Annotated in this window: 361 protein-coding genes, 14 tRNA genes, 2 pseudogenes and 1 riboswitch (1 of these 378 running past the window's edge); of the genes and pseudogenes, 215 read left to right on the top strand and 162 right to left on the bottom strand. The window is 71.3% G+C overall.

Going from position 1 to position 461,373, the window contains the following annotated elements:
* Positions 1–499: the 3' portion of a serine/threonine-protein kinase gene (locus tag WMF27_RS29040; protein WP_437765622.1), read on the top strand. Its footprint begins 1,580 nt before the window's first position; only the last 499 of its 2,079 coding nucleotides appear in the window; its start codon lies beyond the left edge, outside the window; its stop codon occupies positions 497–499.
* Between the two features lie 117 nt (positions 500–616).
* Here WMF27_RS29040 and WMF27_RS29035 read toward each other — a convergent pair whose 3' ends face one another.
* Positions 617–1,726 carry a THUMP domain-containing class I SAM-dependent RNA methyltransferase gene (locus WMF27_RS29035; protein WP_437765623.1) on the bottom strand — a complete coding sequence of 370 codons (1,110 nt, stop codon included), beginning with the start codon at positions 1,724–1,726 and terminating at the stop codon, positions 617–619.
* 322 nt (positions 1,727–2,048) lie between these two features.
* Between WMF27_RS29035 and WMF27_RS29030 the strand changes: the two genes are divergently transcribed.
* Both WMF27_RS29030 and WMF27_RS29025 read left to right on the top strand, forming a co-directional pair.
* Positions 2,049–2,378, top strand: a complete 330-nt coding sequence (locus WMF27_RS29030) for an SPW repeat domain-containing protein (RefSeq protein WP_437293756.1) — start codon at positions 2,049–2,051, stop codon at positions 2,376–2,378.
* Positions 2,379–2,507: 129 nt separating this feature from the next.
* A complete protein-coding gene (locus WMF27_RS29025) occupies positions 2,508–3,245 on the top strand; it encodes a pyridoxine 5'-phosphate synthase (protein WP_437765624.1) in 738 nt (245 codons plus the stop codon).
* An 88-nt stretch (positions 3,246–3,333) separates the two neighbouring features.
* Here the strand turns inward: WMF27_RS29025 and WMF27_RS29020 are convergent, their stop codons facing one another.
* The 5 genes from WMF27_RS29020 to WMF27_RS29000 all read right to left on the bottom strand — a co-directional run bounded on the left by WMF27_RS29020 (position 3,334) and on the right by WMF27_RS29000 (position 14,562).
* Positions 3,334–8,784, bottom strand: a complete 5,451-nt coding sequence (locus WMF27_RS29020) for an AAA family ATPase (protein ID WP_437765625.1) — start codon at positions 8,782–8,784, stop codon at positions 3,334–3,336.
* A gap of 21 nt (positions 8,785–8,805) precedes the next feature.
* A complete protein-coding gene (locus WMF27_RS29015; protein ID WP_437765626.1) occupies positions 8,806–10,293 on the bottom strand; it encodes a hypothetical protein in 1,488 nt (495 codons plus the stop codon).
* 169 nt (positions 10,294–10,462) lie between these two features.
* Positions 10,463–11,548: a hypothetical protein gene (locus WMF27_RS29010; protein ID WP_437765627.1), complete on the bottom strand. Its 1,086-nt coding sequence runs from the start codon at positions 11,546–11,548 to the stop codon at positions 10,463–10,465.
* An 89-nt stretch (positions 11,549–11,637) separates the two neighbouring features.
* Positions 11,638–12,174, bottom strand: a complete 537-nt coding sequence (locus tag WMF27_RS29005) for a hypothetical protein (RefSeq protein WP_437765628.1) — start codon at positions 12,172–12,174, stop codon at positions 11,638–11,640.
* Between the two features lie 447 nt (positions 12,175–12,621).
* On the bottom strand, positions 12,622–14,562 hold the full coding sequence (locus WMF27_RS29000; RefSeq protein ID WP_437765629.1) for a protein kinase domain-containing protein: 1,941 nt from the start codon (positions 14,560–14,562) through the stop codon (positions 12,622–12,624).
* Between the two features lie 187 nt (positions 14,563–14,749).
* Here WMF27_RS29000 and WMF27_RS28995 point away from each other — a divergent pair, with 187 nt between their 5' ends.
* The 7 genes from WMF27_RS28995 to WMF27_RS28965 all read left to right on the top strand — a co-directional run bounded on the left by WMF27_RS28995 (position 14,750) and on the right by WMF27_RS28965 (position 24,082).
* The gene (locus WMF27_RS28995; protein ID WP_437765630.1) at positions 14,750–16,411 is read left to right on the top strand and encodes a sigma 54-interacting transcriptional regulator; all 1,662 of its coding nucleotides are present in this window, start codon (positions 14,750–14,752) and stop codon (positions 16,409–16,411) included.
* A 521-nt stretch (positions 16,412–16,932) separates the two neighbouring features.
* Positions 16,933–18,372 (top strand): pectate lyase family protein, encoded by a 1,440-nt coding sequence (locus WMF27_RS28990; protein ID WP_437765632.1) that lies wholly within the window; start codon positions 16,933–16,935, stop codon positions 18,370–18,372.
* A gap of 193 nt (positions 18,373–18,565) precedes the next feature.
* A riboswitch (guanidine-III (ykkC-III) riboswitch) is annotated at positions 18,566–18,634 on the top strand.
* 21 nt (positions 18,635–18,655) lie between these two features.
* Positions 18,656–18,973 carry a quaternary ammonium compound efflux SMR transporter SugE gene (sugE, locus tag WMF27_RS28985; RefSeq protein WP_437765633.1) on the top strand — a complete coding sequence of 106 codons (318 nt, stop codon included), beginning with the start codon at positions 18,656–18,658 and terminating at the stop codon, positions 18,971–18,973.
* A 54-nt stretch (positions 18,974–19,027) separates the two neighbouring features.
* Positions 19,028–20,053, top strand: coding sequence for a dipeptidase (locus WMF27_RS28980; RefSeq protein ID WP_437765634.1), 1,026 nt, complete (start codon positions 19,028–19,030; stop codon positions 20,051–20,053).
* Between the two features lie 80 nt (positions 20,054–20,133).
* Positions 20,134–20,898, top strand: coding sequence for a class I SAM-dependent methyltransferase (locus WMF27_RS28975; protein WP_437740223.1), 765 nt, complete (start codon positions 20,134–20,136; stop codon positions 20,896–20,898).
* 50 nt (positions 20,899–20,948) lie between these two features.
* On the top strand, positions 20,949–22,199 hold the full coding sequence (locus WMF27_RS28970) for an NAD(P)/FAD-dependent oxidoreductase (RefSeq protein WP_437765635.1): 1,251 nt from the start codon (positions 20,949–20,951) through the stop codon (positions 22,197–22,199).
* Between the two features lie 125 nt (positions 22,200–22,324).
* Positions 22,325–24,082, top strand: a complete 1,758-nt coding sequence (locus WMF27_RS28965; RefSeq protein ID WP_437943177.1) for a protein kinase domain-containing protein — start codon at positions 22,325–22,327, stop codon at positions 24,080–24,082.
* 30 nt (positions 24,083–24,112) lie between these two features.
* Here the strand turns inward: WMF27_RS28965 and WMF27_RS28960 are convergent, their stop codons facing one another.
* From WMF27_RS28960 to WMF27_RS28950, 3 genes are read right to left on the bottom strand one after another with little or no spacing between them, the layout of a single operon-like run.
* Positions 24,113–24,979, bottom strand: coding sequence for a hypothetical protein (locus tag WMF27_RS28960; protein WP_437943176.1), 867 nt, complete (start codon positions 24,977–24,979; stop codon positions 24,113–24,115).
* On the bottom strand, positions 24,976–25,866 hold the full coding sequence (locus tag WMF27_RS28955; protein WP_437765638.1) for a hypothetical protein: 891 nt from the start codon (positions 25,864–25,866) through the stop codon (positions 24,976–24,978). The genes WMF27_RS28960 and WMF27_RS28955 overlap by 4 nt, the downstream gene beginning before the upstream one ends.
* An 8-nt stretch (positions 25,867–25,874) precedes the next feature.
* A complete protein-coding gene (locus WMF27_RS28950) occupies positions 25,875–28,097 on the bottom strand; it encodes a TonB-dependent receptor (RefSeq protein ID WP_437943175.1) in 2,223 nt (740 codons plus the stop codon).
* 300 nt (positions 28,098–28,397) lie between these two features.
* On the opposite strand from WMF27_RS28950, the gene WMF27_RS28945 reads away from it, so the two are divergent.
* The 8 genes from WMF27_RS28945 to WMF27_RS28910 all read left to right on the top strand — a co-directional run bounded on the left by WMF27_RS28945 (position 28,398) and on the right by WMF27_RS28910 (position 36,532).
* On the top strand, positions 28,398–29,309 hold the full coding sequence (locus WMF27_RS28945; RefSeq protein ID WP_437765640.1) for an MbnP family copper-binding protein: 912 nt from the start codon (positions 28,398–28,400) through the stop codon (positions 29,307–29,309).
* Positions 29,310–29,314: 5 nt separating this feature from the next.
* Complete coding sequence (locus WMF27_RS28940) at positions 29,315–30,532, top strand: MbnH family di-heme enzyme (RefSeq protein WP_437765641.1); 1,218 nt, start codon at positions 29,315–29,317, stop codon at positions 30,530–30,532.
* Positions 30,529–31,224, top strand: a complete 696-nt coding sequence (locus WMF27_RS28935; protein WP_437943174.1) for a hypothetical protein — start codon at positions 30,529–30,531, stop codon at positions 31,222–31,224. Before WMF27_RS28940 ends, WMF27_RS28935 begins: the two co-directional genes overlap by 4 nt.
* 352 nt (positions 31,225–31,576) lie before the next feature.
* Entirely contained in the window at positions 31,577–32,272 is a 696-nt protein-coding gene (locus WMF27_RS28930) for a hypothetical protein (RefSeq protein ID WP_437943173.1), read from the top strand.
* Between the two features lie 54 nt (positions 32,273–32,326).
* Entirely contained in the window at positions 32,327–34,105 is a 1,779-nt protein-coding gene (locus WMF27_RS28925; protein ID WP_437765644.1) for an OmpA family protein, read from the top strand.
* Positions 34,106–34,108: 3 nt separating this feature from the next.
* Entirely contained in the window at positions 34,109–34,630 is a 522-nt protein-coding gene (locus tag WMF27_RS28920; protein WP_437765645.1) for a Rab family GTPase, read from the top strand.
* Entirely contained in the window at positions 34,630–35,769 is a 1,140-nt protein-coding gene (locus WMF27_RS28915; protein ID WP_437765646.1) for an ATP-binding protein, read from the top strand. Before WMF27_RS28920 ends, WMF27_RS28915 begins: the two co-directional genes overlap by 1 nt.
* A 4-nt stretch (positions 35,770–35,773) precedes the next feature.
* Complete coding sequence (locus WMF27_RS28910) at positions 35,774–36,532, top strand: response regulator (RefSeq protein ID WP_437765647.1); 759 nt, start codon at positions 35,774–35,776, stop codon at positions 36,530–36,532.
* Positions 36,533–36,584: 52 nt separating this feature from the next.
* Here WMF27_RS28910 and WMF27_RS28905 read toward each other — a convergent pair whose 3' ends face one another.
* The 3 genes from WMF27_RS28905 to WMF27_RS28895 all read right to left on the bottom strand — a co-directional run bounded on the left by WMF27_RS28905 (position 36,585) and on the right by WMF27_RS28895 (position 40,592).
* Positions 36,585–37,355: a high-affinity nickel-transport family protein gene (locus WMF27_RS28905; RefSeq protein WP_437765648.1), complete on the bottom strand. Its 771-nt coding sequence runs from the start codon at positions 37,353–37,355 to the stop codon at positions 36,585–36,587.
* A gap of 116 nt (positions 37,356–37,471) precedes the next feature.
* Positions 37,472–37,714 (bottom strand): hypothetical protein, encoded by a 243-nt coding sequence (locus WMF27_RS28900; RefSeq protein ID WP_231864310.1) that lies wholly within the window; start codon positions 37,712–37,714, stop codon positions 37,472–37,474.
* A gap of 154 nt (positions 37,715–37,868) precedes the next feature.
* Positions 37,869–40,592, bottom strand: a complete 2,724-nt coding sequence (locus tag WMF27_RS28895) for a vWA domain-containing protein (protein WP_437765649.1) — start codon at positions 40,590–40,592, stop codon at positions 37,869–37,871.
* A 324-nt stretch (positions 40,593–40,916) separates the two neighbouring features.
* Here WMF27_RS28895 and WMF27_RS28890 point away from each other — a divergent pair, with 324 nt between their 5' ends.
* Positions 40,917–41,471, top strand: a complete 555-nt coding sequence (locus WMF27_RS28890; RefSeq protein WP_437765650.1) for a hypothetical protein — start codon at positions 40,917–40,919, stop codon at positions 41,469–41,471.
* 37 nt (positions 41,472–41,508) lie between these two features.
* Here the strand turns inward: WMF27_RS28890 and WMF27_RS28885 are convergent, their stop codons facing one another.
* Positions 41,509–42,018 (bottom strand): hypothetical protein, encoded by a 510-nt coding sequence (locus tag WMF27_RS28885; RefSeq protein ID WP_437765651.1) that lies wholly within the window; start codon positions 42,016–42,018, stop codon positions 41,509–41,511.
* 69 nt (positions 42,019–42,087) lie between these two features.
* Positions 42,088–42,735 (bottom strand): hypothetical protein, encoded by a 648-nt coding sequence (locus WMF27_RS28880; protein WP_437765652.1) that lies wholly within the window; start codon positions 42,733–42,735, stop codon positions 42,088–42,090.
* Between the two features lie 282 nt (positions 42,736–43,017).
* On the opposite strand from WMF27_RS28880, the gene WMF27_RS28875 reads away from it, so the two are divergent.
* Genes WMF27_RS28875 through WMF27_RS28860 form a run of 4 tightly spaced genes read left to right on the top strand, consistent with a single transcriptional unit; the run spans position 43,018 to position 50,232 of the window.
* Positions 43,018–43,542 carry a hypothetical protein gene (locus WMF27_RS28875; RefSeq protein WP_437765653.1) on the top strand — a complete coding sequence of 175 codons (525 nt, stop codon included), beginning with the start codon at positions 43,018–43,020 and terminating at the stop codon, positions 43,540–43,542.
* A gap of 8 nt (positions 43,543–43,550) precedes the next feature.
* A complete protein-coding gene (locus tag WMF27_RS28870; RefSeq protein ID WP_437943172.1) occupies positions 43,551–45,773 on the top strand; it encodes a type VI secretion system Vgr family protein in 2,223 nt (740 codons plus the stop codon).
* Positions 45,773–47,986 (top strand): type VI secretion system Vgr family protein, encoded by a 2,214-nt coding sequence (locus WMF27_RS28865; RefSeq protein ID WP_437943171.1) that lies wholly within the window; start codon positions 45,773–45,775, stop codon positions 47,984–47,986. The genes WMF27_RS28870 and WMF27_RS28865 overlap by 1 nt, the downstream gene beginning before the upstream one ends.
* The gene (locus WMF27_RS28860; protein ID WP_437765656.1) at positions 47,983–50,232 is read left to right on the top strand and encodes a type VI secretion system Vgr family protein; all 2,250 of its coding nucleotides are present in this window, start codon (positions 47,983–47,985) and stop codon (positions 50,230–50,232) included. Before WMF27_RS28865 ends, WMF27_RS28860 begins: the two co-directional genes overlap by 4 nt.
* Before the next feature lie 124 nt (positions 50,233–50,356).
* On the opposite strand, the gene WMF27_RS28855 is transcribed toward WMF27_RS28860, so the two are convergent.
* The 5 genes from WMF27_RS28855 to WMF27_RS28835 all read right to left on the bottom strand — a co-directional run bounded on the left by WMF27_RS28855 (position 50,357) and on the right by WMF27_RS28835 (position 54,218).
* Positions 50,357–51,337, bottom strand: coding sequence for a type VI immunity family protein (locus WMF27_RS28855; RefSeq protein WP_437943170.1), 981 nt, complete (start codon positions 51,335–51,337; stop codon positions 50,357–50,359).
* 63 nt (positions 51,338–51,400) lie between these two features.
* Positions 51,401–52,429, bottom strand: coding sequence for a DUF2169 family type VI secretion system accessory protein (locus WMF27_RS28850; RefSeq protein ID WP_437943169.1), 1,029 nt, complete (start codon positions 52,427–52,429; stop codon positions 51,401–51,403).
* Positions 52,430–52,432: 3 nt separating this feature from the next.
* Entirely contained in the window at positions 52,433–53,239 is an 807-nt protein-coding gene (locus tag WMF27_RS28845) for a hypothetical protein (RefSeq protein ID WP_437765659.1), read from the bottom strand.
* A 9-nt stretch (positions 53,240–53,248) separates the two neighbouring features.
* The gene (locus WMF27_RS28840; RefSeq protein ID WP_437765660.1) at positions 53,249–53,845 is read right to left on the bottom strand and encodes a hypothetical protein; all 597 of its coding nucleotides are present in this window, start codon (positions 53,843–53,845) and stop codon (positions 53,249–53,251) included.
* A gap of 4 nt (positions 53,846–53,849) precedes the next feature.
* Positions 53,850–54,218 (bottom strand): DUF4150 domain-containing protein, encoded by a 369-nt coding sequence (locus tag WMF27_RS28835; protein ID WP_437765661.1) that lies wholly within the window; start codon positions 54,216–54,218, stop codon positions 53,850–53,852.
* A 128-nt stretch (positions 54,219–54,346) separates the two neighbouring features.
* On the opposite strand from WMF27_RS28835, the gene WMF27_RS28830 reads away from it, so the two are divergent.
* Together WMF27_RS28830 and WMF27_RS28825 are read left to right on the top strand one after the other, a co-directional pair.
* Positions 54,347–55,447, top strand: a complete 1,101-nt coding sequence (locus WMF27_RS28830; protein ID WP_437765662.1) for a beta-ketoacyl synthase N-terminal-like domain-containing protein — start codon at positions 54,347–54,349, stop codon at positions 55,445–55,447.
* A complete protein-coding gene (locus WMF27_RS28825; RefSeq protein WP_437943168.1) occupies positions 55,444–58,404 on the top strand; it encodes a hypothetical protein in 2,961 nt (986 codons plus the stop codon). Before WMF27_RS28830 ends, WMF27_RS28825 begins: the two co-directional genes overlap by 4 nt.
* Positions 58,405–58,573: 169 nt before the next feature.
* Here the strand turns inward: WMF27_RS28825 and WMF27_RS28820 are convergent, their stop codons facing one another.
* Together WMF27_RS28820 and WMF27_RS28815 are read right to left on the bottom strand one after the other, a co-directional pair.
* A complete protein-coding gene (locus WMF27_RS28820) occupies positions 58,574–59,200 on the bottom strand; it encodes a JAB domain-containing protein (RefSeq protein WP_437943167.1) in 627 nt (208 codons plus the stop codon).
* Positions 59,197–59,847, bottom strand: a complete 651-nt coding sequence (locus WMF27_RS28815; protein ID WP_437943166.1) for an RNA polymerase sigma factor — start codon at positions 59,845–59,847, stop codon at positions 59,197–59,199. The genes WMF27_RS28820 and WMF27_RS28815 overlap by 4 nt, the downstream gene beginning before the upstream one ends.
* Before the next feature lie 165 nt (positions 59,848–60,012).
* Here WMF27_RS28815 and WMF27_RS28810 point away from each other — a divergent pair, with 165 nt between their 5' ends.
* Positions 60,013–60,291 carry a helix-turn-helix domain-containing protein gene (locus tag WMF27_RS28810; protein WP_437293727.1) on the top strand — a complete coding sequence of 93 codons (279 nt, stop codon included), beginning with the start codon at positions 60,013–60,015 and terminating at the stop codon, positions 60,289–60,291.
* Between the two features lie 368 nt (positions 60,292–60,659).
* Here the strand turns inward: WMF27_RS28810 and WMF27_RS28805 are convergent, their stop codons facing one another.
* On the bottom strand, positions 60,660–61,289 hold the full coding sequence (locus WMF27_RS28805) for a tyrosine-type recombinase/integrase (RefSeq protein WP_437943165.1): 630 nt from the start codon (positions 61,287–61,289) through the stop codon (positions 60,660–60,662).
* Positions 61,290–61,490: 201 nt separating this feature from the next.
* On the opposite strand from WMF27_RS28805, the gene WMF27_RS28800 reads away from it, so the two are divergent.
* Positions 61,491–62,105, top strand: coding sequence for an N-acetyltransferase family protein (locus WMF27_RS28800; RefSeq protein WP_437943164.1), 615 nt, complete (start codon positions 61,491–61,493; stop codon positions 62,103–62,105).
* Positions 62,106–62,670: 565 nt separating this feature from the next.
* Here the strand turns inward: WMF27_RS28800 and WMF27_RS28795 are convergent.
* Together WMF27_RS28795 and WMF27_RS28790 are read right to left on the bottom strand one after the other, a co-directional pair.
* A complete protein-coding gene (locus tag WMF27_RS28795; protein WP_437943163.1) occupies positions 62,671–63,552 on the bottom strand; it encodes a hypothetical protein in 882 nt (293 codons plus the stop codon).
* Between the two features lie 825 nt (positions 63,553–64,377).
* A complete protein-coding gene (locus tag WMF27_RS28790) occupies positions 64,378–64,686 on the bottom strand; it encodes a DUF6968 family protein (RefSeq protein ID WP_437943162.1) in 309 nt (102 codons plus the stop codon).
* Between WMF27_RS28790 and WMF27_RS28785 the strand changes: the two genes are divergently transcribed.
* Positions 64,685–65,029, top strand: coding sequence for a hypothetical protein (locus WMF27_RS28785; RefSeq protein ID WP_437943161.1), 345 nt, complete (start codon positions 64,685–64,687; stop codon positions 65,027–65,029). The genes WMF27_RS28790 and WMF27_RS28785 overlap by 2 nt on opposite strands.
* 95 nt (positions 65,030–65,124) lie before the next feature.
* Here WMF27_RS28785 and WMF27_RS28780 read toward each other — a convergent pair whose 3' ends face one another.
* The 5 genes from WMF27_RS28780 to WMF27_RS28760 form a co-directional block, all read right to left on the bottom strand.
* Entirely contained in the window at positions 65,125–65,433 is a 309-nt protein-coding gene (locus WMF27_RS28780; RefSeq protein ID WP_437765670.1) for a DUF6968 family protein, read from the bottom strand.
* An 817-nt stretch (positions 65,434–66,250) separates the two neighbouring features.
* Positions 66,251–69,967 carry an FG-GAP-like repeat-containing protein gene (locus WMF27_RS28775; RefSeq protein WP_437943160.1) on the bottom strand — a complete coding sequence of 1,239 codons (3,717 nt, stop codon included), beginning with the start codon at positions 69,965–69,967 and terminating at the stop codon, positions 66,251–66,253.
* A 140-nt stretch (positions 69,968–70,107) separates the two neighbouring features.
* The gene (locus WMF27_RS28770) at positions 70,108–71,634 is read right to left on the bottom strand and encodes a hypothetical protein (protein WP_437765672.1); all 1,527 of its coding nucleotides are present in this window, start codon (positions 71,632–71,634) and stop codon (positions 70,108–70,110) included.
* Positions 71,635–71,642: 8 nt separating this feature from the next.
* A complete protein-coding gene (locus WMF27_RS28765; RefSeq protein ID WP_437765673.1) occupies positions 71,643–74,282 on the bottom strand; it encodes a TonB-dependent receptor domain-containing protein in 2,640 nt (879 codons plus the stop codon).
* Between the two features lie 238 nt (positions 74,283–74,520).
* Positions 74,521–76,344, bottom strand: coding sequence for a protein kinase domain-containing protein (locus tag WMF27_RS28760; protein ID WP_437765674.1), 1,824 nt, complete (start codon positions 76,342–76,344; stop codon positions 74,521–74,523).
* A gap of 801 nt (positions 76,345–77,145) precedes the next feature.
* On the opposite strand from WMF27_RS28760, the gene WMF27_RS28755 reads away from it, so the two are divergent.
* Genes WMF27_RS28755 through WMF27_RS28745 form a run of 3 tightly spaced genes read left to right on the top strand, consistent with a single transcriptional unit; the run spans position 77,146 to position 81,318 of the window.
* The gene (locus WMF27_RS28755) at positions 77,146–78,831 is read left to right on the top strand and encodes a protein kinase domain-containing protein (RefSeq protein WP_437542728.1); all 1,686 of its coding nucleotides are present in this window, start codon (positions 77,146–77,148) and stop codon (positions 78,829–78,831) included.
* Positions 78,832–78,846: 15 nt separating this feature from the next.
* The gene (locus tag WMF27_RS28750; RefSeq protein ID WP_437765675.1) at positions 78,847–79,491 is read left to right on the top strand and encodes a hypothetical protein; all 645 of its coding nucleotides are present in this window, start codon (positions 78,847–78,849) and stop codon (positions 79,489–79,491) included.
* Positions 79,492–79,503: 12 nt separating this feature from the next.
* A complete protein-coding gene (locus WMF27_RS28745; protein WP_437943159.1) occupies positions 79,504–81,318 on the top strand; it encodes a hypothetical protein in 1,815 nt (604 codons plus the stop codon).
* On the opposite strand, the gene WMF27_RS28740 is transcribed toward WMF27_RS28745, so the two are convergent.
* Positions 81,275–82,315 (bottom strand): FG-GAP repeat domain-containing protein, encoded by a 1,041-nt coding sequence (locus WMF27_RS28740; protein ID WP_437765677.1) that lies wholly within the window; start codon positions 82,313–82,315, stop codon positions 81,275–81,277. The two genes, WMF27_RS28745 and WMF27_RS28740, sit on opposite strands and share 44 nt — an antisense overlap.
* A gap of 61 nt (positions 82,316–82,376) precedes the next feature.
* Here WMF27_RS28740 and WMF27_RS28735 point away from each other — a divergent pair, with 61 nt between their 5' ends.
* The 7 genes from WMF27_RS28735 (at position 82,377) to rbfA (ending at position 91,286) form a co-directional block, all read left to right on the top strand.
* Entirely contained in the window at positions 82,377–83,561 is a 1,185-nt protein-coding gene (locus tag WMF27_RS28735) for a phosphoglycerate dehydrogenase (RefSeq protein ID WP_437765678.1), read from the top strand.
* Positions 83,562–83,922: 361 nt separating this feature from the next.
* Positions 83,923–84,549 carry a ribosome maturation factor RimP gene (rimP, locus tag WMF27_RS28730; protein ID WP_437765679.1) on the top strand — a complete coding sequence of 209 codons (627 nt, stop codon included), beginning with the start codon at positions 83,923–83,925 and terminating at the stop codon, positions 84,547–84,549.
* 30 nt (positions 84,550–84,579) lie between these two features.
* Positions 84,580–86,223 (top strand): transcription termination factor NusA, encoded by a 1,644-nt coding sequence (gene nusA / locus WMF27_RS28725; RefSeq protein ID WP_437765680.1) that lies wholly within the window; start codon positions 84,580–84,582, stop codon positions 86,221–86,223.
* A 38-nt stretch (positions 86,224–86,261) separates the two neighbouring features.
* Positions 86,262–87,404, top strand: a complete 1,143-nt coding sequence (locus WMF27_RS28720) for a DUF448 domain-containing protein (RefSeq protein WP_437943158.1) — start codon at positions 86,262–86,264, stop codon at positions 87,402–87,404.
* A gap of 15 nt (positions 87,405–87,419) precedes the next feature.
* Entirely contained in the window at positions 87,420–90,512 is a 3,093-nt protein-coding gene (infB, locus tag WMF27_RS28715; RefSeq protein WP_437765682.1) for a translation initiation factor IF-2, read from the top strand.
* 10 nt (positions 90,513–90,522) lie between these two features.
* Positions 90,523–90,918: a DUF503 domain-containing protein gene (locus tag WMF27_RS28710; RefSeq protein WP_437765683.1), complete on the top strand. Its 396-nt coding sequence runs from the start codon at positions 90,523–90,525 to the stop codon at positions 90,916–90,918.
* Positions 90,915–91,286, top strand: coding sequence for a 30S ribosome-binding factor RbfA (gene rbfA / locus WMF27_RS28705; RefSeq protein ID WP_272094721.1), 372 nt, complete (start codon positions 90,915–90,917; stop codon positions 91,284–91,286). The genes WMF27_RS28710 and rbfA overlap by 4 nt, the downstream gene beginning before the upstream one ends.
* A gap of 39 nt (positions 91,287–91,325) precedes the next feature.
* On the opposite strand, the gene aat is transcribed toward rbfA, so the two are convergent.
* The 4 genes from aat to WMF27_RS28685 form a co-directional block, all read right to left on the bottom strand.
* On the bottom strand, positions 91,326–92,048 hold the full coding sequence (gene aat, locus WMF27_RS28700) for a leucyl/phenylalanyl-tRNA--protein transferase (RefSeq protein ID WP_437765684.1): 723 nt from the start codon (positions 92,046–92,048) through the stop codon (positions 91,326–91,328).
* Between the two features lie 61 nt (positions 92,049–92,109).
* Positions 92,110–93,111, bottom strand: coding sequence for a glycosyltransferase (locus WMF27_RS28695; protein WP_437765685.1), 1,002 nt, complete (start codon positions 93,109–93,111; stop codon positions 92,110–92,112).
* 54 nt (positions 93,112–93,165) lie between these two features.
* The gene (locus WMF27_RS28690; RefSeq protein ID WP_437943157.1) at positions 93,166–93,924 is read right to left on the bottom strand and encodes a hypothetical protein; all 759 of its coding nucleotides are present in this window, start codon (positions 93,922–93,924) and stop codon (positions 93,166–93,168) included.
* 86 nt (positions 93,925–94,010) lie between these two features.
* Entirely contained in the window at positions 94,011–96,935 is a 2,925-nt protein-coding gene (locus WMF27_RS28685; protein WP_437943156.1) for a carboxypeptidase regulatory-like domain-containing protein, read from the bottom strand.
* 342 nt (positions 96,936–97,277) lie between these two features.
* On the opposite strand from WMF27_RS28685, the gene WMF27_RS28680 reads away from it, so the two are divergent.
* Together WMF27_RS28680 and WMF27_RS28675 are read left to right on the top strand one after the other, a co-directional pair.
* Positions 97,278–98,705: a sigma-54-dependent transcriptional regulator gene (locus WMF27_RS28680; RefSeq protein ID WP_437943155.1), complete on the top strand. Its 1,428-nt coding sequence runs from the start codon at positions 97,278–97,280 to the stop codon at positions 98,703–98,705.
* Positions 98,702–99,709, top strand: coding sequence for an ABC transporter ATP-binding protein (locus WMF27_RS28675; RefSeq protein WP_437765688.1), 1,008 nt, complete (start codon positions 98,702–98,704; stop codon positions 99,707–99,709). Before WMF27_RS28680 ends, WMF27_RS28675 begins: the two co-directional genes overlap by 4 nt.
* 196 nt (positions 99,710–99,905) lie before the next feature.
* Here the strand turns inward: WMF27_RS28675 and glmM are convergent, their stop codons facing one another.
* From glmM to WMF27_RS28645, 6 genes are all read right to left on the bottom strand, one after another.
* Positions 99,906–101,348, bottom strand: coding sequence for a phosphoglucosamine mutase (gene glmM, locus WMF27_RS28670; RefSeq protein ID WP_012238417.1), 1,443 nt, complete (start codon positions 101,346–101,348; stop codon positions 99,906–99,908).
* Positions 101,349–101,708: 360 nt separating this feature from the next.
* A complete protein-coding gene (locus tag WMF27_RS28665; RefSeq protein ID WP_437765689.1) occupies positions 101,709–102,761 on the bottom strand; it encodes an SDR family NAD(P)-dependent oxidoreductase in 1,053 nt (350 codons plus the stop codon).
* Between the two features lie 85 nt (positions 102,762–102,846).
* Entirely contained in the window at positions 102,847–104,169 is a 1,323-nt protein-coding gene (locus tag WMF27_RS28660) for a bifunctional folylpolyglutamate synthase/dihydrofolate synthase (protein WP_437765690.1), read from the bottom strand.
* Positions 104,166–105,023, bottom strand: a complete 858-nt coding sequence (gene accD / locus WMF27_RS28655; protein ID WP_437293688.1) for an acetyl-CoA carboxylase, carboxyltransferase subunit beta — start codon at positions 105,021–105,023, stop codon at positions 104,166–104,168. Before accD ends, WMF27_RS28660 begins: the two co-directional genes overlap by 4 nt.
* A 10-nt stretch (positions 105,024–105,033) precedes the next feature.
* Positions 105,034–105,699, bottom strand: a complete 666-nt coding sequence (locus WMF27_RS28650) for a CoA transferase subunit B (RefSeq protein ID WP_437765691.1) — start codon at positions 105,697–105,699, stop codon at positions 105,034–105,036.
* Between the two features lie 20 nt (positions 105,700–105,719).
* Complete coding sequence (locus WMF27_RS28645; protein WP_437943154.1) at positions 105,720–106,478, bottom strand: CoA transferase subunit A; 759 nt, start codon at positions 106,476–106,478, stop codon at positions 105,720–105,722.
* 350 nt (positions 106,479–106,828) lie between these two features.
* On the opposite strand from WMF27_RS28645, the gene WMF27_RS28640 reads away from it, so the two are divergent.
* Positions 106,829–108,154 carry a penicillin-insensitive murein endopeptidase gene (locus tag WMF27_RS28640; RefSeq protein ID WP_437943153.1) on the top strand — a complete coding sequence of 442 codons (1,326 nt, stop codon included), beginning with the start codon at positions 106,829–106,831 and terminating at the stop codon, positions 108,152–108,154.
* 151 nt (positions 108,155–108,305) lie between these two features.
* A complete protein-coding gene (locus WMF27_RS28635; RefSeq protein WP_437765694.1) occupies positions 108,306–108,932 on the top strand; it encodes a hypothetical protein in 627 nt (208 codons plus the stop codon).
* A 16-nt stretch (positions 108,933–108,948) separates the two neighbouring features.
* Here WMF27_RS28635 and WMF27_RS28630 read toward each other — a convergent pair whose 3' ends face one another.
* On the bottom strand, positions 108,949–110,124 hold the full coding sequence (locus WMF27_RS28630) for a hypothetical protein (RefSeq protein WP_437765695.1): 1,176 nt from the start codon (positions 110,122–110,124) through the stop codon (positions 108,949–108,951).
* 42 nt (positions 110,125–110,166) lie between these two features.
* Here WMF27_RS28630 and WMF27_RS28625 point away from each other — a divergent pair, with 42 nt between their 5' ends.
* Together WMF27_RS28625 and WMF27_RS28620 are read left to right on the top strand one after the other, a co-directional pair.
* Positions 110,167–113,046 carry an ATP-binding protein gene (locus WMF27_RS28625; protein ID WP_437765696.1) on the top strand — a complete coding sequence of 960 codons (2,880 nt, stop codon included), beginning with the start codon at positions 110,167–110,169 and terminating at the stop codon, positions 113,044–113,046.
* 65 nt (positions 113,047–113,111) lie between these two features.
* Complete coding sequence (locus WMF27_RS28620; protein ID WP_437765697.1) at positions 113,112–113,600, top strand: acyl-CoA thioesterase; 489 nt, start codon at positions 113,112–113,114, stop codon at positions 113,598–113,600.
* 10 nt (positions 113,601–113,610) lie between these two features.
* On the opposite strand, the gene WMF27_RS28615 is transcribed toward WMF27_RS28620, so the two are convergent.
* Positions 113,611–114,348, bottom strand: a complete 738-nt coding sequence (locus WMF27_RS28615; RefSeq protein ID WP_437765698.1) for a M15 family metallopeptidase — start codon at positions 114,346–114,348, stop codon at positions 113,611–113,613.
* A 165-nt stretch (positions 114,349–114,513) separates the two neighbouring features.
* Positions 114,514–114,909 carry a VOC family protein gene (locus WMF27_RS28610; protein ID WP_437765699.1) on the bottom strand — a complete coding sequence of 132 codons (396 nt, stop codon included), beginning with the start codon at positions 114,907–114,909 and terminating at the stop codon, positions 114,514–114,516.
* Positions 114,910–115,899: 990 nt separating this feature from the next.
* On the opposite strand from WMF27_RS28610, the gene WMF27_RS28605 reads away from it, so the two are divergent.
* From WMF27_RS28605 to WMF27_RS28595, 3 genes are all read left to right on the top strand, one after another.
* Positions 115,900–116,484, top strand: a complete 585-nt coding sequence (locus WMF27_RS28605) for a DUF2378 family protein (protein WP_437765700.1) — start codon at positions 115,900–115,902, stop codon at positions 116,482–116,484.
* A gap of 439 nt (positions 116,485–116,923) precedes the next feature.
* Positions 116,924–117,367 carry a gamma-glutamylcyclotransferase family protein gene (locus WMF27_RS28600; RefSeq protein WP_437765701.1) on the top strand — a complete coding sequence of 148 codons (444 nt, stop codon included), beginning with the start codon at positions 116,924–116,926 and terminating at the stop codon, positions 117,365–117,367.
* A gap of 114 nt (positions 117,368–117,481) precedes the next feature.
* Positions 117,482–119,179 carry an ATP-binding protein gene (locus WMF27_RS28595; RefSeq protein WP_437765702.1) on the top strand — a complete coding sequence of 566 codons (1,698 nt, stop codon included), beginning with the start codon at positions 117,482–117,484 and terminating at the stop codon, positions 119,177–119,179.
* A 66-nt stretch (positions 119,180–119,245) separates the two neighbouring features.
* Here the strand turns inward: WMF27_RS28595 and WMF27_RS28590 are convergent, their stop codons facing one another.
* Positions 119,246–120,277, bottom strand: a complete 1,032-nt coding sequence (locus WMF27_RS28590; protein WP_437765703.1) for an isocitrate/isopropylmalate dehydrogenase family protein — start codon at positions 120,275–120,277, stop codon at positions 119,246–119,248.
* Between the two features lie 165 nt (positions 120,278–120,442).
* Here WMF27_RS28590 and WMF27_RS28585 point away from each other — a divergent pair, with 165 nt between their 5' ends.
* Positions 120,443–121,501, top strand: coding sequence for a serine/threonine-protein kinase (locus tag WMF27_RS28585; protein ID WP_437765704.1), 1,059 nt, complete (start codon positions 120,443–120,445; stop codon positions 121,499–121,501).
* A 135-nt stretch (positions 121,502–121,636) separates the two neighbouring features.
* Here the strand turns inward: WMF27_RS28585 and WMF27_RS28580 are convergent, their stop codons facing one another.
* Positions 121,637–122,503, bottom strand: a complete 867-nt coding sequence (locus WMF27_RS28580) for an oxygenase MpaB family protein (protein WP_437765705.1) — start codon at positions 122,501–122,503, stop codon at positions 121,637–121,639.
* On the opposite strand from WMF27_RS28580, the gene WMF27_RS28575 reads away from it, so the two are divergent.
* The 11 genes from WMF27_RS28575 to WMF27_RS28525 all read left to right on the top strand — a co-directional run bounded on the left by WMF27_RS28575 (position 122,502) and on the right by WMF27_RS28525 (position 134,758).
* Positions 122,502–122,669, top strand: coding sequence for a hypothetical protein (locus WMF27_RS28575; protein WP_437765706.1), 168 nt, complete (start codon positions 122,502–122,504; stop codon positions 122,667–122,669). The two genes, WMF27_RS28580 and WMF27_RS28575, sit on opposite strands and share 2 nt — an antisense overlap.
* A gap of 170 nt (positions 122,670–122,839) precedes the next feature.
* Complete coding sequence (locus tag WMF27_RS28570) at positions 122,840–123,184, top strand: sigma-70 domain-containing protein (RefSeq protein WP_437765707.1); 345 nt, start codon at positions 122,840–122,842, stop codon at positions 123,182–123,184.
* 251 nt (positions 123,185–123,435) lie between these two features.
* Positions 123,436–123,804, top strand: coding sequence for a ribosome hibernation-promoting factor, HPF/YfiA family (hpf, locus tag WMF27_RS28565; RefSeq protein ID WP_437765708.1), 369 nt, complete (start codon positions 123,436–123,438; stop codon positions 123,802–123,804).
* A 468-nt stretch (positions 123,805–124,272) separates the two neighbouring features.
* Positions 124,273–124,752, top strand: coding sequence for a PTS sugar transporter subunit IIA (locus tag WMF27_RS28560; protein WP_437765709.1), 480 nt, complete (start codon positions 124,273–124,275; stop codon positions 124,750–124,752).
* Complete coding sequence (hprK, locus tag WMF27_RS28555) at positions 124,749–126,044, top strand: HPr(Ser) kinase/phosphatase (RefSeq protein WP_437765710.1); 1,296 nt, start codon at positions 124,749–124,751, stop codon at positions 126,042–126,044. Before WMF27_RS28560 ends, hprK begins: the two co-directional genes overlap by 4 nt.
* Entirely contained in the window at positions 126,041–127,102 is a 1,062-nt protein-coding gene (gene rapZ, locus WMF27_RS28550) for an RNase adapter RapZ (RefSeq protein WP_437943152.1), read from the top strand. Before hprK ends, rapZ begins: the two co-directional genes overlap by 4 nt.
* Positions 127,099–127,383: an HPr family phosphocarrier protein gene (locus WMF27_RS28545; RefSeq protein WP_437765712.1), complete on the top strand. Its 285-nt coding sequence runs from the start codon at positions 127,099–127,101 to the stop codon at positions 127,381–127,383. Before rapZ ends, WMF27_RS28545 begins: the two co-directional genes overlap by 4 nt.
* Entirely contained in the window at positions 127,380–129,350 is a 1,971-nt protein-coding gene (gene ptsP / locus WMF27_RS28540) for a phosphoenolpyruvate--protein phosphotransferase (RefSeq protein WP_437943151.1), read from the top strand. The genes WMF27_RS28545 and ptsP overlap by 4 nt, the downstream gene beginning before the upstream one ends.
* Entirely contained in the window at positions 129,347–131,560 is a 2,214-nt protein-coding gene (locus WMF27_RS28535) for a bifunctional metallophosphatase/5'-nucleotidase (RefSeq protein WP_437943150.1), read from the top strand. The genes ptsP and WMF27_RS28535 overlap by 4 nt, the downstream gene beginning before the upstream one ends.
* Positions 131,557–133,002 carry a hypothetical protein gene (locus tag WMF27_RS28530; protein WP_437765715.1) on the top strand — a complete coding sequence of 482 codons (1,446 nt, stop codon included), beginning with the start codon at positions 131,557–131,559 and terminating at the stop codon, positions 133,000–133,002. Before WMF27_RS28535 ends, WMF27_RS28530 begins: the two co-directional genes overlap by 4 nt.
* Before the next feature lie 73 nt (positions 133,003–133,075).
* Complete coding sequence (locus WMF27_RS28525; protein ID WP_437943149.1) at positions 133,076–134,758, top strand: hypothetical protein; 1,683 nt, start codon at positions 133,076–133,078, stop codon at positions 134,756–134,758.
* 40 nt (positions 134,759–134,798) lie between these two features.
* Here the strand turns inward: WMF27_RS28525 and WMF27_RS28520 are convergent, their stop codons facing one another.
* Positions 134,799–135,605: a helix-turn-helix domain-containing protein gene (locus tag WMF27_RS28520; RefSeq protein WP_437740158.1), complete on the bottom strand. Its 807-nt coding sequence runs from the start codon at positions 135,603–135,605 to the stop codon at positions 134,799–134,801.
* Positions 135,606–136,114: 509 nt separating this feature from the next.
* A complete protein-coding gene (locus WMF27_RS28515) occupies positions 136,115–137,803 on the bottom strand; it encodes an acyl-CoA dehydrogenase family protein (protein ID WP_437765717.1) in 1,689 nt (562 codons plus the stop codon).
* A gap of 297 nt (positions 137,804–138,100) precedes the next feature.
* Between WMF27_RS28515 and WMF27_RS28510 the strand changes: the two genes are divergently transcribed.
* The 9 genes from WMF27_RS28510 (at position 138,101) to WMF27_RS28470 (ending at position 145,989) form a co-directional block, all read left to right on the top strand.
* The gene (locus WMF27_RS28510) at positions 138,101–138,580 is read left to right on the top strand and encodes an RrF2 family transcriptional regulator (protein ID WP_437765718.1); all 480 of its coding nucleotides are present in this window, start codon (positions 138,101–138,103) and stop codon (positions 138,578–138,580) included.
* 9 nt (positions 138,581–138,589) lie between these two features.
* Positions 138,590–139,642, top strand: coding sequence for a cysteine synthase A (gene cysK / locus WMF27_RS28505; protein WP_437765719.1), 1,053 nt, complete (start codon positions 138,590–138,592; stop codon positions 139,640–139,642).
* Positions 139,639–140,577, top strand: a complete 939-nt coding sequence (locus WMF27_RS28500) for a HesA/MoeB/ThiF family protein (RefSeq protein ID WP_437943148.1) — start codon at positions 139,639–139,641, stop codon at positions 140,575–140,577. Before cysK ends, WMF27_RS28500 begins: the two co-directional genes overlap by 4 nt.
* Positions 140,570–140,848, top strand: coding sequence for a MoaD/ThiS family protein (locus tag WMF27_RS28495; RefSeq protein ID WP_012238383.1), 279 nt, complete (start codon positions 140,570–140,572; stop codon positions 140,846–140,848). Before WMF27_RS28500 ends, WMF27_RS28495 begins: the two co-directional genes overlap by 8 nt.
* A 1-nt stretch (position 140,849) precedes the next feature.
* Positions 140,850–141,200 carry a hypothetical protein gene (locus tag WMF27_RS28490; RefSeq protein ID WP_437943147.1) on the top strand — a complete coding sequence of 117 codons (351 nt, stop codon included), beginning with the start codon at positions 140,850–140,852 and terminating at the stop codon, positions 141,198–141,200.
* Positions 141,197–142,147, top strand: coding sequence for a PLP-dependent cysteine synthase family protein (locus WMF27_RS28485; RefSeq protein WP_437943146.1), 951 nt, complete (start codon positions 141,197–141,199; stop codon positions 142,145–142,147). Before WMF27_RS28490 ends, WMF27_RS28485 begins: the two co-directional genes overlap by 4 nt.
* Positions 142,141–142,713 carry a Mov34/MPN/PAD-1 family protein gene (locus WMF27_RS28480; protein ID WP_012238380.1) on the top strand — a complete coding sequence of 191 codons (573 nt, stop codon included), beginning with the start codon at positions 142,141–142,143 and terminating at the stop codon, positions 142,711–142,713. Before WMF27_RS28485 ends, WMF27_RS28480 begins: the two co-directional genes overlap by 7 nt.
* Before the next feature lie 125 nt (positions 142,714–142,838).
* Positions 142,839–144,584 carry a sulfate adenylyltransferase gene (gene sat, locus WMF27_RS28475; protein ID WP_437765723.1) on the top strand — a complete coding sequence of 582 codons (1,746 nt, stop codon included), beginning with the start codon at positions 142,839–142,841 and terminating at the stop codon, positions 144,582–144,584.
* Positions 144,585–144,654: 70 nt separating this feature from the next.
* Entirely contained in the window at positions 144,655–145,989 is a 1,335-nt protein-coding gene (locus tag WMF27_RS28470; RefSeq protein WP_437943145.1) for a hypothetical protein, read from the top strand.
* A 6-nt stretch (positions 145,990–145,995) separates the two neighbouring features.
* On the opposite strand, the gene WMF27_RS28465 is transcribed toward WMF27_RS28470, so the two are convergent.
* From WMF27_RS28465 to WMF27_RS28445, 5 genes are all read right to left on the bottom strand, one after another.
* Complete coding sequence (locus tag WMF27_RS28465) at positions 145,996–147,969, bottom strand: serine/threonine protein kinase (protein ID WP_437765725.1); 1,974 nt, start codon at positions 147,967–147,969, stop codon at positions 145,996–145,998.
* Between the two features lie 403 nt (positions 147,970–148,372).
* Positions 148,373–148,696, bottom strand: a complete 324-nt coding sequence (trxA, locus tag WMF27_RS28460; protein ID WP_437522675.1) for a thioredoxin — start codon at positions 148,694–148,696, stop codon at positions 148,373–148,375.
* A gap of 224 nt (positions 148,697–148,920) precedes the next feature.
* Positions 148,921–149,367 carry an Rrf2 family transcriptional regulator gene (locus WMF27_RS28455; RefSeq protein ID WP_437765726.1) on the bottom strand — a complete coding sequence of 149 codons (447 nt, stop codon included), beginning with the start codon at positions 149,365–149,367 and terminating at the stop codon, positions 148,921–148,923.
* Between the two features lie 94 nt (positions 149,368–149,461).
* The gene (locus WMF27_RS28450; RefSeq protein ID WP_437765727.1) at positions 149,462–151,258 is read right to left on the bottom strand and encodes a hypothetical protein; all 1,797 of its coding nucleotides are present in this window, start codon (positions 151,256–151,258) and stop codon (positions 149,462–149,464) included.
* Between the two features lie 112 nt (positions 151,259–151,370).
* A complete protein-coding gene (locus WMF27_RS28445) occupies positions 151,371–152,825 on the bottom strand; it encodes a PLP-dependent aminotransferase family protein (RefSeq protein ID WP_437765728.1) in 1,455 nt (484 codons plus the stop codon).
* Positions 152,826–152,979: 154 nt separating this feature from the next.
* On the opposite strand from WMF27_RS28445, the gene yedA reads away from it, so the two are divergent.
* Positions 152,980–154,164: a drug/metabolite exporter YedA gene (gene yedA / locus WMF27_RS28440; RefSeq protein WP_437943144.1), complete on the top strand. Its 1,185-nt coding sequence runs from the start codon at positions 152,980–152,982 to the stop codon at positions 154,162–154,164.
* A gap of 142 nt (positions 154,165–154,306) precedes the next feature.
* The gene (locus WMF27_RS28435) at positions 154,307–155,401 is read left to right on the top strand and encodes an SMP-30/gluconolactonase/LRE family protein (protein WP_437765730.1); all 1,095 of its coding nucleotides are present in this window, start codon (positions 154,307–154,309) and stop codon (positions 155,399–155,401) included.
* Positions 155,402–155,435: 34 nt separating this feature from the next.
* On the opposite strand, the gene WMF27_RS28430 is transcribed toward WMF27_RS28435, so the two are convergent.
* The gene (locus WMF27_RS28430) at positions 155,436–155,720 is read right to left on the bottom strand and encodes a hypothetical protein (protein WP_437765731.1); all 285 of its coding nucleotides are present in this window, start codon (positions 155,718–155,720) and stop codon (positions 155,436–155,438) included.
* A 347-nt stretch (positions 155,721–156,067) separates the two neighbouring features.
* Here WMF27_RS28430 and WMF27_RS28425 point away from each other — a divergent pair, with 347 nt between their 5' ends.
* Both WMF27_RS28425 and WMF27_RS28420 read left to right on the top strand, forming a co-directional pair.
* Complete coding sequence (locus tag WMF27_RS28425; protein ID WP_437765732.1) at positions 156,068–158,338, top strand: hypothetical protein; 2,271 nt, start codon at positions 156,068–156,070, stop codon at positions 158,336–158,338.
* 15 nt (positions 158,339–158,353) lie between these two features.
* Positions 158,354–160,645: a M20/M25/M40 family metallo-hydrolase gene (locus WMF27_RS28420; protein ID WP_437765733.1), complete on the top strand. Its 2,292-nt coding sequence runs from the start codon at positions 158,354–158,356 to the stop codon at positions 160,643–160,645.
* A gap of 113 nt (positions 160,646–160,758) precedes the next feature.
* Here WMF27_RS28420 and WMF27_RS28415 read toward each other — a convergent pair whose 3' ends face one another.
* From WMF27_RS28415 to WMF27_RS28395, 5 genes are all read right to left on the bottom strand, one after another.
* Entirely contained in the window at positions 160,759–161,622 is an 864-nt protein-coding gene (locus tag WMF27_RS28415) for a fibro-slime domain-containing protein (protein WP_437765734.1), read from the bottom strand.
* A gap of 290 nt (positions 161,623–161,912) precedes the next feature.
* Positions 161,913–162,953 (bottom strand): 1-aminocyclopropane-1-carboxylate deaminase/D-cysteine desulfhydrase, encoded by a 1,041-nt coding sequence (locus WMF27_RS28410; RefSeq protein WP_437943143.1) that lies wholly within the window; start codon positions 162,951–162,953, stop codon positions 161,913–161,915.
* Positions 162,954–163,118: 165 nt separating this feature from the next.
* On the bottom strand, positions 163,119–163,826 hold the full coding sequence (locus WMF27_RS28405; protein ID WP_437765736.1) for a hotdog fold thioesterase: 708 nt from the start codon (positions 163,824–163,826) through the stop codon (positions 163,119–163,121).
* Complete coding sequence (locus tag WMF27_RS28400; protein ID WP_437765737.1) at positions 163,715–164,404, bottom strand: hypothetical protein; 690 nt, start codon at positions 164,402–164,404, stop codon at positions 163,715–163,717. The genes WMF27_RS28405 and WMF27_RS28400 overlap by 112 nt, the downstream gene beginning before the upstream one ends.
* Before the next feature lie 51 nt (positions 164,405–164,455).
* Positions 164,456–165,301, bottom strand: a complete 846-nt coding sequence (locus tag WMF27_RS28395) for a GH12 family glycosyl hydrolase domain-containing protein (RefSeq protein WP_437765738.1) — start codon at positions 165,299–165,301, stop codon at positions 164,456–164,458.
* A 514-nt stretch (positions 165,302–165,815) separates the two neighbouring features.
* Between WMF27_RS28395 and WMF27_RS28390 the strand changes: the two genes are divergently transcribed.
* From WMF27_RS28390 to WMF27_RS28375, 4 genes are all read left to right on the top strand, one after another.
* Positions 165,816–166,505 (top strand): RibD family protein, encoded by a 690-nt coding sequence (locus tag WMF27_RS28390; RefSeq protein WP_437943142.1) that lies wholly within the window; start codon positions 165,816–165,818, stop codon positions 166,503–166,505.
* Positions 166,506–166,596: 91 nt separating this feature from the next.
* Positions 166,597–167,574: a zinc-dependent alcohol dehydrogenase gene (locus tag WMF27_RS28385; RefSeq protein ID WP_437765740.1), complete on the top strand. Its 978-nt coding sequence runs from the start codon at positions 166,597–166,599 to the stop codon at positions 167,572–167,574.
* A gap of 22 nt (positions 167,575–167,596) precedes the next feature.
* On the top strand, positions 167,597–167,995 hold the full coding sequence (locus WMF27_RS28380) for a 6-pyruvoyl trahydropterin synthase family protein (protein WP_437765741.1): 399 nt from the start codon (positions 167,597–167,599) through the stop codon (positions 167,993–167,995).
* A 42-nt stretch (positions 167,996–168,037) separates the two neighbouring features.
* Positions 168,038–169,081 carry a glycosyltransferase family 4 protein gene (locus WMF27_RS28375; RefSeq protein WP_437765742.1) on the top strand — a complete coding sequence of 348 codons (1,044 nt, stop codon included), beginning with the start codon at positions 168,038–168,040 and terminating at the stop codon, positions 169,079–169,081.
* Between the two features lie 75 nt (positions 169,082–169,156).
* Here WMF27_RS28375 and WMF27_RS28370 read toward each other — a convergent pair whose 3' ends face one another.
* On the bottom strand, positions 169,157–170,035 hold the full coding sequence (locus WMF27_RS28370) for a 1-acyl-sn-glycerol-3-phosphate acyltransferase (protein WP_437765743.1): 879 nt from the start codon (positions 170,033–170,035) through the stop codon (positions 169,157–169,159).
* 140 nt (positions 170,036–170,175) lie between these two features.
* On the opposite strand from WMF27_RS28370, the gene WMF27_RS28365 reads away from it, so the two are divergent.
* Positions 170,176–171,645 carry a cytochrome P450 gene (locus WMF27_RS28365; RefSeq protein WP_437765744.1) on the top strand — a complete coding sequence of 490 codons (1,470 nt, stop codon included), beginning with the start codon at positions 170,176–170,178 and terminating at the stop codon, positions 171,643–171,645.
* Between the two features lie 73 nt (positions 171,646–171,718).
* Here WMF27_RS28365 and tpx read toward each other — a convergent pair whose 3' ends face one another.
* The 6 genes from tpx to WMF27_RS28335 all read right to left on the bottom strand — a co-directional run bounded on the left by tpx (position 171,719) and on the right by WMF27_RS28335 (position 177,810).
* Positions 171,719–172,213: a thiol peroxidase gene (gene tpx / locus WMF27_RS28360; RefSeq protein ID WP_437323736.1), complete on the bottom strand. Its 495-nt coding sequence runs from the start codon at positions 172,211–172,213 to the stop codon at positions 171,719–171,721.
* A gap of 203 nt (positions 172,214–172,416) precedes the next feature.
* The gene (locus WMF27_RS28355; protein ID WP_437765745.1) at positions 172,417–172,788 is read right to left on the bottom strand and encodes a hypothetical protein; all 372 of its coding nucleotides are present in this window, start codon (positions 172,786–172,788) and stop codon (positions 172,417–172,419) included.
* A 253-nt stretch (positions 172,789–173,041) separates the two neighbouring features.
* Complete coding sequence (locus WMF27_RS28350; RefSeq protein WP_437765746.1) at positions 173,042–174,355, bottom strand: SGNH/GDSL hydrolase family protein; 1,314 nt, start codon at positions 174,353–174,355, stop codon at positions 173,042–173,044.
* A 106-nt stretch (positions 174,356–174,461) separates the two neighbouring features.
* Positions 174,462–175,379 (bottom strand): hypothetical protein, encoded by a 918-nt coding sequence (locus WMF27_RS28345; RefSeq protein WP_437765747.1) that lies wholly within the window; start codon positions 175,377–175,379, stop codon positions 174,462–174,464.
* 367 nt (positions 175,380–175,746) lie between these two features.
* Positions 175,747–177,114, bottom strand: coding sequence for an endo-1,4-beta-glucanase (locus tag WMF27_RS28340; RefSeq protein ID WP_437765748.1), 1,368 nt, complete (start codon positions 177,112–177,114; stop codon positions 175,747–175,749).
* A gap of 156 nt (positions 177,115–177,270) precedes the next feature.
* Positions 177,271–177,810: a hypothetical protein gene (locus WMF27_RS28335; RefSeq protein ID WP_437765749.1), complete on the bottom strand. Its 540-nt coding sequence runs from the start codon at positions 177,808–177,810 to the stop codon at positions 177,271–177,273.
* A 103-nt stretch (positions 177,811–177,913) separates the two neighbouring features.
* Here WMF27_RS28335 and WMF27_RS28330 point away from each other — a divergent pair.
* From WMF27_RS28330 to WMF27_RS28320, 3 genes and pseudogenes are all read left to right on the top strand, one after another.
* Positions 177,914–178,270: pseudogene (locus WMF27_RS28330) on the top strand (phage integrase N-terminal SAM-like domain-containing protein); the annotation flags it as partial.
* A 578-nt stretch (positions 178,271–178,848) separates the two neighbouring features.
* Positions 178,849–179,151 (top strand): hypothetical protein, encoded by a 303-nt coding sequence (locus WMF27_RS28325; protein ID WP_437765750.1) that lies wholly within the window; start codon positions 178,849–178,851, stop codon positions 179,149–179,151.
* 167 nt (positions 179,152–179,318) lie between these two features.
* Positions 179,319–179,870, top strand: coding sequence for a hypothetical protein (locus tag WMF27_RS28320; RefSeq protein WP_437765751.1), 552 nt, complete (start codon positions 179,319–179,321; stop codon positions 179,868–179,870).
* A gap of 439 nt (positions 179,871–180,309) precedes the next feature.
* Here the strand turns inward: WMF27_RS28320 and WMF27_RS28315 are convergent, their stop codons facing one another.
* The 3 genes from WMF27_RS28315 to WMF27_RS28305 are packed head-to-tail and all read right to left on the bottom strand — an operon-like array spanning position 180,310 to position 183,066.
* Positions 180,310–181,242, bottom strand: coding sequence for a tetratricopeptide repeat protein (locus WMF27_RS28315; RefSeq protein WP_437943141.1), 933 nt, complete (start codon positions 181,240–181,242; stop codon positions 180,310–180,312).
* A complete protein-coding gene (locus tag WMF27_RS28310; RefSeq protein WP_437943140.1) occupies positions 181,242–181,718 on the bottom strand; it encodes a hypothetical protein in 477 nt (158 codons plus the stop codon). The genes WMF27_RS28315 and WMF27_RS28310 overlap by 1 nt, the downstream gene beginning before the upstream one ends.
* A gap of 1 nt (position 181,719) precedes the next feature.
* Positions 181,720–183,066, bottom strand: a complete 1,347-nt coding sequence (locus tag WMF27_RS28305) for an AAA family ATPase (protein WP_437943139.1) — start codon at positions 183,064–183,066, stop codon at positions 181,720–181,722.
* Between the two features lie 552 nt (positions 183,067–183,618).
* On the opposite strand from WMF27_RS28305, the gene WMF27_RS28300 reads away from it, so the two are divergent.
* The 7 genes from WMF27_RS28300 to WMF27_RS28270 all read left to right on the top strand — a co-directional run bounded on the left by WMF27_RS28300 (position 183,619) and on the right by WMF27_RS28270 (position 189,087).
* The gene (locus WMF27_RS28300) at positions 183,619–185,574 is read left to right on the top strand and encodes a tetratricopeptide repeat protein (RefSeq protein WP_437765755.1); all 1,956 of its coding nucleotides are present in this window, start codon (positions 183,619–183,621) and stop codon (positions 185,572–185,574) included.
* 122 nt (positions 185,575–185,696) lie between these two features.
* Positions 185,697–186,023 (top strand): pentapeptide repeat-containing protein, encoded by a 327-nt coding sequence (locus WMF27_RS28295; RefSeq protein ID WP_437765756.1) that lies wholly within the window; start codon positions 185,697–185,699, stop codon positions 186,021–186,023.
* A 67-nt stretch (positions 186,024–186,090) separates the two neighbouring features.
* The gene (locus WMF27_RS28290) at positions 186,091–186,351 is read left to right on the top strand and encodes an alpha-ketoglutarate-dependent dioxygenase AlkB (protein ID WP_437944543.1); all 261 of its coding nucleotides are present in this window, start codon (positions 186,091–186,093) and stop codon (positions 186,349–186,351) included.
* Between the two features lie 42 nt (positions 186,352–186,393).
* Positions 186,394–187,035 carry a hypothetical protein gene (locus tag WMF27_RS28285; RefSeq protein WP_437765757.1) on the top strand — a complete coding sequence of 214 codons (642 nt, stop codon included), beginning with the start codon at positions 186,394–186,396 and terminating at the stop codon, positions 187,033–187,035.
* Positions 187,036–187,112: 77 nt separating this feature from the next.
* Positions 187,113–187,502, top strand: a complete 390-nt coding sequence (locus WMF27_RS28280) for a hypothetical protein (RefSeq protein WP_437765758.1) — start codon at positions 187,113–187,115, stop codon at positions 187,500–187,502.
* A 153-nt stretch (positions 187,503–187,655) separates the two neighbouring features.
* A complete protein-coding gene (locus tag WMF27_RS28275; RefSeq protein WP_437765759.1) occupies positions 187,656–188,165 on the top strand; it encodes a hypothetical protein in 510 nt (169 codons plus the stop codon).
* Between the two features lie 64 nt (positions 188,166–188,229).
* Entirely contained in the window at positions 188,230–189,087 is an 858-nt protein-coding gene (locus WMF27_RS28270) for a class I SAM-dependent methyltransferase (RefSeq protein WP_437765760.1), read from the top strand.
* A 42-nt stretch (positions 189,088–189,129) separates the two neighbouring features.
* On the opposite strand, the gene WMF27_RS28265 is transcribed toward WMF27_RS28270, so the two are convergent.
* On the bottom strand, positions 189,130–189,633 hold the full coding sequence (locus tag WMF27_RS28265; RefSeq protein ID WP_437943138.1) for a DUF6368 family protein: 504 nt from the start codon (positions 189,631–189,633) through the stop codon (positions 189,130–189,132).
* A 442-nt stretch (positions 189,634–190,075) separates the two neighbouring features.
* Between WMF27_RS28265 and WMF27_RS28260 the strand changes: the two genes are divergently transcribed.
* Positions 190,076–191,776: a CotH kinase family protein gene (locus WMF27_RS28260; RefSeq protein WP_437943137.1), complete on the top strand. Its 1,701-nt coding sequence runs from the start codon at positions 190,076–190,078 to the stop codon at positions 191,774–191,776.
* 46 nt (positions 191,777–191,822) lie between these two features.
* Here WMF27_RS28260 and WMF27_RS28255 read toward each other — a convergent pair whose 3' ends face one another.
* The gene (locus tag WMF27_RS28255; RefSeq protein WP_437943136.1) at positions 191,823–193,247 is read right to left on the bottom strand and encodes a proteinase inhibitor; all 1,425 of its coding nucleotides are present in this window, start codon (positions 193,245–193,247) and stop codon (positions 191,823–191,825) included.
* 245 nt (positions 193,248–193,492) lie between these two features.
* A complete protein-coding gene (locus WMF27_RS28250; protein WP_437943135.1) occupies positions 193,493–194,626 on the bottom strand; it encodes a hypothetical protein in 1,134 nt (377 codons plus the stop codon).
* Between the two features lie 481 nt (positions 194,627–195,107).
* On the opposite strand from WMF27_RS28250, the gene WMF27_RS28245 reads away from it, so the two are divergent.
* Complete coding sequence (locus WMF27_RS28245) at positions 195,108–196,532, top strand: peptide MFS transporter (protein ID WP_437765765.1); 1,425 nt, start codon at positions 195,108–195,110, stop codon at positions 196,530–196,532.
* A 65-nt stretch (positions 196,533–196,597) separates the two neighbouring features.
* On the opposite strand, the gene speD is transcribed toward WMF27_RS28245, so the two are convergent.
* The 4 genes from speD to WMF27_RS28225 all read right to left on the bottom strand — a co-directional run bounded on the left by speD (position 196,598) and on the right by WMF27_RS28225 (position 201,436).
* Positions 196,598–197,017: an S-adenosylmethionine decarboxylase gene (speD, locus tag WMF27_RS28240; protein WP_437765766.1), complete on the bottom strand. Its 420-nt coding sequence runs from the start codon at positions 197,015–197,017 to the stop codon at positions 196,598–196,600.
* 81 nt (positions 197,018–197,098) lie between these two features.
* The gene (locus WMF27_RS28235) at positions 197,099–197,869 is read right to left on the bottom strand and encodes a hypothetical protein (RefSeq protein ID WP_437765767.1); all 771 of its coding nucleotides are present in this window, start codon (positions 197,867–197,869) and stop codon (positions 197,099–197,101) included.
* Between the two features lie 166 nt (positions 197,870–198,035).
* Positions 198,036–198,506, bottom strand: coding sequence for a PaaI family thioesterase (locus tag WMF27_RS28230; RefSeq protein ID WP_437293595.1), 471 nt, complete (start codon positions 198,504–198,506; stop codon positions 198,036–198,038).
* Positions 198,503–201,436, bottom strand: a complete 2,934-nt coding sequence (locus tag WMF27_RS28225) for a 2-oxoglutarate dehydrogenase E1 component (RefSeq protein WP_437943134.1) — start codon at positions 201,434–201,436, stop codon at positions 198,503–198,505. The genes WMF27_RS28230 and WMF27_RS28225 overlap by 4 nt, the downstream gene beginning before the upstream one ends.
* Before the next feature lie 143 nt (positions 201,437–201,579).
* Here WMF27_RS28225 and WMF27_RS28220 point away from each other — a divergent pair, with 143 nt between their 5' ends.
* The 9 genes from WMF27_RS28220 to WMF27_RS28180 all read left to right on the top strand — a co-directional run bounded on the left by WMF27_RS28220 (position 201,580) and on the right by WMF27_RS28180 (position 214,275).
* Positions 201,580–203,217, top strand: a complete 1,638-nt coding sequence (locus WMF27_RS28220) for a glucose-6-phosphate isomerase (protein ID WP_437765770.1) — start codon at positions 201,580–201,582, stop codon at positions 203,215–203,217.
* A gap of 619 nt (positions 203,218–203,836) precedes the next feature.
* Positions 203,837–205,984, top strand: coding sequence for a DUF2169 domain-containing protein (locus WMF27_RS28215; protein ID WP_437943133.1), 2,148 nt, complete (start codon positions 203,837–203,839; stop codon positions 205,982–205,984).
* 108 nt (positions 205,985–206,092) lie between these two features.
* On the top strand, positions 206,093–208,486 hold the full coding sequence (locus tag WMF27_RS28210) for a type VI secretion system Vgr family protein (RefSeq protein WP_437765772.1): 2,394 nt from the start codon (positions 206,093–206,095) through the stop codon (positions 208,484–208,486).
* 108 nt (positions 208,487–208,594) lie between these two features.
* A complete protein-coding gene (locus WMF27_RS28205; RefSeq protein ID WP_437765773.1) occupies positions 208,595–209,041 on the top strand; it encodes a hypothetical protein in 447 nt (148 codons plus the stop codon).
* 33 nt (positions 209,042–209,074) lie between these two features.
* Positions 209,075–211,717, top strand: a complete 2,643-nt coding sequence (locus WMF27_RS28200; protein ID WP_437765774.1) for a DUF2169 family type VI secretion system accessory protein — start codon at positions 209,075–209,077, stop codon at positions 211,715–211,717.
* Entirely contained in the window at positions 211,714–212,763 is a 1,050-nt protein-coding gene (locus WMF27_RS28195) for a pentapeptide repeat-containing protein (RefSeq protein WP_437765775.1), read from the top strand. Before WMF27_RS28200 ends, WMF27_RS28195 begins: the two co-directional genes overlap by 4 nt.
* A gap of 19 nt (positions 212,764–212,782) precedes the next feature.
* Complete coding sequence (locus WMF27_RS28190) at positions 212,783–213,427, top strand: DUF3540 domain-containing protein (protein WP_437765776.1); 645 nt, start codon at positions 212,783–212,785, stop codon at positions 213,425–213,427.
* Between the two features lie 9 nt (positions 213,428–213,436).
* Positions 213,437–213,829, top strand: a complete 393-nt coding sequence (locus WMF27_RS28185) for a DUF4150 domain-containing protein (RefSeq protein ID WP_437765777.1) — start codon at positions 213,437–213,439, stop codon at positions 213,827–213,829.
* Positions 213,826–214,275 carry a hypothetical protein gene (locus tag WMF27_RS28180; RefSeq protein WP_437765778.1) on the top strand — a complete coding sequence of 150 codons (450 nt, stop codon included), beginning with the start codon at positions 213,826–213,828 and terminating at the stop codon, positions 214,273–214,275. Before WMF27_RS28185 ends, WMF27_RS28180 begins: the two co-directional genes overlap by 4 nt.
* 149 nt (positions 214,276–214,424) lie before the next feature.
* Here WMF27_RS28180 and WMF27_RS28175 read toward each other — a convergent pair whose 3' ends face one another.
* The gene (locus WMF27_RS28175) at positions 214,425–215,168 is read right to left on the bottom strand and encodes a hypothetical protein (protein ID WP_437765779.1); all 744 of its coding nucleotides are present in this window, start codon (positions 215,166–215,168) and stop codon (positions 214,425–214,427) included.
* 46 nt (positions 215,169–215,214) lie between these two features.
* Positions 215,215–216,051: a hypothetical protein gene (locus tag WMF27_RS28170; protein ID WP_437765780.1), complete on the bottom strand. Its 837-nt coding sequence runs from the start codon at positions 216,049–216,051 to the stop codon at positions 215,215–215,217.
* A 672-nt stretch (positions 216,052–216,723) separates the two neighbouring features.
* Here WMF27_RS28170 and WMF27_RS28165 point away from each other — a divergent pair.
* Positions 216,724–218,226, top strand: a complete 1,503-nt coding sequence (locus WMF27_RS28165) for a DUF5050 domain-containing protein (RefSeq protein WP_437765781.1) — start codon at positions 216,724–216,726, stop codon at positions 218,224–218,226.
* A gap of 142 nt (positions 218,227–218,368) precedes the next feature.
* Here WMF27_RS28165 and WMF27_RS28160 read toward each other — a convergent pair whose 3' ends face one another.
* Positions 218,369–218,671 (bottom strand): hypothetical protein, encoded by a 303-nt coding sequence (locus WMF27_RS28160; RefSeq protein ID WP_437765782.1) that lies wholly within the window; start codon positions 218,669–218,671, stop codon positions 218,369–218,371.
* A 169-nt stretch (positions 218,672–218,840) separates the two neighbouring features.
* On the opposite strand from WMF27_RS28160, the gene WMF27_RS28155 reads away from it, so the two are divergent.
* From WMF27_RS28155 to WMF27_RS28140, 4 genes are all read left to right on the top strand, one after another.
* A complete protein-coding gene (locus WMF27_RS28155; RefSeq protein WP_437765783.1) occupies positions 218,841–219,521 on the top strand; it encodes a hypothetical protein in 681 nt (226 codons plus the stop codon).
* A gap of 142 nt (positions 219,522–219,663) precedes the next feature.
* Positions 219,664–220,086: a DUF1810 domain-containing protein gene (locus tag WMF27_RS28150; RefSeq protein ID WP_437765784.1), complete on the top strand. Its 423-nt coding sequence runs from the start codon at positions 219,664–219,666 to the stop codon at positions 220,084–220,086.
* A 313-nt stretch (positions 220,087–220,399) separates the two neighbouring features.
* Positions 220,400–222,454 carry a sodium-translocating pyrophosphatase gene (locus tag WMF27_RS28145; RefSeq protein WP_437765785.1) on the top strand — a complete coding sequence of 685 codons (2,055 nt, stop codon included), beginning with the start codon at positions 220,400–220,402 and terminating at the stop codon, positions 222,452–222,454.
* Between the two features lie 177 nt (positions 222,455–222,631).
* Positions 222,632–223,801: a pyridoxal phosphate-dependent aminotransferase gene (locus WMF27_RS28140; RefSeq protein WP_437765786.1), complete on the top strand. Its 1,170-nt coding sequence runs from the start codon at positions 222,632–222,634 to the stop codon at positions 223,799–223,801.
* Between the two features lie 163 nt (positions 223,802–223,964).
* Here WMF27_RS28140 and WMF27_RS28135 read toward each other — a convergent pair whose 3' ends face one another.
* From WMF27_RS28135 to WMF27_RS28115, 5 genes are all read right to left on the bottom strand, one after another.
* Entirely contained in the window at positions 223,965–225,977 is a 2,013-nt protein-coding gene (locus tag WMF27_RS28135) for an ABC transporter ATP-binding protein (RefSeq protein WP_437765787.1), read from the bottom strand.
* The gene (locus tag WMF27_RS28130; protein ID WP_437765788.1) at positions 225,974–227,707 is read right to left on the bottom strand and encodes an ABC transporter ATP-binding protein; all 1,734 of its coding nucleotides are present in this window, start codon (positions 227,705–227,707) and stop codon (positions 225,974–225,976) included. Before WMF27_RS28130 ends, WMF27_RS28135 begins: the two co-directional genes overlap by 4 nt.
* Entirely contained in the window at positions 227,701–228,315 is a 615-nt protein-coding gene (locus WMF27_RS28125; protein WP_437765789.1) for a TetR/AcrR family transcriptional regulator, read from the bottom strand. Before WMF27_RS28125 ends, WMF27_RS28130 begins: the two co-directional genes overlap by 7 nt.
* A gap of 102 nt (positions 228,316–228,417) precedes the next feature.
* On the bottom strand, positions 228,418–228,798 hold the full coding sequence (locus WMF27_RS28120) for a hypothetical protein (protein ID WP_437765790.1): 381 nt from the start codon (positions 228,796–228,798) through the stop codon (positions 228,418–228,420).
* Positions 228,798–229,748: a lipase family alpha/beta hydrolase gene (locus WMF27_RS28115; RefSeq protein ID WP_437765791.1), complete on the bottom strand. Its 951-nt coding sequence runs from the start codon at positions 229,746–229,748 to the stop codon at positions 228,798–228,800. The genes WMF27_RS28120 and WMF27_RS28115 overlap by 1 nt, the downstream gene beginning before the upstream one ends.
* A gap of 625 nt (positions 229,749–230,373) precedes the next feature.
* On the opposite strand from WMF27_RS28115, the gene WMF27_RS28110 reads away from it, so the two are divergent.
* Positions 230,374–230,712, top strand: coding sequence for a hypothetical protein (locus tag WMF27_RS28110; RefSeq protein ID WP_437765792.1), 339 nt, complete (start codon positions 230,374–230,376; stop codon positions 230,710–230,712).
* A 513-nt stretch (positions 230,713–231,225) separates the two neighbouring features.
* Here WMF27_RS28110 and WMF27_RS28105 read toward each other — a convergent pair.
* The 4 genes from WMF27_RS28105 to WMF27_RS28090 all read right to left on the bottom strand — a co-directional run bounded on the left by WMF27_RS28105 (position 231,226) and on the right by WMF27_RS28090 (position 234,941).
* On the bottom strand, positions 231,226–232,038 hold the full coding sequence (locus tag WMF27_RS28105) for a serine/threonine protein kinase (protein ID WP_437765793.1): 813 nt from the start codon (positions 232,036–232,038) through the stop codon (positions 231,226–231,228).
* 672 nt (positions 232,039–232,710) lie between these two features.
* Complete coding sequence (locus WMF27_RS28100) at positions 232,711–233,664, bottom strand: NADP-dependent oxidoreductase (protein ID WP_437765794.1); 954 nt, start codon at positions 233,662–233,664, stop codon at positions 232,711–232,713.
* 66 nt (positions 233,665–233,730) lie between these two features.
* Positions 233,731–233,895, bottom strand: a complete 165-nt coding sequence (locus WMF27_RS28095; RefSeq protein ID WP_437765795.1) for a hypothetical protein — start codon at positions 233,893–233,895, stop codon at positions 233,731–233,733.
* 575 nt (positions 233,896–234,470) lie between these two features.
* Positions 234,471–234,941 carry a hypothetical protein gene (locus WMF27_RS28090; RefSeq protein WP_437765796.1) on the bottom strand — a complete coding sequence of 157 codons (471 nt, stop codon included), beginning with the start codon at positions 234,939–234,941 and terminating at the stop codon, positions 234,471–234,473.
* 253 nt (positions 234,942–235,194) lie between these two features.
* Here WMF27_RS28090 and WMF27_RS28085 point away from each other — a divergent pair, with 253 nt between their 5' ends.
* Positions 235,195–235,608, top strand: a complete 414-nt coding sequence (locus WMF27_RS28085) for a hypothetical protein (RefSeq protein WP_437765797.1) — start codon at positions 235,195–235,197, stop codon at positions 235,606–235,608.
* A gap of 117 nt (positions 235,609–235,725) precedes the next feature.
* Here WMF27_RS28085 and WMF27_RS28080 read toward each other — a convergent pair whose 3' ends face one another.
* From WMF27_RS28080 to WMF27_RS28030, 11 genes are all read right to left on the bottom strand, one after another.
* A complete protein-coding gene (locus tag WMF27_RS28080) occupies positions 235,726–235,959 on the bottom strand; it encodes a phosphopantetheine-binding protein (RefSeq protein WP_437765798.1) in 234 nt (77 codons plus the stop codon).
* Positions 235,959–236,939 (bottom strand): thymidylate synthase, encoded by a 981-nt coding sequence (locus WMF27_RS28075; protein WP_437765799.1) that lies wholly within the window; start codon positions 236,937–236,939, stop codon positions 235,959–235,961. Before WMF27_RS28075 ends, WMF27_RS28080 begins: the two co-directional genes overlap by 1 nt.
* A 5-nt stretch (positions 236,940–236,944) precedes the next feature.
* Complete coding sequence (locus WMF27_RS28070; RefSeq protein ID WP_437765800.1) at positions 236,945–238,036, bottom strand: ImmA/IrrE family metallo-endopeptidase; 1,092 nt, start codon at positions 238,034–238,036, stop codon at positions 236,945–236,947.
* Complete coding sequence (locus WMF27_RS28065) at positions 238,023–238,349, bottom strand: hypothetical protein (protein WP_437765801.1); 327 nt, start codon at positions 238,347–238,349, stop codon at positions 238,023–238,025. The genes WMF27_RS28070 and WMF27_RS28065 overlap by 14 nt, the downstream gene beginning before the upstream one ends.
* A gap of 288 nt (positions 238,350–238,637) precedes the next feature.
* Positions 238,638–239,579, bottom strand: coding sequence for a hypothetical protein (locus tag WMF27_RS28060; protein WP_437765802.1), 942 nt, complete (start codon positions 239,577–239,579; stop codon positions 238,638–238,640).
* On the bottom strand, positions 239,576–240,376 hold the full coding sequence (locus WMF27_RS28055) for a hypothetical protein (protein WP_437765803.1): 801 nt from the start codon (positions 240,374–240,376) through the stop codon (positions 239,576–239,578). The genes WMF27_RS28060 and WMF27_RS28055 overlap by 4 nt, the downstream gene beginning before the upstream one ends.
* A 1,195-nt stretch (positions 240,377–241,571) precedes the next feature.
* Complete coding sequence (locus WMF27_RS28050; RefSeq protein ID WP_437765804.1) at positions 241,572–243,242, bottom strand: hypothetical protein; 1,671 nt, start codon at positions 243,240–243,242, stop codon at positions 241,572–241,574.
* 56 nt (positions 243,243–243,298) lie between these two features.
* On the bottom strand, positions 243,299–244,093 hold the full coding sequence (locus WMF27_RS28045) for a hypothetical protein (protein WP_437765805.1): 795 nt from the start codon (positions 244,091–244,093) through the stop codon (positions 243,299–243,301).
* A 140-nt stretch (positions 244,094–244,233) separates the two neighbouring features.
* The gene (locus WMF27_RS28040) at positions 244,234–245,901 is read right to left on the bottom strand and encodes a hypothetical protein (protein WP_437765806.1); all 1,668 of its coding nucleotides are present in this window, start codon (positions 245,899–245,901) and stop codon (positions 244,234–244,236) included.
* A 183-nt stretch (positions 245,902–246,084) separates the two neighbouring features.
* Positions 246,085–247,029, bottom strand: a complete 945-nt coding sequence (locus WMF27_RS28035) for a tetratricopeptide repeat protein (RefSeq protein ID WP_437943132.1) — start codon at positions 247,027–247,029, stop codon at positions 246,085–246,087.
* A gap of 58 nt (positions 247,030–247,087) precedes the next feature.
* Positions 247,088–248,683 (bottom strand): protein kinase domain-containing protein, encoded by a 1,596-nt coding sequence (locus tag WMF27_RS28030; protein ID WP_437765808.1) that lies wholly within the window; start codon positions 248,681–248,683, stop codon positions 247,088–247,090.
* Positions 248,684–249,126: 443 nt separating this feature from the next.
* Here WMF27_RS28030 and WMF27_RS28025 point away from each other — a divergent pair, with 443 nt between their 5' ends.
* Entirely contained in the window at positions 249,127–250,746 is a 1,620-nt protein-coding gene (locus tag WMF27_RS28025) for an ABC-F family ATP-binding cassette domain-containing protein (protein ID WP_437765809.1), read from the top strand.
* 212 nt (positions 250,747–250,958) lie between these two features.
* On the opposite strand, the gene WMF27_RS28020 is transcribed toward WMF27_RS28025, so the two are convergent.
* The 3 genes from WMF27_RS28020 to WMF27_RS28010 all read right to left on the bottom strand — a co-directional run bounded on the left by WMF27_RS28020 (position 250,959) and on the right by WMF27_RS28010 (position 253,565).
* Positions 250,959–251,963 (bottom strand): N-acetyltransferase family protein, encoded by a 1,005-nt coding sequence (locus WMF27_RS28020; protein WP_437765810.1) that lies wholly within the window; start codon positions 251,961–251,963, stop codon positions 250,959–250,961.
* On the bottom strand, positions 251,960–252,490 hold the full coding sequence (locus WMF27_RS28015; protein ID WP_437765811.1) for an Lrp/AsnC family transcriptional regulator: 531 nt from the start codon (positions 252,488–252,490) through the stop codon (positions 251,960–251,962). The genes WMF27_RS28020 and WMF27_RS28015 overlap by 4 nt, the downstream gene beginning before the upstream one ends.
* Positions 252,491–252,554: 64 nt before the next feature.
* Positions 252,555–253,565: a hypothetical protein gene (locus WMF27_RS28010; protein WP_437765812.1), complete on the bottom strand. Its 1,011-nt coding sequence runs from the start codon at positions 253,563–253,565 to the stop codon at positions 252,555–252,557.
* A 274-nt stretch (positions 253,566–253,839) separates the two neighbouring features.
* Here WMF27_RS28010 and WMF27_RS28005 point away from each other — a divergent pair, with 274 nt between their 5' ends.
* The 18 genes from WMF27_RS28005 (at position 253,840) to WMF27_RS27920 (ending at position 278,154) form a co-directional block, all read left to right on the top strand.
* Positions 253,840–254,910, top strand: a complete 1,071-nt coding sequence (locus tag WMF27_RS28005) for a DUF6531 domain-containing protein (RefSeq protein WP_437765813.1) — start codon at positions 253,840–253,842, stop codon at positions 254,908–254,910.
* Positions 254,911–257,634 carry an RHS repeat-associated core domain-containing protein gene (locus tag WMF27_RS28000; protein ID WP_437765814.1) on the top strand — a complete coding sequence of 908 codons (2,724 nt, stop codon included), beginning with the start codon at positions 254,911–254,913 and terminating at the stop codon, positions 257,632–257,634.
* A 23-nt stretch (positions 257,635–257,657) separates the two neighbouring features.
* Entirely contained in the window at positions 257,658–258,260 is a 603-nt protein-coding gene (locus WMF27_RS27995) for a hypothetical protein (RefSeq protein WP_437765815.1), read from the top strand.
* Positions 258,247–258,543 (top strand): hypothetical protein, encoded by a 297-nt coding sequence (locus WMF27_RS27990; RefSeq protein WP_437765816.1) that lies wholly within the window; start codon positions 258,247–258,249, stop codon positions 258,541–258,543. Before WMF27_RS27995 ends, WMF27_RS27990 begins: the two co-directional genes overlap by 14 nt.
* Positions 258,540–259,148 (top strand): hypothetical protein, encoded by a 609-nt coding sequence (locus WMF27_RS27985; RefSeq protein WP_437765817.1) that lies wholly within the window; start codon positions 258,540–258,542, stop codon positions 259,146–259,148. The genes WMF27_RS27990 and WMF27_RS27985 overlap by 4 nt, the downstream gene beginning before the upstream one ends.
* Before the next feature lie 110 nt (positions 259,149–259,258).
* Positions 259,259–259,681 (top strand): hypothetical protein, encoded by a 423-nt coding sequence (locus WMF27_RS27980; protein WP_437765818.1) that lies wholly within the window; start codon positions 259,259–259,261, stop codon positions 259,679–259,681.
* Between the two features lie 3 nt (positions 259,682–259,684).
* A complete protein-coding gene (locus WMF27_RS27975; RefSeq protein WP_437765819.1) occupies positions 259,685–263,572 on the top strand; it encodes an RHS repeat-associated core domain-containing protein in 3,888 nt (1,295 codons plus the stop codon).
* 17 nt (positions 263,573–263,589) lie between these two features.
* Positions 263,590–264,042: a hypothetical protein gene (locus WMF27_RS27970; protein WP_437765820.1), complete on the top strand. Its 453-nt coding sequence runs from the start codon at positions 263,590–263,592 to the stop codon at positions 264,040–264,042.
* Between the two features lie 177 nt (positions 264,043–264,219).
* Positions 264,220–264,786: a hypothetical protein gene (locus tag WMF27_RS27965; protein ID WP_437765821.1), complete on the top strand. Its 567-nt coding sequence runs from the start codon at positions 264,220–264,222 to the stop codon at positions 264,784–264,786.
* A gap of 118 nt (positions 264,787–264,904) precedes the next feature.
* Positions 264,905–267,109, top strand: a complete 2,205-nt coding sequence (locus tag WMF27_RS27960; protein WP_437769797.1) for a type VI secretion system Vgr family protein — start codon at positions 264,905–264,907, stop codon at positions 267,107–267,109.
* Positions 267,110–267,121: 12 nt separating this feature from the next.
* Complete coding sequence (locus tag WMF27_RS27955; RefSeq protein ID WP_437765822.1) at positions 267,122–269,362, top strand: type VI secretion system Vgr family protein; 2,241 nt, start codon at positions 267,122–267,124, stop codon at positions 269,360–269,362.
* Positions 269,363–269,364: 2 nt separating this feature from the next.
* Positions 269,365–272,052 carry a type VI secretion system Vgr family protein gene (locus WMF27_RS27950; RefSeq protein ID WP_437765823.1) on the top strand — a complete coding sequence of 896 codons (2,688 nt, stop codon included), beginning with the start codon at positions 269,365–269,367 and terminating at the stop codon, positions 272,050–272,052.
* 7 nt (positions 272,053–272,059) lie between these two features.
* A complete protein-coding gene (locus WMF27_RS27945; protein WP_437943131.1) occupies positions 272,060–273,088 on the top strand; it encodes a DUF2169 family type VI secretion system accessory protein in 1,029 nt (342 codons plus the stop codon).
* Positions 273,085–274,119 carry a beta-ketoacyl synthase N-terminal-like domain-containing protein gene (locus WMF27_RS27940; RefSeq protein ID WP_437765825.1) on the top strand — a complete coding sequence of 345 codons (1,035 nt, stop codon included), beginning with the start codon at positions 273,085–273,087 and terminating at the stop codon, positions 274,117–274,119. Before WMF27_RS27945 ends, WMF27_RS27940 begins: the two co-directional genes overlap by 4 nt.
* A 2-nt stretch (positions 274,120–274,121) precedes the next feature.
* On the top strand, positions 274,122–274,496 hold the full coding sequence (locus tag WMF27_RS27935; protein WP_437765826.1) for a PAAR-like domain-containing protein: 375 nt from the start codon (positions 274,122–274,124) through the stop codon (positions 274,494–274,496).
* 76 nt (positions 274,497–274,572) lie between these two features.
* Positions 274,573–276,606 (top strand): hypothetical protein, encoded by a 2,034-nt coding sequence (locus tag WMF27_RS27930; RefSeq protein ID WP_437765827.1) that lies wholly within the window; start codon positions 274,573–274,575, stop codon positions 276,604–276,606.
* A 159-nt stretch (positions 276,607–276,765) separates the two neighbouring features.
* Complete coding sequence (locus WMF27_RS27925; RefSeq protein ID WP_437765828.1) at positions 276,766–276,975, top strand: class I SAM-dependent methyltransferase; 210 nt, start codon at positions 276,766–276,768, stop codon at positions 276,973–276,975.
* A 219-nt stretch (positions 276,976–277,194) separates the two neighbouring features.
* The gene (locus WMF27_RS27920) at positions 277,195–278,154 is read left to right on the top strand and encodes a hypothetical protein (RefSeq protein ID WP_437765829.1); all 960 of its coding nucleotides are present in this window, start codon (positions 277,195–277,197) and stop codon (positions 278,152–278,154) included.
* A gap of 254 nt (positions 278,155–278,408) precedes the next feature.
* On the opposite strand, the gene WMF27_RS27915 is transcribed toward WMF27_RS27920, so the two are convergent.
* The 5 genes from WMF27_RS27915 to WMF27_RS27895 form a co-directional block, all read right to left on the bottom strand.
* A complete protein-coding gene (locus WMF27_RS27915; RefSeq protein WP_437765830.1) occupies positions 278,409–280,475 on the bottom strand; it encodes a toxin-antitoxin system YwqK family antitoxin in 2,067 nt (688 codons plus the stop codon).
* A gap of 66 nt (positions 280,476–280,541) precedes the next feature.
* A complete protein-coding gene (locus WMF27_RS27910; RefSeq protein ID WP_437765831.1) occupies positions 280,542–282,914 on the bottom strand; it encodes a hypothetical protein in 2,373 nt (790 codons plus the stop codon).
* Between the two features lie 450 nt (positions 282,915–283,364).
* A complete protein-coding gene (locus tag WMF27_RS27905) occupies positions 283,365–283,541 on the bottom strand; it encodes a hypothetical protein (protein ID WP_437765832.1) in 177 nt (58 codons plus the stop codon).
* Positions 283,542–283,581: 40 nt separating this feature from the next.
* Entirely contained in the window at positions 283,582–283,848 is a 267-nt protein-coding gene (locus WMF27_RS27900) for a hypothetical protein (RefSeq protein WP_437765833.1), read from the bottom strand.
* Positions 283,845–284,453, bottom strand: a complete 609-nt coding sequence (locus tag WMF27_RS27895) for a hypothetical protein (protein WP_437765834.1) — start codon at positions 284,451–284,453, stop codon at positions 283,845–283,847. The genes WMF27_RS27900 and WMF27_RS27895 overlap by 4 nt, the downstream gene beginning before the upstream one ends.
* Before the next feature lie 50 nt (positions 284,454–284,503).
* On the opposite strand from WMF27_RS27895, the gene WMF27_RS27890 reads away from it, so the two are divergent.
* The 3 genes from WMF27_RS27890 to WMF27_RS27880 all read left to right on the top strand — a co-directional run bounded on the left by WMF27_RS27890 (position 284,504) and on the right by WMF27_RS27880 (position 288,419).
* Positions 284,504–286,156 carry a Ppx/GppA phosphatase family protein gene (locus WMF27_RS27890; RefSeq protein ID WP_437765835.1) on the top strand — a complete coding sequence of 551 codons (1,653 nt, stop codon included), beginning with the start codon at positions 284,504–284,506 and terminating at the stop codon, positions 286,154–286,156.
* A 214-nt stretch (positions 286,157–286,370) separates the two neighbouring features.
* Positions 286,371–287,852 carry a hypothetical protein gene (locus tag WMF27_RS27885; protein ID WP_437765836.1) on the top strand — a complete coding sequence of 494 codons (1,482 nt, stop codon included), beginning with the start codon at positions 286,371–286,373 and terminating at the stop codon, positions 287,850–287,852.
* 153 nt (positions 287,853–288,005) lie between these two features.
* Positions 288,006–288,419, top strand: coding sequence for a hypothetical protein (locus WMF27_RS27880; protein WP_437293542.1), 414 nt, complete (start codon positions 288,006–288,008; stop codon positions 288,417–288,419).
* 44 nt (positions 288,420–288,463) lie between these two features.
* Here the strand turns inward: WMF27_RS27880 and WMF27_RS27875 are convergent, their stop codons facing one another.
* On the bottom strand, positions 288,464–290,182 hold the full coding sequence (locus WMF27_RS27875; protein ID WP_437769798.1) for an NAD-dependent malic enzyme: 1,719 nt from the start codon (positions 290,180–290,182) through the stop codon (positions 288,464–288,466).
* Between the two features lie 204 nt (positions 290,183–290,386).
* Between WMF27_RS27875 and WMF27_RS27870 the strand changes: the two genes are divergently transcribed.
* From WMF27_RS27870 to WMF27_RS27780, 19 genes are all read left to right on the top strand, one after another.
* Positions 290,387–291,454: a protoporphyrinogen/coproporphyrinogen oxidase gene (locus WMF27_RS27870; protein ID WP_437765837.1), complete on the top strand. Its 1,068-nt coding sequence runs from the start codon at positions 290,387–290,389 to the stop codon at positions 291,452–291,454.
* 92 nt (positions 291,455–291,546) lie between these two features.
* Positions 291,547–292,788, top strand: a complete 1,242-nt coding sequence (locus WMF27_RS27865; protein ID WP_437765838.1) for a tetratricopeptide repeat protein — start codon at positions 291,547–291,549, stop codon at positions 292,786–292,788.
* 913 nt (positions 292,789–293,701) lie between these two features.
* Positions 293,702–293,775, top strand: a tRNA-Lys gene (locus tag WMF27_RS27860).
* A 101-nt stretch (positions 293,776–293,876) separates the two neighbouring features.
* Positions 293,877–293,948 (top strand) — tRNA-Asn (locus WMF27_RS27855).
* Between the two features lie 99 nt (positions 293,949–294,047).
* Positions 294,048–294,120: transfer RNA gene (locus WMF27_RS27850), tRNA-Pro, on the top strand.
* A gap of 12 nt (positions 294,121–294,132) precedes the next feature.
* A tRNA-His gene (locus WMF27_RS27845) sits at positions 294,133–294,207 on the top strand.
* A gap of 99 nt (positions 294,208–294,306) precedes the next feature.
* A complete protein-coding gene (locus WMF27_RS27840) occupies positions 294,307–295,986 on the top strand; it encodes a TROVE domain-containing protein (protein ID WP_437765839.1) in 1,680 nt (559 codons plus the stop codon).
* Between the two features lie 184 nt (positions 295,987–296,170).
* Positions 296,171–296,242, top strand: a tRNA-Arg gene (locus WMF27_RS27835).
* Positions 296,243–296,318: 76 nt separating this feature from the next.
* Positions 296,319–296,441: transfer RNA gene (locus WMF27_RS27830), tRNA-OTHER, on the top strand.
* Positions 296,442–296,448: 7 nt separating this feature from the next.
* Positions 296,449–296,520, top strand: a tRNA-Asp gene (locus WMF27_RS27825).
* 4 nt (positions 296,521–296,524) lie between these two features.
* A tRNA-Trp gene (locus WMF27_RS27820) sits at positions 296,525–296,594 on the top strand.
* 122 nt (positions 296,595–296,716) lie between these two features.
* Positions 296,717–296,788: transfer RNA gene (locus tag WMF27_RS27815), tRNA-Ala, on the top strand.
* Positions 296,789–296,989: 201 nt separating this feature from the next.
* Positions 296,990–297,063: transfer RNA gene (locus tag WMF27_RS27810), tRNA-Glu, on the top strand.
* Between the two features lie 86 nt (positions 297,064–297,149).
* Positions 297,150–297,223, top strand: a tRNA-Pro gene (locus tag WMF27_RS27805).
* Positions 297,224–297,268: 45 nt separating this feature from the next.
* Positions 297,269–297,342, top strand: a tRNA-Pro gene (locus WMF27_RS27800).
* A gap of 15 nt (positions 297,343–297,357) precedes the next feature.
* Positions 297,358–297,439: transfer RNA gene (locus WMF27_RS27795), tRNA-Leu, on the top strand.
* Positions 297,440–297,443: 4 nt separating this feature from the next.
* A tRNA-Leu gene (locus WMF27_RS27790) sits at positions 297,444–297,516 on the top strand.
* Between the two features lie 60 nt (positions 297,517–297,576).
* The gene (locus WMF27_RS27785) at positions 297,577–298,095 is read left to right on the top strand and encodes an HNH endonuclease (protein ID WP_437765840.1); all 519 of its coding nucleotides are present in this window, start codon (positions 297,577–297,579) and stop codon (positions 298,093–298,095) included.
* A gap of 112 nt (positions 298,096–298,207) precedes the next feature.
* On the top strand, positions 298,208–300,424 hold the full coding sequence (locus WMF27_RS27780; protein ID WP_437765841.1) for a protein kinase domain-containing protein: 2,217 nt from the start codon (positions 298,208–298,210) through the stop codon (positions 300,422–300,424).
* 75 nt (positions 300,425–300,499) lie between these two features.
* Here WMF27_RS27780 and WMF27_RS27775 read toward each other — a convergent pair whose 3' ends face one another.
* From WMF27_RS27775 to WMF27_RS27755, 5 genes are all read right to left on the bottom strand, one after another.
* Positions 300,500–301,075 (bottom strand): HPF/RaiA family ribosome-associated protein, encoded by a 576-nt coding sequence (locus WMF27_RS27775; RefSeq protein ID WP_437765842.1) that lies wholly within the window; start codon positions 301,073–301,075, stop codon positions 300,500–300,502.
* Between the two features lie 717 nt (positions 301,076–301,792).
* Positions 301,793–302,854 (bottom strand): hypothetical protein, encoded by a 1,062-nt coding sequence (locus tag WMF27_RS27770; protein ID WP_437765843.1) that lies wholly within the window; start codon positions 302,852–302,854, stop codon positions 301,793–301,795.
* 54 nt (positions 302,855–302,908) lie between these two features.
* A complete protein-coding gene (locus WMF27_RS27765) occupies positions 302,909–304,498 on the bottom strand; it encodes a DUF4215 domain-containing protein (protein WP_437765844.1) in 1,590 nt (529 codons plus the stop codon).
* Positions 304,499–305,029: 531 nt separating this feature from the next.
* Complete coding sequence (locus tag WMF27_RS27760; protein ID WP_437943130.1) at positions 305,030–305,932, bottom strand: hypothetical protein; 903 nt, start codon at positions 305,930–305,932, stop codon at positions 305,030–305,032.
* Between the two features lie 428 nt (positions 305,933–306,360).
* Positions 306,361–306,702: a hypothetical protein gene (locus tag WMF27_RS27755; protein ID WP_437943129.1), complete on the bottom strand. Its 342-nt coding sequence runs from the start codon at positions 306,700–306,702 to the stop codon at positions 306,361–306,363.
* Between the two features lie 1,400 nt (positions 306,703–308,102).
* Between WMF27_RS27755 and WMF27_RS27750 the strand changes: the two genes are divergently transcribed.
* Together WMF27_RS27750 and WMF27_RS27745 are read left to right on the top strand one after the other, a co-directional pair.
* The gene (locus WMF27_RS27750; protein WP_437765847.1) at positions 308,103–308,951 is read left to right on the top strand and encodes a DUF4351 domain-containing protein; all 849 of its coding nucleotides are present in this window, start codon (positions 308,103–308,105) and stop codon (positions 308,949–308,951) included.
* A gap of 371 nt (positions 308,952–309,322) precedes the next feature.
* Positions 309,323–310,276, top strand: a complete 954-nt coding sequence (locus WMF27_RS27745; RefSeq protein WP_437765848.1) for a hypothetical protein — start codon at positions 309,323–309,325, stop codon at positions 310,274–310,276.
* A 44-nt stretch (positions 310,277–310,320) separates the two neighbouring features.
* On the opposite strand, the gene urtE is transcribed toward WMF27_RS27745, so the two are convergent.
* The 5 genes from urtE to urtA all read right to left on the bottom strand — a co-directional run bounded on the left by urtE (position 310,321) and on the right by urtA (position 315,428).
* On the bottom strand, positions 310,321–311,022 hold the full coding sequence (gene urtE, locus WMF27_RS27740; RefSeq protein ID WP_437765849.1) for an urea ABC transporter ATP-binding subunit UrtE: 702 nt from the start codon (positions 311,020–311,022) through the stop codon (positions 310,321–310,323).
* Positions 311,023–311,026: 4 nt separating this feature from the next.
* Entirely contained in the window at positions 311,027–311,854 is an 828-nt protein-coding gene (gene urtD / locus WMF27_RS27735) for an urea ABC transporter ATP-binding protein UrtD (protein ID WP_437765850.1), read from the bottom strand.
* Between the two features lie 93 nt (positions 311,855–311,947).
* Entirely contained in the window at positions 311,948–313,081 is a 1,134-nt protein-coding gene (gene urtC / locus WMF27_RS27730) for an urea ABC transporter permease subunit UrtC (protein ID WP_437765851.1), read from the bottom strand.
* A gap of 14 nt (positions 313,082–313,095) precedes the next feature.
* On the bottom strand, positions 313,096–313,992 hold the full coding sequence (gene urtB, locus WMF27_RS27725) for an urea ABC transporter permease subunit UrtB (protein WP_437765852.1): 897 nt from the start codon (positions 313,990–313,992) through the stop codon (positions 313,096–313,098).
* A 134-nt stretch (positions 313,993–314,126) separates the two neighbouring features.
* Complete coding sequence (urtA, locus tag WMF27_RS27720; RefSeq protein WP_437765853.1) at positions 314,127–315,428, bottom strand: urea ABC transporter substrate-binding protein; 1,302 nt, start codon at positions 315,426–315,428, stop codon at positions 314,127–314,129.
* 702 nt (positions 315,429–316,130) lie between these two features.
* Between urtA and WMF27_RS27715 the strand changes: the two genes are divergently transcribed.
* Together WMF27_RS27715 and WMF27_RS27710 are read left to right on the top strand one after the other, a co-directional pair.
* A complete protein-coding gene (locus WMF27_RS27715) occupies positions 316,131–316,904 on the top strand; it encodes a hypothetical protein (RefSeq protein ID WP_437765854.1) in 774 nt (257 codons plus the stop codon).
* Between the two features lie 491 nt (positions 316,905–317,395).
* A complete protein-coding gene (locus WMF27_RS27710; RefSeq protein WP_437765855.1) occupies positions 317,396–317,935 on the top strand; it encodes a hypothetical protein in 540 nt (179 codons plus the stop codon).
* A 206-nt stretch (positions 317,936–318,141) separates the two neighbouring features.
* Here WMF27_RS27710 and WMF27_RS27705 read toward each other — a convergent pair whose 3' ends face one another.
* From WMF27_RS27705 to WMF27_RS27695, 3 genes are read right to left on the bottom strand one after another with little or no spacing between them, the layout of a single operon-like run.
* Positions 318,142–319,947: a hypothetical protein gene (locus WMF27_RS27705; protein WP_437765856.1), complete on the bottom strand. Its 1,806-nt coding sequence runs from the start codon at positions 319,945–319,947 to the stop codon at positions 318,142–318,144.
* Position 319,948: 1 nt separating this feature from the next.
* Positions 319,949–321,376 carry a tetratricopeptide repeat protein gene (locus tag WMF27_RS27700; protein ID WP_437943128.1) on the bottom strand — a complete coding sequence of 476 codons (1,428 nt, stop codon included), beginning with the start codon at positions 321,374–321,376 and terminating at the stop codon, positions 319,949–319,951.
* A gap of 5 nt (positions 321,377–321,381) precedes the next feature.
* Positions 321,382–323,022: a protein kinase domain-containing protein gene (locus WMF27_RS27695; protein WP_437765858.1), complete on the bottom strand. Its 1,641-nt coding sequence runs from the start codon at positions 323,020–323,022 to the stop codon at positions 321,382–321,384.
* 361 nt (positions 323,023–323,383) lie between these two features.
* Between WMF27_RS27695 and WMF27_RS27690 the strand changes: the two genes are divergently transcribed.
* The 5 genes from WMF27_RS27690 to WMF27_RS27670 all read left to right on the top strand — a co-directional run bounded on the left by WMF27_RS27690 (position 323,384) and on the right by WMF27_RS27670 (position 332,666).
* Positions 323,384–323,941, top strand: coding sequence for an ATP-binding cassette domain-containing protein (locus WMF27_RS27690; protein ID WP_437765859.1), 558 nt, complete (start codon positions 323,384–323,386; stop codon positions 323,939–323,941).
* A 43-nt stretch (positions 323,942–323,984) separates the two neighbouring features.
* Complete coding sequence (locus WMF27_RS27685) at positions 323,985–326,852, top strand: ATP-binding protein (RefSeq protein WP_437765860.1); 2,868 nt, start codon at positions 323,985–323,987, stop codon at positions 326,850–326,852.
* A gap of 90 nt (positions 326,853–326,942) precedes the next feature.
* Positions 326,943–328,010, top strand: a complete 1,068-nt coding sequence (locus WMF27_RS27680; RefSeq protein WP_437765861.1) for a response regulator — start codon at positions 326,943–326,945, stop codon at positions 328,008–328,010.
* Between the two features lie 242 nt (positions 328,011–328,252).
* Positions 328,253–331,027 (top strand): beta-propeller fold lactonase family protein, encoded by a 2,775-nt coding sequence (locus tag WMF27_RS27675; RefSeq protein ID WP_437765862.1) that lies wholly within the window; start codon positions 328,253–328,255, stop codon positions 331,025–331,027.
* 280 nt (positions 331,028–331,307) lie between these two features.
* Complete coding sequence (locus WMF27_RS27670) at positions 331,308–332,666, top strand: LLM class flavin-dependent oxidoreductase (RefSeq protein ID WP_437765863.1); 1,359 nt, start codon at positions 331,308–331,310, stop codon at positions 332,664–332,666.
* Between the two features lie 66 nt (positions 332,667–332,732).
* Here the strand turns inward: WMF27_RS27670 and WMF27_RS27665 are convergent, their stop codons facing one another.
* On the bottom strand, positions 332,733–333,392 hold the full coding sequence (locus tag WMF27_RS27665; RefSeq protein ID WP_437765864.1) for a TetR family transcriptional regulator: 660 nt from the start codon (positions 333,390–333,392) through the stop codon (positions 332,733–332,735).
* Positions 333,393–333,439: 47 nt separating this feature from the next.
* On the opposite strand from WMF27_RS27665, the gene WMF27_RS27660 reads away from it, so the two are divergent.
* Positions 333,440–334,336, top strand: a complete 897-nt coding sequence (locus WMF27_RS27660) for a CPBP family intramembrane glutamic endopeptidase (protein WP_437943127.1) — start codon at positions 333,440–333,442, stop codon at positions 334,334–334,336.
* A 139-nt stretch (positions 334,337–334,475) separates the two neighbouring features.
* Positions 334,476–335,744, top strand: a complete 1,269-nt coding sequence (locus WMF27_RS27655; protein ID WP_437765866.1) for an AAA family ATPase — start codon at positions 334,476–334,478, stop codon at positions 335,742–335,744.
* Positions 335,745–335,798: 54 nt separating this feature from the next.
* Here the strand turns inward: WMF27_RS27655 and lysA are convergent, their stop codons facing one another.
* The 9 genes and pseudogenes from lysA to WMF27_RS27610 form a co-directional block, all read right to left on the bottom strand.
* Positions 335,799–337,106: a diaminopimelate decarboxylase gene (lysA, locus tag WMF27_RS27650; protein ID WP_437765867.1), complete on the bottom strand. Its 1,308-nt coding sequence runs from the start codon at positions 337,104–337,106 to the stop codon at positions 335,799–335,801.
* Between the two features lie 203 nt (positions 337,107–337,309).
* On the bottom strand, positions 337,310–338,866 hold the full coding sequence (locus WMF27_RS27645; RefSeq protein ID WP_437765868.1) for a phospholipase D-like domain-containing protein: 1,557 nt from the start codon (positions 338,864–338,866) through the stop codon (positions 337,310–337,312).
* Between the two features lie 13 nt (positions 338,867–338,879).
* Positions 338,880–339,101 (bottom strand): hypothetical protein, encoded by a 222-nt coding sequence (locus tag WMF27_RS27640; protein WP_437765869.1) that lies wholly within the window; start codon positions 339,099–339,101, stop codon positions 338,880–338,882.
* A gap of 278 nt (positions 339,102–339,379) precedes the next feature.
* Positions 339,380–340,402: a hypothetical protein gene (locus tag WMF27_RS27635; RefSeq protein WP_437765870.1), complete on the bottom strand. Its 1,023-nt coding sequence runs from the start codon at positions 340,400–340,402 to the stop codon at positions 339,380–339,382.
* A 357-nt stretch (positions 340,403–340,759) separates the two neighbouring features.
* Positions 340,760–341,491, bottom strand: coding sequence for a hypothetical protein (locus tag WMF27_RS27630; protein ID WP_437765871.1), 732 nt, complete (start codon positions 341,489–341,491; stop codon positions 340,760–340,762).
* Positions 341,492–342,156: 665 nt separating this feature from the next.
* Positions 342,157–343,338, bottom strand: coding sequence for a glycoside hydrolase family 11 protein (locus WMF27_RS27625; RefSeq protein ID WP_437943126.1), 1,182 nt, complete (start codon positions 343,336–343,338; stop codon positions 342,157–342,159).
* 423 nt (positions 343,339–343,761) lie between these two features.
* Positions 343,762–343,995: a hypothetical protein gene (locus WMF27_RS27620; protein WP_437943125.1), complete on the bottom strand. Its 234-nt coding sequence runs from the start codon at positions 343,993–343,995 to the stop codon at positions 343,762–343,764.
* Positions 343,992–344,183: pseudogene (locus WMF27_RS27615) on the bottom strand (DUF1971 domain-containing protein); the annotation flags it as partial. The gene WMF27_RS27620 and the pseudogene WMF27_RS27615, both read right to left, overlap by 4 nt.
* Positions 344,184–344,210: 27 nt before the next feature.
* On the bottom strand, positions 344,211–345,578 hold the full coding sequence (locus tag WMF27_RS27610) for a sigma-54 interaction domain-containing protein (protein ID WP_437765874.1): 1,368 nt from the start codon (positions 345,576–345,578) through the stop codon (positions 344,211–344,213).
* 187 nt (positions 345,579–345,765) lie between these two features.
* Between WMF27_RS27610 and WMF27_RS27605 the strand changes: the two genes are divergently transcribed.
* From WMF27_RS27605 to WMF27_RS27590, 4 genes are all read left to right on the top strand, one after another.
* Positions 345,766–346,089, top strand: coding sequence for a 4Fe-4S dicluster domain-containing protein (locus WMF27_RS27605; RefSeq protein ID WP_437943124.1), 324 nt, complete (start codon positions 345,766–345,768; stop codon positions 346,087–346,089).
* 109 nt (positions 346,090–346,198) lie between these two features.
* Entirely contained in the window at positions 346,199–346,894 is a 696-nt protein-coding gene (locus WMF27_RS27600; protein ID WP_437943123.1) for a hypothetical protein, read from the top strand.
* On the top strand, positions 346,891–347,433 hold the full coding sequence (locus WMF27_RS27595) for a hypothetical protein (RefSeq protein ID WP_437943122.1): 543 nt from the start codon (positions 346,891–346,893) through the stop codon (positions 347,431–347,433). Before WMF27_RS27600 ends, WMF27_RS27595 begins: the two co-directional genes overlap by 4 nt.
* 70 nt (positions 347,434–347,503) lie before the next feature.
* Positions 347,504–348,184: a hypothetical protein gene (locus WMF27_RS27590; protein ID WP_437765878.1), complete on the top strand. Its 681-nt coding sequence runs from the start codon at positions 347,504–347,506 to the stop codon at positions 348,182–348,184.
* On the opposite strand, the gene WMF27_RS27585 is transcribed toward WMF27_RS27590, so the two are convergent.
* Positions 348,181–348,657, bottom strand: a complete 477-nt coding sequence (locus WMF27_RS27585; protein WP_437943121.1) for a helix-turn-helix domain-containing protein — start codon at positions 348,655–348,657, stop codon at positions 348,181–348,183. The genes WMF27_RS27590 and WMF27_RS27585 overlap by 4 nt on opposite strands.
* A 268-nt stretch (positions 348,658–348,925) precedes the next feature.
* On the opposite strand from WMF27_RS27585, the gene WMF27_RS27580 reads away from it, so the two are divergent.
* The 3 genes from WMF27_RS27580 to WMF27_RS27570 all read left to right on the top strand — a co-directional run bounded on the left by WMF27_RS27580 (position 348,926) and on the right by WMF27_RS27570 (position 351,306).
* Positions 348,926–349,129 carry an FMN-binding negative transcriptional regulator gene (locus WMF27_RS27580; RefSeq protein WP_437943120.1) on the top strand — a complete coding sequence of 68 codons (204 nt, stop codon included), beginning with the start codon at positions 348,926–348,928 and terminating at the stop codon, positions 349,127–349,129.
* The gene (locus WMF27_RS27575) at positions 349,126–349,407 is read left to right on the top strand and encodes a hypothetical protein (RefSeq protein WP_437943119.1); all 282 of its coding nucleotides are present in this window, start codon (positions 349,126–349,128) and stop codon (positions 349,405–349,407) included. Before WMF27_RS27580 ends, WMF27_RS27575 begins: the two co-directional genes overlap by 4 nt.
* Before the next feature lie 771 nt (positions 349,408–350,178).
* Complete coding sequence (locus tag WMF27_RS27570) at positions 350,179–351,306, top strand: hypothetical protein (RefSeq protein WP_437943118.1); 1,128 nt, start codon at positions 350,179–350,181, stop codon at positions 351,304–351,306.
* 642 nt (positions 351,307–351,948) lie between these two features.
* On the opposite strand, the gene WMF27_RS27565 is transcribed toward WMF27_RS27570, so the two are convergent.
* The gene (locus tag WMF27_RS27565; protein ID WP_437943117.1) at positions 351,949–353,379 is read right to left on the bottom strand and encodes an RCC1 domain-containing protein; all 1,431 of its coding nucleotides are present in this window, start codon (positions 353,377–353,379) and stop codon (positions 351,949–351,951) included.
* Positions 353,380–353,516: 137 nt separating this feature from the next.
* Complete coding sequence (locus WMF27_RS27560; RefSeq protein WP_437765888.1) at positions 353,517–353,666, bottom strand: hypothetical protein; 150 nt, start codon at positions 353,664–353,666, stop codon at positions 353,517–353,519.
* Positions 353,667–354,101: 435 nt separating this feature from the next.
* On the opposite strand from WMF27_RS27560, the gene WMF27_RS27555 reads away from it, so the two are divergent.
* The 3 genes from WMF27_RS27555 to WMF27_RS27545 all read left to right on the top strand — a co-directional run bounded on the left by WMF27_RS27555 (position 354,102) and on the right by WMF27_RS27545 (position 357,273).
* Complete coding sequence (locus tag WMF27_RS27555; RefSeq protein WP_437765889.1) at positions 354,102–355,688, top strand: SNF2-related protein; 1,587 nt, start codon at positions 354,102–354,104, stop codon at positions 355,686–355,688.
* Between the two features lie 141 nt (positions 355,689–355,829).
* Positions 355,830–356,159: a hypothetical protein gene (locus tag WMF27_RS27550; RefSeq protein ID WP_437765890.1), complete on the top strand. Its 330-nt coding sequence runs from the start codon at positions 355,830–355,832 to the stop codon at positions 356,157–356,159.
* A 43-nt stretch (positions 356,160–356,202) separates the two neighbouring features.
* Entirely contained in the window at positions 356,203–357,273 is a 1,071-nt protein-coding gene (locus WMF27_RS27545) for a hypothetical protein (protein WP_437943116.1), read from the top strand.
* A 127-nt stretch (positions 357,274–357,400) separates the two neighbouring features.
* Here WMF27_RS27545 and WMF27_RS27540 read toward each other — a convergent pair whose 3' ends face one another.
* Positions 357,401–358,780, bottom strand: coding sequence for a cytochrome P450 (locus WMF27_RS27540; protein ID WP_437943115.1), 1,380 nt, complete (start codon positions 358,778–358,780; stop codon positions 357,401–357,403).
* Positions 358,781–358,847: 67 nt separating this feature from the next.
* Positions 358,848–360,305, bottom strand: a complete 1,458-nt coding sequence (locus tag WMF27_RS27535; RefSeq protein WP_437943114.1) for a hypothetical protein — start codon at positions 360,303–360,305, stop codon at positions 358,848–358,850.
* A gap of 134 nt (positions 360,306–360,439) precedes the next feature.
* On the opposite strand from WMF27_RS27535, the gene WMF27_RS27530 reads away from it, so the two are divergent.
* The gene (locus WMF27_RS27530) at positions 360,440–362,191 is read left to right on the top strand and encodes a hypothetical protein (RefSeq protein ID WP_437765894.1); all 1,752 of its coding nucleotides are present in this window, start codon (positions 360,440–360,442) and stop codon (positions 362,189–362,191) included.
* Positions 362,161–362,403: a hypothetical protein gene (locus tag WMF27_RS27525; protein ID WP_437943113.1), complete on the top strand. Its 243-nt coding sequence runs from the start codon at positions 362,161–362,163 to the stop codon at positions 362,401–362,403. The genes WMF27_RS27530 and WMF27_RS27525 overlap by 31 nt, the downstream gene beginning before the upstream one ends.
* Before the next feature lie 27 nt (positions 362,404–362,430).
* Here WMF27_RS27525 and WMF27_RS27520 read toward each other — a convergent pair whose 3' ends face one another.
* Positions 362,431–362,982: a hypothetical protein gene (locus tag WMF27_RS27520; protein ID WP_437943112.1), complete on the bottom strand. Its 552-nt coding sequence runs from the start codon at positions 362,980–362,982 to the stop codon at positions 362,431–362,433.
* A 281-nt stretch (positions 362,983–363,263) separates the two neighbouring features.
* Here WMF27_RS27520 and WMF27_RS27515 point away from each other — a divergent pair, with 281 nt between their 5' ends.
* A complete protein-coding gene (locus WMF27_RS27515) occupies positions 363,264–363,842 on the top strand; it encodes a hypothetical protein (RefSeq protein ID WP_437765896.1) in 579 nt (192 codons plus the stop codon).
* 446 nt (positions 363,843–364,288) lie between these two features.
* Here WMF27_RS27515 and WMF27_RS27510 read toward each other — a convergent pair whose 3' ends face one another.
* Together WMF27_RS27510 and WMF27_RS27505 are read right to left on the bottom strand one after the other, a co-directional pair.
* Positions 364,289–365,611, bottom strand: coding sequence for a restriction endonuclease subunit S (locus tag WMF27_RS27510; protein ID WP_437765897.1), 1,323 nt, complete (start codon positions 365,609–365,611; stop codon positions 364,289–364,291).
* A complete protein-coding gene (locus WMF27_RS27505) occupies positions 365,608–367,071 on the bottom strand; it encodes an N-6 DNA methylase (protein ID WP_437765898.1) in 1,464 nt (487 codons plus the stop codon). Before WMF27_RS27505 ends, WMF27_RS27510 begins: the two co-directional genes overlap by 4 nt.
* A 143-nt stretch (positions 367,072–367,214) precedes the next feature.
* Between WMF27_RS27505 and WMF27_RS27500 the strand changes: the two genes are divergently transcribed.
* From WMF27_RS27500 to WMF27_RS27490, 3 genes are read left to right on the top strand one after another with little or no spacing between them, the layout of a single operon-like run.
* The gene (locus WMF27_RS27500; protein WP_437765899.1) at positions 367,215–367,910 is read left to right on the top strand and encodes a hypothetical protein; all 696 of its coding nucleotides are present in this window, start codon (positions 367,215–367,217) and stop codon (positions 367,908–367,910) included.
* Positions 367,907–368,821 (top strand): DUF4159 domain-containing protein, encoded by a 915-nt coding sequence (locus WMF27_RS27495; protein WP_437765900.1) that lies wholly within the window; start codon positions 367,907–367,909, stop codon positions 368,819–368,821. The genes WMF27_RS27500 and WMF27_RS27495 overlap by 4 nt, the downstream gene beginning before the upstream one ends.
* 6 nt (positions 368,822–368,827) lie before the next feature.
* Complete coding sequence (locus tag WMF27_RS27490; RefSeq protein ID WP_437765901.1) at positions 368,828–369,250, top strand: hypothetical protein; 423 nt, start codon at positions 368,828–368,830, stop codon at positions 369,248–369,250.
* Positions 369,251–369,284: 34 nt separating this feature from the next.
* Here WMF27_RS27490 and WMF27_RS27485 read toward each other — a convergent pair whose 3' ends face one another.
* Positions 369,285–370,598: a PAS domain-containing protein gene (locus tag WMF27_RS27485; protein WP_437765902.1), complete on the bottom strand. Its 1,314-nt coding sequence runs from the start codon at positions 370,596–370,598 to the stop codon at positions 369,285–369,287.
* Between the two features lie 247 nt (positions 370,599–370,845).
* Between WMF27_RS27485 and WMF27_RS27480 the strand changes: the two genes are divergently transcribed.
* Positions 370,846–373,230 (top strand): glutamine amidotransferase, encoded by a 2,385-nt coding sequence (locus tag WMF27_RS27480; protein WP_437765903.1) that lies wholly within the window; start codon positions 370,846–370,848, stop codon positions 373,228–373,230.
* Positions 373,231–373,263: 33 nt separating this feature from the next.
* On the opposite strand, the gene WMF27_RS27475 is transcribed toward WMF27_RS27480, so the two are convergent.
* From WMF27_RS27475 to WMF27_RS27455, 5 genes are all read right to left on the bottom strand, one after another.
* Positions 373,264–374,397 carry an SMP-30/gluconolactonase/LRE family protein gene (locus tag WMF27_RS27475; protein WP_437765904.1) on the bottom strand — a complete coding sequence of 378 codons (1,134 nt, stop codon included), beginning with the start codon at positions 374,395–374,397 and terminating at the stop codon, positions 373,264–373,266.
* A gap of 526 nt (positions 374,398–374,923) precedes the next feature.
* Positions 374,924–376,474, bottom strand: coding sequence for a hypothetical protein (locus tag WMF27_RS27470; RefSeq protein WP_437765905.1), 1,551 nt, complete (start codon positions 376,472–376,474; stop codon positions 374,924–374,926).
* A gap of 135 nt (positions 376,475–376,609) precedes the next feature.
* A complete protein-coding gene (locus WMF27_RS27465; protein WP_437765906.1) occupies positions 376,610–377,683 on the bottom strand; it encodes an ABC transporter substrate-binding protein in 1,074 nt (357 codons plus the stop codon).
* Positions 377,683–378,465, bottom strand: coding sequence for an ABC transporter permease (locus tag WMF27_RS27460; protein WP_437765907.1), 783 nt, complete (start codon positions 378,463–378,465; stop codon positions 377,683–377,685). The genes WMF27_RS27465 and WMF27_RS27460 overlap by 1 nt, the downstream gene beginning before the upstream one ends.
* Positions 378,466–378,642: 177 nt before the next feature.
* Positions 378,643–378,774, bottom strand: coding sequence for a hypothetical protein (locus tag WMF27_RS27455; RefSeq protein WP_269454198.1), 132 nt, complete (start codon positions 378,772–378,774; stop codon positions 378,643–378,645).
* Positions 378,775–379,202: 428 nt separating this feature from the next.
* Between WMF27_RS27455 and WMF27_RS27450 the strand changes: the two genes are divergently transcribed.
* From WMF27_RS27450 to WMF27_RS27425, 6 genes are all read left to right on the top strand, one after another.
* Positions 379,203–379,844 (top strand): HAD family hydrolase, encoded by a 642-nt coding sequence (locus WMF27_RS27450; protein WP_437765908.1) that lies wholly within the window; start codon positions 379,203–379,205, stop codon positions 379,842–379,844.
* A 166-nt stretch (positions 379,845–380,010) separates the two neighbouring features.
* Positions 380,011–380,979 (top strand): hypothetical protein, encoded by a 969-nt coding sequence (locus WMF27_RS27445; RefSeq protein ID WP_437765909.1) that lies wholly within the window; start codon positions 380,011–380,013, stop codon positions 380,977–380,979.
* A 198-nt stretch (positions 380,980–381,177) separates the two neighbouring features.
* On the top strand, positions 381,178–381,765 hold the full coding sequence (locus WMF27_RS27440; RefSeq protein WP_437542422.1) for an RNA polymerase sigma factor: 588 nt from the start codon (positions 381,178–381,180) through the stop codon (positions 381,763–381,765).
* On the top strand, positions 381,762–382,526 hold the full coding sequence (locus WMF27_RS27435) for a hypothetical protein (protein WP_437765910.1): 765 nt from the start codon (positions 381,762–381,764) through the stop codon (positions 382,524–382,526). The genes WMF27_RS27440 and WMF27_RS27435 overlap by 4 nt, the downstream gene beginning before the upstream one ends.
* A 106-nt stretch (positions 382,527–382,632) precedes the next feature.
* Positions 382,633–383,805, top strand: coding sequence for a glycosyl hydrolase family 8 (locus tag WMF27_RS27430; protein ID WP_437943107.1), 1,173 nt, complete (start codon positions 382,633–382,635; stop codon positions 383,803–383,805).
* 309 nt (positions 383,806–384,114) lie between these two features.
* Positions 384,115–385,272 carry a purple acid phosphatase family protein gene (locus WMF27_RS27425; RefSeq protein WP_437765912.1) on the top strand — a complete coding sequence of 386 codons (1,158 nt, stop codon included), beginning with the start codon at positions 384,115–384,117 and terminating at the stop codon, positions 385,270–385,272.
* 39 nt (positions 385,273–385,311) lie between these two features.
* Here WMF27_RS27425 and plsY read toward each other — a convergent pair whose 3' ends face one another.
* Positions 385,312–385,983 (bottom strand): glycerol-3-phosphate 1-O-acyltransferase PlsY, encoded by a 672-nt coding sequence (plsY, locus tag WMF27_RS27420; RefSeq protein ID WP_437943105.1) that lies wholly within the window; start codon positions 385,981–385,983, stop codon positions 385,312–385,314.
* Positions 385,984–386,097: 114 nt separating this feature from the next.
* On the opposite strand from plsY, the gene WMF27_RS27415 reads away from it, so the two are divergent.
* From WMF27_RS27415 to WMF27_RS27395, 5 genes are all read left to right on the top strand, one after another.
* Positions 386,098–387,375: a patatin-like phospholipase family protein gene (locus WMF27_RS27415; protein WP_437765914.1), complete on the top strand. Its 1,278-nt coding sequence runs from the start codon at positions 386,098–386,100 to the stop codon at positions 387,373–387,375.
* 143 nt (positions 387,376–387,518) lie between these two features.
* Positions 387,519–389,633, top strand: coding sequence for an SUMF1/EgtB/PvdO family nonheme iron enzyme (locus WMF27_RS27410; protein WP_437943102.1), 2,115 nt, complete (start codon positions 387,519–387,521; stop codon positions 389,631–389,633).
* Between the two features lie 282 nt (positions 389,634–389,915).
* Positions 389,916–390,581: an STAS domain-containing protein gene (locus tag WMF27_RS27405; RefSeq protein ID WP_437943100.1), complete on the top strand. Its 666-nt coding sequence runs from the start codon at positions 389,916–389,918 to the stop codon at positions 390,579–390,581.
* A 77-nt stretch (positions 390,582–390,658) separates the two neighbouring features.
* Positions 390,659–391,855, top strand: a complete 1,197-nt coding sequence (locus tag WMF27_RS27400) for an oxygenase MpaB family protein (RefSeq protein WP_437765917.1) — start codon at positions 390,659–390,661, stop codon at positions 391,853–391,855.
* Between the two features lie 122 nt (positions 391,856–391,977).
* Positions 391,978–392,880 carry a hypothetical protein gene (locus WMF27_RS27395; RefSeq protein WP_437765918.1) on the top strand — a complete coding sequence of 301 codons (903 nt, stop codon included), beginning with the start codon at positions 391,978–391,980 and terminating at the stop codon, positions 392,878–392,880.
* A 41-nt stretch (positions 392,881–392,921) separates the two neighbouring features.
* On the opposite strand, the gene WMF27_RS27390 is transcribed toward WMF27_RS27395, so the two are convergent.
* A complete protein-coding gene (locus WMF27_RS27390) occupies positions 392,922–393,995 on the bottom strand; it encodes an aldo/keto reductase (RefSeq protein WP_437765919.1) in 1,074 nt (357 codons plus the stop codon).
* Between the two features lie 121 nt (positions 393,996–394,116).
* On the opposite strand from WMF27_RS27390, the gene WMF27_RS27385 reads away from it, so the two are divergent.
* Both WMF27_RS27385 and WMF27_RS27380 read left to right on the top strand, forming a co-directional pair.
* Positions 394,117–395,007, top strand: a complete 891-nt coding sequence (locus WMF27_RS27385) for a LysR family transcriptional regulator (protein ID WP_437765920.1) — start codon at positions 394,117–394,119, stop codon at positions 395,005–395,007.
* A gap of 1,994 nt (positions 395,008–397,001) precedes the next feature.
* Positions 397,002–397,451: a hypothetical protein gene (locus WMF27_RS27380; RefSeq protein WP_437765921.1), complete on the top strand. Its 450-nt coding sequence runs from the start codon at positions 397,002–397,004 to the stop codon at positions 397,449–397,451.
* A 568-nt stretch (positions 397,452–398,019) separates the two neighbouring features.
* Here WMF27_RS27380 and WMF27_RS27375 read toward each other — a convergent pair.
* Positions 398,020–398,787 (bottom strand): alpha/beta fold hydrolase, encoded by a 768-nt coding sequence (locus WMF27_RS27375; RefSeq protein ID WP_437765922.1) that lies wholly within the window; start codon positions 398,785–398,787, stop codon positions 398,020–398,022.
* 95 nt (positions 398,788–398,882) lie between these two features.
* Between WMF27_RS27375 and pgm the strand changes: the two genes are divergently transcribed.
* Positions 398,883–400,529, top strand: coding sequence for a phosphoglucomutase (alpha-D-glucose-1,6-bisphosphate-dependent) (gene pgm / locus WMF27_RS27370; protein WP_437765923.1), 1,647 nt, complete (start codon positions 398,883–398,885; stop codon positions 400,527–400,529).
* A 104-nt stretch (positions 400,530–400,633) separates the two neighbouring features.
* Here pgm and WMF27_RS27365 read toward each other — a convergent pair whose 3' ends face one another.
* The gene (locus WMF27_RS27365) at positions 400,634–402,976 is read right to left on the bottom strand and encodes a DNA polymerase II (RefSeq protein WP_437765924.1); all 2,343 of its coding nucleotides are present in this window, start codon (positions 402,974–402,976) and stop codon (positions 400,634–400,636) included.
* Between the two features lie 508 nt (positions 402,977–403,484).
* On the opposite strand from WMF27_RS27365, the gene WMF27_RS27360 reads away from it, so the two are divergent.
* Complete coding sequence (locus tag WMF27_RS27360) at positions 403,485–404,120, top strand: DUF4142 domain-containing protein (RefSeq protein ID WP_437765925.1); 636 nt, start codon at positions 403,485–403,487, stop codon at positions 404,118–404,120.
* Positions 404,121–404,153: 33 nt separating this feature from the next.
* On the opposite strand, the gene WMF27_RS27355 is transcribed toward WMF27_RS27360, so the two are convergent.
* A complete protein-coding gene (locus tag WMF27_RS27355) occupies positions 404,154–405,323 on the bottom strand; it encodes a zinc-dependent alcohol dehydrogenase (RefSeq protein WP_437943096.1) in 1,170 nt (389 codons plus the stop codon).
* A 2-nt stretch (positions 405,324–405,325) separates the two neighbouring features.
* Complete coding sequence (locus tag WMF27_RS27350; RefSeq protein ID WP_437765927.1) at positions 405,326–406,063, bottom strand: hypothetical protein; 738 nt, start codon at positions 406,061–406,063, stop codon at positions 405,326–405,328.
* 444 nt (positions 406,064–406,507) lie between these two features.
* On the opposite strand from WMF27_RS27350, the gene WMF27_RS27345 reads away from it, so the two are divergent.
* The 3 genes from WMF27_RS27345 (at position 406,508) to WMF27_RS27335 (ending at position 410,213) form a co-directional block, all read left to right on the top strand.
* Positions 406,508–407,353, top strand: coding sequence for a CIA30 family protein (locus WMF27_RS27345; RefSeq protein WP_437765928.1), 846 nt, complete (start codon positions 406,508–406,510; stop codon positions 407,351–407,353).
* Between the two features lie 239 nt (positions 407,354–407,592).
* Positions 407,593–409,116, top strand: a complete 1,524-nt coding sequence (locus tag WMF27_RS27340; protein WP_437765929.1) for a sugar ABC transporter ATP-binding protein — start codon at positions 407,593–407,595, stop codon at positions 409,114–409,116.
* A complete protein-coding gene (locus tag WMF27_RS27335; RefSeq protein WP_437765930.1) occupies positions 409,113–410,213 on the top strand; it encodes a sugar ABC transporter permease in 1,101 nt (366 codons plus the stop codon). Before WMF27_RS27340 ends, WMF27_RS27335 begins: the two co-directional genes overlap by 4 nt.
* A 71-nt stretch (positions 410,214–410,284) precedes the next feature.
* On the opposite strand, the gene WMF27_RS27330 is transcribed toward WMF27_RS27335, so the two are convergent.
* The 4 genes from WMF27_RS27330 to WMF27_RS27315 form a co-directional block, all read right to left on the bottom strand.
* Entirely contained in the window at positions 410,285–412,216 is a 1,932-nt protein-coding gene (locus WMF27_RS27330) for an ABC-F family ATP-binding cassette domain-containing protein (RefSeq protein WP_437765931.1), read from the bottom strand.
* A 204-nt stretch (positions 412,217–412,420) separates the two neighbouring features.
* Entirely contained in the window at positions 412,421–415,702 is a 3,282-nt protein-coding gene (locus WMF27_RS27325) for a CARDB domain-containing protein (RefSeq protein ID WP_437765932.1), read from the bottom strand.
* A 291-nt stretch (positions 415,703–415,993) separates the two neighbouring features.
* Complete coding sequence (locus WMF27_RS27320; protein WP_437765933.1) at positions 415,994–416,827, bottom strand: ABC transporter ATP-binding protein; 834 nt, start codon at positions 416,825–416,827, stop codon at positions 415,994–415,996.
* A 109-nt stretch (positions 416,828–416,936) separates the two neighbouring features.
* Positions 416,937–418,721: an SUMF1/EgtB/PvdO family nonheme iron enzyme gene (locus WMF27_RS27315; RefSeq protein WP_437765934.1), complete on the bottom strand. Its 1,785-nt coding sequence runs from the start codon at positions 418,719–418,721 to the stop codon at positions 416,937–416,939.
* Positions 418,722–418,823: 102 nt separating this feature from the next.
* On the opposite strand from WMF27_RS27315, the gene WMF27_RS27310 reads away from it, so the two are divergent.
* The 16 genes from WMF27_RS27310 (at position 418,824) to WMF27_RS27235 (ending at position 438,407) form a co-directional block, all read left to right on the top strand.
* Positions 418,824–419,609, top strand: a complete 786-nt coding sequence (locus WMF27_RS27310) for an aldo/keto reductase (protein WP_437765935.1) — start codon at positions 418,824–418,826, stop codon at positions 419,607–419,609.
* A gap of 13 nt (positions 419,610–419,622) precedes the next feature.
* Positions 419,623–420,597: an NAD(P)-dependent oxidoreductase gene (locus tag WMF27_RS27305; RefSeq protein ID WP_437765936.1), complete on the top strand. Its 975-nt coding sequence runs from the start codon at positions 419,623–419,625 to the stop codon at positions 420,595–420,597.
* Positions 420,598–421,196: 599 nt separating this feature from the next.
* Positions 421,197–421,604: a hypothetical protein gene (locus WMF27_RS27300; protein ID WP_437765937.1), complete on the top strand. Its 408-nt coding sequence runs from the start codon at positions 421,197–421,199 to the stop codon at positions 421,602–421,604.
* Between the two features lie 23 nt (positions 421,605–421,627).
* Positions 421,628–422,689 carry a hypothetical protein gene (locus WMF27_RS27295; protein ID WP_437943091.1) on the top strand — a complete coding sequence of 354 codons (1,062 nt, stop codon included), beginning with the start codon at positions 421,628–421,630 and terminating at the stop codon, positions 422,687–422,689.
* Between the two features lie 9 nt (positions 422,690–422,698).
* Positions 422,699–424,681, top strand: a complete 1,983-nt coding sequence (locus WMF27_RS27290) for a tetratricopeptide repeat protein (RefSeq protein ID WP_437765939.1) — start codon at positions 422,699–422,701, stop codon at positions 424,679–424,681.
* Positions 424,678–425,709: a sialate O-acetylesterase gene (locus tag WMF27_RS27285; RefSeq protein WP_437765940.1), complete on the top strand. Its 1,032-nt coding sequence runs from the start codon at positions 424,678–424,680 to the stop codon at positions 425,707–425,709. Before WMF27_RS27290 ends, WMF27_RS27285 begins: the two co-directional genes overlap by 4 nt.
* Before the next feature lie 9 nt (positions 425,710–425,718).
* On the top strand, positions 425,719–427,176 hold the full coding sequence (locus tag WMF27_RS27280; protein ID WP_437765941.1) for an MBOAT family O-acyltransferase: 1,458 nt from the start codon (positions 425,719–425,721) through the stop codon (positions 427,174–427,176).
* A 9-nt stretch (positions 427,177–427,185) separates the two neighbouring features.
* Entirely contained in the window at positions 427,186–428,493 is a 1,308-nt protein-coding gene (locus tag WMF27_RS27275) for an alginate O-acetyltransferase AlgX-related protein (RefSeq protein ID WP_437765942.1), read from the top strand.
* Between the two features lies 1 nt (position 428,494).
* The gene (locus WMF27_RS27270) at positions 428,495–429,454 is read left to right on the top strand and encodes an NAD-dependent epimerase/dehydratase family protein (protein WP_437765943.1); all 960 of its coding nucleotides are present in this window, start codon (positions 428,495–428,497) and stop codon (positions 429,452–429,454) included.
* Complete coding sequence (locus WMF27_RS27265; RefSeq protein ID WP_437765944.1) at positions 429,455–430,498, top strand: TolB family protein; 1,044 nt, start codon at positions 429,455–429,457, stop codon at positions 430,496–430,498.
* A gap of 17 nt (positions 430,499–430,515) precedes the next feature.
* Entirely contained in the window at positions 430,516–431,574 is a 1,059-nt protein-coding gene (locus WMF27_RS27260) for an NAD-dependent epimerase/dehydratase family protein (protein ID WP_437765945.1), read from the top strand.
* The gene (locus WMF27_RS27255) at positions 431,571–432,290 is read left to right on the top strand and encodes a glycosyltransferase family 2 protein (RefSeq protein WP_437765946.1); all 720 of its coding nucleotides are present in this window, start codon (positions 431,571–431,573) and stop codon (positions 432,288–432,290) included. The genes WMF27_RS27260 and WMF27_RS27255 overlap by 4 nt, the downstream gene beginning before the upstream one ends.
* Entirely contained in the window at positions 432,277–434,322 is a 2,046-nt protein-coding gene (locus tag WMF27_RS27250; protein ID WP_437765947.1) for an alginate O-acetyltransferase AlgX-related protein, read from the top strand. Before WMF27_RS27255 ends, WMF27_RS27250 begins: the two co-directional genes overlap by 14 nt.
* A complete protein-coding gene (locus WMF27_RS27245) occupies positions 434,319–435,179 on the top strand; it encodes a transglutaminase family protein (protein WP_437765948.1) in 861 nt (286 codons plus the stop codon). Before WMF27_RS27250 ends, WMF27_RS27245 begins: the two co-directional genes overlap by 4 nt.
* Positions 435,180–435,371: 192 nt before the next feature.
* A complete protein-coding gene (locus tag WMF27_RS27240; protein WP_437944542.1) occupies positions 435,372–436,232 on the top strand; it encodes an EGF domain-containing protein in 861 nt (286 codons plus the stop codon).
* A gap of 336 nt (positions 436,233–436,568) precedes the next feature.
* Positions 436,569–438,407: an FG-GAP-like repeat-containing protein gene (locus WMF27_RS27235; protein WP_437765949.1), complete on the top strand. Its 1,839-nt coding sequence runs from the start codon at positions 436,569–436,571 to the stop codon at positions 438,405–438,407.
* 819 nt (positions 438,408–439,226) lie between these two features.
* Here WMF27_RS27235 and WMF27_RS27230 read toward each other — a convergent pair.
* Positions 439,227–439,970, bottom strand: coding sequence for a hypothetical protein (locus WMF27_RS27230; RefSeq protein WP_437765950.1), 744 nt, complete (start codon positions 439,968–439,970; stop codon positions 439,227–439,229).
* 172 nt (positions 439,971–440,142) lie between these two features.
* Entirely contained in the window at positions 440,143–441,363 is a 1,221-nt protein-coding gene (locus WMF27_RS27225; protein WP_437765951.1) for an RNA polymerase sigma factor, read from the bottom strand.
* A gap of 331 nt (positions 441,364–441,694) precedes the next feature.
* On the opposite strand from WMF27_RS27225, the gene WMF27_RS27220 reads away from it, so the two are divergent.
* From WMF27_RS27220 to WMF27_RS27205, 4 genes are all read left to right on the top strand, one after another.
* Positions 441,695–442,645 carry a hypothetical protein gene (locus tag WMF27_RS27220; RefSeq protein WP_437943086.1) on the top strand — a complete coding sequence of 317 codons (951 nt, stop codon included), beginning with the start codon at positions 441,695–441,697 and terminating at the stop codon, positions 442,643–442,645.
* Between the two features lie 31 nt (positions 442,646–442,676).
* Positions 442,677–443,798 (top strand): hypothetical protein, encoded by a 1,122-nt coding sequence (locus tag WMF27_RS27215; RefSeq protein ID WP_437765953.1) that lies wholly within the window; start codon positions 442,677–442,679, stop codon positions 443,796–443,798.
* Positions 443,799–443,949: 151 nt separating this feature from the next.
* On the top strand, positions 443,950–445,029 hold the full coding sequence (locus WMF27_RS27210) for a hypothetical protein (protein WP_437943085.1): 1,080 nt from the start codon (positions 443,950–443,952) through the stop codon (positions 445,027–445,029).
* A gap of 357 nt (positions 445,030–445,386) precedes the next feature.
* Positions 445,387–446,508: a DUF6544 family protein gene (locus WMF27_RS27205; protein WP_437765955.1), complete on the top strand. Its 1,122-nt coding sequence runs from the start codon at positions 445,387–445,389 to the stop codon at positions 446,506–446,508.
* A 38-nt stretch (positions 446,509–446,546) separates the two neighbouring features.
* On the opposite strand, the gene WMF27_RS27200 is transcribed toward WMF27_RS27205, so the two are convergent.
* The 5 genes from WMF27_RS27200 to WMF27_RS27180 all read right to left on the bottom strand — a co-directional run bounded on the left by WMF27_RS27200 (position 446,547) and on the right by WMF27_RS27180 (position 454,070).
* Complete coding sequence (locus WMF27_RS27200; protein ID WP_437765956.1) at positions 446,547–447,560, bottom strand: hypothetical protein; 1,014 nt, start codon at positions 447,558–447,560, stop codon at positions 446,547–446,549.
* 277 nt (positions 447,561–447,837) lie between these two features.
* The gene (locus tag WMF27_RS27195) at positions 447,838–449,799 is read right to left on the bottom strand and encodes a hypothetical protein (protein WP_437765957.1); all 1,962 of its coding nucleotides are present in this window, start codon (positions 449,797–449,799) and stop codon (positions 447,838–447,840) included.
* Positions 449,800–449,966: 167 nt separating this feature from the next.
* Positions 449,967–452,780, bottom strand: a complete 2,814-nt coding sequence (locus WMF27_RS27190; RefSeq protein WP_437765958.1) for a cation-translocating P-type ATPase — start codon at positions 452,778–452,780, stop codon at positions 449,967–449,969.
* 13 nt (positions 452,781–452,793) lie between these two features.
* The gene (locus tag WMF27_RS27185) at positions 452,794–453,627 is read right to left on the bottom strand and encodes a PspA/IM30 family protein (RefSeq protein ID WP_437765959.1); all 834 of its coding nucleotides are present in this window, start codon (positions 453,625–453,627) and stop codon (positions 452,794–452,796) included.
* A gap of 53 nt (positions 453,628–453,680) precedes the next feature.
* Positions 453,681–454,070: a hypothetical protein gene (locus WMF27_RS27180; RefSeq protein WP_437765960.1), complete on the bottom strand. Its 390-nt coding sequence runs from the start codon at positions 454,068–454,070 to the stop codon at positions 453,681–453,683.
* Between the two features lie 332 nt (positions 454,071–454,402).
* Between WMF27_RS27180 and WMF27_RS27175 the strand changes: the two genes are divergently transcribed.
* Together WMF27_RS27175 and WMF27_RS27170 are read left to right on the top strand one after the other, a co-directional pair.
* Complete coding sequence (locus WMF27_RS27175; protein WP_437765961.1) at positions 454,403–455,983, top strand: serine/threonine-protein kinase; 1,581 nt, start codon at positions 454,403–454,405, stop codon at positions 455,981–455,983.
* Position 455,984: 1 nt separating this feature from the next.
* Positions 455,985–457,370, top strand: a complete 1,386-nt coding sequence (locus WMF27_RS27170; RefSeq protein ID WP_437765962.1) for a sigma 54-interacting transcriptional regulator — start codon at positions 455,985–455,987, stop codon at positions 457,368–457,370.
* 30 nt (positions 457,371–457,400) lie between these two features.
* Here the strand turns inward: WMF27_RS27170 and WMF27_RS27165 are convergent, their stop codons facing one another.
* Positions 457,401–459,203, bottom strand: coding sequence for a monovalent cation:proton antiporter-2 (CPA2) family protein (locus WMF27_RS27165; RefSeq protein WP_437765963.1), 1,803 nt, complete (start codon positions 459,201–459,203; stop codon positions 457,401–457,403).
* Positions 459,204–459,247: 44 nt separating this feature from the next.
* On the opposite strand from WMF27_RS27165, the gene WMF27_RS27160 reads away from it, so the two are divergent.
* Entirely contained in the window at positions 459,248–460,651 is a 1,404-nt protein-coding gene (locus WMF27_RS27160) for a B12-binding domain-containing radical SAM protein (protein WP_437765964.1), read from the top strand.
* Positions 460,652–461,373 lie beyond the last annotated feature (722 nt).

The following is a 461,373-nucleotide window of genomic DNA, read 5'->3' as shown; positions in this document are numbered from 1 at the left end:
GACGCCGCAGAGCCCGCTCGACGGGGGGGCGGCGGGGGGGTGGGACAGGAGATCGCCGCGCGCCGCCAACACGCTCCGGCTGGTCTCGTCCCACCCCCCGGCCGAGAGCCAGATGCCCACGGTGACGCCCGGCGAGCTCCAGGCGGCGAGCCCGCAGGGGTTCGGGGCGATGGGGTTCGGCGCGGCGAGCGCGGAGACCGCCGGGGACTCCGCGGCGGTCGTGCGGAGAGCGCCGGCCGCGGCCGACAGCGCCTCGCCGGAGGCCCCGGCGGCGTCGCTGCCGTTCGAGCTCGCCACGACCATCGCAGAGCAGCGCACGGCGCTGGAGCGCCGCGCGACGATGCCCGATCACGTCGTCGTGCCCCCGGCGCCGCCTGCGCCTGCGCAGGCGCGGGAGCCGAGCTGGCTCGCCGGCAAGCGGGGGCTCATCATCGGCTTCGTCGCCGGGATGCTCCTGACGGCGCTGGCGATGTTCCTTGTGATGCGCCTGCTCTCCTGACGTCTCGCACGTCTCGCACGTCTCGCACGTCTCGCACGTCTCGCACGTCTCGCACGTCTCGCACGTCTCGCACGCGCCCTCCCGCGCGGCGCGCCCTCTCCGACGCCGCGCGCCGCTTCAGGGGATGTCGTACGTCAGCAGCCGGCACTCGATCGGGCCGTTGAACACGGTGAGCGAGCGCTCCGGCCTCCTGCGCATGGCGCGCTCGATGTCCTCGGTGCCGGCGAGGATGGCGACGCGGTGGCCCGCGAGCCGCGACAGCGCCGCCGCCATGTCGCGGTAGAGGGCCAGCGTCCCGGGCAGGCGCTCGCCGTACGGCGGGTTGGTCAGGACGTGGCCCGGCGGCGCGGTCGGGGCGAGCGCGGTGATGGACTGACAGCGGACCTCGATCTGCACGCCGGCCATCCGGGCGTTGCCGCGGGTGATCTCGGCGGCGCGGGGGTCGATGTCGGCGGCGACGATCGCGGGGCCATCCGGCCGGATCCGCGCGCGGGCGGCGTCGCGGAGCTCGGTCGTGCGCCGCGCGGCGGCCTGATCGTGGCACGCCCACCGCTCGAAGCCGAAGCGCTGCGCGCGCAGGCCGGGGGCGATGTCCCGCGCCCAGAGCGCGGCCTCGAGGGCGATGGTGCCGGCGCCGCACATGGGGTCGACGAACGGGCGGGCGCGGTCCCAGCCGGAGAGGCGGAGCAGCGCGGCGGCGAGCGTCTCCTTGAGCGGCGCGCCGCCGATGTGCGTGCGGTACCCGCGGCGGTGGAGCGCGGCGCCGCCGAGGTCGGCGTAGAGCGTCGCGCGGTCGTGGACGAGGTGGAGGAAGAGGGCGAGATCCGGGTCGTCGAGATCGACCGACGGGCGGGCGCCGACGCGGCGCCGGATCTGGTCGACGATGGCGTCCTTGGTCCGCTGCGCGATGAACTGGGTGTGGGTCAGCGCGCTCGAGCGGCAGGAGGCGCGGACGGCGAGCGTGTGGACCGGGCTCAGGTAAGGGGCCCAGTCGACGCGCGAGACGCCCTCGTAGAGCGCGTCCCCGCTGGGCGCGTCGAACGAGGCGAGCTCGACGAGCACGCGCACGGCGGTGCGGAGCTCGATGCACGCGCGGAAGCCCTCGTCCGGCGGGCCGGAGAAGTGGACGCCGCCGCGATCCGCGCGGACGCCGCGGAACCGGTGCTCGCGGAGCTCGTCGCGGAGGGCGGGCTCGGTTCCTTTGGCGGCGGTCGCGAAGAAGTCCATGGCGACGGGGCTTCTAGCCGAACCGCCGCGCGGCGGCCCTCCTGAACGCGGCCTCTGGCCGCGCGGCCGCTCCCGGGGCGGGGCGCGTGGCACTGGATTCGCACGGCGTTCGCTGAGCTCTGGGGTGTGTGGACCGGGCGCAGGGACGCCGGCGCTCGGCAAGTGGGGTGAGCGGGCCCGGCGATCGACGGGCCGAGGCCGCTCGGGGCAGGACGCCTGGCCCGAGGCCGCGGCGAGCGGGCAGGGCGAGGGAGCCAGGGCGTCGCGCGGCGGAGGCGCCGGCACGGCGATCCGCCAGGGAGGGAGGCCAATGGAGCATCGGATGGCGGCTTTGCGTGGCATCAACATCGCGCTCGGGATCTGGCTGTTGATCTCCGCGTTCCTCTGGCGCCACGGCCGGGACGAGTTCACCAACACCTGGGTGGTGGGCGCGCTGTGCGTCGTCTTCGCCCTGATCGCGCTCTGGGCGCCCAGGGCGCGTTACGCCACCGCGATCCTGGCGGTGTGGCTCTTCGTCAGCGCCTGGACGATACCGGCGCTGCTGATGGCGACGGTGTGGAACAACGCGCTCGTCGCCGTCGGCATCCTCGTCGTGTCGCTCCTCGCGACCGACGTCGCGGTGCGGGGCTCGCGGGCCGCGCGGCGCGTGTAGGCGCCGAGCGGCCGCGCGCTTTCCGCGCGCTCCCGGCCGCGCGCCGGCGCGCGCCGTGTTCGCCTCGTGGCGTCGATCGTGTATAGCGGCGTCGCGAGCGCCGCGCACGAGCCGGCGAGAGGATGTCCCATGAAGCTCAGCGTCAACGTGAACAAGATCGCGCTCCTGCGGAACTCGCGGGGACACGATGCTCCGAATGTCCTCTCCTTCGCCCGGAAGATCGTGGACTACGGAGCCCACGGCATCACCATCCATCCGAGGGCGGACCGGCGGCACATCACGCCGGACGACGCGCGGGCGGTGACTCGCCACATCACCACGGTGGAGACGAACTTCGAGGGCGATCTCCGCGAGGAGTTCCTGGACCTCACGCTCGAGCTCAGGCCGACGCAGTGCACGCTGGTCCCGGTCTCGCCGGGCGAGCTCACCTCGCACCGCGGCTGGGACGTCGCGAAATGGCGCTTCGTCCTCCAGCCTGTGGTGAAGCGGCTCAAGGAGGAGGGGATCCGGACTAGCCTCTTCGTCGAGGCCGACCCGGCGGTGGTGCCCGTGGTCGCGGAGATCGGGGCCGATCGCATCGAGATCTACACGGGGCCTTACGCCCAGGCGTTCGATCGCGGCGATCACCGCGCGGAGCTCGACAAGATCGTCGCGACGGTGAGGGCCGCCGTGGCGGTCGGGGTCGGGATCAACGCGGGGCACGATCTCACCGTGGAGAACCTCGCGCCGCTCGTCCGCGAGGCGCCGCAGATTCAAGAGGCGTCGATCGGTCACCACCTCGTGGCGCATGCGCTCGAGGTCGGGATGAGGCAGTCCGTGCGCGACTACCTCGCGGCCGTCGAGGGGCGCGCCGCGCCGGCGCCGTAGCGGGGCGGGGGGCCCGGCCGAGCGCGCCGGCGCTGCGCCGGCCGGGGTCGCCCCGCCGCGATCGCGCCGCCGGCGGCGCCAGCCCTGGTCAGCTCCGGTGTTTGCTCGGCGGAGCGACCGTGACGTCATCCACCGGCGCGGCCGCGGACGGGCGGGACGCGGGGCTGCGCACCGGCAGCTCCACGATGAACTCCGCGTGGCGCCCCTCCCCGGTGCTCCCGAGCCGGATCGCGCCTCCATGGCCGTGACGCACGATCTCATAGCAGATGGAGAGCCCTAGCCCCGTGCCCTGCCCGTTGGGCTTGGTCGTGAAGAATGGGTCGAAGATCCTCTCACGGATGAGCTCCGGTACCCCGGTGCCGTTGTCCCAGATCCGGATCTCGGCGATCGACCCGACCCGGCGCGTCGACACCCGGATGCGAGGCGGCTCCGCCGCGGCGCCGCTCTCCGCCCGCACCCGCTCACCCACGGAGTAAAGCGCGTTGTTGACCAGGTTGATGATCACGCGAGCGAGCTCCTGATCCATCACCTCGACCGGCGGGAGCGAAGCGTCGAACTCCTTCTCGACCACCACGTCCAGGGCGGGCGCCGCGGCGAGCTTGCCGACCATCGCGAGCTCGACCGCCTTCTCGACGAGCGCGTTCAAATTCACCGGCTCCCGGACGCCCGACAGGACACGGGAGTGCAGCAGCATGTTGTTCACGATGGCGTTCGCGCGCTTGCCGTGCTCCGCGATCTTGTTCGCGTTGACCCTCAGCATGGGGAGCACCTCCCTGATCTTCGCCATGACCTCGCCGGTGTGCAGGTCGTCGAGGTGGGGCTCGGTCGAGAGGCTGACGAGCTCATCCGCGAATCGAACGGACAGCTCAGCGAAGTTGTTGACGAAATTGAGCGGGTTCTTGAGCTCGTGAGCGACCCCCGCGGTGAGGTTGCCGAGCGACGCCATCTTCTCCGCCTGGATCAGCTGCTGCTGGGTCTGCTGGAGGTGCTCGAGCGTCGACGCCAGCGCGATGTTCTTGCGCTTGAGCTCCTCGGTCCGCTCGTCGACCTTCCGCTCGAGATCGTTGTAGAGCCGCGCGTTCTCGATCGAGATCGCGACCTGCGACGAGAGCAGGCGGAGCACCTTCAGCCGGTCCGAGGTGAACGTGTCGGTGATGAGGTTGTTCTCGAGATACAGCACACCGACGAGCTGTCCCTGATGAACGAGCGGGGCACAGAGCACCGACCTCGGCTGGCAGCGCACGACGTAGGGGTCGCTGACCAGCCGCTCATCCCGCGCCGCGTCGCGCAGCACGACGCTCTCCCGCGTCCTGGCGACGTAGTTCACCAGCGCGTGCGGGAGATCCGGGCTCTGGTCCATCGGGATCGACTGAAGCACGGTGACCTCGCCGGACGCGATCGTCCCCTTGGCCTCGATCACGAGCTGGCCGGCTTCCTTGATGAGGAGGACGCCCTTCTCTGCGCCTGCGTTCTCGAGCATGATCTGCATGATCCTGTCCAGGAGCCGACCGAGCATGATCTCGCTGGAGAGCACCTGGGACGCCTTGACGACCGTGGTCAAGTCGAGGTCCTGGGGCGTCGGCGACACCGTCACGGCGGTGCCGCTCTGATGCTTCACCTGCGCGGGAGGCGACCGCATGAGGAGCACGGGATACTGCTCGTCGAGCGCGCGGACCTTGGTGTGCGCGCCCCAGGTGAGATAGCAGCCGCGCGCCTCCTGGAGGTAGGAGCCTGCCAGCTGCGGTTTGCCCCTGCTCAGATGGAACAGCGCCGCGCGCTCGCACGCCAAAGCCACCTCGTGGAGGTACTCGCTCTTCCGCGCGGCGGAGATCGCGTCGTCGTAGAGCCTCGCCGCCTGCCTGGATCGGCCCTCCACGCGCGCCTCCTCGGCCAGCACCAGCGCATATTTGTGGCGGGCGTTCACCGCGCTGTGCTCGGCCCACTTGTGCAAGATCCGCTTTGCCTTGTCGATCGCGCCGCGCAGGCGGCGCCTGTCCGCGCCGTCCGCGTCCGGAACCAGCGAGAGCGCCGCGAGCGCCCGGTAAAACGCGTGGTGCGGAACGAACGCCGAGCTCGGGTCCAGCATGTCCTTGTAGGCCTCGAGCCGCGACGCGATCTCCAGCACCTCGTCATAACGCTCGAACAGGTAGCCGATCTGGAGCGCCAGCAGCAGGTGCTGCGCGCGCTGCATGTCCTCGGTGACGTACGCGTCCGGCTCGAGCGAGTGCTCGCTCGAGCGCAGCGCGGAGGGGTCGGCGTCCTGCAGCTCCCGCGTCCAGCGCAGGGTGATCTGCATGCACTGGACCACCTTCTGGGCGTCGGTCCGTCGTCCGAACTCGAGATACCGGCGAGCCTGCGCGGCCACCTCCGCGATCGGGGTGTCGACCAGAGAGGTCCAGTAGATGCTCAGGCACATGCAGTACGACGCCTGCACCAGGTTGCCGGAGTCGACGGCGCACTGGATCGCCTCCGCGAGCAGATCGAGCGCCTCGCGCAGGTGGGACGAGAACACCTCCAGGAAGCTCGCGATGACGAAGAGCGTTCTGCACGTCACCGATGGATCATTGAACTTGCGCGCCAGGACCAGGGCGAGCTTGCCGTACGCCGCGCCCGTCTTGGGATCGCGGAACGCCGAGCTGTTGAACATGCCGAAGCAGGCGAACGCGAACGAGGAGGCCTCGGTGTTGCCGTAGGTGAGCGACAGCTGCACGAGCTTGAGGATGATGAGCCCGATGAGCTGCTCGCGCTGCAGCAGGTAGGCAGGGAACCAGAGGGAGATGAGCAGGCCCATCGCCGCCCGGATCTCGGGCTTCATGCGGTCCGGCAGCGCGCTGAGCTCGCTGATCTGCCTGCCCCGCAGCTTCCAGCGAACCTGGGCGAGCTCGAGCAGCACCTCACCGATGTGCGGCTTGGACGACAGCCGTATGCCGAGCAGCTGCAGCGCGAGCAAGCCGGTCTCCACGGCCTGCTCGTAACGGCACAGGTGCAGGAGCTGCGTCACACGGGCGGTATGCACGGCGACCCGCTCGTCGTCGGCGCGGGCGTTGCGGAGCAGGAGCGCGAACCGCTCATCGGCGTCCGCGAAGCGGGTCATGAGATAGTCGCACTCGGCCCTCTCGAGGTGCAGCGCGAACGTCAGCTCATGACAGCGGCTCCACCCCTCCGCCCCGACGAGCTCGGTGCCAGCGGCGAGGTAGCGCAGCGCCGGTTCGTAGGCAGCCGACGCCTTTGCCTTGCGACCGGCGGTGAGATCGAGCTGCGCGATCTCCTCGCGCTCCGTCGCGTCGCGCACCACCTCGGCGCCTGCGTTCAGGTGATTGACCACCTCGAAGAGCCGCTCCGCGAGGCGCTCGGCCGGGAGGCGCTGCCGGAGGAGGCGGCCGATGTCGAGGTGGGTCTTCTTCCGGTCCTGGTCGGGGATGAGCGAATAGGCTGCCTGCTGCACGCGGTCGTGCAGGAACTCGTACGGGACGGCGAGCTCCTCCAGCGACGCATCGAAGGGATCTCCCGGCTCGGCGCCGAGGAGCAGCTTGTACGACTGATCCGTGGGCAGGATGAGGCCCGCTTGCACGGCCTCCCACAGGGCGTCGGCCGTCTCCCGCGGAGAGCGCTCGTACACGATGGACAGGATGTTCGAGTCGAAGCGGCTCCCGACGCAGGCCGCCAGCTTCACCGCGCTCTGCGCCGCGAGCGGGAGCTTCTGCAGCTTGCCGACCAGGAGGTCGACCACGTTGTCCGTGACCCCGACGGACCTGAGCTGATCCATGTCCCAGCGCCACGCGCCCACGCCGCGCTCGTCCGAGAGCGCCGGGTCGAACACGAGCAGCCGCTCTTGATGGAGCGTCTTCAAGAACTCCATGACGAAGAACGGATTGCCGTGGGTCTTGCTGGCCAGGAGCGACGCGAGCGGCCCCGCGCGCTCTGCCGTGCACGAGAGCACGTCGACGAGCCACCCCGTGAGATCGTCCTGGGAGAGCGGCGCCAGCGCGAGGTGGGTGACCCTCGTCGCCTCCACCTGGAGGCGCTCGAACGCGCGGCCCAGCGGGTGGCCGTCCGTGACCTCGTTGTCCCGGTACGCGCCGATCAGCAGCAGGTAGCCGCTGGCCGGGTTTTCGCTCAGGTACCGGAGCAGATCCAGGGACGCAGCGTCGGCCCACTGCAGGTCGTCGAGGAAGAGCACGAGGAGGTGCTCCTTCTGGGCGAAGGCCTGAATGAAGCTCTGGAAGACCTGACGAAACCGGTTCTGAGACTCCGCTGGGCCGAGCTGGGGCACGGCCGGCTGCTGGCCGAGGACCAGCTCGAGCTCCGGGATCACATCGACGATGATCTGGCCGTTGGGGCCCAGCGCGCGTCCGAGCCGCGCCCTCCAGACAGAGAGCCGCGCCTCGTCCTCGGTGAGCAGCTGGCGGATGCTCTGCTGGAACGCCTCGATGAGGGAGCTGTAAGGTAGACCCCGGTTGAACTGATCGAACTTGCCGGAGAGGAAGCTGCCGGTCTGGCCGACGACGAGCCTGTGGAGCTCGTTGACCAGCGTCGATTTGCCGACGCCGGAATAGCCATGGACGAGCACGATCTCGGTGGCCCCTCGGGCGACGCGCTCGAAGGCGCCCGTGAGGGCGGCGACCTCCGCGTCGCGCCCGTAGAGCTTCTGCGGGAACTGCAGCCTCTCCGAGCGATCCTGCCTGCCTGTCGGAAACGGCGCTATCTCGCCGGCGGAGCTCCACGCGGCGAGGCAGGTCTCGAGGTCGATGCGCAGCCCGCGCGCGCTCTGGTAACGGTCCTCGGCCGCCTTGGCCAGCAAGCGCATGACGACGCTCGACAGCGGGGCAGGCACTCCCGGCCGCACCTCCTCCGGCAGCGCCGGCCGCCGGGCGATGTGACAGTGCACGAGCTCGAGCAGATCGGTGGCCAGGAACGGCGGCCGGCCGGTGAGCATCTGGTACAGCGTGGCCCCGAGCGAGTAGAAATCCGTGCGATGGTCCAGGGCCCGGTTCATCCGGCCGGTCTGCTCGGGTGACATGTAGGCCAGGGACCCCTCGATCCGGGCGACGCTCTCGATCGTCTGGCTCTCGCGAGGCAGCCGGGAAGCGATGCTGAAATCCGTGAGCTTGGCGCGGCCGGTCTCCCGGTCGAACAGGATGCTCCCCGGATGGATGTTCTTGTGGGTGATCTCCCGTTCATTCAAGGCTTCGAGCGCTCGGCAGAGCTGGATCGCGACGTGGAGGAGCAGCTCGATGTCCAGCCCTTCGGCAGGGATGACGGAGTGCAGCGGTTCACCCGCGAAATCCTCGAAGACGAGCGCCGGCGCGCCCTGGTGCTTCTCCAGCCGCTGTACCTTCAGGATGTACGGGCTGTCGAGCATCTGGGCGAGCTGGTGCTCGTGCTTGATGCGCGTGATGTCGAGCAGGGTCGGGTAAGCGACGTGGAGCGCCTTGATCAGCGCCGGCTGCCCGTCGGCGGATCGGATGGCTCGATAGATGGCAGTCCGCGTCTCTTCGACGACGGTCGCGGTCACATCGTAGCCCAGGAGGATCTGCATGAACTCGCCCTTCGCGTGCAGCTACTTCCGTTGCTTCGGCCGAGCGTCGGCCGCGGCCGCGCTCGGCATTCCATCGGCCGGCCTGCCGCCCGCCGGGGCGGCCTTCGGTCTGGCCTTCTTCTCATAGCTCAGCAAGAAATCACCGCTGCCGCGCTCTCCCCACGTGATGGTATCCTGCGACATTTTCCTGGCGATCCTCGCGCTGGAGTGGCAGCCCATGCAGCTCGACGTGTGGAATATCCGGGTCGTCTCGGGGCGCAGAGCGCGGTTCACCTTGGCAGCGACCGTGTTGCCTTTCTGCATGTATGTCTCCAGGACAGTGTTCACGAGGTAAGGTCGGTACGGCCGGCCGCCGGACTCGTTCACGACGGCATCGGGGAGCTTGTCCGACGGCGACGGCTCGCTCACGCCGTCCGTCGGCCACTGCGTGCCGACGAGCTCGTAGAACTGCAGGGCAGAGCGGTTCTTCTTGAGCTGCGCCTGGACCTCGCTGTTCAGGGCGGCCGTGTCCTCCCGGATCGGCTGCTGCCGGTGCACCTGCGTGCGGCTGACCCGCGGACCCTTCGAGGGCGGCCAGGCGCGCTCATCCGGCGGCTCATTGACGGGGCACAGCGGGCAATCCGGGTTGTTGAACGAGGGCTTGAGCGGCTTGCCATTGTGCGTCTCGAGCGGGTTGACATCGACGTTGTCGATGTGCTCGAACGCAGCCCAGACCCATTGCTTCTTGGCCGAGAGCGTCTTGATCATGACGTTCGCGCCCACGAGACCGAACGTCCGCAGCGACGAGCCTGCGCCCGTGTCGACGTACGCCTTCCGCAGGATGAAGCGCCCCTCGAGGTGACTCTCGCTCTCGTCCAGCAGCTTCCACGCGAGCTTGAGCGCGATCGAGGGCGTCTGATCCTCGTTCCGCGGGTTGCCCCAGGGCGCGTCGGGGTTGGTGCAGTCTGCGTTGGGGGTGGCGCAGTTTTCCGCGCTGTAGGCGATCTGTCCATCGATACTGTACAGCGCGTTGTCGTTGAGGTACTTGAACAAACGCTCGCTGTACAGCACCTCGTAATACACCTTGTTGCCGTTCTGGTCCCAGAGGATGAACGAATCGGCCTGTTTGTCGTCCTGTAGCATGCGGGAGGCATTTATCGGGAAGCTCGCGTCCGGAGCGCGCCGCTTGGCCTGCTGCTCGGCAGGATTCCACGCGTCGGGTGCGCCGCCGCCCGGCTTGAAGATGTCGTAACTGGTCTTCCAGGTGTCCCACTCATGGGCGCCCTCGTCCGCGAGGCGAGGCAGCGCGCGGCCGTCCCTGGTCACCGGCCAAGCCATCGCGATGAAGGACTGCCATGCCAGGATGTCGTATAGACGGTTGCCTTCGGCGTATTTCCCCTTCTCTATGGTTCTTTCTTGCAGCTCGGGATCGATGTCTCGGGGGAGGGCCGAGCACAGCTTGTCGGTGAAGCTCGGGAATTTGCTCCACAGCTCCCTCCGGCATGTCTCGTCGTCAACCGGTGAGGACACGCCCGTGTCCTCAGGAGGGGAGGGCGGGGGAGAGGAGTTCTGCCGGTGGGCTGTCGCGGTGCACGACAGGTGTGTCGCGCTCGCCAGGATCATCAAGGCCGATCTGTAGATGGAGGACGAAGGGCGTTTCATGGTGCGACGCTCCAGAGTACAGCGTGTGTGTCGGTTCTCAGGCGAGGGAGAAGCAGCGTAAGACACCAAGGTAGGCTTTGGCCGACAGCGCTCGATCCGGGCCGAGGACGATCTTCAGGTCGATCCAGCGGCGCACGCGGGACGGCCATTCGTGCTCCCGGCAGCGCTCGCGCGAGGACCCGGGCCACGCGGTGAGCGCGTCGCGCTGAGAGGGCGTGCAGAGGCCGAGCGACGAGAGGCGCTCGAGCGTCGCGCTCCGGCCCGGGTCGAGCTCCCGGGTCGCGAGATCGAAGAGCTCGATCCCGAGCCGAGGAGCGACGTTGTCTCCGATGGTGACGTCGATCGTGACGCGCTCGTCATCGACGCGCAGCGCTTCCAGCAGCTCCTCCGCCTCACCGGGCTTGCCCGGCCAGCCCACCCCGAGCAGGTAGCCGACGAGCCGGTCGCGCGGCAGCGAGACATTGAGCTTGAGCGTCACTGGCTGCCTGGCGCTCATGACGGACAGATGAACGACGTGGCCGCCGTCCGGCAACAGGGAGAATCCGCGGAGCAGCGCGGCCCGGGTCGCCGCCGGGACAGGCCCATCGAGGAGCACCGAGAGGGCCGCCTCGACGAGCCGGAGCCGGCCGCTCGGGCTGAAGTCGCGCTCTGCCTCCGGGGCCTCCAGGCTCGTGAGGGGCCTCGGATCCAGGCAGAGGAGCACGGACGGCTCGACCGGACCACGACGCGCGGCCGGCTGATCGAACTCGAACCAGAGCAGCGGGACCTGCTCGAACAGGAGGGTGCCGGGCGTGGTCCACGCGGCGAGGAGACGCCCTGGAGGGCCCCGGAGCGGATCGGCGCCTTCCGCCGGCGGAGGGCCGCCGGGGGCGACCGGACCTTCGCGGCGCGAGCGCGGGAGCCGAGACGCGAGGAGCTCTCTCCCTTCCGCCAGAAGACAGGCAAGAAAGTCGACCCGCGCAGCGGTCGCCCCCAGATGACATTCGAGGGTCAGGACCGAGGCGGCGTCCAGCAGGGCCGGGGCGCAGCGGCCGAAGGCGCGCCAATCTCGCGGTGACACGAGCGTCGGCGGGACATGAGGCTCGACGAGCTCCAGCGTCTTCTCCATCGACCGAACGATCATGCAGCCACCTCTCGTCCTGCCGGGCCGTGCCCGCGTGATGACCACCGACTGCCGCGGTCCGCCTTCGCGCAGCGCCCGAGGCTACCCGCTCACCAGGCCTTGTACCAGGCGTCGCCGTTGAGCTCGGAAACGGCGAGATCCAGCAGGGCCTCGAGCGAACCGTCGTCGGACGGGCCTCTTGCGATGAGGTTGTCGAGCTTCTTCTTCTGCCGCTCGCTCAGCTTGAACTCGCCCATCAGCGAGTTTCTGGATTCGTTCTTGTGCGCTTCATCGTCGGGGTGGAAGCGATTGTAGACCTCCGCGGTGTGCACCAGATGATAAAGGAAGGACAGGAGACCCGGCCTGCGCGCCGCGCCGCTCGCCGACGGGGCGGGCGCCTCGCCGCTCGTGTTCTTGAAGAGCCTCTCGTTGACCTCATCCTTCGTGAGGTAGAGGACGTTCGCGACGCAGTCGTCGTCGGGGCGCCCCATGTCGCCGCACTTGTTGAACACCTTCTTCTCGGTGGCGCTCAGGCGAAAGTCTTTCAGTACCTTGTTCTTGTCCGAGTTCACGCTGAGGCCCGTGTACCTCAGGTGATAGAGCAATGACAGGACGCCGGGCGGATACTTCGTTGTCTCTGTGGGCATTGTCGTTATTTCCTCGCGTGCTGTAGTTGAGGGGCGCTGCGCGCGTCGCCGCAGGCGCGCGCGGTCCGGTGAGTCGCGTGCTCTGCGAGCTCTCCGGGGCCGTCGCTCGCTGGAAAGAGCCGCCTGCTCCGAGCCGCTCGATCCAGTCGAGAGAGACATCCGGGATGGAACCGAACCGTCTGCGAATGGGAATTGCACGGCGCGTACCAGCCGTGCGTGCATGTCCGCCGCCCAGCCGACGTGCGGGGATGCGGGCGTTTCCATGCCGCGATGTGACGGGGGCCGCGGGCGTTCCGTCGAGCGCGTGCGGCAACGTGTCGACCGACGTGTCGGCCGACACGTCGGCCGGAGTCCCGGCGCCGTGCCGGTGCCGTGCCGGCGGACATGCCGGCGCCGTGCCGGTGCCGTGCCGGTGCCGTGCCGGCCGACACGATGTCAGCGCGGCGCCTACGCCGGCCTGGGCTCCAGGGAGATCTGGACCGTCTGCTCCCCCTCGAGCAGCGGCCGCGTCACGTCGCGCCCCGCCACCCTGTAGACGGTCGTCGATTCGGCCCTGGGCCAGATGCTCCGCGCGCCGGCGCTCTCGAACTTGAACTCCTGCCGGGCGGCCCGGCAGACCGCCTCGTCGACCAGGATCTCCCCGGACAGCGCTGCGCGCGCGAGGTGGGAGGCGGCGTTCACGGCCTGCCCGAGCACCGTGTAGCCGAGCCGCGCGCAGGCGTGCGAGCCGACCTCCGCCGCCAGGACGCTGCCGGTCGAGACGCCCGCGCATACCCCGTGAGCGTAAGGCGAATCCTTCCCCGTACGCCGAGCGACCGTCTCGAGCTGCTCGCGTACGGCGACGCACGCCGAGAGCGCCCGGTCGAGGTGCTCCGGCCCGTGGAACACCGCCATGACGGCGTCGCCCACGAATTTGTCCACGATGCCTCCGTGCGCCAGGAGCTCCGGGACGATCACCTCGAAGTTGGCGTTGAGCAGCCGCGTGGCCTCGGCGGGCGGCCTCTCTTGCGCCACGCGGGTGAACCGGAAGACATCGACGAAGGCGATGGTCGCCTCCAGCGCCTCGCTCGCGGCTGCGCCCGCGGGCCCGAGCGCCCGGAGCCGCTCCACCAGGGCCGCGTTCGTGAACTTCCGCAGGATATCGTTCTCCTCGTTCGCCTGGGCTTTCTGTCGCTGCTGCTCCGCGGAGCGGAGGGACTTCTCCAGCGTTGTCTCGAGGTCGACGAAATCGAGCGGCTTGAAGAGGAAGTCGAACGCCCCCCGGTTCATGGCGCGACGGATGTTGGTCATGTCGCCGTACGCGGACACGATCACCGTCCTCGCGAGCGGGTTCACCTCGGGGATGTGCTCGAGCAGGGTGATCCCGTCCATGACCGGCATGTTGATGTCGGCGACGACGACATCGATGTCCGGGTGTCGCCGGAGCTCCTCGAGGGCGTGCTGGCCGTTGTCGGCGAAGATGAGCTCGTAGGCGGAGCTCTTCTTGTTCTGCCGAAAATGCATCTTCAGCAGGAGGTGCATGTCGGGCTCGTCATCGACGATGAGGATCTTGGCGGGCTTGCTCCCCGCGTCGCACACAGCGGCGAACGCCGTGATGAGCTCGCGGGACGACTGGAATCTCCGGGTCCGGTCCTTTGCCAGGGCGCGCTCGAAGAATCGATCGAACCCGGGGAGCAGGGCGGCGTCGAACGCCGACGGCGGCGGGAACGGATCCGTGCAGATACTGATGATGAGCCCTGGCAGGTTTTCTATCGAGAACGGAAAGTGGCCGGTGAGCGCGCGGTACGCGATGACGCCGAGCGACCAGAGGTCGGCCAGGGGGTGGGGAACGGCGCCGCGGACCTGCTCCGGGCTCATGTACGCGGGGGTTCCGATGCGCGAGCCGCTCCAGTCACGCGCATCGAACAGCCGCCACCCCACCCCGAAATCGAGGATCTTCACGGACTCGCCGGACGCACCCCGGGCAAGGAAGATGTTCGCGGGCTTGAGATCACAGTGGACGATGCCTGCCGCGCTCGCCGCCTCGAGGCCCGAGCTGAGCTGCCGGAGCAATGACAGCACGGCCGCCGCCGGGAGCTGGCGCGTGCGGCGGAGCCGGCTCTCGAGGTCTTCCCCCTCGAGCAGCTCCATGACGATATAGGGAGAACCCTCATCGATTCCGTAGTCGTGGACTTGGACGATGTGCTCGTTGCGGAGACGAGCGACAGTCGTCGCCTCCTGCTCGAAGCTGCGCCTTGCGTCGAATGAGACGACGTTCTCGGGCATCATCCGCTTCAGCGCCACCGGCCGGCGGAGCATCTGATCGAAGGCCTCCCAGACGATGCCCATGCCGCCGCGGCCGATCTCACGCAGCAGCGCGTATCTCCCGCCGACCGTTTGGCCCTTCACAAAGGAAAAATACTACGCGCGAGCCCACATCGTGTCAACTGGCGTTACGGTATCCGCGCCCAGGCGACGACAGCGCCAAAGCGGTTCGGTGTGTTCGAATGTGCGTGTCGCGCGAGGTCAGGAGGGACCGAACGCCGGCTCCGCTGAGCTTGCAAGTCTTTTTGGTGGGCGCGTATTCTCCCGCCCCATGGTGACCGAGCGAACAGGGCTCACCACGATCGCGAACGCGACGACGCTGCACCCCGACACCAGCCCCTCACGGCGGGCATGCACACGCCTCGCTCCGTCCCTGTCCGTCCTCTACCATCCTCGTCTCGAGCGCATCGGTGAGCGCGCCGTCCTCGCGGACCTCGCGCTTCGCGATGCGGTCGCGCTGTCGCGAATGGAGCCGTATTTCGGTCCGCCGGGTGCGATCGGCGACGCGCCGCTCGGGGATACCCACCTGAGCCGCAAACCCCTGCGCATCATCGCGCTGCCCGACGACCGGATCCGGCTGGACGCGGCGGAGCGCGGCTCCCACGTCGCCGTGGACGGCGCCCCGCTGGAGGGGAGCCGCGATTTCTCGCTCGACGAGGTGACGCGGGGGGTCGTCATCGAGCTCGCCAGTCGCGTCGTCCTGCTGCTCCACATGGTCGATCCGTCCCCGCGCGAGCCGGGGGAGCGCCTCGGCCTGGTTGGCGATAGCGACCTTCTGGAGCGGACGCGGTGGCATATCCGCCGCGTCGCCGATCTCGGAGCTGCGGTGCTCCTCCGCGGCGAGACGGGCACCGGAAAAGAGCTCGTCGCGAGGGCGATCCACCAGGCCGGCAATCGGCGCAATCAGCCCTTCGTGGCCGTCAACATGGCGGCGATCCCTCCGTTGCTGGCGGCCGCGGAGCTCTTCGGCGCCGAGCGCGGATCGTATACCGGGGCCCTGCGCGACCGTCCCGGTTACTTCGGCTCGGCCGAGGGCGGGACGCTCTTCCTCGACGAGATCGGCGAGGCGCCGCCCGACGTGCAGGCGATGCTCCTCAGGGCTCTCGAGACGGGCGAGATCCAGGCGGTGGGCGCCCAGCAGCCGAAGAAGACGCGCATTCGACTGATCACCGCCACGGATGCCGATCTGGAGGCCAAGGTGGCCGAGGGGGCTTTTCGCGCTCCGCTGCTCCACCGCCTGGCCGGTTACGAGATCGCGCTCCCTCCGCTCCGCGAGCGCCGCGACGATCTCGGGCGCCTGCTCCTTCACTTCCTGCGCGAGGAGCTGGCGGCCTCGGGCGACGCGCATCGGCTCGACGCGCCGCGGCCCGACGGCGCCCCGTGGTTGCCGGCGTCCGTGGTGGCCCGGCTCGCGCGGTACGACTGGCCGGGGAACATCCGTCAGCTCCGGAACGTGGCGCGGCAGCTGGTCGTGGGGAGCCAGGGCGCGGCGCGCCTGGAGGGGGCGCCGGCGCTCGAGCACCTGCTCCAGCGGGCAGCCCCGGAGCAGCGGGGCCACGCCGACGGCGATCGCGCGGCTGCGGCGAGATCGGCGCGGCCGGAGACCGCCGCGGCTGCGCGGGCGAGCTCGGGCTCGGGGAAGGGCGCCGGCTGGCGCAAGCCCTCCGACGTGCGGGAAGAGGAGCTGATCGACGCGCTCCGCCGGAGCCGGTGGGATTTCAAGGCCGCCGCCGAGCAGCTCGGGATCTCGCGGACATCGCTCTATGCGCTCGTGGAGAGCTGCCCGCAGGTCCGCCAGGCGAGCCATCTTGCGCCGGACGAGGTCGCCCGCTGCTACGCGGAGTGCGGTGGACACATCGACGCGATGGTGGAGCGCCTCATGGTCTCCAAGCGGGCGCTTCAGCGCAGGATCCGTGAGTTGCGTCTGGCATAGTCGACGCGGCGCCGGAACGAGAGAGCCGGATCGAGAGGCGGTCTGCGCGCCAAGAGAGACGTGAGGGAGACGTGAGCGGTCGGCCCGCGCATCGATCTCTCGATGTCGCGCGCCGGCGCCGGCGAGTGAGATCTCCCTCTCGGCGCGCCTGCCGGGCGAGCGCGTCTCGGGACGTCATGAGCCCGCTCGGGCGCTTCCCGCGCAGGATAACCAGCATCGCTTCATCTGGCGATATGGAATTAAAGATCGATTTTGATGTGCCCTGTCGCACGGATTGGCAATTGATGATTGCCATCGGTGAATCGAGTCCTGTAGGGTCACCACAGTACGGCTTGCGGTTAAGTGCGCCGCTCAAGACCTCCTGCGCCAGGCAGCCGAGGGCGGGCCCATCGCGTCGCTGCTCCGCGTCGCCCTGTTTCATCAGGGCACATCGTCGCGCCTAGCGCCGCGCCCACCCTGGGCTTCCTTGTTCGATCCGGTCTTGTTCGGCGCCTGATACGTACGAAAGGGGAACGAGACACATGGCATTCCTTCCTACTTGCTCTTCCATCGGCGCACAGGGTCTCCGCCGCTTCGGCTGCGCGATCGCCGCGGTCTCTGCGCTCACGGCGATATCGGCTCCTGCCAGCGCGCTCCCGTCGTTTCCGGGGGCAGAGGGCTTTGGCGCCGTCGCGACCGGCGGGCGCGGCGGGCGCGTCATCAAGGTCACCAACCTGCGCACGAGCGGGTCGGGGAGCCTCCAGGCGGCCCTCGACGCCAGCGGGCCTCGCATCATCGTCTTCGACGTGAGCGGCGTGATCGAAGGGGATGTCGTCATCCGGAACGGCGACGTGACGATCGCGGGCCAGACGGCGCCCGGCGCGGGCATCACCATCCGCGGTCGCTTGACCGCCAGGTACTCCACCGCGGTCAACAACATCATTGTACGGTTCTTGCGAGTCCGGCCCGTGCACAACGGCTCGGCCGGAGAGCAGTTCGACGCGACGCAGATCTCGCGGAACTCGAAGGTGATGCTCGATCACATGTCGATCGCCTGGGGCGTCGACGAGACCGTGGATCTCTATGAGGCAGATGACGTCACGGTCCAGTGGTCCACCATCGAATCGTCGGCGACCACGGGGCATCCAGAGGGGATGCATAATTACGGTCTCATCAACGGCCCTGATGGCCACCGGATCACGCTCCACCACAACCTGTTCGCCCATCACAAGGCGCGTTGCCCCGCGGTCGCGAACGGCCCGGCCGACATCCGCAACAACGTGGCCTACAACGTGAGGCACGGGTTCGTGCACCACAACCGGGCGAGCGGTCAGTTCAACATCGTGGGCAACACCTACATCAAGGGGCCGAGCGATCAGCTGATCCCGTTCTACTTCGACGGCAGCGCCGGCGCGGGGCTCAAGTACTTCCTCGGCGACAACTACATCGACGATCCCGGGAAGTTCAAGGGCACCGTCGAGAACCCCTGGAAGCAGCCGTACCTCCACCCGAGCTTCAGCAAGCTCAACAAGGCCGAGTCGTACCGCTCGGCGACGCAGTTCAATTTCACGCGGGATGTCCCGGGGTACATCCCGGTGACGACGCAACGCGCGCAGGACGCGGCTCGGCTCGTCGTCGCGCAGGCGGGCTCGCTGCCGCGCGACGTGGTGACGAAGGGCGTCTTCAAGAACATGGAGCGCCGCGACGGCTCGTGGGGCGCCCGCTACGTGAGCAACCTGATGGACGGGCTCAGCCCGGGGACGGCCCCCGCGGACGCCGACCGCGACGGCATGGCGGACGCGTGGGAGCGGGCGCACGGCCTCAGCTCGTCGAACGCGAGCGACCACACCAAGGTGATGCCGTCCGGATACACCGCGATCGAGGAGTACATCAACGAGCTCGCCGCCGCGCTGATCAGCCGGGCGGCGGGCAGCTCGTCGATGCTCCCGGGCGAGGGGGAAATCGAGGAGCCGATCGAGTAGCGAGCTCCAGGAGAGCGCGATCGAGAGGCCGATCGAGAGGCCGATCGAGAGGCCGATCGAGAGGCCGCGGCGTGGTCCAGCGTCCGGCGCCGCTCGCCCAGCGGCGCGGGAGCGGCGGCGACCGTGCGGCCCCGCGGCGCGGCGCCGCGCCGGCCTGCCTGTTGCGCAGGCCGGCGCCGCTGCTAGGTTCCCCGCGGCGCTCCTTCAGACAGGGCGTCCCGGACGAGACGCGCCGTACCCGGTCAGGATAAGACGACGCAGCCGCATCACGAGGAGAGTCGTCATGTCCTGGCTGGCGTTGCTCCTGGCAGGCCTGCTCGAGGTCTGCTGGGCTATCGGTCTCAAGTATACACACGGCTTCACGCGCCCGTTGCCAACGGCGCTCACGATCGGCGCGATCATCACGAGCATCGCGCTCCTCGAGAGCGCCTCGCGGACCTTGCCCATCGGCACGGCGTACGCCGTCTGGGTCGGCATCGGCGCGTTCGGGGCGGCGGTCGCGGGCATCCTCCTGTTCGGCGAGCCCGCCACGGCCGCGAGGCTCGGTTTCCTCGCGCTGCTCGTTGTGTCCATCCTCGGCCTCAAGCTGGCGAGCCCCTGAGCCCTCGTCGCCCGGCGCGCGACCGGCCGCCTCGGGTCGACTAGCCTTCCCTCCATGCACGGAACACCCGAAGCCCGCGCCCTGCACGCGCAGTACCCCGCCATCGATCTCCACGCCGACAGCCTCATGTGGGCGCGCTGGGTCGGTTACGATCTGCAGGCGCGGCACGAGCCGCCGCTGCCGCTCGCGGCCCTCGGCGGGCACGTCGACGTCCCGCGGCTCCGCGAGGGCGGCGTCGGCGCGCAGTTCTTCGGGCTGGTCTCGCTGCCCATCGGGCAGCGGCGCGGGCTCGCCGCCGTCGTCGAGGAGCAGATCGATCTCCTGGAGCAGGCCGTCCGCGCGCGGCCCGGCCGCCTCGTGAAGGCGCTCACGGCCGAGGACATCGAGGCGGCGAAGGCCCGCGGCGCCGTCGCGGCGCTGCTCGGCGTCGAGGGGGCGCACGCGCTCGAAGGCGATCTCGACACCCTCGCTCGCTTCGCGCGGCGCGGCGTGCGCTACCTCGGGCTCTGCCACTTCAGCGCCAACGAGGCGTGTTATCCCGCCTACGGCAGCGGCCGCAGGGATGGTGAAGGCCTCACCGCCTTCGGCCGCGACGTCGTGCGCCTCGCCGAGGACCTCGGCGTCATCGTCGATCTCGCGCACATCAACCGGGCAGGCTTCCTCGACGCATGCGCGCTCGCTCGCCGCCCACCCATGGTCAGCCACACGGGTATCGCCGGCGCGTTCGATCACTGGCGCAACATCGATGACGATCAGCTCCGCGCCCTCGCCGATCGCGGCGGGTGCGCCGGGATCATCTTCTGTCCGCTCTATCTCGGCGGAAACGGGCTCGCGCCCGTCGTCAAGCACCTCGTGCACATCATCAACGTTGCCGGCGAGGACACGCCGGCGCTCGGATCCGATTGGGACGGTTTCATCATTCCCACACGTGAGCTGCGTGATGCGGCCCATCTTCCGCTCTTGACGGATGCGCTGCTGCGAGCTGGCTTGAGCGAGCGTGTGATCGCCAAGGTGCTTCGTGAGAACGTGATGCGCATTTTGAGCGACAACCCGCTTCCAACGCGGCTCCCGGTTGCGTAGCCTCTCTCGATGGGCCGTCGGGGTGGGTGGTCCCTCCGGCGCTGCGCGAGATCCTCCTTAACTCGGAGCGGATGCAGGCCATGACTCTCCATCGCCTCGCTGCACAGGGCTACGCGACTGCAGCGGATGCTTACGAGAAGGGGCGCCCGGACTACCCGCGCGGCGCGATCGAGCTCCTGCGCGACACGCTCCGCATCGACGCGACGAGCACGGTGCTCGATCTCGGCGCCGGCACCGGCAAGCTCACGCGCCTCCTGGTGCCCACGGGCGCGCGGCTGCTCGCGCTCGAGCCGGTCGAGGGGATGCGGCGCAAGCTGGGCCAGATGGTCCCGTCCGCCATTCCGCTCGATGGGGTCGCCGAGGCCATCCCCTTGCCCGAGACATCGGTCGACGCCGCGGTCGCCGCGCAGTCGTTCCACTGGTTTCACGGTGATCTCGCGCTCGCGGAGATCCACCGCGTGCTCCGGCCGAGAGGGCGCCTCTCCCTGCTCTTCAACCTGCGCGACGAGCGCGTCGACTGGGTCGCCCGCATCTCCCACATCCTCGACCGCCACGGCCGGGATGCTCCGATACACAGGTTCGGCGCCTGGCGCCGGACGTTCTCGGACTCCCGCCTCTTCGCGCCGCTCGGAGAGCACGAGTTCACCCATACCCAGGAGCTCGACCTCGACGGGCTGCTCGAGCGCGTCGCGTCGATCAGCTACATCTCGGCGCTCCCCCTGCAGGAGCGTTATGCGGTCCTGAACGAGATCCGCGAGCTGGCCGCGAACCACCCGGACCTCGCGGGGAAGAGCGTGTACCTCTTCCCCTACCGGACGCTGGTGCCCCTGTACGAGCGGCGGTGAGCGTCCGGGGGAGCCCGCCGACGGGGGCGCCGTGCTAGAGCGGCCCCCGCATGGCGGCGCATGAAGTCGTGATCGTCGGAGGTGGGCCGGCGGGCGTGAGCACGGCGCTCTTCCTCGCCCACCATCGCCCGGCCCTCGCCGAGAGGATCGTGGTGCTCGAAAAGGAGCGCTACCCGCGGGACAAGTCCTGCGCGGGCGGCCTCGGCGAGCGAGCGGACAGGGCGCTCTCGTCGATCGGGGTGACGATCGACGTGCCCTCGGTCGTGGTGCACGGCATCAGCGCGGCCTTCCAGGCCGGCGAGGTCGCGGTCCGCGAGGGCAACATCGGGCGCGTCGTCCGGCGCGCCGAGTTCGATCGCGCGCTCGCGCTCGCCGCGCGGGCGCGGGGCGTCCGGATCGTGGAGGGGGCGCGGGTGACCGGCGCCACGCCGAGCGAGCGCGGCGCCCGCGTCGAGAGCTCGGCCGGGGTGTTCGACGGCCGCGTCGTCGTCGGCGCGGACGGCGTCGGCAGCGTCGTTCGCCGCGCGATGGGGCTGCCGTTCGGCAGGCTGCGCGCGCAGGCCGTCGAGGTCGACACCGAGCCCGTCGCGGAAGACCGGGCGCGCGACCTCCTGCACTTCGAGATGCGGGACCGCTCGTTCGCCGGCTACCTGTGGGACTTCCCCACGCTCGTCGACGGGCGCGAGCTCGTCTGCCGGGGGGCCTACGTGCTGCACGAGGGCGCGCTCGGCGTGGCGCGCCCCGCGCCCGACGCCGAGCGCGTGCTCCGGAGCAGGCTCGAGGCGCTCGGCCTCGACCCGGACCGCTACCGGCGAAAGCGCTTCGCCGAGCGAGGCCTCGACCGGCGGGCCGTGATCGCGCGGCCCGCCGCCCTGCTCGTCGGCGAGGCCGCGGGCATCGATCCGATGCTGGGAGAGGGGATCGCCCAGGCGATCGCGTACGGGGCCCTCGCGGGCGAGTACCTCGCCGAGAAGCTCGACGCCCGCGATCTCGGGTTCCACGACTGGGGCCGGCGCGTCGAGCGATCGCTGCTGGGCCTCGACCTGCGCTTCCGGCGCCGGGTGATGCGCGCCTTCTACGGCGCGCCGCGGGAGCGCGTCGAGCGTTACCTCCTCGGCGAGCCGTCGTTCCTGCGCTTCGGCGTCCGGCACTTCGCCGGCAGAGCCCAGCCGGCGCGCGACGCGCTCCGCGCCGCGGCGACGGGCGCGCTGGTCGCGGGCCGGATCGGGATCGAGCGCCTCGTCGCGTCGCTCCCGCCGCGCGCGCGCAGCGCGGGCGGCGCCGACGGCGCGCACGCCTAACGAGGCAGCGAGGCGCGACGTGCGCGACGCGCGCAACGTGCGCGACGCGCGCAACGTGCGCGACGCGCGCCGCGCCCGTGAGCCCCGACACCCCCGCGACGGCCACCATGCTAGCATCGCCCGCCATGGTCGCGCCGTTCCAGCCGGCGGTCGGGATGCTCTTCGGAGAGTTCCGGCTCGTTCGGCCCCTCAGCGCCGGGGGCATGGGCGCCGTGTACATCGCCGAGCAGGCGAGCACGGGCAAGCTGCGGGCGCTCAAGCTCATGCACCCGCAGCTCTGCGCGGACGCCCGGCTGCGCGAGCGCTTCGAGCAGGAGGCGCGCGTCGGCGCGCTGGTGGAGAGCGATCACGTCGTGCAGGTGATCGGCGCCGGCGTGGACGCGGCCAGCGGCGTGCCCTGGCTCGCGATGGAGCTGCTCGAGGGGGAGGACCTCGCGCAGCGGATGAAGCGCAGCGGGCTGCTCTCGGCGCAGGACGTGCACGAGATCTTCCGGCAGCTCTGCCACGCGCTCGGCGCCGCCCACCGCGCGGGCGTGGTCCACCGGGACATGAAGCCGCAGAACGTGTTCCTCGCGAAGACGCAGAGCGCGACGGCGCGCTGGTCGGTCAAGGTCCTCGACTTCGGCATCGCGAAGATCGCCGCGGAGGCGAGCACGATGGCGACCGCCTCGCTCGGCACGCCCCTCTGGATGGCGCCCGAGCAGACCGACGCGCGCGGGCAGATCTCGCCGGCGACCGACGTGTGGGCGCTCGGGCTGATCGCGTTCTCGCTGCTCACGGGGCGCATGTACTGGCGCGCCGCGAACGACCCGATGGGCACCGCGATGCCGGTGCTGCTCCGCGAGATCCTCTTCGAGGCGATCGACCCGGCGTCGGTGCGCGCGATCGCGCTCGGGCGCGCCGGCTGCATCGTGCACCCGTTCGACGCGTGGTTCGCGCGCTGCGTCGCGCGGGAGCCGTCGCAGCGCTTCCAGACGGCGCAGGAGGCGTTCGACGCGCTCGGCCCGGCGCTGTTCGTCGATCCGCTCGACCCGCGCAGCGTGCGCGCCGCGGTCGGCGCGATCTCGGTGGTGCCGTTCAGCGCCGCGGCGGCGCTCACCCCGGCGGGGCGTACCTCGCGCCTGTCGATGAGCGGACCGACCGAGATGGCCTCGGACGCGCAGCGCGCGCCGTCGTCGTCCGCCGGCGCGGGCGCATCGTCGTCGCCCGTCAGCGCGCGCCCCCCGGGGACGCCCGCGCCCGTCCTGGCGAGCAGCACGCCGCCGGAGGCCCCTCGCAAGCCCGCGCGGTGGGGGCCGCTGCTCCTCGCGTGCGGCCTGGCCAGCGGCGTCGCGACGGCGACGATCGCCTTTTACGCCGGCCGCGCGCAGAGCGACGTCCGGCTGGTGCAGCGCCTGCCGGTGCCGGCGCACCCGACGGTGGTCAGCCCAGGCCGCGGCGGCGAGGCGCGCTCGCCGGCGCCGGCGGGCGACGCGAACGGCACGAGCGGCGCGGGCGAGCGGCAGCCGTCGCCCGGCCCTCGCGACGCTCCGGCGCCGGCGCCCGCGCCGAGGTCCCCGCGCCCCATGCGCGGAGGCACCGCGCCGGCGGCGGCGGCGCAGCCCAGCGCGGCGAGGCCGTTCGATCGCGGCGCGGCCCACGCGGCGCTGCAAGCGAAGGGCGCCACCGCGCGGATCCACTGCAAGGGCAAGGCGGGGCCGAAGGCGGTGACGGCGCGGGTGTTCTTCAACCCCGCGGGCGCCGTGCAGCGCATCACGATCGAGCCGCAGGTCGCGATGACCCCGGCCGGGAGCTGCGTGCAGATGCTGCTCGGCTCCGCGCGGGTGCCGGCGTTCGACGGGGGCGAGCTCCAGGACGTCACGACGACGGTCGGGATCGAGTGATCGCCGCGGGCGAGCGCGCCGCCGGCCCCGTCACGGGCCTTCGGAGACGCACTCGCCCTCGCCGCGGAAGTGCCCGAGCGTGCGCGAGAGCGCCGCGACGAATGCCCCGAGATCATTGATGTTTCCGGCGCTGCCCGTCCCGTAGGGGCCCTCCTCGATCGCGACGAGGCGCACCGCGGCGAGCTCCTCCAGGGTGACGGCCCCGTCGTCGTCGGCGTCCGCGGCGGCGATGGGCGCGAACCGGCGCGCGGCGGTCGCGGCCTGGAGGTCGTCGTAGAAGAAGTGGTCGCCGTGGATGGTGAGCTCCACGTCGTCGGTGCCGCCGTTCGTGACGAGGACGCCGTCGGTCTCCTTGCCGGCCCTGTCGCCCTTGCAGTCGGCGTAGCGCGTCGCGAGCGAGAAGGTCCAGTCGAGGCGCTTCTCGACCTCGCCGCCGCCGTCGCTCTTCCGCGCGATCGCCTCGATGTGCACCGACGCGCCCGCCGCGAGCATGAGCGCCTTGTCCTCCTCCGTCGCGCCGTCGAGCGCGGTGTCCGCGTCCGCCGGGCCGATCTCGTAGGAGACGGCCTCCCAGGGCTTCGCCTCGAGGTCGTCGAAGGTCACCACCGGCTTCGCGCCGGCCTTCGTGTGGTCGAACAGGATCGAGCCCTGCATGCGCGCTCCGACGTTCCCCTCGCGATCGGCGACGGTGACGTTCCGGACGACGAACAGGAACTTCTCGTACTGGATGCTCCAGCCGTCCGCGAGATCGGCGGCCGGGATCTCCTGCTCGATGTACTCCTCTCCCCACGTCGAGAACGCCACGCTCCCGGCCCCGGCCTCGTCCTCGCCGCAGCCGGCGAGCGCCGCCGCGGCGAGCGTCGCCGCCGCAACCCACGGTCCTTTCGTGATCCTCATCGTCCTTCTTTCTCCTCCGGGGAGCCGGGCGCGAACGAGAGCGCGTAGGCCGTCCCCTTCTTGAGGCCCCGCGTGAAGCCGCGCTGGGCCTGGCTCTCGGGCTCGAGCTCGACCGGCGCGCCGTCCTCGCTCGCGGCGACGGCCTCGAAGTCGACCTGATCGAGCCAGACCGCCGGCTTCACGACGAGCGTGACGACGCCGGGCCCGTCGAGGAAGACCTCCTCGAAGACGCAGCCCTCCACCGACGGCTCGCCGGTCGCGTCGTCGGCGACGTCGGCGGCCAGCGCGCGCGCGCGGAACACCCGCGCGAGGTCGCCCTTCTCGGCGCGGCCCTCGACGGCGACGACGTGCCCGTCGAGCGCCGCGGCGAGCGGGCCCGAGGGCGGCGCGCCGAACGTGAAGCGCGCGGATCGCGCGGCGCCGCTCACGGCGTCCGCGTCCGCGAGCGCCGTCGTCCCCCGCAGCAGGTCGACCGACGTCGGCTGCGTCATCTGGCCCCTCGCCTCGCCGGCCTGGTAGTGGCCCGGGTGCGCGTGCGCCTCGGGCACGGCCCACCGGGCGAGCCGCTCGAGCAGCGAGGGGCCGCCGCCCGGCGAAGGCCGCCGCGCCGTGAACGGGGCGCCCTCGAAGTAGTGGAGCGACCCGATCGCCAGGTGCGCCTTCGACAGCGTGATGGTCCAGCCGAGCGCGTTCGTGAACGGCGCGACCGACGCCGCGTCGGGCGCGATCTGCGTCGCCAGGGTCAGGCGCTTGCCGGAGGTCGCGCCGTCGCCTCCGGCGCCGCACCCGGCGGCGAGCGCGCCCGCCGCGAGCGCCGCGGCGAGGCGCCCCGCCGCGGCGAGGGCGGCGCGCCGGGGGGATCGGGTCTGTGGGGTGGTGGATGTCATCGAGGACCTCAGCCGATGTAGAGGGAGAGCGAAGCGAGGAAGCTGCGCGGGGCGCCGACCGTCACGTGCCGCGCGGGGAGGAGGTCGGGCGCCGCGCCGCGGGTGAAGCTCGAGGGGTAGACGAACTCGCCGTCGAACCACGACGCGTCGAGGAGGTTGTAGACGTCGAGCCCGAGCTCGACGCGGTGGTAGCGGACGTGCGCCGTCACGTCGGTGACGAGCGCGTCGTGGCCGACCTCTCCGAACGGCAGCGGGCGGCCGTGGAGCAGCGTCACGCCCGCGCCGGCGCGGGCCTCGAGGCGCCGGCCGAAGAGCGCGCCGAGGCGCGGCGTCACCGCGAGATCGGCGCGGGCGACGACCTGGGGCACGAAGGGGAGGAGATCGCCCGCCGCGTAGCGCCCCCCGGAGGCGGTGAAGGCCGCCCGGGTGTACGTCAGGCCGACGCTCGACACGAGCCACGGCGCCGGATGCGCCACCGCGTCGATGGCCACCCCGGTGCGGGCGGTGGCGGGCACGGGCTCGTTGCGGGCGGTCGCCTCGTCGAAGACGAGATCGTCACTGAGGCGCGTGTGGAACAGCGCCGCCGACGCCCGCACGCGCTCGTCGGCGTAGCGGAGCCCGGCCTCGGCGGAGAGCACCCGCGTGAAGGGGGTGCGCTCGCCGTCGCCGAGGCTGCGCGCCTGGGGCGAGCGGAACCCCTGGCCCACGCTGGCGAGCGCGCGGAGCCCGGGGAGCAGCACCACGTCGACCGTGCCCTTGCCGCCCACGTGGACGCCCATCGCGCTGCGCGCCTGCGCGCCCTGGCCGATGTCGTCGACGACCTGGTACGCGAGGCCGTCGGCGCGCAGCCCGCCGCGCAGCGTGATCCGCCGCGCCGGCCGGATCGACGCGTCGAGGTAGCCGGCGATGTCGGTCGCGCGGACCTTCGCGTCGACGAGCGTGGCGGTCGGCCTGTCGTCGACGGCCGCGAGGCGCCGCTGCGACTGCTCGATCCAGTCGGTGCGCGCGACGACGCCCGCCTCGAACGTGTCGCGGTCGGAGAGCAGCGGGAAGGCGAGCCGGTACGACGCGGTGGCGCCCGCCGTGATCGCCTCGTTGAGCTGCTGGGTGGCATCGCCGTTCGTGGGGTCCGCGAGGTACCCGGTGAAGTTCGAGCGCAGCCGGAGCGAGCGCAGCACGACGAACGGCGTGAGCGAGAGGCCCTCCCCGCGGGCGGCGCCGTCGCCCGAGCCGCGCAGATCGACGACGAGCTGCGCCCGCGACGAGTCGCCGCCCTGATCGGGATCGTACGAGGCGAAGCGGTCGACCTTGCCCGACTCGATGTCGCAGAGGCGCAGGACGCCGGCAGAGCCGCAGCGGGAGGCGAACGCCGACGCCATCACCCGCGCGGAGACGCCGGCGAGCGGCCGGTAGACGGCCTGCGCGACGAGCGAGGCCCGGCCGGCGGCGCGGGCGGGCCCGAAGCCGTCGGTCCCGTACGCCTCGAAGGCCGCGAACGTGGCGTCGTCCGCGTTCTCGGGGTGGTAAGCGAGGAAGAGCCGGCGCGCGCCGAACGAGCCCGCGGAGGCGGTGGCGGTGATCCCCGGCTCGCCGTAGGCGAGATCGAAGCGCATCGTCCCGGCGACCGCGAAGTCGCCCTGGCGCGGGTCGTACGATCCGGGCTGCGCGCGGAGCTCGCCGATCACCTCCGGCATCACGAAATGGAGGTCGGTATAGCCCTGGCCGTGGACGTTGGAGACCTCGTTGACCGGCGCGCCCGCGACCCAGATCTCGAGGTCCTGTCCATGGACCGCGTCGAAGCCGCGGAAGAAGATCTGGTGCGCCTTGCACTCGCCGCTGTGCTGGGAGGTGAACACGCCCGGCACGAGCTGCAGCACGTCGCTCGCCGTCCGGTGGGGCGCCGCCCGGATCTCCGCCTGCCCGCGCACCGACTCCGAGGCGCTGCGCGGCGGCGCCGCGCCCTGCACCACGACCGTGATGGGCGCGGCGTCGGACGCGGGCGAAGCGGCGCCCGCCGCACCGGAGGCGGGCGCCGCTGCGCCGGCGCCGCCGGAGGCATCGCCGCCCGCCGACGTTGCCGCCCCGGCCGCGGGCGGAGGCGCCGCGCCGGCGCGCGCAGGCGCGGCGCTGTCGCCGGCGCGCGCAGGCGCGGCGCTGTCGCCGGCGCGCGCAGGCGCGGCGGACGCGATGACAAGAAGCAGCGGGAGCGCCGTGCTCAGGGAGCGGATCACAGGTGGGCTGGCCAGTAGCACGATTTTATCGGTTCGTGTTATCATGCGGACGCGTGCGCTCGCCCGGCGGGCGCGCCGGCGGTTTGGTCGACGTCGCAGGCGGCGAGCGCGTTCGTGTGTTCGTCGGTGCCGTCGCTGTCTGCTGGCCGCCGAAGATTGCTCTGAGGCCGTCAGCGAGCCCTCTTCCGACGCCGTATCGACTCGCGCTCTCGGGCGGATCGCGATAGCGACAACATGTCGCATTCAGGCGAGGGGCGGCGCGGCCTATCGTGGCGCGCATCGTTCCTCGGGAGGACGCACATGGAATCCGGTCTTCGTGCATCACGGCTCTGGTTCCCGCTGGTCGGGGCGGCCCTCGCGCTCATGGCGTGCGGCGACGATGACGGGGTGACCCCTGTCGACGGCGCGTCGACCTCGACGGGCGGCGGGGGGGGCGGCGGGGCTGAGACGATCGCTGTCGAGCTGCAGTTCGAAGGCCGCGTCCGCGACGAGGTGTTCTCCTGCAGCGAGACGTACGCTGTCGGCAGCGCCTCGACGGACGTGGGGCTGAACGATTTCCGCCTCTACATCCACGACGTGCGCCTGCGCCGCGCGGACGGCGAGGAGGTGCCGCTCTCGCTCGAACAGGACGAGCTGTGGCAGTACCAGGACGTCGTGCTCCTCGATTTCGAGGACCGATCGGGCACCTGCGCCAACGGGACGGAGGAGACGAACGGCGTGGTGCGCGGGACGGTCCCGGCCGGGGACTACGACGGGCTGTCGTTCAAGCTGGGCGTCCCGTTCGACCTGAACCACGGCGACGCGTCGAGCGCGCCGTCGCCGCTGAACCTGACGGGGCTGTTCTGGAGCTGGAACGACGGGTACAAGTTCCTGCGCCTCGACAGCGTCTCCACGGCGGACGACAAGCCGTTCCTCGTGCACATCGGGAGCACTGGCTGCATGCCCGGCGCGGACGGCGGGGTGGCCGCGTGCGATCGCCCCAACGTCGCCGAGATCGTCTTCGAGGGCATCGACCCGCTCACGACGAAGGTGCTCGTCGACTATGCGGCGCTCGTCGCGGACAGCGACCTGTCGGCGAGCGCCGACGACATCCCCGGCTGCATGTCGGATCCGTCGGACTCCGAGTGTCTGCCGCTCTTCACCCATCTCGGCATCGACAGCACCGACGGCTCGCCGCGCCCCGATCAGCAGTCGTTCTTCAGGATAGACTAGGCGCCATGGCGATGTTCGCTTCGATGACCGCCCTCCGCCGCTCGGCGATCTCCTCCGCCCTCGCCGCGCTCGCGGCCCTCTGCTGTGCCTGCGGCGACGACGATGGCCCGGGCGGATTGACGGGGGAGGGCGGCGGTGGGGGAGGCGGCGCGGGCGCCTATGCGTGGGGGCTGCCGACGGGCTTTCCGGTGCCCAAGGTCCCCGAGGACAACCCGATGTCGCCGGCGAAGGTCGAGCTCGGCAGGCGGCTGTTCTACGACGTGCGCCTGTCCGGCAACGGCACGTACTCGTGCGGCTCGTGCCATCGCCAGGAGCTCGCGTTCACCGACCACCTCGCGAACGCCAAGGGCTCGACCGGCCAGCTGCACTCGCGCAGCTCGATGAGCCTGGCCAACGTCGCTTACCTCACGACGCTGACCTGGGCGAATCCGCTCATCGAAGCGCTCGAGGAGCAAGCGCTCCTCCCCATGTTCGGCGAGACGCCGGTCGAGCTCGGGCTCGCCGGCATGGAGGACGATCTCCTGGAGCGGCTCCAGGGCGAGCCGCTGTACCAGGACCTCTTTCCCGAGGCGTTCCCCGGCGACGACGAGCCCATCCGCCTCGCGAACATCACGAAGGCGATCGCGTCGTTCGAGCGGTCGCTGCTCTCCTACCGCGCGCCCTACGACCGTTACCGCTACGGCGGAGACCCCTCCGGGATGTCGGATGCGGCGCTGCGCGGGATGGATCTTTTCTTCTCCGAGAAGCTGGAGTGCTTCCATTGCCACGGCGGCTTCAACCTGTCGGACTCGGTGGAGCACGACGGCACCACCTTCACGGAGGTGATGTTCCACAACACGGGGCTCTACAACATCGACGGGAACGGCGCTTACCCGGACGGCAACGGGGGAGTCTACGAGATCTCCCACAAAGCGGCGGACATGGGCCGGTTCCGCGCGCCCACGCTGCGGAACATCGCCGTCACGGCGCCGTACATGCATGACGGCAGCATCGAGACGCTCGAGGGGGTGCTCGACCATTACGCCGCCGGAGGGCGCACGATCGAGGCTGGCCTCCCCAACGCCGGTGTGGGCAGCGAGAACAAGTTCAAGAGCGAGCTCATCAGCGGGTTCGATCTCACAGGAGAGGAGAGAGCGGACGTGATAGCCTTCTTGCAAACCCTGACGGACGATGAGTTTCTGAAGGACCCGCGCTTCGCGGATCCCTGGGCGGAGGCGCCGTGAGCCGGAGGCCTTTCCTGAGCCGGGCGCTCCTCGTGCCCGCGCTGGCGGCGCTCGCGTCGGCCGCGATGTACACCGGGGCGTGTGGTCACAGCTACGACCACACGTCGGGCGGGACGGCGTCCGACCCGAGCCTGAGCGACGTCATCTTCGAGGGCGGCGCGACCGACGAGGCCCTGGAGGCGCTGCTCGCCGTGGAGCCGAAGGACGAGCCCTCGCAGGGCACGGTGTTCGACGCGCCCGAGGACGGCGCGATGCTCCCCGGCGACGCTGCGCCGACGCTGACCTTCCACGTCGCGGGCGCGGCGCAGCGGACGGCGCCTCGGGCCGCGCCGACGCTGCGGCTCGCGGCCGCCGCGGCGCCGGGGGCGCGGGAGCTCGCCGCGCCGGGGGCGTCGATCGTCGCGGAGCTCGGGGCGCTCCTTGGGCCGGCGCGCGCCGCCTGGGCTCACGGGACGCCCATCAACGGGCGCGCTTACTTCCTGGTCTTCACGACGGCGGAGCGCGAGCTGCTGCTCCGGGTGTTCACGACCAAGCTGAGCTACACGCCGGACGCGGCGGCCTGGGACAAGCTCCGCGCTGCCGGCGGGCCGATCACGGTCAGCGTGATCAGCGCGCTGTTCGAGAACAACCGCATCGTGCAGGGCGGTGGTCCGTTCACGGGCGCGCCGGTCACGTTCACCCTCCTTCCCTGACCGGGGGCGAGCTGAAACCCGAGGCGGCGGCGCTCGCGGAAGGAGCGCTCGCGGAAGGAGCGCTCGCAGAAAGAGCGCCGCCGGCCGGAGCGCCGCAGGCCGCGAGGAAGGCCGCGGCCACCAGGGAGGTTCGCGGAGTTCGCATGGGAGCATCTTACCGGGCTCCGAGAGCTCCTGTTCAGCGCGGCGCTCCGGAGCGGCCGAGCGGCTCCCCGGCCGGGCCGCGGCCGCCCCGGCGGCCTTCCGAGGGCTACCCGCGCCCAGGGGGCTGACCCATGTTGCGCAGCGCGCGACGTGATGAGCGAGGGGCATCGTGTCCAGACGGAAGAGAAAACCTGGGGGAGCGAGCTCGGTGAGCCGTCGCGAGCGCGACGACGCGATGCGGGAGCGCGATGACGAGCGAGCTCGGCTCGCCGAACGCGACATGCACGGCACGCACGGAGAGGGGGCCTTCATCATGACCATGAGGACGAGCGGGCGGGCGGAGCACGAAGCCACCGCAGGACACGCGGAGTCCGCGATCACCAACAGCCTGGAGCAGGTGCGCGACATCCTGTGCGGCGCCCAGTTCCGCGAGCTCGCTCGCCGGCTCTCGCACACCGACGCTCAGGTCGCCGCCCAGGCGGAGGAGCTGCGGAGTGAAGCGTGGCGGCGTCTGGACATGCTGGAGGCGCACATGCGCAGGGAGATCGAGGCGCTCGGCGCGTCGATCGAGGCCCAGCGCGCGGCCGCCGACGGCGCGCTCGGCAGCATCGCGCGCGAGTCGCGGGAGGCGCTCGAGCTGATCGCGCAGCGGGTCCAGCGGCTGGAGGAGCTCGTGGCGCGCACGCAGCGCGAGCTCCGGCAGCAGATGCTCGACCAGTCCAAGGCGTTCGCCGACGAGGCGCGGCGCACGCGGAGCGATCTGAGCGCGATGCTCGAGCGCGAGCTGGCCGCCGTGTGGGCCGACGGCGCCGATGCGCTCGCGCCGGACGCGCCGGTGCGCGAGGCGGCCGCGGAGTCGGAGCGGTACCAGAAGGCGGAGCGCCGCTCGGACGAGGCAGCGTGAGGCGGCCGCGCCGCTCCGCCCAGCGGAGCGGGCGCGGCGGTCCGGAGAAGAACGATGCGAGAGCCGAGAGCGCGCCGCGAGGCGCCTCCGCCGAGAAAGACGCTCGAAGACCTCCGCCCCCTGCTCGTGGGCCCCGAGCAGCACCGGATCCAGCGGATCGAGGAGCGGCTGGACCAGTCCATGGTCGAGATGGTCGCGGGGGCGCTGCCCGAGGCGGTGATCGAGAGCCGCAAGAAGGGTGAGGCGCTCTCGTGGGCGCTGGAGCCGCTCCTCACCAGCGCGATCCAGGAGCGCGTGCGCCGGGACCCGGGGGCGTTCGCGGACGCGATCTCCCCCGCCATGGGGCCGGCCATCCGCAAGGCCGTGCACTGCGCTCTCCGGGCGATGATCCAGCGCCTCAACGAGGCGGCCGCCCTCGGCCTGTCCTGGCGGAGCATGCGCTGGCGCGTCGAGGCGCGCCGCACGGGGCGCCCCTTCGCGGAGGTGGTGCTGCTCCGCTCGATGGTCTACCGGACCGAGCAGCTCTTCCTTGTCCACCGAGGGACGGGGCTCGTCCTCGAGCACCTCAGCGCCGACGAGATCCCCTACAGGGATCCCGATCAGGTCACGGCGATGCTCACCGCCATCGACGCGTTCGCCCACGACGCGTTCCGGACCGACGCGCGGCTGGAGCGCTTCCGCGTCGGCGATCTGACAGGGTGGGTCGAGCACGGCCCGTCGGCGCTCCTCGTGGCCATCGTGCGCGGCGTGGCGCCGCCCGCGTACGGGCTCGTCCTGTGCGAGACGCTGGAGCGCGTCCACCTCGCGTACGGCGGTGAGCTCGCCGGCTTCCGCGGCGATCGGACGCCGTTCTCGGGCGCCCGCGAGCTGCTCTCGCGCTGCCTCCAGCAGCAGCGCCAGCCGGTCCCGCGCCGAGCGTGGGCCGTGCTGATAGCGGCCGCCCTGCTGGCCGCGGTCGCCGCGGCCGCGCTCGTCTTCTCGGTGCGCGCCTCGCGGGAGGAGCAGCGCCGCGTCGACGGCTGGGGCGAGGCGCTGCAGCGCGAGCCCGGCCTGCTGGTCACCGCGGCGGAGCGGCGCGCCGGCCAGGTCGTGTTCACGGGCCTCCGCGACCCGCTCGCCGCGGACCCGAGGGCCGTGCTCGAGCGCGGCGGCCCCGTGCGCCAGGAGGTCATCCTGCGCTTCGAGCCCTTCGCCTCGCTCCATCCGCAGATCGTCGAGCGCCGGGTGGCGCGCGCGCTGGCGCCGCCGCCCGGGGTCACCCTGGCGCTGCGCGGCGGCGCCGTCGTGGCCAGCGGGGTCGCGCCCGAGCGCTGGATCGAGCGCGCGCGCTGGTCGGCGGCGGTGCTCCCCGGCGTCTCGGGGTTCGACGGCGAGGCCCTGACGGCGCAGGAGTCGATCGACCGCGCGCGCGCGGCGGCGCGCTCCCTCGAGGCGATGGAGCTCTTCTTCCGCCGCGGCGCCGCGCGGCTCTCCGGCGAGCAGGCCGCGCGCCTCGACGAGGTCGCGGCCGCTGCCGAGCGGCTGATCGCCCGCGCGCGCGAGGCCGGCATGACCGCCGAGATCCGCGAGATCGGCTATGCGGATCCCGTCGGATCGGACACGTCGAACCGAGCGCTCAGCCAGGCCCGCGCGGAGCACGTCGCGGCCGAGCTCGTCGCGCGGGGGATCCCGGCCGATCGCCTGCGGGCGAGCGGCGGGGGAACGCGGCGCGAGGTCGTGCCCCCGTCCTGCGCCGGGGGCGCGGCGCGGGCCGGGTGCCTCGCCGGCGCGGACGAGCGCCGCGCGCGCAGCGTGATCTTCCTTGTGGACCTGCGCGCGGAGAGCAAGGACTGAGTCATGGCGGAGAAACGCAAGGTCTGCGTGCTGGGCGCGACGGGGGTCGGCAAGACAAGCCTCGTCGCCCGCTTCGTGCGCAGCATCTTCTCCGAGTCTTACCGGACGACCATCGGCGTGACGATCGAGACACGGCGCGTGAGGTGCGATGAACGCGAGCTCGACCTCATCCTCTGGGACCTGAGCGGAGAGGACGAGTTCCAGGCCGTCCAGACGTCGTACCTGCGCGGCTCCGCGGGCTGGCTCCTCGTCGTCGACGGCACGCGGCGCCTCACGGCGGAGACCGGGTTTCGCCTCTACACCGCCGCGCGGACGATCGTCGGAGAGGTCCCGGCCGTCGTCGTCCTGAACAAGGCCGATCTCACCGCGGCGTGGGACATCGACGACGCCACCGAGGCCAGGCTGAGGAGGGCGGGCCTCTGGATCACGAGGACGAGCGCCAAGACCGGCGCCGGGGTCGAAGGCGCGTTCAACGCGCTGACGCGCGCCATGCTGGCGAGCGAAGCGCCTTCGTTGCGGGGTTGATGGACGTGGACACGTGGCTCCTCGCGGCGCTGGACAAGCTCGTCCTCGAGCGTTTGCACGACGGGACCTTCGTCATCCGCGGCGAGCCGCCGCCGTGGTTCCGAAGGCTCGGGTTCGCGCCGCCGTGGCGCGACTCGCCGCTCCCGATCGATCGCGCGCTGCCCTTTCTGGAGGTGTTCCTCCCCGAGGCGGAGCAGGCCTGGTCCGCGGAAGGCGCGCCGGGCGTGCAATCCGACTTCTGGACGCAGATGATCGGCGACGAGGCGCTCCACCTCGAGGCGACGGCGCTCCGCGTGGGCTCGTCGCGGCTGCTCGTGATCACCCGGAACGACGCGCTGTTCCAGGAGCGCCGCCGCGTCCTCCAGCGGGCGCGCGAGCTCCGCCTCGTCCACGAGGCGCTGTCGCGCGAGGTCGAGCGGAAGGATGTCCTCGTCCACTGCATCGTCCACGACCTCTCCGGCCCGCTGAACAGCCTCCTCGGCGCGCTGTCCCTGCTGGGAGAGCAGCCGCTCCCGGAGAAGAGCGGCGCGCTCGCCGCGGTCGCGCTGAAGGCCGCCCTGCGGCAGCGCGAGCTGATCCGGGAGATCCTCGACGTGTTCACCGCCGAGGGCCAGGCGTCCGACGCCTCCAGCGGCGACCTCGCCGCGGCGGTCGACGTGTGCGGCACCGTCGCTCGGGTCGTCGAGGCGCTCCTGCCCATGGCGCGCAGCCGGGGGGTGTGCCTGGAGGCGCCGCCGGAGATCGGCTGCGCGCGGACGTGCACCGTCGTCGGCGAGGAGCGCAGGCTCGCGCGCGTGGTCTCCAACCTCGTCGAGAACGCGCTCCGGTTCACGCCTCCGCGCAGGTCGGTGCGCGTCGCAGTGCACGATGAGCCCCGGTGGGCTCGCGTGACGGTGGAGGACGACGGGCCTGGCGTCTCCCCTGCCATCGCGCCGCGCCTGTTCCAGAAGTTCGCGCACGGCGGCGACCCCGGCGCGGGCAGCGGCCTCGGGCTCTATGGCGCCCGGATCGCGGTGGAGCGGTGGGGCGGGGCGATCGGGTACGAGGCGCGGCCGGAAGGAGGGGCGCGGTTCTGGCTCCGGCTGCGGCGCGTCGGCGCGGCGGGCGAGGCGGGTGGCGGCGAGGCGCAAGGGGAGTGATGCCATGGCCAAGCTCATGCTGGTCGACGATGACTCGGGGACGCTCGCGTGGATGGCCGAGGCGCTGCAAGGCGCGGCGTACGAGGTCCGGTCCGTGCGCGGCGGGAGCGCGGCGCTGGAGCTCCTCCGGACGTGGACGCCGGACCTCATCCTGGCCGATTTCCTGATGCCCGAGATGGATGGCTTCGCCTTCAACCGGCTGGTGCAGTCGCGCGAGCGGGTGCCCGTGATGCTCGTCTCCGTCGTGAACCAGCCGGCAGAGGCGATCCTGCGAGGGGTCGCCGGCTACGTGCGCAAGCCCGTCACCGCGGGGGAGCTCCGCGCCGCCGTCGAGCGCGTGCTCGGCGCCGTCGAGGGGGTCACCCTCCTCGTCGTGGACGACGACGCGGACATCCGGGAGTGCTACCGGCTGATCCTGGAGCCGCGCTTCAGCGTGCTCGAGGCCGAGAACGGGCGCGACGCCCTGGCGCTGCTCGCGCGCGAGCCCGTGGCGCTGGCCATCGTGGACGTCCACATGCCCGTCATGAACGGGGTGGAGTTCATCCGCGCGATGCGCGACGACGCGAGGTTCTGCACGATCCCGGTCGTGGTGCAGACGAGCGACCGGGCCGCCGCGCGCGCGCCCGTCTGGACCGATCTGCACGTGGCGCAGACGATCCTGAAGGACGAGTTCCTCGACTGGCTCATGACCCAGATCGACGCGCACCTCGCGCCGGCGTCGCCGCGCGAGGCCGAGCGCGCCTGGTCGACCGCGAGCCGGTGAGCGCCGGGCGCCGCTCCTCCGGCGAGCGCGAGCGCGGCCCGCCCGGGCGCCGTCAGCCCGGCGTCCACTGCGGGTTCGCGGTGAACAGCCCGGACCCGAAGCTGATGTCGTAGGCCAGGAACAGGCCGAACCCCACGCTGAGGAGGCTGGCCACGGCGCCGAAGGCGTAATGTATCCCGCTGGTGCGAGCGCGCGCGTAGGCGAACGGCAGCGCGAGCACCCCGGTGATGAGCGTCATCCCGGCGATCGTGCCCACGCCGAACAGCGCGATGTAGCCGATGCCCCACCGCGGGTCGCGCACCGTGGTGAGCACGAGGAGCGCCACCGCGGCCGAGCCCGCGAGGCCGTGGACCACGCCGATGAGCAGCGGCCGGAGGCTCGCATAGACGCGCGAACCGCCGAACACGCGGTCCGCCCAGCCGAGGTCGTGCCGGTGGCCGTCGCGGTGAGCGACATGCGCAACATGAGCAGCGTGCTCGACCGGAGCGACGTCGGGCGCCGGCGGCTCGCCCCGCCGGACCGCCCGGTAGAGCCGCGCCAGGTGGTACACCCCGAGGCCGATCAGCATCAGGGCGACCGCGAGCTCCATGGCCAGGCCGACGTGCGGCGGCACCACGAGCCCGAAGAGCAGGATGGCGCCGCCGATCACCATCAGCGTGAGCGTGTGGCCGACGCCCCACATCGCGCCGATCAGCAGCGCCGTCCCGAGGCTCCGCACCCGGCTCACGACGGTCGCCACCGCGATCACATGGTCCGCGTCGGTCGCGTGGCGCATCCCGAGAGAGAAGCCGAGGAGCAGCAGCGGAAACGCTGAGGCGAACATGTCCCTCTCGTAGCACGGACGGCGCGCATCGTGTCACGCTGTGCGTGGCCGCCTGCTTCCGCCTCCGGCCGGCTCGCTCCGGCCTGTCGCGGCGAGCGCCATGTCAGCTCAGCATGTCAGTTCGCGCGGTCTCGACTGAGCGCGTCGATGGCCTGCTGCATCCAGACCGCGTCTTCTTCGGCCTGCTTCAGGCCGTGCATCATCTGCTGGCGCAGCACACCCGTGGTCTGACGGATACCCCGCCGAAAGACATCGGCCGCGCGCTCGTGGACGACCTTGAGCCACGGGGCGAGGTCGCGCTTGTCGAGCGGCCCTGGAGCGTCCAGGACGGTGATGCAGGCATCGATGGCCTCGCGCATGGATCGGGACTCGAGCGCGTCGGCGAAAGCGGAGAACTGGAGCAGCGACTCTCGCAGCGCAGCGCGTCCGGTCGATGAGACTCTGTCTGTCATGGCCGCGCTCAGCCTACCACCTGGGCGACGCCTCCGCCCGTGCGCGCGCTGCGATTGCGCGTCAGCGCAGGCGGGATCGCCCCGCCGTCTCCAGCAACATCGCGAGCACGAGCGGATCGCCGAGGCCTTGCTCTGCGCCCATGTGCGCGCGGAGGCGCGACAGGCGCGCCGCGTCCTCCAGGAACAGCGGTTCGTTCAGCCGGGTCGCGGCCTCGTGCAGGATGCCCTCGCGCTCGGAGAGGAGCGCGGCGGCGCCGGCGCGATCGCCGCGCGCCACGCGGGCAGCGGCCTCCGCGAGCGACTCGCCCGCGGCGAAGCCCTGGAGCGCGCGCGTCATCGACGCGTCGATGGACGCCGCGCTGGCGGCGTCGCTGTCCGCATAGCGCACCTCGATGGGGATCTCCTCGATCACGTTCCTCTTGGCGAGCCGATCTTTGTACTTGAGCTCGACGATCGCGACGGCTCGCCTCCCCGCGCCGGGGCCGGCGCTCAGCTTGAGCAGCAGCGCGTGCCGATCATCGCGGGCGAACACGGGCATGAAGAAGCGCATGCCCCCCTCGGCGTCGTCGCGTCGGTCGGCCGCGATCCCGTCCCGCGACTGGGCGGCGACGTCGGCCGCGATCTCCTGGGCGCGGACGCGGGAGGCCTCGGCGCCGTCCAGCCGGCGCGAACCGTAGACGCGGAGCAGATCGACGCCCGCCTTCAGGCGCACGCGCACCTCGACCGCGGTCGCGACAGGGTCGAGGCGCTTGTCGAGCTCGGTCGACAGCGCGGGAGCGATCTGCTCCGGGTGTCGCAGGTAGTAGTAGCCGCCGGCCCCGTCGCTCGCGATCGAGCTCATGAGCTGGCCGTCGAAGTCCTCGCCGAGCCCGAGCGCGCTCGTCTGGATGCCGCGCTGGAAGGCGTCGAGGGCGAGCCACGCCAGGCGCTCGCGGTGGGTGAGGCCGCTCGTCGCCCGGCCGTCGGAGACGAGCAGCACCACGCGCACGGCGTCCTCGGGGATGCCCGGCCGGCTCGCCTGCGCGTAGCCCAGCGAGAGCCCCGCGCCGATGTTGGTGCCGCCGCCCTCGCGGAGCCCCTCGATGGCGCGGCGGATCGCCGCGCGGCGCGGGCCGACGGGGCCGTCCTCGATCACCACCTCGGCGTCGCTGGAGAAGGCGGTGAGCGAGAAGTCGTCGGCCGGCGCGAGCCGATCGACGAGCGCCTGCGCGGCGCGGCGGGCGCTGTCGATCGGCGCGCCGGCCATCGAGCCGCTCGTGTCGAGGACGAGGTGCACCGAGAGGTGCGGCCGCGCGGGCGCCGCCGCCGCCGCGGAGCGGAGCGCGAGGCGCAGGTGGAAGGCGCCGCCGCCCGGGCCGAGCGCGGCGCGCTCCAGGTCGGCGCGCAGGCCGAGCGCCTTGTCCGGGGCGAGCGGCACCTCCGGGGCGTAGCGGGCGGCGACGTCGCCGACGAGCTCGCGCTCCGCCGCGGGCACGACGCCGCGCGCGAGGGCGGCCTCGAACGCGGCGAGGTGGCCGCCCCCGGGCCGGTACGTGGTGGCGAAGCGGCCGTTCGGATCGAGGGCGACCTCGGGCTCCGGCGCGTAGGCGGCCGCGCTCCGCGCCGAGACCGGCGGCGAGTAGGCGAAGGCGCGCCCATGGCCGCTCCCGAACCCCTGGCCCGACCCGGCGCCCGCGCCGTGCCCGATCGTCCCGATGGATCCGGGCCCGAGCGCCGCGCTCTCGCCGGCGAGGCCCCCGTAGCCGGCGAGGGGGAGGCCCGCGCCGCCTGCGGGCGACCCGGCGCCGTCGAGCCCCCACGGCGCCGTGGGGGCGCCCGGATCGCCGCCGCCCCCGGCGTTGAGCAGCCCGATCATCCCGAACTCGGCCGAGTCGCGCAGCGCCTCCTGCCGCGCCACGTGGGGATCGGGGCTGTCGCTCGGGCCCTGGACCCCCCACTTGTTCCCCGTCGCCGACGCGCGCGGTGTGGACGACGATGGGTGGCCCATCGACCCTTCCTCGCCCTTGGCTCGCGTCCCTGTGCCGCCCTCCTTCGCGTCGGAGGCGGGCGCGCCCTCGCGCTCGAGCGCCGCGCCCAGCTCGCGCTCATCGGCGGACGCGAGGTACTGCTGCACGAGCGCGATCCGATCCGCGCTCATGCCCGTGGACGGGTCGACGAGGGGCGGCGCCCAGCGAGCGAGGGCGCCGAGGAGCCCGAGGTGCAGGGCCGCCGAGACGGCGTGGAGGGCGAGGCTCTTCCGGCTCACGAGCGAGCGGCCCACGCGCTCGCCGGCGGCGGCATCGGCGCGGATCTGGATCCGCACGCCCGCGATCTCGACGTCCACGCGGCCCTGCGCGGGCAGGGGCACGAGCGTGGCCCCGGGGATCGCCGCGCGCGCCGCGCGCTCCACGCCGACATGCAGCTCCCGCGCCGCGGCCGCGGACAGCGGCGCGCCGCCGGGGGTGAGCGAGAGCGTCCCCGTCGCGGCGCCCAGCAGGACGAAGCCGACGCGCCCGGCGCCGTCGACCTCGAGGAGCGGCGCGCGGCGCGCGCCGAGCAGGCGCCCGGGGAGGAAGCAGTCGCACGGGCGACCGTCGTCGCGCCCCTCGCCGACGTCGAACGCGCGCGGCGGCGTCAGGTGCTGGACGAAGAGCACGGTCGTGCCCCAGGAGATGACGATCTCCACGGAGCGCACCGGCCCCTCGGCCTCGCCGGCGCTCGCCGCGTCGGGCTGCCTCGCGGCGGTGAGGTTCGGATCGGTGGCGGCGCCGCCATCCACGGCGTCCGTCGTGTTCGCGCTGGGCATAGATCTCCCCTGTGCGCCGCGCGGAGCGGCGCGCTCACGTCCCCTGGAACCGCGCGGAGGACGCGCGGATCCGCGTCCTTCAGGCGGGCGCTCGGCCGCGTTGGCCGGCTGTCCGTCGTGCCTGCGGAATGACAGCGGCGGCGCGGCGAGGTTCCGGGGGCGAGGGGGTTGGGTGAGGCGGGGGCGCTGCCCCCGCGATGGCCTGCTCGAGGACGGCGTGGTACCGCCCGCTGGGCGTAGCGATATCGTCGCGGTCGGCCATGCCGCCGCCGCGCCCAGCCCGGCGGAGCGCAGGGCCGGAAGCAAGGTCACGAGGTGGATTCGATGAAGGACGCAACCAGGGTGGATCCCTCTCCCCACGTCGAGCTACCCCCCGTCCCGCAGCTCCCTGGCGGCCCCGACCCGGCGCAGCCGGTGCCGCGATCGCCGGTCGAGGGCGTCGATCTCCCCACCTACGCGCGCATCTCCGCCGAGCTCGCCGAGGCGCCTGCCGAGCGGGCCAGCGTCCTCTCCTCGCACGGGCTCGACGAGATCCGCTGGATGGACGTCGAGAGGACGTGGCTGCTCCGCGTCGCGACCGCCGCGCTCAAGGCGGATCTCTCGCTCGGGCAGGATCTCGACCGCGCCTATGCCGCGGCGCAGGCGGCGCTCGGCCCACCTGCGCCCACGATGCCGCTCGAGGACTACGCCCGCCTCGCCGCGCGCATCGAGGCGGGCGAGCCTCCGGGCGTCGTGCTCGCGGGCGCCGGGCTCTCGCTCGCGGCCTACGCCCGGCTCCAGCGCGCCTGGACGGCGCGGCTCGCGGCCGACCCGGCGCTCGCGCGGACCTACCGCGCGATGGTGGCCGCGGCGCGGCCCGGGCCGGACGCGCCCAGGTGAGCCGCCGGCGCGCCGGCGGCTCACCGCGCCGCGCCCGTCAGACCTCGACCTCCTCCGCCGGCGGCGAGAGCGCTTGCAGCACCTCGAAGAACCGCCTGGCTTGCTCCGGGGCCGCCGCCATCGCGCGCGCGAAGTGGCGCGAGAGGCGGAGGTAATCGGCGATCGACAGCCCGCGCGCCGCGAGCGGCTGCGCCGGCGAGCCGGCCGCCTGGATCGCGGCGACCAGCGCCGCATACCCCTCGACGTCCATCGCCGGCAGCGGCCTGAGCGCGTCCTGCGCCTTCGAGAAGGCGTCCGAGTAGACGAGGGGGATGCGCGCGCGCTCGGCGTGGTCCATCACGTCGTCGCCCATGCGCTGCGTCCAGTACAGCGTCACCTCGTTCCACTGCGCCTCCGTGAGCCCGCGCGCCTCGAGCAGCCGCGCGAGCGCGCGGTCGCCCTCGGCGATCTCGGCGGAGATCTGCGCGTGATCGAACAGCGTCACGCCGTGCGGCGCGCCGCGCGCCGCCGTCTCCTCGTCGTCCTCGTCCCTTCCTCCCGCCGGCACCCGGGCATCGTCGCCGCCCTCACGGCACGTGTCCAGCCCGGGCCGGCGCCGCTGCCCGCGAGGGCGCGCTCAGGGCGCCATCGTGAACTGCAGGTCGGGCAGCATGGCGTTGAGCTCGTCGAGGACGACCTGGATATGGCGGCTGCGCACCTGACGGCCGATGTTCATCAGGCTGTCGGTATCGGCGAGGTGCGCGTGCCCGGCGCTGTATTCGTCGTCCACCGGCAGCGCGCTGCCGGCCGCCGTCGGCAGCGTGTGCCCGAACTCGTGCGGCAGGGTGTAGAACCGGCTCCTCGTTTGATTCGCGGCGTTCCCGACCGCGTGCGGGATCCCGTCGAGGTGATCGAGCTGGATCTGGCGCGCGCCGAAATCGACCCAGCTCCGCGGCGAGGGGGTCCCCGGCGCGAGCTTTTTCACGTTGACCGTCCAGTGGCCCCCGGAGAGGACCCACCGAACGTCGAATTCGACGGGGAGGTCGCGCGCTGGATTGGACAGCGGGTGCGCGCCCGTCGGCCGGACCCGGAGGCGGCGGCTCCACGTGCCCCAGACGTGCCTGTCGACGGTGCCGTGGAACCGCCGCCGCTCCCTCAGGGTCCACGGCTGGGCGCCGGGGTCGATTTGCCAGACATAGCGCCACTCTTCCTGCACGAAGATGTGCCCGGTTCGCGTATCGAGATCGATGACTCCCCAGGTCGCGCGGCGGACGATGTGGCCCATAGCGACATCGATGGTAGCGCCGGCCCTGCCTCCGGGTCGATCGCCTCGCGGCGCGCCCTGCGCCCGGGGCCTGGCCGGGGTTGAACGGCGCGGGGCGACACGGGCCGCATGGCGTCATGCAGGCGCGCTGACGTCCGGCCGCTATGGAAATATCCCTGGATGAAACCTGCCGTTGCCGGTGTCGTGCGCGCCATTCGACGGGTGCGCGGCGGCGCGCGCCTCGTGTATCCTCGGGTGGATAGCGCGGGGCGCGAGGCTTCTTCAGGAACACAGGAGGACCGCATGACGGTGCGAGCGAAGCGGGCTGCGGCGGTGCGAGCGATCGACGTTCCTCCCCGCCCGGCAGGCGCGCCGGCCGCGGATGCGCCGCCCGCATCGCAGGAGCAACCGGCGCCCGCCGGGCTCCTCGCCGCGCGGCTCGTCGCCTTCGACGCGCAGGCCCGCACGGCCCGGCTGTCGCTCGGCGGCGCCGAGATCGATGCGGTGCTCGACGAGGCGCTCTCGCCGGCCGTGCTCGCCACGGCGCTCGTCCGCGGCGAGCGGCTCGTCGTCCAGCGTGAGGGCGAGGGCTGGGTCGTGCTCGGCGCCCTGCGCACCGCGCCCACGCCCGGCGTCGACGAGGGGGACGAGTTCCTCATCAAGGCGCGCCGCGTGCTCGTCGCCGCAGAGCACGAGTTCGCGATCGCGAGCGGCGCGGCGAGCCTGGTCGTCCGCGCCCATGGGCTCATCGAGACCCTCGCGCACGACATCACCGCGCGGGCCTCGGGCATCCACAAGATCGTCGGCCGCATCATCCGGCTCAACTGAGGCTGACGGTGGAGCAGCTTCTCTCGCTCTCCCTCGAGTGCGGCGCGATCCCGGGCGGCCTCGCCGCGACCTCCGCGGTCGTCGTGGAGGCAATCTCGCAGCCGACCCACGCCACGGTCGAGCTCGTCGGCACCGACGACCTCGACCTCGACCTCGAGCGGCCCGTCGGCGAGAAGGCCCACCTCGCCCTCGCCATCGACGGCGCGCCGGTGCGCCATTTCCACCTCGTCGTGTCCGCGGTGCGGTTCGACGGCGTGCAGCACGGCCATCAGCGTCGCTATGTCGTCGAGCTCGTCCACGAGCTCGCGCTCCTGTCCCTGCGCGGCGACGTGCGCATGTTCCAGGAGAAGGACGCGAAGGCGATCGTGTCCGAGGTGCTCGAGGGCGCCGGCGTCCCCAGCGGCGACGTCGCGTGGTCGCTGCAGCGCGCGCTCGGCGAGCGCACGTACTGCGTCCAGTACCGCGAGACGGACCTGAACTTCGCCTCGCGGCTGCTGGAGCACGAGGGCATTCATTACTTCATCCACGACGACAGCGGCGGGACGCACGTCACCTTCGCCGACGCGCAATCGAGCTTCCCGCCCATCGAGGGCGCCGCGCAATGGTCCATCGTCGAAGGGCGCGAGCACGGCGCGGGAGTGCTCGATTTCGAGCTGGAGACGATCGCGACGCCCGAATCGGCGGCCGTCGGCGATTACAACTTCGAGACGCCGCAGATCGACCTCACGTCGTCCCACGCCGGCGCCGCGTCGCCGCGCGGCGAGCGCTTCGAGTACGCCGCCGGCCACAGGACGCCGGACGAGGGCGCGGCGCTCGCGAAGATCCGCTGCGAGGAGCTCCTCGCCCGGGCCCGCGTCGGCACCGGCCACAGCGATCGCTGGACGTTCCGCGCCGGCTCGTGGTTCGAGCTCGAGAACACGGCCGCCGCGCACCTGTCGCAGAAATACCTGCTCACCTCGGTGCGGCACGAGGTCGTAATCCGCGGGCTCGACGGCGACGACAGGCGCTCTTATATCAACCGCTTCACCGCCACCCCGCACGCGGCCACGTTCCGCGCGCCGCGGGCCGCCGCGCGCCCGCGGCTCCGGGGCGCGCACGCCGCGGTCGTCACGGGGCCCGGCGGCGAGATCCACACCGACCAGCTCGGCCGCATGAAGGGCAAGTTCTTCTGGGACCGCCTGGGGAAGGACGACGACACGAGCTCGTGCTGGATGCGCGTCGTCCAGCTCCCCATCGGCGGATCCATGGCCCTCGCGCGGATGACCTGGGAGATGTCGATCGTCTATTTCGACGGCGATCCCGACCGGCCCATCGCCGTGAGCCGGATGTACAACGCCGAGAAGGCGTCGCCCTACGCCTATCCGGCCGCGAAGACGCGGATGGCGCTCCAGACCGCGTCGAGCCCGGCGAGCGGCAAATCCAACGAGATCCGGATGGAGGACGGCGGCGGCGGGCAGGAGTTCTTCGTCAACGCATCGAAGGACTTCGACGGGCAAACGAACAACAACAAGACCGAGAAGGTGGGCGTCGACGAGCAGGTGGAGGTGGGCGTCGACGAGGAGATCACGATCGGCGCGAGCCAGACCGTGTCGATCGGAGCGAACCAGACCGCCACCGTGGGCGCCGACCAGGGCGTCCAGATCAAGAGCGATCGCACGGTGTCGATCGGGGCGTCCGAGACCGTGTCGGTGAGCGGCAACATCAGCCAGCTCATCGCGGGCAGCGACACCGAGACGACCGGGGGCAGCCACACGACGCTCGCGGCGCTCGGCATCGACAAGACGGCCACGTCGAGCTACGCGCTCACGGTCGGCGGGTCGATGATCTCGGCGGCCGGCATGGGGGTCTCGGTCGCGGTGGCGGGCGCCAAGTCCGAGACGGTCGGCGGCGCGAAGATCACCGCGTCGGGCAGCTCCGTCACCGAGTCCGTCGTCGGCGCCTACGCCGCGACGGTCGGCGGCGCGTGCGTGCACGCCGCGGCCGCGAACCGGGTCGCCGGCACGAAGGGCCCCGCGGCGGTGACGGTCGGCGGCCTGGCGTCGATGAACGCCGCGGGCAAGATCGCGATCAAAGGGAAGAAGATCCACCTCCTCGTCGGCGGGGTGGCGAACCTGCTCGGCGGCGGCGGCGTGCTCACGCTCACGCCCGCCTCCGCGAGCTTCGCGGGCCTCATCACCCTCGACGCCTCGGGGAGCATCAAGATCTCCGGCAACCCGAACCTGGTGGGCTGATGGCGCGCGTCGTCGAGCTCTCCGTGGACGGCGCCGCGCTCGAGGTCTCGCGGCTGACGGGCACCGTCGCGCTGTCCTGCCCCTACGTGCTCTCGGCCGACGTGTTCGCGCAGGGCGGCGCGCCACTCCCCGGCGATCTCCTGGGCAAGCCCTACGAGCTCGTGCTCACCGACGGCTTCGGCGCGGCGCTGCCTGTCCGCGGGGTGGTCCTCTCGGCCGTCCGCCACGTCGGCGACGTCGTGGAGGGCGCGCGGCTCGAGCTCACGCTGGGCTCGCCCGTCGCGGCGCTCACGATCGGGCGCGACAGCCGCGTGTTCCAGGAGATGACGGTCGTCGAACTCGTGAAGAAGGTCCTCGAGCGCGGCGAGGTGACCGACGTCGAGTGGCGCACGAGCGCGGCGTACGCGAAGCGGCCGTACACCGCGCAGTACCGGGAGAGCGACTGGGACTTCGTCCAGCGGCTCCTCGACGAGGAGGGCATCTATTACTGGTTCGAGCACGAGGGCGGCGCGACGAAGCTCGTCTTCGGCGACGACTCGACCGGGGCGGCGCCGATCGACGGCGGCGCGGAGCTCTCGTACCGGGACGACGCGTTGCTGCTCGAGACGGAGGGCGCCGTCTACCGGGTGACGAAGCGCGCCGCCGTCGCCCACGAGGCGGTCCGCCTCCGCGATTACAACCACGAGAAGCCGCGCCTCCGCCTCGACGAGAAGGCCGGCAGCGGCGCGCGCGAGCTCTACGACTTCCCGGGGCGGTTCGCGGTGCCGGGCGACGGGGAGCGCCGCGCGCAGGTCCGGCTGGAGGCGCTGCGCGCGCGCCGCGTCGTCGTCGCAGGCGAGACGACCACGACGCGGCTGCGCGTCGGCCGCACCTTCGATCTGGCGGAGCACCCGGTGGAGGGGCTCGACGGCGGCTACCTCGTCGAGCGCGTCACGTACATCGTCTCGGACCAGCGCGGCGCGTCGGCCGGCGAGAGCGAGCCGGTCCGCCTCGCGTGGGTCGCGATCCCGAAGGCGACGCCGTACCGCGCGCCGCGCCGCGGGCCGGTCACGCGCGATCCGGCCGGCCCGGAGACCGGCGTCGTCGCGGGCGCGCCGGGCGAGGAGATCCACCCCGACAAAGCCGGCCGCGTCCGCGTGCAGTTCTACTGGGATCGCGAGGGCCAGCGCGACGACAAGGCGTCGACGTGGATGCGCGTCGGCCAGTTCGCGCTCGGCGGCTCGATGGTCCTGCCGCGCGTCGGCTGGGACGTGCTCGCGCATCACGCCGAGGGCGACATCGATTCCCCCTACGTGAGCGCGCACCTCTACGACGGGCGGTTCCCCGTCCCGTACGGCCTGCCCGGCAACAAGACGCGAACCGCGTGGCAGACCGCGACGACGCCGGGCGGCGGCTCGTCGAACGAGATCCGGTTCGAGGACAAGAAGGGCAGCGAGGAGATATTCATCAACGCGTCGAAGGACATGAACGTCGTCGTCGGCGACAACAGGATGGAGAAGGTCGGCGTCGACCTGGAGGAGACGATCGGCGCGAACCTCGACGTGAAGGTCGGCTCGAACCGCAAGGTCGGCGTCAAGTCGAACCAGGACGTGACCATCGGCGCCGCGGAGTCGCTCACCGTGTCGGGCGGCCGGTCGGTGGTCGTCGGCGGCTCCGAGGCGACGACGGTGGGCGCCTCGCGCAGCGTCACCGCGATCATGGGGTCGAGCCTCGACGCCAAGGGGGGCCGCACGGTGACGATCGGCGGGACGATGATGGCGATCTCGGCGCTCGGCGTGAACCGCCTCGTGCTCGGCACCGCGAACGTCACCGTGGGCGGCGCGTGGGTCAGCGCCGCGGCGACCGGGCTCGCGACCCTGACGGGCGGCGCGTGCGCCGAGACGGTCGGCGGCGCCAAGATCAACGCGGGTGCCGCCGGCTGCGCCGTCTCGGTGAAGGGCGCGGCCGCCGAGACGGTCGGTGGCGCCTACGTGATCGCCGCCGGATCGAACGTGGGCGAGAGCGCGACGTCGCGGCTCGCCTTCACGGTCGGCGGCGCGATGCTGGCGAACGCGCCGACGATCGAGATCGAGGCCGAGAGCGAGATCTCGTTCCGCGTCGGGGGCGCGTCGCTCACCATCAAGCCGTCGAGCGTCGAGGTGAAGGCGCCCGCGATCGCCGCGCCCGGCGCGACGATCACGAAGAAGGCCTCGAAGATAGAGCACAACGGATGAGCGACGCGACCTCCCTCCACCAGGCGTTCTTCGCGGCCGAGGGGCTGCCGCCGGAGCTCGCGCGCGTGCGCAGCATCGTCGCCCACGAGGGGCTGAGCTTCTCGTACCAGGTCGAGGTCGAGCTCGAGCTCTCCGCGCCCGACGTTGACCCCGGCGGCTGGATCGGCGGGGGCGCGACGGCGATCGTCGCGGCCGGCGAGGGCGGCGCGCCGCGGCTCTTCTGCGGCATCGTCACGCGCGTGCGCGAGCGCGCGAGCCGCAGCGAGGCGCGCCGGATCGCGGTCACGCTCGAGTCGCCGCTCGCGGTCCTCCGGTGGACCACGGATCACCGCATCTTCCAGGAGCAGACGACGCAGGAGATCGTGACGGCGCTGCTCGAGGAGCGCGGCCTCGACGCGTCGCGCTGCCGCTGGCGGCTCTCGGGCAGCTACCCGAAGCGCGAGGTGTGCACGCAGTTCGGCGAGGACACGTTCACCTTCGTCTCCCGCATCCTCGAGGAGGACGGCATCTTCTATTTCCACGAGCACGGCGACGACGGCGCGATCGTCGTCTTCGGCGACTCGAGCGCGGCGTACACGGAGCCGCAGCCGCCCGCGGAGGTCCCGTTCCGGCCCGAGAGCGGGCTCACCTCGGGTTACGCCGTCACCGCGCTCGCGCTGTTCGAGCGCGCCCGCCCGGCCAAGGTCACGCTCCGGGATCACGACTTCAAGAAGCCCGCGCTCGACCTCGAGGCCACGGCGAGCGGCAAGGCGCCGCTCGGCCGCGAGCACTACGATTACCCCGGCCGCTACGTCGACCCCGCGGAGGGCGCGCGGCGCGCGCGGATCCGCCTCGAGGCGCTCGACGCCGCGTCGCAGGGCGCGCGGGGCGCGGGCACCGTGACCTCGCTCGCGCCGGGCCACACCGTGACGCTCGCGGACGTGCCGGAGCAGGCGCTCGAGGGCGAGTGGGTCGTCCGCGAGATCGAGCACGTGTGGGAGGACGCGCCCGCGGCGGGCCCCTCGCCCGGGGCGGGCTCCTACAGGAACCACTTCCACCTCCTGCCGAAGGACCTCCCGTTCCGGCCGCCCGCGTCGGCGCCGGAGTGCGACGTGCCGGGGCCGCAGCTCGCGACCGTGACCGGCCCCGCGGGCGAGGAGATCCACACCGACGCGTTCGGGCGGGTGAAGGTGCAGTTCCCCTGGGACCGGCGCGGCACGGGCGACGACAAGAGCTCGTGCTGGGTGCGCGTCGCGCAGATGCACTCGAGCGGCGCGGTGGCGATCCCGCGCGTCGGCTGGGAGGTCGTCGTCGATTTCGAGGGCGGCGACCCGGACCGGCCGATCGTCCTCGGCCGCGTCTACAACGGCAAATACGGCCCGCCGTACAAGCTCCCCGACAGCAAGACGCAATCGGCGCTGCAGTCGTCGGTGAGCCCGGGCGGCGGAGGATACAACGAGATCCGCATGGAGGACGGCGGCGGCAGCGAGCACGTCCATGTCTACGCGGAGAAGGATCTCAACGCCGTCGTCGCCAACAACAAGACGGAGAAGGTCACGAACGTCGCGACGCTCGGCGTCGGATCGAACCACAAGCAGACGGTGGGCGCGAACGTCACGCTGGACGTCGGCGCGCAGGAGGGGACGGAGATCGGCGGATCGCAGACGATCTCGATCGGCGCGGCGCGGACCGAGACCGTGAGCGGCGATGAGAAGGTCGATGTCAAAGGCTCGCGCTCGCTCACGATCGGCGGCAGTCACACGACGATGACGCCCATGTCGGTGAGCGCAAGCACGCCGGCGTCGTTCAGCGAGACGGTCGGCGGAAGCGCGATCGAGGCGGCCGCGCTCGGCGTCGGGATGGCGGTCGCCGGCGTCGCCAGCATCACCGTGGGCGGCGCCGAGATCGCGGCGTGCGCGACCGGCGCGAGCTCGTTCACGCTCGGCGCGCACGCGACGACCGTGGGCGGCGCCTTCATCTCGGCGAGCGGCAAGGACGTCGCGCTCAACGTCGGCGGCGCCAAGGCCACGACCGTCGGCGGCGTCTGGGCGGCGCAGGCCGGCGGCGATATCGCCATCTCGAGCGGCTCGACGCTCAACATCACCGTCGGCGGCGCGCTGTCGATGAACGCCGCCTCGATCGCGCTCAAGGTCGGCGGGTCCAACGTGACGATCTCCGCCGGCTCCGTCGTCATCAAGTCCTCCACGATCAAGCTCACCGCGACCGGACCTCAGCCCGAGCTCGCCCCCATGGTGGCGGACAAGTAATGGCTGCCCCCCAAGCAGGGGAGCCTCGATCCGCGGGTGCTCGATGTGGTCTTCGTCGCACGTGAAGAGCTGAACGCCGCGGCCGTCCACGGGGGGGCGAGGGTTCCGCGACGGCCTCCTGAGATCAGGCGACGCGCTTCTCGAACCGCGTCAGCCAGGCGGCGATGCCGGCCTCGTCCCAGGGACCCAGAAAGGCGATGCCGGCAGGGTCGGACGCCCGGATCGGGCGGACCATCGCATCGGCTTCAACATAGGAGCGGGGGAAGCTCAGGCGGTTGACGTCGCCCGGCTCCGGGCGGTCCCCAGCGCGCAGCACCACCCCGCCGGCGCCCGCGGCGGCGACCCCGACCAGCCGCGACGAGGAAAGGGACCGACCGCTTCGCCGCAACGCGTCCGTCAGGCGCGGTCCCAGGTACGTCAGCCAGTTGACCGTCCGGATCCGGTCCAGGAAAGCCTCCAGATTGCGGTGGTAGTAGCCGACGTCGAACCCGGGGAAGCGGCGGGCATGAGCATACAAGGCGTTCGAGGAGGCCTCCCAGTCCTGCACGTTCCAGGTCGAGTAGCCGAGGCCCGCTGTCGCCCAGCGGAACCGCAGGACGCCCGCGAGCTCGTGGACGCGGGCGGCGAAGTCCGCGAGCGGAACGCTCGTGGGGACGGTCAGCGAGACGACCCCGAGCGGGCGGAGGACGGTGCCCTCGTCGACCTCGGGGATCTCCGCCCAGAACGCGAACGACCAGGGGGAAGCGTCGACCTTCGTGCGCCCGCCCTTGAGCATCACGCCGTAGTCTTCACGCCCGAGCTTGATGAGGTTGCTGGTCACGATCTGCGATTCGGGATCGGCGGCCTGAGGGACCTCGAGATCCTCGCAGTAGGTGGACATGTACTCGAAGTCCACCGGTCGAAACGGGGTGATCTCGTCGGCGAAGGTGAGCCACGACCAGCGGAGCTCGGCGCCGATCCAGGCCCGCACGATCTCGCCGGCGCGCTCGAGCCTGCCGGCGTCCTCGTGTCCGAGCGGATCGAGGTGAAAGTGGACAGCGAGCGTGGCGAACGCGGCGGGCACGTCGCCGTCCAGCGCGAGGGGAGCGTCCGACGACACGATCACCGTTGTCTGCCTCCGGGCTGCATGGGCGGCGGGAATGTACCGAGGATGGGCGCGGCGCGCACCCTAGACGATGTGCTTGGCGACCACGGTGACCCGCGCGAGCATCTCGTACTTCCGTGGCATGGGGACGGCCGCGCGCCAGGTGAGCTCGACGCGCCCGCGATCGGCGTCCACGAGGATCGTGTCGAGGTGCGTGCGGTGGGACGCCTCGCGGCCCGACGACGGCTGGCTCGTGAACCCGGGCTCGACGCGGGGCAGCTGGAAGCGCCAGACGCCGGCGGGGGTGGCGTTCGTGACCTCGATCGGGACGTCGCTGCGCAGCGGCGTCACGGACCACTGGTCGTGGGGGACGCACACGTTGAAGCGAGGGTCGAAGTCGTCCGGCAAGAGCGGCGCCTTGGTCTCCATCCACGCCGCGTCGTACGTGCCGGCGAACGACGCGCGGGGTTGCCAGTGCCGGTGGATCGCCCCGAGGCCCCATGGCTCGTTGTCGTGTCCCCCGAGCGGCCTGTCGGGGCGCTCGATCTGCGCTGCAGGCTGCCCGATGAGGCTGCGCCAGTCTCGCACGGCGCCGCGGCCGACGGTGTTCCTGGGGTCGCCGTACGGGTGCTGGGGGTCGGAGAGGTCGAGCCCTCCCCACGCCAGCTCGTAGAGGATGGGGATCGGCTCGCGGAGGGGGCGCGCCGGTCCCGCCGCCAGGCCGCCGAGCGCGGCCGGCTGCCAGACGCGCAGCCCGTGCACGCGCGCGGCCTTGGCGATGGGTCCCACGCGCAGCGAGACGTCGACGCAGGTGACGCTGTCTCCGCCCCTGGGCGGGTGCGCGTGCCCGACGAAGACGACGTCGGTTCCGGGCTTGAAATCGAAGAGATCCGAGGGCCGCAGGATGCTCCCCGCGCCCCCAGCTCCGCCGGCGTCGGCCCACTCGTCGACGAGCCGGGGCTCCGCGGTGTCGTCGTCGACGGGCTCGATCTTGCCCGCGGGGCTGACGGCGAAGACGAGCTTGAGGAGGACCACGAGGTGCTCGCGGCCCGCCTTGTCCTTGATGGGGATGGCGAAGTGCCGCCCCTCGGTCTCGTTCACGACCTCCAGCACGGGCTACACGGCGATCTCCGCCTCCGCGATCTTCGCGACGCGGTGGTGGAACCGGACCAGCATGTTGGAGAGGACCGCGCGAGACGGCTCGCGCACGTGCAGGAACTCCTTGAAGCTTGCCCGGAACTCGGTCTTGGTGCGACCGAACGTGGGGAAGCGCAGGTCGATCCGGTGGAGATCGACCTGCTCGCCGTCCTCGTCGACGTAGTCGTCGACGGCGTTCAGCCACGCGTAGCTCAGCACCTCGAGATCTTCGCGGAGCTTCGGCGTCAGGCCCTTCGCGAGGACGACGCGAAGCTCGGCCGTCTCGTCCGTGCGCCGCGTCTTCAGCGGGAAGGGCACCTCGGGCCAGGCGCCGCAGTGCGCCGTCGGGTCATCGAGCCACGCGCGGACGTGGCCCTCGTGGACCGAGAGCGGCGATGCATCCGGCGCGAGGGACCCGAGGATGCTCATCGACTTGACCTTGCTACGAAAACCAACCCCGCGCAGGTTCTCGACCATGCTGCGGATGTACAGCGGCGACGCCGCCGCGACGCGCAGCCGGTACGAGAGGCTGGGACCGAGCGACTCGGGCGGATCCCAGGGGCCGCTTATGAGCTCGGCATCTCCCAGCCAGGGAGCGAACTCCGCCCCGCCGGCCGCCCCGAAGGTGATCGTGTCGATGAGCGACGCGACGATCTGCGGTGCGCGTTCCTTGCCCGCCTTGCGCGCCAGCTTCACGTCGATGGACAGCTCCTGGGGCTCGGCGCTGGCGCGGTAGCGCACGACGAGATCCGTCTTCACAAAATCGAGGGCATCCAGAAGAGGCATGGGTGGTCTTCAGTCTCCCGGGCAGCCGCCGCCGGGGCCATTGGTGCAGTTGGCGTTGCACGCCGCGCAGCTCAGCACGATCGGTTGCTTGGGGCTCGAGATGGTCTGGTAGTCCGCTGCCTGGGACGGCTTCCGGAAGTAGTCGGCGGGGCCCTTGATCTCCACGACCTGGCCGTTGAGCATCGCGTCCGGGAAGCGCGGGTAGAAGCGGCGGTTCCCGATGCCCTTGTACGCCGCGTAGGCCGCGTCTCGGGCCGCGTCCCAGCCCCGGGTGCTGCTGAACGCCGCCTCCATCGCGGAGGCGATGATACGTGCCGGGCCCGGCGGACCCTTCGCGAGGTCGGCCGTGGTGCCGACGAGCTGCCCCGCCCTGCCTGCCCACCGCATCAGGAAGGGCACCTCGCGCTGCATCTGCTTCGCGAGCTTGGGATCGATCTTCCGGAGGTGCTTGAAGAACTTGTTGTTGAACTTGCCGCGCTTGCCCTTCGGCTTCTTGCAGTACTCCGTCACCGCCTTGCGGAACGCGCGGCACATCGGCGTCTTGACGCCCGACGTCGAGAGCCCGCCGCCCCCGTTCATCAGCTTGGCCGCGGCCTGGGGCGTCATGACGCTAGATATTGCTGTTCGTCTGGTCGAGCGTGCGGGCGACCCCGCCGCCCTCGGCCTCGACGTCGTTCGAGGCCATCACGATCTCGCACATGCCCATGATCTTGTTGCTCATGACCCCGAGCGCGACGCCCGGCTGGTCGCCGTTCGACACGGCGCTCTTGCCCTTCTTCGTCCACATCGGCGTGGCCATCACGAGCGTCTTCGTCGTGTAGCCGGGGCCCATGGTCGTGGAGAGCGCGACGTTCGGGTACGGCATCGGCACCGGCCCCCCGGGCGTCGGTGTCTTGCAGACGTCCGTCGGCCCCGTGGAGACGGACGTGTGTCCGCTCGCCACGCTGGCGACGAGCTTGTTCTGGTTGAGAAGGGGCATGCGCTGAAATCGAGTGTACCCGGGCGCAGCACGGCTACTAGAGGGAAGCGCCGCTCCACGCCGCGCCGCTCGGGGACGCTTCACCGTGGCTGCGCCAGCGCTGTTCCCGCTGATAGGATGCGCTGGCCATGGCCGCCGCCTCGCCCACCGCCCGGCACCCGCCGCTGCCGGTCTCCGACGTCGTCGTCGTGGGCGTGGGGGCGCGCGCGCCGAACGGGCTCACGGCCCTGCAGGTGACGATGAGCGTGCGCGCGCTGAAGACGGACCCGCGCGCGTCTCACCTCATCGATAAGCACGGCGAGCCGATGGGCTTGTGCCGGCTGCCCTCCATCGGCGATAGCGTGATGGGCATCGACCGCTTCGTGGCGCTCGGCGGGCCGGCGCTCACGCAGGCGGCGTTCGGGTGGCTGGCCGCGCAGCGCAGGAATGGGCGGGCCGCGCGCCCGTTGCCCGTCCTCGTGGCGCTGCCGAGCCGGCGCCGCCCCGGGCTCGACGCGCGTCTTGAGCCGCACCTCCTGCTCGGCCTCGAGGCGCGCTCGCAGGTCCCGATCGACCACGCGCGCTCGGGCCTCGTCTTCGGCTGCCGCGGCGGGGGCGTCGAGGCCTTCCGGCTGGCGATCGAGCGCCTCCGCGCGGGCGAGCACGAGGCGGTGGCCGTGGGCGGCGTGGACAGCTGGTTCGATCCCGACGCGCTCGAATGGCTCGATCGAGAGCTCCGGCTGCACTCGATGCAGACCGAGAACGGCTTCATCCCGGGCGAGGGCGCGGGGTTCGCGCTGCTCACCGCCCGGCGACGCGCGGCGTCGCTGCCCCCCCTGGCCCAGATCCTCGGCGCCGGCGTGGCGTCCGAGCCGCGACCGTACGGCTCGGACGAGCCCTGCCTCGGGCAAGGGATCACCGAGGCCGTGAAGCGCGCGGTCGCCCCCGTGGGCGCCGCCGCGCGCCGGATTCCATGGGTGATGACGGACGTCGTGAACGAGCGGCACCGCATCGACGAATGGACCTACGCCGTGGCGCGCGCCCACGAGGCGTTCACGACCGACGTGATCCACGATCAGCCGCTGCTGAAGACCGGCGACCTCGGCGCGGCGAGCGCCGCGGTGCTCCTCGCGATCGCCGCGACGCGCTGGCAGACCGGCTGCGCCGCCGCCGACTGCGTCCTCATCGGCGCCCACGCCGAGGGCCCCGAGCGCGGCGCGCTCCTCACCAGCCTCGATCCGGTCCGATGAGCTCCTCGAGCGCGCCCCCGCCCCCCACGCCCGGGAAGAACGCCGCCGTGCTCGCCCAGCGGTCCATCGAGGACGCGCTCGCCCTCGTGCCCGAGATCCCGTTCCAGATGGATCGCGCCGGCGTCGGCGACCGGCTGCGCCGGGCCGTGCAGTGCGCCTACGCGGTGCTCGACAGCGACGTGCTCGCGCCGGTCCACCACGACGGGCTGACCGAGGCGGCGGCGCTCGTGCGCGAGGCGCGCGCGCTGCTCGTGCAGGCCGGCGATCGCCGCGAGGCGGCGGCGCTCGACCGGGCGATCGGCGGGCTCGACCTGGCGGCGTCGGCGCTCGCGATGGGCGCGACCGCCGTCGCGCAGATCCAGCTCGCGCGCCGGAGCGAGCTCTCGGGCGGCGGCCCCCGGTCGAGCGAGCCGCCGCGCGAGCGGCCCTTCCGCGCGAGCCAGGGCACGCCGTCGCTGCACGCGTTCGCGCGGCGCCCGCTCGTCCCGGAGCTCCCGCTCGACCCGGTCGTCCCGCTGCGCGAGGCGCAGCCGCCGCCGCGCAAGCTGAAGCAGCCCGCGACGCTCGACGCGCTGAAGGCGTTCGCCGCGGCGGCCGCGACGGGCGAGCTCGAGAAGAAGCTCGGCGAGGACGGCGACGGCGCGGCCTCCGGCGCGGCCTCCGGCGCCCGGTCTGCGCCGGAGGCCGCGCCGGAGGCCGCGCCGGAGGCCGCCGCCGAGGAGCCGCCGCGCTTCGTCCACGAGCCCGCGGTCGAGGAGGCGGAGATGCTCCGGCGCCTCGGGCGCGACTGCCTCGACGACATCGCCATCCACCGTGACCTGCGCAGGCCGAACGCCATCGAGACATGGCTGGATCAGGAGCCGTTCGAGCAGCGCCTGCTCGACAACCTCGACTGCTTCGCCAGCGTCGGTGCCGCGGCGCTGCCGCTCGTGTCGCTCTACTTCGCGGAGGCGAAGGCGCCGGATCCGGGGCGCGCGTTCGCCGTCGCGCTGGCGCTCGGCGCGATCGAGGGCCGCGACACGGTCGACGCGGCGGTGGCCACGCTGAAGCACAGCGCGCCGGAGACGTACCCGGGGTGGATCGAGGGCCTCTGGCTCGCGCCGAACCCCGAGATCGACGCGGCCATGGTCGAGCTCGCGGCCGGCCCGCGCGCGCCGCTCGCCGCCCTGGCGCTCGAGGTGCTCGCGCTCCGGCAGGCGGTGCCGTTCGAGCTGGCGTCGCGGCTCGCGTGGTCGGAGCGGCCCGAGCTCGCGGAGCGCGCGGTCCGCGCGCTCGCGGCGGCGGGCCCGCGCGACGAGGCGATCGCGGTGATCGAGGGCGTGCTGGCGCGCACGGCCAGCGACGCCGTGTTCCTCGCCGGCGCCGAGGCGGCGATGCGGCGGGGGCACGGCCCGGCGCGCGCGCTCCTGCGCGCGACGCTGGCGGATCGGGCGAGCCCGGCGCGCGCCGCGGGCGCGGCGTGGCTCCTGTGCCTCGGCGGGAGCGCGGGCGACCTCGGGCCGCTGCTCTCCCTCGCCGGCGCGGCGCCGAGCGCGCGGCTCGCGCGCGGCCTCGGGCGCTTCGGGCACGTCGAGGCGCTCGGCTTGCTGGTGAGCCTGCTCGGCTCCGGCGACGAGCCGCTCGTGGAGGCGGCTGCCGAGGCGCTCGAGCGGATCACGGGCGCGGGGCTGCGCGAGACGGTCGAGGAGCCGTGGGAGGTGGAGCTGCCGCCCGAGGTCGAGGCGGCGTCCCTGGGAGAGGCGCTGCCGATCCCCGTGCGCAAGGTCGAGAAGATCGTCGCCGACCCCGCGCGCTGGGAGGCCTACCTGCGGCGGAGCGCGCGCCGGCTCGATCCGGAGGTGCGCCTGCGCGGCGGGAGGCCGTTCGCGGTGATGTCGATCGTCGATGAGCTCGAGGCGAGGTCGACGCCGCCGCCGCGCCGCCACGAGGCCGCGCTCGAGCTCTGGATCGCGACGGGGATGGCCTCTGCGTTCTCGCCCGACGACTGGGTCGCGCGGCAGCGCGCCCACCTGGCGGAGCTCCGCGAGCGCGTGAGCGACGAGGGCTTCCCTGCGGGCAGGTGGGCGTTCGGGCTGACGCGCAGCCGCCCGGCCCCGCCCCCTCCCGCGAACGTGCCGAGAGCGTCGTTCGCCTCGACGATCGCGGTCTCCAGGCCGGCGGAGCTGGCGGGCGCGCTCCCGTTCGCCCCGCCGCCGGGCACGGCGCCGCCGCCCGCGCCGCCGGCCGCGTGGCCGACCGGCGACAGGGCGCTGCCGTTCGTCCCGCCGCTGCCTGTGCCGCCCGCGTTCTCCCCGCCCGCGCCGCCCTCCTCGCGGGCGCCGCTTCCCTCGGCGCACGCCGCCCCGCCGCCCGTGGCGCCGGCGGAGGGGGCGCCCTCGCCGGGGCCTGCGTCCGTGTCCCGCGCTGGCTCCTCGGCTCCTCCTGCCGGCGCTCCTGCCGGCGCTCCTGCCGGCGACGCGCCGTCCTTCGCCACGACGCAGATCGGGGTCCTACGGCCGAAGGAGGAAGAGCCTGCGCCGCCGGTGTCGGGCGGCGCGCCGCACGTGCCGCGCGACGTCTTGCCGTTCAGGAGAGCCGTCGCCGCGGAACCGGCGCCCGCGGGCGCGGACGCGAGGCAGTCCCTCGGTGGGCTGCCGTTCAGGCCGGCGGCGCCCGCGGGGGCCGAGAGCGCGGATGCGCGGCGGTCCCTCGGCGGCTTGCCCTTCAGGGCGCCGGCGGACGCAGGCGCAGCGGCCGCCGCGCCGGCCCTCACGCTCGAGCAGCACGCGTGGATCTCGGCCCGGCGCCTCGTCGAGCCGACGAGGGGCGCCGAGATCCTCGCGGCGCAAGGCATCGCGGGCGAGGACGCCTGGCTCGCGGCCGATCGCGCGTGGCAGCAGCGCCTGAGCTCCGACCGGCCGCTCTATGAGCGCTGGCTCCAGCTGACGGCCTATTACCGGGGGCCGGGGCCCCGGTGACGTTCCGCGCCTGTCGACGTGGAGGCGCGCGCCTTCGAGGTGCCGGGCCGCTCGACCCGACTCGGGTCGGTCAACCCCGGGTAGGGGGGTCGAATGCCCCCACGTCCTGGCGCCAAGGACGCCGGCTGGGCCCCTTCGAGGAGGTCTGGTGGCCCCCCCGATGGCCTGCCTACTCGAGGACGGCGTGGTACCGCCCGCTGGGCGTCACGATGACGTGGATCAGGAGCGGGACGTTCAGCGCGTAGGAGAGATCGCGCAGCTCCTCGGTCATCGCGTGGTCCTCCGCTGTCGGCGTCGGATCGCCGCTCGGGTGGTTGTGGGCCAGGACGAAGCTGATGGCTGCCATGTCCAGCGCCATGCGCAGGATGGTCGCGCGGCCCGCGTAGAGGGCGTCGTCGACACCGCGGGCGAGCATGCGCGCCTCGCGGACTCGGCCGTGGCTGTCGAGTGCCGCGATCCAGAGCTCCTCGTGGACGAGGTGCGCGAGCCTCGGGCCGAAGTACCGCGCCACGCGGGCGGCGTCGGTGAGGAGCGCGCCTCGGCGAGCCCGCGCGGCGTGGGCGCGGCGGCCGAGCTCGAAGGCCGCCGCGAGCCGGGTCGCGTCCGCGAGCGCGATCTGGGTTCGCTCGGCGATGGCCGCCGGAGAGAGGCGACCGAGGGACGGGAGGGCGGCCGTGCCGAGGACGCGCGGCCCCACGGCCGGGATCCCGAGCACCATCTCGATCAGGCCAGCCTCGGTCGCGGTCGGGATCTCGGCCGCCGTCTCGGCGGGGGCATCGATGGGTGCGCTGCTCATCGGGGCCACCTCCGCCGGCGGGTGAGGGACCGGGCGAACAGGCGCCGCGCGAGGCGGAGGCGCGTGGCCACCGTCGGCCTCGGGATCGCGAGCTCCGCCGCGATCTCGCGCATCGTCAGGCCGGCGGCGGTGAGCGCCAGGACCTCGCGGAGCTCCGCGCGGAGACGGTGGAAGGCGCGGAGCAGCCCGCGCGCGACGATGCGCTCCTCCGGCGAGGGAGCTGCGAGGGCAGAGAGCCGGTCCGGATCGACCGCGGGCACCTCGTGCCGCCGGTGCGCCTTGTCGCGGTGGTGCGACGCCTGCCGCAGGGCGACCGCGGCCAGCCAGGCGCGCAAGGCGTCGCCCGGCGGCTGATCGGGGGACGGCCGGAAGCGGCCGGCGCGCATGCTGCAAAAGGCGCCGAGCACGGTCTCCTGCGTGACGTCGTCGAGATCCGCGGCGTGGACGCCGCGGGCGCGCAGCGCGCTGCGGATGAACGGGCGCTGCGCGAGGAGCGCGGCGGCGTCGAGGTAGACGGCGGGGTGCGGCGATTCTCGATGGGGCTTGGACGGGCGGGCGAGCCGGCCGCGCGCCGTGGAGCGCAGGCGGCGGCGTGAGGGTGGATCGATCTCTTGGCCCTGTTCGGGGCGTGGACGTACCGTTTCCATGTCGGACCTCGTTCGTGCGGGGTTCGGCCACGCTGCCCGGGCGGTTGGCGCCGTCGCGGGCAGCACTTGCTTGTGGGGAGCTTAGGTGGCGCGGCGGGAGCACGCCAACACAAATGAGACATATGGGATTCTATTCCAGGTCGCAGGAGAGACGACGCCTTCGCCATGCCTGATGCCCGGCTGGAGGAGGTGCTCGGCTTCATCGGGGCCAACGTCCGCCGGATCCGCCTGAAGCGCGGCATGACGCAGCAAGAGCTCGCCAGCGCAGCCGGAATCGCCCTCGGATTTCTGCAGAAGGTCGAGCGCGCCAAGACCAACGTCGGGGTGGCCGTCCTTGTGAGGCTGGCCGACGTGCTCGGCGTCCGGCCCGGGGTGCTGTTCCGCCAGCGGGAGCTACCGCCGGTCAAGCGGGGCCGGCCACGCAAGGCACGACCCCGCGCGTAGTGATCCCGAACGTTAGGCAAGCGCTTCGACGCCGCTGCGGAACGAGGCGGCGCCCACGTCACGTGCGTGGCGCGCGGCATCGCCCATGGCACGCCGGCGCCCAGATCCTGGGCCGCCCGCCTGCTTCGGGACGGAGCTGCCCCGGTGGGCGTGACGATGACGGGATCGGCGAGGGGGATGCCCATCGCGAGCGCGCGGCGTGGACGCCGCGGCCGAGCTCGAGTCGTGCGGTGTGGAGCCCGCACAAGCACGCGCTGGTCTCCTTGACAAGGCGGGGCAGCCGTCAGCTACGCTACCTTTCCACGATGAGTGGGGCCGGCACGACGGGGTGGGATCGGAGCTCAAGGCGCTCCACGCTGACGCGGCGGTCAGCGGCCAAGGGGGCTGATGACGCCGAGAGCGCCACGGTCGACGATGTGGATGTCGATCATCGTGATCCGCCCATCTTTGTGGCCGAGCAGCGTCTGGATCGTCCGGATGTCGATGCTCGCCTCGAGCAGGTGGGTCGCGAAGCTGTGGCGGAGGGGTTGGCATGTCGCGCGCTTGGCGAGCCCCGCCGCGCGTCCGGCATCGTGCACGGCCCTTTGCAATGCCGATATTTGTCGTCGATCGAGGTCGACGTCGTTGACGCGAATCGAAAGCGCTTCGAGGAGCCGGAGGCCGTTTCCGTAGAGGAGCTCGCCGATGAGCCGAAAAGGCGGGACGAGGTGTTCGAGCAAGGTGAGCGTCTCCTGCCGCGAGAGGACCGAGGGGAGGTGCTTCGGCCGGCGTGCGCGTTCGAGCGCTTCGAGCCGGGGTATCTGCAGGTCGAGAACCCGCTTGTAAAGGAAGAGGCGGGCGCACAGCGCTTGGTTCTGCGTGAATGCCGCGGTGCGGCGTGCGACTGCAAGCTCGTCGAGGATGGCCGTGACCTCTTCCGCGCCCATCTGCCGTGGGGGCTTGCCCCTGTGGAAGCGGATGGGTACCCAGCCGTCGGCACGAATCTTACGCGACGACACGCCGTCGCCGTCCGAGACCTAGCAACGGGAATACGCAGGTACGCAGCGGCGGCCTATCTCCGCGATCCCGCAGATAGGCTGCGGAAGGTCGCGGCCTATCTGCGGGATTGCGGAGATAGGCCATGATGGGCCGCGGCTTATCCTCCGGAGTATGGAGATAGGGTGCCACGGTTCGCGGCCTACATCTGAAAATGCGTAGATATGTCGCACGTTACAGCTGATTGCGACGTTGGACAGCATATTTTCGAGCGAGGTAAGGCGCTGATGGAGGCCGGAATCACGCTGCTCACGTCCCCAGACTTGGCTACGTACGTGGACCATCGAATCCGCCAATCGCGCGAGTCCGGTCAGGGTGGGACGCCACCGTCGCACTTCTTCACCGCCGACGAGGGACCAACGGCGGAGAGACTGCGTGCTGAGCGCGCGGACGGGTGGAGCAAGCCAGTGTCGGATCCCCGTTGGCTGCGAACGTGGGGTGCCTGGGTGGACGGAGCCCTTGTTGCACATATAGAGCTGCGCGGGGCGACGTACAGGGCAGCTCTTCATCGCGCTACGCTGGGCATGGGCGTGGAGCGCCGTTTTCAGCGAGCAGGCATCGGAACACGGTTGATGGATACGGCTCTTGCCTGGGCACGAGCGGAGGCGTCACTTCATTGGATCGATCTCGGGGTCTTCTCTGACAATCACGCAGCCCTGTGCCTCTATGACAAGCACAGATTCATCGAATGTGGTCGGGTCGACGATGCGTTTCGTATCGACGATAGAAGCATCACCGCGCTGCAACTTCGCCTTCGAATCAAGGGCTACACACCTTGAACCAAGGTTCTCTTCTCGATGTACGACGCTGTCCAACAAGCCAATGGATCCGACGGGCCTTCGGCCCGCGGCTCATCGGCCATCCGTTCGGCCTGCGCCCGCCACGGGCGACTGCGCGCCTCGTGATCCGAGCGCGGCGGCCGCACAAGGAGGCCGCCGCGGCGCGGCGCGCGTGGCTCGCCGGCCGCCCGCCGTCGCGCGGAGTCGCGAGCCCTCGCGCAGCGGCGCGCCGCTTTCACCGAGCGCGCCCGCGGCGCGCGCCCTCGGCGCAGGCGCGGTCTCCCCGCCGCTCCCGCCCGCGCCGCGCCCAGGCCGAAGACCGGCGCCGCAGCCCCTCGCTGGCGCTCCCGAAACGGCCAGCGCGCGCCGATGAGAACCTGGTGCGGCTCGGCGGCTTCGCGCGGTGCCAGGTGCGGGGCGCGGATCAGATTAACCTGGTCTTCCCGGAGGAGAGCCCGGCCCTGGCGGAGCGCGACCGGCTGGGCGAGGCGCTCCTGCCAGCAGGACGGTGGGGTTACGGCGGGTCCGCAGCGCTAGCGCGCCGCGTTCTCGATCCGGCGCGGCGTCAGACCGGCGCGCCGTTTGGCTCGGGCGGCGCCGGCTCGCCCGGCGCAGGCTCGGGCGGCGCCGGCTCGTCCGCCGCGGCGGCGCTGCCGCGGCGCTTCGGGCGGAGCCGCCGCAGGGCGCTGCGGAACGAGGTGGCGCTGAAGCGGCGCTTGACCTCGGGCATGTCCCAGCAGGCGTTGATGCCGGCGGCGCGCGCCTCGTTCCCGAGCAGCGTGGCATACGTCGCGATGGAGTTGCGGAGCACCATCGCCTCTTCCCGGTTGCGCAACCCGAGGATGCCGAGCAGGTCGCGGCCGCTCACCTCGTCGAGCAGCGCGCTGCCTTCGCGCAGGAAGTCCTCGGTGAGGCCGACGGGCGCAAGGCGGGCCTGGTGCTGCTGGGCGAGCCGGAGCAGCATGGCGAGATCGCTTGTCTCCTCGGTGAGCGTGCCGCTCGTGTTGACGTCGGCGAACTGCTCGGCGACGTCCGGCTCGAACGCGAACGCCTGGTCGGCGAACGCCTTGAGACGCGCGCGCCAGGGCCGGCTCGCCTTGATCACCTGGTCGATGGGCCGCACCTGATACGCGCCGGTGCGCTTGCCCTCGCCGAACCAGAGGTTCGCCGTGTCGAGGAGCTGGATGGCGCCGCGGAGCAGCGCGCGACGCTCGGGGCCATAGGCCTTGCTCGCGAGCTGCGCCTGGTGCTGGACGACGGCCAGATAGAGGTCCCGGAGCTCCGTGAGGGTGGTCGAGACGGGTTGGCTCGGCTCCATGACCTCGCGGACGATGCGGTCCATCTCGGGACGTGCGGTGTCGAGGAGGGCCTGGAACTCCGCGGGGGTCGCGACCGCGCGGGTCTCCTTCAGGACAGCGTGTTGTTCTTGTGAGAGTTCGATTCCCATAACCTACCTCCAGTGGGGGTGGCGAGCGGGCGAGCGTAACACCACGGTAGAGCTCGTCACGACCCGGACGGGCTCGGCCGCCCGGAGAGCACGATGTCGACGCCGGGGAAGCTGCGCCGGCGCGCCCGGGGCGCGTCCCAGCAGGCCGGGGCGCGAATCAAGCGGACCGTGGAGCGCGGCCAGCGGGCCAGGAGCGCGGCCAGCGCCGCCGAGACGGCCGGGAATCGTGCCAGCAGCTCCGAGGAGGCGTACCAGCAGCTCCGAGGAAGCGTACCGGCAGCTCCGAGGAAGCGTACCAGCAGATCCGGGGAGCCGTACCAGCAGCTCCGAGGAGGCGCACCAGCAGGTCCGAGGAAGCGTACCAGCAGGTCCGAGGAAGCGTACCAGCAGCTCCGAGGAGCCGTACCAGCAGGTCCGAGGAGGCGCACCAGCAGGTCCGGGGAGCCGTACCAGCGGGTGCTGGCACGCGTCCCGGGGTCGCTGGGGAGCCGCCGGCAGGTGTTGGCACGGTGCCGGGCCACGCGGCGCGAACAGGGTAGAGCGCGCTTCGCCTCCGGCTCGGAGGTGGGGAAGAGGACGCCCCCCACGGGCGGGGCGATTCCCACCCCCGAGCCTCCGGAGTGAGATTATGCGACGCCTGCTCTACAGCCCGATCCTCGCGCTTGTGCTGCTGCTGGGGGGCCCATCGCCTGCCGCGGCGGAGCCGCCGCTCCCGCGGCGCCCCCCCGCCAGGAGCCCTGCATGGCGTCGAGCGGATAGCGCGGCCGCGGAACAGCGGCCGTGGAGGTCGAGGTGCGCGTCGGCGAGATCGACGAGGCCATGGGCTCATGACAGCGAAATGTCGATCTCCGGGAACCCGACACAATCCATTTCGAGCCGCGAGAGCCGGCCAACTGCTTCAACTTTGGATAGCATCGTCGGGATCAAGTAGAGCGCGCCATACAGCGCCTGAAATGCATCGACGCCGGCTCCATGGGACTTGTGTCTGTCTCCCGCCCCAGCGACTTCAACGTCAGCTTCCCAGCACAGGGCTGCTGGCCTGTACTCGGGCGCCCAGAGTCGCACATGGATGTTTTCTTGGCTCCCGTTCGGTAGTGTCAGCGTGAGGGTGCGTTCAGCGATCGGGTCCGGCATGACCCCCCAGCTAGCGACGGTGCCGTGCGGCGTCCAGGTCAGGGGGAGCGACGCGTCCCCCCTGGCCCGAGCTCGGCGCGCTGTCGGCAAGGGAGCGAGGCGAGCTGGGCGGCGCCTTCTCCACGGCAGCGCGGGCGCGGAGGTCGAGGTGGGCGTCGGCGATCTCGGCGCGGGCACCGTTCACGTGGTCGGGCTCGCCCCCGAGGGCGGAGCGGCCGGCGTCGGCGGCACGGGCGCGCCGCGCGTGCCGTCATTTCCCTCATCGGCGAGCTCGCCGCCATCGAGGTGGACGCCGGCGCGCGGGGCCGCCGTCTATGTCCAACTGGCGATCCCATCGGCTTGATAGCGCGAAGCATGCTGTAGGCCAGCTGGAACACTACTTATTGTGGCCAGCGGTTCGCCCTTGGCCGGCCGCGTTCGCGCGTCAGCGCGCCGGAGTCATGGCTCAGTGAGTTTGATCTCTGGGAACCCGAGCCACTCCGCATCGAGCCACGAGAGCCGGCCATCTTCCTTGTAGTGGTCGAGCATCACCGGGATTAAAAAGAGCGCGCTGTACAGCGCCTGGAAAGCATCGATGCCGGTTCCGTGGGTCTTATGGTTGTGCCCCGCTCCAGCGACTTCCACATCCGCGACCCAGCTCCGAAGAGATGGACTGTACTCGGGTGCCCACACTCGAGTTCGGATGCTTTCTTGCGTCCCGCTCGGAAGTGTCAGCTCAATGGTACGTTCCGCGATCACGTCCGGCATACCCCACCAGCTAGCGCCCTCTTCAGCGATGTCAAGCGCCCTAGCTCAACAGGAGCTCAGGCGCTTGCTCTGCCCGTTCTGACGCGCCTGTTCGCAGATGCTCTTCATGAGGAACGGCGAGCGCTCTTCACAGTAAAGCTCCCATCGCGTCGAAAGCGCGAAGCATGCCGTAGGGCAACTGGAACGGCACTTCTTGTAGCCCGCGGCTCGTCCTTCGTTGCTCTCCGAATGGCAGTGGCCTGCCTGTGGACGTGTTAAATAGATATCTACCGCTGCGCCGCACATGAGAGTCCAGATGTTGACGCCGTCGTCTACCGCGTTGTAACACCTTTCTTCTGCTGTGATCGACTCTTCAGACTCCAGGGCCTCCTCGTTCAATGCGGTCTCTGATTCTGGTGTTGGGTCAACTGTGCATGAAGGGGCGGAGCAGAGAATGAAAGCTGTTGTGATGGCGGTGGTGATTGTTTGCATGCCGCGTCCATTGCGATCGGCGTGCCGGGCTCATGTGTGCTTCCCTGAGGCGTGTCGCATCTCTTCCGAACTAGAAACCAAAGATTTTAGGACATGAACAGGTCACGTCGGGAACCGTCCTCTTGGTTCTCACCGCGGCTCCCACCAGCCTCTTTCCACGTCGACCGCCCTTCCTCTTTCTGCTCCTCTGTGTGGGCGACGACGTGGGATGTCCGGGAGGGAGCTGTGGGCCGAGCTGGAGCAGCTCCGCGGCCGAGGCGTCGAGAGGTGCGTCGGCGAGCTCGGGTCCGTCGCTGGCGTCGAGGCGTGCGCCGGGTCCGTCACCGGCGGGCGGAGGTCGGCCCGCTCAGCGCTGGCGTCTGCGCGGCGTGCATGGCGCCCGTGCAGGTAAGGCGGCCGCGGCGTCGAGGTCACCTCGCGGTGAACAGCCCCGCCTCCGCCGCCTCCCCCACCGCGCCATCACCCCGAGCAGCGCCGCGCCCAGCGCCGCGCCCGCGCCGCGAGCGCCGGACGCGCTCCGCGGCTCGGCGCCCGCGGCCTCGCACGCGCAGCCTCCGCCCAGCTGGAGGATGAGCGGGGCCTGCTGCGGGCCTTCGCACAGGTCCACCGTGAGCGGCCGCGGCGCCGTCCGCGCGACCCCTTGCCCGAGCGGCGTGTCGAGGTTGCCCGTGTTCTGGTTGTCGTGATGGAGGCTCTCCCAGGCGATGAGCGCGCCCGTCGTCGCCTCGGTGTGCCAGGCGAAGAGCCAGCCGTCGCGCGTGCCCACGGCGATCTCCAGCGTGCCGTCGCCGTCGAGGTCGCCCACGGCGGGCGTCGTGGTGATCGACTGGCCGGTGAACTTCGGGAACCCGCGCGGCTCCCGGCCGCACCCGTCGAAGGCGTGAAGGAAGTAGCCGCTCGATCCGCTCAGCACCTCGGGGTAGCCGTCGCCGTTCAGATCGACGACCGCCTGGCTGCCCGAGATCGCGTAGTCCTCGAGCACGAACGGGGCGCGAGGCAGCATCGCGCCCGACCTGCCGCTCCAGATGGCGAGCAGGTGAGGCCCCGGCTGCGTCGCCCCCTGCGCGCCCGCGAGGGCGAGCGCGGCCGCGCTCGAGGCGCCCGCCGCGATGACGTCGGGGGTGCCGTCCTGATCGATGTCGCCGAGCGCAGGTTGCGACAGCAGCGGGATCATCGTCCGTGCGCCGGCGGCGGGCGAGAGGGGACCGAACGTCGGGTCGAGCCCGGCGGGCGAGCCGCCGCTCGCCCGCGGCAGCGCGCCCGCCGGCGTCGCCAGGAGCTCGCGCTGCTCGCCGGGTGAGGCCGGGAGGACGAGCGGCGGCGCGCCGTTGCCCTGGACGACGCCCGCCAGCGCGCCATCGAACCGCCCGACGACGCCCGAGGCCGTGATCCCCTCCGCGGCGAGCGGGTCGAACGAGAGCGACGGCACCGTGATGGGCCACCCCGCGAGCACGGGCCCGGAGGGCGCGGTCGTGCCTCGCCCATCGATCACGTAGACCGCCCCGGCCTCGCCGTCCTCGCCGAGCCGCTCGCTCGACGCGACCAGCAGATCCGGCAGCGCGTCGCCGTTGAAGTCGGCCACGGCGGGCGTCGCGAGGAGGCGGCTCCGCGCCGGCTCCTCGGCGAGCGGACCCGCGTAGTGCACCTCGACGGGAAAGCCGCGCAGCGCGTTGCCATCCCTGTCGAACGCGTGGACCGTGCCGTCGAACGCCGCCTGGATCACGTCGAGCCGCCCGTCGCCGTCGAGATCCGCGAGGACCGGCGAGGCGAAGGCCCCGCGCGCGATCCGCGCGGCCGCCGACATGCACGGCGCGCTCGCCGGTGCCCCGGGATCGAGGGGGCAGGAGGGGATCTCGGGGAGGCGTATCGGCCACCCCCGTCGGTCGCTGCCGTCCGCGCCGACGACGTAGATCGTGCCCGGCCAGGTGGAGATCGCGATCTCCTGCCTGCCGTCGCCGTCGAGGTCCGCGATGGCGGGCGCGCTCAGGATCGGCTCGCGGCCGAGCTCGCTGTTCACCTTGCTGTACGCGGGAGCGCCCAGGTAATCGGGCGTGGCCGGGGACGCCGGCTGATCGAGCAGGCCGTCGGTGGCGACGGTCATGAACGGGAACCCCGGCAGCGGCTGCGGCCCCTTGGGCGTCACCTTCAGCACGTGCAGCGCGCCGCCGGCCGTCGGGTAGACGAGCTCGCGGACGCCGTCGCCGTCGATGTCGGCCATCTTCGGGCTGCCTTCGCCGCTGTCGCCGACGTGGAAGGGGAAGCCCTGGACCAGCGTCGGATCGCTGCCGACGTGGATCGTGCGCCGCGCCTCGCTCTCCACGTTGCCGGTGGCGTAGTGGGCCCTCGCGCGGACGCGCACCGTGATCGCGCGATCGTCCTCGCCGTGGGGGCTGTCGGGGTCGCGGAGGTGAGACGTGTCGATCGTGCGCACGTCGAGGGAGGCGATCGGGCCCTCGGCGCCGGTGACGACCGTCGGCGCGACGTTCGTCTCCTTGTGGATCACCTTGAAATCCGCCGCGAGCGGCTGCGCGCCTGCCGCCCACTCGACCCAGTAGTCGTAGGCCATCGCCCGCTTCGCCGAGATGGTGCCCTCGATCGGCACCGGGCCCTGGACCTGATCCTTGTAGACGACCTCGAACCACCGCGGCGACGTGATGTCGACGGCGGGCGGCACGCGCCCCTCCAGGAGCGCCTTCACGGCGCGGTTCGCGTTGACGCGGCCGTGGCCGAACCGCTGCTCGAACCCCGCCTGCGAGAAGCGGTACAGCGACCCGGGCTCCTGCGACTCCGGCACGGCGATGTCGTCGGCGGTCGCGACGAGCAGGCCCTGCACCTCCCCCGGGGACAGGGACACGCCGCGGTCGAGGGCGACGGCGTAGAGCAGCCCCGCGACGCCGGCGAGCTCGGCGGTCGCGTCGCTGGCGCAGCCGGGGCTCGACACGGCGAGCACGTTGTTGCCGCCGAAGCTCGAGCACGGCGACGCGTCGATGAACGTGGTCGACGTCGCGACGCTCTGGCCGTCGTAGCGGACGGCGCTCACGGGCAGCGCGTGGTTGCTCGTCGCGGGCACGCTGTGGTGGCGCGAGCCCGCGTTGCCCATCGACGCGACGACGAGCGTCCCCTGGGCGTGGGCGTAGTCGAGCGCCGCCTGGACGAAGCCGGTGTTGTCGACCGCGGTCACCGGGCACTGCACGACGTTGGCCCGGCTGTCGGCCGCGTAGAGGAGCGCCTTCGCGAGGTCCTGCGCGTCGGCGACGTGGCTCTCGCCGACGCGCAGCGGGATGAACCTGCACTGCGGGCACACGCCCGCCCCGCCCAGCTGGTTGTTCGTCTGCGCGGCCGACGTCTTCGCGCCCTCGGTGCCGTGGCCGTTGCGGGCGTCGTCGAACGGATCGTTGTCGTTCTTGAAGAAGTCCCAGCCCGCGATGTCGTCGACGTAGCCGTTCTGATCGTCGTCGCTCCCGTCCGAGAAGTTGAGGATGAGGTCGCCGGCGTCGAGCTGGCCGTTCCCGTTCCGATCGCCCTGCGGCCGCCCCTCCGACGCCGCGGGCGTGAGCTCCGGCGTGTCCCTGTAGTCCGCGACGGAGAGGACCCCATCGCCGTTGCAGTCGAAGCCCGCGAGCGCGCCGTCGCCGCCGCACGCCGCGCCGTCCGCGTGCCGTGGCTTGTGGGCCGCGAGCTCGCCCTGGTTGAGCCACACCTTCTCCAGGAGATCCCCCTCTCCCCAGAAGATCCCGGAGTCGGCGACGGCGATCCTGACGCGCGGGTCCCCCTGGGTGAAGCGCCAGGCGAGATCGATCGCCATGCCGGCGGCGGACTCCTCCGGCCGGACGTACCCGCTCGGGGCCGGGATGAACGAATAGAAGCCCCACTGCCCGCTCTGCGTGACCGACGTGCCGTAGTCCGGGTCGTTCGGCCAGTGCTCGGGCTCGGCCATGTCCGCTGCGCTGGCCGACTCGGGCGGGGGCCAGCCGCCGGACGCGTCGGATGAAACGAGCGCGCCCGCCGCGGCGCCGCCGAGCGCCCCCAGAAGAGCAAGCGAGGGAAAGCAAGTGCAGCGCATGCCGAGACCCTACCATCGGTTCGCGCGCGCGAGGCAACCGCCGCCTCCAGCAGGAAACCGGCGCTTTCACCGCGCCCTGGCCCGGATCGCGGCGGCCTTCACGCCGCGCGCGACCCGACGCCGCCGCGGCGCTGCGGCGTTTACCGCGCGCAGGCCGCCGGCGTCGGGTGCTCGGCGCAGTACGCGCTGTCGTCCGGCGGGCCGATGCGCAGCACGAGGCTCTGCGACGCGAGGCGCGGCCGCGCGCCGCAGACGTCGGCCGTCTCGGCCTCCGACGGCGCGCACACGCCGGCCTCGTTGGGCACGGTCCAGGCCTGACCGGTGCCGTAGATGAGGCTGAGCGCGTAGCTCCCCTCGGGCAGGCAGCCGAACGCCACCTCGATCGTGCGCCCGAACTGCCGGCTCAGCGCCTCCTCGACCCGGGCCATGTTCCGCTCCGCGATGATGTCGTTGCCTTCCTTGTCGGTCCTGTGGCTGAGCACGAGCACGCCCCCCCGCTCCGGCTCGGTCGGGTGCATGCACAGCGCGGCGGGCCGGACGCCGATGAGCGCGCTCTCTCGCGGCTCGTTCAGCGGCTCCGGGCCGAGCGTGGCCGTGGTCGCGAGATCGTCGTAGATCGTGAGCCCCTGGAGGAGCACCGCGGGCGCGGCCTGGCTGGTCAGCGGCTCCTTGTCGTCCTGCTTCGCGAACACCGAGATCGGGAAGAGCGCCGGGATCAGGGCCGAGTCGGGGACATGATCGTCGCCGTCGATCGCCCCGTCGCCGTTCACGTCCTGCCGCGCGTAGGTGAGGGTCGGCGCGGGCTCGCCGCCCACCGGCAGCGAGAGCGGGGGCTTCGCCGCGCGCGCGACCTCGCTGTCCGGCACCCCCGCGGCGAGCCGCAGGCGCAGCAGCGACGCCTCGGTGCCGGCGGGATCGGCCGGGCTGAACGTCTCCAGCTGGAAATCGGAGGCCATGACCACCTCGCTCGGGCTCTGCGTGACGCCGGACGCCGGCGCGAGCACCTCGGCGACGTGGAAGAGCGGCCGCTCCAGCGGGAGCGGGAGGCCGAGGGTGACGGCGATGCCGCTGACGCGCGTGCCCGTCTCGGGGATGGGGGCGGCGATCGTGATCGCGCGGTACCGCGGCGCGGCGCCCGCGAGCACCTCGGTCGCGTTCTCGATCGCGCCGCCGACCACGTCGCCCCGGGTCGGCAGGTTGGCGATGCTGAAGGTGGGATCAAAATTGCCGTCGTGGTCGTAAAATCCGCGGACCTGGTAGGTGCCCGCGGCCAGGGGCGAGAGCCTCCAGGGGACGCTCACGGTGACGTGCGGCGCGTCCGGCTCGGGGCAGTGGAGCGCGCCGTCCTCGGAGCGATCGAGCGCGGCGCCCAGGCCTCCGAAGAGCTCGTCGCCGGGGATCACGTCGATGCTCGCGGCCGAGGTGCCGAGCCCCTCGGGCGGCGGCAGCAGGCGCGTGTCGAAGCCGAGCACGATCGCGGCGCCGACGACGTGGCCGTCCTTCGTGCAGGGCCTGGGTCCGGCGTACGTCACCGTGCCGTCGAGCACCCCGGCGGGGCCGCTCTGGTCCGGCAGCGGGACGAAGACCTCCACGTCGTCGCAGCCCGTGAGGGCCGCGAGGAGCGCGCCGAGCAGGAGGGGACCGGTGCGGGGGCTGGGTCGGAGCATGGCCTTGCCTAGAGCGAGTAGCTGAAGAATCCCATGAAGCGCCGGCCGATGCGGTTGCCGAACGGGTGCATCTGCAGCGCGTTGTCGCCGAGCCCGTCGAGCGCGTTGAACACGGTCGCGGAGATCTCGGCGCGGTCCAGGAAGCGGTAGCCGACGCGCGCGTTGAGCAGCGTGTACGCGGGCAGCTCGTACTGCTTCGTGGCGATGACCGTCCCCGTCGGGACCTGCTCGGCCCACACCTGCGAGGACTGGTAGTGAAGCGTGACCTCGCCGTCGACGCCGATCGGCGTGCGGACCTGGACCCCTGCGTTCACCTTGTGCCGGCTGGTTCGGGCGTCCTCGAGCGCGTCGCGCCCGTCCGGACGCTGGTGCATCGAGCGGTTGAGCGCGTAGTTGGCGAAGATGTCGAGCCCCTCGGTGGGGTAGACGCGGCCGCCGAGCTCGCCGCCGAAGACGTGGTAGACGTCGCTCTGGTTCTCGAAGCCGCCGAAGCCGGAGGTGTATCTCCCCGTCTCCGGGTTCAGCCCCCCGGACCCGCGGGCGCGCTGCGAGAGGGTCGTGCGCTGCGGCTCGGCGAGCGCGATGAGATCGCTCACGCGGTTGTAGTACGCGGTGATCTCGAACTCGAAGTAATCGCTCTGCTGGTTCAGGTAGCTCGCCTCGGCGGTGATGATCTGCTCGGGGTCGATGGGGCGCTCGGAGCTGTCCGGCGTCCTCGAGGTCGAGAGGAGCTCGAGGCCGGGCAGCGCGAGCTGGATGGGCAGGTCGACGTAGGCCTCGAGCGACGTGGGCGAGCGGAACGCCGTCGAGCCGGAGAGGCGGATCGCCTGGCGCTCGGTCGGCTTGACGATGACGGAGCCGCGCGGCGACGGGATGAGCCGCTCCAGGTAGGGCACGTAGTCGAGCCTCCCGGACGCGACCAGCGTGACGCGCTCGCCGAGCTTCATCGAGTCCTGGAGGAACACCGAGCCCTGGTGCTCGAGCGGCATGTCGTCCGCGAGGTAGCTCCACGAGGTCGCCTTGAGCCGGTAGCCGAGGCCGATGTGGAAGTCGTGCACGACGGGGCTGGGCGCGCGGAGCGTCTTCACGAACTCGAGCTCGGCGTTCACGACGTGCTGCTGCGGCCGCCCTTCGAACAGGGTGTGCCCGAGGTAGGCGGCGTTGAGCAGCGAGTGCCCGTCGAGGTTCGAGTAGTACGTCCGCGCGTTGACGTTCTCGCTGCGGTACGCGACCGCGACGTCGGCGTTGGCGACCTCCAGGTTGTAGTCGTTGAAGGGGCCGATGCCGTAGATGTCGAGCTCGCTCCGGGAGTAGCCGGCGCCCACCGTGAGCTCGCGCTGCGGCCCGAGCCGCTGCGAGGTCCGGAGGTCGATGCGGACGTTCTGCGCGCCGAGATCCTGGCTCTGGCCGCTCGTCTCGAGGTCGATGCGGTCGTCCGCGACCTCGCGCGACCACCGGGGGTAGCGGGTGTAGCCCGCGGAGAGGCGGTACGCGAAATCGCCCTCGCGCGCGGAGGCCCACACCGAGGCGTAGCCCTGCCGGTGATCGCCGTAGCCCGCGCGGAAGCCGCTCTTCCCGACGCCGGGCTCGATCGTGATGATGTTGACGATGCCGGCGAAGGCGTCGGCGCCGTAGAGCGCGGAGCCCGGGCCGCGCACCACCTCGATGCGCTCGATCTGATCCACGTCGATCGAGAGCGCCTCCCAGAAGGTCGAGCCGAGCACGTCGTTCTTGACCGTGCGCCCGTTCACGAGGACGAGGAGCTTGTTGGCGAGGCGGCTGTTGAAGCCGCGCATCGACACGTTCTCGTCGCCGCCCGTGATTTGCATGACGTCCATGCCGGCGACGCGCCGGAGCAGCTCGGGGATGCGCGTGATCCCGGAGAGCCGGATGTCCTGCCGGGTCACGATGGTCGTCGAGTTCGGGGAGTCGAGCGGGCTCTGGGCGCCGCGCGAGGCGGTGACGACCGTCTCCTGGTAGACGTCCTCGGTCCGGGCCGCGCCGACGATCCTCGCGGCGTCGCCGGGGGCCGCCTTCGAGCCCGGCCCCGGCGCCTTCGTCGCGGCCGTCGCGGGCGCGCCCTGCGCGGCGGGCTCCCCGGCGGGGGGCGGCGGGGCGGGCGCCTCGCCCGGGGCGGGCTGCTGCGGCGCGGGCTGCTGCGGCGCGGGCGCCGGCGGCTGCTTCGGCTCGGGGATCGCCGCGGCGCGCTGCGCGGCGAGGCGCTGCTCCAGCTGCTCCACGATCCGCGTCACCTGCTCACGGTCCGCGGGATCGCTCGCGATGTACGCGCGGTAGGCGGCGAGCGCCTGCTCGATGTGGCCGGCCTCGGCGTGCGCGCGCGCGATGTTGAAGGTGACGTTCGGGTGCGGGAGGATCTCGTTGGCCTTCTGGAGCTGCCGGATGCCCTCGTCGAACTGCTTCTGGGCGATGAGATCCATGCCTGCCCGGAAGTGCAGGCGCGCCTCGGTGCGGGCGTCGGCGAGCGCGCCGCGCGCGGCGGTCATCGCGCCGAAGGCGACGGCGCAGGCGACGAGCTTCCGCCGGAGCGCCGTCGCGCTGCGCGGCCGCGCTGCGCGGGCGTCGTCGGTCGGGTCGAGCGCCGGGACATCGTCGCGGCGGCGGTGCGAGCAGGAATCGGAAGACGACATGAGTTCGCCCTGTCCTCAGGCGGGGCCGGGGAGCGACGGCGATCCCGGCGAGAGCTCGGGAGCGCTGACGGCGCTGCTCCCCACATCACACCGAACACTTCATCGACGGGTCCACGTGAGGAGCGTCCGGTGAGCCCCTCGCGCGAACGCGAAGCCTTTGCGGCCACGGTAAGAGGTCGCAGCCGCGAAAGCGCGGCGACTCTACCAGAAGAGCGGCCGCGGCGCGTCCGCGCCCTCGTCAGTAGGGGTTGCTCTTGTACGGCTCGGGCTTCTGGAGGTTCGCCCTGGGTTTGCTCGGGGTCGCCGGCGCCGGGATCGCGGCCGGGTCGAGCTTCGCGCGCACCTTCTCCTCGGCGCCGGAGACGCGCACCGTGGCGGGCTTGTAGCCCGGCTTCTCGAACACGAGCTCGTGCTCCAGCGCGAGCGCGGCCGCGGCCCCGCGCCAGACGATCTCGCACGGCGTCTCGGCGCAGAGCTCCTTGTTGCCTTCCCTGACGGCCGCGCCGGGCGGCGTGCTCTCGATGTGCAGCCCGCGCGCCGCGGGCGCCGGCGCTGCCGGGGCCGTCGCTGCGGGCGGAGGAGGGCTCACCGCGCCCTGCTCGCGCGCCGCCGCGCTCGTGTGGGCGACCGGCACGCGCGCCAGCAGGGCGGCGGCGACGCCGACCCCGGCCGCGAGGACCGCGGTGAGCGCCCAGGGGATGACCTGTCGACCTGGGCTCGCGCCGGTCTGGATGGCGGAGAGCCCCTCCGCGGGCGGCGCTGGGCGCGACCCCATCGCGTCGGTGATCGACGGGGGGACGAAGACGGGCGCCGCCGGCGGCTTGAGGGCGCTGTCCGTGGCGAGGGGGCCTGTATAGGTGGCGGGTGAGCTCGCGGGGGGCGACGAGTACGGCGTGGAGAGGCCCGGAAAATCGCTCGTCGTCGAGAGCGGAGCGGCCGACGGATACGGCGTGGCCGGCGGACGCGAAGGCGCCGACGGGTACGGCGTGGCCGGCGGACGCGAAGGCGCCGACGGGTACGGCGTGGCCGGCGGACGCGAAGGCGCCGACGGGTACGGCGTGGCCGACGGGTACGAGGGCAGCGACGCCCGGTAGCCCGTCGTGCCGGACAGCATGGGCGGGTTCTCGCCCGTGTCTCGCGTGGAGATGCCGCCTGCGGTGAACTTGAGCGCGGCGACGAGCTCGTTCATCGAGCAGAAGCGATGCGCCGGGTCCTTCTCCAGGCAGCGATAGACGATCCCCTCCATCGTCTGCGAGATGGAGAGCTGCGGGTTGTGGGCCTGCATCGGCGGGATCTGGTCGTGGACGTGCGACATGAGCGTCCCGACGCCCGCGCCCTTGTCGAAGGGCACCTGGCCCGACAGCATCTCGTACATCATCACGCCGAGCGCGTAGATATCGGTGCGCGCCGAGACCTCGCTGCCGGTGATCTGCTCGGGCGCCATGTACTTGGGCGAGCCCATGAACAGGCCTTGCTGGGTCAGGTCCTCGCCGCTCTCGGTGTCCTTGACGAGCCCGAAATCGAGCACCTTCACGTGGTCGTGCTCGTCCTCGTGATCGACGAGCAGCACGTTGCCCGGCTTGAGGTCGCGGTGCACGACGCCGAGCCCGTGCGCCTCGCGGAGCGACCGGCAGATCTGGCGCGCGATGTGGGCCGCGCGCGCCTCGGAGAACGGCCCTTCCTCGCGGAGCACGCGGTGCAGGGTCTTCCCCTCGATGCACTCCATCGCGATGTAGTAGATATCGTCGTCGCTCTGGCCGTAGTCGAACACGGTGACCGTGTTCGGGTGCGTGAGCTTCGCCGCGATCGACGCTTCGAGGAAGAAGCGCCTGTGGAACTCGGGATCGTGGTCGCCCTCGTACTTGGGGCTCAGCACCTTGAGCGCGCAGATGCGGCCGAGCGGCGCCTGCTCGGCCCTGTACACCTTCCCCATGCCGCCGCGGGCGATGACGCTGACGATCTTGAAGCGGCCGTCGATGACACGCCCCAGCAGCGGGTCTGTCGCGGCAGCCCTCGAGACCTTCGAGCTGCCGGTTACCTCTCGCTGTCGGCTATCAGGCATGTCGCGCCTCTCCTCGGGCAGCGGGAGGAGGTGAAGATTGGACACACAGCAGCCGCCTCGGGAGCAGTGTGACTGAGGCGACTCTGAGGTGTCAATCTGCAGTGCCACGATACAAGCAGGGAATGCGTGGAGTGTGGTGCGCTGCCGTCCGTGCAGTCGTTGAGGCGTGGCGGGCCGCGCGAGGCTGAACGTCGGTGGCACGGGCGCGTCGCTGTGGGGTGAAGAACGTCGACGGATCGCGCGCAGGAGCGGGACGTTTGCACGGCCTGCGCATCGCCTCGGTCTGCGCGGATCGCGCGCGGATCGCGCGCGGATCGCTCCGTCGCCGAGCGCTGCGCGGCGCGCGCGCGACCGCCGTCGCCGCTCCCGTTCACGCCCGCGGACGGCGTCCGTCGGACGATTTCCTTCGCGTCCTCTGCGCCGCCTGCATCGTCCCGGACGAACATCGGTCCGCTGGGCCGTCCCCAGGCCATCGCGGAGGGGTCAACCTTCTCGCCCGTCCGGTAGATGGGACGCGGCTTCGACGGCTCGCTGGCCCGGCGCACGTCACGCGCGCGGCGGTCGCGCCGGGCTGGTCGAGCCGCGTAAACAAATCAGCCGTCATCGTCAAGAGATCCCGGCGGCCGGGACGTTCGGAGGGGCGATCTCGGCCCAAATCAGCGGGGAGACGGCCGCCGCGGCGCTGGGTTTGGCCTCTCCCTCCGAACGACCGTTGCGCTCGACGTTCAGATGGACGACGCTGTGCGCCGCAGCCGGTGTCGGGCACGCTCCGGTTCGCGCTCCTTTTATCCACCGCGGGCCGTGACCAAGACACCCCCTCCTCCCATCACTGCCGGAACGGTCATCAATGACCGTTACGACATCCGTCAGAGCCTCGGTAAGGGCGGCATGGGCGAGGTCTTCCTGGCCTTCGATCGCTCGACGCAGCAGACCGTGGCTCTCAAGGTGGTCCGCGAAGAGTCGCGCATGCCAGGCGACGACGAGGCGCTTCGCCAGGAGCTCCTCCTCGCGCGCTCCGTGGGCCACCCGAACGTCTGCCGCGTGCACGACCTCGCGCCGAGCCCGTGGGGCCCCATCCTCGTGATGGAGCAGATCCCCGGGCAGACGCTCCACACGCACATCCGCAAGCGCAAGGCCCAGGGCGGCTACTCGGCGGACGAGTTCCGCAAGATCGCGAGCGAGGTCTGCAACGGGCTCGCGGCCATCCACGCGCAGGGCCTCGTGCACGGCGATCTGAAGCCGGGCAACGTGATGGTCTCCGAGGGCCGCGCGGTGATCCTCGACTTCGGCTTCGCCCAGGAGCGCGCGCGCGCCTCGGCGCGCCGCCCTGGCGCCCCGCCCGACGGCGGCACGCCGAACTACATGTCTCCCGAGCGGCTGCGCAACGGCGGCGCGAGCCCCGAGGACGACGTGTACGCCATGGCGTTGACCCTCTGGGAGATGTGGACCTGCCGCGTCCCGGAGCCCGGCTACAAGCCGCGGCTCAAGACGATGAAGCAGCAGATCATGTTCGACGTGCCGGCGGGCCTGTCGATCGACGAGGTGCGGCAGATCTTCCGCGGCCTCAACGAGGACCCGTCGATGCGGCCGCAGGCGCGGCACATGCGCTTCTTCAACCCGTCGCAGCTCACGACGAGCCCGATCCAGCTGCCGCGCGAGCGCCTCGATCCGGGCCCGCCGCCGGGCGGCGCGCTCAAGCTGAACTTCACCCCCGGGGCGCAGTCGCTGCTCGTGACGTACGCGACGAACGCGCCCGAGATCGTGGGCTCCCTGCTGCCGCTGCACGACACGAAGCTCGCGCTCGGCCGCCGCAGCGATCAGAGCCTGTGCGTGCCCGAGGCGACCGTCTCGGGGGCGCACGCGATCCTGAAGTGGCAGACGGGGTCGTGGTTCATCGAGGACCAGGGCAGCACGAACGGCAGCTACGCGGACTTCAACTACGAGCGCAAGTCGCAGGTCTCGCTGCTGCACGGCGGCGAGGTGCAGGTCGGCGAGTGCCGGATGAAGCTCGTGACGTTCGGCCCGGACTCGCCGCAGCACCGGCGCGCGAAGCAGTACCTCGCGAAGCGCGACGGCCTCACCGGCCTGCTCGTGCGCGAGCACCTGATGAAGGCGATCGACGAGGACGGCCTGTTCGCCGACTGGGCCGAGGTGCCGATGCAGGTCGCGCGGTACGAGCTGCGCGGGCCGAACCGCCAGGTCAGCGAGCGCCCGACCATCCTGGAGATGCTCGCCCTGCGGAAGGCGGCGCAGCGGGTGATCGATCTGACCGAGATGCTCCTGCTCAGCCTCACGCCGGCCGTCGCGGGCCGGACGGGGCCGCTCAAGTTCGTGGTCTCGATCGTGGGTCCGAGCATCGACGAGGCCCGTCACGTGGTCGAGCAGGTGGTCGCGCAGGTTCAGGGGATGCTCCCGGAGACGCTCGAGCTCGGCGCGACGCTGGTGAAGGGCGAGCCTGGGCGCCCTGCGCGGACGCTCATCGATTGAGCCTGAGCGCGTCCGATGAACAGCCGGCCTCCGTTCCCGTCCACCTCCAGTCCGCCGTCTCAGCCCTCGCCGTACCGTTACCTGGGCCGGGGCGGCAGCGAGCGTCCCGTGCGGCTCCAGATCATCATCGCGCTCGTCGCGGGCCTCATCGTGGTGGCGGTGCCGCTCTACCTGTGGCGGCGCCCGAAGCCCGAGTCGATCCCCTCCGCGGACGCCGCGACGGCCGACGCCGGCACCTACGCCTGGGACGCGGGCGCGCTCGTCGACGCGGGCGCCGCGCGGTCGGAGGGCGTCACGCTCTCGCCGTTCACCACGATCAAGTGCGAGAACCCCGGCCCGGGCACCACCCCGCCCGAGCGCTGCGATCACGTCACTTTCTTCGAGGACGGCCTGTCGCGCGCGATCCGCGACAACGTCCAGTGCGCCCCTTCCGGCAAGGCGGCCATCACGGTGAGCTTCGTCCTCGAGATGGACTTCCGGCGCAAGCGGACCAACCTCTACGCGGGCAAGTCGACGACGGTGAGCCGCGCGAAGACGAAGGAGCTGCTCCGCTGCGTGAAGCGGGCCATGCCGACGCCCGACTGGGGGACGATCCCGCACCAGTACGTGAAGTACAAGATCAACGTCATGGCGACGTACCCTGTCAACGAGTCCTTCTGAGGCGAGAGGCTCGTGCGTAGCGCGTCGATCGTCCTGGTGCGCTTCGCGCTCCTGGCCTTCGCGGCGCTCCTCGCGATCGAGGCGCGGGCCCAGCAGGGCGGGGCGGCGCCCGCCGCGCCGGCTCGGCGCGAGGGCTATTCGAGCTACGAGAGCGCCACCGTCGAGCGTGTCCTGTCGCGCCTCGGCGCGACGCTCGAGCCTGCCCCCGAGGGCAAGATCGTCGAGGGGATCGACGTGGTCCCGCTCGAGGTGATCGAGGACCGCGATCCTGCGCCGGCCTTCCTGAACTGGTTCCACGCCCTCTCGCGGCCGTACGTCATCCGGCGCGAGGTGCTGCTCGCGGTCGGGCGCCCTTACGAGCAGGCGCTCGCCGACGAGTCGGCGCGCAACCTGCGCGACCTGAGCCAGCTGTCGCTCGTCCTCGTCTTCGCCGTGCGAGGCGGCGCTCCGGATCGGGTGCGGGTCGCCGTCGTCACCAAGGACGTCTGGAGCCTGCGCCTCAACTCGGACTACCGCATCGCCGGCGGGCAGCTCGAGCGCCTGTTCCTGCAGCCCAGCGAGCAGAACCTGCTCGGCGTCCACCACTCGGTCGCGGCGCAGCTCGCGCTCGATCCCGGCGCGCTCTCGCTCGGCGTCACCTACGCGATGCCGCGCATCGGGGGCAGCCACGTGCGGCTGCGGACCCAGGCGAACGCGATCATCGACCGGCAGACCGGCGAGTTCGAGGGCACGAGCGGCGAGTTCATCTACGGCCAGCCGCTCTACGCGACGCAGGCGGAGTGGGCCTGGGGCCTCGAGATCTCCTGGCGCGACGAGGTGACCCGCCGCTTCGTCGGCACGAAGCTCGCCACCTTCGACGCGGAGGCCACGCCGGGGAACGATCGCGTCCCGTACCGCTACCGGAGCGATCTCCTGGTGGGCAGCTACGCCGTCACGCGCAGCTTCGGCGGCGGCGCGTCGGGGTCCTCGGCCGTGAAGCACGACGTCTCGGTGGGCATCGAGGCGAGCCGCAAGGTCTATCGCCTCGACGCGCCCGGGGGCCTCGCCCCTGCCGCGATCGCCGAGTTCGAGGAGCGCGTGATGCCGGTGAGCGACACCCGCGTCGCGCCGACGTTCAAGTACGCGACGTACTCGACCCGCTTCTTGCGCGTCCTCGACTTCAACACGCTCGCGCTGCAGGAGGACTACCGGCTGGGGCACGAGCTCGCGATCCTGATCTATCCGGTCACGACCGCGCTCAACTCCAGCCGGAGCTTCCTCGGGATCTCCGCCGCGGCCGCGTACACCGTCGCGCTCGGCGACGGCCTCGCGCGCGCCGTGATCGAGACCGTCACCGAGCTCGACGGCTCGCAGATCTTCGACGCCTCCATCGAGGCGCGCGCCCGGGTTCACACGCCGAGCTTCGGCGTCGGGCGGCTCGTGTTCGACGTGCGCCTGTTCGACCGGTACAGGAACTACCTGAACAGGAAGCTGGTCCTCGGCGGCGACACCCGGCTCCGCGGGTACCCGACGGCGGCGTTCATCGGCGAGGACGTGCTCTCTGCGAACCTGGAGCTCCGCACGCGGCCCCTCGAGATCTGGTCGTGCCAGGTCGCGGGCGCGGCCTTCTTCGACGCCGGCGACGCCTTCGACGGCTTCGACGATCTGCGCCTCAAGCAGTCGGCTGGCGTCGGGGTACGGGCCCTCTTCCCGCAGCTCAACCGCGTCGTCATGCGCGCCGACTGGGGGGTGCCGCTGACGCGCGGCTACAAGGAGCCTGACGCGCTCCCCGGCGACATCCTCGTCACCTTCGAGCAGGCGTTTCCGATGCTCCCTGCGGACGAGTAGGGGCGCCGCCGGCGCCGGGCGGCGCCGGCGGACCGCTCGCGGCCGCCGCGATCGCGCCCGCGACGCGCGCGCGGTGCGCCGAGAACGCGCCCCGGAGCGCTGGCGTCACCGGCTCTCGGTCGAGCGTCGCGAGCGTCTCGGCCGCCGGCCTGCCCGCGAGCACCGCGTGCCAGGCCCGCTCGAGCGCTCCCCGCAGGCGCGCGGCGTCGTCCTCCGGCGGCCCCTGCCGCTCGCCGTGGCCGGCCTTCTGCGCGCCGGGGCCTTCCGCGCGCTTTACATGGAACGCCCGAGCGACGCTGCCGCGGTGTGTGTAGCGATCTCCCTCGAACCCGGCGACGTCGAGGAGATCCGGCGCGATGGGATCCCCCTCGTCCAGCGGGATCCGGCCGGCGAGCTCCAGGATGCCATCCTGGTCGACGTCGAGCGTGAACCGCGGCGGCGCCGCGAGCTCGACGGCGTACCGGGCCGCGCCGAGCGGCTGCACGGCCCAGAGCTCCAGCTCGCCTTCCTCGTTTCTGAGCACGACGTCCGGAGCGCCGTCTCGGTTGAGATCGGTCCCGGAGCGGAACACCCCGAGCTGCTCCGTCGCCTCCGGCTCGTGGCCGGGGAGGAGCGACGGTATCAGCTGGGTCGCCTGTCTGCGGTCCGCGCGCCCGCTGTCGAGGGGCCCCGCGGCGATGACCACGCCGTGCGGCGTCGCCACGCGGACCGCCGAGGTGCGGCGCCCGAGCGCGTCGGTCCCGCTGTAGCCGCGCACCACCACCTCGCCGCCGCGCCGTAGCGCGCCGCGGAGCTCGACCTCGAGCTTCAGCCCGAGCTCGGCGGCCTCCACGTCGATGGCGTGCAGCCGAGCGTCGAGGTCCGGGGGCGCGACGAACGCGCCGAGCGTCGGTCTGCCCGCTGCACCCCAGGGAGAAACCTGATGATCGCTGGCGCATGAGCTGGCGCAACTGACGCAGACGACGCAGACGACGCAGGCGAGGCGCAGAACGCCCATCGTCAGAGAGAGCTTTTCTGTTACGGTTCCCGTCCGCATGCGCCTGCTAGTAGCCGACAAAATGGACCTCTCGGCTCTGGAAGAGCTCAAGGTGCTCGGGATCGAGATCGAGTCCCGGCCGGAGCTCACCAGGGACACGCTGCCAGCGGCCCTCGACGGGATCGGCATTCTCGTCGTTCGTTCCACGGAGGTCACGGCGAAGGCGATCACGTCCGGGCGGCAGCTCAACCTGATCGTGAGGGCGGGGGTCGGCGTGGGCACGATCGACGTCGCGGCCGCGAGCGCGCGCGGCATCTACGTGGCGAACTGTCCCGGCAAGAACGCGACCGCGGTGGCAGAGCTGACGATGGCGTTCATCCTCGCGCTGGACCGCCGCCTGGTCGATGCGACGTCGGAGCTCCGGGCTGGCCGCTGGGAGAAGGCGAAGTACTCGGTGGCCCGGGGCCTGTTCGGTCGGCGGATCGGGATCGCGGGGCTCGGCGCGATCGGCCGTGAGGTGCTCCTGCGCGCCCGCGCGTTCGGGCTCGAGCCGCACGCCTGGTCGCGCTCGTTGACGCCGGGCCGCGCCGCCAAGCTGGACGTCAGCTATGCGCGGACCTTGGAGGATCTGGCTGCCCGCTCTGACATCTTCACCATCCACCTGACGGCCACCCCGCAGACGCGCGGTATCGTCAGCCGGAGCGTCCTCGAGGCGCTCCCTGACGGCGCCATCGTCGTGAACGCCGCGCGCTCCGAGGTGATGGACTACGCCGCGCTCGAGGAGCTCATTCCGCGCAAGGGGCTGCGGGTCGGCCTTGACGTGTTCGCCACCGAGCCTGACAAGAGCTCGGCGCCGTTCGAGTCGCACCTCCTCGGGCGAGGGCTCGTCTACGGCACCCCGCACGTCGGCGCGCAGACGGAGCAGGCCCAGCGCGCGGTCGCCCTCGAGACGGCCCGGATCATCCGTGCCTTCATGACGGAGGAGGAGCTGCCCAACGTGGTCAACATCTGCGCCACGTCGCCCGCCCGCTATGCGGTCGTCGTCCGGATGATGGACAAGGTCGGCGTCCTCGCGAACACCCTCAGCGTCATGAAGCGCCACGGGATCAACATCGAGGAGATCTCAAACACCGTCTTCGAGGGCGCCACTGCGACCTGCACGAAGATGCGCGTCTCCGGCCGGCCGAGCGAGGCCTGTCTGAAGGAAATCGCGGCGTTCGAGGAGGTCCTGCACGTCGATATCGTCGCGCTGCCGAATCTGGCATAACGCTGACGGACCCGGCGGGCGCGTCGCGTGACCGCCGCGACCGGCGCAACCGGCGTGACCGCCGCGCGGCGGCGAGCGTTCCAGCGCTGACGCGCAGCTGGCCGTCGCGCCGTCGCGAGGAGGAACCGGCGGGAGATCTCCGGCCGTGCAGGGGCGGTTTGCCCGTATCCCCCCTTGCATGAAGGCCCGCATTCGACTAGGTTGTCCGCCGACAACTAGGCGGATCCGCGAGCCGGGTTCCCAGTTCGGGGAATCGGCTCTTTTTTTTTGGCGCACAGGCACCGGGCGCCCTCGCTCGGGGCCGATCGCGCTAGGAGGACCTGGATCCGCCGAAAGTGACGTCTCTCACATGCAGCAACCCATGGAGCCTTCGACCAGAGCCGTGTTCGATCTCGGGCGCGTTCGCGACGCCGTCGCGCCGGTGCTGGCCTCGCATGGGGTCACGCTCGTCGATCTGGAGTGGATCACGGAGCGGGCGGGCTGGACGCTGCGGCTCACGATCGAGCGCGAGAACGCGGACGGCGCGGACGGCGGGGTCACGCTCGAGGACTGCGCGGACGTGTCGCGCGACGTCTCATCGGTCCTCGACGTCGAGGATCTCATACCCAACCATTACAACCTCGAGGTCAGCTCGCCTGGCCTCGACCGGCGGCTGCGTACAGCGGCCGAGTTCGCTCGCTTCCTCGGCAGGACAGCGAAGGTGAAGCTGGCGCGCCCCGCGCCGGACGGTCAGCGGTTGCTCCGGGGCGATCTCCTCGAGGCTCCGGAGGGGCAGGTCGCGGTGCTGGTCGACGGCAAGCGGATCGCGGTCCCGCTCGCGGATGTCGTGGAGGCGCGCCTCGTCTTCGAGCTCACCGCGCAGCCCAAGAAGGGGCAGCGGCAGGGCAAGGAGCCGGCTAAGGAGTCGGCGCAGAAGAAGCAGCTCACGGAGGCGGCTCCGCGGTCGGGCTCAAAGCGGAGCGAGCGCGGCTCCGAGAAGCGCAAGTAGAGAGAAGAAAGATCAGGAGACAGGGACGTCATGGCAACGATGGCAGCGATGCCGACCTCGGAGACGAGCCTCGGCAGCATCCTCGATCAGGTCGCGAAGGAGAAGGGGATCGACAAGAAGATCCTCGTCGAGACGATCGAGGCCGCGATCTTGAAGGCCGCGCAGAGCGTCTTCGGCCCCACCCGCGAGCTCGAGGCGCGCTTCAACGAGGACACCGGGCAGATCGACCTCTTCCAGTACATGACCGTGGTCGAGGCCGTGACGGAGCCGGAGCGCGAGATCTCCATCACTGACGTGGACAAACTGAAGCTGGATGCGACCCTGGGCGAGGAGCTCGGCTTCCAGGTCTTCTGGCGGCCCGAGGACGCGGAGAAGGCGCGCGATCAGGACAAGGAATACGGCGACATCCTGAAGCTCAAGCACGGCCGCACGACCTTCGGGCGCATCGCCGCGCAGACGGCGAAGCAGGTCCTGCTGCAGCGCGTGCGCGACGCCGAGCGCGATCTCATCTTCAACGAGTACAAGGATCGCAAGGGCGAGCTCATCCGCGGCATCGTGCGTCGGTTCGAGAAGGGCAACAACATCATCGTCGACATCGGCCGCACCGAGGGCGTGCTCACGTTCCGCGAGCAGACGCCGCGCGAGACGTACCGGCCCGGGGACCGCATCGTGGCGTACGTGAAGGACATCGATCGCGAGGCTCGCGGCCCGCAGGTCATCCTCTCTCGCTCCGATCCCCGGCTCGTCGAGAAGCTCTTCGAGGCCGAGGTCCCCGAGATCTACGAGGGCATCGTGCGGATCGTGTCGGTCGCCCGGGAGCCGGGCGCCCGCTCGAAGATCGCGGTGACCAGCCGCGACGCGGACGTCGACCCGGTGGGCGCGTGCGTCGGCATGAAGGGCTCGCGCGTGCAGGCGGTGGTCCAGGAGCTCCGCGGCGAGAAGATCGACATCGTGCCGTTCGATCGGGATCCGGCGCGCTACGTCATCGCCGCGATCCAGCCGGCCGAGGTGCACAAGGTGATCGTCGACGAGGCCGACGGGCGCATGGAGCTCGTGGTCCCGGACGAGAAGCTGTCGCTCGCGATCGGGCGCAAGGGCCAGAACGTGCGGCTCGCCGCGCAGCTGACGAACTGGAAGCTCGACATCATCAGCGAGACCAAGTTCAAGCAGATGGAGGAAGAGGCGATCTCCGCCCTCCAGCAGATGGACGTCGTGACGGAGCAGATCGCCAAGTCCATGTACCGGCTCGGCTTCCGCGCGCTCGAGGAGGTCAGCGAGGCCTCGATCGAGGAGCTCGCGGCCATCCCGGGTCTCGGCGGCGTCGAGGCCGCCGATCGCATCAAGTCGCAGGCGGACACGACGATGGAGCGGCTCCGGCAGGAGCGCATCCGCTCGGCGAGCTCGCGCACCGAGCCGCTCACCGACCGCGAACGGCTGATGTTCATCCGTGGCGTCGGCGATCGGACGGTGGTGTTGCTCGAAGAGGCCGGGTACCGCAGCGTCGAGGACGTGCTGCGGGAGGACGAGGATCGGCTGGCGATCCGCACCGGCCTCGGCATCAAGAAGGCGCGCGCCATCAAGCAGGGGGCGCGGGATTTCGTTGAAAGCGAGCAGAAGGTGCTCGATGCGGCGCGGGCGGACGTTCGTCGCGCCGCAGAGGCGAGGCACGCGTAGGCTGCGGGGGAGGCAGAGGACCAAGGATGGGATCAGCGGTGAGCAGACAGAGCGACGCGGGTGAGCGCGAGCCCTTCGAGAAGGGGCGAGTGCGCACGTGCGTCGGCTGCGGGGAGCGCGTCGGCGTCGACGACGTCCGCGGCGCCCGTCCGCTCGTCCGGCTCATCCTTGGTCCCGGCGGTGTGGTCGCGGTCGATCCCGGCGACGGCGGGTTCGGGCGGGGCGCACACGTCCACCCGCAGAAGGACTGCCTCTCGGCGGCGGTCGCCCGGGGGCTGGCCCGCGCCGCGAAGGCACGTGTCCACGCGATCGTGGGGGCCGCTGGAGGAGGCGCCGAGGGCGCCGGCGATCAGGTCACGCAGCGCGTCGAACCGCTCACGACCGCCTCGCTGGCGCGGGCGATCCGAGAGGCTACCGAGCGCCGGCTCCAGGGGCTCCTCCGCGCCGCCGTCCGCTCCCAGAGCGTGGCGATCGGCGCCGATGCGGTCGTGGGGTCGTGCGTGCGGGGCGATGCCGCGCTCGTCCTGGTCGCGTGCGACGCGGCGGCAGGCGCGGATCTGCCGGAGGTCAGGCGCGCCGTCGCCGAAGGGCGCGCCGTCGCGTGGGGCAGCGAGCAGGGGCTCGGCGCCCTGGCGGGCGGCCCGCGCGAGCGCGGCGTTGCCGTGATGGCGATCTCATCGGCGTCGATCGCCGCTGCCGTCGCGAACGCAGCGCACGTGGTGGACACGTGCGCGCGCGTCGAGCGGGGCGAGGACGCCGCGGAGGGCGGGCGCCGCGGCGCCGGTCGCCGGGGGCGGCCTTCGCGCAGCGCGGCCGCCCGGTCGGAAGAGGGCGGGAGCCCCGAGCAACGGAAGGCGCCGCCTGGCCATGCTGGCCTCTCGCGTCGCCGCGGGCCGGGGACGTCGGGCGTGGAGCGCGAGAACCCCGGGGCCGGGGTTCTCTCGGCGACCGAGGATGTCGGGGGAAGAACCGGCAGCCTGGAGGGCGCGCTTACCAGCCGCGACGAGCGGCGGGGGCCGGAGAGTGGGTCCGGTCGGCTTCTTGCTACTGCGCCGGGCACGGGGGGAGGCGGCGTGGTCGGGGGCAGGGCGGCGGTGTCCGGTTCTACCGGACGCGCCTCGACGGTGGACAGAGTGGCCGCAAATCGTCGCCCGCGCGGATGGGTGAGGCGGATTGGTTAACGTGGAGCGAGGTGCATGAGCAAAGTCCGGGTCTACGAGGTCGCCAAGCAGCTGAACATGGACCAGAAGACGCTGGTCGCGCTCTTCCAGTCCATGGGTATAGGCGACGTGCGCAATCACATGAGCGCCGTCGAATCCGACGTCGTCGAGCGGGTTAAGCGGCACCTCGAGCGGCAGAAGTCGCCTGAGGTGGTGGAGGAGAGGATCCGCCCCACGGTCGTCAAGCGCCGCGCACGGCCCGGGGCCGAGCCCGAGCCGTCCTCGCCAGGCCGCGGGCCTGACCTGTCGGAGGCGCCCGTTCGCGCTGCTCCGGAGCCTGCGCCCTCTCGGCCTGCGGCTGAGCCCGCGCCGGCTTCGCCGCCGCTCGAGCGCGCCGCTCAGGAGGAAGCGCCGCCCCGTCGCCCCGTTGCGCCGCCGCCCGCCGCTCCCGTCGCAGCGCCCTCGGCGCCGGCCCCCGAGCCGGTCGTCGCCGGGAGCCCGCGCGAGCCTGCTCCCGCACCCGCGCCCAGTGCGCCTGCCCCGGCGATGCCGCCTGTTGCGGCTGCGCCCCCTGCGCCGCCGCCCCCGGCGGCTCCCGCTCCCGCAGCAACCGCGCCTGCCGCGGCGTCCGCGGCCGCGGAGGAGACGAAGGTGACCTCGCCCGAGCCGAAGCCTGCGCCGCCTGTCGCGGCGCCGCCTGCCACCGCCGCCGCGCCGGCGCCCGCCCCCGCCGCGCCCGAGGCGCCTGCAGCTGCCGCCGCGCAGGCGGCTGCGCCCGCGCCGATCCCTGCCGCTGTCGCGGCGCCAGCAGCAGCGGCGCCAGCCGCAGCCGCTGCGCCCGCAGCCGCTGCGCCTGCGCCCGCAACGCCTGCGCCTGCAGCAGCCGCGGCGCCGGCCCGGCCGCAAGCCGCGCCCTCGACGCCTGCTCCGGCGCAGGGGGGGGCGCGGCCGACGTCGCCGCCGCCCGCTCCGCAGCGGCCTGCAGCTCCGGCCGCCGCCCGCCCGGGCGCTCGGCCGACCACGCCGCCTGCGCCCGCGGCCAAGCCGGAAGAGCCGGGCGGCACGCCGGGACAGGCGCCGCGTCGCCCGTCCTCGCCGCCGAAGACCGGCATCGAGGTCTGGCAGGGGCGCCCCGGCGTCACGATGCCGGCTCCCCGCACCGGCACACCGCCGGCGCGGCGCACGACCTACGATCCGCGCGCCAACGCCCAGCAGGCACGCCCTGGCGGTCCCAGCTTCGGTCCAGGCGGCCGGCCCATGGGCGGTCGGAACACCCGCCCCGGGATGTTCGGGCGGCAGCGCCCGGGAGGCGGTGGTCTCCCGCGCAAGCCGGTCCAGGTCTCCACGCAGGAGATGGCCTCGCACAAGAAGGTCATCAAGATCGAGGAGCAGGTCACCCTCCAGCAGCTCGCCGCGAAGATGAGCCTGAAGGCGACGGACGTGCTCATGCGGCTCCTGTCGATGGGCATGACGGGCGTGAACATCAACAGCACGCTCGACGCCGAAACCGCGAAGATCCTCGCGAGCGAGTTCGGCTGGAGCGTCGAGGACGTGGCCGTCAGCGAGCAGGACACGCTGAGCGCGGCCATGCAGGCCGGGGCCGACACCGACGAGGAGGTCGAGATCCGGCCGCCCATCGTCACCGTCATGGGCCACGTCGACCACGGCAAGACCTCGCTCCTCGACAGGATCAGGAAGGCCACGGTCGCCGAGGGAGAGGCCGGCGGGATCACCCAGCACATCGGCGCTTACCGCGTCGAGACGCCGCGCGGAACGATCGCCTTCCTCGACACGCCGGGCCACGAGGCGTTCACGGCGATGCGCGCCCGCGGCGCCTCGCTCACCGACATCGTGATCCTGGTGGTCGCGGCCGACGACGGCGTGATGCCTCAGACCAAGGAGGCGATCTCGCACGCCCAGGCCGCGAAGGTGCCGATCCTCGTCGCGGTGAACAAGATCGACAAGCCGGGCGCCGACGCCGACAAGATCAAGCGCGACCTCGCGGCCCTCGGGCTTCAGCCCGAGGAGTGGGGCGGCGAGACGATGTTCTGCAGCGTGTCGGCGAAGCTGGGGCAGGGCATCGACCAGCTCCTCGAGTCGGTCCTGCTGCTCGCCGAGGTCCAGGACCTCCGCGCCAACCCGAAGAAGCGCGCCAGCGGCACCGTCATCGAGGCGCTGCTCGATCGCGGCCGCGGCCCGGTCGCGCGCGTCATGGTCCAGGACGGCACGCTCCGCACGGGCGACATCCTCCTGGCCGGCGCCGCGTGGGGCAAGGTCCGGGCGATGACCGACGAGCTCGGGCGCTCCGTCGCCGAGGCCGGCCCCGCGACGCCCGTCGAGGTCCTCGGCCTCAACGAGGTGCCGAGCGCGGGTGATCCCGTCCACGCCGTCAAGGACGGGAAGACCGCGGAGGAGATCGCCGAGACCCGGCGCAAGAAGGCGTCGAAGACGCTGATCCCGCAGGACTCGCGCGTCTCGCTCGAGTCCATCACGAAGAACCTGCAGGAGGCCGATCAGCTCGAGCTCAAGCTGATCATCAAGGGCGACGTGCAGGGCTCGGTCGAGGCGATCATCCACGCGCTGGCGAAGCTCTCGACCCAGAAGGTGAAGGTCACGATCGTGAACGGCGCCGTCGGTGGCATCACCGAGGGCGACGTCAACCTGGCGGTCGCGTCGAAGGCGATCATCGTCGGCTTCAACGTCCGGCCGGCCGGCAAGGCGGGCGCTCTTGCGGAGAACGAGGGCGTCGAGATCCGGCTCTACAACATCATCTACAACGCCGTCGACGACATCCGAAGCGCGATGGAGGGGCTCCTCCCCGCGACCAAGGTGGAGAAGGTCCTCGGCCGCGCCGAGGTCCGCCAGGTCTTCAAGATCACGAAGGCGGGCACGGTCGCCGGCTGCATGGCCATCAGCGGCTCGGTCAAGCGCACCGGCGAGGCGCGCCTCATCCGGGACAACGCCGTGATCTGGACGGGTCGCCTGTCGGGGCTGCGCCGGTTCAAGGATGACGTGAAAGAGGTGGTCGAGGGGTTCGAGTGCGGTATCTCGCTCGACGGCTACTCGGACATCAAGGAGCGCGACATCATCGAGAGCTTCGAGATCGAAGAGGTCAAGACGAAGCTCTGAGCCTCAACCGATGTTCGTGGGTGTACTCCGTCTCCGTCTCGATATCGTCGGGGCCCGCTCCCTCAAGGACAAGCGCAGCGTGGTGCGCTCCTTGAAGGAGCGGGCGCAGAGCCGGATGCGCGTGTCGATCGCCGAGGTCGGCGTGCTCGACGATCCGAGGCGGGCGACGCTCGGCGTCGCGGTCGTCTCGAACTCGGCGGTCATGTGCGACAAGGTCCTCGCGGACGTGGCCGCGATGGCGGGGTCGCTGCCGCACGCCGTCCTCACGGATCGGGCGACCGAGATCGTGCCGTTCGGCGATGGGGGCGCTGGGGTGCAGGGCGGCATCGAGCAGGCGCTCGGCCGTGATGATGGAGATCTGGGAGCCTCCTCGGACATGCTCGAGGACGCAGAGGACGACGAATGAGCGGCGTGGTGAAGCGGGCGACGCGGGTCGCCGAGCGGCTCCGTGAGGATCTGTCCAACCTGCTCCGCGATCTGCGTGATCCGCGGATCGCCGGCGTGCTCGTGTCGCGCGTGGAGATCACCGACGATCTGCAGAGCGCGAAGGTCCACGTGCGCCACGAGTTCGGCGCGGAGGACGCAGCGGCGCGCCGCGCCCTGCTCAAGGGGCTGGAGGCGGCGTCGGGCCGGCTGCGCCGGGACGTCGCCCGCACGATGGGGCTGCGCGTTGTGCCGACGCTGCGCTTCTTTTACGACGAGGGGCCGGACGCCGAGCGGCGGATCGAGGAGCTGCTCCGAGAGATCAAGGACGGCTCGGGCGAGCGCTCCTAGCGCGGGGTCGAGCGGCGCGCGGCCGGAGCTCGGGCGCGATCACCGCGAGATGAGCCGCTCGATCGCCTGCGCGGGCTCGAGGTCGAAGCGCCACGGTCCCATCTTCGTCGGGGCGTCGAGCGCCACCTTCAGCGCGCCGAGGAACTCGCGCCGCGGCCACTCCACGGCGCCGAATCGCTCCAGGTGGTCCGTGTACACCTGGCAGTCCACCAGCGCGAAGTCCCAGGCGACGAGGTTCCCGAGGAGCGTCGCGAACGCGACCTTCGAGGCGTCGGGCGCGCGTGCGAACATCGACTCGCCGAAGAACATCCGCCCCAGCGACACGCCGTAGAGGCCGCCGACGAGCTCGCCGTTCGACCACGCCTCGATGCTGTGCGCGACCCCGGCGGCGTGCAGCGCCGTGTAGCCGGCGATGAGCTCCTCGGTGATCCACGTGCCGTTCTGCCCGGGCCGCGGCGCGGCGCTGCAGGCCCCCATGACCCGCTCGAACGCCGTATCGGTCCGCACCTCGATCTCGCCCCGGCGCACCCGCTTGCGCAGCGAGTGCGGGACGTGCGCCTCGCGCGGCGGCAGGACGAAGCGAGGATCCGGGGAGAACCAGAGCAGCGGCAGCCCCTCGTGAGGCCAGGGGAAGATGCCCCGCCGGTAGCCGGCCAGCAGCCGCTCCGGCGAGGCCTCGCCGCCCACGGCCACGATCCCCTCCGGGGTCGCGCGCTCTGGCGGAGGGAAGTCGAGCTTGCTCGTGAGCACCGGGACCCGCATCGCTGTGGGATCGAATCCTCCCAAAAGAGCGCGCGGTTGCAAAGCGTCGCCTGCCGCGCGCTCAGGAGGCGCACACGTAGTCGGAGCCCTCGGCGAAGCCGCGCGCCGCGAGGTGGCCGCGGATGAGCGCGCGCGCCCCCCGCGCCCCCACGGCGACGACGACGGTCTCTGCGCCGCGCTCCAGCCGCGACGGGTCGACTATCGGCGCGCCCTGCGCGATCCGGCCGATCTTGCGCGGGTCGATGTCCACGAACCGCGCGGGCGCCACGCCGTTCCGGGCGAGCGCCCTCGCCAGCCGCCGGCCTGTCTTTCCCGCGCCCCACACGGCCACCGGCCGCGCTGGGCCCAGCTTCCTCGCGAGGTAGTGCGCCTTTGCCTCGAGGAACCTCGCGATCGCGTACCGGGGATCGGCGAAGGTGGCGCGCCCCTCGCGGTGCCGCCAGCGCAGGCCGAGCTCCGGGAGCTTCGCCATCCGCGCGCCCGCGGCGTCGAGGCGCAGCCACAGGTCGTAGTCCTCCGCCCACGGGACCTCCCGGAACCCGCCCACCTTCTCCAGCGCGCTCCGCCGCAGCATCACCGACGGGTGGCACAGCGGGGACTCCACGAACATCTCGCGCGCGTGGTCCTCCGGGGTGACGATCGAGTTCAGCCAGTCGACGTAGCGCAGCATGCCCTCGCCGATCGGCCCGGCAGCGAACGCCTCGACGCGGGCCCCGACGACGTCGAGCCGCGGATCCCGGAGGAGCGCCTCCGCTTGTCGCGCGAGCCGCTCGCCGACCGAGATGTCGTCGCCGTCCATGCGGGCGAGGAGCTCGCCGCGCGCCGCCTCCGCCGCCCGCGAGAGTGCCTGTGCGATCCCCACGCCGCCCGTCGCGACCTGCAGGACGCGGCGATCGCGCTGCGCGATGCGCGCGACCCTGGCAGGGCCGCGGTCCGTCGAGCCGTCGTCCACGGCGACCACCTCCAGGCCGACCGCGCGCTCGGCGAGCACGCTCTCCAGCGCCTCCTCGATCGTCGCTTCCGCCTGCCGGTACGGGAGCAAGACGGAGACGAGCGGCGCCACGCGGAGACCATGGCGGCGCGCCCGCGCAGCGTCCACAAGAACGGGCGCGGACGCCTAGCGCTTCTTGAAGTCGCCGAGGTGCGTGATGTACCAGCGGCCCTGCCACGAGATGATCGTGTGGACGTCCAGGCTCGCCGGCTTCCCGTCGATCTCGTACTTCAGCTTGCCGTGAAAGGAGCGGTAATAGCCGATCTTGTTGACCTCGTCCCCCGGAGGCACCCACTTCGGCTTGGAGCCCACCACGAAGCCGACGAACCGCGCCCCCTCCCAGCTCTTGCGCTTCCGATGCATCGACTTCACGTCGTTCACGTAAGCGGCGTGGAGGTTGTCCCAGTACTTGCCGGGGTCCTTCACGTCCTTGAGCGGGATGAACGGCTCCTTGGGGAACCAGAAGGGCTCGGCCAGCGCCGGCTCCTTCTTCACGATGGCGTCGAACAACGCCCCGGCTCGCGCCGTGAGCTCCTCGCTCTCGAGCGCCGGCAGGATCTTGTTGTCCGCGCGGGCGGAGGTCGCGGCGCTGGGGTCGGCGCCTGCGCTGGGCGCCGCTCCTGGGCCGGGCGACGCGCCGGCCGCGGGCGCGTCGGCGGCCGCGCGATCGCCCCCGTCCTGCGGCGGCTCCGGCGCGCTTGCGTCCTCGGGGCGAGGCGCTGCCGCCTCGGCCGCGCTGGCGCCTGCCGTCGCTGCTGCCGCCGTGGGCGCGGCGCCGGCCGAGGAGGGCCGGGCGCTCTCGGCTGGCCGGGCATCGGGCGCCGGGGTGGGCGCCGCGCAACCCGCCACCACCGCCAGCGCGGTCGCGATGACCTGCTTGATCATGCGCGTGCCCTATCGCAGCGCCCCGGCGCCGACAAGCGACGCCGAGGCGCGGCCGGATGCGGGGCCCGCCCGGCGGCGGACCCGGCTCACTTCTCCACGATGATGAACTGAACGCGCCTGTTCTTGGCCTTGTTCGCGGGCGTGACGTTCGGCGCGACGGGGCGATCCTGTCCATAGCCCTTCGCGAGCAGCCGCGAGCCGTCCACGCCGGCCCGGATCAGCCAGGCGCGCACCGCGTTCGCCCGGGCCTCGCTGAGCGTCTGGTTGTGCTCGCGCCCGCCCGTGTTGTCGGTGTGCCCCTGGATCTCGACCTTGCGGATGTTCGGATTCCGCTGGAGCACGTCCGCGATCTCCTCCATCAGCGCATTCGAGTCGCCGAGGATCTTCGCCGAGTCGGTCTCGAAGTGGATCTGCCGCGAGATCTTGATCTCGTTGCCCAGCACCTTCACGAGCGAGATCTTCGGCCGCTTGTTCACCGTGAGGGCGGCGCGCGTGTCCTCGCTCGTCCGGACGTCGGCCTGGTTGACGTGGTTCATGTAGCCCTGCGCCTCGACCTTGAGCGTCACCGCGCCGGCCGGCAGGTCGGGGAAACGGAAGGCGCCGCTGCCGTCGGCCGTCGCCGTCTGCTCGCGGCCCGCAGCGTCGACCAGCCGGATCGTCGCGCCAGCGACCGCGTCCCCGCTCTCCGCGTCCTTCACCGTCCCGACGATGTTGCCCGTCTTGGGCAGCGCTTCGAGGGAGCAATCGACGTCCACGAACGTCGGCCCCTGCGGCTGCGTCGGGCTCGGCGCAGCGCCAGGCCCTCCCGGCTGCGGGCCGAAGGGACCCGGCTGTCCGGGCTGCGGGCCGAAGGGCCCAGGCTGCGGACCGAAGGCGCCGGGCTGTCCGGGCTGCGGGCCGAAGGGCCCAGGCTGCCCGGGCTGCGGACCGAAGGCGCCGGGCTGCCCGGGCTGCGGGCCGAAGGGCCCAGGCTGTCCAGGCTGCGGACCGAAGGCGCCGGGCTGTCCGGGCTGCGGGCCGAAGGGCCCAGGCTGCCCGGGCTGCGGACCGAAGGCGCCGGGCTGCCCGGGCTGCGGGCCGAAAGGCCCAGGCTGCCCGGGCTGCGGACCGAAGGCGCCGGGCTGCCCGGGCTGCGGGCCGAAGGGCCCAGGCTGCGGGCCGAACGCCCCGGGTTGCCCTGGCGCTGCCCCGCCAGGGAGGATCGTCGCCTGGCAGGTGCCGGGCTTGTACCCGTTCGCCCGGATGTTGAAGGTGTACGTCCCCGGATCGAGGTGCCGTGTGAGGAAGCGGCCGTCCGGCCCTGTCGCGTACGGCGGCTGAGCCGCGCCCTCGATCGTCACGATGGCGTCCGCCACCGCCGCGTCGGGCTTGTTCTGCTCGTGCACGAAGCCGCGCGCGAAGGTCTGCGGCGCCGGCACGAGCTGCGGCGGCTCCTTGATGAGCTGCGGCGCGGGGGCCGGCGGCGGCTCCTTCTGCTTCGTATCGTACGCATAGCCAATCCCGAGATAGAGCGTCCACGGCGCCTGAGGCGCGACCTCCTCGATGAACACGGAGGTCGCCGACAGGCCGAGGTCGAACGCCGCGTGTCCGGAGAGCCCGCGGAACGCCTTCTCGAACGGCGTCACCCGCACGCCGAGCGACAGCCGCGACGGCGCCGCGGCATAACCCGGTCCGCCCTGGTTCTGCGGGTCAGGAGACGCGAAGTCGTCGAGCCCGAGGCAGACGTCGCCGCGCGACACGGTCTTCGTGTGGCACTCGTAACCCTGCCGGTTCACCGGGATGTCGAGGGTGTACTCCAGGTAAGGCTGCACCTTCGGCAGCGGCACCTCGACGCCGAGGTGGGTCTGGAAGAAGTCGACGCGGTTGATGCCGAGCCCGAACCGCTCGATCCGCGAGATCGGCTGCCGCTCGCGATCGTCCGTGAACGCCTTCGCGCGCGCCTTCTCGACCTCCTCCACGAGGACGCCGGAGTTGTCGAGCTTGTAGCCGAGGTTCACGTTCACCCGCAGCGGGAACCCCTTGCCCTGCGGCTTGCGCAGATCGAGCGACGCGAGCCCACGGAAGACCGCGCTCGTGCCGCCGCCGGCGAGGCCGACGTCGCCGGTCCCGTTGAGCAGGAGGAGCTGCGCCTCGCCGCCGAAGGAGAACGGCTTGCCGATCTTCGTGGGGGTGAACGCCTTCACGCCGAACGTCGTGTCGCCGAGCACCTGCAGCAGCCGCGGACGACCCTGATCGTTCGCGTTCGCGAACGTGCGGATCGACGCGTACCCCTCGAGGAAGGGCAGGGGGGTCGCGTTCAGCGCGAAGAACGCTCCCACGTGGCTCGCCGAGTCCTCCTTCGCGTCAGGACCGCACGTGATCGGGTGACCGGCGAGCGTCGACTCCGCCGGATCGCAGAGGAAGCCGCTCGTGGAGAACCAGTCGAGCAGGAACGACACCCGGAAGGTGCCCGGCGCGCCCGAGCCCGCGTACGACGTCCTGAGGAGGCCGGTCGAGCCCCACAGGTTCGGCTGAGCGGTGAGGGAGAGCGCCCGCTCCTCCTCGTCCCACGCGGTGGATCTCGGCGCCGTCGCGCTGGCCTGGAGGCCCTGATCACCGACCGACGCCTGCGCGCCGAAAGAGAAGCTCGCGTCCGGCGGCGGTTGGCCCGGCTGCGGCCCGAACTGCGGCGGAGCGTCGCCCGGATAACCCGGCTGCGGCCCGAAGGGGCCGGGCTGGCCGGGCTGCGGTCCGAAGGGACCGGGCTGGCCGGGCTGCGGCCCGAAGGGGCCAGGTGGCGCGGGAGGTTGCTCGGGCCCGAACGCGCCGGGCGGCTGCGCGGGCTGGCCTGGAATCGGCTGCGGTCCGAAGGGCGGCTGCGCGGGCTGGCCTGGAATCGGCTGCGGTCCGAAGGGCGGCTGCGGCTGCTGCGCCTCGGCAGCGGCCGCGAGCGTGAGCGAGCCGACGAGCGGCAGCGCCGTGAGCGCAGCGCGCCGGGGCCTGTCGGCAAACACCTTCCGAAGCGTATGCATCGAGCCTCACCCGCGGGGTCGAACAAGGAAACGCCCGCCAATCGGGACGGTGGAGACCTCGCGCGCGGCCCGTTGTATCACTCCGGGCGGCGCGTGAAACAGCGGTTTTCGCTGGCAGCAGCTCCGCGACAGGCGCGCCGTACGGCTCGATAAGTACGGCACACCGCGCGGCGGTGCCGCGCCCTTCGGCCTTCTCTGCGCGAGGCGCGGCGCCGCGCTGCCGCGCCGGCGCCTCGGTCGCAAACGTGCTCGACCGGAGCGCCCCGCGGTCCCCGCCGCCGCTCGGCCGGGGCCGAGCGGCCGTCCAATTCCGCGGACGTACATGCTAGGAAAGCCATCACCATGGCATCCCGCGGGCGCATCCTGATCGTCGATGACGAGGCCAACGCGCGCGCGGCGCTCTCGGAGATCCTCCGCGAGGAGGGGTACACGACCGAGACCGCGGCCGACGGCTTCAAGGCGCTCGGCAAGCTCGAGGAGTTCGCGCCCGACGTGGTCCTGACCGATCTGAAGATGCCTGGGCTCGACGGCATCCGGATGATGGAGAAGGCGCAGCTCGCGCTGCCGGACGCGACCTTCGTCGTGATGACGGCGTTCGGCACCATCTCGAGCGCGGTCGAGGCGGTGAAGAAGGGCGCGTACAACTACCTGACGAAGCCGCTCGATTTCTCGGTGCTCGCTGTCGTGGTCGAGCGCGCGGTGGAGCGGGCGCGGCTCCTCCAGGAGAACTCGCGGCTGCGCGAGCGGCTGCGCGAGCGCAACGCGTTCGGGCACGTGATCGCGAGCCACCCGAGCATGGCGAAGGTCCTCCGGCTGGTCGAGCAGGTGGCGCCGAGCCGCGCGAGCGTGCTGATCGTGGGCGAGACGGGCACGGGCAAGGAGCTCATCGCCGAGATGATCCACCGCGCCAGCCCGCGGGCGAAGGCGCCGCTCGTCCGGCTGAACTGCGCCGCGCTGAGCGAGTCGCTCCTCGAGAGCGAGCTGTTCGGCCACGAGCGCGGCGCCTTCACCGGCGCCATCGGCCGCCGCGAGGGCCGCTTCGAGCAGGCGAGCGGCGGCACCCTGTTCCTGGACGAGGTGAGCGAGATCCCGCTGGCCACGCAGGTGAAGCTCCTGCGCTTCCTGCAGGAGCGGACGTTCGAGCGGGTGGGCGGCAACGAGACGCTCAAGGTCGACGTGCGGATCCTCGCCGCGTCGAACCGCGATCTGCGCCAGCGCATCGCCGAGGGGGTGTTCCGCGAGGACCTCTATTACCGGCTCAACGTCGTCACCCTGGAGATCCCGCCGCTCCGCGAGCGCCGGAGCGACATCCCCGAGCTCGCGACGTTCTTCCTCGGCCGCTATGCGCAGGAGAACGGCAAGCGCATCGAGGGCTTCACCGACGAGGCGCTGTCGGCGCTGACGTCCTACTCGTTCCCCGGCAACGTGCGCGAGCTGGAGAACGCGATCGAGCGGGCCGCGGTGCTCTGCGACGGCGCGCGCATCGAGCTCCGGCACCTGCCGGCGCAGATGTCGTCCGAGCCGGCCGAGTCCGTCGACGCGATGCCGCGCGTCCCCGGGAGCACCATCTACGACCTGGAGCGCTACGCGATCCTGCGCACGCTCGAGGCGTGCAAGGGCTCGACCTCGAAGGCGGCGACGATCCTCGGGATCAGCCCGCGCAAGATCCAGTACAAGCTGCACGAGTACAGCGCGGCCAACGCGCGCGGCCGGGCGCGGCCGGCAGACGGCGCGCCGGGCGAGAGCCTCGAGGGGGAGGAGGGCGCATGAGCAACGCAGCCGAGCGCATCGTCGAGCCGCGCGACCGGGATGCCGCGCCGGCCAGCTCCGTCGAGGAAGGGGCGCCGGAGGGCGAGCTGCTGATCGACGTCCGCGGCCTCCTGAAGACGTTCCGGGTGGGTTTCTTGCGCCGGAGGGCGGTCGAGGCGGTCAAGGGGGTGAGCTTCGGCGTACGGCGCGGCGAGATCTTCGGCTTTCTCGGGCCGAACGGGGCCGGCAAGACGACGACGATCAAGATGCTGACGGGCCTCATCGCCCCGACCGGCGGCGAGGCGTACCTGTTCGGCGCGCGCGTGCCGTCGCCCGAGGCGCGCCGGAAGATCGGCTTTCTGCCGGAGAACCCGTACGTCTACCCCTACCTCACCCCGCGCGAGTTCGTGGAGCTCTGCGGCCGCCTCTCCGGGATGCGCGGCGCGGCGCTGCGCAGGCGGGCGATGGAGGTGCTCGATCAGGTGAAGATCGCGTACGCCGCCGATCGGCAGGTGCGCCGGCTGTCGAAGGGGATGCTGCAGCGCACGGGGCTGGCGGCCGCGCTGGTCGCCGATCCGGAGATGCTGATCCTGGACGAGCCGATGAGCGGCCTCGATCCGGTGGGCCGCAAGGAGGTGCGCGATCTCATCTTCGCCGAGCGCGACCAGGGCCGGACGATCTTCTTCTCGACGCACATCCTGAGCGACGTCGAGGCGATGTGCGATCGCGTGGCGATCCTGCGCGAGGGCCAGGTGGTGGTGAGCGGCGCGATCCGCCAGCTGTTGCGGGGCGACGTGCTGCGCACCGAGGTCACGCTGGCGGGCGCGAGCGAAGGCCTCCTGGCCGATCTCGTCGCGAAGGGCTTCGCGACCACGCGCCGGGGCGACGTCGTGGTGGTCGACGTGGAGGGCGAGGCGCGCGTGCGCGACGTGCTGCGGGCGTCGCTCGCGGCGGGCGCGCAGGTCGTCGAGGTCGCGCCGCGCCGCGAGACGCTCGAGGACCTCTTCATGCGCCGCGCGCTGTAGCCAGGGCCGGGCCTGTCCCCAAGACAGCGGTAGGCCCCCGGAGAGGGTGTCCTCTGCGCGGGCTGGGGGATGGGCCGATGTTTGAGGCGCGCCCATGGCTCATCCGGCATTGCCGGATGAGCCATGGGCGCGCCGAGTTCGGCGGGGCCCCCACCCCGCGCAGAGGACACCCTCTCCGGGGGCCGGGCAGCCCTGGCTACGCCGATGCCCCAGCGACGTCCTGCTTGGCCGCTTCGATGATCTCGAGCGCGTACGCGCCGATGGTCGACGCGTCCTCACCCTCGACCATGACGCGGAGCTTCGGCTCCGTCCCGCTCCAGCGCACGAGGATGCGCCCCTTGTCGCCGAGCGTCTTCTCGATGCGATCCACGGTCACCCGCGTCCGCTGCATGCTGTCGAGCGGCAGCCGCGTCGCGAACGTCGCGTTCTCCAGGACCTGCGGCACCCGCTGCATCGCCTTCGAGGCGAGCTCGCTCAGCGGCTTGTCCTCCTCCATCATGATGGCGAGCACCTGCAGCGCCGCCACGATGCCGTCGCCCGTCGTCGCGTGGTCCAGGAAGATGAGGTGCCCCGACTGCTCGCCGCCGAACGAGTAGCCGCCGTTCCGCATCGCCTCGACGACGTAACGATCCCCGACCGCCGTGCGCACGACGTGCCCGCTCTGGGCCTTGAGCGCCCGCTCGAGCCCGAGGTTCGACATCACCGTCGTCACGATCGTGTTCCGCGGCAGCTTGCCGGTGCGCAGCATCCGGAGCGCGCAGAGCGCCATGATCGCGTCGCCGTCCACGACCTCGCCGCGCTCGTCGACCATGATCACCCGGTCCGCGTCGCCGTCGAGCGCGATGCCGATGGCCGCGCCGCGCTTGAGCACCTCGGCCTTCACGTGCTCCGGGTGCAGGGCGCCGGTCTCGCGGTTGATGTTGCGGCCGTTCGGCTTCACGCCGAGCGCCGTCACGTTCGCGCCGAGCTCGGTGAACACCGAGGGGGCCACGCGGTACGCCGCCCCGTGCGCCGCGTCGACGACGATCTTCACGCCGTCCAGCGAGAGCGCCGTGGGGAACGTGTTCTTGCAGAACACGACGTACCGCCCGCGCGCGTCGTCGAGCTTCACCGCGCTGCCGATCGCCGCCCCGACCACCCGCGCCTCGTCGAGCTCGTGGCTCTCCATCAGCCGCTCGATCTCCTCCTCCGCGGTGTCGGGCAGCTTGTAGCCGTCGGGCCCGAAGATCTTGATGCCGTTGTCCTGATACGGGTTATGGCTCGCGCTGATCACGACCCCGGCGTCGGCCCGCATGCTCTGCGTGAGCTGCGCGACCGCCGGCGTGGGGATCGGCCCGCTCAGCATCACGCGCCCGCCCATGGCGCACACGCCGGACGCGATCGCGGTCTCGAGCATGTAGCCGGACAGGCGCGTGTCCTTCCCGATCACCACCCGCACCTGCCGCGACTTCCCGTGGCTCGCGACGAACGCGATCGCGCGCCCGAGCCGCAGCGCCATCTCGGGCGTCATCGGCGGCTGGTTCGCCACGCCGCGCACCCCGTCGGTGCCGAAGAGCTTGCGGCCTGCGGCCTGCTTCTGCGGTTCGCCCGTCGCCGACGGAGCGCCCTCCCTAGGATCCTTCTTGGTGTGCTTCGGCACGGTCCCTCTCTGTGGTGTGGGGCTGAGGAGACCACCCTTAGCAACCTTTGCCAAGACGGCCTACGGCCAATCGCCGCCGCGGCGACATTGGCGCGGTCTACATCGCGCCGCTTTGTGGCGTGGCCGCTATCGTGCTGCGTTTGCGCCGTTTTGCAGCGCGGTAGCTACCGCGCCGTGGTTACAGCGCGGTCGCTGCCGCGCCGTGGTTACAGCGCGGTAGCTACCGCGCCGTGGTTACAGCGCGGTCGCTACCGCGCCGTGGTTACAGCGCGGTCGCTATCGCGCCGCTTTTGCAACGCGGTCGCTACCGCGCCGTGGTTACAGCGCGGTAGCTACCGCGCCGTGGTTACAGCGCGGTCGCTATCGCGCCGCTTCCGGCGGCGCCTCGTTGTTGCGCCGAGCCGCCTCGTTGCTCAGGCGCAGCAAGACCGATCCCTGCGCCGGCGTGCGCAGGTCTCGGCCCTTCGTCGTGCCCTCGCCGCCGCCTGGCGGCGGAAGGAGCGCGTTGATGAGGCCCATCAGCCTCACCGTCGCCTGCGGCGCGATGCCGTGCGCCCAGCTCAGCAGGTGCGACGACAGCCCGAGCTTCACCTCCGCGCGCCCCTCGCGCGCCGCCGCCACCACCCGCCGCGCCGCGCGCCGCGCGTCGATCGTCGCGATCGGGAGCGACGAGGCCAGGCCGAACCAGCCGAACTCGTGCTGCGGGCTGCCGCCGAACGCGGCGTTGTAGATCGACCCCGTGCGCATCGGACCCGGGATCACCGTCGTGACGCGCGGGCCCCTCGCGCCGCCGTGCGTGAGCTCCACCTGCATGCTCTCCGAGAAGCCCATCATCGCGAACTTCGACGCGTTGTACCCGAGCAGGTGCGGCACGGCGACGCGACCGCCGATGGACACCACGTTCACGATGCGCGCCGCGCGCCCATGCCGCCTCAGGTGCGGCAGCGCGCGCAGCGTCGCGTGGACCGCGCTCCAGAAGTTCGAGCGCATCGCCTCGTCGAGCTCCTCCACCCGGAGGTCCTGCATGGGCGCGACCTGGATCACGCCGGCGTTGTTGACGAGCACGTCGATCCGGCCGAACGCCCTCGCCACGCCGTCGATGAACGCCTCGGCCGCGGCGCGGTCGCCGAGATCGCACGCCGCCGCGTGCACCTCGACGCCGAGCGCCTGCAGCCGCTGCTCCGCCCGGTAGAGCGCCTCCGCGTCGCGGCCGGCGATCGCCACCCGGGCGCCGTGCCGGCCGAACTCCTCGGCCAGCAGCAGCCCCAGGCCGCGAGAGCCGCCCGTGATGACCACGACCCGGCCGCGCAGATCGAGCTTTCGCAGGGCGCGGAACGCCGTCCGCGCGAGCGCGGCCGCCACGAGAGCCGCCGCAGAGATGAGCACCGGAGAACGCCGCTTCCTGAACGCCATGCCGCGGAGGACGGCATCGCCCGTGCCACCCGCCGCGCGCGGGCGGGCAGCGACGCGCCTGCACATCGCGCCGCTCGCGCCCGCCTCAGAGCGTGACGACCGGATCCGCCACGATGCCGAGCAGCGCCGAGCGCACCTCGCCGACCAGGTAGATCGAGCCGGCCACGACCACGAGCCCGCCCGGCGCGGCGGCCTCGATCGCGCGCGCCACCGCGGCGCGCGGATCGCCGATCGCCTCGCCCGGCGCGACCCCGCGCAGCGCATCGAGCGGGGCGGCCGCGCGGCCCTTCGGCGTCACGTAGAACCGCCGGAGCGCGTGCGGCGCGAGCACCTGTAGCATTTCGCCCCACCCCTTGTCGGCCATCGCCCCGAACACGAGCGTGGTGAGCGCCGCCCCAGGACCCTCCTCGTCGAGCCACGCCGCGAGCGCCTGCGCGCCGTGCGGGTTGTGCGCACAGTCGAGCAGGACATGGGCGCCGCCCGCGTCGATCCGCTCCAGGCGACCGGGCCAGCGGGCCGCGGCGAGCCCGCCCGCGAGCGCCCGCTCGACCTCGGGCCACCGCCCGGCGAGCTGCCACGCGACGCCGCACGCCACGCCCGCGTTCTCGGCCTGGTGCGCGCCGCGGAGGCCGAGCTCCACCTCGATCTCGCGGCGCCCCGGCCCGGCGACGCGCGCCGCGCCCGCCCCGCGCCCGCCGCGCCCCACCGCGATCTCGCCCGCGCGCCCGCCGCGCTCCGCCGGCGCGACGCGGAGGCGAGGCCCGGCGCCGATCGCCTGCGCCGCCGCCTCGATCGCGGCGTCGGCCTCCGGATCGAGCGGGCCGAGCACCGCGGGCGCGCCCGGCTTGAGGATGCCCGCCTTCTCCCGGGCGATGTCCGCCAGCGTCGGGCCGAGCACGGCCTGGTGGTCGAGCGCGATCGACGTGATCGCCGTGCAGAGCGGCGCCGAGATCACGTTCGTCGCGTCGAGCCGCCCGCCGAGGCCCACCTCGAGGATCGCGAGGTCGACGTCCGCCTCGCGGAAGGCCACGAACGCGGCGACCGTCAGCGCCTCGAAGAACGTGAGCGGCGAGGGGACACGATCGAGCGCGGCGGCGAGCGCGCGCTCGAGCGCCGCGTCGCCGATCATCTCTCCCCCGACGCGGATGCGCTCGGCGAAGCGGGACAGGTGCGGCGATGTGTAGAGGCCGGTCCGGAGCCCGGCCTCGCGCGCGATCGACTCGACCATGGCGCACACGCTGCCCTTGCCGTTCGTGCCGGCGACGTGCACCGCCGGGAGGCCTTCGTGGGGATCGCCGAGCGCGGAGAGCGCCTCGCGGACCCGGCCGAGCCCGAGCTCCATCCCCCGCGGCGCCCGCTGCCCGAGCGCCTCGAGCAGCGCCGGCAGCCGCGGCGCCGCCGAGGTCATCGCCGCGCCCGGCGGCTGGCCGTGAGGTGCTGGAGCAGCGTCCCGATGTACGCCTTCATCTCGGGGCGCGGGACGATGGCGTCGACCATCCCGTGGTCGAGCAGGAACTCGGACCGCTGGAAGCCCGCCGGCAGCGTCTGCCGGATCGTGTTCTCGATGACCCGCGGGCCGGCGAAGCCGATGAGCGCCTTGGGCTCGGCGATGTTCGCGTCGCCCAGGAAGGCGAAGCTCGCCGCGACGCCGCCCGTCGTCGGGTGGAGCAGCACCGACAGGAACGGCAGCCGCGCCTTGCGGTACCGCTCGAGCGCCGCCACGCTCTTCGCCATCTGCATCAGCGAGAGGATGCCCTCCTGCATCCGCGCGCCGCCCGACGCCTGGAGGAGCACCACGGGGAGCTCCTCGCGCGTCGCGCGCTCGAACAGGCGGGTGATCTTCTCGCCGACGACCGAGCCCATGCTCCCGCCCATGAAGGCGAAGACGAACGCGCCGTAGGCGATGTCGCGGCCGCCCAGCCTGCCGCGGCCGATCTCGATCGCCTCCTTCGCGCGGCCCTTCTTGTGGAGCGCCGCGACGCGGTCCCGGTAGCTCTTGCCGTCGCTGAACCGGAGCGGGTCGTTCGGGACGAGGTGCTCGTCCCACGCGGCGAGCTCGCCGTCGTCGAGCAGGAGCCTCCGCCACCCGTCGGCGTCGAGCTTGTGGTGGTGGCCGCACTGCGAGCACACCTCGAAGGTGCGCGCGAGCTCGGCGGCGTCGTGCGTGTGCGAGCACCCGTCGCAGCGACGGAACACGCCCGCTCCCAGCGAGCGCTTCTCGCTCGCGTCGGTCGTCGGCAGGGTCTTCTCAGGCCAGGTCATCGGCGAGCCCTCAGGCGCTCCGCAGGTCCATCTCGTTCACGTCGGAGGGGACCCGGAGCGTTGGTTGTGTCTTCTCCTGCACCTCTCGGGCGCTCACGCCGGGCGCGAGCTCGCGCAGCACGAGCCCCTCGGGCGTCACATCGAGCACGGCGAGATCGGTGATGATCCGGTGGACGACGCCCCGCCCGGTGAGGGGCAGCGCGCACTCGCTCAGGATCTTCGGCGCGCCGTTCTTCGCCGCGTGATCCATGATCACGACGACGCGCTTCGCGCTCACCACGAGATCCATCGCCCCGCCCATCCCCTTCACCATCTTGCCGGGGATCATCCAGTTGGCGAGATCGCCCTTCTCGGAGACCTCCATGGCCCCGAGGATCGCGAGGTCGATGTGGCCGCCCCGGATCTGCGCGAACGACTCGGCGCTCGAGAAGATCGCGGAGCCGGCGAGCATCGTCACGGTCTCCTTGCCGGCGTTGATGAGATCCGGGTCCTCCGCGCCCTCGATCGGGTAGGGGCCGATGCCGAGCAGCCCGTTCTCGCTCTGGAGCACCACCTCGATCCCCGCGGGGATGTAGTTGGCGACGAGCGTCGGCATCCCGATGCCGAGGTTGACGTAGTAGCCGTCCTTGAGCTCCAGCGCGGCGCGCTGCGCGATCTGTTCCCGCGTGAGTCCCATCGTGTCCCCTGTCCCCGCGCCTAGGCGGCCGACGCCTTGCGCACCGTCCGCCGCTCGATCCGCTTCTCGAAGCGCTCGCCCTGGAAGATCCGGTGCACGAAGATCCCGGGCGTGTGGATGTGGTCCGGGTCGAGCGAGCCGACGTCGACGAGCTCCTCCACCTCGGCGATCGTCACCTTCGCGGCCATCGCCATCATCGGGTTGAAGTTCATGGCGGTGTGGCGGTAGACGAGGTTGCCGAACCGGTCGCCCTTCCAGGCCTTCACGAGCGCGTAGTCGCCGTGGATGGCGGGCTCGAGCACGTAGTCGCGGCCGTCGAACTGGCGCACTTCCTTCTTCTCGGAGTACCTCTTCACCGCGCCGTCCGGGCCATAGAGCACGGGCAGCCCGCCCTCGCTGATGGCCGTGCCCGCCCCGGTCGGGGTGTAGAACGCGGGGATCCCGGCGCCTCCGGCGCGGATGCGCTCGGCCAGCGTGCCCTGCGGCGTGAGCTCGACCTCGAGCTCGCCGCTCAGGTACTGGCGCTCGAACTCCTTGTTCTCGCCGACGTACGACGAGATCATCTTCCGGATCTGCCGGTTCTGAAGGAGGATCCCGAGGCCGAAGGCGTCGACTCCGCAGTTGTTGGACACGACCACGAGATCCTTCGTGCCGAGCTGCCGGAGCGCCGCGATGCAGTTCTCCGGGATGCCGCAGAGGCCGAAGCCGCCCGCGAGGATCGTGGCGCCGCCAGGGATGTCCCTCACGGCGTCCAGCGCGCTCTTGTAGACCTTGTCCATGGCCGACCGAGAGGTAGCCCAACTGGCCGCGAGGCAAAAGCCTCCGCTGCCGCCGCGAGATGCCGTGGCGCCGGCGCCGCAGCGCGGCACAGGGGCCGGGCGGCGCCGGCCGCGGCGCGGCGTCACGAGGTGATCCGCGCTCCTCGGCCGCGCTTCCGGCGGGCGACAGGAACCTCGCGTGTGTCCGGGGTGCATGAGGCGCCCGTCGCATCCGCCAGCGCTCGTTCACCACGCTCGCCAGCGCACATTCGGCGCGCGCTCGGCGCAGGTCTCGGGAGCGGCCCTCGGAGACGCGGCCAGACGGCGCCGGCTTCTTGGCCCGGCCCACCGAAACCCCGTAACGCACCGGTGTGCCTCGACCGCTTTCCGTGCTGTTCACGATCCTGGCGCTCTCCCTGTCCGGCTCCCGTGCGGCCGTCGCGGCGCCGGACGCGCCGGCGCGCTCGCACGCGCGCCCCACCGCGGAAGCAAAGCCGCGGGACGCCGCCGCTGCCGCCAGGGCGGGCGGGGCGACGAAGCGCGCGCCGCGCGCGCGACGCGCGAAGGACGACAGCAAGGGCCACCGCCACCGCGCCGGCGACGCGGGCCCGCGATCGCCCGGGCCGGCCAGGGAGAAGGCCGCGCCCAAGGCGCCCGCCTCGTCGGTGGGCCATCCCAACGAAGGGCGCCTCGAGGGCGGCGTGCGGCTCGACACCTCGCGCAAGGACATCCGCGTCGTGCCCGCCTACGCCGGCGCCGACGTCCGCTGGGGGCTACCGGCGCTCGTCGGCATGGTCGAGCGCGCGGCGCGCGGCGTGGCCAAGCGCTTCCCGGGCGCGGTGCTCGACGTCGGCGACCTGTCGCGCCAGCGCGGCGGCGACGTCCACCGCCACAACTCCCACGAGAGCGGCCGCGACGTCGACCTCGGCCTCTACGCGCTCGACGCGCGCGGCAAGCAGGTCCACGCGCCGATCTTCCTCCGGTTCAACGCCCGGCTCGCCTCGACCAACGTGCCCGGGGCGCGCTTCGACCTGCCGCGCAACTGGCTGCTCGTCCAGCACCTGCTCACCGATCCTCGCGCCCACGTGAGCCACATCTTCATCGCCGATCCGCTCCGGTCCGCGCTGATCGCGCACGCCAAGCGGATCGGCGTCTCCCGCGCGCTGGTCGTCCGCGCGCAGCTCGCGATGATGCAGCCCACGGGCGCCGAGGCGCACGACGACCACATGCACGTGCGCATCTCCTGCCCCGCGGCCATGCGCGGCAGCTGCGTCGAGCTCGCGAAGAACGCCCCCTCCCGCGCCCGCGCGCCCATGGCGAGGAAGACGGACAGGGCGCTGCGGACACCGCCGCCGGCCGCGCGCGCGGAGGCCGCGCGCCCGTCGAAGGCCGCCGCGGCGCCCGCGCCGGAGCGGCCCCGCGAGCCCGGCGCCGGCCGGCGCGACCCAGCGCAGCCCTCGCGCCGCGACGACAAGCGACCTGAACGGGAAGCGCGCCGCGCCGCCCCGCACGCCGCTGCCGACGCCGAGGCGCTGCCGCTCGCTGCCACGCGCGCGGCGGCGCAGCAGCCGATGGGCGGCCTCGATCTCACATTCCTGCATCCCGCTGCGTCCGAGGCGGAGATCGAGGCAGATTCGGACGGCGCCGACGCGAGCGGCGCGCTCGACGACAGCGGCGTGCTCAAGATCACGGACTGAGATCCGCCGCGCGCCGTTCACTACGAAAAGCGGCAAAGAGCCGGTAACGCGACGCATTGCAGGAAGTTCCGCAATCTCCGACCGAGGCGCCATCGCGCCTGGACCCCGAGAGAAGACCTCGGGCAGACTGGGGCGGAGCAAAGGGGTGTTCATGCCGCAAGAGGACTCCCACACCTCGATTCCCGCGCTGCCGTCCGCGGCGTCGCTCGTCGCCAGCGATCACGATCGCCGCGCGCTGCTCGCGGCGCTCACGTTCGTCGGCAGGCCCCCGCGCAGCCCGGCGGCGCTCGCGATCTGGTTCGAGAAGCACCTCGTGGCAGCCGGGAGGATGCAGCGACCGGCCTACGTGACCGAGGGCTTCTCCAAGCAGGTGGCGCTCGGCCATCAGGCCCCGGCGGCCCCGGACGCGTCCGAGATCGAGCAGCTCGTCGACGCGGCGCGGCTCCGGGTGCTCGCCTCGCTTCGCGCCTTCATGCCGCCCGCCGCGGACGATCGCTTCCTCGCAGCGGCCATCGACGGCGGGCGCGTCCTCCGCGCCGCGGGCCTCGGGCCGTGGGAGCCGTGCCCGCGCGAGGAGGACCTGCTCAGCGACATCGTCCTCAGCCTCTTCGCCGCGGACATCCTCAACTTCCGCGAGTTCCACGACGCCTATCTCTGCGTCTGCAAGACCTGCTTTCGCATCGACTTCGACCCGAGCCAGGCCGGTCGCACCGGCTGCCCCGAGCACGAGCCGACCGTCACGGTCAACGTGATGCGCCGCAGCCGGCCGTCGCTCTGACGCGTCGCCCTCAGGCTCAGAGGCAGCCGAGGCGGCACTTGGACGCCTGCTCCAGACAATCCGACAGGCAGCCCTGGTAACGCTGGTATTGCGTGCTCTGCGTGGGCTCTTTACCGCACTGCGTCGCCCTGCACGCCTTGTGTCGCCGCTCGCACGCTCCGACGCACCCGGCATTGCCGCCGGCGGGCGCAAGGCCGGTCGCGGCCGCCGCACGGGGCCCCGGCCCTGGAGACGCCGGCAGCGCGCCCGGCGCCTGTGCGGCAGGCGGATCGCTCCGCTGCGCCGGCGTCGTCCGGTGCCCCGCCGAGGCGGGCGACGGCCCGCAGCGCTCGAAGGCGCGGCGCATCACGTCCTCCACCGAGCCAGGCGGGATCTCGCACGCCCGCGCCAGGCTCTCGATCCTGCCGTCGATCGCGGCGGCAGCGCGTGACGCGACCCCGTCCGGCCGCGCCGCAGGCGGCGGGGCGCCCTTCTGCGCGGCGCTCGCGGACGCGGCGCTCCCGCGCGCCGCGTCGTCGCCCGGCACGCTCGACGCCCTGCCGATGAGGAAAGCCACGATGAGGCTCACCGCCACGAGCCCCAGGGCGGCGAGCGCGAGCCGCGAGTCGATGCGGCGCGGCCCGCGCGCCGGCGCGCCGGCGCGCGGGGAGCCGGCCGGGAGCTGCGCCGGCCCCGCGGCGCCGGGCGGCCGCGCGTTCGCGGGCTGCGGCCCGGTGACGTTCGGTGTCCGCGGGGTAGGCGCGATCGCCGGCGGCGTCAGCGTCGCGACCTCCAGGGGAGGTGATGGGGCCACCATCGGCGAGAGGTTCGGCAGCGGCGCCGGCCTGGGGATGTCGGTGTGCGCCGGTTCGCTCGACGCGGCGGACGGCACCGTCGGCGTGTCGGGCCACTCCACGAGCGGCCTCGCCGCGCGGAGGCGCTCGACGAGCGGCCCGAGCTCGCGCCGCTGCTCGAAGCGCCGGACGAGCTCGTGCGCCGCTCCCTGGATCCCCCGCTCCCAGGGGATGTCCGGCGCGCCGAGCTCCTCCGCGAAGCGGCGCAGCTCGGCCAGGCTGAAGCAAGCCGTGATGCGCCCGCGGATCTCCGCGGCGCTGCGCGCCGTGCTCCCCGACGTCCCCGTGCCCTCACCGTCCACGCCCGGCAGCTTACCGCACACGCCACCGAAGCCGAACCTGGTATAGGCTCCGGACATCGTGTCCGGCGCTGCGGCACCCGGGGACGTGGAGGCCAGGAGATGAGCCGAGAGGACAGTGCAATTGGCGCGGCGCCGCCCGCCCTCGCGCCGCTGATCGGGCGCGACGCGGAGCTGTCGGCCCTGGCCCGCGCGCTCGACGCGGTGGAGCGGGAGCGCTCCACGCGGACCGTGACGCTCGTCGGCCCGCCGGGCATCGGCAAGAGCAGGCTCGTGCGCGAGTTCCTCGAGCGGCGGCGCCAGGGCTCCGCCGCGCTGCGCGTCACCTCGGGCAGCACCGGCGACATGGCGTCCGCGTACGGCGTCTTCACGCGGCTCCTGCGCGCCCGCTTCGGCCTCTCCGACGGCATGGACAAGGACGCGGCCCGCGCCGAGGTCCGCTCGCAGGTCGCCCACGTGATGGGCGACCGCAAGGTCGGCGACGTCATCTACTTCCTCGGCCAGTTCATCGGGCTCGCGTTCGGCGACAGCCCGCTCACCCGCGCGGTGCAGGACGATCCCGCGCAGGCCGACCTCATCCGCCGCGCCGTCCTGAAGGCCTTCCTCGAGGCGGACGCCGTCCACGGCCCCCTGTGCCTCATCTTCGAGGACCTCCACGCGGCCCACGACGACTCCCTCGCGCTCCTGCGCTACCTCATCGAGTACCTCACGGGCCCGGTCCTGATCGTCTGCGCCGCCCGGCCGGAGCTGCTCACCCGCCAGGACGACTGGGGCAAGGTCGGCGACCGGCGCCACGTGCTCCTCGAGCTCACGCCGCTCGGCGAGGCCGCCGCGGCGGAGATGGCGAGGGCGCTGCTCGCGCCCTGCGCGCCGCGCGGGGGCGACGATGTCGTCATCATCGACGTCGTCGACGACGTCGATGCCGTCGACGCCGTCGACGCCGTCGACGTTAGGCGCGCCGAGCCGCAGTCCCAGCCGGGCGTGCCGTCGGAGCTCGTCGAGGCGGCCTGCTCCTTCGCGAACGGCAACCCGGCGCTGCTCGAGCAGATGGTCCGCATCTGCCACGAGCAGGGCGTGATCGAGGAGCTCTCGCCCGACTCCGCGGGCGGGCCGCGCTGGCGCGTGCACCTCGGCAAGCTGTCGACGGCGCGCCTGCCGATGACGGTCGAGGACGCCGTGAACGTCCGCCTCGCCGCGCTCGATCACGACGGCCGGCAGCTGCTCGAGCAGGCCGCGACGATCGGCCCGGTGTTCTGGAGCGGCGCGCTGTTCGTCCTCGGCAGGGCCGGCAGCCAGGCCCCCGACCTGTGGGGGGAGGAGCAGAGCGACAAGGATCTCGACCGGATCAACGCCGCGCTGCGCTCGCTGTGCGACCGCGGCTACCTGCGCAAGCAGAGCGAGTCGAGCTTCGCGGGCTCGGACGAGTACGTGTTCGTGCACGCCAAGGAGCGCGAGGCGCTCCAGAAGCGGATGAGCGCCGCGGCCCAGCGGCGGTACCACCACGCGATCGCCGAGTGGCTGGAGCAGCAGGTGGCGGTGCGCGCGAGCGAGGAGCTCCTCGCCGAACTCGCGACGCACCGCGAGCGCATCGGCGACGCGGTGCGGGCGGGGCTCTCGCTGCTCGACGCCGGGGACGTGGCGCGCGGGCGCTACTCGAACGCGAAGGCGGCGGAGTACTACGCGCGCGGGCTCTCGCTGCTCGGCGACGCGCACGTCGCGCGGCGCATCGACGCCCTCCACGACTACGGCGACGTCCTCCAGCTCGCCGGGCGCATCGACGACGCGCTCGCCGCGTTCCGCGAGATGCTGACGCTCGCCTACCGGCTCGACAACCGGCGCAAGGGCGGGGCCGCGCACAACCGCATCGGGCGGCTCTACCGCGACAGCGGCTCGCTCGACGAGGCCGGCAAGCACCTCACGACCGCGCTCCGCCTCTTCGAGGGCGCGCGGGACGAGCGGGGGATCGCCTCGACGATCGACGACATCGGCAAGCTGCACTGGCTCCGGGGCGAGTACCAGGAGGCGCTGAAATGGCTGCGCGACGCGCTCGCCCGCCGCGAGCGGATGGGGGATCGCCGCTCGATCGCGCTGTCGCTGAACAACCTCGGCCTCGCCCTGCAGGACTCGGGCGAGTTCAAGCAGGCGCTCAACACCTTCGAGCGGTCGCTCGCGATCCGGCGCGAGATCTCGGACCTGCTCGGCGTCGTGATGAGCCTGAACAACCTCGGCATGATCGCGCAGGACCAGCGCGATCACCGCCACGCCCTCGAGCTCTTCGAGGAGGCGCTGGAGGTGGCGCGGCAGGTCGGCGATCGCAACCGGACGGCGCTGATCCTGACGAACATCGGCGGGACGCTCTACCGGAGCGGCGATCCCGACGAGGCGGTCCGCGTGCTGCAGCAGGCCGAGGAGCTCTGCGACGAGCTCGGCGACCGGCTCGGCCTGGCCGAGGCGCGGCGCGCCCTCGGGAAGGCCTACATGCTCCGCGGCGATCTGGAGAAGGCGCGCGACTCGATCGGCCGTGCGGTGGACCTGTTCGCCTCGGTCCGGAGCAAGGTGCACCTCGGCATCGCGCTCCGGACGCTCGGCGAGATCACGGCGGCGGGCGGCTGGGGCAGCGCGCACACGAAGAGCGCGCGCGCCTATTTTGCGCGCTCGGTGAGCATCTTCGAGGAGACGGGGAACGAGCTCGAGCTCGCGCGCACGTTCCAGGCCTACGCGCGGTTCCTGACGACCGATCGCAGCTTCGTGGCGAACATGGCGGCGCGGCGCGAGGCGGTGGCGATGCACGAGAGGGCCGAGGCGATCTTCGCGCGGCTGAAGGTCACGTCGGTGCGCCTGGAGGACGAGCCCACGCTCCCGACGGGCCCGCCGGGCCAGTCGGTCCCCACGAAGTCGTCGGTCAGCGCGAGCCCTGGCCGCTCGCCGGCCCCCGAAGAGCCGTCGTTCCCGAACCCGGGCAGGGCCTCGACCTCCAGCTGAGGCCGGGCGGCCCGGGCGGGCCGGCGTGCTCTGGCGCGAGGGGGTGCCCGTGATACGCATGCCGGGTGAAGGCCCTGCACGAGAAGCGCGTCTCCGAGTCGGTCACGACGATGACCGAGTACGTCCTGCCGACGCACACGAACGCGCTCGGCTCGATCTTCGGCGGGCAGGTGCTCGCGTGGATCGACCTGTGCGCCGCCATCTGCGCGCAGCGGCACACCGGCAGCGCGGTCGTCACCGCAGGCATCGACGACCTCTCGTTCGATCACGGGATCAAGGTCGGTCAGGTCGTCCGTCTGGCCGCGCGGGTGACGGCGACCTTCCGCACGTCGCTCGAGATCCTGGTGTCGGTCGAGGGGGAGGACGCGATGACGGGCGCCATCTGGCCCATGGTCACGGCCTTCGTGACGTTCGTGGCCGTCGACGCGTCGCTCAGGCCGACCTCGGTGCCGCCGATCCTCCTCGAGACGGACGACGATCGCCGCCTCGCCGAGGCCGCGGCGGAGCGGCGCGCGCGGCGGCTCTCGCGGCGCGGGGGCGGCCGCGGCGCGTGATCGCCGCGCGCTACTTCTTCTTGAGCCGGTCGGGATCCCCGAGGAACTCGAAGTGCATCGTGTCCTCGAGGTCGTCGTGGCCGAGCCAGTCGAAGCCGTAGCGCTCGAACGCCTTGATCCAGCAGCGGGACAGGGCCGTGCGCTCGTAGGCAGAGCGCTTCTTCTCCTGGCACAGCGGGCTCGAGGGCCACGGGTCGACGCAGCCGCAGCACGGGTTCCGGTCGGGATCGATGTCGATGGCGATGCCGAAGAGGTGATTCGAGATCTCGGCGCCGCGGTAGCTGTTCGCCGTGCGGAACCCGCCGACCGCGCGCGGCGTGTAGCGGCGGGACTTGCGGGTGCACGTCGAGCGGATCCGCTTCTCGACGCAGTGGAGCGCGGGCGCGATCTTCTCGTGGATGGAGAGCGGGAGGCCCATGAACCGCACGGTCGTCGCCTGGGAGTGGGCGCTCTCGGAGTTGTGGCGCCGCGTCTCCTCGGTCTCGACGTGGCCGTAGTGCTCGGCGAGGTAGCGGACCGCCTTGGCGTGCTTCTTCGGGTTGAGCATCCCCTTCTGGACGAAGGTGCGCCGCTTCAGGAACTTCTGCGGCCTCTGGACGCGGCACTCGTAGCTCTTCGCCTTCTTTCCCCGGGCCGGCTCCTTGGCCTCCGCGACGGGCCCGCCGCCGAGCCCCGAGGGGCCGGCCGCGAGCAGGGCGACCGCTGCTGCCACGAGCAGGTGCACCCGTGTCCGTCCGTTCGCGTTCACGGCCGGAGGTTAAGCAGGCCGCGTCAGGCGCGGCAAGGACTTGCCGTAATAGCCTGTCAGGAGAAGCACCGTCAGGGGCACGAGCGCATTCTTGAGGCGGACGGCGCGCCGCGTCGCTCGCGATCGCGCGGTCGGTGTCAGCTCATGGGGTGAGCTGCGGCGAGCTCATGGAGAGGTCCACGGCGAGCAGATCTCCACGAGCACGCCGTTCAGGTCGCGCACGTAGGAGACGCGCTGGCCCCACGGCTTGTCGTGGGGTTCCGACACGGGGGCTGCGCCGGCCTTCACGGCGCGCGCGAACGCCGCGTCGACGTCCTCGCTGGTGACGATGATCTCGAGCCCGGCGGGGCGCTCGCCTGGCCTGTTCTTCGCCAGCTCCGGGAGGCCCTTCTGGGCGAAGTCCTCCTGAACGAACCCGAGCGGCACCCTGCCCTTCAGCTCGCAGTATTCGTTGTCGCTGGAGACGAAGCTGCGCTCGAAGCCGAACGCGCGCTCGTAGAACGCCGCGGCTTCCACCGCGTCGGGCACATAAACGATCACGCCACCCAGTCCTGTGTTCATGAGGTCCTCCTCGGGGGTCTTGCCCCACGCGCCCGCATCCTAGGGCGGCGCTGCTGACAGCGTCCGGTCAGCAGCCGCGCTCGATGGACGGCGCGAGCGGGGCGCGGAGCCCTCGCGCATGAGCCCCCCCTCACCGCGCTTCGATCGATGGCAGAGCACGACGCCTGGTCGAACCAGAGGCTCCCTCCGCTCGACGCCGAGGTGCGGCTTCTGCGCGGCCAAGTGCGGCTTCTGCGCGGCGAAGTGCGGCTTCTGCACGCGTACCACGTCCAGGTCGAGCGCGTGGGGAGCGCGCAGGTCCACCTCGTCGCCCACCAAAATTCATCGTGGGCAGGCGTACGCGATGCTCGCCGGTGCTCGCGTGAAACCGCCGCCGCTCGACGGTCCTTCAGGGCGGAGGAGCGTCCGAGGCGCGAGCGGGGCGCCGCGAGCCGGTGCGTCAACGCGAGCCTCACGGCGTGTTGAGGCGAGTCTCGGGGCGTAATGACGCGAACCTCAAGGCACATCGAGGCTCGCCTCGAGGCATATTGACGCGGGCCTCACGGCGCGTTGACGCGGTGTTCCTTCGGCTCGGGACGCTGGCGGGTGTGTGCCGTCGCAGGCGCGTGGACCGGCCTGAGCGGAGATGAACGCCGTCCCGGTCGTCTCCGCGCGGTTGCAGCGCTGAACCAGCGTTTCATCCATGCAAGGGAAATCTGGCATGAACCCCGTGTTCACGCGGTGACTCGTTCAGTGAGCGGTCGGCATGGCCGTTGCTAGGTGGGTCGTGTGCCCTTCGCTGCGGTGGTTGCCGCAAGCGGCCTTTGTGTTGAGTCTTTTTTTTGCGGCGAGCTCCATATGAAAGAGGTCCGCAGCGACCAGCGCCGGCAAGCGAACGAGACGCCGATCCCCAAGAGCGGTGTCATGCGCGCGGTGCCCCGAAGCGTGGCGCCGCCGAGCGCACCGTCCACAGAGGGGCTGCTTGTCGGGCCGAACGGAGCTTCGTTCGAGGTGCGTCCTTCCGATCCGCTCCTCGGCAACATCGACATCGACGCCGTGGTGGCGGGGGTCCCCGAGTCCTACGCGATGAAGGGGATGTTCTTCAACGCGCTGGCGGCGACGCTCGGGGAGCGTTTCGCGCAGGTGGTGTCGACGTTGTCGAGCCCGCCGAGGGGTGGGCTCTACCTGCCGTTCTCGGACTACCCGACGCGCGACTTCTTGCGCCTCTACGACGCGGCTGCGCGGCTCTCGCACCCGAACCGGAGCTCGCGGGAGGGCTACCGTCGCCTCGCGCGGCAGCAGGTCGGGGCCTTCAAGGAAAGCGCCCTCGGCCGGATCACGATGCACCTCGCGACCGACCCGGGCGCCGCGCTGATGCGCTACACGGGCAGCCTGGGCGCGCTCGTGAAGGGGCCGCTGGCCAGGGCGCGGCAGCTGGGGCCGTCGGAGGTGCAGATCGACATCAGCAGCCACCGCGGTACGCTGGAGTACCCGCTGGGGAACTTCGAGGCGCTCGTCATGGGGTACGGCGCCAGGCCGACCATCTCGGTTGAGGTGCGAGGGGCGGAGACGCTTCAGTTCCTGGTGAGCTGGTAGCCCGCAATCTGGTCGCCCGCGCCGGCAGGAGGGGCCACGCGGCGGGGCCATGGGGATCCTCGTTTCGACAAGAGTTGATCGAGGATCGCTGTCGATGGATCGAGGTCGCCTCCCGAGAAGGTGAATGCTCGGCTGGATGAAAGCCGCATTCGCGCCGGGCAGGGGAATATCGAGCTGCTGCGCTAGATGGCGCTCGAACTCTTATCGAGCGCGATCGCCAGGCGAGCATGGGGCACTGCAGGCACGGGTGGATGCTCCTTGGGCGTGACGAGCCCTCCGAAAGCGCCGTAGCTCCCCATAGACACACAGGTGCAACATTCCTCTGGGGCTACAGTTTCGCCACGGCCTCGCCAGCGTTGCTCCGAGCAGCCTTGCGCTCGCGCCCTCGCCTTGCGAGCGTCGGAGCCGGGCCGCAGAGCCCGTCCCGAGGACCACGCCAATGACGACCCATGAGATGGTGCTCTTCGTTTACGACAACCTCATGAAGGGCGAGGAGCAGCACGAATGGCTCGCGGCGGCTCGCCCGCTCGGGGAGGCGACCACGACCCCCGAGTACGCGCTCGTCGATCTGGGCACGACCGGCGCTCTCGTCCAGGGCGGGCTCGTCGCCGTGACCGGCGAGCTCTACGCCATCGCCCCGGCCGCGCTCGCCGCGCTCGACGTCCACCGGGGACACCCGATCTTGCACCGGCGAGCCCCCATCCGCCTCGCTGGCGGGCGGGAAGCCCAGGCATACCTCCTCTCGATGGAGCAGGCGGCCGGGTGCCGGCGCGTCCGCGAGGGCGACTGGCGGAAGCGCCGCGGCGCGCCCGGCGCCGTTCGGGCCCGGGACAACAGCCCGCTCGTGAGCTGGGCGAAGCGCCGCTTCGACCCGCCCCGATGAGAGCCACACCCGCGAGCCCCCGCCCGCTCGGCCGTTCCTCTCGACCGGTACGTCACCCCATGCGCTCGAGCGGCACCTCCCCCGGCAGGTGCTAGGCCAAGCTTCGAGGGACGCGTGACGACGATCTCGGCGAACGACCAGCTCTCCGCAGCGAACGGAGAGCTCGCTCCCGCGGCCCAGCTGGCGGAGGCGGTCGTCGAGGCGTGCGCTGCGCTCGCCGGGAAGCTCGACCCGCGGGAGATCCACAGCACCATCGTCCAGCAGGCGGCCCGGCTGCTCGGCGCCGACATCGCGTTCCTCCACGGGGCGCGCTCGCCGACCGAGCGGGCGCTCCACGTCCGCCTGCTCGCCTCTTCCGGCCTGCCCGGCGCGCTCGCCGGCGCGCTCGACGATCTCACGAGCACCCCGTCCCTCGTCCTGCGCGCCGCAGAGAGCTGCCGCATCGAGCACACCGCGGCGGATGCGGCGGTCATCGAGCGCCTCTCCGACGTCCGCGCCATCGACGCCTGCCTGAGGCCGTGCTGGGTGCTGGCCGCCCCCCTGCTCGGCGCCGGGCGGCCGCTGGGCGTCCTCACGTGCGCCTTCGGCGAACGCAGCCCGCCCCCGCACGAGCTCATCCCGCGCGTCCAGGCGCTCGGCGCCCTCTTCGCCCTCGCGCTCGGGTCCGCCGAGCGCGAGGGCGACCAGCGAGCCGAGGCCCTCCTCCGGGACGCCCAGGCCGCGCGCCGGGAGGCAGAGGACCGGCTCGCGGCGGAGCAGCAGTGGCTGCGCAGCATCATCGAGGACTTCCCCGTTGCCATCGCCGTCTTCGATGAGCGCGGAAGACGCTCGCTCGTCGCGAGCCGCCGCTGCGAGCAGCTCTGCGCCGGCCCGCACCCCCTCATGACGTCGGCGTCCGGCGTGCGTGCACGCCTGTGCGAGCTGACTGGACGGCCGCTCCCGCACCACGAGATGCCCCTCGTCCGCGCGGCGCGCGGCCAGGGGACGATCTGCGCCGAGCTGCATCTCCAGAGGCCCGACGGGACCAACATCCCCGTCGTGGTGAGCGCGGGCCCCATCCGCGACGACCAGGGGGTGATCCTGGGCGCCATCGCCAGCTACGAAGACATCACCCATTTCATGGAGCGCGAGCGGCTCCGCGAGGAATGGCTCTCCATCGTGGCGCACGATCTCAAGCAGCCGCTCACCGCGATCGCCGCGTGCGCGGGCATGCTGTCGCGCCGATCCGGAGACGCCGGAATCCAGGCGTGGAGCGGGAAGATCCTTGCCAGCGTCCAGCGCCTCGAGCGGATGACCGAGGACCTGCTCGACGCCTCCAAGCTCGAGGCGCGGCGCTTCTCCCTCGATCGGCGGCCGACCGATCTGCGCGCCCTCCTCCACGCCGCCGTCGAGCTCGCAGCTGCGGAGCGGCCGGAGCGCGCCGTCGTGCTCACCGCCGGCGAGGACGTGCCGCCCGTCCACGCGGACGCGGTGCGCATGGACCAGGTGCTCGGAAACCTCCTTCTCAACGCCGCCAAGTACGGCGACCCCGACGCGCCGATCCGCGTGACGCTCTCTCTCCGCGACGCCGAGCTCGAGGTCGCCATCGAGAACCGCGGGCCCGGGATCTCCCCGGACGAGCTGCCGAGGCTGTTCCAGCGCTTCCAGCGGCTCTCGTCGGATCCCTCCAGGAGCCGCCCGCCCGGCACGGGCCTCGGGCTCTACATCTGCAAGGGCATCGTCGAGGCGCACGGAGGCAGGATCTGGGCGCAGAGCGAGCCGGACGAGACGACGTCCTTCCACTTCACGCTCCCGCTCTCGCGCGGCGGCTGACCCCGCGGGACACCGCGGCGTGCGTCGCGGCGGAGGCGCGAGATCAGCCGTGACGACGTCGCCCGCTCAGCCGTTCTTGATGCGCGCCACGATGGCGTCGGTGAGCGCCTTCGTGTCCGCCTTGCCGCCGAGATCGCGGGTGCGGACCCCGTCCACGTTCAGCGCCCCGTCGATGCCGGCGCGCAGGCGGCCGGCGAGCTCCTGGTGGCCCACGTGGTCGAGCATCATCGCGGCGGCGAGCATGAGCGCGATCGGGTTCGCCACGCCCTTGCCGGCGATGTCCGGCGCCGAGCCGTGCACCGCCTCGAAGATCGCGGCGTGCTGGCCGATGTTCGCCCCCGGCGCCATGCCGAGGCCGCCGACGAGGCCCGCGATCTCGTCCGAGAGGATGTCCCCGAAGAGGTTCGTCGTGACGATGACGTCGAACTGCCACGGGTTCAGGACGAGCTGCATCGCGCACGCGTCCACGATCCGCTCGTCGGTCGCCACGCGGCCCTCGTAGCCCTTGCTCACCTCGCGCGACGTCTCCAGGAAGATGCCCGTGAGCGCCTTCATGATGTTCGCCTTGTGGACGATGGTGACCTTCTTGCGGCCGTGCTTCTCTGCGTAGTCGTAGGCGAACTCGGCGATGCGGCGCGAGCCGACCCGGGTGTTCACGCCGGAGCCGATCGCCACCGCCTGCTCGTCGCTGCCGATCGGGATGTAGTGCTCGAAGCCCACGTAGAGACCCTCGAGGTTCTCCCGCACGAGCACGATGTCGATGTTCTCGTAGCGACCGCCCGGGATGAGCGTCTTCGCGGGGCGCACGTTGGCGAAGAGCTTGAACTCCTGCCGCAGGCGCACGTTGGACGAGCGGTACCCGCCGCCGATCGGCGTCTCGAGCGGCCCCTTGAGCGCGAGCTGCGTGCGGTGGATGCTGTCGAGCGTGGCCCGCGGCAGCGGGTCGCCCGCGTCCTTGACGCCGGCCATGCCGGCCACGCACGTCTCCCATTCAAAAGGCGCGCCGAGCGTGTCGAGCGCGCGCAGCGTCGCGTCCACGATCTCGGGGCCGATGCCGTCGCCGGGGATGAGGGTCGCAGGGTGCTTCTGTGAGGTCACGGGCTGTCTCTCGATCTCGGGGTGAATCGTCGCGTCGACGAGGAAAGGCGGACGCATAGCCGAGGTGCGCGCCGCGATCCACCTCGCCGGGGACGGCGCCGCGCGCCGCCCGCCCGCAAGTCCCTTGAGGATCCCCGCCCCCGCCGCCATCATGACCCGGGTCCCATGATTTGCCCGCGCTGCCACCGCGCGTACACCGATCGCTCGTACGGCTTCTGCCCCGACGACGGCGCGCGCCTCGTCCAGTCGCTGTCGGCCGCGCCGCCGCCGGCGCAGCCGACGCGGCAGTTCGGCGCCATCCTCGAGGATCGCTATGTGATCCAGGGCTTCATCGGCGCCGGCGGCATGTCGCGCGTGTACCTCGCGGCGGACAGCCGCACGAAGGAGCAGGTCGCGATCAAGATCCTGAACCGCAGCTTCGCCGCCGATCGGGCCCAGCGCGAGCGGTTCCTCCGCGAGCTCGAGGTGGCGGCCGAGCTCGGGCATCCCAACATCGTCCGGGTCCTCGACGCGGGCGAGCGCAAGGACGGGTCCCCGTTCATCGTGCTCGAGCTGCTCACCGGCGAGTCGCTCGGCGTCCTGCTCCGCCGCGAGGTGGCCGTGAGCGAGGCCGCCGCGCTTCCGCTGATACGGCAGGCGGCGTCGGCGCTCGCTTCGGCGCACGCGGCCGGCGTCATCCACCGCGACGTGAAGCCGGACAACCTGTTCCTCGTCCGCTCCGCGGGCGGCCCGCGCGTGCTCAAGATGATGGATTTCGGCTTCGCGAAGCTGAAGACGGGCCCCACCACCGCCGCCGGTCTCGTGCTGGGCACGGTCCCCTACATGGCCCCGGAGCAGGCCCTCGCCGATCCCATCGACAGCCGCACCGACGTTTATGCCCTCGGCGTCACCATGTTCCGCATGCTCGCCGGCCAGCTGCCGTTCTCGTCGCCAGACGACGTGGTGGTCGTCGCCCAGCACGCCTGTACCCCGGCCCCCCGGCTCAGCTCGATCCGGCCCGGCATCGATCGGCGGCTCGAGGCGCTGGTCGCCACCGCGCTCCGCAAGGCCCCCGGGAACCGCTACGACTCGATGCGATCGCTCCTGGAGGACGTCGAGCGCATCCTCGGTGTCCGCCCGGGCGAGCCGATCGGCGCCCCGCTCAGGACGACCCCGGACGTCTACGAGCCGGTGAACCGCGCTGCCCGGGAGGCGCTCAAGTTCCTGCGGCGCCAGCTGCCCTGAGGCGGCAAGCAGCCTTGAGCCGGCAGGCAGCCTTGAGCCGGCAGGCAGCCTTGAGCCGGCGGGCAGCCTTGAGCCGGCGGGCAGCCGCTCGCCCGGCGCGGCGGCTGGGCTCGCCGGACCGTGGAGCTGCGCTGGTCACCGCGCGCCGAGGTCCTCGATACGGTAGCCGTCCGGGTACGTGCGGCTCCTCCGCTGGGTGAGCAGGCGCGGCGAGCGCCGGCGCGGCATGGCCCGCAAGAGCGGGCCGCGCGCGCGGAGCGCCGCCTGCACGAGGCCGCGCAGCCCGGGCGAAGGCCGCGGCAGCCCGACGGCGTCGAGCATGCGATCATCGAGCATCGCGTGGAGGACCGGCGCCCCGAGCGGCCATAGCGCCCTCGGCAGCGCCCAGCCCAGCACGAGGTCCCGCGTCGCGACGGCGAGCTTCCGGTTGTCCTCCGAGAACCGCAGGTGCTCCGCCTCGTAATCGAGGTTGAACCGCTCGAACGCCTCGTAGCTCGGCGGGATATCCTTGATGTTCATCAGCGTCCCGACCTGCTTCCAGTAATGGTAGGCCGCGAGCTTCTCCTTTTCGAGCAGCGCGCGCCAGGCGAAGCGCTCGTTCCAGCGGATGGGCTCGAAGATGAACGTCGACAGCGTGTACAGGTACTCGTCGTTCGGGATGGCGTAACGCCCGTGCTGCCGGTTCATGCGCCGCAGCGCCGCCCGGCCGCGCTCGCTGTCGTATCCGTTCTCCAGCATCTCGGAGAGGATGAGGACGGTGTCGTCGTAGCGCTTCTGGGTGCGCTGGAGGAACTCCCCTGTCTGCACCAGGAGAGGTGTGCCCTTGGCGATCCCGAAGACACGGAACAGCGCGAGCTCGAGGGCGCGCTGCGTGTCCCACGGGAAATCATAGCACGTCGAGAGAAATGCGATCTCCTGATGATCCTTGACCGGATCCAGGTTTTCTTCGATATGGTCGCGGATCGCATAGCGCGATCGCGATTCGGGAGGGGCCCAGCGCATGGAAGATCTCCTGATGTGTATCCGCCCGATGACGCGTCCATTTCTATCATGTCTCGCGCATCCTGGCGGAAACATCGCTGAACAGATGAAGACGTCGATCGTGGCGAGCGCGGCGACACGAGGTGATGTGCGGTCCGCCGTGGCGCGCCGTGATGATGAGCTGTGATGCGGCGGCGGGCCCGCGCCGGGCGAGCCGGCTGGCCAGGCTCCGCGAGGGGAGGGCCGGGAGCGCGGCGCCGGGGCGCTCGCTCAGCTCGGCCTCGCGCTCGGCTCTCGGGCCTGCTTTCGCGCGCGCGGGCGCGTGCGCGGCCTGCGCGAAGGTGGCACGCTAGCGCCGTGCCGCCTGTCATCGACGACATGATCCAGGAGCTCCTTACACGCCATCGGCCGACCGGTCGGGTGGACCTCAACGACATCGCCGAAGTCGTCGACCGCCGGGCGGTCTCGTACGAGGAGGTCGAGTACATCATCGACCGGCTCGAGTCCGAGGGCCTCCGCGTCGCCGAGCCGCTCGATCGGGGCGATGTCGAGGTGCTCCGCGCCGTCCTCGCGAGCGCGAGGCGGCTCGCGGCCGAGCTCGGGCGCACACCCACGATCGGCGAGATCGCGCTGACCTCGGGCCACGCCCCGCACACGGTGCGCCGGGCGCTGGAACAAGCGGGGCGTGCCAAGGCTTGTTGAAGAGGAGGCGCGCTGGCCGCGCAGGACGCAGCGCGGCAAACCACGGTGACGCGCGGGCACGACGAGGTGCGCGAGAGGTGGCGACCCGGGGCAAGAAACGCAGAAGCGGAACGACGCCAAACAAAACGAAAGCGCTGCGCCGTTGAGTGCAGACCAGAGCTCTACATCAGTGTTACGATGGAGATGGAGGGGTGCTCTGTAGCCGTAGTCGATTGTTTCATCTACGCATCAGGGAAGGAAGGCTGAACCCGATGAACATCACGATCACGTTCCGCCATATGGTGGGTACCGACGCCGTGAAGAATTACGCTCATGAGAAGGTGGCCAAGCTTCAGAAGTTCCTTAGGCAGGCGATGACGGCGCAGGTCACCCTCTCCGTCGAGGGTCTGACGCACGTCGCCGACGTTCGCCTCTCCTCCGGCAGTCTAGCCTTCCATGCGACCGAGCGGGGTGAGGACATGTACGCGTCGATCGACACGGTCCACGACAAGCTCGAGCGGCAGATCCGGGATGGGAAGGGTCACACCATGGCGCGGAAGCGCGGCGGCACGAGCGCCGGCGAGTACGCCGTCGAGGTGGAGCGCGAAGCGGTGGCCGCGACGGGACGCACCCGATCGTGAGCCGCCGCGCGCGTCGCCGAGGCGCGACGCGCGAGCCGGAGCGAGGGCCGCCGCGCCCGCCGGCGCGGCGCGCTCCCATCCTGTGAGCCGCCGCGCTCGCCGCGGCGGCGCGCTCCCTCCACGTGAGCCGCCGCTCGCGGGCGAGGCGGCGCGCTCCCTCGCGTGAGCCGCCGCGCTCGCCGCGGCGGCGAAGGGCGCTCGTCTCCTTCAGCTCACCCCTGCGCTCGCCCAACCGCCCGGGGGCCTGCCTGGAGCGGCGCGGCGGCCGCCCAGCGATCGCGGCGCGAAGAACGCGAAGAACGCTCCCTCCGGGGCCGCTCGCCGCGATAGCGTCCTTGAGTCGCGTGCCCGAAGTCCCCGGGGTACGATGGCCACATCGGCTCGCTTGGCCCTGGCCGAGCGCTGCGCCGACCGTGCCACGTGCGCCGTTCCAGAGCCATCTCACCTCGCCCGAGCGCCGAAATCAGCATGCAAGTCCGCGACATCTTGACCGCGCACCAGGTATCCGTCGCCAGCGAGCAGGAGGGGGTCGTCCGCTCCAAGGCGGACGCGCTCCGCCGGCTCGCCGCCCTGCTCGCGGCAGGGCAGCCGGGGGTCAAGGCCGATGACATCGCGCGGGTGCTCGGCGAGCGCGAGCGCCTGCAGTCCACCGGCGTCGGGAGCGGCGTGGCCATCCCCCACGGCGCGATGGAGGGCGTCGATCGGCTGATCGGCGCGGTCCTGATCTGCCCGAAGCCGATCGACTTCGACGCGATCGACGGGGCGCCGGTGTCCATCCTCGTCGCCGTGATCGGGCCGAAGCGCGCCACGGGCGAGCACCTCAAGACGCTGGCGCGCATCTCCCGCCTGCTGCGGGACGAGACGTTCCGGCGGCGGCTGCTCGGCGCCTCGACCGGGCGCGCGGCGTTCGAGCTCATCGCCGCCGAGGAAGGGAGGTCGGTGTCATGAGCGGCCCGCGCAGCGGCGGACAGGAAGGGGAAGGGGGCGGCCGGATGCCCCCCTCGACCCGCGGTGGCCGGGCGGACCGCCCCGCCATCGCGGTGCGGAGCCTGATGGCCGACGAGGGGCTCGGCATCGACCTCACGCTCATCGCCGGCGCCGCGGGCCTCGACCGGCCCATCATGAACACCCGCATCCAGAAGTCCGGGCTCGCGCTCGTCGGCCACTTCCACGGCATCGTTCCGACGCGGGTGCAGATCCTCGGGCAGACCGAGCTCTCGTTCCTCCACAAGCTCTCCCGCGAGGACCGGCTCCTGTCGCTGCGCGGCTTCTTCGATCTCGGCCTGTGCTGCGTCATCCTCACGCAGGGCGACCAGCCGTTCGAGGCGAACGGCTCCGGCATCGGGTTCGTCCCTGTGCCGGAGCTCGCGCAGTGCGCCGAGGAGAGCGGGACGCCGCTCCTCGTCTCGGCGGTGCGGTCGAGCGCCACGATCACCGCGCTGCACGCGCTGCTCGACGATCGCCTGGCGCCGCGCCTGCGGCTGCACGGCGTGCTCGTCGACGTCTTCGGCGTGGGCCTCCTTCTCATGGGGTCGAGCGCGATCGGCAAGAGCGAGTGCGCGCTCGACCTCGTGATGCGCGGCCACCGGCTCGTGGCCGACGACGCCGTGGAGTGCGATTACCGCCCTCCCGGCATGGTCTTCGGGGCCCCGGCGGAGCTCCTCCGGTACCACCTCGAGGTGCGCGGCCTCGGCATCCTCAACGTGAAGGACCTCTTCGGCGTCACGTCGATCCGCGAGCGCAAGCGGATCGACGTCGTGGTGAAGCTGGTCGAGTGGTCGAAGGACACCGAGTACGATCGCCTCGGGCTGGACGAGCGGTACCACACCATCCTCGGCGTGAAGATCCGGGAGCTCGTCATCCCGGTGCGCCCGGGCCGCGACATGGCGTCGATCCTCGAGGTCGCCGCCCGCAACGAGCTCCTGAAGAACGCCGGGTTCCACGCGGCCCGCGAGTTCTTCGGCAACGTCGAGGGCGAGCTGCTCCGCGAGCGCTCGCCGGAAGAGTCGTCGATCGCGCCGCAGGCGAGGCTCGCCGAGGAAGGCGCCTCGCGGAGCGCCGCGCCGCCCGGACCGCCCCGGTCGCAGCCGCCCGGCCGCGGCGTGGACGCGCCGGACCCCCCGAGCAGCGCCTTCCGGCCGCCCGTGGATCGGGGCAGGCCGCCCCCTGATCGCCCGAGCTCCGGGTTCAGCCCCACGGAGTCGTCCGTGAGCCTGCCGCGGCCGAGGAGGCGAGTGTGAGCAACGGAGGCGATCAGCAGCAGCACGGCCTGCACGGGCCCGACGGCGCGCCGGGGCGCGTCGTCGTCGTCACGGGCCTCTCCGGCGCGGGCAAGTCGACGGCGCTCCACGCCCTGGAGGACCTCGGCTTCTTCTGCGTGGACAACCTGCCCACGTCGCTCGTGCAGCCGGCGGTCGAGGCGTGCGAGTCGGGCGGGATCACCCGGATCGGGCTCGGCATCGACGTCCGGGTGGGCTCCTTCCTGGCGGGCGCCACGGCGGCGCTCGACTCGATACGGACCGGACGGGACGTGGTGATCCTCTTCCTCGACGCCTCGGACGAGACGCTGCTCCGGCGCTTCAGCGAGACGCGGCGCCCGCACCCGCTGACGACCGGGGGCAGCGGCGTCATCGCGATGCTCGACGGCGTCCTCCTGGAGCGCGAGCGGCTCGCGTCGCTGCGGGCCCGGGCGACCATCGAGCTCGACACGACCCGGCTGTCGACGCACGACCTGCGCCGCGTCGTCATCGAGCGGCTGCGCCCCGCGAAGGTCGAGGTGCCCCGGATGTCCACCCGGTTCGTCTCGTTCGGTTACAAGTACGGCATCCCGCTCGACGCCGATCTGCTCTTCGACGTCCGCTTCCTCGACAACCCGTATTTCGTCCACGGCCTCCGCGAGCTCACGGGGAACGACGAGCCCGTGCGGGAGTACATCCTGAAGAACCCGGACGCCCTCGAGTTCATCTCCAGGACAGAGCAGCTCCTCTCGTTCTGCATGCCGCGCTACGCCAGCGAAGGAAAGAGCTACCTCACCGTCGGCATCGGGTGCACCGGCGGCCGGCACCGCTCCGTCGCGCTCACCAACGCGCTCAGCGACAGCTTGCGGCGGAAGACGGGGCTCCCCATCACGGTCGTGCACCGGGACGTCGCGCGGATGAGCACGAGTGGTGTACCCTCGGGGGTGGGAGAGGGCATGGCCGGGGCGCCCGGCGTGGATCTCCGGCTGGCGCAGCCGGGAGCGACCCCGTCGGAGCCTCGCCCGGCGTCGGACACGAGCGTGACGGGGGGCGAGCGGTGACGACCGAGGCGGTAACGAGGCGGTTCACCATCATCAATGTGCGCGGTCTCCACGCGCGCGCCGCGACGAAGCTCGTGCAGCTCGCGGGGCGTTACGACTGCGAGATCGCGCTGACCGGGCCGGACGGGCAGTCGGCCAACGCGAAGAGCGTGATGGGCGTGCTCCTGCTCTGCGGGTCGATGGGCACCCAGATCGAGGTGAGCGCGACGGGCGATCAGGCCACCGACGCCGTCTCCGCCATCGGCGAGCTGATCGCCTCGCGCTTCGGAGAGCACGAGTGACGCGCGGCCCGAGCGCGCTCTCGTCGGACGCCCCGGACGAGCATCCCGCCCCCCCGGACGCCGGCCGGAGCGGCTCGGCGGCGCCCGGCGTCCGGGGCGACTCGATGCCGCCCGGCGCCCGGACGGAGACGCTGCGGGGCATCGCCGGGTCCCCCGGGGTCGCGATCGGCGCGGCCGTCGTGATGGGCGGGCACCGGACCAACCACCCGCGCCGCCGCGTCGGCTCCAGCGAGATCGCGGTGGAGCTCGAGCGCTTTGAGGCCGCGGTCGAGCGCGCGCAGGACGAGCTGCGCGACATGGCGAAGCGCATCGGCGATCACCGCGCCGAGGCGTCGATCCTCGAAGCCTACCTGCTGATGCTCGGCGACGAGGCGCTCGCCGACGCCGTGAAGGGCCAGGTGACCGAGGAGCGCCGCTGCGCCGAGTGGGCGGTGGCGACCGCGTGCGAGGCGATCGCCGGCCGCTTCGCCGCGCTGGACGACCCGTACCTGCGCGAGCGCAGCCACGACGTCCTGTTCGTCGGCGAGCGCCTCCTGCGCGCGTTCAGCCTCCCGCCCCAGGAGCCGCCGTCCTCGCGCGACACCTCGCCGCTCTCCACGCGCAGCCTGATCGAGCTGCAGAACTCGATCGCCATGCCGGCGACGTTGGGCGCGGGGCTCCCGCGCTTCTCCGGGCCGACGATCCTCATCGCGCACGACCTGTCGCCGGCCGACACAGCGGCGATGGTCGACGAGCCGGTCGTCGGCTTCGTCACCGAGGTCGGCACCCGCACGAGCCACACCTCCATCATGGCGCGCGCGCTGGAGATCCCGGCCGTGGTCGGCGTCAGCGACGTCCTGCAGCGCGTGATCACGGGCGACGTCGTGGTGATCGACGGGCTGCGCGGCACGGTCGTCGTTCGCCCCGGCCCGGCCGAGCTCGCGGACGCGCGCGCCCGCGCCGAGCGCTACGTCGCGCTCGGCAAGGAGCTCTCGGAGTCCAGGCACCGGGCCGCCCAGTCGAAGGACGGCGTCAAGGTGTCGCTCCGGGCGAACGTCGAGCTCCCGGCCGAGGCGATCCTCGCGCGCGACCAGGGCGCCGACGGCATCGGCCTCTACCGGACCGAGTTCCTCTACATCGACCGCACGTCCCCGCCCTCGGAGGACCAGCAGTTCGAGATCTTCCGCGCCGTCGTCGAGGCGCTCCGCCCGAAGCCGGTCACGCTGCGCACGTTCGACATCGGCGGCGACAAGTTCGTCTCCACGTTCCAGGTGCCGCCCGAGATGAACCCGATGCTCGGCCTCCGCGCGGTCCGGCTCGCGCTCTCGCGCCCCGACGTGTTCCTCGAGCACCTCCGCGCCATGGTGCGCGCCTCCGCCTACGGCGACGTGCGGATCATGATCCCCATGGTCGCGGGCCTCGGCGAGCTCCGGCAGGTGCGCGCGCTGCTGCACCGCGCGCAGGAGCAGGTGCGCGCCCGCGGCCAGGCGTGCGCCGACGAGATCCCGCTCGGCGTGATGATCGAGGTGCCCTCGGCGGCGATCATGGTCGACCATTTCGCGCGCGAGGCCGCGTTCCTGAGCCTCGGGACGAACGATCTCATCCAGTATGCGCTCGCGGTCGACCGGACCAGCCGCTCGCTCGCCTACCTGGCCTCGCCGTTCGACCCGTCGATCCTGCGGCTGATCACGAAGGTGATCCAGGCAGGCCAGGATTCCGGCAGGTCGGTCTCCCTCTGCGGCGCGATGGCGAGCGATCCGCTCGCCGCCCTGCTGCTGCTCGGCCTCGGCCTCCGCGACTTCTCGATGGAGGCGGCGGCGATCCCGGAGATCAAGGAGACGCTCCGGCGCATCACGGTCGCCGAGGCCGAGGCGGTCGCGGCGGAGGCGCTCGCCTGCGCGACGGCGGAGGAGGTCGAGTGCTGCGTCGCCGCCGCGTTCGCGCCGGACCTCTACGACCTGCTCACGGGAGAGCGCGCCACGCGGTGAGCGGCGCGCTCGGTGCGGTGGATCCTGCGCTGCCGGTCGCGTCCGGCGTGGCGCGCGCGCTGGCCGCCTGCGCGGTGGCGCTCGGCCTGTGCGCGGCGGGCTGCGAGGAGGAGGCGCCGCCGACGCGGCTCGTCGGGCAGGTGCACCTGACGCTGCTCCACACGTCGGACATCCACTCGCGGCTCTTCCCGTACAACCTGCAGCTCGGCCAGGTGGACGCGGGGCTCGGCCTCGGCGCGGCGGCCTCGATCGCGAACGTCGGCGGCGCCGCGCGCATGTCCCATCTCCTCGGGCGCGAGCGCGCCCGGTCGTCGCGCGCGCTTCACCTCGACGGCGGCGACTGCTTCCAGGGGGCGCCGATCTTCAATTTCTACTCGGGAGAGGCGGAGATCCGCGCCCTCGGCGCCATGGGCGTCGACGCCATGATCGTCGCCAACCACGAGTTCGACCGCGGCGCGCTGAACCTCGGTATCCAGCTCCAGCAGAACGCCGGCTTCCCCGTCCTCGCGGCGAACTACCAGCTCGAGGACCCCGCGCAGCCCGGCGCCTCTCCGCTAGGCGCCATCCTGCAGCCGTTCACGGTCTTCGACCTCGAGGGCCTCAAGGTCGGCGTCGTCGGGATGGGCAACCTCTCCAGCCTGACGTCGATCTTCGAGGCGCCGAACCGGCTCGGCGTCACCCCGCTGAACACGACCGAGGTCGCCCAGTTCTACGTCGACCTGCTCCGCCCCACGGTGGATGTCATCGTCTTCGTGACCCACCTCGGCCTCGACGGCGACGAGCGGATGATCGAGACCACGACGGGCATCGACGTCGTGCTCGGCGGGCACAACCACATCGTCCTCCAGCCGCCGAAGCGCGTCCGCGACTGCTCGCGGTACTACGACGAGGAGGAGCAGCGCCACTACATCCTCCTGAACGACGAGCGCTCGCCCGGGGAGGGCGCGAAGCGCCGGCGTTACTGTGCGCCGCGCGACGTGCTGCTCGCGCACTCCGGCGCGTTCGCGAAGTTCGTCGGGCGGCTCGACCTCGTGCTGTCCAGGGACGCCTCCGAGCTCGGGGGCGGCTACGACCCGCTGAACGGCTTCGAGGTGCTCTCGGACCGGTACGAGCTCTTCCCGGTGACCGAGGACGTGCCCGCCGATCCGATCGTCGCCTCGGCGCTCGAGCCGTACGCGCAGGGGCTCGACGCGCTCGCGAACCTCGATCTCCTGGTCGGCTATGCGCCGGGCGGCTCCCGCCGCGCCTCGGCGAGCGGCGGCGACTCGCCGCTGGGCAACCTCATCGCCGGGGCGATGTGGCTGCGCCTCGGCATCCAGACCGATTTCGCGCTCACGAACACGACGGGCATCCGCGCCGACCTCGTGCCCGGCCCGGTGACGGTCGAGCAGATGTTCAACGTCTTCCCCTTCGACAACTCGATCTCGAAGATGCAGCTCTCCGGCCTCGAGGTGCAGGAGCTCTTCGACTTCGTGGCGCGCCGATCGAGCGGCCGCGGGTGCGCCTCGCAGGCGCAGATCGCGGGCGCGCGGGTCGTCATCGACTGCGCCGCGCGCTCGGCCGACGGCGCCGCGCCCGGCGTCGCGACCCACGTGTACATCGGCGCGCGCCAGCCGGCGATCGCGTGCCCGGACGGCGACGCCGGCTGTCCGGGCGGCGAGGAGGGCAGCTGCGACGTCGAGGCGAGGCGCTGCTGGCAGCCGATCGATCCGAGCGCGACCTACGAGCTCGCGACGTCGAGCTACCTCGCCCAGGGCGGGAGCGGGTTCCGCGTGCTCCAGCGCAACACGACGCAGCTCGACACCCAGGTGCAGCAGCGCGACGCGCTGATCGACGCCATCCGCGCGGGCAGCCCATGCGGCGCGGACGAGCGCGGCGAGCTCGCGTCGTGCCGGCGGGACGCCGATTGCGCGGGCGTGGGCGAGGGCTTCGTCTGCGCGTGCCCCGAGTCGGTGGTCGAGGGGCGGGCGTGCAAGACCGGCGAGGCGCCGTGCTCCCGGGGCGCGTGTGTGCTCGCGCGCTGCCGCGATGACGTCGCCGCCTACCAGCGCGACGTGTGCGCCGAGGCGCCGACCGACTGGGTGCGGGAGCAGTGCGAGAGCGCGCTCGCCCCGTGCAGCGCCGCGGGCGAGCAGTGCAAGTACCTGGCGTGCGTCGACCGGCGGCTCGGCAACTTCTCCGACGGCCGCTTGCGGATGGTGGGCCAGTGACGCCGCGGGCGAGGCTCCGGGCGGCGCTCGCGGCCGCCGCGCTCGCCGGGTGCGGCAGCGGCGGCGGGCCGCCCCGGGGCGTCTCGAGCTTCTGGGTCCAGGTCGTGCAGGTGAACGGGGAAGCGCCCCCCTCCGCCGAGGCGCCGCTGCCGGCCAGCCGCGGCGACGCGGTGGACACCTGGTCGTTCAGGATCGAGGCGCGCGACGCTGCCGGCCGCCGGACGCCCTTCGACGGCATGGTCAGGCTGAGCGTCGATCCCGGGGCGGTGCTGGACGTCGAGGCGGACGACGAGGGCATCGCGGTCGGCCGCAACATCCGCCTGCGGGACGGCGTCGCCGAGGGGATCGCCCGCGTGACGGCCGTCTACGGGCCCGTCCGGCTGTGGGTCGAGGACCTCGGCTACCGGCCCGCGCCCCGGGGCGGCCGCCCCGCGTGCGCCAACGGCGTCAACGACGACGCGCCGGGCGACGTGCTCGTCGATTTCCCCGCCGATCCCGGGTGTGCCTTCCCGGACGACGACACCGAGGAGGGCGGCTCCTTCAGCGCCGGCGTCTCGAAGCCGGTCGCCTACGCCTTGCCGCGCATCGCCGACGTGCAGGGCGGCGGCTCGGCGACGCCCTACCCGTCCGAAGCGATGCGGATCGACACCGCGGCTCCCCAGCAGGTCGTCGTCACGCGTGTCTCGAGCGACGGCTTCTACGTCACCGATCTGGCCGGCCAGGGCAGCGGCTTCAACCACCTCTTCGCGTACAATTTCAACACACCTGCCAACCTGCGTGTCTGCGATCGGCTCGAGTACCTCGCGGGCACCGTCGACGAGTTCTTCGGCTTCACCCAGCTCTCGTTCCCTTCGTACGAGATCGCGCGCGCGCCGGAAGGAGCAACGTGCCTGGTCCCGGAGCCGACGGTGCTCGACGGGCCGACGATCGCCGGCGCCTTGGCCATGGAGCGCCTCGAGAGCGGGCTCGTGCGCGTCGAGGGGTTCCACATCGGCGAGCGCTTCGGTCCGAGGCCCGCGAGGGACAACGTCTTCGCCGCGGAGCAGTCGAGCTGCGATCTGAACGGCGACGGGCAGGTCGATTTCGAGAGCCAGGCCGAGCGGAGCTGCGCGAACGCGTGCTCGGACGACCCCGAGTGCAGCGAGTGGACGAGCTACTCCGCGCGCGGCAACTACAAGATCACGGACGGGTCGAGCATGATCCAGATCCAGACGGGCACGGTGAGCGCCTTCGATCCGGGGTCGCACCGGGGCGAGGTGATCGACGCGGTGACTGGCACGCTCCGGAACTTCTCGGGCGGCTCGCTGAACTGGACCATCGAGGCCCGCTGTCCGGACGACCTCGTCTGCGGCGCGCCCGGCTGCGCGCCCGCCACGAAGCCCTCGAAGGAGGCGTGTGTCCGGGCGCGCAGCCTCGACGACGACGACGCGGAGACCAACTAGCCACCTCCTCGCCTCCGCCGCGGCCGCGCCGCGCCCGCCGGTTCACCCAGGCCCAGGAAAGCCACCGCCCGCCATGCACCGAAGCGCGCTCCTCGCCCCTGCTGCCTCCGCGGCCTTGCTGTTCACGCTCGCGCCGCCGGCGCTGGGCCAGCAGCAGCCGCCGCCCGCGCCCGCTGTCCCCACCCTCCCGCGGATCGAGCCCTACGTGCCGCAAGAGGCCGAGGAGCCGCCCGCCCGCGCGGGGGACGCGATGGACACGCGCCTCACGTGGACGCTCGGCGACGACGACCTGCTCCACGACACGGGTCAGGCGCAGCCGCTCTCGCCCAACCTCGGCGTCGGCGATCGGAAGCAATACCGGCTCTTCTACGACAACCTCAACTCCCGCTTCAGCGGGCGCGAGAACCTGACGCACCTCGCGCTCTACAAGAGGATGCCGGGGTTCATCGAGCGGCTGGACACCGAGGCTTCGCTCGTCCTGCGCATCGACCTCGCCGCGCTGTCGAGGAACAACAACAACGTCAATCAGGCGTTTTACGACGCCGGAACGTTCATTCGCGCCTTCTATCACATAGGCGGCGGAGCAGAGGGGAAAACCGGCGTCGGTGTCACGCTCTGGCCCATCGACACGGACCGGTTTCGCCTCGGCTATCTCTACGAGATCTCGTGGGGCGGGACGAACGCCTCTGCCAACCAGTCCATCTTCCCGCGCATCATCGGAGCCGCGCCCGGCGCGAAGGTCCAGCTCGATGCCGACCGGTTCAGCGTGTACGCGGGGTTCAAGATCGCGAGCCTCACCCAGGTCCAGGAGGTGCGCACCCCCGGTACGAGCGAGACCCGGGAGATCCCGATCGCTCAGACCAACTACGGCTTTCTCCTTGGCGGGGAAGCCGATCTCCACCCCCACGTTCACGTCGACCTCGGCGCCGGCTACTTCCAGCAGGGCCGCTTCGACTGGCCCGACGTCGCCGGCGACCCGGTCTACACCTACGGCGCCTCGGCCCGGATCGTCGCGCACGCCAGGGACGAGCCCATCCCGCAGTCGGTCGACTTCGTCCTCTATCGCAACGATCCCGACAAGCCGCAGATCCTCTTCAAGCCCGAGACGTACGCGCCGGGCAAGACGACATGGGCGGTGAGCCTCGAGGCGACGAACCTCTTCCAGAACCTCAAGGACTTCGAGTCTGCCGGCGCCACCACCCACCAGCCGGCACGCGCCGGCGCCCTCCAGGCGGTCGTCAAGTCCGGGGTTGCGCGCGCGAGCGTCACGGGCGTCTACCGCGACCTGCCGTTCGTGCTGCGCAACCAGCCGAGCTTCATCCCCTTCCAGACGATCCCGAAGACCGCCCAGACCTCGACGGCCGACGAGCTGTTCTTCGCGCTCGCGGCCGATTACCACCTCGCGTCCGCGCGGCTCACGCCCGGCCTCGGCGTGGGCGTGCAGTTCCCCGCCGCGTTCAGGACGATGTCCATCGACGCCATGAGCGCGGTGATCGCGCGCACGTCCGTCGTCCGAGAGCAGGGCAATGTGTCGATCCTCCCCTTCAACGCCTCCGCCACCCCGATCTTTCAGGCCCGCGCGAGCCTCAAGTGGGATGTCAGCGAGATCCTCTCCGCGGTGGCGTGGGCTCAATATGTGCGTGACAACAACGGCACCTTCATGGAGCGCGATCCCTCCGAGGGCACCGTGGCCCTCCGCACCTTCGTGAACCCCGACTTCTTCGGCCTCGGCACGAGCTTCCAGGCCCGCTTCTGATCCGGCGCCCGCGCCGCGCGCTCGCAGCGCCTGCCCGCGCTCATCGCGGCTGGAAGTCCTTGAACGCCGCCACAGCCCGCGGCGACGTGCTCACGGTCTCGACGATGCGGAAGCCGCCGCGCAGGTAGAAGCCCTCGAAGTGCAGCACGCTCTCGCCCTCGGCGGGCTCGATCTCCCAGTAGCGCGAGCGGTCCTTCGACGTGCCGAGCACCGCGATCCGCCGCCACCCCGCCGGGATCATCCCCGTCCACTCGGGGCCGCGCTTCTCCGACAGCTCGAAGTCGTCGCGGCTGTGCTTCACCCGGAAGCTCGCGTCCGGCCCCGAGCCGATGCGCGCGTCGAGCGTGGCGCCGGGCGGTCCCTTCGCCATCTGGTCCTGACGCCGCGGCCCCCGCTTGCTCACGCGGTAGCCCGCCACCGAGTGCGGATCGAGGTAGTAGGTGCCCCCTTCCTTGCTCGCGCGCAGCCGCCCCGCGTAGATCGCCTGGCGCACCGCGCTCTCCGAGATGCCGAGCTGGTGCGCGGCGTCCGGCACCGTCATCGTGAAGCGCGTCCGCGGCGTGACGACCGCCGAATCGGGCGGCAGCCGCTTCCGCGCCACGCAGTCGAGCATCACGTGGAAGGCCGGGTCGCGGTACACGTCCGCGGTCGCGACGCTCCGGCCGGCGACGGCGGTCCTGTCCAGCAACGGGTTCTCCGGGCCGAGCACGAGATCGAGCAGCTCTGCATCGGACACCGACGGATCCCTGGCCGCCGCCAGGACCCGGGACAGAAAGGCGCCCAGCTCGCCCGCCGGCGTCGGGAACTCGACCGTCTCGCCGGACAGCAGCGTGTATTGCGTCTTCATCTCGCCTCTTCGCAGCTCGCGGCTCGCAGCTCGTCGTGTGCGCTCGCCCACGCCGCGCGCCGCACACGTGCCCGGGCCCCACGCGAGCCCGATCCGTCCAGGAGGCGGACGAAGTCCCACGCACGCGCCGGAGGCGCGCGCAGGCGGATCTCACCCCGGGGACGCCGCGCCGGCGGAGCCCGCCTCGATGGACGGGCCCGCCCGCACGTCGCCCGCGTCGGGCACGCGTTCAGCGCCGCAGCTACGTATTACTGTAAGCCCGTTCAGGTTGTCCCGTCTAGTGCCTTCGCACGCCGCTAGGACAAATACCGTCCGCTTCCAGGACGGTCGCGCGTTCACAACCGTTCGAAATCAAACATTAATTCTGTATGATCAGAACGCGGCGCGACCACGAAAAAATCGTCGAGGGTCGCGGACGGGCGCGGATCGCGTTGCCAGGCGCGCCTCGCGCAGTCGCCGCGCCCGGGTTGCCGGAGGGATTTGTTCAGTGGGTAGGCCCCACCTTTTGTTCAGGTATCGGGCCGCTGTCGCGTCTCGGCGAGGGCCTCGATCGTGTCGCGATCGTGGTCCCGGATGCAGTCGACGCCGTTGCGCTCGAACTGGATGGCGGCGGCCAGCGCGGTCCGGCTGCGCTCGCGGTCGATGGCCCACGCGGCGTGCCGCACCAGCAGGGCGAGCTGCAGCGCCCGGCCCAGGGTGATCGCGACCCGGCGGGCGCCCGCCTCGAGGCCGGGGCGATCGGCGGCGGCCATCTCCTTGATCCACGCGCGGGCGTGGGACACCGCGCGCGACGCGGACGTCTCGGCCTCGGCGAGCTTCGGCTCGACCACGCCGGTCAGGAGGCGCGCCACCTCGGCCGCGAGGATGTCGAGCGAGCCGTCCTTCAGGATCACCCGCAGCGCGTCGAGGGCGAGCACGTTCGTCGTGCCCTCCCAGATCGTGAGGACCTGCGCGTCCCGGAGCAGGCGCGGCAGCCCCGTGTCCTCGACGTAGCCGGCCCCGCCGAACGCCTCGAGCACCTCGCTCAGCACCGACACCGCCTGCTTGGCGGTCGTGAGCTTCGCGAGCGGGATGATCAGCCGCAGCAGCTTCGCCTCCGAGTCGGTGAGCGAGCCCGTCTCCTCGCGCCCGAGCAGCTCGATCGCGCGGAAGGTCAGGTGGAAGGCGCCCTCGAACTCGGCCTGGAGCTCGGCGAGCGTGTCCATGTGCAGCGGCTTCTCCGCCAGCGTCGTGCCGAACTGGACCCGGCTCTGGGCGTACGAGCGCGCCAGCGCGAGCCCCCGGCGCATCCCGGCGATGGCGCCGATCGCGTTCCAGGTGCGCGTCACGTTGAGCATCGGCGCGATCGCCCGGACGCCGTTCGACAGGCCCGCCACCGGCGTGGCGAGGACGCCGTCGAGCGTGAGCTCGGCGGTCGGCACCTTGCGGGTGCCGAGCTTGTCCTTCAGCCGGTTGATCAGCACGCCCTCGCGGCGCCCCGCCTCGCCCGCGAGCTCCACGTAGAAGAGCGCGAGCCCGCGGCTGCCCTCCGGGTTGCCCTCGGGGCGCGCGAGCGTGAGCGCCATCTCCGACGTGGTGGCCGAGGCGAACCACTTCGTCCCGTGGAGCCGGTAGGCCCCGTCGGGGCCGAGGCGCGCCGCCGTCTCGCTCCGCCCCACGTCCGAGCCGCCGGTGCGCTCGGTCATCCACTGGCCCGAGGTCCACGCGGCGGCGGGGTCGCGGCTTGTGAGCCGGGGCACCGCGCGGTCGATGAGCGCGCGGTTGTCGCTCGCGAGGAGCGCCCGCGCGGCGCCGTCGGTCATCGCGAGCGGGCACGTGTACACGTCGCTCGACGCGTCGAAGAGGTACGCGAGCGCGAACTGATGGACGCGCGAGAACGCGCCGTGCGCCCGCTCGTAGGCCGTCGCGACGACCCCCCGCTCGCACGCGATCCGGGCCGCCTCCTTCCAGAGCTCGGTCACCTCGACGTGGTCGACGCGCCTTCCCCAGGCGTCCCACGACGTGAGCTTCGGCTCGTTCGCGCGATCGGCGAGCTGCAGCTGGTACAGGCGGCCGCCGGCGAGCTCGCCCATCTCCCGCAGAGAAGGCGTTATCGACGCGACCACCTCGCGCGGCAGGGCCCGCGCGAGATAGGACCGCAGCACGCGGTCGTCGTCGTACTGGTTCCCGAGTGTGGGGGGGTCTTGATAGAAAGCCACCGGCCGACTCCTAGGTTGGTGCGCCGCAACCCGAACCGTGCGACGCCCGCGCGCCGATCACGTTCCGCGCGCCCCTCCGTGCACGCGCGGCGACTCGCAGCCTCGATAGAGCTCGAAGCTACTGAACCCGTCCCACCCGGTTCAACAGGAAGCCGGAGGCTGCGTCGCGCCAGCGCAGCGAACGGTGAACCTCTGCTGGTAATTTCGCCGCGCCCCCCGGTTTTTGTGCGCTGTTCGGGTGCTGTGTCGCACGGAAAGAAGCGTAAGTCGCTGAATGTGCAGTTCTTGACTTCTCCGATGTACCAATGCATATGGCTGGCGGTGAAGCTCTCGAACAAGGGTCGCTACGGTGTGCGCGCATTGTTCGATATCGCATTCCACAACGACGGGCGGCCGACCCAGATCCGCGAGATCTCCGAGCGCGAGCTCATCCCCGCGCGCTTCCTGGAGCAGATCTTCCAGGACCTGAAGAAGGCCGGGCTCATCAGCTCGAAGCGGGGGCCGCGCGGCGGCTACCACCTCGCGCGGCCCGCGAGCGAGATCAGCCTGGGCGACATCGTCCGCGCCCTGGAGGGGCCGGTCGCCGTGCTCGCGCCGGATGACGACGGCAGGCCGGAGAGCTCGCCGCTCGACCCGCCCACGGCCGTGTTCCACGATCTGGCGCTCGCGATCGAGCGCTGCTTCGACTCGGTGTCGATCGCCGACGTCTGCGAGCGCGGCGTCGAGCTCGGCGTGCGCCGCAAGGGGCGGCCGGAGCGCTCGACCTACGTGATCTGAGCCGACACCATGAGCAGCCCCGAACGATCCGCACAATCCACCGGCGCCCCCCGCACACCCGCGGAGGGCGCAGCGCAGCTCCCGCCGCTCCCGTCGCACCCGCTCGTCGTCGACAGCCTCCTCGACCTCGTGGGCGACACGCCGCTCTTCGAGATCTGCCGCGTCGACGCGGCGACGCCCCGGGGGCGCGTCTTCGGGAAGGCCGAGCAGCAGAACCCGGGCGGCTCGCTGAAGGACCGGATCTGCCTGGCGATGATCGAGGGCGCCGAGGCGCGCGGGCTGCTCGGCGCGGGCGGCGTGGTCATCGAGCCCACGTCGGGGAACACCGGGATCGGGCTCGCGATCGTGTGCGCGGCGAAGGGGTACCGCTGCATCCTGACGATGCCGGCGAGCATGAGCCTGGAGCGGCGCCAGCTGCTCGAGGCCTACGGCGCGGAGGTCGTCCTGACCGAGCCCGAGCTGCAGATGGAGGGGGCCATCGCCCGGGCGCGCGAGCTCGCGGCGGACATCCCGGGGGCGCTCATCCTCAGCCAGTTCGACAACCCCGACAACCCGCGCGTCCACGCGGAGACGACCGCGCGGGAGATCCTGCACGCGATGGCCGGCCTCGACGCGCCGGGGCGGCCCGGTCCCCGGCGGTCGCTGACGATCGACGCCTTCGTCGCCGGCGTGGGGACGGGCGGGTCGGTGAGCGGCGTCGGGCGGGTGCTCAAGCGGATGCGCGCGGCGACGCGCGTCATCGCGGTCGAGCCCGAGTCGTGCGCGACGATCTCGCGCGGCGAGCGCGGGCCCACCAAGATCCAGGGGCTCGCCGCCGGGTTCGTCCCCGCGAACTACGATCCGGGCGTGGTGGACGAGGTGCGGACGGTCAGCGATCGCGCCGCGTACGAGGTGAAGGCGGCGCTGGCCCGGCAGGAGGGGCTGCTCGTCGGCATCAGCGCTGGCGCGGCGGTGCGCGTCGCGCTCGACGTCGCCCGCGAGCTCGGCCCCGACGCCAACGTCGTGACCGTCCTCTGCGACACCGGCGAGCGCTACTTCAGCCTGGACGAGTATTTCCGATGAGCGGCGGCGGCGAGGCGATCCGCGGGTGCGTCCTCCTCGTCGGGGCGGGGGGGATCGCCGCGCCCGCCGCGCTCGCGCTCGCCGCCGCCGGGGTGCGGGAGCTCCGGGTCGCGGACGACGACCAGGTCGAGCTGACGAACCTGCATCGTCAGATCCTGTTCGACGACGACGACGTCGGGCGGCCGAAGCTCGATGCGTTCGCGGAGGCGCTGCGCCGCCGCTTCCCCGGGCTCCGCATCGACCGCCGTTACGGCCGGTTCACGCCGAGCGCGGCGGCGGGGCTGATGCCGGGCGTCTCCGTGGTGGTCGACGCGACCGACAACTTCGCGTCGCGGTTCCTGATCGCCGACGTGTGCCGCCTCACGAGGACGCCGGTGGTCCATGCCGCCGCGATCCGCTGGCGCGCGACGGTGATGGCGGTCGCGGGGGAGGGGGCGCCCTGCTACCGTTGTCTGTTCGAGGACCTGCCGACCGGGGACGCGCCGGATTGCGCCACGGCCGGGGTGGCTGGCCCGGTGTGCGGCGTGGCCGGCGCGATCGCGGCGGATCGCGCGCTGGCGATCCTCGCGGGCGACGCGTCGATCTTCGGCCGGATCGCGACGTTCGACGGCCGCACGGACACGCTCCGCAGCGTCCCTGTCTCCGCGCGGCCCGCCTGCGACCTGTGCGGATCGCGCGCCGCGATCGCGACGATCGACGCGTCCCGCTACGTCGTCGCGTGCGCGGCCGAGAGCGGATCCTCGACCCACGTTGAAGTTGAAAACGACCGCGAGAGCGGATCCCCGACCCACGTTGAAGGGGACCGCGAGAGCGGATCACCGACCCACGTTGAAGGGGACCGCGAGAGCGGATCACCGACCCACGTTGAAACTGAAAACGACCGCGAGAGCGGATCCTCGACCCACCTCAAGACTGGAGAGCAAGACCATGGCTGATACCGCGACCGTCCGCATCCCGACCCCGCTCCGCACGCTCACCGGAGGGCAGGACGAGGTCAAAGCCGCCGGCGGCACCGTCGGCGAGCTGATCGAGAACCTCGAGAAGAGCTACCCCGGCATCCGCGACCGACTCCTCGACGAGAAGGGCGTGCGGCGCTTCGTGAACATCTTCGTGGGCGACGAGGACATCCGCTTCCTCGACGGGCTGAAGACGCCCGTGAAGGGCGGTGACCAGGTGGCGATCGTGCCCGCGATCGCCGGGGGCTGAGGTGGACGACCCGCGCTATCTCCGCCAGGTGTTGCTCGCGGAGATCGGTCCAGAGGGACAGGCGAGGCTCGGGGCGGCGACGGCGCGCGTGCTCGGCGGCGGCAGCGACGCGCCGCCGCTCGCGCACGAGGTGGCGGAGCGCTACGCGCGCGGCGCCGGCTTCCGCGCGCTCGCGGACGGCGCGATCGACCTCGCCGCGCTCGCGCCCGCGGACCTCGTCGCCTCGCCCGCCGCGCGCGCCGTGCTCGCCGGCGCGCGCGCGGCGCTCGCCGAGATGCGCGCCGCGCTGGCGCTGGGCAGCGCCGCCGGGAGCGCGGGGCAGGGGAGCGCGGGGGAGGTCGATCCGTCATGAGGCGCTCGCTCGTCCGCTCCCGCCGCCTGGGTTCGGTCGTCGAGGCCGTGGGCGACACGCCGCTCCTGCGCCTCTCGCGCGTCGGCCGCGACACGCCGTCGGTCGAGGTCTACGCCAAGCTCGAGTTCGCGAACCCCGGCGGCTCGGTGAAGGATCGCGCCGCGCTGCGGATGATGACCCGCGCCGCCGCGGACGGGCGCCTCACCAGCCAGAAGACGCTCATCGACTCGACGAGCGGCAACACCGGGGTCGCCTACTCGCTCTTCGGCGCGGCGATGGGCTTCAAGGTGGCGCTCGTCATGCCGTCGAACGTGTCGAAGGCGCGCAAGGACATCGCGCGCGCGTTCGGCACGGAGCTCATCTTCAGCGACCCGATGGAGGGCTCCGACGGCGCGATCCGCCTCGTGCGCTCGCTGGTCGAGAAGGATCCGGAGCGCTACTTCTACCCGGATCAGTACTCGAACGAGGACAACCCGCTCGCCCACTACCACGGCACGGCGTGCGAGATCCTGGAGGCGGTCGGCGACAGGATCACGCACTTCGTGGCCGGCATCGGCACGAGCGGCACCATCGTCGGGACGAGCCGGCGGCTGCGCGAGCACCACCGCCCGATCCGCTGCATCGCCGTGGAGCCCACGGAGGCGCTCCACGGGCTCGAGGGGCTCAAGCACCTGCCGAGCTCGCTCGTGCCCGCCATCCACGACGAGGGCGCGTACCACGAGACGATGCGCATCGCGACGGAGGACGGCTGGGACATGTCCGATCGCCTCGCGCGCGAGGAGGCGCTGCACGTGGGGCACTCGGGCGGCGCGGCCGTCTTCGCGGCCTTCGAGGTGGCGAAGCGCCTGCACCGCGAACAGCAAGGAGGGTGCGTCGTGGCGATTGTCCCGGACCGGGGCGACCGCTATTTTGCGCCCATGAAATGGGAGAAGCGTTACGTATGGTGATGTCTCCACAGCCGTGGACCGCCGGCGGGGTCGTCCTCAAGGCGAGCGTGCTCAAGGCGGTCGAGGACGAGGCGCTCGCGGGCTACGCGCGCGACGAGGAGGCCTGCGGGTACCTGAAGGGGCCCGCGGACGAGCCGCTGCTCTGCGACGAGCACGTCCGGATGGACAACATCGCGAACAAGCTCCACGCCATCGACCCGGAGCGGTACTTCCGGACGGCGCGGACGTTCTTCGATTTCAACGGCAAGCGCTTCTCCGACGCCGTCGAGAAGGGCGCCTCGGCGGGGCGCCCGGTGAAGGTGCTCTACCACTCGCACCTCGACGCCGGCGCTTACTTCAGCCCGACGGACGCCGCCATGATGAGCGGCGGCGAGCCGCCGGCCGAGGAAGGCGGCCAGATCGTGCTGGGGCCCGGGCCGGCGTTCCCGCTCGCGTTCCTCGTCACGAGCGTGCGCGGCGGCTCCGGCGAAGGGCGCCCGGAGGAGGCGCCCCGCATCGCCGAGCACCGCCTCTTCGTGTGGGACGGCGCCGCGTTCGTCGCGTCGACGTTCTCCGTCGTCGATTGAGCTCATCGCGCCGGGGCGCGCGTCGACGCGCTCTCGCGCAGCCCTCCTCCGCTCGTTGAGGGGTCTGCACCCGAGGCCCGGAGCGGCCGAGTCCGTAGTCGTCACTTGATCAAGGAGTTGCCTAAATGTCAGGTTTTGTTGTCTGGTTCACCGGTTTGAGCGGCGCCGGCAAGAGCACGCTCGCGGCGATGCTCTCGGCCGAGCTCCGCGCCCGCTCCGTCCACGTGGAGGTGCTCGACGGCGACGAGGTGCGCACCAACCTCTCGAAGGGCCTCGGGTTCTCGAAGGAGGACCGCGATACGAACATCCGGCGAATCGGATACGTGGCGAAGCTCATCGCCCGGTCGGGCGCGTGCGCGATGACGGCCGCCATCAGCCCGTACAAGGCGATCCGCGACGAGCAGCGGGCCCAGATCCCCCATTTCGTCGAGGTGTTCTGCTCCTGCGAGATCCCCGTGCTCGCCGAGCGCGACGCGAAGGGGCTCTACAAGAAGGCGCTCGCGGGCGAGATCAAGAACTTCACGGGCATCGACGACCCGTACGAGGCGCCCGAGAGCCCCGAGGTGCTCGTCGACACCGGCAAGGAGACGAAGGAGGAGAGCCTCGCCAAGATCCTCGCCAAGCTCGAGGAGCTCGGCTACGTCCCGCGCCGCGGCGCCGCGGTCGCCGTGTCCGGCGCGGCCGCTGCGGGGGCGGCCGCGGGCGGCGCGCGCGGGCTCATCCCGCCGCACGGCGGCGAGCTCGTGAACCGGTGGGTCGAGGGCGCGGCGAAGGCTTCGCTCGCGGAGCGGGCGAAGGGGTTGCCGGTCATCGAGCTCGACGAGCGGACCGAGAGCGACGTCGAGATGATCGCGATCGGGGCGTTCTCGCCGCTGCGCGGCTTCATGAACTCGAAGGACTACCTGCGCGTCGTGCGTGAGATGCGCCTCGAGAGCGGCCTGCCGTGGTCGATGCCGATCACGCTCGCCGTCTCCGAGCAGGCGGCCGAGGGGCTCCGCGTGGGCTCCGAGGCGGCGCTCCGCGCGCGCGACGGCCGCATCGTCGCGGTCATCGAGCTGAGCGACAAGTGGCGGCCGAGCAAGGAGATCGAGGCGCAGGAGGTGTTCCGGACGACCGAGACGAAGCACCCGGGCGTCGCGTACCTGATGAGCACGGGCCCGGTGTACGTCGGCGGCGAGATCCGCGTGCTGGAGCGGCCCGTCGACTCGGCGTTCCCGGCGTACGACCGGGGCCCGGCGACGACGCGGGCGTACTTCGCCGAGAAGGGCTGGCGCCGCATCGTCGGGTTCCAGACGCGGAACCCGATCCACAGGGCGCACGAGTTCATCACCAAGACGGCGCTGGAGATCTGCGACGGCCTGATGATCCACCCGCTCGTCGGCGCGACCAAGTCGGACGACATCCCGGCGCACGTGCGGATGCGTTGCTACGAGGAGCTCATCGCGAAGTACTATGTGAAGGACCGCGTGCTCCTCTCGATCTACCCGGCGGCGATGCGCTACGCGGGGCCGCGCGAGGCGATCTTCCACGCGCTGGCGCGCAAGAACTACGGCTGCTCCCACTTCATCGTGGGGCGCGATCACGCCGGCGTCGGCAGCTACTACGGCACGTACGACGCGCAGGAGATCTTCAATGCCTTCAGCCCCGGAGAGCTCGGCATCACCACGCTCAACTTCGAGAACGCGTTCTACTCGACGGTGGTCGGCGCGATGGCCACGGCGAAGACGGCGCCTGGCGACGCGTCGACGCAGGTCAACCTGTCCGGGACGAAGGTGCGCGAGCTGCTCCAGCGCGGCGAGCTGCCGCCGCCGGAGTTCTCCCGTCCGGAGGTCGCGCGCATCCTCATCGAGTCGATGCGCAAGTCGTCGTAGCCCTGGGCGCCTGAGGGCCGCGGCGGGCGGCGCCGTCGAGCGGGGCCGCGCGGTATCAGACGTGGCGCGCGTGGCTCACGCGGCGCGCGCCGCGGCCCTCTCGCTCCTCGCCGCGCTCGCCGGCGTCTCCGCGGGGACGCCGGCGCGCGCGGATCTCAGCGACGACGCCGCGCGCGTCGCGCGGATGTGGTCGCTCTCGGGCGCGCGCGTCGCGCGCCTCCCCCCCATCTTCCTCGAGCACGGCCGCGCCCGGGTCGTGGCGGTCGATCCGCCCGCCGGCGCGGCCGGCGCGGCCGGCGCGGCGGCGGACGAGTGCCTCACCGCCGCGTTCCTCGCGCCGCGCACGGCGGAGTTCACGCTCTCTCCCGAGGGGCCGTCGGGCGGCGTCCCCGCCCTCGAGGGCCTCCTCCAACAGCTGCGCGGCGCGGAGCCCGAGGGCGACCGCCGCGTCCAGAGCGCCGCCGGGGTCGCGGCCATCACGCGGTGCGGAGCCGAGCGCGAGGGGCTGCGCCGCGTGGCGATCGAGGTGCTGTCGACGCGCAGCGCGTTCGACGTCGTCGTCGCCGCGTCGAGCGGCCCGCTGGAGCGCGTCGAGGCCATCCTGCCGGAGCGCGCGTCCGGGCCCGTCGCGCCCCGCGGCGACCCCGGGCGGCCCTCCGAGCCGGGGCCGCTCGACGCCCGGGTCGCGCGGGCCGCGCGGCGCGCGCTCGCGGAAGGGGCGCCGCGCGTCGCTCCGACCGACATGCGCGCCTCGTCGATCGGGACGGGGCAATTCTCGGTCAAGCTCCCCGAGGGCTGCCACCGCCTCGACCTGATGGCCGAGGTGCCGAGCGCCACGTTGCGCCGCGCGACCGACCTCGACGCCGAGGCGCGCGAGGGGACCACGGGCAGGCTGCTCGATCGCGACAGGTCCGACGCGCCCGACGCGCGGCTCGATTTCTGTCTGGGCGAGCAGGGGGTCGTCGAGGTGCCTTTCCTCGGGGCCGCGGGGCCGGTGAAGGTCGTGCTGTCCGACGCGCAGTGGCCGATGTCGGCGTTCGTGCCGGGGCACTTCGGCGCGCGCGCGCGGGGCAACCTGGCCGCCGCGCTGCACCGCCGCCACGCGCCCGCGCCGCGCACGCAGGCGATCGCCGAGGCGATCGGCGCGCAGGGCGACACGCTCGTCCCGGTCCAGGTCGAGCCGGGCCGCTGCTACTTCGCGGCGGCGGCGCTGGCCCGGGGCGAGCTGCGCGCGCTCCGGATCTCCGTCGAGCTCGGCGACCGCGCCGGGCGCGACGACGCCGGCGAGAACGGCGAGAGCGCCGGCGTGGCGTTCTGCTCCGAGATCGAGGAGAGCGCCGCCCTCCGCGTGTCCGCGCGCGGCGGCTCGCCGGTCTGGGTCGTCGCGGTCTGGCCGATGGACTGACCCCGCTCACTCCGCGGCGTGGGGGCGCCTCGGGCGGCGGCGCGAGGCCTGCTCCAGGCCTGGGCTGGCCGCGGCGCCGGGCTGGGCCCGCTCCGGCAGCAGCTGGCGGAGCTGCCAGGCCTGCAGGAACGCGCGTCGCTCCGCGGCGCGCAGCGCGTGCTGGTGCTGGCCCATCATGAACGCCGGCACGACCAGCATGAACAGGGTCGTCAGCGTCAGCGCCGTCATCGTCGCGATCTTCGAGTGCTCGACGGCCTGGGGCAGGATGACCATCGCGCCGCCCGCGAACTCGTACGAGCGGGGCAGGACGCCCGAGTACTCGATCCACGCGGCGGCCAGCACCGCGACGCAGCTGGTCGCGACGACGGCGACCCGGTAGACGGTCCGGTACGTGAACGAGTTGCCGTACGTGAGGATGACGAGCAGCATCGGCATGAAGAGCAGCGGGCCGAAGCCGCGCCCGATGCACAGGAAGCTGAGCACGTTGAAGACGAAGCCGGCGTAGGCGTACCACTCCGCGGACGGGCGGTGGACGACGCGCGCGGCGAGGAACTTCATCAGCGCCGCCAGGGCGGTGAAGCCCAGGATGAAGGCGAAGACCTGCCACTCCCGGATGCCCAGCCACACGGCGGCGACCATCGTCGCGATCGCCGTCGCGAGCAGCTCGGCGCGCATGCCCGCGCGCAGCTGCAGCCGGTGCCGCGCCGCCGCGGCCGCGTCCAGCTCGGCGAGCACCTCCGCCGGCATCTCGCGCGGCGGCTCGGTCAGGACGCGCCGGAGCGTCTCCAGGGCGCGCTCGTTGGACGGATCGAAGGCGAGCGCCTGGCCGACCTCGCTGAGCAGCGCCTTCCGCGCGCCCTCGGCTTCCTTGCCGCCGGCGAGCGCCTCCGTCACGCGCTCCTCGGCCAGCCCCGCGTGCCGCGCCGCGAGGTCGCGGCGGAGCTCCACGTCCTTGTCGCCGTCGAGGAACCGCTCGACCGCCTCGTAGAGCGCGCGGGCGGACGGGTAGCGCTCGGAGGGCTCGCGCCGCGTCGCCGTCACGCAGATCGCGTCGAGCTCCGGCGGCACCTCGCGCTCGGGCGCGCGCACCGACGCCCGCGCGTCGGCGCCGTGGATGAGCGAGTCGAGCATCTCGGTGCGGTCCTTCTTCGGGTGCAGCGGCTTGAGCGTGAGGAGCTCGAAGAGGATCGCGCCGAGCGAGTAGATGTCGCTGCGCACGTCGAGCGTGTCGACGCACCCTTGCGCCTGCTCCGGCGACATGTACCCGAGGGTCCCGAGCACGTCGCCCGGGATGGTCCGCGTGCTCATGGGATCTTCGCCCATGTCGATCGTCTGGAGCGGCGTGTCGACGAGCTTCGCGACGCCCCAGTCGAGCAGGTACACCTCGCCGAAGTCGCCGAGCATGATGTTGGCGGGCTTGAGGTCGCGGTGGAGCACGCCGCGCGAGTGCGCGAAGTCGACGGCGATGCAGACCGACGAGAACGCGGTGAGCAGCCTGCGGCGCGAGAAGCTCTGGAGCGCCGCCGCGTCGCCCTCGCGGAGCTCGTTCAGGATCCTCGCCAGCGTGAGGCCCCGGAGGCGCTTCATCGTGAAGTACGCCGAGCCCTTGCTGTCCACGCCGAGGTCGTAGACCGGCACGATCGACGGGTGCTCGAGCTGGCCCTGCACCCGGGCCTCGCGGAGGAACCGGTGGCGCAGCGTCGTGTCGCCCTGGTGCTCGGCGCGGATGACCTTCATGGCCACGTCGCGGCCGATGCGGCGGTCCCTGCAGAAGTGGACCTCGCCCATCCCCCCGACGCCGAGCAGCGACCGCATCTCGTAGCGGGGGCCGTCGCTGGACAGATCCGTGAGCTCCGCGCGGGCGCGGCCGAGGCTCACGGGGGTGGGGCTCTGGCCGTGCGAATCTCCGCCCTTCCCGCGAGATTTTCGCATCTCGGGGAGCTGCTCGAGCGTCTCGAAGTCGTCGTCGAACAGGGCCATGGCGTCCGGGAAGCCAGGCTCGGTCGCGCCGTGCCAAAAATACCCACATCGGCAGGCCTCCGCGTGGCGACCCTCGACCGTCCCGACGGACGGCAGCGAGCGGCGTTGCGGAGTGCTGGGCTTCCTTGGACGAGAAAATCTCGTATCGGGTGGTCATGTCAACGGGATGCTGCGTCCGTAGAAGACGGCCGACGCGCAATGCGACGGCCGCGGGCCGCGCACATCCCGTGCGGTCGGGGTGAAGGCGGGAGCCGCTCGCAAAATGAAGGTCGATGTCAGGTGCCCAGCGGCCCTGGCGCGCGCTGTGGTGGCGTCTCCGTCGCGCAGGGGGCGCGATGTGGGGCACGTCACGGCGCGGGCGATCGCCGGCGGAGGCTCGAGGTGCTCGAGGTGCTCTGCGCGCTCAACGTCCGAGGAGCGCGAGCAGCGTCTTCTTGTTCGTGAGGCCGACGTGCCGCCCGACGGGCTCGCCCTTCTGGAAGGCGACCACCGTCGGCAAGCCGCGGATGCCGAAGCGCTGCGCGGCCTCGGGCGACGCGTCGACGTCGAGCTTGACCACCTTGACCTGGCCCGCCGTCTCGGCGGCGATCTCATCGACGATCGGCGCGAGCCGCTTGCAGGGGGCGCACCAGGATGCCGAGAAGTCCACGAGCACCGGCGTGTCCGTCTGCAGGACCTCCTGCGCGAAATTCAGGTCGTTGACTTCGATGACATTGCTGCTGCCCATGGCGCTGTCCTTTCGGTTTTCTCGGGATTGAGCGGGCCCTGGCCGCGATGCGCCGGCCCGATGCCGGCCTGATCCTCGACGGCCTCGCTCGCTCCAACTGTTATAGGCACGGTTTCAGTTTCTGCCAGGGGAGCGGCCCGGCCGCCCGCAGGGATGGCGGCCTCGCGTGTGTCCCGAGCAGGAGGCCGGGTGCGGCGCCGCCGCGCGGCCAGGCGCCCGAGCGATCAGCCGGCCTTGACCGGCGCAGGCGCCGGGCGGCCGAGGTGCTGCGCCCGGAGCGCGATGTCCGCGACGGTCTTCTGCGCGAGGCCGCGCAGCAGCCCTGCGTTGGCCGCCTCCGCGACCTCATCGAACGCCCGCTGGATCCCCGACCCGATCGGGCACCTCGCGTTCGGCTCGCACGGGCTCGGCGCGATGGCGCCGTCCGGCTCGACGGCGGCGTACACCTCGCTCAGCCGGATCTTCTTCGCCGGCCTCGCCAGGCGATAGCCGCCCGAGCGGCCCTCCCGCGCCTCGATGAGCCCGGCCTGCGATAGCCGCGCGAGGATGCGCCGCAGGAAGGCCGGGTTCGTGTTGATGCTCGCCGACAGCGCGTCGCTCGCGCAGCTCTCGTCGGACTGGGCGAGCAGCGCGAGGGCGTGCGTGGCGATGGCGAAGCGACCCGAGGACATCGAACGGCCCCTCGGCCGTTATCTGAGGGCTCGGGGGGTTCCGCTGTCAAGGCGCGGCGGGCGGTCGAGCGCTCGCGCCTCGGCGCCTGCTCGCTCAGCGCGACCTGGGCGAGGTGCGGATCAGCACGAGGGCGTCGCCCTTGCCGTGCGCGAGGCGCAGCTCGATCGACGCGGGGACGGCCGCCGGGCCGGCGCAGCGGCCGTCGGACACGACGTGGCGCGCCCTGGCGAGCGAGCTCTCGCCCGTCGAGGTGTCGACGAGCCGCAGATCGACGCCCGCGCCGTCGGCGTCGAGCGCCGCGATCACCTCGGCGCACGTGTTGGCCGGGATCGAGAGCGGGAGGATCTTGAGGCGCGCGGCGTCGAGCGCCACCGCCTGCGCGCCGGCCGCCCCCGCGGCGTCGGCGGGGCCGGCGGCGCTCATGCGCCCGAGCAGCCTCGCGGCGGCGAGCGGATGGGCGACGAGCGCCGGCGGGGCCTCGGGCTCCTTGCGGACCTCCACGGCGAACGGGCCAGGCTGCGCCATCGACTCGACGTCGACGCGGGCGGGGCCGCCGCGGCCGCAGGTGAAGAGCGTCGCCCGCGCGCCGCCCCGGGCGCGGCCGAGGAGGGCGTGGCCCTCGCTCCAGAGCTCCGCGAGCACGCCCGCGAGCGGCTTGCCGGCCAGCACGTCGATCCGCGCGCAGCCGGCCGGCAGCTCGATCGGCAGCGTCGTCCGGCTGCCGAGCCGCGCGGCCCCGGTCGACACGCGCGGCGCGCCGTAGCCCCGGCCGGCGAGCGCGCGGGCGTGGTCCGCCCGCGCCTCGGCGAGGTCGCGGCCCTCGGTCACGCGCTCGATCGGCGTGGCGCCGGAGATCTCCGCCTCGGCGCCCGGCTGCGAGCGGCCCACGACCACGGCCACGAGGCCCTGCGTGCCGCGCGAGCGGATCGCGATCGAGAGCTCGACCGAGACCGCCGAGCAGAGGAGCAGGGAGCGATCCTGGCCCCGCTCGCGCGCGCGCGCGACGACCCTGCCGGTCTCGTCCTCCGCGACCACCTCGAGCGAGGCGACCTCGTCGCTCGGGGAGACGAGCACGTCGAGGCAGCGGCCGCCGTCGAGGGTGGCCCCGATCCGGGTCGCGGTCCTCGATCCGACGGGCAGCGCGACGCGCCGGACGTCGTCCCAGCGCGCGCCGACCGCGGCGCGGCGCGCCCTGATCTTCGCCTCCAGGCCGGGCCACGACTCGAGGCGCCCGCTCTCGTCGCCGGACCTGCCGCGCGCGCCGACGGAGCGGGCGACCGCGTCGGCCGCCTTGACCGGGACGCTCTGCACGCCGATGCTCACCGCCCCGGCGCCCGACATCACGCGCGCCATGACATAGAGCCGCCGCGGGTGCGGCGGGCAGACGAGGATGGACGCGCGCGCGTCGGCGGCCTCGTCCGTCGAGAAGGCGCTGCCGTCGTCCTCGAAGGCGAACAGGTCGACGTCGCTGATCGTCGGCGAGACCCGCGCCATCGCGAGCATGCACTCGCCGGCGGGCACCTCGACGAAGGCGCCGAGCCGATCGCCGTCGGACGCCATGTCCGCGCCGATCACCCGGAGCGCGCTCGCGCCTGCCTGCGCTGCGCGCCGCGCGTCCCCGCCGAGGAGGGTGCTGCCGTCGATGCGATCCGGCAGCGCGCGCAGCGTCTCCGGCGCTCGCGCGCCGGGCGAGGCGATCGCCCCGGCGCCGCAGGCGGGCAGGACGGCGAGCGAGGCCGCGAGCGCCCAGGCCGCGCGGCCGGGCGATGGAGCCGCAGCGCGGGCGGGCTCGGACGGGCGGCGCGCCGGCAGGACCGGGAGCGCAGGCCGCAGCGCGGGCGTCGGCGGGGGCGCGGGCGAAGGAAGGGACGCGGGATGTCGGGGGCGCAAGGGCGTGGGCTCGTCGGGGCGGGCGCTCGATCGAGAGGGAAGGTTCTACTTCAGCGCGGGTACGGCATCCAGGGCGCGCCGGCCGCCGCCGGGGCCGCGGCCGTCCACCGCGTCATCCCTCGGCGGTCTCGGCGCAGATCCGTCCGAGCGTCCGGACCGCGTGCTCGCTGAGCTCCGTGAACGGGTAGCCGCAGTTCACCCGGATGTAGTTCGAGAAGCGGTGCTTGGCCGAGAAGATCGGCCCCGGTGCGACGCTGATGCCGTGATCGAGCGCGCGCTCGTGCACGTCGAGCGCGCTCGTGCCGGGCGGCAGCTCGACCCAGAGCACGAAGCCGCCGGCGGGGCGCGAGACGCGGGTGCCGGGCGGGAAGTGCTCGGCGATCGCCTCGCTCATGCGCGCGACCTGGGCGGCGAGCCGGCGCCGGAGCGTCCGCAGGTGGTGGTCGTACCCGCCGATCTCGAGGAACTCGGCGATCGCCATCTGCGGCAGCGTCGCGGTCGCCACGCTCTGCGCGAACTTGAGCTGCTCGACCTCGTCGAGGAAGCGGCCGGGCGCCGTCCAGCCGACCCGGTAGCCCGGCGCGACCGTCTTCGTGAACGACGAGCAGAGCATCACGAGGCCCTTCTTGTCGAACGCCTTGGCGGGGCGGGGGCGGACGTCGCCGAAGTGCAGGTCGCCGTAGATGTCGTCCTCGATGAGCGGCACCTCGCGGCGCGCGAGCATCGCGACGAGGCGCTCCTTCGCCTCGTCGGGCATGGCGCTGCCGAGGGGGTTGTTGAAGTTCGGGATCGCGAGGCACGCCTTGATGCGGTGGCGGCCCAGCATCTCCTCGAGGACGTCGAGGTCCATGCCGGTGCGGGGGTGCGACGGGACCTCGATCGCCTTGATGCCGAGGCTCTCGATGAGCTGGAGGAGCCCGTAATACGCCGGCGACTCCAGCGCGACCGTGTCGCCCCGGCGGGCGACCGCGCGCAGGCAGAGGTGGAGCGCCTCCATGGCGCCGACCGTCGTCACGATGTCGTCGGGGGAGAGCGCGACGCCCCACTCGACCGAGCGCCGGGCGATCTGCCGCCGCAACGCCGGCAGGCCGGGCGGCGGATCGTACGAGACGCCGGCGCCGCCCGCGCTCCGCGCGATCGCGCTGAGGATCCGGTTCAACTTGTCGGTCGGCAGGAGCTCCGGGCTCGGGCACGCCGCGCCGAACGGGACGATGTGCGGGTCCCGGCACGCCCGGTAGACCTTGGAGACGAGGCTCTTCACGCTGACCCGCGTGGCGGTCGCGCAGGCGCGCGCGGCCCGGGGCTCGGGCAGCGCCGCGCCCCGGCGGGCGCGGACGTAGTGCCCCGACTGCGGGCGCGCCTCGATGAGCCCGCGGTTCTCGAGCTGCAGGTACGCCTGCAGCACCGTCGCGACGCTGACCCCCTGCTGCCGGCTGAGCCGCCGCACCGACGGGATCCGGTCGCCCGGCCGCAGCGCGCCGCGCGCGATCAGATCGGCGACGTGCGCGGCGACGCGGTCGTAGAGGTGGGCCTCGTCCTCCGCTTCGATGGGCGCCAGCACCTGCACGAGACGAAGTGTACAGCCGGGCGGGCCCTACGGTACCGGTACAGCTGCCGGGCGTGAGGACCAGCACAGTCGCCTGATCCGGAAACTGTACCGGCCTCAATTACGGGCCGACTGCCTCTGTACCGGTCGCTCGCTTGCCCCCACCCTTCGGGGCATGAAATTGACCTCACTTGTTCCGGAGCCGCCATCGCGCCTCCGGGAGCCGTCGCGGATCGAGCTCGGGAAGGGTCGCCTGTGGACGCACCGCCTGCGGGGCGGCCCGCTGCTCCTGAGCTGTACCGCCGGCGCGGTCTGGATCACCCGCGAGGGGGCGCCGGAGGACGTGGTGCTGGAGGCCGGCTCCAGCTATGGAGGCGAGGGGCGCGGGCTGCTCGTGGTTGAGGCGCTCGAGCCGGCGCAGATCGCGGTGGCGAGAGGCGAGGCAGGGAAGACGGCGCGCGCGGCGCTGGCGAGGGCGCGGGGGAGCTGGCTGGTGCTGCTCTCGCTGCTCGCGCTGTACGTGATCTGGGGCTCGACGTACCTGGCGGTCGCGGTCGCGCTCGAGACGATGCCGCCCTTCTTGCTGGCCGGGACGCGCTTCATGACGGCGGGCGCGCTGCTCTACGGCGTGCTCCGGCTGCGCGGCGCCCCGCGGCCGACGCCGCGGCAGTGGGGCGCGGCGGCGCGGATCGGGGTGCTGCTGCTCGTCTTCGGCAACGGGTTCGTCGTCGTCTCGCAGCAGTGGGTGAGCTCGGGCGTCGCCGCGGTCGTGGTGTCCACGATGCCGCTCTGGCTGGCGCTCTTCGCCACCGCGCGAGGCCGGGGCGCCGCCGGCGGCGCGTCCGCCGGCGCCCCGGAGGTCTCCCGGCGCGAGTGGATCGGGCTCCTCGTCGGGTTCGCGGGCGCGGCGCTGCTCCACCTCGGCGGCGATCTCCACGCGGCGCACGCCGGGGCCCTGCTCATCTTGCTGGCCCCCGTGTCGTGGGCGCTCGGCTCGCTGTACAGCCGCTCGCTGCCGCTCCCGGAAGGGCCGATGGCGGTCGCGGCGGAGATGCTCGCGGGCGGCGCGGTGATGCTCGGGGTGAGCGCGCTCTCGGGTGAGCACCTCGCGGCGGCGCCGTCATCGCGGTCGCTCCTCGCGCTCGCCTATCAGGCGGTGTTCGGATCGATCGTGGCCCTCAGCGCGTACACGTACCTGCTCCGGAGCACGCGCCCGGCGATCGCGACGAGCTACGCGTACGTGAACCCGATCGTCGCCATCGCGCTCGGCGTCCTGGTCGGCGGCGAGCGGGCCTCCGCGACGACCTGGGCCGCGGCGGCCATCGTCGGCGCCGGCGTCGTCATCGTCTCGCGGCGCTAGGCGCGCCGCGCCGCGCTCGCGGGCCGCCCGCCCCGCTCCGACGGCGCGTCGCGCCGGCCGGCTTCACGCCCCGGGCGCGCGCCGTCGACCGTAGGCAATGCGGGGGGCGGCGTGTAGTGTGCGCGGCGAGGAGGCGAGGTAGATGAAGAGAGGGTACCGGCTGCTCGGCTGGGCGCTGCTCCTGCTCGGGGCGCCGTCAGCGTGCAGCGGCGGCCACGTCGGCGCAGCGTCGAGCAGCGGTGCGAGCGCGGGCGCCGGCGAAGGCGGCGGCGCGGCCACGAGCACCGGAGCGGGCGGCGGCGCGGCCACGGGCACCGGAGAGGGCGGCGGCGCGGCGGCAGGCGCCGGAGAAGGCGGCGGGGCGGCAGTCGGCGCGGGCGCGGGCACGGGGCCGAGCGGCGAGTGCGCGGCGCTCGCGCCCGGGCCCTTCGAGCCGGCGCTGGTCACGGCCGTGTTCAGCGGCAGCGAGGACCTCGCGTTCGACGGCCGCGGCTACCTCGTCGCCAAGCAGGGGCCGAACCTCGTTCGCTTCGACGCCACGGGCCGGACCTCGAACTTCGCGTCGCTGCCGGGCCCCGTGTCCGGGCTCCGGTACCGGCCCGACGGGACCCTCGTGGCGGCGCGGCCGGAGCTGGGCGCCATCGTCCAGATCTCGGCGACCGGAAGGGTCGACGACTACGTGACAGGCCTCACGGACCCGAACGGCCTCGCGCCGGACGCGCTGGGCAACGTCTGGGCGACCGACCTCGCGGGCGATCGGGTGATCCGCCTCAATCCCGATGCCACGATCGACGAGATCGCGAGCGGCGCCCCCGAGGTGAGCGAGCCGAACGGAATCGTCTTCGACCCGGCGCGATGGGCGGTCTTCTACACCAACTCCTCTGCCGGCGAGATCCGCAAGATCGACCTGAACAACCCTGGCGAACCTCCCTCGCTCGTGGTCACGGTCGCCTCGTCCGTGCTCGACGGACTCGTTCTCGATACGTGTGGTCACCTCTACACGGTCGATAACGAGAACCGGCGGCTCTATCGCGTGAGGCTCGACGCGGGCGGCGCCGCTCTGGGGGAGGCCGAGCTGCTGGCGCGCTTCCCGACCGGGGTGGCCAACGCGCAGTTCGGCGCGGGCCCGGGCTTCGATGCGAGGACCCTTTACGTCGGAGGCGCAGCCGGCTCGATCTATGCTGTTGCCGTCGGCATCACCGGCGCGCCGGTCCCGGCGCCGCCAGAAGCGCCGTGACGGGCGCTCCTCGGCGGCGCACCGGAGGGGGGGGTCAGCGGGCGCCTTCCGCTGCGGCCACTTCGCCCTTCTTGAGCTTCTCTTGAAGCTCGCCGAGCTTCCCCGCCGACCGCTCGAGGGCGCGCGCGGCGCCCTCGAGCGCGATCCGCCCGTAACCGATGGCCACCCCTGCCCAGGAGGTGCTCAGCTCGCGCAGCGTCTCGACGAACGGCGGCTTGACCGGCGCCCCGCCGCCGGCGTCCGCCGCCTGCGCGGGCCCGGCGCTCCCGTTCACGCTGTTCTCGGCCTTCGGCTCCGTGATGCTCTGGGTCTCACTCATGGTCTGCCTCCCACTTCGGTATGTCCCCCCGCGACGACCGCGGGCGTACAGAAATGATGAATCCAGCGTTGACCCCCGTGCCCCGCGCGTCGCCCGCTCTCGCGGGCTCGCCAGACGCGATGTGCACTGGAGCGAGGGGAGCCCCGCCGCACGGCCGTGCCCGCGAACAGAGCCACCTTGTGGCTTCGTCGGAGGCACAAGCGCGACGCCACGACACTGCGACGCGACGCGTTAACTGTCAAGGCCTCATGTCGATTTTGTTGCCGTCGTTTTTCCCTAGGTTGTTTGATGAGGACGCTGCGGCGGCCATCGCGTTCGCTCGGCAGGTCAAGGAAGGGAGTTACCCTATGTCGCTCGCGCGCTGGAACAAGGCCACGCCACCAACGTTGTTGTGGCTTCTCGTGGTGCTGTCGCTGCTCGCCGTTCCGTCGCTCTCGATGGGGCAGGCGCCTGACGCGCCGACGGCGGCGCCTGCCGCGGGCCCGGCGCCGGCGACGCCCGCGGCGAAGGGCGCCGCGGCGCAGGCGCAGGCGCACGGGCCTCCGCCGGACTCGTGGGCTGGACAGCTGGAGATGCTCTCTCGCTGGGTCGACCAGCGCGGCGGCTCGGGGGGCTGCGAGGAGCGCTGTTACGCGCTCGATCGGCTGCGCATCACGGGCGCGGTGGGCGAGGGGCCGCTCCAGTTCGAGCTCTCGGGCGGCGTGCTCACGGACCGCCCCGTGCCCGTGCCGCTCTTCGGGCCGCCGGCGCGCCTCCGCATCGAGGCCACGCTCGACGATGGACGGCCCGCGTCGCGCCGCGAGGCCGCGCCGATCAGCTTCGAGGACGACCACTACTACCTCTGGACGGCCGCGCGCCGCTTCGTGCTCCGGGGCACCCTGTGGCTCGAGGGCGACCTCACGCTCCTGGTCGCCGGCCCGCTCAACACGTTCGAGGCCGACGTCACCGGCGGCTCCGTCGCCGAGGGCGCGCGGCTCTCGGGGCTCCGCGGGGCGACGCTCCACTTCACCCCCGACGGGGGCGCGGGGGGCGACGGGGGCGCGAGCGCGGGCCCCACGGTCTTCCAGCTGTCGCGCGCGGTGCGGGTCGGTCGGGAGATCGGCTTCGAGTACCGGCTCGTCATGCGGTCGGGCAGCGACCTCGGCGTCGTGCGCCTGCCGCTCGCCTTCGGGGAGAATGTGCTCGACGTCGCGGGCGCGAGCGGCTTCCGGGTCGAGGGCGGCGAGCTCGTCCTGCCCACCTCGGGGCGCGCCGCGGAGATGAAGATCTCGGGCACGCTCCCGAAGGTCGGGGCGTTCTCGCCCGATCCGCGCTCCGCCTACGAGTGGTGGCTGTTCGAGTCCGACGCGGAGCACCGCCTCACGGTGAAGGGCGACGCGCGCCAGGTCGACGCCGCCGAGTCGCCGATCCCGCGGACCCAGGCGACGTCGCGGCTCTTGCTCGTGCAGCGAGGGCAGCGCGTCGAGGTCGCCGTCGAGCCGCTCTCGGGGGTCGAGGTCCTCGCCGCGGTGGTGCGCGACCACCGCCGCACCCTGGTCCTGACCGAGCGCGGAGACCTCGTGGCCGACGACGCGCTCACCTACGAGAACAACGGCATCGATTACCTGACCTACGCGCCGGGCGGGCGGCCGATCTACCTGGCCACCGACGGGAAGGCGCAGCGGATCATGCACCAGGGCAAGGCCGCGGAGGAGGTCCTCGTGCCGCTGCAGACGGGGAGCCACACGATCCAGGTGCAGTCGCTGGCGCAGGCGGCGGTGCACTCGCTCGGAGGAACCCTGGAGCTGCCGATGCCGAGCTACCCGCTCACCGCGAGCGAGGTGGCGCTGACGGTCGGGCTGCCCGAGCGCGTGGTGCCGCTCGCGCTGCTCGGCGGCGACCGGCCGGTGTGGTTCGCGGACGCGGGCGACGCGTTCGCGGTGGCGGTCGGCTTCGTGGCCGCGTGGATCGCCGTCCGCCCCGGCGGGGCGGCGAGCCGCGGGCGGGTGCGCGCGCTGCGCGCGCTGGGCGGGCTGCTCATGGCGGGCCTGTGGTTCCTGGCGCCCGCGACGTTCGTGGCGCTGCTGGTCGGCATCGCGACGGCCGTGGCGGCGTGGCTCGCGGGGCGGCTCCTCGGAGGCCGTGGCCGCGCCGCCGCGATGGTGGTGCTGCTCGGCCTGGGCGGCCTGGCGCTCCTGGTCGGGCTCTTCGCCGTCTCGGCGCGGACCTACAGGGCGGAGCGCTGGAACTCCACGTACAGCGAGTCGGCGGCGCCGGCGCCCGCCGCCGTGCGCAGGGCCAAGGATGACGATCTGGCCAAGGGCGGCAGCGCGCTCGCCCCTGGAGGCGCGGTGCTGGAGGGGGTGACGCCGGTCGCGCTGTCGCTCCCGGACTACGAGCGGACCCTGCGAGCGCGCCGCGAGCTCGTCACGCGCGAGCGCGCCTTCCGCCCCGTGCTCGTCTACACGACCTCCTCGGCGCTCGTGCCGCTCGTGCTGCTGTGGCTGGCCGGGGTGACGGTGCTCCTCGCCGCGCACCGCGCGCCGCTCACGGAGCTCTACCGGCGCGCGTCCGCGCGCCTCGCGCGCAGGCCCGAGGACGACGTCGCCCAGGGCGAGCCCCCGGCGCGGGCGCGCTGAGGCCGGCCGGCCGTCATGGCCTGGTCTCCTCGCCTCGCCGCGGCCCTCGCGCTCCTCGCGCTGGTCGCGCTCCGCATCGCACAGCTGAGCCCTCCCGACGTCGTCCCGGCGAGCGCGCCGCCCGAGGTGTTCTCGGCCGAGCGGGCCAGGGCGCACCTCGTGCACATCGCGGCCGAGCCGCGCCCCACCGGCTCGGCGGGCCACCGGCGGGCGCGCGACTACCTGCTCGCGGAGCTCTCGAAGCTCGGCGTGCAGCCCGAGGTGCAGCGCGCCTCTGTCCTCAGCCGGCAGTGGGGCCTGCCGTACGACGCGGCGCACGTCGAGAACATCGTGGCGCGGCTGCCGGGCGCGGACAGCACCCGGGCGGTCGCGCTCGTCGCGCACTACGACTCGGTGCCCGGCAGCCCGGGCGCCGCCGACGACGGCAGCGGGGTGGCGGCGCTCCTGGAGGCGCTGCGCGCCCTGAAGAGCGGCCCCCCGCTGCGCAACGACGTGCTGCTCCTGTTCACCGACGCGGAGGAGGGGGGCGTCCTCGGCGGCAAGGCGTTCATGGACGAGCACCCGCTGCGTGGCGAGGTGGGGATCGCGCTCAACTTCGACGCCCGCGGGGCCGGCGGCGTGGTCGCGATGTTCGACACCGGGCCCGGCGACGCCTTCCCCGTCCGCGAGCTCGCCGGCGCCGCGCCTTACCCGGTGGCGTCGTCGCTCTTCCCCGAGGTCGCGCGGCGCATGGGCCACAGCACCGATCTCAGCGTCTTCAAGCGAGCCGGGATCCCCGGGCTGAACTTCGCCTTCACCGACGGCGCCGCGCACTACCACGCCCCGTCCGACACCGTGGGCAACCTCGACCTGCGGAGCGTGCAGCACGCCGGCGACTACGCGCTCTCGCTCGCGCGGCGCTTCGGCGCGCTCGACCTGCGGGATCCCGGGCGCGGAGATGCGGTGTACTTCAACACGTGGGGCGCCCACCTCGTCTCGCACCCGATCGGGTGGGCGCTCCCGATCGCCGCGCTGGTCACCTGCCTGTTCGCGGGCGTGGCGCTCCACGCGGGGCGGCGGCGGGCCGCTTCGCCGGGCCGGATCGCCGCGGGGCTCCTCGCCTTCCTGGCGCTGCTCGCCGGCGTCGCCGCGGCCGTGGGCGGGCTCGCGTGGATCCTCCGCAGCGTGCACCCGGCCCTCCGGGTGATGCCGTTCGAGCCGTACAACGCGCCCGCGTACCGGCTCGCGCTGGCGCTCGCCGCGCTCGCCGCCTCCGCGGCGGGCTACCGGTTCTTCCGGCGGCGGCTCGGCGCGTGCGAGCTCGCCCTGGGCGCGCTGCTCCTGTGGCTGTTGCTCCTCGCCGCGGCGAGCCTGCTCATGCCGGGCGCGAGCTTCTACTTCGCCTGGCCGCTCGCGTTCGCCCTGCTCGGGCTCGCTGCGGTGACGATCCGGCGCGGCGACGCTCCGCCCACGCTCGCGGACGCCGCGGTCCTCGTCGCGACCGCGGTGCCGGCGGTCGCGCTCGCCGTGCCCGGCCCGTACCTGTTCTTCGTCGCGCTGGGCCTGCCGAAGGCGGCGGTGCCGGCCCTCGCCGTCGCGCTCGTCTTCGGGCTCTTCCTGCCGCACGCCGAGCTGCTCGGCGGCGGCCGCTCGCCGCGGCTCGCGCTCGCGTTCGCCGTCTCCGGCCTTACGGCGCTCCTCGTCGCCTGCTCCTCCATGGGCTTCACCGAGGCCCGGCCCCGACCGGCGAGCCTCGCCTACGCGCTCGACGCCGCCGCCGGGGAGGCCCACTGGCTCTCGGCCGACCGGGACCTCGACCCGTGGACCGCCGCGTACTTCCCGGACGATCGCGGGCAGGCGCCCTCGTTCGCCGTGCCGTTCGTGCGCGTGACGCGCCAGGGCGAGGCGCCGGCCCTCGCCCTTCCGGCGCCGTCGCTCACGGTGCTCGGCGACGTCCGGCGCGACGGCGTGCGGGCGCTCCGGCTCCGCGTCGCCTCATCCCGGGGAGCCCCCTGGCTGTTCGCCGAGGTGACGTCCCCGAACCGGGTGATCCGCGCCGAGGTGGACGGAAAGGGCGTGGAGGAGCGGGGTCGCGCGGCCGACGCGAAGCGCGATGTCCGCTGGGGGTTCACCTACATGGGTTTGCCGCCGGGAGGTATCGAGTGGTCGCTGGAGATCGAGGACTCCGGGCCGATCGAGATCCGCCTGATGGACCAGACCTACGAGCTCCCGCGCGAGCTCGTGCGCGGGCCGCGGCCCAGGGAGATCATGGGCGCGCCGTACCGCCTCGCCGATTCGACGTTCGTGAGCGGGTCGTTCCAGCCTTAGCCCCGGCGGGCTCGCAAAAGCGGGCCCGCCGCCCTCGCTGGGCAGGAGAGGTGGAGCGGGATCAGTCGAGCGGATCAGTCGAGCCGATCAGTCGAGCCGATCAGTCGAGCCGATCAGTCGACAAAGATGGGTTCGCAGTTCGTGAACGCGAGCGTCGACTGGATGGTGAAGTTCGATTCGGTCGTGTGCCGCTCGGCGTGGAAGAAGTCGAGCGCGTACTCCTGCCCGGGCGTGATCCCCAGCTCGTTCGCCATCGCGTCGAGGTCGAGCCTATCGTCCTGCGGGCTGTGGAGGCCGCCCAGATCGATGGCGAGCCGGTTGTTGATGAACACCCAGAGATCGTCGTCGCCGGAGAACCTGAACTCCTCGCCGCCTTTGTACACGAACGTCATGTGGAGCTCGAACGTGAAGTGGAAGTTGTGCCGCCTCCCCTCGTTCCCGAAGCCCTGCTCGTCGATGGGGAAGAAGGCCCGGTTCTCGTAGGTGGCAATGCCGTCCGCGCCGACGACGGGCGTGATCGTGAACTGGATCGGCATGTTCACGCCGTCGACGTCGCGGTACCACTGGTTGAACTCCTCGGGCCCGGTCGTGTGCTCGGTGCCCCCCTGGTGCGCATAGACGGGCTTCTGATCCGGCCCCAGCTCGCGCTCGACGATGCCTTTCAGGCCCTGGCCCGTGAACGTCTCGAAGTCAGGGTGCCCCTCGCCGCCTTCGTAGGCGCGGAAGTCGCGCACGATGCCCGTGAGGCTCGCGTTGCACCCGTCGCCGCTGCCGCTGCCGCTGCTGCCGTTCCCGTTGCCCGCGCCCGCCGACACGCCGGACCCGAAGTCGCTGCCGCCCGTGCCCGAGCCGTACCCGGCGCCGGCGCTGTTGCTGGAGTCGCTCGAACCATCCGTGCTGCCCCCACACGCGACCCCGGCCAGCACCAGCATGGTTGCGAGCGGAGCACACCAGTTCGACTGTAGCGGCCTAAGCATGTGAAGACTCCTTCTGTAGGGGATACCGCGCGTGGTCTGCGCGTCCGTTGTGCGTGGTTTGCGCATGTTTTGCGCATGTTTTGCGCGTTGTGTGCGCGCGGGCCGCGGCGATACGAGCGCCGGGATGGGCGGCCGCCGAGGGCGCAAGCGAGACAGCAATTCTATCTCGTCGCAATGGCGGTGCGATCCAGAAAATTGCCGCCGTGCGCTGGCAGCACGAGGCCGAAGCGGAGAAAAGTGCAGCCGAGCGACAGCGCACGAGCGCCGGGAGGCGCCGGGATGTAGGTCGTTTATCGAGATCCACCGCCGCAGTGGGCGCCGAGGCGCCGCGACAGCGCGGCCGGGAGCCGCTCGCAAAAACCGTCGTGCCGGGGCAGGGGCTCGCGCCGCGCGGTTTGCCAGAACAGCACCGGGCCGAGCCGTCGCTCCCGCGCGTGCGCCATGAGCGCGGCCATGGCCTTGCCGGTGTAGACCGGCTCCAGCGAGATCCCCTCGGCGGCGAGGGCGTCGCAGGCGGCGAGCGACGCGGGCGTGGGCGACCCGTACCCGCGGCCCAGGTAGCCGTGCACGACGTCGATCGGCGCCGCGGGGGGCACGGGCGCGACGCCCCGCCGCGCGAGCGCGGCGCGGAGCTCGGCGGTGAGGGCGCGGAGGCGGAAGCGCGAGGCGAGGAGGTGCTCGACCACGGCGACGGCCACGACCCGCGAGCGCAGGCCCCCGAGCGCGAGCCCGACGGCGAGGCCGGCGGCGGTGCCGCCGGAGCCGAGCGGCACGTAGACGCGCGCGGGCTCGGGGAGCTCGCCGGCCCGGATCTGCGCGCCGAGCTCGAGCGCCGCGCGCGCGGCGCCCACCATGCCGAGCGCCGACGTGGCGCCGAGCGGCACGATCGCCGCGCCGTCGTCGTCCCGCGCGCGGAGCGGCAGGAAGAGCGACGGGCGCGCGAGCGCGAGCTCGACGCGCGACGGGTAGAAGCGGATCGAGGCCGGCCCCGAGGCGGTGAACGCGAGGTTGTCGAGCACGCCCCTGGAGAGGTCGGTCCAGAAGAGGTGCGCGTGCACCCTCCGGCCGAGCCGCTGCGCCGCGGCGACGAGCGCCGCCACGTTGCCCGAGCCGATGCCGCCCGCCGCGGACCACGCCGCCGCGGTCGAGAAGGGCGGCGCGGCGAGCACGTAGTCGAGCTTCCGCATCTTCATCCCGCCGTGGAGGGGCTCGCAGAGGTCGTCTCGCTTGACGCCGAGGAACTCGACGCCGAGCGCGGAGGCGAGCCGCGGCAGCGCCGTGACCGGCGAGGGCGCGCCGACCCAGCCGAGCCGGGGAATGGAGTCGATCATCCGAAGGGCGGCTGCGTCGCGCAACGGGGGCACCTCACGAAGGGTGTAAGACGATCGGGCGATCGGGCAATCGGGCGATCGGGCAATCCGGGGGTCAGGCGAGCCGGCGATCGGGCAATCAGGGGTCAGGGGGAGCTTTCGGTCAGGCGCTCGCGCGGCCTTCGATCACCCGGGTGTGCCGGCGCGCTGCCCTGCGAGCGTCGCGTCCGGCTCCAGGACGAGGAGGCGCACGCGCCCCGAGGCGCAGAGCCGGCCCTCCTCGTCGTAGACCGAGCCTTCCCAGACCTGGGTGCGCCGCCCGCGGTCGAGCGGGCGCGCGGTCGCGCGAAGCCGCCCCGACCGGACCGCGCGCAGGAAGCTCGTGTGGTTCTCGAGCCCGACGACCGAGCGGCCGTCCGGCAGGGCGTGGAGCGCGGCGCCGATCGAGGCCAGCGTCTCCACGATGCCGGCGTGGACGCCGCCGTGGACGATGCCATAGGCCTGCCGGTGCTGCGGCCCGATGTCGAGCTCGGCCTCCACCTCGTCGCGGGTGGCGCGGATCAGCCGGAGGCCCATGGCGCCGATCCAGCCGTCGATGGCCGCGTCGTTCAGCGCGGCGGCGAAATCCTCGGGTTCCCCTTCGGTCATGGCGGCAGCGTAGTACACGCGCTCGTCCCGGAGGGGGTGGCGCGCCGCGAACACCGCGGCCTCCAGGACGGCCGGGTGGCTCATGAGCGCGTTTTCCAGCGCGACGGAGCTTCCCGCAGTCGTGCTAGCTCTGTCTAGCCGCCCGTGCTCGGCATCGCGCGCCGGAACGCGCGCATGTGGAACTCGCGCTGCTCGTCGGGATAGATGTGCTCCTCCCCTATGGGGCAGGCGCGGCGCGACAGGCACCCTCCGGTCATGCACGTCGCGCCTGGCCCGGCGTCGAGGTGGCCGACGCACGCGGCGACATCGTAGCTGCCAGGGGAGAACGCGGACACGGGGCAGGCGCTCAGGCAGGGCTGGCCGGCGCACGAGACGCAGGGGCTCGCCAGGTCCTCGCGGGGCGGGAGCGACAGCCGCTCCGCGAAGACGAGGGCGGCGCGGTACCCGTGCCAGAGGCCGAATCGCGGGTGGATGAGGATGGCGAGGGGCGACGGGGACAGCGCCTCGGCCTGCTGCGCCCAGCGCTGGAACGGCCAGTAGGGAGGGCCGGTGAAGGGAAACAGGGCAGTCGCGCCGAGCTCCGCCGCGAGCGGGGAGACGACCGCGACGGTCCAGTCGTCGAGCGCCAGATCGGGGGCGTCCTTGCGGGCGCGCGAGAACGCGCGCCACATCGACGGGCCGGCGTTGCCGAGCAGGACGAGCGTCCCCGCGGGGAGATCGCCTGCCGCCGGCGCGCCGTCGCCTTCGCGCGGGTGGAAGCCGCCGCGGAGCGCGAGGCCAGCGCGCTCGCAGCGCGAGGAGAGATCCGGCCAGCGGATGGGCATCGCGCCCAGCGATAGGGCGCCTGGGCCTGCGCGGCAAGCGAGCGGCGGCGTTCAGTTCACGTCGACGTAGAAGTCGAGGCTCTTCAGGTTCGTGATCGGGCCTTCCCAGATCTCGAACCCGACGGCGACCGCGTTGACCGTGTTGCCGGGCACGCTGATGCCGCGCGTCTGCGCGTCGCGCACGAAGTCCATCACGTCGAACTCGATCTCCGAGCTGTCTTGCCCCTCGGCGCGCACCCAGTTCACGATCGGCAGGCCGTTCACCATGCCGTTCCAGATGTTCCACTTGCCGGGGACGTTCGCGACCTCCACGCCCTGGTGCGCGGCGTTCGGCTGCCCGGCGGGCTGAAAGCGCGTCGGATCGCGCAGCCACACCATGAGATAGCCCTGGAGCTGCGTGCCGTTGCCCATCCAGATGTCGAACGCTGCGTTGTACTGGCCCTCGTTGCCATTCTTGGCCCAGCGCCAGCCGGTGCGCAGGCTCTTGATGGAGCTGCTCGGCGCCGGCAAGCCGCAGTCAGGCACCTCCTTCACCGAGTATCGGCCGCAAAATACGGTCGGGTACGAGGCGGGCTGCCCCATCGAGCCGGCCGAGCCGCTCATGCTCTCCACCGTGAACGACGTGCCTTCCCACGAGACGGTGTGGTTGCCGAAGCCGGGGCCCCAGCCGTTGGTGATGAGCACGTACGGCGTGCCGTCGCGCGAGACGAGGCCTGTTTCATACCGCTCGCTCGATTTGCCGGAGCCCTCCATGGCGCCGTTGCCGAGCTCGGAGCCCGGGTTCGCGGTGCCGCCGGGGTCTCCGTCGTCAGCGTCAGAAGATCCAGAGCAACCGGCGGCGAGAGCCGCCGTCAGCGTGAGAAATGCAAGAGATTCGGCCAAGGTATGGGCGCGCATGGCGCGCAACATACACATGCACACAGGCGCACGGCGGTGCGTGACACCGCCGTGCGCAAAAAAGCGCGCGTGACTTGAACAATTGCAGCAACAGCGATGGCATCACCGCTCGACCCGAAAGGTGTGGCGTCCGCCGCGTCACGCGCTTCGTGGAATCAACGTCGCTCCGGCGACCTCGACGCTTTGCATGTTCGCGTCGGAGCACCGCGCGACATATCGTCTTTGCGCCCATCGAGGGTCGGAGTCGCCAGAGCGACGATCGAGCCGTGTCTCGCCGATCGTCATCGATGCTTCGAGTCGCTCGATGTCGGATGAGGCTGTTGAGCGCGGAGAAGAATGCGCTCCGGGAAAGCGTGGAACTGGGTGATCTCGTGCGCGCACTCCTCCCCGGTTCCCTCGTTCTGGTCTAGAGTGCCGTCGTGCCCCGGAGGCTCCACTGTCGGCTCGGGACGGCGGCAAAGTCCCCTCTCACCCGCGCGTTCGCTCGCGCCGGACGCGCACCCGCGAGCGCGCCATGAGCCTGCCGCGCCCGCGGGTCACGCTCCACTTCGCCCAGACGCTCGACGGCCGGATCGCGGCCCGGGACCAGCGCGTCCTGCTCAGCACGCCCGCCGGGATGGTGTGCGCCCACCGGGCGCGCGCGGAGCACGACGCGGTGCTCGTGGGGATCCGCACCGTCGTGATCGACGATCCGCGGCTGACCCTGCGCGGGTGCGAGGGGCGCCAGCCGATGCGCGTGGTGCTGGCGAGCGCCCTCGGCGTGCCGGAAGGGGCGCGCCTGCTGCAGCCGCCCGGCAGCGGGCAGCCGGCCGGCGGGCGCGTGGTCGTCTTCGGCGCGGCGGAGCGCGCGTCGCGCGCGGCGCAGGCGTGGCTCGAGGAGCGCGGCGCAGAGGTGATCGTCGTGCCCGCGGACGGCAGCGGCCTCGTCTCGCTGCCGCACGCGCTGGCCGAGCTCCACGCGCGCGGCGTGCGGCGGCTGCTCGTCGAGGGGGGCGGCGCCGTGCTCACCTCGTTCCTGCGCGCGCGCCTCGCCGACCGCGCGGAGGTCGAGATCGCGCCGCGCTTCCTCGGCGACACGGCGATCCCCGCGGTCGGCGCGCTGGGAGAGGCGCCGCTCGCGTCGGCGATCGACCTGCGCGAGCCGGCGGTCGAGCTCCTCGGGGGCAACGTGCTGCTGCGAGGGGAGGTGCGTTATCCCGACTGACGCGCCCGCGCCGCCCGGGGCCGTCACGCCGAGCGACGCCGCCCCGCCCCTCGCCCGCGAGCTCTGGTTCGTCCGGCCAGGGCTCGTCGAGGTGCGCCCGGGGGCCCCGCCGCGCGCGCCCGGGCCCGGCGAGGTCGTGGCGCGCGCGCTCGCGTCGGGCGTGAGCCAGGGGACGGAGCTGCTGCTCTTCCGCGGCGAGGGGCCGACGCCGTTCGACCCGTCGCTCGACGCGCCCGACGCGCCCGACGCAGAATGCGCGCCGACCTACCCGCGCCGCTACGGCTACGCGTGGGTCGGCGAGGTCGTCGCCCGCGGCGAGGGCGCGGCGCTCGGGCCGGGCGACCGTATCTTCGCGCTCGCGCCCCACGGCGATCTCCACCTGCTCGGGCCGGGCGCGGCGCGCGGCCTGCCCCGCTCGATCCCGGCCGAGCGCGCTGTGCTGGCCGCGAACCTCGAGACGGCGATCACGTGCGTGTGGGACGCGGGGGTGGGGCTCGGAGACGCCGTGGTGGTGCTCGGCGGCGGGGTCGTCGGGCTGCTCATCGTGGCGCTCGCGCGGCGCGCCGGGGCTGTGGTCCGGCTCGTCGAGCCGAGCGAGCGGCGGCGCCGGGTCGGCGTCGCGCTCGGCGCCGCCGCGGCGCTCCGGCCCGAGGACGACCGGCCGCGCGGCGACGCGGACGCCGTGATCGCCGCGACCGGCCATCCGGAGGAGCTCGACCGCGCGATCGCGCACGCGGCGCGCGAGGCGACGGTGACGGTCGCGTCGTTCTACGGGGCGCGGACGAGCCCGGTCGCGCTCGGCGCGGAGTTCCACCGCCGGCGCCTGCGCCTGCGGGCGAGCCAGGTCTCGACCCTCCCGCCGGAGCGCGCCCCCCGCTGGGACCACGCGCGGCGCTTCGCGCTCGTCCGCGCCCTCCTCGAAGACCCGGCGCTCGACGCGCTGCTGGACCCGTCCGTCCCGCTCGACGCGGCGCCGTCCCTGTACGCAGAGCTCGCGGCCGAGCCCGGCGCGCGGCTGCAGACGGTCTTCCGGTACGGCGCGCGATCGGCTACGCGAGAGGCAACCTAGAAAACAGAGGCCCGCCACCGCCATGTTCCTCCTCGGCGTCAGCGATCACGTGATGATCGCGCACAGCTTCTCCGATCCGTTCTTCGGCCCGGCGACCCGGATGCACGGCGCGACGTACTCCGTCGAGATCGAGATCCGCGCGAAGGCGCTCGGCCCGCACCACGTGGTCATGGACATCGGCGCGCTGCACGCGTCGCTGCGCCGGGTGCTCGACACGATCGACTACACGAACCTCGACGAGCACCCCGCCTTCCCCGGGCGCACCTCCACGACCGAGCGCGTGGCCGAGCACGTGGCCGGGCTCCTCGCCGAGGAGATCGCGAGGCTGCCCGCGGGAGAGGCGCCGCTCCCGGGATCGACGCTGAGGGTGCTCGTCCGAGAGTCGCTGTCGGCGTACGCGGGCTTCGAGCGCGACCTGTAGCGCCGCGAGGGCGGCGATCAGGCCCGGGCCGCTCCCCTGACCATGCGCATCGCCTGGATCGTCTACGGCGCCCTCGACCAGACCACGGGCGGCTACATCTACGATCGGCTCGTCGTCGAGCGGCTGCGCGCCCGGGGCGACGCCGTGGAGGTCGTGTCCCTCGATCCGGCGCCGCGGTCGCGGGCGCTCGCCGGCCTCGCCCTCGCGCGGCGCCTCGCCCGGATCGACCCCGCCGTGGTGGTCGGCGACGAGCTCTGCTTCCGGGAGCTCGGGCCGGCGTTCGCGGCGCTGCCGCGGCGGATCGCGCGCGCGCTCCTCGTGCACCACCTGAGCGCGTGGGAGCTCCCGCCCGGCCCGCGGCGCGCGGCGCTCTCGCTCGCGGAGGCGGCGGTGATCCGCCTGGGCGACGCGCACCTCGCGACGAGCGCGACGACCGCGGCGCGGCTCCGGCGCGAGCTCGGGCTCGCCCGGGTCGACGTGGCGACGCCGGGCGCGGACCGGCTCCCCTTGCTCCCCCGCGCCCCGCGGGACGGCGGCCCGCTGCGGCTCCTGTTCGTGGGGACCTTCATCCCGCGCAAGCGGCTGCTGGAGCTCCTCGCGGCGTTCGAGCGGGTCGGGAGCGCGCATGCCACGCTCGTGCTCATCGGGGACGCGGCGCGCGACCCGGCCTACGCCGGGCGGGTGCGCCGCGCGATCGCCGGCTCCGCGTTCCTGCGGGCGCGCGTCTCGGCGCCCGGCGTGCTCGGGGACGAGGCGCTCGCGGCCGAGCTCGCGGCGGCGGACGCGCTCGTCCTGCCCTCGTCGCTGGAGGGCTACGGCATGGTGCTCACGGAGGCGGTCCGGGCCGGCGTTCCGGTGCTCGCCGCCCGCGCCGGCGCGATCGCGGAGGCGGTCCAGGACGGCGCGGAGGCGCTGCTCTGGGACGACGTCGAGGGCCCCGCGCCGGCGCTCGCCCGCTTCCTCGAGGACGGCGCTCTCCGGGCGAGCATGCGCCGCGCGGCGGCCGTCCGGGCCGCGACGCTGCCGACCTGGGACGGCACCGCGGCCGCGGTGCGCGCGGCGCTCGCGCACGCGGCGCGCGGATGAGCGGATGAGCGGATGAGGGCACGACCGGCTCGGCGCGGAGCGGGCAGGATCGCGCCGCGCCGGGGCGCCGGGCCGTCACGCCCCCGCGAGCAGCGACGCCGCCTCGTCCTTCAGCCGCCGCGTGAGCGCCGCGTCGTCGCGGGCCCCGCGCGCCACCTCCGCCGCGTCCCGCGCCTCGCCCAGGCGGACCCGCACCTCGACGTCGTCGAAGCCCGGCAGCGCCGCCTGCAGGAGCGGCGCCAGCGTGGTGATCCCGCGGCGCTCGGCCCACCGCGTGATGGCCAGCCGCTTCGCCCGCGGCGAGTGCACCCCCGAGACGATCGCCACGGCGGCGCGCCCTCCCGCCGCCGCGGCCGCGCGCAGCAGCGCCCCGGCGCCCGGCTGCCACTCCGCGAGCAGCGCGTCGCCCTGGCCCGCGAACGCCGGATCCGCCTCGATGCGCCCCGCGGGGAAGTGCAGCAGCGCGCCCCCGCGGCGCAGGTGCCGCAGCGCGCGGCGCACGCCGGCCGACCGCGCCGCGAGCGCGAGCGCGCCGCCCTCGTCGATCGGCACGAAGAGCAGCCGCCGGCTCACGTGGGGCAGCGCCCGCAGGAACCGCCGATCGGCCGCGACGATCATGAGGTCTTCCCGGCCGAGCGCCGCCATGAGCGCGAGCGCGTCGTAGGCACCGGGGTGGTTGGACACGACGAGCAGCGCCCCGCGCGACGGCGGCGCCGCGTCGGCCGTCCAGCGCGCCCCGAAGCCGGCGAGCGCCTCCCGCGCCGCGACGTGGAGCCCCGCCTCGCCGGTGCGCCGATCGAAGCGCGCGAGCACGCGCCCGAGCGGCCACGAAGGGACGGCGAAGGCCGCGCGCCCGGCCCGGCGCACCCACGCCGGCGCCCCGCCGAGGCCGAGCGCCGCCACCATCTCCGCGCCGGACAGGTTCGCGAGCTCTCGCTCCAGCGGCTCCGTCATGTCCGCGTCTTACTCCGTGTCGACGCCACCTCGCCAGCGCAGGCGCTCCGCCCGCCCGACATCGTCCAGCGCGGTGGGGCGCGTTTTCTGTCGCCTGTCGGGTTTGCGTCGGGGCGCGCCGCCTCTGTATGAAGGGGGGCATGAACGCCACGTTCCCTGCCATGGAGGACGCGATCGGCCGCGGCGACGCGGCCGCGCGCCCTCGGCGGACGCTCGCGGATCTCCCGGGGCCGCCGGGCTTGCCTGTGCTCGGCAATCTGCTCGCGCTCCACCCCGACCGCTGGCACCTCGAGTTCGAGCGGTGGTGGCGCGCCCATGGAGACCTGTTCGTCGTGCGGATGGGCCGGCAGCCGGTCCTCGTCGTCGTCGACGGCGAGCTCGTGCGCGACGTGCTCCAGCGCCGCCCCGCGGTGTTCCGGCGGGTGCGCGCCATCGAGGCCGTGTCGCGCGAGGCGGACATGGTCGGGCTGTTCTCGGCGGACGGCGACGCGTGGCGGAAGCAGCGGCAGCTCATCCACCCGACGTTCCATCCGAGGCATGTCGAGGGCTTCTTCCCGAGCATCCGCGACATCACGGGCCGGCTGCGCGAGCTCTGGGCGCGGGCGGCCGACGAGCGCGCCGCCCGCGACGTGCTCGGCGATCTCATGCGTTACTCGGTCGACGTCACCTCGTCGGTCGCCTTCGGCCGCGATCTCAACACGCTCGAGCGCGGGGCGGACGCGCTCCAGGAGCACCTCCAGCGCGTGTTCCTCGGGCTGAACCGGCGGATGCTCGCGCCGCTGCCCTACTGGCGCTACCTGGGCCTGCCCGCCGACCGCGCCTACGACCGCGCCCTGGTCGCGGTGAAGCGGCTCATCCTCGATCTCGTGACCGCCGCGCGGCGCGAGATCGAGGGCGGCGCGGACCGGCCCGCGCGCCCGCGGACGCTGCTGGAGCTCATGATCGCCGCGCGGGACGGCGAGGACCCGAGGGCGCGCCTCTCGGACGCCGAGGTCTACGCGAACGTGCTCACGATGCTGCTCGCGGGCGAGGACACCACCGCGAACACCCTCGCGTGGATCCTCTATTACCTGGGCTCGCGCCCCGACGTGCAGGCGCGCGCCCGCGAGGAGGTCGATCGCGTGCTCGGCGGCGGCCTGATCCCGACGCTGGAGCAGTGCAAGCGCCTCGAGTACACGGCGGCCGTCACGCAGGAGACGCTGCGCCTGCGCTCCGCCGCGCCGCTGCTCTTCCTCGAGGCGAACCACGACACCGCGGTGGGCGACGTGGCCGTGCCCGCCGGCGCCGGCGTCGTGGCGCTCACGCGCGCGACGGGGCGGAAGCCCGAGTATTTCGGCGATCCGGAGTCGTTTCGCCCCGAGCGCTGGCTCGGGGGCGCGCCGTCGACGCTGCCCCACGAGCCGAGGATGGCGCTCGCGTTCGGCGGCGGGCCGCGCGTCTGCCCGGGGCGCGCGATGGCGCTCCTGGAGTGCGCGGTGACGGCCGGCATGGTGCTCCGGAGCTTCACGGTGCACCTCGCGGATCACACCGCGCCGGTGCGGGAGCGGATGGCGTTCGCGATGCAGCCGGAAGGGCTGCGCATCCGGTTCGCGAGGCGCGCCAGCGCGTGAGATCACGAGGCGCGCCAGCGCGTGAGATCGCGAGGCGCCGGCGCGCGTGGCGGCCAGGCGCCGGCGCTCCGGCTCACTGCACCTTGGCGAGGGCCGCGTCGTAATCGGGCTCCTGCGCGATCTCCGGGACGAGCTCGACGTGGAGCACCTTGTTCTGCTCGTCGAGCACGAGGACCGAGCGCGCGAGCAGGCCGGCGAGCGGCCCGTCGACGAGCGTGACGCCGTACTTCTGGCCGAAATCTCCCCGGAACGTCGACAGGCCTTCCGCGTTCGAGATGCCCTCGGACGCGCAGAACCGGGTGTGCGCGAACGGCAGGTCCGCCGAGATGTTCAGCACCGTCACGCCCGGGAGCTTCTCGGCGCGCTCGTGGAACGTGCGCACGGATCTCGCGCAGACCGGGGTGTCGACGCTCGGGAAGATGTTGAGGATCTTCTTGCCGGAGTACGACGAGAGCTTGCGCTCGGAGAGATCGGTCTTCACGAGCGTGAAGTCGGGGGCGGTCGCGCCGACGGACGGCAGCTCGCCGGCGGTGTGGATTGGGCTTCCCTTGAACTTGGTCTGAGCCATGGTCGCATCCTCCTCTGTGCTCTGTGCAGCTGTGCGGCAGCGCCTCTCGTAGGCGCGCCGAGGGCGGACGCCAAGCAGAACCAGCCAGGCTGTCCCGGCCGGAGCTCCGCTCGTCTGGCGCGCGGGCGTTGCGCTGGCCGGGCGGTCTTGCCCGGGCGAGCGTCGCGCGAGCGTTGATTGCCCGCGCGCGGTGGGACGCGCGATCAGCGGAGGGGCGAGCGATGGACCAGCGGAAACGGCTCCACCTCGCCGTCATCGGGGTTCGTGGAGTCCCTGCTGTACCCGATCTCCTGTTCGTCCGTCGTGATGACGAAGGGGCCCCCGATCTCCTCTGGCTCCACCCTGTCTTCGTAGTCTTCTGTGGTGTCGCCCCTGCCCGATGTCGCCGAGGCGACATACTGCTCGGCGATCTGCTCGGCGAGCTCGTCGAGCACCTCGGAGGGGCCGTCGTCCGGGTCGGGGATGAACGCATCTCGGCTCTCCGCACGACCGGCGCTCCTGCGCGCCGCCGCCATGAAATCATGGCTGTGGTTCCTGCTCGTGGCCTGCTGGGAGCTGTCTCGCTTGGTCTGCATGGATGATCTCCTCGCTCGGCGGCGCGCGCTCACGCGCTCTCGGCGCCGCCGCCCTTCCGCTGTTCTGATGGCGAGAGATGCACCGCGTGTACCATGAAGCTGGATCGCCGATCTGCGCGCGCCACGGCGAGCGGATGGGACCGGCGCTCGCTCCCTGCGGGGTGCGCGCTGCGCTGGGCCTAGGATGCGTGGTGCGTCGTGCCACAGCGGTCGCGATGGGCCGGTGGCACGATGCCCCGGCCGCGCGCCGCGCTTACCAGTCGAGCTCTTCGCGGATGGCCTCCGCGAGCTGCTGGGCCATGAGCGCGTTCGTCTTGACGCTCGGGTGGTAGTCGCAGCCGAGCCCGTTCGCCGCGCCGTCCTGCGCGGGGAACTCGAGGACGCGCACCTTGTCGTCGCCGCTGTCGTTCCGGTCCTCCACCACCTGGCCGATGTAGGCGCGCGCCCTGGTGAGCGCCTCGGCGCCCTCCGGGTACGAGTCGCTCAGCATGGGCCCGATGGTGCAGAAGATGAACGCGTCCGGATAGTTCGTTCTGACCGTCTCGACGAGGCCCGCGTAGGCATCGGTGAACGGCCCGCGGAACTGGGCGTCGCCCGGGACGTTGATGCTGAAGTCGTTCGTGCCCAGGTTGATCACCACGACCTGCGGCACCCAGGACGAGAAGTCCCAGGCGGGCTGTGCCTCGTCGGCGATCGTCCGGCCGTAGATCTCGGGCATCGTGGGCGCGACTTCACCGTCGTAGTTCCGGTACACGCCTCTGCCGGACCAGGCGACGATCGTGGTGTCGGCCCCGACCAGCCGGCCTGTCAGGGCGCTGTAGGCGAGGTAGTTGTTCTCCGTATCGCTCGTGAACGGGCAAGTCTCGTTGGCGCCGTCGACCCCGTAGCCGGCGGAGATCGAGTCGCCGATCACCTCGATCCGGCGCGCGGGCGCAGCCGGGACCGGCAGGAGCGCCTCGCCCTGCTCCGGGACGAACTCGAGGAACTGCGACACGCCGACCAGCGGCTCGGTGCGGCGGTGGAGCACGAGGTCGTGCTCGCCGTCGGGCAGCCCCTCTGCGACCGTGTAGAGATCCTCCTCGCTGTTGACCTTGAGGACGCCCTTCGCCTGGCCGTCGATCACCACCTGGAAGAAGTTGGATTCCGCCGCGGTCGACTCGTCGTTGAAGCGGACGCCGATCGACGTCCCCGAGAACCGCGTGACGATCGCGCTGCCGGCCCAGGAAAAGCGGGGGCCTTCGGGCTTCGTCGTATCGAAGCGCCCGATGAAGCGGATGGTGTCGCCGGAGGGGTCTCCGCCGCCCGCGCCGCTCGTGCTCGACGAGGTCGTGCCGGGATCCGCGCCTCCGCCGCCTCCGCCGCCTTCGCCGCCTCCGCCGCCTCCGCCCGTGCCGCCGCCGTCGCCGCCTGTGCCGGAGGCGCTGCTCGAGGTGGGTGAGCCACCGCCCGAGCCCGTCGTTCCAGTCGTTGCATTCGAGTCGTCGTCACCGCAGCCGGCCAGCGCCGACCAGGCGATGCAGCAGATGGAAGCGAGCCTCGGGAGATTGGAGTAAGCTTGTCGTTTCATGCGCGCGAGGATGCGCTAGGTCCGTGGCGCGGACAACTCCAATCTCCTCCTGCGCGCAGGGGCAGACACCGCGGCGCGGGCGTCGAGCCGCGGAGATCGGTTGATCTCAGTTCCAGGTCCGGTCCTGGCTCTGGTACCTGGAGCGGCCGCTCTCCTCGGCGGGGGAGCGCTCGAGGCCCTGGCCTTGCGAGGAACGCACGTCGTCGCGCTCGTGGACGCGGGTCGAGTACCCCTGCGGGAGCTCGTCGCCCATGAAGCGGCCGAACCCGGGCCGGCGCTCCGGGCGATTGTAGGTGTCGCCGTATCCGCTGCGCTCCTCGCTGCGGCCGCGGCCCTCGCGCTCCTCGCCCCGACCCTCGTATCCGCGACCGTGGTCGCCTCGGCCGTCATGGTGACCAGGGGCGTTCCTCTCGTCGCCGCCTCGATATCGATCCTGGCCCTCGCCGCGCCCGTAGCCGTGGCCACGATACGGGTCCTCGCGGCCCTGGTGGTCGTCTCGCCCGTAGTCGCGGCCGTAGTAGCCGCGGTTCTCGTCGCGCCCTCGCTGCACAGGGCCGAACCCTCTTCGCTCGTCCTCGCCGCCCCGCCCGCTGAAGTGATCGTCACGCCCGCCGATCCGCTCCCACGAGGGGCTGTCCTGTCCGTAGGCGCGGCGCTCCTCGGGCTCGCGGAAGCCGCGCGCGCTGGCGCCTCCCTGCTCCTGCCAGCGCCTCTCGGAGCCGCCGCGGTCGTCTCGCGCGTGCTGGCCGCCCGCCCTACACGGGTCTCTGCCGTCTCCCCGCTCTTGCTGACCGTACGGTCGCGGCAGCTGGCCCAGCTCTCCCTGCCGGCTGCCGCCGCTCTGGTTTGCGTAGTTGCCGCGGCTGTACGACCCTCGCTCGAACGCGTCGCGCTCCCCCTCGTGACCGCGGAATCCGCGCTGATCGTCGTCCCGTGGCGCGCGCCACCGCTCGTCCCGGGGACGCCAGTCGTCGCGCGGCCCCTCGTCACGGAAATCCCGGCCCTCGTAGCGATCTCGTGCCATCTCGCTCTCCCTCTGGGTGCTGGTGAACAACTCTCGCGCCTCACGAAGGCGGTCACCTCCGCGAGCAGCGGGCCCACCCGTTTCCACCCGTTCAGCTTCAGCAACTTCAGCAACCGACGTGCCCAGTTGAAACCCGGTCGAGGGGAGAGGAGCGCCGGCGCCCCGACAGACGGCCTCGCGGCCGGAGCGCGCCGCCGCGCGACAATGCGCCACACGCTGGGGCAAGCTGTCACGCAGGCGCGGCTCGTGTCGCTCAGGACGAGCTCGCCGGGCCGGCTCAGCGGCCCAGTTCGGATCCGGGGCAGGGAAGCAGGGAAGCAGGGAAGCAGGGAAGATGAGCACCGCGGGCAGCGGCGCTCCCCGGCGCTCAGTAGCGCGTCTCGCAGGGGTGCTGATCGGCGAACGCCTTCACGGTGGTCTTGCTGGACGACCACGGGAAGTTCAGATCGGTGATCGACCACGAGAGCGCGCCCGCATACCCCATGTTGTAGAGGTCACCCACGAACTTGTCGTAGCGCACGTCCATCGCCTCCATGTTGATGGGGAACTCGCCCATGACGACCGGCTTGTCCGTGAGGCCGTACTCGGAGAGGGGCTTGTCGTACGGGAAGGAATCGTTGACCCAGGCGTACATGTGGACCTGGTAGAAGTCGACGTCCGAGCGCGTCCACGCCTGACCCCACTTGATGGCGGCGCTGCCGACGCTCACGGGCGCGCCGGTCTCTCCCCTCAGCACGGCGGCCGACTCCTTGGCGAGCGCCTCCATCTGCTGGTGTGTGACGAGATCGAACTTGCTGGAGTCCCCCTCGAACGCCGGGTCGCCGCCGTAGAGGCTCGGCCCGGTCATCGCCCACTCGGGCTCGTTGATGACGTCCCAGGCCAGCATCCGGTCGCGGTGCGGGCTCGACGCCACCGTCCGAGCGATGGGGCGGACGACGTTCTCGATGAGCTTGGCGCGCCGGCCCGCGTCCGCCACGATGGGGCCCATGCTCGCGACCGACAGGCCGTTCGGCGGGTTGTGTGATGTCTTGTAGAAGCCATCGAAAGAGAACAGCGTGAACATCACGTTGACCTGCGCCTGGTCCGCGAGCTCGAGCGCCGCCAGGATGTCCTGCGTCGAGGTGCCGCCGAGCCCGGTCGGGTTGCCCTGTCCGTCGAAGTTGATCTGGTCCCCGTAGAAGCGGGGGTAGATCCACCAGCGGACCACGTCCACGCCGTGGGCGCGCATGTCCTGCAGGTCGGCGAGCACCTGGCTCTTCTTGCCCGAGATGCCCGCCTGGCTCCACTTGGACTGACCGCCGAAATCGGCGCCGAAGTCGCGCCAGGCGTAGTTCACGCCGTACATGAAGCGAAGGCGGCACGCGATCTCGACCCCTGCCTCGAACGGACACTCGTCTTCCACGCCGGCGCAGGCGCCGGTCTCTCCCCCGCTGCTGGTGCTGCTGCCGGCCACGGGATCGCCGCTGCCCGTGCTCGCGGGCCCGCCGGTGGGCTCGCCTGCGCCCGCGCCGGAGCTCGCCGGTGTGCCGGCGCCCGCGCCGGAGCTCGCAGGCGTGCCTGCGCCCGCGCCGGAGCTCGCAGGTGTGCCTGCGCCCGAGGAGTTGCTCCCGGTGGGGCCGCTGTCCCCCGCTTCGCCGCCCGCGCCGCCCTCGCCGCCGCCGTCCGACCCATCGCCACAGCCGAATCCAGCCACGGAGAGCTGGAGAACCCCGACAAGAAGAAGCCAGTTGCGCATGCCCGATTATCACCAGAAACGCGCGACGGACCAGCCCGAATTCTTAATCGGTTCAGTGACTCGCTGCGCAACGTTCTGCTCTTGCTACAAGATCGTGGTCGCAGCGGCCCGGACGAAGATCACGTGAGCTTCGCAGGGCCCCCGCGGTATCGCCGCTTACCTGGATGGCCCGCGCGGCCTCGGGTGGATCCCCATGTACGCGGCCGCGCTCGTCGCCGAGGGATCGTCCGGGTAGCGCTCGATGAGGTCTTCCGCGAGGCTCCGGGCCTGGCCGATCCGGTCCAGGCGCACGAGCGCCCGCACGCGGAGCAGGCCGCGCTCGGCGGCGCGGGGGCTGTCGCCGAGGTCGCGCGACGCCTCGTCGTCGAGCCGGAGCACCTCCTCGGGGTTGGTCGTCAAGGCGGCGCGCATGCGGTCGATGAGGCTGGCCTCGGGGTCGGTGTCCGGCGCCGGCTCCGACTCCTGTGCTGCGGCGCTCACGGTGGCAGCGGCCGGCGGGGGAGCGGGGGGGACGACGGGCGCCTCGTCGCGGCGCTGCGGCCGGCGGGCCGCGCGGGACTCGGCGCTCGGCGGGCGCGCGTTCGGCGCGGGGCGCTCGTCGCGACCCACGAAGAGGAAGGCGGCCGCGGCGAGCGCGGCGACGGGAAGGCCGATGAGCAGCGCGCGGCGAGCGCCGGACGGTCGGGGGGCGTCCACGGCGGCGAACGTAGCGCGGAGGAGCGGCCGGCGGTAGCGGACGGAGCGAGCGGGGAGCGAAGGAAGGCGAGCGCCGTCCAGGTGCGATGGCCGCCGCCGTCCGCGCGACCTCGGGCCTGCCCACGTCGAGGCGTTCCTCGCGCGACTGGCGGCCGATCAGCGCGTCAGCGCCTCGATGCAGAGCCAGGCCTTCGCCGCCATCCACTTCCTCTACACCCACGACCTCGCGCTCCCCCCCCTGGCGCAGCACGTCGATTTCACCCGAGCGAAGCGCCCCGCGCGCCTCGCCGCGGTGCTGCCGACGGTGTTGGACAGGTCTACCCTGCGGCGCTGGACGGCATTTGGGCCTTGCAGCGCAGCGCCGACACGTGAGATTTCTCGTGAGGGGGCACAAAAAGCGACGAGCTCGACAGACCTGGTCTGGCGGCTTCGGTTGACCAATCGATGGATAGTTAGGTAGAACCAGCATGATAGCGATTTCAAAAAAGCCCGTGGAATCGTTCGTCGCACTTAGTAGATCCTCCTTGAAGATCAGCGGTGGTGGCCGCGCAGCCACCTGCTGGGGAGGATTTTGGGAAGCAGACAAGGTTCCTTGTTCATCGGTTGTAATTGGTGGACGAACGTCGAAGCAGTTGCTCCTACGCATACGTGGGAATCGACAGTGCTGTCATGCACGCAATTCGCAGTCGAGATTTCGGCCGTGTGCTTGACTACCGTTCTCCAGCTGAGTCCTTCGTCCTGGACGGCAAGGGGTCTGAAGGGATTGGCCTTGTTCTGGCCGACGGTTCGGCTATTGTTTGGACGACCTCGGTTCCTCCGATGGAGGTAACACTCGATGAGTCTACCTAACTCACGCTTGCAGCCGACAGCCACACTCGCTTCGCTCAGGATGGCTGCGGCTGAAGCGAGCGTTGGGCGGGCAGAGAGTCGTCGATGTGCGTTCTCCGTGTAAGCGGGTCGAGGTTCGATCCCGAAGGCTACCTTCGGACGTCGAAGCTCCTACCTTCGAGGGTGTTCCTGGCGGGCACGCCTCGCCTCATGACGAAACCGGACGGCATCAAGCACACGCACTCCGGCTTCACCGTGACGGTAAGTGACGCGGAGTGGACGCTGCGGGACCAGGCGCATGACGCGTGCTCATTCCTGGCTGTACACGAGGCGGAGCTCGCGACTCTGAGCTCCTTGCCCGAAGTCGAGGACGTGAGGCTCGACTTTCCGCTCGAGAAGCGCGATATCTTGGTGCAGTCCGAGTACTTTCCTCCCGAACTCGTTCGTGCGGCCGGCCGCGCCGGCATCGGGCTCGAGCTCACGATTTATCTCTGTACCGATAATGAAGAGTGATCGAGACGCCGCCACACCTGCGCGCCTGCGCTCTCTACGACCATTCGTGCCGCGCCGCCGTACGACTTCGCGACCGTGCCGGTCTTGCCGACCGATACGGTCCGGTGATTTGATCGGGCCGCAGGATAGCCCAAGTTGTTTGGCAACCGCTACGAGGCACCCGGCAAATGAATCAGGCAGAGCTCGGCGAAGAAGACCTTTGGCTCGCTCTGGACGAGCGTCGCACCGATGCGGAGCGCGCCTTCATCACAGAGATGTCGCGTCGGGCCTTGGCGTGGCGCAACTTGGGCGTAACCAGCGACGATCTCCTCGGCACGGCTGAAACGTTCGTTGTGCTGATGCTCGACGTCTCCGCGGACGGAGGCGTCCTCCGAACGCTGCGGGTCGATTTTCACGAATCACGAGTTGTGATTGGAGAGGATGAGACAAAGCAAGCCGCTACTGACCTGGACGAGGAGAATCCACGCGTGCTCGTGGTCAAGGACGGCTCGCCCGTGGCTCTCGCGACCGCCGCCGCCGACTGGATGGAACGGGAGATCCTGCGACCTATCGAACGTCACGAATGGGTGGGAGCAGGGTTTTGGCATCAGAAATATGTATTGTCGGACACCGGGGAGCCTCTGTGCTGGTCGGACTCCCACAACCAGAATAGGCCCGACTTGGGCCCACCAGACAGGACTGCCGTCGTGCGAAGCTACGATGTTCAACATCGCGGCTAACGAACGGCGGAGCGTCGGAGCCCCCGCGCGCCGGTCCTGTCCGGCGTGAACTCGGCAGAGCTGACCCCCTGCTTCGGCACCAGCTCGCCTAGAGCGACAAGCGGGTTGAAGCCGCCGGAAGAGAGCAGAATTCGAACCGCCAAGGCGCCAAGAACGCCAAGAAAAACACAAAAATCTTGGCGTCTTATGGCGCCTTGGCGGTTCACTTCTCGCTCGATCGATGTGCTCGGCCTTCTGGCGGTAGTGCTGTCATTTGAACATGAAGGCGGTAAGGCGGGAAGAAAGTCTCAATGATCTTCCCGCCTTACCGCCTTCATGTGAACCCTCTCTGGGCAAATGACAGCACCACCCTTCTGGCGGGCTGTCTTGCGCCGATTGCCCAACAGGCGTCTGGTTCCTGCCGCGCTTCGCCCTGCGGCGGACCGCGACGGCCGGCAGGTCAGAAGTCGTCGCGGAGGCGCACGGCGTCGAGCTCGCGCCGGAGCATTCGCTGGAAGATGCCCGGCGCCACCCACGAATAGACGCATATCCCGAGCCAGGCATACCCGATGAGCTGGGCGCCCGCCGGGCGGTCCAGGTCCTCGAGCGCGAGGCGGAGCACGCGCTGCGCGACATACGCGGCGAGCAGGACGAGCATCGCGCTCGGGCCGAGCCCCGCGAGCACCGAGCTCACCCGGAACCAGACGCCGAGGAGCAAGCTCTCGCGCGCCTTGATGGCGGCGAGGAGCCTCAGCGCTTCCGGATCGCTCACGTCGGCGCGGATCGCCCAGACCGCGTGCTCGCGCGCGCCGCTCACGTCCCCGCGCCGGAGGAGCACGTGCCCCATGAGGACGAGCGCGTCGGCGTGCTCGGGCTCGGCCTCCAGCGCGGCGCGCGCCCAGCGCTCGGCCTCGTCGACGCGGCCGCGCGCGAGGTGCGCATCGCCGAGGGCGACGAGCGTCTCGACGTCCTCCGGGTCGAGCTCGAGCGCCTGGGTCAGGAGCTCGGCGGCGCGATCGTCGCGATCATGGTGCCGCTCGACGGCGGCGAGGCCGCGCAGGGGCGCGGGCTCCGACGGATCGAGGCCGCGGGCCGCCTCGAAATGCTCCCGCGCCTCGCTCGGCCTCCGGTGCGCGAGCAGGACGCGGCCGAGGACCAGGTGCGCGAGCGGCGACTCGGGGGAGAGCCGGCGCGCCGTCTGCGCCTCGATGAGCGCCGCTCCGAGCCGCTTCAGCCGCAAGAGGGCCACGGCGAGCAGCGCGTGCGCGCGCGGCGCGTCCGGATCGAGCGTGAGCGCCCGGCGGAACCAGTCGATCGCGGCCGACAGCTGCCCGCGATTGAGCGCGCTCACCCCCAGGTCGGTCGCGCGGTCGGCGTCGTCGTGCCCCTCCATCACATCACCACGATCCCGAGCCAGTTCGAGGCCTCGAACGCGGCGCGCACGACGTGATCCCGGGCGATGGCGGCCGCGACGGCGACGGCGGCGCCCTGGCGGACGCGCCCGCCGAAATGCTCATAGATGCCGAAGCTCCGGTGCTGCGACATATAGAGCCAGTACGCTGCGCCGAGCTTCGCCGCGGTGATGATCACGAACGCATAGGCGAGGGAGCGATCGGGCAGGTGGAGCGCCGCGATGACCGAGGCGCTGACCTGGGCGAGCACGACCGCCGCCGCCGGCGTGAGCGCGGCGATGAGCGCTTCGCGCCGGAAGCCCGCGCTGCCCATGGCCTTGCCGTTGAAGATGAACCACGGCAGCCCGGCCCAGCTCCCCGCGAGCATCGTCGTGAGCAGCGGCCAGAACGGGTTCACCGTGTACTCGGCGAGCCGGCCCGGGCGGGGCTCGTCGGGGATGAAGTAGGCGGCGCCCACGTCAGCCCTTCCCGTGGCGCTTGAGGAAGTCGAGCACCTCGTCGTATTGCCCGGCCTCGTTCGCATAGCGCGCGTAGTTGCGCGCCGTGGTGAGCCACTCCAGCGTGGTCGGCTTCACGTCGCGCAGCGCGGCCACGAGGTGAGCCTCCGCGATGGGCACCTCGGCCTTCTCGCCGAGCGAGGCCTCGATGGCCTCGTCGCTCGCCGTCTCGACCAGGTGCTCGAGGTCTGCGCCCGAGAAGCCGGACGTCCTCGCGGCGAGCGCCGCCACGTCGATGTCGCGCGCCGAAGGGCGGACGTCGAGGAGGCGGCGGAGGATCGCCTCGCGCCCCTCGCGATCGGGCGGCGGCACGAAGAGCACGCGGTCGAAGCGACCGGGGCGGCGGAACGCGGCGTCGACGGACCAGGGGACGTTCGTCGCGCCGAGGATGAGCACGCCCGCGTTGTTCTGGGCGAAGCCGTCCATCTCGGCGAGGAACTGGCTCACCAGCTTGGCGCTCGTCGCCTCGCGCGTGTGCTGGCGCTTGCCGGCGAGGGCCTCGAGCTCGTCGAAGAAGAGCACGGCCGGCGCGCTCGATCGGGCCTTCTCGAAGATGGCGTGGAGCTTTCGCTCCGACTCGCCGATGTACATGTCGAGGATGTCGTGGATGGCGACGTTGAAGAACCCGGCCTTGCACTCGCCGGCCGTCGCGCGCGCGAGGAGCGTCTTGCCGCAGCCCGGCGGGCCATAGAGGAGGATGCCGCCGCCGACGCGCTTCTTGAAGCGCTGGAAGAGCGAGGGCTTCTGGAAGGGCATGATGATGCGGCGCTCAATCTGCTTCTTGACGTCCGCGAGGCCGCCGACGTCGGCGAACGTGACCGCCTTCGCCTCCGGGTGGAGCAGGCGCGCCATGACCGGCGCGTCGGTGTCATCGTTCGAAATGACGCGCATGCGCGGGCGCTCGCCGGCCGGTGCTATCTCGCGCACGCGCGCCCCGAGCAGCGCCTTGAGGTCGACGTCCTCGAGCGTCGGGTTCTCGGCGACGGCATCCTGGTATGCCTGGACAGCCTCCTTCGAGCGGCCGAGCGCGTGGAGGACGCGCGCCCGGAGCATCTGCGTCTCGCCGTCCTTCGCGTCCGCGAGCTCGAGGGACCGCTCGAGATCACCCGCCTCGAACAGGGCGCGGGCCGCGGCGCGCCGCTGCTCGGGGCGCTCGAAGAGCGCCGGTCCGGCGTCGCGCACGAGGCGAGCCGCCTCGGTAACGTCGCCGCGCTCGACGAGGGCCGCCACGACGACCGTGAGGAGATCCACGTTGCGCGGGGAAGCGGCGAGCGCCGCCCGGAGCGAGGCCAGAGTCGCGTTGTCCACCCGGTTGTGACCCATACCGCAGCGCGCTCGAGATTGCTATGGGCTCCGCCTTCGCTCCCGCGTGCGGGCGCGCCGCGGTGTCGGGCGTTCTGGACCCGGCGGCGTCCGCGGCGGTGCGCCGCAGCGCGTCCAGGTGGAGCCGCCTACCCTGCGGCGCTGGACAGCATTGGGGCTTGCGGCGCACAGCCGAACCGTGAGATTTTTTTGTGGGGGAGGGCACAGAAGGCGACGATCTCTACAGACATGGTCCGGCGGCTCCGGTGGACCAATCGACTGATGGTGCGGCGGACAGAGGCGCGACGATCAGGAGGAGCGTGTCGCAGGGCTATGCGTGCCACGTTGAACCGGAATCGTTCTGCGAAGGTGAGGGCCATTGGACTGGTCGACGAGTCCTCGCGGTATTCCTTGCGGTCGGATGCGTCTGCTTTGCCGGACTGGTCTTCCTGGCCCTTTCGGGCCGCCTGCCCTCACTCGCGCCTGGCTCGGGCACGTACCACCCGGTGTCGGAGCAAGAGGCCGCGGTCTTCGCTACACATACACCGGAGTGAGCATATGTCTTGGCTGGATTGGGTCAAACGGAAGCTGGTGGGCAAGTCCGCTCCAGGAGAGAGCGATGGTGTCGACGAAGACGAGGCCCCGGCGGTAGGTGGCGAGCCGGGCGAAGAGAGCACCGCCGCGCTCCTGGAGGAAGCTTGGGCGCGCGACGCAGAGGGAGATCTGGACGGCGCCAATGGGTCTTTCAGCGAGGTAATCAAGCGCGGTCCGAACGCGAGCGCGTATTACGGCCGCGGCGTCGTCCGCTGCAAGCTCCAGCGCTACCCGGCGGCGATCGCCGATCTGAACCGGGCCATCCGACTGCGACCCCGCTTCGCGGCAGCGCTGACGGAGCGAGGACTCGCGTATGTCGAGAGCGGCGAGGTCGAGAAGGCCATCCAGGACTACGACGCGGCCATCGCCATCGACCCCTCCTATGGCGTGGCCCACGAGAACAAAGGCGCTGCCTGCCTGATGCTCGAGCGATGGGCGGAGGCCGTCCCGCACCTGGATATCGCGCTCCGGCTTGCTCCGTCGCACGGTGTGGCCCGCTACAACCGAGGGATAGCCCATGAGATGCTCGGTGATCTCCCTCGCGCCATCCGCGATTTCCAGGACTCCGTGCGAGCGTCCTCCACAGGGATTTTCGCGCCTCACGCCGAACAGCGGCTCCGCGCGCTGCAAGCGCGCGCTGGCGACATCCCAAAACCCGAGTGGCCCGCGCCGGAGAGCCTGTGGACCCAGCTCGTCCCGCTTTCCTTGGAGGACACCGTCGCTGACCTCGTGCAAAAAGCGCACGCGGAAGGCGCGTTCTTCGGGTTGGTCACGCTTCCGGACGGCGGTAAGCTCCTCGCGCCGTTTTACGGCAAGGACGGGATCCGGAAGCACCTCACCGAGATCGCGGATGTCATCGGCCCGCGCATCCTCACGCTGAAGCTGGGGCAATTCGATGCCCTCTTTGGCGGACCTGCCGGGGCGCCTCCGAGTCAGGGCGAGAAGGATGCGGAGAGATTGGTGGAAGGTCGCGCACTTCATCTGATCACGAATGGGGAGCGAATTCTCGGCGTGTTCACGGACGGTTGTGATTACCACTACCCCGACCTGCCGACGGTGTTGTTTGGAGAGCGGCCTACCTTCGAACGGCGCGAATCCGCCGAAACGGCGCGGCGGTGCTCATCCTGCGGACACGACGTCGCATACTTCGATGCCGTCATCGAGGACGACAAACTGGCCGGCTATGCGTGCCCCCACTGCACCGCGAGCCCGACCCAGGCCTGGGTCGAGGAGCGGATGCGGCCGGGCGGCTGGTCGCGCTGCGGCTTTCTCGGAGAGACGGAGGCCCTGCGCGACATCATGGCGCGAGACACCGTGACGCTGCAGCGGCTCGGGGTCGGTCACGCGCAGATCGCGGACGCGCTGGATCGTCTTCTCGCGCAGGCCCTGCTGGCGTCCGAGGAGCGTATCGCACGTGCGACCGAGCAGTTCGAGGAGGAGTTGCAGGCGTCGGGCATGCATGGTGTTCCCGGCCTCGCCGTGCTCCCCCTCGGCCTCTCTCTCGACGCTCTCGAGAAGCGCCTACGGGATGGCGGCCGGATCCCCACGAAGCGAGGCACCGCGGTCGATGACCACAACGTCTTCCTGCAGATCTATCTGGGATATCAGTACTGCCCCTTCACGAGGCTGCGCCTTCCGTGGAGCGATGATGTCCCGAAGATGGAGGTCGTCAGACGGCGCGTGAAGGGCGTCGTTCACCTTACCGCCGCCACCGATCGATGCCTGCCGTGCCGATCGGAGCTATCCTATCGTTATGGCAACCTGGAGTTCCTCATCGTCCACAGAGAGACCGGGCGGTTCCTGCGAGGATCCGGTCTGCTGGTGCACCTGATCCGCGACCATTGCTTTTTCGAAGGCGAAGAGAGCCCCTTCCGGCTGGATCCCGAGCGGGCCGCACATGTGCTGGGAATCTCGTCTTAACCGGGAGCGCGCTGGTCTGTGGGCGCGAGGAGCCGCCCAACCAGCCGCTGCACCCGACGGGGCGCGACGCCGCGCTCCGCGGCCAAGCGGCAGCTCGTTCGGCAGGCGATGCGAGGTGCGAGGTGAGTCATGGCGCGCGTGAACATTCTCGCTGGCGAGACCGGAAAGGGCTGGACTGCGCCCATTTGACGGACGCGAAGATGAGAGGCGCGAACTTCACCCAGGCGAACCTCCGAGGCGCCGTGCTCGTGCGCGCGATGATCGAGCAGGCGCTCTTCGACCAGGCGGATCTGCGGCAAGCGGATCTGTCGGACGCGTACGTGGATGCCGCGCGCTTCGAGGGCGCGCTGTACGACGAGAGCACGGTGTTCCCACGCCACGTCGTGCCGCCCGGCGCGGTGCGAGCGCCGGCGCTGAGCCCCCCGCTCCGATGTCCCCCGTACCCGTAGGCGGCCCTGGGCAGCGCCGCCGCGCACCGCCGCGCGCCGCGCGCCGCCGGCCGTTGGACGGGCGGGGATCACTTCTGTACTCTATCACTCGGACTCCAGCGCCGGCGTCGTCGCTGGAACGACGACCTCGATCCTGTCGCTCGGCGCGCCTCGCGTCCTTGCCTTCCGCCGGAGCCTTCGCCGGGACGAGAGGTCCGACATGGCCCTCGCGCCCGGCTCGCTCCTGATCATGCGCGCCAGCGTTCAAGAGGGGTGGCAGCATGCCGTCCTCGCCGTCGAAGCCGCGGGCCCGCGGATCAGCCTCACATTCCGGTTCCTATCTCATTAAAATTGCGGCAGCCGCAGGGGCGCGCCCCCGAAGGAGGAAGACGTGGCGAGAGGACGAACGCAGCGAACCGCGACCGTCGGCGTCGCCGAGCACGGCAACTCGGCGGTGCTCGTCACCGTCGCCCCCGGCGGCGAGCTCCTCGATCGCCGGCGCATCGACCTCACCGAGGGCTTGCCGACGCACCCGCATCACCACGAAGGGTCGTGGGCGGTGGGCCGTTACCTCAACACGCCGGGAGCGCGAGCGCTCTCGCTCGCTGACGCCGTGGCGCTCGTCGAGCGCGTGCGAGCGTCCGCCGCGCGCGGCGCGCGCGAGGGCCTCGAGGCGCTGGCCGCGGCGATGCCCGTGCCGATCGCGAGCATCGTGATCCGCGTGTGCCCCGAGCTCCCGCCGACGACCGAGGAGCGCATCGCCGACAATCGCGCGCAGACCGTCGCCGACTCCGTCATGTATCGCCAGGCCCTCGCGGCCGCAGCCGAGGCGCGCGGCTGGTCCGTGCACTGGTACGACCGCGAGCGCGTGTTTCGCGACGCTGCGACGGCGCTCGGCCGCGACGACGTGAACGATCTTCTGTCCGCGATGGGCCGATCGGTCGGACCGCCCTGGCAGGCTATCCACAAGCTTGCAGCAGCTGCGGCGCTCGCGGCCACAGGGCATCCAGCGCCGCGCGCAACCACCGGATAGTTTCACGAGCTGTTCCCAGAGCTTGAGATGGAAGCGCTGACCCCGCTGGTCACCGCTCAGAAGGAGCCGGTTGACCGGTGACGACCAAGAAGGTGAACCCGCCGCTGATCAACAGGGGAATCAATGCCGAGAATGTGTTCCGCGCGCCCTCTGGCCGGACACGCCAGATGACCGAGACGGAATGGCTGGTGTGTACTCGGACCCATCCCATGCTCCGCTTCCTGCTCGGACTCGGCAACCCGTTCCGCGCGGTGGCATTCGACCCGGATTGGCGGACCTCGACGGCCGTCGAACTGGCCGGGCAGATGTACGAGAGCCGCGTTTTCGGGCCGATGCCGCTCCTGGCCGACGCCCTGCTGGAGGCCGGCTGCGAGGACGCTGACGTGCTCGGCCACTGCCGTGGCGACGGGCCGCACGTCCGCGGGTGCTGGGTGATCGACTCGCTGCTCGGGAAGGAAATAGGTTGAGCGCTCGATCCCGGATGGGCCCGTCTCGACGACCGGCAGGTCGCCCACGCCGAGCGGTCCTGACCCTCTCGAGTGTGCCGCGCACCACGAGGACGGGTCGGGGCGACCTGGGCGCGCGCGCCTGGGCCTGGTATGCTCCACATATCGAGACCGATGCCCCTGTCAATCTCCAACGTCCGCGAGTTGTTGCGCCGCGCAGATGCGGAGCGCTGGTGTGCTCAGACAATCGACGGCTCGGGCGAACCGTGCAAGTGGCTGCCTGTTGTGAAATATTCCGCTCGATTCAATCCGATTCAGCACGCGATCGGCTTGATCGATTCTGGCGAGTGGACATGGCAGTACGCGGATGGCCTGCGTGTTGCGCCGCCGAAGAATTTTGTGGGATTCCTGCCTGTGCTTGAATTCGACCGCCCGACGGTTCTATCCATGATTGAACAGGGTCTCGCAAGCCAGGGGGTTCCATCGAAGGTCCTTCGCACGTTTCCGTTCGACCATCTCGTCGTTCTCGCACTCGAAAGTTCGTCGCATTGGCGACAGCATGCCGAGGCATGGGTCGACTCAGGCTACCCGCCGAACGACCGCATCGCCGAGCTGCTGCCGCGAAACTCCCGCGTCCGGGAGTGGGCGGAGTCCCGGATCGACGCCATTCTCCGAGGAACGTAGAAGCTCCGCCCGTTTTTTCATTTTGTTAGGCCGCCAACAATCAGAAGCCAGGAGAGAGTACGTCATGCAGGATGAACGAGCGGCGGCGCCAGACGACACGGCAGTGCGGGTCGCCCTGTGGCGGGCGCTGCATGTGGAAGCCGATGCGCCGCCGCACGTGTTCGAAGACGACGTCGGCTTGAAGCTGGCGGCTCCAGACGACGGCTGGCGCAGCCGTCCGGACATGAGCCCGTTCACGCGGCCCTTCCGCGCCTCCATCCTGGCCCGCGCCCGCTTCGTCGAAGATCTCGTCGCGGAACAAGCCGCCCGTGGCGTCGGGCAGTATGTCATCCTCGGCGCGGGCCTGGACACCTTCGCCCAGCGTCGGCCGGAGCTCGCCTCCCGTCTGCTCGTGTTCGAGATCGATCGGCCCAGCCCCCAGGCGTGGAAGCGCCAGCGCCTCCTCGACCTCGGCCTCGGCGTCCCATCGTTCCTGCGGCTCGTTCCGGTCGACTTCGAGGCAGGAGATGCGTGGTGGGAGCGGCTGGCGGCGTCGGGCTTCGACTCGGGGCGGCCGGCGGTCGTGGCGTCCACCGGTGTCAGCATGTACCTGACCAGGGACGCGATCGCGGCGACGCTGCGCCAGGTCGCGGCGCTCGCTCCGGGCTCCACGCTCGCGATGTCGTTCATGCTTCCGAGCGAGCTGGCGGACCCGGAGGTGCGCCCCGGGATCGAGCGAGCGGCAGCGGGGGCCCGAGCCAACGGCACGCCGTTCATCAGCTTCTTCACGCCGGCAGAGATGCTGGCGCTGGCCCGCGATGCCGGTCTCGGAGAGGTCCAGCACGTATCGGCCGCCGCGCTTGCCCAGCGCTACTTCGCGGGCAGGACGGACGGCCTTCGTCCGCCGAACAATTCAGAGGAATTGCTGGTGGCGACGACCTGAATCAAGCGGTCTAACCAGTCGTTGCACCGATCCGAGTCGCATCTACTTCACCATGCGGAAGCTCGCGTGCCGTAGCCAGGAGCGCGCGAGCTCCGCGTCTCCGTAGTGGGAGCGCGCCGTCGCGAACAGCACGCCCGTGACGCCACCTGGATTCTCGACCCTGACGGGCTTGTCGTCTTGAAGGTCGTCCAGCTGTGGGCCGATCGCCAGCTGCCCACCGAAGTCGATAACTCCACCTTCCGCCTCGGCCAGGTCGATGCACAACCTGGCAAGCAACCGATGGTCCTGGTCGTCGTTGCACATCGCGGCGAATGAAACGACGTCTTCTGGCGACCATCCGAGCACCTCCGGGAGGCCCGCCTCGAGGATCTCGGAGTTCGCTTCAGGATATTCGGGCCCAACGGTCAGGATGAACGGGCGTTGGTCAACCCAGAAGTCGTCCCCATGAACCTCATCGGCGATGCGCGAGATCCCACGTCGAAGCGCGGCGACTCGCTCCACGTTCATCCTCGACGGCAGCAACACGGACGCCACTGGACCGGCCATTCCTCGAGCGTACGCTCTCGATCCATGCCGGTCCACCGAGGCGTCGCATCCGCCGAGCTTCGACGCTTTCCGCGACGAAGTCGAAGAAGGCGCGGTGAGGCGGAGAGCGCGCTCGACCGGCTGGAGCAGGGTACCCGGAGCGATCGACGGCACGCGGCGGGAGCGTGGGTGCGATCCTCGCCCCGATGGATCGACGCCGCGTCGCGGCGTTGGCACACAAGCACGAAGCTCCCGGGCAGTGTGCCAGCCTCTGACCCTCGTGTCATGAGGGGGCTCCGGCGGCGCGTCCACGCACCACGGCCCGGACGGCGCGAGCTCCTCGACGAACTCGCCGGACCCACGAGGGCCGACCTGTCTCCAGGGCACCGACACCGACGGTTTACAATTTCGCCATGAACGGTACGTTATTTGCACTGGGCGTGAAGCGGAAAGGTTGCGCTTCATGTCCAATCAGCTGCCGTCGTCTTCCTCTGGTCGATCCTGGTCGTCCCGCACGCGAGCCATCTCGCTGTTCGCCCTGCTTGCCCTCCCGCCTGCCGTCTTCTCGGCGGGGTGCGCTGACAAGCCGGACAACATCTACAACTACTATTACACGGACGGGGAGGGCGGCGCCGGGGGCGCCGGTGGTGCCGGGGGCGCCGGCGGCGCGCCCGAGCCGTACCCGGGGGCGCCGGTCGTGGACACCGAGGTGGCCGAGCATGCGCTCGACGTCTTCGGCACCGTCGGCAACCGCTACTGGTTCGCCGTCTCGGAAGAGCAGCTCGAGATCATGAACGAAGGGCTCGGCGGCATCGGGGGCCCCATCAAGAGGGACGCATTCGGGGACATCTACTCACCGACCGGGGAGGACACGACCTTCGCGGATCATCTGTGGGTGACGGCGGCCGGCGCCGAGGGCAAGACGGCCGACTACGGCAAGGTCCAGGTGGGGATCGCCGGCCAGTCGACGGAGCGGCCCTGGACGAAGCGAACCATCCCCAACCTCAACATCGACGCCGACGAGTACGTCGAGAAGCAACGGTTCGGCGGCTTCGAGCACGTGCGCTTCAACAACGGCCAGGTCGGCAGCATCTTCCGCGAGCGCCTCACGCTCGATCTCTATGCTCGCCTCGATTATCCGGCCCCCCTCGCCAACTACGCCTGGCTGTCGAGCAACGTCTGGGGCGCGGAGGTGGCCGTCCCCTACATCGTGGTCGAGCGCTACAAGAAGGGGTTCTGCGCCCGCCTCGAGGGCGAGCTCGGCGGTGGCTGCGCCAACGTCTGGGAGTTCGCCGGAGACTTCGCCGGCAACATTCCGGGAGGCGGCGGGATCCCGCTCCCCATCGACATGGTGCCGTTCGGCGTGAGCGTCTTCGACGATCCAGAGAACTGCCAGCTCAAGGAGTGTGACAAGACCCGCGCGAAGGAGCTCGAGGAGCTGATCGTCGAGACGCCGCCTGGCGAGGGCTTCAAGGCCGCGCTCGAGGGCTGGATCGACTGGCCGGCGTTCCACCGGTTCCAGTGCCTGTCGTGGGTGCTCGCCACCGGCGACGACGCGATCCACAACAGCAACAACGTCGTGCTGGTCGAGCGGGCCGATGGTCTGTTCCAGTACCTGCCGTACTCGGTCGACATCAGCCTGGGGCAGAGCTGGTATCCGGTGGTGCCCCTGGCCGGCATGAACACGCTGGCCCGCGGGTGCCAGAGCGAGCCGGCCTGCTGGGCCGACACCATCGCGGCGTGCGAGGAGGTGATCGAGGAGTTCACCGCGCTGGACCCGAACGCGGTGCTGAAGGGTCTCTACGAGCAGCTGTCGGACGAGGGCATGCTCCGCCCGGGTGACGAGGAGCGATACGAGGAGCTGGACGCCTGGCTGACCCATCAGCTCGAGGTCCTGCCGGTGGAGCTGGAGAGGAACCGCGAGCAGCCGCAGCTCTGCATGCCTCCCCAGATCGATTGCGGCGGCTACTGTGGCTTTCCCGAGGAGTGCGGCTTCTGCGTTCCTCCCCTGATCGACTGCGGCGGTTACTGCGACTATCCCAAGGAGTGCGGCGGCGGCGTCGGAGCGGGCGGCGGCGACCCGGGTGAGGGAGGCGCGGGCGGAGCCGGAGCAGGCGGCGGCGACGCGGGTGCGGGCGGCGCTGGCGGTAAAGCAGCGGACTGACGCCGGCTGAACCCCGGGGGAGGGGGCTCCGCCGTGGAGCTCCCTCTCAGGGCGAAGCCTCGAACAGGCACCGCGTGATCGGGATGGCGACGTCTTTCCAGACGTACAGGTAGTATTTCGTTCCCGGGACGAGCTCCTCGGGGCTCCCCTCGGCGGGATAGCCCTGCTTCGTGTTCGGTGGGACCTCGCCGTAGGTGATACCGCTCTTGACGGGCGCGGCGCTCGAGGGCACGTCGAGCCGCCAGATCGTCCCCTCGGGCAGGTCGAGGTTGGGCGGAGCGCCCGGGTTCTCGGCGTTCGCCGACAGGACATAGACGTAGCGGGCGTCGCCGCCGCTCCACGTGATCTTGCCTGCGGCGTCCACGCCTTCCCCCGCCGCGCAGTCGTCTGGCACGTAGAGGCTCTGTTCATGGAGCGGCCCGCCGAACGGGGTCTCGTCCGCGAAATCCTCCTTCGTGAACCCGCGGCGCAGGAGCTCGCCCTCGAAGAACGCGACCATGCGCGCCGGGTCCGTGGAGGGCAGGCCGCTGACGTCGCGGGAGAAGCCGTTGTTCTGGTCCGGGGGGTACGCGCCGAGCGCCGCCGAGGAGACCCAGCCGGCGGCCAGCGCGAGGCCCGCTGGATAGAAGCTGTCGGTCCAGACCGGTCCGGCCTCGATGTACCAGTTCGACGGCCCCGCGGCCGGCGCGGTCTCCTCCGAGTGGCAGCACACGCACCCGCACGCCTCGGTCTGCTCCTTGACCCAGGCGAGCTCGCCGAGCCATTGCGGATCGGACAGGCGTGGATCGTCGCTCGGCGTCTTGTAGTCGGAGGGGGGCGCCGGCCAGTACGGGCGCTGCGTGAGGACCGGCTCGCACGACGCGTAGTCGGTGAACAGGCGCCCGGGCTCGGTGCAGCCCGAGATCGCGCCGAACGTGCAGACCTTCCCGCCGCTCTGTCCTGCGGGCTCGCCGGCCTTCGGGTCGGCGCAGACCTGCTCGGGCCACTGGAAGACGGCGCCGCCCGTGCCCACGCCGCCCCCGGGCTCCTCGGCCGCTCCCTCGCAGGCGTCGGCCTCGAACCGGCCGACGCCGAACATCTCGCAGCCGCGCTGGGTCGAGGCGCACTGGCTCGTGTCGCCGCCGGGGAAGATGAGGGTGTAAGCGTTGTCGGTCCCGCCGCCGAGCACGCATTGGCCGAGCGTCTCTGGATAGGTGCAGCGCTCGCCCCTGGTGAAGGTGGAGCCCTGGAGCGCCTTGCAGTCGGCCTCGGCGGACTCCGCGGTCCAGCCTGCGCCTGTGTACTCGCGGCACTCCTCGGCCTGGCTGAAGGGGCTCGTATAGACGCAACGACCTGGCGACCCAAAGGCCTCTGGCGCCCCGGATGCGGCGTTTTTCTCGGTTTCCAGGCAGGCGCCCAGCCCTCCGAGGGCCGAGACGAGGAGCGCTGCGCCCAGCATCACGTGCGGTGAACGGAGGAGCTCTTGCTTCACGGTCGAATCTCCTGAACGTCGCTCTCGGGTGACGTTGATTGTGATCTGTCTCACGCACCTTCCCGGTCAGCGTCCGTAGGTGTATCGTTTGTTCATGGTTGTTCAATTATTGTCCAATCTTTTCGTGTGAAATATGTATGCGAGAACACATTCTTGCTCATGGCGCCATTCGCTTGGAGGAGGCGGAGGCGTGTCCAGGGGCGCTGGCCCGCGCCCGTGCGGGGATCAGGCGGCGACGAAGCTCCTCACCGGAGCGCGCCGAGGCCGAGCGAGATGCACGGCTCCCCGTCGCGCAGCGAGATCCCCGCCACCTGCTTCTCCGGCGGGTACATGTACCCGAACAGCATGCACATCTCGTTGTCTCCGAGGCCGAACGTGAGATCGTGGCCCGACGTGTTCCGGAACCTGCACGCGTACCGGATCGCGTCGCCCTCCTCGAGCGCGAGCGCCGGCCGGTAGACCTCGATGTCGCTCTCCAGATCGAACGCCCCGCCCTCGTACACGCGCGCCTCGCCCCCGTCCGCGCGGACGACGTCGACGTCGAACGCATCGGCGTAACGGTGCGTGTGCGGCATCAGAGAGACGATGTTCCCCCCGAACGTCGAGCACGTCGTGCCGACGGTCCGCGTGGCGCGCGGCGGGACGAGGAAGTCGTTGACGCTCAAGACGAACGGCGCGAGCTCTTCCGTCCGCTCCGAGAGAGGCATGGTGAAGAAGTCGTAGGCGAACTCCACGAGCGCGGGCTCGGGCGACGTGTTGAGCAGGTGGACGCTCGTCGCGATCTCGCGGGACGGTTCGAGGGTGAAGCCCATCCCCTCCGGGAAGACGAGCGTCTCCTCGCCGACGACCTGCGTGGAGCTCGCGAAGAGGACGTCCGGGATGGCCGCCGGCAGCGTACCGAAGGGATCGTCGGCGCCGGGATGGCAGCCCGGGTAGGGGTTCGGCCCGAACGATGGATTGACCGGCTTGGCGATCACGTTGCTGTGATGCAGCCCGGCCGTCGCGTAGACGCGCGCCGCGTGGACGGTCGTGCTCTCGATCGCGGGGAAAGGCCATGACACGCAGTAGGTCGCCTCCTCGCCGGGCGCCATGAGCCGCGGCGGCGCGATGATCCTGAAGCCGCTGCGCGGCGGCTCCGGCAGCGCAAGCCGGGTGAGCTCGGCGCCGAAGGCGACGACGTTGTCCCGGTCGACGCGCTCCTCGGGCTCGTAGCGGGCGGCGGGCTGGACGCACCGCCCGCGAAAGCGCTCCTCGCCAGGAGAGCACGCCTCCGGCGGCGACGGCTCGACGCCCGCGCAGGCAGGGAGAAGGAGAATCCAAAGGAGACCCGTCGACCATGCTCTGTCCCTCGGGACATAGCGAGTTTTGGGATGTTGCATCACAAAGCATCTGCGGCCGACGGCTTCTCACCGGAAGCCTCGACTGCGGATTTCCCCAGCAGAGGGAGGGCGCCCTCGCGCGGCCAGGGCGGAGCCCGCGGCGAAGGGGACGCTCCCGGCACAACCGAGGACGGCGCGGGCTTATGCGGTCCATCCGCGGCGGCAGGCGGCGTCGGCGCGGCGGCTGGTCCGCCACCACCGGCGCTCGCTCCGCCCGCGGCAGCGGCCGCTCGCCGGCCCGCGGCCGCGTCGCCTATCGCAGCGCCGACCGGAGCGTCCCGCCCACCTGTCCTCCGGTCGTGGCCGAAGGGCCGCCTACGTGGACACCCTGTTCACCCGGCTCGACGCTGTGCGCAACAAGGGCGTGACGTGGTCGTCGCGGATCGTCTAGCATCCCCGTGCCGAGGGGCAGCGCGCCCCACGATCCCCCGCATCGCCCGACCACCACGCAGCGTGGTCCCAGCTCGTGGAGAAGACAGCATTGAGCGAGCAAGCAATCGAGCCGGCCCTCCCCGTCACCGCTTTCGAGAGGCGCTTCAAGCACCCGCCGGGGCTCGTGATCCTCTTCTTCGCGGAGATGTGGGAGCGCTTTTCCTATTACGGCATGCGCGGCCTCCTCAAGCTGTATATGGCGAACTACCTGTTCGTCACCGCGCGAGAGGCCTACCAGGGGTGCCGGCAGCACGCGCAGCCATGCGATCTCGTCCCTGGTGATCCGACCACGGTGTTCGCCTGGCAGTTCATCAAGGGCCTCCTCCCGAGCGCGCCCAACGAGCAGGCGTCCATGCTCTACGGGCTGTACACGGGCCTCGTGTACCTCACGCCGTTCTTCGGCGGCATCCTCGCCGACAAGGTGTGGGGGCAGCGCAAGACGGTGGTGATCGGCGGCGTCTTGATGGCCATCGGACACTTCGTGATGGCGTTCGAGAACTCGTTCTTCATCGCGCTGCTCCTGCTCATCCTCGGCAACGGCGCGTTCAAGCCCAACATCTCGACCCAGGTCGGCAGCCTGTACCCGAAGGGTGATCCGCGCCGCGACGGCGCCTTCACCATCTTCTACATGGGCATCAACCTCGGCGCCTTCATCTGCAACTTCGTGTGCGGCACCCTGGCCGCCGTCTACGGCTGGCACTACGGCTTCGCCGCCGCGGGCGTCGGGATGTGCCTTGGGCTCGTCGTCTACATGGCGGGGCAGAAGTACCTCGCCAAGGACAACCTGATGAAGACGGCGGAGGGCGCCGGCGACCAGAAGCAGCCGCTCTCCGGCGACGAGTGGCGGCGCGTCGGCGCGCTCGTGGCGCTCTGCGCCCTCAACATCGTCTTCTGGGCGGTCTACGAGCAGCAGGGCAACACGATGCAGAGCTGGGCCGACGAGAAGACGGTGTGGCCCACCGTGCTCGGCTTCCAGATCCCGTCGACGTGGTTCCAGTCGGTGAACCCGCTCTGCATCATCCTGTTCGCCCCCCTCCTCGACATCTTCTGGCGCTGGCAGGCGAAGCGGGGCACCGAGCCGACGAGCGTCTCGAAGATGGCCCTGGGCTGCACCATCCTCGGGCTGTCGTTCATCGTGATGATCCTCGGCGCGCAGGCCGTCGGCGACGGCAAGGGCAGCCTGTTCTGGCCGGTCTTCTGCACGCTGCTGCTCACGATCGGCGAGCTCTACCTGTCGCCCATCGGGCTGTCGCTCGTGACCAAGGTCTCGCCGGTGCGGATCGTGTCGATGATGATGGGCATGTGGTTCGTCTCGAGCTTCCTCGGCAACACGCTGAGCGGCTACCTCGGCATCTTCTACACGCGCTGGTCGAAGGACATGTTCTTCCTGATGCTCACCGTGCTCGGCCTGGGCGCGGGCGCCGCGATGTTCGCGTTCAACAAGCCGCTCCGCCGCGTGCTCGGCCAGCACTGATCAGCACTGAGCCATGCCGCGCCCGGCGCGGCCGCGCGCCCTCTCCGCGAGGGCGCGGCGCCGCGTCAGGGCGCCCGCGCGCCGGCGGGGTCGACGATCCGCTCGTCGAGCGTCGCGAGCCGCCCCTCGGGCAGCGCGCTCCCGATGGCGGCCACGGCGCGGCGGACGCTCTCCAGCGTGCTGCACGAGGCGACGTCGACGAAGAGCCGCCCCGACTCGGGCCAGGAGTGCAGCGCCACGTGCGACTCGCCGACGACGGCGCACGCGGTGATGCCCTGCGGCGAGAACGGGACGACCACCATCTCGAGCAGGGTGAACGACCCCGCGGCGACGGCCGCCTCCAGCGCCCCGCGGAGCGCGGCCGGGCTGTTCAGGAAGTCGGAGGGACAGCCCTCGAACAGGGCAAGAGCGACGAAGAGCTGCATCGGTGAGCGGGCGCGCGCGGCGGCCCGCGCCGGCCGCCCAGGGTAGCCGAGCCCGGGCACCGCGGAACCTGAATCGGCTTCACGAAGAGGGCAGGCCCTCCTCGGGCCGGGCAGCTCGGCACGCCCTTTTCCCCCGCCGCGCTAGCGCCGCCGCGCGACCTGGATGACCTCCCTCACGCGCTGCCCACCCAGGTCGAAGCGCCCCTCGAGCCCCGCGAACACGAAGCTGTTCACGCGCCTGTCCGGGACCTCCCAGCCGCGGCTCGACCCCGCGGTGTTCTCCCAGAGGAACAGGTTGAGCCCGCCGCCGATCGTGGGCCCCAGCGCCACGCTCTCGGACATGCGGACGTCGATCACCACCTGGAGCCGCCCGAGCTCGATCCCGTGGGTCACCGTGTCGCCCCTCACCCCCGCCGGCGCCGCGATCCACATCCCCGCCGGCGTCGCCGTCCACACCCCCGGCCGCGCCGCGGTCCACAGCGCCCGGTAACCGGTGCCCAGCGAGATCACCGGATCGACGCGCTCGAACGGCGCCAGGTGAAAGCTCGCCTCCGCGCCGAGCGTCACGCCGCGCACGTCGGCCCCGCCCTGCTCTCCGCCCTGCGCCATGTACTGCTCGTATCTCGACGTCAGCCCCAGGCCGACCTTCGGCACCGCGCGGTAGACGAGCTTCACGCCCACGCCCGCCCCCGGCCCCGCCACGTCGCGCAGGCGTCGCTCGCTCCCGATGTCGCCGAACCCCTGCGCGTATCCGAGGTTGAGGCCGAGCTCGAGCGCGTTGGCAGGCGCCCTCAGCGGAGAGCGCAGGTAGCTCGGCGGGACCTCGCCCCCGAAGTCCTGCGCAGCGGCGACGCTCCCGCAGAGCACGGCGGCCGCTCCCGCGGCGATGGCGACCCCGGTGTTTGCCTTCATTGCGGATCCTCCTCGCTGCGCGGCGAGGCGAGGACGGCGGATCCGATCCGCGCGCCACGCCGGGAACGCCGCGCGCCGGGGCGCGAGCATCGCGTGTGCCACGGAGGCGGCGAGCAACGCCTTCCCGGTCGCGGACGGGCCGCCCGCGCCGCGCGTCAGCCGGCGCCTACCAGCGGTGGAAGGCCGGGTGCCCTTCCTTCACCGCCACGAACGTCCCGCGGCACGTCGCCGTGACCCGCCCGCCCGCCTCCAGGGTCGCCTCGACCACGACGCGGTCGCCCTCCGCCTCGGCGACCTGCGCCCGCAGGTGCACCGGGCCGCCGAGCGGCGTCGGCTTCTTCAGCTTCACGTGGAAGTCCGCCGTCACCGTGCACGGCGGCGCGTCGGCCCCCCGCGCCTTCATCAGGTGGTAAGCCGCGGTCCAGTTGGAGTGGCAGTCGAGCAGCGCCCCGATGATGCCGCCGTTGAGCATCCCGGGGAACGCCTCGTGGTGCGGCTCCGGCGTGAAGTCGCAGACCACCGCGTCGCCCTCGACGCGGCTCTTCAGCCGGAGCCCCCTGTCGTTCGCCGGCCCGCAGCCGAAGCAGCGGCCCTGCGGCGAGTACCTGTCCTGCAGGCTCGCCGCGCCGCCGCTCACCGGGTGCCCCCGACGAACGCCTCGTCCATCAGCATCTTCTGCTCGAGGAGGTGGCTCGCGCGCGAGCCGGTCGCCGGGCTCGCGCTCGGCGCGCGGCTCACGCACGAGAGCGGCAGCCGGTCGCCGATGCGCTGCCGGAGCACCGCGAGGATGTAGTACCAGGCGCCGTAGTTGCGCGGCTCCTCCTGCACCCACACGAGCGGCGTGCCGTCCTTGTAGGGCGCGAGCGCGTTCACGATCTCCTCGTTCAGCGGGAACAGCTGCTCCAGCCGCAGGATCGCCACGTCCTTGAGCCCGCGCGTCTCCCGCGCCAGCGCGAGGTCGTAGTACACCTTGCCCGAGCAGAGCAGCACCCGCTTCACGTCCGCCGGATCGACCCCGCTCGTGTCGGGCAGCACGCGGTGGAACTTGCCCTCGGAGAGATCCTTGATCGTCGACACGGGCCGGTGCGGGCCCTTCGACGTCGCCGGGACGCGCAGCAGGCTCTTCGGCGTCGCGATGATGAGCGGCTTGCGCCACGGCCTGTGCACCTGCCGCCGCAGCACGTGGAACAGCTGCGCCGGCGTCGTCAGGTTGCACACCTGGATGTTGTCCTCGGCGCTGTTCTGCAGGCAGCGCTCGATGCGCGCGCTCGAGTGCTCCGGCCCCTGGCCCTCGTAGCCGTGCGGCAGGAAGAGCACGATGCCGCTCAGCCGGTGCCACTTGTCCTCGCTCGACGTGAGGAACTGATCGACGATGACCTGCGCGCCGTTCAGGAAGTCGCCGAACTGCGCCTCCCAGATGACCAGCCCGTCCGGGTAGTCGAGGCTGTAGCCGAAGTCGAAGCCGAGCACGCCCGCCTCGCTGAGCGGGCTGTTGTACGCCTCGAAGCGCGCCGGCCCCTCGGCCACGCGCGACAGCGGCGCGTAGCGCGCGCTCGTCTCGACGTCGCGCAGCACCGCGTGCCGGTGGCTGAAGGTGCCGCGCTGCACGTCCTGACCGGAGAGCCGCACCGGCGTCTTCTCGGCGAGCAGCGACGCGTAGGCGAACATCTCGCCCGTGCCCCAGTCGAACGGCTCGCCGGCGACGAGCTTGTCGTGCCGCTGCTGGAGCGTCGGCAGCACCTTCGGGTGCGCCTTGAAGCCCTCGGGCAGCTCGAGGAGCTTCTCCGACAGCGCGATGAGCTTCTCGGCCGGCACGCTCGTCGGCACCTCCGGCGTCGCGTGGTCGGCGCCGCCGCGGTAGTGCGACCACACGCCGCCCATCGAGTACAGCACCGGCGCGAAGCCCTTCTGCTTCACCTCGTCGAGCGCGGTGGCGAGCGCCTCGCGGCGCCGCACGACGATCTCGTCGGCCTTCTCCTCGGTGACCTGCCCGAGCTCCATGAGGCGCCGGACGTACACCTGCCGGACCGTGGGCTTCTTGTCGATCGCGGCGTACATCCGCGGCTGCGTGTAGCGCGGCTCGTCGCCCTCGTTGTGGCCGTACCGCCGGTAGCAGTACATGTCGATGATCACGTCGGAGCCGAAGCGCGTGCGGTAGTCGATCGCGAGCTGCGCGACGTGGGCGACCGCCTCCGGGTCCTCGCCGTTCACGTGGAACACCGGGACCTTGAGCATCCGCGTGATGTCGGACGCGTAGCGGGTCGAGCGCCCTTCCATCGGATCGGTCGTGAACCCGACCTGGTTGTTCACGATGACGTGGACCGTGCCGGCCGTCGTGTAGCCCTTCAGGTTCATCATGTTGAGCGTCTCGGCGACGACGCCCTGCCCGATGAACGCCGCGTCGCCGTGGATGAGCAGCGGCATCACGCGGCGGCGCGCGTCGGCGGCGCCGTCGGCGAGCCGGCGGTCCTGCTTCGCGCGGACGCGCCCCTGCACGACGGGGTTCACGAACTCGAGGTGGCTCGGGTTGAACGTGAGCGTGAGGTGGACGTTGCGCCCGTTCTCGAGCGTGCGATCGGTCGAGTAGCCGAGGTGGTACTTGACGTCGCCGCTGCCGAGGTGGCGCTCCGCGTTCTTGTCCTCGAAGGCCGCGAAGATCTCGCGCAGGCTCTTGTCCATGATGTTCGCGAGGACGTTCAGCCGGCCGCGGTGCGCCATGCCGACCACGATCTCGTCGACCTCGTGCGTCCCCGCGCGCTCGATGATGAGGTCGAGCAGCGGGATGAGGCTCTCGGCGCCCTCGAGCGAGAAGCGCTTCGTCCCCGCCTCGTAGGACTTGTGGATGAACTGCTCGAAGATCTCGGCGTCGGAGAGCTTCGTGAGGATCCGGAGCTGCTTCTGGCGGTCGAGCGTGAGCCGGTTGCGCGTCGACTCCATCTGCTGCTGGAGCCACTGGCGCGCCTCGGGCTCCTCGATGAACGTGAACTCGACGCCGATCGAGCGGCAGTACGTCTCCTCGAGCCGGCGGATGATCTCGCGCAGCGTGAGGACGGGCGGCACGCCGGCGAGGTCGGTCGTGGGGAAGGGCAGCTCGAGGTCCTCGACCCGGAGCCCGAAGTTCGTGAGGTCGAGCTCGGGCGGCGTGGCGGGCGGCAGGCCGAGCGGGTCGACGTGCGCGAAGAGGTGGCCGCGCACGCGGTAGGCGTTCACGAGGGCGTAGACGCGCGCCTTGATCGCGGCCTCCGCGAGCACCTTGAGATCGCGCGAGGACTCGGGCGAGCTCGGGTGCTCGCTGAGCGTCCGCGCGAACGCGGCCTCCAGCGTCTTCGCGGCCTCGCCGTTCGTCTTGCCATTCCCGTTCCCGTAGCCGTGCCCGTTCCCGGGCCGCAGCACCTGGTGCGGGATGGTCGGCGGCGCCGCCGGCGCGGGCAGCCTGCTCGGCGTCGCTCCGCCGTTCTTTCCCTCGAAGAACGAGCGCCAGCCGGGGTCTACCGACTCCGGGTTCTCGAGGTACTGGGCATAGAGCTCCTCGACGAGCCCTGCATTGATTCCGAAATCAAGCTGCATCGTGGTCGGGCTGCAAATAACGCGTGTCGGGCCGGCACGCTAGAGTCGTTTTCCGACTCCGTCGCCTCGTGGGGCGGAACATCGTCCGGGCAAGGGGTTCGAGCGCCTGGAGAAACGGTAGGGAGAAGCGGTAGAAGGGGGCCATGGATCAAGACCGCAGAACCCCGGGTCGAGGACCGGCGCCCGCCGTCCTCCCCTTCGATCGCTTCCGGGACCACCTCTTCCACGATCCCAGCCTCGGTCTCTGGCTGGACGTGAGCCGGATCCGCTTCGGGAGCGACTTTTTTACCACGATGGAACCGCGGATTCAGGCGGCGCTCGCCGAGATGGCGGCGCTCGAGGGCGGTAGCATCGCAAATCCCGACGAGGGCCGCCGGGTCGGTCACTACTGGCTGCGCGCGCCGGAGCTCGCGCCCGAGGCGGCGCTGCGCGCGGCGATCGAGGAGACGAACGCGCGGATTCTGCGCTTCGCCGCGGACGTTCACGCGGCGCGGGTCCGGCCGGAGCGGGCGGCCCGCTTCAGCAGGGTGCTCGTCGTCGGGATCGGCGGTTCGGCGCTCGGGCCTCAGTTCGTCGCCTCGGCGCTGGGGACGCCGGCCGATCGGATGCGGATCCATTTCTTCGACAACACGGATCCCGACGGGATCGATCGCACGCTGGACGCCATCGGGGACGAGCTCGGCGCGACGCTCGCGGTGATCATCTCGAAGTCGGGCGGGACGAAGGAGACGCGCAACGGGATGCTCGAGCTCGAGGCGGCGTACCGCCGGCTCGGCCTCTCGCTCGGCGCGCACGCGGTCGCGGTGACGGGGGAGGGCAGCGAGCTCGACCGGTACGCGACGAAGCACGGCTTCCTGGCCCGCTTCCCGATGTGGGACTGGGTCGGCGGGCGCACGAGCGAGCTGTCGGCGGTCGGCCTGCTGCCCGCGGCGCTCCAGGGGCTGTCGATCGTCGAGATGCTGCAGGGGGCGCGCGAGGCGGACGAGGTCACGCGCTCGAAGGAGGTCCCCCGGAACCCCGCGGCGCTGCTCGCGCTCGCCTGGTACTCGGCGACGGGCGGCGTGGGCCGGAAGGACATGGTGCTCTTGCCGTACAAGGACAGGCTCGAGCTCTTCTCGCGCTACCTCCAGCAGCTCGTGATGGAGTCGCTCGGCAAGCGCCTCGATCGGCAGGGCAGCGAGGTCTTCCAGGGCATCGCCGTGTACGGCAACAAGGGCTCGACGGATCAGCACGCGTACGTGCAGCAGCTCCGTGACGGGCTCGACAACTTCTTCGTCACGTTCATCGAGGTGCTGCGGGATCGCGCGCCGTCGCGCGGCGTGCTCGAGGTCGACCCCGGCGTCACGACCGGCGACTACCTCGACGGCTTCCTCCAGGGGACGCGCAAGGCGCTGACCGAGAGCGGGCGCGAGTCGATCACGCTCACGATCGACACGGTCGACGCGCGCGCCGTCGGCATGCTGATCGCGCTCTACGAGCGCGCGGTGGGCCTGTACGCGTCGCTCGTGGGCATCAACGCGTACCACCAGCCCGGCGTCGAGGCCGGCAAGAAGGCGGCGCAGGAGGTGCTCGACCTGCAGGCCAAGGTGCTCGCGGCGCTCGGCGCGAGCGCGGGCCGCGCGCTGTCGCTCGCCGAGGTCGCGAAGGCCGCGGGCACGGACGACGTCGAGACGGTCTTCTGGATCCTGCGCCACCTCGCGGCGAACCCGGAGCGCGGCGTCGCGCGGGACGTCCCGCAGGGCGGCTCGCCGTTCGACGCGACGTACCGTCTGGCGCGCTGAGGGGCCTCGCGGAGCAGGCCCCCGGGCATGTCGGACATGGGCGGGCGCCTCGCGGAGCGGCCGTCGTCGTGTTCGATTGAAGCGCAACCTCTCGAGTCGATCGCGACCGCCTCGCGTCCGGCTCGGCAGCTGGCTGACATCATGGCCGGCGCCGTCGCCACTGCCGCGCTCGTCACATGGCATGGCGGGAGTTCGACTCCGATGGTCGTGGCTCTCCGCCTCGGGTTGATCGGGATTGGCCTTCCAGCGGTTCTCTTCTCGGTGTCCTTCGTTGATGCGCTCGGCCACGCGAGAACCAGGCAGGTGGTCCAGATGACGAAGACGGCCGCCGCGAGGAGCTTGGTTTTCGGATCGAGGTTGGATCTTGGCCCCCGACAACCCCACACAAGGCGATCACCGGAGCATTTTCACCGCCATGCTCCCGCGAGAGGGCTCGAGCGCGAGCCGCCTCCGGTCAGGTCCTGCGCTTGCGCCCGATAGGCGAGCGGGGCTATGTTGAGGGGCTCAGGGCCCGCTGCCGTCGAGGTGCGTGGGCCCCGTGACCCCCGTCGTGCAATCGCCCTGGCCCCTCTCCGTCGTCGCCCTGTCGCCATCCGCCTGCGGCGCCGTTCTGTGGCGCATGCGGGGCGCAGAGCGGCTCACCGTCCTCGTCAAGGCCACCTTTGCCCTCGTGCACGACAGGACCGCAGAGCTCGCTGCGGCGGTCGATCTGGTCCGCGCCGACCACCTTCGGGAGGGGTGGGGCAGCCTCGAAGAGGCCAGTGAGACAGCACCCTACCTGCCGGGCGCCGGGGTCGTCGTGCGCGGGCACGCCTGCGCGCCCGTGGGAACGACCGCCACGGCGCTCCCGGTGCGGATCGCGCTCTTCCGCGACGGCCGCTGGATCCTCAACAAGGCGCTTCATGTCTTCGGCGACCGCACGCGAGAGGCGCCGAGCCCCCGTCCGTTCAGCCGGATGCCGCTCGTGTACGAGCGCGCGTTCGGCGGCCCACACCTCGAGGGGAACCCGGTGGGCGTGGGCTCCGACGCGGTGCTGCCGAGCATCGTCGATCCGGGCGATCCGATGCGGCCGGCGGGCTTCGGCCCGATCGCGAGGCACTGGGCCCCGCGGCGGCATCTCCTTGCGCGGGATCTGCCGGCCGACCCGCTGGCGCTGGATCTCGACGGCAGCTTCGACTTCCGGTACTTCCACGCCGCGCCCGCGGATCAGCAGATCGACTTCCTCCGCGGCGACGAGTGGATCTTCCTCGAGGGCCTGCACCCGCATTGGCCGTGGCTCCGGTCCAGCCTGCCTTCGGCCCGCGGGCTCGCGCGGCTCTATCGGGCCGGGCCGGAGGGAGAGGACCACGGGCAGGCGATCGAGCTCGTCGCCGACACGCTGACCATCGACGCCGACCGGCTGCTCTGCTCCGTGGTCTGGCGGGGGAACGTGGCCCTGCTGGCGGGCGACACGCCGGCCCGCATGCGCGTGGTCGCGGGCGTCGAGGTGTCGGGGCAGCCCCTGGCATGGCCTTCTGCGGCGGCCGCGCCTCCGCCGTCCCATCGCTGGCATGGAGCGCCTGGCCCCGTCGCGGGCGAGCGACCGATCGCCAGGACGCTGGTGGTCGAGGAGGACAACACGGTCGATGCCCGCAACAGCGGTCTCGTCGTGGACATGAAGATGAAGCCGCCGTTCGCGCTCGCCGCGCCCGGCAGCGGGCGTGCTTCCCCGGTGACGGCGATCCCGGGGGCGCCCTGGAGCGCCCGTCCGCACCTGGCGCCGCCGCCTCCGCTGCCCGCCGTCGTGGCGAGCGGCCCGACAAACCTCGATGCACCGCGGCTCGATGCGGCGCCCCTCGACCTCACGGTGACGTCGATCACCGAGAACACGGCCGGGCCTGTCGCACCACCGCACGCCCTGGCCGCGCCCACGTTCGCCGCGCCCACGTCCGCCGCGCCCACGTCCGTCGCGCCCACGTCCGCCGCGCCCACGTCCGTCGCGCCCACGTCCGTCGCGCCCACGTCCGTCGCGCCCACGTCCGTCGCGCCCACGTCCGCCGCGCCCACGTCCGCCGCGCCCGTCGCCATGTCGCCCGAGCCGGAGAGCCGGGGCCTCCGCGCAACGTTGCTCGCCCGCCTCAGGAGCGGCCAGCCGCTCCACGACCTGGAGCTCGCGGGCGTCGAGCTCGACGGCATCGACTTCGGCGGCGCGTCGCTCGAGCGCCTGAACCTCGCCGGCTCGACGCTCACCCGGTGCAACTTCGCGTCTGCGCGCCTCTCCGGGGCAAACATGAGCGGTACGGATCTGACGGACGCGAGCCTCCACGCGGCCGATCTGACGCGCGCCGATCTGTCCCGCGCCACGCTGGACCGCGCGCAGCTCTCCTCCGCGCTCCTCAAGAACGCCGACCTCGCCTTCGCGAAGGGGTCGCGCGTGCGCTTCGAGGACGCGTCGCTCGAGGGCGCCGACCTGCGGCAAGCGCGCCTGGTCGAGGCCGTCTTCGATCGGGCGTGCCTCGCGGACATCAACGGGACCAAGGCCGACATCTCGCGAGCGAGCCTCGCGGGCGCCAACCTCGCGGGCGCCGTCCTGCGCGCGGCGAAGCTGAAGGAGGCGAGCCTGTCGTGCGCCAACGTCGAGGGCGCCGATCTGCGCGACGCGGACCTCGCGGGCGCCAACGTCTATGGGGTCAAGCTCGCGAGCGCGAAATCGAGCGGCGCCATCCTGCGCGCGCTCGTCGAGATCCCACCGACCGACGCCGGCATCGACGGCTCTTCGGCAGGTTGACCACCCGACGGATTCTGCCTAGTTCTATCAGCGAGCTCCTCGGGACGACGGGCGAACGATTCACCTGGTGGCATCGGGCGCGCGTCCTCGAACAACGCAGGGAAGGCCATGGACGACCTCATCAAAATCTCATCGGGCGTGCTCCCCAGCTCCACGCGCGTCGTCGGCTTTCGGGGCGTCGAGGCCATCTCGCGCCCGTATCAGATCGAGATCTTCCTCCTGCTCCAGGGCGAGGACGCCGAGTCCCTGGACCTGCCCGATGCCGTCGGCGCCAAGGCGTCGCTCGTGCTCGACTGGCCGAGAGACAACCTCCCGCCCTTCGTCTTCGCCGGCGTCCTCGCGACGGTGGGCCTGCTCCACGAGCTGGACGGGCGCTCGCTCCTCCGGGCGGTGCTGGTCCCGAAGCTCTGGCTGCTCGGCCTCTCCAAGCGCAGCCGCATCTTCACCAAGCTGTCGCTGCCCGACGTCATGAAGGCCGTCCTCGAGGAGAACGGCATCGGACCTGACGAGTACGAGATGCGCCTCGGCAGCTACGAGGTCGAGGAGCACATCTGCCAGTACCGGGAGAGCGATCTCGACTTCCTGGCGCGGTGGATGGAGCGCGAAGGCATCTTCTACTTCTTCGAGCACACGCCCGACGGCGACAAGGTCATCTTCTGCGACGCGACGTCGTACGAGGAGGACCCGATCGGCGAGCCTGTCCGGTACCACCCGCAGCTGGGGCACGACGTGAGCGCGGGGATGTCGCTCCGCACGTTCACCAGCCAGCACACGACCTTGCCGGCGGTGATCAAGCTCAAGGATTACGACTATGCGCGGCCCAACCTGAGCGTCGCCGGGTCGGCGCGCGTGTCGCCGAACGGCGCGGGCGAGGTGAGCCTGTACGGCGAGCGCTTCTTCACGCCGTCCGCGGGCGAGCGGCTCGCGAAGATCCGGGCCGAGGAGCTGCTCGCGCGGCAGGTGCTGTACCAGGGGACGGGCACGCGGCTGCACCTCCGGCCCGGCTACACGTTCGAGCTCGACGACCACCCGCGCGCGGCGTTCAACGCGAAGCACCTCACCATCGAGGCGCACCATCACGGCAACCAGCTGGCCGGGGCCACCGGGTACCGCGAGCTGCTCGACCTGCCGCACGAGGAGGCCTATTTCGTCGAGATCACCGCCATCCCCGCGAAGACGCAGCTCCGCGCGGAGTCCCGCACGCCCTGGCCCCGCATCTACGGATACGAGAACGGCACCGTCGACGGCCCGGCCGAGAGCGAGTACGCCCAGATCGACGATCTTGGCCGCTACAACGTGAAGTTCAAGTTCGACGAGAGCAACCTGAAGAGCGGGAAGGCCTCGACGTTCGTGCGCATGATGCAGCCGCACGGCGGCGGCATCGAGGGCTTTCATTTCCCGCTCCGCAGGGGCACGGAGGTGGTGCTCAGCTTCCTCGGCGGCGACCCCGACAGGCCGGTGATCGCGGGCGTGGTGCCGAACGCGCTCACGCCGAGCCCGATCACGAGCGGCAACCACACGAAGAACGTCCTCCAGACGGGCGGGCGGAACCGGCTCGAGCTCGAGGACAAGACAGGGCAGCAGCGCGTCACCCTCTCGACGCCGTACTCGAACACGTACCTTCGCATGGGCGCGCCGAACGACGATCACGAGCTCATCGTGAAGACGGACGACAACACGCTGCTCGACGCGGGCAAGAACTTCGACCAGAGCGTGGGCCAGAACGGCGGCGGCTCCTGGGTCGCCACCATCAAGGACAACTGGATCACCCACGTGCAGTCCGGGATCCACGAGCTCTTCGTCGACGCCAACACCTCGTACACCGAGGTCAAGGGCGACACGGCGCTCCACGTGCTCAGCGGCAACCTCTTCACCGACGTCGACACGGGCGTGATGACCACCACGGTGAAGGGAGACACCACGACGACGGTGAAGACCGGCAATTACACGGTCAACGTCGAGGCCGGGGACACCCTCGTCGACACGAAGGCCGGGACCACGACCGTCAAGAGCAAGGGCAAGATGACGCTCGAGACGCAAGATCAGTGCGAGGTCAGCGTCAAGAGCAACATGATCCAGACGGTCGACGGCAACCTGACGGGGCAGATCAAGGGCTCCGAGGAGCTCAAGACGTACGGTCCGTTCAAGAAGCTCTTCGTCTCGAACAACGTCAACGTGACGGCCGGCATGAAGTCCGACACGTTCCTCGGCCTCTCGAACACCAACGCCGTCGGCGCCACCGTCGCCACCTTCATCGGCGCGAAGGCGACGCTGGAGCTCTCGGCCGCGCTCACCGCGACCTACGCGGCCAAGCTCGACATCTCGGGCGGCGTGGCGCTGGCGTTCAAATGGGGCGCCTCGCTCGCGATCAACAGCGCCGTCGAGGTCACGGTGAAGCCTGTCACCATCCAGTCAGGCGCGGCGAAGATCTCTCAGCTGCCGACGCGGCTCGCGATGACAGCGCTGCGTTATCACCTCTCCGGCGTCCATGTGCTCAGCTGAGAGAGCGAGCGAGTTCATCTTGTCCAGGAGCTCGGCCTCGACCGCCGGCGCCCGCGGCCAGGCCGCGGCTCAGCGCTCGTGAGCCCGAAGGGGAGATCGCGCGGCGACATGGGTACGATCATCTTCCTCTCTGCGATCCTCGTGCCGCTCCTCGTCCTCGCGGCGATTCTCTTCTTCGTCTTCCGCCGGGAAGGCGCCCAGCTCGGCGCGGTGAAGGAGCGCATGACGGAGCTCGCCGCGAGGGCGGCTCGCGCGAGCCTCGCTCAGGCCACGGTGGTGTCGAGCCGGACCCTCGGCACCTTCGAAGACGGCGCCATGGCCTTCGTCGAGCTCCGGCTCGAGGTGCAGCCGCCCGGCGGGGCCGCGTACCTCGCGAGGACGGAGTGGGAGCTGAACATCAGCTCGCTGTCGATGGCGGAGCCGGGAAAGCGCGTCGCCGTCAAGATCGATGGTGACGACCCCGAGCTCGTTTATCCTGACGTGAGCTGGGCCAACCTGTCTCGCTCGTACATCGCGCGCGGCGCGGCGGACAATCGCGCCAGTCGCGGCAAATGAGCGCCCGCCCGGCGTGAGCGACCCTTATCCCCTATGCGCGTCATCAAACCCCAGCGTCTCTCCGTCCTGCAGCGCGTGTTCGAGCTGCAGCAGCAGCGCTTCCTCGCGCTCGGCCTCACGGCGTACCTCCCGCTCGACGCTCCGGAGCTCGCGCTCCCGGAGATCGCGATGTGGCAGGAGATCCCGAAGCAGCTCGGCAAGGACGTCGCGCTCGACGAGGGGCTGCCGAAGCCGCGGGGCGAGGTCCTCGCGTTCGGCAAGGCCTTCGCGGCGGGCGGCACCCCGCGCCCGGCGTTCCGGGCCCGCGTCCAGGTCGGCCCGATCGACAAGGCCGTGTATGTCGTCGGCAAGCGCCGCTGGGAGCGCGGCGTGCCGAGCGAGCCCGAGCCGCTGACCGAGCTCGCCCTCGGCTGGGACAAGGCCTTCGGCGGGCCAGGCTTCGCCCCGAACCCGATCGGGGTGGGGTTTGCCCCGGTCGAGGAGGACGGCAAGAGCCACCACCCGCTCCCGCAGCTCGAGCACCCGAAGCACCTCATCACCTCGCCGGGCGATCGGCCGCCTCCCGCGGCGTTCGGGCCCCTCGACCCCACCTGGCCCGAGCGCCACGCGAAGCTCGGGACGTACGACGCGGCGTGGCTCGAGAGCGACTTCCCGGGCTTCGCCCGCGATCTCGACCCGGAGTACTTCATGGTGGCGCCGCCCGATCAGCGCCTGCCCGGCTTCTTCCAGGGCGGGGAGCCGATCGCGATCGAGCAGCTCCACCCCGAGCAGGCCGCGCTGACGGGCCGCGTGACCGAGCTCGTCGCGCGGTGCTTCGTGACGCGGGCCTCGCGCGAGGACGCGCTCGAGGAGATCGGGACGAGGCTCGAGACGCTCGTGCTCCTGCCCAACATCCGCCGCATGATCGCGATCTTCCGGGGCGTCGCGCGCGTCGAGGAGGACGACGCCCGCGACGTGAAGTGCCTGCTCGCGGCGCTCGAGCGCCGCGGCGCCCCCCGGCCGAAGGAACATTACGACGCCGTCCTGGCGCAGCGCCTCGACAAGAAGAAGGGGCACCTCGTCGCCCTGCGCGATCGCGATCTGCTCCCGGACCCCGACCCCGACGCCCCCGCGCTGCCGGACGAGAAGATCAGCGACATGGACGATCTCCTGCGCCGCGAGGGCGTGCTGGAGCGGCGGTCGCGCGAGCGGGCGCAGCGGGAGCTCGACAGCGCCCGCATGTCGGTGCGGGTGCTCGGGATCGATCCCGACGAGAAGGGCATCCCGCGCGAGCTGCCGCCGCCGGAGGCGCCGCCGAAGCTCGACGAGCTGCCCGAGTACATGGAGCGGGTCGAGGCGGAGGCCGCCCGCCTCGAGGCCGAGGCGAAGGTCAGGCAGGCCGAGGCCCTCGAGCAGGCGCGCCAGAACCTGGCCGAGCACGGCATCGACATCGACGAGGTCATCGAGAAATCGAGGCGCGAGGCAGGCGGGCCGCCCAAGTTTCGCGCGGACGAGCACCTCGCCCGCATGCGAGAGACCGCCCAGATCGGCCGCGACCTCGGCGCCCCGATGGACGAGCTGGAGGCCCAGATCGAGGATCCGGCCTTCGTCGCGAGGCTCCGCAAGCTCGAGGAGGCGCAGATCCTCGGCTACAGGCAGGCCGCGCACCACATGGCGCCCGCGGCGCTCCCGGACGACGCCGCGCAGCGCGACCTCCGCGGGCGCGTGGAGGCGGCGGTCGCGTCGGGGAGCCCGATGACCGGCTGGGACCTCACCGGCGCCGACCTTCGCGGGCTCGACCTGTCCGGGGCCGTCCTGCGGGAGGCGCTCCTCGAGCGCGCGGACCTGCGCGGGTGCGCGCTCGCCGGCGCGGATCTGTCGGGCGCCGTGCTGGTGCGCGCCTGCCTCGAGGGCGCCCGCCTCGAGGGCGTCCGCCTCGAGGGCGCGAACCTCGGCGAGGTCGCGGCGCGCGGGGCCGACTTCGGCGGCGCGCGCCTCGGCAAGGCGATCCTGCAGCGCGGCGAGCTCGAGGGCGCGCGCTTCGCCGGCGCCGACCTCCGCGGCGCCGACCTGTTCGAGGCGCGCCTCGCGCGCGGCGAGCTCGAGGGCGCGCTCGCGGACGAGGTCCTCTTCTACGAGTGCGACCTCGAGGGGGCGCGGCTGGATCGCGCAAGTCTCCGGAAAGCCACGTTTTTCCGGTGTCGCATGGCCGGCGCGAGCCTCGCGGAGGCCGTGCTCGAGGGCGCGGCGCTCGTCGAGACGGCCGCCGAGGGCGCTTGCTTCCGAGCCGCCCGCGCGAACAACCTGCGCCTCGTGCTCGCGTGCCAGCTCGGCGGGGCCGATTTCTCGGGCGCGGAGCTCGCCCTCGCGACGATGCGCGGCGCCTCGCTGAAGGGCGCCGGGCTCGCGCGCGTCCGGGCCGACGGCTGCGACCTCAGCGAGTCGGACTTGCAGGAGGCCCGCCTCGCGGGCGCGAGCCTGCAAGGGGCGCGGCTGATGCGCGCGGATCTCGGCGACGCCGAGCTGTCGGACGCGAACCTGATGGAGGCGATGCTGCAAGGCGCGAAGGTCCGCGGCGCGTCGTTCCTCCGGGCGAACCTGTTCCGCGCGAACCTGATGGGCACCGAGGGCGACGCGCGCACGAGCTTCAAGGACGCCCACGTCGTCCGGACCCTGTTCCCGAGGCGAAAGCGATGACCAAGGACGATCTCCTCGCCCGCGTCGCGAGCGCGGATCCGGTAGTCGACGAGGATCTCGCGGGCATGGACCTCCGCGGCGCCGATCTCTCCGGAGCCGTCTTCGAGCGCGTGTCGTTCCGGGGCGCCGACCTCACGGGCGCGCGGCTCCACGAGTCCATCTTCTCGGATTGCCGGTTCGAGGGGGCGCAGCTCGCGGGGGCGCGCCTCCGCCACGGCACGTGGGACCGGTGCACGTTCCTCGCGGCCGACCTGCGTGAGGCCGATCTGGTCGCCGCCAGCCTGGTCGAGTGCGACCTGTCGCGGTCCTCGCTCGACGGCGCCGACCTGACCATCGCGAGCCTGATCAAGCCGCGCCTCGAGGAGGCGAGCCTGAAGGGGGCGAACCTCGACCGCGCCGCGCTCGTCGACGCCGACGCCCCGCGGGTGAGCTTCGAGGGCGCGAACCTCGTGCAGACGGTGCTCCTCAAGGCGGACCTGTCGACGGCGCGCCTCCGCGGCGCGCGGCTCGAGCGGGTGATGCTGATCGGGGGCAAGCTCGCCGGCCAGGATCTCTCGGGGATGGATCTCACGCTCGCGCAGCTCATGGAGGTCGACCTCGGCGGCTGCGACCTCCGGGGCGCGCGGATGGCGCAGACGAATTTCAAGGGGGCTTCCCTCGCGGGCGCGCGCCTCGACGAGGCGAGCCTCGAGCGGGCCCTCTTCGCGGAGGCCAGCCTGTCGGACGCGACGCTCAGGAAGGCGAAGCTCGATCAGGCGCTCTTCGTGAAGGCGCGGCTCGAGGGCGCGAGCCTCGAGGGCGCGAGCGCCCGCCAGGCCATCTTCAAGCACGCGAGCTGCGCCCGCGCGACGTTCGCCGGCGCCGACCTGACGTACGCCGATTTCTCGTACGCGGACCTCGCGGGCGCCGACTTCTCGCATTGCACGCTGTTCCGCGCGCGGTTCCACCGGACGCGCGAGCAGGACACTCGATTCACGAACCGATCCGCGGCGCTCGGCGACGACGAGGAGCTCAGCAAGGCGGAGCGGCGCACGGAGGGCCGATGAGCTCGGCGCGGAGGTACCGATGAGAGACAATCTGGCAAGAAAGCTGGCGTGGCCTGCGCAGGAGGCCGCGATCGTGGTGGGCGTCTCGGGTCGCAGCCTGCGCGTCAGGTCGAGCTCGGGCGAGCTGGAGGCGCGGCGGGCCGCCAGCTGTCTGCTCGAGCCCGCCCTCGGCGACGAGGTGCTCGTCGCGCATCACGAGCGCGGCTCGCACGTGCTCGCGGTGCTCGAGCGCGACGACGCGGCGCCGGCGCGGCTGTCGGCCGAGGGCGACCTCGAGATCGCCGCCGCGTCGGGCACGGTCTCGGTGAGCGGGCGCGATGGGGTCGAGGTGATCACGCCCGCCGAGGTCACGATCGCGGCGGGCTCGGCGCGCCTCTCGGCGGCGCGCGCCGACGCGGTGGTCGGGGTCCTGAGCCTCCTCGGCGACAGCCTCACGGCGCAGGTCGACCGCGTCAAGACCGTGGCGCAGTCGGTGGAGACGGTCGCCGAGCGCCTCGTCCAGCGGCTCGACAGGGCCTACCGCTTCATCGCGCGCTCCGAGACGGTGCGCGCCGAGTACCTGGAGCTCGAGGCGCGCGCCGCGTTCCACGTCAAGGCGGAGACGACGCTCGTGAACAGCGGCGGGCTGACCAAGATCGACGGTTCCCAGATCCACCTTGGCTGAGAGGGCGAGATGTTCGCGAACACGCAGATGATGGGCATGTCTCTCGGCGCACCCGACGTGTGCCTCACGCCGATGCCGGCCCCGACCCCGGTCCCGTACCCGAACATCGCGATGCAGCCGATGGGCATACCGGCCGCGTACAACGTGCTGTTCATGTGCACGCCGGCGCACAACATGGCGACCACCGTGCCGCTCACGAACGGCGACAATCCCGGCGTCGCCCTCGGGGTCGCCTCGGGCATGGTGATGGGCCCGTCGCGGCACGTCACGGCGTCGTTCACCGTGCTCGCCGGCGGCATCCCGGCCACGCGACTGACCAGCATGACGATCACGAACTCGACGAACTGCCCGGCCGTATCCATCGTCCCGAGCCAGGTCAAAGTGCTCCTCCTCGCGCCGTGAGGGACCATAGCAGGCACCGCCTGGCGCTCATCACGAGCCGCTATGCGGCGCGGCAGCAAGAGAAGCTCGCGGGCGATCGCCGGGCCTTCGACGGCGCCTTCCGGGCGGTGAGCGGCGAGGTGATACAGCCCGTCCTCGAGGAGATCGCCTCCGAGCTCCGCTCCGCCGGCCACGTTCCGCGCATCGCGCTCGATGAGGAGCCCGAGGCGCCGAGCATCGCGCTCGAGCTCGGGATCCGGGGAGCGAGCGCCCCACAGGGGGCGGACCGCATCGCCTTCGCGGTCATCCAGCGGCGCGAGGCGCCGGAGGTCCTCGCCTACCTCGTCGTGAGGCCGCCGCCGATGGATCTCCTGCGTTTCGCGAGCCCGGCCGAGATCACCGCATACCCGGTGGAGCAGCTCGTGATCGACGCGATAGAGCACATCTTCGCGTGCCGCTCCGTGTGATGCCCACGGCCGTGCGCGGTCGGGCCCCCCCCGCGAACGCGCGCCGAGCACTGGTTATCCGATGGTGGGGGAGGGGGGCACTCTGTCGCGACGAGCGCGTCCGGGGAACAGCAGAGCGCCCGCCTCGCCAGCTCACTCGAGCTCGACCCTCAGAAGCTCACGCGCAGGGTCGCGCCCGTCGGGCCGACGGTGAGCTCGGGGGCCTGGACCGACACCTTGCGCGGGATGTCGTCGCGCACCCAGACCCGCTGGTTGCCGACGAGGCCCGCGACGAGCAGCACGAAGCCGGTCACCTGCGTGGCCCCGTCGAAGAGGAGGAGGGCGGCGGCGAGCCGGCCGCTGCCGCGGTCGACGTCGACTTCGTCGCCCGTGCCGAGCGTGATGAACGGGCCGCCCACGGGCACGAGCAGCGGCGAGTAGCTGGCGGCGTCGTTGCCTCCCTCGCTGAGGATGCTCCCCGCCGTCAGCGCCGAGAGCGCCCACGCGCTGGCGAGGACGATCGACCCCGCGATCACCAGCCGGCGGTTCATCTGCGTCTCGACGCGATAGCCCGCTGGCCGGATCCCGCCTTCCGTGAAGGTCAACGTTCGCGGCATGCCGAGGATGACGGACGGCGCATACGGCACGTAGCCCGGCGGCACGTGCTGGGGCGGCGGCGCGTATCCAGGTGGCAGCGCGTAGCCGGGCGGCGCGTAGCCGGGCGGCGCGTAGCCGGGCGGCGCGTAGCCGGGCGGCGCGTGGCCGGGCGGCACGCCGGCAGGGGACGGCGCGTAGCCGGACGGCGCCGCGCTCTGCGCGGACGGGGGGGCGTCGCTCTCCGCCGTGGCCGGCGCCGCGAGCGCGAGCGCTCCAACCAGCGTGGCCATCGAGAGGACGGTGCGGATCGCGGTCACGTGCGTCTCCCTTCGGGGTGAGGGCTGTCGGCGCAGGGGCACCAGCTCAGAATCTCCATCGGAGGGTGGCGGAGGACCCGCCGATCGAGACCTCGGGCCAGCGGGACGCAGCGAGCCCAGGGTCGCGTGAGCTCACCGTGAACTGGCGCTCGAGGTAGATGTCCTCGTTCGCGAGACCGGCGGCGTACAGGATGAGCCCGCCCACCTGGGTCACGGCGTCCATCGTGAGCCAGAAGATGCCCGCGCCCTCCGCTTCCAGGGTCCCTATCGCGATCATCGGGCCGGCGAACGGGATGAGCAGCGGCCCGAACTCGTCGAACTCGTCGTCGTCGAACGACGCGACGCCTGCGATCGTGAACGTGAGCGCGTACGGGATGCCGAACGTGAGCAGCCCCGCCGTGGCGAGCTTGCGGTCCGCCCTGCTCCGGAGCGCGTAGCCGCGCGGGATCGGGTCCCCCTCTTCGTACTCGATGGTCCGCGGGTTGGCCCACGGCGGGAGCGGCGGCGCCGGCAGGTAGTAGCCCTGCGGGATGGGCACCAGCGCGCCGCCCGCCGGAGCGATCGGGGCGGGCGCCGGAGCGATCGGGGCGGGCGCCGGAGCGATCGGGGCGGGCGCCGGAGCGATCGGGGCGGGCGCCGGAGCGATCGGGGCGGGCGCCGGAGCGATCGGGGCACCCGCTGCCGCGGGCGCCGTGCCTGGTGCGGCGGGCCTCGCCGCGTCGCCGCGTGCCGGCTTCGGCGGCGCGGCCTGCGCCTGCGCGGCCGCCGGCGCGGCGAGCCCGAGCAGCGCCGCGAGCACCGCGGCGGTCTGGACGCCGCGAGCGCGCGGCGCGGCGTCGCGGCGCAGCGGTACGGTACTCCCTTTCGTTTGCCCGATCGGCATGCTGGCTCCCGTCGCGCTCGCGCGACGACTCCGAGGAACTGTGCGGGTGGCTTCGGTGCAGCGAGGCCAGGATACGCAGACCGTTCACGAACTCAATCCGCCCGCACGGTGTGGACGGGCGCCCCGCAGGGAGTCCCGACGCTGGCGAGCCCGTCGCCCGCTCCGGCCGCACGATGGGCCACCTCTCGGCCATGCGCTGCACGCCGGAGGAGGCGCTCGTCGCCGCGAAGCCCGCGATGCCCCGCCCTCGGCGCATGCTGGGCTGCCGCTCCCCGGGCGCCGGCGGTGCCCGCGCTCACCCGCGCGATACCCGCCGTCGCCGAGCGTGGTCCGCGCGCCCGCGCGGCGCCGTCGCCCCGCCGCGCCATGAGCCGCCGGCGACGCGCCGTCCAACCGTGCACATGGGACAACCCTGACAGGTAAGCACTGTAGCGAGTGGACCCTGGGACAACCACGATGCGTAAGGGTCATGGCAAGTGGACGCCTGGGATAACCCTGACAGGTAAAGACTGTATGTCTCTCACCTGCTCTGGCTCAGCTCGCCACCGCCCCATCGGGCGCTACGCTGTTGTCTGATCAAGGGTGATGTCGCGGCCACCCCCATGGTGAGCTCGGCAGAACCATGGCCTTCCATGACATGGCGGCGACGACCGCCAGCGGAGGAGCGAGACGATGACAAGGACCTCATTCGTGGTGCTGGCGTGCGCGGCTGCCGCGCTGAGCAGCGCGTCGTGCGGAGGGACGGACAAGGGCAATCGGGCCACGGGCGGCGGCGATACGGGCAGCGGCACCACCGGCGGCGGCGGTACGGGCAGCGGCACCACCGGCGGCGGCGATGCGAGCGGCGGCGATACAGGCGGCGGCGCCACGTCAGGGACCGGCGCGCAGCCGGGGGCCGGCGAGCAGTTCTCCGTCGACGCGCAGGGCGGGACCTTCACAGCGGACGACGGCTTCATCCTCGAGGTGCCGCCGGGCGCGGTGAACGAGAACACGGTGATCACCATCGAGCGCATCGACGAGGCCCCCGAGGGCGCGGTGGGGCCCATGTACGTCCTCGGCCCGGAGGGCCTGACGTTCGAGAGGCCGATCACGCTCACGCTGCCGATCACCGTCGAGCTCAGGGCGGAGCTGGGTGACAACACGGTCCTCGGCGCCCATGGCTTCACCGCGCAGGAGGGCTCGGACGATTTCGCGCCGCTCGCGCGGCACGACGTCTCGAGGGTCAGCGTCGTCACGGAGACCGACCGCCTCTCGAGGATCTATCCAGGCATGATCCTGGCGACCCCGATGGCGAGCCTGCACCGCTATCCGAGCGCGCTGGCCACCGACGCGTCCTTCCTCTACTTCGCGAGCGGCGGCACCGAGGACGTCGCGACCGGGGACAACAACGACGGATTCATCTACCGCGTGAGGCTGGGCACCGCCGAGCCAGAGGCGATGATCCCCGCCGATCCCGATCCCAAGGCGCTGTGGGTCAACGACTCCCACGTGTACTGGGCGAGCGGCGGCGATGACGACCCGGTGATCCCCTCGGCGCTCCGGCGCGTCGACAAGGCGACCCTGGAGGTGGAGACGCTGGCCCAGATCGGCTATGTCGTGAGCGTCATCGGCGACGCGTCCGCCCTCTACTTCGGCGACGGCGATGGAGAGAACCTCTTCACGATGCCGCTCGACGGCGGCGAGCCGGTCGTCCTCGCGTCCGGCGCCGGGAGGCCCGCGTACCTCGCGCAGGACGCGCAGAACCTCTACTGGACCGGCGGCGCGGCGACCAACAAGGTCTACAAGGTGGCGAAGGCGGGCGGGGAGGTGACCGTCATCGCCGACAACGAGGCCGAGCCGGCCGGGATCGCGGTGGACGCGGCGTTCGTCTACTGGGCCAACGCGGGCGACGGCGGGGTGTTCAAGGCGCCCATCGCCGGAGGACAGAAGACCTTGATTTATCGGGGGGACTCGATGGCGGAGCTGGCCCTCCGGGGCTCGACGCTGTTCTCGACGGACACGCGCGGGAACCGCAGCGTCAACGCGCACGATCTCGAGAGCAACAGGACCGTCCTGCTGGCGTTCGGGCAGCCCGTCCCCTGGCGTGTCATCGCCCCGGAGGGGCAAAACGTGTTCTGGTCCAACGCCGGCGACTACCGCTACGAGGGGCAAGTCGCGTCCTACAACGCTCCTTGAGCGTCCGTGTCCCGGCGGCGGGTGGTGGGGTCGCTTCGCTGAACGTGGGGGGCTCTTGAGCCGCCAAGGACGCGCGGCGGCGCTCACGTCGTGACGCCGTCGCCGCGCCCGCGCGTCGTCGCCACGATCGTGGCCCCGGCGCTCACCAGCCAGGATCGAGCGCCGGCGCGACGGGCACGAACGGACCGACCTCACCAAGGTTCCAGCCGCCGTGGCGGAAGCAGGCGCCCGAGCCGCCGGTGCGCACGCCGCAAAGGAGGTCGTACCCGCCTTCGATGAACGTGAAGCGCCCGGCGTCGATCGGCATGTCGGCGCCATCGTAGCGCTTGCACGCGAGGGCCCCCTCGGCGTCGAGCGCGCACACCGCTCCGGCCGTGGCGGTGATGGAACAGGTGGAGGCGCGCGCCTCCATCGCCCTGCCGATGGAGGAGGTTGTCGCCTCCATCGCCGGGTCGAGCGGCGGTCTGCCCCACGACCTGCGTCGCGATCTGCGCTGCGAGAGCATCGAGGGCACAGGAGCGCTCAGGGGATCGTCGCAGGCACGCTCCCTGCTCTCTGGCTGGTTGCGGGGGCGGGGGCGGCCCGAGCGGCCGGCATACCAAGGGAGTCACACCATGAAGATTGCTGCGTATCATCTCGGTCTCGGTCTCATCACCTTCTCGATGGTCACGGGCTGCGTGGCGGCGGACGCCGGCAGCTTCGACGAGGAAGACACGGCGGAGAGCGCCGAGGAGCTCGGAGGAAACCCTGACCCCTGCGCGATGGGGACCGCCCCGAACTTCACCAGCCCGCAGCTCACCGCGGTCGGAGCAAGCGAGACCTACGTCCGCGCCTACCAGTGGATCGACGGCATCTGTCCGGACATCGGGCAGGATCGAGCGACGACGATCGTGGATTTCCCCGTGCCCGGCTATTACCAGCACCAGATCCCGGAGACATACCGCTTCGACGTGCAGCCTACCTTCTGGGGGGCCTCCTCCACCTCGTGGAGCAACGCGTCGCAGGCGATGAGCGACTGCGCGAACACCAAGATGGCCACGCGCGTGCAGCGCTGGGACGCGGCCACGAGCCAGTTCGTGCAGCTCACGTACAAGGAGCAGGCGGGCACGTGGCTCTGGGACAACCCGCTGACCGGCCGCGGGCACTGCTCGACGCCGGCGTTCGTCTACTACCACGAGAACTACGGGACCGCGCAGCAGGTCGCCACGACCAAGTACCGCGTCCGCACCTGGGCCACGCAGCCCGACGGCTCCCACGCGTCCGTCTGGATCACGGGGACACACACGAGCTTCTAGCCCTGCCCATCGCTCCATCCGGGCGGGCTGGCGCGAGCAGCGATCCGCTGTTCGCGCGAAGCGCCTTGAATCCCCACGGATCCTCGAGGCAGCTGGAAGCCCGGCGACGGGTAGAATGCTATTCTGGGGTCGAGGAGCGCCCATGCCCGATCCGCACGACCTGCAACGATTCGTGGACGCGCAGGCTCCGGTCTATGACCGCGTCCTGGTCGAATTGCGCCGAGGAGAGAAGACCAGCCACTGGATGTGGTTCATTTTTCCGCAGCTGAAGGGCCTGGGCCACAGCGCCATGGCTGAGAGGTACGGCATCGCTTCGAAGGGCGAAGCCGAGGCGTATCTGCAGCACCCGACGCTCGGTCCGAGACTGCTGGAGTGCACTCGCCTCGTGAACCAGATCGAGGGGCGCTCGCTCTACGGCATCTTCGATAGCCCCGATGACATGAAGTTCTGCTCGTCGATGACCCTGTTCTCCCGCGCGGCCCCCGGCGAGGGGGCGTTCCTCACGGCGCTCGACAAGTACTGCGGCGGCGAGCCCGATCCGCGAACGCTCGCGCTGCTCGGGTAGCGCCGGCCGTCGCCGGACGCGCCGCTGGATCGCCCCCCGTGGGTGGATCGTCGACGCGCTCGCGTCGCGTCGCGTCGCGTCGGGCGCACCCTCCTTGCCTGTAACATTCCGATGTCACGGTTTCTGTCGGCTCGCGCGGGAACCAGCACCACCGACGTTGCGGACACCACGTCCCAGGGTGCCAGCTCAAGATTTCGCCCTGGGCGGCCGTCTGGAACCGAGGCAACGCAATTTCCTACTTGATCCGCCGTCGTGGACGGACGAGGGAGCCGGCGCTCGCTCCGGCCGGGGGCGACCGAGAGGACCATCACCCGTGGATGCATTGTCGTACCAGTCGCTCGTAACGGGCGCCGTCGCGCTCATGGTCGCACGCACGTTCTACGTGCGTGTCAAGAGGGCCCCTGAAGGCAACGAGACGATGGCGCGCATCGCGCGCTACGTCCGCGAGGGGGCGATGGCCTTCCTCGCGCGCGAGTACAAGGTGCTCGCCGTCTACGCCGCCGTCGTCTTTGCGCTCCTGGCCGCGACGCTCGGGCTCCTGTCCGCGGGCGCGTTCGCCGCGGGCGCGTTCCTGTCGCTCATCGCCGGCTTCTTCGGCATGAAGGCCGCGACGTACGCCAACGTTCGCACGGCCGAGGCCGCGCGCGCGCACGGCAAGGCCACCGCGCTCGTCACCGCGCTCGACGGCGGCGCCGTCATGGGCCTCTGCGTGGCGGGGCTCGGCCTCATCGGCCTGGGCGGCATCTACGCCCTGTTCCGCAGCCACGAGCACCTCGCGACGATCGTCCACTCGTTCGCCGTCGGCGCGAGCTCGATCGCGCTCTTCGCCCGCATCGGCGGCGGCATCTACACGAAGGCCGCCGACGTCGGCGCCGACATCGTCGGCAAGGTCGAGGCGAACATCCCCGAGGACGACCCCCGCAACCCGGGCGTCATCGCCGACAACGTCGGGGACAACGTCGGCGACATCGCGGGCATGGGCGCCGACATCTACGAGAGCTACGTGGCCGCGGTCGTCGCCGCGATCGCGCTCGGCCTCACGCTGCCGATCGCCAAGCTGCAGCAGCTCGCGCCGTCGATGGGCGAGCAGGAGCTCCGCGCGATGGCCGTGTCGCTGCCGCTGCTGCTCGCGACGATCGGCCTGGCGGTCTCGGTCGTCGGCATCTTCATCACGCGCGCGCTCAAGAACCTGCCGCCGGCCCGGGTGCTGCGCCTCGCGCTCATCGTCCCGCCGTTCCTCGTCGTGCTCGCGGCGGCCGGCATCCTCCCGGGGCTCGGCTTCAGCTCCGGCGCCGTCGTCACCCTCGCGGCCGGCGCGGCGGGCGGCGCCATCGTCGGCCTCGTGACCGACTACTACACGTCGATGGGCCCCATCCACAAGGTGGCCCAGAGCTCGCTCACCGGCCCCGGCACCAACGTCATCCGCGGCATCGCGGTCGGCCTCGAGAGCGTCGCGATCCCCCTCATGACCCTCGTCGCCGTGGGCTGGATCTCGAACCACTACCTCGGCCTCTACGGCATCGCGCTCGCCGCGGTCGGCATGCTCGCGGGCACCGCGATCGTCATGACCGTCGACGCGTACGGCCCGATCGCCGACAACGGCGGCGGCATCTCCGAGATGGCCGGCCTCGGCAAGGAGGTCCGCGCGATCACCGACGAGCTCGACGCGGTCGGCAACACCACCGCCGCCGTCGGCAAGGGCTTCGCGATCGGCTCGGCGGTGCTCACCGTCGTCGCGCTGTTCGCCGCCTTCAACATGGAGGTCGACGCGGTCCGCCGCGCGAAGGGCCTCCCGGAGCTCGTGCTGTACCTGACCGACGCCAAGGTCCTCATGGGGCTGCTCTTCGGCGCGCTCCTCCCGTGCCTCGTCGGCGCGCTCACGATGACCGCCGTCGGCCGCGCGGCCGGCGCGATCGTCGAGGAGATCCGCCGTCAGTTCCGCGAGATCCCCGGCCTGCTCGAGGGCAAGCCGGGCGTCGACCCGCAGCCGAAGGTCATCGTCGACATCGCCACGTCGGCCGCCATCCGCGAGATGATCGCGCCCGGCGCCATCGCGGTGCTCGCGCCGGTCGTCGTCGGCTTCGTGGCCGGCCCCGAGGTCCTCGCGGGCACGCTGGCCGGCGCGCTCGTCGTCGGCGCGGTGCTCTCGCTGATGATGGCGAACGGCGGCGGCGCCTGGGACAACGCCAAGAAGCACATCGAGAAGGGCGGTCTCGACGGCCACGCGAAGGGCTCCGACGCCCACAAGGCCGCCGTCGTCGGCGACACCGTGGGCGATCCCTTCAAGGACACCTCGGGCCCCGGCATCTCGATCCTCATCAAGGTGATGGGCGTCGTGTCGCTCCTCATCGCTCCGCTCATCGCCTGAGCGGACGCGCCGTCACGGCGAGCAACGAGAGAGAACGCGGCCCTCGCCGGCCGCGTTCTCGCTTTTGTGGCTTCACGCACGGCTCTCGTCCTGCCTCGGCCGTCGGATTTCCTCTGCTGACAGCGGCGCTGCCGTGCTGTAAATGGCCTGTCTTCGGCGGGGGAGAAGGATGGCCGGGTGAGGATCAGCCGCCGCTCGCAGGTGCCGCCGTTCGCGGTCATGCAGGTGCTCGCCGCCGCCAACGCGCGGCGCGCGGCGGGTGAGCCGGTCATCAGCCTGTGCGCGGGCCAGCCGGGCTCAGGGGCGCCCGCCGCCGTGCGCGCGCGGGCGGCCGCGCTCCTCGCGGAGGGCGACCTCGGGTACACCGAGGCGCTCGGCATCCCGGCGCTGCGCCGCGCGCTCGCGGAGCACTACGGCCGCTGGTACGGCGTGGACCTCGACCCGTCGCGCGTCGCCCTCACCACGGGGTCGTCGGGCGGGTTCCTGCTCGCGTTCCTCGCGGCGTTCGAGGCGGGTGACCGCGTGGCGCTCGCTCGCCCGGGCTACCCGGCGTACCGGAACATCCTTCGCTCCCTCGGGGTGGAGGTGGTCGAGCTGCCGTGCGGCCCGGAGAGCCGCTTCCAGCTGACGACGTCGCAGCTCAGGGCCGCGTGCGAAGGCGCAAAGCTCGACGGCGTGGTCCTGGCGAGCCCGGCGAACCCGACGGGGACGATGGTCGACGCCGCGGAGCTCGACGCGATGGCGCGCTGGTGCGCGGAGCACGGCGTCCGGCTGGTGAGCGACGAGATCTATCACGGCCTCACGTACGGCCCGTGGGCCGGGCGCCAGGCGACGGCGGCGCGCCACGCCGACGCGGGCGCCGTCGTCGTGTCGAGCTTCTCGAAGTACTGGGCCATGACGGGCTGGCGCCTGGGGTGGCTCGTGCTGCCGCCGGAGCTCGTCCCGACGGTCGACGCGCTGGCGGGGAACCTCGCGCTGTGCCCGCCCGCCCTGGCGCAGCACGCGGCGCTCGCGGCCCTGACCCCGGAGGCGTACGCCGAGGCGGACCGGCGGGTGGAGGGCTACGCGGCCGCGCGCGACCTGCTGCTGCGGCGGCTGCCCGAGCTCGGCTGGAAGGTCGCCCCGCCCGACGGCGCCTTCTACCTGTACGCCGACGTCGGCACGGACGACTCGGTCGCGTGGTGCGAGCGGCTGCTCGCCGACACGGGCGTGGCGCTCACGCCGGGCGCGGACTTCGACGGCGAAGGCGGCGCGCGGTACGTCCGGCTGTCCTTCGCGGCCCCGGTCGAGCAGGTCGACGAGGCGGTGACGCGGATCGTCGCCTGGCAGCGCCAGCGCGCGCGGTGACCGGCGGGGGGTCGCTGGGGGTGCCCGGGGAGCTCACGAGGCGGCGCGCGTCTCCTTCGGCTTCCGCCGGCCCGCTGGCATGAGCACGGCCCGCCAGGCACGCTGCTGGGCGTCGGCGCGCTCTCCGACCCCGATCACCTGGTCGAAGTCGAGGCCACCGCGGTCATCGACTGAGCGCGGCAGCGTGGCCCTCGAGCTTCGCGCCGCTTCCGCCGTTGCCGGTGAGCTGGGTCTGGTACAACGCGTGGTAGGCCCCCCCTGCGGCGAGGAGCTCCGCGTGCGTGCCGCGCTCGACGATGCGGCCTGCGTTCATGACGAGGAGCATGTCGGCGTCGCGGATCGTCGAGAGGCGATGCGCGATGACGAAGCTCGTGCGCTGGGCGCGCAAGGCCGCCATCGCGCGCTGGACGAGCACCTCGGTCCGGGTGTCGACCGAGGAGGTCGCCTCGTCGAGGATCAGGATCGCCGGGTTCGCGAGGAACGCGCGGGCGATCGTGATGAGCTGCTTCTCGCCGGCGCTCAGGTTGCCCGAGTCCTCGTCGATCACCGTATCGTAACCGGCGGGCAGGGCGCGCACGAAGCGGTCGACGTGCGCCGCGCGCGCCGCCTCCTGGATGTCGGCCTCGGTCGCGGCGGCGTTGCCGAACGCGATGTTGTCGCGGATCGTGCCCGAGAACAGCCATGTATCCTGCAGCACGATACCGAGCTTCGCGCGCAGCTCGCGGCGCGGCAATCGCGCGATGTCGACGCCGTCGATCAGGATCCGGCCGCCGTCGAGCTCGTAAAACCGCATCAAGAGGTTCACGAGCGTGGTCTTGCCGGCGCCGGTCGGGCCGACGATCGCGACCGTCTGGCCTGGCAGGATCGTGAGGTCGAGGTCCTCGATGAGGGGCTCGTCGGGCTTGTAGCGGAACGTGACGTGCTCGAACCGGACCTCGCCGCTCACTTTCGGCAGGGCCGCGGGCGGGGTGGCGTCGGGTGACTGGCCCTGTTCGTCGAGCAGCTCGAACACCCGCTCTGCAGAGGCAACACCCGATTGCAGGACGTTCGTGACGGACGCGAGCTGGCCGAGCTGCTGAGAGAACTGGCGCGAGTACTGGATGAACGCTTGCACGCTGCCGAGCAGCATCGCGCCCGACGCGACGCGCAGGCCGCCGATGACGGCGATGGCGACGTAGGTCAGGTTCCCGACGAAATTGACCGCCGGCATGATGATGCTGGACATGAACTGCGCGCGGAAGCTGGTCTCGAAGAGCTCCTGGTTCGTCGACTGGAAGCGGGCCTCGACGTCGCGGCGCCGCCCGAGCACGTTGACGAGCGCGTGGCCGGTGAACGCCTCCTCGATCTGGCCGTTGAGCACGCCGACCTGCGCCCACTGCGCGACGAATTTCGCCTGCGCGCGCTTCGCGACCGCCGCGGTCGTGAGCACCGAGAGCGGCACGGTGAAGAGCGTGATCACCGCGAGCACCGGCGAGATCACGACGAGCATGACGACGATGCCGAGGAGCGTCAGCGCGCCGTTCATGATCTGCGTCAGCGTCTGCTGCAGGCCCTGCGCGACGTTGTCGATGTCGTTCGTGACGCGGCTCAAGAGCTCGCCGTGCGGGCGGCCGTCGAAGTAGGCGAGCGGCAAGCGGGCGAGCTTGTCCTGAGCCTCGGCGCGGAGCCGTCGCACGGCGTTCTGCACGACCTCGTTGAGCAGGTAGCCCTGCAGCCAGGCGAACAGCGACGCGCCGGCGTAGAGCGCCATCACGAGCAGGAGCAGCTCGGCGAGCTCGCGGAGCTGGATGCCGCGGCCGGGGACGACGTCCATGTGGCCCACGAGCTCGGCGAGCCGCGCCTGGCCGGAGCGCTGGAGCTCCGCGACGGCCTCGGCCTTCGTGGCGGCCGCCGGGAGGCGAGCGCCCATCACGCCGGAGAAGATGATGTCCGTCGCGCGGCCGAGCAGCTTCGGGCCGGCCAGGCCGAGCCCCACGCTGAGCAGCGAGCAAGCGAGCACGACCGCGAGGCGCGCGCGCTCGGGGGCGAGGCGGCCGAGGAGGCGCCGCGCGGAGGGGGCGAACTGCTTCGCCTTCTGCGGCGGCGCGGCCCCCATGCCGAAGGGGCCGCGCGGCAGGACCGGGGAGCGCGCCCCCGCGGGGGCGGCGGGCGGGGGACCCGCGTGACGCGCGCTCATGCGGCCACCGCCGCATCGCGCTGCGAGGCCACGATCTCGGCGTACGTCGGGCACGACGCGAGCAGCTCGCCATGCTTGCCCTGGCCGACGATCTCGCCGTTGTCGAGCACGAGGATCTGGTCCGCGTCGACGATGCTCGACACGCGCTGGGCGACGAGGATCACCGTGGCGGCGCGCGTGCGCTCGGCGAGCGCGGCCCGCAGCCGGGCCTCGGTCGCGACGTCGAGCGCGGAGAAGGCGTCGTCGAACAGGAAGACGCGCGGCCGGCGCAGCAGGGCGCGGGCGATCGACAGCCGCTGGCGCTGGCCGCCGGAGACGTTCGTGCCGCCCTGCCCGATCGGCGTGTCGAGCTTGCGCGGCATCGCCTCGACGAAGTCGCGCGCCTGCGCGGCGGCGAGGGCCGCCCAGAGCTGCTCGTCGGTGGCCGCGGGGTCGCCGTAGCGCAGGTTCGAGGCCACCGTGCCGGAGAACAGGAAGGCCCGCTGCGGCACGAGCCCGATGCACGACCAGACCGCCTCGAGGGCGAGCATGCGCGCGTCGACGCCGTCGAGCCGGACCTCGCCCCTCGTCGGGTCGATGAGCCGCGCGATCAGGTCGAGCAGCGTTGTCTTGCCCGAGCCGGTGCTGCCGATGATCGCGGTGACCTGCCCGGGGCGCGCCACGAACGAGATGCCGCGCAGGACGGGCAGCTCGGCGCCCGGATAGCGGTACTCGACGTCTCGCAGCTCGACGAGGCCGGCCGGCTCGACGAGCGTCACGGGCTGGTCGGGAGCGCGCACCGACGGCTCGGTGTCCAGCACCTCGACGATGCGCTCCGAGCACGCGGCCGCGCGCGGCAGCATGACGGCCATGAACGTCACCATCATCACGGCCATCAGGATCTGCACCAGGTAGGCGAGGAACGCCGTCATCGAGCCGATCGCGAGCGTGCCGTCCGCGATCCGGTGCGCGCCGAACCACAGGACGGCGACGCTCGAAGCGTTGAAGACGAACATCACGGTCGGGAACATCAGCGCTTGCAGGCGCCCGATGCGCAGCGCGGTCTCGGTGAGGTCGCCGTTCGCGCGCTCGAAGCGCGCCGCCTCGGCGCGCTCGCGCACGAAGGCGCGGATCACGCGCACGCCGGTGATCTGCTCGCGCAGCACGCGGTTCACGGTGTCGATGAGGGGCTGCATCCGCCGGAACTGCGGCACCATCCGCGACATGATCGCGACGACGGCGCCCGCGAGCAGCGGCACCGCGATCGCGAGCAGCCAGGCGAGCGACCCGTCCTCGCGCAGCGCCATCACGATGCCGCCGACGCACATGATCGGCGAGAGGACGAGCATCGTACAGCCCATCATCACCACCATCTGCACCTGCTGGACGTCGTTGGTCGTGCGCGTGATGAGCGACGGCGCTCCGAACCGCGACAGCTCGCGCGCGGAGAACTCGCCGACGCGGTGGAACACCGCCGCGCGCAGGTCGCGGCCGAAGCTCATCGCGACGCGCGCGCCGGCGTAGTTCGCGGCGACCGAACACACGATCTGGACGCCGGTGATCGCGAGCATGATCGCGCCGAGCTCCAGGATCCGCGGCGTGTCGCCGAGCGCGATGCCCTGATCGATGATGTCGGCGTTCAGGCTCGGCAGGTACAGCGAAGCGAGCGTCGCCACGAGCTGGAACGCGACGACGAGCGCGAGCAAGCGCACCTGTGGGCGCAGGAAGCGGCGCAACAGCTGCCTCAGCAAGGCTCCTCCTCTTCGGGGCGGCGGCGGATACCATCGAGCAGGATCGCCACGACCTCCGCGGCGGTCAGGGGCATGCCGTCGGTGATCCGCGGGTGCGTGCCCGCGAACGTCATCATGCGCAGTAGCCGCGCTGCATACGCCGGATCGCAGCGCAGCTCGTCGCGCGACGCCTCGAACAGGCGCTCGAGCTGCACGTGAACCTGCTCATCCTGGCGCGGCGTCTGAGCGCACCCGGACTCGGGGCGTACGGGGGGCGGCATCGTCATGCCGAGCATCGAGATGAGCTGCCAGATGCCCTCGACGCGGCGCTGCAGGACCTCGACCGCCTGGATCAAGCGATCGCGCAGCGGCGCCGCGAGATCGATGCGCTCCAGCTCCCGCAGCGTCGGCGCCGGATCGAACAGGGTCGCGATCGCGGCCTGGATCAGCGACTCCTTGTCGGGGAACACGCGGAAGAGCGTCCCTTCCGCGGTGCCGGCGGCCATCGCGATCTGAGCCGTCGTCACGTTGCGGCCGTACAAGCGCAGCAGCGGGATCGTCGCCGCGATGATGCTCGCGCGACGCTCCTCCGGACGCAGGGGAGGAGCTCGCCGGCTAGGTGGTGCCATGCGTCCCGTGTACCGGAGTGAGCGCTCACTCGTCAAGAGTGAGCGCTCACTCACTCGGTCTGCAGACGGGATCGGGGCCTTATTTCGTGGTCAACATCCGGGTCACGGTCTGCCGCGTTCTGTCCCTCGACGGCCAGCCGGCGCGTCCGGCGCGTCCGGCGCGTCCGGCGCGTCCGGCGCGCTGGCCTCGCCCTCGCCCGGCGTCCCCGCCGGCTCCTTCTGCTGCTGCTGCTCGACGACGAAGAGGACCCCATCGATGGTGTACCCCGCGACCCGGTTGACGAGGCGGATCGCCACGTGGACGCCGGACACCATGGTGTCGTGGACGAGCCGGATCCCCCTCACCGGCGCCGCGATGGGAGGAATCTGCTCCAGCAGGTCGAAAGGCAGCTTCGCCGCGTGCTTCTGCAGGCGCTCCACGGCCCGCGAGCCGTGGTCGACCGCGTCCTGCACGAGGTCCTTCAGGCCGCGCCACCGATCCATCACGCCGCCTCCTCGCACCACGCGCGGATCTGCGCGTAGACGCCCGGGTCGCGGGCCAGGCGCAGGTGGCCGAGCGCCGGCATGATCCGCACGTGCTCCTGCGGGAACGGCGAGCACCGGTCCCTGGCCACCGCCCTCCCCGTGGCGCTCCTCAGCGGGACCACCGCGTCCCCGAACAGGAGCGAGAGCCGCGGGTCGGTCGTGAGCGCACCGGCGATGAGGTGGTGGCGGACGTGCGGGAGCAGGGGAACGGGATGGCGCCGGTTCTGGAGCAGGGCGTCCGCGTCGGCGCCCTCCCAGTCCTCTCGGCGCAGGTTGGCATAGGCGAGGTCCTTGATCCCGCCGCTCCGGAGGTTCGCGATGTCGGCGATGAGCTTCGTGTACGGATTGTCGATGCGCCCGAGCGCCCACGTGACGGCGCTGCCAAGGCGCTCCGCCGGGGCGCCGACGTGGGGTGTGCCGAGATAGAAGGCCCGCTTCAGCAGGGGCAGCCACCTCCGCCCCTTGCCGCTCGCCGCGTGCGCGGCGCTGCGCGCGACCAGGCCACCCATGCTGTGGCCGATGAGGGCCAGCTCCTCCACGGGAACGGGATAGCGACAGACGAGCTCCTCGAGGAGGACATCCAGGGCCTCCCCGTTCTCGGAGACACGGAGACCGCTATTGTACCGCACGTAGAGCGGCGTGTAGCCGAGATCGCGCGCGAGCAGCGATCCGTACGTCTCGCCGTCCGGCATCGCCCAGACGTCCTCGGTGCTCATCAGCCCGTGCACGAGCACGACGACGCGCGGCGTGGCCGACGCAGCGGCCGCGGGGAGCGCCCCGGTGAGCGGCACCGGGCGCCCATCGCGGACGAGCTGCATCGCGGTCGCAAGGCCATTGGCGGTCCGCCTCAGGTAGTCGCCGAGGAATCCATTGAGGACAGCAATGGCCGATTCCAGGTTGTTTCCCATGCGATGAGCCAGCCTGCGTTCTAGCATGGTGCCGCGCCGGGTGCCCCTCCGCAGATCGGCGCCCGCGCTCCCGAATCGCGTTTGGACTTCCTTCCATGAAACACAAAGGGGCCGCGCAGCTCAGCCGAAAGGCCTTCGACGATGGATTCGAAGTTTCGTTCGGTGATGAACGGCATCAACAATGCGGGCACGTCGACCCAGGGGACCCGAATGCCGTAGGGGGAATTCACAGGCGTAGTCGCCCGAGCGCGCTATCTCGCTCTGCCCGTGACCCCGGTAACTCCAGTGGACCAGGTGGGTCGTCATTGCGAGGGCGCTTACAAGGTGCTTCCAGAAGTTCTCCGTCGTGCTGAGGCCGTTCGTGAGGACGACGGGCGGTCGATCTCGCAGCTGCACCTCGTCGCCTGGGCGCTGGTGCGTGTGCCACGCGATGCGCGTCCCATCGCTTGCAACGATGTGCTGCAGGATCGAACCTTCCATGATGGGAACGGACGGTAGCATGCGCGACCTCACGACCAGCCCCAGGGGGGCCGTAACACCCAGCCAAAGAGGAGGAGGGCGCGATCGCGGACCAGGAAGGCGCGGGGCGCCTGGTTGGTGTGCCCTATGGCTCGACCCCGGCGACGTGCCCCGTGCTTGGCGCGCGTGGCGTGAGGCGAGCGGGATCACGACGGGCGCGCTGTTTCGAGGCGTCAACCGACACGGCAAGCTGACGCCGCATCGCCTCGATGGGCGGGACGTCGCGCGCATCCTGCAGCGCGCCGCCGGAGCCGCGGAGCTGCAGATCGAGGAGCTCGGCGGGCACTTCCTGAGGGCGGGGTTCATCACCGCGGCCGCGCTCGCCGGCAAATCCGAGCGCGACATCATGAACCACACTGGCCACCGCTCGCGCGTGCAGGTGCGTCGCTACATCCGGCACGGGCGGCTGTTCACAGACAACGCCGCGCAGAACATCGGGCTATAAACGCCGCAGGCGATGGCGAGAGGACCTCGAAGGCGAACTCGGGTTTCACCACGGTGGGAATCTAGGGGGCGTGGGCGAGATCGAGGCTGTCCCTCCGGGCGCGTTGCTGCGGCGCGAGGGTCGCCAGCGAACACCGGTGTTTGTTCGAGCGGTGCACCCGGTGCCCGACTCCCTGGACCACCACCCGGGTTGTGGTTCGGCGTGCATCCGGTTCGAGGCATGCGTGGATTGTGACGATCCGTCGAGGGGCTACCCGACGACGATTACATCTCCCCATCGACGACATTTACGACATGGGCTTTCTCACCGAGGTGAGCATCGCGTTGTGCTCGCCCACGGCAAGGCTCTCCACTTCGCTCCGACTCCGCAAAGCTGAGCACTTTCGTGGCTTGCCGTGGCCTGCGCGCGACGCGGTCGTGGCCTCGGGCGAGGGCAGACGGGTGCTCCGCAGGGGGCTCTGGCTCCAGGTTGTAGTTGTCGCCGATGGGTACATGTAATTGTCGCCAGGCATTCTCAGGCGCAGAACAAGAGCGCCGCGGCGACGTCGGTCATCGTCTGGTGGCGTTTGCTCGCGTCGAAGTGAGTCATTTTCTTGATCAAGTCGTTGAACCGCCGCTCCTGGGTGGTGTGGCCCGAGAGGACGTCTTGCTGAATGCCGGAGAACGGCGGCGCGATCGGGCGCCGGCGACCGAGGACCATCTCGGCGAGGACGATGCCGAGCGAGTACACGTCGCCCGGGGCTTCGCACCGGCCCGTGTTCCACTGCTCCATGGAGCAGTAATAGAAGGTGCCGACCGGGCCTTTGGTCTTGAGGTCAAGGACCTTGGAATGTTGGTGGATGAACTGTCCGAGGCCCCAGTCTGCGATGACGGGGTTGTTGCTGGAGTCGATCAGGATGTTCTCGGGCTTGATGTCGCGGTGGATGAAGTTGTGCTGGTGGGCGTAGGCCAGCGCGCTGGTGACGCTCATCGCGAAGTTGACGACCCAGGAAAGGGCGATCGGGCCGTTGTGCTCGTTGAGCAACTTGCGGAGGCTACCCGGGTACTTGGGCATCGTGTAGGTGCGCTCGTAGCCGGGCAGGCTTTCGCCGACGCACTTGACAATACCGGGATGGTCCATCGTCTTGAGGAGCTCGATTTCACGCTCGAAGCGGGCTTGTGCTCCCGGGTCGTCCGCCCATTTGGGCCCGAGCTTCTTGAGCGCGAGCCGCGCGCCTCTCGGGTAAGGGCCGTTGTCGGAGATGATCTCCACCTCTTCGACGGTGCCGAGACCTCCCTCTCCGAGGGGTCCGATGGTGCGAATGTGGAAGACGATCGGTGGGTTCATGAACGGTTCGGCCTTTCGGATGCAGGGCGTGAGCGTGCGGTCCTGCTGCTGGCTTCAGAGCCACAGCGGACGCAGGGCATCGACGCGGACAGAAGGAGGTCCCGCTCCACTGGGGTTCAGCGGAGCAGCGAGCAAGATTGCCACTCTGTTGGAAGCGCGCAACCGAGGACGACGGAAATTAGCTCAAGGTGGGTACAGCGGGCTCGTTCTGCAAGGGGGAAGGGGGCATAGGCGCTTCCGGGCAACCTCGACACTTCCCCAGAAACCGCGGCCGATTCGTTCCACAATACGCGGCCGGGCGGCCGTCGTGAGGGCGCTCCGAGCTTCGGGAACCTGGAGGCTAAGCGAGCACGGCCCGCTGCGCTGGCGAGGTCATGTGCGAAGTTGAAATGCCACATGTCAGATTTGGAATTTCACCGAGGCTGCGGGCGTGGCGCCGGCGTTCGACGGGCCGGCGCAGTACCTCGAGGCGCTCGCCATCGAGCTGGAGACGGAGCCCTGGCCGCCCGAGCCGGAGCGCCTGCAGTGGCACAGTGGCACCACATCAGCGTCGCCGGCCTTGTCGGCGCCGCGATCGCCGAGGTCTTCTACGCGCCGGCCGGTCGGGCCCGCGCCGGGACACAACGGCCCCCTCGTCGGACGCGCCCGGGGGGGGGCCGCTGCTCTCGGACCTCAGCGAGCAGGGGCCATGGCCAGGACGATCTTGCCGCGCGGGCGGGGGCGAGCGCCCTCGAGCATCTCATGCGCGACGCGGACCTCGGCGAGCGGCAGCACGGCGCCGATGTCGACCGAGAGCTCGCCCGCGTCGAGCAGGGCGGCGATGCGGTCGAGGTGGGCCGCCGTGACGTCGACGAGGAAGAAGCTTGCCCGCACGCCGCGACGGGCGGCCTCCTCGCGATCAGGGGTCGACACCGCAGAGACCAGGGCGCCACATGGCTTGAGCACGGCGAAGGACCGCGCCTGCGTCTCGCCACCGACGAGGTCGATGACGGCATCGACGTCCTTGGCGGCATCCTCGAAGCGCTCGCTCCGGTAGTCCACGACGACGTCCGCGCCGAGGCTGCGGACAAAGTCGCGATCCTTGGCCGAGGCCGTGGCGATCACACGGGCGCGGGCCCGGCGCGCGAGCTGCACCGCGTACGCGCCGACGCTGCCGGCCGCACCGTGCACCAGCACGGTCTGTCCGGCTTCGAGCTGGGCCTGATCGAACAGCGCCTGCCACGCCGTGACCGCGATGACCGGCACGGAGGCGGCCTGCACGTCGGAGAGCCGGAGGGGCTTGCGCGTCACCATGCACGCCTGCGCCACGGCATAGTCCGCGTGTGCGCCGGTGAAGCGCCTGTTGGTGGCGCCAAAGACCGCCGCGCCCGGCGCGAGGTCAGTCACCTCGGGGCCGACCGCGGCCACGGTACCAGCGAGGTCCGAGCCGAGCGTCAGCGGCAACGGCTGGGGCAGCACGCTCCTGCCGGCACGAATCCAGGCGTCCCACGGCCCGACCCCGGCCGCCGCGACGCGGACCAGCACCTGGCCCGGGCCGGGCAGCGGGACCGGCACCTTGTCGATGGTGATGACCTCGGGGCCGCCGAACCGGTGGACTCGGGCGGCGTCGGTCGAGCTGGGAAGCATCGTCGTGAACGTGGTGCGGACCTGGTGAACGTCGAGGGAGCGCGCCGCGCGGAAGAGGTCGCGAGGTCAGCCGTGAACGGGCGTGCCCAGGACAAAGAACCTGGAGTTCCTCCGCACACGACGTCTCATGCCGGGGCACTTGGCCACATCATCCGGGCAGTTCGCGCGCACCTTGAGCATCAGCAGCTCCGACGAGAAATCCATCAGCAGCAAGCCGACACCCCAGAGCATCCGTTCCTCCGCACCACACCGGGCGCTGGTGGCCGGACACCGGTGCTCAGCGCCGGCGAACCGAGCTCGGGCACGAGCGCCGGCGACGAGGACCTCTGTTGACGCTCAGGCTAGCTGATGGTCCGCCGAGCAGGCTCCTGGATGGCCATCGCAGGCGTGCGCGGTTGCGCTCAAGGAGAGCGATGGCCATCGCTCGGACGCGCGCCGCAGAGCGGCTCGCAATGGCCATCATCGTTCGTGGCCCTCAGCGCCGGCGAGGTGTCCCTTCGCCAGCGCCGAGGGGGCTGTTGACAGTCACGCAGACTGATAGTCCGCCGAGCAAGCCCCTTAACGGCCATCGTGGACGCGCTTGCGGGGGGCGTAGCGAATGCACGGAAAATCTGAGCGCTTAACCGTAACGCGTTCCGCGAGGGCCTGGCGCCTGGGCCGGACTCGCTCTTCTTCCGTGATGAGGCTGAGCCAGCTGCGCGGGCATCCCCTCACGAACCGTGAACGCGGGAAACCGCGAGTGCGTCACTGAACCTACTTGGCAACCCCTGCCAGGGTGTACGGTGCGCCCGCAGTACGCGACAATTTCAGGCGGTTTGATGCATGTGCCCTAACCGCATCAGAGAGACTTGTCTAACGAATTCTTCCATGGTGTCGTAAATGGGTGTACCCCCGTCCCCACTAAAGAGCCCATACATGAGTTCCGCTTCACGTAATTCCGGTGCGTACACCACAACAGATTTTCCCCGCCCGGCGCACCATCCAGCTTCCAGATGCGCACTCATGCCCGAAGGAAGAACGAGGGCGCATACGTCACACCACTCAAGGGCGCGCCGATCACGATCGAAAGCGTGGATGGCGTAAGGGTGTTGGAGCCCCTGAATGAACTGCTTCACCGACCACTCCTGCCAACTCGGATCCACATCAGACCATGAGAAGCCAACCTCCGCCGCGCCTGGATGGCGAAAGTCGTAAACTTCGTGCCCCGCAGACTGCAGCGCGACAACGACACTCGGCTGATAGGTATTACGCCATGACGAGGCGACGTAGATTTTCACGACATTTCCTTGGCAGAAGCGTTATGTGACCTCATCGATCGCGTCAAGCGATGCCCCGTACATTGGCCAGGCTGAACAGTCGATCGGACCCAACCGTCATGCAAAGGTTCCGGCGACAAATCTACGCAAGAACCTCGTCTAATACCGAATCAGGACTCCTGAACTGGCCCGTTTCTCGATTCGTCACGCAAATAATCCTCTTATCCCGGATCGCTGATGCATCGAAGGCACGCTGAAATAGAGCCTGCTCGTCGTGCCGCTTCTCCGTACCTCCGAGACTCCGTCCGTCATCTTTAAAGTGCTTGCTAACGGCGAAGTCCTCAACGAGAAGGACGAGTCGCACGTGCGACAATTGGTGCACATTAAACTCACGCTCGAGTTCGAATACGTAGTCGCCAGAATACTTTCGATATATTGGAGCATAAACGCATTCTCCAAGATGAGCTCTATTGCAGATGATTCTAGCGGAGGAAGCTCCACACAGGAGCTGAAACATCGTTCGAAAGCTGAACTCCTGATACCGGCGCAGTGCTTCGGCCGTGGATCTTCCCACGGTATAGCAATCGAGCTCCATCGGCTTCTGATAGTGCAACACCTGATGATAGCCAAGGCGGTGCTGAATGCCATGAAGCAACTTGTCCTTACCAACCCGATCTATGCCTTCTAGAAGAAAGTGGTTAGGCAAAAACATCTGACCCTCCTCTTGGTTGAGTGTTGCTGTACTCTTTCCCGCAAAACCGCAAGGTCATCGAGATGCAGCCGGCGTCGGCGAGTGGGCCGCCAATCAGGCGTTCCCCTGATGTTCAACGTAGGCGACGATATCTCTCACCGTACGAAAACGGGCAAGGTCTGCATCCGGGATCTCGATCTCAAACTCCTCTTCAATGGCTAGCGCGATTTCGAGGAGGTGCGGAGAGTCGACGCCGAGCGTGTCGAGGAAGCAGTCTTCAGAAACAACTTTCCGCTCCACCTCAAGCTCTTTCGCAATAATCTCGACGACTTTTCTTCGGTTCTTCATTACACTATTCCCCCATCCAGCCGCTCGACGAAATAGACATCGTACGCAGATGAACGCATTTGGGCACCGATTCTTGCCACTCTTTCTCGGAATCCATGGTTCTTGTGATGGATCTCAGAATAGATTCGCAGGAGGCGAAGGATGTCTTCCCAGTACGGGTCGAACTGCGATACAGGCGGAGAAGCCGGATTTGTTCGAATCGCCTCCTCAGCCTCAAGCAATTTGGGGAGCAGCGGCATGGGGTCCTCCCCAGGCATCGGAGGCATTGGCTCAATGGACTGAAAACCCTCGCTTAGGTAGGCGTTCGCCTTGTCCCGATCTCCGTCGTAGAGATGGAGGTGACCGACCATGTGTTGATAGAACCCCACTTCGGCACCAAGCGATCGTGCGATCAACTCCTGAAGCATTGTAAACACAAATATATCATGTGGAAGCCCGATATAGGCGTCGTTCGAGCGCATGTGTGTGATGAGGTGGAGCTGATCGTTTCGTAGGATGGCCTGCAGTGTGCAAGTGCAGGGTACATCCTTGTAATCCTTTGCGATATCGCTCGATGAGAAGATCTGGATTACCGCCCTCTTCGAGCTTCGTCTTCTGTTTAGAAGATCCACCACATTCCTGATTTGGTTGAGATCCTTCTCACCAAACAATCTTGGCCCGTAAGCGCCGTGGACGGTTTCCCCGTCGTCGCTGTTGCGATTGTAATCCTTGAGATAGTGCTCGATAAAACTAAGCTTGTTCGATCCAGAGAGACACCAGAATAGTTCGCCTAGAGCGCTGTAAACCTTGCCTCGCATCTCGGAGCGACTTATGCGTGCGCGTGGATTTGTCAGGCGAAAACTGGCCCCCAGTATCTCAACGCCGCCGTAACCTTTTAATCCTGAAAACCGATCCTGAGAGTCGACAAGACCTCTGATGGCTTCTCGCATCAGGTCGTCCGCGCACTTGTACTCTGGGGGCGAAAATGCGTTAGTTGTCATCGCAGCTACCCCTCCTTCAGCTCGATTTCATTGTGACTGTTCCATTGATAGTATATCTTTAGCCGGTTGAATTTCTGATATTCAACAATTCTCTTGTGTTGCATCTGCCCCACAACGATGCCGCGCGAAACGCCAATGCGTCGCGCAAACGAGATAATGGACCTCTCGTCACGGAGCGAGGTAAGCCAAGTTTGAAACTCGGACGGGATCAGGATCTGTGCAGCGTACTGATCCGCTTCATGCTCTTCCTTGGTCTCGCTATCTTCCCAGTCATCGACAATGATACTTCCTCGAGAGTGAAGCAGAAGATGCGCCAGCTCGTGGAAGAACGAGAACCAGAACTGGTCATTACTGAGATGACGATAGCTCAAGAGAAGCATCGCCTTGGCCGTCGATAGGAACCTAACAGCGCCACGAGCGCTGCAACCATGTGGGGGCCGTACTACCGCAAGTGCGATGCCACAGCTCTGGCAGAGCCGCTTCAACTCAGGGAGGTATTGCGCGGGATCCTCCGTGCGAGTGAGCCTGCGCAACTCCGGCATCAGGTTCTGAAGGCGCTCAGGATTCCAGGCAGCGCACTCAATTTGATCCGCTTCGATCTCTCCGGCTCGAATCCATACAGCGAGAGAGCCAGGGTGAGAAGTTATTGCGCGCGAGGTCTTCTGCTTTATTGTTCTTGGCAGCTGCTCAATGTGTTCGTGACAGCTCTCCGGATCGTCCTTCCCGAAGAACTTGACGACCTCGTCCACCGTTTCGGCATGGGACTGTACGGGCTGGATGAATGCCCGCGACTTCATCTCATCCAAAGGTAGCTGTGCAAGCAGTTGCTGCTCACGCTGCCGGTGATCCAGGGCTTCGCGATACAGCTTTTCTCTCTCAAGCCAGAACGACTTCGACAAGCCCACCGCGTGTGCGAGGAACGCGGCTACGTCGGAATCGATTCCGAGCTTCCCGTCGAACAGCTGCTGAGCCATTCCCCGGCCGAAACGCTCGATGATTACCTGCCGGGGGCGAGCGGAGGCTTTCCGCGAGAGGAGGTCTTCGATCGTTGCGCCGGGCGGCGGAATCCAGTCAGGATCATACTCAGCCTTGCTCATCGTGCCTCCCGATTGTGATAACCTTGGCCCGAGTAACGCTCGCCCAATTTAGTGCAAGTTCCTTCTTCTTGGGATGATTGGCCACAAGGACAAGGCTGCAATCTTCCGCCACCGGCACTTTCAGTGCATGAAGTCCATCGAATGCACATTCTTCGGCTCCGAAAGCCATCAATTCGCTGGCATTCCGCAGGGCGCGCAGATCAGCGAATCGCATCGCAAGCCTCTTGGCGGCGGTTGGTCCGTAGCGAATAAGTGCCTTCGCAGGAATTCGATGGTAGTCCCGAAGCTCTTCTGTTTCGAAGGAAATCTGCACGCGTCCTCCCCCTATGCACCTGTTCAATCGGATGGGGTAAGCAGCTGTCGCTCTGCGGGGGCGGACCCCAACGGGAGCGCATCAACCCAGGCACACAAACGTGGCCGGTGTGCCTGCGGCGCCTCGAACGAAGCGGGGGATCTAGCTTTCGCTGTTTGGAATGCGTCGCGCAGCGGGCCCGTACAGCAGGTCCAACAAAACCCAGCCGGATCGAGCGAGAAGACCCCTGGAAGGCTTGGCTCGACGGGAGCGAGTCTTAGAATTCCCGCGTCATATGTGCCGATAGGACTAGCCACTGAACCTCTCATATTGAGAAGGGGACTTCTGCCAGTTGCAGATCGCATCCTCGACAACCTGCATCGCGAACTTTACTCCTGCACCTGCGAGTTCATTGCCGAGTGGCTGTATCTTCCGGTCGAGGTGAATCGGGCGGAGAGTCTTGCCGCTGTGCCCCATCAGCAGCAACTCGGCACCCGCACGCGGCCCTGTGGACCCAGAGATGTACGGAGAACCAGGTTCGATGGGGAAAATGCCTAGCTTCCCTAGTGAGCAGAGGAAGTCAAAGCACCCGGTCCTGCCGAATGCTCTGACATTCTTCCTCATATCTCTGTAGATTGCGTCGAAGAGGTTGCACCGGTCGTTGCCGACTCGTTGCTCAAACGACGCGAGTAGCTGCGCGTGGGAAGAGTGCCCCTGAACCCACTTTACGTAGCTTTCGATGGCCTGAGCGGTGCCAGCTCGAGATTTTGGTTTGAGGCTCATGTATTTGCGGTGGTTGCCGAAGCCGCCCTTCAGGAGCTCATGATTCGCCTCTAGCCATCGCGTGAATCGCATTGGCCCCTGCCGTACGTGGTGCCAGTCCCATCCAGGCCCGGCGCCGAGCGAGCCATAGACTTCCCGAACGAGTCGCCAGCCGGTGCGGCGGTTAGTGCCAAAGTGGGTCGAGAGAAATGCCAACCATGCGGCCTCGTCCATATTGTTGGCTCGCAATTGGTGGAACGCGGCCCGGATGGGATCGAAGTTCTTCGAGGTGGGGTCACTGCGTGTCGGGTCTGGTACGCGGCTTCGGAGAGCAAAGAAGTACTCGACGCGGCGAACACTGTCGTAAATCTGCCGCAGCAGCACCTCAAAAGCTGCATCAGCACTGATCCCTAGCGGTTTTGCGGAGGATCGGTACCTGACCAATCGATGGCGGATCGCTCGGCGGAGTTGTGGGCTGACCAGACTCACGATAGAACCTCCTGCACGTTCTTAGAAATCCAACGACGGATCGAAGCTTTGACTGCGCGCGTGACCCCAAAGCTGCTCTGAATGTTGTGGTTGAAGCCGAGTACCGTCATCTCTCGATTGAGGTGAATGCCCGCAAGAACGCTGATCGAGCCATGATAGGCGTAACCGGGAACCCCAGCTTCTTCAGTCCGTGGCAGTTTCCATGAGGGCTTTAGGGTCGCGGCGAGCATGGTGCCACTGATTTTCTGGAACTGAGAGACGACGTAGCTACCATTCAGAACGAGGACTCGCAGCGGTGAGTCCCGTACAAGGCGGCCCAGTGCATCTCCAGTGACGGCGAATAGATTCGACCTATGTTCGGCGGTTAGCTCTGCCCACTTACAAGCGGTCGCGAATGGAACGACGTCAAGGTGGCAGGCGCTGAACATCGGTGAGTAGTACGAGAAATTGGTGCCGGAGATGAGGAAGTCGAGTTGCCGGAACCAGCGATCGTAGGGATTCGTTTGGAAATATTCCTCGCACGCCCGGGCGATCTCCCGGTGGTGAATCTCACCGGCTTGAGCCCAGGTTTGCAGGCCCAGTGAACGCAGAGTGTGAAACCGCCGCTGCGTCCCTGCGAGCTCGTTGTCATGATCATCGACAAATTCCCTGTTGCTCGGATTGATTCCGACCGTTGCAATTGTCGATCGCGACACGTCGCCGAACGCGGGAACTGGAGAACTCCATGGAATGACCTTGGTGCTCTTCTTGGGTGCCATCTCGAGTCGGCTAATGAGATAAGAAACCACCTGCTGCATGCTGCCCTCGGCGAAGAAACTACGTCGGCTCCGGTCGCTTCCCGTTTAGGTAACGGGTTGCCGACCATGAGTGTCGGGCTTTCCGTTCGGTATCTGCTCGATTGAATACGCGCTGGCAGCAGCGAGGGTACCACGCCCGGTTGTGTGGTCAATCACCTTCGCCTAGGGGAAGCGCGTCTATCCGTGGCTCGTCTTGCCATACCGCGTGCAGCTCGCCGGTGTGGCGTCCCGAGCTGCCACGCCCTATGTGGCGAACGCCGCATCGCACAACCCTAAGCCGCGTCGGGACGGCGGCGGCCTTGACTTCGGCCGGTAGCGCACGACCCGGAGCGGTCCTTCCCTCGCACCGGCCTCGCTGCGGCGCGTCATCGGGCGCAGCGCGGGGTCGGCTACCTAAGTGTTAGGGATGGCCCATTCGGATCGTGCCTAGAGCGGCCAAGCGGATCGCGGACAAGCCCCGCCAGGAGCCCGCGGGCTGTGGAGTGAACGCGGGCTCCTCGATGCATGGGTAAGTTATTTATGCAGCGTCACTTTTCTAGGAAGGATTCGGATCGCGTATGGATCCTTCTGTCACCTAAGAGACCAGAAAGACGGCGACTGTAAGCGACGCCGGCACTTGAGCACGTGCGCGAGGTGCTTGCGCTCCGGGCGGAGCCGCGGGAACGCGGTTTCGGTGGGCATCTTCAGGAGCCGGGCGACCCGGCTGAGGCGCTCCCGGGCGTGGTCAGCCAGGGTTGGTTCAGCAGATCGCGCGCTTCGACGGGATGCAGGGCGGGAACGGCGCCTGCACCTCGGCCCTGCGGTGCGGATCCGCGACGGCCATCACCTGGTCGCGGGAGGCCTCGCCCTACGGGCGCGAGCGCGCTCGTCCTCACGTTTCCGCCGACAGCCCGAGCAGCCGACCGATCGCCTCGTGAACGACCCGGGCCGCCTCCTCGTCCCCAAGCGCGACGGCGCGGGTGAGCGTTTCGGCGAGCGAGGCGACCAGGGCGGCTCGCGGAGATGGATCGACCATCGCGAGCTCGCCGAGGCCGAGGTTGTCGCTTGGGCCCGGGTTGGGGCCATGCCTCCGAGGGGGGATTGGTGGTCTGGTGCCCCAAAAATCGCGGCAAACACGACGGATCGCGCCGGTTCGCCACCGCAAATTTGTTGCCCAAGAAGTTCCCTGGCCGTGCGCCTCCGGTAGCCCTCCGGATCAGCGCGCGCCGGAGAGCCTCGCGATGAACCCGCGGGACTCGCTATCGCCCTCGCTCCCGAGCGGCGCGTCGAGCCCGTCGAGGTGGAGCGCGCCTGTCACGGCGCCGGCGACGTAGACGGGCCCGCCCAGCGCCCCGTCCGCCGCGACGACGCGGAGGGCGACGGTGCCGGCTCCCTCGACCTTGGCCGCGGAGATCAGGTTGCCCTGCGCGTCGAGCCGCATCAGGAACCCCGCCCGCTTCTGGGAGGTCGTGAGGCTCCCGGCGCTCCCCAGCGGGATCGCGCCCGTGAACTCCCCCGTGACGTAGATCGCGCCGGCGCCGTCCACCGCCACGCCGGCCGCGACCTGGCTCTCCTTGTCGTCGCCGAACCCGCGGCTCCACACGACGCCCTTCCGCGAGACGCGCGCGACGAAGAAGCTCTCCGTGTCCCCCGCGTCGGGCAACGCCGGGCAGCCGCCGCCGAAGTCGACGACCCCCCGGTACGAGCCGGCGATCACGACGTCGCCGCCCGGGAGCAGCGCGGCGCCGTGCTGCGCCACCTGCTGATCTCCCTCGAGGTTCAGCGTGGTCAAGTCCACCAGAGCGCCGTCGATCGCCGTGTAGCGCGCGACGAAGACGTCGCGCTGCTCCGAGGCGAAGGGGGTCTGCCCGCCGAACGTGACCGCTCCGCCGATCGACTCGTAGTCGCCCACGACGGTCACGATGTTGCCGTTCGCCTTCGGGTTGACGGGGAGCGCCTTGACGGCCACGGCCGCCCGCGGCCCGAGGCGGTGTTGCCACTTGCACGCGCCGTCCGCCGGGTAGAGCGCGGCGAGCAGCGCCGACTCCGCCGGGACGCTCTTCAGCTCGCACGGGCCGAAGCTCCGGCCGGCGTCCGACACGTCGACGGCGAAGACGACCGCCTCGGAGCTCGCCGCCATGGCGCGCGCCGTGGTGTTGTGCTGCGCGTCGACGCTCCACGCCCACCCGCAACGGCCGCTCGCGTCGAGCGCCGCGACGAAGCTGGTCGTGTAGCTGGTGGCGACCAGCGGGGGGCCGACGCGGCACGCGTCGAGGAGCCCACCGGGGAGACTGGTGGCCCCCGCGGCCTCCCCGGCCACGTAGGTGGCGCCGCCGCCCGCACTCAGGTGCAGGCCCCAGACATCGTTCGCCGACAGCCCGTACCGGGAATCGTTTTCCCCGCCGGAGGTCCACTTCGCGACCGAGAAGCGGAACGCCCCGCTGTCGAGGACCTCCGTGATGACCGCCGTCAGCGCGCCGTCCGACGCCGCGAGGTCGCCGACGTCGAAGCCGAGCGTCTCTCCCCAGCTGGCCGACGGCTCGACGAGGGTCCCCTCGGCGTCGCTGCACAGCGGACCCCCGCCGCCGCTGCCCCCGCCATCGCCGCCTCCACCGCCGCCATCGCCGCCGCTGCCTCCACCGCCGCCGACGCCGCCGCTGCCTCCGCCGTCGCCGCCCCCTGCACCACCGGTGCCCTCACCACCGGCGCCCGAGCCTCCGGTGCCAGGACCTCCCGAGGAGGAGGCCGAGGTCGCATCCGCGCCGGACTGCGACGAATCCAGCTCGCCGACCTCCAGCCCGATGAGCGCGTTGCAGCCCCCCGCCGCCGCGGCGAGCAGGAAGGCGCACGACACGACGGATCGGATGGCACGAGGTTCGGGTCTCATCGGGGCGGCTCTCCGTTGCGTGGCACCCTCGACGGCGCCACCGGGGCAGCTCGGGCTCAATGGCATTCCCTGACGTAACTGGCAAAGGTGATGGTCGACTTGCAGGTGAGGTTGCAGGAGCCGAACGGGCCCCGGCTTCCACACGGGACGTCGCTCAGAAACACGTTGCTCGCCGCGGCACAGACGAGCAGGCCAGTGCATTGGACGGAGGCGAACTCCGTCTCCTCCTCGCCGCTGCAGTCGTAATCGAAGCTGCGTCCCGGAGGGATCGGCGTGTCATAGAAGGTGCTGGGCTGGTTCGGGTGGACCGAGGGGTTGTCGTCGTTGCAGTCGTCGCCGCCCTCGCACGCGATCGACAGATAGCCGTCCTTGTCGGCGTCGCAGTCGACGGTGCCGCCGCTGGAGCTGGAGGTCGCCGGCCCGGCGCTCGCGCTGGAGGTCGTCGAGCCGCCACCGGCGCCGGAGGTCGCCGCGCTGGCGCTCGCGCTGGAGGTCGCCGAGCCGCCGGAGCCCGCGGAGCCGCCGCCGGTGCTCGCGCTGGAGGTCGCCGAGCCGCCGCCGGAGCCTGCCGCGCCGCCTCCGGAGCCCGGTGCACCGCCTCCGGAGCCCGGTGCACCGCCGCCGGAGCCCGTCGCGCCGTCGCCGTTCCCGCCGGCGCTGGAGGCCTCCGCGCCGCCGCCGGGGCCCGCCGCGCCCGAGGACGCGGCGCCGGAGCTCGCCGACTCCGCGGCGCCGCTCGCGCCGCCCACGCCCGTGCTGGAGCGCTCCGTGAAGGTGGCGTCGGGGAATCCACAGCTGAGCCCGGCAGGGAGGGCCAGGCAGAGACAGAAGAGGCGGTGAAGCGAGCGCATCCTCTCATGGAAGCTGCCAGTCCCCGCTTCGTCAACCCGGGCAGGAATTCGCGCCGCTGCGGTCCGGTCGCAGGCTCCGTGTCGTCGTGCGGAAATGTCATGGATTGCTCGCGTGGTGCGCTGGCGTCCGCGCGTGGCGCTCACGGCAACCCCTTCACCCGGGCGATGAACCCTTCGCCCGGCGCCGCGCTGGGATGGTCGCTGGGGACGAGAGAGAACGTCTCCGTCAGCTCACCGCCGATGGTGAAGGGATCGCCGATCGTCGCGCCCGGCGCGACCGCCCACACGCCCACGGTGCCTGTGCCCGCGAACGCGGTCGCCGAGAGGACGTTGCCGCTGGGATTGAGCACGATCAGAAAGCTCTGCAGTTCGTCCGTCCGAGCCGTGAGGCTCTCGCCGTTCCCGAGGGCGATCTCGCCGTCGAGCGTCCCGGCCATGTAGATCGCGCCTGCTCCGTCCACCGCCAGCGTGACGACCATCTGATCGCGCTTCTCGTCGCCGAACCCGCGGCTCCAGACCACTCCCTCCCTCGAGACGCGCGCGACGAACGAGTTCTCCGTGTCTCCTGTGGGAGGCAGGAGCGGACAGTCGTCCTCGAAGCTGAAGGACGGCCCGGTGTAGGTCCCGGAGATCACGAGATCGCCGTCCGGGAGCATCGCGGACCCGTGCCGCGCCGCCGACTGGGTCCCAGGGGCCGTGAGCGGGATGAGGGCCGTCAGGGCGCCGTCATCGAGCCGGAAGCGCGCCACGAACAGGTCGCGATCCGGCGCGCGGGGGAGCTTTCTTCCCTGGATGTCGATGGGCTCATCCGGCGCGTCGTAGTCGCCCACGACGAGCACCTCGCCGGTCTTCGGCGCGGCGATGACCTCCGCGACGTGCACGGCCGCGGAGGAGCCGAGCGCGCGGCTCCACCGGCACTTGCCGCCCGCGTTGAAGGTCACGAGGTCCGCGACCCCGCGCTGATCGACGGCCCCGAGGACGCAATCGTCGATGGTCGCGCTCGTCGCCCCGGCTCGCGAGACGGCGAAGGTGACCCGGTCGGCCGTCGCCGCGAGCCCGAGCGGGGAGGCGTTGTACTCCGCTTCCACGTTCCAGGCCCACCTGCACCTGCCCAGCGCGTCGAGCGCCAGCAGGAAGCTCGGCTTGCGGCCGGTGCCCGCGCCCGCGATGGCGGTGCACCTGCCGCCCGACGCGGGCAAGGTGAGGGGAGCTTCCGACCAGCCGGCCACATAAGCGAGGTCGGAGGCGAGGGCCAGGTGCTCGGCCGAGACGCTGCCGAGCATGTCGCCGGTCGTCATCCCGTACGCGCTCTCGCGGACCCCGGACGGGCTCCACCTCGCGACCGAGAACCCCGTCCTGATCTTGGTGGGCTCGTCGGCGAGCACCCGGCTCTCCTTGACCAGGGCCGTCACCTCGCCGTCTCGCGCCGCGAGGCCGACGATCGCGAGGCCGGACAGCGCGCCCCACTCGCCCGACGGCGTCCGGACGGCTCCCTCGCGGGCATAGCTGCAGAGCGCCTCGTCCCCGCCGCCGGCGCCGCCCTCGCCGGCGCCGCCCTCGCCGGCGCCGCCCTCGCCGGCGCCGCCCTCGCCGGCGCCGCCGCCCTCGCCGGCGCCGCCCCCGCCGCGACCGCCTTCGCCTCCTGCGCCGCCGGCCGACACGCTCGAAGCGGTCGCGCCCGCGCCGCCCGCCGAGGCGTCGAGCTCGCCGACCTCGAGCCCGATGATCACGTTGCAGCCCCCCGCGGCCGCGGTGATGAGCAGCCCGGCGCAGAACATGGGTCGAGTGCTCCTGAGATCGCGCTTCATCTCTCGTCTCCTGGTGGCGCGGCGCCGCCGCGGCCGCCAGCGAGAGCTCTCGCTTCGCTCGCCACCATCGACTTCATGGCCAGCGTCGCTCCAGGAGTCGAGAGGGTTCCGGCGCGTCCCCCACCGAAAGGCGCGCGCTCCCCGCCGTCAGCCATCGGCCGCGGCGGCGCCGCGCAGCTCCCGTCAAAAGACGACAGTCGCCACGGCGCCTCCCGGCACCACGCCGATGGTGGCCCGGGGCGCCGGCGACCCTTGCCCCGAGGAGGGCGCCGTGAAGACGAGCACCGCGCCCGTGCCCAGCGCCGCCGCCCCGACGAGGAACGCGACCGTCGAGATCGTCCCCGCGGTCACGCCCTGCTTCTGCAGCTTGATCCCCTGATCCTGGCAGACGTTGTCCTCGTCGCAGTACGCCTCGGCGTCGCCCTTCTTCCCGATCGCGCGCGCCCCGAACACGGCGCCGAGGCCGATCCCGACCGCGCCGACGCCGGCGCTGATCCAGCCGGCCGTCCGCCGGGGCGAGCCCCCCGCCTCCTGCGGGGCGGCCTTCGGGGGGAGCGCAGGCCCCGCGCCCGCGGCGGCCGCGGCGGCCGCGGCCTCCTCCGGCGCCACGAGCAGCTCGATCTGCGCGCCCTCCGCGAGCTGCACCGTGAAGATCTTCTGCTTCCGGCCCGGCGCCGCCGCCGTCACTTGGACCTCGCCCGGGTCCACCGGCAACGGCGAGTCCAGCGAGCCCGCGCCGACCGGGACCCCCGCGCGCTGCACCGCCGTGTCCGCGGGCGCCCCCGGCGCGAGCCGGATCGTGAGCCTCGGCACGCGGGCCTCGAGCGCCGCCGCGCGCGACTGGGCGATGGGGCGGCGGTCGTCGTTCGCGGGCAGATCGCGCGCGAGCTGCCGGAAGATCGACCACGCGGTCGCGACCCTGCCGCGCTTCTCCTCGCAGTCGGCGAGGTTCAGCAGCGCCCCGGGCGCCGGATCGAGGTCGTAGCTCTCCCGGAATTTCGGGCACGCGGCGTCGTAGTCCTTCGCCTGCAGCGCCGCCCTGCCGGCGTCGAACAGCGCCTCCGCGGCCGCAGGATCGCGCCCCTGCGCGGAGGCCTCGGGGCAGGCGAGGAGCACGGCTCCTCCCACGGCGAGCACCTCCGCCGGGAATCGTCTACGCGGGCTCGATCTACGCATCCGTGCGACCTCAACGTCTCCGGTTGAACGGGTCCTCCGCCGGCGTCGGCGCGGGGGCCGGCGCCGGCGCGGCGGGCGCCTTCGTCGCGGCCGCGGGGGATCGCGCCCTGCCCCCGGCGGCGGGCCTCGGCGCGACCGCGCTCGCGCTCGCCGGCGCCGCGGCCACGCTCGCGGCCGTCGCGGGCGCGGCCTCGGGCGCCGGCGTGGTCGCGGGCGCGGACGGCGCGATGGCGGGGACCGCTTCGCCGGACGGCGCCGGCTGCACGCCGGCCCCGGGCGAGCCTGCGCTGTCGGGCGGCGCTGTCGCCGCCCCGGCGACCGCGCTGGGGCGCGGCTCGGCCTCCACCGTGGAGCCGTGCGACGGCTCCTCCGCGCCCCCGGCGCCCGCGCGCTGCCACCACACGAGCGCGACCAGGGCGCCCACGGCCAGCGCGCCGGCGAGGAGCGCGCCCGTGGCCGCCGCGCGCGGCGCGGAGCGCTCCGCGCTGGCCGAGCGCTCCACGACCGGCGAGACCGTGCCGGTGCTGACCGCGCCGCCCCCGGCCGCGACGCCGCTGGCCGTGTCCGCCGTGGCGAACTCCGTGCCGTACGGCCCGCTCCCGGGACCTCGCGCCTGCGCCGACGGGCGCCCCGGAGGATCCGAGGGCAGGAGCGCGCGCCCGGGATCCGAGTGCAGCGGCGCGCGCGGCGGCTCGGAGCGCGCGCCCGGGGCCGGATCGTGCGCCGCGCCGCCGCGCGCCTGGCGGAGCGCGCGCTGCATCGCGCGGGCGTTCGGCCAGCGGCGGTCGGGGTCGAACGCGAGCGCCACGTCCATCACGCCGGCGATCGGCGTGGGAAGCGCCGGCAGGACGCTGCCCATCGGCGGCGCCGGCTGCGTCATCGCCGCGAGGAGCAGCAGCGGGAGCGTCTCGGCCTGGTGCACGTACCGCCCCGAGAGGAGCTGGTACATCGTGCTCCCGACGGCCCACAGATCGCTGCGCGGGTCGACCCTGTCCCACTGCCCCCGCGCCTGCTCCGGCGGCATGAACTGCGGCGTCCCCATCAGGGTGCCGGCGCGCGTGGAGGCGTTCGCCGGGGAGGAGAGCTCGCGCAGCCGCGCGATGCCGAAGTCGAGCACCTTCAGCTGCCCCTGGCGCGTGAGGAACAGGTTGTCCGGCTTGAGGTCGCGGTGCACGATCCCGCGCTCGTGCGCGACGGCGAGCACGTCGAGCAGGTCGTCGGCGATGCCGAGCACCTCGCTCGCGCCGAGCACGCCGCCCGGCTCGCGCGCGCGGCGCGCCTCGACGGTCTCGCCCTCGAGCAGCTCCATCACCAGGAACACGGAGCCGTCCTCGGTGACGTCGTCGTCGAGCACCCGGACGATGCCCGGGTGCTCGACGCGGTTGGCGACGTAGCCCTCGCGCAGGAAGCGCGAGCGCGCCTCCTCGTCCTCGGACAGCTCGCGGCGGAGGAGCTTCACCGCGCCGCGCATCCCGTTGCGGTGCGTGGCGGCGTAGACCATGGCCATCCCGCCGAAGCCCAGCAGGCGCTCCAGCCGCCACTTGCCGCGCAGGACCTGGCCTACGAGCGCTTCGGGCCGGAAGCCTTCAGGGTGGACGCGGGTCATCGGCGAGCATCACCCCCGGCGCGGGCCACGTGGGTCGTCGCGTCGCCGGCGAGGCCGGTGGAGCCGCCGAGGCCGGCGCGGCTTTGGCGACGGAGACGGCAGGCGGGCGCGCGAGGCATGACGGGCGCATGTTACCCCGGTCTGCCGCCGCGGTGCGTGAAACCGTGCAGGGGACGCCCGCGCGCTCGCCGGATCGCGCGGATCCCGGGCGTCGCGGGCAGCGGCGCGGGGCCCGACGCCCTTGGTGGCGCGCGCGGAGGGGGACACTTCGCCGCCCTCACGGGGGATCGAGCGAGCATGCGCAACACGACGAGGGAGCGCCGGCGCGCGTCGCCAGCCCGCCGCCCGGCGCGCCGCGGTGACGCGCCTGCCCCGGGGGGCGCGCCGCCTCCGGAATTCACCGGAACCGCAGGCGCACACGTGCTACGCCCGGCGCCGCTGAGATGATCACGCTCGAAAAGCTCACCAAGCGGTACGGTCCCAAAATTCTCTTCGAGAACGTCACGATGCGCTTCGACCCCGGCAAGCGCTACGTGCTCGTCGGCGCGAACGGAGCGGGGAAATCGACGCTCCTCAAGGTCATCTCCGGCGAGGAGGAGTCGGATCAGGGCTCGGTCGAGATCCCGAAGCAGCTGCGCGTCGGGGTGCTCAAGCAGGACCATTTCGCCTACGAGTCCTGCCGGATCCTCGACACGGTCCTGATGGGGAACCGGGCGCTCTGGGACGCGATGCAGGAGCGCGATCGGCTGTACGAGGTCGAGATGACCGATGAGGTCGGCATGCGGCTGGCCGAGCTCGAGGGCACGATCGGCGAGGAGGACGGCTACACCGCCGAGTCGCGCGCCGCCGAGATCCTCGAGGGGCTCGGGATCGCGACCGCCCGGCACACGAGCGAGGTGAGCACGCTCGCGGGCGGGTACAAGCTCCGCGTCCTCATCGCTCAGACGCTCTTCGGGGGCGCGGACGTCCTGCTCCTCGACGAGCCGACGAACCACCTCGACCTCGACTCGATCCGGTGGCTCGAGTCGTACCTGACCGACACCTTCCGCGGCACGCTCCTCGTCGTCAGCCACGACCGGCACTTCATGAACGCGATCGCGACGCACGTCGCCGACGTCGATTACCAGACGGTCACGCTCTACACGGGCGACTACGACGACTTCATCGAGCAGAAGACGACCGGCAAGCGCCAGTCGGACGCCGACGCCGCGCAGAAGAAGAAGAAGATCGCCGAGCTCAAGGACTTCGTGGCCCGCTTCGGCGCGAGCGCGAGCCGGTCGAGCCAGGCGCAGTCGCGCGTGAAGGAGATCGAGAAGCTCGAGGCGGGCATCCAGGTGCGGCGCTCGAGCGTCGTGCGCCCGTACATCAAGTTCGAGATCGAGAAGCCCTCCGGCCGCGACGTGCTGCGCGTCGAGGGCCTCTCCAAGAGCTTCGGGGATCGGCGCGTGATCCAGAAGCTCGATTTCAACCTGAACCGCGGCGACAAGCTCGCGGTCATCGGGCCGAGCGGCATCGGCAAGTCGACGCTGCTCAAGCTCCTCGTCGGCGAGTACACGCCGGACGCCGGGTCCGTCACGTGGGGCCACGACACGAACGTCGGCTACTTCGCGCAGGATCACCACGAGGCGATCGAGGCGGGGTTCACGGCCTACGACTGGCTGTACCGCTTCGACCCGACCGCCCCGAAGGAGCACGTGCGCTCGGTGCTCGGGAAGCTGCTCTTCAGCGGCGAGGCCGGGCTCAAGAAGACGGAGAACCTGTCCGGCGGCGAGGCGGCGCGCCTGTTCCTCGCGAAGCTCATCCTGGTGAAGAACAACATCGTCGTGCTCGACGAGCCGACGAACCACCTCGACGTCGAGAGCATCGACGCGCTCCTCCAGGCGCTCATCGAGTACAAGGGGACGGTCGTCGTGACGAGCCACGACCGGCACTTCGTGGGCAAGCTCGGCACCCGCGTGCTCGATCTGTCGTCGAAGGATCCGCGCGTCTTCAACGGCACGTACGACGAGTACCTCGAGGGGCCGGGGAACCCGGACGCGCTGAAGAACGCCAGGGCCTCGTAGCGCGCCCGCCGGAGCCCCGGGGCGCGCGAGCCCCGGGGCGTGTTCGAAAGGGCGCTCCAGGGCCCGCACGGAGCCGTTCGTCCGCTCGGAGCACGGCCACGGCGGCCATCACCGGTCCGCGTAGGACCTCGCCGACGCGAGCGAGCGGGCATACGCGATCGTCTTGGCGCAACCCGGGTTGGTTGGTGGCGGTCGCGCGCATGTAGGCCGTCTCACGGCTGCTGTCCGTCACTTGCAGGGTGAGGAATCGCACGCTGCATCAGGATCACGTCGAGCCAGCGGTCGAACTTGTGCCCGACGTCGCGGAGCAGCCCGGCGTCCTCGAACCCGAGCGCGCGGTGCAGCGCGACGCTCGCCGCCTGGTCGCCTGCGATCTGCGCGATGATCGTGCGGTGGCCGAGCGAGATCGCGCGGCTCACGAGATCGGCGAGGATGCGGCGCCCGAGCCCTCGCCGGTGGAGGCCGTCGCGCACGTAGACCGAGTTCTCGACGGAGCGGGCGTAGGCCTCGCGCGGGTTCCACAGGGAGAGCGAGCCCCAGCCGACCACGGCCCCGGCCCCGGCCCTGTCGCCCTCGACGGCCACGGTGGCGGGGTGCTGGGGGCCGTGCGCCGCGAGCCAGGCGCGGCGCTCCGCCGGGGTCGGGACGGTGGTGGCGAAGGTGCAGGTCGAGCGCTCGACGTAGAACGCATAGATCTCCTCGATCGCCGCGAGATCGGCCTCGGTCGCCAGGCGGATGCGCACGCCGTCGCCGGGCGCCGGGAGCGGCGCGAGGTCGGGCGCGATGAACGCGGCGCGGGCGTCGTCCGAGAGCAGCCGCGCGCGAGAGTAATGGGCGAAGAGCGCCTTGCTGCTGCGGTAGCGGTCGAGGAGGCCCTCCGCGAGGTCGTGGACGGCGGCGCCTGGGTGCTCGGCGGCGTGGCGAGCGACGAGCGTGAGCCAGGCGACCGTGATCGTCTCGTGGTAACCGTTGGTCGGCGGGTGCCGCGCGTTGAAGGCCTGCAGGGCGGCGCGCATGCGCGCGAGCGCCCCCTCGGGCCCGTGGGCGCGCACGTAGTGCAGGGCGAGGAGCAGGTGGCGCGCGTGCGAGAAATCGCGCTGCGCGATCGCGGCGCCCTCGATGGCGGCGGCGAGCGCCGCGAGGTCGCGCTCGTCGATCCGGCGCTCGCGGCGCTCGCCACGATCGCCGAAAGGCGGCAGTCCTCCGGCGCCGCTCACGGCGCCTCCTTCCGGGCGGCTCCGCGGCCGGGCGCCTTGCGGGGGCGCGCTTCGCCGTCGCGCGCCTCTTCGGACGGCAGCGGCAGGGGCGGGAGCGCGGTCTCCTTGGCGGTGGACAGGACGATCGTCGTGCGCGTGCGCACCACGCCGTCGTGGGCCTTGAGCTCCTGCGTGAGCAGGCGCTCGAGCGCCTCGGTGTCGCGACAGCGCACCTTGAGCAGGTAGTCCTCGTCGCCGGCGACGTGGTGGCACTCCTGGATCTCGGCCGCGCGCTCGACGGCGCGCAGGAACTCGCCGCGACCGCGCCGGTTCGCGATCGAGACGGAGATGAACGCCGTGAGCCCGGCGCCCACGGCCTGGGCGTCCAGGCGCGCCTCCCACCCCGTGATGACGCCGCGCTCCTCGAGCCGCCGCACCCGCTCGGCGACGGCGGGCGCGGAGAGGCCGACAGCCTCGCCGAGGTCCGCCCACGACCGGCGGGCGTCGCGGGCGAGGAGGCTGATCGCTTTCAGATCGATGGCATCCATGGTTGTTGTCATTGGAAGTGAATGCAGGATCGAATGAAACTTTTCGATCGGCGAGCGGGTCGGCTCAGCGAGCCCTGTAGTGGGCTCGGTAGTGCGCGATGAGCTGCTGCCAGCGCGCCTCGAGGGCGGAGTCGCCGCGCATCCGGGCCTGCCACGCGGTGTCCGTGACCTGCCAGGCGGCCGCGTCGCGGAGGCCGTAGCGCGCGTAGATCGCCGCGGCGCTCCGCGGGTGCAGCGAGAGCTCCGCGCAGAGAGCGGCGTACTGCTCCAGCGAGAGGGCGGGCGCCGTGTGGGCCGCGGCGCTCGGCGGGGGCGGGGGCGCGGGGGCGCCCCGCTTTTCCGACGCCGGGACGAAGGGCAGGGCGGCGACGAGCACAGCCATGTCTGGAAGCGGGGCCGTGCCGGCGGGCGCGGCCGGCGCCGCGGGTGTGGCCGGCGCTGCGGGTGTGGCGGGCGCTGCGAGGGTGGCGGGCGCCGCGGGGCGCGGCGCTGGCGCGGCGGGCTGCGGTGCGGCCGGCGCTCGACCGGGCGGCGCGTTCGACACGAAGGGCAGGGCGGCGACGAGCGCAGCCATGTCTGGGAGCGGGGCTGTGCCGGCGGGTGTGGCCGGCGCCGCGGGGGTGGCCGGCGCCGCGGGGCGCGGTGCTGGCGCGGCGAGCCGCGGTGCGGCCGGCGCTCGACCGGGCGGCGCGTTCGGCACGAAGGGCAGGGCGGCGACGAGCGCAGCCATGTCTGGGAGCGGGGCCGTGCCGGCGGGCGCGGCCGGCGCCGTGTGGCGCGGCGCTGGCGCGGCGAGCCGCGGTGCGGCCGGCGCTCGACCGGACGGCGCCCTCACCGGCGGCGAGGCCGCGACGGACGCCCGCAGATGCTCGAGGAAGGCTTGTGTGTAGCGGTTGGTCAGCTCGAAGCTGCCGCGCTCGAGCTCCGCGCCCATCCGCTCGAGCCATTCGCGCTGCGCCGCCGTCCACTCGTCCGCCGTGAGCCCGGCGCGCGCGAGCACCTCGTCGCGGAGCCTCCCGGACTCCATCTGCGCGCGCATCTCTGCGTAGCGCTCCACCGTTAGCGCCGTACCCATCGCGCGCATCCTAGCCTGAAGCATCGCTCCTGCGCTGCGCCGCATCGAGCGGCGCTCGACATCGAGCCCGCTTGCTTGCTGCAGGCCAACGTCCTGCAAGCCGCTCTGGCCTGCACACGTGAGCTGGCGCTTTCGGCGGCGCATCGACGAGCGATGATCGTCCTGGCGAGCGGGGTTGCTCCGCGTCGCGCGGAGGCGGTATCTTCGCGTCGTCCTGCGCCGCGATCACGCGGATCACGCGACCGAAGCACCCGCCTGGAGGGCACGCTGAGCCATGTCGACCGCACCGGCGCCCGATGCCGCTGCTCCACCGGGGATGTGCCCTGGCGTCGCCGTCCTGGGGGGCGGCGGTGGCTCCGGCGGCAGCGGCGGCGGTGGATGCGGCGGCGGCGGCAGCAACGGCGGTGGGGGGAGCGGGAGCGGAGAGGGTGGGGGCGGCGATCAGAAACACGCGCCCTCCGGGCAGGGGAGGCAGAGGTCCGAAGGCGAGCCGGTCGATGTCGTCACCGGACGCGTGTACACCGTGCCGCGGACCGATCTCTCGCTGCCCGGCCCGCTCCCGTTCTCCTTCGTTCGCCGTTACTCCTCGGCCATGGCCGAGCGCGACGTTGGGCTCGGTCTCGGCTGGACCCACAGCCTCGGCTGGCGCGTCACCATCACCCGGCGCGCGACGCGCGTCTGGACCGACGAGGGCATCTCGGTCGACTTCCCCGTGCTGCCCGAGGGCGGCGAGGCGCTCGGGCCCTGGGGCTGGGTGCTGCGGCGCGAGGGCGGCGGCTACCGTCTCGACAGGGGCGACGGCCTCTACCACGCCTTTGCGCTGCCGATCGAGGGGGAGCGGGAGTGGCTGCTCACGGCGATCGAGGACCGCTCCGGGAACCGGCTCTCGATCTCCCACGAAGGGTCGAGGATCGCCGAGGTGCTGGACAGCGCCGGCCGGCGCGTCCGCTTCGGGTCGAGCCCCGAGGGGCGGATCGTCTCCATCAGCGTCTACAACGCAACCTCCCAGGGGCGCTGGATCACCTTCGCGCGCTACGAGCACGACGACATCGGCCGCCTCGTCGCCGCGGTCGATGCCGAGGGCTTCTCCTCACGTTACGCCTACGACGAGCGCAACCTCCTGACCGAGCACACCGATCGCGCCGGGCTCACGTTCCACTACCGCTACGACGACGAGCGGCGCTGCGTCGAGACCTGGGGCGATCGCGACGGCCGGCCTGATCCGGGCCTCGCCGACGGGCTGTCGCCGCTGCTCGCCGACGGCACGACGCGCGCCAGAGGCATCTACCATTGCCGCTTCGCCTACCTGCCGGACGGCTACCGCGAGGTCGCCAATTCCCGGTAGGTGAAGCGCTTCTTCGGCAACCGCCACGGCCTGCTCGATCTCGAGGTGGACGGCGGGCACGCTGTGTCGGCGACCTACGACGACGCCGGGCACCTGCTCTCGGAGACGGATCAGCTCCAGGCCGTCACGCGTTACGAGCGTGACGCGCGAGGCCGGCTGCTGGCCCGGACCGATCCCCTCGGCCGCGTCGTGCGCTACGAGCGCGACGCGCGGGGCGACGTCGTGCGCGTGATCGATCCCGCGGGGCTCGCGACGACGATCGAGCGCGATGCCGCCGGCCTGCCGGTGCGGACGACGGATCCCACCGGCGCGGCGCGGCGCTTCGCGTACGACCTGCGGGGCCAGATGGTCGAGGCCGAGGATGCGACCGGCGGCGTCGTGCGCATCGGCCACGACGCGCACGGCAACGTGGTCTCCCTCCTCGATCGGCGCGGCGGAAGGTGGGAGTGGACCTACGATTTCTTCGGCAGGACGCTGTCGATGACCGACCCGACGGGCGCGGTGAGCCGTTTCCATTACTCGCCGCGCGGGGATCTCGTGGCGACCACGGACCCTGCGGGCGCCACGGCGCGCACCACCTACGATGGCGAGGGCAGGCTGGTCTCCGTCGCCGACCGCGCAGGGCGCGTGTCGCGCATCGCGTGGTGCGGCTATCACTGGCTTCACGAGGTCACCGACGCGACCGGCCGATCCGCGCGGATGCGTTACGGGCGCGAGGGGGAGGTGCTGGAGGTCGAGAACGCGCGCGGTGAAAAGCACGTGTTCGAGGTCGACGTCGCCCTGCGCCGGGTGAAGGAGCGCACCTTCGACGGGCGCGTGCTGCGCTACCGGTACGATCCGGCCGGGCAGCAGACGCGGGTCGAGCCAGGGATCGGCGCGCCCACCAACTTCGTCTACGATCTCGCCGGCCAGCTGGTGGCCCGTGAGGTGGATGGCAAACGCGAGGCGTACGCGTACGACGCGCGCGGCTTCCTGGCCTCGGTGTCGGGTCCGGACGGGACGGTCGCGTTCGAGCGCGACGCGATGGGGCGGATCGTGCGCGAGACGCAGCAGGCTCCGGGGGGCCCTGCGTTCACCGTCGAGGTGAGCCACGACGCCGAGGGGCGCCCGATCGGGCGGACAACATCGCTCGGCCACACGCTGTCGTGGGAGCGCGCGCCGGACGGCCGCGCGGCCCGGGTGACGCTCGACGGCCAGCAGGTGGTGCGCCGGCACCTCGATCCTCTGGGCCGGGAGATCGCGCGCGTGCTGCCTGGGGGAGGCGAGGTGCACAGCGCCTTCGATGCGGTCGGGCGCCTCTCGCGCCGCGTCGTCCGCCGCGCCGCGAGGGGCCCGGGCGCCGGCGCGGGCGAGCCCGACTGGGTGGGATCGCGCCCGGCGGGGACGGTCGTGGACGCGCGCTACAGCTACGACCCCACGGGGCGCCTCGAGGCCGTCGAGGATCTCACCCGCGGTCGCACGGTCTACCATCGTGATCCTGCCGGGCGGCTGCTGGACGTCCTTGCCGAGGCGGGCCTGTCCGAGATCTTCGCCTTCGATCCGACGGGGAACCTGGTCGACGGGGGCCCTGGAGCGCCCGCGCGCGAGCACGGCCCCGGCGACCGGCTGATCCGGCGCGGCGACGTGGCGTACCGGTACGACGAGCTGGGCCGGCTCGTGGAGAAGCGCGAGGGCGCTGCGCGGATCACGCGCTTCGCGTGGGACGGGCGCGGGCTCCTGCGCCGGGTGGAGACGCCGGAGGGGCGCCGGGTGGAGTTCGCGTACGACGCCTTCGCGCGGCGGATCGAGAAGCGCGTCTCGACGCAGGACGGCGCGGGGGCGCGGCTCGTGTCGCGCACGCGCTTCTACTGGGATCGGCACGTGCCGGTGCACGAGGTGCGCACGCGCGAGGGCGATGCGGTCGTCGAGGAGCGGACCTACGTCTTCGACGGCGGGAGCGCTGTCCCGCTCGCGCATGGCGAGACGCGCCGGGCGGGCGGCGACGTGGCGTCGCGCTGGTACCACTACGTGAACGATCCCCTGGGGACGCCGGAGCGGCTCCTGGACGAGCGCGGCGACGTGGCAGGGGAGCTGCGGTTATCGGCCTGGGGCAAGAGGATCGAGGGGAGCGGGGAGGGGGGCGCAACGACGCCGATCCGCTTCCTCGGGCAATACGCGGACGAGGAGACGGGGCTCGTCTACAACCGGCACCGGTACTACGACCCGGAGGTGGGGAGGTTCATCAGCCCGGACCCGATCGGGCTGGAAGGGGGCGTGAACCTCTATGCGAGAGGGGTGGATCCGACGGCGGAGGCCGATGTTTACGGCAAGTCCGTCAGCTGGATCGAACCGCAGCCGATCAGCGCCGCCGAGAAGAAGGCGATGCGCGATGCGGCCCGCGCGCGCTTCGACGCTGACCCGGAGCTCAAGGCGCGCCAAGCATCGATCAAGGTGCCAAAGAATGCGAGCCAGTGCGCCAAGGTGGCTGACGACGCAAGAGAGCTCGGCGCTGGTTACCGGACTGCGATCATGGGTCCGGCACAGGACCGCCACAACAACGAGCCGCTCCAGACGTGGGACGACAGTACGGGCAAGCCCAAGCTGTGGGACGATCACTGGGTGAACGAGGGCCCCGACGGGAGGATCGTCGACTACGATCAAGGAATGGTCTTCGACAATCGCCACCAGTTCGCGATGGCGATGTTCGAGAATCCTCGGATCGGCTTTCAAAGGGACTACGGATAATGGGAACCCCTGGACCGCCGCACATGCATTTGGAAGTGGTCTATTACAAGTCCACCATGGGCAGCGCTGCGAAGCTCCTCCGGCACGTTTGCTCGTTCGGCAGTGACAGCGCCGTGGTCGACGAGCCAGGGGGGCCCACGGAAGGCCGCGTGCTCTGGCCACATGGCGATGTTCTATACTCCCTCCACCTCTTCTTTGTTTGGGTGCGCGGCAGTTCGTGGAGCCATGCGATCGAGAACCTTGTGGCCACGGAGGCGGCCGCGAACCACGGGAGCACCACATTTTCTCGGGAGCTCGCCGCGCTGAAACGCGCCCAGATCATCATTCTCTTGGTTGATGATCAGACGCATCGCGTTTGGCGTGGCCCACACTTCACCAAGATGCTTCGCGCCGACCTCGTCGCCGCGGGGCGGGATCCCGATACCATCCCGGTGGTGTTCCAGATCTACCATCCGCACCAGGAAGGCGTCCCCACGAGCCCGACTTCCGACATCGTCCCGGGGCTCACCTGGGCGCGCTGCGATCACCTCGAATCCTTCCCTGGGGATAAGCGCGGTATGAAAGAAGCGCTCGACCGCGCCATCGCGCTCTACGAGGAGATGAGGGCCGACCATGAAGCCAAGTAACCTCCTCTGCCGCCAGCTCGCCGCCAGCGCGGCCGCCAAGGGCGGCGGCGCGCCGCTCGTCATCGCGGCCTGCGGGCCTGACGGCGCGCCCGAGCCGCTTCGCACCTGCGACGACGCCACGGGTGAGCCGGTGCTCTGGGGCGTCCATTGCGTCAACGAGGAGCCCGGCGGCCGCGTCGTGGACTACGCCCAGGGCCTCGTCTTCGACGATCGCCGGCAGCTCGTCGCAGCGCTGTTCGACAACGCGCGCGTCGTCGTCGAGCAAGAGGACCTCGACTGGTGAGCACCCCCGCCCAGCCACAGCCGCTTCACGTCGTCTACTATACGGGCCCCACCGGGAGCCCCTACCGGCTCCTCCGGCACCTGGCCGGCCTCGCCCGCTCGGTGTCGATCGAGTCCGGCCCGACGCCGGCGGGGGCCCAGCTGCTCTGGCCGCGCGGCGCCGGCGCCCTTCCGCTGCGCGTCTCGCTGGTCGTGACGCGCGGGGTCGCCTGGCACGAGCCCATCGAGGGCCTCGCGGCCGAGAGCGACGAGGTGCGCGCCGAGCTCGAGGCCCTGAAGCGCGCGCACGTCATCGTGCTCCCGGTGGACGGCCGGGCGCGCTGGCTCGCCCTCGGCGTGCACCGCGCGAGGACGCTGCGCGCCGACCTGATCGCGGCGGGACGGCAGCCGGAGCAGGTGCCCGTGCTCTTTCAGGTGCACCGCCATGCCGACCCGAACGAGCCGGCGGCGGCGCTGTCGGACATCGCACGCGCGCTGGTGTGGACTCGTTGCGATCACGTGGAGGCATTCCCCCGGGAGAAGCGAGGGGCGAGGGAGGCGCTCGATCGCGCCATCGCGCTGCACGAGGCGCGCCAGGGCACCTCGGGCCGCGACTCCTCTCCTTGAGCGCCCTTGCGCCGGAATCCGTCGCTCTTCGTTCTGGAACAGCACATCCGCATCGCCTACGCTCGACCCGCTCAATCATGGTGCTCGATCTGGAGACGTACGTGACGGTCATGACTCAGCTTGCTGCATCCGGCGGCGCGCAGGCGGAGGTGCTCGCTCGACACGGGCTCGACGAGGCGCGATGGAACGCCGCCGACGCGCACTGGCAGGCGCTCCTCTCGGGCGCTCTGGCGAACGAACATGAAGGCATCCCGGCGCTGCTCGCAACGTGTACTGCGGCCTACCAGGCGGCATCACGCGCGGCGGCACCGCCGATCTCGCTGGAGCAGTTCGCTCAGGTGACATCGCTGCTGCACGAGACGGGGGACGTGCAGGCGGCGCTCGCCAGGGTGGGCGTGACCCTGGCCGACTACGTCCGCGGGAGCGAGCACTGGAGCCCGCGGATGGCCGAGGATCCCGGCGCGGAGAGGCGGTTTCACGCCGCGCTCCGCGGCGAGCGAGGAGGGAGCCCGGGCCGTCGAGGAGAGGGCTGAGCGATGTCGACAGCACCTGCGCCGGACGCAGCAGCCCCGCCGGGCATGTGCCCGGGAATCGCCGTGATGGGCGGAGGCGGGAGCGCGGGCGGAAGTGATGGCGGCGGCAGCGGCGGTGGTGACGGCGGCGGCGACGGCCGTGGCGGCGAGGGCACGGGCGCGAGCGGTGACCAGAAGTGCGCGCCGAGCGGTACATCCGATACCGAGAGCGCCAGTGACCCGGTCGACGTCGTCACCGGGCGGGTCTTCACGCCCCCGGTCACCGATCTGCGCCTCCCCGGGCCCATCCCGCTCGAGTTCACGCGCTCTTACAGCTCGCGTGCGGCCGCGCGCGACTTCGGGCTGGGGTGGGGTTGGGGACACAGCTGGGGGTGGACGATCGAGGTGCGACGCCGCTCCATCGTGGTGTGGACCGAGGAGGGTATCTCCGTCGATTTCGAGCAGCCCCTCGCTGTTGGAGAGGAGACGATCGGGCCCTGGGGCTACCTGCTGCGTCGCACTGCCAGCGGCTTCGTGCTCGACATCGGCGACGGGCTCGATCGCGTCTTTGCGAGCGCTGGCCCCGAGGAGCGCCGTCTCCGGTTGAGCTCGATCGAGGATGGAAACGGGAACCGGATCGAGCTCACGTATCATGACGGCGCGCTCGTTCGCGTCGTCGACAGCGCGGGGAGGGTGCTGCGCGTCACGCCGGACGCCGGCGGCAGGATCGCTGCGATCGAGGTGCTGACCTCACCCACGCACGATCGTTCCCTGCGGATCGCGAGCTACACCCACGGCGATGACGGTGACCTCGTCCGCGTGACGGACGCCGAGGGCCACGCGTCCCGCTACACGTACGATGGTGGTCATCTCCTCGTGTCGTCCACCGATCGCGTCGGGCTCACGTCTCACTACGCCTACGATTCGCAGCGCCGTTGCGTGGAGGTCTGGCTCGACCACGCCGGCAAGGCAGATCCCTGCCTCGCCGAGGGGTTGCCCCCGCGGCTCCGTGACGGGACCACGGTGGCCAAGGGCATCTATCATTGCAAGCTCGTGTACGGCTCCGGCGGCTACAGCGAGGTGATCGACTCCACCACCATCCGCCGGTTCTTTGGCAACCCGATGGGGACGCTCGACAGGAGCGTCGACGGGCGCGGGGTCGTCACGCGGACGTATGATGAGCACGGACATCTCCTGTCGCGGACCGACGGCCTGGGGGCGACGACCACGTTCGAGCGCGACGAGCGCGGCCGTGTCCTTGCGATCACCGACCCGCTGGGCCGCGTCACGCGCATCGAGCGGGACGCTCGTGGCAATCCGGTGCGGATCACGGACCGGCGGGGAGACACGGTCGAGCTCGATCGTGACGGGCGCGGCAACGTGGTTGTTCATCGCGACGGCGCTGGCGCGGCGACGCTCTACCGGCGCGACGGCCGAGGTCAGGTCGTGGAGGTCGCGTCCCCGGGAGGCGGTTCATGGCGCATCGAGCGGGACGTGCATGGCAATCAGGTCGGCGCTATCGCCCCTGACGGCGCGCGCTGGACGTGGCGCTATGATGCTCTCGGGCGAATGGTTGCAAGGACCGACCCGATGGGGCGGACCGTCCGCCACGAGTACTCGCCGCTCGGGAACTTGCTCGCGACGCAAGCTCCTGAGGGCGTCACGCGGTACGCGTACGACGCGGAGGGCTATCTCGTGCGCGTCGAGGATCCGGCCGGCAACGTGCGTGAGCTCGCGTGGGGCGGCTACAGGCAGCTCTGCGCGGCGAAGGACCAGAACGGCAATATCGTGCGGCTCGCCTACGATCGGGACGGCGAGCTCGTCGAGGTGCACAACGAGGTGGGCGAGGTGCACCGGCTCGACTACGACGCGTGGCACCGCCTCGTGAAGGAGACGACGTTCGACGGGCGGACGTTCAGGTACCGTTTCGACGAGGCGGGCAGGCTCCAGTCGATCGAGAACGGGGAGCGCGGGTGGATGCAGCTCTCCTACGACGCCGCCGGCAACCTGGTCACCATCACCCGGCCGGGCAGCGGGACCGAGACGTACGAGCACGACGCGAACGGGGCGGTGATCGCGGCGTCGAGCGGCGCGGGGCGCTTCACGTTCGAGCGCGACGCGCGCGGGAGGATCACGCGCGAGGAGCAGACGGTCGGGGGCGTGTCGTACGCGATCGAGACGACGTGGGGCGCGATCGGGGGCGCGGTGGCGCGCCGGACATCGTGGGGCCACGACGAGGCCGTCGTCCGGGATGCCCGCGGCTTGCGGAGGCGTACGAGCGCGGCGGCAGGGCTTCTGATCGACCATGCGAACGATCCCTTGGGCCGCGAGGTGCGGCGCGTGTTCTCGCCCGACGGCGGCGCTGTCACGACCGCGTACACGCCTGCCGGTCAGATCGCCGCGCGGTGGCTCACGTCCCCTGCGCGTGCGCCGAGGATCGGGCGAGGAGAGCCGGACTGGGTCGGGCCGCTGCCCGACGCGGTGTGGGGCCGGGCATACCGGTACGACGCGCGGCAGGAGCTCCTCGAGGTCTGGGATCGCGACGCCGGGGTGACGCGGTACGAGCACGACGCGCGCGGCCAGGTCATCGCGGCGTGGGGAGCGGTGGAGCGGGAGGAGCGTTTCCGCTACGATCCTTCCGGCAACATCGCCGAGGCGAGCGGCAGCGGCGCCTGGTCCTACGGACCGGGTGGGCGGCTGGTTCGCCGCGGAGATATCGACTACGTGTGGGACGCCCTGGGGCGCCTGAGCGAGCGGCGTGTCCGTGCGCCATCGGGCGGAGAGCTCGTGACGCGCTTCCAGTGGAGCGATCGGGATCTGCTCGAATGCGTCCTGACGCCCGAAGGCCTTCGCGTGGAGTTCACGTACGATCCGCTGGCGAGGCGGATCGGCAAGCGTGTATCGAGGCGAGGCCAGGGGGAGCGGTGGATCGAGGTAGCGACGACGCGGTACGTCTGGGATCGGCACAGGCTCGTCCACGAGGTGACGCGCGCGGGAGATTCCGAGCGAGCCCGGACCTACGTGTACGAGGATGACGAGTTCGTCCCGATGGCGCATTATCAGCATGACGGCGATGGCCGCTGGCGCTGCTACCTGACCGACCCGGCGGGCGCGCCAGACGCGCTCGTGAACCTGGACGGGACGATCGCGGGGAGCATCGAGCGGCGCGTCTGGGGTCGCGTGAGGCCGCGTGGTAGCGCGGAAGCGGAGACTCCGCTCCGTTTTCAGGGGCAGTACGAAGATCCGGAGACGGGGCTCTTCTACAACCGGTTCCGGTATTACGATCCGGACACGGGGCGCTACATCAGCCCCGACCCGACGGGGCTCCTCGGCGGGCTGAACGCGTATCGGTATGCGCGCAACCCCTTCCGATGGGGGGATCCCTTCGGACTGGTCGTCATCAATGCTGGTGAGCGAATCAATGATTTTCCTGACAATCCCGACGAATTCATCTTGCGAGGGCACGGAAACTCGAGCGGTATGAATCGGCCGTTCGATGACAGAGCCCGTCAAGATCATCGAAAGTACATGGTTCACGACGAGAAGGAGCTCGCCGGCTATATCCGGAACCACCCGGATTACAAGCCTGGAATGACGATCCGGCTGGCGAGCTGCAAGACGGCCAAGGGGGAAAACAGCATCGCCGACCGCCTCGCCGCAGAGATGGCGAAAGATGGGAGCAAAGTGTATGCTCCGACGGAAAATTTGCATGTTGGGGAGAGCTACAGCACTGTATTCACCCAGAACGAGCGGAACGACTGGCGCTATGAGCCTGGCTTCTGGCGTGAGGGGGGGACGTCGAACGTGGTCCCGGGTCCGGCGAACCACCGTCCGTCGACCCGCGAACTGGACGATAAATTTTTTGAAGGCAAGGGCAGCGGTAGCAAAAAGAAGCGCAAATCGCCGAGATAGAACAGGAGTGTTGTGCCATGTCGTACTACCGTGATGGAGGGCACTGGTGGGAGCGTTGCGAGCACCCGAAGCTGGTCACGATCGGCTGGCTGGACAAGCCTCATCCAATCCCTCAAGGGGCCGTGGAGCCGGAGGACGTCGCGAGGTTGGAGCAGATCATCATGAATGGCTGGACACCCGTGGAAATCGAGGGCACGCATGCGTGCAGCTTCTGCTTCGACGATCCGGATACTGAGCCCCCCGAGCGCATCGTTGCTGGAAAAGAGACATATCTAGGTTGGAGAAACATCTGCGTCCCCGGAAAGACATGCATTTACATCTTTCCGGACCTGATCCTCCATTACATCGATACACATGGTTACAAGCCGCCGAAGAATTTTCTTCGCGCCATCCGTAAGGTCGACCCCAAGGACCCGGCCTACAGGAAGAGGTGCAAAGAGCTCTGGGCGCTGGTCGACCCTTATGAGTAGCCTTCCTAGTAGACTTACAGAATCGATGCATTCGCGCTCATCAGGACTACAGACCGGCGCAGCGAGGAGGCTCGGCTCGACGCGCGCGTCGTTCGCCGCACGGACGACCTGGAGAAGCATGGTCGCAGATCGAGTTCGCCGCGGTGGAATATTGCCATCGCGTGGGAACCCGGAGGCATGATGAGGGCTCACGACAAGGACGTCGACGGGCTTGGCAGCGTGACCGTCGAGCCGGAGGAGGAGTCCGCGCCCGCGTCGCGCCTCTCCATCGACGATCTCCTGCCGCAATCCACCTCCCCGAAGCCGGCGCCGCGCGGGGCGGACGGCGCCCCAGCTCGCGCACCGGCGGCGGGGACACGCACCGCGCGCGTCCTCGACGTGGCTGGCCGCAGCGCGACGATCGTGCTCCGCGGCGCGACCGCGCCGTTCGAGGCGGAGCTCGCGCCCGAGGTGGATCCCGAGGTGATCGCCGACGCTCAGGCCAACGGCGACCTGGTGCTGGTCGAGTGCTGCGAAGGGGAAGCGCCTCTCGTCGTCGCGGCGCTCACGACGCGCAAGCCTCGCGAGATCCGGCTGCAGGCGACCACCGTGAGCATCGAGGCGGAGGAGGAAGTGCTCCTGCGCTCAGGGCACGGCGCGGTCCGCATCCGTCAGGACGGCGACATCGAGGTGATCGGCAGCCGCATCAGCGCCGCCTCTCGCGGGCTCTTCCGCCTCGTCGGGCGCATCTTGAGGCTCAATTGAGCCCGCGCCCTCGCGCCCCGCGTTCCCAGGGAGTCCAGCTGACCGCGCGCGAGGTGCGTTGCCAGGGGCGGCGAGTCAGGATACACATGAGGGTTCCGGGAGCTGGAGGGCGCGTTTGATGGAGGGGACGCTCGGCCACATCATTCTCAAGGGCGGCGGTCTGCCCGGCGACGTCCGGGTCCTCTGTTACGAAGCGCATGAGGCGATCTCGCTGCCTTACGCCGTCCGCGTCGAAATCTCGACCAGCGACCCGTCGTTTCGTGTCGATGGGTGCCTCCAGCGCAGGATGCTGCTCGAGGTCGATGATGGCCACGGGGGCGTCCGGCATTACGACGGCCTGCCGGACCGGGTTGGCTTCCTCCAGGTCCAGGCTGGCGAGTACCGCTTTCACCTCCGGCTCCGGCCGGCGCTCGCCGCGCTCGAGCACCGCGAGGGCTCGCGCATTTTCCAGGACAGGAGCCCGATCGATGTCGTCAAGACCGTCCTCGCCGACGCCGGCGTCGACAGCGGTGTCGAATGGCGACTCCGGCAGAGCTACGCGCCGCGTGAGTTCCTGTGCCAGTACCGCGAGACAGAGCTGGACTTCGTTCACCGGCTCCTCGAAGAGGAGGGGGTATTCTACTTCTTCCTCCACGGCCCGGACGGGCACAGGCTGGTCCTGGGGGACGACCCGGCGGCCTTCGCGCCGCAGGACGGGACGCCCGAGGTGCTGCTCTCCGTCCGGCAGGGCGCGCGCGCGCACGCCCGGCCGGTGCTCGATCTGCGCCGGAGAAAGTCCCTGAGGACCACGGGCCTCGCGCTGCGCGACTACGATTTCGAGAAGCCTGACGTCTTCCCCGCTGCCTCGGCAGCGGCGCCCGGCAACCGCGCCATTCACCACTTCGAGTACCCCGGCGGGTTCACCACGGGCGCCGAAGGCGCACGGAAGGCGGCGCGGCGGCTGAGCTCCCTCCGGGGCGACGTGGACGTCTGCCGCGGCAAGACCCACGCGGCGGGGCTCCTGTGCGGTACGCCGATGGCGATCGAGGGAGCGGCGGAGCCGTTTCTGGAGGGAGAGTTCGTCGTCACCGAGCTCCGATCGCGAGGCCGGCTGGGCGCAGCGGCGTGCGAGAACGAGTTCGCCGCCATACCGAAGGATGCGCCGTTCGCCCCGGCCCGCCGCACGAAGAAGCCGCGAGTCGGCGGCGTCCAGACAGCGATCGTCACCGGACCGTCGAGCGAGCCCCAGGCCGTCCACGTCGACACGTACGGCCGCGTCAAGGTGCGCTTCCTGTGGGATCGTTCGGGAAAGCAGGACGATACGTCGAGCGCCTGGTTGCGCGTATCGCAGCTCGGCCTCGGGGGCTCGATGATCTTGCCCCGCGTCGGCTGGGAGGTCTCGGTCGGCTTTCTCGACGGCGACCCGGATCGCCCCCTCGTGCTCGGGCGCACGTTCAACGCGGAGGACACGCCGCCCTACGCCCTGCCCGGCGCGGCCGCCAGGAGCGCGCTGAAGAGCATGTCCACGCCAGGCGGCGCCGGGCACAACGAGATCACGATGAGCGACACGGCCGGGAGCCAGGGGCTCTCCATCTCCGCCAAGAAGGACCTCGCCATCACCACCGGCCACGACAAGGACGAGACCGTGGGCGGCGACGAGGAGCACAGCGTCGGGAGCAACTACGCGGTCTCCATCGGCGCGAACGAGTCGACCACGGTGGGCGCGAACCAGTCGATCGACGTCGGCAACGCGCTCCAGATCAAGGTGGCCGGCGCGCAGGCGATCTCCGTGAGCGGCGACGACAAGGTCCAGGCGAGCGCTGATCTCGTCGAGAAGGTCGGCGGGGCGCGCGACTACGCCGTGGGCGGGGACCACATCACCATCTCGTGCGGCGTCCGCCAGCAGATCACCGGCGCCTTCTCGCGCGACGTCGGTTCGGTCCAGACCAGCGTTTCGCTCGCCTCGATCGATGACAACATGCTCTCGACCTACGATGAGACGGCAGGGGCGCTCATCGCGCAGCTCGTCGCTGGCACGAGCGTCGAGAGCGTCGCGACGAGCAAGGATCAGACGTCGTCCGCGGGAGAGATACACAGCGTGGGCGCGCTCTCCACGCAGGCCGGCGCGGTGAAGCAGCTGATTGGGGGGCTCCACCTGCGCGACGCGGGCGGCGATTACGTCGTCGAGGCGCCGCAGATCGTCCTCGCGGGTGGGGTGGGGAGGTTTCAGGGCGGCGGGAGCGCGATCAAGCTCGACGGGGGCCCGATGACGCTCCAGGGCGCGAAGATAGCCATCAACGCGGCGCTCATCGTCCGGCAGGCGGCGAGCCTCAAGATCGGGTGAGGGACGGGCAGCGTGGCAGACTCCATCGACATCGAGCACGAGCTCACGATAGACGGCGTCCGGTTCCCCCTCCTCTGGCTCGAAGCGCACGAGGCGCTCGATGACGTTGGCTCGCTCCGGTGCGAGATCACCGACCGAGCCGGGGGGCCGGACCCGGCCGCCTTGCTGGGGAAGCCGCTCCTGCTCACGCTGTCGCGCCGCGAGGGCCGGGAGGAGCGCAAGCTGGCCGGCTATGTCGTCGAGGCAGAGCGCGCCACGCCGCAGGGCACGGAGGAGACAGCGACGCGGCTCGTCGCGCGTCCCAGGCTCTTCCGGCTCACCCAGCGCGCCGACTGCCGCATCTTCCAGCGCATGTCGGCTCCCGACATCGTGAAGGAGGTCCTCGCGGGCGCCGGCATCCCCGCGTCGGCGCAGCGCTGGCAGCTCACGCAGAGCTACCCGGAGCGACGGACGACGGCGCAGTACCGTGAGACGGATCTCGACTTTGTAAGGCGACTGCTCGCGGAAGACGGGATCTCCTTCCTCGTCGATTCGAGCTCCGGGGCCGACACGGTCACCTTCGTCGACACAGAATCCGAGGACATCGATGGGGAGAATCAGCTGGTGTTCCGTCCGACAGATGGGCTCGACACGACGCTCGATGCGATAACCACCATCTCCTGCGACAGGACGATCGCACCGGGGCGCGTGCACCTCCGAGACCATGATTTCGAGAGACCCAGGGTCAAGCTGGACGCCACGGCCCAGGGGGACGACGACCAGGAGAGAGCGCTGGAAGTGTACGTGCACCCTGGCCGCTTCACCGAGCCGGCCGTGGGCGATCATCGCGCCAGGGTGCTCCTGGAGTCGCTCCGCGCCCGGCGCGCCCTCGCGAGCGGCACGACGAACACCCTTCGGGTGCGCCCCGGGCGCAGGTTCTCGCTGGCGGACCATCCCTACGAGCCGCTCAATCAGGAGTACCTGCTCGTGGAGGTCGACATCGCCCTGGAGGCGCGCCCGAAGACCCATGCGCACGCAGACGCAGGTCGGCGCGGGGGGCGCATCGCGTTCCGCGCAATCCCCACGTCGAAGAGCGCCTATCGCCCCCCGCGAGCCCCGCGGGCGGCAAGGGTTCTTGGCGCGCAGTCGGCCGTCACGACGGGACCGCCGGGCACGGAGATCCACCCCGATCGGCACGGTCGCGTGAAGGTCTCGCTGCCGTGGGATCGGCGTGGCAAGGCCGATGATTCATCGAGCGCGTGGATCCGGACGAGCCAGCTCCCGCTCGGCGGCGGCATGCTGACCCCGCGCGTGGGCTGGGAGGTGTGCCTCGATTTCATCGACGGCGACCCTGATCAGCCGCTCGTTGGAGGGCGGTTGTACAACGCCGCGTCTCCGCCACCGTATCCGCTGCCGGCGCACAAGACCCGGATGGCCCTGCAGACCGCCACCACCCCGGGCGGCGGGTCGGCGAACGAGATCCGCATGGACGACCGGGCGGGCGCCGAGGAGATGTTCATGAACGCGTCCCGGGACGGCTCTATCCGCGCGGGAAACCATGTGATGGAGAGCGTCGGGAACAGCGAGTCGCGTTCCATCGGCGCCAATCATTCGCTGGCGGTGACCGACAGCTTGTCCGCCGCTGTCGGAGCGAACCAGGATCTCGCGATCGGCGGTGATCAGCGGGTGCGCGCCTCGACGTTCATGGTGGACGACGTCGGCAGCCATTCGCTCACCGTCGGTGGCAGCCGCGACGTCAAGGCGGGCGGGGATCACAAGCGCACCGTCACGGGGAGCTCGACGCTGGCCATCGGCGGGGCGCAGGTCGATCTCGCGGCTGGCTCGGTCGACGAGGCGACCATGGCCACGATGGAGGACACGGTCGGCGCGGCGCTGATCGAGATGACCGCCTCGGACCGGACCGTGACGGTGAAGGGGAGCCGGACCGAGGCCGCGGGAGCGGCGAAGGTGATCCTCGCCGGCGGCGGCCGCGCCGTCGAGATCGGGACCAGCTTGAGCCAGAAGGCCGCCGGCGCGATCCTGAACGTCGTCGCCGGGGATCGTCAGGACGTGAGCGAGGCGGATTTCCTCGAAGTCGCGGGGGGCGCGCAGATCGTCAAGGCGGCGAACGTCGTGTTCGAGGCCCAGACCTCGCTCAGCGTCGTCATGGGGGCGTCCACGATCACCCTCACCCCAGCGTCGGTGTCGCTCGCCGGTGTCGCGATCACGTTCGACGGCGACTGCGACGAGCTGGGCGTCATCAAGGAGAACTGAGCATGGCACCGCGGACGCTGCTCACGCTGTTCCGGGCCGAGGCGATCGAGTCACGGGACGTCATCGGATTCCGGGTCGAGCGCCGGCTCGGCCTCGTCACCACGGCGGAGGTCGAGCTTCGCTCCGCGATCTACGTCGATCCGGACGAGCTGCTCGGCAGCCCCGCGTACCTCGCCTTCGGCCGGGGAGGCCCAGAGCACGAGATGCACGGGGTAGTGACCGACGTCGAGATCGCCGCGACGCCGACGAACGACGGCGTTCGGAGCACCTCGTACCGGATCCACCTCACCTCGTGGATGGGGCTGCTCGAGCGCGAGGTGGACTGCCGCATCTATCAGGACCAGGATGTGAAGGAGATCGTCTCGGCGGTGCTGCGAGGGGCTGGTATCGACGACCAGCGCCAGTCATGGCGCCTCGTGAGCAGCTATCCGAAGCGCACGTACTGCGTGCAGTACAACGAGAGCTCGCTGGCGTTCGTCTCGCGGCTCCTCGAGGAGGAGGGCATCACCTTTCACGCCGAAGCCGGCGACGCTGGCGAGATCGTCGTCTTCGAGGACGACAGCACCGCGAGCGACCCCATCGACGGGAACAAGGAGGTCCCCTACCGCTTCGGCGCTGGGCTCGACGGCGTCGAGGACGCGATCTGCGTCCTCGTGCGGCGATGCCGCACGGCGACTGGCAAGGTGGTCCTGCGTGACTACGACTTCGAGGCGCCGGAGATCGACCAGACGGTGACCGCGGCGGCGGATACGGACGCGGATCTCGAGGTGTACGATGTTCCGGGGCGGTACACCGAGCGACGCGAGGGGGAGCGGCTCGCCCGGGTTCGGCTGGAAGCGCTGCAGGCCGAGCGCGCGTGCCTCACGCTGGATTCCGGCTGCGCGCGGCTCACCGCGGGCCGCTGGTTCACGCTCGTCGACGCCCCCGATGAGCTCGACGGCGACCATTTCATCACCGCTGCTGTGCACGAGCTGCACGACGGGACGTACGTCGTCCGCGCCACGACCGTTCCGAGGACCGTCCGTTACCGTAGCCCGCAGCGGACGCCGGCGCCGATCATCGAGGGCCCGCAGACGGCGGTGGTCGTCGCGCCGAAAGGCGCGCCTGCCGAGGACATCCATACGGACGCGCACGGCCGGTGCAAGGTCAAGTTTCACTGGGATCGCCACGGCGAGAGCGATGATACGGCGTCGTGCTGGATCCGCGTGGCGCAGCCGCAGGCGAGCGGGGCGATCCTCCTGCCACGGGTGGGGTGGGAGGTCATCGTCGAGTTTCTGGAAGGAAACCCCGACAGACCCGTCGTGACGGGGCGCGTCTTCAACGGCCGATTCAGGCCCCCCTACGCGCTGCCTGATGGAAAGTCGCGCAGCGCGCTGCGGACGAGCTCGTCGCCGGGTGGCTCGGGCGCGAACGAGATCCGCCTCGAGGACAAGGCTGGACACGAGGAGATCAGCATCAGGTCCCAGCGGAACACGACGCTCGCGACGGCGAACGACAAGACGCGCTCCACCGGCGTCAACGAGTCGAAGAGCGTCAAGGTCGACGCGCAGCTCTCCGTGGGCGCGGATCAGAAGATCCAGGTGACCAACGGCTACCTGGCCACCGTCGACGGCGCGCAGACCACGAGCGTGGGCGGCAATCGATCGGTGCAAGTGAACGCCGTCTATGGGCTCACCGCCAAGGGGGAGAGCGCGACGGCGGTGGGCGGCACGCAGAAGGAGATGACCGGCAATCCGGCGAGCGCGCTCCTGTCGCTCGCCGCGAGCGCGCCGACAGAGGCCGCGACGGCGGAGGCGCGCCGCGCGCTGGAGGCGCTCGACCGGGCGGCGGTGGCGAAGGTCAACCAGATGATGGTGCCAGTCCACGCGCTGGAGACCCAGCTTGGGGAGCTGGGAGCTGCCATGGACGCCATGAACGTCGGGGACATGGGCGCCACGACGAAGGCGCTCGACGCGGTGGCCAGCCTGCCCTCGCCGGCCGCGTTCGGCGCGTCCCTCGGGGCAGCTGCCGGCGGGCCAGCGGCCTCGGGCGATGGATCCGGCTGGTTCGACGCGCTGCTCGGAGGGGCGATGAATGCCGGCCCGGCGCGCCCCGGCCATGCGTCGGGCCTTGGCGCGGACGGCGGTGCTGGCCCCTCGGGCGCCTCCGGGGCGACGAAAGAGGGCGTATCGGCGGGCAGCTCGGCGTCGGACAGCGTCACCGGGCCGGGGCACTCTGTGAACGTGTGCGCCTCGACGCACGACGAGACCGTCGGGGGCATGAAGGCCACGATCGCGGCAGCCGGCATTCACACGACGGTCGGGGGAGCGCGGTCGCAGCGGATCGGCGCTGCGCGGATCGAGCTCGTCGCCGGTACGCGGGCCGAGACGTGCCTGGCCGACAAGACGGAGCAAGCGGCCGGCCTTGTCGTCGTGAGCGGCGCGCCGGAGGCCGAGACGGTCGGCGGTAGTCGCACGACGATGGTGGGCGGCGCCGTGGTCGACAAGATCGGCGGCTCGCATTCCGTGATGGCGGGCGGTAAGGGCATGTTCATCGGGGCGTTTCACAAGGTGGACGCCGCGGGCGCCATCGTGTTCAAGTGCGGATCGAGCGAGGTGGTCATCGACGGCGGAGGGGTGACGATCAAGGCCGGGCTCGTCACGATCACGGCGCCGAACGTCAGGTTGAAGCGCAACGTATCGTTGCTGTGAGGCAGCCATGGATCCGCCGCGCATGGACAACAGGACCGATTTCGTCGCCGCGCCGTTCCTGCTCGTCGGCAAGGAGGGCGAGCGCCTCGTCGTCGTGGTGAAGGCGACGTTCGTCTCGGTCGAGGGGCAGAGCGAGCTCGAGATCTCGGACAGCGCGGAGCAGCGCCGGATCCGCAGCGCCGACGTGCCGTGGGGTGATCCGGAGAAGAGCAGCATCAAGTATCCTTCGGATCTCTGCGTCGCCAAGCCGGGCACGGACGTGATCGTGGTGGCGGCGGCGCACGCGCCCGGCGGACGGGCCGTTCCCTTCTTCGACGCCGGCGTGCGGCTCGGCAGCCTGGAGAAGGTCGTCCGGATCTTCGGATTACGTGTCTGGGAGGCGAACGGCGCCGGGCTGTCGAAGCCGCGCCCTACGACCGGCATCGAGGTGCGGTACGACCACGCGTGGGGCGGGCTCGATCGGAGCGATCCGTCGCACCCTGTCGAGGAGCCCAGGAATCCGGTGGGGATGGGGATCGCGCGCGACCCGGAAGCGCTCACGCACAAGCCCGCGCCTTTCATCGAGGACCCGGCGGATCTCATCCGCTCGGTGAGCACGCGCCCGGCGCCTGCAGGGCTCGGCGCGATCGGCCGCCACTGGGAGCCACGGCGGCGTTATCTTGGGACCTATGATGCTGCCTGGCAAAGGCAGCGCGCGCCTCTCTTGCCCCTGGACCACGACGATCGCGCCAGTTCGTGCGCCTCACCGGGGCTCGTCGCGACGCCGGCGGTGCGCGGTGGAGAAGAGGTGGTCCTGCTCAACCTCACGCCGGATCAGGGAACGATGGTATTTCGACTGCCCAGGACCGCCGTGACGGTCGCCATGACGGTCAGGGGGCGCGCGCCTGAGATCCTCTTACCTGAACTCGATACAGTTCTGATCGACGCGCTCGCTCCTCCAGGCGTGGTCGTCGAGCTCGTGTGGCGCGCGTCGTTCCAGGCGCCGCGGCGCATGAAGGACGTCGAGATCGTCGTGACCGAGACGGAGGCCGGGTGAGCGCAGTCGGGGTCGTCGAGGTCGGGGCACGCACGCCGATCGGGCTGAACGCCCGACAGACGGGGTTCTTGCTGCGCGCGGGCTTCCCGGCCGTCGCAGAGGCGCCGCTCGCGAACTCGGCCGGCGAGGCGATCACGATGGGATTCGTGCCGGCGATCGATCCGCGCATCGTGGGGCCGGAGCGGCTCGTCCTGCTCGCGGCGCCCGCGTTCGAGGAGGCCGTCTCGCGGATCGGCGACGGCAAGATCCTGGTCCAGCTCGCGCTGGACGAAGGAGTTCCGGACGCGCCTGCGGCGACGAAGCTCCTCGCGGCGGCGGTGAAGCGTTCGACGCCGGCGGCGGTGAAGATCGTCGCAGGCGGCGAGGCGGCGCTGGGGCCGCTCCTGCTCGAGGCGCTGAACGCGCTCTCGTCGATGCAGGTCGACGCGGTGATCCTGGGCGGCGTCCACAGCGATTACGACCCGCGTGCGATTGCGGCGCTCGAGGAGAGCGGGCGGCTCTTTTCTCCCGACAACCTGGACGCGCGCATTCCGGGGGAGGGGGCGGCGTTCTTCGCGCTGATGCGCGACGCGGACGCGGGGCGGCGGGGTCTCCGCACCGTCGCGCGCGTGGTCGGCGTGGGGACCGGGCAGGAGCGCGCTGGGCCCCACGACGACGCGCCCGCCTACGAGGCGTTCGGACTGACCAGCGCGACGCGGCAGGCGGCCGAGCCGCTGGCGCGGGCTGGGCAGACAGCGGGGTGGATGTTGACCGATCTCACGGGCGAGATGCGGCGGCTCCGCGAGTGGCAGGCGGCGTTCGTCAGGCTGCAGGATGTGCTCGGCCGCCCGTATGTCATCGAGTCTCCAGCGCAGCGGATCGGTTATCTGGGTGCCGCGGCGATGCCGCTGTTCGTCGCGATCGCGGCGACGGCGTGGGAGCACGGGGTTGCGCCGTCGCCGGTGGCCATCGCGGCTGCCGGGAACGACGGCGGGGCGCGGGCCGCGGTGGTGCTCGCGAGCGCAGCGCGAACATCGGACGGAGAGGGGTGAGCATGAGCATCACAGCTTGCATGATGGATTGCATCACGGCCAGGTCAGGGCACCAGATGGTCCCGCTGGCGGTCAGCGTGTGCACGACGCCGGCCGCTCCGAGCCCGATCCCGGTGCCCTATCCGGTGTTCGCGAGCTCGGCCGAGGGCATCAAGAACGCGCCGGTACGAACGAAGATGGGCGGCGCGAAGATCCTGACGGTGGGATCGAGCTTCAAGGCATGTCACGGCAACGAGCCAGGGACGATGAAGGAGGTGGTCAGCCTCAACACGGGCGGTCCGTCGTTCATCGTGATGGGGGCGCCGGTCGTCTTCGTGGAGCTCGGGATGGTGGGCACCACCGGCAGCCCAGGATTCTTGAACAAGGGAGGGCTTTGAACCATGTCGATCCGCGGCAGGCGCGCCGCTCCCGCAGGGAACGTGCGCAGGGAAGGGTTCAGGTAAGGCGGCGCGCATGTCCGACGACCTCGCCGCCTGCGACGCCGACGCGCCCTGGGTCATGCATTGGGAGCGCGCGCATTCGCTGATTCACGCGGTCGCGCGCTTCATCGAAGGACAGCGTGAGCCGAGCGCCCACCTTGCGCCTGCTGCGCGCAAGCTCGAGAGCGGCCTTGGCGCGCTGTACGATGCGTTCGATGGCCGTGCTGATCGTGGGACGGCCGTGGGGCGCGCGCACGGGCATGTATGGGCGGCGGCTGTTCTCCTGGCGCAAGCGGGCCTGCCTCGGATGCTCGCTTCGCTCCGGGACGCCTGCGCAGCGCTCGTCGCCGCCGAGGAGCGTCTCTCCACCGCGTCGCTCGCCGGACCGAGCGCTCCCGTGCTTCGCGCGGGCGTCGATCTCCCGCCGCTGCACGTCGTCGGGCGGGCTTCGCTCGTACCGTCGTTCCGCGCGCCGAAGGTGCCTGAGCCCGCGCCTGAAGAGCCCGAGCCCGCGTCGGCGGAGCCGAGGACCTTCGATGAGCTCGCGGCCATGGCCGAGGCGATGCGCCGCCTGGCGACGGAGCGGAGGATGGCGCTCGTTCGCCCTGCCAGGCCAGCACCGAGGCCGGTCAAGCCGGTCTCGGCTCGAGAAGCGGCTCCTCCCGGGTTCGCGTTCGCGCCGGCGGCCGCGGTCTCGGAGGAGGACTTCGTCCGTCGCTGGTCGCGGGTGTGCTTCGAGGAGATCGGGATGCTCGGAGTCCAGCGGGCGCCGCTCCCTGGAGACGACTGGCGTTCATGCCGAGCTCTGGAGCAACGCATGGTTGCTGCCATCGACGCGCTGGCCGCGCTCGGTCCGACGGCGATCGCGCACATCGAGCCGCTGGCGATGGATGCGCCGACCGCCGATCCGATGCGCGTCTTTGCGGCCGCGATGATCGGAGGGTGCATCGAGGGGCGTGACACCCTCGCCTGTGCCGAACGGGTGCTCTTCCGGTTCGGCGCAGGTGATCCAATCGTCGCCGAGGCGTTCGTATCCGCCATGAAGCTCGCGCGGAGCCCGTGCCTGCCCAGCAGCCTGAGGGCCTTGACCGCGTCGTCCGAGCGCGGGTGCCGGGCGATCGCCGTGGAGCTGCTGGCATACCGCGGCTGGCTCACGCCCACGGAGCTCGAAGCGCTGAGCGATGAGGAGGACGCGCGCATCTTCGCGTACGGGTTGTCTGCGCTCGCCGCGGTGAGACATCCGCGCTTCGACCGGGCGCTGGAGCGGGCGCTCGCACACGAAAACCTCGACGTCCAGGCGACGGGGCTCGATGCCATGCTGGTCGCAGGGCACGGACGAGCGGCCGAGGCCGCGCGCAGGGCGGCCCAGGGAGCGCTCGGGGACCGGGCGCTGGTGCGGCTGGCGCTGGTCGTCGGCGAGGAGGACGCCTGGTGGCTGCTCGAGCGAATGCGGCGCTCTCCAACACCCTCGGCAGTCGAGGCGGTCGGGTGGACTGGGCTCGTGGAGGCGATCCCGAGCCTGCTGGATCTGCTGGAGTGCGCAGCGAAGGACGTCGCGCTTGCCGCCGGCGCCGCGCTCGATCGGCTGCTCGGCGCGGGCCTTGTCGAGGAGATGGAGATCGACGCGGCGGCGCTGCAGGACGTGGTGGTGATCGATCCGGATCCGGAGCCGTTTCGTGGACGTCGGCCGCTCGGAGAGCTGGTGGGCGATCCGCGCGATCGCGCGCCGGTCGGGTCGAAGGAGACGCTCGGTGTGCCGTCGACGGATCCTGCGCGCTGGCGGGCGTACTGGTCGGAGCACCGGGCGAGCTTTGACCCGAAACATCGGTTGCGACGCGGGCAGAAATACGCACCATCGGTGTCGCTTCAAGAGCTGTCGATGCTTGCGCTTCCGATCGAGGATCGGAGGTGGTTGTCGAGGGAGCTGGCGGTGCAGACAGGGAGATGGTCACACTTCGATCCGCACGATTTCGTGGCGGAGCAGGAGCGGTGCTTGGGGGCGTGGCAGGCGATCCTCCAGGCTGCGAACGAAGCTCCAGGGGCCTGGGGGCAGCAGCATAGAAGATAGGTACGAGGTCAGCCCAACGCACGGCGAAGCTGCGTCTTCGCGTCCAGACGACCTCCGACGGATGCGCCGGCGCGGCGCTCCGGCGCGCGGGCCCTGCCAGCGCGGCGCCGGGCGTCGGCACGGGCCCTGCTCGTCGACATCGCCCGGCAGAAGGCCCGCGTGAACCTCGCGACCGCGGTCGGCCGCGCCGAGGACCTCTCCGCCTTCGCCTCGAAGCGCTTTGACGTCGTGTACCTGAACAGCGTCCTTCACCGGCTGAACGAAGCGCAGAAGGAGCGCGCCATCGCCGAGGCGGCGCGCGTGTTGAAGCCGGGTGGCAAGCTCGGATTCAGCACGGGATCCACGCCGCCGACGTCGACGAGATCTTGAGGCACAGCGGGTCGAGCTCGTTCGGCAACCACCTCTCGCACCTGAGCCCCGAGGAGAAGCGCGAGGTGCGAGAGCGGCTCGCGAAGGAGCTTGAGGCGTTCCGCACGCCGCAGGGGATCCGGCTCGAGCGCAACCTCATCTTCGCGATCGCCCACACGGCAGGCAACGAGCGCCGAGCGGCTTCACCCCCATCTGGGATGGTGTTATCGTCGCGCGGCGATGCCGCAGCGCGAGGACTTCTCGGAGAGGGCTGGCGATCTGGATCGCCTGGGAGTCCCTCCGCACGTCGTCCAGTACATCCGCGATCAGATTTTCCCGAACTGGCGCGCTCGGTACGCGGGCTATGTCGTCCTGGTGGTCGTGCTGACGCTCGGCGTGACGGTCGCCGCGGCCGCGGCGGTGTCGTGGTTCATCGGACGGCTGGAGGCGCAGCGGCTCCAGCGGGCCTATTTCGTCGCCTCCAATCATGGATGGAGCGTGGCGATGCTCGCTCTCGGCGTTTTCTTGCTGGCCGGCGGCTTTCTGTCGCGGCTCCACCATCGCTTCAGCCGAAGGTTCGCGGAGTACGCGGCCATCAGGAACCTGATCAGCGCGATCGACGCCGAGGGCGCCGCCGGCGGGCTCACGCGCGCTCAGCTGCGCCGGGAAATCGAGAACGCTGGCGCGACTGATCCTCCCACGTTCCTTCATCAGCATGGCTATCTCCTGGCGCGTTACCTGGTGATCGCCGGCGCTTCTCTGCTGGCGCTCTGGGTGCCTTCCGTGCTTGCGGACGTCCAGGACTACGACCTCGGGACGGAGCGCGGCGTCGAGCGACATAGCCTGTTCGGTACGGAGCTGCTCCCGTGGACATCGCTGAAGAAGGTGGAGACGGGCTGCTCCGATCTCGAGGAATCACCCCCCAGCGGCCACTTCGAGCTCGTCTTCGACGGCAGCGCCAGGGTGGATGCCTTTCCTGAGCCGCCGGATCGAGCGTCCTTGTGGAGCTTGTGGGAGCTCAACCTGATGTTGCGAGGGCGTGCGGTGCCGGTCGAACAGGCCCGGTTCGAGAGAGGGATACATGCCGGTGAGCAAGTCTGGGCGGCCGGGTGCGTCGAGGCGGTGGCAGGCCGGGCCGGCGTGGAGCCCGGGATGGTCGGCGCGCTGCTGATCACGACCGAGGACCTGGAGGCGCCGTAGCTCCGAGGTCTCGTCGAGTTGACGCTCGCGTGCCCGTTGGATCCGTCGATCTGCGCGACGTCGACGTCGGGACATCGGAGCGGATCGACCCGGCTGATCCGCCCCCCCGCAGGCCATGGAGGGAAGGCATAGCCGATGCTCTCCGGCGTGTGCCCCGGCGTATGGAGCGCGCGGATGCGCAGCCCGATCAGGTCGAGCTCCTCGCCGTCCCGCATCCGGACGTCGCTCAAGCCGGAGCCGCCCTGACTCGGCGCTCACGCCGCGCGGATATCGCTCTGGAACGGGGAGAGGTTCTCCCGGAACATGAGCCACACGAAGAGGCAGCGCATCTCGAAGTACTCGTCTGCCGCGATGCCCGCGAGCGAGGGGTCGAGCTCGCCGATGTCGTGCCCCTCCCAGAGGAAGCCTGGCACGCCGCGCGCCCGGCTGACGAGCCCGCCGCTCTGCAGCTGGTCGCGCGCGCGGAACCAGCGGGTGAGCGACATGTTGACCGCCGCGGTGAAGTCGGGCCGGTGCGCGATGCGCTCCGGCAACGCGACCCGGTCGAGGCCGGCCGACCAGCAAAGCCAGCAGAGGGCGGCCCACTCGGCTCGGGCCCTCCGCATCAGGAGAGAGACCGGCAGGGCTCCTGGGTCGAGCGCCTCGTCCACGGTGAGCTCGACGGTCTCGACGCCATTCTCGGTCTCCTCGGTCAAGGTCGCCGCTGTCCGCGCGAGCTCCACCGGCCCGTCCGGTAAGAGGTGTGACAGGTCGGGCGGGAGCCACGGACAGGGCTCCGTGCCCGGCAAGCCGCGCTGCACGGCCTCGCGCAGGCGAAGCAGGCGGGTGGCGTAGAGCCGGACCTTCTGCTGAACCTGCTCGAGCGGCTGATCGAGCTCGACCGTGGCCGATGCGTCGCCGGGCATCGGATCGATGGCCTGGCGCGCCGGCCAGAAGGCGAACTCCGGGTACAGCAGCCGCACGAAGGTCCTGAGGTGCTCGGCCACGGCGGGGGCCTCGGCCTCGACGCGGTCGGCGTCCTCGAGCACCCCGCGCGTGTCGCCGAGCTCGAGCCGCAGGAGCGCGCGCGTGATGCAGGTCGAGCGGCGCTCGGGCACGAGCAGCAGCGCCGCCTCGACGAGCGAAAGGGCGACGCGACGCGAGCCCCGGAAGACGGCGGCGAGCGTGCGGTACGCCGCGCTCGGCTCGGCGCCGAGCAAGAGCTCGTCCAGCACGCCGAGCGCGGTCGCGTCGGACGCGTCGAGCAGCGCTCGCCCGCGTTGCTCCACGACCTCGGGTTTCGGCTGCAGCGTCGCGCCGCGCAGGAACTCGGCGAGCCTCTCTCGCTCGCCCCCGCGGGCCGCCGCGCGGGCCGCGGCGCAGCAGGCCTCGCGCGCGCGGCCGTCCTGCAAGAGCTCTCGCGCGAGGGCCCAGACGCGCTCGGCGTCCCACGCCGCAATGTCCTCGGCGAGCGCGGGCGACGCGCCGAGGCTCGCCTCGTCGAGGGCCGCGCCGAGCTCGCGTCGCACCACCGGCGCCCCGTCCGCGTCGAGCCCCGTGAACGCTCCGACCGGGTGACCGTGCGCATACTCGCCGCGCTCCTCGCGCACGCGCCGGTCGAGGTAAGGGCTCGTGTCCGGATCGGGAAACCAGCGGACGGACGGGCCGTGGAACCGTCCCTGGGGATCGAAGTGCCGCTCCTCGGAAGGGCGGCCCAGCGCGTCGTACCGGAGCTCGCGATGACGCGCGCCAGCGCGAATCTCGATCTCCTGAGAGGGCTTGCCCTCGCGGGTGAAGTAACGGTCGATGAGCGAGGCCGAGGCTCCGTCCTCCTCGCGGACCAGCCATCGTTGCGAGCCGTGGTCGTAGTCGGCCTCTCCGGCGAGGCCGGCGGGTTGGTCGGGCCAGCGGGAGCCGTCCGCGGAGATCGGGTACCCGTCGCGGTCGTGAAAGACCTGGCGCACGATGCTCCCTTGCCGATAGCGCGTTCGCAGCTCCCAGGCGCCGGGCGGCACACAGCACGGTCGTAGCCTGAGCTCCGTCGGGGCGTCGCTGCCGTACACCACCACCTCGCCGTCGAGCTCGCCGCCCCGGTAGCGCCCGCGCTGCGCGGGTTGACCGTTCGGGTGGAACAAGGTGAACGGCCCGTCCTTCACCCCGCCCGCGTAGCAGCAGCGCGAGAGCAACGAGCCGTCGCTCGCGCGGTAGACGTGGCACTCGCCCGAGCGACGGCCGTCGGCGTCGGTCTCCACGAGCTCGAACGTGCCGTGCTCGGGGTTGTACCTGGCTGAAGGAGGAATCGACGGAGGCCGCTCCGCGCCGTGGTGTGCCGTGGAGCCCACGCATCGCAGTCTATCGGCTTTTGCGCCGAGAAGGCGGCCCTTCACGCTGATTGCAAAGATCCACGGCTACTGGTTGGCGGTGTCGCCGGAGCAGATGACGAACTGCGTCGCGCCGTCCAGGGCTGCGCCGTCGCCGGTGAACCGGACCTGGCGGCGCTCTGTGGACGGGCACTTGGCGACGACTTCGTCTCGGCCGAAGCCGAGCCGCGGGTCGACATAACACCACCCGTGCACCTTCTCGCCGCCGACCTCGACCGGCGCAGGAGGCACCGTGTTCTGGCACGCCGCGAGCTCGTCCGGCGTTCTCAGCTGCTCGACCTCGCAGACGCAGTTCCAGCCGTTCGCCGCCGCCACCGGATCCTCGAGCACCATCCGCTTTGCTGCGAGGTTCTCGTGGAGCACCTCCCGCCGCGCGGTGAGCCCGTCGCAGCCGCACTTCCCCTCGGCCGTGCTCCGCGCCTCGAGGACGAGGCAGCTGACCTGTCCGCTCTCGTTCGGCTGGAGCGCGCGGGGCAGGCACTGCCCGCCGAGCTTCGTCTTCAGGCGATCGACGATCGCGCCGATGGCCGGCCGATAGCCGAAGTCGAGCCGGTCCTCTTCCGTGAACTCGAGCTGCGCCGGGCACACGGAGCCGACGACGCCCTGCTCCCCGAGGTTCCGGATGAGCTCGAGCTGCCGCAGGCCCGGATAGGCCTTCGCGCTGACCTGGAGGTTGCTGTCGGTGCCGTCGGGGTTGTCCTTGCACAGGGGGCTGTCTCGGTCTTCAGTGCTCTTGCAGTCATCGCCCGTCACGGGCTCGCGCAACGGGAACGTGCAAGCGTACTGGAGGTCGCCGAAACCCGGGTTGGGGTTCCATTCATGGCCGTTGATGGTGTTGGCGTCGTCCGGCGAGCCCGGGCTGGCGATGCGCGTCCCGGTGATCGGGTTCTCGCCCTCGCGGGGGAGCGGCGACTCGATCATGTGGGGATCGCCGGGGCTCCGGCGCGACTTCGGATCTCCGAGGATGATGTCCCAGGTGCTCGCGAAGCCCGCGTTCGGGGCGCTCAGCTCCTTGGCGCTCTTGAAGCCGCCGACGCGGTTGCCGCCCTGGTCCCTGCCTTCCCGGAGATCGGGCTGACCCGCGTCGTCCTGGCGCGCGATGTCCTGCCACGGGACGCCCACGAGGCCCGCGAAGAACACGTACTCCGGCGGACGGACCGCGCTGTTCTCGTCGTCCGGGTCGAGATCCGAGAAGATCGGGTTATCGACGAGATTGCCCTGGTGATCCTGGATCCGCGCCTGCGTGAGCGCGTCCGTGTAGCGGTCGATCGGGTAGAGCAGATCGATGCCGAACCGGCGCTTCTGATCGAAGCAGCGCAGGTTGTGCGGATCCTCGTTCGGGAGGAGCGTCTTGGGCTGTCCCTCCGGGCCGCAGGTCTCCTCGTCCAGCGGGCACTCGCCCCTGGGCGATCCGCAGGACTTGCAGCACGGGTCGTCCAGGCCCTTCTCCGCGCACTCCCTGCGCGGCGCGAACATCCGAAACACGTCGCCGTCGTCGTCCTTCTGCCTCGCGACCCAGAAGGCGTTCCCTCCCTCCTTGATGGAACAGTCGTTCTCGTCCGACAGCATGACGATCGCGAGGAGCGAGTCCGGCCGCAGGAACGCCTTGCGCTGATCCAGGAGCTTCCTGTCCACGCCGCGCCGCTCCGCCTTGCCGTTCACCACCTCCAGGGTCTCGTAGGGCGCGGGGTCCACGAGGAAGCGGTACCAGCTCTCCAGCTGCGACTCGAAGCCGCAGCCGTTGTCGGCCACCCCTCGGACCATGTTCGTCAGCGTCGGGACCAGGCCGCGCCCCGCGCCGTCGTCGAGGATCGACTCGCCCGCGGGGCTGAGCTTCTGCTCCGGATCCCAGGCGAGGAACCCCAGGTTCTGGTAGGTCGGCGGGTCGTTGTCTGCGTCGTTGTGGTCGTCCCTGTCGCTCCGGGCGATGAGGTGCCCCTTGTCGTTGTTGAAGAAGGCGAGCGGCTCCTCGGGGCACGAGTCCGCGCCATGGCTGCCGAGGCTCGTGCTGATGATCCCGATGTGGATGTCGACGACGGGCTCGAACTCGCGCTCCTTGCCGCTCGGGCAGCGGCCGTCCTCCCGCGGCGGGGACGAATCCAGGGGGTTCAGCGGATCGATGCACCGGGGGTCGACCAAGCGCCTCACGAGGTCGGGAACGGCCAGCGCGAGGATGTCCTGCTTGTCCTTCATCGACGACGAGTTGTCGATGGTCAGGAGGAGATCGATCTTGTCGACGCGCCGCGGGAGCCGCTCGACGACGGTGCCAGTCGTGCGCGTGTCCTGATGGGCTATCGGGCGGCTCAGGCACCCCGGGAGGAGCGATGTGCCGCCGACGGCGAGGGAGCACAAAAGCGACGCTGCCGCGCGGGCAGCGCTGGACGGAGGACGAGCGGGCATGGATCCTTCCTTGCGCGAGAGATGGAGTGGGCCCTTCGCGCGCCATGCGCGCGGAGCCGGCGCGCCCGTCTCGCGCGGAGTGGGTGACAGGCCGCCTGGCGATCGCGTATCAGACGCCGAGAGGGGGTGTTCTCTTGGCTACGTGGCGAGATGAGCGCGACCCCATCACGAAATCCACGAACCATGGGGAGGCCGCGGCGCGGTGGCCGCGTCGCACAGCGGCGGCACATCCGCCGTAGCGGCTCGCGGCACGGCCGGCACACCCGCCATCGCGGGTGGAGGCGCCGCCGTCACGGCACGGGCGGCACAGCGGCCATCGCGGGCGGAGGCGCCGCCGCCTCGTCGGAAGCGGAGGCGGCCTGCGCCGGTATGCAATGGTGTTGAAAAATTACGTGTATAAAGGAATCGTGAAGGCCGGGCGCCAGGGCGTCCTCGGCCGGCGGCGGGAGCTCAGCTCTCGGCGGAGGCGGCCGTCTCGGCGCCAGCGACGAGCGGCGCGTACTGGGTGAGGAACTTGCTCCAGCGCTTGTGCTTGCGGCCGGGCTTCCGGGAGCTCTGGGAGCTCCGCTCGTGCTTCTGGGTGACCTTGAGGGTGAGGTGCTGGTGCTGGCGCGTAGGGCGATGCATGGCGGCGGATGCTGCTCGAACGCGCCCCGCTCCGCAAGCCTCAACGCGACGGAGCCCGCGCCTGCTCGCTCCGTGCGTCCCGCTCCGTCCCCAGCCGGCCGAAGCTGTGGATGCCGTAGATGAGCACCAGCAGCGCGAGCACCGTGAGCCCCATGCCCGCGTCCGACGGCCCGACGCCGACCAGCGCGAGCCCGGCGACGAGGAGCAACCCCCCGCCGCCGAGCGCGCGTCGCGCGCGCTCCTCGGCGTCTCGCTCTGTCCGGTGCCCCCGGCGGCGCGCCGGCCCGCCCTCCTCGCGCGCGCTCACTGGAACTTCTGCGTCCGCGCGTAGGTGATGAAGTCCTGCACGTCGCGCGTCAGCTCGCGCTCGGCGGTGATCGTCGTGCGCTCGTGCGACTCGCCGACGAGGTCGTCGTAGAGGTAGTTCTGCTGATAGAGGAGCACGAGGCGAATGGCCCCGTCCGGCCCGCCGCGGACGATGCGCAGCTTCTCGTCCCGGCCGTTCGGCGGCGGGATCGCGGCGCCGAGCGCCTGGGCGTCCTCCTCGGTCACGTAGACGACGCCGTACGAGCGGCTCTGCACGCCGACATCGACGCGCACCTTCTGCCCGCTGGTCAGCTCGACCTCGCGCCCGCGCGCCGGCTGCGCGCCCTCGTGCGCCATCGCCCGGCGGATCACCTCGATCGCCCTGCGCTCGTCGAGGGCGCGCATCGGGTTCGGCGCGCGCGCCTCGCCGCCGCTGCACCCCGCTAGCGCGAGCGCCGCGGCCGCGATCCCCAGCGCGGCGCGCGCGCCGCCGAGGAGACGCCGCGCGTCTCGAGCCTGCCCGGGCGCGAGCGCGCGCGCTGAAGGCCGATGCTGAAGGGGGCCGAGATGGGGAGCCCCCGAGCCTTGATGAAGCTTCCTCGACATGAGCGGCATGAGAGTAGCCAACCGCCCGGAGCTTCGCTACTTCTCCCGACATGGCGCGGCTCGCTGCGATCGACATCGGATCCAACGCCATCCGGCTGCGCATCGTCGACGTCGATCCCCCGGCGCTCGGGGCGTTCGGGGCCGGCTGGGATCCGGCGCTCGCCGGGGCCGCGACCGGCGCGCCGCGCTTCCACCCGTTCCGCGATGTCCATGCGGATCGCGCGTCGGTGCGTCTCGGGCACGACGTGTTCACGAAGGGCCGGCTCGAGTCCGGGGTCATCGGCGCCGCCTGCGAGGCGCTCCGGCGCTTCCGCACGGCGATGGATGCGGCCAAGGTCGACCGCTACCGCGCCGTGGCGACGAGCGCCGCGCGCGAGGCCCAGAACGGCGACCTCTTCGTCGAGCGCGCCGCGCGCGAGGCCGGCGTCCACGTCGAGGTCATCGAGGGGGTCGAGGAGGCGCGCCTCGTCCAGCTCGCCGTCCGCGAGCGCGTGGCGCTCGGCGAGCGGACCGCGCTCCTCGTCGACATCGGCGGCGGCTCCACCGAGCTCACGCTGCTCCGCGGCCGCGAGGCCGTCTTCTCGCGCTCGCTCCCCGTGGGGACGGTGCGGATGGTCGAGGCCTTCCTCGAGGATCGCCGCCCGGTCGACGCGGGGCACCGGCGGCTCGTCGAGGAGTACGTCGATCGCGTCATGGTCGAGGCCACGCGCGAGATCGTGGAGCTGCTCGGCGAGGGGTCGGGCTCGGGGATCGATCTGCTCGTCGGCACGGGCGGCAACATCGAGACGCTCGCGGAGCTCTGCCCCGCGCCGGCCGGGTCCGCGGAGGGGCGGGCGATCGACGTGGCCGCGATGTTCCGCCTGCTCGACGAGATGGCGTCGAAGACGCCCGAGGAGCGCGCGCAGATCTACGGCCTGCGCCCGGACCGCGCCGACACCATCGTCCCCGCGGCGACGATCCTGGGCCGCGTCGCCCGCGCGTTCGCGCAGCGGGGCATCGTCGCTCCCGGGGTCGGGCTCAAGGAGGGCGTGCTCGTCGATCTCGCCCACGCCCACTTCCTCGGCCCCGACTTCCGCGGAGAGGCCGCCGCGGTCACCGACGCCTGCGTCCGGCTCGGCCGCCGCTACCACTTCGACGAGAAGCACGGCGCGCTCGTGGCCCGCTTCGCCGAGCGGCTGTTCGACGACCTCGCGCCGCGCCATCGCCTCGGCCAGCGCGACCGGATCCTCCTGCGCGCGGCGGCCCTGCTCCACGACATCGGCGACTTCGTCCGCTACGAGGGGCACCACAAGCACAGCTATTACGTGATCGCCCACAGCGATCTCATGGGCCTGACCCCGGAGGAGCGCGCGATCGTCGCGAACATCGCGCGCTACCACAGGAAGTCGCCGCCCAGCATGGACCACGACAACTTCCGCGCGCTCTCGCGCGACGCGCGCGCCAAGGTGAAGTCCATGGCGTCGATCCTCCGCGTCGCCGACGCGCTCGATCGCGAGCACCGGGCCAAGGTCGCGGAGGTGAGCGGCCGCATCGAGGGCGACACGCTGGTGATCGAGGTGCAGGGCGCGGAGGACCGGGCGCTCGAGGAGTGGACGGTCGTCGCGAAGGCGGGGATGCTGCGCGACGCGCTCGGCCTGGAGGTGCGGATGGTCGACGCCACGCCGAGATCGCGCCCCCCTCCGGCCCCGAGCGCGGGCGGATGACGCGAGGCACCGCCGCGCTCGGGGCCGCTGACGCGAGGCGCCGCTGCGAGCGCGGGCGGGGTCGACGCCCGAAAAAGGCGCCGTGGCCTTTGCGTGGAGCCCTGCGGGCCACCATGAAGGTCGGCACGGGGGAGGTTCTGCCCCCGTGGACGAGCGCGGCATTGCCGTACCGACGGGCGCGGCTGCGCCGCCGTGGAACAGGGGCGAGCGACCGTTGACGCTGAAATCTCCGAAGCTGATGGAGGCCCGCCGCGCCGCCGGCATCCTGAGGTCCGCCCTGCGCGGGCACACGGGCGATCTGACGCTCGCCGACGCGTCGGCGAAGAGCGGCCTGCCGCTGCGCGACGCGGAGAGCGGCCTGCACCTGCTGGTCAGCGAGCACCGCGGGCACCTCAAGGCGACGTCCGAAGGCGAGCTGCTCTTCCGCTTCCCGTACGGCTTCACCAAGCCGTGGGAGACCCGCACGCGCCTCACGCGCGCGCTCCAGGCCGTCCTCCGGGCCGCCGCCGGCGTGGCTCGCTTCGTCGTGCGGGCGTGGATCGCGATCGTGCTGATCGCGTACGTCGCGATCTTCGTCGGGATCCTGATCGCCCAGCTGTTCGCCCGCTCGAGCAGCGGCTCGCGCGACCACGACGACGTCCCCGGATCGTTCGCCGGCTACTTCCTCTTTCGGCTGGTCCTCGACGCGATCTTCTGGACGTTCCACCCGTTCTCGCCGTTCGTGTGGACGGCCGAGTCGGCGTGGTCCTCGTCGCATGGCCGCCACCGCGGGGCGCTCGGGCAGCGACGCGACGAGACGCCCTTCTACGAGAAGGTGAACCGGTTCTTCTTCGGCCCGACGCCGGCGCCGCGCGATCCGCTCGAGGCCGAGAAGCTCATCCTGGCCGAGATCCGCGCGCAGCGGGGCCGGATCGGGCTGGCCGACGTGATGCGCGTGACGGGGCTCTCGCGCGACGAGGCGGATCCGCGGATGGCGCGGCTGATGCTCGACTACGACGGCACGGTCGATGTGTCGGAGGAGGGGGGCATCGTCTACCGGTTCGAGGCGATCCGGCGGACGGCGGCGGAGGCCCCGGCGCGGGCGCCCGCGCCGGTCTGGGCGAAGCGCGAGGAGCTGCCTCCGCTGACGGGGAACGGGCCGGGGATGAACGCGCTCATCGTGGCGCTCAACGGGTTCAACCTGCTGATGAGCCTCTACGCGCTCGGGGCCCACCTTACGCTGGACAACCTCGGGCTCCTGGCGCGGGGCGTCCCGATGGCGGAGCTGCCCGCCACGGGGACGGCGGTCGCGCTCGGGGTGGTGCCGCTCGTCTTCTCGCTCGCGCTCTTCGCGCTGCCGCTCGGCCGGGCGCTCCTGCGCCCGCTGAAGCAGCGGAGGCTCGCCCGGCAGAACGGCCGGCGGGCCGTGCTACGGGCGATCCTTGGCCGCGTCGGCGCGCGGCAGGGCCGGGAGCCGATCACGGAGGCGGTGCTCCAGCGGGCGTGGCGGGAGGCGGCGGGGGAGCCGCCGCGCTCAGAGGAGATCACCCGCGAGGTGGTCGCCCTCGGGGGCGACGTCGACCTCGAGGCCGGCGAGGGGATCCGGTACCGCTTTCCCGATCTGGAGACCGAGGCGAAGGCCCTCGAGGCCGAGCGGGAGGCCGCCTCCGAGGAAGAGGCGCGCGCCGGGAAGGTGATCTTCTCGTCCGACGCGTGAGCGCCGTCGCAGACGGTTTTTTCTGTGGTGCTTGATGAGGGTGCTGACAAAAACCGTCGATGACGTGTGCGCGCGCACGGCGCCGCTCCGCAGGAAACCGCCGTTCATTGACGTGCTCTGGTCTGGACGTCTACGGTAGGGTGAATTCCCCTCATGTACTCCGTTGACAACAGGGCCGGTCGTCTCATCGAGGTGAGGCTCGCATCACCGCTCCCGACTGGCGAGGTCGACGCGTGCATCGCCCGGATCCAGGGCGTCGTGACCCAGAACCGGCACGGCGCTGTCGTCTGCATCGAGCTGCTCCAGGTCGACGTGCTCGCGCCCGAGAGCGCGGAGAAGTTCCTGGAGATGATGCGGGTCCAGAACGCCACGGTGCACCGGACGGCCTACCTGCTGCCGGTGTCGAACGCGATCCTGGGGCTCCAGGTCGAGCGCCTCATCCGGGACGCGCACAACTCGAGCCGAAAGGCGTTTCGCGACACCACCTCGCTCGAGGCCTGGCTCGTCCCGGTGATGACGATGGTGGAGGCGCAGCAGCTCCGGAAGTTCCTGTCCCAGCTCGGCTGAGGTGGAGCGCGGCGCGCGCCGCGGGCGCCCCACCGCGCCGGGCGCTAGCCGCGGACGAACGGCAGGTACTTCGGCTGCCAGAACCGCGCCTTCACATAGGCCTCGACATTCCCGGGGTCGACCTTCTTGCTCCTCGCCACGCCGTCCTCGAACGCCGCCCGGATGACCGCGACGGCGACGCGCGTGGAGACCTCCTGGAGCTCCTCCACGGGCGGGTAGATGAGCCCCTTGTCGAGGTGCTTCTCCGCCGTGTAGTCGACGAGCGCATACGCCGCCGCGAGCACCATGCCGTCCGTGATCTCGCGCGCGTCGGACAGGATGGAGCCGAACCCGAGCCCCGGGAAGATGAAGGCGTTGTTGCCCTGGCCGATGGGGATGGCCTTGCCGTCGACCTCCACGGGCGGGAACGGGCTGCCGGTCGCGACGAGCGCGCGGCCCTCGGTCAGGGCGAGGATCTCCTCGGGGAGCGCCTCGCAGGCGCTCGTCGGGTTGGAGAGGGCGAAGATGACCGGCCGCGGGGTGCTGGCGGCCATCGCCTTGATCACGGGCTCGCTGAACGAGCGCGGCTGCCCGGACAGCCCGAGGAGCACGGTCGCGCGCGTGTTCTCGAGGGTCTCGAGCAGCGTCGGCACGGCCCCGGCCTTCTTCCATGCGGCGATCTTCCCCGGATCCTGCGCGAACTTGCGCTTGTACTCCTCCATCGGGCGGTCCTTCGCGAGGAGGCCCTTCGAGTCGAGGACGAAGATGCGGGCGAGCGCCTCGTCCTCGGTGAGCCCCTCGCGGAGCATCCCCTGGCAGACGGCCCAGGCGACGCCGACGCCGCCCGCGCCCGCGCCGTGGATGACCACCGCTTGGTCCCTGAGCCGCTCGCCGCGCAGCCTGCACGCGGCGACCACGCCCGCGAGGGTGACTGCCCCTGTCCCCTGGATGTCGTCGTTGAAGGAGGGGATCACCTTCCGGTACCGATCCAGCACGGAGAAGGCGGCCTCCTTGGAGAGGTCCTCCCACTGGATGACGGCGCGGGGGCAGCTGCTCTTCACGGCGTCGACGAACCTGTCGAAGAAGTCGAAGTAGGCGTCGCCGCGCAGGCGGCGCTGGCGAACACCGAGGTAGAACGGGTCCTCGATGAGATCGGCGCGGTCGGTCCCCACGTCGAGGACCACGGGCATCGTGTGGAACGGGCTCACGCCGCCGCCGGCGGTGTAGAGCGCGAGCTTGCCGATCGGGATGGCGAGCCCGCCGTAACCCTGGTCGCCGATGCCGAGGATCGCGGAGGAGTCGGTCGCCACGATCATGCGCACGTCCTCCCACGGGAAGCTCGCGAGCACGCGCTGGGCGCGATCGATGTTCGCGGGAGAGAACGAGACGCCGCGCGCGCTCTGATAGAGGAAGTTGAACTGCTGCACGGCCTCGCCCACGGTCGGTGTGTAGACGATGGGCAGCATCTCGCCGAGGTGGCGATTGAGCAGCGCATAGTAGAGGATCTCGTTGCGCTCCTGGAGCGCCCGCAGATACTGATACTTGGCGATCGGCGTCGGCTCGCGGCGAAACCCGCCATAGACGCGGGCGAGCTGCTGTTCCATGGTGTTGACCTGCGGCGGGAGCAGCCCGTCGAGCCCGAGGTTCACGCGCTCTTCCGGCGTGAAGGCCGTCCCCTTGTTGGTCATGACGAGCCTGAGGAGGGCGATTCCGTCGAAGTACACCTCCATGTACTCGCGGCCAGAGGCGTCTCTCTTGACGTCGAAATACTTTGAGATCCTCACCATCGAGGCATTCTAGACCGATGCGCGCGCGCCGGCGAGCGTTCCTTGAGGGATCGAGCGCTCGAGCGGGCGAACTCGGGTGGCTCCCGCTCGGTGAACGGAGTGCTTCTCATCGTGTTATCGCCGGCGGGCGAACCAGGGCGGATCCTGCTCGCCGGACGCGGTGCTTCTCACATTGTTATCGCCTCGTGGTATAGAGGCGCGATGCGACGCATTGCCGTCATTGGAGGCGGTCTGGCCGGGTGCATCGTTGCGTTCCGGCGAGCGATGGCGGGCGACCAGGTGACGCTCGTCGAGGCGGCTCCGCGGGTCGGCGGGCAGCTCTGGACGGAGCGGGCCTCCGGCTTCGTCGTCGAGCTCGGCGCCGAGGGGTTCATCGCGCGGAGCGAGGCCGTCCCTGGGCTGGCGAGCGCGCTCGGCATCGCCGGCGATCTCGTCGGTCAGGAGACGCACCGGTCGTTCGGCTTCGACGGCGTCGCGCTGCGGGAGCTCGCGCCGGGCGAGGCGGCGGAGTTCCTCGGCTTCCAGGTGCCGCGCGACGAGCTCGGCAAGGGGATCCGGACCTTCCGCCTCGGGATGGCGCAGCTGACCGAGACGCTCGCGCTCGCGATCGCCGGGCGCGTCGACGTGCGCACCTCCGCGGCGGTCGCCTCGCTCGCGCCGGTGGCCGGCGGCTTCCGCCTCGCGCTCGCCGGAGGGGCCGAGATCGACGCCGGCGCGGTCGTCCTCGCCACCCACGCCGCCGGCGCGGCCGCGCTGCTCGGCGAGGCGGGGCGGGCGCTCCGCGACGCCGAGACGCTCTCCAGCGTGACCGTCTCGCTGGCGTACCCGCGCGCCGCGATCGAGCACCCGCTCGACGGCACCGGCTTCGTCGTCGCCGCGGGGCACCAGGCGCACGGCTTCCGCGCGTGCACGTTCACGACCTCGAAGTTCGCCGGGCGCGCCCCCGCCGGCCACGTCACGCTTCGCCTCTTCTTCCGCCCCGATCCGGCGGACCTCGAGCGGATGGGCGACGACGCCTGGACGGCGCGCGCCGAGGCCTCGCTCGCGCGCGTGCTGCGCGTGCACGGGCCCTCCGAGCGCGCGTGGGTCTCGCGCTGGTCGAGCGCGCTCCCGGTCTCCACCCCCGCGCACGCGGCGCGGGTCAGAGAGGTCGAGCTGGCGCTCGCCGGCAGCGGCGTGCTCCTTGCCGGATCGGCGTTCCACGGCTCCGGGATCGACGCCGCCGTGCGCTCCGCCGAGGCGGCCGCGGAGCGCGTCGGGGCCCTGTAGAGCGCTGTCGCGCTCCGGCGCTGCGGGCCGCGCGGCCTGCCGGCATCGATCTGCGATGACAGGCTCGACCCGGACGGGCGAGGATGCGCACCATGACCACGGAGTTCACCGGCCGTCGCTGCGCGCGCGACGTCGAGGGGCGCCTCGCGCTCGGCTTCATCGCGGCGTGCGTGGCCGCGGGCTGCCGTGACCAGCCGCCGCGGCCGACCGCCGAGAGCGCGCCGCCCGTCGCGGCGAGCTCACCTGCCGCCGTCGCGTCGGCGAGCAGCGCCGCGCCGCCGGCGCCGTCGGCGTTGCCCGCGCCGTCGGCCCTGCCCGCGCCGAGCGCGCGCCCGCTCACCGAGAAGGAGAAGCAGGCCCTCGCCACGTACAAGGCCGCGCTGGCGAGAGGCCGGCTCGCGACCAAGAAGCTGGACTTCAATGCGGCCATCCAGGCGTTCACCGAGGCGATCGCCGCGGACCCGAGCGACGCGCGGGCGCTCGCCGAGCGAGGCTTCGCGCACCTGACCGCGGGGGACAGCGCCGCGGCGGACGGCGATTTCAACGCGGCGCTCGCGGGGGCGGGCGATCCCGAGCTGCGCTCCCAGATCTGGTTCAACCTCGGGCTCCTGCGCGAGAGGGCGGGTGACGCCGAGGCGGCCCGGGTCGCTTACGCCAACGCGCACCTGCTCAGGCCTTCGGCGGCGACGCGCAACAAGCTCGCCGGCAGATCGACGTGCACCGTGGAGGTCCGCAAGGCCGACCTCGAGGGCGCCGAGCTCGTGGAGGGGTGGACCGAGCTCCTCGCGCGCATCGGCACAGCCGAGGAGGCGCCCGGCGAGGCGACGAGCGAGGCCGCGGCGCGAGAGCGCCTGTGCAGGCCCGGCTCGACGTGGGCGGCCGACAGCCCGTGCGCCGGCGATCCGCCGTGGATCTTCTCTCGCGACTACATGATGTTCGTGCACCACAGCAACCATGTGGTCTTCCCCCGCAAGCCGGACGGGCTCCTGGTCGTGAAAGGCGGTCATTCGGGGGGCTGGCCCGCGCACTGCCATGGAATACGCAGCGTGAGCGGCTCGGTCGAGGGGGGGCTGCTCGTGGTCGAGAGCACCTTCGACGGCGCGGGCGCGGTCTACGACGGAGAGATTAACGGCGAGATGCGCTGCCGGGACGGCGCGAGCTACCGCGAGCGGACGTTCTATGACGCGCGCACCGGCCGGGCGATCGTGGCGCTGCGCTGGCCGGCTGGGGGCGAGGCCGACGTGAAGGTGCAGGGCGGTCAGCTGGTCGTCTCCGGCGGCGGCTGTGACGAGCGAGTTCGGCTCGGCGCCAGCGTCGACGTCAGCACGAAATAAGCCACGAGGTGCGCTGCGCGCGGTCGCCTGCTGCCGTCGCTCCTGGCTCAGGGGGCCTGAGCGCCGTCGCGGGTCGCGCGTGACGCCCTCGGCATATGCAGGTCGAGGGCGGGCGCCGGCAAAAGGAAGACGGCGTGATTCCTCGATTGCGCCGACGATTGCACCGGCTGCGCCCGGACCGGGGAGCGCCAATGTCGAAGGCGCCGGAGGCACCGAAAAAAGAATCGACTCGAGGAACTTTTCTGTTGCGTAGCCCGTCCAAGAGCGGTACTTAGTCGGAACACGAGGATTCGCCATGTTCAGCCGTCGCGACCACCTGCAGCTCATTACCATCCTGTCCAAGTCGGGAACGCCCGACGCGACCATGGCATGGGATCGCCTGCTGGGCGGTGAACATTGGGCGCATAATCCAGGCTACCCTTGCGGCCTCCGTCCGTCGCGGAAGCTCGGTAACCCGGAGAATAGCGCCTAGAGGCAGCTAAGCACGCGTCGAACGACGACGTTCGCGAAGGCCGCCGCGGGAAACCCAGGCGGCCTTCGGCGTTCTGGGGGCTTGTGGGCTGTCGGCTCGTTGCGGCTATCGGCCCGCTCGTGGGCTGGAGATCTGCTGTGGGCTGTCGGCCTGCCGGTGGGCTGGAGATCTGCTGTGGGCTGTCGGCCTGCTGTGGATCGCCGGCTGCCTGCGCGTCGAGGAGATGAGTTGTCTTGCGCGCAGCGCGCGACGTCGTCGCGCGTTGCGGTGGGGGAGTTGCGCCCGGAGAAAGGAGGCGCGGCAGAGAATGCGCCGGGAGCATTCGATTCGAGAATGAGCGCCGCGGCGCGCGTTCGCGGCGCCGGGTGATGCTTTCGCGGAATGGTCGACGTGCACTGGCTTGCTGACACGGCAGGTCATGCGGAGGTGTGCCCTCCGCGCGGACCCGTAGCTCAAATGGATAGAGCAGCCGCCTCTTAAGCGGACGGTCGGAGGTTCGATTCCTCTCGGGTCCACCTGTCCTCGTCCTCGCCGGCGCAGCCGCGCCGGCGGTGGGGGACACCTGATCTGTGACAATCCAGGATGATGTAGATGGAGGCGCGCTGCGCCTCCATGTTCCGGTGTAGCTCAATGGTAGAGCCCCCGCCTGTTAAGCGGGTGGTTGGAGGTTCGAGTCCTCCCGCCGGAGCCGCGCCCCCATCGCGGGAGGCAGGCCCGCTTCGCTCGCGCGAGGCGCCGGCTCGCCGCCGGCCGGGGGCGCGTCGGCGCCTCGCTCGAGCGGGCGCTGCGGGATGTAGCCCAGTGGAAGGGCGCCTCATCTGGGGTGAGGAGAACCGCCGGTTCGATTCCGGCCATCCCGACGATGGTTTGCGTGGGTGTTTCTCTTCTGGTGAAGAGGGCAGGTTGTGACCCTGCGGAGGCGGGTTCGATCCCCGTACGCCCACCCAGGACGGGTCGAACGCGCTCGGTTATCTTTGGTAGATCAACCCGAGCGCGCTCTTTTATCCGTCCTCTTTTGCCCGGGGGCCCGGGCCGGAGGTGGTGTGATGGCCGATTATCTGAAGCACTTCGCCGCGCTGGTCACCCCGCAGCGGCAGAAGGCGCGCGCCGATCAGGTGAAGAACAGCGCCGGCGGCTTCGCCTTCGCCCTCGACGAATGGGCGAGGCTCGACCGCTGGCTGATCCTCGGCGCCGAGGGGGCAACCTACTACGCGTCCGAGCGGAAGCTCACGGTGGAGAACGCCCGCGCCGTCGAGGCGTGCCTCGCCGCGGATGGGCCCCGCGCCGTGCAGCGCATCGTCGACATCAGCGGCTCGGGGCGAGCGCCGAAGAACGCGCCCGCGATCTTCGCGCTCGCGATCGCCGCCGCCGACGCGAAGCTCGAGACCCGGCAGGCCGCCCTCGCGGCCTTGCCCGAGGTGTGCCGCACGGGGACGGATCTCTTCCACTTCACCCGCATTGTGCAGGGGTTCCGCAAGTGGGGGCGCGGGCTCCGGTCCGCCGTCGCCGCCTGGTACAACGACAAGCCCGTCGACAGGGTCGCGTACCAGGCGATGAAGTACCAGCAGCGCGACGGCTACAGCCACCGCGATCTCCTGCGGCTCGCGCACCCGGTCGCGCCGACCCCGCAGCACGACGCCCTTTACCGCTGGATCGTCGGCGGCGTCGAGGCGCTCGGCAAGGCGTCGGCGCGCGGCAAGGCGCTGCCCATGACCGATCTGCCGGACGCGGTGCGCGCGTTCGAGTCGCTCCGCGCGGCGACGAACCGCAAGCAGGTCACCGCGCTGATCAGGCAGCATCGCTTCACGCACGAGATGCTCCTGACCGAGTGGAAGAACGACCCCGCGGTCTGGGAGGCGCTGCTCGAGCACATGCCTCAGACGGCGCTCCTCCGGAACCTGGGGAAGATGACCGCGATCGGCCTGCTCTCGCCGATGAGCGACGCGTCCCGCAGGGTGGCGCGACAGCTCACCGACGCCGGGCGCCTGCGCGCGGCCCGGGTCCACCCCATCGCCGTGCTCTCGGCCCTCAAGGTCTATGAGCAGGGCCACGGCGAGCGCGCTCGCCGGCGCGCCAACGCGCTCTCGTGGACCCCGGTCCGCGAGGTCGTCGACGCGCTGAACGAGGCGTTTTACCTCGCGTTCCGGGCGGCCGAGCCGACGGGGAAGAAGCACCTCCTGGCGCTCGACATCTCCGGGTCCATGACCAGCGGCTCCATCGCCGGCGTCCCTGGCTTGACGCCGCGCGTGGCGAGCGCAGCCATGGCCATGGCGACGGCGAGGATCGAGCGCGAGTATGGCGTCGTCGGCTTCTCGGCGGCGTCGGGCGGGTACGGCGGCAAGTGGGGCGGGGGCGCCTCCGGCCTCATGCCGCTGTCGGTGTCGCCGGAGCAGCGCCTCGACGACGTGCTGCGCGCGGTGGGTGGCCTCCCCTTCGGCGGCACCGACTGCGCGTTGCCGATGGTCTGGGCGAAGCGGAACCGGGTAGAGGTCGACGCGTTCGTCATCTACACGGACAACGAGACCTGGGCGGGCGCCGTTCACCCGTTCCAGGCGCTCAGGGAATACCGGCAGGCGATGGGCCGACCGGCCCGGCTGATCGTCGTCGGCATGACGTCGACCGGCTTCTCGATCGCCGATCCCACGGACCCCGGCATGCTCGATGTCGTGGGGTTCGACGGGGCGGCCCCCCAGGTGATGGCGGATTTCACCCGGGGTGTCTCGTGACAGGCAGCGTGACGGACGGGCTCCGCCGGCCCGTCCGTCCGACGAGGGCGCCTCACGAGCGCCCTCCTCTTGCGGGACGCCGCCATGATGGATGGCACCTGTCCTTCACCCTTTGCCCGGGATCTCCCGGGCCTCAGAGGGACAGTTCTCGTGGTTCGACTCCAGCGTCCCGCTCTCAGCAACAGCCCCCGAGCCCGAATGGATAGGGGCCGGCCTACGAAGCCGGTCGATGCGGGTTCGAGTCCCGCCGGGGGCGCCGGGATCCCCTCTCCGTCGCCCGCTCTCTCGCCCGATCCGGGCCGAAGGACGACGGTTCTCGGATCCCGACCTTTGCCGCCGTAGCTCAGCCTGGTAGAGCACCTGACATTCCGCTCTCCACCATTTGCCCGATCCGGGCCGAAGGAGGACGGTTACCGTTCATCTGGATGACGCGGGTTCGAATCCCGTCGGCGGCGCTGGTTTGCCCTCGTATGCATCTGGTGAGGCAGCCTGATTGTCGATCAGGTGAGGGGAGTTCGATCCTCCTCGGGGGCGCCTCGGGGTGTGCGTCATGGAGACGGCGGAGCCTCCAAAACTCCTGCGAGAAGGTTCGATTCCTTCACACCCCGCCGCAAAAAAGGAGCGCGATGAACCCAATAAAATCGATAGATGATCGTCCAAGGGCGAGGAGGCAGGGAGACAAGGAGATGGATGTTCGATGATGAAGATCTGACGCCAGAGCCGCTGGCTCGGGGTGATAGTTCAACCGGGAGAACACTGCCTTCGCACGGCAGGGATCGAGGTTCGACCCCTCGTCGCTCCACCGGACGGGCCAATGTTCGTGGGTTACCATGCCGCTTGGCAGTTCCCCCTTGGGGCCTCCCCACGGCGCCCTTTGCCCGTTCGTTCGTCTCGTTGCCGAGGCGGGCCGCCGTCCGGCGGCCGCACACGATGTGCGGGCGCTCTGCGCCCGCGACATCGCGGCGCCGGGGCCGCAGGTCGGCTCTCCTGATCATGTGTCCCTGTCCCCATCTCGCTAGAGGCTCAGGCGGCCGGATTTTCGCTCCGGAGACGCGGGTTCGAATCCCGCTGGGGACACCGGGCCGCTCCGCTCGCCAGCGTGCTCCTTGGGGAGCCCGCGCCCGAGCGAGCGAGCCTGCCAATTCCATCTTGAGGATAGATTTCTGGGTGTGGCTCAACCTGGTAGAGCACCGGCTTCGGGAGCCGGGGACTGGGGGTTCGAATCCCCCCACCCAGACCGCGGAGGGGCGACAGCTCCGCCGCGACGCGCGACGAAGACCCTCTGGGTGTGGCTCAACCTGGTAGAGCACCGGCTCGGGGAGCCGGGGGCTGGAGGTTCGAATCCTCCCACTCAGACCGCGTCGCGCAGACGTCACCGTGACGGAACGGCATACGTGGCAGGCTGAGATCCTGCGCCCTTCGGGGCATGTGGGTTCGAGTCCCACCGGTGACACCCTGCCCGGGTGGCGAAACGGCAAACGCTGCTGGCTTAGACCCAGCCATCTGGGGGTTCGACTCCCTCCCCGGGCACCGATTGCGTCTAACCTGGAGTGACGTCATGAAGAGAAAGAGACGATAGAGAGGTGGGCCATGACCGCGCAGACGCTGCTTTTGACGCCATGGATGGTGCCCCATAAGGTCATCCCCTGGCAGACCGCCGTCACGATGAGCTTCCTGGGCAAGGTGGAGGTCATCGAGGTGTACGACGACGTCATCCGGTCGCCGTCGCTCTCCATCAACGCGCCTGCGGTGGTGCGGCTGAAGCGGCCGACGCTGGGGATGAAGCGCGGCGTGAAGTTCTCGCGGCTCAACGTCCTCCTGCGCGACGGATTCCGCTGCCAGTACTGCGGCGTGAAGAAGGTGGCCCGTGAGCTCAACTACGATCACGTCATCCCGCGTGTGCAGGGTGGCAAGACCGTCTGGGACAACATCGTCGCTTCCTGCTACGCGTGCAACTCGACGAAGCGGGGGCGTACGCCGGAGCAGGCCGGCATGAAGCTGCTCCGCGCCCCGGTGAAGCCGAAGTGGCTGCCGCCTGCGCCCGTCATGGGCCTGAGCGAGCGGCGCATCCCGGAGGTGTGGGCAGGCTACTGCGCGAGCCTGGGCTGAGCTGAGCCCCTCGCGCCGGCGCGCCGCGGCCCGTCGTGCAGACGGCGGGTCGGGCGCGCCGGCGCGCGTCGGGGCTTCCGCCGGCGGCCGCGCGGGTGCAGGATGGCCAGGCATGGAGACGCGTCAGGCCGACGGCCGCGCGGAGGACGAGGACGCGCCGTTCCCCGCGATCCTGCGGGGCTGGCTCATCGAGGGAGAGCTCGGCCGCGGCGGGATGGGGCGCGTCTTCCGGGCGCTGCACCCGAAGACGCGGGCGCGGGCGGCGATCAAGGTGCTGCTCGGCGACTACGCCCGCCGGCCGGACGTCGTGGCGCGCTTCCGGCAGGAGGCGATCGCCGTCAACATCATCAACCACCCCGGCATCGTCCGTGTCTTCGACTCCGGTGAGCTCGAGGACGGCTCGCCCTACATCGTGATGGAGTACCTGGACGGGCGGGGGCTGCGCGACTGGGTGCAGGCCGTGCCGGCCGCGGATCGGCCGCGGCAGGTCGTGCGGCTCGGCTACCAGATCGCGTCGGCCATGGCCGCGGCCCACGCGTCCAAGGTCGTCCACCGCGATCTGAAGCCGGAGAACATCATGGTGATCGACGACGAGCTCGCCCCCGGGGGCAGCCGCGTCAAGATCCTCGATTTCGGCATCGCGAAGGTCCTCTGGGGCGGCCTCCCCGAGGTGCTGGAGCTGGACGCGAGGGGCTCCCTCGCGCCGGCGTCCGTGCCCCCGCTCCGCACCGAGCTCTCTGCGCCGACCGCGCCGACGGTGGGGATGGCGCCCGACCCCGAGAGCGCCGCCGGCCGGGCGGGGATCGCGGGCGGCCCTGCGAGCGACGCGCGCGCGACGGCGGACAGCGAAGAGAGCTCGACGGCGGAGCGCGACTTGCGCGAGGACGACGCGCTCCGGAGCCTTCCTCGCGTGAGCCTCGAGAGGCCAGCGATCCAGACCTTCCCCGCGCCGGTCGAGATCCCGCCCGGGGTGGTCTCCTCTGCAGCGGGGCGCGTGTCCATCGAGCCCGCCGGGCGCGCGTCGAGCGGCGTGGGCGCGGGACAGCCCACGATGCCGTTCACGCAGGAAGGCGCGTGGGGCCTCGGGACGAGGAGCTACATGGCGCCGGAGCAGGAGCGCCACTCCGGGAGCGTCGACGTCAAGGCGGACGTCTACTCCCTCGGCGTCATCCTCTACGAGCTGCTCGAGGGGCAGACGCCCGACGCGCCGCGCGGCGCGTGGCCGCCCCCGATGAGCGCCGCCACGCCGCCCGATCTCGTCGCCCTCGTCCACCGGGTGCTGTCGTTCGACCCCGATGCGCGGCCGCGCATGGCGGAGGTGGCGACGGCGCTGCACCGGCTCGGCCGGGCGAAGAAGGAGCTCGACGAGGCGCTCTCGAGGTGGGTCGCGAGCGGCAGGGCGCCGGGGCTCCTGCCGCGCGGCAAGGCGCTGCACGAGCTGTCCGCGTGGGCCCGGGACATCGACGACCTCTCGGCCCTGGAGCGCAGCTTCCTCGACGCGGCCCTCGGCGCAGAGGCGCGCCGCGAGCGGCTCACGCGGGTGCTCCTTGCGCTCGGCGTCGTCTTCCTGATGGGCATGGTCGCGACGACCACGGTGTTCTGGGTGCACGCGACGCGGGCGCGGGCGACGGCCGAGGCCGCCGAGCGCGGCGCGCGGGAGCACAGCCGCCTCGAGGCGGCCGCGAACGCCTCCGCGCAGGAGGCCCTCGCGAAGATGACCGAGGCGCAGCGCGCCACCGAGGAGGCGCTCGCGCTCGCGATGAAGGCGAGCGACGACGCGAGGAGCGCCAACTCCGCCAGGGACTCGATGACCGAGGCGAAGCGCCTGGCCGAGGGCGCCGAGCTCCGCGCGAGGCGCGCGGCGCAGGCCGCGGCCGCCGCGAAGGTGGAGGCGGACGAGCGCTACGAGCAGTCGAGGAGCGCCATGGAGCGCGAGATCGCCGGGCTCGAGGGGGACCGCGAGCGCCTGTCGGCGCGGCTCGGACAGGCCGAGGACGAGCGCGAGAGGGTGAGGGCCGCGCTCCGCTCGAGCGAGCACGAGCTCAGGGCGGCCCTGTCGGAGCTGAGGCGCGAGTCCACGCGCGTGGGCTTGCTCGAGCGCAGGCTCGACGAGGCCTCCGCGCAGATCGACGCATTGGAGAGGCAGAACGAGGAGTGCGCCCTGCGGCAGCGCAGGGCGCAGCCGCGGCCAGAGCCTCCCGCGGACGGGGACATGCCCCCTGCGAGGCAAGAGAGAGAGGAGAGCGCGACGCCGCCGGCCGAGCCTCCGGCGGACTCGAGGCCTCGGCCGGCGCCCCGCTGGCGGTGGCGACGCGATACGACGATATAGCCGCGGCCTCCGCGGACAGCGGGGAGGCGGGGCTCGCGCCGCGCGCTCGAGCCCCGCGCGCCCTGAGCATTCCGGCTAGCTGAGCGTGGGTATCTCCTCGCGGCCACGGTTGCCGCCGCGCGCGTCCACGACGCGCACGCTGCTCGCCTGAGGCCCCTCGTCGCCGTCCTCCTCGGTGTAGGCGACGCCCATGCCGACCCTCAGATCGGAGAACGGAGCCGATACGATGCTTCGCTCGTGGAAATAGATCTCCCGGCCATCGATCGTCGTGATGAACCCGTAGTCGTTGAACAGCTTCGCGATGACGCCGGCCGTGTCCTGCGCCGGGTGGGCCTTCACCTCGCTCCGCTGCTCGTTCGCGAGCTTCTTGAGCTGGCGACCGGCGCGCTGGAACACGTCGCGCACCGCCGCCGGCAGCAGGTTCCTCGCGGCCCGCTCCTCGCTCACGATCTCGTGCTTGCCGGCCACGTGGAGGTCGACGCGCACGCGGTACTCTCCGCCGGTGCCCATGCTCGCGTGGTCGCGCTCGACCACCACCGCGCAGCTGTTGATGTGGTCGTTGAAGCGCTCGATCTTGTTCGCTTGCTCCTGGATCAGCTCCTCGAGCGAGGGGCTCTTGCCGATGTGTCGGAAGGTGAGCTCCACTTGCATGCCCTCTCCTTTCATCGCTTCGAATCACGCTGTAGCGTCGTCGCGTTATGCGTCTGCGTCGCCGGATGCGCAGGCTCGGAGGGATTGGCCCTGCGACCGCGAGCACCTCGCGTGTGCTCGCCGTGATCAGGTAGCAAGTTCGCTGCCATGGCCGCTCACCCGCGCAACCGCTGCGCGGCGCGCTCCTTCACGGTCGAGCGCGCCAGGCGCGCGCGCGGAGGCGCAGGCTCTGCGCGGAGGGAGCCAGTTCTTGCGTCCCTCGTGGATCTCCAGGGTGGCGCGGTGGTGTGGCACGAAGCGACGGGGCGCGCTCGCCTGGGGCAGTTTGCGACGAGCGGCGCGCTTCACGTCGTTCCATGGCGTCTCGTCGGCGCTCCACGCGTGTCGAGCCGGGGAGCGGCGCCGCCCGGTCCTGACGAGCTCTGCCATCAAAGGGCGCCGCGAGGGGCGGCGGCCACGGCGGGCCCTCACGGAGCGCGGAGCGACGCGGAGGCCCGCCCGCCGTGCCGATCGGGAGCACGTGCGCACGGCGTGTCGTCGTGCGGCGCAGGAGCAGCGACAGGATGGCGTGCACGAGGGCGAGCGCTCGCGCCGCGATCGTCGCCGCGCCGCCGGCCCGCGCTCCTCTGCTCGGCCCCCCCTCCGCCGCGCGCCGCGCGCTCGTGCTCGCCGTGGCCCTCGGATCGAGCGCGCTCCTCGGCGCGTCGGGGCGCCGCTTCAGCGGATCTCGAAGACGTAATCCGTGTCGTACGTGCGGACGAAGAGCTTGCCGTCCTTCTCGACCAGGAACTCGGGGCCGCTCTTGAGCGGCAGCTTCGAGGCCACCTTGCCGGTGGCGCGCTCGAGGACATAGAGGAAATCCGGCTCGGCCGTGAAGCCGTATCCGCAGAGGAGGTGATCTCCATGCAAGACGAAGTTCTCGGCGTTGCAGACGAGCGGCGCGCTCTGCCAGAGGAGCTGCCCCGAGGCGAGCTCGATGGCCGACAGGTAGGCGTTCTTGCCCTTCGACGAGGCCGCATACGTCCTGTGCCCCGACGAGACGTAGAGGACGCCGTCCTCGACCGCGGCCCAGCCGATGCTGCCCTTCACGAAGCCGGCTTCCTTGGGATCGAACTCAGGCGGCGTGAGGAAGCTCTCGAAGTCGAAGAAGGCGACGATCGTGTGCGCCGCGTCGAGGATCGCGACGAAGCGCGCCTCGGCGAAGCTCGGGCCGTAGAGCAGCGCGCTGTGGTCCCCGTGGCCGATCGCCTTGACGAGCGCTTGATCGCGGTAGCGCTCGGGAGCGAAGGAGGGGAAGGTGTCGCTCGCCCCGCCCGCGTCCGCCCTCGGCGCCGGCGTGATCACCGGCAGCGCGAGGCCGTTCGTGGTGAACCATGCCGCCTCGTCCGTGATCTGGTTCTTCTTCTCGCTGACCTTCACGAGGCGCGGCGCGGCGGAGCTTCCGGCCGGCGCGCGCCGGACGAGCGCCGCGCCGAACGGCGGCGGCGGGAGCCTCACCGGCGACCGGCCATCGAGCGCCGCGCCGTCGTCGCCCGCGGCCACCAGCGCCGGCTGCCCGTTGCCGCCGCGGGGGCGCGGCGCGGGCCGCGGCGGCGGGGCGCCGTCGTGAGGCGCCGGCATCGCGGGCCGCGCCGCGCCGGGGGGCGCCGCGGCGTCCTGGGAGGCGCGGGCGGGAGGCGCCGAGGCCGGCTGACACGCGCTTGCGGCGAGCAACGCGGCGGCGAGCCAGCGCGCGGGGCGATGGGGCGGAGGCGGAGGCGGAGGCGGGGCGGCGAGCACGCGCGCAGCGTACCGCATCCGCCCCGGCGAGAGGGCGCTCCCAGGCGCGGGAGCTCAGCCGGCGGGCGTGAAGGAGAGGTTGAGCGTGTAGGGGCCGGCGTCCTGCGCGTTGTAGGGCTCGACGAAGATGAACAGCGGCGCGCCGCCGTCGACGGCGATATCGATCCTCTCGTCGCGGCCTTTGTTCTGCTCCTCGATGCACGTCAGCTGACGGCCCGTGCAGCCGGCCCGCACGTAGAAGCCCTGGTCGGTCTCGGAGGACAGCACCACCCTGAGCCTGCCAGCGCCCGGCGGCGTGATCGTGTGGATCCCCTCCCGCATCCCGAGCCGGGTGCAGGTGCTGTCGAACACCATCGTCCCGCTCGTCGTGTCGCCCCGGTTCTCGCCGAGGACGGCCACGGGCGCGTGCGCGCAGAGGTCGTCGAGCTCCCAGGTGCACTCGGCGGAGCAGCCGTCGCCGCTGGCGGTGTTGCCGTCGTCGCACTCCTCGGGCCGGCTGGTGATGCCGTCCCCGCAGGTGGCCGGAGAGAACGAGAGCTCCAGCGTGTACGGCCCTGCGCCAGCGGACGTGACGGTATCGACGAAGATCGGCACCTCCTGGTCCTGGCTCACGACGATCGCGATTTCAGGCCCGGCGCCCGAGGGGGCGGTCTTGTTCTGGCAGGCGAGCTCGGTGGATCCGTCCGCGCACGCCGTGCGGGCGTAGAGGACGTGAGCCCCCGTTCCCGACTGGAGCACGACGCGGAGCGTGCCCGACTGCCCCGGGGGAGGCGTGAACAGGTGGACCTCCTCGGGCCCCACGCCCCCGCAGGTGCCTTCGAACACGCGCGTGCCCAGCGACGTGTCGCCCTCGATCGTCGTCGTCGTCGCCGGCGCTGCGTCCGCGCAGGCTGCGTCGACGAGCGGACGGCAGGTCGCGGCGCAGTCGGTGTCCGCGCAGTCGACGCGATCGTCGCCCTCGTCGTCCTCGCCGTCGGAGCAGTCCGTCTCGCCGAGCTTGCAGAGGCCGTCGAGCGTGTCGCACACGCCGAGCGTCCGGCACTGCGAGCTCTCGGTGCACCCAGGGATGCACGCGGTGCGCCCGCCCCTGACCTCGCTGCACCGGTAGCCATCGCGGCAATCGTCCGGCCCGCTGCACAGAAGGAGGCACAACCCCAGGCCCTCGCCGAAATCTTCACAGACGCCGCCGTTGGAACAGTCTTCCACGGCGGGATCACACTGGCCCGCGCAGGCGCCGGACGGCCATCCCCACTCGCGCTCGGTGATGCAGTAGTCCTCGGGGCAGGCGGCATCGGAGGTGCACGCCGCTCCATAGGGCGTGGCGCTCGCTCCGCCGGAGCCGCCGGTGCCCGTGGGCTCGGAGCCACCCGCGCCGCCGGTGCCCGTGGGCTCGGAGCCACCCGTGCCGCCGGTGCCCGCGGGCTCGGCGCCGCCGGAGCCGCCGGTGCCCGCGGGCTCGGCGCCGCCGGCGCCGCCGGTGCCGGTCGCGCCCGACGCACCGGCGCCGCTGCCCGTGGGCTGGGCGCCGCCGGAGCCGCCGGAGCCACCGGCACCGCCTTCGCCACGTTCGCCGTCATCGCCGCCGCACCCAGCGGTCGTCGAGAGCGCGAGCACAAAGAGACCTGCAACGAGTCGTACGTTCATCCACCCGCTCCACCAGAGAGAGATTGTCGAGACGCGAGGTGCACTCCACCCCACGACGCAGCGCCGCACCATCTTCAGTGCAACGGCTTCGCCTGCCAACCCCGGTTCACGGCATCCGCGTTCGTTGGCGCGCCGCGTTTGCCGCGCGCCGCGCTCGTGATGCGGGGCCCGTGATCCGCGATCCGCGCAGGACAGCGCGCCGTTCCGTGGAGAGAAGGCGTGCGGCGGCGGCGCGCGTAGCATGCGACCTCACGGACACGCTGTCGGAACATGGGGCTTCCGTGACGCCTCCGCGCACGGTCGCCTCCGATGAAGCCCGAGAAAACACTGCTCCTTACAGCGGTGCGGGCGGGCGCGCCGTCTCGGCGGAGGAGGGCTCCGGCGGGCGACCTCAGTAGCGCCCGAACAGCGTGCTGGAGGCCGGCTTGATCGGTGTTGGTGCCGTGCCGCTCGCGACCGGTTTGGGCGCGGTCGTCGTCGGTTGGTTCGGGCGCACCGGCGCCGTCGCGGGTGGGATCGGGCGGCGCGGGGTCAGACGGGCGCCGGGCCGCCGCCGTCCGGCGCCGAAGCCGCCGGCGGCGCCGCTGTGGGCGCGGGCGAAGGCGAGCCTGCGGGTGCAAGCGAGGCAGGCGAGGCCGCGGGCGCGGTGGCCGGCGGCGCGGCCGGCGGCGCGGCCGGCGGCGTGGGGGCGGCCTGGGGCGTGGAGGCGCCGCGCTCGGCGGAGACGGCCGGGAAGCGCTCCGCGGCGGCGGGGTCGTCTCGCTCCAGGTAGCGGCCGAGGTGGAGGAGCTCGACGTACGCGGAGAGCCAGTGGGTGTACGCCCGCTGCCGGAGATCGCGCGGAGAGCCCTTGGCGGAGGTCTCACCGGCGTCGAGGAGCGCGAGCAGCTCGGTCGCGTCGGCCTCGGCCTCGTCCAGGTAGGCCTCCTTGACGGGCGTCTGGCCCTTGATCGCCGGCCAGTGCCGGCGAAACAGCGCGACGAGCCGGACGGTGTCCTCGGCGTCGTCGCGGGTGCCCTTGCCCCGCTGGATGTCGGCGACGATCGCGCTCGCCTCGGGGTCCTTGCGGAAGACCGGCGCGGCCCACGCCGAGAGGAGCTCGTCGTGCTCGCGGACCTTGCGCGCGAGCGCCGCCCGGCGCTCCTTCTGGGCCGACGTCCACGGCGCGTCGACCGCGAGATCCGCGGCGTAGAACACGAGCGCCCGCGGCTCGAGCGCGTCGAGGTCGGCCTTGCGCCTCTTGACCTTGGCCGGGGAGAGCTCCTCGGCGAGCCGCGGCACGAGCGGCGCGAACTCCTGCCGCAGCGCCGCGGTGAGCTGGAGCGCGCGCTCGCGCGAGACGCGCGGCTTCTGTAGCGAGTCCGAGGGGAGCTCGAGCAGCGTCGGCTTCATCTCGGCGAAGAGGTCATTCATTCTCTTGGGTTCAGGGCTCATGTCCGCTCCTGGGTCGATGGGGTGAGGCGTAACCGGAGGACGGTAACGAGCGGAGCACGGTGGGTTCAAGGCGATGGCACGTTCACGACGGTGGTGAGGTGGTTACAGCGTTGCCGGGAATCGACATCAGCGGATCCGGTTTGGCACGAGCGCTCGCTCGCGGGGGCATCGTGGGATGGCCGGGAGAACGACGGCTGGCTCGTGGGGGCATCCTGAGATGGCCGTAGGAGCGACGGCTGGCTCGCGGGGGCATCGTGGGATGGCGGGAGGGGCGGCGGCTGGCTCGCGGGGGCATCGTGGGATGGTGGGAGGAGCGACGGCTGGCTCGCGGGGGCATCGTGGGATGGTGGGAGGAGCGACGGCTGGCTCGCGGGGGCATCCTGGGAATGTGGGAGGTGGGAGGAGCGACGGAGGCGCTGCCGCTGGCGTCAGAAGTGCCATTGCGCGCCGAACACGGCTCCTGCCGGGCCGGTCTCCTGATCGAGCCGCGCCAGGTAATCCTTGAAGTGCGCCACCGCGGTCGCGATCCGGCCCCATTGCGCCTCGCAGGCGGCCAGCGTGAAGGGCGTGCCGGGCTGAGGGTCGATGCGCTCGCTCTCGGCGAGGACCTTGCAGCCTGTCTCGTAGCGGCCCGCCTGCATGTCGGCGAGCCCTCGCTCGAAGAGCGCCTCGGCGGTCGCGATGTCCTGCGCCGCCACAGGCACGGAGAGGGAGAGCAGGCCAACGGCGGTGACGAGCGGGATGGAGCGGCGGAAGCGTGAAAGGACCATGCGCTGTCACTCAGCAGGTAAGAGGAGCTCGGGATACGGGCGCTCGAGGGCAAGGAAACGAACGAACCGTGAGGACGGTGCCATGACGTCCCCATCCGCCTTCGGGGGGTGAGGCCCTTTGGCCGAAGGTGGGGTCTTTTGAACCGCCAAGCGCGCCAGGGACGCCAAGAAAGAACAAAGTCTCGGCGTCTCGTGGCGTCTTGGTGGTTCCATCCGTCCGGCAGGGTGGGGTAGGTCCCCCGCCACGCGCCTTCGCGCGCCTCGCCGGGCCGCAGCTCAGGCCACACGCGGTGTCCGCGGGGAGCAAGGAAGGGGCACGTCGGACCCTCGGCTCATTTGCGCCCCAGCCGCACGGTGGGTATTGGCTGCTGGAGAGGCCGTTGCGGTCGGCTCCGTGCTGGGAGACGGCACGACGTCGGGCGCCGTGTTCGCGGGGGGTGGCTCGCTTCCCGGCCGGCGTACACTCCACGCCGCCCTCTCCTCCGGTCCCAGCGACTCCGACAGCTCCGTCGGCTCCGTTCCCGCCGGTTCCGGCAGCTCCGTCGGCTCCGTTCCCGCCGGTTCCGGCAGCTCCGTCGGCTCCGTTCTCGCCGGTTCCGGCAGCTCCGCCGCTCCCGCCGCCCGCCTCCCCGCCGGTTCCCCCGGGCACCACGTAATAGCCACCCTCCAGCTCAGCCACCCACCCGCACCCGCCCGCCGCCAGCGCCCACCCCGCCCACAGCCATCTCGCGCCCTTCCGCTTCTCCATGCCTTTACTGCCGCCCCGCTCACGATGTCCACCGACGCGCGTCCTCCACCTCATTTCCTCCTGCACCGTTGGACCCTCGACCTGCGCATGCCCGTGCTGCGGCGGTAGTCGGTTCCGAGCGCGAAGGACACCGCCGAGGCGGCACGAACTGGCCGTCCACTCCGCCCTGGCTCACGGCGGCAGCGAGCGGGGCGCGAAGATGGCCGCCGCGGCGCTGCCCGCGCTCCGCGACCTCGATGAGGAGAGGCTCAGGTTCTGTTGCGCTCGGGCGCGACCAGGGCCGCAGAGAAGGGCGCCTCGAAGGAGAGCGTGCCGTGCATCTGCGGCAGCTGCGCGCTCGCACAGGTGGGCCAGAGGGTGCCGAGCATGTCGAGGCCTGAAACGGCACCCGCCGAGCAACATCGGAAGCCCCCGGACCGAGCGAGCCGCCCAGCTGCAAGGCGCGCAGACTCACGCCATTACGCGCAGGCTGCCATCATGATGTCTCTATTTCTGCGGTTCAACATCGATATTTCGAATGCGTTCCTCCTGGAGCGCTGATATCACCTCCGCCGTTGGTCGCCGCGATGGGGGCGCGAAGCACACGTTCGCCGAGGAACCCTCGCGCATTTCCAGAACTCAAGCACATGCGAGCCACCGCACGATGCCGTCCATGGACCACGAGATCCTCGTCGATCTCTTCAAGAACCGCCCGTCGCTCGCCGCCGAGCTCCTCGTCGAGGTGCTGGGCGTCCCGCTGCCGCCACACGCCGGAGCGCGCACCACCTCGATCGATCTCACCCAGATCCAGCCAGCCGAGTACCGCGCCGACGTCGTCGTCCTCTTGCTCGGCGACGAACTCCCCGTCTCGGTGCTCGTCGTCGAGGTCCAGCTCGCCATCGATCCTCGAAAGCGCTTCACCTGGCCCGAGTACACCATGGGGGCACGCGCCATTCACCGGTGCCCGGCCGGCCTGCTCGTCGTCGCTCCCGACCCCGACGTCGCCGCCTGGTGCGCACAGCCCATCGAGACCGGTATTCCTGGCTTCGTCCTGCGCCCGCCCGTGCTGGGGCATGCGGCGGTTCCGATCGTGACGGACACGGCCGAGGCGGCCCGACGCCCCGAGCTGGGCGTGCTCTCCGCCCTCGCGCATGGCGCGGGCGAGCAGGGCGCGAACATCGCCGCCGCCGTGCTGCCCGCCATCCGCGAGCTCGATGAGGACAGGGCCAGGTTCTACGGCGATCTCGCGCTAAATTCCCTGGACGATACGGCCCGGCGGGCCCTGGAGGCGATGGTGAAGGGCTACGAATACCAGAGCGATTTCGCCAAGAAGTACGTCGCGCAGGGGCGCCACGAAGGAGAGCGTGCCATCCTGCTGCGGCTCTTGCGCGCTCGTTTCGGCGAGCTGCCGGAAGCTGCCGTGGCTCGAGTCGAGGGGGCCGAGATCGCCGCGCTCGAGCTCTGGGCCGAGCGGGTGCTCAGCGCGAAGACCCTCGCCGACGTGCTCGACGTGCCGAGCTGAGGACCGTTGCCGGGGAGATCGCCCAACGCACCCGGCACGTTTCCACTCCGTCGCAAGCGTGCTCCGCGGCAACTCAGGCCACGACATTCCGCGGCGTGCGCTCCCTGGCTCCCGTTGAGGTGTTCCCGCTGCGCAGTGCCTTGGCCGGCTCGACGGCGTCCGCCTCCCCGAGGCCTACCGTCGCGCTGCTCTTGAGCGCTGTCGCGCCGCGGCCGCTCCGACCGAGCGTGACGTGTCGCCCGCGGCGCCGGGGTCGGGGCACCCGCTCTCACGCTCTTGCGCACAGGGTTGCGAATTCATCTCTCTTTATCTGCCGTACAGATCGCTTATTTGAAGTGCTTCGCCGTAGGTGAGTTGATATCAAGACCGCCGTGGGCAAGCTTGACGGGTTCGCGAAGCTGACCTTCGCCGAGGACACCCCGCGCGTCACCGACGGCTCCGCCGCATGGCACCGGCCGCCCGAGGTGCGACTCGAGCGCGTTCAGGCCGACGGTTACCTCCGTGTGCTGCGGCCTGACGGCCTCGCTCGTCTCGCCGCGCCCTGGCCGGCGGCGTGCGACCATGACGAGGTGCTCGTCGAGATCAAGATGGCCGGCGACCACGTCGACATCGGCGAGATCAAGCGCGCCACGCTGCGCAGGCTGGCGCGCGAGATCGAGCGCATCTACGCGTGCGAGCCGCTCTGGATGGGCGAAGAGCCGCTCTGGGTCGTCGCTCCCCGCTTGCCGTCGTGGCTGTACGTTGCGCGGGCGCCGGAGCGGTTCTCTCCTGGCTGCTACCGCGTCGGGCCGTCGCCGTTTCAGTTTCTCTGGATCGCCGCCAACGAGCTACCGCTGCGCGACGAGCTCGTGCCGTTCCTGGTGGCTCGCTCCGGACAGGCCCTTGACGAGTTCGCCCGGTGGGTGGCACCGCGGCGGGAGGTGGAATGGGTGATCTCTATGCTAGAGTACCTGCCGATGTCACCGCAGACCCGTGAGGACTTGCTGCGACGCTTCGCTCGCTCCGACGACCCGGAGATCGAGGCGCGCAGGCAGTGGATCCTTCGCGCCTTGCTCGCCGATAGCCCGGAGGTCAAGGCACAGCTCATCCAGGAGGGGATCGAGCAAGGGATCGAGAAGGGGATCGAGAAGGGGATCGAGAAGGGCCAGGAGCAAGGCCGGCTGACGGAAGCGCGCGCGGCGCTCCGCAGGGTCCTGGCGCGGCGTGGGCTTGCGCTCAGCGCGGCGCTCGAGGCCCAGATCGACGCCTGCTCGGAGCCGGCCACGCTGGAGCGATGGCTTGACCAGGCGGTGACCGCGACGAGCGCCGAGCAAGCGCTGGCGTAGCCTCGTGCTCGCGGCTGGCTCCGCATCGACCGCCCACAGGCCCCTCACACCGCCAGGAACTCCCTTGCGATCTCGTCGTCGAACTCCGCCACGCTTCCCCGCCGCACGATCCCCCCGTTATCCATGATGAGGTACTCGCTCGCCGTCGAGAGCGCGAAATCCAAAAACTGCTCCACGAGCAAGATCGCCATGTCCCCCTTCTTCCCGAGCCCCTTGATGACCTCCCCGATCTCCTGCATGATCGACGGCTGGATCCCCTCCGTCGGCTCGTCGAGCAAGAGAAGCTTCGGCTTCCTCAGCAGCACGCGCGCGAGGGAGAGCTGCTGTTGCTGCCCGCCGCTCAGCGTCCCGGCCGCCCGCGCGTGAAACTTCTTGAGGATGGGGAACATCTCCATCATCTCGTCCAGCGCAGCGGGGCTCGGTGTCGGATCGCTCTTCGCCTCGAAGCCCATGAGCAGGTTCTCTCGCACCGTCAGGTAAGGGAAGATCCCTCGCCCCTGCGGCACATAGCCTATCCCCGCGCGCGCCCTGTCGCTCGGTGACCTGGCCGTGAGGTCCGCCCCGTCGAGCGTCACCCTGCCGCGCCGCGGCTTCAGCACGCCCATGATCGCCTTGAGCAACGTCGTCTTGCCGACCCCGTTGCGGCCCAGCAGGCACGACACCCGCCCTGGCGCGACGTCCAGGCTGACCTGCGACAGGATGCAGCTCTCCTCGTAATAGACCGCGAGATCCTCGACAACCAGCATGCTGCTACCGCTCCTCCGCCTGCGCCTCGGCCGGCGCCTTGGCCCCGCCCCGCGCGCGCCCCGCGTCGTGCGCCCGCCCGAGGTAGACCTCGATCACCTTCGAATTCCCCTGGACTTCCTCGACCGGCCCCTCGCACAGCCGCCTGCCGGCGTGCAGCACCGTCACCGTGCTCGCGTAGCGCCGCACGAACTCCATGTCGTGCTCCACCACCAGCACCGACCGCTGCTTCGCGATCTCCTGGACGAGCTCCCCCGTGCGGTCGCGCTCGCGCCGGGTCATCCCCGCCACCGGCTCGTCGAGCAGGAGCAGCTTCGGCTGCTGCACGAGCAGCATGCCGATCTCCAGCCATTGCCGCTCCCCGTGCGCGAGCACCGCGGCCCGCACGTCCGCGCGCCGCCGGAGCCCGACCCGATCGAGCGTCTCGGCGATCTCCCTCTCTTGCGGCGCGGACAGCCCGCGGAGCAGCCCCGGCGCGCTCTCCCGGAAGCCCATCGCCGCCTCCAGGTTCTCGAGCACCGTGAGGCTCCCGAACACCGCCGGCGTCTGGAACTTCCGCCCGATCCCGAGCCGCACCAGGGCGTGCTCCGGCAGGCGATTCACCTCCACGGACTCCTGTCCGGACTCCCCACCTCCGTGGAACACCACTCGTCCGCTCGACGGCTTCGTCTTGCCGGTCAGGATGTCGAGCAGCGTCGTCTTCCCCGCGCCGTTCGGCCCGATCAGGAACCGGAGCTCCCCGCGCTGGATGGAAAAGTCGAGCTCGTCCAGCACCTTGAAGCCGTCGAAGCTCACCGTCACCCGCTGGACCTCGACGATGTTGCCGCGGCTCATCGCGCTGCTCCTCTCCTCGTTTCTGCGTTCGATTCCGCGCTCGTTTCCGCGCTCGTTTCCGTGCTCGCTTCCGCTCATCTCCGCGCCTCCCCCTCAGCGACCGGTCGTCGCTGGCGCCTCTGAGCCCGCCGCCGGGTCGACCTCATCCCCGCCCGCCGGCTCCGCCGCGCCGCCCGTGTCGCGGCGGGAGAGCTTCGCGGCGTGCCGCTGCAGGAAGCCCGAGACGCCCTTCGGGAGCAGCATGACCGACGCCGCGAAGAGCGCGCCGAAGCCGAGCTGCCACACCTCGGGGTACGACTCGCTGAGCGCGCTCTTGCCCAAACTGACCAGGATCGCCCCGACGACCGCGCCGATCAGCGTGCCGCGCCCGCCGACGGCCACCCAGGTCACCATCTCGACCGACGGGATCACGCCCATCGAGGAGGGCGAGATGAGGCCGACCTGGCAGACGAACAGCGCGCCCGCGATGCCCGCCATGCCCGCCGACAGCGCGAACACCAGCGTCTTCAGCGTGACCGGGTTGTAGCCGAGGAAGCGCACCCGGTTCTCGTCGTCCCGCATCGCCACGAGCAGGCGCCCGAAGCGCGACTGGGTGAGCTTCCGGCACAGGAGATAGAGCGCCCCGAGGCAGAAGAGCGTCACGAAATAGAGCACCGTCTGCGTCCCGGTCGCCCCCCGCGCGAAGCCGAAGATCGTCTTCAGGTTCGTGATCCCGTTCGTGCCGCCCGTCATCGCCTGCTGGCCGATGAAGAGGATCGACGCGATCAGCGTGAGCCCCTGGGTGATCAGCGAGAAATACACCCCCTGGACGCGGCTCCGGAAGACGAGATAACCCACCGCGGACGCGATCGCCATCGGCAGGAGGACGACGGCGCAGAGGGCCACGACCGGCGAGCGGAACGGCTCCCAGAAGAGCGGCAGCGCCTCGAGGCCGCTCCAGCTCATGAAATCGGGCAGGCGCGAGCCGGACGTCTCCAGCTTCAGGTACATCGCCATCGCGTAGCCGCCGAGGCCGAAGAAGAGCCCCTGCCCGAGGCTCAGCATCCCGCCGTAGCCCCAGATGAGATCGAGCCCGAGGGCGACGATGGCGTACGTGAGGAACTTGCCGAGCAGGTTCAGGCGGAAATCGGAGAGCACGAGCGGCGCGACGAGGAGCGGGAGCGCCACGGCGAGCGGCGCTCCCCAGGTCCAGACGAAATTGCGAAGGGCGGAGTCTCGAGGGGCCATGTCCATGTCCTCTCCTATCGTGTGCGCAGGGCGAGCAGGCCTGTCGGACGCCACTGCAGGAAGGCGATCACCAGCGCGAACACGAGCGCCTTGCCGAGCGACGCGGTCGTCGAGAGCTCGAGCAGCGTGTTCGCGACGCCGATCACGAGCGCGGCCACCACCGTGCCAGGCAGCCGCCCGAGGCCCCCGAGGATGACCACCATGAAGGCGTCGACGATGTAGTTCGTCCCGAGCGACGGCCCGATCGAGCCGAGCTGCGTCAGCGCGCACCCCGCGATCCCGGCGAGCCCGGCGCCGAGCGCGAACGTCGCGGCGTCGACCCGGCGCGAGCGGACGCCGAGGCACGAGGCCATCTCGCGGTTCTGCATGACCGCCCGCAGCCGCCTGCCGCCCGCGGAGCGGTGCAGGTACGTGTAGACGGCGGCGATGCACGCGATCACGAGCGCGATGAGGAAGACCCGCTTGTAAGGCAGCTGCACGCCGCCCGACAGGGCCACGCCGCCGCTCAGCCACGATGGGCTCGAGACCTGCACGTTGGACGCGCCGAACAGGCTCCGCGCGGCCTGCTGCAGCACGAGCCCGACCCCCCATGTGGCGAGCAGCGTGTCGAGCGGCCTGCCGTAGAGGAAGCGAACCATCGTGAGCTCGAGCAGGAGCCCGAGCACGCCGGCCACGAGGAACGAGGCCGGCAGCGCGAGCAGGAACCAGAGCCCGGCCTCGGTCCCCCCGACGAGCGGCGCGACGTGGTGCCCGATGACGTACGTCGTGTAGGCCCCCGCCATGATGAACTCGCCGTGGGCCATGTTGATCACGTTCATGAGCCCGAAGGAGAACGCGAGGCCCATCGAGATGAGCAGGAGGATCGAGCCCAGGCTCAGGCCGTTGAAGGCGTGGAGTAGAACTTCGTTCATTCTAGAGCACCCAACCGATCGAGACGCCGCGCACAGTGAGGTTCGAGCCGCGGAGGCGCGGAGGGCGTCCTGACGAGGCCCCGCGCCCTCCGCGGCTCCGTGATCCGGGCTTCAGGCTTCGCGCTCGCGCCCCGCTACTTCGCGGCCAGCTCCTTCGCCCAGGGATACGCGCTCAGGTACGGATCCGGCTGGACCGGCTTGCCCGAGCTCCACACCTCGTCGATGAGGCCGTCCTGCCGGACCGCGCCGATGCGGACCGTCTTCCAGGTGTGCTGGTTCTTCCCGTCGAGCCGGACCAGGCCCTCGGGCGCGTTGTACTCGATGCCTCCGGCCTTCACGGCCTCCTTCACCTTGGCGACCTCGGTCGACTTCGCCTTCTCGACGGCCATCTTCCACAGGTAGACCCCGAAGTAGCCCGCCTCGATGGGGTCGTCCGTGACGCGCGTGGCGCCGTATTTGGCCTTGTACGCGTCGACGAACTTCTTGTTCTCGGGGGTGTCCGTGGTCTGGTAGTAGTTCCACGAGACGAGGTGTCCGGCGATGTTGTCGGCGCCGATGCCGCGCACCTCCTCCTCGGCGACGCTCACCGAGAGGACCGGCAGCTTGTCGGCGGTGTAACCGGCGTCCTTGAACTGCTTGAAGAACGCCACGTTGCTGTCGCCGTTCAGCGTGTTGAAGATCGCGTCGGGCTTGGCCGCGCTGATCTTGGTGATGATCGTGCTGACCTCGGTCCCGCCGAGGGGCAGGTACTCCTCGCCGGCGAGCTCGCCGCCCTTCGACGCGAGCTGCGCCTTGATGATCTTGTTGGCCGTGCGCGGAAAGACGTAGTCGGAGCCGAGCAGGTAAATGCGCTTCTTGCCCTTCTCGAGCAGGTAGTCGACCGCGGGGACGATCTGCTGGCTCGGCTCGGCGCCGGTGTAGAAGATGTTGGGCGACTGCTCCAGCCCCTCGTACTGGACCGGGTAGAAGAGCAGGCCGTTCAGCTCCTCGAACGAGGGCAGCATCGCCTTGCGGCTGGCGCTGGTCCAGCCGCCGAACACGACCGCCACGGCGTCCTGCTGCACGAGCTTCCTGGCCTTCTCGTTGAACGTGGGCCAGTCGCTGGCGCCGTCCTCGACCACGGGCACGAGCTGCTTGCCGAGCACGCCGCCCGCCTTGTTGATCTCCTCGATGGCGAGCAGCGTCGCGTCCTTCACGGCCACCTCGCTGATCGACATGGTGCCGCTCAGCGAGTGGAGCACGCCGACCTTGATGGAGCCGCTGTCCGAGGCGGGCGCCCCGGGCGCCGCCCCGGGCGCGGGAGCCTCGTCGTTCGCCTTGTCGCAGGCAGAGAGCAGGGCCGCGCCGGCGAGCGCCGCCATCGCGACGCAGAGCGCCCGCCGCCGAGAGGTGCCCGCCGCCGGCCGATCCTCAACGTCCAACCCAGACGTGTACATATTCAACGCATCCTCCTTGGGTGCCGAGGGCGCGTCCAATGCCCTGCATCGACGCGGCGCGGCGATTCGACTGCACAAGAGCCGTTGGGAGTTCGGGAGCCGGCCAGTGGAGACTCCCGGCTGGACACACCCGATGGACGCCCTGCGCAGCAGAACGCGGTCCCCGGACAAGGGCCAGCCACACGACGTCGTGGTGAAAGGCCTTATGCCGAGTGCCATGTTTCGTCGAGGTTTCGTCGACGTGAAATGTCGCCCGGCCGGCAGGCGCCGTGCATTTTCCGCGGGCCGTTTGGATTGCTGACCACAAAGCGCGGCGAGCGATCCATCGTTGTTCTCGTTCCGCTCGAGTTTTCGCCCCGGTCACGGCTCCGGGGGGATGCGCCGCACGCGAGGGCGAGGGCGAGGGCGAGGCGCGCGGGGCGTCGAGCGTGGGGCGCCGTTGGGCGCGACCTCGCCCGGGGTCGTCACGCGCGATGTCGCTTGAGCCGACACGGTGTGGGGCGCTCTGGCCGCTGCGCGCACGAGCGCTGCGAGCTCCGGCGCTGTTGGGAGCTGTGACGAGCTGAGGCGAGCTGAGACAACAAGGTGTGCTCTCCAGTGCAGTAAAAAACTTGTATCAAGAGCGGCAAATGGCGAGTACACTGGTGGATGCTGTCTGCGCCCTGTGCTCGGTCGACACGGAGGGCAGGCGGGGTGGAGCCTATGAGAAGCACGAATCACTTGCCCGGCGAGACGGATGGCCGATCCTCGAGCGGCGGAGCGGCGCCGGACGGCGTCGCGGCCGGGCCGCGGGACGAGAACTCGGTGGTGATCTCCCTGAGCGCGCTGCTCGCGGTGGAGAAGGACGCCTCCACCAAGAGCGGCGCGCGGGCCGATCACGGCGCGAGGAGCGCCGGGATGGAGGATGGCCACGGGTCCGCCGCTGGCGACGGAGAGCGCAGCAGCTACCTGGAGATCTTTCCGTTCGGCGTGCCTTCCGAGCTGCCGGCGTTCAGGCCGCCGGATCTCACGCCCGTGCCCTCCGAGGTCCCGATCGACCTGCGCCCGCCGCGCGCGCGGCGGGCGGCGGGCGTGCGCTACGGCATCGCGGGCGTCCTCGGGGCGGCGGTCGTCGCCGGCGCGGTGTGGCTCGGCGCCCCGCGCGAGACGCTCCAGGCGGCCGCGCAGCCCGGCGTGCGGCACGCGGCGAGCGCGGCGCTGGCGCAGCTGCCGAAGGTGGAGGCAAAGGCCGCGGCCGCGCCCGCCGAGGCGCCTCCGGCCAAGAAGAAGAAGGGCGACAAGGCGCGCGAGCGCGGGGCGAAGGCCCCGCCCGCCGCCCCCGCGGCCGGGGGCAAGGCGCCGGCGAAGCGCGCCGCGGAGAGCAGTCGACCGGCGGCCGCCGCGCCGGCGGCGAGCCCGGGCGGCGCGCGTGCAGCGGGCGACCCCTGCAAAGGCGACCTCGACTGCGCCATGCGGCGCGCCGCGGGCGGCTCGTAACACCGCCTGCGCAAGCAAAAGGGCCGAGAGCTCGCCGCCGCTCCATCGAGATCTGGATCGTTCGGGGCGCGACAGGCCACCAGCGAGCTCTGGTGGGCGCCTCCTGTCTCCCCCTCGCCGTTGAGGTCGCCCGCGCGCCCAGCGCGTTCCCCTGGAGCAGGTTATCCACGCGGAGCCGCTTGATCTCCCGCACCTGCCCTGTGCTAGGGTCTGCTCCTGTTGCACAAAAATGCTGACAACCGATCTGTCCCGGCGGATTGCGCGCACATTGTGCAGAGACATGCGTGCTCCTCGTGCGACCGCTTGGGGCGTAGAGGCGCAGCTGTAGGCACGAAGCAGATACCATCACGTAAAATTCTGGTGTAGGAACAGCGCCCGGCGCCGACGGTGGCGTTGAAGTGCACAGGAAGCGTGGTCCGGCGACGTCGCTCGACGTGTAATGCCGAGTTACGAGCCGCGCGGCGCGACCCTACTCGTCTGGAGGTGGATTCATGAAAGCTTTCGGTTTTGCAGCGATCCTGATCAGCGTGGGTATGATGGCGGCCTGTACGGTCACGAGCGGTGATGGCGACACGAGCGGCGACGGCGGCTCGGGCGCGTCGGGCTCGACCACCACGTCGTCGACCACCACGGGCGAGGGCGGATCAGGCGGGACGGGCGGGGGCGAGGGCGGCGCGGGCACGGGCGGGGGCGAGGTGTGCGCCGACGCCGGGTCCGAAGACGAGTGCTTGGACTGCTGTGATGCGACGTACGCGGACGAGCTGGAGGCCCTCGCGGTTCACGGGTTCCAGCAGTGCGGTTGCGCGGCTGACGCCGCGTGCGCCAGCGTGTGCGATACCACCGATGCCACGAGCGACGTCTGCAACGATGACGGCACCATCAACCTGGACGCGAACAACGCCGACTGCCTGTCGTGCCTGAATGACCTCCTCGAGGCCGGGGAGGATGCCTGCATCGAGGCCCTCGCGGCCGCCTGCGAAGACGATGCGGCGTGCAGCCCGTACCTCGAGTGCCAGAACACCTGCCCGTGATGGCTCTCAGGCGCCGTGCCGGCGTCGTGCGCCATCGATCCTGAGGTGATCCGAGCCGGCCGGGCAGGACAGGCGATCTCGTCGAGATCGCCTGTCCTGTTTTGTCGCGTACCGTCCTGCCAGCGACCATCGAGGGGCGCGCGCCGAGCAGCCTTCTGCGATGAGCGGTCCTGCCGGATGCGAGCCTGCCAGGGATCGCCGGCGCCCTACGGCGAGAGCCGCACCACCAGGATGTCGGACGAGGTCGACTGCGCCGTGGCGCCGTCGAGGTCCACGCTGCCCTCCACGGTCCCGGCGAGCAGGACGTGGTCCACGAACGACGCGACCCCCGCCGCGGACCGGCGCCCGCCGCTGCTCCCGGCGCCCGGGCCGAGCCGCTTGCTCCAGACGTGGCGCCCCCCGGCGTCGAACCGCGCCACGACGATGTCGCTGCCGCCGCCGGCGCCGTCGAGCGGCCCCCCGCCGACGTGGGTCGGGCCATCGACGTCGCCCGCCAGGACGAGCCCGCCGTCCGCCTCGAGCGCGAGGCGCGGCGGTCGCTCCGCGGGGTAAGCCAGGCTGAAGCGGTGCTCTCGCGCAGGCCCGAGCTCGGCCACGAACGCCGACATCCGCTCCGAGAACAGCTCGCCGCCGCCCAGATCGAGGATCCCGTCGAAGGTCCCGCTCAGCGCGATGGCGCCGTCCGGCCCGATCTCGATGTCGCCGCCGCGCTGCTGGCGGCCGTCTCCGAAGGCCAGCGACGCGACGTGCTCGCCGCCCTCGCCGAGCTTGGCCAGGAACACGTCGGTCATCCCCCTGGACAGGAGCCGGGGCGCGTCGTCGCCGAGCTGGAGCTCGCCGTCGAAGGTCCCTGTCATGAGCACGTCCCCGCGCGGGTCCACCGCCACTCCCGTCGGCTCCTGGTTCCCCGCGCCGCGGAGCTCCCGCCTCCAGAGCAGCTCGCCCGACGTGTCGAGCTTGGCCACCGCCACGTCGGTCCCGCCGGGGTCCATCAGCGTCGACACGACAACGAACTCGCCCCGCACCGAGACCGCGATGTCCTGCGGGCTGCCAAGGAGCACCGCGCTCCACTGCGGCTCGCCCCAGTGGTCCAGCTTGATCACGAACCCCAGCGGGGCGTCGGCCGTGAGCCCCACGTCGTTCATCTTCCCCACGAGCTCGCCCGTGATCGCGACATTGCCCTCGAGATCCACCGCGAGCGCCTGCAGCGAGCCTCGCCCCTCGGTGACGAACCGGCGCATCCACGCCACGGTGCCGTCCGGATCGAGCCGCGCGACGAAGACGTCCTGCTCGGCGCCGGTCGCGAACTGCCCCGCGCCGAGGACGAGGGAGCCCGCGAACTCGCCGCCCAGGATCGCGGAGCCCCGGGGGCCCGCCGCGAGCGCGCGCGCCCGCTCGTGGCCCGGGCCGCCGAGGAGGGCGCCGAGCGGTCCGCCGGGGAGCACCGCGCCGCAGTCCCATGCGCCGTTGCAGTCCTCGTCGGCCGGCGTTGCGCAGTCCTCGACCCGCGGCGTGACCTCGCCGGCGCAAGCGCCCCACCGGCTGTCGAGCCCGCACGTCCGTTGTCCGGCGCGGCACGCGCCGACGCCCACGGTGCCCGGCGGCCCTCCGTACGGGCACGGCTCGACGGTCCCGGGGGCGCAGGCGCAGACGGCGCCGCCGCCGTCGGCCGCGGGATCCTCTGGCCGGCCGCCGTCGCCGTCCGCCTCGTCGATCGCGCCGTCGCAGTCGTCGTCGGCCGCGTTGCCGCAGCGCTCCGGCGCAGGCGTGACCTCGCCCTCGCAGGGGCCGTAGCCGTCGCCGGCGGCGTTGCACCGCATGAGGCCGGTCTGGCAGGCGCCGACCCCCTTGGTCGCCGGCGGCCCGCTGTAGCAGGCGATGGTCGAGAGCGGCGCGCAGCCCTCCTCCACGAGGATGCCGTCCTCGAGCCCGAGCAGCGCGTTGCAGCCGGCGCAGCCGAGCGCCGCGAGGGTGAACCGCAGGCCGAGCCCGGCCGAGCCGCGCGCGCCCACGTCAATAACTCCCGCCCACGACGAGGGAGAACCCGCCGGGGCCGGCGGCGGCCGCCGCCGTGGCGCGGCGCGAGGGCGGGCCGGCGGCGCTGGGCGGGGCCGTCCAGAGGAGCAGGCCGGCCGCGAGCAGCGCGGCGGTGCCGGTCGAGAACGCGATCGTCGAGGCGGTGCCGGCCTTCTGCGCGTCCTCGCGCAGCGAGACCCCGACGGCGTCGCAGCGGCTCCGCGCGTCGCAGTGGCCGCGGTTCGAGGCGTCCCTGCGGGCGATCGCCTCGGCGCCGAACACGGCGCCAAGGCCGAGCCCGACGAGGCCGGCGCCGCCGGTCGCCAGCGCGATCAGGCGCTGCGCGCGCCCTGCGCCGGCGCCGCCTCCGCGCTCGTCGATGGGCGGGACGGGAGGCGCCTGCGTCCTCTGGCCCTTCGGCGCGGCGGCGAGCGCGCGCGGGGGCGGCTCTTGCGCCAGGAGGAGGGGCACGTCGATGATGACGACGCCCGCGCCGTCGGGCGGGACGACGCGCTCGACCGACCAGCGCTTCCTGCCGGGCGCCTGCGCCTCGATCGTGTGCGTCCCCGGGTCGACCGGGAGCGCCTGTCCCCACTGGGAGGGCAGGAGCAGCACGCCGTTGCGACGGATCTCGAGCCCCGGCGCGGCGCTGCCGGGGGGCACGGCGATCGCCATCCGCGAGAGCCGCGGCTCGAGCGCGGCCGCGAGCGCGGCCGCGCGCGCGGCGCGGGGGTCTCCCGCGCTCTTCGCGATGGCCGCGGTCTCGCTGAAGACGTTCCAGGCGCCCGCGGTCCTGCCTGTGCGCGCGAGGCACTCGCCGAGCCGCAGGAGGAGGTTGAGGGCGGTCGGATCGAGCGTCCGGCCCTGCTCGAGCATGGCACACGCCTCGGCGACGCGGCCCGCCTCGAGCAGGCGCGTCGCGGCCTGATAGAGCGCGAGCACCTGCTCCTTGTGCCCGCCCGGCTGTCCCGGGTTGGGGCTGGCCTGTCCCAGGTTGAGCCGTCCCGGGTTGAGCTGTCCCGGGTTGGGGCTGGGCTGTCCCAGGTTGGGCTGTCCCGGGTTGGGGCTGGGCTGTCCCGGGTTGAGCCGTCCCGGGTTGGGTTTGGCCTGTCCCAGGTTGAGCTGTCCCAGGTTGAGCTGTCCCGGGTTGGGGCTGGGCTGTCCCAGGTTGGGCTGTCCCGGGTTGGGGCTGGGCTGTCCCGGGTTGAGCCGTCCCGGGTTGGGTTTGGCCTGTCCCAGGTTGAGCTGTCCCAGGTTGAGCTGTCCCAGGTTGGGGCTCGTCTGTGCCGTGTCGGACTGCGCCGGACCGGGCTCGCCGGCCTCGCCGCTCGCCGGCGCGAGCGACAGCGACACGGCCGCGAGGGCGGCCGCGAGCCCGCGCGGGCGCGAGCAGCAGGGGATCTTCGGCAGGGCTCCTCGGGGCATGGCGATCACCACGGGCTGTCCAGCGCGCCCGCTGGCGTCGCGGCTTCAGCGCCGCTGCCGGGCGCTGCCACGAGGGACGGCGCGCCTGCCGCCGCGCCCCGGGCGGGCGCCGGCGCATCCGCCGCCGCCCGCACCGCGGCGCCGGCGGCGGGCGCCGCCGAGGACCCGGACGCGTGCGCCCCGCGCGCCGGCGCGCGCTGCGGACTCCCCGCGTTCGCCCGCGCGGGCGGCGCGGTCCTCGTGGACAGGACGGCGCCGGCTCCGCTGCGCGCGGCCGGGCGCGCGCCTCTGGCGTCGGCCAGGGGCGCGTCGCACGCGCTGGCAGCGCCGTCGTGCAGCGCACCTCCGGCCGCGTCCTCGGGCCCCTGGAACGACCTGGCTGCCACCGCGTTCCCCTTCGGCCCCGCGGCGAGCCCCTGCGGCACCCCCGCGAGGTGCTGCGCACCGGCGCCGTCGGCCCAGGTCAATCCCGCTGCCCGCGGCCACCCGGGCGACAGGAGGATCGCGGCCAGCGTGGCGCTCGCGGAGACGGCGCCGGCCGTGGCCGCCAGCCAGGTTCGCCTGGGGCGGCGGCCCTCGCGCCTCGTCTCGGCCGGCCCGGAGGCCGTCGTGGGCGGCCGAGCGGAGGTCGCAGCCGGCCGAGCGGAGGTCGCGGCCGGCCGAGCGGAGGTCGCGGCCGGCCGCGCGGCGGTCGTGGGCGGCCCATCGTCCAGCCACGTGAACGTCGGTTGGCTCCGGTGCACCCCCGTGGGCAGCGTCGCGTCGGGCGCTCCGCGCAGCGCGAACGGCGCGAGCGCGGCGGCGAGCTCGCGGGCCGAGGACGGGCGGCGCGTCCGGTCCTTCTCGAGGCAGCGCATCACGATCTCCTCGAACCCCTCGGGCAGATCGGCGCACGCGTTCCGGAGCGGCCGGGGCGCCTTCTCCGACACGACCAGCACGAACTGCTCCAGCGTCTCCGCGCCGAACGGCAGCGTGCCGCTCACGAGCTGGTACAGCACGACCCCGAGCGCCCACAGATCCGCGCGCAGATCGATGTCCTTGGGCGTCAGCATCTGCTCTGGCGCCATGTAGCGGCGGGAGCCCATGACCGACCGCGCCGTCGTCATCTCGAGCCCGTCGTGCTCCGGCTTCGCGCTCGTGAACTTCGCGACGCCGAAGTCGAGCACCTTGAGGAGCGGCGTGCCGTCGGTCCGGTACGTCAGGAACAGGTTCGCGGGCTTGAGGTCCCGGTGCACCATCCCGAGCGCGTGCGCCTCGGTCAGGGCAACGCAGGCCTGACGGACGTACTCGGCCGCCTCGTCGATCGGCAGCCGTCCGCGGCGCTCCAGGATCGAGCGGAGATCGTTGCCCGACAGGTGCTCCATCACGATGTACGGCACCGGCAGCACCATCCCCGGCCTCGGGGCGAGCGCGCCCAGGTCGTAGATCCGCGGCACGTGCTCCGTCTTCATCCGGAACATCCCGCGCGCCTCGCGCTGGAACCGCCTCAGCAGCGCCGCGTTGCCGCAGTGCTCCGGCCGCATGAATTTGACGGCCACCAGCTCGCCCAGCGACAGGTGCCGCGCCGCGACGACGGCCCCCATCCCGCCGATGCCGAGAGGCCGCTCGACCCGGTAGCGGTCTGCGATGACCTCGCCGCAGTGCACGGGCACCACTCCCTCTTCATCGCTCACCACGCGCCCCCCCCACTCCGTCGCTCTGAGATTGCAGACCGGCCAGCCACGATCTCGGACCGGATGGTTCCTTGCAGGGCCGCGCTCGACGCGCTCGCCGCAGGTCTCTGGTGAGATTCGATTCTCCGGAGAGGCGATACGTCGCGTCGTCTGTCGAATTTTCCGGCGCTCCTGTGGGCGCGTGGAGGTGCGCTTCATCTGCTGAGGGCGTTCCGACGGCGTCTCCGCCCTGCACGCGTCGTCGCGCCGGAGGCCGTGATGGGTCGCGCCGAAGGGCGCGTTGGATTGAAGTGTCCCGGTTCCTTTCTGCCGTCCTCTGCGATACAGACGTGCCGTGTCGGCCTCTGCCGCCCTGGTCTGCCGCGGCCTGGTGAAGCGTTATGGGGACGTCGTGGCCGTGAACGGGCTCGACCTCGATGTGCGGCGCGGCGAGTGCTTCGGCCTGCTCGGCCCGAACGGCGCGGGCAAGACGACCACGGTGGAGATCCTCGCGGGGCTGACCCGCCCCGACGCCGGCGAGGTCGAGGTGCTGGGCGAGCGCTGGGTGGGGGACGGCATCGCGCTGCGCGCCCGGCTCGGCATCCAGCTCCAGGAGACGCGCTTCCCGGACAAGCTCCGGGTCGGCGAGGTGATCGCGCTGTTCCGCAGCTTCTGCCCGCGCGTCATCGCGCCGGAGCAGGCGCTGCGCCGCGTGGCCTTGCAGGCCTCGACCCCGCGTCGCGCCGTCAGAGAGGGCCATCGCGCGGTGCGCGAGCTCACCGGCGCACGCTGTGCGCCGATCGATGCCTCGCTCCGCGAGCATGTCAGTCAACCTGCGTCGAGGTGGCGGCGCAGTCCTCGTGCGGCTCGCATGATCCTACCGTGTGTCCATATTTTCTGTTCGAGACATTGACCTTCCAAAGTGGCGCGGTCCTGTATTCGTGTACGATGACCGCATGAATGAACGGGGGGAGCGGAGCCGCCAACGCCCTCGCACCGCGCCGAGTCTGTCCTTCTGGGTCGCGGGGCCGCTGGCTGTCGCGCTGCTCGTGTTCGTGGGTCCGGGGCTGTGGATCGCGGCGTGGGCCATCGAGGGCGCGATCCTGAAGAACGAGCTGGGCGTGCTCGCGCGGACGCATGACGAGTGGACCCGCCGCATGAACGACCGCCTGATCCAGGCGGAGGCGAGCGTCGCTCGGTACGGCCGCATGCTCACCTCGGCATTGCATGGAGTCGAGGGAGAGACCCCGCAGAGGTTCGACGCCCTCGTCGGGCCGTCGCGCGACGGCGGCATGGTGTCGCGCAACGCGGGCTTCGAGCCCAAGCGAGACGCCATCATCTGGCTGCCCGCCGGGTACCCGCTCGACGACCAGGAGAAGGTCTTTCTCCTGGAGCTGAAGCGCATGACCGAGCTGTACTCGGCGGGAGCGCCGGGCGAGCCCATCAACACCTGGCTCATCCCCAGGCGGAACGGGCTCGTGATGTACTGGCCCAGCTACACGAGCTACATCGACCAGGTCGACACGACCGTCGATTTCGTCAACTCGGAGTGGACGACGCTCGCGCTCCCGGCGAACAACCCGGAAGGAAAGCCGCGCTGGACGCCGACGAGCTACGACCCGGGGGCGCGCGAGTGGATGGTGAGCGTCGTTGTGCCGTTCTTCCGCGACGGGGTGTTCGCGGGGAGCGCCGGGCACGATGTCACGGTGAACGCGGTGATGGACAGCTTCCGGGAGCTCTCGCTGTATCCGGGGACGGAGCACGCCCTCGTGAGGGGCGATGGGACGGTGCTCGTCTCGAGCGTGCACCAGGACAAGATCCACGGCAGCAAAGGCACGCTGACGGTCGACTCCATCGGCGACGACGATCTCAAGCGCGCGTTCGAGGCGGCGAAGCGCGACGACGCCGCGGAGGCGCACGTGGTCGGCGGCACGGATCAGCGCGTGATCGTGGCGGCGCGCATCGCGGCGCCGGACTGGGTCCTGCTCACCGACGTCCCTCGCGCGGCGCTGCTCTCGTCGGTGAAGGGGCTGTACTGGGACTACTGGCTGCTCGCGGCGTTCTCGATCCTGGCGCTCGTGGCGCTGCCCGTGCTCGTGATCATGCGCGTGACCTTGCCGTCGGTCCGGCAGCTCGTCACGGCGGCCGAGCGGATCCGGGGCGGTGATCTCGATCAGCGCTTCGAGGCGTCAGGCACCCGGGAGTTCGTGCACATCGGCGACGCGCTGAACGGCATGGCCCAGCAGCTCCGCGAGACGTTCGCCGCCCTGGCGAAGACGAACGAGGAGCTCGAGCAGCGCGTCGAGCAGCGCACCGCCGAGCTCAAGGAGGCCACGGTCGCCGCGGACGCGGCCAACAGGGCGAAGAGCGACTTCCTCGCCAACATGAGCCACGAGCTGCGGACACCGCTCAACGGCATCCTCGGGTACGCCCAGATCCTGAGGCGCTCGAGGAGCCTGGGCGAGCAGGATCTGCGCGGCGTCGAGGTCATCGCCGAGTCCGGCGCTCATCTGCTGACCCTCATCAACGACGTCCTCGATCTGGCGAAGATCGAGTCGCGGACGATGGAGATTCACCCCAACGATTTCCATTTCCCGTCGTTCTTGAACGCGACGGCCGAGATCTGCCGGATCCGCGCGGAGCAGAAGGGGGTCGCGTTCGTGTTCAAGCCCGGCCCCGCGCTGCCCGAGGGGGTGCGCGCCGACCAGCGGCGCCTGCGTCAGATCCTGCTCAATCTGCTCGGCAACGCCATCAAGTTCACCGAGACCGGCAGCGTCACCTTCACGGTCGTCGAGGTGCCCGGCGGGCCACAAGGCGCGCGCAAGGATCTCCCGGAGGGCGGCGCGAGCCCCGAATCGCGGACCAAGACGCACAGGATACGCTTCGAGATCGAGGACACGGGGACCGGCATCGGCGCCGAGCACCTGGACCAGATATTCCTGCCCTTCAAGCAGGTCGGAGACAAGAGTCGCCACCGCGAGGGCACCGGGCTCGGGCTGGCGATCAGCCAGCGCATCGTCACGCTGATGGGCAGCTCCATCCAGGTCAGGAGCGAGCTCGGGAAGGGCAGCGTCTTCTGGATGGACCTGGCGCTCGCCGAGGCGCCCGACTGGACGGACACCGTGAGGCGCACGGAGCAGGGGCAGATCGTCGGCTACAAGGGCCCGCGACGGAGGCTCCTCGTGGTGGACGACAAGCCGGAGAACCGCGCCGTGGTCATCAGCATGCTCGCGACCCTCGGGTTCGAGCTGGCGGAGGCGAACGACGGCCAGGAGGGCCTGGACAGGACGGCGCGCGAGCGGTTCGATCTCATCATCACCGATCTCGCGATGCCCGTGCTCGACGGCTGGGAAATGATGCGCCGCATGCGAAAGGCGCCGGAGCTCGCAGGGACGGTCATCATCGCGTCCTCCGCCAGCGCGTTCATCACCGACCAGGACAAGAGCCTGAAAGCGGGCGCGGACGATTTCCTGGCCAAGCCGCTGCAGATGGATGAGCTGCTCGAGAAGCTCCAGCGACACCTCAAGCTGGAGTGGATCTACGAGCGGCAGGACGGCGCCAGCGAGGAGGCGGAGCCGAGCCCCAGCTCGGGTGTGACGAGCACCCGCGATGTCGTCCTGCCCCCGGACGAGGACCTCAAGGCCTTGCGCGATCTCGCGCGCAAGGGGCTCGTCAATCACATCCAGAAATACGCGGACAAGCTCGAGCTGGGCGACCCTCGGCTCGCGCCTTTCGCCAAGCACCTGCGCGAGCTCTCCGAGGACTTCCGGCTGGAGTCGATAGAAGAGCTCGTCGGCGGGCGCATCGACGGCGGCGCCCGATGAGGGCGTCGGGTTGAGATTTGTTGTGAGCGCAGTCATCCTCATGCAGCGTCGCTGGCGCGAAGAGTGAGATCATCCGCTGGAGAGGGCAGTGTGACGAACGTGAGTGATACCGGAACGGTCCTGATCGTCGACGACGAGCCGCGAAACCTGAGGCTGCTCCGCGACAATCTCTCGGGCTGGGGGTTCGAGATCGCGGCCGCGACGAACGGCCTGCGAGCCATCCAGCTCGCGAAGGAAGTGGCGCCGGATCTCATCTTGCTGGACGTGAAGATGGAAGGGATCGACGGCTTCGAGACGTGCCGGCGGCTCAAGACGGATCCGGCCACGAGCGACATCCCTGTCATCTTCATGACGGCGAGCACGGAGATGAGCGCGGACAAGGTGAAGGGGCTGAACCTCGGCGCCGTGGACTTCCTCCTCAAGCCGTTCCAGAGCGAGGAGCTGCTCGCGCGCGTCCGGGTGCAAACGAAGCTCAGGCAGCTGATGAAGAGCCTCGCGGCGCAGGTCGAGGAGCGCGTCGCCGCCGAGGCGGCGCTGCAGAAGCTCACGCACGAGCTGGAGCGGCGCGTGGCGGCGCGGACGGCCGAGCTCGAGCGGGCCCTGGAGGAGCTCACGCAGGCTCAAGCCGCCCTCCGCGGGTCGAACGAGCAGCTGGAGACCGAGGTCGCGCGCCAGACCGAGGAGCTCCGCAGGACGAACGAGCGGCTGACGCTGGAGCTCACCGAGCGCGAGCGCGCGGAGCTGGCGCGCGCGGCGCTGCAGGAGGAGATCATCCGGGCGCAGAAGGAGCGGCTGGCGGAGCTCTCCACGCCGCTCATTCCGATCACCGAGCGGATCATGGTGATGCCGCTCATCGGGACGATCGACGCCGGCCGGGCGCAGCAGGCGCTCGAAGCGGCGCTGAGCTGCGTGCACACGAACCGGACGGACGTCGTGATCATCGACGTCACGGGCGTGAGGCTCATCGACTCCGCGGTCGCGACCACGCTGATGGGCACGGCGGCGGCGCTCCGGCTGCTCGGCGCGACGACGGTGATCACCGGCCTGCGTCCCGAGCTGGCGCAAACGCTCGTCTCGCTCGAGATCGATCTCAGCACCGTGGTCACCCGGGGGACGCTCCGGAGCGGCATCGACTACGCGCTGCGACAGGTCCGCTGACGCCGTCTTGCCAGCGCGCCGGCGGGGCCGCGCGGGTGAGGCGGCACACCGTGGCGCACGGAGAATCGAACTCATGACAGTCGCCCTGTGCGACGACGTGGCCCAGAACACCGCCAGCGATAGGGCCGTGATCGCGCGCCCGCTTTTTTGTTGTTAAGCGTGTTTATTTTGCATAGCGTGAAAGCATGCTGCCATCATGCTGTCTGCGCCGTTTCTTGGCTGTCAGCGTAGGTGCTACGGCCATGTCCCTCGCCGCCGCTCTCCCCGCGTCGGCCGCCACGCCGTTCACGACATTCGAATCGGGCCAGGTCCGCCCCCTGGCCCTGTCGGCGAACGGCAAGCTGCTCTTCGCGGTGAACACGTCCGACAACCGGCTGGAGATCTTCCGCGTCGAAGCCCATCGTCTGCAGCTCAAGGCGTCTGTGCCCGTGGGGCTCGAGCCGGTCGCCGTCGCTGCCCGGGGCGACGATGAAGTCTGGGTGGTGAACCACCTGTCCGATAGCGTGAGCGTGGTCGACGTTCGGAGCCCCGAAAGGGCGCGCGTCGTCCGCACGCTGCTCGTGGGCGATGAGCCGCGCGACATCGTATTCGCCGGGCCGCAGCGCTCGCGGGCCTTCATCACCACGGCCCACCGCGGGCAGAACGCCCCCTTCGATCCGCAGCTCTTGACGCCCGGCGTGGGGCGCGCGGACGTCTGGGTGTTCGACGCGAGGCGGCCCGGGACGTCGCTCGGCGGCACGCCGCTCTCCATCGTGACGCTCTTCAGCGATACGCCGCGCGCGCTCGCGGTGACGCCGGACGGCAGCCGGGTCTACGCCGCCGCCTTCCACTCGGGCAACCGCACGACCGTCATCGACGAGAGCCTCGTGCCGGACGGCGGGGAGGCGGCGGGCGGACTGCCCGGGCCCGACACCAACTTCGAGGGGGTCCCCCGGCCGGAGGTCGGGCTCATTCTCAAGTTCGACGGGGCCCACTGGGTCGACGAGCTGGGGCGCCCCTTCGACGACGCGGTGCGCCTCTCGCTGCCCGACAAGGACGTCTTCGTCATCGACGCGCTCGCCAACCCGCCTCGCCAGGTGGACGGGCCAGGCGGCTTCTTCACGGGCGTGGGGACCGTCCTGTTCAACATGGTCGTGAACCCGGTGAACGGGAAGGTCTATGTGTCCAACACCGACGCCCGAAACGAGGAGCGCTTCGAGGGGCCGGGCATCTTCGCCGGCCACAGCGTGCGCGGCCACCTGCACGAGAGCAGGATCACCGTGCTCGGTCCGGGCGGCGTCGCCCCGAGGCACCTCAACAAACACATCGATTACAGCAGCTGCTGCGCGCCGGTGCCGAACGACGAGAGCGAGAAGAGCCTTGCGCAACCGCTGCAGATGGCCGTGACGCGCAACGGCGCGACCCTGTATGTCGCGGCGCTCGGCTCGGACAAGATCGGCGTCTTCGACACAGCGAAGCTCGAGAACGACACGTTCGTGCCCAGCGCCGCGAACCAGATCCGCGTCCCTGGAGGCGGGCCGACCGGCCTCGTCCTCGATGAAGACAGGCATCGTCTCTACGTGCTCGCGCGCTTCGACAACGCGATCTCGGTCATCGATACCCGGACCCGCCTCGAGGTCGCGCACGTGCCGATGCACAACCCGGAGCCTCCGAGCGTCGTCCGGGGGCGCCGCGTCCTCTACGACGCGTCGCGGAGCTCGAGCCACGGCGACTCGTCCTGCGCGAGCTGCCATATCTTCGGCGACTTCGACAGCCTGGCGTGGGACCTCGGGAACCCGGACGGCACCGCGGTGGAGAACCCGGGACCGTTCTGTACCGATCTCTTCGGCCAGGATACGAGCTTGCACCCGATGAAGGGGCCGATGACGACCCAGAGCCTGCGCGGCATGGCGAACCATGGGCCGATGCACTGGCGCGGCGACCGCACGGGCGGCCACGATGCGCCCACGTCCCAGCCGGACAGCGGGGTGTTCGACGAGCGGGCGGCGTTCAAGAAATTCAGCGCGTCGTTCGTCGATCTGCTCGGGCGACACGAGACGATTTCGGAGGAGGAGATGGACGATTTCACGGACTTCATCCTCCAGGTCACGTATCCACCCAACCCCATCCGCGCGCTCGACGACTCGCTCACGCCCGATCAGATCGCGGGGCGCGACTTCTTCGGGGGGCCGGTGTCGAGCATCCTCGGCGCCTCGTGCATCGGGTGTCACGCCGTCGATCCCGACGCCAACCCCGACGACTTCGCGCCGGGGTTCTTCGGCAGCGACGGCGGCTCGGCCAACGCCAACGAGACCCAGCTCTTCAAGGTCCCGCACCTGCGCAATCAGTACCAGAAGGTCGGGATGTTCGGCATGGCGGAGTCGTTCGTGTTCCCGTTCGGCGGCTCCAACGCGCACATGGGCGACCAGGTCCGCGGCTTTGGCTTCCTCCACGACGGCGCCGTCGATACGCTCGTCCGCTTCAACGCGTTCTCCGATTTCGTCCAGACGCCGGAGAACCCCGGCGGCTTCCCCGTCGACCCCGAGGGGGAGCTCCTGAAGCGCCAGGTGGCGGAGTACATGCTGGCGCTGGAGTCGAACCTGAAGCCCATCGTGGGCCAGCAGATCACGCTCACGTCGTCGAACGCGGCGGTGGCCGGCCCGCGCGTCGATCTGCTCATGGCGCGCGCCGACGCCGGCGACTGTGATCTCGTGGTCAAGGGCTGGTCCCACGGGGACGAGCTGGGCTTTGTGTACATCGGCGATGGCCGCTTCGACGCCGACCGCGCGCGCGCGCCGTGGCGGTCGGACGGCGAGCTCCGCTGGCTGGCCACGAGAGGCGGGAGCGAGCTGACGTATACCTGCGTGCCGCCCGGGTCGGGCGAGCGCATCGGCGTCGACCGCGACGGCGATGGCTTCCTCGACGGTGACGAGCGGGACGCCGGCAGCGACCCGGCCGACCCGGAGAGCGTTCCGCGACGGGGACCGCACGGCTCGCACGGACCGCACGGGCCGCACGGACCGCACCCGCATCGCTGAGCGGAACGATCGCGCCTGCGCGCTCACCCGCCCATCGACCGGTGAGCTGCCGCGGACAGGTGCTTCCCTGACAGCAATGCTTCCGCAGCGCTGGTGGTCCGTTGCTGCCCTCGCAGCACGTCGCGGGGCAGGGGAGGGGCGGCGCTTCGAGCTCCGCCGCTGCGCCCGTGGCTCTGGCGCCGGGCACGGCGCTTGCGCTCTGGGAGCGGTGATCGCGTGCGGCGGTCGCGCGGCGACGTGCCCGCGCGCGCACGTGAAGGACCGAGACCGAGGACACCCCATGAGCGACAATCAGCGGAAGATCCGTTTGGGCGCCTTCTTGCCTGGCGCAGGCCACCACGTGGCGGCCTGGCGGCACCCGCAGGCGCAGGCGGACGGAGGCATCAACTTCGCGCATTACAAGCGCATCGCGCAGGCGGCGGAGCGGGCCAAGCTCGACGCCGTGTTCCTGGCGGACGGGCTCGCCTTGCAGAACCGGCCCGGAGCGCAGGGCCGCACCGCTTATGGGGCCAGCTTCGAGCCGGTCACCTTGTTCTCCGCGCTCGCGGTCGTCACCGAGCGCATCGGCTTCATCGCCACCGCGTCCACCACGTACGAGGAGCCTTACCTGCTGGCCCGCAAGTTCGCCTCGCTGGACCATATCAACCAGGGGCGGGCCGGCTGGAACGTGGTCACCACCGGCGGCGGCGAGGCGGCGGGGAACTTCGGGCTCGACGCGCACCCCGACCACGCGCAGCGCTACGTCCGGGCGCGCGAGTTCGTCGACGTGGTCACCGGCCTGTGGGACAGCTGGGAGGACGACGCCTTCCTCCGCGACAAGGCGTCCGGGGCTTACTACGATCCGGCAAAGCTGCACACGCTCGATCACAAGGGGAAGTTCTTCTCCGTTCGAGGGCCGCTCAACATCCCGCGCCCGCCCCAGGGACACCCGGTGATCGTGCAGGCGGGATCGTCGGAGGCGGGCAGGGAGCTCGCGGCCGAGACCGCCGAGGTGATCTTCACCGCGCAGCAGACGCTGGAAGACGCGCAGGCCTTCTACGCCGACGTCAAAGGCCGGATGGCCAAGTACGGGCGGCACCCTGACCAGCTGAAGATCATGCCGGGGGTGTTCCCCGTGGTCGCCAGGACGGAGTCGGAGGCCAGGGCGAAGTACCAGGAGCTGCAGGATCTCATCTTGCCGGAGGTCGGGCTATCGCTGCTCTCGGGCCTGTCGGGCGGGGTCGATCTGTCCGCGTATCCGGTGGACGGGCCGCTCCCCGAGCTGCCCGAGACCAACAACAACAAGAGCCGGCAAGCGCTGATGTTCGATATCGCGCGCAAGCGCAACTTGTCCATCCGGGAGCTCTACCTCTGGGTGGCTGGAGCGCGCGGGCACTGGACGATCGTGGGCTCGGTGGAGCAGATCGCGGATCAGCTGGAGGCGTGGTTCACGCAGGGCGGCGCCGACGGGTTCAACGTGATGCCGCCGTGGCTCCCGGGCGGGCTGGACGATTTCATCGAGCTGCTGATCCCGGAGCTGCGGCGACGTGGGTTGTTCCGAACGGAGTACGAGGGCCGCACGCTGCGGGAGAACCTCGGGCTGGCGCGGCCGGTGAACCGCCACGTGGCCGGCGCGAAGCCGCGGGCGTCGGCGGCCTGAAGGCGCCGCTCCCGTGCGAGGGGGTGCCTGGTCGCGCGCGACACCGCGTCGGCGCGTCTCACCGCGTCACGCGCTCTCCCTCGGCCGGCACGGCGGCTCGATGTACGGCGCGAGGTAGCGACAGACCGCCTTCTTCGCCTCCTCGACGTAGAGCGCGCCCTGCTGCTCGTCCTGCTGTGCGGCGAGGGCGAGCAGCGTCGATGCCATATACAGCGCGCTCTGCGCGACGACGCGCCGCTCGGCGGGCGCGAGCGCGGGCGTCAGCGGTGAGAGGAGCGCCTCGACGCGCGCCGAGAACTCGTCCCCCCACGCCGCGGCCGTCGACAGCATCGCGCCGGACAGCTGCACGCCGAACCACAGCTCCCGGTAGCCGGGCTCCGACCTGTAGAACGCTGCGAGCGCGTCGATCCAGCGCTCGGTGAGCTCCCGCCACGAGCCCGGCGGCGCCTCCGCGAGCGCCGCCTCGGTGCGCGCCCGCAGCCGCTCCAGGTAACGCCCCGTCAGCGCGTGGAGCACGGCCTCCTTGTTCGGGAAGAACTCGTAGACCGAGCCGATGGACGTCCGCGCCCGCGCCGCGATGGCGTTCGTGGTGATCGCGTCGAGCCCGCGCGACGCGAGCAGCGCCGCCGTGGCGTCGAGGATCCGCTCCTTGCGCCGCTGGCTCCTCGCCTGAAGCGGCACCCGGCGGGGCGCGGTCGACGGCGGCTTCTTGCGCTTCGTGGCCATGCGCCGAGCGTACTTGACAACCTGAGCAAAAGATCGACTATATCCGAGTGAAAGCTCAACTCTTAAAGCGCCTCGACCAGATCGGGCAGATCGAGCCGCCTCGCGCGGCGCCGGCCGGCGCTACGCCGGTCGGCGCTACGCCGGTCGGCGAGGCCGCCGGGCGAGCGGGCGCGCCTCGACTTGGCTGGCCGGGGCTCGCCGCGGTCTCCGCAGCGACGCTCGCCTACGCCGCGTACCCGTCTGCCGCGGAGGATCGCGCCATCGGCCTCGCCTGCTTCGGCGTCGCGCTCGCCTCCCTGCTCGCCGTGGCGCGCGCGCCGGACCGGGCGGTGCTGCTCGCCCCGCTCCTCGCGGCGCTCACGCTCGCGCCCGCGGCGGTGGGGCTCGCCGTGCCCTGGCCGCTCTCCCTGGCCGCGCCGCTCGTCGTGCTCGCGCTGCTCGCGCGCGCCGTGCCGGCGCTGCGGTCGTCGATGCCGCCGCTGCGGCGCGGGGCGTTCGGGCCCGCGGTCGTCGGCTGGATCGCGGCGGTCGTCCTCGTCTCCGCGCTCGCGCTCGTGCTCTGGGTCCGGCTGATGCGGCCCGATCTGTCGCAGATGCGGGCCCTGCTGCCGCCCGTCTCGCTGCCGCTGTTGCTCCTCGGCGGCCTGGGGTTCGCGCTCTTCAACGCGCTCCTCGAGGAGGCGGTCTTCCGCCTGGTGTTCCTCGGATCGCTGGACGCCGTGACGACCTCCGGCTGGACCGCGGTGCTCGTCCAGGCGGCTGCCTTCGGGCTCCTCCACCTGAACGGCTTCCCGAGCGGGGCCGTTGGCGTCGGCCTGGCGGTGATCTACGCGGTGATGCTCGGCGTGCTCCGGCGCCGCGCGGGCGGCCTCCTTGCGCCGTACGTGGCGCATGTCGCCGCCGATCTTACCATCTTCGCGCTGCTCCTGACCTGGACGCGGTGACCCGCGGCTCCGTCGCTTCGCCGGCGGGCTCTGCGGAGAAGCAGGACGCCTGGCTGCCTGCGCAGGCCGCTCGGAGCCCTTGCCGCTGACGGGCGGCGGAGTAGCGTCCGTGAGGGCACGCCGCCCCGCCCGAGGCACCATGAGCATCCAGGTCCCCATCGGCATCGACGACTTCCGCCGGCTCCGCGAGCTGGGGCTCGAATATGTCGACAAGTCGCACCTGATCCAGGAGCTCGTCGACAGGCCGGGCACCGAGGTCGTCCTGCTCCCGCGCCCGCGGCGCTTCGGCAAGACGCTCAACCTCTCCATGCTGCGCTGTTTCTTCGAGCGGCGCGCTCAGGATCTCTCCCCGCTGTTTCGTGATCTCCGCATCTGGCAGGCCGGCGAACCGTACCGCGCGCACTTCCAGCGCTACCCGGTGCTCCACCTGACCTTCAAGGGCGTGAAGGCGGAGAGCTTCGATGCGTTCTGGGAGGGGGTGCAAGACAGGATCGCGCGTCTCTTCGACGAGCACCGTGACCTGCTCGGCAGCGGCGCGCTGAGCGAGCGTGAGGCCCGGCGGTACCGCGAAGTCCTCGACGGCACGGCCGGCAGGATCGCGTACGAGACAGCGCTGTTCGACCTGTCGAGCTATCTCCACCGCTTCCACGGTGAGCGCGTTGTCGTCCTCCTCGACGAGTACGACGAGCCCCTCCACGCCGGGTATCTCCACGGCTACGCGGCGCAGGTCATCGGTTTCTTCCGCGCGTTCCTCACCGAGGGCCTCAAGGGCAATCCGCACCTGTTCAAGGCCGTGCTCACGGGCGTCCTGCGGGTGGCCCGGGAGAGCATCTTTTCAGGTCTCAACAACGTGGCTGTCTACTCGCTGCTGGCACCGGAGTTCGACACCTGCTTCGGGTTCACGGAGCCCGAGGTCGAGTCGCTCCTCGCGAGATTCGGTCGGCCCGAGCGGCTCCCGTCCCTGCGCGCCTGGTACAACGGGTATCTCTTCGGCGACACCGTCGTCTACAACCCGTGGAGCGTCATGAACTTCCTCTCCCGCGAAGACGGCGCGCCGCAGCCCTACTGGGTGAACACGAGCTCGAACGATCTGGTGCGCGAGCAGCTGGAGCGGCGCGCGCTCGCGCTCGAGCCGGCGTTCGCGGCGCTGCTCGACGGCGGCAGCGTCGAGCGCATGCTCGACGAGAGCGTGTCGCTCGAGGATCTCGATCGGAGCGACGAGGTGCTATGGAGCCTCCTCGTCTTCACGGGATACCTCAGGGCCGAGAAGCGCTCGCGCGGGCCGATGGAGCAGCCTTCACACCTGCTCTCGATCCCGAACCGCGAGGTACGTGGCGTGTACTCGACGATCTTTCGGCGGTGCATTGAGCTGGGTGCGGCGAGCGTGCCTTTCGCCGTCGCGCGATGAAGCTCAGGCGCGCTGGAGCAGGGCGCACCTTCGTGCGCCCCAGCGATGTACCGCTCAGCCGCAGCCGGTCGCGCCGCTCGGCTCTCCCGCCGCCGCGCGCAGGCGCTCCTTGATGTCGTCGGACAGGCACATCCGCGAGACCATGTCCTCGAACGTGTCGCGCCGCCGGATCAGCCGGCTCTTCCCGCCGTCGACGAGCACCTCGGCCGGCCGCAGGCGGCCGTTGTAGTCGTAGCTCATCACGTGGCCATACGCGCCCGCGTCCATCAGGACGACCACGTCCCCCTCGGCGACGTCCGCGGGGAACTCGCGCTCCGGGATCCACATATCCGTGTTCTCACAGACCTGGCCCGTCATCGCCATCGGGGCCGTCTGGCCGCGGCGGCCGTTGATCCGCACCTCGTGGTAAGCGCCGTACATCACCGGGCGCGCCATCGTGTTCATCGAGATGTCCGTGCCGATGATCGTCTTGTATCCCTGCTTGATCGAGATCACCCGCCCGAGCACGTAGCCCGCGTCCCCGACGAAGTAGCGCCCGGGCTCCATGACGAGGCGCGGCTCCTTCAGGCCGTGCTCCGCGCACTTCTTCCGGACCATCGCGGCGATCCCGCGGGCGACGGCCTCCACGTCGAGCGGCGGCTGCTCCCGCCGGTAGGGGATGCCGAGCCCGCCGCCGATGTCCACGAACGCGAGGTCGAAGCCGAGCTTCCGGGCCACCGGGCCGATCAGGTCGAGCAGCTTGCCCGTGACGTGCGCGAAGTTCTCCGGCTTGTTCGCCTGCGAGTGAGGCATCATGTGCACCCCGAGCCGCTCGACCCCGTTCTCGAGCGCGGTGCGATAGGCCTCCTCCACGTGGCGCGGGTGGATCCCGAACTTCGCGGACGGGCCCGCGAACGGCTTCAGATCGGGGGTCGCGATGTCCTCGCCGCTCGGGTTGATCCGGAACGACATGCAGCGCGGCTTCCCGAGCGAGAACAGGCGCTTCAGGATGCCGTGATCATCCACGTTGAAGTTCACCCCGGCGCGCAGCCCCGCGGCCAGGTCCTCGTCCGAGAGGCTGTTGCCCGTGTAGATGATCCGCTCGCCCGGCAGCCCGAGCGCCTGCGCCAGGCGGATCTCGTTCGGGCTCGCGGCGTCCACGCCCGAGCCCTCGTCGACCAGGAGCTTCGCTATCTCCAGGTTGTTGCACGCCTTGATGGCATAGAAGACGGACACCTCCGGGTAATTGCCGCGCAGCGCCCGCGTGAGTCGACGGAAGTTCTCCCGGATGCGCTCGGCATCGTAGGCATAGAGCGGTGTTCCGTAGTGCTCCGCGAGGTCGCGGACCGAAATGCCCCCGATCTTGATCTCTGCCTCTTGCATACTCCTCGTGGCGTCAACGCTTCAACTTTGAGAGACAACCTGAAGAAACCGTTCGCAATTCCGCGGCACAGCCTACCATGTGCCCCCGGTGGCCGGAAGGGGCGCGCCCTGCCTCGCGGTCCAGGGAGGCCGCCGGTAGCCGCGCCCGCGCCCGCCCCGCGCCCGCGCGTCCCAGGCGCTCGCCCGGAGCGCCTGGCGCGCGGCTACTTCGCGGGGCCCCGGCTGGTGAACAGGTGCCGCCAGAGCGCGCCGAGCCCGCCCACGAAGAGGGAGCCCTGGCGCTGGTCGATGTCCTCGACCGCGGCGGGGTCGAACGGCAGCTGCTGCGGGTCGATCACCTCGAGCAGGGCGCGCTCGTCCGCGGTGGGCGAGGGGTGGAGCCGCAACCGGCACGAGCTCCCCGGCCTGCGCGGCCCGGTCGACGGGCTCGCCAGCCCGTCGAGGCAGGCGACGAGGTCGTCCACCCGATCGAAGTCGGCGTCCCCCAGGTGCTCGCCGATGAGCGACGCGCGCGCCGCGCGGATCGAGCGGCCCAGCGCGTCGTCGGGGTCGTCGGTCTCGACCGAGGCGTTGATCTCCGTGTCGATCGAGAGGCTGCGGTTCGTCAGGTTGGCGGAGCCCACGGTGAGGAAGCGGTCGTCGACGATCATCACCTTCGAGTGGATGTACGTGGCGCGCTCGGCGGTCTCGTCCTCGCCGCACGCCGGCAGGGTGTAATAGACGCCGAGGTGGTGGCCTGTCTCGGCCGCCACGTCGCGCAGCCCGCCGAGCACCTTGGCCTGGGAGAGGCCGACGGCGATCTGCTCCTTCATCGTCTCGGCCTCCATGTTGAGCAGGAGCACCACGTCGAGGAGCGGCCGGCCTTCCGCGCGCATCCGCCGCGCGAACGCCTCCGCGATGACGTGAGAGGTGAAGTACTGGGTCTCGATGTAGATGAAGCGCTCCGCGGCGTCGATGGCGTCGAGGAAGAGGTCGCGTATCTCCGTGCGGTGCGGGACGCCGGTGGGCGCGCCGTGCGGATCGGTGCGGCTCAGCGTGACGCGCGCCGCCGCGAGCGGGATGCCGCCCTCGGGCCGGTAGTCGGGGAACGTCGGATCGGCCTCGTCGACGTCCGGCAGCGTGATGTCCACGCCGCCCGCGCGCCGCCAGCGATCCGTGAAGATCTCGGTCAGCGCCCGCGCCACCGCGCGGCCGCGCAGGGTTGCTTGTACGTCGTGAAACGGCTTGTGCGGCTCTCCTCGGCTGACGCGGAGCGGGTTCTTGTTCGCGTGGCTGCGGTCGTCCCAGCGGTGGTCGCAGAGGTCGAGGCCGCCGAGGAACGAGAGCTCGCCGTCCACCACCACGAACTTCTGGTGGTGCGAGGCGCGCTCGACGTGGGTGGCGTCGAAGAGGAAGCGCAGGCGATGGTTCGTCCACTCGAAGACGAGCTGCTGGAGCCACTCGCGCTCGAGCGCGAACACGAGGTGGAAATCCCACGCGAGGATGAAGATCTGGAGATCGGGGCTCTGCTCGCAGAGGTGGTTCAGGAACTTGAGCAGCGTGATCGGGCTCGACACCTGCTCCTCCCTGCCGCCCCGGAGCAGGGCGACGTCGCTGTCGAACTGCCAGCCGGCGAGGAGCAGGTACCGCCGCGCCCTGGACGCGACCCGGTAGAACTCAGGGTAATACTCGTCGGCGTCGACCAGCAGGCCGATGTCGTCCACCGGGGTGTCGCACCACGTGTGGCGACGAGGATCGATGATCGTCCGTGCGCCCCTCATCGCGATCGCGCGCCTACGGCTTCAGGTGCTCCTCGATGAGCCGCTTCAGGCCCGCGACGTCGAGCCGGGTCCCGCTCGCTTCGCCGATGACGGCGAGCCGCTCCGCCTCGTCGCGCGAGAGATCGGGGCATATCCACTCCAGCAACGCTGCCCAGTCCGGCGCGCCATCGCAGCTATAGCAGTCATCGGGGATCGGCGTATTGTCGGGGAAATTCCGGAAAACCAGGTACGGCATTGCATCTACCTTCGTGCCGGGATCACGATCGCATCGTCCTTGCATCGTCACCGCGGCTCGCGCTCGCGCTCGCGCTCGTCCGTCGAGCGCTCGCCACCTCGGCTATGGCGCCGGCGGAGCCAGGGAGCAAGCGTGCTCGGGGCCGCTCCGGCCGGCGGGCCGTGCCCGGCGTGGGGGGCGGCGCGTGTCCAGGGGAGGCGCGGGAAGGAGGTCGCGCGGCGCGCGATGGCGGTCGGGTCATCGCGCTGGCACGACCCACGCGCCGGCGCTCGGCCGTGTCAGGGGGCGCAGCCGATCCGATCCGGCGCGACCGCCACGTCGTCATACCACATCGTCCGCGCCGGGCCGTGGAAGCCGAGGTAGCCGAAGCTGAACGTCTTGTAGTTGAGCGTCTTCACGCCGGTCTTGTCGATGATCTTGGTGCCGTTGGCGTAGACCTGGACGCCGCCCTTGGCGCCGTCGAAGTAGGCCTCCATGCAGTGCCACTGGTCCTTGGGGAGCTTCACACCGTTGCTCCCGCACCGGGTCTCGCCGCCCGTGGACAGGGTGACCTCGTCGTGCAGGTTCAGCACGAGCTGGCAGTACTGCTCGGCGACCTCCATGTTGTCGCCCGCGTTCGGCTCGCCGTCGCCCGTCATGGCCTGGAAGTAGGCGTTGTGGTCGGACTGGCCGAGATCGACGCTGCTGCGCACGTAGAGCCGGACCCAGAACGTCGAGCCGGGCGACGGGACGGAGAGCATCCTCCAGTCGTAGCCGCTGGCCCCCGGGTTCACGCGCAGCGCGCGCGAGCCGGCGTGGAAGACCGATGTGTCGATCGCCATGTTCTTCAGCGCGTCTTGCGCCTGGTACGAGGGGCGGTAGGTCGCGCCCTCGGGCAGCCCGTCGCCCTCGAAGTCGGAGCAGAACGTCGCGCTCGCCGGGCACCCGCCCGCCGGCGTCCCGCTGCCGGTGCTCGACGTGGCGCTCGTCTCGGGCGTCCCGGTGCTCGTGGTGCTTGTGCTGCTGCTCGTGTCGCCGCCGCCGCCGCTGCTGCTGCTGGCGCTGGTGCTGCCGTTGCTGGTGGTGCTGCCGTTGCTCGTGGTGCTGCCGCTGCTGGTGCTGCCGTTGCTGCTGCTCGCGGCGGGATTGCCCGTGCCCGAGCTCACGCTCGAGGCGCCGCCGGTCCCCGCGCCGCTGCCGCCCGCGCCCCCCGTGTCCGAGGAGTCGCCTGCGCCGTCCGAGCAGCCCGCCGCCGCGGCGGACAGGGCCAGACAGGAGATCCCAACCCAGGTGAAGCGTGTGATTTCGCGATGGAAAGTCATGTTGATGCCCGAAGGGTGATAGGCCCGTTCGCCGGAGCTGCGCGCTGCCGCAGCGCGGCACGTCTGCCGGTGATCCTTAAGAAACTGCCGCTGCGCCGAGGCGCCGCCTGCGCTCGACGCGGCTCACAGCTCTAGCAGAATTCGCCGCACGTCGGGAGGCGTTCTTCCGGGTCCAGATGGACCGTAAACTTCTCAGCGGAGCGGCGGGCGCGGACGGCGCGGCGCGGACCGCGGGATCCTGGGCGTGACCGAGCTGCTCGGCCGCCAGCACCGCGGCGAGCGTCTCGCCGGCGCAGCCCTCGCGCACGGCCCTCGCGGCGACGGCGGCGAGGGCCGCGCTCACCGCGACCGCGCCCGTCACAGCGGGAGACAACGTGGATGCACGGAGCGCACATACTCGTCGGCGTCGCCGGCGATCTGAACGACGGCGCTCCCCATCGGGCATTTGACCCCGAAACCCGTGCTGTGCACGTTGCCGATGCCTGGGCCGACATGGATGTTGCCGTCGCCCGTCTTCCACGCCTCGACCGTCTGGCACAGCAGCTCGACCCGGTAAACCTGGGTGTCGACCCAGATGTTGATCCCGACCAGGACCTGGTTCGCAGCGCAGATCACGCTGCCCGGCCCGCCTCCGTTGCCGCCGGCGGTCACGGTCTGGAAGGCGGTGCCCAGGGTGCCGTCGCTGGCGAGCGGCGCGCAGATCAGGCCGATTTGATCGATCGAGCCGCCGCTCCGGCCGTGGACGCCCACAGCCACGTTGCCGCTCCCACAGGCGATTTCGTAAGAGATGTCGCTGCCCGCGCCGCCAGCGCCGCCCGTGCCGCCGCCGCCGCCGGCGCCGCCCATGCCGCCGGTGCCGCCGGTGCCGCCGGTGCCGCCGGTGCCGCCCGCGCCGCCCATGCCGCCGCCGGCCGTCCCGCCGCCCGTGCCGCCGGCGCCGCCGCCCGTCGCGCCGGCGGAGCCCGAGAAGTCGAGATCGTCGACCCCGGAGATCGCGTTGCATGCCGCGCTCCAGCACACGAAGGCGAGCGCCGCGGCCATGACCGTCGCGAGAGGCTTCGTCGTCCGGGCTGCTGCGTGTTCTCTCATCAGAAGCTCCCGTGGCAGATGATCTGGCCGGGCCCGAAGCTCGTCCGGAGGGCTGACGAGGCCGGGGAGCCGAGGCGCGCGGCGGGATCAACCAGGGGGGGTCGGGTTGGCGGCATGAGGTCTCCCCTTCGGGATCGAGGTCTCGGTGCGGGCGATGGTCTGCTTTGCCGAGGCCTGGCAGACCCGGGGGGGCGGTCGCCGTGCCGGGGGTGGTGGGGTCATTTGAACATGAAGGCGGGAAGGCGGGAAGAAAATCATCAATGATCTTCCCGCCTTCCCGCCTTCATGTGACATCTCTCTGGGCAAATGCCCCCACCACCGTGCCGGGCGGCCAGCGACGAGGGCAGCCAGGACGTCCGGCGTGACCATACCTGCGAGAATGGCCGGAAGGAACCCGAACGTCGCCCCGGAGGCCTTTGCGAAAGCGTTGCCGGCGAGCGGCCGGCCCTTGCCGGGGAGGCACGGGCCGGGGCGTGCGCGGGCGACGCCCCTCTCGCCGCGGATGCATGGCGACGCCATGGCGGATCTGCGACGTCGCGGGGAGCGCCGGGACGTGTCTGTCAGATGGGTGGGGAGTCGTGCCTGGGACTGAAGGAGCCCGGGCGCGTGGCGCGCGGGATGTTGATCCCGCGCGCGATCATCATGCGATAGTCAAGGCCGAGCGCTCACTTCATCGACACGTTCACGCTGGCGCTCCCGCTGCTCTGATAGCCCTCCACGACCATCGAGACCTCGTACAGGTTCCCCAGCTTCATCCCCAGGCGATCCCACGCGTTGAAGTGGTTGGCGACGCTGATGGTCCCGCTCGTGCGCTTCTGCTGCCGGACGCTCCAGAACTGATAGAAGGTCGTGTTGCCCTCGATCGACGGCTGGTTGACTCGCTGGGTACGATAGATGTCATAGGTGCCTCCGTCGCTGGTGACGGTGCCCATGAACCCTTGGCCGCCCGGCGGACGCCAGGTGCCCCAGCTGTCGATGATGTAATACTCGATCAGCGGGCCCTTCGTCCACCCGTAGACGCCCAGGTACGAGTTGCCGTTCGGCCGGTAGTCGGCCGAGTAGGTCACGATCTGGTTCTTCGACCCGGGCCTCAGGCCTTTACGGCCCAGCAGGTTGTTGATGTTGTTCCATTCGACGTTGAAGCCGTTCGCCGTGTTGGTCTGGCATCCGCTCCCGGTGTCCTTCCAGTACTCGAAGGTGTAGCCGCAGTGGGTGCCCGTCTGATTGCCGCAGACCTGCTGGTTGGGTGACGTGCACGTGCTGCCGCCGGAGCCGCCCGACCCGCCGGAGCCGCCCGACCCGCCGCCGCCGGCGCCGGCGCCTCCCCCGCCCGAGCTGCTGCTGGACGAGCTCGAGCTGCTGCTGGACGAGCTCGAGCTGGTGCTGGACGAGCTCGAGCTGGTGCTGGACGAGCTCGAGCTGCTGGACGAGCCCGAGCTGATGATCGTGCCGCCGGAGCCGGTGACCGAGGCGATCGTGGGCCGCCCGCTGCCGCTCGCGCAGAAGCCCCACTCCGTCGAGGTGCCAATGCGGACCGAGCCGTTGAAGTCCACGTTCGTGGCGCTGAACTGGCCGTTCGACTCCGTGAATTTCACGTTCCACGGGTTGGGCTTCGTCGAGCCGTTGAGCGCGACGACGACGTTCCAGCCGGTGGTCGCCTGGTCGCGGGAGTTGTTCTTCACCGTCACGTTCGCGCAGTAGCCGCTTCCCCAGTCCGAGGTGACGGCGACGCTCGCCGACATCGAGCGGTCCGCGCTCTCCAGCGCGCCCTCCTGAGCCTCGATGTCCTCGTCCACGATGTTCTCGACGCTGCACGCCAGCAGGCCGCACGCGATCGAAGCGGACAAGTAGCCAAGTAAGGGAACGATGCGCATTTAAGATTCTCCATGATCGGATCGGCGGAGTCGCGGGTCTCTGTTCGAGATGGATCGATGAACCATCGAGACAGACGCGAGCCCTCCGAGCCATTGGTTAAAGTTCGAAATTTCCGGCCAGCGTGCTCGTGATCCGGAGATCACGGATGCGCCCGCGGGCCTGCGCCGACCACATGCCTGGCAATCACGATGTTTGTCGGATAGATGCTCACATGCGAACACCCCGTGTGACGGGGCCGGGCATCAACTCGGAAAAAGCAAGAACAACTCGAACGCGCAGCCGCAAGAAGCAAGTAGCCCCGGCATGTTCACCCGGAGTAGGCCCCTGTACGATCCTGCAACCGACTGCGGCCCCCGGCCGAGAGCGGTCCGGAACGTCAATGTAGATTGGCATATTCACACAAACAGGAGGTCAAAGTCAAGACTCTTTTCTAAGTCGCGTTTGCTTTTGCTTTTGCTTTTGCTTTTGTACACCTTGCCCGGCAGCGCCTTGGCGTGCTGTTTGTATTGTAAGGGCAAGATCCAGCCACGTTGCGCGTGTAGGTCCGAGGATAGAACCCAGATTTGTTCACTCTCCTGGAAAAGCGACGAACTCTCGAGAAAAAGCGGCCTCCGGCCGAGCTTGGTCATCCGGTCTTGCGGTGAAACTCCACGCGGAACGGTGCCTGACCGTCAGGGTCGAACTGATGCAGCGCCTCTGACACGACGTTCCCGGGGCGTCCCGGATCGAGCGGCATCTCTCGATTGCTGGGCCTGTCGGTGCGATAGCGGAGCCGCCCGGAGACCATGTGGACCACGCCCCACACGCCGGGTCTCGTCGCATGGTGTGACGAGCCTCTCGGCCGTCAGCCCTTCTCTCCGTCCTTCCGGATCCCGAGCTTCCGCATCTTGCTTTGCAGCGTCGTCGGCTTCAGCCCCAGCGCCGCCGCGGCCCCGTCCTCTCCGTAGATCTTCCCGCCCGCGGCCCGCAGCGCGTCCTCGATGCAGCGCTGAGCCGCCTCTCGGTACGTCATCACGCGCCCTGTCGCGCCGGGCGCCGCGGAGAGCGGCGCTGACAGGATGAGCTCGTCTCCGGTCGACATCACCATCGACCGCTCGATCACGTTCTCCAGCTCCCGCACGTTGCCCGGCCAGCCGTGCGCCCGCAGCCGCGCCATCGACTCCGCGCTCACCCGCGGCGGCGTCCGGCCGAAGCTCGCCGCCACCTTCTCCACGATGACGCGCGTGAGCGGCTCCAGGTCCTCTGGGCGCTCCCGCAGCGGGGGGACGAGGATCGGGAATACCTGCAGCCGATAATAGAGGTCCTCGCGGAACGCTCCGCTCGCCACCATGTCCTCGAGCGGCCGGTGCGTCGCGGCGATCACGCGCACCGAGACGCGCACCGCGCCCTCGCCGCCGACGCGCTCGATCTCGCCCTCCTGGAGCACGCGCAGGAGCTTCGCTTGCGCCGCCCTGGGCAGCTCGCCGACCTCGTCGAGCAGCAGCGTCCCGCCGCTCGCGCGCTCGAACAGCCCGAGGTGCCGCGCCGCGGCGCCCGTGAACGCGCCGCGCTCGTGGCCGAACAGGGCGCTCTCGACGAGGCCCTCGGGCAGCGCCCCGCAGTTGACCGCGAGGAACGGCCGCTCCGCGCGGCGCGACAGCGCGTGGATGCGGCGCGCGATCACCTCCTTGCCCGTGCCCGTCTCGCCGCGCACCAGCACGGTCGTGTCCTGCCGCGCGACGAGCGGCACCATCTGCTGGAAGATCGCCCGCATCGCCGGGCCCACCGCGACCACCTCCCTCGGCAGGGCGACGCGATCGAGCTCCTCCTTGAGCGTCCGCTTCTCCCCCTGCGCGCGGCGCGCGATGGCCGCGACGCGCCCGAGGACCTGCACCTGCCGCAGCGCCACGGCGAGCAGGCGCCCTGTCGCCTCGAGCAGGGCGGGCGAGAGGTCGAGCGCCGCGCCGCCGCCGAGCGCCATCGAGGCGCAGCCGACGGCGCCCTCCGCGTCGCGGAGCGCGAAGACGGCGAGCGTCTCGCCGCCTGCGCCGCGCCGGACCTCCGGCGCGCCCGGCGCGGCCGCGCCGCGGCGCAGATCGAGCCGCCGCAGCGGGAGATGGCGCGAGAGCGCGGCGCTCACCGCGGGGACGAGCGTCGCCTCGGTGTGCGCGCGGGCCGAGGCCTCGCCGAGGTCGGCGAGCAGGAGGAGGGCGTGATCGGCGGAGGCGGTCATCGTGCGCGGAGCGAGGCCGACGAAATGGCGTTGCGCGGCACCGTAGGGGCGTTGCCTGGGCCGCACAAGGCCGTCGAAAGCCCGGGAAAAGCCGCTCGGGCCGCGGGCACGCGCCCTGCTCCATGGCGGAGGAGGGAGAGGAGAGCGCGCGGACGACCGCGCGCCACGGAGAAGGAAAGGAACCCTCATGGCCTACGTCATCGCCGAGCCCTGCGTCGCCACGTGTGATACCGCCTGTGTCCCTGTCTGCCCCGTGGACTGCATCCACGGCCCGCTCGCGGCGGACGAGATCTCGCGCATCCCCGAGGGAGAGCGGAAGACACGCCTCGCCGGTCTCCAGCTCTACATCGATCCCGAGTCGTGCATCGGCTGCGGCGCCTGCGAGAACGAGTGCCCGGTGAGCGCCATCTTCGATGAAGACGAGCTGCCGGCCGAGTGGCAGCGCTACCGGGAGATCAACGCGCGCTTCTTCGACGATCGCGCGAAGGCGCGCGCTCCGGAGGAAACCTGAGCGCGGGTCGGGAGCGGCAGATATCGACGAGCGACACAGGGAGAGGCGGAGGGGGCCGCGGGGCATTGACAGCCCGGAGTCGCCGCGATGTCATGAGCCTCTCTTCCACGTGCTCCGCCCACCGGTCAGCTTCCAGGCGCGCGCGATGTGCATCGGCCTCTGCTGCGCGGCGCTCGCGTGCATGGCGCCGCCCGGCCTGAAGGGCGTGCTTCCCTTTCTCGCGTCTCCGGCGGGGCTGGGCGTCGCTGCGCTGGCGCTCATGGCGCTGGGGACGTCGATCGAGGACCTCGGCAGGATCCGGCGCATCCGCGTCGGCGTGGGCCTCTGTATCGTGGCCGCCGCGCTCGTCGCGGCCGGCGCGCTGTGGGGCGCTGCGCTGCCCGCGCTCAAGCCGTCGCTCGCCTGGTTCGCCTGGCCTCTTTATGGCGCCGGCGCGATCGGCGTAGCCCTCGCGCTCCGGCGTGACATCGCGGTCTTCCGCGATCCTCGTCACGGTCAATCCGTCCGCCTGGAGTCCATCTCGGCCGACGCCGTTCGTCTCACCGCCAACGGGGCTCCGGTCACCGTCCCCGCCGCCCAGATCCGCGGCGTGAGCCTCTGCGCCGGCCTCGAAGGGCGGGGCGTCTTCGTCCTCGTTGGCAGCCGGGACAAGGTGATCGGCGACGCGCGGGCGCTGCCCTGGGTCGCCGCCCATCGGGACGGCGACACCTTCCTCTTGACCGAGCACCAGGCGGCGCTCGACGCAGAGGTCCTGGCCGTGCGGCTGCACGAGGCAGCTTCCGCCAGCGGAGGGGATTATCGATGAAGGCGAGCGAACACGCGGCGGACGGCGCTCCCGAGATCCCGCTCCGCCGTCCCTACCCGGAGCTCCTCCTGGGCGCCCTCTTCTTTGCGGTCTGCGCGGCGGTCCTCACCCATCGGGCACAGACGAACGACCGCGGCCTGATCCTGAACGGGATCCTCCATTTCGAGCCCGGAGGCGCCGACGTCTTCTACGCGGCGCTGGCGATCCTGGCATGGGCCTTCTGCGCGCTCGGCGTCCTCGCCGCCGCGCGGTTTGCGGCGCTCAAGGAGTTCCGGATCGTCCTTGGCCCTCGATCGCTCACCTTGCCGTCGATGCACCCGCTCCGGGGTGCGCGGGAGGTCACCGTGCCGCTCGATCGCGTCGAGTCCGTGGAGCTGCAGCCGCCGGCCAAGCCGATCACGCTGGTGATCCGCGAGGACGATCGCTCCCATAACATCCCGCAGCGCTGGCTTCCCAGGGGCAGGTCGGCCGAGGAGGTCGCCGGCGTGATCATCGCGCGGGTGCGGGGGGCGCAGGCGGGGCAGCGCTCGGGCGGGTAGCGCGCCGCAGGTTGTGGGCTCTCGGCGGTGATGCGGTAGTAGGATGGCGCGCGATCACGAGGAGGCACTCATGAAGGCCGCGGCCGCGCTGGTGAAGGACATTCGCGAAGAGCTCCGGAGCATCGACGATCAGCTGAGAGCCCACCCCTACCCGGACGCCATCGAGCGGGGCGAGATCGCGCTCGAGGGACTGAAGGCCTTCCCGGGCCACCAGCACCACGTGGTGCTCAGCGACCTGCGCTCGATGGCGATGATGCTCCAGCGCTTCGGGGACACGCCCTGGCGCGATTTCTGGAGCGGTGTCCTCCAGGGCGAGCTCGTGGCGCCGGACGGGATCGCCGCCATGGGCCGGAAGCTCGGCATGACGAAGGACGACCTGGATCGGTACGAGGTCACCGCGGAGGGGTTCGCGTATGCCGTTCAGATGGCCTGGGCGGCGGCCAACGCCTCGGCGGCCGAGATCGCGTGCGCCCTGCTCATCAACTTCCCAGCCTGGGGGTTCAACTGCGGCAGGATGGGGAAGGCGCTCCGCGACCGGTACGGCTTCGGCCCGGAGCACACCGCCTTCCTGGACGCGTTCGCGGCCCTGCCATCGTTCGAGGACACCGCGGTCGCCATCGTGCAGGACGGGCTCGACCGCGGCGTGGAGCCCCGCGCGATCCGCCGCACGACCCGGCTATTTCAGGCGTATGAGAACATGTTCTGGGACGCGATGATGGCGCTGGGAGCGCAGAAGCGCGCGGCTAGCTAGCGCCGCCCTTCCTCGCGCTCACACCCGTACTTCTCGCGGATCTCGGTCGCCATCCGGTGCACCACCGCGCCGGCGTCGGCGCGCACGTGCAGCTCCAGCCCCGGCATCAGCTCCACGCGACGCCACGCCCGGCCGAGCTCCTCCGTGTCCGCGCGCTCCCCGGCGCCGGGCGCTGCGCTCTCGGGTGGCTCCGGCGGCAGCACCTCGTTCGCCAGCTCCTCGAGCGGGATCGCGGCGAGCTTCCGCTTGATCTCCGGGAGCAGCAGGTTGTGCTCGCGCAGCTTCTTGATCGCGAGCGCCCGCACGAGGTGCTCGCGGCCGTACGTCGTGCGGCGGCCGTGGAACGCGGGCTTGTCCATCAGACCCTCCGCGAACCAGTGCTTGATCGTGCCGGTGCTGACACCGGCGGCGCGCGCCAGCTCGACGGCGCTGTAGCCGCGCGGGGTGACAGGGGGCGTGGGGACCAGGGGCATCGAGACATCCTAGCCAAAGAACCAGACAAAAGTCGACAGAATCTAGACAATTGATTCTGGTTTCCAAGTGAATGGAGGCTCCAACGAGAGATTATCCACAGAAATCTGGCTAGTATCAAGCATGAACCAAAGAATCCTATCAAAAAACCAGGATGATGTGACCTGAATCCAGAAAAACGGCTCAAAGATCGAGCGAATCGAGTCGCCCGGATCGTGCTGGTCGGGTCGACGAGGGCGGTCGGCGCGGCCGGTGGTACACCCTGCCTTCATGACGACGACGGGCGCGCCGCGATCCATCTACCTTCCCAGGGCCTTCGAGGCGCACGACCTCGCCGAGCTCCACGATCTCATCGACGCGCACTCCTTCGGCATGCTCATCGCGCCCGGGGAGGACGGCGTGCCCATGATCGCGCACCTGCCGTTCCTTCTGGAGCGCGACAGCGGCCCTCACGGCAGTACGTCAATGCAGTGATCCAAGGGGACTTTCAGGATGCCCAGCGCATCTTCGAGCGGCTCCCGCAGAAGGGGCGCCTGCGCTCGTTTGAACCCGGGCAGATCCTGGTCGAGCACAGGGCCGCCCATCACGATCGTGTACTTACCTGGCTTGGCGTCGAGGGAATGAAAGGCCCTTGGCGTGCTGCAGTGAACGGGAGGTGGGTCCTCTACGGTTTCGACGGTACTATCGTCTTGCGCCCATTCATGTCCGAGGATGACCAGCAGGCTCTGGCGCGCCACGGGCTTGTCGATTGACCGGGCCAGGAACGACTTCCCGTGTGGGCGCCAGTAAACAGCAACCGGACCTTCGTTGAGAACAACATCGGTCGGGCACGTGCCACCGTGGTTCAGAACGGCTGGAGCACCCGCGGCTGCTGGTGAGTTTTGGAGCATCCGCCGCGTCCAGCTCCGGATCAAGCTGTCGGGTAGCCGTTTGGCGGTCTGAATGCTGTCCTGGGGCCCGATCGCCCGCGCGTCGTGGTTGCGTGCCGAAGCGCCTCGGAGGCCTCCGGCAAGATGCGGGAGGTGAGGCGCCTCCCCCCGTGTCACGCTGCCGGGCGTGACATGTCACGCTACAGGGCGTGACATGTCACGCTCCATGAGCCGCTTGTCACGCCGGGCAGCCGTCTCCCCGAACCCCCGCGCAGCCTGGATCGGTCGGGCGTCTCTGTCGATTCCGCTGCCGAGCGCGGATCCGGCCCAGCGGGCACGGCGATGGCACATCCCCTGCTCTGACGACGAGGCCATGAGGAGCAGGCCGCGCGGCCTTCGCCCGGCATACTCGGAGCGAGCTCGTCGAGCGATCGTCATCGCGGCTCGCAGGCCACCAGCGCAGGTGGGACCTGGGGCCGCCCGACTCGAGCTGATGGTTTACCCAGGACGACGCCGTCTTGCCATCACCCTTTCGCATCGAAAGAGAACATCATGAAATACACTGGAATAGATCGCGATCATCGGAACGAGCCGCGGCGTTGCCGCCTCATGCGTGCGCTTCGCACGAGCCCGGCGCTTCTTGCTGGGGTCATCATGTCGACGACCGTGGGTGCTTGCGGCGGGTTCGAGGGACCGGGCGCGGAGGAGCCTCTGGAGCTTGGAACCGCTGACGCCGCCTTGAATTTCGATGGTGAGGAGTTCAAAGGCTGGCTACAGGTGCCGGCGCTGGCGGGCGCGACGTCGGACCCGGCCCTCTGCACCGACGGGGGGCGTGCCTTCCTCGCCTTCTCGCGCACGACGAGCGGCCTCCTGTATGGGGTGGCCGACTTCGCGCAGGGGTTCTCGAGCTGGACGCCATACAACACGCTCTTGCCGCGAAAGTTCGGAACGAGCCCTGCGTGTGCCATGATCTTCCCCACCCCGACCGAGAGGCACTTCATCACGGTGGCGCGCGGGTCGACAGATCCCTTGAATCAGACGGACCGGAGGCTGTTCTGGAGCCAGGGCAGGTGGTTGGCCGGAACTACGGCCAATCCCCCAGAAATGGTGACCGAGTGGGCTCCTATCGACAGCAACACGTACGCGAGCGGGGGAAGCCCGGCCATCGTGTCGCGGAACGACAAGGTCGTCATCACCTTTCTCGCCGACAACGGCAAGATTCACGCCCACTACAAGGATCCGAGCCAGCCCTGGAGCGACAGGAAAGATGGGCCGGACATGCCAGCAGGCTGGACGGCAATCGGAACTCCAGCGATTGCGTTCGTGGAGAACTGGGTGATGAAGTACATGATCGTCGTCCTCGCGGCGAACAGCAACTTTACCCAGTTCAAATTCTACTACACCTTCTTCAACGGCACGAGCTTCGTCGATGCCGTCGGCGGTACTCCTGCGACGTTCGAGGAGCTGCCGCTCGCGACCACCCCGGGCACGGCGCCCACGGTGGACAGCGAGCCCGCGCTGGAGTACGAGAGCACGCAGCTTGCCACCAGTACGCTCTACTACCGAGTTGGCGATTTCATCTACCAGACCTCCGGCCTCGTCTACGACTTCGGAACGAACGGGATCCTGCCGATTCGAGGCGACGTGAACAAGCAGTTCCGCAGTGCGCCCTCGGTGGTCGGCGGTGTGCCATACGATCAGGGCCTACATCAGGTTCTGGCGCGGGACAGCTCGAACAGGCTGTGGCACATCGAGTCCCAAAACGACTACTTGACCCCGTGACGTGGCTCGGCTGCTCGGAGCGGCGCGAAGCATCGAGATGACCCGGCGCTGGCCGGAAGGACCGATGCCGGACGTCGTGCGGTGTTTCCGTCGAACGGCATGAGCTCGGCCCGGAGCAGCCTCACGCCGTCCACAGGCAGCGTGGTCACCTCCCCGGCGCGCTCGGTGATCGCCAGGACAACGAGCGGCGCGTGACGAGGACCGCCGACGATGGCGCCCCCGCGCTCGCCGGCGCGCGCCCGGCCGGCGCCTCGGCCCTCGCGGCGGGCTTGGCCCGCGCGGACTCGGGGGGGCGCCGCCGGCGCCGCGCCGGGCGCCTCCGAGCCGCCTCCCGCAGGCTGTGAGTGAAAGCGGCGACCTCGATGCATAGATGAGTTGTTGATACAGCGTCTCCTTTCCAGGAGGGATGCGGATCGCGTAAGGTTCTCTATGCCGACCAACGCGTGCAGCGTGGCCGTAGGGTGGGACCGGTGACGCCGCGGGCCCTTCACCGCGGGCGACGCGGCGGCGGACGGCGCCCCGTTGGGCCACGTCGAAGTCGCCCTCGGCGGCGAAACAGGCGGAAGCCATGAGAATCGCTGCTGTTTCCAGCGACCACTCGCTATCGACCGGTTTCTCTGGCGGGATTTCTGACGCGCGGAATCAGTCCCTCGGCTCCCACGGGACCTGGATCCGCACTGGAGTCGCCTCGAACGATGCACCCGGGCCGCGGCCGAGCTGGCCGTGCGTGTCGAGCCCCCAGCAGTAGACGTCGTTCGCGCCGGTGAGCGCGCACGCGTGGCCGTTGCCGACGGCGACCGTGGCCGCGTTCACCACGCCGGAGACCAACCGCGGTACGGGCGCGCAATCTGGAGACCCCGGCCGGCACTCCCCGGCGCTCGCCGGGCTCGTGCGCGACGGGGTTCCCCAGCAGTACACTGCGCCGCCCGACGTCACCGCGCACGCGTGCTCGTGGTACGCCGCGACGTGCTTCACATAGTCGATCTTCGCCCGCACTGGCTGCGTCGCGCAACGCCCGTTTCCCGGGCACCACTCGGGGGAATCATGGCCATCGACGCCCCAGCCGAGGCCGCCGAACTGGTTCTGGCCCCAGCAGAACAGCTGGTGGATGCCGTCGATGCCGCAGGTGAAGTCGTGGCCCGCGGCGAGCTGCACGAAGCCGATCAGGGCGTCGTCGCGCGTGATCGGCCTGGACGCGACGTCCAGGGTCGTGCCCAGCCCGAGCTGACCCACGCCGTTGTCGCCATAACAAACGACGTTGCTCACCGGATCCTGCCCACGCGCGGGCGCGAACAGGACGCACGCATGGCCGTACCCCGTCGCGACGGAGAGCGAATGGAACCCCGCGGCGTCCACCCGCGGCGCCGCGCCCCAGCACTGGAGGCCCCCGTCCGGCGCCAGCACGGCGCAGGCATGGCGCGCGCCCGCGGCGAGGCTGACGGCCCCCGTGACCGGCGCCTGCACCGGGACGGCGCTGCAAGGATAGCCGAGCCCGGGACAGTCGGCGGTCGGCACGCCGAGCTGGCCGTGGTGGTTCATGCCCCAGCACCAGACGGTGCCGTCCAGCCGCCGCGCGCACATCGCGAGGTCGCCGATGGCGAGCTCCACCACGCCGTCGAGGTCGGGGAGCCAGGTCGGGGTGGAGTGATCCACGAAGCTCCCCATCCCGAGCTGCCCCGCCTCGGCGCTGCCCCAGCATGCGACGTGACCGTGAATGCCCACGACGCAGGTGTTGTCGCCGCCGGCCACGAGACGCATTTCCTGCGGCGGAAACGGGGCGGTCTCACCGTCCGGCTCGGGCTCGGGCTCGGGCTCGGGTTCTGGCTCGGGCTCGGGTTCTGGCTCGGGCTCGGGTTCTGGCTCGGGTTCTGGCTCGGGCTCGGGCTCGGTGCCCGTCACGCCGGCATCACCGAGATCGGTGACGGGCGAGGATCCACCATCGCCGGTGGGGGGCGATCCGCCGTCGACCAGCGGCGGATCGCCGGCCCTGAGCTCGATCGTGGTGCCACACGAGGCTGCGCTCAGGGCGAGCGCGGTAGCGACCGAAATGAAGGCGAATGACGAGGTGCTCATCCTCCGAGGATGCCGCTCGATCGGCGCGCTGGACCTTAATCCGGCCTTAATCCGGGGGCGCCGGCGCTTCGCTGCCTCCCGCGCTGCCGCCCCCGGGGGGCGCCGTGTCGGGTCCGCCTCGGCGCGGGCGCCGGAAGTTACGCCCGCTGCTCAAGGTCCAGCACCCGGAGCAGCGCGCTCGACCCCGGCGAGACGGGCGCGGGGTGCGCGGTGACGCCGAGCCCTCCCTCGCGGACGGACCACGCGACGGCGATCGTCGAGCCCTTCGGCGAGACCTCCGGGCGCATCGAGCCCGCCACTTCTGGGGCCAGGCACAGATAGGCGCCACCGGCGCGATCAGCGATTGGGAGGAGCCGGCCGGGGTGAGCCTGCGCGCCTCGATGAGCGTGCGCGGAATCGGGCTCGCCGGCGCGATCTGCCGCCGACCTCTACGCGGGCGCTGGCCTCGATTTCGCGCTCTTCCCCGAGGAGGACGCGCAGCCTGCGCTCGTCCTCGAATACCAGCTCCGCCCCCTCCGCACGCCCTCGGACACGCCGCTCCAGATCCTGCACCTCGGCGCCGCCATGCGCGGCGTCTTCTAGCGCGGGCGCGCGTCCGCGCTGGTATCAGGGTCGTCATGACGACGATGCGTGCCAAGCGAACGGTGTCGGCCCCGCGCAGAGCTTCCAGCGCGGCCCCTCCAGCGGCCCCCGCTCCGCGTGCGGCGCCGGAGCGAGCCCATGTGCTCGACGTCCCGTTCGCGATGCGCGCGGTCGCGTCCGCGAGCGGCGCGCGCTGGGACGCGGAGCACGGCGTGTTCGTCGTTCGCGCAGAGACGCTCCCGCCGGCCCTCGCGCCGTTCCGCGCCGCGCCGTACTCGTGGGAGCGACGCATCGAGCACGAGCTCAACGACGACCCCGCGCCCGCGCCGGCCGCCCCCGCCGGGGCGATGATCCTCCGCCCGCACCAGCTGGACGGCGTGCGGGCCATCGCCGCCGCGAAGGCCGAAAGGCGCGCCGGGTTCCTCCTCGCCGACGACGTCGGCCTCGGCAAGACGATCACCGCCTGGGCAGCGGTCCTCCAGATGCCGGACGTCACGACGGTGCTGATCGTCTGTCCGCTCGCCGTCGTCGCGCACTGGCGCCGCACGGTCCAGGCCATGGGCGACGCAGGCAAAGAGATCGTGATCATCAACTATGATCGGCTGGGCAAGCTCTTCGAGGTGACCCCGGAGGCGCGGCGGAGGATTCGATCCAAGAAGGGCCTCGCGCGCGCCGGCAGCGCCGCGGAGTTCGACGTGGTGATCTGGGACGAGAGCCATCGCTGCAAGAACCCGGCGGCGGCGCGCTCCAAGCTCGCGGTCAAGCTCAACGCACGCGCACGGTTCGTGCTGTGGCTCTCGGCCACCGCGGGGCAGAACCCGCTGGAGCTGTCGTATCTCGCGCCGCTCCTGGCGAGCGCAACCGGGAGCCGCTCCGCGGATCTGAAGGACTTCGAGCAGTGGTGCGAAGGCCAGGGGCTCGGGGTTGCGCGCGGCGCGTTCGGCAGGTGGGACTGGCGCGGTGATCCGGCGGACTGCGAGAAGGTGCGTGCCCTCCTGTTCGACGGCCGTCCGGCGGTCGGGATGCGGCGTCGCCCGGAGGACGTGGCCGGCTGGCCCGAGATCAACCGCATCCTCACCCCGCTCGAGCTCGACGCCTCCGCGCGTGAGCTCTACGCGCAGGCGTGGACCGCGTTCCGCCGGGAGATGGATCTCCTGCCAAAGGGCGCGAACCCGAGGTCGGCGCTCGCCGCGACGCTGCGCCTGCGACAGAAGAGCTCGCTCATCCGCGTGGCCGGCACCGTGGAGCTGGTGCGTGAGCTGCTCGACAACGGGCATCAGGTCGCGGTCTCCGTCGCCTTCATGGAGACGCTCGAGGCCGTGGAGGCCGCGCTGGCCCGGGAGCGCGTCCCGTGCGCGCTGATCCACGGCGCGCTGCCGGCCGGCGAGAAGGAGGCCGAGCGCCTCCGCTTCCAGCGCGGCGAGCCGCGCGTGGTGCTCTTCACCGTGGAAGAGGGGATCTCGCTCCACCAGGGCGAGCACAACGAGGTGCCGCGCTCGGCGGTGATCCACGATCTGCGGTGGTCGGCGATCCAGATGGCGCAGATAGAGGGCCGCTGCCACCGCAATGGACGCTTTGCGCAGGTCTACTGGGCGTATGCCGACGGTACCGTTGAAGACAAGATCGCCGCGATCGTGTGCCGCAGGATCCGGTCGATGAAGGCGATGGTCGGCGATGACGTCGAGACGATGCACGAGATCGAGCGGTTGCTCGCCGGAGCCGAGTGACAGACGCGCCGCGCGCCGTGGCCATGATCGTCGCCTGCGCGCCAGAGACGAACACTTCGCGCTTGCCCTGCTTCAAGAAATTTCGGAGCGGGCTCGTCGTCCGCGTTCGCGGGCTCTTGCGGCCTCGCAGGGCGCGGTCCGATGCGCGGGCGCCATGAGCTCGCGGACGCCAGCACCGCCGCGTACTTCACGGTATGGAAGCGCGGCGGCGGGACGCTCGCGACGAGCCGCCGGGATTGGACGTTCTGGCGCGCCCACGATTTCCTGACCAACTGGGGCGAGCAGTTCGGCGGATGCAAAGCATTCATCCTCTGTCCGCCCGGCGGCTCGGTTCGCATCCTCTCTCGCGAGCTACCCGGGCACATGGGTCGCGGCGTGGAGGTGTCGCGGGCCGGGCTCGTTGCAGCCGCCGAGGGGTTCGCACGCTGGTTCGAGCGACAGGCGCGGCCTCTGGAAGGCGGTCGGGTCTAACGTATGCCGATGCGGCCCAACAAGGGGGCTTGCTGACCGACGCGTGGGCGCGCTGCGCGCACCCACGCGCGGCAGAAGACCAAGTCGTTGGGCCGGGCTGCCATGGAGGGATGCGTCGTGGCTGCCCCCATCCGCCATGGCGCCGCCACCCCCTGAGGTGGAACTCTCCTCGCGTTTTCCCGTCGTTTCACGCCGGCACGGGGTGTGCTCGAGGCCGAGCGTCATGCCGACGCTCGAGCACAACGCCCTCGTCGAGATGTTCCGCGAGCACCCGGCGCTCGCGCCCCACTGGCTCGCGACGCTCTTCCACCTCGATGTGCCGCCACACACCTCGGTCGGGGTCGTCGAATCGTCGCTCGACCAGCTCATCCCGGTGGAGTTCCGCGCTGATCTGGTGCTCGAGCTTCGAGACGCGAGCGGCGCGCTCGTGCTGGCGATCGTCATCGAGGTCCAGCGCGACATGGATCCGGACAAGAAGTTCTCGTGGCCGACGTACGTCACGGTCGTGCGTGCCAAGAAGCGCTGCGGCACGGTCGTCCTCGTGATCGCACCGGACGCCGGCGTGGCCGCCTGGGCGGCGGAGAACATCGACCTCGGTCTGGGCCTCGGCCACGTCGAGCCGCTGGTGCTCGGTCCGGCCGTCGTCCCCGAGATCACCGACCCAGCCCAGGCGGAGAAGGACGCCGAGCTGGCCGTGCTCTCGGCGGTGGCGCACGGCAATGGGCCGAACGGGCTCACCGTGGTCAAGGCCGCGCTCGTTGCGCTGGGCCGGCTCGACCAGGAGCACGCGATGGTCTACTTTCAGGTCATCTGGAGCGGGTTGCGTGAGCCCATGCGGCGGGCTCTGGAGGCGTTGGTCATGGAACGGCAGATCGAAGACGAGGCGAGGTTTCCGTTCGTGCGGGAGCTGATGGATCGCAGCAAGCTCGCGGGCCTACGTGAGGGCAAGCTCGAGGGCAAGAGGGACACGCTGCTGCGGCTGCTGGCGCGTGCAGACATCGCGCTCACCGAGAGCGAGAGCGCGCGCATCCAGGCGTGTACGGACATTGCGACCCTCGACCGCTGGATCGATAACGTCCTTGCGGCGAAGAACGCCGCCGAAGTGCTCGCCTGATGGTCAACAGATGCGGCCCGACAAGGTGATGAATCAGACGGGCTTTGCCAGCTGATCATCGCGGCCTGTACAATCGCGCCATGAACCGCGACGGACCGCTTGTCATGGTGTCGCCGGACGCGGCGCTTCAGCCGTCGAATCGGACGCGCGTGCCCCCCGAGGGGCGGAGCACCGGGAGGTAGCGCGAGGCGGGGAATCCGCCCTGGAGCCTGGGGCCCGAGGCCGGGAGCTCCCGCCCGAGCGCGACGAGGAACTGGACGATCTCCATCCAGGCGAGGTGATAGCCGAGGCAGAAGTGCGCGCCGCCGCCGAACTGGGCGATCTCGAGCGGCGAGAGCGCCTCGTTGCGGCCGAGCCAGCGCTCGGGGCGGTAGCTGTCCGGATCCGGGTAGAGCTCCGGATCGCGGGAGAGCAGGACCAGCGGGATCGCCACGTGGGTCCCCGCAGGGACGGCGCGGCCGTCGAGCTCGAAATCGGCGACGGCGCGGCGGGCGTCGTGCGGCACCGGGGGATGGAGGCGGAGCGCCTCGCGGAACACGGCCTCGGCGAAGGGGAAGCGGCGGAGATCCGCGGGCGAGCGCGGGAGATCCGGCGCGCTCGACGCCTCCTCGCGGAGCGCGCGCCAGACCGCGGGGCTCTCGGCGAGGTGGGCGACGCACCAGGCCATGACCGAGGCCGAGGTCTCGTGGCCGGCGAGGAGGAGCAGGCGGAGGTTGCCCACGAGATCCTGCTCCGAGAGCGGCTCGCCCTGCTCGTCGCGGGCCGTGAGCAGCGCCGGCAGGAGGCCCTTTGCGTCGCCGCGGGCGCGCACGCCGGCGAGGATCCGGCCGATGCGCTCGTCGAGCCAGGCGCGGGCGCGGAGGCCGCGGCGCCGCGGCGAGCCCGGCACGTCGAAGGGCAGGCTGAGGATCACGAGCATCAGATCCTCGTAATAGTGGCGCCACTCGGGGAGCTCGTCGTCCTCGACGCCGGTGATCTTGAACATCACCTCCAGGGCCAGCTCGCGGGTCTCGCGCAGCAGCCGGACGTCGCGCCGGCCGAGCCACGAGCGGACCTTGCGCTCGACGCTGGTCGCGACGATCGCGCCGACCTCCGCGGCGTCGAGGCCCTTCGGCGAGAAGGGCCCGTTCATCGCGGTGCGGAGGCGGCGGTGCGAGGCGCCGTCGTGGGCCATCAGCGTCTGACCGAAGAGGTGGCCGACGCCGCCCTCGGTCAGGTACGAGGAGTCGACGGCCTTGCTCTTGAAGAGCGAGAAGGCCTCGTTCGATGCGTAGATGAGCTGCCAGGCGTCGACGCCAGGAGCCCAGAAGAAGAGGGAGCCGAAGCGGCGCTGGCCCTCGCGGAGCAGGCCGAGCTCGTCGACGGCGATCGCCGGCATGTGGCCCACGACCGGGAAGCGGCCGGGGAGGATGGGGAATCCATGCCGGGTCTCGATGCGGCGGGCGAGGGGGTTGCGGCCTTGAAGGAGCGGGAGATCGGCGAAGGAAGCGGGGAGGGCGGTGGTCATGGCGCGTGCGACCTCCACGTGTATCATCACGCCGGCGCGGCCTGGGCGCCCGGCGAGAGGCGCGCTGTCATCTCCGGATCTCGGACACGAGGACGAGCCGCCCGTCTTCGTATCGGGCGCACACATGGTAGTCGGGGTCGGTCCCGGGGCCCTGCTCGAGCGCACGTGCGATCACGCCGAGCAGGTTTGGCCATGTGCCGGCGGCGGCGACCAGGTAGGCAGACCAGCCCGCCTCCTCGAACGCGGTGACGACCTTCTTCGGGTCGTCGAAGCCCTTCCCCGGCTCGCCGACCGCCGCGCGGAGCGCCGGCAAGAGCTCCGTGACCGCGGCGTCGCCGGCGGCGCATCGCTCGGCGGCGAACGCCTTCTCGACGCCGGCGCGCGAGGCGTCCGTCAGGGCCCACGACGCGACGAAGCGGCTCCGCTTGCCCTGGGCGGTGACCCCGAGGGTGCCGTCGCCGGCGAGCCGGCGCGCCGGCGCAGCGAGCCAGAGGTTCTGCCGGGCCTCGGCGAAGCCCTGGGCAGCGATCCCCGGGATCACCCTCGGATCGACCGAGCCTCCGGAGAGCGCCCTCGCGATCTTGCCGTAGCCGTCCGTCGCGCCCAGCTCGCCCATCCGCTCGGGATCGAGGCACACCGACACCACGGGGCTCGCGTCGAACCTGGAGCACCGGCCCTCCGGGCCCCCGACCTCTTCGCTGAACGCCACGAGCTCCTTCAGGGCGGCCGGATCGCCGCCGGACCCGAAGAGCGGCATCACGACGTCGAGCCGGAGGTCGTCGCCGTCCGCGTAGATCGCGACGGCGGCGATCCCGCCCTGCGCCACGCCGAGCGGCGCCCGGGCGCCGAAGCCGGCGCAGCGCGCGGCGCCCGGGCACGCGTCCAGCGGGGCGCCGCCCGCGAGGACGTCCACCACGCCCGCCAGGGCGCGCTGCGGGTCCGCCCCGCTCACGAGCGGAACGAGGAGCCGCACCCGCGTCACGTCCGCCGCGTGCTCGCGGACGACCTTCTCGAGCGCCTTGCCCGAGGCCCCCTTGGCCATGGCGTCGACGACCGCGCGCGCGCTCTTCTCGGACGCGGGCACCACGGCGCCCAGGATCGGCCTTCGCGGATCGACGCCGGCCTTCGCGAGCGTCACATCCGGCGGATCCTGGCTGCCGAGCGCGCGGTTCGCCTCGATCAGGATCTGAGCGATCTGGGGCACGTACTGGACGGCGACGTCGAGGGCGCTGTTGCGAAGCGAGGCGTAGATGGCGGCGCCCGGCGGGAGGCGCGCGATCTGCTCGGCCGACGGGGGCGGCGGCTCGGGCGCGGCTCCCCCGGGCGCGGCCGGGTCGCTCGCCGCCGGTTGCGCCGGCGCCGCCGCGGACGCGCTCGCCGGTGCGCCTGGCCGCGCCGGTTGCGCGGCGGCGCTCGACGGGCTCGCGCCGGTCGAGCCTTGTCGCGCGGCGCAGGCCGCGCTCCCCGCCCCGAGCGCGATTCCTGCGCCGAGGAGGACGATGGGGAGGAGCTCTCGAAGGGGCATGAGCGGGCTTCATGCCCGCGCGGTCGCCGCGCCACAAGCCACGAGGTGATAAGCTCAGGCGTATGGACGGCCAGGGGCGGAGGCGCGGGGCGTCCCGCAGGGTGAGCCGGGGTCTTCGCGAGATCGTGCGCGCCGTGGCACTGGGCGGGGCGATGGTCGTGACGGGCTGCGGGGCCGCGCCGCCCCCGCGGCCCGTGAGCGATTTCGATCTCCTGTTCCGAGACGAGGGCAAGGAAGAAGAGCCCGAGCAGCAACCCGTGCTCGACATCATCGCCGTGGCGGATACGGACTTCGACGGCAGGTCGGAGCTGTCCCTGAGGGGCATCCGCGGGGGCGCGCTGTATTTCATAGAGAACCGAGGACGCGTCCTGCGTCGGCTTGATCTCGAAGGCGGCGCGCGGTTGATGGACGATGTGGATCCTTTCGACGAGCCGATCGTGACAGCGTCCCTTCCTGGCGCGCTGTCGACGGCCGAAACCAGCGATCGAGCGCTCTGGCTCTCCAGGCGCGAGGGCCCGCCTGGGGTCGCCGCGAACGCGCCGGCCGGGCAATCCATCAACCGGACCGAGCTCGTGGACTCGGGCTTTCTGTACTGGAGGAGCGGGGACTATCTGATGCGGCAGCCGGCGCGAGGAGGTCCAGCGATCCCGGTGGCGCGCGCGCGCGACACGATGCGGAGCGAGTACACGTTCGCGAGCGATGGTCGCGCTCTTTATCGAGGCTCGCGCGCGTCCGTGTCCAGGGCGCCCCTCTCGGGCGGGGCTTGGCGAGAGGTGGCGAGGCTGCCGCCCGCCGACCGGGCGTGGACCATCCATCCGATCGCGGGGAAGCTCTACGCGCTCTCCTCCAGGATGCTGCTCCGGCTCGATCCGGAGGCGCCCCGCGCGCGGCGGCTCGTGGCGCTCGACGGCGTGCCCATCGGATCCATCGCTGTCCTGGGGTCGGAGCTCTACTACACGACGCGACAGGAGACAGGTGACGTGCTGTGGGCGATGCCGAAGCGCGGAGGCGCCTCCGCGCACGCGTTGAAGCTCGATCAGCTCGGCGCTGCGCCCGCGCTCGACGACGCGCATGCCTTCTTCCTCACCGTGGACGGCAGGCTGGTGCGCGCGAGCCTGACCGGAGGCTCGAGGGAGACGCTGGTCATGTCCGACGACGTCGCCCGCGCTCTGTCGGCGCCGGAGCCCTACGGCTACGGTCCGAGCCCGTCGCGGGAGGATCTCTGGGGATCGCCGGCCTTGCCAGAGCTCGTGGCGGTCGACGCGACGAGCGTGTACTGGGTGGACCGAGCACAACGCGCGGCGCTGAAGCTCCCGAAGCGAGGCGGTTCCATCGAAGTGCTCATGAGGGGCCTGGAGAACCCGGAGAAGCTCGCCATCGACGATCTGTACGTCTACCTGTCCGACGACGGTCCCAGTGGCACGCGGCTGCTACGGGTCGACAAGATGGGGGGACGCCCCGAGGTGCTGGCGCGCGTGCGGGTGCCGGCGTTCCACTTCAGCGCGAGCGGCGAGGCGCTGTTCTGGGCAGCGGACGACGACCTCTTCAGCCTCTCCAGAGAGGATGGCTTCCGCGCCCTGCCTCGCCTGGGGAGCTTGAGCGATGGCTCCCTGTCCCACAACGTCAACTGCAGCTTCGCCGCGCGTGGAGGAGACGTGTTCTATGCGCGGTGCGAGGACGACTGGAGCTCGTCGCTCGTCGTCCGCCGGAGCGGGGAGCAGCGCGCGCTGCGCATCCTCGGCGCCCAGCACAGGCACCCCGCCAGGCTCGCCGTGGACGCGGACGCCGTGTACATCCTCGAGGTGGGCAGGAAAGCGGGGCCCAGATCGCGCGTCTCGGGCCGGGAGCGCTTCGATTGCTGCAGCATCTGGGCGGCGCCGCGATGACGCGCGCGCGCGCCGGGGTCGTTCCTGGCGGGCCCTTGTCCTCTGCCAGGCGACAGTCCCGCCGCCGCGCCCAGGTTTGTAAGGTCTCGTACTGGACCGGCGTCGGCTCGGACACCCAGGTGAACGTGCAGTGCTACGATGATCTCGGCAACCCGGTCGACAGCCAGCTCACGAATACGTATCTCGGCGCCGAGATGTTCACGCCCTGCTGAGCGAGCGCTGATACCGGGGGGCTGACATCACTCGCCCGTGTCGAACTCGCACGCGGCGACCTCCGGCGCACACTCGCCCTCCACCTCGGCGGCCACAGAGGCGAGGCAGTCGTTGCACTCGGCGCTCCGCGCCTCGCCGGCGCCGCACGCGCCATAGCAGGGCAAGTCCTCCACCAGGCCGCAGGCAACGCAGAGGCAGTCCATGAGCACCTCGTAAATCTCGGCCGACGCCTCGCACAGGTCCGCCGGATCGTCGGTGTCGTAAGGGGGCAACGAGCAGGTCGCGCACTCAGCGTTGCCACCGGCTCCGCCCGCGGCGCCGACCTCGCCGCCCGCGCCAGCGCCCGCCTCGCCACCCGTCGAGCTGCCGCCCGCGCTGCCGCCGGCCTCGCCTCCCGTCGAGCCGCCGCCCGCGCTGCCACCGGTCCCGCCACCCGTCGAGCCACCGCCGGTCCCGCCGCCTCCGCCCACCAGATGGTAGCTTCCGTCCAGCCCCGCCAGCGCGGTACACCCGCCGGCCGCCGCAAGCCCGAGCAGCGCCATCGCCAGGGACGCGTTCACACGCTTCGAGCCCGCCATGGCGCCGGAGCATCACTCGCTTACGCCTCCGGCGTCAAGTGACCGTACGGCTGGTTCGACCTGGGGCCGTGGCGCGATGCACGCACGACACGCGTGCTCGTCAAGTCTGTTACAATCGTAGATATCGCATGTTCATGGACGACGGCACGCAGGACCGCCGCCCCCGAACTCGGCCTGATCGCCCTGCCGTGCGCTGCCACGTCGTGGCTCGCCATGGCACAGAAAACCAGCGTGTTTCTCTCGTGCCGGAGCGGGCATATCCCGTGCTCGACGCGGCGGCCATGACACACAAGTGCTTTCTCTGGTGGGCTCGTGGTTCCTTCATTGCGTGGGCGACGCTGGGCGGCGCGGCGTGCGGCGAAGACGACCATGGACCTGCGAGCGCGGAATCCACCAGCACCAGCGGAGCGGGCGCGAGCGGCAGCGCCGGCGCTGGCGGCTCCGGAGGCGGCGGCGGCAGCGCCGCGAGCGGCGGAGCCGGCGGCTCCGGGGGCGGGGGCGGCAGCGCCGCGAGCGGCGGAGCCGGCGGCTCCGGGGGCGGGAGCAGCCATGGCCTGACGTGTCGCGAGTCGAGCTTTCCGGCGTTCAGCAAGGCCTGCGAACAGGCGAGCGACTGCGTCGTGTTGCCGCACGTCACGACCTGCTGCGGAGACGTCCTGTTCGTCGGCGTGGACGCGGACGACAAGGAAGCGTTCGAGGCCGCCGAGGCGGCGTGCCTCGCCGGCTCGCCGCTGTGCGATTGCCCGTCGCATCCGTCGCTCGCGGAGGACGGCCGGCAGCTCGAGAGACAGAGCGAGCAGGCGGTCGTGGCGCGCTGCGACGAGGGCTCGTGCACGTCGGAGATCAGAGATTTGCCCTAGCTCGACCTTCGTTCGCGGGGACTCGTGGCCGACTCGGAAGGCCTGCAATCTCTGGCAGGTTCCCTGCGAGGGAGGCCGCCGGCTCTCGCCCTCACCCGACCGCAGCTCGAGTCAGCCGGCCGGGATCGGCGTGACCGAGATTCGGTCGTCTTCCTCCACCGTCGCGGCGGCCGCGTCGCGAGCTGATCCAGCGTGCCGGGGGCAGCCAGGCTCGGGAAATCTGTGGGGAGCGAAGCCGGTTCGTCGAGCACGGCGATCCCCGCGTCGTGGGTGTTCGGGATGAAGCCGGGGAAGCTGGCAAGCTCCTGAGAGAGGCGTTCATCGCGGCAGGCCCGGCGTCCTGGCGTGGTCTGCGCGCGTGAGCGCCGGGCCCGCCCGCGATCCGGACGCGGCCTGATCGATGAACATCGATGCCGAGCAAGCCGAGCAAACCGAGAGCTAGCCGCTCACCCCATCCCCCGGACGCGGCGCAGCAGCGCCTCCGCCGGCTCGTAGCCCCGCCCCTCCGCGCGGGCCAGCGCCGCCTCGGTGGGGACGAGCTCTCCGGAGAACGCCCTGGCGAGGATCGTGTGCGGGAGCCTTTCGGCCCGGGCCGCAGCGCGGGCCACGCGCTCCTCGACCTCGCTGGCGAGCGCGAAGAGCGCCTGTGCCCGGCGCGCGATCTCCGCCTGCTCCTCCGCCGGCGGCACCGGCACGGGGATGCCGTTCAGCGCCGCCTGCGTGAGCTTCGGCTGGGCCGAGCCGGTCACGTGGTGCTGCAGGTCGAGCGAGTTCAGGAGCAGCTCGAGGTACCCGAGGACCACGCCGGCCTTCGGCTGGACCACATGAGCATGGTTGTTCACCCAGAACCTCCCGCTCGCGGCGAACGCCACCCGGGTGTTCCTCGACAGGAGGTTCGCGCCGTCCTCGGCGATCAGCAGGTAATCCCCGTCGAACAGGTAGCCATCGATCGAGTCGATGACCCCCGACGCGCCGTAATACGGATACGGCCCCCGGCGCCTCGCTCGAACCGCGGAGCTCACGGGGACGCGTCGGCCATCGTGGTTGTCCACCAGGGCGCCGAAGGGGCAGCGGACCCAGGACGGCGGCAGGGGACGCTCCCGACCGTCGCTGCTCGCCCCGGGCGCGGCCGGCGCCGGCGTCGAGCCGCGCGGCGGGGGCTCCGCCCGTCCCGCGGCCGGCGCGGCGGCGCCCGGCGCGCGCAGGTCCTCGGTGAGCCTCCCCGAGCACGCCGCCCCCAGCACGGCCTGCCGGAGCCGCCGGAGGAGCAGCGACGATCGCGCCAGCCGGGCCTTCGCCGCGTCCACCTCGCCGAGCAGGGCCTCGGCCTTCGCGACGATGCGGCGCTGCTCGGGGAGGGGAGGCAGCGCGAAGGGCCGCTCGAACGTCTCGCGCACCTTCACGAACGGCTGCGCGGAGCCGCCCTTCACCCAGAATCCCTCGTCGTTGAGGTGGAGGAACAGGTAACCGACGTCGATGGCCCGCTCGTCCGGCCAGACCACATGGGTGTTCGCGATCGCCGACCACCGCCCGCGCGCCTTGAACGCCTTCCCGCACCGCGTCCCCACCGCGGAGACGACGATCGCCTCGCCCTCGTGCTCCCAGCCGTCGCACCACACGTCGGGGCCGGCGGCGCTGAACCCCTGGTAGCGCCCTGGCCGCTGCTCGGCGTGGAGCTTCCCCTTGATGAGCTTCGAGCTCCCGCTCCGGTGCGAGCAGATCGACGCGAGCGTCGTCTCGGCCCACCCCTCGGGCAGCGGCCCGCTCACGCCTCCGCCGCCTTCGCCCCGCCCTCGAGCAGCGCGATCACGCGGTTCAGCGCGGCGACCGCCTCCGTCAGCTCCTGGAGGGCGTCGGTCGCCAGCTCCTCCGGCTCGGGCGGCTCGCCGGCCTCGTCGAGCGACTCCTCCTTGAGCCACCTCAGCCCGTCGAGCTTGAACTCTCGCTCCTTCACCTCGCGGAGCTCGAAGCTGCGGAACCGACCCTCGCCGGAGCTCGCCGCCTCGCGCACGCCGCGCCCGTCGGGGTCGCCGCCGTAGCACCGCTCGAACTCCGCGAAGTGCGCCGGGGAGAGCGGCCGGCCCTTCTTGGTGATCGACGGGACGCCCGTCCGGGCGTCGTAGATCCAGACCCTCTCCGTCGCGCGGCCCTTCGAGAAGAAGACGACGTTGGCCTTCACCCCGGCGCTGTACGGCGTGAAGGTCCCGTGCGGCAGGCGGAGCACCGTGTGCAGGTCGCAGCCCCTGGCGAGGATCTCCAGCACCGCGCCTGCCTGGTCGGCGAACAGGCAATGGTCCGGCAGGACCATCGCCGCCCGGCCGCCGGGCCTCAGGATCGTCAGCACGTGCTGGATGAAGTTGAGCTGCTTGTTCGCGGTCGCGATCGCGAAATCCTCGCGGCGCGGCGTCTCGTAGGCCCCCTTCGTGCCGAACGGCGGGTTCGTCAGGATCACGTCGAACCGCTCGTCCGGCGGCGGGGCGTCGAGCGAGTCGCCGAGGGTGATCCTCGGCTCGATCCCGTGGAGGACCAGGTTCATCAGGGCGAGCCGGCGGGGGCGCGCGACGAGCTCCTGGCCGAAGAACGCCCCGGCCTTGATCCGGCGCGCCGCCTCCCGGTCGAGCGCTCCCCGCGCCTCGGCCTCGATCCACTCCCAGGCGGCGACGAGGAAGCCCCCGGTGCCGCACGCCGGGTCGCAGAGGGCGAAGCCCGGCTTCGCCCGCGGATCGGGCCTGATGCACCGCACGATCGACTGGATCAGCGCGCGGGGCGTGAAGTACTGCCCCGCGCCCTTCTTGCCCTCGGCGGCGGCCTTCTCCAGGAGGCCCTCGTACGCCGCGGCCTGGATGTCCACGCCGAGGCGCGTCCACTCGATCTCGTCGATGAGGTCGACGAGCTTCCCGAGGCTCGCCGGGCTCTTGAAGCGCGGCTGCGAGCCCGCGTAGATCTCCCCGAGGACGCCGGGGGCTCCGTCGAGGGATCGGAGGACGTCGGCGTAGCGGTCGAGCAGCGCTTGCCCGCTGCGCGCGCGCAGCGCGGGCCAGGAGCAGTCTGTCGCGTCGACCTCGCCGCGGGGCGTCCTGTGCTCGACGCGCGAGAGATCGATGCCTCGCTCGGCGGCCATCTTCAGGAAGAGCAGGTAGGTGATCTGCTCGATGTAGTCCCCGTGGTCGATGCCGTCGTGGCGGAGCGTGTGGCAGAACCCCCAGAGCTTTCCAACAACGTCGGTCATGCGGCGGCGGCTTCGTTCGGGTCGTGGAGCGGGAAGGCGAGGCGCGGGAGGAGCCGGCTTACCACGGCCGGGCGCCTCACGGCGGCCGCCGCGCTCGTCCATGGCGCTGGGACGCGCCGCCGCCGATGTACTAGGCTCGTCCCGTGCCGCGCGCCCTCACCTCGCTGTTCGCGCTTTTCTTGCCGCGATCGCTCCGATCGTCGCTGCCGCCGCGGCTGCCGCTGTCTCTCCTGTCGCTCTTGCCGCTGTCCGGCCTCGCCTGCGCGTCGTCCTCGCTCCCCGATCCCAAGGAGGCGGTGCAGGTCTACGCCGACGCGGCGGCGCGCGGCGACGCCGACGCCATCTACGGCATGCTGAGCGACAAGAGCCGCACCGCGATGTCGCGCGACGAGGTGCGGCGGCGCGTCGCCGAGGCGCGCGCCGAGCTCGCGGAGCAGGCGCGGAGCGTCACGGCGCCCGGGGTCGTGGTCAAGACCCGCGCCCGCGTCCGCTACCCGGACGGCGAGATCGCGACCCTCGAGCTCGACGAGCGCGAGCGCGCCTTCCGGATCTCGGCCGCCGACGCGCTGCCTGCGGGCGGCCGCACCCCCGAGCAGGCCCTCGAGCAGCTCCGCCGCGTCCTCGCGCGCCGCAGCTACGCCGGCCTGCTGCGCGTCCTCACGCCGGCCACGCGCGCCGCCATCGAGAGCGACCTCCGCTCGCTCGTCGAGGGGCTCGCTCAGCCCGAGGGGCTCGAGGTCCGGATTGCCGGCGACTCCGCGACGGTGCAGATCCCGGGTGGGCACGAGGTGAAGCTCCGGCGCGAGGCGGGCGTATGGCGGGTCGAGGACTTCGATTGAGACGATGGCTCGGCCGGCTCGGCGCTCGCCGGCCGCGCGGCCTGGGCGGTGAGGCGGCGCTGCCGCCCTCGCGCCCCGCCGCCTCGGCTGGGCCGCCGCGCCTCGCCGTGGCGCGGCCGCGGCGCCTCGCGGCGGCGGCGCTGGTGGTTGTCTCCGCGCTGCTCCTCCTCGCGGTGCCGCGCCCCGTGCGCGCCTTCGGCGAGGAGGGGGCGTGGAACCCGCGGCCGCTGCTGACGGGCGACGCGCGATGGGAGGGGGTGCGCGCCACCGCCCCCGCGCGCTGGTCGTTCGAGCTGGAGCGGCGGACGAGCGCGCCGGCGCGCCGCAACCCGACCACGGTCCGCGCCGACGACCCGGCGCTGCTCGCCGAGCCGTTCGCGCTCTGGGGCGGCGAGGGCGACCTCCCGCCGCTCACCGAGCGCGAGGTCTTCGGCCTGCGCCGCTTCCTCGCGCTCGGCGGCGTGCTCCTCGTCGACGACTTCGCCCCGGGCAGCGGCGCGTTCGGCCGCGCCGCGCGGCGCGAGCTCGCTCGCGTCCTGCCGGAGGGCTCTCCCATCCCGATCGGCACGGAGAACGTCGTCTTCCGCTCCTTCTATCTCCTCCCGCGCGCCGTCGGCCGCGTCGAGGGCCCGCCGAAGCTCTCCGCGATCGTGCGCGGCGGCATGCCGCAGGTGATCTTCTCCGACCACGACCTCGCCGGCGCCCTGGCGCGCTCGGAGGGCGGGGGGCCGAGCGTCGAGGTCACGCCCGGGGGCGAGGTGCAGCGGGAGCGCGCGTTCCGCCTGGCCGTGAACATCGCGATGTACGTGCTCTGCTCGAACTACAAGGACGACCAGGTGCACGCGCCGTTCCTGATGCGCCGCCGCGCCGTCGACGACAACCGACCCCGCTCCGCGCCTGCGCGGCCGTGAGGCGCGATGACGTCGGGTCGCCTCGCCGCTGCGCCGAAGCTGGTCTGGCAGGACGACCACTTCACGGTGCTGTTCGACGCGTCCCTGCGCGTCGTCTGGACCGTGCGCAGCAGCAGGCCGTTCACCTCGCTGGAGGAGATCGAGGCCGTGATGGGAGAGCTCATCCGCGTCCTCGACCGGCTGGGCCGCTCCCATCACGCCCTCTTCGTCGACGTCCGCGCCGTCCCCGGCAGGAACGACCCGTCGTTCGAGGCGACGATGAAGCGCTTCCGACCGCACTGGCTGCGGGGCTTCCGGCGGGTCGGCGTGCTCGTGCAGAGCGTCGTCGGCGCGCTCCAGATCCAGCGCTTCGCGAGGGATGACGGCATCGAGCGGCTGATCACGAGCGACGAGGCCGCGCTCCTCCGGTACCTCACGGAGGAGGGCTGAGCGGCCAGGAGCTCTGGTGTCTGGCCGCGCTTAGCTACCGTCTGCCGTGGCGGAGGGCGTGCGCGATGCCGCTCTGCAGCGTGCTCAACGTGGTGATCCCGGAGAGATCCACGCCGAGCGTGACGAGCGTCTGCGCCACCTCCGGGCGGACGCCGGTGAGCACCACGCGGGTGCCGAGCAGCTGGGCGGCGCGCGCGGTGCGCGTCAGCGCGTCCGCGACGTGCGTGTCGACGGCGCGCACGCCGGTGATGTCCAGGATCGCCGTGTGGGCGCCCTGGCTGCTGATGCCGGAGAGCAACGTCTCCATGATCTGCTCCGCGCGCCCGCTGTCGATCGCCCCGACGAGCGGCATCGCGACCACCCGATCGGCGAGCGGGATGAGCGGCGTGGACAGCTCCCGGAGGGCGGCCTGCTGCGCGAAGATGATCTCCTCCTGCAGCGCGGCCCGCTCCGCCTCCGCGCGCTTCAGCGACGTGATATCGGTCACGATGCCGCCCATGCCGATCGGCGTCCCGCGCTCGTCGTGGATCGGGAATTTGACCGTGAAGAAATGGTGTTGAGCGCCTTCTATCGGCACCATCTCCTCGAACTGCATGACCTGCCCGCCGGTGAGCACCTCTCGCTCCTTCGCCACGATCCTCGCCGTGGCCGCGGGGTCCAGGGCGCCCAGCTCGAACTCATCCCGGCCGATGAGCTCGAGGACGTGCTTCTGCATCGTCTGCGCGTGCATGCGGTTGGCCAGGACGTAGCGCCCCGCGGTGTCCTTGACGAAGATGGAGCTGCGCGCGTTGTCCACCAGCTGCAGGAGCAGCTGGTACCGCCCCTGCACCGTCTTCTCCCTCCGCTCCCGGTCGCCGGCGTCATCGACGAGCGCCGCGATCTCGTGCGCGTCGCCTCGGCCGTCGCGCAGCACGGCGTAGGTCCATCGGCAGAGGAGCGCCTGACCTCCCTTCGTCCTGCACTCGCTCGTGGTCGCGGCGAAACGGCTCTCCTCCCGGGCGAAGTCGAACGCCCGCGCCGCGGCGGCGGACACGGGGACCGCGCCCACGAGGTCGGCCAGCCGGCGGCCGACGGCCTCGCTCGCGCTCCAGCCGAGGAGGCGCTCGGCGCTGTCGTTCCAGTACGTCACCGCGCCGTCCAGGCGCCACTGGATCACCGCCGGCACCGCCGTGGGCAGCCCCTCGAGCGCGTCGAGGGCCTCCACGTCTGCCGTGGCTTCCGGCGCGGCCGCGCTCTCTGCGTGACCGTTGGAGCGCTCCGCCAGCGCCTTCTCCAGCGCCTCGACGCGCGCGCGGAGCGCTGTGTTCTCTGCCCTGAGCCGCCCGGCCTCGTCCAGCTCTTCGCGCATCGTCACCAGGGGGCGAGCCTACGCGCGGCGTACCCGGCGTTTCAAGGTGGCTCACCGCTGTTCGAGGTTGCCCGAGAGGTCGCAGCAACGGCGCCGGGCTGGGACACTCCGCCCCGATGTACTAGGCTCCGCGCGTGCCACGCGCCCTCGACTCGCTGCCCGCGCTGTCGCTCTCCCACGCCGGCGCCGCGAGCGGGACTCCCTCTTCTCGCGCGCTTCCCGCGCTTCTCTTGTTCCCGGAGCGGCCGTGACCCGGAGCCTCGCGCCCTCGGGCGATCTCTCGTCGCCGGTCGTCGCCGTCGCCTGCGTCGTCGCGGCCCTGAGCTTCGGCCTGCTCGTGCTCGAGCTCGTCCGTGCGCGCGGCCGCGCCGCCGGGGCGGTGGGCGCCGCGCCCGCGCGCGCGGCGCTCGGCACGGCGCTCACGGGCGCGCTCGCCGTGCTCGGCCTGCTCGCCGCCATCCTCCGCCCTGTCGCGGTCACGTCGCGCGGGAGCCTCGTCGGCCCCAAGGTCGTGGTGCTGGTCGACGGCTCCCGATCCATGGACCTGCCGGGCGTCGCGGGGACCCGCCGCGACAGCGCCGATCGCGCGATCGAGGAGCTCGGGAAGCGCGCCGACGTCCGGCTCTCCCGTTACGTGTTCGGCGAAGGAGCGCCGCTTCCGGCCGACGGGCAGGCAGGCGAAGGCGGCGGCGCCGCGCCGGCGCCGGGCGGGAGCGCTGGCGCCGCGCCGGCGCCCGACAGGGACGCGGGGGCGCCGGCCGCCGCCTCCGGGTCGGCCGCGGCGCCCGCGTCGCCCGCGCGAGGCCGGCCGCAGCGCCGCTCGGATCTCAGCGCCGCGCTCGAGGCGCTCGCCCGCGCCGCCGACGAGCGGCCGTCGGCGTTCGTCGTCGTCTCCGATGGCCGGCTCGACCGCCCGGGCCCCGACGACACCGCCGCGGCGACGCGGGCCGCGCTGGAGGGGCTCGACGTCCCGGTGCACACGGTCGCGGTGGCGACCGAGTCCGTGCGCGACGCCGGCGTGCGCGCGGTCCGGACCTCCGGCGCCGCGGTCGCCCACCAGCCGCTCTCGCTCCGCATCGACATCGGCTGCAGCGGCGGCCTCGCGTGCGACGCCGTCCCTGTCGTGGCCCGCGAGCTGCGCGAGCAGGGCGCGCCCACGACGCTCGCCACGGGCACGGCGCACGTCGAGGGCGGCGTCGGCACGGTCGAGCTCGGCGTGACGCTCGACCGCGCCGGCACCCGCATCCTCGAGGTGGCGATCAAGGCGCCGGACGGCGACGAGCTCCCCGAGAACGACGTCCGGTACGTCACGCTCGACGTCGCGCGCGATCGCATCCGGGTGCTCCACGTGGCGGGCCGGCCGACGTACGACGTGCGCGCGCTCCGCATGTGGCTCAAGGCCGACGCCTCGGTCGACGTCGTGGCCTTCTTCATCCTGCGCACGCCCGGCGACGAGGTGAACGCGTCGTCGGACGAGCTCGCGCTGATCCCGTTCCCCGTCGATGAGCTCTTCAGCGTCCACCTCTCGAGCTTCGACGCGGTCGTCCTGCAGGACTTCGACGCCGCGCCGTACGGCCTGACCAAGCACCTCCCGGCGCTGGCCCAGTATGTCGACAAGGGCGGCGGGCTCATCATGGTGGGCGGCCCGAACGCCTTCGTGTCGGGCAACTATGCGCGCACGCGGCTCGCCCGCGTCCTGCCGGTGGATCTCGACATCGGCCGCGCGCCCAAGGTGGATCTCGGCGCCTTCGTGCCGCGCATCACCGCCGCGGGCCGCGCGGCGCCGGTGCTCGCGCCGCTGCTCGCGCTGATCGGCGACGAGATGCCGGAGATGCCGGGGACCAACGTCGTCGGCGATCCGCTCCCCGGGGCGACGGTGCTGATGACGCACCCGACCCGCACGACGGCCTCGGGCGCGCCGATGCCGGTGCTCTCGCTGGGCGAGCACGAGAGCGGCCGGACGATCGCGCTGACGCTCGACGGCAGCCACCGCCTGCTCTTCAGCGCGTTCGCCTCGAGCTCCGCGGGCCGCGCGCACGGCGCGTTCTGGGACGCCCTGCTCGGCTGGCTCATGCGCGATCCGCGCTTCGAGCCTGCCGCGATCGAGCCGCGCGGCGGGTGCCTCGCGGGCGAGGAGACGGCGCTCGTGCTGCGCCCCCTCGCCGGGCAGCGCGGCGAGGCCAGGGTGACCATCGCGCGCCTCGGCAGCGGCGCGGTCGTGAAGACGCTGACCGCGCCGATCGGCGAGGGCGGCGAGCCGGTCGAGCTCGCCGCCGGTCGCCTCGAGCCCGGGGGGTATTCGGCCACGGTGGAGATCGTCCCGGAAGGCGCCGCCGGCGACGGAGGCGACCAGAAGCGGGCGGCGACGCGGCGCGATTTCGCGTGCGAGCGCGGCGGCGACGAGTGGGCCGATCCCCGCCCCGACGTCGCCCGCCTGGAGGCGATCGCCCGCGCGACGGGCGGCGCGTCGGTGCTCCCGTCGGGCGCCGGCTCGCTGTCGCTGCCTGCGGCGACGCAGGTGGCGACCGAGCGCCACGTCGCGCCGCTCCTGCCCCCCTGGGCCTGGACGCTGGCGGCGGCCGCGGCGCTCGGCGCGCACTGGATCGTGCGCCGGCGCGGGGGCCTCGCCTGAGGCGAGGGCGCCGGCCGGAGCCCTGGTCTCGTCTCAAGGGAACGACGGCTTCTCGAGCGGATCGGCCTTGTCGCCGACCCAGACCCTCAGCACCCCGAAGTGCGCGGCGTTCCCGGTGAAGCTCGCGTGATTCACGATGAGCAGCATCTGCGCCGGGTCGTTGAACGCCACGTTGGCGGGGGCGTCGAGGGGCATCTCCTCCCCTGGTGCGCTCTCGATGCGCGATACCTCGACCCCGTGCTCGTCGAGCACCGAGATCGCGTTGGCCGCCGCGAGCGTGACATAGAGCTTCCCCGACTTGCCGAACGCGAACCCGTCGGGCGCCTCGCCAGCATCGTAGTCGTGGACCAGCTCCAGATCGGCCTCTTCGGGGGCCTCGACGAGGGGGAGCCGGTAGATGGACCCCAGGCTCGTGTCCGACGGGGAGAACGACACCGAGAAATAGACGTGCTCCCGCTCCGGATCGAGCCGGATCCCGTTCACGCCGATCGGCAGGTCGCCGCTGCCGACGAGGGCGGCGCTCTGGAACCAGATCTCCGGCGCGCCGCCCCCGGGCGGGTAGCGGAAGATCGTCGCCTGCAGCGAGTCGGTCACATAGGCGTAACCCTCCTCGTCGAAGGCGATGTCGTTCGGCAGCGGCGGCGTCGGGAAGGGCGTCGGCGAGCACGCCTCTCCAGGCGCGGCCATCACGCACGCCGGCAGATCCGGCAGCGGAGCGCCGTAGCTCTCCTGAACATATCCATGTCCAGTCTTCCTGAAGCGCAGAAGGCCGAGCTGCGTGCTGAGCGCGTAGACCCGGCCGTCGTCGTCGACGGCGATGCAGCTCAGCGCATGCTCTTCGGCGAGCGCCTCGCCCGCCACCTGGATCGTGCTCTTGAGGACTTTGCTGTCCCTGTCGAATACGGAGATGGTCGACGGGCCTTGACCTGCGGTGCCGAACGTCGCTGGGCCGGAGACGTAGACCCGATTCCCATGGACCGCGATGCCTTCGGGGAACCCCGGAGCCGCCGGAGCCGTCGCGAACGTCTTGATCTCGCCGTAGCATCCCCCCTGCGCCAGCGCCGGACCCGGGATCAGCGGCGACACGGCGGAGAGGATCGCCAGCGCGCCGCAAGCCAACCATTTTCCGTTGGAGTGCGATGATTTTGACGTGACGGAATGCGGCATGTTCCCTCCATGGGTCCGTGGTTGCGGGACCGGAGTTGTCGGAATAGGCCGCGTCGAGAAGACAAAGTGCAAACTGCCTGGCTTCGTCAGGCTGACGATGCGGCCATGATAGCTGGAGTATATGCGGTTGAGCTGATTGGCTGTCGAGTCGAAATTCTTCGGTTCATGAAATATCAGGGAGGCCGCTGCCCGGCTGTTCGGTGACGCGCCGCGCGCGCCGCCCGTGCCGCCCGCGTCATGTTTCCCATGTGTGTCCGCGTAGTTGCGTGCTTGCGCCCTGGCTGCACAGCGCGGTCACGTCAGTCCACGTCGGTTCACGTCAGTCCACGTCGGTTCACGTCAGTCCACGCCAGTCCACGCCAGTCCACGTCGGTCCACGCCAGTCCACGCTCGTTGCGCAGTGCACGTGGCGACGAATGTGTGCAACGGGCGGAGAACGTGTCCTGGTGGCGTGTTGGTGAATGCTGCCGAGTGTTCCCGAAGGCATCCTCTGGCGCGCGGAGGTCCCCGCGGTCGAGGCGTCGCGCTAAGGCTGCGTCGGCCAGGCGACGCGCGTCGGCACGAGCCGGGGCTCGACGGTCCCGTCGCCCAGCTCGCCGTTCCTGTTGTCACCCCAGCAGAGCATCTCGCCCGTGCGCTTCAGCGCGCAGCTGTGGTCATCGCCGAGGGCCAGCTCGACCACGTCGGTCAGCCCGATCGACTCCGGAACGAGCGCCGGATCCTGCGTGCCGTTGCCGAGCTGCCCCTTCGCGTTGTCGCCCCACAGGAACACCTCGCCGCCCGCCAGCACCGCGCCGGAGTGCCTCGCGCCGAGCGAGATCCGGGTCACGTCCACGAGGTTCGGGATCTTCCGGGGATTCGCCTCGGAGATCACGACGCCAGTCCCGAGGCGGAACTGATCCCCCTTGCCCCAGCAGGAGGCCACGCCGCGCGCCGGCGCGGCGCACGTGTGCAAGGCGCCCGCGGCCGTGAGCGCGACGCTGGTGAGGCCCGCGACGGGCTGCGGGGTGTTCTGCTGGTTGAAGTTGCCGAGGCCGAGCTGGCCGCTCTCGTTGTGGCCCCAGCAGTTCATCGTGCGCTCGCCCAGCCGCTCTATCATGCCCGCGCAGGTGTGCGAGAGGCCGGCGCTCACCGAGTCCACGCCGTCCAGCATTACGGTGGGCTCGACCCGATCGACCTCGTCGCCGTAGCCCAGCTGGCCGGAGCTGCCCTCGCCCCAGCAATAGAGCTCGTGCGACGCCGTCACCGCGCAGGTGTGGGTCCCGCCGACGGCGACCTGGGTCGCGCCCGCGAGCTCCTTGGCGCGCACGGGGGAAGGGGAGTTCGTCGCCTCGCCGTCGCCGAGCTGTCCGCTGTTGCCCGCGCCCCAGCACGCCACCGCGCCGTCGCTGAGCACCGCGCAGGTGTGCGCGCGCCCCGACGAGATGCTCGCCGCGACCCTGGTGGCGCCGCTGAGGCCCATGACGGGCCTCGGGACCCGTCGATCCTGCTGCAGCGTCCCGTCGCCGAGGTTGCCCCAGGTGTTCCTGCCCCAGCACCAGACCGAGCCGTCGCTGAGCACCGCGCACGTGTAATTCGTGCCGGCCGCGATGTGCGTGGGCGCGACGCAGGCGCCCCGCACGCACTGGCCGCCGCAGGGCTTGTCGCACCTGCCGCAGTGCGCGGTGCTCGTGAGGAGGTCCTCCTCGCAGGCGTTCTCGGGGTCCTTGTCGCAGTTGCCGCGGTTCTCCTCGCACGCCGGCGACTGGCAGACCCCGTCCTGGCAGGTCGGCTCGCCGCCGAAGGTCGGGCAGGCGACGTCGCACGCGCCGCAGTGCTGCGCGTCCGTCATCGGGTCGACGCATGCGTCGCCGCAGACCATCCCGCCTCCAGGGCACCCGCCGCCGCTCCCGCCGCTCCCGCCGCTCCCGCCGCCGGTGCTCGAGCTCGTCGACGCGTCGGGCGGGCGCGCCGTGAACTCGTCGCCGCACGCGGCAAAGGCGATGGCGACGGCGGCAGCGGCAGGCACGTACGCCGCCGCGAGGGGCAGCGAGGCGAACGGGAGCCGGCTGGCCCGAGGTCGATGCGTGGAAGCCATGGAGGGCGTTCTTCCCTTGCGTTGAGGCGCGGCTGCGCCATCAGGCGCGGCGGCCTGCGACATTCTAGACGAAGTCGCGCGCCGAGAGCTCTCGCCGCACGCCGCGCCTGTCGCGCCGCGCGCCCGTCGCGCCGATCAGCGCGCCGCGACGAGCACCTCGTCGATCGGCGGCGCCTTCTCGAGCACGCCGAGGTCCACGAGCTGCTTCGCGAGCGTCTCCCAGCGCTCGCTGGTCATGACGCCGAGGCCCTTCTCCTTGGTCTCGGTGGTCTCGATGAGCGGCCGCTGCGCCTCGGCCGCGGCGACGAAGGTCTCCGCGTCCATCGAGGTGTTGAGCTTGGCCATGATCTCGTTGGACCGCGCCGGATCCTGGAGGTATGTGCGCCAGCCCTCGCGCGTCGCGCGGACGAACGCGCGGACGCGCTCCGGGTTCTCCTTCCAGAGGGCTGCGCGCGTGATCACGACCACGACGTACGGGTTGAACCCCTCGCTGGCCACCAGGAACGCGGCGGGATCGCTCCCCTTGCGCTTGGCCGCGATCGGCTCGGCGGTGATGAAGCACTGCTGGGAGAAGTCCTTGTCGGCGACGAAGCGGGCGACGCCGCCGTCGTACGGCACGACCTTCACCTTGTCGAACCCGTACTTCTTCTTGAGGTACGCGGCGTAAGGCAGCCCCGGCTCGATCGCGAGCGTGCCCGACTTGAGGATGTCGGCGATGCTCTTCGCGCCGCGGCTCTCGTGGGTCATGATGGCCTGCGGCGAGGTCTGGAACACGGCGAAGAGGGGGAGCACGTCCGCGCCGCGGGCGCGGGCGGTGAGCACCTCGTCGGCGCCGGAGATGCCGAAATCCACCTGCCCGCCGGCCACCATCTGGACGACCGGCACGCCGGCGCCGCCGCCGAGGATCTCGACGTCGAGCCCCTCCTTGGCGAACGCGCCCGACTCGCGCGCGGCGTAGAACCCGCCGAACTCGGGCTCCGGGACCCAGTTGAGGGCGAGCTTCACCTTCGCGGCCGGCGCGTTGGGGGCGGGCGCGGCCGGCGCGCTCTGCGCAGGCGCGGCCGGCGCGCTCCCTTGCGGGGACGCGGACGAGGCGCGCCCGTCGCCTTCCGGCGCCTGCGAGCGCGAGCAGGCGGGGGCGAGGAGGGGGACGGCGGCGAGGGACGCGAGGCGTCGCAGGAACAACCGGCGGCTGTCGGGGAAGTGCATCAGCGATTGATCTCCGAAGGATGCCAGCGCCGCAAGAGCCGCCTGCCGGCGAGGTCGACGGCGCCGAACAGCGCGAGGCCGAGCCCGGAGGCGAGCAGCACGGCGGCGAAGAGCAGATCCGTGCGCAGCTGGCGGTAGGCGGAGAGGACCAGGATGCCCAGGCCGGCGGCGTCCTCCGAGAAGCCGGCGACGAACTCCCCGACGATCGCGCCGATGACGGCGAGGCCCGCCGCGATCCGGAGCCCCGTCACGAGGTGGGGGAGCGCCGAGGGCAGCTCGAGCTTGCGGAGCGTGGCGAAGCGGCCGGCGCCGTAGAGCCGGAAGAGATCCCGCAGCGCGGGCTCGACGGAGCGCAGGCCCGCGAGCGTGTTCGCGATGACAGGGAACACGGAGACGATGAACGCCGAGACCGCGACCGCGCGCAGGCCGGGGCCGCACCAGAGCACGAGCAGCGGGGCGATGGCGACGATCGGGACGGTCTGCAGGAAGACGGTATAGGGATAGAGCGCCCTCTCGAGCGGGCGCGACGAGGCGAGCGCGATGGCGGCGAGCACGCCGACCGCGGCGCTGAGGAAGAAGCCCGCGAGCGCGGCCTTCGCCGTCGTGACGGCGCCGGCGAGCAGGGGGGCGGCGTTCATCGCGCCCGCCCGCGCCACGTCCGAAGGGGGCGGCAGGAGGTAGGCAGGGACGCTGAGCGCCCGGGCGAGCGCCTCCCAGAGCGCCAGCAGGATCACGAGCGCGGCGAGCGGCGGCGCGACGGCATGGAGCGGGGTGGGTCGCACGGCTCGGCCCTCTCTAGCGCGAGGCCGCCGCGCCAGGAAGATGCTGCGGTGCAAGAAATCAGGCTCGTCCGTGGCCCGGCGCCGAGCGACGCGCGTGCCGAGCCACGGGAGAGGTGAGTGGGGAGCTTCGTCGACGCGGGCTGTGAGCCGCGCCGAGCGCGGCCCCGCTCGGTCCGGCTACTTGCCCTTCTTCGCGGGCGCGGCCGGAGCAGGCGACGCCTTGGCGGTCGCGGCTGCCTTCTTCTGGTTCTTCTCCGCCGTGTCCTGCTTCTTCTGTCGCTCTTTGGCCTTCGGAGATTTGTCACCCATGGGAGCACCGCCTCGGTGGATGTGTTTGTATTATCCGCCTTGACCGAGGCTAGCACCATCTCCGGCGGCGCAGTCACGAACTTTGTCTTTCGCGAGCGCTTATGTCTCGGCTTCTCCACGTCTCGTCTGGTCTCGTCTCGCCTCGTCTCGCCTCGTTTCGCCTCGTTTCGCCTCGTCTCGCTGCCTCGTCGGTTTGTCTCTGGGTTGCCTCTCCCGCCGGCAGGCAGGGCGCAGGGAAACCGTCGATGTGTTGGCTCGGGCCCTTGCTGGTTCCGGCGGATGCGTGGCTGCTGCGGGCGTCCGAGACGTGAATCGCGCCGGCCTGGCGCTCGCGTGCGCGCGTCCCTCCGATCGGTGAGGGGCCTGGTGCCCCCGCTGCCGCCGGGCTCGCTTGCCGGCATCGAGGGGCGGCGCTACGAAGGCGCCGCGTGTTCAAGGCCATCCTCTGGGACAACGATGGAGTCCTCGTCGACACCGAGGGGCTTTACTTCCAGGCGACGCGCGAGACGATTGCGTCGGTCGGCGTCGATCTCACCCTCGACGACTATCGCCAGCTGTTCCTCGTCGAGGCGCGCGGCGCCTGGCACCTCGCCAGCGCTCGCGGGGTCGACGAGGCGGGCGTGCGGCGGCTGGCCGACGAGCGGGATCGCCGCTACCTCGAGCTCGTCGCGGGCGGAGACACGCTGTTGCCGGGCGCGCGAGAGGTCGTCGCGGAGCTCGCCGCGCGCTTTCGCATGGCGATCGTCACGAGCAGCAAGCCCGAGCCGTTCCACCGGGCGCACGCGGCGACGGGCCTCCTGCGGTGGTTCGAGTTCGCGCTCACGCGGGATCAGTACGCGCGCGCCAAGCCGGATCCCGAGCCGTACCGGATCGGCTGCGAGCGGCTGGGGCTCGCGGCGCGCGATGTCCTCGTGATCGAGGACTCCGAGCGCGGGCTCCGGTCGGCCAAGGCCGCGGGCCTGACGTGCTGGGTCGTCCCGTCGCCGCTCACGGCGCCGTCGGACTTCACCGGCGCGGACGCGGAGCTCGGATCGCTGCGCGAGGTGCTCGCCCGCCTCCGAGGAGCGTGAGCGCGACCTCACGTTTGCGCGATGAGGTAGCTCACAGCGCCCATGTGTGCGCGCCGCCGCCGCGCCGCGTCGCCCCGTCCCTCCCCCTGGATTTTTGCACGCTGCACATCTGCTGGGTGCATGACCATCTGGCGGTTCACGAACGGTTCGTGGCACCTTCGGGCCCGTGGCTTCCGGTGACGGCATCTCGCTCATCGAGCTCGTCGTCCTCGGCTGGTCCTCGGCCACCGCGGCGCCGGCGCCGATCCCCATTCGCATCGACTTCGATGCCCCGGCGGACTGCTCGACCGCCGACGAGTTCTACGAGGGCCTCCGTGCCCGGTCGGACCGCGTGCGCCTCGCGACGGACGGAGAGGACGGCTGGGGTGTCCGCGTCCGGCTGAGCCGCGGCGGGGCTGGGGTCCACGGCGAGCTGCGCGTCGTTCACGCAGGCGGCGAGACCGACACGCGGATCGTCGATGCCACATCGTGCGACGTCGTGGTCCAGGCGCTCTCGCTCACCGCGGCGCTCTCGCTCGACGAGGTGGTCGAGGTGACCGCGCCCCTCGCTCCCCCTGCGCCGCCGCCGCCCGCTGTCCCCCCTGCGCCGCCGCCCGCCCCGCGAGAGGCGCCTTCGCTCAAGTTCGCGCTCGGCGCGCACGTGGTGGTCACCCAGGTCATCGCACCTCATGCGAGCCTGGGCGCAGCCCTCGGTGCCCGGGTGACCCCGCACGTCGAGGGCCCGTTGAGCCCTTCGTTCGGCCTCTCGCTGATGTACGCGCGGAACGACCTGCTGTCGGGCGGCGACAGCGTCCTCATCCAGTGGGCGGCCGCGGCCCTCTCCGCGTGCCCGGTGCGCTGGCAGCTCGGTCCCATCGTCAGCGCAGAGCCGTGCGTCGTCGCCGCCGGCGGCTGGCTCGCGGCGGCGGGACGAGGTATCTCGAACCCGGAGTCCGTCGTGCGATCGTGGTGGAGCGCGGGAGGCTTCGCGCGCGCCGCTGCGCTCCTCGGCGGGGGCACCGCCCTCGAGCTCGAGGCCGGCGTCCTCGTGCCGCTCGTTCACCGGCGGTTCACCATGGGGTGGTCGGCAGAAACCGTCGGCGAGACTCCGGTGATCTCGCCGCTCGTTGGCGTTGGAATCGTGCACAACTTCTAAGCCAGGATTCTGTGATCACTCCGACTCGCGCTGGGAATTATGACCCATGGACGGCATCCGGAAGCTGGGCCGCAGGCACGTCGCTCCCCCCGACCCGAGGACAATGTTCCGCTCTGGCTGTCTCCCATTGCTTCCCGGTAGACTCCGTTCTCCACTGGTCTCATGTCTCGCCTCGCGGTGAGTATGGTTGCCGACGTCATGACATCGCCTGCTTTGCCTGACAGCGAGCCGGCGAGCGTGGCTCCATCGGCGGCGAACGTGAAGCAGCGGGACGCGCGCCTGCGACGGATGGTGGACGCTCATCTTGACTTCATCGGGCGGGTGCTCCGCAACGCGGGGACCCCTGCTGCCGAGATCGACGACGCGGTGCAGCGCACCTTCATCGCCGCCGCGCAGCGGCTGGACGACGTCCGGCCGGGCGCAGAGAAGAGCTTTCTTCTCCAGACCGCGCTTCACGTAGCCGCCCACGCGCGCCGCAGCGCCGCGCGCCGGCGGGAGTTCCCCGCGGCCGAGCCGCCGGAGGTTGTGGACGCTGCGACACCCGAGCAGCTCACCAGCCAGAAACACGCGCGCCAGATGCTCGATCAGGTCCTCGACCAGATGGAGTCCGATCTGCGGACCGTGTTCGTGCTGTACGAGTTCGAGGAGATGAGCATGGTGGAGATCGCCGGCGTGCTGGGGATCCCGCAGGGCACCGTGGCCTCTCGGCTGCGAAGGGCCAGGGCCGATTTTCGTGAGCGCGTCCGCGCGCTGGAGCTCGTTTCGACGAGCGAGGTGAGACGATGATGGAACCACGTCGCCTACTGGAGGAGAGCGACAACCCGCTCGAACGCGCGCTGCTGAGCGCAGGCGCGTCGTATCCCACGTCACCGGAGACGCGCGCGAAGACGCTGGCCGCGCTGGGGCTCGCCGGCGCCGCCGCCCTGTCGGCCAGCGTGGCGGCGCCTGCGGCGCTCTCCGCGGCAGGGGTGTCCGCTACGTCCTCGTCGCTCGCCATGAAGCTCGGCTGGACCAAGATCCTCGTCGCGCTCTCGACGATGGGGATGCTCGCCGGCATCCCGGCGGGCTACCTCGCCTGGCGCGGGCAAGACGCGCCGGAGGTCGCCGCGGCGCACCTCTTCGGCCCCGCGCTCGCCGACCCGGTCGCGCAGACGGCGGCGCAGGCGCCTGCCTCGGCGCCAGCGCCGGTGGAGGCGCTCGCGGAGGAGACGATGGCTCCGGCGCCTGCGGCTGGCAGCAGCGTTGCGGTCACGAAGCTCGATCCGAAGCCGTCCGGTATGCGCGCCCTGGAGGCGGAGCTCGGCGCGCTGGACGCGGCGCGCACGATGCTCGCGAGCGGGAACGCGCGAGGCGCGCTCTCGCTCCTGGACGCCTACTCCAGGGCGCATCCGCGCGGGCGGCTGAGCCTCGAGGCCGAGGTCCTGCGGATCGACGCGCTCGCGAAGAGCGGCCGCTCCGACGCTGCCTCGCAGCGCGCCGCGGCATTTCTTCGCCGGCATCCGAACAGCGTGCTTGCTTCCCGGGTACGGCGCTATGTAAACAACTAAACCCTGGGTCATGCGTTGCCCTGCCCTCCTCCGTTCGTTCCGCGCAGCTTCCGGCGTCGCCGGTGCCTGGATGGCGGTGTGTGTGCTGCCTGGGTGTGTGACCACGGTGGATTCTCTCGGCTACGACCGGATGAGCAGCGATGAGCTCGGCCCGCTGACGGGCCCCTCCGAGTACCCCAACGCGTTCCGCGACGTGCTCGGCAAGACGGACGAGGAGATCGCGGCCAAGATCGAGGACAGCTTCAATCAGCTCTTCTACGGCGATCGCAACAACGAGACCGTCTACTACCCGGTGCCCGGCACCGAACAGGCCTACATCTGGGACGACTACCACAATAACGTGCGCTCCGAGGGCATCGGCCTCGGGATGATCATCACGGTCGAGCTCGACAAGCGAGACGAGTTCGACCGGATCTGGAGATACGCCAAGTCCACACTCCGGTTCAAGTCCGGTCCCAGCGAGGGGTACCTCATGTCGTGGTGCGACACCCCGCTCGGCACGGTGGCGTGCATCGATCCTTTCGGCCTCCAGCAGATCGCGATGGCGCTGTTCTTCGCCCACGGCCGCTGGGGGAGCGACACCGGGACCATCGACTATGGGCTGGACGCGATCAACCTGCTCGAGGTGATGCGCCACAAGGAGGCCCTGAACGGGGGGGTCACCTCGGGGGTGACCAACCTGTTCGATTCGACGACGAAGCTCGTCTACGACTACCCGCACGTCTCGGTGGTGGACGTCACCCGTCCTTCCATCGAGATGCCCGCCTATTACGAGCTCTGGGCGCAGGCCATGCGCGACCCCTTCTGGTCCGAGGCTGCCGCCAGCGCGCGCACCCACTGGCAGGAGGCCGCGCACCCGAGCACCGGGCTCATCCCTGTGCGCACCCACTTCGACGGCACGCCGGTGCTCAACTGGGACTACTTCGGCTCCGAGGCCTACCGCACGCAGCTGAGCCTCGCGCTCGACCACGTCTGGTTCGGCGTCGACCCGTGGCAGGTGGAGGAGGCGGACCGGCTGCTCGGGTTCTTCTCGAAGCTGGGCATCGACAAGTACGGCGCGGTCTTCAAGATCAACGGCGCGGTGCTCAGCGCCACGCCGGAGTCGGCGCTCATCTTCATGAACGGGGTCACCGGGCTGATCGCGACGAACGACGATCGCGCCGACTATATCGAGGCGGTGTGGACGACGCCGCCGGCGACCGGGGAGACCCGCTACTTCTCGCGGTTGCTCCACATGCTCTCGCTGTTGACGCTGAGCGGGCAGTATCGCGTGTACTGATCCGGCGCGCGGGCATCTCCTCCCGCGCAGGCCGCGCGGCGCTCGCTCGAGCGCCGGAAGAGCGTCGCCCTCGCCGACCGGCCGCAGCCGCGGGTAGAGCGCGACCGAGCTCGTGATGTGATCTCGCTTATGTCAAGCGAAAACGGGCACCATGGAAGGGAGCCGCTCCGATGGCGGGCGACGGCATGGGCGCCGGCGGGGGGTCCAGGGGAGCGCGCTCGAGCCTGGCTTCTCGATGGCCCCTGAGGGGTCTGCCGGAAGGGGATGGTGATGCCATCGGAGACCGGCGTTGGTTACAATGAGCGCCAGATGAAGCCTCTCCGCGCAGCTCGTCCTCTCGTGATCTCCACGAAGTCCCTTGTTGCCCTCGTCCTCTCCGCGTCGCCGGCCGTCGCGCTCGGCGCGGGCTGCGGCGTGGCGGACAGCGTGCCGAGCCCGAGCGCCGGCGCGTACGAGGGGACAGACCATGAGCCGACCGGCACGGGCGCCGCGAGCAGCAGCGCCGCGAGCAGCGGCGCCGGGCCGAGCGGCGGGGGCGCCGCGGGCCCCGGAGCGAGCTCGGGCGCGGGGCGCGCCGAGGTCATCGGGACCGTCGTCTCTCGCCATGATGTCGTCAGGATCATCGCCCTCGGCGACACCGGCGAGGGAAACCTCGCGCAGAACCAGGTCGCCGATCGGATGAGCGAGAAGTGCGTCGAGGTCGGGGGCTGTCATGCCGTGATGATGAACGGCGACAATTTCTACGACCACGGCGTGGTCGACACGAGCGATGCGCAGTGGGGTCCCAAGTTCGAGCAGCCCTACGACAGGCCCGGCCTGAACGGCCTCCCGTTCTATGCGGTGCTGGGGAACCACGACCACGGCCCCAGCAGCAACGGCGCACGGCAAGCGCAGATCGACTACTCTCAGCTGCCCGTGGGCGACGGGCCCGGCATGCGGCTGACCGGCAAGTGGCACATGCCCGCCTCGTATTACGACGTTCGCGTCGGCGACGTCCATCTCTTCGGGATCGATACCGTCGACTTCACCTCCGATGACCAGGCGCGCGACATGAGCGCCCGGGTCGCCGCCTCGGACGCCACGTGGAAGATCGTTTTCGGTCATCACCCCCGCTTCACGTCCGGAGCTCACGCCTCGGACAACCCGTCGCTCGGGGCGAGCGGGATGTTCGCCATGCAGCAGGCCATCTACTGCGGGGCCGACATGTACATGGCCGGCCACGACCACAACCTCGAGTTCATCGACAAGGGGCGAGACGAGAGCTGCCCGAGCACCTATTTCGCCATCAGCGGCGCCGGCTCGAAGACCCGCGCGGTGTCCCCCTCGGTCCCGACCGAGCGGGGGCAGCTCTTCTTCACCGACAAGACCGAGGGCTTCGCCTATCTGCGGTTCGAGGGGAGGAACCTCCTGTTCGAGTTCATCGACAAGCAAGGCGTGGTGATCTTCACGACGACCATGGCCAAGTGAGCGGGCGCCGCGGTCGACGGCCGAGCGTTGCCCCGGCCGTCAGCGGCGCTCGTCGTCGCGCGGCGCGCCGTCGCGCTCGTCATCGCGCTCGTCGTCGCGCTCGTCATCGCGCTGGTTCCCGAACGAGATCGTGTTCTCGGTGCCCGCGAGCATCCGCCGGATGTTCGGGATGTGCTTCAGCCAGACGAGCGCGGCGAGGAGCAGCGAGAGGCAGAGGGCCGGGGCGGCCCGCTCGCCGAGCAGCCAGAGGAAGAGGGGCAGGGCGAGGGCGCCGGCGAGGGAGCCCGCCGAGACCATGCGAGTCGCCCGCACGACGACCGCGAAGACGGCCAGCGTGGCGAGCGTGGATCGCGGCGCCAGCACGAGCAGGACACCGCAGGACGTCGCGACGCCCTTGCCGCCCCGCATCCCGAGGAAGACCGTGTAGTCGTGGCCCAGCACCGCGATGAGGCCGCCCGCCGCGGCGACCCACCCGCCCGGCGCGACGGAGAGCCACGACGCGAGGGGCCCGGCGACGAGCGCGCCCTTCGCCACATCCGCGGCCAGGACGGCCAGGCCAGGCCCCCAGCCGAAGGCGCGCAAGACGTTCGTCGCGCCGATGTTCCCGGAGCCGACCTCGCGGAGGTCGACCCCTTTGACGAACCGGGCGAAGAGGTAGCCTGTCGGGATCGCTCCGAGGAGGTAGGCAAGGGCCAGGTAGAGTGCCGTCATTGGCCGTCATCGGGCGCCTCCATGCCCGCGCTCACGGCGGGTGTAGCACGCGCGCCGCGTCGAGCGCGCGCCAAAGGCCCCATGTCCCGGTGGCGATCGTGGTATTCTGCGAGGATGGCTGACCTGGCGCCCGTCTCGACCCGGAGTGGCCGCGCCCCCAAGATCGCGCTCGTCCTGGCCGGCGGCGCCGCCCGCGGCGCTTACGAGGTCGGCGTGGCGCAGCACATCCTCGAGGACGTCTCTCGCGATCTCGGCCGCGAGGCGCCGCTCGATATCCTGTGCGGCACCTCGGTCGGCGCCATCAACGTCTGTGGGCTCGCCGCGTTCGCGGACGAGGCGCGGAGCCGCGCGCGGCGGCTCGCCGCGGTGTGGACGCGCCTGCGCATCGACGACCTCGTGCGCCTCGACGTGCGCGGCGTGCTCGCGGTCGGGCACGACCTGCTCCGCGGGGGCGCCGCGGGCACGCCGTCGAGCGGCGGCCGCGCCGCGCTCCTCGACACGTCGGGCCTCGAGCGGCAGATCGCGGAGGCCGTGCCCTTCGAGCGGATCGACGGCCACCTCGAGAGGGGGCTCCTGTCGGCGCTGACCGTGTCGACGACGCTGGTCAAGAGCGGCCGCACGGTCGTCTTCGTCCACCGCCGCGAGCCCGGCCTGCCGCCCTGGAGCCACGACCCGACGATCTCCCCCCGCGCCACCGCGATCCGCGCGCAGCACGCGCTCGCCTCGTCCGCGCTCCCCATCCTGTTCCGCCCGGTGAACATCGACGGCGAGCTCTACTGCGACGGCGGGCTGCGCCAGAACGTCCCGCTGTCGCCCGCGCGGCGCCTCGGGGCCGACGGCGTGATCGTGGTCAATCCGCGGTACATCGAGCCCGCGTCGAGCGCGGCCGAGCGCGACGCGCCGGGCCTCCCCGGGCCCCTCTTCCTGCTCGGCAAGACGCTGAACGCGCTGATGCTCGACCGGATCGACAACGACCTGGCGCGCCTCGAGAGCATCAACGGGATCCTGGAGGCGGGGCGGCGGCGCTATGGCGAGGGCTTCATCGGCGAGCTCAACGACGAGCTCGGGCTGCCGCCGGGGCGCGCGCTCCGGCCGATGCGGTCGCTGCTCATCCGCGCCTCCAAGGACATCGGCAGCCTGGCGGCGGAGTTCGTGCGCTCCCCGGCGTTCCGCGCGCGCACCACGAGCGTGCTCGGCCGCGTGATGCGGCGCCTCGCCGAGGGAGACGAGCAGCGCGAGGCCGACTTCCTGTCCTACCTGCTGTTCGACGGGGAGTTCGCCGGGGCGCTCATCGAGATAGGCCGCGCGGACGCGCGCGCGCGGCACGAGGAGCTGTGCGCGTTCTTCGAGCGGGCGCTGAGGCCGGGCGGGTTCGAGGAGCGGGCGCCCTGAGGGGGCCTGGAGACACAGGCACGCTCTGGATCCGTCCGGATCCTCTCGGGCGCTGAGGCTCCAGCCGACGTCGGGGCGCTCGGCGCCTACCTCGGCGCGAGCGCCGCGCGGCCGCGGCGCCCGGTGTAGACTCGCGCCGCGAGATGGCACCTTCGGATCCCTTCGGCTGGGTGGGCGCGACGATCGGCGGCAAGTACCGGCTCGACGCCGTGGTCGGCGAGGGCGGGTTCGGCGTCGTCTACCGCGGCCAGCACCTCGGGTTCGACGAGCCGGTCGCGGTCAAGTGCCTGAAGCTGCTCGGATCGCTGGCCCCGGCGGAGCGCGCGTCCTTCCAGCGGATGCTCCTCGACGAGGGGCGGCTCCTCCACCGCCTCTCCCGGGCGAGCGCCGGCATCGTGCAGGCCCTCGACACCGGCGCCGCGGTCTCGCCGTCGGGCGAGTGGACGCCTTATCTCGTGCTCGAGTGGCTCCATGGCGTGCCGCTCGACCGCGAGATCGCCGAGCGGCGCGCCCGCGGCGAGGCGGCGCGCCCGCTCGCCGAGGCGGTCGCCCTGCTCGCGCCCGCGGCGTACGCGCTCGAGAGCGCGCACGCGCAGGGCGTCGCCCACCGCGACGTCAAGCCGGCCAACCTGTTCCTCGCGGAGATCGGCGGCCGGCGCACGCTGAAGGTCCTCGACTTCGGCATCGCCAAGGTGCTCGGCGAGCTCTCGAGCATGACGCAGGCGATGGCCGAGACAGGGAGCGCGCTCCGGGCCTTCACCGTCCATTACGGCGCGCCGGAGCAGTTTCACCACCGCTTCGGCGCGACCGGGCCGTGGACCGACGTCTTCGCGCTCGCCCTGGTGCTCATCGAGGTCGCCTCGGGCAACCGCGCCCTCCTCGGCAGCGACGTCACGCAGCTGTACATCGCCGCGACCGATCCGGCGTTCCGCCCGAGCCTGGGCGGCGCGGGCGTGAGCGCGCCCGACGCCGTCGAGGCGGTGGTGCGCCGCGCGCTCGCGATCGACCCGCGGGAGCGCTACCGCACGGCAGGCGAGCTCTGGGGAGCGCTCGAGGCCGCGATGGCGGCGGCCGCGCCCGCCGGCGCGGGCGCGCTTGCAGCGGGCAGCCCGCCTGCGGGCGCTGCGGCGCTGGGCGCGGCGGGGGCGGAGCGCGTGGCCGCCAGCTCGCCCGCCGGCGCGCCGCCCACGTCCGCCGGCGCGCCGCCCACGTCCGCCGGCACGCCGCCCACGTCCGCCGGCACGCCGCCCACGTCATCCCTCACGACGATCCGCGGCCTGGCGACGAGCGCGCCGCCGCAGGCTGCCCCGCAACCGGCGCCGCCCCCTCCCGCGCCCCACGCCGCCAGGGCCGCCCCGCGGCGGCGCCTGTTGCCCGCGCTCGTCTCGGCGGCCGCGCTGGCCGCGGCGGGCGCAGGGGCCGTCGCGTTCGCCCGCCGCCGCGCCCCCGACGACGCGCGGCCGGCGCGCGCGTTCGGCGGCCTGACCGCGCCCCGGATGAAGGCGCCGCCCCCGCCCGACATGGTCCGGCTGCCGGCGGGCCGCTTCACGATGGGCAGCGCAAAGGGCGGCAAATCCGAGCGCCCGCCCCACGAGGTGACGCTGACCCGCGCGTTCGACGTCGATCGCACCGAGGTGACGGTCGCCGCCTACCAGCGCTGCGTCGAGGCGGGCCGGTGCACGCCGAGCGGCCTGCACGGCCCCCGCGCGACCGACGCCGACGTCGAGCAGCGCGGCGCGCTCTGCACCGCGGCGGATCCCGCGAAGTCGCAACACCCGATCTCGTGCGTCGACCAGGCGCAGGCGGCCGCGTACTGCGCCTTCGCCGGCAAGCGGCTCCCGACCGAGGCCGAGTGGGAATACGCCGCGCGCGGCGCCGACGGCCGCGAGTATCCGTGGGGCAACGAGCCGCCAGGGTGCGCGCACGCGGTCGTGTCTCGGCCTCCCGGGCAGGGCTGCAGCGGGCGCGGCCGTGGCACCCAGGAGGTCGGCTCGGCCAAGGCCGGAGCGAGCCCGTCGGGCGCGCTCGACATGGCGGGCAATGTCTGGGAGTGGGTGGCCGACGGCTGGGACCCGGGCGTGTATGCCAGAGGCGCCCAGACGGATCCCCAGGTGCCGGCGACCGGCAGCAGGGGCGTGCTCCGGGGGGGATCGTGGGACTTCTCCGCGAGCACGGCAAAAGCGACGTTCCGGCTGGCGTACGATCGTGAGGCAGGCGACGTCTCGACCGGGTTTCGGTGCGCTCGCTCGGTCGATTGAGCATGAGGTCGCCGGAGCGGGCGGCAGGGAAGCGCGGGTCAGCCGGCCAGGCTCATTTCAGCCGCGCCCGGGATAGGCTATCTATCCCATCTTGGTCGAACGTCGGTCCACACGCCGATCGCGAGGTAGGATGTCGGGACAGGTAGATCCGCGCGATCGGGCGCACGAGACCAGGTCACCGCGCGCACGTCCTCCCATGCGGGCCGGCGAGATCGACCTCGCGCAGGAGCCTGGTGACGCCGCTTCCTCACCGGTCAACCCCTGCTGCGCCCACAGGAGCCCATGCAAGAATCCGAGAAGCTGATCTCCATCGAGGAAGGCCGGATGCAACGCGTCATCGATGCGGTCGCGCTCGCGTCCACGGGAGAGGTCGAGCTCGCGCTGAAGCAGCTGGCGGCGGTCGAACACGACGCCTTCGGGGTGATCGAGGAGGCGCTGCGCGTCTTTCTCTCCGAGCTCTCCGCGACCACGCAGCAGAAGAGCCAGGCGCTCGCCGCGCTCGCCGCCTCGAAGCGCGAGCTCGAGCATCAGCTGGACACCATCCAGCGCCAGGAGTGCGCGATCCGGGAGCTCTCGGTGCCGATCATCGACATATGGCACGGCATCCTCACGCTCCCGCTCGTCGGGCTGTTCGACTCGGTGCGCGCCGTCGAGGTGACCGAGCGGCTCCTCGTGCGCGTGGCGGAAGACAGCGACGTCGAGTGGGTGATCCTCGATCTGACCGGCGTCACGCTCATCGACTCCATGACCGCCCAGCACCTCATCAAGCTGGCTCAGGCGGTGCAGCTCCTCGGCGCGCGCTGCGTCCTCACCGGCCTGGGCGGTCATGTCGCGGAGACGCTCGTCACGCTCGGCGTCGCGTTCGACGAGCTGAACCCGATGCGCAGCCTGCGGGAGGGGCTCAGGTTCTGCCTTGCGCAGCGGGGGCGCGCGATCTCACCGCGGTGAGCCGCGGAGCTCCGCTTCGTGCGGCGTCGCCTTTGCGGAGCGCGGCCGGTGTGGCAAGGGATATTCTGGTGCAGCCCATGGAGAACGCGACGATCCCCGCTCGCTTCCAGGACACCGCAGACGCCCGCCGTCGCTTCGGCGACCAGCTCGATCGCCTGGGGCCCTTCCTGCTCCGCGTCGATCCGGTCGCCGACGCCGTCGTGGACGCGTTCGCGTCGATGCCGCCGGGCCAGGGCTTCCGCCTCCTGGAGGCTGCCCTCGCGCGCGGCATGCGCGGCATGGACGACGACCGCGCGGCGAAAGAGGCCCCGGCCGAGCTGCGGGCGCTCTTCGCGTCGGTCGATCGCGTGCCCCTCTGGGTGGACTGGGAGGCGGTGAACCGCGGCGGGGCGGCGTTCCTGCGCACGGGCGTCCTCGGCGGGATCCTGCTCGCGATGCAGTCGCTCATCCTCGGGTACGCGTCGCCCGGCGGGAACAAGCCGCTGGTCTTCTCGGGGAGGCTCCGCGAGCAGGCCGAGCGCCGCCTCGCCGAGACGAGCCGGTTCGTCTACGCCGTGAGCCAGGCGAACGGAATGCGCCGCTCCGGCGAGGGCTTCGCGATCACCGTCAAGGTGCGCGTCATGCACGCGCAGGTGCGGCGCCTCATCCGCGCGAGCGGCCGGTGGCAGGCGGCCCTCTGGGGCGAGCCGATCAACCAGCACGACATGGTGGCGACGGCGCTGCTCTTCTCGGTCGCGGTCATCGACGGCCTCGACAAGCTCGCCTACCGCTTCGCGCCCGCCCAGAGGGAGGATCTCGTCCACCTCTGGCGCTACGTGGCCCACGTCATCGGTGTCGAGCCGGAGCTCATCCCCGGGTCCTACGCCGAGGCGCGACGGCTGGCCGAGATGATCTTCGCGACGCAGGGCGCGCCGGACCACGACTCGCGCATGCTCGTGGACGCGCTGCTCACCCGCAGGGTGCGCAGCGCGCGAACCGACGGCGAGCGCCGGAGCGCCGAGCGGTTCATGGCCATCTCCTGCGGCCTCTCCCGGGCCGTGCTGGGCGATGAGCTCGCCGAGCAGCTCGGCGTGCCCCGGCAGCGCTCGTCCCTCGTCGTGCCGCTGCTCCGCGCGGTCGCCGCCGCGTCGAGCCGCGCGCACGCGCTGCCGCCCCTGCAGGGTCTCGCGCTCGACCTCGGCGACCTCCGCTGGCGGCGCGTCATCTCGATGGGCCTCGGCGGCCGCCCGGCCGACTTCGCGCCCCCGGAGCGCCTCGCCGGCAGCGGCACCTGAGCGGTCGCGCCGCTCGCGGGCCGCGGCGGCCGCGGCGCCGGATGTCCAGGGCGACGGCGTGCGAGCGGGCGCGGCCGTCGGGGTTGAACCGCCCTCCGGTTCTGCGGTACGAGACCTCCCGCATGGAGATCATCCCTTACGGCGGTTGGAAGCGCGCCGCGCGCCTCGTCTGCGGTGACACGGAGCTCGTCGTCACGCTCGACATCGGCCCGCGCATCATCCGGTACGGCGTCATCGGCGGTCCGAACGAGTTCTCCGAGATCCCCGAGGACATGGGCGCGACAGGCGGGACCCAGTACAGGTTCTACGGCGGCCACCGGCTCTGGATCGGCCCCGAGGACGAGCAGCGGACGCTGCAGCCCGACAACGATCCCGTGCAGCACCGGGAGGAGAACGGCGCGCTCGTGCTCCGGACCGCGCCGGACAGGTACGGAATGCAGAAGGAGGTCCGCATCGCGGCGGACGCCGCGGCGGGCAGGTTCGTCATCGATCATGCGATCGAGAACCACAGCGCCTATGCGGTCGAGTTCGCCCCGTGGTCGCTCTCCGTGATGGCGGGCGGCGGCGAGTGCCTGTTCCCGCAGGCGCCGTTCGTCCCGCACCCCGATCGCGTCTTGCCGGCGCGGCCGCTCGTGCTGTGGTCGTACTCCGACATGGCCGAGCCGCGGTGGACCTGGGGCAAGCGCGTGATCCGCCTGCGGCAGGTCGCGGGCAAGGGGCCGCAGAAGGTGGGTGCGCTCGTGACCCAGGGCTACGCGGCGTACGCGAACCACGGGAACGTGTTCCTGAAGCGGTTCCCGTTCATCGAGGGCGCCACGTACCCGGACATGGGGTGCAACTTCGAGACGTTCACGAACGCGGACATGCTCGAGATCGAGTCGCTCGGCCCGCTGCAGCGCGTTGCGACCGGCGCCCGCGCGGAGCACCGGGAGGCGTGGTATCTCCTCAAGGGCGTTCAGCCGCCCGCCGAGGACGGCGCGTGCGCGGACTGGCTCGTGGCGGCGGCGAAGGACAGGCCGCTGTGAACCGCGAAAGGTGAGCCCGCGCGAGGGGGGCTCACCTCAGCTCAACGCCGGGCGGCGATCGTCACGTCGCCGAACATCACGCTCCGGGTCAGCGGCCGCGCCAGGAAATCGTGCGGGAAGCCGAGCTCGACCGCGCTGGCCCGGTCGAGTCGGGAGCGCTGGCCGTCCGTTAGCCGCACGTCGAGGGCGCCGAGGTTGTCCTCGAGCTGCTTCAGGGTCCGCGCGCCCATGATCGGCGCGGTCACGGCCGGGTGGAGCAGCGTCCAGGCGAGGGCGATCTGCGCCGGCGTCTTGCCGATCTCGGCCGCGACCTCCTTCACCAAGCCGGCGATGGCGAGGCCCCGCTCCGTCAGCGATCCATTGGCGGCGGCGACGTTCTTGCGCGTGCCGGCGGCGTCGGCCGCGCCGCCGCCGGCGTCGAGATCGGCCCTCGTGTACTTCCCGGTGAGCACGCCGCTGGCCAGCGGCGACCACGGGATGACCCCGAGGCCCATCTCCTGCGCCATCGGGATGAGCTCCCGCTCGACGGTGCGCTCGATCAGGCTGTACTCGATCTGCAGCGCGACGAGCGGCGCCCACCCGCGCAGATCCGCGATCGCCTGCATGCGGGAGACCTGCCAGGCCGGCGTGTCGGAGATGCCGACATAAAGCACCTTTCCCGCTCGCACGAGATCCTCCATCGCGCGCAGGATCTCCTCCACGGGCGTGGTCCCGTCCCAGGCGTGGAGGTACAGGAGGTCGATGTAATCGGTCTTCAGCCGCCCGAGGCTCGCCTCGACCGAGCGCACCATGTTCTTGCGGTGGTTGCCGCCCGAGTTCGGATCGCCGGGCCGCATGGTGAGCGTGTACTTGGTGGCCAGCACGAGGCGCTCGCGCCGGTCGCCGGCGAGCTCGCCGATCAGCCGCTCCGAGGTGCCGTTCGTGTACTTGTTGGCGGTATCGATGAAGTTCCCGCCGCGGTCGAGGTAGGCATCGAGGATGCGCCTCGCCTCGTCGCGATCGCTGCCCCACCCCCAGTCGGTTCCGAACGTCATGGTGCCGAGCGCCAGCGGGGAGACGCGCAGGCCCGAGCGGCCCAGCAATCGGTAGGTGTCGAGAGAGAGAGCGTTGGTCATGGTTGGCTCCACAAATGCGGCGGGCGCGGCAGGCGCCCGGCCTCGACCCGGACCTTAAGGCCCTGGCGCTCCTCGAAGAATCCGACATGATCGAATCGGCCTGTTTAGCCAGGAGTACATAATGCAGGGGAGGGATTTCGCCGATCTGAAGGCGTTCGCCGCCATCGTGGAGCACGGGAGCTTCGCCCGCGCGGCGGCGCACCTGCGCGTCTCGCCGTCGGCCCTGAGCCAGACCATCCGGGGGCTGGAGGAGCGGCTCGGCGTGCGGCTCCTCAACCGCACCACGCGCAGCGTGGCGCCGAGCGAGGCGGGGGCGCGGCTGCTCTCGCGGCTGGCCCCGGCGCTGACCGAGCTGGAGGCGGCGGTCGCCGACGTGAAGACGCTGGGCGACAGTCCCGCGGGCGTGCTCAGGATCAACTCGGCGCGGATGGCCGCGCTCTGGGCGCTCGCCCCGCTGATGGGCCGGTTCCTCGACGCGCACCCGGGCATCGTGCTGGACGTGGTGGTCGAGGACGCGATCGCCGACATCGTCGCGCGCCGCTTCGACGCCGGCATTCGCCTGGGCGAGCGCCTCGAGAAGGACATGGTGGCCGTGAAGCTGAGCGGCGATCTGGCGCTGATGGCGGTGGCCTCGCCGGGTTACCTGGCGCGCCACGGGGTCCCCGCGACCCCGCGCGATCTGCACCGGCACCGCTGCATCAACACGCGCTGGCCGACGGACGGCAGCCTGTATCGATGGGAGTTCGAGAAGGGGAGGCAGTCCCTGGAGGTCGCCGTCGACGGCCCGCTCATCGTGAACGACCCGGATCTCGCGCTGCGCGCCGCGGTGGATGGCGTGGGCATCGCTTACGTGTTCGACCAGCAAGCGAGGCCGCTGGTCGAGGCCGGGAAGCTGACCCAGGTGCTCTCGCCCTGGTCGCCGTCGTTCCCCGGCTTCTATCTGTACTATCCCAGCCGGCGGCAGGCGCCCCCCGCGCTGCGCGCGTTCGTCGACTTCGTGCGCCGCGCCTAGGCGCCGAAGGCGAAGGCGCGGCGCGGCGCGGCGCGCCCGTCCCGACGTCGAACCGAAGACGTGGAAGGACAACACTGCAAGGTGAAGCGGTCAATGCTCGCGACCGGCCTCTTGCCGGGTAGTGCTCACCGCGGTGACCTCGCGCGCGGGGCAGCGCGTTGAGCGTGGGCAGGTGGGCGCGCGACGCCCAGCCCGAACTCGGGCTGGCCCCGGCGTGCTCACACGAATCCTGTCCGACGACGTCCCCGTCTTGCTCATGGACTCTCCATCCCTTCTTCGACACGCACCCGTGCGCGGAGGCGGAGCGCTTCCGCGGTCCTTCTGGAGCGGATGGCCTGGGGCTTGCCCGCTCCCCGCTCTGCCGGACCGGGTACGATCCGAGTGGGTGGTCCAGGCAGGACGAACGTGGCTCGACGGATCGGTCGAGCTGCTCGCCCGCCCAGGGGCTGAGCGCGATGCAACGGCGGGGCCGCACCTCGCGGCGCTCCTGGCGCCATAACTGGCGGACAGCGCCAAGCGGATGCAGGTCCGGGCAGCGCCTCGAGCGAACAGGACCCGCTCGGGCCCACGGAGTTAGCTGGACTCTCGAATCCCGCGCTGTCGCCTTGACCGATGGAACAAATCATGATGACATTGGTTAAAATCGGACGAGCGGTCATTGACGCCGGAGGGGACGATGAGGATCAGGCGCGCCATTGCTATTCTGATGTTCGCGTTCACGGCATACATCATGGTCGGACAAGCCGATGCCGAGGCGACGTTTGCCGCTGGGGAGCCCCATCGCAGTGCAGCAGAGCCGCTGCATGACTGCGGTCCGTATCGACAGGTGTGCGGTGGTGGTGATAACGCTTGGTGTTGCGACAGAGGCACGCCCGAGCGACCGATTTGTTGCGAGTACTCAAACCGTGGCTGTGGCTACTGCAACGAGGGTGGCAATCGCAAGCCCTTCTAGCATCCCAGAGCGGGTGAGGAATCTAATCTGGCGCGGGCACTGATCGTCCTGTGCCCGCGCCGACCATCGAGGTAACACCTTCAATCATGCCGCATCCCCGAATCGGCCCGTATGTAACCGCGCTGTTCACCGCGATGGCAGCGGGAGCCTGCAAGGGGGCGTCGCCCGAACCGGGAGTGAGCCGGCCGCCAGATGTTGGGACGCCCGGACCGATGGCAGCGACAGGTGCATCGACGATACCTCCCGGACATACCTGTTCCGACGACTCTTTCGAATTGCCCGCTGATTGTGTGTCTCCGGAGGCGCAAGATGGCCGCTGTGTATTGGCGATCCCAGACCTCGGGACTGTCGAAGCAGACGAACGATCGATGTACGTAGCTCAGGCTGCTGCAGTGCTTGCAAGGGCTGGGATTGAGGCGCGCGTCATGTCGACCGCGAATGGATTGCAGGCCAATGTCCGTACGGAGGTAGTTGGGCAGCGGGTGCGACATTGCTTAGAGCCGTTGCTCGCCAATAGGAGCGGTTTGGTGGTCGAGGTTGAGGGGCGCGCTCCGGCCTCGCTGGCCGTTCTTGATGCTACTAGCCTACACGAACGGTTCGTTACAGCCGACGGGCTCCTGAGAATGGATGAACTGTGGAGCACGTTGTTGAACGGGTTCCCAGCCTCCTGCGCGCGGGAGCTCGATGCGGATTCCCTCTCCAGCACGACGAATGGGAAGTCGGTTGCTACTCACGACTTCCCAGTGCCGTCGGCCACTGGTGGGATCGTGATCAAGGCACGGTTCGGTCTGACGCTGAAAAGCGAGAGCAATGAAAGATTATTGGATGCGACTGCTGCCGTGTTGTCTCTCGAAGGTCGCTATTCGTGGCGTCGTGCGAGTGATAACCGATGGCGCACGATCAGCAGCGCCACTGTGGTCGATCCTAGGACAGGTACGACCGGGGATGATTCTGTTGGCCTTTGCTCGCGGCGTCTAGCTGCGCTTGTGCGGAAGCAATGAGACAGTCGACATTGCGGATTGTTCTGTACACATCTTGGGTCGTGTCCTTGGCGCTCGCTGTGGTCTTGCTGCTGCTCGGACCTGCGGTCAGGCAGGATCAGTCATTGGGCTACGAGCAGGTATATGCCGTGATCCCGTCGGTTATTGGGCTTCATATGCCGGCGCTCAGTGCGTTTGCGGCGTTCTGGTTTCCGCAGGAGGAGCGTGTTCGGGCGAAGATTGCTGCTATTGACTCTGAGCAGGCTTTTGGCGCGATCAGCTTGACTGCGCTGTACTTGCTCGTTGCGCTCGGGCTCCTTGTCTGGCCGACATTTGTGATTGATTTTAGTAGTCCTGGTGTTGAGCTGCCAGAGATGGAGAGTTTTGCGGCAAGGATCAATGATGCGGTGAAGACTTCCTTGATGCTCAGCCCTCTTGCCATGGCGCCGGCAGCGTTTGTGACGCGGCTGAAGCCTGCGGCCGGGGTAGCGCCGAGGTCTGCTGACCCGTGATCCGGTCGCCGGCGCTGTGTACTTCTCGGTAGAGGAGCTCCGAATGTCTCGTCTGCGCAGCTGCCGAACGGGCTAGATGATGGTCGACTGCGGGAAGTCGGAGGGGGAAGCGAACCGCCATGACGCCAAGGGCGCCAAGAAACCAGGGAAATGGGAGGAAAAATGCCGGGACGGCGCTTCCTCTTCTCCCTTGGCGACCTTGGCGCCATGGCGGTTTTTCTGCCGATTCGGGGCAACTTCCCGCAGTGGTGCTAACTTGGCCCAGATTTTCCCGACCCGAGCGTCGAGCAGGACCTGTTGCCCGGAACGATAGCGGTCCGACCCAGTGTCGGCGATGGCCGGGCGTGCGCTCGTACCGGGCACGGCCCCTGGCTACATCGAGCGTCGATCCATGGCGAAGCGTGTAGACCGGGGTTTCCTCGACATGTGAGCGCCGTGTATGAGCGATAAGCTATGCAAAGTGTTGCGTAATGGCTGAACGTCTGGCGCGGCGGTCCTCCTCCGGGCGCGTTCGCAAATCGATCTCACGGCGGCGTCGGATTCGTGCCTGTCGAGGCGCCGTGACGCGCTATGGAGCGCCCGGACAGCCAGTCGCAGCGTTCCCGGGTCGAGCTGCCGCGCGCCTCAGGAACTCCTCGATCGCCCGCGCCGACGCCTCGGGAGCGAGCTGCAGCACCAGGTGCGGCGCGTCCACGGTGACGCACTCCAGGTCGGGCCGCATGCGGCGGAGCTCGCGCAGCACGCGCGGCGGCACCAGCGCGTCGCCCGCGGCGCCCAGGTAGAGCAGCGGCGCGGCGCAGCCCTGGAGCGCCGCGCGCGCGTCCACCGAGAGCACCTCGCGCACGCGCGCCGCCATCACCGCGGGATCGACGGTCTCGACGTTCGCGGCCACGCGCTCCAGCCACGCGGCGGAGGCGCGCGCGCCGACGAGGTAGCGGCGCGAGACGAGCTCCGGCGCGCGGCGGCGGAAGAGCCACGGGCCGACGAGGTGCCGCGCCAGCGACGGCACGAGCCACACCGGGTTCGTGACGAAGGTGGCCACGAGCACCACGCCGACGAGCTGCCCGGCGCTCCGGCAGGCCAGGCGGAGCGCGAGCGGCCCCGAGAACGACTCGCCGAGCAGCGCATACGGCCCGCCCGCGGGCAGGCGCGCCGCGATCAGCTCCTCGAGCGCGCCGTAATCGAGCGCCGTGTCCGCCGGGTAGGAGACGACCTCCGGCGCGATGTCGGCGGACAGCGTCGAGAGGAACGGCTCGAAGAGCGCGCCGGTGCCGTCGAGGCCGGGGAGGAGCAGCAGCCGGAGCGGCGCGGTCACGGGCGAGAGATCGCCGAGCATCGAACGCGCGTCAATCCAGCCGCGCCTCTGCGCGGCGCCCGGGGCGCCCCGTGGAAGGGTTGGCTCGCCCCGCGCGCTCGACTATGCGGAGGCTCATGCCGCTCCACCCCCTCGCGGGCCGCAAGGCCCCTCCTGACGTGCTGATCGATCCCGACACGCTGCGCGCGCAGTACTACAGCGAGCGCCCCGACATGGGCGATCCGCAGCAGCGCGTCGCCTTCGGCACCTCCGGCCACCGCGGCTCGGCCGCGCGGCGCAGCTTCAACGAGGCGCACGTCCTCGCGGTCGCGCAGGCCATCTGCGACTACCGCGCGAAGGAGGGCACGACGGGCTCGCTCTACCTCGGCATGGACACGCACGCGCTCTCGGAGCCGGCGCAGCGCAGCGTCATCGAGGTCTTCGCGGCCAACGGCGTCGACGTCCTCATCGCCGAGCGGAACGGCGTCACGCCGACGCCGGCCATCTCGCACGCGATCCTCACCGCCAACCGCGGGCGCACCTCGGGGCTCGCGGACGGCGTGGTGATCACGCCGTCGCACAACCCGCCCGACGACGGCGGCATCAAGTACAACCCGCCGAACGGCGGGCCGGCCGACACCGCCGTCACCGGCTGGATCGAGGAGCGCGCCAACGAGCTGCTCCGCGCCGACAACGCGGGCGTGAAGCGCACGCCCTACGAGGCCGCGCTGCGCGCGCCGACGACCCACCCGTACGATTTCATCGGCCCCTACGTCGCCGATCTCGGCAACGTCGTCGATCTCGAGGCCGTCCGCGGCGCGAAGCTGCGCATCGGCGTCGACCCGCTCGGCGGCTCGAACATCGCGTACTGGGCGCCGATCGCCGAGAAATTCGGGCTGGACATCACGGTGGTGAACCAGGCCGTCGACCCCACCTTCAGCTTCATGCCCCTCGATCACGACGGCAAGATCCGCATGGACTGCTCGTCGCCGCACGCGATGGCGAACCTCATCGCGCTCAAGGACGACTACGATCTCGCGTTCGGCAACGACGCCGACTCGGATCGCCACGGCATCGTCACCCGCAGCGCCGGGCTGATGAACCCGAACCATTACCTCGCCGTGGCGGTGTCCTACCTCTTCCGGAACCGCCCGCTCTGGCGGTCCGACGCGGCCGTGGGCAAGACGCTCGTCTCGAGCAACATGATCGATCGGGTGGCGAAGGACCTCGGCCGCCCGCTCCGCGAGGTGCCGGTCGGCTTCAAGTGGTTCGTCGACGGGCTGCTCGACGGCTCGCTCGGCTTCGGCGGCGAGGAGAGCGCGGGCGCCTCGTTCCTGCGGAAGAACGGGCAGGTGTGGTCGACGGACAAGGACGGTATCCTCCTCGACCTGCTCGCCGCCGAGATCCTCGCCCGCACCGGGCGCGACCCGGCCGAGCACTACCGCGACCTCACCGCGCGGTTCGGCGCGCCGATCTACACGCGCATCGACGCGCCGGCCACGCCGAGCCAGAAGAGCGTGCTCAAGAAGCTCTCCCCCGACGCGGTGCGCGCCGAGACCCTCGCGGGCGAGCCGATCACCGCGAAGCTCACCCGCGCGCCCGGCAACGGCGGCGAGATCGGCGGGCTCAAGGTCGTCGCGGAGAACGGCTGGTTCGCCGCGCGGCCCTCGGGCACCGAGGACGTCTACAAGATCTACGCGGAGAGCTTCAAGGACCAGGCGCACCTCGATCGCGTGCTCGACGAGGCGCGCGCGATGGTCACCGACGCGCTGTCGGCCAGGTGAGCTCCCCGGGCGCGCCCGAGATCTCTTGATCTCCCGGCGCTCCTCCGGGGACTCCGCCACGCGCCCGCCCGCCCCCGGGTTCGCCTCGCGCGACGAGCGCCGGGTCAGAACAGCGAGAGCTGCCGCCGCGCGCCCGTCATTTCATCGAAATCGGCCCCGCCCAGCCACCGAAGCACCGAGTCCGCGATCGGCTTGAGCTGCTGCGACACGTAATGATCGTAGTTCGGCGGCGCCGTCGTCTGGCCCGCCGGCTCCGGGCCAGCGCGCGTGATCACATAGGCCACGATCCGCCCCGCGTCCCCGCCCAGCTTGCGGGCCGCCTTCACGTGCGGCGGCGTCGTCTTCGTGTAAGCCCCGAGCGGCTTCCTCAGCGCCTTCTTGTACACGAGCTCCGCGTCGAACCGCCCCGCGCGGAGCTCCGTCACGAAGCTCCGCACGAAGCCCTCCACCGGGCGATCGTGGAAGACCAGGTCGAGCAGCTCCCGCTGGAAGCGCCGCGCGACCGCGCTCGCGTCCCGCCGGACGGCCTCGAGCCCGACGATCTCGAGCTTGTCGCCGCCCTCCCCGGCGACCAGGCCGGCATAGCGCTTCTTGCTGCCCTGCGCGGCGCCGCGCAGCTCGGGCAGGAGGAAGCGCGCATAGACCTTCTCGAACTCGAGCTCCAGCCGGCTCTCGCAGCCGAACGTCCTCGCGATCTCGGCGGCGACCGACCCGGAGATGGCGTCGCGGAGCTCCTCGGCCCGGGCGACGGCGCGCGCCGCGTCCGGCTCGCCTATATCGACGAAGAGAGAGTCGGTGTCTCCGTAAAGCACCCGGTGCCCGGCCCTCCGCACCGCCTCGGCCGTGAGCCTGATGACGTGCTGCCCGGCGCGCGTGATGGCGTTCGCGACCTCCGGGGAGAACAGGCGCGACGCGGGAGAGCCGAGCACGCCGAAGAGCGAGTTCATGAGGATCTTGATGGCCATCGCGCCCCGCTCGTCGCCCGCCCGCCGCGCCTCGGCCCGCTCGTCCCAGAGGCGCGCGACGAGCTCCGGCAAGATGCCCGGCTCGCCGCGCCGGAAGGCCGCGCCGCCCGGCGTCACGATGAGCGCCTCGGGCGGCCCGGCGCCCCCGGCGACGAACGTCAGCGGGTCGATGTTGAAGGTGCGAATGAGGCTCGGATAGAGGCTCTTGTAATCGTACACCACGATGTTGCGGTAGAGCCCCGGCAGCGAGTCGAGCACCAGGCCGCCGGCGATCTCCGCCCCTGCCTCCGGCCCGTCCCTCGACACCGAGGGCGCGACCTTGCCGCGGGCGCGGAGCGCGGGCAGGTAGAGCGAGTCGATCGCGGCGATCTGCGCCCCCACGCGGTCGAGCTGCATGCCGGTGAGCAGGCTCCTCCGCGCCGAGAGCTCGATGAGCCCCGTCTTCTCCAGCAGATCCCGGACGAGGCGCGCGTCCTCGAGGTTGTACTCCGCGAGCCGCGCCGGGTCGTCGCGGTACGACGCCTCGATCTGCTCGCCCCGGTCGTCTGGCCCGAACAGCTTGCCGCGCCCGAGGATCGTCCGGGCGGCGGTCTCCAGGCGGTAGTCGTCGAGCCGCAGGAAGGCGCCGCGGAGGAGCGCGAGGCCGTCGAGCACCACCCGCCCCGGCAGGACGGCGCGCGCCTCGCGCGAGAAGCCCGGATCGCGCAGGATCGCGATCTCGTCATCGCCCCTCCCGAGCGCGCACAGGAGCCCGGCGCGCCGGCAATAACGCTGGAGCGCGGGCAGATCGAAATCCGGGATGTTCCAGCCGGTGAGGACATCGGGGTCCGCCTGCGCGACGAGCTCGAGGAAGCGCTCGAGGAGCGTCCGCTCGTCAGGGAAGCGCTCGACGAAGGCGGGGAGCCCGCCGGGCGCCGGCTCGTCGCGGACGAGGAGGCAGCGCTCGCCGCCCGCGCCCGCCCCCGCGAGGCTGATCGCATAGAGGTGCTCGCCGTCGAGGCTCGTCTCGATATCGAGCGAGAGCACGCGGAGGCGGGGGACGAAGCTCGCGGGGGCGAGCGTGGGATTGCGGTACACGCGCCCGACGCCCGGGTGGACCTCGAAAGGCCCGGAGACCGCGAACGCCCCGCGGATGCCGCGATCGATGAGAAAACGGTAGGGAAAGCGCACGTCCGCCTCGAGGGCGTCGGCGCCGGCCTCGGCCAGCCTGTCGCGCAGCGCCGCGACGTCCCGCGGGAGCGCGGCCTCGACGCGCAGGACCGGCTCTCCGTCGAGCGTCTCGAGCGCCTCCGGGGAGACGCGGCGGTCCGCGAGCCGCCGCGCGACGTCCTCGTCGCGGGCGCGCACGAAGAAGTAGGGCCTGAACCTGTCCTCGACGATGAGCGCCGGCGCGCCGTCCTCCATCACCGCGTGGAGATGGATCTCCGGGCGCCCGGCGACGACCCGGGTCGTGGGCGTGAGGATGAAGCCGCGGTCAGGCATGGGCGAGTTCGCGGAGGCCCCCGGGCGAGCTCTTCGCCAGCGCGCGAGGCGGCCCGGGGGCCGCGCCACGCTGCACTTGACCACCGGGACCGGCGCCCCGCAAGCCCCTCTCGCCCCGGGCGAAGGGGATTTCCGGAGGAGCGCGATTGCCGAGGGAGCGGGGCCTCCGCCGGAGAGGGCGCCTTTCGAGCCTTTCGAGCCTTTCGAGCCTTTCGAGGAGGCGAGCGCCTTTGTCGGGTTGCACGCTCGATTCGACGGGGGATGGTGAGCCCTCTTGGCTTGACGTGGAATCCCGGGACGCGGCGCGGGCGACTCCCCGGGTGTGCGGCGATCGCCCCGCGAGCGCGCACGCGCGCAGCGCCATGAGCAGGGCAGTCCCTCGGTCTACGTCGAGAGTTACGTCGAGAGCGGGTCCGCCGCTTGCTTGACGTTCGAGACGTCGTGAGCCGCGGGCATCCACGGATCGGCCGGTGGAGCGCGCCGCGGAAATCCAGGAAGGGAATCCACCATGATGCGCCATCATTTCAAGCATCGCGTCGCCGTGATCGCCGCGCTCGCCGCGAGCGTCATCGGCAGCTCCGCGCACGCGGGTGGGCGTGGAGGTTACGTCCATCAGGACGCGCAGATCTCCCAGCTGCAGCAGCGGCTGGAGGAGGCGAGCCCGCGGTCCGAGGAGACACAGATATCGGACGGCGCCCTCGCGAAGGTGATCTCCGCGGCCAACGAGGTGGAGATCTCCCTTGCGATGATCGCCCGCAAACAGGCGCGGTCGCGCGAGGTGAAGGATTTCGCCAGGGAGATGCTCGAGGCCCACACCCAGGGGAACATCCGCCTGAGCGCGCTCCTCCGGCGTCTCCGGATCAAGGCGGAGCCGACGCGGGCGAGCGCGATGATCGCCGGGCACTCGTCCATCATCGCGGCGTACCTCCAGAAGCAGCCGGCCGAGAGATTCGACGCGACGTACGTGGCCATCCAGGTGAGGATGCATACCCATGCCCTGCGGATGCTGGACGAGCGGGCCATCCCGAGGGTGAAGAGCCGGGAGCTGAAGCAGGAGCTCCAGCGCATTCGCGATGAGGCGGCGAGCCACCTGAAACGGGCGCAGGCCATCCAGGCGACGCTGGCGAAGGGACAGGAGCGCTAGCTCTCGCGGTCGGGGGCGGCGGCCTCGCCAGGGTCAGGGGGCGAACACCGCGCGCACGCACGCCTCCGCGCGCGCCTCGAAGAGGCGGTATCCGCGCGGTCCGTCGTCGAGGCACATCCGGTGCGTCAGGAGGTACGACGGATCGATGTCGCCGCGCTGGATGTGATCGAGCAGCCGCGGGATGTACCGCTGTCCGTGCTGCTGGCCGGTCCTGACGATGAGCGCCTTGTTCATGAGCGCGCCGAGCGGGATCTTGTCGGCGAACCCGGAATAGACGCCCACGATGGACACCGTGCCGCCCTTGCGGCAGGCCAGCATCGCCTCGCGCAGCACGAGCGGGCGGTCGCTCTGCATCCGGAGCGCCTGCTTCACCCGATCGACCGCGTGCTGCAGGCCCGTCCCGTCGGCTTCCATGCCCACCGCGTCGATGCAGGCGTCTGGGCCGCGCCCGCCCGTCATCTCGCGGAGCGCCTCCTGGACGTCGACCTCGGCGTAGTCGAGGGCGTCGGCGCCCCCGTGCGCCTTCGCCATCGCCAGGCGGTCCGCGATCCGGTCGATCGCGATGACGCGCTCGGCGCCGAGGAGATAGGCGCTCTTGATCGCCATCTGACCGACGCCCCCGCACCCCCAGACGGCGACGACCTGGCCCGGGCGGATGTCGCAGAGCTCGGCCGCCATGTAGCCCGTCGAGAGCGCGTCGGAGGCGAACAGGGCGCTCTCGTCCCGCACCCCGTCGGGGACCTTGAACGCGCCGTGATCCGCGAACGGCACGCGCACGTACTCGGCGTGGCTCCCCGCGAAGCCCCCGAATGCATGCGAGTAGCCGAAGATCGCGGCCGTCGTGTCCCCGAACACCCTGTCCGCCACCACGTGATGAGGATTCGAGTTCTCGCAGAGCGACCACAGCTCGCGCTGGCAATACGCGCACCGCCCGCACCCGATGATGGACGAGACGACGACGCGATCGCCCCGCTGCACCCGCTTCACCTCCGCGCCGGTCTCCACGACCTCGCCGAGGAACTCGTGCCCGAGGATGTCGCCCTGCTTCATCGCCGGGATGTACCCGTGGAGCAGGTGCAGATCCGAGCCGCAGACCGACGACAGCGAGACGCGGACGATGGCGTCGTGCGGGCTGATGAGCTTCGGCTCGGGCACCGACGCCACGACGATGTCATCCACCCCATTCCAGCAGATCGCGCGCATGGTCACTCCCTCTCACGGCCTGCCCGGCCGGACGGCTGCCCCGCCGCCGTCGGGATCTCGCCGATCTCGATCCATTGCCTCAGCCGCCGCAGCTCGCCCCGCAGCTGCCGCCTGGGCAGCTCCGCCAGCAGCTCGCCCGCCGCGCGCGCGAGCCGCCCCCGCGGCCGCGCGCCCGGCAGCACCACCTTGATCTCCGTGCCCCTGTCGCCCGGCGCGGTCGCGAGCGAGACGACGCCTGTCGGCGTGCGCTCCGGGCCACCCGCGCCGGCCGCCCGGATCGTCGAGGCTTGCCTCTTCGCGCCGGCCTCCACGCGCCCGATGCTCGGCAGGAGGCGCCGCACGCCCGCCGCGTCCTGCAGCGCGTCCAGGACCGCCGCCCGCGCGCGGCTCACCGTGACGCTGCTCGCGATCCGCGGGGCGCGGGCCCCGAGCGCCCGCAGCGCCGACGCCGCGATCTCGACCCCGAGCGCCGGCCGCTCCTCGGACAGCCCGGCGACCCGCTCGTAGATGCGGTATGCCGCCGTCTCCAGCCGGCTCAGGAGCAGCCCCGCGATTCCCCTCCTCCCCGGCAGCCGCGCGCAGTTCGCGCGCTGCGCCGCCGCGCTCTGCCGCTCTCCCGGCGGGGCGCTCTCCTGCTCCGTCGGGGGCGCGCCTTCACCGCCGCTCCGCTCCCGGTCCGCGCTCTGCGCGCCCCTCTGCGCCGCGGCGCGCGCTCGCCGGCCAGCCTTCGCCCGTGCCATCTCTCCTCCTTCGAGCCTCGCCGAGAGAGCCCGCGAAGGCGCCTTGCAAGCAGGCGGCCACTCGCGCTGATCCAGGCGCTCACGTCTCAAGGACGCTCCGAACATGCCACCGCCGTTGCGAGCGGACCCAACAAGGACATTCGCGCGAGCCTCGCCTCCAGGGCGAACGACGGCGAGCGATGGCGAGCGAGGCGAACGATGGCGAGCGATGGCGAGCGATGGCGAGCGATGGCGAGCGATGGCGAGCGATGGCGAGCGATGACAAAGATGGATTGCAGCGAGGAAAGAAGAAGGTTGCAGGGCCTGAGCTTCCAGGCGATACTCGCCGCGCCAGGACGCTCCGCGATTCAATTGACGTCCGGCCCAGAGCGAGCGCTGATTAGCATAACGTAGATACGGAGATACGAACGTATGAAGACTAGAATTTTCCTGCGTGCTTTTAACTTGGCGGTCTGTGGACTGGCTGTCGCGGCGTTCGCGGCGTGCGGCGACGACGGCGGCGACGGCGGGAGCGGGGGCGCCGGCGGCGCCGGCAGCGCCGGCAGCGCCGGAAGCACGACCTCCGCGGGCACCGTGGACCCGTCGACCACGACGGCGAGCACGGGGAGCACCGACCCCTCCACGACCTCGACGGCCGCGAGCACCTCGGCGTCGACGGGCGCGGGCGCCGGCCCCCAGACGATCGAGATGATCGATGACATGGAGGACAACGACAACGCCATCCTGGCCAAGGGCGGGCGTGTCGGTTACTGGTACACCTTCAATGACGCGACGGAGGGGGCCAAGCAGACCCCGCCGCCCGATCCGGAGGGGACCGGGGAAGAGCCTTTCACGATGACGGCGCTCGAGCCGGCGCGCGGGCAGAGCACGTACGCGGCGCGCTCGTGGGGGACGGGCTTCACGGAGTGGGGCGCTGGCTTCGGCTTCGATCTGAACAGCCCCGAGGGGGTCAAGGCCTCCTATGACGCCTCGGCGTACACCGGAATCACCTTCTGGGCGAAGCTCGGCCCGGGCTCCGGCACGAGCGCGACCGTCATGATCTCGGACCCGGGGACGGATCCTGTCGGCGGTGCCTGTTCGGAGAAGTGCGACGCGTGGCAGAAGACGTTCCCCGTCACCGAGGAGTGGCAGCAGTTCACCATTCCCTTCGCGGACCTGAAGCAGGGCGGCTGGGGCGACCCGGCGGGCACGGACCAGATCGACGCGGCGAAGCTCTACTCGCTCCAGTTCCAGATCGGCAAGGCGCCCCAGTTCGACCTCTACATCGACGACCTCGGCTTCTACAACTGAGCGCCGTCGCCCGGGCCGCGCCGGGGGCTCTCCACCACGCCTCTTGGCCCCCGGCACGTCCCAGGGAGCATGCGTGACGCGCGACACGCGACGCGCGACACGCGACAACCGACACGTGACACGTGACGCGCGGCGACCCGGGCGTCCTGCTCCTCTGCGCGCTTCCAACAAAGTGCTTGCATCAGAGGCCCCTCCCAGGCGAACGTGGCCGCGCTCTGACGCCCCTTGCGCCCAGGACAATGCCTCTCCTCGAGCTCGCATCGATCACGAAGCAGTTCCCCGGGGTGAAAGCCCTCGATGGCGTCTCGTTCGACCTCCAGGAAGGCGAGATTCACGCCCTCTGCGGCGAGAACGGCGCGGGTAAGAGCACCCTCATCAAGATCCTGTGCGGCTACTACCCCGCAGGCACCTACGGCGGCGAGATCCGCTTGAACGGCGGCGTCGTGCAGTTCAGCAGCATGCGCAGCGCCGAGGAGCACCGCATCGCGCTGATCGCGCAGGAGCTCGCGCTCGTGCCCGATCTCAGCGTCGCCGAGAACCTCGTGCTCGGGCGGGAGCCCGTCCGCGGTGGGCTCATCGACTGGGACGCGGTGCGGGCCCTGGCGCGGGAGGCGCTCGCGCGCGTCGGGCTCGACATCGATCCCGAGCGCCCGATCAAGGAGCTGGGCATCGGCCAGCAGCAGATGGTCGAGATCGCGAAGGCGCTGCTCAAGGACGCGAAGATCCTCGTCCTCGACGAGCCCACGGCGGCGCTCACCGAGTCCGGCGTGAAGACGTTGCTCGGCCTGCTGCGCGATCTGCGCGCCCGCGGCGTCTCCTGCATCTACATCAGCCACCGGCTCGAGGAGGTCTTCGAGATCGCCGACCGCATCACGGTCCTCCGTGACGGGAAGTCGATCACGACCCAGCCGAGGACCGCGCTCTCGCCCGACAGCGTCATCTCGTACATGGTCGGCCGCGAGGTGACGAACCTCTACCCCTGCCCCCCGCCGCCGGAGGGCCCCGTCGCGATGTCGGTCCAGGGCTGGTCGGTCGAGGACGCCGGGCACCCCGGGCGGTTCGTGCTGCGCGACGTGAGCTTCGAGGTGCGCGCCGGCGAGGTGCTGGGCATCGGCGGCCTCATGGGCGCCGGCCGCACCGCGCTCCTCTCGACGATCTTTGGCGCCGCGACGAGCCGCGTCACCGGCGCGATCTCGGTCCGAGGCGGGCCCGCGACGCCGCCGTACAGGGCGCCCGCGCAGGCGATCGACGCGGGCATCGCGCTCGTCAGCGAGGATCGCAAGCGCTACGGCCTCGTGCTCGAGGCGACCCTGCTCGACAACATCACGCTCGCGACCCTGCGGCGGTTCGTGAAGGGGCTCTTCCTCGATCACGCCGATCGGGAGGTCACGGCGGTCGAGCAGATGAAGGCGCTCAGGACCAAGGCGTCTGGGCCGCTCGCGCTCGCGAACCAGCTCTCGGGCGGCAACCAGCAGAAGATCGTGATCGGCAAATGGCTGATGACGGGGCCGCGGGTGCTGCTGCTCGACGAGCCGACCCGGGGAATCGACGTCGGGGCGAAGGCGGAGATCTACCAGCTCATCCACAAGCTCGCTTCGGATGGGCTCGCCGTGGTGCTCGTGTCCTCCGATCTGCCGGAGCTGCTCGGCATGAGCCACCGCGTGCTGGTCCTCAACCAGGGCAGACCGACGGCCTGCCTCGACCGGAAGGACGCGACCGCGGAGCGCGTGATGTCTGCTGCAACGAGGAAGGTGACGGAATGAGCGAGGCCAAGCTTCGCGTGCGTATCCCCTGGCGCGCCCTCTCGATGGTGGGCTCGCTCATCGCGATCTGGATTGCCTTCTCCATCACGACCGATGGGACGTTCGTGACGCCGCGCAACCTGACGCTCCTCGCGCGGCAGATGTCGGTGACCTCGATCCTGGCCATCGGCATGGTGATGGTCATCGTCGCGGGGCAGATCGATCTCTCGGTGGGCGCGCTCGCCGGCCTGCTCGGCGCCTCATCGGCGATGATCTACGTGAGCCTCGGCTGGCCGCTGCCGGCCGCCTTCATCCTGCCGCTCCTGCTCGGGGCCGTCCTTGGCTTCGTGCAAGGGGCCCTCGTGGCGCGGCTGCGGATTCCCCCCTTCATCGTCACGCTCGGCGGGATGCTCATCTTCCAGGGCTGCATCCTCGGCTTGACAGGCGGTGTGTCCATCTCGCCGGCGCGTCCTTACCTGTTCGTGGGCCAGGCGTACGTGCCGCACACCCTCGGCTGGGCGGGCGCTGGCGTCCTCTGCGTCGGGCTGCTGTACAAGGCGGCGCGCGCGACCGGCACGGCGCGCTACCCGTGGATCGGGCTCGCCGTGTTCTCCCTCGCGTTCGCCGCCCTGATGAACTCCTACGAGGGGGTCCCGTTCCCCGTGCTGGTCGTGCTCGTGCTCGCGACCGTGTTCACGGTGCTCGCGAAGCACACGAGGTTCGGGCGGCACCTCTACGCGATCGGCGGCAACCGAGAGGCGTCCTTCTACTCCGGCATCAGCATCGATCGTCACCTCATCGCCGTGTTCACGCTGATGGGCGTGATGGCGGGCATCGCGGGCGTGGTCCTCACCGCCCGCGTCGGCTCCGCGACCTCGGACGCCGGCCGGATGATGGAGCTCGACGCCATCGCGGCCGCCGTCATCGGCGGCACGTCGCTCCTCGGCGGGCAGGGCACCATCTGGGGCGCGCTGCTCGGCGCGCTCGTCATGGCCTCGCTCGACAACGGCATGAGCCTGATGAACACGGAGAGCTTCTGGCAGCCGATCATCAAGGGCATCATCCTCATCCTCGCCGTCGGCATCGACATGGCCAGCCGCAAGACAAGAGGTCACTGAGCCGCCGCTCGCGTTGCGATGACCGGGGCCGGGCAGCCCGGCAGGGCCTCAGCCGGGCTGCCGGCAGGACCTCACTGCGGCTGCGCCGCCCCGAGCTCGGCGATCTCCTGCTCGATCTGCTCCCACTCGGCCATGAGCGCGTCGATGCGCGGGCCGAGCGCCTCGTCCTCGGCCTGGAGCGCCGCGATCTCGGCCTGTCCGGTGCGCTCGAAGAAGCCGTCGCTGCAGTAGAGGTCGTGGATCGCCTTCTTTCGCGCCTCGGCCGCCTCGATGGACGCGAGCACCTTGTCGCGCCGCGCGGGCAGCTCCTTCTGCCGGTTGCGACGCCGCTTCTGCTCCTCCCAGGAGCCGCCCGCCTCCGCGGGCGCGGCCGCCTTCTGGTGCTCGCGCTTCGCCTTCAGCACCACCGTGTCGGCGTCGAGGTGATCGTCGCCGCAGCCGGCCAGGTACTCCTCGTAGGTGCCGGGGAAATCGCGCGGCCCGCTCGGCGTCACCTCGAGGATGCGCGTCGCCAGCTCGGAGACGAAGTAGCGATCGTGCGAGACGAAGAGCACCGTCCCCTCGAACGCCTTGAGCCCCTCGACGAGCCCCTGGATCGCCTCGAGGTCGAGGTGGTTGGTCGGCTCGTCGAGCACGAGCACGTTGGGCCGCTCGACGATGATCCGGCAGAAGATGAGCCGCGCCGCCTCGCCGCCGGAGAGCGAGCCGACGCTCTTCTCGACGTCGTCGCCCGAGAAGAGCGCCCTGCCGAGCTGGCCGCGGACGTAGCTCGGCGACTCGTCGGGGCACGCCGCCCACAGGAAGGAGAGCGGCGTCATCGACCCGTCGACGAGCAGCTCGCGGTGATCCTGGGCGAAGTAGCCGACGCGGGCCTCGTGCCCCCACGACGCGCCGCCGGCGTCGGCCGCGAGCCGGCCCACGAGGATCTTGAGCAAGGTCGATTTGCCTAGCCCGTTCGGCCCGATCACCGCGACCCGCTCGCCCCGCCGCACCGACAGCGAGACGTCGCGCAGCACCTGCTTCGCGCCGTACGACTTCGAGATCCCCTTCGCCTCGAGCACGTCGCGCCCGCTCGGCCGCTGGATCGCGAACCGGAACAGCGGCGAGCGGCGCGACGTGTCGGCGAGCTCCTCGACCTCGATCTTCTCGATCTGCTTGAGCCGGCTCTGCGCCTGGCGCGCCTTGGTCGCCTTCGCGCCGAACCGCTCCACGAACGCGCGCTTGTCCGCGATGATCTTCTCGGCGCGGGCGATCTCGGCCTGCTTGCGCTCGCGGATCGCCCGCTTCTCGACGACGAAGGCGGCGTAGTTGCCCGTGTAGAGCGTGATCGTCGCGTAGTCGACGTCGAGGACGTGCGTGGCGACGTTGTCGAGGAAGCGCTGGTCGTGGGAGATGACGACCGCGCAGCCCTTGTAGCCGGCCAGGAACTTCTCGAGCCAGCGGATGGAGAGGATGTCGAGGTGGTTCGTGGGCTCGTCGAGCAGCAGCACGTCCGCGCCGCCGAGGAGCACCTGCGCGAGCAGCACGCGCAGCTTGAAGCCGCCCGAGAGCGTGGAGAGCGGCCTCCGGTGCGCCTCCACGGGGATGCCGAGCCCCTCGAGGACGGCGCTCGCGCGCGCCTCCAGCGTGTAGCCGTCATGGGCGCGGATGCGATCCTCCAGGTCCGCCACCCGGCCGGCGTCGCCGCCGTCCTCCGCGAGGCGGCGCGACTCGACGAGCGCCTCCCACACGACGCGATCGCCCATCATCGCGAGATCCAGGATGATCTGGTCGTCGCTGAGGAACCGGTCCTGCCGGAGCACGCCCACGCGGGCGTCCTTCGGGATGCTGACGCTCCCGTCGCTCGCGGGCTCGTCGCCCGCCACGATCTTCAGGAAGGTGGTCTTCCCCGAGCCGTTCGCGCCCACCAGGCCGTAGCGGGATCCGGGGTTCAGCTTGAGCGAGACGCCCTCGAAGAGGGTCCGATCACCGAATGATTTCGCGAGGTTCGAGGTTCCGAGCATGGCGCTGTGGGGGCTTGGGTCGCGGCGCGCCGGGGCAGCGCGCCTCGCGGTGCGCCGTCAGCGGCGCGGCGGGGCGCACAGGCATAGCACCGCGCCCCGCGCGGGAGCCGGTGAACGTGCGTCAGCGCGCGCCGGCGCGGCGCGCGCCGCCGGCGTGGCGCGCGTCCGGCTGGCGGGGAGGCCCGCCGGCCGGACGCCGGCGCGTCAGTTGATCTCCGGGCACAGGATCTTGTCCGAGGCCGCGTCCTTGTTGTTGCCGTCGTTGCACTCGTCGATCGCCCCGTCCGGGTCGACGACGGCGTAGATCAGGATCGACAGGTTCGACGGGAACTTCTCGATGGTGGCGGTGAGGTCCACGCTCGCCCCGGGCGCGATCGGCCCCGGGATGACCTCCTCGTGGAGCGCCGTCCCGCCCTGGCCGGGATCGCCCGCGTAGTACCGGATCCGCACGTCGCTGGCCGGCGCGGAGCCGGCGTTGGTGACGGTCGTCGGGACGTCGACGTGCTTCATGGCGCACTTGTTGGTGTTCACCCGGCCGACCTCGATCTGGAGGTCCGGGCGCGCGCTGCCGGCGTCGAGGGGCGCGGTGAGCGCGTTGTTGTCCTCGTGGCACTCGCGCTCGACGGCGTCCTCGTCGACGACCGCGCGCACGCGGGCGGGCAGCGTCTGCTGCGCGTTGTGCGCGGCGCTGTAGCTCACCGTCAGGAGCAACGAGCTGTGCGGCTCGATGCTGCTCTGGAGGACGAACTGCAGCGGGGCGAGGTCCTCACCGTAGAGCGGCTCATCCACGTCCGGCGTGTCCCACTCGCCGTAGAAGTTGATGGCGACGCCGGGGCCCACGCGGAGATCGCCGAGGTTCTCGACGCGCACGGTGATCGCGACCTCGTCGGTGAGCTCGCCGCAGGTCGCGTCCGGGGACGAGACCTGGATGCCGCTCAGCGCGAGATCCGGCGCGATGCCGTACGACCGCGGGTTCGAGCGGTAGGTGTTGTAGACGCGGCCGCCGTACGGCTTCCAGCTCTCGGGCTCCTTCAGGGGGATGCCGCCGCTCTCGAGCACGTTCGTCACGTGGTAGCTGTGCTGGTTCCAGATGCGGCGCGCCGAGACCCAGAGGTCGTTCTGCGCGCCCCAGACCTCGAGGCCGTTGTTGTAGTCGGTGCCTTGCGAGCAATGGGTCGACTCGTTCGAGGTGCCGAACACGATCTCCGCGTTGCCGTCGTTGTCGACGTCGGCGACGATCGGGTACTCGGACCGGGTGCGGCTCGGCGAGGGCACCTTGAACAGGACGTCGGCCGTCACGCCGTCGTAGATGCGGAAGTAGCACTCGTCGTTGTAGATGACCTCGGCGGCGCCGTCGCCGTTGAAGTCGAACACGCTCGACCCGGTGGTGCGGCTCGAGTCGTCCTCGGTCAGGCGCTGCCAGCCGTTGTGGTAGCAGACGCAGGTGCCCCGCTGCTGGTTGCACGTCGCAGCGCCCGGGGCGCCGCAGTCCTCGTCCGTGGTGCACGGCTTCCCGTTCGGGGTCCGCTCCGGGTTGTCCTGCAGCCCCGCGACCCCGTCGGTGAGCGCGTTGGGCCACGCCGGGCACTCGGCCGTCGGCGCCTGGAGATCGAACATCATGTAGCGGAGGCCGAACGCCGTGCCGACCTCGGGGAAGCCGTCGCCGTCGAAGTCGTCCACGTTCGGGGCGCCGCCGTCGAAGGTGGTGCCCAAGGCCGTCATCACCTGGCGGCGCTTGATGGTGCCGTCCTGCCCGTTGAGCACGAAGAAGTACCCGTTGTTGAACAGGATCACCTCCGGGCGCTGATCGAGCGGGTTGCTCGGCCCGGGCGCGTCGTCCTGGTCCTCTCCGAGGACGTCGGCCACGGCGCAGAGGCCGTCGCGCTGTTCGGTCGGGATCCCGGCCGTGCCGTTGACGGTCTGCCCGTCCCAGACCTCGATGAGCTTCCCCTCGCAGTACGCCGTCGCCTCCTTGTCGGTGTACGGCGGCGCGCACCCGGCCCTGCTCGTCACGCCGGGCGGCGGGCGGGGCAGCCCATAGGCGGTGCTGCCCGCGACGATCTCCAGCCGGGGGTCGTCGTTGAGGTTCGCGACGCAGGCGATGGGCCCGAGCCGGTTGCTCTGGTTCCCCGGTGACCCCTGCATGCCCTGGGCCTTGTCGCCCTTGAAGTGGTCGACGATCGAGAGCTCGCGGGTCGCCTCGTCGACGCGCAACGTGAACACGTTCGGCCCGACCACGATCTCCGGGAGCCCCTCTCCGTCGATGTTGGCGAGCGCGGGCGACGGCTCGTTGTAGCCCGTCCAGAGCGCGTCCGTGAGGACCTTGGTCTCGCCCGTGTTGCTGAAGATCTGGAGCCCTGTCTTCGTCACCTTCGTGGAGCCCACCATCTCCACGACGGCGGTGATCGCGACGATCTCGGGGACGCCGTCGCCGTCGAGATCGCCGACGGCCAGCCCGGCGGTCGGCATCAGCGTCGCGTCTGCGCAGGCGTAGGGCGCGTCGATGGGGTCGCCCTCGTGCCAGACCTGCCCGCCGAGCACCGCGAAGTAGTTCTCTCCCTTGCGGGGACCGCCGCCGTGGATCGCGCGGAGGACGCCGTTCTTGTCGAAGTCCGAGCCGCAGAACGTCGTGAAGATGATCTCGGGGAAGTCGAGCTCGTTGATGAGCCCGTCGCCGTTGTCGTCGTCGAGGTTGGCGACGAGCGGCGTCATGACGGTCTGCGCCGAGGTCTTGAACGGGCTGTTGGCGGCGTCGGAGTTGGCGCGGTCCTCCCCTCCCCACTGGATCTCGCTCTGCGGCAGGGCGCCCGCGAACGGCTCCGGCGGCAAGAGGCACGTGGGCGCGGCGCCCGTGCCGGTGCAGGAGCCGACCTCGCAGGAGGCATAGGTGGGGCAGTCCCAGTCGTCCTCGCAGGGGCAGCTGGCGGTCCCGGCGCCGTCGTCGGTGCACTCGCTCTCGAAGTAGGCCGATCCGCCGCACGTGAAGAGCTCGCTCGTGGTGCTGCCGTTCGACACGCACAGCCGGAGGCTGTCGCCGTCGCACGTCCGCTCGCCGGGCGTGCAGGCATCGACGACGCAGATGGTGCCGTTGCAGAACTGGTTGAAGGCGCACTCGAGGTCGCTCTGGCAGGCGATATCGACGCAGCGCGCGCCTGCGTCCGGGGGCGTCTCGCACACCTCGGTCGCGTCGCAGGTGAGGTCGTCGCACGTGTTGTCGACGCAGGCGCCTTGTCCGTCCTCCTCCTCGCAGTGCTGGTCCTCCCGGCAGCTCACGTCCTCACAGCCGCTCTCGCCGCCGGCGCCGCCCGACGCGGCCATCGACCCGACGAACCCGCCGCCATCGCCCGAGCTGCTGCTCGTGCCGCCGTTGCCCCCGCCGCCATCGCCGGGTGGCAGGGCGACATCCGGATCACCGCCGCAGGCCGCTGCAGCGAGCAAGAACCAAGGAAGGGCGCGGGGAAGCAACCGCCGGGGGCACGTGGGCATGAGGCGATTGTACGAGCGCGCTGTCAGCATGGAAGCGCGTTCGCGCGCAGGATCGTGCGGCGAGTGGGAGCTCTGCCCACGATGGGCGTCGCGCGCGGCGGCGAGCAGCGGCAAGCGGGGAGAGGAGGAGCGGGCCACGCGAGCCGTGGGGACGGCCGCGATGAGGGCCGAGAGCTCCGGCGCACGGAGGGGAGCGGAGGTGACCTGGGTGCGCGTGCCGATCGCGCGGCGACAGCGCGAGTGTCGTGCAGCGCAGGAGTCCAACAGCGCGCTCGTTCCGCCCGCGGAGCCTCACGCCCCGCCGCGCTCCAGCGCCTCTTGCAGCGCGCGAACCTCGCGCGCGAACGCGGGCTCGGTGCGCAGCGCGGCCGTCCGCTGATCCGGCAGCGAAAGCGTGCGGTCGGCGACGACGCGCGCCGGCCGCGGGGACAGGACGACGGCGCGCTCGGCGAGGTAGGCGGCCTCGGTGATCGAGTGGGTCACGAAGAGCACCGTCATGCCGAGCTCGGCCCAGAGCGCGCGGAGCTCGTCGTCGAGCCGGCTCCTCGTGAGCTCGTCGAGCGCGGCGAACGGCTCGTCGAGCAGGAGCAGCCGCGGGCGCGTGACCAGCGCGCGGGCGAGCGATACGCGCATGCGCATGCCGCCGGAGAGCTCGGCCGGGTACCGCGCGCCCGCGTCGGCGAGGCCGACCTGGACGAGCGCCGCCCGCGCCGCCGCGCGGCGCTCGTCGAGCGGCGCGCCGGCGAGCTCGAGCGGCAGGGCGGCGTTCTCGAGGACGCTCCGCCAGGGCAGGAGGTGGGCGTCCTGGAAGACGTACGCGAGGGGGGCGCGCGCGCCGCCTGCGCCGCCCGGCGCCTCCTCGGCCTCCACGACGGCCGCGCCGGCGTCGGCGCGGTCCAGCCCGGCGACGAGCCGCAGCAGGGTGGATTTGCCGCACCCGGAGGGCCCGAGCAGCGCGACGAACGCGCCAGGCGCGATGTCGAGATCGATGCCGTCGATCGCGATCACGCCGGGGGCGCCGTCCCGCGGCGCGCGGCCCGCGCCGTCCAGCACCGGGAAGACGCGCCGGACGCCGGTCAGCCGCACGCGGACGCCGCCGCTCGCCCTGGCCCTGTTCGTCTGCATCTGCGCCCGGCGTTCTATCCGCGCCGCCGCCGGTTGACCAGGCGCTCGTGCGCCGCGCGCCCGCGCCGAGCAGCCGCACGCGCGCCGAGCGGCCGCCGCGCCCGGACCCTCAGCTCGACGACGCCGTTCGCACGCAGCGGAAGCCGCCGCCGGCGAAGCGGTAGTGCGCCTCGAAGCTCGTGCGCGCCCAGGTGCGCAGCGACTGCGCGCCGTACATCCACGAGCCGCCGCGCATCACGAGCAGCGGCCGATCCGAGGGCCGCGTGTTGCGCGGGTTGTGGGAGGGGCCGTCCGCGTAGAAGTGCGGATCGTCGTAGTCCTCGCACCACTCCCACACGTTGCCGGCGAGGTCGAGGATGCCATACGGCGAGGCGCCCCCCGGCAGCGAGGCGACGGGCACCGTCCCGCCCTCGCGGTTGTCGTAGTTCGCGCGCGCGGGCCCGGGCTCGGCGCGCCCCCACGGGTATTTGCGGCCGTCGGCGCCGCGCGCGGCCTTCTCCCACTCGGCCTCGGTCGGCAGGCGCTTGCCGGCCCAGTTGGCGTAGGCCCGCGCGTCGTCCCACGACACGTACACCACGGGGTGGTCCTCGAGGCCCGCGGGGATCTCGCCGCGCCTGAAATGGGCGAGGAGCCGGCTCGCGTCGTCGTCGTCGGGGCGGTACCCGGTCACGTCGAGGAACGCCTTGAACTGGCGGTTCGTGACCGGCGTGCGATCCATGTAGAACGCGTCGACATGGACCTTCCTGCGCTGCTGCCCGCTCAGGAACGGCCCGCCGGGGACGAGGATCATCTGCTCGCCGGTCTTCTCGCGGACCGTCGGCGCGAGCTCGCGCCCGTCGGACGAGGACCGCGACGGGGCGGGCGAGAACTCCGAGAGCGCCTCGTCGAGCCGCGCCCGGAACTCCGCGCACGACGCCGGCCTCCCCGCCGGGTCCTTCGAGAGCGCGTCGAGCACGAGCCGGTCGAGGGCCGGCGGGAGGTCGGGGCGCACAGACGAGGGGGGCGCCGGCGCGTCGGCGACGTGGGCCATCATCACGGCGAAGTGGTTGGGGCTGTCGAACGGCACCTGCCCTGTCGTCAGCTTGTAGAGCGTCACGCCGAGAGAGTAGATGTCCGAGCGCCGATCCGCCGCGTGGGGGCTCTTCACTTGCTCTGGCGACATGTAACAGCACGTCCCGAGGAACGCGCCGCTCAGCGTGTACGTCGTCCCCTCCAGGATCTTGGCGATGCCGAAGTCGACGATCTTGGGGGAGAGGCCGTCTTTCCCGGTCGTGACGAGGATGTTGTCGGGCTTGAGATCGCGATGGATGATGCCCATGCGGTGCCCCTCGTCCATCGCGTCGAGGACGCCGCCGAACAGCGCGCGGATCTCCTGGAAGGGGATGCGCCCGCGCCACCGCTCGAGGTGCCGCACCAGCGTCGACCCGTCGACGTACTCCATGACGATCGCGAGCAGGTGATCGCGCTCGACGAAATCGTAGACGGCGACCACGTTCTCGTGGCTCCAGGAGCGGAGCACCCGCGCTTCCCGCGCGAACCGCCGCCGGATCTCCGGGTTGCCGCAGAGGTTCGAGTGCAGGCATTTGACGGCCACGACGCGCTCGCGCGCCCGGTCGTAAGCGCGGTAGACGACGCCCATGCCGCCCTCGCCGAGCGTCGACTCGATGCGATAGACGCTGATCTCCGTCCCGGGCAGGAGCCGCACCGGCGGCAGCGGCAGGGAGGCCGGCGGCAGCCCGAGGGCGCCGAGCTGCGTCGCGGGGAACGCCGTCGCGGCGAGGGCGGGGCTCGGATCCGGCGCGGTGACGAGCTGGCCGCACGAGGGGCAGAAGCGGGCGTTCTCCGGGAGCGGAGCGCTGCAGCCGGCGCACCGGGGAGGGGAGTCCTGGCCCATCGGTGGCCAGGGAGTCTCGCACAGGTCGGGGCGGCCGTGGGCGGCGAATGTGGGGCGCGCGGGAGCCGGTGACGTCGACGGAGGTGAGGTAAGATCCGGCCCATGGACGACTGGCTCCACCGCGCGCCGACCGCCCTTCGCGGCAAGCGCATCTTCCGGCTCGGGCTCGCGGCGAACTACGGCATCGACGAGGGCGGGGTGCGCGCGGCGATGGACCGCGGCGTCAATCTCTTCCTCTGGACGATGCGCTCGGGCGGGCTCGGCAACCCGCTGCGCGAGGCGCTGAAGGGGCGCCGCGACAGCGTGGCCGTGGTCGGCTTCGCGCAGCTCGGCTGGTTCGGCTGGGGCGTGCGCAGGGGCGCCGAGAAGCTGCTCCGGGAGCTCGGCACCGACCACCTCGATGTCTACCTGCTCGGCTGGCTCGGCGTCGGGTCTGCCTGGACGAGCGCGACCGAGCGCGAGCTCGTTCACCTGCGCGAGAGCGGCAAGGTGCGGGCGCTCGGGGTGAGCATCCACGACCGCCCGCGGGCAGGCGGCCTGGCCGGGTCGTCGCCGCTCGACCTGCTCATGATCCGCTACAACGCCGCGCATCCCGGCGCGGAGCGTGACATCTTCCCGCACGTGCGCGACGCGAAGCCGAGCATCCTCGCCTACACGGCGACGGCGTGGCGCCGGCTGCTGAAGCGGCCGAAGGGCTGGGATCGCCCGGCGATGACGGCGGGCGACTGCTACCGATTCCAGCTCTCCAGCCCGCACGTGGATCTCGCGCTGACGGGGCCGAAGAGCCGGGCCGAGGTGGAGGCGAACCTCGACGCGCTCGCGAAGGGTCCGCTCACCGCCGACGAGGAGGCGTGGATGCGGGAGTTCGGGCGCGCCGTGCACGGGTGAGGGGGAGGTGTCGGTGGATCGGCTGATCATCGCGAGCACCGTTGTTCTACCGGCGGAGGCGGCGCGCTCGCTCTCGGAGGGCGTCGCGCCGCACGCGCTCGAGCTGGCCGCGACGCGCTCCGCGAAGAACCTCGCCGTCGTCGGGTCGGATCCGCTCGTCCTGGGCGCCGAGGTCGTCTTTGGCCAGCCGCACCCGGACGACGTGTGCGCGGCCCCGCGGCTCCGCTGGGTGCACCTCAGCACCGCGGGGTACGCCCGCTACGACGTGGCGGCCGTGCGCGCCGCGCTCGCCGCCCGCGGCGCCGCCTTGACGACGAGCAGCGGCGTCTACGCCGATCCCTGCGCGGAGCACGCGCTCGCGTTCCTGCTCTCGGCCTCGCGTCGGCTGCCCGAGTGCCTCGAGAACCAGCTCGGCCCGCGCGGCTGGCCCGACGCCTCCGTGCGGTCGAGGAGCGCGCTCCTGCGCGGCCGGCGGGTGCTCCTCCTCGGCTTCGGCGCCATCGGCCGCCGCCTCGCCGCGCTGCTCGCGCCGTTCGATGTGGAGCTCTGCGTCCTGCGCGCCCGCCCCCGCGGCGGCGAGCCTTTTCGCGTGGTCGCGCGGGAGGAGCTGGGCGACGCCTTCGCCTGGGCGGATCACGTGGTCTCGAGCCTGCCCGAGGCCGAGGGCACGCGGCGGCTGGTCTCGGCCGCGCTGCTCGCGCGGATGCGGCCGGACGCGTGGTTCTTCAACGTCGGCCGGGGCGCCACGGTGGACCAGGCCGCGCTGCTCGAGGCGCTCGAGGCGCGCCGCATCGCGGGCGCGTACCTCGACGTGACGGATCCCGAGCCGCTGCCGCCGGAGCACCCGCTCTGGCGCGCTCCGGGCTGCGTCATCACGCCGCACACGGCCGGCGGGCGGCGCGAGGAGCCGATGGCGCAGGTGGAGCATTTCCTGGCGAACCTGCGGCGGTTCGAGCGGGGGGAGCCGTTCGTGGACAGGGTGATCTGAGGTGGCGGCGCGCGCCGGGCAGTGGGCGGCGCGTCACTCCAGCTGGATCTGATACCGAGGCAACGGGTCTCTGCTCGTCCCGCGTGAGTCGGATGTTCGCCGCTTGCTCTCCTCTGATGAACAGCTCGGCGAGATTAACATCCTTCTGGCGATCCATCTGGATGATCCGGAATCGACCGGAGAGGTCGGGAAGCGCCTTGGTGAACGAGCTGCAGAGCGGGTTGATCAGCCCGGGATGTTGTCGCGATGCGCCACGCGGCGTCGCCGAGAGCCTTATGCCGCAGGACTGTGCTCTTCCAGTACGGCGGTCCCCGGTCGGGTGAGCGACCAGCAACGTCGGTCGGCTCGCCGAGCGCGGAGAGGAGGCGGGCGATGCTGATTGGCTCGGTCACCATGGCGGCTCTCGCGCACCCCGCCGTGAATCACCAGCGGTAGTGCTGCCCTCACGGTGGAAAGATGCCGACAGCCTGGAGCGATCTCCGGCGTGGGTCGCTTGATTTCGAGGAACGGCCTTTGCCTTGTTGCAGGACCGACGTTTCTCGCCCTACTCTGCGACGATGATTCGTACAAGCCGACGCCACTTTGGTCGCCAAGCGTTCATGAGCATGCTGCTGCTCGCAATAGCCGGTGTCGAGCGGAGCGCCCGGGCGGACGGGGTGGCACCCCTGGAATTGACGGCAAAGCTCGTGGAAATTCCCTCCAAGATGCCCCCCGATGACCTGTACGATTACGCCTACGTGATGCGCTACCAGGTCCAGGGCGGGGCGCTCGACAAGCAGTTCATCCTTGTCGCGCACTACAAGCCGCTCGTGCCGCGCTCCAAGATCAAGGACAAAATGAAGGAGCAGGTCGGCGGAAAGCTGCGCAGCTTCAACCAGGGCGACGTTCACAAGATGAAACTGACGGCTGATCTGAAAGCCATCTGGAAGGGCGCGCTCGTGGACGAATATGCCGCTACGGATCGCGGGAGCGTCCGCTATTGGTGCCTCCAAGTCGACCCGGATTGACCTTGCGCTCGGGAGAAACTCGATTGAACTTCAGACGACTACGTGCCCCGGGCGCCTGGCTGGTAACCTGTGGTTTGGCCGCGGTCGCCGGCTTTCCGTTCATTGCGGCCGAGCGCGCGGCTCGGCAAAACGATGTGCGAGTGGCCCGCCTGGAGGCGACCCTCGGCGAGCGAGGCGACGCGCTCGCCGAGCTCGGACCAGCGCTGTCTTTACGAGTTTCACGGCTGGAAGGCCTGCTCTCGAGCTGGGAGACGATCGGCGGCTGCGGAGCCGGTAGCTCCACGGGCGCGGGGGGCGGCATCAAGTGGATCGGCCACAGCGTGACCGGGGGGCTATTCGAGCTGCAGACACTCGGCACGTACACGCATCTGCCCGACGGCTACAACCTCAGCCTCAGTCCTCAAGTCTCGCGTAATCTGAGCGAGAAATGGAATGTGGGGCTCGTGGTTCCGCTGCTCTACAAGTACTACCGCGACTACTACGGCCTGCCCGTGGACGTCTCGAACTCCGGCGTGGGTGACGTCGCGGGGTTCGTCACGCGGCGCTTCGGCGAGATCAACTCCACCAGCCTGACGTTGCTGGTCGGTGTCCCGACCGGCGTGCACGACGCCCAGTACAAGAAAGACTATCTCACGCAGGAGAAGCAGCTTGGCCTCGGCAAGGTGAGCGGCAGCATGACGCTCGACCATACGATCGACAAGACGTGGGGGCTGATCGTGCTGGGCGGCTCGTTCGGCTACCGCGGCGGGGAAAACGAGCTGGGCAACTACCGCGCACCGGCGGCCGCGCTCTACGGCTACTCGGGCTATTTCTGGGGGCCGTTGGTGCCGTCGCTCGGCCTGTCGCTGTCGCATTTCTTCGGTGCGGATCGCGACCGTGGGCTCGACCAGGAGGTGCAGCTGTGGGCAGTCACCGGCACGCTGGCCGTGGAGTGGTCGAACGCCTGGCTGGCGATCCTGGGGGGCGTGTCGCTGCCGCTCGGCTGGGACAAGCGCGGAGTCGTCGACGGCGCCGAGAGCAGCAGCCAGGGCGTGGGCCTGCAGCCGTGGACGGCAGGCATCGGCTTCACCGTCTCACCGTTCTGAGACGTGGTCATGTTGCCCGTCGCCGCCCTGCTCCGCCATCGCACGCCGCTCGTCGCCGCGTTGCTCGGCCTGGGTGCGGCCTCGACGGGGCTCGCGCCTTCGGCCGACGGTGACATCTGGTGGCACCTCGCGGCAGGTCGCGAGATGGTCGCTCGGCGTGGGCTCCTGTTCACCGATCCCTTCTCGGTCAGCGCGCAAGGGCGTGACTGGGTCGACGTGCACTGGCTTTTTCAGCTTGCGGTGTACGCGGTGCACCAGGCGGTCGGTCTCGTCGGGCTTGTTTTGGTCAAGTGCGCGCTGATCGGCCTGGGCGCGGGCTTCCTCTACTTCGCGCTCGAAGCGCGGCGCGGCTCGTGGGCGAGGGGGCTCCTCGTGACGTCGCTGGTCGGAGGGCTTCTGGCGGCTCGCTCGCTCTTGCTCGTCCGGCCCGTGATAGGCACGCTCGTCCTGCTCGCGTTCTTCTGGTTCGCGCTCGAGCGCTATCGGCGCGACGGCCGGGTCCGGCACCTGCTGCTATTGCCCCTGGCGCAGCTGGTCTGGGCGAATTTCCAGGGCCTTTCGGCGCTTGGCCCCGCGGTGATCGCGGCGTACGCGGTGGCGGCGCTCGGCTGGGCGAGCTTCGGCCAGACGCGTGCGTGGCCATTTGCGCGCGAACACGCCGGTGCGCTGGCACCGTGGGCGCGGGTACAGCAGCTGTTCGCGACGCTAGGGGGGTGTTTGCTGGCGACGTGTCTCACGCCGTTTGGCTTTCGCGGCGCAGCGTTGCCGGCGCTGCTGCTCGGGCGCCTGTTGCCCGGCGAACACCAGGTCTTCGCCCACGACGTGGCGGAGAACCTGCCGCCCTTCGAGCTCGAACGCCTGTCCGACGGCGAGTTCTGGCACTTCAAATGGTGTTTGGCCCTGCTCGCTCTGTCCGTGCTCCTGGCCGGGCGCCGCTTGAGACTGAGCCATGCGCTGCTGCTGCTCGGCTTCGCGGGGCTGGCCTTGATGAGCAACCGCAACGTGCTCCTGCTGTACTGGGTCGGGGCGCCGATCTTCGCGGTCAATCTGGCCCCGGCGCTCCGGCGGCTTTGCGTCTCGAGCTTTCGCCGCGCGGGCGTGCGCGTGGCGGTGGGCCTCAACGCGGCGCTCCTGGGCGCGCTGCTGCTCGTCTCGGCGTCGGCGGCGGCGCGCGAGCCGCCGCTGGCGGAGCCGAGCCCGTTCCGGGTGCCGGCCGAAAGCGCTGTGCGCCTCGACGCGCTGCCCGGGGGCGACGTCTTCGCGGCCGATCATTACGGAGGCTACCTGATCTGGCGGCTCTATCCGCGGTTTCGGCCCTACATTGACACTCGGCTCGTGTTGCGCACCGCCGACGAGTTCGCCGAGTACCTGAGGCTGGCGGACGAGCCAGAGCGCTTCGAAGCTTTTCAGGCGCGTCACTCCTTCGCCTACGTGGTCTTGCCGGTGATGTTCCCCGAGCGCTACCAGCGCTTGATTGGCCACCTGTACGCGAGCGCCGATTGGAAGCTGCTCTACACGGACGGCTCGGAGGTGCTGTTTGCTCGCCGCGACCTCACGCCCGGCGTCGCGGAGCAGCCGTTCCGTGAAGCCAGCGAGACGGACCGCACCTTGGTCCAGCTGGGGCAGCGCTTCGCGGACTCCCCGAAGGTGCACGCCGCGGCACGCCTGAGCCTGGCCACGTTGCACGGCGTGCTCGGTCAGCTCGAGCAAGCGCAGCGTACGCTCGCGAGCCTCGACACGCCGCAAGCCCGAGCCCTCGAAGCGCGTCTTCGCTTTGCAGCGGGTGAGCTCGATGCCGCCGAGCGGCTCGCCCGGCAGAGCCTGGTTTCCCAGCACGACGACGTCGGGAGCCTGAATCTCATGGCGTTGATCGCCCTGCGAAGGGGCGAATCGGCGCAAGGCCTGGGCTTTCTACGGCGTGCCTTGCGCGTCCGGCCCTTCGACCCCGAAGCGACGCGGATTTTGGTGAACTTGGAGGAGAGTCGACGATGAAAACACTTCTCAACGTGGGCCTGTCCAGGTCTCGGTGGGCGCTCGTTTCCTTGTTCGCGCTGGTCGGCGGGCTCGCCTGCGGGGTCGTCGAGCACCCGCACGACACGCAGGCCGTCGGGACGGGTGACGACTTCGGGCCTCCGAGCGGCGCTGGAGGGGCGACCACCACGGGTGGAGCTTCGGTTGGCGGTGCCATGACCGCGGCGAGCGGGAGCGGTGGCGGCGGGAGCAGCGACGCGGGGTCCGGCGGTGGGCCGGCGCCTTCGGGCGTGACCATCAACCTCGGAGGCGTTGACGTCCCGAGGGAGCGCGCGATCGCCTTCATTCACATCGGCCACTCCAACATGGCCGGTCGCGCCACGAGGCCCCAGAGCTCACGCCCGTTCCATTTCACGGAGACCCATCCGCACGCCTTCATGTACCACCCCGGCTCGGCGCCGGAGCTCGCGATCGAGCCGAAGACCGCGGGTGACACCGCCGCCGGCGGGCCGGGTACGGCGCTGGTCAAGGAAGCCGCGATGCTCGCGCCCGACAACTATTTCATCTCGCTCGGGTTTGGGTGGCCCTCGGCCTACTGCTCCCAGTTCGTTCCGGGCGGCCTCTACTACGACCAGCTGATCGCCGCGCCGAAGGCCATCAAAGGGCGGGTGACCTTTGGCGGTATCTTCATCTATCTCGGGATCACCGAGCGACACGGCTCTGCCGCCGATCGCTCCGGCTTCCCCGAATGCATCAATACTCTCGTGACCGCCATTCGCAACGACGTCGGCGAGCCCACGCTGCCTGCGTTGATGAACGACTACGAGGTGGAGAGCTCGGGCGAGTTCGTGGTCGGCGGCGCCGTGGCGAACGCCATCCGTCCCGAGATCGAAAGGTGCCCGAGCGTGGTGTCGAACTTCGCGCTCGTCTCGGCCGAGGGCGTGGGCATGCAAGACGACCATCACTTCAATCTGGACGGCCATCGCACGTGGGTGCAACGAGCGCTCGCGACGATGAAGGACAAGGGCTGGCGCCCGTGGGCACCGTGAGCCGCTGAGATGGTCTTTTCCAGCCATATCTTCCTGTTCTACTTCTTGCCGCTGGTACTGGCCGCGTACTACGCCCTGCCGGGCCGGGGCCGCACGGCCCTCATCGCCGTGTCGAGCTACGTATTTTACGGCTGGGCGAACCCGAGCTGGGCCGTGATCATGTTCTTCGGCTCGAGCGTCGACTACGTGTGCGGCCTCTTGCTCCTGAAGATGTCACGGCTGCCCGACGTCGACGGCTTACCGCCCGTGATTGGTCCCGAGGTCGTGCGGACCCGCCAGATGAAGCTGGTGCTGGCGACGTCCATCGTCACCAACCTCGGGCTGCTCGCGGCGTTCAAATACACGGGCTTCGTCGCCGAGAACATCAACGCGCTCGGCGCGCTCTTCGGCAGCTCGACGCAGATCGTGCCGGTCTTGCACGTCGTCTTGCCGGTGGGCATCTCCTTTTACACGTTCAAGGCGATGAGCTACGCCATCGACGTGTACCGCGGTGACGCCCGACCGATGCGGCGCTTCACCGACTACATGTGTTTCGAGGCGTTCTTCCCCGACCTGGTGGCGGGCCCCATCATCCGTTATGCGGCGATCGAGGAACAGATGCGCGTGCGCCAGCACACGCTCGAGAAGTTCGCGCGCGGCGTCGCGTTCTTCTCGCTGGGGATGGGCAAGAAGATCCTGCTGGCCAACCCGATGGGGCACATCGCCGACACGGCGTTCGCCGGTGGCGCCAAGCACTTCTACGACGCGTGGTTCGGGCTGGTCGCTTACGCGTTCCAGATTTACTTCGATTTCTCCGGCTACTCGGACATGGCCGTGGGCCTGGCGCTGATGCTCGGCTTCGTGCTGATCCAGAACTTCGACTCACCCTACAAGTCGCGCAGCATCACGGAGTTCTGGCGGCGCTGGCATATCAGCCTGTCCACGTGGCTGCGCGACTATCTGTACATCCCGCTCGGTGGCAACCGCAAAGGCCCCCTGCGCACGTACGCCAACTTGATGGTTGTCATGTTGCTCGGCGGGCTCTGGCACGGCGCCAGCTGGAACTTCGTGATCTGGGGCGGCATTCACGGCGGCATGCTTGCGGTCGAGCGCAGGCTCGGTAATGCTCATCCGCTGCGCCGCCTGCCGCCTGCTGTCGGCGTCGCCTTCACCTTCCTGATCGTGTGCTTGTCGTGGGTGTTCTTCCGCGCCAAGACGCTCGAGCAGGCGGTGACCTACCTGGGCTCGCTGTTCGGGCTCGCCGCCGTTTCGTCGGCGGCGGACGTCGTGGCGGGCGCGCTCCACCCGCGGTACTACGTGGGGCTATTCGCTCTGGCCGCGGTCGTGATCTTCGGCATGCCCAACAGCTGGGAGCTCACGAGGCGCCTGTCCTTGCCCCGTACCGCCTTCGTGGCGGCCACGATGGTGCTCGCGACGTTGATGATGTGGACTCAGACCATCAACCCGTTTCTGTACTTTCAGTTCTGAGGCCGCGCGATGCAAAGTACCCTGCCTCCCTCGTCCTCCGCCGTCGAACACCGTGGCGGTCCGACCGACCCCACAGGCGACGAGCAGCTGCGCCGCGGTATCATCGCGACCGACGTGAGTCGCGGCGCGGCCTGGCTGCTCACGCTGCTGTTTCTGGGGGCGATCTACGCTGTTCCGCTCGCGCAGGCTTACCTCGAGAAGCGCGAGGATGAGGAATCGCCTCTCGCGGATCTGGTGCGCCGCCCACCGACGGCCGAGAACCTGCGTCAGATCGAGAAGGGCATCGAGGATGCTTCGTACGCCAAGTCCTGGGTCCAGCCCCGCGTGCAGCTGCTGCTCACCCGTCTAGCTCGTGTGGGCAACAAGCTCGCGGTCGTCGGACACGGCGGCTGGCTCTATTACACGCCCGGTGTGCAGCACGTCGGCGGGCCCGGGTTCTTGGAGCCCGGGGTGCTGCGGGGCCGCGCCAGGGAAGCCCTCGACGCAGGCCAGGAGCCCATCCACCCGGATCCGCGACCCGCCATCTTCGCGTTCCAGCAGGCGCTCGCGCAACGCGGGATTCGCCTCGTGCTCCTGCCGATGCCGGACAAGGCTGGGATCGAGCCGGGTCCACTTCTCGGGCGTGATGGGCGCGCCGAAATGGCGCAGAATGTCGACTACGACCGCTTCCTGAGCGAGCTTCGAGCCGCCGGCGTGGCCGTGCTCGACGCGCGCCGCAGCGTGCCTGAGCCCCGTACCGAGCCGCTCTTCCTGGCTCAAGATACGCATTTTACGCCCGGCTACATGGAGCGCATCGCCGGCGACCTCGGGCAGCTCGTGATCGGGCTTGGGGTATTGCCAGAGCTGGCAGAGAAGCCCGTGCTGCACGGCGTCCCGCAGCCGGCTTCGCGCGTCGGTGATCTGGTCGACATGCTCAAGCTGCCCGACGATCAGAGCCTGTTCGAAGCGGAGAGCGTGGTCGTGCGCCAGGTGCAGGACGCGGCCGGCACGCCCTGGGAGCCTGACGAGAGCGCCGACGTGCTCCTGCTCGGCGACAGCTTCACCAACATCTTCACGCTCGAGGGAATGGGCTGGGGCAACGCGTCCGGCCTGGCCCCGCACCTGGCGCTGGCGCTTGGTCGCCCCATCGACGTGATCGCGCAGAACGACGCCGGTGCCTTCGCCACGCGCCAAGCGCTCGCGCGCGAGCTGAACGCCGGCCAGGATCGCCTGGCGGGCAAGCGCGTGGTGGTCTGGGAGTTCGCTGCGCGCGAGCTGTCGGTCGGAGATTGGATTCCGCTGGATTTCCCGACTCCCAAGCCTGCGGGGGCTCCGTAGGATGCCGACAGCCCTGGTTACCGGCGCCGCCGGCGTGATGGGCGCCCGCTTGACGGCGCGGCTGCGCAAAGCGGGCTGGCAAGTGCGAGCGCTCGTGCTGCCTGGTGATCCGTTGCGAGCCCGCATGGATGCGCTGGGCTGCGACGTGCGCGAAGGCGATGTCAGGGATCCGAACACATTGGCCGGCGTGTGTCGCGGCGTCGACCTCGTCTACCACTTGGCCGCCATCATCATTACCCACGACCCCACGATGTTTCAGCGCGTCAACCGCGACGGCACGGCGCACCTCGTTGCGGAGGCGCGAAAAGCGGGGGTGCCGCACTTCGTGTACGTCTCGTCGGCCTCCGTCGTTTACCCCCGTCGCACGCGCTATGCCGAGTCCAAGCTCGAGGCCGAGCGTCTCGTCCAGGGCTCAGGGCTCACCTACACGATCGTGCGGCCCACGCTGGTTTACGAGCAGCGCGGCGGTCAGGAGCTCCTGATGTTCCTCGACTACTTGCGGCGGTTTCCGGTGGTGCCGTTCATCGGCGCCGGGGGCGCGCTCAAGAGGCCCGTTTGGGCCGAGGATGTCGTCGACGGCCTCGTGCGGCTCGCCGATGCGCCGATCGCGCACGGCAAGACCTACAACTTCAGCGGCGCGGAGGTGATTTCGATGCGCGAGCTCGCGGAGCTGCTGCTGCTTCATCACGATCGGCCTCGGCCGTTCTTGCACCTGCCGGTGTGGGCGTGCCGGGCGCTGGCGGCCGTGCTCCCCGTGTTCATGAAGCGGCCCCCGCTCACCTCGAGCGCGATAGCCGGCATCGTCAACGACGCCGATCTCGACCCGACCGAAGCCATGAACGACCTCGGCTACGCGCCGCTCGGCGTGCGCGCCGGGTTGCGTCGCTGTTTCCCTTCACCCGCCGTCGAGGCGGCCACCCTCGCACCCCGCGCGAGTGAAGCTCGAGAAAGGACAAATTAGATGAGCCTGCGTTTCCCACTGCGGCAAATTGGTACTCTGTGCTGCTCGACTGTGCTCGGATGCTCGGCCTTTTCGGGCGAGCCCCCGAAGGGCGCCGACGAAGCCCCGCCCGCGGAGGACGTCGCGCTGATGCGCGAGGTCGGCGAGAAGGCCAGCGGCACCATCGTCTGGTCGAGCTCCCGCGTGGGCAATCACGACCTGTTCACGATGAAGACCGACGGCTCGGACGTCAAGCAGATCACCAAGGGCGACGAGGTCGACTGGTTCCCGAGGTTCTCTCCGAGCGGCGAGCAGATCCTGTTCTGCCGCAGCAAACAAGGCTGGGTGAGCGAACGCGACGCCAACACCAGCGACAAATGGGACATCTACACGGTCAAGCCGGACGGCTCCGAGCCGAAGAAGGTCGTCGAGAGCGCGAGCTGGGGTAGCTGGATTTCGGAGGATGAGATCCTGTTCGTGCGCGGCACGAAGGTCTTTCGCAGCAAGGTCGGCAGCGGCGAAGAGACGCAGTTGATGGACAGCGAGGGCGTATCCGATCTGGACGGCGCCTTGCTGCAGCAGCCGGAGCTCTCGAGTGACGGCAAGTACCTCGCCATCACGCTGCGCGGCTCGAAGCGCGAAACCGGCATCTGGAACATCGCCAAGAAGGCCTGGACCCAGACCGGGCTGGGCTGCCAGGTGAACTGGACGCCGGATCAGACGGCCATCTACTGGGTTCACCCGACCGGGAACGGCGATAGCCGGGTGCTGCGCATGCCGATCGATGACGGCGCGCCGCCGAAGGACGTCGACCTCGACAAGCTCCAGTTCATGGACTTGCCGGGTCGCCGCTCGCACGAGTACTTCCCGCAGCTGTCGCGCGACGGCAAATGGATGGTCTGGGGCATCACCCAGCGCGGTCACGACCACGACACCGCCGACTACGAGATTTACCTGTGGGAGGTGGGAACGCCGCCCGAGAAGGCCGCGCGCCTCACCTTCAACTCGGCCAATGATCGCTGGCCCGACGTCTTCATTCCGTCCGCCGGGAGCGGCTCACCGTGAGGGAAACGCGCATCGCCGTGGTCGGCGCGGGCGGCTTCATCGGCTCGCACCTGGTGCCGGCTTTGCTTGAACGCTTTGCCTGCCAGGTCGACGCCGTCGACGTGGATTTGACCAAGCTCGAGTGCTGGGACCCGCGCGTACGGCGCATCGAGGCGCGCGTCGAGGCGCCGGGCCTCGTCGAGGACGTGACCGAGCGCTGTCAGGTCGTGATCTCGCTCACGGCGCTTTGCAACCCAGCCCAGTACTCGACCATCCCGCTGGAGGTCATCGACGCCAGCTTCACGCACCTGTTGCCGCTCGTGAAGCGCTGCGCGGAGCGCGCCGTGCGCTTGATTCATTTCTCGACCGCCGAGGTTTACGGGCGCACCGCGCTGGACGCGCAGGGGCTGCCGACCGCGCGCATGCACGAGGACGACTCGTGCTTCGTGCTCGGCCCGGTGGGGCGCGAGCGCTGGACGTATTCGTGCGCCAAGCAGCTGCTCGAGCGGGTGATCTGGGCGCACGGTCAGCACGGCGCGTTGCCGTTCACGATCATTCGGCCCTTCAACACCATCGGCGCGCGCATGGACTTCCTGCCCGGCATCGACGGGGAGGGGACACCCCGCGTGCTGGCCTGCTTCATGAGCGCGCTGCTGCGAGGGGAGCCTTTGCCGCTCGTGGGCGGCGGCGCGCAACGGCGGGCGTTCATGGACGTGAGCGACATGGTCGAAGCCGTGTGCCGCGTGCTCGAGCGGCCGAAGCAAAGTAGAGGTCAGATCTTCAACATCGGTAACCCGGACAATAACGTCAGTATCGCGGAGCTCGCTCGGCTGCTAGCGGACGCTTTCGCTGAGCGGTTGCCCGAGCGCGCGCCTGCCCAGTTTCGCGCGGTGTCGGCCGCCGAGTTCTATGGCCCCGGCTACGACGACACGCAGGAACGCATCCCCGACGTTCAGAAGGCGCAGCGACTGCTCGGTTGGAAGCCCCAGCGACGCCTGGCCACCTCCTTGCCGCCGATCGTGCACGACTACGTCGAGCGCTACGGCGGTCGCGTCGCAGCGGCGTCCTCGCTCTCCCGGCTCGCGAGCTCCGCATGAAGGTAACGGTCGTCATCCCTGCGTACAACGCTGCCCGGCACATCGAGTCGGTGCTGGAGCGCGTCGGCGGCTTGGCCTTGTCGGGGCCCACCCACGTGGTGGTCGTCGACGACGGCAGCCGTGACGACACGGCCCGTCGGGTCGAGCGCTACAGCTCGTCGGCGTTTCGCCTCAGCTTGCTCCGGCGGCGCATCAACGGCGGTTACGGTGCGGCGATGAAGGACGGTCTGGCCAAGGCTCGCGCCGATGCGCCGGAGCTGGTCGCCTGTATCCACGCCGACGGTCAGTATGCGCCCGAGGCCTTGCCTGGGCTGATCGGGGAGCTTTCGCGTCGCGGGCTCGATCTGCTGCAGGGCTCGCGCATCGCCGCGGGCACGGCCTTGCAGGGGGGTATGCCCCTCTACAAGTACGTCGGCAATGCGCTGCTGAACCGCATCGAGAACCGGACGCTGTCGCTCTCGATGACTGACTACCACAGCGGCTACCTTCTCTATGGGCCGCGCGCGCTGGCGCTGCCGTTTCACGGCTTGTCTGACAGCTTCGATTTCGATCTGGAGGTCATCGCCTCGGCGCGGGCACGTGGGCTTTCGGTCGGCGAGGCGCCGGTGCCCACGCACTACGGGGACGAGGTCTCGCACCTGAACCCGCTGACGTACGGGCTCCGGGTGCTTCGAGTGATGTGGAACTATCGTCGAGGTCGCTATGACGCAGCGTAAGCGCGCACTCGGGGTTTGGGGCTTGCTCGCCGCCGCATCGGCGCTTGGCATCGTCGCTTGTCACGCCGGGTCTACGAAATTTCCCTGGGGTGATGCGAGGGCGGGCACGCGCGTCGAACACGCTCACGTCCATACGCTGAACGAAGGCTATGCGCGGACGCGCTCGCAGGTCTGGGTGCGTGAGGTGGCACGCCCGACGCGCGCCGCGCTGGACTACGCCGCGTATCACAGCAACTTCATGATCGCCGACCCGGAGCCAGAGACGCCCATGTCGGCTGCGGGCACGCCCGACACCTCGCACCCGTTCGCGGGGCAGCTCGACCAGGGCAGCCTGACGGGCGATCTCGCGAAGACGCCGCTCTCGCCGGTCGAGCAGCGGCAAGCGTTGGCCTTCGCGCCGCTGTCGGAGTTCTTGCAAGCGCGCAAGGTAGCGGGGGCCGAAGCGCTGGCCGAGGTCGGCTCAGCCGTGCGCAGCGAGCGGTGGGGCCTGCAGTTGCCGCCCGGCACCTCCGGCCAGCTCCTGAGCGAGGTGTTCGTTCATCAGGCCGCGTCGGGCGCGGTGGAGCTGTGGGCCAAGGTGGAGTTTCAGCCTTGGTTCAAGCCTTTTGCGGGCTCCGCCGATCAGGACGGGGACGGCTTTCCCGAGCTCTATGGCCGGGTGGCGCCTGGCGTCGTCACTCCCGCGCTTGTGGCTGCGATTCAGAAGGACTACGTGGATCCAGTGCTGTCGCCGAGCGAGGTGAAGGCCTGGGCGAACCAGCTCTCGTCGTACTGGTACCCGTCCTTCAACACCGATCTCATGCCGGTGGGACCGAGCTTTCCGGACGCGCAGACCGAGCCCTACATCAAGCAAGAGCTGGGCGGGCGCGCCTTTCCGGCGCCGACCATCGTGCTGCGCGGCAAGCCGCAAGGCAAAGCCACGTACAACGTCTTTCTGGTGCGTGGCGAAGGCGCGGAGCCCGCGGCCGCTGCGCCCGCGAAGCCGGCGCTTCGGCTGAGCAAGACACGTCCGTCGCCGAATCCCGCGCCGGGGCTCGAGACGGTGCAGCGCGAGCTGGCCCAGGCGGGCGGCTCATGGCCGACGTGGATGGCCAAGCTCAGGCCGACCCATGACGCCCTGAAGAAGCGGCTGAAAGGCATGCCGCCGAAGGTCAAGGCGCTGGCTGGGCGAGATGGCTTTCTGTTCTACCGCAACGACCTCGAATACGTCAGCGGTGGTGATCTCGAGCAGCAACGCAAGGGAAAGAACCCGCTGCCGGTGATCCTCGAGTTCAAGAAGCTGCTCGACGAGCAGGGGGTCGACTTCTTGTTCGTGCCGGTCCCGACGAAGCTCGAGGTGTATCCGGAGAAGCTGGACCCCGCTTTCACGGCGCTCTCGGGTCAGGTCATCAATCCGGCTTTCCGCAAGCTGATCGAAAGGCTCAGCAAGGAAGGCGTGGAGATCGTCGACCTGCTGCCGGCATTCCTGCAGGCAAAGGTCACGAGCGCAGCGGAGCCGTTTCTGTTCCAGCGCCAGGACACGCACTGGACCGACCGTGGGCTGCGCTTGGCCGCAGACCTCTTGGCCACCCGCGTGAAGAAGTACCCCTGGTACGCCGAGCTCGCCAAGCAGAAGCGCGCTTACGACCTGCGCGAAACCAGCTTCACCCGTTTCGGCGATCTGCATTCGCGACTGCCGGAAGCTGAGCAGAAAAAATACGCGCCCGAGACGCTCGTGGCGCACCGGGTCGTCGCCGACGGCAAGCCGTACGACGACGACCCGGATAGCCCGGTCGTGCTCCTGGGCGACAGTTTCACCGCCGTCTATCAGCTGACGGACGCCGAGCACGCTGGCGTCTCGGCGCACCTCGCGCGTGGCATCGCGTATCCGCTCGACTTGGTCATGAGCTACGGCGGCGGCCCCAACGTGCGGCAAAAGCTGTTGCGCCGCAGCGTCGAGGCGCTCGGCACGAAGAAGCTGGTCATCTGGATGATGACGGCGCGTGATCTCTACAACTACTGGGAAGACTGGGAGCCGCTGAAGAAGCCATGAAGCGCCGCTCGCTCCTGCTCCTGCTCTTGCTCGCGGGCAGCGGCTGCTCACGCGTTCCGCGCCGAGAGCTGGCGTTCGGCCGCGCCCTGATCGGCCTGGTCCGTGACGCCGCGCTTGTCGACGAGAGCCAGGTGACCTGGAGCCTGACGGAGCTTTCGCGTCTCGTCGACGAGGCGGAGAGCGCGCTCGCTTCGTCGCCCCAGCGCTCACCTGCTACGGTGTTGAGTGAGCTCTTGTTCGGTCGTTGGAGCTTCGTGCGCGAGGTGGCCGACACGAATCTGGCCTTCGTGTGCCTGCCCGGCGTGCTGGAGCGCCGCCGCGGAAGCTGCGTTGGCCTTGGTACCTTGTTTCTCGCGCTGGCTGACGCGCTCGGCTATCCGGCGTCCGGGGTGATGATGCCTGGACACTTCTACGTGCGGGTGCAGGAACAGGGCGGCGCGCGCAACGTGGAGCTACTGCGCGCCGGTGAGGCGATGCCGGACGCGTGGTACGGCCAGCGCTTTCCGGTGCCGGGCGGCTCGGCGCGCGAATACGCGCGTCCACTCAGCCAATCCGAGGTGCTGGGCGTCGTCGAATACAACGTCGGCAACGAGCGGCGCCGGCAGCTACGGCTGACCGAAGCGCGAGCAGCCTTCATCCGCGCCACCGGCTTCTTTCCGGAGCTGTCCGAGGCCCACGCCAGCCTTGGCGCCGTCGAACAGCTGCTCGGTAATCTCGAGAGCGCGGAGGCAAGCTACCGTCGCGCTTGCAACGCCAATCCGCACTTGCCAGGCATCGAGCAGAACCTTTCGCTTTTGGCAGCGGAGCGCACGACCGCGACGACTCCGCGGGCGTGCCCGCTGCCGCCGAGCTACTGATTGGCGAGGGAGTCTCGCCAGGGCGTGTCGGCAAAGCTGCTCGCGCCCCGAATCGTCGCTCGTCCTCCCTCGAGCTCCTCAAGGGTAGCCGCTCCGCAGACCACGTCTTTTCGCTGGCCAGATTCGGTTGCACGCTACATGACGTCAGATGAGAGCCGTGCCCTAGCGTATTCCGGGCCGACGTGACGGCCGATTCCGAGCGCACGTGACGGCTCGTTCCGAAGGGACGAGTGCGCCCTGGGCACCGACAGCTGCGGCGCGAACGCCGCGTGCACCAACACGGCGGGCTCGTTCACCTGCGCCTGCGACGCGGGCTACTCAGGCGACGGCGTGACGTGCACGGACGTCGACGAGTGCGCCGCCGCTACGGCCAACTGCGACGTGAACGCGACGTGCACCAACACGGCGGGCTCGTTCACCTGCGCCTGCAACGTGGGCTACTCCGGCGACGGCGCCACGTGCACGGAGATCGACGAGTGCGCGTCCAACCCGTGCCAGAACGACGGGACCTGCACCGACGGCCTTAACAGCTACACCTGTGAGTGCTTGCCCACCTACGAGGGGACCCCCCCCGGCGGCGGCAGCTTCGGCGCGCCCACGCTCATCTCCATCGCGGGCACTGGGGGCGTGCAGTCGAGCATCGCCTGCCGCGATCTGAACGGCGACGGCTCGTCCGATCTCGTGGTGACGAGCTCCGGCTCCGCACGCCTGTCGATCCTCCTCAACCAGGGCAACGGCACGTTCGCGAGCGGCGTTCAGTCCGCCGCCGCGCCGACCACGAGCGCCAACTCGGCGCTGGGGGTCGTGGCCAGTGATTTCAACGGCGATGGCAAGCTCGACGCCTACATCCTGGTCACCACGTCATCGGGCGGCGTCCGCCCGATGACCGGCAACGGCAACGGGACCTTCGTCGCTGGCCCGGTCGTCCCGACCGGCACCTCGCCCGGGCCCAACGCCATCGCCGCCGCGGACCTGGATGCCGATGGATACGACGATCTCATCCTGACCAACAGGGGATCCGGCACCCTCACCGTGATCCCCAACGGACTCTGACCCGCCTTTTCGCCCTTTTTGGGTTTACGTGGCTCGCCTGGTTGGAGCATCCTACGTGAGCTGAAAACTCTCCATCGACGGAGGATCGTACGCAGTCGTTTCGCACGATGAGGGGCGCGCTCTGCAGCTGAGGCATTCAGGCAGCAGCAGTAGCAGGAGCAGCGGAGCGCGCCTGGACCCGGGGGGCTGCTCGTGCTTGATGCCGTGATGTGCGCGGTACCGGGCAAACGGGCCCGATGAGGTGGTGTACGCTGATTTTCGCGCGACCTCAGCGCGGGATCCGGTGGCTCGCGCGGCACCCCCCCCGGGGCTTCAACAACAAACAGAGGACAAACCATGAGCTATCGCAAGAGCTCTCTTTTCAGCTGTCTGGCGATCCCGGCATTCTCCAGCCTGCTGTTCGCGAGCTGCACCAGCGCCGGCCCCTCCGTGGCCGACGGCGATGACAACGAGGACGCGGGCGGCCAGGGCTGCCTGGCCGTGAACGCGCCATGCGACCCCACGGTGCCGTGCTGCGACGGCCTCACCTGCCAGAGCGGCACATGCACCGATGTGAACGAGTGCGCCCTGGGCACCGACAGCTGCGACGCGAACGCTACATGCATCGATGCGTCGGGCTCCTTCACCTGCGCTTGCGACGCAGGGTACTCCGGCGACGGCGTGACCTGCACCAACATCGACGAGTGCGCCGAGAGCCCATGCCAGAACGGCGGGACCTGCATCGACGGCATCAACAGCTACACCTGCGCGTGCTTGCCCGGCTTCACCGGCGACAACTGCGAGACCGCCATCGACGAGTGCGCCGAAAGCCCATGCCAGAACGGCGGGACCTGCGTCGACGGCCTTAACAGCTACACCTGTGAGTGCTTGCCCACCTACGAGGGGACCAGCTGCGAGGCATGCGAAGGCACCCTCGCGGACTGCAACGGGCTCACATCCGACGGCTGCGAGGTGAACCTCCAGAGCGACGCCTCCCACTGCAACGCCTGCGACAGCGCGTGCGCGACGGGTCAAATCTGCTCGAACGGTGGCTGCGAGGACCCGCCCTCCGGCCAGGTCCCCGGCACGCCGATCAACGTTTCCGCGCCCCACAACCCGCTGGCTCCGGCGGTCGCCGATGTGAATAACGACGGTGAGCTCGACATCCTGGTGGCCAATGCCGAATCCGGGTCGTCGACGACCCCCTCGGGGTCGCTCTCCGTGTTTCACGGCAACGGCGACGCGACCGTCCAGCCGGAGCTCTACACCCCGGGCGCCCCGCTCTCCAGCAACGCGGTCGTGGCGGTGGACGTGGACGGCGACGGGTGGCTCGACGCCGTCACCGTCGACGGCCAGACCAACCTTCCCACCAGCAACGGGAGCATCAGCGTCTACCGAAACCTGGGCCCGAGCGCGCCCGGAACCTTCGGCGCGCCGACGAGCTTCACCACCGGCACCCCCGGCTCCGTCCACCTCTGCACCGGGGACTTCGATCACGATGGGGCGGCCGACATCGCCACCACCAGCGTGACCCTCAACCAGGTGAGCGTGATCATGGGCACCGGCGGCGGCAGCTTCGGCGCGCCCACGCTCATCTCCATCGCGGGCACCGGGGGCGTGCAGTCGAGCATCGCCTGCCGTGATCTGAACGGCGACGGCTTTTCCGATATCGTGGTGACGAGCCCCGGCTCCGCGCGCCTGTCGATCCTCCTCAACCAGGGCAACGGCTCGTTCGCCGCGCCGGTCGCCTACACCAACGCCGTCAATGGCCAGACGGCGGGCATCGCCTTCGGTGACGCCGACGGCGACGGCAAGCTCGACATCCTCTCGAACGGCGCGGCCGGCCGGTACCTCTTCTTCTTCAGAGGGAACGGCAACGGCACTGTCGCGAGCGGCGTTCAGTCCACCGCGTCGTCCAGCGCGATCGCCAACTCGGCGCTGGGGGTCGTGGCCAGTGATTTCAACGGCGACGGGAAGCTCGACGCCTACATCCTGGTCACCACGTCATCGGGCGGCGTCCGCCCGATGACCGGCAACGGCAATGGGACCTTCAGCGCGGCCCCGGTCGTTCCGACCGGCACCTCGCCCGGGCCCAACGCCATCGTCGCCGCGGACCTGGATGCCGATGGGTACGACGATCTCGTCCTGACCAACACGGGATCCGGCACCCTCACCGTGATCCCCAACGGACTCTGACCCGCCTTCTCGCCCTCACGCTGCGTGCCGTCCGGGAAGTCTACTGACGAGACCGCCCGGACTGGCAGGCAGCGCTCCCCGAAGCTCGACGGAGCGACTCACGGTCTCCCCCCTCCCGCAGGCACGTCGTAGGATGTCGGTGAGGTGGGGGAGTAAGGGGAGTGATACCTGGGCACCGGCCGCGCGGAGGCCATCAGGGGCTCGCCTTCGCACGGCGGCCGGTGAAGGTGTCGGAGGCGATGGGCTCGCCGGTGTCTGTCGAAAGATCGAGCGGGTCTTCCCCGTCCTCGAAGGTGCGCACGACGAGGGAGCCGGCGATGTCGTCGCAGCCCTGGCCGACCGTGTCGAGGACGATATCGAAGCGCTATCCCGGCGCCGTCCATCACGCCCTCGCGCTCGACGTCTATCGCCGCGGCGACTACGCGGCTGCCCTCATCGAGGCCGAGTCCATCGCCCCCCTCCACGTCGCCTGGAGCGCGCTCGACCGCGCCGTTGCCCTGGCTCGCCTCGGCCGCATCGCCGACGCCCGCAGGGCCGCTTCGCCGGTGCGGCGCGCCCTTGCCGAGGCCTTCGCTTGCCTCGAGATCGCGTTCCCTGGCGCGCAGTCACTTGCTTCAAGGCTTGAAACGCCCGACTCGGTCGTCGAGTTGGCGATTTCAAGCCTTGAGACGGCTCACTCGGCCGCCGAGTCGGCCGTCTCAAGCCTTGAAACGGCCCGCTGGGCCGCCGAGCCGGCCGTCTCAAGCCTTGAAACGGCCCACTCGGTGACCGAGTCGCCCGCTGCAAGGCTTGCATCAAGCCTTGCAGCGGGCCGCGGGCTCACGCGTCCGGCGAGGCCCCCGGCTGGGCGGGCGGCGCGGCCGCCGGCGCGGGCGGCGTGGCCGCCTGGCCAGGCGGGAGGGCGTCGCTGACGCCGGTCGTGCGGTGGACCTCGGCGAGATCGTCGAAGATGAGCGGCAGGAGCTCGGGCTTGCCCAGGTGGGCGAGCAGCCCGCGCACGAGGCTCTTGTTCGCGTTGTAGACACCCAGCCAGGCCTCGCGCGCGGTCGACACCTCGGGGCCGAGCTCGACGCGCTCGACGCGCGTGGCGCGCTGCTGCCGCTCGAGGATCCCGAGCTTCTCGTGCACCTCCCTGAGCTCGGTCAGCCATACGTCCGCGCCCCGGACCTTCTCGCGCTGCCTCTCGAGCTCGTCGGCGATGTGCCCGACGGCGGCGGTGAGCTTGGTGATCCGCCGGCGCGCGAGGACGCTCGGCATCTCGCCGCGGAAGAACAGCCTTGGATCGACCGGCCTCCCCTTGAGCGAGTCGAGGTACGAACCGAACCGCACGATCACGTCGCGCGCCTCGTCGAGCACCTCGGCGCTGTCGAGCTCCGGCGCCGGCTTGGGCTGGCGATCGAGGAGCTCGGACATCGCCTGATCGGCGAGGAGCTGCTTGCCCATCGCGAACTCGACCATGCCGTCGAGGGCAGCGACCTTGCCCATCAGGACCGCGGCCATCTGCTCGCGCGCGAACTTGCCGTAAATCTTCGTCTCGAAAGGATCGATATAGGGGTCTGCCACAGGCGCCTCCTTGGGTTGAGCGAAACGCGCTGATGCTGGCAGGCGGCGAGGGGGCATGGCAATGGCTCATGGCCTCATCGGGGCGGAATGGCACGAATCGGACGCTCTGCGGGGCCGACTGCGCCGGGGCGCGGGCTGCTGCTCCCTGTCTCCCTGTCTCCCTGTCTCCCTGTCAATTGCGGCGCGGCTTTGCCTGCAGCCGTCGCATGAGCTCCTCGCGGTCTCTCGCGTAAGCGCCTCGCGGGAAGTCGCGCCGGTGTCGCTCGAGCAGGAGCCGCACGGCGTCGTGGCGACCGGCGGCGAGCGCCGCGAAGGCCTGCCGGATCAGCCGGGCCTCGGACGAGGGCAACTGGATGCCTTCGCCCCGGCGAGGGCCGGGCGGGTATCGCGGCCTCGGCGGGTCGCGGCGCGCGGTCGTGAGGGCGCCGCTCACCTCGCCTTGGGCCCGCTCCTCCGAGGGCACCTCCGGGCCCGCGGGGACGGCGCTGTCGCGCTGAGCGGGCCATGCGGCCTGCGGGGAGCGAAGCGCGACCGCATGGGCGCTCGGCGGCGGGATCTCGCCGCGCCCGCCGGGGGCCAGCAGGGCGAGCGCGCCCGCCACGACGCCGGCCGCGGTGCTGGCCGTCGATCGGCGGACGGCATGTGTGGGTGCCAGCGACGTGTTCCACGAGCTCGCCGCGGGGCGGGCCACGCCGTGAGACGGCGCGCGCCGGAAGGCGCGGCGAGCCCGGTCGAGCAGCCGCCGCAGCCGGCCTCCCTGGAGCGGCCCCGAGGAGGCGCGCGCTTCGGTCGCGCCGAACGCGAAGGCGAGCGGCGCGATCAGGGCGCCGCGGCCGCGCCTCCGCGCTTGCCAGCGCCGCGCGGCGGCGTCGAGGCTCAGCCGCGCGAGCCGGAGGTCGTTCCACACGGTATTGCGCGGCATCGCGAGCTCCTCGGCGATGTCCTGGACCGCCTCCTCCTGGAGGTCGTGCGCGACGAGGATCGCGCGGCGCCGCGGGGGGACCTCCTGGAGCAGATCCGCAAGGATGTCGCTCTGTTCCGCCTCGATGAGCCGTGTCTCGGAGTCCGGCGCTCGGCTGGAGAGGCCTTCCAGCGCCTCCTCCGGCCACAGCTCTTCGTACCGGCGATGGGCGCGCTTGCGCTCGTTGGAAGTCAGGTTGAACGCGATCCGCAGGAGCCAGGTGCGCACGGTGGCGATGCGGGGATCGAACCGGGGCAGCGACCGAGAGGCGCCGTGGAAGATCTCCTGGACCAGGTCGTCTCGATCCGCGCCGCGGAAGCCCTGGCGCTCCACGTAGCGGCGGACCGTCTCCAGGTGCTCGGCCATGATCGACTCGATGGTGAGCGGTGCGTCCGCGGCGGTGCTGTCGGTTTTGCGAGACGATTTCCCCATGCCTGCGTAGTTACCTGGCGAGCTCGTTCGACATTTGAAATTCGGCATGTCGGGCTGAGCCGAGGCAGGCCTGTGGCGTGAGCGCTCGGCGCGCCGCGCAGCAGGGCGAGCATGCTCGCGGCGCGACCCGAATTGCCTGACGGTCGAGTCGATTCCGTCACTTTCTCCGGACCAAGGCGGCTTGACCGAAAAGAGAGTCGACGCGTAGTATGCCGCGGAGATGGCGTCCACAGGACGGTTGCTTCTCGCGGTGGTCGCCGCAGCTGTCGTGTGGAGTCGCGCGGCGGTGGCCGCCGGGGAGGAGCCTTCTGCTGGACCGTCCGGAGCGGCCATGATGCGCTCCGAGGCCGAGGAGGCGTTCGCGCGGGGCGAGAAGGCGCGGCGCGCGGGGCGGTGGCAGGACGCGGAGGCGGCGTACCGCGCGGCGTGGAAGGCGGATCCGCGGCCGGAGTTCGCGGGGAAGCTCGGGCTTTCGGAGCTCGCGCTGGGGCGGCCCCGGGACGCGGCGGAGCACCTGCGGGAGTCGCTGGTGTATCCGGAGACGCTCCAGCCGGCGGCGCAGCGGCGCTTCCGGGCGGGGCTCGAGAAGGCGGAGCGCGAGGTCTCGTTCGCGACCGTCGCGGTGAGCCGGCCCGAGGCCGAGGTGTTCATCGACGGCCAGTCGATCGGCCGTGGACAGGGGATGTACTTCGTCTATCTCGATCCGGGGCGGCACGAGGCGCGTGGCACGCTCGAGGGGTATGTCGATGACGTCTATCCGTTCGAGGCGGAGCGGGGGAGGGAGTCGATGGTCGGCCTTCACCTGGAGCCCAAGCCCCCGCCGCCGGCTGCGCCCCCGCCGGTTGCATCTGCGTCGATTGTGGCGCCGGTCGCGCCTGCGCCGGCCGCGACGCCCGGGGGGCCGTCGGCGGGAACGGTGTTCCGCGTCGGCGGGTTCGCGCTCGCGTCCGCCGGGCTTGCGCTGGGTACGGGCTTCGCCGTGGCAGCGGCGGTGCGCGGCGGGGAGGCGGAGGCGCAGGCCGCCCAGATCCGCCAGCGCAACGGGGCGGCGGCGTGCTTGTCCAAGGCATACGCCGAGCCGTGCGGTGTGCTGCGCGAGATGATCGACGCGCGCGACACCCTGAAGGCCGCCGCATGGGGGAGCTTCATCGGCGCCGGCGTCGCCGGCGCGGTCGCGCTCTCGTCGCTCCTGTGGGCGCCGGCGCCGGGGAAGCGCGCTGTGCGCGCGGCGCCGCTCGCGGCTGCGCGTGGCGGGGGCGTGATCTTCTCTGGCAGCTGGTGAGGCTGCGCCGGAGCCGGAAGGAGCGGTGCTGATGCGGAGCGTGCGGCAGAGAGGGCTGGCAGGGCTTTGGCTCCTCTGCTTCGGAGGGGTGGCGGCGGCCAGCGGGTGCGGCGGCGCCGGGGCGTACGACTGCGCAGAGGCGGTCGCGTGCGAGATCCGGAGCGACGACGGCACCAGCAACGGGCACTGCTGGGGGCAGTGCGTCCACGCGCCGCCGGACTCCTTCGGCGCGCCGGAGCTCGTCTGGACGGGGCCCGAGGTGCTCGCGCCGGCGTCGTGCGCCGAGCTCGTGCGGATCGTCCCGGGGACCGGCGAGCGGATCCCGCTCACCGACGCCACGCGGACGCTCTTCGCGCGGGCCATGCCGGAGCCGGCGCACGGCTGCCCCGCCTGCGCGTGCACGGCGCCGGCGTGCGCGCTCCCGCAGACCGTGACGGCGAGGTCGATCGAGGCGTGCGGCGACGGCAGCATGGGGACGCAGACGTCGTTCCTTCTGCCGGCAGGCTGGGACGGATCGTGCATGTCGCCCGGCACGGTGACGGCGGAGCAGCTCGGCTCGCTCTCGATCGGCCCGGCGATCTGGGAGCCGTGCACGCCGATCGTGGCCGACGAGCCTCCGCAGCCTCTCGCGGGAGGCGTGGCCGAGGTCGTCGTCGGGTGCAGCGGTGTGGTGGAGGACGAGCTGTGTCCGGGAAAGGGGGAGCTCTGCATGCTCGAGCAGCAGCCGGCCCATCTGCCCGACGGCTGGCGTCACTGCATCGTCGGGGATGGGGATCTGGGCTGCCATCAGCCCGAGGGAGGAGCGGACCCTCGGAAGATCTTCTCGGACAGGGTGGGGGTGTTCTATGTGAACCTGGTGACCGCGCCCGCGTGCTCGCCGTGCACCTGCGAGGCGCCGGCGACGAGCCGGTGCGAGGCGCTCGTGGTCGCCTGGGAGGATGCCGCTTGCAGCGACATCCTCCTCGGCGTCGATGTGAACGAGCGTGGGATCTGCCTGGTTCCTGAGCCGACCTCCAGCTTGGCCAGCGTGAGCGCAACGTGGCTCTCGAACGAGCCCGGGACGTGCACGCCGACGCGCGGTAAACCCGACGACAAGATGGACGGCAGGGCCAAGACGGTCTGCTGTCTGCCGAAGGCGCTGGAGGCGCCGTGACGGCCTGGTCGAGAACACCGGCGAGCGGCGGGCGCACCGCCCGCGGCAGGAGCCAACCGAAGGTTCAGGGGGTAGGGGCTCCTCGGGAGCGCGTGGGGAAGGCGGTGAGGTCGCGATGAGGTGGAACAGAAGGTGGTGGCTCCTGCGCGCGTTGATCACGCTGCCGCTGGGGGGCCTGGGCGGCGCGCTGGTCGCGGGCGGCTGCGGCAGCGCGGAGCCGCCGTGCGGCTTGCCGTGGAATCCCTGCCTCATCACCAACGAGGACGGCACGAGCAACGGCGTCTGCGCCGGGAAGTGCGTGATACAACCGATGGACAGCTTTCACAAGCCGATGCTCCTGTGGATCGGAGACGCTGACGACCCCGAGCCGGCGTGCGAGGACCTCACCGGCCTCGACCTCCAGAGCCGCGATACGGTGCAAATCGCCTCGAGGACGTCCTTCCGGTTCCGGACGGTGCTGCCGGGCGACGAGCCCTGTCCCAAGTGCATTTGTAGCGTTCCGTACTGCTCCATGCCGGAGATCGTTGCGGCGCACTCGGATGCGTCGTGCGAGAACACCCCTGCGGAGACGCTCAGGCCGTTCAATCCGCCGTGGAACTGGCAAGGCGAATGCACGTCTCCGGGGACCGTGCCGGCAGAGGCGTTCAGCGCGATCTGGATCGCGCCGGGGCCGGATGGCTCGTGCACGCCCTCCACCGTGGGCGAGCCCTCTCCACCGAAGAGCCCTGCGAAGATCGCGGTCGCGTGCAGTGGCGTCGTGACGAGCAACCGGTGTCCGGAGATCGGCGACGTGTGCATGGTGGACCAGCAAGAGACCAACGTGCCCCCCGGGTGGCGGTACTGCATGATCTCGCAGTACGAGGGGCCTCACGAATGCTATCCGCCCGCCGGTCCCGGGGAGCGGCCCAGGTTCTCGGACAAGCTCACCTTCTATGATCGAGACCTTGAGCAGAGCTGCGAGCCGTGCGTCTGCGTGCCCAGCCGCACGCCGAGGAAGTGCGTCGCGCGGGTGAGCGCCTACTCGGATCGCGCGTGCAGCGAGGGCGCGCTCCTCGGGACGACGCCGGTGACGGCCGGCGGGGCGGATCGCTGCCTGCGTCCCGAGGTGGAGGGTGCGGCCCTCGGCAGCATCCGCGCCGAATGGGAGGTCAACGAGCTGGGGCTCTGCGAGCCAGCCGGCGGCGAGCCGTACCCGACCACCGTCTGCTGTCTGCCGGAGCCCGCCGGATGACGCGGCCGTGAACGGCCACGGTCACGCGTCGAGTGAGGCGGTGCCGTGCGGCAGGGATCTCTAACGCCTCGATTGGGAGCTTCGTCGGCAGCGTCCGCAACACCTCGTCGAAGTTGAGCCCAACAGGTGCAGCAGCGACGGCGAACGGGGCGCGCAAGATCTGCGTGGACGACGGCCGGGCTGCGCTTCTCGGCGCTCGGTTCCGCGCGAATTGACCGCGCCCTCGGCGTCGCTCCCGGTTTGGCACGCGGGCTGCAAAGTGCAAAAGTAAAAAAAGAGCACGTGAGAGATGGAGTCGGCTGCAGATGCGCCGGCGACTGCTGGGCGCAGCAGGCGATTCCGGGAAAGAGACACGTCATGCGGCTCGGATTGGCCCTCCTGATCGCGCTCCACGGCGCGATTCACCTCGTCGGATACTTCGAGTGGTCGAAGCTCGCCGCCGCCGGTCAGCCGAGCGATCGCACGCTCTTGTCCCTCTCGCCCGCCGGCAGTCGAGCCTTCGCCCTGCTCTGGCTCGTGGCGCTGATCCTTCTGCTCGCGGCGGCAGCGCTCCAGGTCCTGCGGCGCGACGCGTGGTGGGCGCTGGCGCTTGTCGGCGTGCTCCTGTCCCAGGGCCTCATCGTCCTCGCGTGGCCCCAGGCGAAGTTCGGGACGCTCGTCAACGTGCTCATCCTCTTACCGATCGTGGCCGCAGCCGCACACGCACGCTTCAGCCAGGAGATCGATTCGGAGGTCCGAGCGCTGCTCGCGCGCCCCTCCGAGCCCCACGCCTCCACCGTCGAGCCCTCCGAGCTCGCGCGCCTGCCCGCGCCGGTGCGCACGTGGCTCGAGGCCTCGGGCGTCGTCGGCCGAGAAAGGGCTCAGACGGTCCGACTGAAACAGCGCGGCGATCTCCGGACCAGCCCCGACGCCGCCTGGATGCCCGTGGAGGCCGAGCAGTACTTCTCCGTCGACGAACCTGCGTTCGTCTGGAAGGTCACCACGAAGAGGATGGGTATCCTCCCGATCGAGGGCCGCGACAAGTACGCCGCCGGCAAGGGCCAGATGCTCATCAAGGCAGCGTCGCTCGTCAACCTCGTCGACGCGGACGACGAGAAGATCGACCAGGGCGCCATGCTGCGCTTTCTGGGCGAGATCGTCTGGTTCCCGTCAGCGGCGCTGAGCCCCTACATCGCGTGGGAGTCGATCGACGCGACGAGCGCGAAGGCGACGATGCGCCACGCAGGGAAGGTCGCATCGGCGGTGTTCACGTTCGATCAGCAGGGGCGCCTGATTGGGCTGCAAGCGGAGCGCTATCTCGGCGGCGGCGCCGACGCGAAGCTCACGCCTTGGTCCGTGTCGTGCTCGGAGTGGGGCACGTTCCGGGGCATCCGGATCCCGAGCCGAGGGGAGGTCCTGTGGAAGCTCGAGAGCGGGAATTTCAGCTACTACCGCTGGGAGATCCTCGACGTGGAGCACAACCCCGCAGGGCCGTACTGACTGGGAGAGCGACTCCCGCACGCAGCCCCTGCGCCTCGCTAGAGCGGGCGGCCGATCCGGGCGCGGATCTGCGCCCGGACATCCTCTGGAAGCGAGCGCAGGTAGTCGTCGGGCAGCAGCCGCAACGTCTCGTCAGGCACGAGGAGGAGCCGCTCCTCGGGGGTGAGCCCTGCGACGCGTTGCTCGGGCGGAAGGCCGGCGAGCCGCTGCTCGGGCGGCATCCCGGCGAGCCGCTGCTCGGGCGGCATCCCGGCGAGCCGCTGCTCGGGCGGCATCCCGGCGAGCCGCTGCTCAGGCGGCATCCCGGCAAGCCGCTGCTCGGGGGTCAGCCCCGCGGCCCGCTGCTCGGGCGGCAGCGCCGCCAGCAGCTCGTCCACCGGCAGCGCCGGCAGAAGCGTCTCGATCGGCAGCTTCTTCAGCAGCGTCCGCAGCACCTCGTCAAAGCCTTCCAGCTCGCGCATCGCCATCGCGATCTCCTCCGCACCGACCTGCTCGGCCAGCCAACGGCGCGCCTCGACCGTCCGCGCCGTGCCGTGACCGAGCAAGTGTAGCAGATCGTCGCCCTCGGCCTCGGCCACCGTGGCGAGCTCGACCACGTACAGCGCGAACGCTGCTCCCTGGAGCTGCCAGTAGCCGCCGGCGAGGTCGCGCCAGACCAGCCCGAGCGCCGCGACATCGGCGTCGAGCGAGCGCGTACGCGACGGCAGCAGCAACACGCCGGCCAGGTCGCGGCGCGGTCCGAGCCGCTTCCCAGCGCCCGCGTAGTGCAGCGACAGGTAGCCCCAGAGCCGGTCGAGGTCGCGGCTGCGGTAGGTGCGCCGGACGCTCTTGAACTCGACGATCGTCTCCCTGGGCAAAAGCGACCAGAGCCTCCGCAACGTGCCCGCCGGCTCGCGGACCTCGCCCGGGGCGTCGTTGCGCAGCAGGAGGTAATCGGCCCGGGGCGGCTCCGTCGACAAGGGCACCTCGCTTTGGATCTGAAAATGGCGCGGGCGGCGCTGGCGCAGCAGCGCGGCGAGCAGCACGTGCCACGCGGTCCGGGTCGAGCCCATAGCGCCCTGTACTGGCAACTCCGGTGCAGGACAAGAGAACATGAGCACGAGGCGTCTCAAGGTCCCTGTCTCATCGCTTTACGAGGACAGGTACCCTTTCATCACGCTTTCTTCCGGAGCAGGCGAATCGCGGCGACATCGAGGCAGCACGCCGCCCCGCATACAGCGGGCTCGGCGTGTGAGCCCGTCCCTCTCCGAGCGGCGTCATTCCGGGGTGACCACCTCCAGCAGGTGCCCCAGCCCCTGCGCGCGGAGCGTCTCGGCCTGGAGCCGCTGTCTACTTGGCGAAAGTCGACCCGTTCCAGACGTACCGCGCCGGCTGCGCGCCCCCCCACGGCAGCAGCAGCGGCTCGAAGCCGCCGACAGGCGCCTTGTCCTGGTTGAAGGGGTACGTCTGCTCCGTCCACTCGACGGCCCGCCCCGGGGCGAGCTCGATCCCCATCTTGTCGCCCACGCGCACGAACTTGAGCTCGCCGGCGATCTTCTTGTCGCCGATGCTGCGCGCCACCTCGGCCGCGAAGATCCGCTGGATGCTCTCGCCCTCGACCCGGAAGATCTGCACGACGTCGCGGTCCACCGTCCCGCCGCCCGCCTCCTTGGGCGCCGCCGCGCGGACGGTGCCGTGGACGATGATCTCCGCCTTGCCATCGCCCGTGAGATCGAGCGCGCGCACCGAGCGGATGTCGGCCGGAGACGCGAACTGCGCGAGCGTCATGAACGCGTACCCCGCGCCGCCCCGGAACCCCTTGCCGAACACCACGATGTCGCGGTCGTGCAGGAGCACCCGCTCGGGCTCCTTGCCGCCGGCCACGTCGGCGCCGAGGTCGAACCGCGGCTTGCTCGACGAGGCGCTCCGGTCGCGCCGGTAGAGGGCGTACACCTTGTCGAGCATCTCGGCCGGCGAGAGGCCGGCCGGCTTCGGCGCGGCCCGCGCCACCTCGGCCCTCGCCGGCGCCGGGCGCGGCCCCACGGCGCCCGCCTGCCGCTGCTCGCTCGCCTTGGTGAACACCCCGCCGGTCAGCTTGTAGAGCTGCGACTTGATCGACCCCCACGGCAAGAGCAGCGGGTCGTACGTCGTCTCGACCCCCTCCGCGTAGCTGCTCGCGTCGTACCGGGTCGCCTTGCCCGGCTCCACGCGGATCGCCATCTTGTCGCCGTCCGCCACGAAGTCGACGTCGTTGACGACCGAGCCCTTGTCCGTCGCGATCGCGATCTCGTGCTGGAAGATCGGCCTCGGCGTGTCGCCGGCGCCGAACTGGAGCACGTGGATCACCTCGCGGTACTTCGCGCTGCTGCCGGAGCGCTTCCGCACGATGAGCTCGGCCTGGCCGTCGCCCGTCAGGTCGCGCGCCGTGAGCGACGGCACCATCCCGTCCTTGGCGTCGACCCCGAGGTCCTCGAAGTAATACTGCGCGCCCTTCCGGAACCCGGGGCCGAGGACGATCAGGAACCGCTCGTGGACGAGCACCCGCTCCCGCATCCCGTCGCCGGCCACGTCGGCGACGAGGTCGTAGCTCGGGCGACCGTGGATGCCCTTGCTCCGGAGGAGGCCGTCGGTGAGCGCGAGCTCCGGCTCGGTCGCGAGCGGCGACAGCGACCCGTACGCCTCCGAGGCGGCGCTGCCGACGACGGCGTCGACCCCTCCGCCGTCGTCGTCGTGGACGAAGAGCCCCGCCCGCAGCCCGACCCGGGTCGTCGCCGCCTCCGGGAACGCCGTCCAGGGGATGCTCGCCTCCAGGGTGTACCCGCCGCTCCGGGGGGCCTCGATGACCCTCGCCCCGGCCACCGCCTTGCCGCCCGGGACCTTGACGCTGCCCGCGGTCTTGCCCGGCTGTCCCGGGTAGAGCGCGACCGCCTGGACCTTTCCGCCCGGGAACCCGATCACGACCTTCACGTGATCGGCGCCGCCTCGCAGCGCGTCGTCGGTCACGTCGGCCGCCACGTAGATCCGCGCGTCGTCGTAGGCGATGGCCACCTGCGCGGCCAGATCGGCCTTGCTGGGCTTGCCCTTGTTCTTGAGGCCGAGGGAGGTGAACGCCACCGGCCACTCCTTCGGGATCCCGTCGAGCTTGAGCCATTTCGACTCGACGAGCGGCGCCGCGATCGGCGTGCCGGCGGCGAGGGCAGGGGAGGGGGCGGCGGCGGTCAGCGCCGCCAGCGCGACCGGCGCGAGCGCGGCGAGGCGGGAGCCGGAGGCACGAGCCCCCGGCGCACGGAGGTGGTGTGATTTACGTCTCATAAGCTCGGGTTTGGACGCCTCTCCGCGCCCGCTTGTTCTTACCACGAGCACTTTCTTTCCGGATCGGTCCGCGTCGCCGACCCGAGGCGGCCCCCTGGACGCTGCGAGGTGGCCGTCTGACGTGGCAGGCGAGGGGGCTCGGCGGTGCCGAGGCCCTCACCCGGCGGTCATGCGTGGGGCTTGGGGGCGGGCGTGAGGCCGGCGCCTTCGGGGCGGATCCGGCGGTACACGAGCTTTGCGATCTCGACGGCCGGGACGATGAGCGCCGAGAGGACGAGCAGGAGCATCCACTCGTTCGACGACATCGCGTACGTGCGGAAGACCGGGCGCAGCGCGGGCACGAGCAGCGCGATCAGGTGGATCGCCGCGCTCGCCGCGACCGCCAGGAGGAGCGGGAGGCTGATGAGCGGCTTCGACGCGAAGAGCGAGATGACCGGGCTACGGCAGCTCCAGGCGTGGAAGAGCGGCGACAGCGCCAGCAGCGAGAAGGCGACGGCGCGCGTGCGCAGCAGCCCCTCCTCGGTCTGGTCCGACGTGGCGTAGAGCGCGACGGCGGCGAGCCCCATGATCGCGCCGACGTACAGGATCCCGAGGTAGTCGCGCTTGATGAGCAGGCCCTCGTCGCGCGGCCGCGGCGCCTCCGACATGAGCTGCGGATCCGGCGGATCGATGCCCAGCGCGAGCGCGGGCAGGCCGTTCGTGACGAGGTTGATCCAGAGGATCATGAGCGGCGTCAGCGGCGGCCACTTGCCGAAGAACGAGACGACGAACACGGCCACGAGGAGGCCCATGTTCGACGAGAGGAGGAAGAAGATGAACTTCTGGATGTTGCGGTAGATGGCGCGCCCCTCGCGCACCGCCTCGACGATGGTCGCGAAGTTGTCGTCCGCCAGCACGAGGTCCGCCGCCTGCCGCGCCACGTCGGTGCCCCCGCGCCCCATCGCCACGCCGATGTGCGCCTCCCGGAGCGCGGGCGCGTCGTTCACGCCGTCGCCCGTCATCGCCACGATGTGGCCGTGCGCCTTGAACGCCCGCACGAGCCGGAGCTTCTGCTCCGCCGTCGTCCGGGCGAAGACGCGCAGGTGCATGATCCGCCGCCCGAGCTCCTCGTCGCTCATCGCCGCGAGCTCCGCGCCGCTGAGCGCCTCGTCGCCCTCGTCCCAGAGCCCGATCTCCTTGGCGATCGCCGTCGCGGTGAGCCGGTGGTCGCCGGTGATCATGACGGCGCGGATGCCGGCGCGGCGGCACTCGGCCACCGCCTCCTTCACCCCCTGCCGCGGCGGGTCCATCATCCCGACCAGGCCGAGGAACGTGAGCTCGCGCTCGACGTCGTCCCCGTCGCGGCTGACCCGCACCCGGCGGCAGATCGCGAGCACGCGCAGCGCGGCCGCGCTCATGCGATCGGCCTCGGCGACGATCGCAGCGCGGTCGTCCTCGGACAGCGCCCGCACGCCCTTGTCGTCGGCGAACTTCACGCAGAGCGGCAGGAGCACGTCGACGCTCCCCTTCACGTGCGCGATCTCGCGGCCGCGCTCGTCCCGCGTGATCACCGTCATCCGCTTGCGGTCGCTGTCGAACGGCAGCTCGTGCACGAACGCGTGCGACGGCGCCACCGACTCGCGCGAGTAGTTGCCCTTCGCGGCCAGCGTCAGCAGCGCCCCCTCGGTCGGATCGCCGACGATGTTCCAGCGGCCCGTCGCGCGATCCTCGTCGAGCGACGCGTTGTTGCAGAGCGCGACCGTCGCGAACAGGTACGTGAGGGGCGCCGAGTGCTCCACGACCTCCGCGCCGCCCTCGTCCCGCAGCGCGCCCGCCGGGTTGTACCCCTCGCCGGTCACCGTGTAGCGGCGGCCGCCCGCGTACACGTTGCGCACGGTCATCTCGTTCTGGGTGAGCGTGCCCGTCTTGTCCGACGCGATGATGGTCGCGGCGCCGAGCGTCTCGACCGCGGGCAGCTTGCGCACGATCGCCCCGCGCCGCGCCATGCGCTGCATCCCCAGCGCGAGCGTGATCGTCGTGATCGCGGGCAGCCCCTCGGGGATGGCGGCCACGGCGAGGCTCACGCCCTCGAGCAGGAGCTCGTGCCACGGCCGTCCGCCCCGGATGAACCCCCAGCCGAGCAGCACCGCGGAGAGCGCGAGGCACACCCGCAGGATCACCGAGCCGAAGCGATCGAGCCGCTCCTCGAGGGGCGTCTTCTGCTCGCCGACCGAGCGGATCATCTCGCCGATCCGGCCGAGCTCGGTGCTCACGCCGGTCGCGGTCACCACCGCGCGCCCCTTGCCGCGCACGACGCTCGTGCCCGTGAAGACCATCGTGACGCGGTCGCCGAGCGGCGCGTCGCGCGCGACAGGGGCGAGCGCGTCCTTGACCGCGGCCGCGCTCTCGCCCGTCAGCGCCGCCTCCTCGGTCGCGAAGCTGATCGTCTGCACGAGCCGCGCGTCGGCCGGGATCGAGTCGCCCGCCTCGAGCTCGAGGATGTCGCCGGGCGCGACGTCCTCGGCCGCGATGATCACGGTCTTGCCGCCGCGGCGCACGCGCGCGTTCGGCGCGCTGAGCTTCTGGAGGGCCTCCAGGGCCGCCTCCGCGCGCCGCTCCTGGTAGTAACCGAGGAAGGCGTTCAGGATCACGATGAGCAGGATCGCGATCGCGTCGCCGAACCGGTGGAGGAAGCTCTCGTCCTGGTCGGCCGTGAAGCCGACGACCACGGCGATCGTCGCCGCGGCGAGGAGCGTGAGCACGAGCGGGTTCGCGAACTGCTCGAGGATGCGGACGAGCGCGCTCTTCTTCTTCGTCTCGGGCAGGCGGTTCTTGCCGTGCTCCGCGAGGCGCTGCTGCGCCTCGGCGTCGGAGAGCCCGCCGGACGAGCTGACCCCGACGCGATCGAGGAAGGCGCCGACCTCTTCGGCGTGGACAGCGATGGGAGCGGCGGGAGCGGCGTTCGGTTCGTCTGGGCGGAGCGCCGTGGCGGCTTGGCTCATGGGCAGGCGTGCTCTAGCGCTTCATCCTGGCTTGTTCACGTTGTTCTTCGGCCTCGAGCTCCGCGAGCGCCGCCGCGAGCTCGTCCTGCTCGGCCTGGGGCGCGGCGGCCGGCGCGCCGCCCGCGCCGGCCACGCGCACCTGCGGCGGCGCCGCGGCGGGCGGCGGCTCGGGCGGGAGCACGCCCATCTTCCGCTTGAGCGCGAGCAGCTCGTCGTCCGCGCCCGCCGTCGCCTCGAGCTGCCCGAACTTGTGCGCCAGCGTGTCGCCCGTGTACTGCTCGGCGATCTCCCCGGCGGCCTCGGCCTCGGCCTCGATCTGGTCGATCTTGTTCGACATCCGGTCGAACGTCTCGAAGGCGGAGGCGTTGTTCAGGCCGCTCATCGTCTCCTGGATGGCCTTCTGCGCCTCGGCCCGCTTCTTCCGGGCGATGAGCACGTTCTTCTTGCGCTTCGCCTCCTCGATCTTGTTGTTCAGGAGGCGCAGCGCCGTCTTCAGCTGGTCGACGGCCTGCTTCTGCTTCTGCCACTGGTCCTTGTAGGAGGTGGCGAGCTGGTCGTGCTCCTTCTTGCGGTTCAGCGCCTCCTTGGCCAGCGCGTCGTCGCCCGCCTTGATCGCGAGCATCGCCCTGCGCTCCCACTCCGCGGCGTGGGCGGCCTCCTGCTCGGCCTGCTTGGCCAGCCGCTTCTCGTCGGCGATCGAGACGGCGACCTGCTTCTTCGCCTCGATCAGCTGGTTTGCCATGTCGATGACGACCTGGTTCAGCATCTTCTCGGGGTCCTCCGAGCGGCTGATGAGGTCGTTCAGGTTCGACTTGATGAGGGTCGCAAGGCGCGCGAAAATTCCCATAGATCAGCTCCAACTCTCGGGGTGCGCAGGGTCGAAAGGCGCGGCGGGTCTGCTCAGCTGAGCGCGAGATCGTGCAGCACGGAGATGTGGCGGGCGAGCGCGAGATCAATGTCGCTCAGGATCGCCTCGAGCTCGTTCATGTCGAGGTTCTCGAGCTCCAGCGCCGCCGACAGGACGACGGTGCCCGCCTCGATCCCGTACGAAGCGTGCATCAGATCCGTCGCGTTGTACTCGAGCAGGCGGCGGAAGAGCCTGGTCTGGTGTGCGTCGTCCCCGGGGACAGGGCCGATCGTGACCCGCACCGCCACGATCGGCGGGTCGATGCGGATCGCGATCGGCGGCGCGTCCGGGCCCCCCGAGACGAGGTAGGTTCCGGCGTCGTTCTCGAACCGGCGATCGAGCTGCAGGAGGTAGGTTTCGACATCCTCGGCGGTACGCGGCATGGCGCGGCGAGCCTACAGAATCATGTCGCGTCGGGCTAGTGCTGCGTCCCTCGGATTCCTCCCGGGATTCCGCGCGCCGTGGGCTGCGGCCCACGGCCACCACCATCGAGGGCGCGCGGCTCGCCGTGGTCCACCGAACCAGGGCGTGCCCTCCGTTGGGTTCGTGCTCCGATCGCACCGGCGCGCTGTCGCGCCGTGAGCCCGCAACACGCGCCGCGAGCCGCGTTCCGTGATCGGTTCCAGTCGCTCCGGGAATCACGCGGTTTCCCCGGACGCTCGCTTTTTTCTCACCCGTTCGAGAGTCGCGGTGGTACGGTCCCGATCCAGGTTACGTGGCGATCCACCCGGGCGACGTCGTTGCTGGCTACCGTGTCTCCCGCCTGCTCGGGCGGGGCGGCATGGGCGAAGTCTGGGCAGCGACACGGGAATCGGACAATCACCAGGTCGCCATCAAGGTCCTGCTCGCGCGCGCCGCGATGAAGCCCGATCTCGTGCGGCGCTTCGACCGCGAGGCGAAGATCGCCTCGGCCATCCAGAGCCCGTACGTCTGCCAGCTGCTCGAGGTCGGCCAGACGGACGAGGGCGAGCACCTGCTCGTGTTCGAGCAGCTCGACGGCGAGTCGCTGGCAGATCGGCTGAAGCGCGAGCAGTACCTGCCGTTCAGCGAGGTCGGCCCGATCATCGATGACGTGCTCCAGGGGCTCGTGGCGGCGCACGCCGCGGGCGTCATCCACCGCGATCTGAAGCCGGGCAACATCTACCTCGAGCACCTCGGCCTGCCGGACCGGCGCGAGCGCGCGAAGATCCTCGATTTCGGCATCTCGAAGCTCGCGCGGCGCGAGAAGGAAGAGCCGACGCTCACCGCCTTCGACGCGACGCTGGGATCGTTCGCGTACATGGCGCCGGAGCAGGTGCGGGGCGCCGCGCGGGCCGACGAGCGGGCCGACATCTACGCGGTCGGCGCGGTGGCCTTCCGGTCCCTGTCCGGGCGGCTGCCGTTCGAGGGGGCGAACGCCGCGGTGCTCGTCGCGATGAAGCTCGACCGCCCGGCGCCTTCGCTCGCCGAGGCGACCGGCGAGAAATGGCCGGTGGGCATCGAGCGCTTCCTCGAGCGGGCGCTCGACCGCCGGCGCGAGGGGCGCTTCGGCTCCGCGGCAGAGGCGCTGTCGAGCTGGCGGGCCATCCAGCCGGCGAACATCACGCGCGCGACGCGCCGCACGCAGCGGAGCAGGTATCCCTCCGAGCTGCCCGACCCGTTCCTGGAAGACAACCCGACGGTCGTCGACGGCCCGCCGACGATGACGGAGAACGGCGGCTTCAGCGACGGCGGCCACAGCTCGCCGCCCCCTGCTTCGCTCGCCCCTCCCAGGGCCAGCACCGTGCCCCCGCCGCCGCCGAGCCGGGCCGGGAGCACCGTGCCGCCGCCGCCGCCGAGCCGGGCCGCTGCGCCGCCGGCGCCGCCGAGCAGGACCGGCGTGGGCGCGCCGCCGGCGCCGCCGAGCAGGGCGGGCGCGGGCGCGCCGCCGGCGCCGCCGAGCAGGGCGGGCGCGGGCGCGCCGCCGGCGCCGCCGAGCAGGGCGGGCGCGGGCGCGCCGCCGGCGCCGCCGAGCCGGGCCGCTGCGCCGCCGCCACCGCCGAGCAGGGCGGGCGCGGGCGCGCCGCCAGCGCCGCCGAGCAGGGCGGGCGCGGGCGCGCCGCCACCACCGCCGAGCAGGGCGGGCGCGGGCGCGCCGCCACCACCGCCGAGCAGGGCGGGCGCGCCGCCACCACCGCCGAGCAGGGCGGGCGCGCCGCCACCACCGCCGAGCAGGGCGGGCGCGGGCGCGCCGCCGGCGCCGCCGAGCAGGGGCGGGGGCCCAGAGATTCCCCGGCCGGAGGGTCCGCCTTCGCGCCGCAAGACAGAGAGGCACTGAGTTGCTCGACGCGACGGTAGGCACGAAGAACCGGGTCGAGGTGCGCGGCGGGCGCATCCGCCTCACGAAATCATCGGCCGCGCGCGGCGGCGGATGGATCGAGATCGGCACCGATCCCGTCATCGTGGGCCGCAACGCGGCCTGCCAGCTGGTTCTCGACGACGCCAAGGTCAGCGCGGTGCACGCCGAGTTCGTCGCCACGGAGCAGGGCGTCCGCGTGCGCGATCTCGACAGCCGGAACGGGACCTTCGTCGGCGGCGTGCGGGTCGGCGACATCTACCTGCTCACGAGCACGAAGCTGCGGCTCGGCGAGACCGAGATCCAGTTCGAGCCCCTGCGGCCCGAGCGCATCACGGTCTCGGCGATCCCGTCGTTCGGCCCGCTCGTGGCGAGCAGCCCCGGGATGCGGGCCATCTTCGAGCGCCTCTCCAAGATGGCGCCGACCGACCTCACGGTGCTCATCACGGGCGAGACCGGCACGGGCAAGGAGCTCGTCGCGCAGGCGCTGCACCTGGCGAGCGCCCGCTCGAAGAAGCCGTTCGTGGTCGTGGACTGCGGCTCGATCCCGCCGACCCTGGCCGAGGCGACGCTGTTCGGCCACGAGCGCGGCGCGTTCACGGGCGCGGTCGACAAGCGCCTCTCGCCGTTCCTCGAGGCGGACGGCGGCACGATCTTCCTCGACGAGCTCGGCGAGCTGCCGCTCGAGGTGCAGCCGAAGCTCCTCCGCGCGCTCGCCGAGCGCCGCATCAAGAGCGTCGGCGGGTCGAGCTACCGCGAGGTCGACGTGCGCGTGCTCGCGGCGACGCGCCGCGACCTCGTGCGGGCCGTGAACGGCGGCAACTTCCGGAGCGACCTCTACTTCCGCGTCGCGCAGATCAAGATCGAGCTGCCGGCGCTCCGGCAGCGCGTGGAGGACATCCCCGTGCTCGTCCGCCGGATGCTGAAGGATCTCGGCGACGAGAGCGCCTACGAGCGCGTCTCGAACATGACGCTCGAGCGGCTGATGCGGCACGACTGGCCGGGCAACGTCCGCGAGCTGCGGAACGCGGTCGCCGTCGCGTTCGCGCTCGCCGCCGAGGGCGAGGAGATCGACATCGCGGCGCACCTCGGCGCCCTCACCGAGACGCCGATGCACCCGAGCTCCTCGCCGTCGATCCCCCCGGGCGGCGGCGCGGCCAGCAGCTCGTTCGCGTCGATGAAGGGCCGCCAGTTCCAGGAGGCGAAGCGCGACGTCCTCGCGCGGTTCGAGCGCGACTACTTCGCCGCCCTGTCCGAGGACGCGAAGGGCAACGTGAGCGAGATGGCGCGGCGCGCGGGCATGGAGCGGGCGCACGTGCGGGCTTACCTCCGCCGCCACGGCATCGGCGCGAAGCAAGAGCAGGAGTGAGCGAGCCGGCGGCGACTCGCGCGCTCCGCGTCACACCGCCGCGGCCTCGTCGTCCCCGCCGGGCGGCGCGATCTCGTCGGACTCGAACAGCCCTTCGAGCTCCTGCGCCGCCTGCTTCGCCGCCTCGATGAGCTTGACCTCGTCGTTGTGCACCGCGTGCCCGCGGAGGAGCACCCTCTCGTCGTGGGCCCTGAACCGCTCGATGGTCGCGCGGGCGTCCCGCTCCCGCATCCCGAGGCCCTCGAGCACGCGCGCCGCCACCTCGAGCGACGACAGGAACGTCTCCCGCGCCAGCACCGTCACGCCGATATCCATCAGCTGATACGCGTGCTGGCGGTTCCTGGCGCGCGCGTAGATGAGGAGGTCCGGAAAGTGCCGCTTCACCACCTCCGCCGTCTTCACCGACGACGCGACGTCGTCGATCGCCAGCACGAAGATCTTCGCCTTGTCGGCGCGCGCCGCGCGGAGCAGCTCGAGCCGGGAGGCGTCCCCGTAATAGATCTTGTTGCCGTACCTGCGGACGAAGTCGACCTGCGTCGGGCTCGCGTCGAGCGCGGTGAAGGGGATCTTCCTCGTGCGGAGGACGCGAGAGACGATCTGGCCGAAGCGGCCGTATCCGGCGATGATGACCCTCGGGTCGTCGTCGTCGATCGCGTCGAACTCGCGCTCTGGCCGGCCCCCCTGCCATCGCTTGACGAGCGCGTCGCCGAGCGCGATGACGAGCGGCGTGAGCGCCATGGACAGGGTGACCACGACGACCAGGAGGTCGGCGAGGAGCCTGTCCATGAGGCCCTGTCCCGCGGCGATCCCGAAGAGGACGAAGGCGAACTCGCCCCCCTGCGGGAGCGTGAGCGCGAGGTCGCGCGCGGAGCCCTTCGCGTGCCCGGTCGCCCTGCCCAGGACGAGCAGGACGGCGGCCTTGAGCGCCATCACGCCGAGGACGAGCCCGAGGACGAGCAGCGGCCGCTCGATGACGAGGCCGATGTTCGCCGACATCCCGACGGCGATGAAGAAGAGCCCCATGAGCAGGCCCTTGAACGGCTCGATGTCCGCCTCGAGCTCGTGGCGGTACTCCGAGTCGGCGAGCAGCACGCCCGCCAGGAAGGCGCCGAGCGACATGGAGAGGCCGACCTGCACCATGAGGAGCGCCGTGCCGAGCACGACGAGCAGGGCCGCCGCGGTGAAGACCTCGTGGGCGTGGGTGGCGGCGATGGCCCGGAAGACGGGGCGCACGAGGTAGCGGCCGCCGACGACGACCGCGAGCAGCACGGCCACGACCTTGAGCGACGAGGCGACGGCGCTCCCCTCGGCGGGGGCCGCGCCGGCGGGGCCGAGCAGGTGGAGCCCCGCGATCAGCGGGATGACGGCGAGGTCCTGGAAGAGCAGGATGGCGAACGCGGAGCGGCCGTGCTGCGACTGCATCTGGCCCTTCTCGGCCAGGATCTGCAGGACGAACGCCGTCGACGAGAGCGAGAGCCCGACGCCCGCGATGGCCGCCGTGTCGGCGCGCAGGCCGAGCGCGGCGCCGATGAGCGCGATGAGCGCGCCCGTGATGGCGACCTGCGCGCCGCCGAGGCCGAACACGGCGCGGCGGAGCACCCAGAGCCGCGATGGCTTGAGCTCGAGGCCGATGAGGAAGAGGAGCAGCACCACGCCGAGCTCCGAGAAGTGGAGGGTGTCCTCGACGTTGGCGACGATCCGCAGCCCCGACGGGCCGAGCAGCGCGCCCGCGACGAGGTAGCCGAGCACCGCGCCGAGGCCGATCCGCTTGAACAGCGGCACGGCGATCACGGCCGCGCCGAGAAAGACTGCGGCGTCCGAGAGCAAGCTCATTCGTCGTGGGTCTCCTTGGGGCTCCGTGATAAGCACGATCCGCCATGCAGATCGAGCTCATCGCCACGGCAAGCGAGGATTCCGCGTACCTGCCCCGGGTGGGGCTCGGCACGCTCGCGGCGCTCACGCCCCCCGAAGATGAGATCATCTACACCGATGACGTCGTGCAGCCCTTCGATCTCCAGCGCGACGTCAAGGACGTCGACCTCGTCGGGATCAGCGTCGACAGCAAGACCGCCCGCCGCAGCTACGATATCGCCGCCGCCTACCGCAGGCGCGGCGTGAAGGTGGTGCTCGGCGGCATCCACCCGACGGCCTGCCCCGACGAGGCCCTGCAGCACGCGGACGCCGTCGTGGTCGGCGAGGCGGAGGACGCCTGGCCCGCCCTGCTCGCGGACGTGAAGCGCGGCGAGCTCAAGCCGTTCTACCGCCCGGAGCTGCCGAGCCTCGCGGGCAGGCCCCCGCCGCGGCGCGACCTGTTCACCTCCAAGAAGTACATCCCGTTCCAGGTCGTCCAGACGATGCGCGGCTGCCCGTATCCGTGCGAGTTCTGCAGCGTGTCGACGGCGAACGGCACCACGATGCGGTTCCGCCCGACCGACGAGGTGCTGAGCGAGCTCCGGTCGCTCGGCAAGCTCATCATGTTCGCGGACGACAACGTGATGATCCACCGGGCGTACTCGAAGGATCTCTTCACCCGGATGATCCCGCTGAAGAAGCACTGGATAGGCCAGTGCTCGCTCGCCGCGGTCAAGCGCCTCGAGAACGTGAAGCTCATGGCCGAGAGCGGGTGCAAGGCGCTCTTCATCGGGTTCGAGAGCATCGACGACGAGACGGTGAAGTTCACCGGAAAGCGGCAGAACCGTCCCTCCCAGTACAAGGAGACGATGGCGATGCTCCACGATCACGGCATCTCGGTCTGGGGGAGCTTCGTCTTCGGGTTCGATACGGACGATCCCGAGGTGTTCGATCGCACCGTGGAGTTCGGCGTCGACATGAAGCTGACGATGGCGCTGTATGCCATCCTCACCCCGTACCCCGCGACGCAGCTGTACCGCCGCCTCAAGGCGGAAGGGCGCCTCACGGACGAGCGCTGGTGGCTGCGCCGCGACCACGACGCCGGCTCGCCCTATTTCGTCCCCAAGCAGATGTCGCGGGAGCGGCTCCGGGAGGGGTGGGTGTCCGCGTGGACGAAATTCTACTCGCCGTCCTCGATATGGCGCAGGTTCACCCTCACGCGGCAGTCGAGCTGGATCCAGCTGGCGGGCTTCTTTCCGCTGAATTTCATGCAGCACACGCTGGCGCACCGCAAGATCGCGGGCGGCGAGCAGCGCTTCCGCTCCGGCGTGCACATCGAGGAGGCGGCCGCTTCGTCCGTGGTGCAGCCGCAGCCGGAGCCGCAGCCTGCGAGGGCCAAGGGCGCTCGGCAGCTCCCGATCATCGGATAGGCGATCCCCTGGCGCCAGCTTCACGCCCTGTGCGTGCGTGGGCGCCGTCCTGCACCCGCAGCGCATCGGTGGATGTGGACAATCGACCGCTCGCGGATGGACGGCGGCGCGCGGTGAGCGAGCGACATTCTTCATGTCGCGCTTGCAGTGCGATTGTCGCTTGCTGATTTTGCTACACTCGCGTGAGCTCCTGGAATGCCGGGGTGTCGAGCGGGGCGTGAGCCCGCTTTGTCGCGGCATCGAGGGTCCCTCAAGCGGAGGTGTCATGGGTCGATGTCGGTTCTCCTTCTCGCTCCTCATCGTGGTTGGCGCCGCCGTGTCCAGCGCTGGCTTCGCGGCCAGCTGCAGCGCGACGGGCTCGTCCAACGTGCTCGACTCGAGCGGAGCTGACGAACCAGGCGTGGGGGCGGGCGGCACGACCGGCGGAGTCGACGGGCAGGGTGGGTTCCTCGACATCGATGGAGGGCAGGAGCCGTACAGCGATGTGCCGGTGAACGCTTGTGGGAGCGCGTGCGGCGACAGGGAGCTATGTACCGGCGCGACCCTCGGCCTGGACGACGACTGCGATGGTTCGATCGACGAGACGTGCGCCTGCATCCCCGGTCAGGCGCACTCCTGCTTCCGCGGCGATCCGTCGTTCCGGAACAGCGAGGGCTGCTTTCCTGGCACCCAGCTCTGCGACGAGACAGGCACCTGGGGCCCGTGCGTCGGCGGCGTGCACG

Origin of the sequence: Sorangium sp. So ce281 (genome assembly GCF_051527395.1) — a bacterium.
Taxonomy (GTDB): Bacteria; Myxococcota_A; Polyangia; order Polyangiales; family Polyangiaceae; genus Sorangium; species Sorangium cellulosum_B.
This window is presented reverse-complemented; position numbering and strand designations above follow the sequence as displayed.

Excerpts from the sequence above, each read along its gene's own strand:
- WMF27_RS28435 (WP_437765730.1), top strand. The coding sequence starts at position 154,307 with ATGAAGAGAGGGTACCGGCTGCTCGGCTGGGCGCTGCTCCTGCTCGGG.
- WMF27_RS28400 (WP_437765737.1), bottom strand. The coding sequence starts at position 164,404 with ATGCCCATCCGCTGGCCGGATCTCTCCTCGCGCTGCGAGCGCGCTGGC.
- WMF27_RS28675 (WP_437765688.1), top strand. The coding sequence starts at position 98,702 with ATGAGCAACGCAGCCGAGCGCATCGTCGAGCCGCGCGACCGGGATGCC.
- WMF27_RS27190 (WP_437765958.1), bottom strand. The coding sequence starts at position 452,780 with ATGAGCCAAGCCGCCACGGCGCTCCGCCCAGACGAACCGAACGCCGCT.
- WMF27_RS27195 (WP_437765957.1), bottom strand. The coding sequence starts at position 449,799 with ATGAGACGTAAATCACACCACCTCCGTGCGCCGGGGGCTCGTGCCTCC.
- WMF27_RS28150 (WP_437765784.1), top strand. The coding sequence starts at position 219,664 with ATGCCCGATCCGCACGACCTGCAACGATTCGTGGACGCGCAGGCTCCG.
- WMF27_RS27325 (WP_437765932.1), bottom strand. The coding sequence starts at position 415,702 with ATGCCCACGTGCCCCCGGCGGTTGCTTCCCCGCGCCCTTCCTTGGTTC.
- WMF27_RS27920 (WP_437765829.1), top strand. The coding sequence starts at position 277,195 with ATGCCGCAGCGCGAGGACTTCTCGGAGAGGGCTGGCGATCTGGATCGC.
- urtC (WP_437765851.1), bottom strand. The coding sequence starts at position 313,081 with ATGGCCCCTCGAGACTCCGCCCTTCGCAATTTCGTCTGGACCTGGGGA.
- WMF27_RS27515 (WP_437765896.1), top strand. The coding sequence starts at position 363,264 with ATGACACACAAGTGCTTTCTCTGGTGGGCTCGTGGTTCCTTCATTGCG.
- WMF27_RS27685 (WP_437765860.1), top strand. The coding sequence starts at position 323,985 with ATGAATGAACGGGGGGAGCGGAGCCGCCAACGCCCTCGCACCGCGCCG.
- WMF27_RS27520 (WP_437943112.1), bottom strand. The coding sequence starts at position 362,982 with ATGGCGGGCTCGAAGCGTGTGAACGCGTCCCTGGCGATGGCGCTGCTC.
- WMF27_RS28420 (WP_437765733.1), top strand. The coding sequence starts at position 158,354 with ATGGCCTGGTCTCCTCGCCTCGCCGCGGCCCTCGCGCTCCTCGCGCTG.
- WMF27_RS29030 (WP_437293756.1), top strand. The coding sequence starts at position 2,049 with ATGGCGGCTTTGCGTGGCATCAACATCGCGCTCGGGATCTGGCTGTTG.
- WMF27_RS28830 (WP_437765662.1), top strand. The coding sequence starts at position 54,347 with ATGGCCGCCGCCTCGCCCACCGCCCGGCACCCGCCGCTGCCGGTCTCC.
- WMF27_RS28575 (WP_437765706.1), top strand. The coding sequence starts at position 122,502 with ATGGAAGATCTCCTGATGTGTATCCGCCCGATGACGCGTCCATTTCTA.
- WMF27_RS28785 (WP_437943161.1), top strand. The coding sequence starts at position 64,685 with ATGACCCCCCAGCTAGCGACGGTGCCGTGCGGCGTCCAGGTCAGGGGG.
- WMF27_RS28960 (WP_437943176.1), bottom strand. The coding sequence starts at position 24,979 with ATGAGGATCACGAAAGGACCGTGGGTTGCGGCGGCGACGCTCGCCGCG.
- WMF27_RS27455 (WP_269454198.1), bottom strand. The coding sequence starts at position 378,774 with ATGGGTGACAAATCTCCGAAGGCCAAAGAGCGACAGAAGAAGCAGGAC.
- WMF27_RS28340 (WP_437765748.1), bottom strand. The coding sequence starts at position 177,114 with ATGCGCAACTGGCTTCTTCTTGTCGGGGTTCTCCAGCTCTCCGTGGCT.
- WMF27_RS28015 (WP_437765811.1), bottom strand. The coding sequence starts at position 252,490 with ATGGATGCCATCGATCTGAAAGCGATCAGCCTCCTCGCCCGCGACGCC.
- WMF27_RS28120 (WP_437765790.1), bottom strand. The coding sequence starts at position 228,798 with ATGGATCGGTGGCGCGGCCTGAAGGACCTCGTGCAGGACGCGGTCGAC.
- WMF27_RS28685 (WP_437943156.1), bottom strand. The coding sequence starts at position 96,935 with ATGCATACGCTTCGGAAGGTGTTTGCCGACAGGCCCCGGCGCGCTGCG.
- WMF27_RS28045 (WP_437765805.1), bottom strand. The coding sequence starts at position 244,093 with ATGCGCTCGCTTCACCGCCTCTTCTGTCTCTGCCTGGCCCTCCCTGCC.
- WMF27_RS27300 (WP_437765937.1), top strand. The coding sequence starts at position 421,197 with ATGAGCATGCTGCTGCTCGCAATAGCCGGTGTCGAGCGGAGCGCCCGG.
- WMF27_RS27640 (WP_437765869.1), bottom strand. The coding sequence starts at position 339,101 with ATGCCGTACCTGGTTTTCCGGAATTTCCCCGACAATACGCCGATCCCC.
- WMF27_RS27550 (WP_437765890.1), top strand. The coding sequence starts at position 355,830 with ATGCGCGGGCGCCATGAGCTCGCGGACGCCAGCACCGCCGCGTACTTC.
- WMF27_RS27580 (WP_437943120.1), top strand. The coding sequence starts at position 348,926 with ATGACGACGACGGGCGCGCCGCGATCCATCTACCTTCCCAGGGCCTTC.
- lysA (WP_437765867.1), bottom strand. The coding sequence starts at position 337,106 with ATGCAAGAGGCAGAGATCAAGATCGGGGGCATTTCGGTCCGCGACCTC.
- WMF27_RS28765 (WP_437765673.1), bottom strand. The coding sequence starts at position 74,282 with ATGTCGTCTTCCGATTCCTGCTCGCACCGCCGCCGCGACGATGTCCCG.
- WMF27_RS28750 (WP_437765675.1), top strand. The coding sequence starts at position 78,847 with ATGAACAGCCGGCCTCCGTTCCCGTCCACCTCCAGTCCGCCGTCTCAG.
- WMF27_RS27535 (WP_437943114.1), bottom strand. The coding sequence starts at position 360,305 with ATGCCCCTTCGAGAGCTCCTCCCCATCGTCCTCCTCGGCGCAGGAATC.
- WMF27_RS28105 (WP_437765793.1), bottom strand. The coding sequence starts at position 232,038 with ATGAACCCACCGATCGTCTTCCACATTCGCACCATCGGACCCCTCGGA.
- WMF27_RS27395 (WP_437765918.1), top strand. The coding sequence starts at position 391,978 with ATGGAGATCATCCCTTACGGCGGTTGGAAGCGCGCCGCGCGCCTCGTC.
- pgm (WP_437765923.1), top strand. The coding sequence starts at position 398,883 with ATGCCGCTCCACCCCCTCGCGGGCCGCAAGGCCCCTCCTGACGTGCTG.
- WMF27_RS28915 (WP_437765646.1), top strand. The coding sequence starts at position 34,630 with ATGGACGTGGACACGTGGCTCCTCGCGGCGCTGGACAAGCTCGTCCTC.
- WMF27_RS27765 (WP_437765844.1), bottom strand. The coding sequence starts at position 304,498 with ATGAACGTACGACTCGTTGCAGGTCTCTTTGTGCTCGCGCTCTCGACG.
- WMF27_RS28135 (WP_437765787.1), bottom strand. The coding sequence starts at position 225,977 with ATGAGCGCGCGTCACGCGGGTCCCCCGCCCGCCGCCCCCGCGGGGGCG.
- WMF27_RS27715 (WP_437765854.1), top strand. The coding sequence starts at position 316,131 with ATGAGAAGCACGAATCACTTGCCCGGCGAGACGGATGGCCGATCCTCG.
- WMF27_RS27595 (WP_437943122.1), top strand. The coding sequence starts at position 346,891 with ATGAAGGCGAGCGAACACGCGGCGGACGGCGCTCCCGAGATCCCGCTC.
- WMF27_RS27470 (WP_437765905.1), bottom strand. The coding sequence starts at position 376,474 with ATGGCTTCCACGCATCGACCTCGGGCCAGCCGGCTCCCGTTCGCCTCG.
- WMF27_RS27310 (WP_437765935.1), top strand. The coding sequence starts at position 418,824 with ATGGACGACTGGCTCCACCGCGCGCCGACCGCCCTTCGCGGCAAGCGC.
- WMF27_RS28810 (WP_437293727.1), top strand. The coding sequence starts at position 60,013 with ATGCCTGATGCCCGGCTGGAGGAGGTGCTCGGCTTCATCGGGGCCAAC.
- trxA (WP_437522675.1), bottom strand. The coding sequence starts at position 148,696 with ATGGGCAGCAGCAATGTCATCGAAGTCAACGACCTGAATTTCGCGCAG.
- WMF27_RS28625 (WP_437765696.1), top strand. The coding sequence starts at position 110,167 with ATGAGCCGAGAGGACAGTGCAATTGGCGCGGCGCCGCCCGCCCTCGCG.
- WMF27_RS28200 (WP_437765774.1), top strand. The coding sequence starts at position 209,075 with ATGCGCGTCATCAAACCCCAGCGTCTCTCCGTCCTGCAGCGCGTGTTC.
- WMF27_RS28070 (WP_437765800.1), bottom strand. The coding sequence starts at position 238,036 with ATGAGCAAGGCTGAGTATGATCCTGACTGGATTCCGCCGCCCGGCGCA.
- WMF27_RS27250 (WP_437765947.1), top strand. The coding sequence starts at position 432,277 with ATGACGCAGCGTAAGCGCGCACTCGGGGTTTGGGGCTTGCTCGCCGCC.
- WMF27_RS28030 (WP_437765808.1), bottom strand. The coding sequence starts at position 248,683 with ATGACCCGCGTCCACCCTGAAGGCTTCCGGCCCGAAGCGCTCGTAGGC.
- WMF27_RS27390 (WP_437765919.1), bottom strand. The coding sequence starts at position 393,995 with ATGACCAACGCTCTCTCTCTCGACACCTACCGATTGCTGGGCCGCTCG.
- WMF27_RS27950 (WP_437765823.1), top strand. The coding sequence starts at position 269,365 with ATGGCACCGCGGACGCTGCTCACGCTGTTCCGGGCCGAGGCGATCGAG.
- WMF27_RS27180 (WP_437765960.1), bottom strand. The coding sequence starts at position 454,070 with ATGCCGCGTACCGCCGAGGATGTCGAAACCTACCTCCTGCAGCTCGAT.
- WMF27_RS28905 (WP_437765648.1), bottom strand. The coding sequence starts at position 37,355 with ATGTTCGCCTCAGCGTTTCCGCTGCTGCTCCTCGGCTTCTCTCTCGGG.
- WMF27_RS27585 (WP_437943121.1), bottom strand. The coding sequence starts at position 348,657 with ATGCCCCTGGTCCCCACGCCCCCTGTCACCCCGCGCGGCTACAGCGCC.
- WMF27_RS28680 (WP_437943155.1), top strand. The coding sequence starts at position 97,278 with ATGGCATCCCGCGGGCGCATCCTGATCGTCGATGACGAGGCCAACGCG.
- WMF27_RS27275 (WP_437765942.1), top strand. The coding sequence starts at position 427,186 with ATGCAAAGTACCCTGCCTCCCTCGTCCTCCGCCGTCGAACACCGTGGC.
- WMF27_RS28275 (WP_437765759.1), top strand. The coding sequence starts at position 187,656 with ATGCCCCTGTCAATCTCCAACGTCCGCGAGTTGTTGCGCCGCGCAGAT.
- WMF27_RS27215 (WP_437765953.1), top strand. The coding sequence starts at position 442,677 with ATGCGGAGCGTGCGGCAGAGAGGGCTGGCAGGGCTTTGGCTCCTCTGC.
- WMF27_RS28100 (WP_437765794.1), bottom strand. The coding sequence starts at position 233,664 with ATGCTTCCCAGCTCGACCGACGCCGCCCGAGTCCACCGGTTCGGCGGC.
- WMF27_RS27340 (WP_437765929.1), top strand. The coding sequence starts at position 407,593 with ATGCCTCTCCTCGAGCTCGCATCGATCACGAAGCAGTTCCCCGGGGTG.
- WMF27_RS27620 (WP_437943125.1), bottom strand. The coding sequence starts at position 343,995 with ATGACCAAGCTCGGCCGGAGGCCGCTTTTTCTCGAGAGTTCGTCGCTT.
- WMF27_RS27645 (WP_437765868.1), bottom strand. The coding sequence starts at position 338,866 with ATGAGGGGCGCACGGACGATCATCGATCCTCGTCGCCACACGTGGTGC.
- urtA (WP_437765853.1), bottom strand. The coding sequence starts at position 315,428 with ATGTACACGTCTGGGTTGGACGTTGAGGATCGGCCGGCGGCGGGCACC.
- WMF27_RS28510 (WP_437765718.1), top strand. The coding sequence starts at position 138,101 with ATGTACCAATGCATATGGCTGGCGGTGAAGCTCTCGAACAAGGGTCGC.
- WMF27_RS27945 (WP_437943131.1), top strand. The coding sequence starts at position 272,060 with ATGGATCCGCCGCGCATGGACAACAGGACCGATTTCGTCGCCGCGCCG.
- WMF27_RS28880 (WP_437765652.1), bottom strand. The coding sequence starts at position 42,735 with ATGGGCCACATCGTCCGCCGCGCGACCTGGGGAGTCATCGATCTCGAT.
- WMF27_RS28410 (WP_437943143.1), bottom strand. The coding sequence starts at position 162,953 with ATGATCGACTCCATTCCCCGGCTCGGCTGGGTCGGCGCGCCCTCGCCG.
- WMF27_RS28250 (WP_437943135.1), bottom strand. The coding sequence starts at position 194,626 with ATGCAACATCCCAAAACTCGCTATGTCCCGAGGGACAGAGCATGGTCG.
- WMF27_RS28925 (WP_437765644.1), top strand. The coding sequence starts at position 32,327 with ATGCGAGAGCCGAGAGCGCGCCGCGAGGCGCCTCCGCCGAGAAAGACG.
- WMF27_RS28970 (WP_437765635.1), top strand. The coding sequence starts at position 20,949 with ATGGCGGCGCATGAAGTCGTGATCGTCGGAGGTGGGCCGGCGGGCGTG.
- WMF27_RS28560 (WP_437765709.1), top strand. The coding sequence starts at position 124,273 with ATGCAAGTCCGCGACATCTTGACCGCGCACCAGGTATCCGTCGCCAGC.
- WMF27_RS27415 (WP_437765914.1), top strand. The coding sequence starts at position 386,098 with ATGGCTGACCTGGCGCCCGTCTCGACCCGGAGTGGCCGCGCCCCCAAG.
- WMF27_RS28900 (WP_231864310.1), bottom strand. The coding sequence starts at position 37,714 with ATGCGCGAGGCCATCGATGCCTGCATCACCGTCCTGGACGCTCCAGGG.
- WMF27_RS27975 (WP_437765819.1), top strand. The coding sequence starts at position 259,685 with ATGTCGACAGCACCTGCGCCGGACGCAGCAGCCCCGCCGGGCATGTGC.
- WMF27_RS28485 (WP_437943146.1), top strand. The coding sequence starts at position 141,197 with ATGAGGCGCTCGCTCGTCCGCTCCCGCCGCCTGGGTTCGGTCGTCGAG.
- WMF27_RS27265 (WP_437765944.1), top strand. The coding sequence starts at position 429,455 with ATGAGCCTGCGTTTCCCACTGCGGCAAATTGGTACTCTGTGCTGCTCG.
- WMF27_RS28955 (WP_437765638.1), bottom strand. The coding sequence starts at position 25,866 with ATGACATCCACCACCCCACAGACCCGATCCCCCCGGCGCGCCGCCCTC.
- WMF27_RS27425 (WP_437765912.1), top strand. The coding sequence starts at position 384,115 with ATGAAGCCTCTCCGCGCAGCTCGTCCTCTCGTGATCTCCACGAAGTCC.
- hpf (WP_437765708.1), top strand. The coding sequence starts at position 123,436 with ATGAACATCACGATCACGTTCCGCCATATGGTGGGTACCGACGCCGTG.
- WMF27_RS28260 (WP_437943137.1), top strand. The coding sequence starts at position 190,076 with ATGTCCAATCAGCTGCCGTCGTCTTCCTCTGGTCGATCCTGGTCGTCC.
- WMF27_RS27290 (WP_437765939.1), top strand. The coding sequence starts at position 422,699 with ATGTTGCCCGTCGCCGCCCTGCTCCGCCATCGCACGCCGCTCGTCGCC.
- WMF27_RS28415 (WP_437765734.1), bottom strand. The coding sequence starts at position 161,622 with ATGCTTAGGCCGCTACAGTCGAACTGGTGTGCTCCGCTCGCAACCATG.
- WMF27_RS27185 (WP_437765959.1), bottom strand. The coding sequence starts at position 453,627 with ATGGGAATTTTCGCGCGCCTTGCGACCCTCATCAAGTCGAACCTGAAC.
- WMF27_RS28495 (WP_012238383.1), top strand. The coding sequence starts at position 140,570 with ATGGCTGATACCGCGACCGTCCGCATCCCGACCCCGCTCCGCACGCTC.
- WMF27_RS28965 (WP_437943177.1), top strand. The coding sequence starts at position 22,325 with ATGGTCGCGCCGTTCCAGCCGGCGGTCGGGATGCTCTTCGGAGAGTTC.
- WMF27_RS27990 (WP_437765816.1), top strand. The coding sequence starts at position 258,247 with ATGAAGCCAAGTAACCTCCTCTGCCGCCAGCTCGCCGCCAGCGCGGCC.
- WMF27_RS27605 (WP_437943124.1), top strand. The coding sequence starts at position 345,766 with ATGGCCTACGTCATCGCCGAGCCCTGCGTCGCCACGTGTGATACCGCC.
- WMF27_RS27440 (WP_437542422.1), top strand. The coding sequence starts at position 381,178 with ATGACATCGCCTGCTTTGCCTGACAGCGAGCCGGCGAGCGTGGCTCCA.
- WMF27_RS27280 (WP_437765941.1), top strand. The coding sequence starts at position 425,719 with ATGGTCTTTTCCAGCCATATCTTCCTGTTCTACTTCTTGCCGCTGGTA.
- WMF27_RS27285 (WP_437765940.1), top strand. The coding sequence starts at position 424,678 with ATGAAAACACTTCTCAACGTGGGCCTGTCCAGGTCTCGGTGGGCGCTC.
- WMF27_RS28825 (WP_437943168.1), top strand. The coding sequence starts at position 55,444 with ATGAGCTCCTCGAGCGCGCCCCCGCCCCCCACGCCCGGGAAGAACGCC.
- WMF27_RS28270 (WP_437765760.1), top strand. The coding sequence starts at position 188,230 with ATGCAGGATGAACGAGCGGCGGCGCCAGACGACACGGCAGTGCGGGTC.
- urtB (WP_437765852.1), bottom strand. The coding sequence starts at position 313,992 with ATGAACGAAGTTCTACTCCACGCCTTCAACGGCCTGAGCCTGGGCTCG.
- WMF27_RS27365 (WP_437765924.1), bottom strand. The coding sequence starts at position 402,976 with ATGCCTGACCGCGGCTTCATCCTCACGCCCACGACCCGGGTCGTCGCC.
- WMF27_RS28355 (WP_437765745.1), bottom strand. The coding sequence starts at position 172,788 with ATGCAGACCAAGCGAGACAGCTCCCAGCAGGCCACGAGCAGGAACCAC.
- WMF27_RS27350 (WP_437765927.1), bottom strand. The coding sequence starts at position 406,063 with ATGGCACGGGCGAAGGCTGGCCGGCGAGCGCGCGCCGCGGCGCAGAGG.
- WMF27_RS28155 (WP_437765783.1), top strand. The coding sequence starts at position 218,841 with ATGAAGATTGCTGCGTATCATCTCGGTCTCGGTCTCATCACCTTCTCG.
- yedA (WP_437943144.1), top strand. The coding sequence starts at position 152,980 with ATGAAATTGACCTCACTTGTTCCGGAGCCGCCATCGCGCCTCCGGGAG.
- WMF27_RS28390 (WP_437943142.1), top strand. The coding sequence starts at position 165,816 with ATGAGCCTGCCGCGCCCGCGGGTCACGCTCCACTTCGCCCAGACGCTC.
- WMF27_RS28910 (WP_437765647.1), top strand. The coding sequence starts at position 35,774 with ATGGCCAAGCTCATGCTGGTCGACGATGACTCGGGGACGCTCGCGTGG.
- WMF27_RS28890 (WP_437765650.1), top strand. The coding sequence starts at position 40,917 with ATGAAGGACGCAACCAGGGTGGATCCCTCTCCCCACGTCGAGCTACCC.
- WMF27_RS28740 (WP_437765677.1), bottom strand. The coding sequence starts at position 82,315 with ATGGGCGTTCTGCGCCTCGCCTGCGTCGTCTGCGTCGTCTGCGTCAGT.
- WMF27_RS27385 (WP_437765920.1), top strand. The coding sequence starts at position 394,117 with ATGCAGGGGAGGGATTTCGCCGATCTGAAGGCGTTCGCCGCCATCGTG.
- hprK (WP_437765710.1), top strand. The coding sequence starts at position 124,749 with ATGAGCGGCCCGCGCAGCGGCGGACAGGAAGGGGAAGGGGGCGGCCGG.
- WMF27_RS27995 (WP_437765815.1), top strand. The coding sequence starts at position 257,658 with ATGCATTTGGAAGTGGTCTATTACAAGTCCACCATGGGCAGCGCTGCG.
- WMF27_RS29020 (WP_437765625.1), bottom strand. The coding sequence starts at position 8,784 with ATGCAGATCCTCCTGGGCTACGATGTGACCGCGACCGTCGTCGAAGAG.
- WMF27_RS28735 (WP_437765678.1), top strand. The coding sequence starts at position 82,377 with ATGGACCTCTCGGCTCTGGAAGAGCTCAAGGTGCTCGGGATCGAGATC.
- WMF27_RS27405 (WP_437943100.1), top strand. The coding sequence starts at position 389,916 with ATGCAAGAATCCGAGAAGCTGATCTCCATCGAGGAAGGCCGGATGCAA.
- WMF27_RS27475 (WP_437765904.1), bottom strand. The coding sequence starts at position 374,397 with ATGCCGCATTCCGTCACGTCAAAATCATCGCACTCCAACGGAAAATGG.
- WMF27_RS28585 (WP_437765704.1), top strand. The coding sequence starts at position 120,443 with ATGATTTGCCCGCGCTGCCACCGCGCGTACACCGATCGCTCGTACGGC.
- WMF27_RS28845 (WP_437765659.1), bottom strand. The coding sequence starts at position 53,239 with ATGCCTCTTCTGGATGCCCTCGATTTTGTGAAGACGGATCTCGTCGTG.
- WMF27_RS28635 (WP_437765694.1), top strand. The coding sequence starts at position 108,306 with ATGCCGCAAGAGGACTCCCACACCTCGATTCCCGCGCTGCCGTCCGCG.
- sat (WP_437765723.1), top strand. The coding sequence starts at position 142,839 with ATGTCAGGTTTTGTTGTCTGGTTCACCGGTTTGAGCGGCGCCGGCAAG.
- urtE (WP_437765849.1), bottom strand. The coding sequence starts at position 311,022 with ATGCTGGTTGTCGAGGATCTCGCGGTCTATTACGAGGAGAGCTGCATC.
- WMF27_RS27270 (WP_437765943.1), top strand. The coding sequence starts at position 428,495 with ATGCCGACAGCCCTGGTTACCGGCGCCGCCGGCGTGATGGGCGCCCGC.
- WMF27_RS28225 (WP_437943134.1), bottom strand. The coding sequence starts at position 201,436 with ATGCAGCTTGATTTCGGAATCAATGCAGGGCTCGTCGAGGAGCTCTAT.
- WMF27_RS28215 (WP_437943133.1), top strand. The coding sequence starts at position 203,837 with ATGCGGGGCGCAGAGCGGCTCACCGTCCTCGTCAAGGCCACCTTTGCC.
- WMF27_RS28770 (WP_437765672.1), bottom strand. The coding sequence starts at position 71,634 with ATGCTCCGACCCAGCCCCCGCACCGGTCCCCTCCTGCTCGGCGCGCTC.
- WMF27_RS28455 (WP_437765726.1), bottom strand. The coding sequence starts at position 149,367 with ATGTCCTCGGGTCGCTTCGCCATCGCCACGCACGCCCTCGCGCTGCTC.
- WMF27_RS28815 (WP_437943166.1), bottom strand. The coding sequence starts at position 59,847 with ATGGAAACGGTACGTCCACGCCCCGAACAGGGCCAAGAGATCGATCCA.
- WMF27_RS28375 (WP_437765742.1), top strand. The coding sequence starts at position 168,038 with ATGCGCATCGCCTGGATCGTCTACGGCGCCCTCGACCAGACCACGGGC.
- WMF27_RS27865 (WP_437765838.1), top strand. The coding sequence starts at position 291,547 with ATGACCACGGAGTTCACCGGCCGTCGCTGCGCGCGCGACGTCGAGGGG.
- WMF27_RS27505 (WP_437765898.1), bottom strand. The coding sequence starts at position 367,071 with ATGACCGACGTTGTTGGAAAGCTCTGGGGGTTCTGCCACACGCTCCGC.
- WMF27_RS27320 (WP_437765933.1), bottom strand. The coding sequence starts at position 416,827 with ATGCAGACGAACAGGGCCAGGGCGAGCGGCGGCGTCCGCGTGCGGCTG.
- WMF27_RS28630 (WP_437765695.1), bottom strand. The coding sequence starts at position 110,124 with ATGTCCGGAGCCTATACCAGGTTCGGCTTCGGTGGCGTGTGCGGTAAG.
- WMF27_RS28600 (WP_437765701.1), top strand. The coding sequence starts at position 116,924 with ATGACGACCCATGAGATGGTGCTCTTCGTTTACGACAACCTCATGAAG.
- WMF27_RS28580 (WP_437765705.1), bottom strand. The coding sequence starts at position 122,503 with ATGCGCTGGGCCCCTCCCGAATCGCGATCGCGCTATGCGATCCGCGAC.
- WMF27_RS28835 (WP_437765661.1), bottom strand. The coding sequence starts at position 54,218 with ATGCCCCTTCTCAACCAGAACAAGCTCGTCGCCAGCGTGGCGAGCGGA.
- WMF27_RS28690 (WP_437943157.1), bottom strand. The coding sequence starts at position 93,924 with ATGATCAAGCAGGTCATCGCGACCGCGCTGGCGGTGGTGGCGGGTTGC.
- WMF27_RS27965 (WP_437765821.1), top strand. The coding sequence starts at position 264,220 with ATGATGAGGGCTCACGACAAGGACGTCGACGGGCTTGGCAGCGTGACC.
- WMF27_RS27970 (WP_437765820.1), top strand. The coding sequence starts at position 263,590 with ATGTCGTACTACCGTGATGGAGGGCACTGGTGGGAGCGTTGCGAGCAC.
- WMF27_RS27895 (WP_437765834.1), bottom strand. The coding sequence starts at position 284,453 with ATGTCGAGGAAGCTTCATCAAGGCTCGGGGGCTCCCCATCTCGGCCCC.
- WMF27_RS27980 (WP_437765818.1), top strand. The coding sequence starts at position 259,259 with ATGACTCAGCTTGCTGCATCCGGCGGCGCGCAGGCGGAGGTGCTCGCT.
- aat (WP_437765684.1), bottom strand. The coding sequence starts at position 92,048 with ATGCGGGTCCCGGTGCTCACGAGCAAGCTCGACTTCCCTCCGCCAGAG.
- WMF27_RS28025 (WP_437765809.1), top strand. The coding sequence starts at position 249,127 with ATGATCACGCTCGAAAAGCTCACCAAGCGGTACGGTCCCAAAATTCTC.
- WMF27_RS27910 (WP_437765831.1), bottom strand. The coding sequence starts at position 282,914 with ATGCCCGCTCGTCCTCCGTCCAGCGCTGCCCGCGCGGCAGCGTCGCTT.
- WMF27_RS28795 (WP_437943163.1), bottom strand. The coding sequence starts at position 63,552 with ATGGGAATCGAACTCTCACAAGAACAACACGCTGTCCTGAAGGAGACC.
- WMF27_RS28650 (WP_437765691.1), bottom strand. The coding sequence starts at position 105,699 with ATGGGACTCACGCGGGAACAGATCGCGCAGCGCGCCGCGCTGGAGCTC.
- WMF27_RS28940 (WP_437765641.1), top strand. The coding sequence starts at position 29,315 with ATGGCGATGTTCGCTTCGATGACCGCCCTCCGCCGCTCGGCGATCTCC.
- WMF27_RS28800 (WP_437943164.1), top strand. The coding sequence starts at position 61,491 with ATGTCGCACGTTACAGCTGATTGCGACGTTGGACAGCATATTTTCGAG.
- WMF27_RS28920 (WP_437765645.1), top strand. The coding sequence starts at position 34,109 with ATGGCGGAGAAACGCAAGGTCTGCGTGCTGGGCGCGACGGGGGTCGGC.
- WMF27_RS28050 (WP_437765804.1), bottom strand. The coding sequence starts at position 243,242 with ATGAGACCCGAACCTCGTGCCATCCGATCCGTCGTGTCGTGCGCCTTC.
- WMF27_RS27775 (WP_437765842.1), bottom strand. The coding sequence starts at position 301,075 with ATGCAAGTGGAGCTCACCTTCCGACACATCGGCAAGAGCCCCTCGCTC.
- WMF27_RS27785 (WP_437765840.1), top strand. The coding sequence starts at position 297,577 with ATGACCGCGCAGACGCTGCTTTTGACGCCATGGATGGTGCCCCATAAG.
- WMF27_RS27410 (WP_437943102.1), top strand. The coding sequence starts at position 387,519 with ATGGCACCTTCGGATCCCTTCGGCTGGGTGGGCGCGACGATCGGCGGC.
- WMF27_RS29010 (WP_437765627.1), bottom strand. The coding sequence starts at position 11,548 with ATGATCGTTCGGTCGATGGAGAAGACGCTGGAGCTCGTCGAGCCTCAT.
- WMF27_RS27590 (WP_437765878.1), top strand. The coding sequence starts at position 347,504 with ATGAAGGCCGCGGCCGCGCTGGTGAAGGACATTCGCGAAGAGCTCCGG.
- WMF27_RS28370 (WP_437765743.1), bottom strand. The coding sequence starts at position 170,035 with ATGACGGAGCCGCTGGAGCGAGAGCTCGCGAACCTGTCCGGCGCGGAG.
- WMF27_RS27670 (WP_437765863.1), top strand. The coding sequence starts at position 331,308 with ATGAGCGACAATCAGCGGAAGATCCGTTTGGGCGCCTTCTTGCCTGGC.
- WMF27_RS27870 (WP_437765837.1), top strand. The coding sequence starts at position 290,387 with ATGCGACGCATTGCCGTCATTGGAGGCGGTCTGGCCGGGTGCATCGTT.
- WMF27_RS28430 (WP_437765731.1), bottom strand. The coding sequence starts at position 155,720 with ATGAGTGAGACCCAGAGCATCACGGAGCCGAAGGCCGAGAACAGCGTG.
- WMF27_RS28095 (WP_437765795.1), bottom strand. The coding sequence starts at position 233,895 with ATGCTCTGGGGTGTCGGCTTGCTGCTGATGGATTTCTCGTCGGAGCTG.
- nusA (WP_437765680.1), top strand. The coding sequence starts at position 84,580 with ATGGCAACGATGGCAGCGATGCCGACCTCGGAGACGAGCCTCGGCAGC.
- WMF27_RS27630 (WP_437765871.1), bottom strand. The coding sequence starts at position 341,491 with ATGAGAGAACACGCAGCAGCCCGGACGACGAAGCCTCTCGCGACGGTC.
- WMF27_RS28235 (WP_437765767.1), bottom strand. The coding sequence starts at position 197,869 with ATGAAGGCAAACACCGGGGTCGCCATCGCCGCGGGAGCGGCCGCCGTG.
- WMF27_RS28665 (WP_437765689.1), bottom strand. The coding sequence starts at position 102,761 with ATGGCGTTCAGGAAGCGGCGTTCTCCGGTGCTCATCTCTGCGGCGGCT.
- WMF27_RS27960 (WP_437769797.1), top strand. The coding sequence starts at position 264,905 with ATGGAGGGGACGCTCGGCCACATCATTCTCAAGGGCGGCGGTCTGCCC.
- sugE (WP_437765633.1), top strand. The coding sequence starts at position 18,656 with ATGTCCTGGCTGGCGTTGCTCCTGGCAGGCCTGCTCGAGGTCTGCTGG.
- WMF27_RS28865 (WP_437943171.1), top strand. The coding sequence starts at position 45,773 with ATGGCGCGCGTCGTCGAGCTCTCCGTGGACGGCGCCGCGCTCGAGGTC.
- WMF27_RS28980 (WP_437765634.1), top strand. The coding sequence starts at position 19,028 with ATGCACGGAACACCCGAAGCCCGCGCCCTGCACGCGCAGTACCCCGCC.
- accD (WP_437293688.1), bottom strand. The coding sequence starts at position 105,023 with ATGACCTGGCCTGAGAAGACCCTGCCGACGACCGACGCGAGCGAGAAG.
- WMF27_RS27490 (WP_437765901.1), top strand. The coding sequence starts at position 368,828 with ATGACGTCGGGTCGCCTCGCCGCTGCGCCGAAGCTGGTCTGGCAGGAC.
- WMF27_RS27360 (WP_437765925.1), top strand. The coding sequence starts at position 403,485 with ATGATGCGCCATCATTTCAAGCATCGCGTCGCCGTGATCGCCGCGCTC.
- WMF27_RS28895 (WP_437765649.1), bottom strand. The coding sequence starts at position 40,592 with ATGCCCAGCGCGAACACGACGGACGCCGTGGATGGCGGCGCCGCCACC.
- WMF27_RS27485 (WP_437765902.1), bottom strand. The coding sequence starts at position 370,598 with ATGCGCGAAGAGCTGGACGAGGCCGGGCGGCTCAGGGCAGAGAACACA.
- WMF27_RS29025 (WP_437765624.1), top strand. The coding sequence starts at position 2,508 with ATGAAGCTCAGCGTCAACGTGAACAAGATCGCGCTCCTGCGGAACTCG.
- WMF27_RS28840 (WP_437765660.1), bottom strand. The coding sequence starts at position 53,845 with ATGACGCCCCAGGCCGCGGCCAAGCTGATGAACGGGGGCGGCGGGCTC.
- infB (WP_437765682.1), top strand. The coding sequence starts at position 87,420 with ATGAGCAAAGTCCGGGTCTACGAGGTCGCCAAGCAGCTGAACATGGAC.
- WMF27_RS27675 (WP_437765862.1), top strand. The coding sequence starts at position 328,253 with ATGTCCCTCGCCGCCGCTCTCCCCGCGTCGGCCGCCACGCCGTTCACG.
- WMF27_RS28115 (WP_437765791.1), bottom strand. The coding sequence starts at position 229,748 with ATGGGAAACAACCTGGAATCGGCCATTGCTGTCCTCAATGGATTCCTC.
- WMF27_RS28480 (WP_012238380.1), top strand. The coding sequence starts at position 142,141 with ATGGTGATGTCTCCACAGCCGTGGACCGCCGGCGGGGTCGTCCTCAAG.
- WMF27_RS28465 (WP_437765725.1), bottom strand. The coding sequence starts at position 147,969 with ATGGCCCTGTTCGACGACGACTTCGAGACGCTCGAGCAGCTCCCCGAG.
- WMF27_RS27840 (WP_437765839.1), top strand. The coding sequence starts at position 294,307 with ATGGCCGATTATCTGAAGCACTTCGCCGCGCTGGTCACCCCGCAGCGG.
- WMF27_RS28975 (WP_437740223.1), top strand. The coding sequence starts at position 20,134 with ATGACTCTCCATCGCCTCGCTGCACAGGGCTACGCGACTGCAGCGGAT.
- WMF27_RS28820 (WP_437943167.1), bottom strand. The coding sequence starts at position 59,200 with ATGAGCAGCGCACCCATCGATGCCCCCGCCGAGACGGCGGCCGAGATC.
- WMF27_RS28710 (WP_437765683.1), top strand. The coding sequence starts at position 90,523 with ATGTTCGTGGGTGTACTCCGTCTCCGTCTCGATATCGTCGGGGCCCGC.
- WMF27_RS28945 (WP_437765640.1), top strand. The coding sequence starts at position 28,398 with ATGGAATCCGGTCTTCGTGCATCACGGCTCTGGTTCCCGCTGGTCGGG.
- WMF27_RS27225 (WP_437765951.1), bottom strand. The coding sequence starts at position 441,363 with ATGGGGAAATCGTCTCGCAAAACCGACAGCACCGCCGCGGACGCACCG.
- WMF27_RS28395 (WP_437765738.1), bottom strand. The coding sequence starts at position 165,301 with ATGCGCGCCCATACCTTGGCCGAATCTCTTGCATTTCTCACGCTGACG.
- WMF27_RS27880 (WP_437293542.1), top strand. The coding sequence starts at position 288,006 with ATGTACTCCGTTGACAACAGGGCCGGTCGTCTCATCGAGGTGAGGCTC.
- WMF27_RS28325 (WP_437765750.1), top strand. The coding sequence starts at position 178,849 with ATGACGAAACCGGACGGCATCAAGCACACGCACTCCGGCTTCACCGTG.
- WMF27_RS27435 (WP_437765910.1), top strand. The coding sequence starts at position 381,762 with ATGATGGAACCACGTCGCCTACTGGAGGAGAGCGACAACCCGCTCGAA.
- WMF27_RS27665 (WP_437765864.1), bottom strand. The coding sequence starts at position 333,392 with ATGGCCACGAAGCGCAAGAAGCCGCCGTCGACCGCGCCCCGCCGGGTG.
- WMF27_RS28205 (WP_437765773.1), top strand. The coding sequence starts at position 208,595 with ATGGGTACGATCATCTTCCTCTCTGCGATCCTCGTGCCGCTCCTCGTC.
- WMF27_RS27335 (WP_437765930.1), top strand. The coding sequence starts at position 409,113 with ATGAGCGAGGCCAAGCTTCGCGTGCGTATCCCCTGGCGCGCCCTCTCG.
- cysK (WP_437765719.1), top strand. The coding sequence starts at position 138,590 with ATGAGCAGCCCCGAACGATCCGCACAATCCACCGGCGCCCCCCGCACA.
- WMF27_RS28860 (WP_437765656.1), top strand. The coding sequence starts at position 47,983 with ATGAGCGACGCGACCTCCCTCCACCAGGCGTTCTTCGCGGCCGAGGGG.
- WMF27_RS27635 (WP_437765870.1), bottom strand. The coding sequence starts at position 340,402 with ATGACTTTCCATCGCGAAATCACACGCTTCACCTGGGTTGGGATCTCC.
- WMF27_RS28350 (WP_437765746.1), bottom strand. The coding sequence starts at position 174,355 with ATGAAACGACAAGCTTACTCCAATCTCCCGAGGCTCGCTTCCATCTGC.
- WMF27_RS28125 (WP_437765789.1), bottom strand. The coding sequence starts at position 228,315 with ATGGCACCACCTAGCCGGCGAGCTCCTCCCCTGCGTCCGGAGGAGCGT.
- WMF27_RS27165 (WP_437765963.1), bottom strand. The coding sequence starts at position 459,203 with ATGAGCTTGCTCTCGGACGCCGCAGTCTTTCTCGGCGCGGCCGTGATC.
- WMF27_RS28055 (WP_437765803.1), bottom strand. The coding sequence starts at position 240,376 with ATGCAGCAGGTGGTTTCTTATCTCATTAGCCGACTCGAGATGGCACCC.
- WMF27_RS28210 (WP_437765772.1), top strand. The coding sequence starts at position 206,093 with ATGGACGACCTCATCAAAATCTCATCGGGCGTGCTCCCCAGCTCCACG.
- WMF27_RS27465 (WP_437765906.1), bottom strand. The coding sequence starts at position 377,683 with ATGCACTTCCCCGACAGCCGCCGGTTGTTCCTGCGACGCCTCGCGTCC.
- WMF27_RS28040 (WP_437765806.1), bottom strand. The coding sequence starts at position 245,901 with ATGAAGCGCGATCTCAGGAGCACTCGACCCATGTTCTGCGCCGGGCTG.
- WMF27_RS28520 (WP_437740158.1), bottom strand. The coding sequence starts at position 135,605 with ATGAAGACGCAATACACGCTGCTGTCCGGCGAGACGGTCGAGTTCCCG.
- WMF27_RS27750 (WP_437765847.1), top strand. The coding sequence starts at position 308,103 with ATGGACCACGAGATCCTCGTCGATCTCTTCAAGAACCGCCCGTCGCTC.
- WMF27_RS28525 (WP_437943149.1), top strand. The coding sequence starts at position 133,076 with ATGCACCGAAGCGCGCTCCTCGCCCCTGCTGCCTCCGCGGCCTTGCTG.
- WMF27_RS27375 (WP_437765922.1), bottom strand. The coding sequence starts at position 398,787 with ATGCTCGGCGATCTCTCGCCCGTGACCGCGCCGCTCCGGCTGCTGCTC.
- WMF27_RS27235 (WP_437765949.1), top strand. The coding sequence starts at position 436,569 with ATGAGCTATCGCAAGAGCTCTCTTTTCAGCTGTCTGGCGATCCCGGCA.
- WMF27_RS27570 (WP_437943118.1), top strand. The coding sequence starts at position 350,179 with ATGTCGACGACCGTGGGTGCTTGCGGCGGGTTCGAGGGACCGGGCGCG.
- WMF27_RS27330 (WP_437765931.1), bottom strand. The coding sequence starts at position 412,216 with ATGCTCGGAACCTCGAACCTCGCGAAATCATTCGGTGATCGGACCCTC.
- WMF27_RS27905 (WP_437765832.1), bottom strand. The coding sequence starts at position 283,541 with ATGCATCGCCCTACGCGCCAGCACCAGCACCTCACCCTCAAGGTCACC.
- WMF27_RS28320 (WP_437765751.1), top strand. The coding sequence starts at position 179,319 with ATGAATCAGGCAGAGCTCGGCGAAGAAGACCTTTGGCTCGCTCTGGAC.
- WMF27_RS27160 (WP_437765964.1), top strand. The coding sequence starts at position 459,248 with ATGCAGATCGAGCTCATCGCCACGGCAAGCGAGGATTCCGCGTACCTG.
- WMF27_RS27930 (WP_437765827.1), top strand. The coding sequence starts at position 274,573 with ATGTCCGACGACCTCGCCGCCTGCGACGCCGACGCGCCCTGGGTCATG.
- WMF27_RS27355 (WP_437943096.1), bottom strand. The coding sequence starts at position 405,323 with ATGCGCGCGATCTGCTGGAATGGGGTGGATGACATCGTCGTGGCGTCG.
- tpx (WP_437323736.1), bottom strand. The coding sequence starts at position 172,213 with ATGGCTCAGACCAAGTTCAAGGGAAGCCCAATCCACACCGCCGGCGAG.
- WMF27_RS28345 (WP_437765747.1), bottom strand. The coding sequence starts at position 175,379 with ATGGCACGAGATCGCTACGAGGGCCGGGATTTCCGTGACGAGGGGCCG.
- WMF27_RS28380 (WP_437765741.1), top strand. The coding sequence starts at position 167,597 with ATGTTCCTCCTCGGCGTCAGCGATCACGTGATGATCGCGCACAGCTTC.
- WMF27_RS28660 (WP_437765690.1), bottom strand. The coding sequence starts at position 104,169 with ATGACCTCGGCGGCGCCGCGGCTGCCGGCGCTGCTCGAGGCGCTCGGG.
- WMF27_RS28365 (WP_437765744.1), top strand. The coding sequence starts at position 170,176 with ATGAACGCCACGTTCCCTGCCATGGAGGACGCGATCGGCCGCGGCGAC.
- WMF27_RS28160 (WP_437765782.1), bottom strand. The coding sequence starts at position 218,671 with ATGGAGGCGACAACCTCCTCCATCGGCAGGGCGATGGAGGCGCGCGCC.
- WMF27_RS28075 (WP_437765799.1), bottom strand. The coding sequence starts at position 236,939 with ATGACAACTAACGCATTTTCGCCCCCAGAGTACAAGTGCGCGGACGAC.
- WMF27_RS28780 (WP_437765670.1), bottom strand. The coding sequence starts at position 65,433 with ATGCCGGACGTGATCGCGGAACGTACCATTGAGCTGACACTTCCGAGC.
- WMF27_RS27540 (WP_437943115.1), bottom strand. The coding sequence starts at position 358,780 with ATGACCACCGCCCTCCCCGCTTCCTTCGCCGATCTCCCGCTCCTTCAA.
- WMF27_RS28165 (WP_437765781.1), top strand. The coding sequence starts at position 216,724 with ATGACAAGGACCTCATTCGTGGTGCTGGCGTGCGCGGCTGCCGCGCTG.
- WMF27_RS28775 (WP_437943160.1), bottom strand. The coding sequence starts at position 69,967 with ATGCGCTGCACTTGCTTTCCCTCGCTTGCTCTTCTGGGGGCGCTCGGC.
- WMF27_RS28425 (WP_437765732.1), top strand. The coding sequence starts at position 156,068 with ATGTCGCTCGCGCGCTGGAACAAGGCCACGCCACCAACGTTGTTGTGG.
- WMF27_RS27205 (WP_437765955.1), top strand. The coding sequence starts at position 445,387 with ATGCGGCTCGGATTGGCCCTCCTGATCGCGCTCCACGGCGCGATTCAC.
- WMF27_RS28005 (WP_437765813.1), top strand. The coding sequence starts at position 253,840 with ATGTCGACCGCACCGGCGCCCGATGCCGCTGCTCCACCGGGGATGTGC.
- WMF27_RS28220 (WP_437765770.1), top strand. The coding sequence starts at position 201,580 with ATGGATCAAGACCGCAGAACCCCGGGTCGAGGACCGGCGCCCGCCGTC.
- WMF27_RS27710 (WP_437765855.1), top strand. The coding sequence starts at position 317,396 with ATGAAAGCTTTCGGTTTTGCAGCGATCCTGATCAGCGTGGGTATGATG.
- WMF27_RS27255 (WP_437765946.1), top strand. The coding sequence starts at position 431,571 with ATGAAGGTAACGGTCGTCATCCCTGCGTACAACGCTGCCCGGCACATC.
- WMF27_RS27245 (WP_437765948.1), top strand. The coding sequence starts at position 434,319 with ATGAAGCGCCGCTCGCTCCTGCTCCTGCTCTTGCTCGCGGGCAGCGGC.
- WMF27_RS28990 (WP_437765632.1), top strand. The coding sequence starts at position 16,933 with ATGGCATTCCTTCCTACTTGCTCTTCCATCGGCGCACAGGGTCTCCGC.
- WMF27_RS27655 (WP_437765866.1), top strand. The coding sequence starts at position 334,476 with ATGAGCATCCAGGTCCCCATCGGCATCGACGACTTCCGCCGGCTCCGC.
- rbfA (WP_272094721.1), top strand. The coding sequence starts at position 90,915 with ATGAGCGGCGTGGTGAAGCGGGCGACGCGGGTCGCCGAGCGGCTCCGT.
- rimP (WP_437765679.1), top strand. The coding sequence starts at position 83,923 with ATGGAGCCTTCGACCAGAGCCGTGTTCGATCTCGGGCGCGTTCGCGAC.
- WMF27_RS27315 (WP_437765934.1), bottom strand. The coding sequence starts at position 418,721 with ATGGGCCAGGACTCCCCTCCCCGGTGCGCCGGCTGCAGCGCTCCGCTC.
- urtD (WP_437765850.1), bottom strand. The coding sequence starts at position 311,854 with ATGAGCCGCGGCAACATCGTCGAGGTCCAGCGGGTGACGGTGAGCTTC.
- WMF27_RS28500 (WP_437943148.1), top strand. The coding sequence starts at position 139,639 with ATGAGCGGCGGCGGCGAGGCGATCCGCGGGTGCGTCCTCCTCGTCGGG.
- WMF27_RS28645 (WP_437943154.1), bottom strand. The coding sequence starts at position 106,478 with ATGGACAAGGTCTACAAGAGCGCGCTGGACGCCGTGAGGGACATCCCT.
- WMF27_RS28185 (WP_437765777.1), top strand. The coding sequence starts at position 213,437 with ATGTTCGCGAACACGCAGATGATGGGCATGTCTCTCGGCGCACCCGAC.
- plsY (WP_437943105.1), bottom strand. The coding sequence starts at position 385,983 with ATGACGGCACTCTACCTGGCCCTTGCCTACCTCCTCGGAGCGATCCCG.
- WMF27_RS28195 (WP_437765775.1), top strand. The coding sequence starts at position 211,714 with ATGACCAAGGACGATCTCCTCGCCCGCGTCGCGAGCGCGGATCCGGTA.
- WMF27_RS28265 (WP_437943138.1), bottom strand. The coding sequence starts at position 189,633 with ATGGCCGGTCCAGTGGCGTCCGTGTTGCTGCCGTCGAGGATGAACGTG.
- WMF27_RS27890 (WP_437765835.1), top strand. The coding sequence starts at position 284,504 with ATGGCGCGGCTCGCTGCGATCGACATCGGATCCAACGCCATCCGGCTG.
- WMF27_RS29035 (WP_437765623.1), bottom strand. The coding sequence starts at position 1,726 with ATGGACTTCTTCGCGACCGCCGCCAAAGGAACCGAGCCCGCCCTCCGC.
- WMF27_RS27200 (WP_437765956.1), bottom strand. The coding sequence starts at position 447,560 with ATGGGCTCGACCCGGACCGCGTGGCACGTGCTGCTCGCCGCGCTGCTG.
- WMF27_RS28080 (WP_437765798.1), bottom strand. The coding sequence starts at position 235,959 with ATGAAGAACCGAAGAAAAGTCGTCGAGATTATTGCGAAAGAGCTTGAG.
- WMF27_RS28315 (WP_437943141.1), bottom strand. The coding sequence starts at position 181,242 with ATGGAGGGGCACGACGACGCCGACCGCGCGACCGACCTGGGGGTGAGC.
- WMF27_RS27400 (WP_437765917.1), top strand. The coding sequence starts at position 390,659 with ATGGAGAACGCGACGATCCCCGCTCGCTTCCAGGACACCGCAGACGCC.
- WMF27_RS28875 (WP_437765653.1), top strand. The coding sequence starts at position 43,018 with ATGACGGTGCGAGCGAAGCGGGCTGCGGCGGTGCGAGCGATCGACGTT.
- WMF27_RS28010 (WP_437765812.1), bottom strand. The coding sequence starts at position 253,565 with ATGGGTACGGCGCTAACGGTGGAGCGCTACGCAGAGATGCGCGCGCAG.
- WMF27_RS28300 (WP_437765755.1), top strand. The coding sequence starts at position 183,619 with ATGTCTTGGCTGGATTGGGTCAAACGGAAGCTGGTGGGCAAGTCCGCT.
- WMF27_RS28610 (WP_437765699.1), bottom strand. The coding sequence starts at position 114,909 with ATGAACACAGGACTGGGTGGCGTGATCGTTTATGTGCCCGACGCGGTG.
- WMF27_RS28790 (WP_437943162.1), bottom strand. The coding sequence starts at position 64,686 with ATGCCGGACCCGATCGCTGAACGCACCCTCACGCTGACACTACCGAAC.
- WMF27_RS29005 (WP_437765628.1), bottom strand. The coding sequence starts at position 12,174 with ATGCCCACAGAGACAACGAAGTATCCGCCCGGCGTCCTGTCATTGCTC.
- WMF27_RS28995 (WP_437765630.1), top strand. The coding sequence starts at position 14,750 with ATGGTGACCGAGCGAACAGGGCTCACCACGATCGCGAACGCGACGACG.
- WMF27_RS27935 (WP_437765826.1), top strand. The coding sequence starts at position 274,122 with ATGAGCATCACAGCTTGCATGATGGATTGCATCACGGCCAGGTCAGGG.
- WMF27_RS27700 (WP_437943128.1), bottom strand. The coding sequence starts at position 321,376 with ATGCCCCGAGGAGCCCTGCCGAAGATCCCCTGCTGCTCGCGCCCGCGC.
- WMF27_RS27565 (WP_437943117.1), bottom strand. The coding sequence starts at position 353,379 with ATGAGCACCTCGTCATTCGCCTTCATTTCGGTCGCTACCGCGCTCGCC.
- WMF27_RS27760 (WP_437943130.1), bottom strand. The coding sequence starts at position 305,932 with ATGAGCCCTGAACCCAAGAGAATGAATGACCTCTTCGCCGAGATGAAG.
- WMF27_RS28760 (WP_437765674.1), bottom strand. The coding sequence starts at position 76,344 with ATGCCTGATAGCCGACAGCGAGAGGTAACCGGCAGCTCGAAGGTCTCG.
- WMF27_RS27755 (WP_437943129.1), bottom strand. The coding sequence starts at position 306,702 with ATGGTCCTTTCACGCTTCCGCCGCTCCATCCCGCTCGTCACCGCCGTT.
- WMF27_RS27220 (WP_437943086.1), top strand. The coding sequence starts at position 441,695 with ATGATGCGCTCCGAGGCCGAGGAGGCGTTCGCGCGGGGCGAGAAGGCG.
- WMF27_RS27560 (WP_437765888.1), bottom strand. The coding sequence starts at position 353,666 with ATGCGCCCGGAGGTCTCGCCGAAGGGCTCGACGATCGCCGTCGCGTGG.
- WMF27_RS27780 (WP_437765841.1), top strand. The coding sequence starts at position 298,208 with ATGGAGACGCGTCAGGCCGACGGCCGCGCGGAGGACGAGGACGCGCCG.
- WMF27_RS28190 (WP_437765776.1), top strand. The coding sequence starts at position 212,783 with ATGAGAGACAATCTGGCAAGAAAGCTGGCGTGGCCTGCGCAGGAGGCC.
- WMF27_RS28170 (WP_437765780.1), bottom strand. The coding sequence starts at position 216,051 with ATGCCGATCGGGCAAACGAAAGGGAGTACCGTACCGCTGCGCCGCGAC.
- WMF27_RS27610 (WP_437765874.1), bottom strand. The coding sequence starts at position 345,578 with ATGACCGCCTCCGCCGATCACGCCCTCCTCCTGCTCGCCGACCTCGGC.